The 461,373-nt window shown below is 52.9% G+C and carries 399 protein-coding genes, 8 tRNA genes, 1 other RNA gene, 3 pseudogenes and 1 riboswitch (2 of these 412 running past the window's edge); of the genes and pseudogenes, 263 read left to right on the top strand and 148 right to left on the bottom strand.

What is annotated here, in order from left to right:
• From rseB to acpS, 9 genes are all read left to right on the top strand, one after another.
• Positions 1 to 362, top strand: partial view of a sigma-E factor regulatory protein RseB gene (gene rseB, locus AC791_RS16805; RefSeq protein ID WP_049841539.1) — the end only. The gene continues 592 nt to the left of window position 1, outside the view; the window shows 362 of its 954 coding nt (coding positions 593-954); its start codon lies beyond the left edge, outside the window; its stop codon occupies positions 360 to 362.
• Entirely contained in the window at positions 359 to 817 is a 459-nt protein-coding gene (gene rseC, locus AC791_RS16800; protein WP_049841538.1) for a SoxR-reducing system protein RseC, read from the top strand. Before rseB ends, rseC begins: the two co-directional genes overlap by 4 nt.
• A 137-nt stretch (positions 818 to 954) precedes the next feature.
• A complete protein-coding gene (lepA, locus tag AC791_RS16795; RefSeq protein ID WP_049841537.1) occupies positions 955 to 2,754 on the top strand; it encodes a translation elongation factor 4 in 1,800 nt (599 codons plus the stop codon).
• 14 nt (positions 2,755 to 2,768) lie between these two features.
• Entirely contained in the window at positions 2,769 to 3,743 is a 975-nt protein-coding gene (gene lepB, locus AC791_RS16790) for a signal peptidase I (protein WP_049841536.1), read from the top strand.
• A 222-nt stretch (positions 3,744 to 3,965) separates the two neighbouring features.
• A complete protein-coding gene (gene rnc, locus AC791_RS16785) occupies positions 3,966 to 4,646 on the top strand; it encodes a ribonuclease III (protein ID WP_049841535.1) in 681 nt (226 codons plus the stop codon).
• Positions 4,643 to 5,548 carry a GTPase Era gene (gene era, locus AC791_RS16780; RefSeq protein WP_049841534.1) on the top strand — a complete coding sequence of 302 codons (906 nt, stop codon included), beginning with the start codon at positions 4,643 to 4,645 and terminating at the stop codon, positions 5,546 to 5,548. Before rnc ends, era begins: the two co-directional genes overlap by 4 nt.
• A gap of 10 nt (positions 5,549 to 5,558) precedes the next feature.
• Positions 5,559 to 6,263, top strand: coding sequence for a DNA repair protein RecO (recO, locus tag AC791_RS16775; protein ID WP_049841533.1), 705 nt, complete (start codon positions 5,559 to 5,561; stop codon positions 6,261 to 6,263).
• Positions 6,264 to 6,307: 44 nt separating this feature from the next.
• Positions 6,308 to 7,039, top strand: a complete 732-nt coding sequence (gene pdxJ, locus AC791_RS16770) for a pyridoxine 5'-phosphate synthase (RefSeq protein WP_049841532.1) — start codon at positions 6,308 to 6,310, stop codon at positions 7,037 to 7,039.
• A complete protein-coding gene (gene acpS / locus AC791_RS16765; RefSeq protein WP_049841531.1) occupies positions 7,039 to 7,419 on the top strand; it encodes a holo-ACP synthase in 381 nt (126 codons plus the stop codon). Before pdxJ ends, acpS begins: the two co-directional genes overlap by 1 nt.
• On the opposite strand, the gene AC791_RS16760 is transcribed toward acpS, so the two are convergent.
• Positions 7,416 to 7,676, bottom strand: coding sequence for a YfhL family 4Fe-4S dicluster ferredoxin (locus AC791_RS16760; RefSeq protein ID WP_049841530.1), 261 nt, complete (start codon positions 7,674 to 7,676; stop codon positions 7,416 to 7,418). The two genes, acpS and AC791_RS16760, sit on opposite strands and share 4 nt — an antisense overlap.
• Positions 7,677 to 7,732: 56 nt before the next feature.
• A complete protein-coding gene (locus tag AC791_RS16755) occupies positions 7,733 to 8,581 on the bottom strand; it encodes a MurR/RpiR family transcriptional regulator (RefSeq protein WP_049841667.1) in 849 nt (282 codons plus the stop codon).
• A 108-nt stretch (positions 8,582 to 8,689) separates the two neighbouring features.
• On the opposite strand from AC791_RS16755, the gene murQ reads away from it, so the two are divergent.
• From murQ to tadA, 3 genes are all read left to right on the top strand, one after another.
• Entirely contained in the window at positions 8,690 to 9,586 is an 897-nt protein-coding gene (gene murQ / locus AC791_RS16750; protein WP_049841529.1) for an N-acetylmuramic acid 6-phosphate etherase, read from the top strand.
• Between the two features lie 131 nt (positions 9,587 to 9,717).
• Positions 9,718 to 10,353 carry a phosphatidylglycerophosphatase C gene (gene yfhb / locus AC791_RS16745; protein WP_049841528.1) on the top strand — a complete coding sequence of 212 codons (636 nt, stop codon included), beginning with the start codon at positions 9,718 to 9,720 and terminating at the stop codon, positions 10,351 to 10,353.
• Between the two features lie 60 nt (positions 10,354 to 10,413).
• A complete protein-coding gene (tadA, locus tag AC791_RS16740; RefSeq protein WP_049841527.1) occupies positions 10,414 to 10,917 on the top strand; it encodes a tRNA adenosine(34) deaminase TadA in 504 nt (167 codons plus the stop codon).
• Here the strand turns inward: tadA and mltF are convergent.
• Positions 10,914 to 12,455, bottom strand: a complete 1,542-nt coding sequence (mltF, locus tag AC791_RS16735; RefSeq protein ID WP_049841526.1) for a membrane-bound lytic murein transglycosylase MltF — start codon at positions 12,453 to 12,455, stop codon at positions 10,914 to 10,916. The genes tadA and mltF overlap by 4 nt on opposite strands.
• Before the next feature lie 258 nt (positions 12,456 to 12,713).
• Between mltF and purL the strand changes: the two genes are divergently transcribed.
• The 5 genes from purL (at position 12,714) to glnB (ending at position 21,118) form a co-directional block, all read left to right on the top strand.
• Complete coding sequence (gene purL / locus AC791_RS16730) at positions 12,714 to 16,601, top strand: phosphoribosylformylglycinamidine synthase (protein WP_049841525.1); 3,888 nt, start codon at positions 12,714 to 12,716, stop codon at positions 16,599 to 16,601.
• Between the two features lie 581 nt (positions 16,602 to 17,182).
• A complete protein-coding gene (gene qseE, locus AC791_RS16725; RefSeq protein WP_049841524.1) occupies positions 17,183 to 18,616 on the top strand; it encodes a two component system sensor histidine kinase QseE/GlrK in 1,434 nt (477 codons plus the stop codon).
• Positions 18,613 to 19,371, top strand: a complete 759-nt coding sequence (gene qseG / locus AC791_RS16720; protein WP_049841523.1) for a two-component system QseEF-associated lipoprotein QseG — start codon at positions 18,613 to 18,615, stop codon at positions 19,369 to 19,371. The genes qseE and qseG overlap by 4 nt, the downstream gene beginning before the upstream one ends.
• Positions 19,358 to 20,695: a two-component system response regulator GlrR gene (glrR, locus tag AC791_RS16715; RefSeq protein WP_049841522.1), complete on the top strand. Its 1,338-nt coding sequence runs from the start codon at positions 19,358 to 19,360 to the stop codon at positions 20,693 to 20,695. The genes qseG and glrR overlap by 14 nt, the downstream gene beginning before the upstream one ends.
• Before the next feature lie 84 nt (positions 20,696 to 20,779).
• On the top strand, positions 20,780 to 21,118 hold the full coding sequence (glnB, locus tag AC791_RS16710) for a nitrogen regulatory protein P-II (protein WP_002438074.1): 339 nt from the start codon (positions 20,780 to 20,782) through the stop codon (positions 21,116 to 21,118).
• A gap of 61 nt (positions 21,119 to 21,179) precedes the next feature.
• On the opposite strand, the gene hmpA is transcribed toward glnB, so the two are convergent.
• Positions 21,180 to 22,370, bottom strand: coding sequence for an NO-inducible flavohemoprotein (gene hmpA, locus AC791_RS16705; RefSeq protein WP_049841521.1), 1,191 nt, complete (start codon positions 22,368 to 22,370; stop codon positions 21,180 to 21,182).
• 271 nt (positions 22,371 to 22,641) lie between these two features.
• Between hmpA and glyA the strand changes: the two genes are divergently transcribed.
• Together glyA and AC791_RS16695 are read left to right on the top strand one after the other, a co-directional pair.
• Positions 22,642 to 23,895 (top strand): serine hydroxymethyltransferase, encoded by a 1,254-nt coding sequence (gene glyA, locus AC791_RS16700; protein WP_049841520.1) that lies wholly within the window; start codon positions 22,642 to 22,644, stop codon positions 23,893 to 23,895.
• A gap of 133 nt (positions 23,896 to 24,028) precedes the next feature.
• Complete coding sequence (locus AC791_RS16695; RefSeq protein ID WP_049841519.1) at positions 24,029 to 25,165, top strand: 3-phenylpropionate MFS transporter; 1,137 nt, start codon at positions 24,029 to 24,031, stop codon at positions 25,163 to 25,165.
• On the opposite strand, the gene csiE is transcribed toward AC791_RS16695, so the two are convergent.
• The gene (gene csiE, locus AC791_RS16690; RefSeq protein WP_072094376.1) at positions 25,166 to 26,443 is read right to left on the bottom strand and encodes a stationary phase inducible protein CsiE; all 1,278 of its coding nucleotides are present in this window, start codon (positions 26,441 to 26,443) and stop codon (positions 25,166 to 25,168) included.
• Between the two features lie 202 nt (positions 26,444 to 26,645).
• Here csiE and AC791_RS16685 point away from each other — a divergent pair, with 202 nt between their 5' ends.
• Both AC791_RS16685 and AC791_RS16680 read left to right on the top strand, forming a co-directional pair.
• A complete protein-coding gene (locus tag AC791_RS16685; RefSeq protein WP_049841517.1) occupies positions 26,646 to 27,320 on the top strand; it encodes a DUF1007 family protein in 675 nt (224 codons plus the stop codon).
• On the top strand, positions 27,305 to 28,282 hold the full coding sequence (locus AC791_RS16680) for a nickel/cobalt transporter (protein WP_049841516.1): 978 nt from the start codon (positions 27,305 to 27,307) through the stop codon (positions 28,280 to 28,282). Before AC791_RS16685 ends, AC791_RS16680 begins: the two co-directional genes overlap by 16 nt.
• 47 nt (positions 28,283 to 28,329) lie before the next feature.
• On the opposite strand, the gene suhB is transcribed toward AC791_RS16680, so the two are convergent.
• Positions 28,330 to 29,133, bottom strand: a complete 804-nt coding sequence (suhB, locus tag AC791_RS16675; protein ID WP_049841515.1) for an inositol-1-monophosphatase — start codon at positions 29,131 to 29,133, stop codon at positions 28,330 to 28,332.
• A 119-nt stretch (positions 29,134 to 29,252) separates the two neighbouring features.
• On the opposite strand from suhB, the gene trmJ reads away from it, so the two are divergent.
• The 11 genes from trmJ (at position 29,253) to sseB (ending at position 38,025) form a co-directional block, all read left to right on the top strand.
• Positions 29,253 to 29,984 carry a tRNA (cytosine(32)/uridine(32)-2'-O)-methyltransferase TrmJ gene (gene trmJ, locus AC791_RS16670; RefSeq protein ID WP_049841514.1) on the top strand — a complete coding sequence of 244 codons (732 nt, stop codon included), beginning with the start codon at positions 29,253 to 29,255 and terminating at the stop codon, positions 29,982 to 29,984.
• 222 nt (positions 29,985 to 30,206) lie between these two features.
• On the top strand, positions 30,207 to 30,698 hold the full coding sequence (iscR, locus tag AC791_RS16665; RefSeq protein WP_049841513.1) for a Fe-S cluster assembly transcriptional regulator IscR: 492 nt from the start codon (positions 30,207 to 30,209) through the stop codon (positions 30,696 to 30,698).
• A 143-nt stretch (positions 30,699 to 30,841) separates the two neighbouring features.
• The gene (gene iscS, locus AC791_RS16660; RefSeq protein WP_049841512.1) at positions 30,842 to 32,056 is read left to right on the top strand and encodes a cysteine desulfurase; all 1,215 of its coding nucleotides are present in this window, start codon (positions 30,842 to 30,844) and stop codon (positions 32,054 to 32,056) included.
• A gap of 24 nt (positions 32,057 to 32,080) precedes the next feature.
• The gene (gene iscU, locus AC791_RS16655; protein WP_049841511.1) at positions 32,081 to 32,467 is read left to right on the top strand and encodes a Fe-S cluster assembly scaffold IscU; all 387 of its coding nucleotides are present in this window, start codon (positions 32,081 to 32,083) and stop codon (positions 32,465 to 32,467) included.
• A gap of 11 nt (positions 32,468 to 32,478) precedes the next feature.
• Positions 32,479 to 32,802, top strand: a complete 324-nt coding sequence (gene iscA / locus AC791_RS16650; RefSeq protein ID WP_049841510.1) for an iron-sulfur cluster assembly protein IscA — start codon at positions 32,479 to 32,481, stop codon at positions 32,800 to 32,802.
• A gap of 77 nt (positions 32,803 to 32,879) precedes the next feature.
• Positions 32,880 to 33,395, top strand: a complete 516-nt coding sequence (hscB, locus tag AC791_RS16645; protein ID WP_049841509.1) for a co-chaperone HscB — start codon at positions 32,880 to 32,882, stop codon at positions 33,393 to 33,395.
• A gap of 14 nt (positions 33,396 to 33,409) precedes the next feature.
• Entirely contained in the window at positions 33,410 to 35,260 is a 1,851-nt protein-coding gene (gene hscA / locus AC791_RS16640) for a Fe-S protein assembly chaperone HscA (protein ID WP_049841508.1), read from the top strand.
• 1 nt (position 35,261) lies between these two features.
• On the top strand, positions 35,262 to 35,597 hold the full coding sequence (gene fdx / locus AC791_RS16635; RefSeq protein ID WP_049841507.1) for an ISC system 2Fe-2S type ferredoxin: 336 nt from the start codon (positions 35,262 to 35,264) through the stop codon (positions 35,595 to 35,597).
• Between the two features lies 1 nt (position 35,598).
• Positions 35,599 to 35,799, top strand: a complete 201-nt coding sequence (gene iscX / locus AC791_RS16630; RefSeq protein ID WP_049841506.1) for a Fe-S cluster assembly protein IscX — start codon at positions 35,599 to 35,601, stop codon at positions 35,797 to 35,799.
• Between the two features lie 62 nt (positions 35,800 to 35,861).
• Positions 35,862 to 37,151, top strand: coding sequence for an aminopeptidase PepB (gene pepB, locus AC791_RS16625; protein ID WP_049841505.1), 1,290 nt, complete (start codon positions 35,862 to 35,864; stop codon positions 37,149 to 37,151).
• A gap of 97 nt (positions 37,152 to 37,248) precedes the next feature.
• Entirely contained in the window at positions 37,249 to 38,025 is a 777-nt protein-coding gene (gene sseB / locus AC791_RS16620; RefSeq protein WP_049841504.1) for an enhanced serine sensitivity protein SseB, read from the top strand.
• Positions 38,026 to 38,061: 36 nt separating this feature from the next.
• Here sseB and AC791_RS16615 read toward each other — a convergent pair whose 3' ends face one another.
• The 4 genes from AC791_RS16615 to AC791_RS16600 form a co-directional block, all read right to left on the bottom strand.
• Entirely contained in the window at positions 38,062 to 38,835 is a 774-nt protein-coding gene (locus AC791_RS16615) for a MurR/RpiR family transcriptional regulator (RefSeq protein ID WP_049841503.1), read from the bottom strand.
• Positions 38,835 to 39,680, bottom strand: coding sequence for a 3-mercaptopyruvate sulfurtransferase (sseA, locus tag AC791_RS16610; protein ID WP_049841502.1), 846 nt, complete (start codon positions 39,678 to 39,680; stop codon positions 38,835 to 38,837). The genes AC791_RS16615 and sseA overlap by 1 nt, the downstream gene beginning before the upstream one ends.
• Before the next feature lie 76 nt (positions 39,681 to 39,756).
• Positions 39,757 to 41,121 carry a 6-phospho-alpha-glucosidase gene (locus AC791_RS16605; protein ID WP_049841501.1) on the bottom strand — a complete coding sequence of 455 codons (1,365 nt, stop codon included), beginning with the start codon at positions 41,119 to 41,121 and terminating at the stop codon, positions 39,757 to 39,759.
• A gap of 12 nt (positions 41,122 to 41,133) precedes the next feature.
• Positions 41,134 to 42,678 (bottom strand): PTS transporter subunit EIIC, encoded by a 1,545-nt coding sequence (locus AC791_RS16600; protein WP_049841500.1) that lies wholly within the window; start codon positions 42,676 to 42,678, stop codon positions 41,134 to 41,136.
• A 277-nt stretch (positions 42,679 to 42,955) separates the two neighbouring features.
• Between AC791_RS16600 and AC791_RS16595 the strand changes: the two genes are divergently transcribed.
• The 18 genes and pseudogenes from AC791_RS16595 to AC791_RS16510 form a co-directional block, all read left to right on the top strand.
• Positions 42,956 to 47,914: an alpha-2-macroglobulin family protein gene (locus tag AC791_RS16595; RefSeq protein ID WP_049841499.1), complete on the top strand. Its 4,959-nt coding sequence runs from the start codon at positions 42,956 to 42,958 to the stop codon at positions 47,912 to 47,914.
• Position 47,915: 1 nt separating this feature from the next.
• Positions 47,916 to 50,237, top strand: a complete 2,322-nt coding sequence (pbpC, locus tag AC791_RS16590) for a peptidoglycan glycosyltransferase PbpC (RefSeq protein WP_049841498.1) — start codon at positions 47,916 to 47,918, stop codon at positions 50,235 to 50,237.
• Positions 50,238 to 50,417: 180 nt separating this feature from the next.
• Positions 50,418 to 52,799, top strand: coding sequence for a DMSO/selenate family reductase complex A subunit (locus AC791_RS16585; RefSeq protein WP_049841497.1), 2,382 nt, complete (start codon positions 50,418 to 50,420; stop codon positions 52,797 to 52,799).
• Positions 52,796 to 53,425: a DMSO/selenate family reductase complex B subunit gene (locus AC791_RS16580; RefSeq protein ID WP_049841496.1), complete on the top strand. Its 630-nt coding sequence runs from the start codon at positions 52,796 to 52,798 to the stop codon at positions 53,423 to 53,425. The genes AC791_RS16585 and AC791_RS16580 overlap by 4 nt, the downstream gene beginning before the upstream one ends.
• A complete protein-coding gene (locus tag AC791_RS16575) occupies positions 53,418 to 54,218 on the top strand; it encodes a dimethyl sulfoxide reductase anchor subunit family protein (RefSeq protein ID WP_049841495.1) in 801 nt (266 codons plus the stop codon). Before AC791_RS16580 ends, AC791_RS16575 begins: the two co-directional genes overlap by 8 nt.
• Before the next feature lie 2 nt (positions 54,219 to 54,220).
• On the top strand, positions 54,221 to 55,099 hold the full coding sequence (locus tag AC791_RS16570; protein ID WP_148677812.1) for a 4Fe-4S binding protein: 879 nt from the start codon (positions 54,221 to 54,223) through the stop codon (positions 55,097 to 55,099).
• A 122-nt stretch (positions 55,100 to 55,221) separates the two neighbouring features.
• Positions 55,222 to 55,653, top strand: coding sequence for a nucleoside-diphosphate kinase (gene ndk, locus AC791_RS16565; protein ID WP_049841493.1), 432 nt, complete (start codon positions 55,222 to 55,224; stop codon positions 55,651 to 55,653).
• Positions 55,654 to 55,804: 151 nt separating this feature from the next.
• Entirely contained in the window at positions 55,805 to 56,971 is a 1,167-nt protein-coding gene (locus tag AC791_RS16560; protein WP_049841492.1) for a bifunctional tRNA (adenosine(37)-C2)-methyltransferase TrmG/ribosomal RNA large subunit methyltransferase RlmN, read from the top strand.
• A 278-nt stretch (positions 56,972 to 57,249) separates the two neighbouring features.
• Entirely contained in the window at positions 57,250 to 58,230 is a 981-nt protein-coding gene (gene rodZ / locus AC791_RS16555) for a cytoskeleton protein RodZ (RefSeq protein WP_049841491.1), read from the top strand.
• A 26-nt stretch (positions 58,231 to 58,256) separates the two neighbouring features.
• On the top strand, positions 58,257 to 59,375 hold the full coding sequence (ispG, locus tag AC791_RS16550; RefSeq protein WP_049841490.1) for a flavodoxin-dependent (E)-4-hydroxy-3-methylbut-2-enyl-diphosphate synthase: 1,119 nt from the start codon (positions 58,257 to 58,259) through the stop codon (positions 59,373 to 59,375).
• A 111-nt stretch (positions 59,376 to 59,486) separates the two neighbouring features.
• Positions 59,487 to 60,776: a histidine--tRNA ligase gene (gene hisS / locus AC791_RS16545; protein ID WP_049841489.1), complete on the top strand. Its 1,290-nt coding sequence runs from the start codon at positions 59,487 to 59,489 to the stop codon at positions 60,774 to 60,776.
• Positions 60,777 to 60,789: 13 nt separating this feature from the next.
• Complete coding sequence (locus AC791_RS16540) at positions 60,790 to 61,410, top strand: YfgM family protein (RefSeq protein ID WP_049841488.1); 621 nt, start codon at positions 60,790 to 60,792, stop codon at positions 61,408 to 61,410.
• Between the two features lie 10 nt (positions 61,411 to 61,420).
• Positions 61,421 to 62,599, top strand: a complete 1,179-nt coding sequence (gene bamB / locus AC791_RS16535; RefSeq protein ID WP_049841487.1) for an outer membrane protein assembly factor BamB — start codon at positions 61,421 to 61,423, stop codon at positions 62,597 to 62,599.
• A gap of 119 nt (positions 62,600 to 62,718) precedes the next feature.
• Complete coding sequence (gene der, locus AC791_RS16530; RefSeq protein ID WP_049841486.1) at positions 62,719 to 64,197, top strand: ribosome biogenesis GTPase Der; 1,479 nt, start codon at positions 62,719 to 62,721, stop codon at positions 64,195 to 64,197.
• Between the two features lie 60 nt (positions 64,198 to 64,257).
• On the top strand, positions 64,258 to 64,479 hold the full coding sequence (locus AC791_RS16525; protein WP_049841485.1) for a zinc ribbon domain-containing protein: 222 nt from the start codon (positions 64,258 to 64,260) through the stop codon (positions 64,477 to 64,479).
• Positions 64,480 to 64,851: 372 nt separating this feature from the next.
• Entirely contained in the window at positions 64,852 to 67,032 is a 2,181-nt protein-coding gene (sinH, locus tag AC791_RS16520) for an intimin-like inverse autotransporter SinH (protein ID WP_049841484.1), read from the top strand.
• Between the two features lie 44 nt (positions 67,033 to 67,076).
• Complete coding sequence (locus AC791_RS16515) at positions 67,077 to 68,045, top strand: SinI family autotransporter-associated protein (RefSeq protein ID WP_049841483.1); 969 nt, start codon at positions 67,077 to 67,079, stop codon at positions 68,043 to 68,045.
• A gap of 121 nt (positions 68,046 to 68,166) precedes the next feature.
• Positions 68,167 to 73,740, top strand: a pseudogene (locus tag AC791_RS16510) (adhesion domain-containing protein); the annotation flags it as partial.
• A 165-nt stretch (positions 73,741 to 73,905) separates the two neighbouring features.
• Here AC791_RS16510 and xseA read toward each other — a convergent pair.
• The gene (gene xseA / locus AC791_RS16505) at positions 73,906 to 75,279 is read right to left on the bottom strand and encodes an exodeoxyribonuclease VII large subunit (RefSeq protein ID WP_049841481.1); all 1,374 of its coding nucleotides are present in this window, start codon (positions 75,277 to 75,279) and stop codon (positions 73,906 to 73,908) included.
• 160 nt (positions 75,280 to 75,439) lie between these two features.
• On the opposite strand from xseA, the gene guaB reads away from it, so the two are divergent.
• Together guaB and guaA are read left to right on the top strand one after the other, a co-directional pair.
• Positions 75,440 to 76,906: an IMP dehydrogenase gene (guaB, locus tag AC791_RS16500; RefSeq protein WP_049841480.1), complete on the top strand. Its 1,467-nt coding sequence runs from the start codon at positions 75,440 to 75,442 to the stop codon at positions 76,904 to 76,906.
• A 65-nt stretch (positions 76,907 to 76,971) separates the two neighbouring features.
• Positions 76,972 to 78,549, top strand: a complete 1,578-nt coding sequence (guaA, locus tag AC791_RS16495; protein ID WP_049841479.1) for a glutamine-hydrolyzing GMP synthase — start codon at positions 76,972 to 76,974, stop codon at positions 78,547 to 78,549.
• 63 nt (positions 78,550 to 78,612) lie between these two features.
• Here the strand turns inward: guaA and AC791_RS20005 are convergent, their stop codons facing one another.
• Positions 78,613 to 78,786 carry a YfgG family protein gene (locus tag AC791_RS20005; RefSeq protein ID WP_199485510.1) on the bottom strand — a complete coding sequence of 58 codons (174 nt, stop codon included), beginning with the start codon at positions 78,784 to 78,786 and terminating at the stop codon, positions 78,613 to 78,615.
• A 371-nt stretch (positions 78,787 to 79,157) separates the two neighbouring features.
• On the opposite strand from AC791_RS20005, the gene AC791_RS16490 reads away from it, so the two are divergent.
• Positions 79,158 to 81,443, top strand: coding sequence for a sensor domain-containing phosphodiesterase (locus tag AC791_RS16490; protein ID WP_049841478.1), 2,286 nt, complete (start codon positions 79,158 to 79,160; stop codon positions 81,441 to 81,443).
• Here the strand turns inward: AC791_RS16490 and ppx are convergent.
• From ppx to purM, 4 genes are all read right to left on the bottom strand, one after another.
• Positions 81,404 to 82,945, bottom strand: a complete 1,542-nt coding sequence (ppx, locus tag AC791_RS16485; protein WP_049841477.1) for an exopolyphosphatase — start codon at positions 82,943 to 82,945, stop codon at positions 81,404 to 81,406. The two genes, AC791_RS16490 and ppx, sit on opposite strands and share 40 nt — an antisense overlap.
• Positions 82,946 to 82,949: 4 nt before the next feature.
• Positions 82,950 to 85,016, bottom strand: a complete 2,067-nt coding sequence (gene ppk1, locus AC791_RS16480) for a polyphosphate kinase 1 (RefSeq protein WP_049841476.1) — start codon at positions 85,014 to 85,016, stop codon at positions 82,950 to 82,952.
• A gap of 244 nt (positions 85,017 to 85,260) precedes the next feature.
• A complete protein-coding gene (gene purN / locus AC791_RS16475; protein WP_049841475.1) occupies positions 85,261 to 85,902 on the bottom strand; it encodes a phosphoribosylglycinamide formyltransferase in 642 nt (213 codons plus the stop codon).
• A complete protein-coding gene (gene purM / locus AC791_RS16470; protein WP_049841666.1) occupies positions 85,902 to 86,939 on the bottom strand; it encodes a phosphoribosylformylglycinamidine cyclo-ligase in 1,038 nt (345 codons plus the stop codon). The genes purN and purM overlap by 1 nt, the downstream gene beginning before the upstream one ends.
• A 308-nt stretch (positions 86,940 to 87,247) precedes the next feature.
• Between purM and AC791_RS16465 the strand changes: the two genes are divergently transcribed.
• The 4 genes from AC791_RS16465 (at position 87,248) to AC791_RS16450 (ending at position 91,651) form a co-directional block, all read left to right on the top strand.
• On the top strand, positions 87,248 to 88,678 hold the full coding sequence (locus tag AC791_RS16465) for a 6-phospho-beta-glucosidase (protein ID WP_049841474.1): 1,431 nt from the start codon (positions 87,248 to 87,250) through the stop codon (positions 88,676 to 88,678).
• A gap of 180 nt (positions 88,679 to 88,858) precedes the next feature.
• The gene (gene upp / locus AC791_RS16460) at positions 88,859 to 89,485 is read left to right on the top strand and encodes a uracil phosphoribosyltransferase (protein ID WP_049841473.1); all 627 of its coding nucleotides are present in this window, start codon (positions 88,859 to 88,861) and stop codon (positions 89,483 to 89,485) included.
• 83 nt (positions 89,486 to 89,568) lie between these two features.
• The gene (gene uraA, locus AC791_RS16455; RefSeq protein WP_049841472.1) at positions 89,569 to 90,849 is read left to right on the top strand and encodes a uracil permease; all 1,281 of its coding nucleotides are present in this window, start codon (positions 89,569 to 89,571) and stop codon (positions 90,847 to 90,849) included.
• Between the two features lie 100 nt (positions 90,850 to 90,949).
• On the top strand, positions 90,950 to 91,651 hold the full coding sequence (locus AC791_RS16450; RefSeq protein WP_228136914.1) for a DnaA inactivator Hda: 702 nt from the start codon (positions 90,950 to 90,952) through the stop codon (positions 91,649 to 91,651).
• 14 nt (positions 91,652 to 91,665) lie between these two features.
• On the opposite strand, the gene AC791_RS16445 is transcribed toward AC791_RS16450, so the two are convergent.
• The 3 genes from AC791_RS16445 to bepA all read right to left on the bottom strand — a co-directional run bounded on the left by AC791_RS16445 (position 91,666) and on the right by bepA (position 93,853).
• Complete coding sequence (locus AC791_RS16445; protein WP_049841470.1) at positions 91,666 to 91,878, bottom strand: transposase; 213 nt, start codon at positions 91,876 to 91,878, stop codon at positions 91,666 to 91,668.
• 142 nt (positions 91,879 to 92,020) lie between these two features.
• Positions 92,021 to 92,380, bottom strand: coding sequence for an arsenate reductase (glutaredoxin) (arsC, locus tag AC791_RS16440; RefSeq protein WP_049841469.1), 360 nt, complete (start codon positions 92,378 to 92,380; stop codon positions 92,021 to 92,023).
• A 9-nt stretch (positions 92,381 to 92,389) separates the two neighbouring features.
• Complete coding sequence (gene bepA / locus AC791_RS16435) at positions 92,390 to 93,853, bottom strand: beta-barrel assembly-enhancing protease (RefSeq protein WP_049841468.1); 1,464 nt, start codon at positions 93,851 to 93,853, stop codon at positions 92,390 to 92,392.
• A gap of 222 nt (positions 93,854 to 94,075) precedes the next feature.
• Here bepA and AC791_RS16430 point away from each other — a divergent pair, with 222 nt between their 5' ends.
• Complete coding sequence (locus tag AC791_RS16430; protein WP_049841467.1) at positions 94,076 to 95,137, top strand: AI-2E family transporter; 1,062 nt, start codon at positions 94,076 to 94,078, stop codon at positions 95,135 to 95,137.
• Between the two features lie 41 nt (positions 95,138 to 95,178).
• Here AC791_RS16430 and bcp read toward each other — a convergent pair whose 3' ends face one another.
• Positions 95,179 to 95,649, bottom strand: coding sequence for a thioredoxin-dependent thiol peroxidase (bcp, locus tag AC791_RS16425; RefSeq protein ID WP_049841466.1), 471 nt, complete (start codon positions 95,647 to 95,649; stop codon positions 95,179 to 95,181).
• Positions 95,646 to 96,221 carry a glycine cleavage system transcriptional repressor gene (locus AC791_RS16420; protein WP_049841465.1) on the bottom strand — a complete coding sequence of 192 codons (576 nt, stop codon included), beginning with the start codon at positions 96,219 to 96,221 and terminating at the stop codon, positions 95,646 to 95,648. Before AC791_RS16420 ends, bcp begins: the two co-directional genes overlap by 4 nt.
• A gap of 145 nt (positions 96,222 to 96,366) precedes the next feature.
• Between AC791_RS16420 and dapA the strand changes: the two genes are divergently transcribed.
• From dapA to ypfH, 6 genes are all read left to right on the top strand, one after another.
• Complete coding sequence (gene dapA / locus AC791_RS16415; RefSeq protein ID WP_049841464.1) at positions 96,367 to 97,245, top strand: 4-hydroxy-tetrahydrodipicolinate synthase; 879 nt, start codon at positions 96,367 to 96,369, stop codon at positions 97,243 to 97,245.
• A 16-nt stretch (positions 97,246 to 97,261) separates the two neighbouring features.
• The gene (gene bamC / locus AC791_RS16410) at positions 97,262 to 98,296 is read left to right on the top strand and encodes an outer membrane protein assembly factor BamC (protein ID WP_049841463.1); all 1,035 of its coding nucleotides are present in this window, start codon (positions 97,262 to 97,264) and stop codon (positions 98,294 to 98,296) included.
• A 107-nt stretch (positions 98,297 to 98,403) separates the two neighbouring features.
• Complete coding sequence (gene purC / locus AC791_RS16405) at positions 98,404 to 99,117, top strand: phosphoribosylaminoimidazolesuccinocarboxamide synthase (protein WP_049841462.1); 714 nt, start codon at positions 98,404 to 98,406, stop codon at positions 99,115 to 99,117.
• Between the two features lie 129 nt (positions 99,118 to 99,246).
• Entirely contained in the window at positions 99,247 to 100,113 is an 867-nt protein-coding gene (locus AC791_RS16400) for a neutral zinc metallopeptidase (protein ID WP_049841461.1), read from the top strand.
• A gap of 21 nt (positions 100,114 to 100,134) precedes the next feature.
• Positions 100,135 to 102,135: a tRNA(Met) cytidine acetyltransferase TmcA gene (locus tag AC791_RS16395; RefSeq protein WP_049841460.1), complete on the top strand. Its 2,001-nt coding sequence runs from the start codon at positions 100,135 to 100,137 to the stop codon at positions 102,133 to 102,135.
• Positions 102,136 to 102,211: 76 nt separating this feature from the next.
• Positions 102,212 to 102,910 carry an esterase gene (gene ypfH / locus AC791_RS16390; RefSeq protein WP_049841459.1) on the top strand — a complete coding sequence of 233 codons (699 nt, stop codon included), beginning with the start codon at positions 102,212 to 102,214 and terminating at the stop codon, positions 102,908 to 102,910.
• A gap of 43 nt (positions 102,911 to 102,953) precedes the next feature.
• On the opposite strand, the gene AC791_RS16385 is transcribed toward ypfH, so the two are convergent.
• From AC791_RS16385 to AC791_RS16375, 3 genes are read right to left on the bottom strand one after another with little or no spacing between them, the layout of a single operon-like run.
• The gene (locus AC791_RS16385) at positions 102,954 to 103,142 is read right to left on the bottom strand and encodes a YpfN family protein (RefSeq protein WP_049841458.1); all 189 of its coding nucleotides are present in this window, start codon (positions 103,140 to 103,142) and stop codon (positions 102,954 to 102,956) included.
• Between the two features lie 28 nt (positions 103,143 to 103,170).
• A complete protein-coding gene (gene dapE / locus AC791_RS16380) occupies positions 103,171 to 104,298 on the bottom strand; it encodes a succinyl-diaminopimelate desuccinylase (protein ID WP_049841457.1) in 1,128 nt (375 codons plus the stop codon).
• 3 nt (positions 104,299 to 104,301) lie between these two features.
• A complete protein-coding gene (locus tag AC791_RS16375; RefSeq protein ID WP_049841456.1) occupies positions 104,302 to 104,658 on the bottom strand; it encodes an ArsC family reductase in 357 nt (118 codons plus the stop codon).
• Between the two features lie 603 nt (positions 104,659 to 105,261).
• On the opposite strand from AC791_RS16375, the gene ypfM reads away from it, so the two are divergent.
• Entirely contained in the window at positions 105,262 to 105,321 is a 60-nt protein-coding gene (gene ypfM, locus AC791_RS20460; protein WP_100181659.1) for a protein YpfM, read from the top strand.
• Positions 105,322 to 105,406: 85 nt separating this feature from the next.
• Here the strand turns inward: ypfM and acrD are convergent, their stop codons facing one another.
• Positions 105,407 to 108,520 (bottom strand): multidrug efflux RND transporter permease AcrD, encoded by a 3,114-nt coding sequence (gene acrD / locus AC791_RS16370; protein ID WP_049841455.1) that lies wholly within the window; start codon positions 108,518 to 108,520, stop codon positions 105,407 to 105,409.
• A gap of 338 nt (positions 108,521 to 108,858) precedes the next feature.
• Here acrD and aegA point away from each other — a divergent pair, with 338 nt between their 5' ends.
• From aegA to AC791_RS16355, 3 genes are all read left to right on the top strand, one after another.
• Positions 108,859 to 110,841 carry a formate-dependent uric acid utilization protein AegA gene (gene aegA / locus AC791_RS16365; RefSeq protein WP_049841454.1) on the top strand — a complete coding sequence of 661 codons (1,983 nt, stop codon included), beginning with the start codon at positions 108,859 to 108,861 and terminating at the stop codon, positions 110,839 to 110,841.
• A gap of 58 nt (positions 110,842 to 110,899) precedes the next feature.
• On the top strand, positions 110,900 to 111,475 hold the full coding sequence (gene nudK / locus AC791_RS16360; RefSeq protein WP_049841453.1) for a GDP-mannose pyrophosphatase NudK: 576 nt from the start codon (positions 110,900 to 110,902) through the stop codon (positions 111,473 to 111,475).
• Between the two features lie 116 nt (positions 111,476 to 111,591).
• Positions 111,592 to 112,635: a DUF1176 domain-containing protein gene (locus AC791_RS16355; protein WP_049841452.1), complete on the top strand. Its 1,044-nt coding sequence runs from the start codon at positions 111,592 to 111,594 to the stop codon at positions 112,633 to 112,635.
• Here the strand turns inward: AC791_RS16355 and tkt are convergent.
• Both tkt and tal read right to left on the bottom strand, forming a co-directional pair.
• Positions 112,625 to 114,619, bottom strand: coding sequence for a transketolase (gene tkt / locus AC791_RS16350; protein ID WP_049841451.1), 1,995 nt, complete (start codon positions 114,617 to 114,619; stop codon positions 112,625 to 112,627). The two genes, AC791_RS16355 and tkt, sit on opposite strands and share 11 nt — an antisense overlap.
• A gap of 22 nt (positions 114,620 to 114,641) precedes the next feature.
• Positions 114,642 to 115,592 carry a transaldolase gene (gene tal / locus AC791_RS16345; RefSeq protein ID WP_049841450.1) on the bottom strand — a complete coding sequence of 317 codons (951 nt, stop codon included), beginning with the start codon at positions 115,590 to 115,592 and terminating at the stop codon, positions 114,642 to 114,644.
• Between the two features lie 274 nt (positions 115,593 to 115,866).
• On the opposite strand from tal, the gene maeB reads away from it, so the two are divergent.
• Positions 115,867 to 118,146 (top strand): NADP-dependent oxaloacetate-decarboxylating malate dehydrogenase, encoded by a 2,280-nt coding sequence (maeB, locus tag AC791_RS16340; RefSeq protein ID WP_049841449.1) that lies wholly within the window; start codon positions 115,867 to 115,869, stop codon positions 118,144 to 118,146.
• A 30-nt stretch (positions 118,147 to 118,176) separates the two neighbouring features.
• Here the strand turns inward: maeB and hemF are convergent, their stop codons facing one another.
• Both hemF and amiA read right to left on the bottom strand, forming a co-directional pair.
• A complete protein-coding gene (gene hemF / locus AC791_RS16335) occupies positions 118,177 to 119,076 on the bottom strand; it encodes an oxygen-dependent coproporphyrinogen oxidase (RefSeq protein ID WP_049841448.1) in 900 nt (299 codons plus the stop codon).
• Complete coding sequence (gene amiA / locus AC791_RS16330) at positions 119,076 to 119,945, bottom strand: N-acetylmuramoyl-L-alanine amidase AmiA (RefSeq protein WP_049841447.1); 870 nt, start codon at positions 119,943 to 119,945, stop codon at positions 119,076 to 119,078. Before amiA ends, hemF begins: the two co-directional genes overlap by 1 nt.
• Positions 119,946 to 120,157: 212 nt before the next feature.
• Between amiA and AC791_RS16325 the strand changes: the two genes are divergently transcribed.
• The 11 genes from AC791_RS16325 (at position 120,158) to pdxK (ending at position 130,427) form a co-directional block, all read left to right on the top strand.
• Positions 120,158 to 120,583: a GNAT family acetyltransferase gene (locus AC791_RS16325; RefSeq protein WP_049841446.1), complete on the top strand. Its 426-nt coding sequence runs from the start codon at positions 120,158 to 120,160 to the stop codon at positions 120,581 to 120,583.
• Positions 120,570 to 121,025, top strand: coding sequence for a DUF2919 domain-containing protein (locus AC791_RS16320; protein WP_049841445.1), 456 nt, complete (start codon positions 120,570 to 120,572; stop codon positions 121,023 to 121,025). Before AC791_RS16325 ends, AC791_RS16320 begins: the two co-directional genes overlap by 14 nt.
• Positions 121,026 to 121,087: 62 nt before the next feature.
• Entirely contained in the window at positions 121,088 to 121,663 is a 576-nt protein-coding gene (locus AC791_RS16315) for an RpoE-regulated lipoprotein (RefSeq protein ID WP_049841444.1), read from the top strand.
• 88 nt (positions 121,664 to 121,751) lie between these two features.
• Complete coding sequence (locus AC791_RS16310; protein WP_049841443.1) at positions 121,752 to 122,651, top strand: Dyp-type peroxidase; 900 nt, start codon at positions 121,752 to 121,754, stop codon at positions 122,649 to 122,651.
• Positions 122,652 to 122,879: 228 nt separating this feature from the next.
• Positions 122,880 to 124,301, top strand: a complete 1,422-nt coding sequence (gene murP / locus AC791_RS16305; protein WP_049841442.1) for a PTS N-acetylmuramic acid transporter subunit IIBC — start codon at positions 122,880 to 122,882, stop codon at positions 124,299 to 124,301.
• A gap of 177 nt (positions 124,302 to 124,478) precedes the next feature.
• Positions 124,479 to 125,495: a sulfate ABC transporter substrate-binding protein gene (locus tag AC791_RS16300; RefSeq protein WP_049841441.1), complete on the top strand. Its 1,017-nt coding sequence runs from the start codon at positions 124,479 to 124,481 to the stop codon at positions 125,493 to 125,495.
• Entirely contained in the window at positions 125,495 to 126,328 is an 834-nt protein-coding gene (gene cysT, locus AC791_RS16295) for a sulfate/thiosulfate ABC transporter permease CysT (RefSeq protein WP_049841440.1), read from the top strand. The genes AC791_RS16300 and cysT overlap by 1 nt, the downstream gene beginning before the upstream one ends.
• Complete coding sequence (cysW, locus tag AC791_RS16290; protein WP_049841439.1) at positions 126,328 to 127,203, top strand: sulfate/thiosulfate ABC transporter permease CysW; 876 nt, start codon at positions 126,328 to 126,330, stop codon at positions 127,201 to 127,203. The genes cysT and cysW overlap by 1 nt, the downstream gene beginning before the upstream one ends.
• Positions 127,193 to 128,290, top strand: coding sequence for a sulfate/thiosulfate ABC transporter ATP-binding protein CysA (gene cysA / locus AC791_RS16285; RefSeq protein WP_049841438.1), 1,098 nt, complete (start codon positions 127,193 to 127,195; stop codon positions 128,288 to 128,290). Before cysW ends, cysA begins: the two co-directional genes overlap by 11 nt.
• A gap of 113 nt (positions 128,291 to 128,403) precedes the next feature.
• Positions 128,404 to 129,315, top strand: a complete 912-nt coding sequence (gene cysM, locus AC791_RS16280) for a cysteine synthase CysM (RefSeq protein WP_049841437.1) — start codon at positions 128,404 to 128,406, stop codon at positions 129,313 to 129,315.
• 251 nt (positions 129,316 to 129,566) lie between these two features.
• Positions 129,567 to 130,427 (top strand): pyridoxine/pyridoxal/pyridoxamine kinase, encoded by an 861-nt coding sequence (pdxK, locus tag AC791_RS16275; RefSeq protein WP_049841436.1) that lies wholly within the window; start codon positions 129,567 to 129,569, stop codon positions 130,425 to 130,427.
• A gap of 47 nt (positions 130,428 to 130,474) precedes the next feature.
• On the opposite strand, the gene crr is transcribed toward pdxK, so the two are convergent.
• The 5 genes from crr to cysZ form a co-directional block, all read right to left on the bottom strand.
• The gene (gene crr, locus AC791_RS16270) at positions 130,475 to 130,984 is read right to left on the bottom strand and encodes a PTS glucose transporter subunit IIA (RefSeq protein ID WP_049841435.1); all 510 of its coding nucleotides are present in this window, start codon (positions 130,982 to 130,984) and stop codon (positions 130,475 to 130,477) included.
• Positions 130,985 to 131,024: 40 nt separating this feature from the next.
• Positions 131,025 to 132,752: a phosphoenolpyruvate-protein phosphotransferase PtsI gene (gene ptsI / locus AC791_RS16265; protein WP_049841434.1), complete on the bottom strand. Its 1,728-nt coding sequence runs from the start codon at positions 132,750 to 132,752 to the stop codon at positions 131,025 to 131,027.
• Positions 132,753 to 132,796: 44 nt separating this feature from the next.
• Entirely contained in the window at positions 132,797 to 133,054 is a 258-nt protein-coding gene (ptsH, locus tag AC791_RS16260) for a phosphocarrier protein Hpr (RefSeq protein ID WP_002913505.1), read from the bottom strand.
• Between the two features lie 384 nt (positions 133,055 to 133,438).
• Positions 133,439 to 134,410, bottom strand: a complete 972-nt coding sequence (gene cysK, locus AC791_RS16255) for a cysteine synthase A (protein ID WP_049841433.1) — start codon at positions 134,408 to 134,410, stop codon at positions 133,439 to 133,441.
• A gap of 153 nt (positions 134,411 to 134,563) precedes the next feature.
• The gene (gene cysZ, locus AC791_RS16250; RefSeq protein WP_049841432.1) at positions 134,564 to 135,325 is read right to left on the bottom strand and encodes a sulfate transporter CysZ; all 762 of its coding nucleotides are present in this window, start codon (positions 135,323 to 135,325) and stop codon (positions 134,564 to 134,566) included.
• A gap of 231 nt (positions 135,326 to 135,556) precedes the next feature.
• On the opposite strand from cysZ, the gene zipA reads away from it, so the two are divergent.
• From zipA to AC791_RS16235, 3 genes are all read left to right on the top strand, one after another.
• Entirely contained in the window at positions 135,557 to 136,585 is a 1,029-nt protein-coding gene (zipA, locus tag AC791_RS16245) for a cell division protein ZipA (RefSeq protein WP_049841431.1), read from the top strand.
• Positions 136,586 to 136,652: 67 nt separating this feature from the next.
• A complete protein-coding gene (ligA, locus tag AC791_RS16240; RefSeq protein WP_049841430.1) occupies positions 136,653 to 138,671 on the top strand; it encodes an NAD-dependent DNA ligase LigA in 2,019 nt (672 codons plus the stop codon).
• A complete protein-coding gene (locus AC791_RS16235) occupies positions 138,672 to 138,890 on the top strand; it encodes a DUF3820 family protein (protein WP_049841429.1) in 219 nt (72 codons plus the stop codon). It begins immediately after the preceding gene.
• Here AC791_RS16235 and AC791_RS16230 read toward each other — a convergent pair.
• A complete protein-coding gene (locus AC791_RS16230) occupies positions 138,887 to 139,879 on the bottom strand; it encodes a bile acid:sodium symporter family protein (protein WP_049841428.1) in 993 nt (330 codons plus the stop codon). The genes AC791_RS16235 and AC791_RS16230 overlap by 4 nt on opposite strands.
• Before the next feature lie 89 nt (positions 139,880 to 139,968).
• Between AC791_RS16230 and AC791_RS16225 the strand changes: the two genes are divergently transcribed.
• A complete protein-coding gene (locus AC791_RS16225; RefSeq protein ID WP_049841427.1) occupies positions 139,969 to 140,895 on the top strand; it encodes a LysR family transcriptional regulator in 927 nt (308 codons plus the stop codon).
• Here the strand turns inward: AC791_RS16225 and AC791_RS16220 are convergent.
• The 6 genes from AC791_RS16220 to AC791_RS16200 all read right to left on the bottom strand — a co-directional run bounded on the left by AC791_RS16220 (position 140,886) and on the right by AC791_RS16200 (position 141,874).
• Positions 140,886 to 141,200 (bottom strand): FlxA-like family protein, encoded by a 315-nt coding sequence (locus AC791_RS16220; protein WP_049841426.1) that lies wholly within the window; start codon positions 141,198 to 141,200, stop codon positions 140,886 to 140,888. The two genes, AC791_RS16225 and AC791_RS16220, sit on opposite strands and share 10 nt — an antisense overlap.
• Positions 141,201 to 141,319: 119 nt before the next feature.
• Positions 141,320 to 141,443, bottom strand: a non-coding RNA gene (locus tag AC791_RS20000) — RtT sRNA.
• Positions 141,444 to 141,476: 33 nt separating this feature from the next.
• A tRNA-Lys gene (locus tag AC791_RS16215) sits at positions 141,477 to 141,552 on the bottom strand.
• A 4-nt stretch (positions 141,553 to 141,556) separates the two neighbouring features.
• Positions 141,557 to 141,632, bottom strand: a tRNA-Val gene (locus AC791_RS16210).
• 46 nt (positions 141,633 to 141,678) lie between these two features.
• Positions 141,679 to 141,754 (bottom strand) — tRNA-Val (locus AC791_RS16205).
• Positions 141,755 to 141,798: 44 nt separating this feature from the next.
• Positions 141,799 to 141,874: transfer RNA gene (locus AC791_RS16200), tRNA-Val, on the bottom strand.
• Between the two features lie 256 nt (positions 141,875 to 142,130).
• Between AC791_RS16200 and gltX the strand changes: the two genes are divergently transcribed.
• A complete protein-coding gene (gltX, locus tag AC791_RS16195; RefSeq protein ID WP_049841425.1) occupies positions 142,131 to 143,546 on the top strand; it encodes a glutamate--tRNA ligase in 1,416 nt (471 codons plus the stop codon).
• A 50-nt stretch (positions 143,547 to 143,596) separates the two neighbouring features.
• On the opposite strand, the gene AC791_RS16190 is transcribed toward gltX, so the two are convergent.
• Together AC791_RS16190 and AC791_RS16185 are read right to left on the bottom strand one after the other, a co-directional pair.
• Entirely contained in the window at positions 143,597 to 143,992 is a 396-nt protein-coding gene (locus AC791_RS16190; RefSeq protein WP_049841424.1) for a YfeC-like transcriptional regulator, read from the bottom strand.
• Positions 143,989 to 144,354: a YfeC-like transcriptional regulator gene (locus AC791_RS16185; protein ID WP_049841423.1), complete on the bottom strand. Its 366-nt coding sequence runs from the start codon at positions 144,352 to 144,354 to the stop codon at positions 143,989 to 143,991. The genes AC791_RS16190 and AC791_RS16185 overlap by 4 nt, the downstream gene beginning before the upstream one ends.
• Positions 144,355 to 144,573: 219 nt before the next feature.
• On the opposite strand from AC791_RS16185, the gene AC791_RS16180 reads away from it, so the two are divergent.
• Together AC791_RS16180 and AC791_RS16175 are read left to right on the top strand one after the other, a co-directional pair.
• Positions 144,574 to 144,649: transfer RNA gene (locus AC791_RS16180), tRNA-Ala, on the top strand.
• A gap of 39 nt (positions 144,650 to 144,688) precedes the next feature.
• A tRNA-Ala gene (locus tag AC791_RS16175) sits at positions 144,689 to 144,764 on the top strand.
• Positions 144,765 to 144,910: 146 nt separating this feature from the next.
• On the opposite strand, the gene AC791_RS16170 is transcribed toward AC791_RS16175, so the two are convergent.
• Complete coding sequence (locus tag AC791_RS16170; RefSeq protein ID WP_049841422.1) at positions 144,911 to 146,113, bottom strand: NupC/NupG family nucleoside CNT transporter; 1,203 nt, start codon at positions 146,111 to 146,113, stop codon at positions 144,911 to 144,913.
• A 351-nt stretch (positions 146,114 to 146,464) separates the two neighbouring features.
• Between AC791_RS16170 and AC791_RS16165 the strand changes: the two genes are divergently transcribed.
• On the top strand, positions 146,465 to 147,706 hold the full coding sequence (locus tag AC791_RS16165; RefSeq protein ID WP_049841421.1) for an Nramp family divalent metal transporter: 1,242 nt from the start codon (positions 146,465 to 146,467) through the stop codon (positions 147,704 to 147,706).
• A 33-nt stretch (positions 147,707 to 147,739) separates the two neighbouring features.
• Here the strand turns inward: AC791_RS16165 and AC791_RS19995 are convergent, their stop codons facing one another.
• The 3 genes from AC791_RS19995 to AC791_RS16145 all read right to left on the bottom strand — a co-directional run bounded on the left by AC791_RS19995 (position 147,740) and on the right by AC791_RS16145 (position 150,607).
• Positions 147,740 to 148,099, bottom strand: coding sequence for a DUF2502 domain-containing protein (locus tag AC791_RS19995; RefSeq protein ID WP_072094372.1), 360 nt, complete (start codon positions 148,097 to 148,099; stop codon positions 147,740 to 147,742).
• A 122-nt stretch (positions 148,100 to 148,221) separates the two neighbouring features.
• On the bottom strand, positions 148,222 to 149,220 hold the full coding sequence (gene mgrA, locus AC791_RS16150) for an L-glyceraldehyde 3-phosphate reductase (protein ID WP_049841418.1): 999 nt from the start codon (positions 149,218 to 149,220) through the stop codon (positions 148,222 to 148,224).
• Between the two features lie 151 nt (positions 149,221 to 149,371).
• On the bottom strand, positions 149,372 to 150,607 hold the full coding sequence (locus AC791_RS16145; RefSeq protein ID WP_049841417.1) for an ion channel protein: 1,236 nt from the start codon (positions 150,605 to 150,607) through the stop codon (positions 149,372 to 149,374).
• Between the two features lie 205 nt (positions 150,608 to 150,812).
• Between AC791_RS16145 and glk the strand changes: the two genes are divergently transcribed.
• Positions 150,813 to 151,778: a glucokinase gene (gene glk / locus AC791_RS16140; protein WP_049841416.1), complete on the top strand. Its 966-nt coding sequence runs from the start codon at positions 150,813 to 150,815 to the stop codon at positions 151,776 to 151,778.
• A gap of 51 nt (positions 151,779 to 151,829) precedes the next feature.
• On the opposite strand, the gene AC791_RS16135 is transcribed toward glk, so the two are convergent.
• Together AC791_RS16135 and AC791_RS16130 are read right to left on the bottom strand one after the other, a co-directional pair.
• Positions 151,830 to 152,561 carry a LytR/AlgR family response regulator transcription factor gene (locus tag AC791_RS16135; protein WP_049841415.1) on the bottom strand — a complete coding sequence of 244 codons (732 nt, stop codon included), beginning with the start codon at positions 152,559 to 152,561 and terminating at the stop codon, positions 151,830 to 151,832.
• A gap of 11 nt (positions 152,562 to 152,572) precedes the next feature.
• Positions 152,573 to 154,270 carry a sensor histidine kinase gene (locus tag AC791_RS16130; protein WP_049841414.1) on the bottom strand — a complete coding sequence of 566 codons (1,698 nt, stop codon included), beginning with the start codon at positions 154,268 to 154,270 and terminating at the stop codon, positions 152,573 to 152,575.
• A gap of 387 nt (positions 154,271 to 154,657) precedes the next feature.
• Here AC791_RS16130 and alaC point away from each other — a divergent pair, with 387 nt between their 5' ends.
• Positions 154,658 to 155,905: an alanine transaminase gene (gene alaC / locus AC791_RS16125; RefSeq protein ID WP_049841413.1), complete on the top strand. Its 1,248-nt coding sequence runs from the start codon at positions 154,658 to 154,660 to the stop codon at positions 155,903 to 155,905.
• A gap of 41 nt (positions 155,906 to 155,946) precedes the next feature.
• Here the strand turns inward: alaC and ypdK are convergent, their stop codons facing one another.
• The 4 genes from ypdK to AC791_RS16110 form a co-directional block, all read right to left on the bottom strand.
• Complete coding sequence (gene ypdK / locus AC791_RS20455) at positions 155,947 to 156,018, bottom strand: membrane protein YpdK (RefSeq protein WP_099458783.1); 72 nt, start codon at positions 156,016 to 156,018, stop codon at positions 155,947 to 155,949.
• A gap of 440 nt (positions 156,019 to 156,458) precedes the next feature.
• Entirely contained in the window at positions 156,459 to 156,998 is a 540-nt protein-coding gene (locus AC791_RS16120) for a DUF2058 domain-containing protein (RefSeq protein WP_049841412.1), read from the bottom strand.
• Between the two features lie 209 nt (positions 156,999 to 157,207).
• Positions 157,208 to 157,282, bottom strand: a tRNA-Arg gene (locus AC791_RS16115).
• Between the two features lie 75 nt (positions 157,283 to 157,357).
• Positions 157,358 to 158,296 (bottom strand): formate/nitrite transporter family protein, encoded by a 939-nt coding sequence (locus AC791_RS16110; protein ID WP_049841665.1) that lies wholly within the window; start codon positions 158,294 to 158,296, stop codon positions 157,358 to 157,360.
• Between the two features lie 362 nt (positions 158,297 to 158,658).
• On the opposite strand from AC791_RS16110, the gene mlaA reads away from it, so the two are divergent.
• Positions 158,659 to 159,411: a phospholipid-binding lipoprotein MlaA gene (gene mlaA, locus AC791_RS16105; protein WP_049841411.1), complete on the top strand. Its 753-nt coding sequence runs from the start codon at positions 158,659 to 158,661 to the stop codon at positions 159,409 to 159,411.
• Positions 159,412 to 159,447: 36 nt separating this feature from the next.
• On the opposite strand, the gene AC791_RS16100 is transcribed toward mlaA, so the two are convergent.
• Both AC791_RS16100 and AC791_RS16095 read right to left on the bottom strand, forming a co-directional pair.
• Positions 159,448 to 159,684 (bottom strand): non-oxidative hydroxyarylic acid decarboxylases subunit D, encoded by a 237-nt coding sequence (locus AC791_RS16100; protein WP_049841410.1) that lies wholly within the window; start codon positions 159,682 to 159,684, stop codon positions 159,448 to 159,450.
• A 10-nt stretch (positions 159,685 to 159,694) separates the two neighbouring features.
• The gene (locus AC791_RS16095; protein WP_049841409.1) at positions 159,695 to 161,122 is read right to left on the bottom strand and encodes a non-oxidative hydroxyarylic acid decarboxylases subunit C; all 1,428 of its coding nucleotides are present in this window, start codon (positions 161,120 to 161,122) and stop codon (positions 159,695 to 159,697) included.
• 217 nt (positions 161,123 to 161,339) lie between these two features.
• Here AC791_RS16095 and AC791_RS16090 point away from each other — a divergent pair, with 217 nt between their 5' ends.
• Complete coding sequence (locus AC791_RS16090; protein WP_049841408.1) at positions 161,340 to 161,744, top strand: MarR family winged helix-turn-helix transcriptional regulator; 405 nt, start codon at positions 161,340 to 161,342, stop codon at positions 161,742 to 161,744.
• A 33-nt stretch (positions 161,745 to 161,777) separates the two neighbouring features.
• Here the strand turns inward: AC791_RS16090 and fadL are convergent, their stop codons facing one another.
• Entirely contained in the window at positions 161,778 to 163,139 is a 1,362-nt protein-coding gene (fadL, locus tag AC791_RS16085) for a long-chain fatty acid transporter FadL (RefSeq protein WP_049841407.1), read from the bottom strand.
• Positions 163,140 to 163,509: 370 nt separating this feature from the next.
• Between fadL and AC791_RS16080 the strand changes: the two genes are divergently transcribed.
• The 4 genes from AC791_RS16080 (at position 163,510) to sixA (ending at position 168,112) form a co-directional block, all read left to right on the top strand.
• Entirely contained in the window at positions 163,510 to 163,794 is a 285-nt protein-coding gene (locus AC791_RS16080) for a YfcZ/YiiS family protein (RefSeq protein WP_049841406.1), read from the top strand.
• Between the two features lie 163 nt (positions 163,795 to 163,957).
• Positions 163,958 to 165,268: an acetyl-CoA C-acyltransferase FadI gene (gene fadI, locus AC791_RS16075; protein WP_049841405.1), complete on the top strand. Its 1,311-nt coding sequence runs from the start codon at positions 163,958 to 163,960 to the stop codon at positions 165,266 to 165,268.
• A complete protein-coding gene (gene fadJ / locus AC791_RS16070) occupies positions 165,268 to 167,436 on the top strand; it encodes a fatty acid oxidation complex subunit alpha FadJ (protein WP_049841404.1) in 2,169 nt (722 codons plus the stop codon). The genes fadI and fadJ overlap by 1 nt, the downstream gene beginning before the upstream one ends.
• A gap of 190 nt (positions 167,437 to 167,626) precedes the next feature.
• A complete protein-coding gene (gene sixA, locus AC791_RS16065; RefSeq protein ID WP_049841403.1) occupies positions 167,627 to 168,112 on the top strand; it encodes a phosphohistidine phosphatase SixA in 486 nt (161 codons plus the stop codon).
• Positions 168,113 to 168,148: 36 nt separating this feature from the next.
• Here the strand turns inward: sixA and smrB are convergent, their stop codons facing one another.
• Positions 168,149 to 168,700 carry an endonuclease SmrB gene (gene smrB / locus AC791_RS16060; RefSeq protein ID WP_049841402.1) on the bottom strand — a complete coding sequence of 184 codons (552 nt, stop codon included), beginning with the start codon at positions 168,698 to 168,700 and terminating at the stop codon, positions 168,149 to 168,151.
• A gap of 172 nt (positions 168,701 to 168,872) precedes the next feature.
• Here smrB and prmB point away from each other — a divergent pair, with 172 nt between their 5' ends.
• From prmB to AC791_RS16030, 6 genes are read left to right on the top strand one after another with little or no spacing between them, the layout of a single operon-like run.
• Entirely contained in the window at positions 168,873 to 169,805 is a 933-nt protein-coding gene (gene prmB / locus AC791_RS16055; RefSeq protein ID WP_049841401.1) for a 50S ribosomal protein L3 N(5)-glutamine methyltransferase, read from the top strand.
• Positions 169,806 to 169,844: 39 nt separating this feature from the next.
• Positions 169,845 to 170,930, top strand: coding sequence for a chorismate synthase (gene aroC / locus AC791_RS16050; protein ID WP_049841400.1), 1,086 nt, complete (start codon positions 169,845 to 169,847; stop codon positions 170,928 to 170,930).
• 2 nt (positions 170,931 to 170,932) lie between these two features.
• Entirely contained in the window at positions 170,933 to 171,754 is an 822-nt protein-coding gene (mepA, locus tag AC791_RS16045) for a penicillin-insensitive murein endopeptidase (protein ID WP_049841399.1), read from the top strand.
• A complete protein-coding gene (locus AC791_RS16040) occupies positions 171,755 to 172,564 on the top strand; it encodes a sulfite exporter TauE/SafE family protein (RefSeq protein ID WP_049841398.1) in 810 nt (269 codons plus the stop codon).
• A complete protein-coding gene (locus AC791_RS16035) occupies positions 172,564 to 173,109 on the top strand; it encodes an elongation factor P hydroxylase (RefSeq protein ID WP_049841397.1) in 546 nt (181 codons plus the stop codon). Before AC791_RS16040 ends, AC791_RS16035 begins: the two co-directional genes overlap by 1 nt.
• A 25-nt stretch (positions 173,110 to 173,134) precedes the next feature.
• Positions 173,135 to 173,413, top strand: coding sequence for a YfcL family protein (locus tag AC791_RS16030; RefSeq protein ID WP_049841396.1), 279 nt, complete (start codon positions 173,135 to 173,137; stop codon positions 173,411 to 173,413).
• 79 nt (positions 173,414 to 173,492) lie between these two features.
• On the opposite strand, the gene mnmC is transcribed toward AC791_RS16030, so the two are convergent.
• Positions 173,493 to 175,508, bottom strand: coding sequence for a bifunctional tRNA (5-methylaminomethyl-2-thiouridine)(34)-methyltransferase MnmD/FAD-dependent 5-carboxymethylaminomethyl-2-thiouridine(34) oxidoreductase MnmC (mnmC, locus tag AC791_RS16025; RefSeq protein WP_049841395.1), 2,016 nt, complete (start codon positions 175,506 to 175,508; stop codon positions 173,493 to 173,495).
• Between the two features lie 157 nt (positions 175,509 to 175,665).
• On the opposite strand from mnmC, the gene fabB reads away from it, so the two are divergent.
• Entirely contained in the window at positions 175,666 to 176,886 is a 1,221-nt protein-coding gene (gene fabB, locus AC791_RS16020) for a beta-ketoacyl-ACP synthase I (RefSeq protein WP_049841394.1), read from the top strand.
• 182 nt (positions 176,887 to 177,068) lie between these two features.
• Entirely contained in the window at positions 177,069 to 178,247 is a 1,179-nt protein-coding gene (locus AC791_RS16015; RefSeq protein WP_049841393.1) for an MFS transporter, read from the top strand.
• Positions 178,248 to 178,290: 43 nt separating this feature from the next.
• On the opposite strand, the gene flk is transcribed toward AC791_RS16015, so the two are convergent.
• Positions 178,291 to 179,286: a flagella biosynthesis regulator Flk gene (gene flk / locus AC791_RS16010; RefSeq protein WP_049841392.1), complete on the bottom strand. Its 996-nt coding sequence runs from the start codon at positions 179,284 to 179,286 to the stop codon at positions 178,291 to 178,293.
• A 107-nt stretch (positions 179,287 to 179,393) separates the two neighbouring features.
• Here flk and pdxB point away from each other — a divergent pair, with 107 nt between their 5' ends.
• The 9 genes from pdxB (at position 179,394) to purF (ending at position 188,508) form a co-directional block, all read left to right on the top strand.
• Positions 179,394 to 180,530 (top strand): 4-phosphoerythronate dehydrogenase PdxB, encoded by a 1,137-nt coding sequence (gene pdxB, locus AC791_RS16005; protein ID WP_049841391.1) that lies wholly within the window; start codon positions 179,394 to 179,396, stop codon positions 180,528 to 180,530.
• A gap of 62 nt (positions 180,531 to 180,592) precedes the next feature.
• Complete coding sequence (locus AC791_RS16000) at positions 180,593 to 181,603, top strand: aspartate-semialdehyde dehydrogenase (RefSeq protein ID WP_049841664.1); 1,011 nt, start codon at positions 180,593 to 180,595, stop codon at positions 181,601 to 181,603.
• 2 nt (positions 181,604 to 181,605) lie between these two features.
• Positions 181,606 to 182,418 (top strand): tRNA pseudouridine(38-40) synthase TruA, encoded by an 813-nt coding sequence (truA, locus tag AC791_RS15995; RefSeq protein ID WP_049841390.1) that lies wholly within the window; start codon positions 181,606 to 181,608, stop codon positions 182,416 to 182,418.
• Between the two features lie 28 nt (positions 182,419 to 182,446).
• Positions 182,447 to 183,106, top strand: a complete 660-nt coding sequence (locus tag AC791_RS15990) for a DedA family protein (RefSeq protein ID WP_049841389.1) — start codon at positions 182,447 to 182,449, stop codon at positions 183,104 to 183,106.
• Positions 183,107 to 183,251: 145 nt separating this feature from the next.
• Positions 183,252 to 184,166 carry an acetyl-CoA carboxylase, carboxyltransferase subunit beta gene (gene accD, locus AC791_RS15985; protein WP_049841388.1) on the top strand — a complete coding sequence of 305 codons (915 nt, stop codon included), beginning with the start codon at positions 183,252 to 183,254 and terminating at the stop codon, positions 184,164 to 184,166.
• Positions 184,167 to 184,236: 70 nt separating this feature from the next.
• On the top strand, positions 184,237 to 185,505 hold the full coding sequence (folC, locus tag AC791_RS15980) for a bifunctional tetrahydrofolate synthase/dihydrofolate synthase (protein ID WP_049841387.1): 1,269 nt from the start codon (positions 184,237 to 184,239) through the stop codon (positions 185,503 to 185,505).
• Positions 185,495 to 186,190 carry a cell division protein DedD gene (gene dedD / locus AC791_RS15975; protein ID WP_049841386.1) on the top strand — a complete coding sequence of 232 codons (696 nt, stop codon included), beginning with the start codon at positions 185,495 to 185,497 and terminating at the stop codon, positions 186,188 to 186,190. Before folC ends, dedD begins: the two co-directional genes overlap by 11 nt.
• Before the next feature lie 278 nt (positions 186,191 to 186,468).
• Positions 186,469 to 186,957, top strand: coding sequence for a colicin V production protein (gene cvpA / locus AC791_RS15970; protein ID WP_049841385.1), 489 nt, complete (start codon positions 186,469 to 186,471; stop codon positions 186,955 to 186,957).
• Positions 186,958 to 186,990: 33 nt separating this feature from the next.
• Positions 186,991 to 188,508, top strand: a complete 1,518-nt coding sequence (purF, locus tag AC791_RS15965) for an amidophosphoribosyltransferase (protein ID WP_049841384.1) — start codon at positions 186,991 to 186,993, stop codon at positions 188,506 to 188,508.
• Positions 188,509 to 188,555: 47 nt separating this feature from the next.
• Here purF and AC791_RS15960 read toward each other — a convergent pair whose 3' ends face one another.
• Together AC791_RS15960 and AC791_RS15955 are read right to left on the bottom strand one after the other, a co-directional pair.
• Positions 188,556 to 190,526 carry a glycoside hydrolase family 127 protein gene (locus tag AC791_RS15960; protein WP_049841383.1) on the bottom strand — a complete coding sequence of 657 codons (1,971 nt, stop codon included), beginning with the start codon at positions 190,524 to 190,526 and terminating at the stop codon, positions 188,556 to 188,558.
• Positions 190,527 to 190,533: 7 nt separating this feature from the next.
• Entirely contained in the window at positions 190,534 to 191,937 is a 1,404-nt protein-coding gene (locus AC791_RS15955) for an MFS transporter (protein WP_049841382.1), read from the bottom strand.
• Between the two features lie 412 nt (positions 191,938 to 192,349).
• On the opposite strand from AC791_RS15955, the gene AC791_RS15950 reads away from it, so the two are divergent.
• The 7 genes from AC791_RS15950 (at position 192,350) to hisP (ending at position 198,317) form a co-directional block, all read left to right on the top strand.
• Entirely contained in the window at positions 192,350 to 193,357 is a 1,008-nt protein-coding gene (locus AC791_RS15950; RefSeq protein WP_049841381.1) for a LacI family DNA-binding transcriptional regulator, read from the top strand.
• A gap of 39 nt (positions 193,358 to 193,396) precedes the next feature.
• Positions 193,397 to 193,987, top strand: a complete 591-nt coding sequence (locus AC791_RS15945) for a UbiX family flavin prenyltransferase (RefSeq protein ID WP_049841380.1) — start codon at positions 193,397 to 193,399, stop codon at positions 193,985 to 193,987.
• Positions 193,988 to 194,263: 276 nt separating this feature from the next.
• Entirely contained in the window at positions 194,264 to 195,046 is a 783-nt protein-coding gene (gene argT / locus AC791_RS15940; RefSeq protein ID WP_049841379.1) for a lysine/arginine/ornithine ABC transporter substrate-binding protein ArgT, read from the top strand.
• Positions 195,047 to 195,295: 249 nt separating this feature from the next.
• Positions 195,296 to 196,078 carry a histidine ABC transporter substrate-binding protein HisJ gene (gene hisJ, locus AC791_RS15935; protein WP_049841378.1) on the top strand — a complete coding sequence of 261 codons (783 nt, stop codon included), beginning with the start codon at positions 195,296 to 195,298 and terminating at the stop codon, positions 196,076 to 196,078.
• A 58-nt stretch (positions 196,079 to 196,136) separates the two neighbouring features.
• Positions 196,137 to 196,823, top strand: a complete 687-nt coding sequence (locus tag AC791_RS15930; protein ID WP_049841377.1) for a histidine ABC transporter permease HisQ — start codon at positions 196,137 to 196,139, stop codon at positions 196,821 to 196,823.
• Positions 196,820 to 197,536 carry a histidine ABC transporter permease HisM gene (gene hisM, locus AC791_RS15925; protein WP_049841376.1) on the top strand — a complete coding sequence of 239 codons (717 nt, stop codon included), beginning with the start codon at positions 196,820 to 196,822 and terminating at the stop codon, positions 197,534 to 197,536. The genes AC791_RS15930 and hisM overlap by 4 nt, the downstream gene beginning before the upstream one ends.
• Before the next feature lie 7 nt (positions 197,537 to 197,543).
• A complete protein-coding gene (gene hisP, locus AC791_RS15920) occupies positions 197,544 to 198,317 on the top strand; it encodes a histidine ABC transporter ATP-binding protein HisP (protein WP_049841375.1) in 774 nt (257 codons plus the stop codon).
• A gap of 75 nt (positions 198,318 to 198,392) precedes the next feature.
• On the opposite strand, the gene AC791_RS15915 is transcribed toward hisP, so the two are convergent.
• The 4 genes from AC791_RS15915 to yfcG all read right to left on the bottom strand — a co-directional run bounded on the left by AC791_RS15915 (position 198,393) and on the right by yfcG (position 200,946).
• Positions 198,393 to 198,914 (bottom strand): GNAT family N-acetyltransferase, encoded by a 522-nt coding sequence (locus tag AC791_RS15915; protein WP_049841374.1) that lies wholly within the window; start codon positions 198,912 to 198,914, stop codon positions 198,393 to 198,395.
• Positions 198,915 to 198,980: 66 nt separating this feature from the next.
• Complete coding sequence (locus AC791_RS15910) at positions 198,981 to 199,874, bottom strand: TIGR01777 family oxidoreductase (protein WP_049841373.1); 894 nt, start codon at positions 199,872 to 199,874, stop codon at positions 198,981 to 198,983.
• Positions 199,875 to 199,892: 18 nt separating this feature from the next.
• On the bottom strand, positions 199,893 to 200,255 hold the full coding sequence (gene folX, locus AC791_RS15905) for a dihydroneopterin triphosphate 2'-epimerase (protein ID WP_049841372.1): 363 nt from the start codon (positions 200,253 to 200,255) through the stop codon (positions 199,893 to 199,895).
• 61 nt (positions 200,256 to 200,316) lie between these two features.
• Positions 200,317 to 200,946, bottom strand: a complete 630-nt coding sequence (gene yfcG, locus AC791_RS15900; RefSeq protein ID WP_049841371.1) for a GSH-dependent disulfide bond oxidoreductase — start codon at positions 200,944 to 200,946, stop codon at positions 200,317 to 200,319.
• Positions 200,947 to 201,080: 134 nt separating this feature from the next.
• Here yfcG and yfcE point away from each other — a divergent pair, with 134 nt between their 5' ends.
• From yfcE to AC791_RS15870, 6 genes are all read left to right on the top strand, one after another.
• Positions 201,081 to 201,632, top strand: coding sequence for a phosphodiesterase (gene yfcE, locus AC791_RS15895; protein ID WP_049841663.1), 552 nt, complete (start codon positions 201,081 to 201,083; stop codon positions 201,630 to 201,632).
• Positions 201,633 to 201,687: 55 nt separating this feature from the next.
• Positions 201,688 to 202,233, top strand: coding sequence for an NUDIX hydrolase YfcD (gene yfcD / locus AC791_RS15890; RefSeq protein WP_049841370.1), 546 nt, complete (start codon positions 201,688 to 201,690; stop codon positions 202,231 to 202,233).
• A gap of 281 nt (positions 202,234 to 202,514) precedes the next feature.
• Positions 202,515 to 203,582 (top strand): AAA family ATPase, encoded by a 1,068-nt coding sequence (locus AC791_RS15885; RefSeq protein WP_049841369.1) that lies wholly within the window; start codon positions 202,515 to 202,517, stop codon positions 203,580 to 203,582.
• Entirely contained in the window at positions 203,579 to 205,393 is a 1,815-nt protein-coding gene (locus AC791_RS15880) for a DUF2201 family putative metallopeptidase (RefSeq protein ID WP_049841368.1), read from the top strand. Before AC791_RS15885 ends, AC791_RS15880 begins: the two co-directional genes overlap by 4 nt.
• A gap of 140 nt (positions 205,394 to 205,533) precedes the next feature.
• Positions 205,534 to 206,274 (top strand): carbohydrate binding domain-containing protein, encoded by a 741-nt coding sequence (locus AC791_RS15875; protein ID WP_049841367.1) that lies wholly within the window; start codon positions 205,534 to 205,536, stop codon positions 206,272 to 206,274.
• 405 nt (positions 206,275 to 206,679) lie between these two features.
• Entirely contained in the window at positions 206,680 to 207,417 is a 738-nt protein-coding gene (locus AC791_RS15870) for a carbohydrate binding domain-containing protein (RefSeq protein ID WP_049841366.1), read from the top strand.
• 83 nt (positions 207,418 to 207,500) lie between these two features.
• Here AC791_RS15870 and AC791_RS15865 read toward each other — a convergent pair whose 3' ends face one another.
• Together AC791_RS15865 and AC791_RS15860 are read right to left on the bottom strand one after the other, a co-directional pair.
• On the bottom strand, positions 207,501 to 209,303 hold the full coding sequence (locus AC791_RS15865; protein WP_049841365.1) for a hybrid sensor histidine kinase/response regulator: 1,803 nt from the start codon (positions 209,301 to 209,303) through the stop codon (positions 207,501 to 207,503).
• Complete coding sequence (locus AC791_RS15860) at positions 209,300 to 209,932, bottom strand: response regulator transcription factor (RefSeq protein ID WP_049841364.1); 633 nt, start codon at positions 209,930 to 209,932, stop codon at positions 209,300 to 209,302. The genes AC791_RS15865 and AC791_RS15860 overlap by 4 nt, the downstream gene beginning before the upstream one ends.
• 177 nt (positions 209,933 to 210,109) lie before the next feature.
• Here AC791_RS15860 and AC791_RS15855 point away from each other — a divergent pair, with 177 nt between their 5' ends.
• Both AC791_RS15855 and AC791_RS15850 read left to right on the top strand, forming a co-directional pair.
• The gene (locus AC791_RS15855) at positions 210,110 to 210,424 is read left to right on the top strand and encodes a hypothetical protein (protein ID WP_049841363.1); all 315 of its coding nucleotides are present in this window, start codon (positions 210,110 to 210,112) and stop codon (positions 210,422 to 210,424) included.
• Between the two features lie 285 nt (positions 210,425 to 210,709).
• A complete protein-coding gene (locus tag AC791_RS15850; protein WP_416202302.1) occupies positions 210,710 to 213,760 on the top strand; it encodes an autotransporter domain-containing protein in 3,051 nt (1,016 codons plus the stop codon).
• Positions 213,761 to 213,827: 67 nt separating this feature from the next.
• Here AC791_RS15850 and pta read toward each other — a convergent pair whose 3' ends face one another.
• Together pta and ackA are read right to left on the bottom strand one after the other, a co-directional pair.
• Positions 213,828 to 215,969 carry a phosphate acetyltransferase gene (gene pta / locus AC791_RS15845; RefSeq protein ID WP_049841361.1) on the bottom strand — a complete coding sequence of 714 codons (2,142 nt, stop codon included), beginning with the start codon at positions 215,967 to 215,969 and terminating at the stop codon, positions 213,828 to 213,830.
• A gap of 79 nt (positions 215,970 to 216,048) precedes the next feature.
• Complete coding sequence (ackA, locus tag AC791_RS15840; protein ID WP_049841360.1) at positions 216,049 to 217,251, bottom strand: acetate kinase; 1,203 nt, start codon at positions 217,249 to 217,251, stop codon at positions 216,049 to 216,051.
• 334 nt (positions 217,252 to 217,585) lie between these two features.
• Between ackA and yfbV the strand changes: the two genes are divergently transcribed.
• The 4 genes from yfbV (at position 217,586) to AC791_RS15820 (ending at position 221,202) form a co-directional block, all read left to right on the top strand.
• On the top strand, positions 217,586 to 218,041 hold the full coding sequence (gene yfbV / locus AC791_RS15835) for a terminus macrodomain insulation protein YfbV (RefSeq protein WP_049841359.1): 456 nt from the start codon (positions 217,586 to 217,588) through the stop codon (positions 218,039 to 218,041).
• Between the two features lie 85 nt (positions 218,042 to 218,126).
• Positions 218,127 to 218,621, top strand: coding sequence for a YfbU family protein (locus AC791_RS15830; RefSeq protein WP_049841358.1), 495 nt, complete (start codon positions 218,127 to 218,129; stop codon positions 218,619 to 218,621).
• A gap of 11 nt (positions 218,622 to 218,632) precedes the next feature.
• Positions 218,633 to 219,292: a sugar phosphatase gene (locus tag AC791_RS15825; protein WP_049841662.1), complete on the top strand. Its 660-nt coding sequence runs from the start codon at positions 218,633 to 218,635 to the stop codon at positions 219,290 to 219,292.
• 77 nt (positions 219,293 to 219,369) lie between these two features.
• A complete protein-coding gene (locus AC791_RS15820; protein ID WP_049841357.1) occupies positions 219,370 to 221,202 on the top strand; it encodes an SLC13 family permease in 1,833 nt (610 codons plus the stop codon).
• Between the two features lie 61 nt (positions 221,203 to 221,263).
• Here the strand turns inward: AC791_RS15820 and yfbR are convergent, their stop codons facing one another.
• Positions 221,264 to 221,863, bottom strand: a complete 600-nt coding sequence (gene yfbR / locus AC791_RS15815; RefSeq protein ID WP_049841356.1) for a 5'-deoxynucleotidase — start codon at positions 221,861 to 221,863, stop codon at positions 221,264 to 221,266.
• Between the two features lie 88 nt (positions 221,864 to 221,951).
• The gene (gene alaA, locus AC791_RS15810) at positions 221,952 to 223,169 is read right to left on the bottom strand and encodes an alanine transaminase AlaA (RefSeq protein ID WP_049841355.1); all 1,218 of its coding nucleotides are present in this window, start codon (positions 223,167 to 223,169) and stop codon (positions 221,952 to 221,954) included.
• Between the two features lie 927 nt (positions 223,170 to 224,096).
• Here alaA and AC791_RS15805 point away from each other — a divergent pair.
• The 14 genes from AC791_RS15805 to nuoN all read left to right on the top strand — a co-directional run bounded on the left by AC791_RS15805 (position 224,097) and on the right by nuoN (position 240,730).
• A complete protein-coding gene (locus tag AC791_RS15805; RefSeq protein ID WP_049841661.1) occupies positions 224,097 to 225,035 on the top strand; it encodes a LysR family transcriptional regulator in 939 nt (312 codons plus the stop codon).
• A 620-nt stretch (positions 225,036 to 225,655) separates the two neighbouring features.
• Positions 225,656 to 226,090: an NADH-quinone oxidoreductase subunit NuoA gene (nuoA, locus tag AC791_RS15800; RefSeq protein ID WP_049841354.1), complete on the top strand. Its 435-nt coding sequence runs from the start codon at positions 225,656 to 225,658 to the stop codon at positions 226,088 to 226,090.
• Between the two features lie 21 nt (positions 226,091 to 226,111).
• Positions 226,112 to 226,786 (top strand): NADH-quinone oxidoreductase subunit NuoB, encoded by a 675-nt coding sequence (gene nuoB, locus AC791_RS15795; RefSeq protein WP_002913178.1) that lies wholly within the window; start codon positions 226,112 to 226,114, stop codon positions 226,784 to 226,786.
• Between the two features lie 88 nt (positions 226,787 to 226,874).
• The gene (gene nuoC, locus AC791_RS15790) at positions 226,875 to 228,677 is read left to right on the top strand and encodes an NADH-quinone oxidoreductase subunit C/D (RefSeq protein ID WP_072094368.1); all 1,803 of its coding nucleotides are present in this window, start codon (positions 226,875 to 226,877) and stop codon (positions 228,675 to 228,677) included.
• A 2-nt stretch (positions 228,678 to 228,679) separates the two neighbouring features.
• The gene (nuoE, locus tag AC791_RS15785; protein ID WP_049841352.1) at positions 228,680 to 229,180 is read left to right on the top strand and encodes an NADH-quinone oxidoreductase subunit NuoE; all 501 of its coding nucleotides are present in this window, start codon (positions 228,680 to 228,682) and stop codon (positions 229,178 to 229,180) included.
• Entirely contained in the window at positions 229,177 to 230,514 is a 1,338-nt protein-coding gene (gene nuoF, locus AC791_RS15780) for an NADH-quinone oxidoreductase subunit NuoF (protein ID WP_049841351.1), read from the top strand. Before nuoE ends, nuoF begins: the two co-directional genes overlap by 4 nt.
• Before the next feature lie 109 nt (positions 230,515 to 230,623).
• Complete coding sequence (gene nuoG / locus AC791_RS15775) at positions 230,624 to 233,350, top strand: NADH-quinone oxidoreductase subunit NuoG (RefSeq protein WP_049841660.1); 2,727 nt, start codon at positions 230,624 to 230,626, stop codon at positions 233,348 to 233,350.
• A complete protein-coding gene (gene nuoH, locus AC791_RS15770) occupies positions 233,347 to 234,324 on the top strand; it encodes an NADH-quinone oxidoreductase subunit NuoH (protein WP_049841350.1) in 978 nt (325 codons plus the stop codon). The genes nuoG and nuoH overlap by 4 nt, the downstream gene beginning before the upstream one ends.
• 14 nt (positions 234,325 to 234,338) lie before the next feature.
• Positions 234,339 to 234,881, top strand: a complete 543-nt coding sequence (nuoI, locus tag AC791_RS15765; protein ID WP_049841349.1) for an NADH-quinone oxidoreductase subunit NuoI — start codon at positions 234,339 to 234,341, stop codon at positions 234,879 to 234,881.
• Positions 234,882 to 234,892: 11 nt separating this feature from the next.
• On the top strand, positions 234,893 to 235,447 hold the full coding sequence (gene nuoJ / locus AC791_RS15760; protein WP_049841348.1) for an NADH-quinone oxidoreductase subunit J: 555 nt from the start codon (positions 234,893 to 234,895) through the stop codon (positions 235,445 to 235,447).
• On the top strand, positions 235,444 to 235,746 hold the full coding sequence (gene nuoK, locus AC791_RS15755) for an NADH-quinone oxidoreductase subunit NuoK (protein ID WP_049841347.1): 303 nt from the start codon (positions 235,444 to 235,446) through the stop codon (positions 235,744 to 235,746). The genes nuoJ and nuoK overlap by 4 nt, the downstream gene beginning before the upstream one ends.
• Positions 235,743 to 237,584, top strand: a complete 1,842-nt coding sequence (nuoL, locus tag AC791_RS15750) for an NADH-quinone oxidoreductase subunit L (RefSeq protein WP_049841346.1) — start codon at positions 235,743 to 235,745, stop codon at positions 237,582 to 237,584. Before nuoK ends, nuoL begins: the two co-directional genes overlap by 4 nt.
• 152 nt (positions 237,585 to 237,736) lie before the next feature.
• Positions 237,737 to 239,266: an NADH-quinone oxidoreductase subunit M gene (nuoM, locus tag AC791_RS15745; protein WP_049841345.1), complete on the top strand. Its 1,530-nt coding sequence runs from the start codon at positions 237,737 to 237,739 to the stop codon at positions 239,264 to 239,266.
• Between the two features lie 6 nt (positions 239,267 to 239,272).
• Entirely contained in the window at positions 239,273 to 240,730 is a 1,458-nt protein-coding gene (nuoN, locus tag AC791_RS15740; protein WP_049841344.1) for an NADH-quinone oxidoreductase subunit NuoN, read from the top strand.
• 61 nt (positions 240,731 to 240,791) lie between these two features.
• Here nuoN and AC791_RS15735 read toward each other — a convergent pair whose 3' ends face one another.
• Positions 240,792 to 241,793, bottom strand: a complete 1,002-nt coding sequence (locus AC791_RS15735; RefSeq protein WP_049841343.1) for a chemotaxis protein — start codon at positions 241,791 to 241,793, stop codon at positions 240,792 to 240,794.
• Between the two features lie 82 nt (positions 241,794 to 241,875).
• Entirely contained in the window at positions 241,876 to 242,793 is a 918-nt protein-coding gene (rnz, locus tag AC791_RS15730) for a ribonuclease Z (RefSeq protein WP_049841342.1), read from the bottom strand.
• A 66-nt stretch (positions 242,794 to 242,859) separates the two neighbouring features.
• Between rnz and AC791_RS15725 the strand changes: the two genes are divergently transcribed.
• From AC791_RS15725 to menE, 7 genes are all read left to right on the top strand, one after another.
• Entirely contained in the window at positions 242,860 to 243,321 is a 462-nt protein-coding gene (locus tag AC791_RS15725; protein WP_049841341.1) for a GNAT family N-acetyltransferase, read from the top strand.
• 56 nt (positions 243,322 to 243,377) lie between these two features.
• Positions 243,378 to 243,680 (top strand): stress response protein ElaB, encoded by a 303-nt coding sequence (gene elaB / locus AC791_RS15720; RefSeq protein ID WP_049841340.1) that lies wholly within the window; start codon positions 243,378 to 243,380, stop codon positions 243,678 to 243,680.
• Positions 243,681 to 243,940: 260 nt separating this feature from the next.
• Positions 243,941 to 245,611: a 2-succinyl-5-enolpyruvyl-6-hydroxy-3-cyclohexene-1-carboxylic-acid synthase gene (gene menD, locus AC791_RS15715; RefSeq protein WP_049841339.1), complete on the top strand. Its 1,671-nt coding sequence runs from the start codon at positions 243,941 to 243,943 to the stop codon at positions 245,609 to 245,611.
• The gene (gene menH / locus AC791_RS15710) at positions 245,608 to 246,369 is read left to right on the top strand and encodes a 2-succinyl-6-hydroxy-2,4-cyclohexadiene-1-carboxylate synthase (RefSeq protein ID WP_049841338.1); all 762 of its coding nucleotides are present in this window, start codon (positions 245,608 to 245,610) and stop codon (positions 246,367 to 246,369) included. The genes menD and menH overlap by 4 nt, the downstream gene beginning before the upstream one ends.
• Before the next feature lie 14 nt (positions 246,370 to 246,383).
• Entirely contained in the window at positions 246,384 to 247,241 is an 858-nt protein-coding gene (gene menB, locus AC791_RS15705; protein ID WP_049841337.1) for a 1,4-dihydroxy-2-naphthoyl-CoA synthase, read from the top strand.
• Positions 247,241 to 248,206 carry an o-succinylbenzoate synthase gene (gene menC / locus AC791_RS15700; protein WP_049841336.1) on the top strand — a complete coding sequence of 322 codons (966 nt, stop codon included), beginning with the start codon at positions 247,241 to 247,243 and terminating at the stop codon, positions 248,204 to 248,206. The genes menB and menC overlap by 1 nt, the downstream gene beginning before the upstream one ends.
• Positions 248,203 to 249,567 carry an o-succinylbenzoate--CoA ligase gene (menE, locus tag AC791_RS15695; RefSeq protein ID WP_049841335.1) on the top strand — a complete coding sequence of 455 codons (1,365 nt, stop codon included), beginning with the start codon at positions 248,203 to 248,205 and terminating at the stop codon, positions 249,565 to 249,567. The genes menC and menE overlap by 4 nt, the downstream gene beginning before the upstream one ends.
• A gap of 82 nt (positions 249,568 to 249,649) precedes the next feature.
• On the opposite strand, the gene katA is transcribed toward menE, so the two are convergent.
• A complete protein-coding gene (katA, locus tag AC791_RS15690) occupies positions 249,650 to 251,098 on the bottom strand; it encodes a catalase KatA (protein WP_049841334.1) in 1,449 nt (482 codons plus the stop codon).
• 277 nt (positions 251,099 to 251,375) lie between these two features.
• Here katA and AC791_RS15685 point away from each other — a divergent pair, with 277 nt between their 5' ends.
• Together AC791_RS15685 and AC791_RS15680 are read left to right on the top strand one after the other, a co-directional pair.
• Complete coding sequence (locus tag AC791_RS15685; protein ID WP_049841333.1) at positions 251,376 to 251,918, top strand: YfaZ family outer membrane protein; 543 nt, start codon at positions 251,376 to 251,378, stop codon at positions 251,916 to 251,918.
• Positions 251,919 to 252,005: 87 nt separating this feature from the next.
• Positions 252,006 to 253,202 carry a nicotinamide mononucleotide deamidase-related protein YfaY gene (locus AC791_RS15680; protein ID WP_049841332.1) on the top strand — a complete coding sequence of 399 codons (1,197 nt, stop codon included), beginning with the start codon at positions 252,006 to 252,008 and terminating at the stop codon, positions 253,200 to 253,202.
• 10 nt (positions 253,203 to 253,212) lie between these two features.
• On the opposite strand, the gene glpC is transcribed toward AC791_RS15680, so the two are convergent.
• From glpC to glpA, 3 genes are read right to left on the bottom strand one after another with little or no spacing between them, the layout of a single operon-like run.
• Positions 253,213 to 254,403, bottom strand: a complete 1,191-nt coding sequence (gene glpC / locus AC791_RS15675; RefSeq protein ID WP_049841331.1) for an anaerobic glycerol-3-phosphate dehydrogenase subunit GlpC — start codon at positions 254,401 to 254,403, stop codon at positions 253,213 to 253,215.
• Complete coding sequence (glpB, locus tag AC791_RS15670; RefSeq protein ID WP_049841330.1) at positions 254,403 to 255,659, bottom strand: glycerol-3-phosphate dehydrogenase subunit GlpB; 1,257 nt, start codon at positions 255,657 to 255,659, stop codon at positions 254,403 to 254,405. The genes glpC and glpB overlap by 1 nt, the downstream gene beginning before the upstream one ends.
• Positions 255,649 to 257,271 carry an anaerobic glycerol-3-phosphate dehydrogenase subunit A gene (glpA, locus tag AC791_RS15665; protein ID WP_049841329.1) on the bottom strand — a complete coding sequence of 541 codons (1,623 nt, stop codon included), beginning with the start codon at positions 257,269 to 257,271 and terminating at the stop codon, positions 255,649 to 255,651. Before glpA ends, glpB begins: the two co-directional genes overlap by 11 nt.
• A gap of 261 nt (positions 257,272 to 257,532) precedes the next feature.
• On the opposite strand from glpA, the gene glpT reads away from it, so the two are divergent.
• Entirely contained in the window at positions 257,533 to 258,885 is a 1,353-nt protein-coding gene (gene glpT / locus AC791_RS15660) for a glycerol-3-phosphate transporter (protein WP_049841659.1), read from the top strand.
• Between the two features lie 114 nt (positions 258,886 to 258,999).
• Here glpT and yfaE read toward each other — a convergent pair whose 3' ends face one another.
• The 4 genes from yfaE to ubiG form a co-directional block, all read right to left on the bottom strand.
• The gene (gene yfaE, locus AC791_RS15655; RefSeq protein ID WP_049841328.1) at positions 259,000 to 259,254 is read right to left on the bottom strand and encodes a class I ribonucleotide reductase maintenance protein YfaE; all 255 of its coding nucleotides are present in this window, start codon (positions 259,252 to 259,254) and stop codon (positions 259,000 to 259,002) included.
• Positions 259,254 to 260,384 carry a class Ia ribonucleoside-diphosphate reductase subunit beta gene (nrdB, locus tag AC791_RS15650; RefSeq protein ID WP_049841327.1) on the bottom strand — a complete coding sequence of 377 codons (1,131 nt, stop codon included), beginning with the start codon at positions 260,382 to 260,384 and terminating at the stop codon, positions 259,254 to 259,256. Before nrdB ends, yfaE begins: the two co-directional genes overlap by 1 nt.
• Positions 260,385 to 260,496: 112 nt before the next feature.
• Complete coding sequence (gene nrdA, locus AC791_RS15645; protein ID WP_049841326.1) at positions 260,497 to 262,782, bottom strand: class 1a ribonucleoside-diphosphate reductase subunit alpha; 2,286 nt, start codon at positions 262,780 to 262,782, stop codon at positions 260,497 to 260,499.
• Between the two features lie 360 nt (positions 262,783 to 263,142).
• On the bottom strand, positions 263,143 to 263,871 hold the full coding sequence (ubiG, locus tag AC791_RS15640) for a bifunctional 2-polyprenyl-6-hydroxyphenol methylase/3-demethylubiquinol 3-O-methyltransferase UbiG (RefSeq protein ID WP_049841325.1): 729 nt from the start codon (positions 263,869 to 263,871) through the stop codon (positions 263,143 to 263,145).
• A gap of 159 nt (positions 263,872 to 264,030) precedes the next feature.
• Here ubiG and gyrA point away from each other — a divergent pair, with 159 nt between their 5' ends.
• Positions 264,031 to 266,682: a DNA topoisomerase (ATP-hydrolyzing) subunit A gene (gene gyrA / locus AC791_RS15635; protein WP_049841324.1), complete on the top strand. Its 2,652-nt coding sequence runs from the start codon at positions 264,031 to 264,033 to the stop codon at positions 266,680 to 266,682.
• Positions 266,683 to 266,816: 134 nt separating this feature from the next.
• The gene (gene rcsC, locus AC791_RS15630) at positions 266,817 to 269,663 is read left to right on the top strand and encodes a two-component system sensor histidine kinase RcsC (protein ID WP_049841323.1); all 2,847 of its coding nucleotides are present in this window, start codon (positions 266,817 to 266,819) and stop codon (positions 269,661 to 269,663) included.
• Positions 269,664 to 269,700: 37 nt separating this feature from the next.
• Here rcsC and rcsB read toward each other — a convergent pair whose 3' ends face one another.
• A complete protein-coding gene (gene rcsB, locus AC791_RS15625) occupies positions 269,701 to 270,351 on the bottom strand; it encodes a response regulator transcription factor RcsB (protein ID WP_049841322.1) in 651 nt (216 codons plus the stop codon).
• Between the two features lie 16 nt (positions 270,352 to 270,367).
• A complete protein-coding gene (gene rcsD, locus AC791_RS15620; RefSeq protein ID WP_072094367.1) occupies positions 270,368 to 273,037 on the bottom strand; it encodes a phosphotransferase RcsD in 2,670 nt (889 codons plus the stop codon).
• A gap of 869 nt (positions 273,038 to 273,906) precedes the next feature.
• Between rcsD and AC791_RS15615 the strand changes: the two genes are divergently transcribed.
• From AC791_RS15615 to mgtE, 6 genes are all read left to right on the top strand, one after another.
• Positions 273,907 to 275,025 carry a porin OmpC gene (locus AC791_RS15615; RefSeq protein WP_049841321.1) on the top strand — a complete coding sequence of 373 codons (1,119 nt, stop codon included), beginning with the start codon at positions 273,907 to 273,909 and terminating at the stop codon, positions 275,023 to 275,025.
• Between the two features lie 118 nt (positions 275,026 to 275,143).
• The gene (gene apbE, locus AC791_RS15610) at positions 275,144 to 276,199 is read left to right on the top strand and encodes an FAD:protein FMN transferase ApbE (RefSeq protein WP_049841320.1); all 1,056 of its coding nucleotides are present in this window, start codon (positions 275,144 to 275,146) and stop codon (positions 276,197 to 276,199) included.
• A 73-nt stretch (positions 276,200 to 276,272) separates the two neighbouring features.
• On the top strand, positions 276,273 to 277,334 hold the full coding sequence (gene ada, locus AC791_RS15605; protein WP_049841319.1) for a bifunctional DNA-binding transcriptional regulator/O6-methylguanine-DNA methyltransferase Ada: 1,062 nt from the start codon (positions 276,273 to 276,275) through the stop codon (positions 277,332 to 277,334).
• A complete protein-coding gene (alkB, locus tag AC791_RS15600) occupies positions 277,334 to 277,984 on the top strand; it encodes a DNA oxidative demethylase AlkB (protein ID WP_049841318.1) in 651 nt (216 codons plus the stop codon). Before ada ends, alkB begins: the two co-directional genes overlap by 1 nt.
• A 73-nt stretch (positions 277,985 to 278,057) precedes the next feature.
• Positions 278,058 to 279,701: a multidrug ABC transporter permease/ATP-binding protein gene (locus AC791_RS15595; RefSeq protein WP_049841317.1), complete on the top strand. Its 1,644-nt coding sequence runs from the start codon at positions 278,058 to 278,060 to the stop codon at positions 279,699 to 279,701.
• 182 nt (positions 279,702 to 279,883) lie between these two features.
• Entirely contained in the window at positions 279,884 to 281,320 is a 1,437-nt protein-coding gene (gene mgtE / locus AC791_RS15590) for a magnesium transporter (protein WP_049841316.1), read from the top strand.
• Here the strand turns inward: mgtE and AC791_RS15585 are convergent.
• Together AC791_RS15585 and AC791_RS15580 are read right to left on the bottom strand one after the other, a co-directional pair.
• Entirely contained in the window at positions 281,283 to 282,530 is a 1,248-nt protein-coding gene (locus AC791_RS15585) for a SulP family inorganic anion transporter (RefSeq protein ID WP_049841315.1), read from the bottom strand. The genes mgtE and AC791_RS15585 overlap by 38 nt on opposite strands.
• 261 nt (positions 282,531 to 282,791) lie before the next feature.
• A complete protein-coding gene (locus AC791_RS15580; RefSeq protein ID WP_049841314.1) occupies positions 282,792 to 283,031 on the bottom strand; it encodes a DinI family protein in 240 nt (79 codons plus the stop codon).
• Positions 283,032 to 283,822: 791 nt separating this feature from the next.
• On the opposite strand from AC791_RS15580, the gene AC791_RS15575 reads away from it, so the two are divergent.
• The 4 genes from AC791_RS15575 (at position 283,823) to AC791_RS15560 (ending at position 288,682) form a co-directional block, all read left to right on the top strand.
• The gene (locus tag AC791_RS15575) at positions 283,823 to 284,344 is read left to right on the top strand and encodes a fimbrial protein (RefSeq protein ID WP_077264648.1); all 522 of its coding nucleotides are present in this window, start codon (positions 283,823 to 283,825) and stop codon (positions 284,342 to 284,344) included.
• 50 nt (positions 284,345 to 284,394) lie between these two features.
• Positions 284,395 to 285,072 carry a molecular chaperone gene (locus tag AC791_RS15570; RefSeq protein WP_049841313.1) on the top strand — a complete coding sequence of 226 codons (678 nt, stop codon included), beginning with the start codon at positions 284,395 to 284,397 and terminating at the stop codon, positions 285,070 to 285,072.
• Positions 285,073 to 285,092: 20 nt separating this feature from the next.
• Positions 285,093 to 287,651, top strand: coding sequence for a fimbria/pilus outer membrane usher protein (locus tag AC791_RS15565; protein WP_049841312.1), 2,559 nt, complete (start codon positions 285,093 to 285,095; stop codon positions 287,649 to 287,651).
• 107 nt (positions 287,652 to 287,758) lie between these two features.
• Positions 287,759 to 288,682, top strand: a complete 924-nt coding sequence (locus AC791_RS15560; protein ID WP_228136903.1) for a fimbrial protein — start codon at positions 287,759 to 287,761, stop codon at positions 288,680 to 288,682.
• 289 nt (positions 288,683 to 288,971) lie between these two features.
• Here the strand turns inward: AC791_RS15560 and AC791_RS15555 are convergent, their stop codons facing one another.
• From AC791_RS15555 to AC791_RS15535, 5 genes are all read right to left on the bottom strand, one after another.
• Positions 288,972 to 290,150, bottom strand: coding sequence for a phage integrase Arm DNA-binding domain-containing protein (locus AC791_RS15555; RefSeq protein ID WP_049841310.1), 1,179 nt, complete (start codon positions 290,148 to 290,150; stop codon positions 288,972 to 288,974).
• Between the two features lie 2 nt (positions 290,151 to 290,152).
• Complete coding sequence (locus AC791_RS15550) at positions 290,153 to 290,359, bottom strand: hypothetical protein (RefSeq protein ID WP_049841309.1); 207 nt, start codon at positions 290,357 to 290,359, stop codon at positions 290,153 to 290,155.
• 44 nt (positions 290,360 to 290,403) lie between these two features.
• A complete protein-coding gene (locus AC791_RS20835; protein ID WP_228136902.1) occupies positions 290,404 to 290,973 on the bottom strand; it encodes a hypothetical protein in 570 nt (189 codons plus the stop codon).
• Positions 290,964 to 291,500: a hypothetical protein gene (locus AC791_RS15540; RefSeq protein ID WP_049841308.1), complete on the bottom strand. Its 537-nt coding sequence runs from the start codon at positions 291,498 to 291,500 to the stop codon at positions 290,964 to 290,966. The genes AC791_RS20835 and AC791_RS15540 overlap by 10 nt, the downstream gene beginning before the upstream one ends.
• A gap of 674 nt (positions 291,501 to 292,174) precedes the next feature.
• On the bottom strand, positions 292,175 to 292,870 hold the full coding sequence (locus AC791_RS15535; RefSeq protein WP_049841307.1) for an XRE family transcriptional regulator: 696 nt from the start codon (positions 292,868 to 292,870) through the stop codon (positions 292,175 to 292,177).
• Between the two features lie 98 nt (positions 292,871 to 292,968).
• On the opposite strand from AC791_RS15535, the gene AC791_RS15530 reads away from it, so the two are divergent.
• The 10 genes from AC791_RS15530 (at position 292,969) to AC791_RS15485 (ending at position 299,156) form a co-directional block, all read left to right on the top strand.
• Positions 292,969 to 293,214, top strand: coding sequence for a helix-turn-helix transcriptional regulator (locus AC791_RS15530; protein WP_049841306.1), 246 nt, complete (start codon positions 292,969 to 292,971; stop codon positions 293,212 to 293,214).
• Positions 293,215 to 293,258: 44 nt separating this feature from the next.
• Positions 293,259 to 293,813 carry a YmfL family putative regulatory protein gene (locus tag AC791_RS15525; protein ID WP_072094366.1) on the top strand — a complete coding sequence of 185 codons (555 nt, stop codon included), beginning with the start codon at positions 293,259 to 293,261 and terminating at the stop codon, positions 293,811 to 293,813.
• Between the two features lie 163 nt (positions 293,814 to 293,976).
• Positions 293,977 to 294,162, top strand: coding sequence for a DUF4222 domain-containing protein (locus tag AC791_RS19975; RefSeq protein ID WP_072094365.1), 186 nt, complete (start codon positions 293,977 to 293,979; stop codon positions 294,160 to 294,162).
• Positions 294,146 to 295,156 (top strand): hypothetical protein, encoded by a 1,011-nt coding sequence (locus AC791_RS20830; RefSeq protein WP_072094364.1) that lies wholly within the window; start codon positions 294,146 to 294,148, stop codon positions 295,154 to 295,156. The genes AC791_RS19975 and AC791_RS20830 overlap by 17 nt, the downstream gene beginning before the upstream one ends.
• The gene (locus AC791_RS15510) at positions 295,153 to 296,337 is read left to right on the top strand and encodes a phage N-6-adenine-methyltransferase (RefSeq protein ID WP_049841303.1); all 1,185 of its coding nucleotides are present in this window, start codon (positions 295,153 to 295,155) and stop codon (positions 296,335 to 296,337) included. The genes AC791_RS20830 and AC791_RS15510 overlap by 4 nt, the downstream gene beginning before the upstream one ends.
• Complete coding sequence (locus tag AC791_RS15505) at positions 296,334 to 296,669, top strand: LexA family transcriptional regulator (RefSeq protein ID WP_416202301.1); 336 nt, start codon at positions 296,334 to 296,336, stop codon at positions 296,667 to 296,669. Before AC791_RS15510 ends, AC791_RS15505 begins: the two co-directional genes overlap by 4 nt.
• Entirely contained in the window at positions 296,666 to 297,046 is a 381-nt protein-coding gene (locus AC791_RS15500; RefSeq protein WP_049841302.1) for a RusA family crossover junction endodeoxyribonuclease, read from the top strand. The genes AC791_RS15505 and AC791_RS15500 overlap by 4 nt, the downstream gene beginning before the upstream one ends.
• A gap of 16 nt (positions 297,047 to 297,062) precedes the next feature.
• Entirely contained in the window at positions 297,063 to 297,755 is a 693-nt protein-coding gene (locus tag AC791_RS15495; RefSeq protein WP_049841301.1) for a phage antirepressor KilAC domain-containing protein, read from the top strand.
• Positions 297,752 to 298,795 carry a DUF968 domain-containing protein gene (locus AC791_RS15490; protein WP_077264647.1) on the top strand — a complete coding sequence of 348 codons (1,044 nt, stop codon included), beginning with the start codon at positions 297,752 to 297,754 and terminating at the stop codon, positions 298,793 to 298,795. Before AC791_RS15495 ends, AC791_RS15490 begins: the two co-directional genes overlap by 4 nt.
• Positions 298,796 to 298,811: 16 nt before the next feature.
• Positions 298,812 to 299,156 (top strand): antiterminator Q family protein, encoded by a 345-nt coding sequence (locus AC791_RS15485; protein ID WP_049841300.1) that lies wholly within the window; start codon positions 298,812 to 298,814, stop codon positions 299,154 to 299,156.
• A 1-nt stretch (position 299,157) separates the two neighbouring features.
• Here the strand turns inward: AC791_RS15485 and AC791_RS15480 are convergent, their stop codons facing one another.
• Together AC791_RS15480 and AC791_RS15475 are read right to left on the bottom strand one after the other, a co-directional pair.
• Positions 299,158 to 300,375, bottom strand: a complete 1,218-nt coding sequence (locus tag AC791_RS15480; RefSeq protein WP_049841299.1) for a hypothetical protein — start codon at positions 300,373 to 300,375, stop codon at positions 299,158 to 299,160.
• A gap of 4 nt (positions 300,376 to 300,379) precedes the next feature.
• Positions 300,380 to 301,510 (bottom strand): nucleoid-associated protein, encoded by a 1,131-nt coding sequence (locus AC791_RS15475; RefSeq protein ID WP_049841298.1) that lies wholly within the window; start codon positions 301,508 to 301,510, stop codon positions 300,380 to 300,382.
• A gap of 399 nt (positions 301,511 to 301,909) precedes the next feature.
• Between AC791_RS15475 and AC791_RS19965 the strand changes: the two genes are divergently transcribed.
• The 28 genes from AC791_RS19965 to AC791_RS15340 all read left to right on the top strand — a co-directional run bounded on the left by AC791_RS19965 (position 301,910) and on the right by AC791_RS15340 (position 330,490).
• A complete protein-coding gene (locus AC791_RS19965) occupies positions 301,910 to 302,113 on the top strand; it encodes a phage holin family protein (RefSeq protein WP_228136913.1) in 204 nt (67 codons plus the stop codon).
• 388 nt (positions 302,114 to 302,501) lie between these two features.
• A complete protein-coding gene (locus AC791_RS15470) occupies positions 302,502 to 302,732 on the top strand; it encodes a class II holin family protein (RefSeq protein WP_228136901.1) in 231 nt (76 codons plus the stop codon).
• Between the two features lie 7 nt (positions 302,733 to 302,739).
• A complete protein-coding gene (locus AC791_RS15465; RefSeq protein ID WP_049841654.1) occupies positions 302,740 to 303,237 on the top strand; it encodes a lysozyme in 498 nt (165 codons plus the stop codon).
• A complete protein-coding gene (locus AC791_RS20885; RefSeq protein ID WP_049841296.1) occupies positions 303,227 to 303,691 on the top strand; it encodes a lysis protein in 465 nt (154 codons plus the stop codon). The genes AC791_RS15465 and AC791_RS20885 overlap by 11 nt, the downstream gene beginning before the upstream one ends.
• Positions 303,692 to 304,359: 668 nt before the next feature.
• A complete protein-coding gene (locus AC791_RS15455; RefSeq protein ID WP_049841295.1) occupies positions 304,360 to 304,791 on the top strand; it encodes a hypothetical protein in 432 nt (143 codons plus the stop codon).
• A 683-nt stretch (positions 304,792 to 305,474) separates the two neighbouring features.
• Positions 305,475 to 306,020, top strand: coding sequence for a terminase small subunit (locus AC791_RS15450; RefSeq protein ID WP_049841294.1), 546 nt, complete (start codon positions 305,475 to 305,477; stop codon positions 306,018 to 306,020).
• A complete protein-coding gene (locus AC791_RS15445) occupies positions 305,995 to 307,917 on the top strand; it encodes a phage terminase large subunit family protein (protein ID WP_049841293.1) in 1,923 nt (640 codons plus the stop codon). Before AC791_RS15450 ends, AC791_RS15445 begins: the two co-directional genes overlap by 26 nt.
• Complete coding sequence (locus tag AC791_RS15440; protein ID WP_049841292.1) at positions 307,917 to 308,123, top strand: phage head-tail joining protein; 207 nt, start codon at positions 307,917 to 307,919, stop codon at positions 308,121 to 308,123. The genes AC791_RS15445 and AC791_RS15440 overlap by 1 nt, the downstream gene beginning before the upstream one ends.
• Positions 308,120 to 309,709 (top strand): phage portal protein, encoded by a 1,590-nt coding sequence (locus AC791_RS15435; protein ID WP_049841291.1) that lies wholly within the window; start codon positions 308,120 to 308,122, stop codon positions 309,707 to 309,709. The genes AC791_RS15440 and AC791_RS15435 overlap by 4 nt, the downstream gene beginning before the upstream one ends.
• The gene (locus AC791_RS15430) at positions 309,690 to 311,027 is read left to right on the top strand and encodes a S49 family peptidase (protein WP_049841290.1); all 1,338 of its coding nucleotides are present in this window, start codon (positions 309,690 to 309,692) and stop codon (positions 311,025 to 311,027) included. Before AC791_RS15435 ends, AC791_RS15430 begins: the two co-directional genes overlap by 20 nt.
• A gap of 9 nt (positions 311,028 to 311,036) precedes the next feature.
• Positions 311,037 to 311,369, top strand: a complete 333-nt coding sequence (locus AC791_RS15425; protein ID WP_049841289.1) for a head decoration protein — start codon at positions 311,037 to 311,039, stop codon at positions 311,367 to 311,369.
• A 64-nt stretch (positions 311,370 to 311,433) separates the two neighbouring features.
• Complete coding sequence (locus tag AC791_RS15420; RefSeq protein WP_049841288.1) at positions 311,434 to 312,459, top strand: major capsid protein; 1,026 nt, start codon at positions 311,434 to 311,436, stop codon at positions 312,457 to 312,459.
• Between the two features lie 46 nt (positions 312,460 to 312,505).
• Complete coding sequence (gene gpFI, locus AC791_RS15415; RefSeq protein WP_049841287.1) at positions 312,506 to 312,901, top strand: DNA-packaging protein FI; 396 nt, start codon at positions 312,506 to 312,508, stop codon at positions 312,899 to 312,901.
• Between the two features lie 11 nt (positions 312,902 to 312,912).
• On the top strand, positions 312,913 to 313,275 hold the full coding sequence (locus AC791_RS15410; RefSeq protein ID WP_049841286.1) for a head-tail joining protein: 363 nt from the start codon (positions 312,913 to 312,915) through the stop codon (positions 313,273 to 313,275).
• Positions 313,276 to 313,280: 5 nt separating this feature from the next.
• Positions 313,281 to 313,856: a phage tail protein gene (locus AC791_RS15405; protein ID WP_049841653.1), complete on the top strand. Its 576-nt coding sequence runs from the start codon at positions 313,281 to 313,283 to the stop codon at positions 313,854 to 313,856.
• Entirely contained in the window at positions 313,853 to 314,251 is a 399-nt protein-coding gene (locus AC791_RS15400; protein ID WP_049841285.1) for a phage minor tail U family protein, read from the top strand. Before AC791_RS15405 ends, AC791_RS15400 begins: the two co-directional genes overlap by 4 nt.
• Positions 314,252 to 314,258: 7 nt before the next feature.
• Complete coding sequence (locus AC791_RS15395; protein ID WP_049841284.1) at positions 314,259 to 315,002, top strand: phage tail protein; 744 nt, start codon at positions 314,259 to 314,261, stop codon at positions 315,000 to 315,002.
• A gap of 10 nt (positions 315,003 to 315,012) precedes the next feature.
• Entirely contained in the window at positions 315,013 to 315,435 is a 423-nt protein-coding gene (gpG, locus tag AC791_RS15390; protein ID WP_049841283.1) for a phage tail assembly chaperone G, read from the top strand.
• A gap of 62 nt (positions 315,436 to 315,497) precedes the next feature.
• Positions 315,498 to 315,770: a phage tail assembly protein T gene (locus AC791_RS15385; protein ID WP_049841282.1), complete on the top strand. Its 273-nt coding sequence runs from the start codon at positions 315,498 to 315,500 to the stop codon at positions 315,768 to 315,770.
• Complete coding sequence (locus AC791_RS15380) at positions 315,754 to 318,984, top strand: phage tail tape measure protein (RefSeq protein ID WP_049841281.1); 3,231 nt, start codon at positions 315,754 to 315,756, stop codon at positions 318,982 to 318,984. Before AC791_RS15385 ends, AC791_RS15380 begins: the two co-directional genes overlap by 17 nt.
• A 3-nt stretch (positions 318,985 to 318,987) precedes the next feature.
• Complete coding sequence (locus tag AC791_RS15375; protein WP_049841280.1) at positions 318,988 to 319,335, top strand: phage tail protein; 348 nt, start codon at positions 318,988 to 318,990, stop codon at positions 319,333 to 319,335.
• The gene (locus AC791_RS15370; protein WP_049841279.1) at positions 319,332 to 320,087 is read left to right on the top strand and encodes a phage minor tail protein L; all 756 of its coding nucleotides are present in this window, start codon (positions 319,332 to 319,334) and stop codon (positions 320,085 to 320,087) included. The genes AC791_RS15375 and AC791_RS15370 overlap by 4 nt, the downstream gene beginning before the upstream one ends.
• A gap of 1 nt (position 320,088) precedes the next feature.
• The gene (locus AC791_RS15365) at positions 320,089 to 320,802 is read left to right on the top strand and encodes a C40 family peptidase (RefSeq protein WP_049841278.1); all 714 of its coding nucleotides are present in this window, start codon (positions 320,089 to 320,091) and stop codon (positions 320,800 to 320,802) included.
• A gap of 27 nt (positions 320,803 to 320,829) precedes the next feature.
• Positions 320,830 to 321,180 (top strand): hypothetical protein, encoded by a 351-nt coding sequence (locus tag AC791_RS20220; protein WP_049841277.1) that lies wholly within the window; start codon positions 320,830 to 320,832, stop codon positions 321,178 to 321,180.
• Positions 321,181 to 321,222: 42 nt separating this feature from the next.
• Positions 321,223 to 321,837, top strand: coding sequence for a tail assembly protein (locus AC791_RS15355; RefSeq protein WP_049841652.1), 615 nt, complete (start codon positions 321,223 to 321,225; stop codon positions 321,835 to 321,837).
• A 51-nt stretch (positions 321,838 to 321,888) separates the two neighbouring features.
• Positions 321,889 to 328,377 carry a phage tail tip fiber protein gene (locus AC791_RS20215; protein WP_077264646.1) on the top strand — a complete coding sequence of 2,163 codons (6,489 nt, stop codon included), beginning with the start codon at positions 321,889 to 321,891 and terminating at the stop codon, positions 328,375 to 328,377.
• Complete coding sequence (locus tag AC791_RS15345; RefSeq protein WP_049841276.1) at positions 328,377 to 329,339, top strand: hypothetical protein; 963 nt, start codon at positions 328,377 to 328,379, stop codon at positions 329,337 to 329,339. The genes AC791_RS20215 and AC791_RS15345 overlap by 1 nt, the downstream gene beginning before the upstream one ends.
• Before the next feature lie 14 nt (positions 329,340 to 329,353).
• The gene (locus AC791_RS15340) at positions 329,354 to 330,490 is read left to right on the top strand and encodes a pyocin knob domain-containing S74 family peptidase (protein WP_049841275.1); all 1,137 of its coding nucleotides are present in this window, start codon (positions 329,354 to 329,356) and stop codon (positions 330,488 to 330,490) included.
• 91 nt (positions 330,491 to 330,581) lie between these two features.
• On the opposite strand, the gene AC791_RS15335 is transcribed toward AC791_RS15340, so the two are convergent.
• A complete protein-coding gene (locus AC791_RS15335; protein WP_049841274.1) occupies positions 330,582 to 330,866 on the bottom strand; it encodes a hypothetical protein in 285 nt (94 codons plus the stop codon).
• A 362-nt stretch (positions 330,867 to 331,228) separates the two neighbouring features.
• Here AC791_RS15335 and AC791_RS15330 point away from each other — a divergent pair, with 362 nt between their 5' ends.
• Positions 331,229 to 331,450, top strand: a complete 222-nt coding sequence (locus AC791_RS15330) for a hypothetical protein (RefSeq protein ID WP_049841273.1) — start codon at positions 331,229 to 331,231, stop codon at positions 331,448 to 331,450.
• A gap of 52 nt (positions 331,451 to 331,502) precedes the next feature.
• Here the strand turns inward: AC791_RS15330 and AC791_RS15325 are convergent, their stop codons facing one another.
• Positions 331,503 to 331,736: a hypothetical protein gene (locus AC791_RS15325; RefSeq protein WP_049841651.1), complete on the bottom strand. Its 234-nt coding sequence runs from the start codon at positions 331,734 to 331,736 to the stop codon at positions 331,503 to 331,505.
• A 556-nt stretch (positions 331,737 to 332,292) separates the two neighbouring features.
• Here AC791_RS15325 and AC791_RS19935 point away from each other — a divergent pair.
• A pseudogene (locus AC791_RS19935) lies at positions 332,293 to 332,418 on the top strand (DUF4113 domain-containing protein); the annotation flags it as partial.
• 158 nt (positions 332,419 to 332,576) lie between these two features.
• On the opposite strand, the gene panB reads toward AC791_RS19935, so the two are convergent.
• Positions 332,577 to 333,377, bottom strand: coding sequence for a 3-methyl-2-oxobutanoate hydroxymethyltransferase (gene panB / locus AC791_RS15315; protein WP_049841271.1), 801 nt, complete (start codon positions 333,375 to 333,377; stop codon positions 332,577 to 332,579).
• 179 nt (positions 333,378 to 333,556) lie between these two features.
• Positions 333,557 to 334,171 carry a LysE family translocator gene (locus AC791_RS15310; protein WP_049841270.1) on the bottom strand — a complete coding sequence of 205 codons (615 nt, stop codon included), beginning with the start codon at positions 334,169 to 334,171 and terminating at the stop codon, positions 333,557 to 333,559.
• A gap of 180 nt (positions 334,172 to 334,351) precedes the next feature.
• Between AC791_RS15310 and AC791_RS15305 the strand changes: the two genes are divergently transcribed.
• A complete protein-coding gene (locus tag AC791_RS15305) occupies positions 334,352 to 334,804 on the top strand; it encodes an Lrp/AsnC family transcriptional regulator (protein WP_049841269.1) in 453 nt (150 codons plus the stop codon).
• A 459-nt stretch (positions 334,805 to 335,263) separates the two neighbouring features.
• On the opposite strand, the gene AC791_RS15300 is transcribed toward AC791_RS15305, so the two are convergent.
• The 3 genes from AC791_RS15300 to AC791_RS15290 form a co-directional block, all read right to left on the bottom strand.
• Positions 335,264 to 335,340: transfer RNA gene (locus AC791_RS15300), tRNA-Pro, on the bottom strand.
• Positions 335,341 to 335,416: 76 nt separating this feature from the next.
• Positions 335,417 to 337,177: an LPS biosynthesis-modulating metalloenzyme YejM gene (gene yejM / locus AC791_RS15295; RefSeq protein WP_049841268.1), complete on the bottom strand. Its 1,761-nt coding sequence runs from the start codon at positions 337,175 to 337,177 to the stop codon at positions 335,417 to 335,419.
• Between the two features lie 19 nt (positions 337,178 to 337,196).
• Positions 337,197 to 337,424: a YejL family protein gene (locus tag AC791_RS15290; protein WP_049841267.1), complete on the bottom strand. Its 228-nt coding sequence runs from the start codon at positions 337,422 to 337,424 to the stop codon at positions 337,197 to 337,199.
• Positions 337,425 to 337,556: 132 nt separating this feature from the next.
• On the opposite strand from AC791_RS15290, the gene yejK reads away from it, so the two are divergent.
• Positions 337,557 to 338,564 (top strand): nucleoid-associated protein YejK, encoded by a 1,008-nt coding sequence (gene yejK / locus AC791_RS15285; protein ID WP_049841266.1) that lies wholly within the window; start codon positions 337,557 to 337,559, stop codon positions 338,562 to 338,564.
• Between the two features lie 60 nt (positions 338,565 to 338,624).
• Here yejK and rplY read toward each other — a convergent pair whose 3' ends face one another.
• Both rplY and AC791_RS15275 read right to left on the bottom strand, forming a co-directional pair.
• The gene (gene rplY, locus AC791_RS15280; RefSeq protein ID WP_049841265.1) at positions 338,625 to 338,906 is read right to left on the bottom strand and encodes a 50S ribosomal protein L25; all 282 of its coding nucleotides are present in this window, start codon (positions 338,904 to 338,906) and stop codon (positions 338,625 to 338,627) included.
• Between the two features lie 124 nt (positions 338,907 to 339,030).
• Positions 339,031 to 340,791, bottom strand: a complete 1,761-nt coding sequence (locus tag AC791_RS15275) for a DEAD/DEAH box helicase (RefSeq protein ID WP_049841264.1) — start codon at positions 340,789 to 340,791, stop codon at positions 339,031 to 339,033.
• Between the two features lie 136 nt (positions 340,792 to 340,927).
• Here AC791_RS15275 and rsuA point away from each other — a divergent pair, with 136 nt between their 5' ends.
• The 3 genes from rsuA (at position 340,928) to AC791_RS15260 (ending at position 343,498) form a co-directional block, all read left to right on the top strand.
• On the top strand, positions 340,928 to 341,629 hold the full coding sequence (gene rsuA, locus AC791_RS15270; RefSeq protein WP_049841263.1) for a 16S rRNA pseudouridine(516) synthase RsuA: 702 nt from the start codon (positions 340,928 to 340,930) through the stop codon (positions 341,627 to 341,629).
• A gap of 21 nt (positions 341,630 to 341,650) precedes the next feature.
• Positions 341,651 to 342,847: a Bcr/CflA family multidrug efflux MFS transporter gene (locus tag AC791_RS15265; protein ID WP_049841262.1), complete on the top strand. Its 1,197-nt coding sequence runs from the start codon at positions 341,651 to 341,653 to the stop codon at positions 342,845 to 342,847.
• Between the two features lie 306 nt (positions 342,848 to 343,153).
• A complete protein-coding gene (locus AC791_RS15260) occupies positions 343,154 to 343,498 on the top strand; it encodes a YejG family protein (protein WP_049841261.1) in 345 nt (114 codons plus the stop codon).
• 3 nt (positions 343,499 to 343,501) lie between these two features.
• On the opposite strand, the gene yejF is transcribed toward AC791_RS15260, so the two are convergent.
• The 9 genes from yejF to AC791_RS15215 form a co-directional block, all read right to left on the bottom strand.
• The gene (gene yejF / locus AC791_RS15255) at positions 343,502 to 345,091 is read right to left on the bottom strand and encodes a microcin C ABC transporter ATP-binding protein YejF (RefSeq protein WP_049841260.1); all 1,590 of its coding nucleotides are present in this window, start codon (positions 345,089 to 345,091) and stop codon (positions 343,502 to 343,504) included.
• A gap of 1 nt (position 345,092) precedes the next feature.
• Positions 345,093 to 346,118, bottom strand: coding sequence for a microcin C ABC transporter permease (locus tag AC791_RS15250; RefSeq protein ID WP_049841259.1), 1,026 nt, complete (start codon positions 346,116 to 346,118; stop codon positions 345,093 to 345,095).
• Positions 346,118 to 347,212, bottom strand: a complete 1,095-nt coding sequence (locus AC791_RS15245; RefSeq protein WP_049841258.1) for a microcin C ABC transporter permease YejB — start codon at positions 347,210 to 347,212, stop codon at positions 346,118 to 346,120. Before AC791_RS15245 ends, AC791_RS15250 begins: the two co-directional genes overlap by 1 nt.
• A gap of 9 nt (positions 347,213 to 347,221) precedes the next feature.
• Complete coding sequence (locus AC791_RS15240) at positions 347,222 to 349,027, bottom strand: extracellular solute-binding protein (protein ID WP_049841257.1); 1,806 nt, start codon at positions 349,025 to 349,027, stop codon at positions 347,222 to 347,224.
• Positions 349,028 to 349,072: 45 nt separating this feature from the next.
• Positions 349,073 to 350,662 carry a cyclic di-GMP phosphodiesterase gene (locus AC791_RS15235; RefSeq protein ID WP_049841256.1) on the bottom strand — a complete coding sequence of 530 codons (1,590 nt, stop codon included), beginning with the start codon at positions 350,660 to 350,662 and terminating at the stop codon, positions 349,073 to 349,075.
• A 177-nt stretch (positions 350,663 to 350,839) separates the two neighbouring features.
• Complete coding sequence (gene mepS, locus AC791_RS15230; RefSeq protein ID WP_049841255.1) at positions 350,840 to 351,406, bottom strand: bifunctional murein DD-endopeptidase/murein LD-carboxypeptidase; 567 nt, start codon at positions 351,404 to 351,406, stop codon at positions 350,840 to 350,842.
• A 416-nt stretch (positions 351,407 to 351,822) separates the two neighbouring features.
• A complete protein-coding gene (locus AC791_RS15225; RefSeq protein ID WP_049841254.1) occupies positions 351,823 to 352,536 on the bottom strand; it encodes a phosphatase PAP2 family protein in 714 nt (237 codons plus the stop codon).
• 43 nt (positions 352,537 to 352,579) lie between these two features.
• Positions 352,580 to 353,557 (bottom strand): CobW family GTP-binding protein, encoded by a 978-nt coding sequence (locus AC791_RS15220; protein ID WP_049841253.1) that lies wholly within the window; start codon positions 353,555 to 353,557, stop codon positions 352,580 to 352,582.
• Positions 353,558 to 353,614: 57 nt separating this feature from the next.
• Positions 353,615 to 355,081: a mannitol dehydrogenase family protein gene (locus tag AC791_RS15215; protein WP_049841252.1), complete on the bottom strand. Its 1,467-nt coding sequence runs from the start codon at positions 355,079 to 355,081 to the stop codon at positions 353,615 to 353,617.
• 206 nt (positions 355,082 to 355,287) lie between these two features.
• Here AC791_RS15215 and uxuA point away from each other — a divergent pair, with 206 nt between their 5' ends.
• Positions 355,288 to 356,478, top strand: a complete 1,191-nt coding sequence (uxuA, locus tag AC791_RS15210) for a mannonate dehydratase (protein WP_049841251.1) — start codon at positions 355,288 to 355,290, stop codon at positions 356,476 to 356,478.
• 98 nt (positions 356,479 to 356,576) lie between these two features.
• On the opposite strand, the gene yeiP is transcribed toward uxuA, so the two are convergent.
• The gene (yeiP, locus tag AC791_RS15205) at positions 356,577 to 357,149 is read right to left on the bottom strand and encodes an elongation factor P-like protein YeiP (RefSeq protein WP_049841250.1); all 573 of its coding nucleotides are present in this window, start codon (positions 357,147 to 357,149) and stop codon (positions 356,577 to 356,579) included.
• Positions 357,150 to 357,297: 148 nt separating this feature from the next.
• Here yeiP and AC791_RS15200 point away from each other — a divergent pair, with 148 nt between their 5' ends.
• The gene (locus AC791_RS15200) at positions 357,298 to 357,552 is read left to right on the top strand and encodes a YkgJ family cysteine cluster protein (RefSeq protein ID WP_072094361.1); all 255 of its coding nucleotides are present in this window, start codon (positions 357,298 to 357,300) and stop codon (positions 357,550 to 357,552) included.
• Here AC791_RS15200 and setB read toward each other — a convergent pair.
• A complete protein-coding gene (gene setB / locus AC791_RS15195) occupies positions 357,549 to 358,730 on the bottom strand; it encodes a sugar efflux transporter SetB (protein ID WP_049841650.1) in 1,182 nt (393 codons plus the stop codon). The genes AC791_RS15200 and setB overlap by 4 nt on opposite strands.
• Positions 358,731 to 359,095: 365 nt before the next feature.
• Here setB and fruB point away from each other — a divergent pair, with 365 nt between their 5' ends.
• Genes fruB through fruA form a run of 3 tightly spaced genes read left to right on the top strand, consistent with a single transcriptional unit; the run spans position 359,096 to position 362,875 of the window.
• Positions 359,096 to 360,229 carry a fused PTS fructose transporter subunit IIA/HPr protein gene (fruB, locus tag AC791_RS15190; RefSeq protein ID WP_049841248.1) on the top strand — a complete coding sequence of 378 codons (1,134 nt, stop codon included), beginning with the start codon at positions 359,096 to 359,098 and terminating at the stop codon, positions 360,227 to 360,229.
• Complete coding sequence (gene fruK / locus AC791_RS15185; RefSeq protein ID WP_049841247.1) at positions 360,226 to 361,164, top strand: 1-phosphofructokinase; 939 nt, start codon at positions 360,226 to 360,228, stop codon at positions 361,162 to 361,164. The genes fruB and fruK overlap by 4 nt, the downstream gene beginning before the upstream one ends.
• 16 nt (positions 361,165 to 361,180) lie before the next feature.
• Positions 361,181 to 362,875: a PTS fructose transporter subunit IIBC gene (fruA, locus tag AC791_RS15180; protein WP_049841246.1), complete on the top strand. Its 1,695-nt coding sequence runs from the start codon at positions 361,181 to 361,183 to the stop codon at positions 362,873 to 362,875.
• A 54-nt stretch (positions 362,876 to 362,929) separates the two neighbouring features.
• On the opposite strand, the gene nfo is transcribed toward fruA, so the two are convergent.
• Positions 362,930 to 363,775: a deoxyribonuclease IV gene (nfo, locus tag AC791_RS15175; RefSeq protein ID WP_049841245.1), complete on the bottom strand. Its 846-nt coding sequence runs from the start codon at positions 363,773 to 363,775 to the stop codon at positions 362,930 to 362,932.
• A 72-nt stretch (positions 363,776 to 363,847) separates the two neighbouring features.
• Positions 363,848 to 364,897, bottom strand: a complete 1,050-nt coding sequence (locus AC791_RS15170) for a YeiH family putative sulfate export transporter (protein WP_049841244.1) — start codon at positions 364,895 to 364,897, stop codon at positions 363,848 to 363,850.
• 120 nt (positions 364,898 to 365,017) lie between these two features.
• On the opposite strand from AC791_RS15170, the gene yieE reads away from it, so the two are divergent.
• Together yieE and AC791_RS15160 are read left to right on the top strand one after the other, a co-directional pair.
• On the top strand, positions 365,018 to 365,884 hold the full coding sequence (yieE, locus tag AC791_RS15165; protein WP_049841243.1) for a DNA-binding transcriptional regulator YeiE: 867 nt from the start codon (positions 365,018 to 365,020) through the stop codon (positions 365,882 to 365,884).
• A gap of 181 nt (positions 365,885 to 366,065) precedes the next feature.
• Positions 366,066 to 367,535: an amino acid permease gene (locus AC791_RS15160; RefSeq protein WP_049841242.1), complete on the top strand. Its 1,470-nt coding sequence runs from the start codon at positions 366,066 to 366,068 to the stop codon at positions 367,533 to 367,535.
• A 54-nt stretch (positions 367,536 to 367,589) separates the two neighbouring features.
• On the opposite strand, the gene fghA is transcribed toward AC791_RS15160, so the two are convergent.
• The gene (gene fghA, locus AC791_RS15155) at positions 367,590 to 368,426 is read right to left on the bottom strand and encodes an S-formylglutathione hydrolase (RefSeq protein ID WP_049841649.1); all 837 of its coding nucleotides are present in this window, start codon (positions 368,424 to 368,426) and stop codon (positions 367,590 to 367,592) included.
• Between the two features lie 136 nt (positions 368,427 to 368,562).
• Between fghA and AC791_RS15150 the strand changes: the two genes are divergently transcribed.
• From AC791_RS15150 to mglC, 7 genes are all read left to right on the top strand, one after another.
• On the top strand, positions 368,563 to 369,711 hold the full coding sequence (locus AC791_RS15150; RefSeq protein WP_049841241.1) for a YbfB/YjiJ family MFS transporter: 1,149 nt from the start codon (positions 368,563 to 368,565) through the stop codon (positions 369,709 to 369,711).
• 104 nt (positions 369,712 to 369,815) lie between these two features.
• Positions 369,816 to 370,484 (top strand): GTP cyclohydrolase I FolE, encoded by a 669-nt coding sequence (folE, locus tag AC791_RS15145; protein ID WP_049841240.1) that lies wholly within the window; start codon positions 369,816 to 369,818, stop codon positions 370,482 to 370,484.
• Positions 370,485 to 370,511: 27 nt separating this feature from the next.
• Positions 370,512 to 371,669 carry a DUF418 domain-containing protein YeiB gene (gene yeiB / locus AC791_RS15140; protein ID WP_049841239.1) on the top strand — a complete coding sequence of 386 codons (1,158 nt, stop codon included), beginning with the start codon at positions 370,512 to 370,514 and terminating at the stop codon, positions 371,667 to 371,669.
• Between the two features lie 155 nt (positions 371,670 to 371,824).
• Complete coding sequence (gene galS, locus AC791_RS15135; RefSeq protein ID WP_049841238.1) at positions 371,825 to 372,850, top strand: HTH-type transcriptional regulator GalS; 1,026 nt, start codon at positions 371,825 to 371,827, stop codon at positions 372,848 to 372,850.
• Positions 372,851 to 373,139: 289 nt separating this feature from the next.
• On the top strand, positions 373,140 to 374,138 hold the full coding sequence (mglB, locus tag AC791_RS15130; RefSeq protein ID WP_049841237.1) for a galactose/glucose ABC transporter substrate-binding protein MglB: 999 nt from the start codon (positions 373,140 to 373,142) through the stop codon (positions 374,136 to 374,138).
• Positions 374,139 to 374,271: 133 nt separating this feature from the next.
• Positions 374,272 to 375,792 (top strand): galactose/methyl galactoside ABC transporter ATP-binding protein MglA, encoded by a 1,521-nt coding sequence (mglA, locus tag AC791_RS15125; RefSeq protein WP_049841236.1) that lies wholly within the window; start codon positions 374,272 to 374,274, stop codon positions 375,790 to 375,792.
• 15 nt (positions 375,793 to 375,807) lie between these two features.
• On the top strand, positions 375,808 to 376,818 hold the full coding sequence (gene mglC, locus AC791_RS15120) for a galactose/methyl galactoside ABC transporter permease MglC (RefSeq protein WP_049841235.1): 1,011 nt from the start codon (positions 375,808 to 375,810) through the stop codon (positions 376,816 to 376,818).
• 42 nt (positions 376,819 to 376,860) lie between these two features.
• Here mglC and sanA read toward each other — a convergent pair whose 3' ends face one another.
• The 4 genes from sanA to AC791_RS15100 all read right to left on the bottom strand — a co-directional run bounded on the left by sanA (position 376,861) and on the right by AC791_RS15100 (position 379,816).
• Positions 376,861 to 377,586 carry an outer membrane permeability protein SanA gene (gene sanA / locus AC791_RS15115; RefSeq protein ID WP_049841234.1) on the bottom strand — a complete coding sequence of 242 codons (726 nt, stop codon included), beginning with the start codon at positions 377,584 to 377,586 and terminating at the stop codon, positions 376,861 to 376,863.
• A 124-nt stretch (positions 377,587 to 377,710) separates the two neighbouring features.
• Positions 377,711 to 378,595: a cytidine deaminase gene (gene cdd, locus AC791_RS15110; protein WP_049841233.1), complete on the bottom strand. Its 885-nt coding sequence runs from the start codon at positions 378,593 to 378,595 to the stop codon at positions 377,711 to 377,713.
• Between the two features lie 130 nt (positions 378,596 to 378,725).
• Entirely contained in the window at positions 378,726 to 379,421 is a 696-nt protein-coding gene (locus tag AC791_RS15105; protein WP_049841232.1) for a CidB/LrgB family autolysis modulator, read from the bottom strand.
• Complete coding sequence (locus AC791_RS15100) at positions 379,418 to 379,816, bottom strand: CidA/LrgA family protein (RefSeq protein ID WP_049841231.1); 399 nt, start codon at positions 379,814 to 379,816, stop codon at positions 379,418 to 379,420. The genes AC791_RS15105 and AC791_RS15100 overlap by 4 nt, the downstream gene beginning before the upstream one ends.
• 202 nt (positions 379,817 to 380,018) lie before the next feature.
• Here AC791_RS15100 and dusC point away from each other — a divergent pair, with 202 nt between their 5' ends.
• Positions 380,019 to 380,954: a tRNA dihydrouridine(16) synthase DusC gene (dusC, locus tag AC791_RS15095; protein ID WP_049841230.1), complete on the top strand. Its 936-nt coding sequence runs from the start codon at positions 380,019 to 380,021 to the stop codon at positions 380,952 to 380,954.
• Between the two features lie 35 nt (positions 380,955 to 380,989).
• Here the strand turns inward: dusC and yohP are convergent, their stop codons facing one another.
• Positions 380,990 to 381,073, bottom strand: coding sequence for a small membrane protein YohP (gene yohP / locus AC791_RS19925; RefSeq protein WP_071785213.1), 84 nt, complete (start codon positions 381,071 to 381,073; stop codon positions 380,990 to 380,992).
• Between the two features lie 227 nt (positions 381,074 to 381,300).
• On the opposite strand from yohP, the gene mdtQ reads away from it, so the two are divergent.
• Both mdtQ and AC791_RS15085 read left to right on the top strand, forming a co-directional pair.
• Complete coding sequence (gene mdtQ / locus AC791_RS15090; RefSeq protein ID WP_049841229.1) at positions 381,301 to 382,743, top strand: multidrug resistance outer membrane protein MdtQ; 1,443 nt, start codon at positions 381,301 to 381,303, stop codon at positions 382,741 to 382,743.
• Positions 382,744 to 382,800: 57 nt separating this feature from the next.
• Positions 382,801 to 383,571 (top strand): SDR family oxidoreductase, encoded by a 771-nt coding sequence (locus tag AC791_RS15085; protein ID WP_049841228.1) that lies wholly within the window; start codon positions 382,801 to 382,803, stop codon positions 383,569 to 383,571.
• 29 nt (positions 383,572 to 383,600) lie between these two features.
• Here AC791_RS15085 and AC791_RS15080 read toward each other — a convergent pair whose 3' ends face one another.
• Positions 383,601 to 384,164 carry a DedA family protein gene (locus AC791_RS15080; RefSeq protein ID WP_049841227.1) on the bottom strand — a complete coding sequence of 188 codons (564 nt, stop codon included), beginning with the start codon at positions 384,162 to 384,164 and terminating at the stop codon, positions 383,601 to 383,603.
• A gap of 165 nt (positions 384,165 to 384,329) precedes the next feature.
• Here AC791_RS15080 and AC791_RS15075 point away from each other — a divergent pair, with 165 nt between their 5' ends.
• Entirely contained in the window at positions 384,330 to 384,917 is a 588-nt protein-coding gene (locus tag AC791_RS15075) for a Yip1 family protein (RefSeq protein WP_049841226.1), read from the top strand.
• A gap of 171 nt (positions 384,918 to 385,088) precedes the next feature.
• Positions 385,089 to 386,021: a D-alanyl-D-alanine endopeptidase gene (gene pbpG / locus AC791_RS15070; RefSeq protein WP_049841225.1), complete on the top strand. Its 933-nt coding sequence runs from the start codon at positions 385,089 to 385,091 to the stop codon at positions 386,019 to 386,021.
• A gap of 149 nt (positions 386,022 to 386,170) precedes the next feature.
• Here the strand turns inward: pbpG and AC791_RS15065 are convergent, their stop codons facing one another.
• A complete protein-coding gene (locus tag AC791_RS15065; protein ID WP_049841224.1) occupies positions 386,171 to 386,725 on the bottom strand; it encodes a GNAT family N-acetyltransferase in 555 nt (184 codons plus the stop codon).
• Positions 386,726 to 386,804: 79 nt separating this feature from the next.
• Positions 386,805 to 388,580, bottom strand: coding sequence for a D-lactate dehydrogenase (dld, locus tag AC791_RS15060; RefSeq protein WP_049841223.1), 1,776 nt, complete (start codon positions 388,578 to 388,580; stop codon positions 386,805 to 386,807).
• Positions 388,581 to 388,775: 195 nt separating this feature from the next.
• On the opposite strand from dld, the gene bglX reads away from it, so the two are divergent.
• The 5 genes from bglX to AC791_RS15035 all read left to right on the top strand — a co-directional run bounded on the left by bglX (position 388,776) and on the right by AC791_RS15035 (position 394,965).
• Positions 388,776 to 391,073 carry a beta-glucosidase BglX gene (gene bglX / locus AC791_RS15055; RefSeq protein WP_049841222.1) on the top strand — a complete coding sequence of 766 codons (2,298 nt, stop codon included), beginning with the start codon at positions 388,776 to 388,778 and terminating at the stop codon, positions 391,071 to 391,073.
• Between the two features lie 148 nt (positions 391,074 to 391,221).
• The gene (locus AC791_RS15050) at positions 391,222 to 392,139 is read left to right on the top strand and encodes an ABC transporter substrate-binding protein (RefSeq protein ID WP_049841221.1); all 918 of its coding nucleotides are present in this window, start codon (positions 391,222 to 391,224) and stop codon (positions 392,137 to 392,139) included.
• Between the two features lie 13 nt (positions 392,140 to 392,152).
• On the top strand, positions 392,153 to 393,310 hold the full coding sequence (locus tag AC791_RS15045; RefSeq protein WP_049841220.1) for an ABC transporter permease: 1,158 nt from the start codon (positions 392,153 to 392,155) through the stop codon (positions 393,308 to 393,310).
• Positions 393,303 to 394,250 carry an ABC transporter ATP-binding protein gene (locus AC791_RS15040; RefSeq protein ID WP_049841219.1) on the top strand — a complete coding sequence of 316 codons (948 nt, stop codon included), beginning with the start codon at positions 393,303 to 393,305 and terminating at the stop codon, positions 394,248 to 394,250. The genes AC791_RS15045 and AC791_RS15040 overlap by 8 nt, the downstream gene beginning before the upstream one ends.
• Entirely contained in the window at positions 394,234 to 394,965 is a 732-nt protein-coding gene (locus AC791_RS15035; protein WP_049841218.1) for an ABC transporter permease, read from the top strand. The genes AC791_RS15040 and AC791_RS15035 overlap by 17 nt, the downstream gene beginning before the upstream one ends.
• Before the next feature lie 46 nt (positions 394,966 to 395,011).
• On the opposite strand, the gene AC791_RS20440 is transcribed toward AC791_RS15035, so the two are convergent.
• Positions 395,012 to 395,113: a hypothetical protein gene (locus tag AC791_RS20440; protein WP_148677809.1), complete on the bottom strand. Its 102-nt coding sequence runs from the start codon at positions 395,111 to 395,113 to the stop codon at positions 395,012 to 395,014.
• A 221-nt stretch (positions 395,114 to 395,334) separates the two neighbouring features.
• Here AC791_RS20440 and AC791_RS15030 point away from each other — a divergent pair, with 221 nt between their 5' ends.
• From AC791_RS15030 to AC791_RS15020, 3 genes are read left to right on the top strand one after another with little or no spacing between them, the layout of a single operon-like run.
• Positions 395,335 to 397,023 (top strand): sensor histidine kinase, encoded by a 1,689-nt coding sequence (locus tag AC791_RS15030; protein WP_049841217.1) that lies wholly within the window; start codon positions 395,335 to 395,337, stop codon positions 397,021 to 397,023.
• The gene (gene btsR / locus AC791_RS15025; RefSeq protein ID WP_049841216.1) at positions 397,017 to 397,736 is read left to right on the top strand and encodes a two-component system response regulator BtsR; all 720 of its coding nucleotides are present in this window, start codon (positions 397,017 to 397,019) and stop codon (positions 397,734 to 397,736) included. The genes AC791_RS15030 and btsR overlap by 7 nt, the downstream gene beginning before the upstream one ends.
• Before the next feature lie 46 nt (positions 397,737 to 397,782).
• Positions 397,783 to 398,250, top strand: coding sequence for a DUF1456 family protein (locus tag AC791_RS15020; RefSeq protein ID WP_049841215.1), 468 nt, complete (start codon positions 397,783 to 397,785; stop codon positions 398,248 to 398,250).
• 57 nt (positions 398,251 to 398,307) lie between these two features.
• On the opposite strand, the gene AC791_RS15015 is transcribed toward AC791_RS15020, so the two are convergent.
• From AC791_RS15015 to metG, 7 genes are all read right to left on the bottom strand, one after another.
• Positions 398,308 to 400,308: an SWIM zinc finger family protein gene (locus tag AC791_RS15015; RefSeq protein WP_049841214.1), complete on the bottom strand. Its 2,001-nt coding sequence runs from the start codon at positions 400,306 to 400,308 to the stop codon at positions 398,308 to 398,310.
• Positions 400,305 to 401,444, bottom strand: coding sequence for a vWA domain-containing protein (locus tag AC791_RS15010; RefSeq protein WP_049841213.1), 1,140 nt, complete (start codon positions 401,442 to 401,444; stop codon positions 400,305 to 400,307). Before AC791_RS15010 ends, AC791_RS15015 begins: the two co-directional genes overlap by 4 nt.
• Positions 401,444 to 403,720 (bottom strand): DUF5682 family protein, encoded by a 2,277-nt coding sequence (locus AC791_RS15005; RefSeq protein ID WP_049841212.1) that lies wholly within the window; start codon positions 403,718 to 403,720, stop codon positions 401,444 to 401,446. Before AC791_RS15005 ends, AC791_RS15010 begins: the two co-directional genes overlap by 1 nt.
• 9 nt (positions 403,721 to 403,729) lie before the next feature.
• Positions 403,730 to 404,818, bottom strand: a complete 1,089-nt coding sequence (locus AC791_RS15000; protein WP_049841211.1) for an ATP-binding protein — start codon at positions 404,816 to 404,818, stop codon at positions 403,730 to 403,732.
• Between the two features lie 97 nt (positions 404,819 to 404,915).
• The gene (locus AC791_RS14995; protein WP_049841210.1) at positions 404,916 to 408,686 is read right to left on the bottom strand and encodes a WGR and DUF4132 domain-containing protein; all 3,771 of its coding nucleotides are present in this window, start codon (positions 408,684 to 408,686) and stop codon (positions 404,916 to 404,918) included.
• Between the two features lie 244 nt (positions 408,687 to 408,930).
• Positions 408,931 to 409,389 (bottom strand): YehR family lipoprotein, encoded by a 459-nt coding sequence (locus AC791_RS14990; RefSeq protein ID WP_049841209.1) that lies wholly within the window; start codon positions 409,387 to 409,389, stop codon positions 408,931 to 408,933.
• Between the two features lie 182 nt (positions 409,390 to 409,571).
• Complete coding sequence (metG, locus tag AC791_RS14985; protein WP_049841208.1) at positions 409,572 to 411,605, bottom strand: methionine--tRNA ligase; 2,034 nt, start codon at positions 411,603 to 411,605, stop codon at positions 409,572 to 409,574.
• A gap of 165 nt (positions 411,606 to 411,770) precedes the next feature.
• Between metG and apbC the strand changes: the two genes are divergently transcribed.
• Positions 411,771 to 412,880 (top strand): iron-sulfur cluster carrier protein ApbC, encoded by a 1,110-nt coding sequence (gene apbC / locus AC791_RS14980; protein ID WP_049841207.1) that lies wholly within the window; start codon positions 411,771 to 411,773, stop codon positions 412,878 to 412,880.
• Between the two features lie 35 nt (positions 412,881 to 412,915).
• On the opposite strand, the gene AC791_RS14975 is transcribed toward apbC, so the two are convergent.
• On the bottom strand, positions 412,916 to 413,248 hold the full coding sequence (locus AC791_RS14975) for an RcnB family protein (protein ID WP_049841206.1): 333 nt from the start codon (positions 413,246 to 413,248) through the stop codon (positions 412,916 to 412,918).
• An 843-nt stretch (positions 413,249 to 414,091) separates the two neighbouring features.
• On the opposite strand from AC791_RS14975, the gene AC791_RS14970 reads away from it, so the two are divergent.
• The 8 genes from AC791_RS14970 (at position 414,092) to wecA (ending at position 423,159) form a co-directional block, all read left to right on the top strand.
• Entirely contained in the window at positions 414,092 to 414,340 is a 249-nt protein-coding gene (locus AC791_RS14970) for a hypothetical protein (protein WP_049841205.1), read from the top strand.
• Positions 414,341 to 414,585: 245 nt separating this feature from the next.
• Complete coding sequence (locus tag AC791_RS14965) at positions 414,586 to 415,233, top strand: YjbF family lipoprotein (RefSeq protein ID WP_049841204.1); 648 nt, start codon at positions 414,586 to 414,588, stop codon at positions 415,231 to 415,233.
• Complete coding sequence (locus AC791_RS14960) at positions 415,230 to 415,973, top strand: capsule biosynthesis GfcC D2 domain-containing protein (protein ID WP_049841203.1); 744 nt, start codon at positions 415,230 to 415,232, stop codon at positions 415,971 to 415,973. Before AC791_RS14965 ends, AC791_RS14960 begins: the two co-directional genes overlap by 4 nt.
• A complete protein-coding gene (locus tag AC791_RS14955; protein ID WP_077264645.1) occupies positions 415,973 to 418,066 on the top strand; it encodes a YjbH domain-containing protein in 2,094 nt (697 codons plus the stop codon). Before AC791_RS14960 ends, AC791_RS14955 begins: the two co-directional genes overlap by 1 nt.
• A gap of 197 nt (positions 418,067 to 418,263) precedes the next feature.
• On the top strand, positions 418,264 to 419,403 hold the full coding sequence (locus tag AC791_RS14950) for a polysaccharide export protein (RefSeq protein ID WP_049841201.1): 1,140 nt from the start codon (positions 418,264 to 418,266) through the stop codon (positions 419,401 to 419,403).
• Complete coding sequence (locus tag AC791_RS14945; protein ID WP_049841200.1) at positions 419,391 to 419,837, top strand: protein-tyrosine-phosphatase; 447 nt, start codon at positions 419,391 to 419,393, stop codon at positions 419,835 to 419,837. Before AC791_RS14950 ends, AC791_RS14945 begins: the two co-directional genes overlap by 13 nt.
• A gap of 19 nt (positions 419,838 to 419,856) precedes the next feature.
• On the top strand, positions 419,857 to 422,031 hold the full coding sequence (gene etk / locus AC791_RS14940) for a tyrosine-protein kinase (RefSeq protein WP_049841199.1): 2,175 nt from the start codon (positions 419,857 to 419,859) through the stop codon (positions 422,029 to 422,031).
• A 117-nt stretch (positions 422,032 to 422,148) separates the two neighbouring features.
• Positions 422,149 to 423,159 carry a UDP-N-acetylglucosamine--undecaprenyl-phosphate N-acetylglucosaminephosphotransferase gene (wecA, locus tag AC791_RS14935; protein WP_049841198.1) on the top strand — a complete coding sequence of 337 codons (1,011 nt, stop codon included), beginning with the start codon at positions 422,149 to 422,151 and terminating at the stop codon, positions 423,157 to 423,159.
• 52 nt (positions 423,160 to 423,211) lie between these two features.
• On the opposite strand, the gene AC791_RS14930 is transcribed toward wecA, so the two are convergent.
• Positions 423,212 to 424,219: a zinc-binding alcohol dehydrogenase family protein gene (locus tag AC791_RS14930; protein WP_049841197.1), complete on the bottom strand. Its 1,008-nt coding sequence runs from the start codon at positions 424,217 to 424,219 to the stop codon at positions 423,212 to 423,214.
• 111 nt (positions 424,220 to 424,330) lie between these two features.
• Here AC791_RS14930 and AC791_RS14925 point away from each other — a divergent pair, with 111 nt between their 5' ends.
• Entirely contained in the window at positions 424,331 to 425,257 is a 927-nt protein-coding gene (locus tag AC791_RS14925) for a LysR family transcriptional regulator (RefSeq protein ID WP_049841196.1), read from the top strand.
• Here AC791_RS14925 and AC791_RS14920 read toward each other — a convergent pair.
• On the bottom strand, positions 425,226 to 425,936 hold the full coding sequence (locus AC791_RS14920; RefSeq protein ID WP_049841195.1) for a GntR family transcriptional regulator: 711 nt from the start codon (positions 425,934 to 425,936) through the stop codon (positions 425,226 to 425,228). The two genes, AC791_RS14925 and AC791_RS14920, sit on opposite strands and share 32 nt — an antisense overlap.
• 200 nt (positions 425,937 to 426,136) lie before the next feature.
• Between AC791_RS14920 and AC791_RS14915 the strand changes: the two genes are divergently transcribed.
• Genes AC791_RS14915 through AC791_RS14905 form a run of 3 tightly spaced genes read left to right on the top strand, consistent with a single transcriptional unit; the run spans position 426,137 to position 429,721 of the window.
• Positions 426,137 to 427,822, top strand: coding sequence for a PTS transporter subunit EIIC (locus AC791_RS14915; RefSeq protein ID WP_049841194.1), 1,686 nt, complete (start codon positions 426,137 to 426,139; stop codon positions 427,820 to 427,822).
• Positions 427,823 to 427,830: 8 nt separating this feature from the next.
• Positions 427,831 to 428,868 carry an oxidoreductase gene (locus AC791_RS14910; RefSeq protein WP_199485519.1) on the top strand — a complete coding sequence of 346 codons (1,038 nt, stop codon included), beginning with the start codon at positions 427,831 to 427,833 and terminating at the stop codon, positions 428,866 to 428,868.
• A 10-nt stretch (positions 428,869 to 428,878) separates the two neighbouring features.
• Positions 428,879 to 429,721, top strand: coding sequence for a hypothetical protein (locus AC791_RS14905; RefSeq protein WP_049841192.1), 843 nt, complete (start codon positions 428,879 to 428,881; stop codon positions 429,719 to 429,721).
• A gap of 44 nt (positions 429,722 to 429,765) precedes the next feature.
• Here the strand turns inward: AC791_RS14905 and AC791_RS14900 are convergent, their stop codons facing one another.
• The 3 genes and pseudogenes from AC791_RS14900 to AC791_RS19920 form a co-directional block, all read right to left on the bottom strand.
• Positions 429,766 to 432,186, bottom strand: coding sequence for a DUF3772 domain-containing protein (locus AC791_RS14900; protein ID WP_049841191.1), 2,421 nt, complete (start codon positions 432,184 to 432,186; stop codon positions 429,766 to 429,768).
• Between the two features lie 226 nt (positions 432,187 to 432,412).
• Entirely contained in the window at positions 432,413 to 432,877 is a 465-nt protein-coding gene (locus AC791_RS14895) for a hypothetical protein (RefSeq protein ID WP_049841190.1), read from the bottom strand.
• Positions 432,878 to 433,308: 431 nt separating this feature from the next.
• Positions 433,309 to 433,455: pseudogene (locus tag AC791_RS19920) on the bottom strand (Shiga toxin A subunit); the annotation flags it as partial.
• 169 nt (positions 433,456 to 433,624) lie between these two features.
• Positions 433,625 to 433,721: riboswitch (TPP riboswitch) on the top strand.
• Between the two features lie 37 nt (positions 433,722 to 433,758).
• Here AC791_RS19920 and thiM point away from each other — a divergent pair.
• The 6 genes from thiM to AC791_RS14865 all read left to right on the top strand — a co-directional run bounded on the left by thiM (position 433,759) and on the right by AC791_RS14865 (position 442,789).
• The gene (thiM, locus tag AC791_RS14890; protein WP_049841189.1) at positions 433,759 to 434,547 is read left to right on the top strand and encodes a hydroxyethylthiazole kinase; all 789 of its coding nucleotides are present in this window, start codon (positions 433,759 to 433,761) and stop codon (positions 434,545 to 434,547) included.
• Entirely contained in the window at positions 434,544 to 435,344 is an 801-nt protein-coding gene (gene thiD / locus AC791_RS14885; protein WP_049841188.1) for a bifunctional hydroxymethylpyrimidine kinase/phosphomethylpyrimidine kinase, read from the top strand. Before thiM ends, thiD begins: the two co-directional genes overlap by 4 nt.
• Positions 435,345 to 435,422: 78 nt before the next feature.
• The gene (locus tag AC791_RS14880; RefSeq protein ID WP_049841187.1) at positions 435,423 to 437,975 is read left to right on the top strand and encodes a DUF6493 family protein; all 2,553 of its coding nucleotides are present in this window, start codon (positions 435,423 to 435,425) and stop codon (positions 437,973 to 437,975) included.
• Between the two features lie 16 nt (positions 437,976 to 437,991).
• Positions 437,992 to 440,652, top strand: coding sequence for a DUF6493 family protein (locus tag AC791_RS14875; RefSeq protein ID WP_049841186.1), 2,661 nt, complete (start codon positions 437,992 to 437,994; stop codon positions 440,650 to 440,652).
• Positions 440,652 to 441,995: an SWIM zinc finger family protein gene (locus tag AC791_RS14870; RefSeq protein WP_049841185.1), complete on the top strand. Its 1,344-nt coding sequence runs from the start codon at positions 440,652 to 440,654 to the stop codon at positions 441,993 to 441,995. The genes AC791_RS14875 and AC791_RS14870 overlap by 1 nt, the downstream gene beginning before the upstream one ends.
• 47 nt (positions 441,996 to 442,042) lie before the next feature.
• The gene (locus tag AC791_RS14865) at positions 442,043 to 442,789 is read left to right on the top strand and encodes a GntR family transcriptional regulator (RefSeq protein WP_049841184.1); all 747 of its coding nucleotides are present in this window, start codon (positions 442,043 to 442,045) and stop codon (positions 442,787 to 442,789) included.
• Here the strand turns inward: AC791_RS14865 and AC791_RS14860 are convergent.
• The 3 genes from AC791_RS14860 to AC791_RS14850 are packed head-to-tail and all read right to left on the bottom strand — an operon-like array spanning position 442,763 to position 446,009.
• Entirely contained in the window at positions 442,763 to 443,728 is a 966-nt protein-coding gene (locus AC791_RS14860) for a PfkB family carbohydrate kinase (protein ID WP_049841183.1), read from the bottom strand. The two genes, AC791_RS14865 and AC791_RS14860, sit on opposite strands and share 27 nt — an antisense overlap.
• Positions 443,725 to 444,729, bottom strand: a complete 1,005-nt coding sequence (locus AC791_RS14855) for an ADP-ribosylglycohydrolase family protein (RefSeq protein ID WP_049841182.1) — start codon at positions 444,727 to 444,729, stop codon at positions 443,725 to 443,727. The genes AC791_RS14860 and AC791_RS14855 overlap by 4 nt, the downstream gene beginning before the upstream one ends.
• Positions 444,726 to 446,009 (bottom strand): nucleoside permease, encoded by a 1,284-nt coding sequence (locus AC791_RS14850; RefSeq protein ID WP_049841181.1) that lies wholly within the window; start codon positions 446,007 to 446,009, stop codon positions 444,726 to 444,728. The genes AC791_RS14855 and AC791_RS14850 overlap by 4 nt, the downstream gene beginning before the upstream one ends.
• A 251-nt stretch (positions 446,010 to 446,260) precedes the next feature.
• Between AC791_RS14850 and fbaB the strand changes: the two genes are divergently transcribed.
• The gene (gene fbaB / locus AC791_RS14845; RefSeq protein ID WP_049841180.1) at positions 446,261 to 447,313 is read left to right on the top strand and encodes a class I fructose-bisphosphate aldolase; all 1,053 of its coding nucleotides are present in this window, start codon (positions 446,261 to 446,263) and stop codon (positions 447,311 to 447,313) included.
• Positions 447,314 to 447,400: 87 nt separating this feature from the next.
• Here the strand turns inward: fbaB and AC791_RS14840 are convergent, their stop codons facing one another.
• Positions 447,401 to 448,342 carry a sugar-binding transcriptional regulator gene (locus AC791_RS14840; RefSeq protein WP_049841179.1) on the bottom strand — a complete coding sequence of 314 codons (942 nt, stop codon included), beginning with the start codon at positions 448,340 to 448,342 and terminating at the stop codon, positions 447,401 to 447,403.
• 210 nt (positions 448,343 to 448,552) lie between these two features.
• Between AC791_RS14840 and dalD the strand changes: the two genes are divergently transcribed.
• The 3 genes from dalD (at position 448,553) to AC791_RS14825 (ending at position 452,743) form a co-directional block, all read left to right on the top strand.
• Positions 448,553 to 449,920, top strand: a complete 1,368-nt coding sequence (gene dalD / locus AC791_RS14835; RefSeq protein ID WP_049841178.1) for a D-arabinitol 4-dehydrogenase — start codon at positions 448,553 to 448,555, stop codon at positions 449,918 to 449,920.
• A 9-nt stretch (positions 449,921 to 449,929) separates the two neighbouring features.
• A complete protein-coding gene (gene xylB, locus AC791_RS14830; protein ID WP_049841177.1) occupies positions 449,930 to 451,393 on the top strand; it encodes a xylulokinase in 1,464 nt (487 codons plus the stop codon).
• Between the two features lie 69 nt (positions 451,394 to 451,462).
• Complete coding sequence (locus tag AC791_RS14825) at positions 451,463 to 452,743, top strand: MFS transporter (protein WP_049841176.1); 1,281 nt, start codon at positions 451,463 to 451,465, stop codon at positions 452,741 to 452,743.
• Positions 452,744 to 452,762: 19 nt separating this feature from the next.
• On the opposite strand, the gene yegS is transcribed toward AC791_RS14825, so the two are convergent.
• The 7 genes from yegS to mdtC form a co-directional block, all read right to left on the bottom strand.
• Positions 452,763 to 453,662 carry a lipid kinase YegS gene (gene yegS, locus AC791_RS14820; protein ID WP_049841175.1) on the bottom strand — a complete coding sequence of 300 codons (900 nt, stop codon included), beginning with the start codon at positions 453,660 to 453,662 and terminating at the stop codon, positions 452,763 to 452,765.
• A 313-nt stretch (positions 453,663 to 453,975) separates the two neighbouring features.
• Complete coding sequence (gene yegQ, locus AC791_RS14815) at positions 453,976 to 455,337, bottom strand: tRNA 5-hydroxyuridine modification protein YegQ (RefSeq protein ID WP_049841174.1); 1,362 nt, start codon at positions 455,335 to 455,337, stop codon at positions 453,976 to 453,978.
• Positions 455,338 to 455,476: 139 nt separating this feature from the next.
• On the bottom strand, positions 455,477 to 456,190 hold the full coding sequence (locus AC791_RS14810) for a tetratricopeptide repeat protein (protein WP_049841173.1): 714 nt from the start codon (positions 456,188 to 456,190) through the stop codon (positions 455,477 to 455,479).
• A gap of 64 nt (positions 456,191 to 456,254) precedes the next feature.
• Positions 456,255 to 456,977 (bottom strand): two-component system response regulator BaeR, encoded by a 723-nt coding sequence (gene baeR, locus AC791_RS14805; RefSeq protein WP_049841172.1) that lies wholly within the window; start codon positions 456,975 to 456,977, stop codon positions 456,255 to 456,257.
• Positions 456,974 to 458,404 carry a two-component system sensor histidine kinase BaeS gene (baeS, locus tag AC791_RS14800; RefSeq protein ID WP_049841171.1) on the bottom strand — a complete coding sequence of 477 codons (1,431 nt, stop codon included), beginning with the start codon at positions 458,402 to 458,404 and terminating at the stop codon, positions 456,974 to 456,976. Before baeS ends, baeR begins: the two co-directional genes overlap by 4 nt.
• Positions 458,401 to 459,816 carry an MFS transporter gene (locus AC791_RS14795; RefSeq protein ID WP_049841170.1) on the bottom strand — a complete coding sequence of 472 codons (1,416 nt, stop codon included), beginning with the start codon at positions 459,814 to 459,816 and terminating at the stop codon, positions 458,401 to 458,403. The genes baeS and AC791_RS14795 overlap by 4 nt, the downstream gene beginning before the upstream one ends.
• 1 nt (position 459,817) lies before the next feature.
• Positions 459,818 to 461,373, bottom strand: partial view of a multidrug efflux RND transporter permease subunit MdtC gene (gene mdtC, locus AC791_RS14790; protein ID WP_049841169.1) — the 3' portion only. The gene runs 1,522 nt beyond the window's last position; the window shows 1,556 of its 3,078 coding nt (coding positions 1,523-3,078); its start codon lies beyond the right edge, outside the window; the stop codon is at positions 459,818 to 459,820.

Raw genomic sequence — 461,373 nt, 5'->3', positions numbered from 1 at the left:
TGGAAAATCTGGCTAAAGCCAATTTGCCGCCGCTGCTTTCGGTTCCGGCGGGTGATAAGGTTGCGTTCAACTGGAATCCATCCTGGCTTCCGCAGGGATTCGCTGAAGTTGCCAGCAGCCGACGTTCGCTGCCGACCGTAGATGTGCCCATTGAATCACGACTTTACTCTGACGGACTGTTCAGTTTCTCGGTGAACATCAGTCGGGCCACGTCGTCCAGCAGCGAGCAAATGCTGCGCACCGGCCGACGTACCGTGAGTACCACGCTGCGTGACAATACTGAAATTACCATTGTTGGTGAAATCCCTCCGCCGACAGCAAAGCGCATTGCTGACAGCATAAAATTTAAGGCCGTCCAATGATCAAAGAATGGGCGACCGTTGTCTCATGGCAAAACGGTCAGGCACAGGTCCACTGCGACGTAAAAGCGTCCTGTAATAGCTGTGCATCACGTGCAGGCTGCGGCAGTCGGGTGCTAAATAAACTTGGCCCGCAGACCAGCCACACGATCACGGTTCCCAGCGCACAGCCACTGATTGCCGGGCAAAAAGTTGAGCTGGGAATTGCCGAAGCCAGCCTGCTGAGTTCGGCGCTGCTGGTTTATATGTCGCCGCTGGTGGGCTTATTTATCGTTGCATCGATTTTCCAGGCGCTGTTTTCCAGCGATATTGCCGCATTATGCGGGGCGGTTCTCGGCGGCGTTGGTGGCTTTTTGATTGCGCGGGGCTTCTCGGCCAGTCTGGCCACGCGTGAAGCCTGGCAACCGGTGATCCTGAGCGTAGGGCTGCCGCCGGACGAGTTGCGTATAGCAGAGTAATCTCCCCCTTTTTACCGGGACAGGATGAGCATTTCCTCGCATTCATGTTGTAGTGTAGAATGCGGCGTTTCAGACTAAAAACGTCAGGCTCAGAATCCCGGCCTCCTGGTATCCGTAAGGCAAAATAATCTCCATATATGAAGAATATACGTAACTTTTCGATCATTGCTCACATTGACCACGGTAAGTCGACGCTGTCTGACCGTATTATCCAGATTTGCGGCGGCCTGTCCGACCGTGAAATGGCAGCTCAGGTGCTGGATTCAATGGATCTGGAGCGCGAGCGCGGCATTACGATTAAAGCGCAGAGCGTTACCCTCGATTTCAAAGCGGCCGATGGCGAAACCTATCAGCTGAACTTTATCGACACGCCGGGTCACGTTGACTTCTCCTACGAAGTTTCCCGTTCGCTGGCGGCCTGCGAAGGCGCACTGCTGGTCGTTGATGCCGGGCAGGGCGTGGAAGCACAAACGCTTGCTAACTGCTACACCGCACTGGAAATGGACCTGGAAGTGGTTCCGGTTCTTAATAAAATCGACCTGCCTGCTGCCGACCCCGATCGCGTAGCCGAAGAGATTGAAGATATCGTGGGTATCGACGCCACCGATGCGGTTCGCTGCTCGGCGAAAACCGGCATTGGCGTGCAGGATGTGCTTGAGCGTCTGGTGCGCGATATCCCCGCGCCGCAGGGCGATCCTGAGGCTCCGCTGCAGGCGCTGATCATCGACTCCTGGTTTGATAACTACCTTGGCGTGGTGTCGCTGGTGCGTGTTAAAAACGGCACCCTGCGTAAAGGCGACAAAATCAAGGTCATGAGCACCGGGCAAACCTATAACGCCGACCGCCTCGGGATCTTTACCCCGAAACAGGTTGATCGTACTGAGCTTAATTGCGGTGAAGTTGGCTGGCTGGTTTGCGCTATCAAAGATATCCTCGGCGCGCCGGTAGGCGACACCCTGACGCTGGCGCGTAATCCAGCGGATAAAGCGCTGCCGGGCTTCAAAAAAGTGAAGCCGCAGGTTTATGCTGGTCTGTTCCCGGTAAGCTCTGACGACTATGAAAACTTCCGTGATGCGCTGGGCAAGCTGAGTCTCAATGACGCCTCGCTGTTCTATGAGCCAGAAAGTTCAACCGCGCTGGGCTTCGGCTTCCGCTGTGGCTTCCTGGGGCTGTTGCACATGGAAATCATTCAGGAGCGTCTGGAGCGTGAATACGATCTTGATCTGATCACCACCGCGCCGACCGTGGTTTATGAAGTAGAAACCACGGCCAAAGAGGTTATTTATGTTGATAGCCCCTCAAAGCTCCCGGCGGTAAACAACATTTTTGAACTGCGTGAGCCTATTGCCGAGTGTCATATGCTGATGCCACAGGAGTACCTCGGCAACGTCATGACCCTGTGCGTAGAAAAACGCGGCGTGCAAACCAACATGGTTTATCACGGTAACCAGGTGGCCCTGACCTACGAGATCCCGATGGCTGAAGTGGTACTCGACTTCTTTGACCGTCTGAAATCCACCTCTCGCGGCTATGCGTCACTGGATTATAACTTTAAGCGTTTCCAGGCTTCGCGAATGGTTCGCGTCGACGTACTGATCAACGGTGAGCGTGTTGACGCCCTGGCGCTGATCACTCACAGTGATAACGCCCAGTATCGTGGTCGTGAGCTGGTCGAGAAGATGAAAGATCTGATCCCGCGTCAGCAGTTTGATATCGCCATTCAGGCGGCTATCGGTACCCATATCATTGCCCGTTCAACGGTGAAACAGTTACGTAAAAACGTTCTGGCAAAATGCTATGGCGGCGATATCAGCCGTAAGAAAAAGCTGCTCCAGAAGCAGAAAGACGGTAAGAAGCGTATGAAGCAGGTCGGTAACGTTGAGCTGCCGCAGGAAGCGTTCCTTGCCATTCTGCACGTTGGAAAAGACGGTAAATAATTTAAGGAGTTGGCATGGCGAATAAATTTGCTCTGATTCTGGTGATTGCCACACTGGTCACGGGCATTTTGTGGTGCATTGATAAATTTTTCTTTGCTGCCAAACGTCGGGAACAGCAGGCTGCGGCGCAAGCCGCAGCGGGTGACTCGCTGGATAAAAAAACGCTGAAAAAAGTGGGGCCGAAACCGGGCTGGCTTGAAACAGGCGCGTCCATATTTCCGGTACTGGCCATCGTCCTGATTGTCCGTTCATTTATTTATGAACCCTTTCAGATCCCGTCCGGCTCAATGATGCCGACGCTGCTTATCGGCGACTTTATTGTGGTAGAGAAGTTTGCCTACGGCATTAAAGATCCGATTTACCAGAACACGCTTATCGAAACCGGTCATCCGAAACGTGGCGACGTGGTGGTATTTAAATATCCGCAGGATCCGAGCCTGGATTACATCAAGCGGGCTGTGGGGCTGCCGGGCGATAAAGTGACCTACGATCCGATTGCCAAGCAGGTGACGATTCAGCCTGGCTGTAGTTCGGGCCAGGCCTGCGGTACGGCGCTGCCGGTCACTTACTCTGACGTAGAGCCCAGCGATTTCGTTCAGACGTTTGCCCGCACTAACGGCGGGGAAGCGACCAGCGGCTTCTTCCAGGTGCCGCTGAATGAATCGAAGGATAACGGTATTCGTCTGTCGCAGCGGAAAGAAACGCTGGGCGATGTTACCCACCGTATACTGACTGTACCGATTGCTCAGGATCAACTGGGGGCGTATTACAAACAGCCAGGGCAGACTCTGGCGACCTGGATCGTGCCGCCAGGACATTACTTCATGATGGGCGACAACCGTGACAACAGTGCGGACAGTCGCTACTGGGGCTTTGTCCCGGAAGCGAATCTGGTTGGTCGGGCGACGGCTATCTGGATGAGCTTTGAGAAACAGGAAGGCGAATGGCCGACCGGCGTGCGCTTTAGCCGCATCGGCGGTATCCATTAACAGCCATTAAACGTTCGTCCTGCCGTCATTTTGGCGACAGGGCGAATTATTTAAAATTTAAATCTCCTCTGGCTAACGACATCCCCTTTCGTTGTGTATAGAATATTCCCCCGAAGTTTCAGGTTGTCTCCCGCATGGGGGCGACAGCACACCAAAACGGGTTGATTCTCTCAGGTCGATTTCGTGTGCTGAATTGTTGACGCATTCTTTTATTGGTATCGCATGAATCCCATCGTAATTAATCGGCTTCAACGGAAGCTGGGCTACACTTTCCATCATCAGGAATTGTTGCAGCAGGCACTAACGCATCGTAGTGCCAGTAGTAAACACAATGAGCGTCTTGAGTTTCTCGGTGACTCGATTTTAAGTTATGTCATCGCTAACGCGCTTTATCACCGTTTTCCTCGCGTGGACGAGGGTGATATGAGCCGAATGCGCGCAACGCTGGTGCGCGGTAATACGCTGGCGGAAATTGCCCGCGAATTTGAACTGGGCGAGTGCCTGCGTTTAGGGCCGGGCGAATTGAAAAGCGGCGGTTTTCGTCGTGAATCCATTCTTGCCGATACGGTTGAAGCATTGATTGGCGGAATTTTTCTCGACAGTGATATTCAGAATATTGAAAGACTTATTCTGAGCTGGTATCAGGCCCGTCTGGATGAAATTAGCCCGGGCGATAAGCAAAAAGATCCGAAAACGCGATTACAGGAATATCTACAGGGTCGTCACTTGCCGCTGCCATCCTATCTGGTGGTGCAGGTCAGGGGCGAAGCCCACGATCAGGAATTTACTATCCACTGCCAGGTCAGTGGCCTGCATGAACCGGTGATTGGTACCGGTTCTAGTCGTCGGAAGGCGGAACAGGCTGCCGCCGAACAGGCACTGAAAAAACTGGAGCTGGAATGAGCGAAGAAAAAAATTATTGCGGGTTTGTTGCTATCGTAGGACGTCCTAACGTTGGTAAATCAACCCTGCTAAACAACCTGCTGGGGCAGAAGATCTCCATCACCTCCCGCAAGGCACAGACTACCCGTCATCGCATTGTCGGTATCCATACAGAAGGCCCGTATCAGGCAATTTATGTTGATACTCCGGGGCTGCATATGGAAGAAAAACGCGCCATTAACCGCCTGATGAACAAAGCGGCCAGCAGTTCAATTGGTGACGTCGAGCTGATCATTTTTGTGGTTGAAGGTACGCGCTGGACGCCGGATGACGAAATGGTCCTCAATAAGCTGCGTGGCGGTAAAACGCCGGTTATTCTGGCGGTTAACAAAGTAGACAATGTTCAGGACAAAGCTGAACTGCTGCCGCATTTGCAGTTCCTGGCAAGCCAGATGAATTTCCTCGACATTGTGCCGTTGTCTGCTGAAACGGGGATGAACGTTGATACCATCGCCGGGATCGTGCGTAAGCACCTGCCGGAAGCTATTCACCATTTCCCGGAAGATTATATCACTGACCGTTCGCAGCGCTTTATGGCCTCCGAAATCATCCGTGAAAAACTGATGCGCTTTCTCGGTGCCGAACTGCCGTATTCCGTGACGGTCGAAATCGAACGCTTTATGACTAACGAGCGCGGCGGCTATGATATTAACGGCCTGATCCTTGTTGAGCGTGAAGGGCAGAAGAAGATGGTGATTGGCAACAAAGGTGCCAAAATCAAAACTATCGGTATTGAAGCGCGTAAAGACATGGAAGACATGTTCGAGGCTAAAGTGCATCTTGAACTGTGGGTCAAAGTAAAATCCGGATGGGCAGATGACGAGCGCGCATTGCGTAGCCTCGGTTACGTTGACGATCTCTGAGTAGCCTCTGATGGAAGGCTGGCAGCGCGCATTTGTTCTGCATAGTCGTCCGTGGAGCGAAACCAGCCTGATGCTGGACGTCTTCACGGAAGAGTCGGGCCGCGTGCGTCTGGTGGCAAAAGGCGCACGGGCTAAACGTTCTAACCTTAAAGGCACGCTACAGCCTTTTACCCCGCTGCTGGTGCGCTTTGGCGGACGCGGCGAAGTCAAAACCCTGCGCAGTGCTGAAGCCGTCTCTCTGGCGCTCCCCTTAAGCGGTATCACGCTGTATAGCGGCCTTTACGTGAATGAGCTGCTGGCGCGCGTGCTTGAACACGAAACGCGCTTTTCTGATCTCTTTTTCGATTATCTGTACTGCCTCCAGGCGCTGGCGGCGGCGGATTCGCCTGAGCCTGCGCTACGGCGATTTGAGCTGGCGCTGCTGGGACATCTTGGCTACGGCCTGGATTTTCTGCACTGCGCCGGCAGCGGCGAGCCGGTTGAAGAGACAATGACCTACCGTTATCGCGAAGAGAAAGGCTTTATTGCCAGCATGGTCATTGATAACAACACCTTTACCGGACATCATCTCAGGGCGCTGGCCAGCCGGGAGTTTCCTGATGCGGATACCCTGCGCGCGGCGAAACGCTTTACCCGCATCGCCCTTAAGCCCTATCTTGGTGGCAAACCATTAAAGAGCCGGGAGCTATTTCGCCAGTTCATGCCGAAGCGTTAGCGCTCCCGTAAAAGATTCTGACCTGGAAAAAATTGAGGATTGTCATGGCTGATTTACTGTTAGGCGTCAACATTGACCACATTGCCACCCTGCGTAATGCGCGCGGCACTGCGTACCCGGACCCGGTTCAGGCCGCATTTATTGCTGAACAGGCTGGAGCCGATGGCATCACCGTACATCTGCGTGAAGATCGCCGCCATATTACCGACCGCGACGTTAAGATCCTGCGCCAGACGCTGGACACCCGCATGAATCTTGAAATGGCCGTCACGGAAGAGATGCTGACGATTGCCTGCGAAACCAGACCGCATTTCTGCTGCCTGGTGCCGGAAAAACGTCAGGAAGTGACCACTGAAGGCGGGCTGGATGTCGCGGGACAGCAGGATAAAATGCGCGATGCCTGTCAGCGTCTGGCGGATGCCGGCATTCTCGTTTCACTGTTTATTGATGCCGACCACGCCCAAATCAAAGCCGCAGCCGACGCAGGCGCACCCTATATTGAAATTCATACAGGATGCTACGCGGATGCCAAAGACGAAACGACCCAGGCGCACGAGTTAGCGCGCATTGCAAAGGCCGCAACGTATGCGGCGAGTCTTGGCCTGAAAGTGAATGCGGGTCACGGCCTGACCTACCACAACGTGCAGGCCATTGCGGCGCTGCCGGAAATGCACGAGCTGAATATTGGTCATGCGATTATCGGACGTGCGGTCATGAGCGGTCTGAAAGACGCGGTGGCAGAAATGAAACGTCTGATGCAGGATGCTCGCCGCTGATGGCCATTCTTGGCCTGGGGACGGATATTGTAGAAATTGCCCGCATTGAAGCCGTCATCGCGCGCAGCGGCGATCGGCTGGCGCGCCGGGTATTGAGCGATAACGAATGGGCCATCTGGGAAGCGCACCATCAGCCGGTGCGTTTTCTGGCCAAGCGCTTTGCGGTCAAGGAAGCCGCTGCCAAGGCGTTTGGCACCGGTATTCGTAACGGTCTGGCGTTCAATCAGTTTGAAGTCTACAACGACGAACTGGGAAAACCGCGTTTGCGGTTATGGGGTGAGGCGCAGCGGCTGGCGGAAAACATGGGCGTCACATCAACGCACGTAACGCTGGCAGACGAGCGTCATTACGCCTGCGCAACGGTCATTATTGAGCGTTAGATTTTATCCGCATGATGCAGCAGAACAAACTTATCCCATAGCTGTTCTTCACTCTCCGCATGGAGCGGATCGTGGAGTATGGTGTTGGGGATCGGGCACACTTTCTGGCAGGTCGGCGTCTCATAGTGCCCGACGCACTCGGTACAACGGTCGCTGTTAATAACATACAGGCTGTCACCCATTGAAATCGCCTCGTTAGGGCACTCGGGTTCGCACATATCGCAATTAATGCATTTTTTGGTAATCAACAGCGCCATCAGGAAATTCTCAGAAACAACACAAACAGGGCGGGCATTATACGCCGATATTTTGTTCAGACCAGTTTTTTCACCAGCGCTTCACTCTGGCGGATATGATCCGGCGCATGCTCCAGATCCTGCTGGATCAGCGCCATAAACAGCAGATCGGTTAGCAGCATCTGGGCGCTGGTTGAGGAGATGGCAGCGCTACGGCTGGCCTGTTCTTCTGCGATAGTATAAAGACTGTGGGAGGCGCGCTGCTGCAACGTATTGATCGTAAATCCGGTAAGCGCAAATACCCGGGCACCGACCCGGTGGGCCTCTTCAGCCGCAAGGCAGATTTCACGCCGTTCGCCGCTGTAAGAGATAGCAAACAGCAGATCATCGGGGGCCATCGCCTGCACTCCTGCCAGTAACGCATGCATATCCAGTTCAATAATGGCGTTAAGGCCGATTTTCATTAGCTTCCAGCCAAAATTTCTCGCCACCAGCCCGGATGCACCAATGCCGGTCAAGATTATCCGCCTCGCCCCGCGCAGCATCTGCACACTTTCCAGAAGCTTCTCTTCGCTATTGATATCGAGTGAGGCGTGCATTGCCGCCAGTTTTTCCGCAATCAGCTTTTCGCCGACCAGAAGCAGGGGATCGTCCCCGCGAATATGGTTATGTACCGGCACAGAGGGCGGCTGGGGAAGGCTGATTAATGCTTCACCGATCGCCAGTTTCAGCGCCGGGAACCCCTTAAAACCCAGTTTTTGTGCGAACTTTACTACACTTGACTGGCTGACGCCTGCCTCATGCGCAAGCTGCTGTGAACTTAAATGAATAGCTTCATTGGGGCGTGAGAGTAAAAAATCCGCCAGCTTTTTATCGCTTTGGGCCAGTGCCGGATAGCGCTGACGGATACGGTTCAAACAGTTCATAACATCTCCCGCCGGTACGACAATCAGGGTGAAAAAAGACTCGCCTGGATGAATAATATATTCCAATATAGCCGTTATATTATGAATTAAAAATTCTGGAGCGACAAAATGAATCTTGGTTCACTGCTTTCTGAAACCCGTAATGCCCGCACGATGGGGCTGGACGACGTCTCTACGCGTGAAATGGTTAACTTACTCAATTATGAAGATGCGCAGGTCGCGCCCGCCGTTGCGGCGGTGCTGGACGACGTGGCTAAAGCGGTTGATGCGGCGGCGGCGGCGCTTCAGGCTGGCGGGCGCATCATCTATATGGGGGCAGGGACCAGCGGACGTCTGGGGGTGCTGGATGCCTCTGAATGCCCGCCCACGTTCGGCGTCCCGCACGGTCTGGTCGTCGGGCTGATTGCCGGCGGGCCGGGCGCGCTGCTGAAAGCGGTCGAAGGCGCAGAAGATAATCCGCATCTGGGTGAAGAAGACTTACAGGCGTTACATCTTGCGGCTCAGGATGTTGTGGTGGGCATAGCGGCCTCCGGACGTACGCCTTACGTGATCGGCGGCCTGCGCTATGCTAAAGCCGTTGGATGCACCACCGTTGCCCTCTCGTGTAACCCGGCTTCGCCGATTGCCAGCGAAGCAGACATTGCTATTTCCCCGCTGGTTGGCCCGGAAGCGCTCACCGGCTCTACACGCCTGAAATCAGGCACCGCACAAAAGATGGTGCTTAATATGATCTCAACCGGGGCGATGGTTAAGTTCGGTAAGGTGTACCAGAATCTGATGGTCGATATGAAGGCAACCAACATCAAGCTTATCGATCGCGCCTGCCGAATGGTAACAGAAGCGACCGGCATCGGGCGTGAGCAGGCAGAGCAGGTGCTCGGTCAGACTGATTATGAAGTCAAACCGGCCATTCTGATGGTGCTTACCGGGCTGGATGCGGTGACGGCCAGTACCCGACTTAAGCAGCATCACGGTTTCCTGCGCGCGGCGCTGGCAGACGATTAACGCCTGCATCAGGAACTTGTGACCGCCGGAACCGGAAAAATCAGGATCTATCTGTTAGGCTAATTAAGGTATTTATCGCCTGGTAGCGTATCGCCAGCTAATGGAAGCTTAACGATTCAGAGGAGTAAGGTTTGGCAACTCACGAGCGTCGCGTCGTCTTTTTTGATCTTGATGGAACGCTGCATCAGCAGGATATGTTCGGCAGTTTCCTGCGCTATCTGCTACGTCAACAGCCTTTAAATGCGCTGCTTGTCCTGCCTTTACTTCCGGTTATCGGCATTGCGCTGCTGATCAAAGGCCGCGCTGCGCGTTGGCCAATGAGTCTGCTGTTATGGGGATGTACATTTGGTCACAGTGAAGCGCATCTGAAACGGCTTGAAAGCCAGTTTGTTGCCTGGTTTCGTCAGCATGTGACTGCTTTTCCGGTTGTACATGAGCAGCTGACCGAATATTTGACCAGTACGGATGCCGACGTCTGGTTAATTACCGGCTCGCCGCAGCCGCTGGTAGAGCAGGTTTATGTTGATACGCCCTGGCTGCCCAAAGTTAATCTTATTGCCAGTCAGATCCGTCGGCACAATGGCGGATGGGTATTGACGATGCGCTGTCTGGGCCATGAAAAGGTGGCTCAGCTGGAACGTCGTATTGGTACACCGCTGCGTCTGCACAGCGGCTACAGCGACAGTAAACAGGATAACCCGCTGCTTTACTTCTGCCAGCATCGCTGGCGTGTCACGCCGTCAGGAACGCTTCAGCAACTCGAATGATGTTTAAAGGAGAGCCGCTGTGTATAATGCGCCCCCGCTTTTATCGCTGGAGTGCCTGCTTTGTCCGACCATGAACTGAATCACGAACACTGGATGCGCCACGCGCTGACGCTGGCTCAACGCGCCTGGGATGAGGGTGAAGTGCCGGTGGGAGCGGTGCTGGTACATGAGAATCGCGTTATTGGCGAAGGCTGGAACCGGCCGATAGGGCGTCACGATCCCACGGCGCATGCGGAGATCATGGCCCTGCGGCAGGGCGGGCTGGTGCTGCAAAACTACCGGCTTATTGACACCACGCTTTACGTTACCCTGGAGCCGTGCGTAATGTGCGCCGGCGCAATGGTTCACAGCCGCATCGGGCAGCTGGTCTTTGGTGCGCGCGATGCCAAAACCGGGGCGGCCGGATCGTTAATTGATATTCTGCATCATCCCGGCATGAATCATCGGGTGGAATTTACTGAAGGCGTGTTAAAGGACACGTGCGCGACCTTACTCAGCGAGTTTTTTCGCCACCGTCGTCAGGTTAAAAAAGCCCTCAGACAGGCAGAAAAAGACCCACGCTAGCGGCGAGGGCCATCAGCCAGCACCGGGGCCTTTGAATGCGTGCCGTATCCGCTATCCAGCATGGAGATAAACGGCACGACGGAGGGCGATTCCTGTTCCAGCGTCTCGGGCGATACAGCAGGATAGGCGCGTGAAAGCTGAAGTGTTTTTTCCATCATTCGCTCTTTCTCGATTAAATAACCGACCAGGCTGATTTGATATTTACGGATGTTTTCGACAAACGCGTACGCTTCATGCCCGCGCGCGTAGCCGTAGGTCAGACTGCCGTACACGGGTTTCTGACTGAGTAGTGGTAAACGCTGCTTTACGTCGGCCCAGCTATCAGGATTGCCGTTTTGCTTTGCCGTGAGTGCCCTGACGTCCAGCATATGCGCATAGCCCATATTATAGGCTGCCAGTGCAAACCAGATACGTTCGTTTTCAGGCACGGTGTCCGGTACTTTGCCGATCAGCTCACGCAGATAGCGCATTCCGCCGCTGATGCTTTGCTCGGCGTCGGTCCTGTCGCTTAAACCCAGACTTTGCGCGGTATTGCGGGTCAACATCATCATGCCGCGCACGCCGGTAGACGAGGTGGCCTGCGGGTCCCAGTGCGATTCCTGATAGGCAATAGCCGCCAGTAACCGCCAGTCGATTGTGTCTGCGTATTTCTCAAACAGCGGCTGGAAGTCCGGGAGCGTACTGTCAACAGCGCGTAAAAATGAGCGGGTATCAACATAGTCAAAATCCCGACCGTGCCCAAGATACTTCTCTTCCAGGCGAGCAATAGTTCCTTCCGCAGTTTGCTTATCAAAGAAGACCTGCATGGCTTCTGACAGCGTTTTGTCTTCATCCTGCACGCTAAACCAGGTAACCGGTTGTTCATCGGTGACGTCCAGCGCGACCGCCAGTTCCGGGTGCACCCGCTGAAACAGACTGATGGCACCCGAATCCGTAATAGTGTAGTCAACTCGCCCTGCGACAACATCTTCCATTAGCGTCCGGCTGTTTCGTTGATGATCAACCGTCCAGTTAAGATCCGGAAATTTTTTAGCCTTAAGTTCACGCAGATCGTTAATCACCGCATGGCCCGGCGCTATCGTCAGCTGGTGCGCGCCAATAGACTCCAGCGAGCGGGGACGATAGCTGCCCATACGGTAAACCAGCTGCTGAGAAACGGAAGAGTAGGGGGGGCCAGGCTGATAATGCTTCGCCCGTTCGCTGTTCCATACCAGACCGGCCGCCAGGAGATCGGCGTTGCCGTTATCCAGATCGTCAAACAGCTGATCAATTGTTGGCCTGATCGTCACTTTCAGGCGTACGCCAAGTTGATCGGCAAACTGCTGCGCCAGTTCATAATCGAAACCTTCGACCTTGCCATTAATATTGATATAGGTCATTGGCGACGTAATGGTGCTAATACGCAGTTCACCGCGCGCCCGGATGGCCGCCAGCCGGTTCTCTGGCAGACTTTGCCACACAAGCACGGTCAGCAGAGCGAATAAAAATAATATAACAGACGCTGCGGCCAGTGGATAAATAATTTTTATTTTTTTCAAACAGTTAGTTCTCTTCGCCGTTCCTGAGTCCGATGATCTACAGCTCATGGAATGTGAGCGAATGTTTCAGAAGGAGCGGCATTTTGCTTAACAATACGTCGTCTGGCAACTTTTTCAGGTTGTGTGCCACACTGAATGTTAAAACCAGAAAGGCATTTAATTTCGACGCAAACGGTTTCGTCGCGGCGCACAATTCTTTATAATGACGCCCGTTTTCCCCCCATTGCGCACACTGAAAACTGAGAAGACGAGAGACTTATGATGGAAATTCTGCGTGGTTCGCCTGCCCTGTCGGCATTCCGAATGAATAAATTGCTGGCGCGCTTTCAGGCGTCCAACCTGCCGGTAAGCACCCTTTACGCTGAGTATATCCATTTTGCCGATCTAAGCGCGCCGCTGAGTGCGGAAGAACACGCCCAGCTTGAACGTCTGCTGACCTACGGCCCACACCTTAATAGTCATACCCCTTCAGGAAAATTGCTGCTGGTTACGCCACGTCCTGGCACCATCTCTCCCTGGTCTTCTAAAGCCACTGATATCGCGCATAACTGCGGCCTGCAACAGGTTAACCGCCTTGAGCGCGGCGTGGCGTATTACGTTGAAGCTTCGACTCTTACTGCTGAGCAGTGGCAGGCTGTCGCCGCAGAATTACACGATCGCATGATGGAAACGGTATTCACTTCGCAGGATGAAGCAGAAGCCCTGTTTGCCCATCATCAGCCGACGCCGGTGACTTCGGTTGATCTGCTGGGGAAAGGGCGGCAGGCGCTGAGCGATGCGAACCAGCGCCTCGGGCTGGCGCTGGCGGATGATGAAATTGATTATCTTCAGGATGCCTTTACCCGTCTGGGCCGTAATCCGAACGACATTGAGTTATACATGTTTGCGCAGGCGAACTCTGAGCACTGTCGGCATAAAATCTTTAATGCTGACTGGATCATTGACGGCCAGCAGCAGCAGAAGTCGCTGTTTAAGATGATCAAAAATACCTTTGAGCAAACGCCGGATCACGTCTTATCAGCGTATAAAGATAATGCGGCCGTCATGGAGGGTTCCGACGTGGGGCGCTTCTTCGCCGACCATAAAAACGGGCGCTATGATTTTCATCAGGAAGCTGCGCATATCCTGATGAAGGTCGAAACGCACAACCACCCGACGGCAATTTCACCGTGGCCGGGAGCGGCAACCGGCTCCGGCGGCGAGATCCGCGACGAAGGTGCCACCGGGCGCGGTGCTAAACCCAAAGCCGGGCTGGTGGGTTTTTCGGTTTCCAACCTGCGTATTCCTGGCTTTGAACAGCCGTGGGAAGAAGATTTCGGTAAACCCGATCGCATCGTTACCGCGCTGGACATCATGACCGACGGCCCGCTGGGCGGCGCGGCATTTAACAACGAATTTGGCCGTCCGGCCCTGACCGGTTACTTCCGTACTTACGAGGAAAAGGTTAACAGCCACAACGGTGAGGAGCTGCGCGGTTATCACAAGCCGATCATGCTGGCGGGCGGGATCGGTAATATTCGTGCCGATCATGTGCAGAAAGGCGAGATCGTTGTCGGCGCGAAGCTGATCGTTCTGGGCGGTCCGGCGATGAATATCGGGCTGGGCGGCGGCGCGGCCTCTTCAATGGCATCCGGGCAGTCTGATGCGGATCTCGATTTTGCTTCAGTCCAGCGTGATAACCCGGAGATGGAACGTCGTTGTCAGGAAGTGATTGACCGCTGCTGGCAGCTTGGCGAGGCTAACCCGATCCTCTTTATTCACGATGTGGGCGCGGGCGGCCTGTCTAACGCGATGCCGGAACTGGTTAGCGATGGCGGACGCGGCGGCAAGTTCGAACTGCGTGACGTGTTGAGCGACGAGCCTGGAATGAGTCCGCTGGAAATCTGGTGTAACGAATCTCAGGAACGCTATGTACTGGCGGTGGCGGCTGACCAGCTGCCGCTGTTTGATGAACTGTGCCAGCGCGAGCGTGCGCCATACGCGGTCATCGGTGAAGCTACTGATGAACAGCATCTGGTCATGAATGACCGTCATTTTGATAATCAGCCGATCGATCTCCCGCTGGACGTCCTGCTCGGCAAAACGCCGAAGATGACCCGCGATGTGCAAACCCGTAAGGCCACTGGCGACGCCTTCGATCGTCACAGCGTGACCGTCGAAGAGGCCGTGAAGCGCGTACTGCATCTGCCGACCGTGGCAGAGAAAACGTTTCTGGTCACCATTGGCGATCGCAGCGTGACCGGTATGGTCGCCCGCGATCAGATGGTGGGTCCGTGGCAAATCCCGGTAGCAAACTGTGCGGTGACCACTGCCAGCCTCGACAGCTACTACGGCGAAGCCATGTCGCTGGGCGAACGTGCACCCGTTGCGCTGCTGGACTTCGCCGCATCGGCGCGTCTGGCGGTTGGTGAAGCCCTGACTAACATTGCCGCCACGCACATTGGCGATATTAAACGCATTAAGCTTTCCGCAAACTGGATGTCCGCAGCCGGACATCCGGGTGAAGATGCCGGTTTGTATGAAGCGGTCAAAGCGGTAGGCGAAGAGCTGTGTCCGGCGCTTGGATTAACCATTCCGGTAGGCAAAGACTCTATGTCGATGAAAACCCGCTGGCAGGAAGGCCACGAGCAGCGCGAAATGACCTCGCCGCTGTCACTGGTGATCACCGCGTTTGCCCGCGTGGAAGATGTTCGTCAGACCATCACTCCGCAGCTTTCGGTTGAAGACAATGTGCTGCTGCTGATCGACTTAGGGCTGGGCAACAATGCCCTCGGCGCAACGGCGCTGGCACAGGTTTACCGCCAGCTGGGTAATGCTCCGGCCGATGTACGTAGCGCGGAGCAACTTAAAGGCTTTTACGACGCCATTCAGGCGCTGGTTGCCGCCCGTCAGCTGCTGGCCTATCACGACCGCTCCGACGGCGGGTTACTGGTGACGCTGGCAGAAATGGCGTTTGCCGGTCACTGCGGCGTTGAGGCTGATATCGCCGCGCTGGGCGACGACCGACTTGCCGCGCTGTTTAACGAAGAGCTGGGGGCGGTCATTCAGGTGCGTGCGGCCGATCGTCAGGCGGTGGAAGAGGTGCTGAACGCGCATGGTCTTGGCGATTGCGTACACTACCTGGGGCAGGCGGTAGCGGGCGACCGCTTTGTTATCACCTCTGATGAGCACCCTGTGTTTAATGAAAGCCGCACCACCCTGCGGATGTGGTGGGCAGAAACCACCTGGCAGATGCAGCGTTTGCGTGATAACCCGGAGTGCGCCGATCAGGAGCATGAGGCAAAACGTAATGACAACGATCCGGGCCTCAATGTGAAGCTCTCATTTGATATCAATGAGGATATTGCTGCGCCATATATTGCCACCGGTGCGCGGCCAAAAGTGGCCGTGCTGCGTGAGCAGGGGGTTAACTCTCATGTCGAAATGGCGGCAGCGTTCCATCGTGCGGGCTTTGATGCCATCGACGTCCATATGAGTGACCTGCTGGCAGGACGCACAGGTCTGGAGAGTTTCCAGGCGCTGGTTGCCTGCGGCGGCTTCTCCTATGGCGATGTGCTGGGGGCGGGCGAAGGCTGGGCGAAGTCGATCCTGTTCAATAACCGCGTGCGCGATGAGTTCGAAACCTTCTTCCACCGGCCACAAACGCTGGCGCTCGGCGTGTGTAACGGGTGCCAGATGATGTCGAATCTTCGCGAGCTGATCCCGGGCAGCGAACAGTGGCCGCGTTTCGTGCGTAACCTCTCCGATCGTTTCGAAGCACGCTTCAGCCTGGTGGAAGTAACGCAAAGTCCGTCCCTGCTGTTACAGGGCATGGTTGGCTCGCAGATGCCCATTGCCGTGTCGCACGGGGAAGGGCGCGTGGAAGTACGTGATGCGGCGCATCTCGCTCAGCTTGAAAGCAAAGGGCTGGTCGCGTTGCGCTATGTCGATAACACAGGCAGCGTGACGCAAACTTATCCGGCGAACCCGAATGGTTCACCGAATGGGATCACCGCAGTGACCAGCGAAAGTGGTCGCGTAACCGTGATGATGCCGCATCCTGAGCGCGTCTTCCGCACCGTCAGCAACTCCTGGCACCCGGAGAACTGGGGCGAGGACAGCCCGTGGATGCGTATTTTCCGCAATGCGCGTAAACAGTTAGGCTAAGGGCGGACTGCCGCCACGTCTGCGGACATCAATGATGAATTGATAGCGCAGTTTTACCAGCCGGGCATTTTGCCCGGCTTTTTTATTGTGAAAGCGATCGACAATGTGTGTCTGCAAAACCCGACATTATGCTTAAGGCGTGTCGCTTATTGGAGACATTTAAATTATTGATTTTTATATGTTATTAAAACTACCTAAAAAGGTGTTGTTTTTTGGCGACACATTGAACGAAAAGCAGACGGCAATGTTATATCACCTTTTTTATATAAATCCTTTTTAAAACATGCGTATAAAAAATAATTTTCAAAACTGGCACGCATGATGCATAATATTAACCAGTGGCTCATTCACCTTCTTATGTCAGCCCCCTCGGGACGCGCTACATAAACTTCGAATGACGCACAACAAGGTGCCTGCCGTCCAACTTCTGATAATTGCTTTTGCTTTATCAACCATCGGGCGAAACGTCGAGTTAGGCACCGCCTTATTACATAATAAAGCCGGGTTAATACCCGGCTTTATTGTATCTGCCTTCCGCCTCAGTTAGCATCGGCCTATTCAGGTCTGATGAGAGTAACACCTTGACGCGCTGGTCCATTTTCCCCCGCTCGCTAAGACAGCTGGTCATGCTGGCGTTTTTGCTGATCCTGCTTCCCCTTCTGGTGCTGGCATGGCAGGCGTGGCAAAGCCTGAATGCGCTAAGCGCTCAGGCAGCGCATACTAACCGGACGACGCTTATTGATGCACGCCGTAGTGAGGCGATGACTAACGTGGCGCTGGAAATGGAGCGTAGCTATCGCCAGTACTGCGTGCTCGACGATCCCACCCTTGCGCGGGTCTATCAGGGGCAGCGTAAGCGTTATATTGATATGCTTGATGCTCATGCCGGTGTTCTACCGGATGATAAACTCTATCAGACTCTGCGCCAGAATCTTAACGCGCTGGCCCAGCTCCAGTGCCTTAATAACGGTCCGACCACGCAATCAGCGCGTCAGCTTGAGGCTTTCGCCAGTGCCAATAGCGATATGGTACAGGCGACACGCGCCGTCGTTTTCTCCCGGGGGCAGCAGCTTCAGCAGGAAATTGCCGAACGCGGGCAATTTTTCGGCTGGCAGGCGCTGATCCTCTTTCTCATTAGTCTACTGATGGTACTGCTTTTCACCCGCATGATTATTGGGCCGGTTAAAGGCATTGAGCGGATGATCAATCGGCTGGGCGAAGGACGTTCTCTCGGTAATACGGTCGTATTACGCGGGCCGCGAGAACTTCGCTCCGTCGGGCAACGCATCATCTGGCTAAGCGAGCGTCTTTCATGGCTTGAAGCACAGCGCCATCAGTTTTTACGTCATCTCTCGCATGAGCTAAAAACGCCGCTTGCCAGTATGCGTGAGGGGACAGAGCTGCTGGCCGATCAGATCGTTGGTCCCCTGACCGCTGAACAGGCTGAAGTGGTCAATATCCTCGACGCCAGCAGCCGTAATCTGCAAAAGTTGATTGAACAATTGCTTGATTACAATAGAAAACTCGCTGATAGCGCCACTGAAATCGAACCCGTTGAGCTTGCTCCGCTGGTGGAGGGGGTAATATCTGCACACAGCCTTCCGGCGCGGGCAAAAATGATGTCGACCCGCGTTACGCTGGATGAACCGGCCTGTCTTGCAGAACCCATGCTATTAATGAGCGTGCTGGATAATCTTTATTCGAATGCGGTGTACTATGGAAATGAATCCGGTAACATTTATATTCGTAGCCAGCGCCATGACAATCGGGTACGGATTGAAGTCAGCAATACCGGTTCACCTATCCCTGAGGCAGAAAAATCGATGATTTTTGAGCCTTTTTACCAGGGAAGCCATCAGCGTAAAGGCGCAGTTAAAGGCAGCGGCCTGGGGCTAAGTATTGCCAGGGACTGTGTTCGCAGGATGCAGGGCGAGCTTCACCTGGTTGATGAAAGCACCGGGAATATCTGTTTTCGCATTGAACTACCCGTCTCGGGGCCGGACACCTTAAAATGAAAATTAATCGGGTAACTATGTCACACACTCTGGCACGTTTTGATCCTGTCGGGTTCTCTCGTCTTTTTTGGGCGCTCCCTGTGTCCTGCCTGCTGCTGGTCGGATGTTCATCACATTTAGTGCATCGCGCCCCGGATAAAGCCCAGGAGAAAATCCCTCAGCATCAGGTTGCTGATTTCCTCTCCACGGAGTGTACGAATATCTGGACGGCAGGCACCACAGAGCGTGATAAAAACCCGCTCTACTGGCTGCGTGGTATTGACTGCGCCGAGCGTCTCTCTGCGCAGCAGGCAAGAGCTGAGGCACGTTTCTGGTCCGACGATACCTGGCAGGATGCGTTCAGACGCGGCATTATGTTAGCCAATGCTAAAATCACGCCGGTCGAGCGGCGCGACAGCGTGACCCGACTGGATGCGCTAAGCCCGCAAATACCGGCCCAGGTGCGTCCGTTGTATCAACTGTGGCGCGACACCCAGGCGCTACAGCTGCAACTTTCCGAGGAACGCTATCGCTACAGTAAACTTCAGCAGTCTGCTGATGGCGAACTGGATACGCTGCGCCAACAACAGCAGGCGTTACAAAGTCAGCTGGATGCCACAACCCGCAAGCTGGAGGGGCTGACCGATATTGAGCGTCAGCTATCCTCCCGTAAACCCGCCGGTAATCTCAGCTCAGACGTCAGCCATGCGAGCGATAAACCGGCCGCGCCACAAGAAAATCAGCCTGCCGACGAGGATAGCCATGATAAGCCGTAAACCTGCCCATCTTTTACTGGTGGACGACGATCCGGGGCTGCTTAAGCTCTTAGGAATGCGTTTGACCAGCGAAGGCTACAGCGTGGTTACGGCCGCGAGCGGTCAGGAAGGGCTGCGCGTCCTCAATCGTGAAAAAGTCGATCTGGTGATAAGCGATTTGCGCATGGATGAGATGGACGGAATGCAGCTGTTTGCCGGGATCCAGAAACTCCAGCCTGGGATGCCGGTTATTATTCTTACCGCTCACGGCTCCATTCCGGATGCGGTGGCCGCTACCCGGCAGGGCGTTTTTAGCTTTCTGACCAAGCCGGTCGATAAAGACGCGCTGTATAAAGCCATCAACGATGCGCTTGAGCACTCTGCGCCCGCAACCGATGAGCGCTGGCGTGAATCCATTGTGACCCGAAGCCCGGTAATGCTGCGCCTGATTGAACAGGCGCAAATGATCGCTCAGTCGGACGTTAGCATCTTGATTAATGGTCAGAGCGGTACCGGCAAAGAAGTCTTTGCCCAGGCGATCCACAATGCCAGCCCGCGTGCGAGCCAGCCTTTTATCGCCATTAACTGCGGTGCGCTGCCGGAACAATTGTTGGAGTCCGAGTTATTCGGCCATGCCCGCGGAGCATTTACCGGCGCGGTAAGTAACCGGGAAGGGCTGTTTCAGGCAGCGCAAGGCGGCACGCTGTTTCTCGATGAAATTGGTGATATGCCGATCCCTCTCCAGGTTAAGCTTTTGCGCGTGCTTCAGGAGCGAAAAGTCCGACCGCTCGGCAGTAACCGCGACCTTGATATTGACGTGCGTATCGTCTCCGCTACCCATCGCGATTTACCCAAGGCCATGGCACGCGGTGAGTTTCGTGAAGATCTGTTTTATCGCCTTAACGTGGTTAACCTGAAAATTCCGGCGCTGGCCGACCGTACGGAAGATATCCCGCTGCTGGCCAATCATTTGCTGCGCTTATCTGCCGACCGTCATAAACCGTTTGTACGCGCTTTTTCGACCGATGCCATGAAGCGTCTCATGACTGCCGCATGGCCGGGAAATGTGCGCCAGCTGGTTAACGTCATCGAACAGTGTGTGGCGCTAACGTCGTCCCCGGTAATAAGCGATGCGCTGGTTGAGCAGGCGCTTGAGGGCGAAAATACGGCGCTGCCGACCTTTGCCGATGCGCGTAATCAGTTCGAACTTAATTATCTGCGCAAGCTGCTGCAAATAACCAAAGGCAACGTGACGCATGCGGCACGCATGGCCGGACGTAATCGAACTGAATTTTATAAATTGCTTTCGCGTCATGAACTGGAAGCCAACGACTTTAAAGAGTAATTTGTCGCGCTTTTCAATATTGAGATATGATACGGTGAGCAACCGTTTACGCGAATAAAACAGACAACGTTTCCAGGGAACACCATGAAAAAGATCGATGCGATAATCAAACCTTTTAAACTGGATGATGTGCGTGAAGCGCTGGCCGAAGTCGGAATTACCGGGATGACAGTGACCGAGGTTAAAGGTTTTGGTCGTCAGAAAGGCCACACCGAACTGTACCGTGGCGCTGAATATATGGTGGATTTTCTGCCGAAAGTAAAAATTGAAATTGTCGTTACCGACGACATTGTCGACACCTGCGTAGATACCATCATCCGCACGGCGCAGACCGGCAAAATTGGTGACGGTAAAATCTTCGTCTTTGACGTCGCTCGCGTGGTGCGGATCCGTACCGGTGAAGAAGACGACGCGGCCATCTGATATCATTGAGCAGCGAGTCGGCAAGGCTGTCCGGCGACTCGCGCATCTACAGGCTAACGCATTAAAGAACTTTATGCGGGCCAAAACATTCGTAATGAATACGATCTGTGCTAATTCCTGATTCTACTAACTGCCGCGCCGCAAATTGCATAAAGGCGACCGGACCGCAAAGATAATACTCACTGAGCGGATCGTTCAGAGTCTCTTCACGCTGGCGCAGATCCATCAGACCCTCACTATTAAATCGGGCCGCCTGACGATCGGCTTCGCTCGGCAGACGATACCAGATGTGCGCGGTAAACTTCGGCAAGGCGTTGCCAAGCATCATTACTTCATCGGTAAACGCATGAACATCGCCGTTTTCGGCGGCGTGATACCAGTTGACCGGTGCGGGATGCTTGTTCTGAGCGAGCGTATCAAGCATCGCCAGCATTGGCGTTTGCCCGACCCCGGCCGAGATAAGCGTCACCGGCGTTTGAGGATCGACACGCATAAAAAAATCGCCCGCAGGCGCGGTGAGATAAACCACATCACCCACGATTGCCTCGTTATGCAGCCAGCTGGAAACCTGACCGCCCGCTTCGCGTTTTACTGCAATACGGTAGCGTTTGCCGTCGCCTTTACGCGTCAGTGAATACTGGCGGATTTCCTGAAAGGCAAAATCCTTCGGCTTCAGCCAGACGCCAAGATATTGACCCGGCTGATAATCGGCTACCGGCTCTCCGTCTACGGGTTCAAATTCAAAACTGGTGACCAGGCTGCTGCGCGGCGTTTTATCGACGATGCGAAATGCCCGGGTTCCTTCCCAGCCACCCGTCTTACTGGCATTTTGCTGATAAAGCTGTGCTTCACGATCGATAAATACACCCGCCAGCACACCGTAGGCCTTACCCCATGCGTCAAGTACCTCCTGACCAGGACTAAGCATCTCATCCAGCGTCGCCAGCAGGTGTTTTCCGACGATATCGTACTGCGCAGGCTTTATCTGAAAACTGGTGTGCTTCTGGGCGATTTTTTCGACGGCTGGCAGCAGGGCCGGGAGGTTATCAATATTGCTGGCGTAGGCGGCGATGGCATTGAACAGCGCTTCACGCTGGTCACCATTGCGCTGGTTACTCATATTGAAAATATCTTTAAGTTCCGGATTGTGCTCAAACATGCGGTCATAAAAATGGGCGGTCAGTTTAGGGCCGGTTTTCAGCAGCAGGGGAATGGTGGCTTTCACCGTAGCAATAGTTTGCGTATCAAGCATAGCAGGCTCCTTTTTATAAGATGTATTTTAAATGAATCTTATAAAAATACCCTTATGTTGTAAATGGTTCTTTGCAACTTGAAAAACACGCATTTTTAACCTGAAAAGAATTCCACTGCTTTCGGTAAGCTTTTAATCGCATAAAGCCTGATATGACGGCATGCCAATCGTTTGCGTAAAATCCTTTGTCAAGACCTGTTATCACGATAGCAATCAGTTATACTGTCCGCCGTTGCCAAATTTTAATTGTTAGCTGAGTCAGGAGATGCGGATGTTAAAGCGTGAAATGAACATTGCCGATTATGATGCCGAGCTGTGGCAGGCTATGGAGCAGGAAAAAGTACGTCAGGAAGAACATATCGAACTGATCGCCTCCGAGAACTACACCAGCCCGCGCGTCATGCAGGCGCAGGGTTCTCAGCTGACCAATAAATATGCTGAAGGTTATCCGGGCAAGCGTTATTACGGCGGTTGTGAGTACGTTGATATCGTTGAACAACTGGCGATTGACCGTGCAAAAGAACTGTTTGGTGCCGACTACGCCAACGTGCAGCCGCACTCCGGCTCTCAGGCTAACTTCGCAGTGTACACCGCGCTGCTGCAGCCTGGCGATACCGTTCTCGGGATGAACCTGGCACAGGGCGGCCACCTGACGCACGGCTCTCCGGTTAACTTCTCCGGCAAACTGTACAACATCATCCCTTACGGAATTGATGAGTCCGGTAAAATTGACTACGAAGACATGGCTAAGCAGGCGCAGGCCCATAAACCGAAGATGATCATCGGCGGCTTCTCTGCTTACTCTGGCGTCGTTGACTGGGCAAAAATGCGTGAAATCGCCGACAGCATTGGCGCGTATCTGTTTGTCGATATGGCTCACGTTGCCGGTCTGATTGCGGCAGGCGTCTATCCGAACCCGGTTCCGCATGCACACGTGGTCACCACCACCACCCATAAAACGCTGGCTGGCCCACGTGGCGGTCTGATCCTGGCGAAAGGCGGCGATGAAGAGCTGTATAAGAAGCTGAACTCTGCCGTGTTCCCGAGCGCGCAGGGCGGCCCGCTGATGCACGTTATCGCAGCGAAAGCGGTGGCGCTGAAAGAAGCGATGGAGCCTGAATTCAAGGTCTATCAGCAGCAGGTTGCGAAAAATGCCAAAGCGATGGTCGAGGTGTTCCTGAGTCGCGGTTACAAAGTGGTCTCTGGCGGAACTGAAAACCACCTGTTCCTGCTGGATCTGGTTGATAAAAACCTGACCGGTAAAGAAGCTGACGCCGCCCTGGGCCGCGCCAACATCACCGTCAACAAAAACAGCGTGCCAAACGATCCGAAAAGCCCGTTTGTCACCTCCGGCATTCGTATCGGTTCCCCGGCCGTTACTCGCCGCGGCTTTAAAGAAGCGGAAGTGAAAGAACTGGCAGGCTGGATGTGTGATGTCCTGGACAATATTAATGATGAAGCCCTGATTGAGCGCATCAAAGGTAAAGTACTGGATATCTGCGCCCGTTTCCCGGTTTACGCGTAACGACTTTGCTGTTTAAGGGCCGCCGCGAGCGGCCTTTTTTATTTCAGCTTTTAGTGATGTCAATAATATGTTGCTTAACGTTGCAAGCCGTGACGTTTATCGCCAGACTGTTGCCTCCAATCAGGAGGGGATTATGGCTCTGCACTCTACGCGCTGGCTGGCGCTCAGTTATTTCACCTACTTTTTTAGCTACGGCATTTTTCTGCCTTTCTGGAGCGTCTGGCTCGAAGGCACCGGCTTAACGCCGGAAACCATCGGTTTACTGCTCGGCTCCGGGCTTATCGCACGTTTTCTCGGCAGTCTGATTATCGCTCCGCGCGTCAGCGATCCCTCCCGCCTGATTCTGGCGCTCCGCGTGCTGGCGCTACTTACGCTGGTGTTTGCCTCAGGCTTCTGGTTTGGCACACACGTCGCCTGGCTGATGGTGGTAATGGTCGGTTTCAATCTCTTTTTCTCGCCGCTGGTTCCGCTTACCGATGCGCTGGCGAACACCTGGCAAAAGCAGATCACCATGGATTATGGCCGCGTGCGGCTGTGGGGATCTATCGCCTTTGTGATTGGCTCTGCACTCACCGGCAAACTGGTCAGTCTCTACAACTATCAGGCCATTCTGGCGCTACTGACGCTGGGTGTGGCCTCAATGCTTATCGGCATGTTACTGCGGCCTTCCGTGATGCCAGCAGGTGAAAAACGGCAGCAGGAAGCGGCCGGATGGGGCGCATGGCGAGGCCTGGTTATGCAGCACTGGCGTTTTTTGGCCTGCGTCTCTTTTTTACAGGGCGCGCATGCCGCCTATTATGGCTTCAGTGCGATTTACTGGCAGGGGGCCGGATACTCGGCCTCTGCGGTTGGCTATTTATGGTCGCTGGGCGTGGTCGCGGAAGTCGTCATATTTGCCCTGAGCAAAAAAGTATTTAGCCGGTTTAGCGCGCGCGATCTCCTGCTACTTTCTGCGGTATGTGGGCTACTGCGCTGGGGAATTATGGGCGCCTCTACAGCGCTACCGTGGCTGATTGTGGCGCAAGTTCTGCACTGTGGTACCTTCACCGTCTGCCATCTGGCGGCAATGCGCTACATCTCAGCCAGACAGGGCGGGGAGGTCATTCGTTTACAGGCGATGTATTCAGCAGTGGCGATGGGCGGCAGTATTGCGGTGATGACTGTTTTTGCCGGTTTCCTGTATCAACATTTTCAGCAGGGCGTTTTCTGGATCATGGCGCTACTGGCATTGCCTGCGATGCTGCTGCGCCCCAGAGTGGCGGCGCAGTAATTACGCTTCCAGCATTTGCTGAATGTGTTCGCGCTGATTCACGCTGAGCGGCTGCTCGGCGTGGATCAGCGGCGGAGAAAACAGCGGCAGTGTAGTGACATAAGGGGTCACCACCAACGTCACTTCTTTAGGCGCCCCCTGTTTCTGGAAAGCGTGAAGGGTCAGATATTTAATATTGAGCGGCAACAGCGTTAACTCACGCAGCTGCAACTCCAGATCCTGCTCCAGTACGGGATCGCCCCCGGTTAGCAACAGCACCTGTTTTTCATGCAGATCGTTTTCCTGCATCAGCCATGCACCGAATATCACCGCAATTAATCCCGCTTCATTGTCGGTAAACTGAAGATCGTAATTCTCTTCCAGACAATGCAGGGCCTCGCGGGTGGTACGCATCAATCGTGGGTAAAGCTGGTTTACCTCTTCCGGCAGGCTGTTATCGATCCCAATGCCGAATACGCTGCGGTCCAGCGCCTGAACCAGATGAATATAAAGTTGGCGGCTTAGCCCCTGTTCATCGCTAAACTGTCGGCCTGCCAGAAGCTGAAAGTTATGAATCAGCTGTCTAATGATAAGGCGCAGGCGGCTATCCTGCTGATGGGCATCGCGCTGCGGGTCCGGCGTTCTTAACACCATAAACAGCAGACTTAAGAAAAGGTGTTCATTGGCATGCAGCGTTTGAGTCACTCTGCGCTGCCAGTGACGGATCACATCGGTTGTCGCCAGATACTCAGCCCGCGCTTCGGTCCACAATTGCTGAGCCGGATTAAACTCGGGCGATAGCCCCAGCTGCTGCTGTAGCAGACAATATTGTAAGTACAGGCGTAAAAAATGCCGATCCCGACACTCAAATTCCCGCTCAAGTCGCCGGGCGCAGAGATTAACCAGCGCCTGCAAATTGGTCTCATCATACAGCGTGCGCGCAACACCCTGAACTTTCATCTGGGTTTTCAGCGCGGGCGTAAAATGCTGTTCGATAAAGTGTGGACACAGGCGCAGCGCACGTCGCAGCCAGTGCAGCAGGCATAATCGCTGGTCAAGAGGCGTGCCTTCAATCCGATAGCTACCGTCAGGTTGCGCATTGATGGTGAGGCGGTAATAACGCTGGATCTCATGATTCGCCTCATCGATATCCTGGCGAGTCACGGCACTCTCTACGTTATTCACTCTGCCTATAGATTCGGCGGTAATAGTATCCCCCGGCAGAGACAACATCAAAAGCACCTGGCAGCGGCGCTGTGGACTGGAAAGCACAGATGGTGGATCGGTAAGTGTCATCATCTGCATGGTTCCAGTTAACGGTTAGGTTCAGGATGGCAGGTAAAGTGCGCGGCGCGCGTTTACCCCTGCACGGTAATCATGTACGTTTCAGGGAGTGTTTATTGACGCCCCTGATGCAACGCGAAGGATTTTGTATAAGAATAGCCAAAGGATCGCAGTGCGAAAGCGCAGCCGGACGTCTTTCCATAAGGAATGCTGGGGAATGTCACAGAATTTTTCACGTAAGAAGCCTGTTCACAACGTTAAAGTGCGCGCCCTGGCGCTCATTTTCACGTTTTTATCACTACCTGTGGCAGCGCACCCCCATAGTTTTATCGCAATGCAAAACCAGGTGATGACCGCAAACGGACAGTTTACCGCCCTCAAAATGCGCTGGACGATGGATGAAATCACCTCAGCCGATCTGCTTTACGATGCGGGCGACGCGAAGCCGGGAGAGGAAATATGGAAAAAGCTGGCGGCAGAAGTGATGGCCAATGTGCTGGGACAGCACTATTTTACCGAGGTCTGGCATAACGGGCAGAAGGTTAAATTCCTTAATCGCCCGTCGGCCTACCAGCTCACCAGAGAGGGGCATAAAGCGGTTCTGACATTCGTTCTGCCGCTGGCAGCGCCGCAACCGTTGGCCGGGCAAACGTATACCTTCTCCACGTTCGATCCCACCTACTTTGTCGATATGCACTACGATGCAGAAAATGATATCACGATGACAAATAACGGCGCGGCTCAGTGCACACTGGCGTTGCATACCCCGCAGCCGGACGAGAAAATGCTGGCTTACGCGCTGTCGCTGGATAAAGAGGACGCACCGCCGGAAGAGATGGATTTGGGTCAACAGTTTGCGCAGAAGGTGACTTTACAATGTCCTCCGGTTTAAATTCAGCCCGTGTCGGGCCTCGCTGGTTTCATCTCTGGCCGCTACTCCTCCTCATCGTTCTGGCGCTCGCCGGAGGGATAGGGCTATGGCATAACTGGCCGCAGATCATGCTGAAAAGCATTATCTGGCAGCGCGACGTCAACCAGCGCATGAGCGGGCTGCTCCAGGCAGTCGCCGTTAATCCAGTGCGTGCGGGCGCGTCACTGCTGCTGTTCAGCTTTATCTATGGGGTGCTGCACGCGCTGGGACCGGGGCACGGTAAAATCGTGATAACCACCTGGCTTGCGACCCATCCTTCCCGACTTAAATCGAGCATTATCCTGACGCTGGCGGCATCGCTGCTTCAGGGGCTGGTGGCGATTGCGCTGGTGACCATTGTCCTTAGCGTGCTGCAATTACCGGCGCGTTCGCTGCATCTCAGCAGCTTCTGGCTTGAGAAAGGGAGTTATGCCCTGGTGGGCGTGCTGGGGCTATTACTGTGCGGCCGGGCGGTAAAAAAGCTGCGTGCTTTGCTGCGCAGGCCGGTATTTACCGCCTTTACGCCGCATCATCACCATCATGCCCATTGCGGCTGTAGCCATCAGCATATTCCTTCACCCGAGCAGCAGGCCGGTGAAGACTGGCGGGCAAGGCTGATGATTGTGGTGTCCATGGGTATGCGTCCCTGCTCGGGAGCTATTATGGTTCTGCTGTTCAGCAAGGTGATCGGCGTATTTAGCTGGGGAATGATTTCTGCGCTGGCAATGGCGGCAGGGACGTCAATAACGATCTCTTCTCTGGCATTACTGGTGCATAGTTTTCGCACGCTGGCAGTCAAAATTAGCGGTAAGAAAGCCCCGGTGCTGTGGCAGCAGATCGGGTGGGCAACGCTGGCTCTGGCGGGCGGCGCGATACTGATTGCCGCTGCGCTAATTATGTGGCTAAGTGCCCAGCCTGTGACGCGTGGACTGCGTCCTTTCTGACTTTTTTGCAGGATTAACGGCCCCAGTAGCAGGGGCCGCACTGGCTGTTAACGCTTCAGCGCTTCGCTCAGTTCATCACGCATATTCGCCAGCATGGCTTTAACCACGCGCGGGTTACCGGCAACGATGTTACCGGTTGTCATATAGTTATGACCGCCGGTGAAATCGCAAACCAGTGCGCCCGCTTCACGTGCCAGCAGTTCGCCTGCGGCGAAATCCCACGGTTTCAGGCCGATTTCAAAGAAACCGTCCACGCGGCCAGCAGCAACATAGGCCAGATCCAGCGCGGCAGAGCCGGTGCGGCGGAAATCTGCACATTCAGTGAACATTTTACCGATGATTTTCATGTAGGCCGGCGCGTGCTGTTTGGCCTTGAACGGGAAGCCCGTCGCAATGATCGTGCCGTCTAAATCGCGAGCAATACTGCCGCGCAGGCGGTAGCCGTTCAGCTGCGCGCCCTGACCACGGGTGGAAGTAAACAATTCATTGCGCATGGGATCGTAAACCACCGCCACTTCAGTGCGGCCTTTAATACGCACGGCGATAGAAACCGCGAAGTGCGGCAGACGTTTGATAAAGTTGGTGGTGCCATCCAGTGGATCGATAACCCATTGAACATCCTGATCTTCGCCAGCGTGCTCACCGCTTTCTTCGGTGATAATGGTGTGTTGCGGGTAAGATTTGCGAATCGTTTCGATAATCAGCGCTTCGGCTGCTTTATCGACGTTAGTTACGAAATCATTGCTGCCTTTCTGGCTGGTTTCAACGGAATCAGGCGTTTCGTAATGTTTGGCAATCAGGTTACCCGCCTTGCGCGCTGCGCGCACGGCGATATTCAGCATTGGATGCATCGGTTACTCTCACTGGATGTTAAAGAACGGGAAAATCGGCGCATATCATATCAGCGAATTCGGATTATGTCTCCGGTTTATGGTAATATGCCTGAATAATCTTTAACCGAAGAAAGACAATGCTGCAAAATATTCGAATTGTGCTGGTAGAAACCTCCCATACGGGCAACATGGGTTCTGTGGCCCGGGCCATGAAAACCATGGGGCTAACTAACTTGTGGCTGGTCAATCCGCTGGTCAAACCTGACTCGCAGGCCATCGCCCTGGCGGCCGGGGCAAGTGATGTGATCGGCAACGCGCATATTGTTGAAACGCTGGATGACGCGCTGGCAGGGTGTAGCCTGGTAGTGGGAACCAGCGCGCGTTCACGTACCCTACCATGGCCGATGCTCGATCCGCGCGAATGCGGGTTGAAAAGCGTGGCGGAAGCGGAACATGCGCCGGTTGCGCTGGTGTTTGGCCGCGAGCGCGTTGGGTTAACTAACGATGAACTGCAAAAATGCCACTATCACGTTGCCATTGCCGCCAATCCGGAATACAGCTCGCTCAATCTGGCGATGGCCGTGCAGGTTATTTCCTACGAAGTCCGCATGGCCTGGCTTGCCACTCAGGCGCAGGAAAAAGCCGAGCCTGTTGAAACCCCGTACCCGCTGGTGGACGATCTGGAACGCTTCTACGGTCACCTGGAACAGACCCTGCTGGCTACCGGCTTCATTCGTGAAAGCCATCCTGGCCAGGTGATGAATAAGCTGCGTCGTCTGTTTACCCGCGCCCGCCCGGAAAGCCAGGAGCTGAATATCCTGCGCGGCGTGCTGGCATCGATTGAGCAAAAGCATAAAGAACAGCCTTAAACGCACCGATGAGACCGGTTGATTGCCGGCCTGATAAGCGCAGCGCCATCCGGCATTATTGTCTCGCCGGGTAAACGCACGGAAGGTGAAATACCTGACTAAAACAGTCAACTAAATAGTTGACCATTTTAGTCGGGAATGTCAGACTTGGCCCTGCTATGTAGTACACCCCGATTTTAATAAAAATGCCCAGGCAGGGCCAGGTTTGAGGTTAAGTAAGACATGAGACTGACATCTAAAGGGCGTTATGCCGTGACCGCAATGCTGGACGTTGCGCTCAACTCCGAATCCGGCCCGGTACCGCTGGCTGATATTTCTGAACGTCAGGGGATCTCCCTTTCTTATCTGGAACAATTGTTCTCCCGTCTACGTAAAAACGGTCTGGTTTCCAGCGTGCGTGGACCGGGCGGTGGCTACCTGTTGGGTAAAGATGCCAGCACCATCGCCGTTGGCGAAGTGATTAGCGCCGTTGATGAGTCCGTCGACGCTACCCGCTGTCAGGGCAAAGGCGGCTGCCAGGGTGGCGATAAATGCCTGACCCATGCGCTGTGGCGCGATCTCAGCGACCGTCTTACCGGTTTCCTGAACAATATTACCCTGGGTGAGCTGGTTAATAATAAGGAAGTGCTTGACGTCTCTGACCGTCAGCAGGCGCTTGACGTGCCGCGTACGGCCCGTTCACAGGATCAGATCAACGTTAAGTTACGCGCCTAATAAAAATTGCCTGCCGCTCAGGTCACCTGAACGGCAGAGTAAAAAAGTTTTCTGAATCAGGCCGGGGCGCTATAGCTCTGCTACCGGTTAATCCGGTTGCCTGGTTCCTTGCATTGATGAGTGATGTACGGAGCTTAAGAGTAATGAAATTACCGATTTATCTCGACTACTCCGCAACCACGCCGGTGGACCCGCGTGTTGCCGAGAAGATGATGCAGTGCCTGACCTTAGACGGGACCTTTGGTAATCCGGCCTCCCGTTCACACCGTTTCGGCTGGCAGGCTGAAGAAGCGGTTGATATCGCCCGTAACCAGATCGCCGATCTGGTCGGTGCCGATCCGCGTGAAATTGTCTTTACCTCTGGTGCGACTGAATCTGACAACCTGGCAATTAAAGGTGCAGCTAACTTTTATCAGAAAAAAGGCAAGCACATCATTACCAGTAAGACCGAGCATAAAGCCGTGCTGGATACCTGCCGCCAGCTGGAGCGTGAAGGGTTTGAGATCACTTACCTGGCTCCGCAGCGCAACGGTATTATTGACCTGAAAGAACTTGAAGCGGCGATGCGTGACGACACTATCCTCGTGTCCATCATGCACGTGAATAACGAAATCGGCGTAGTGCAGGATATCGCGACCATTGGCGATATGTGCCGTGCGCGCGGCATCATCTATCACGTTGATGCGACGCAGAGCGTCGGCAAACTGCCTATTGATCTGAGCCAGCTTAAAGTAGATCTGATGTCTTTCTCCGGCCACAAAATCTATGGCCCGAAAGGCATTGGTGCACTGTACGTGCGTCGTAAACCGCGTATCCGTATCGAAGCGCAGATGCACGGTGGCGGCCACGAGCGCGGTATGCGTTCCGGGACACTGCCTGTTCACCAGATTGTCGGTATGGGTGAAGCGTACCGTATCGCAAAAGAAGAGATGGAAAGCGAGATGGCGCGTCTGCGCACGCTGCGCAACCGTCTGTGGGACGGCGTGAAGGACATGGAAGAAGTGTACCTGAACGGCTCCCTCGAGCAGGGCGCACCAAATATCCTCAACGTCAGCTTTAACTACGTTGAAGGCGAGTCGCTGATTATGGCGCTGAAAGACCTCGCTGTCTCTTCCGGATCTGCCTGTACCTCTGCGAGCCTGGAACCGTCCTACGTGCTGCGCGCGCTGGGAATGACCGACGAGCTGGCACACAGCTCCATTCGTTTCTCTTTAGGTCGTTTTACTACCGAAGAAGAAATTGACTACACCATCAAGCTGGTACGTAACTCCATCGGCCGTCTGCGCGACCTTTCTCCGCTGTGGGAAATGTTCAAGCAGGGCGTGGATATCAACAGCATTGAATGGTCACATCATTAATCGGTAGATAAGAGGAATTTAAGCATGGCATATAGCGAAAAAGTTATTGATCATTACGAGAACCCACGCAACGTTGGCTCTTTTGACAACAGCGACGACAGCGTTGGTAGCGGCATGGTGGGTGCACCGGCCTGTGGTGACGTCATGAAATTGCAGATTAAAGTGAACAACGACGGTATCATTGAAGATGCACGCTTCAAGACCTACGGCTGCGGCTCGGCTATCGCTTCCAGCTCGCTGGTCACTGAGTGGGTGAAAGGTAAATCACTCGACGAAGCGCAGGCAATTAAAAATACCGATATCGCTGATGAGCTCGAACTGCCGCCGGTGAAAATTCACTGTTCGATCCTGGCTGAAGATGCCATTAAAGCGGCCATCGCCGATTATAAAAGTAAACGTGAAGTGAAATAACAGAGGTTTCTATGTCGATTACCCTGAGCGACAGTGCTGCCGCGCGAGTAAATGCTTTCCTGACCAACCGTGGTAAAGGGTTCGGCCTGCGTCTGGGGGTAAGAACCTCCGGCTGTTCTGGCATGGCCTATGTACTGGAATTTGTTGATGAACCGGCAGCAGAAGATACCGTGTTCGAAGACAAAGGCGTAAAAGTCGTGGTCGATGGCAAGAGCCTGCAATTTCTGAACGGCACGCAGCTGGATTTCGTTAAAGAAGGTCTGAACGAAGGGTTTAAATTTACCAACCCGAATGTGAAAGACGAGTGCGGCTGCGGCGAAAGCTTCCACGTTTAATCGCGTATCACCAATGAACCCCACCGCAGTCATTCTGCGCGTGGGGTTTGTTTTAACAGGCTAACCCTAAGATTGTTATGGATTACTTCACTCTTTTTGGTTTACCCGCCCGTTATCCTGTCGATATACAGGCGCTGACCACGCGTTTTCAGGATCTACAGCGTCAGTTTCATCCTGATAAATTTGCCCGCGGCACGCCAGCAGAGCAGCTTGCGGCAGTGCAAAAATCAGCGACGATCAACCAGGCGTGGCAAACCCTGCGCCATCCGCTAATGCGCGCCGAATACTTGCTTTCATTGCACGGTTTTGATCTGGCCAGTGAGCAGCATACCGTAAGCGATACCGCCTTTCTGATGGAACAACTTGAGCTGCGTGAAGCGCTGGATGAGATTGCTCAGGCGAAAGATGAAACGCGTCTTGAAGATCTGATGAAGCGGGTGAAAGAGATGTATAGCGCCCGTCATCAGCAGATGGTTGAACAACTCGATCGCGAAAAGTGGGATACGGCGGCAGACACCGTGCGTAAACTGCGTTTTCTCGATAAACTGCAACGTTCAGCAGAACAACTCGAAGAAAAGCTGCTCGATTTTTAATTTCGGAAGCAATTATGGCCTTATTACAAATTAGTGAGCCAGGTTTAAGTGCCGCACCGCATCAGCGTCGTCTGGCGGCGGGCATTGACTTAGGCACCACCAACTCGCTGGTTGCCACCGTGCGCAGCGGCCAGGCTGAAACGCTCGCCGATCGTCAGGGCCGTCATTTACTGCCGTCTGTGGTGCATTACCAGACTCAGGGGCAGGTCGTCGGTTATGAAGCGCGCGATCGTGCGGCGCAGGACCCGGCGAATACGGTTAGCTCCGTAAAACGCCTGATGGGTCGTTCTCTGGCCGACATCAACGCGCGCTATCCCCATTTGCCGTATCAATTTCAGGCCAGTGAAAACGGTCTGCCGATGATTGTCACTCCCGCCGGCGTGCTTAATCCCGTGCGTATCTCTGCTGACATTCTCAGCGCGCTAAGTGCTCGCGCCAGCGAAGCCCTTCAGGGTGAGCTCGACGGCGTGGTGATTACGGTTCCCGCCTATTTCGATGATGCGCAGCGCCAGGGCACTAAAGATGCCGCGCGTCTGGCGGGTCTGCACGTTCTGCGTTTACTTAACGAACCGACCGCCGCCGCCATTGCGTACGGCCTGGATTCGGGTAAAGAGGGCGTGATTGCGGTCTACGATCTTGGCGGCGGTACCTTTGATATTTCCATCCTGCGCCTGAGTCGTGGCGTATTTGAAGTGCTGGCGACCGGCGGTGATTCCGCGCTTGGCGGTGACGATTTCGATCACCTGCTGGCAGATCATATTCGTGAGCAGGCCAGGCTGCCCGATCGTCAGGATCTGCGCCTGCAACGTCAGCTGCTGGATGCTGCCATCGCCGCGAAAATTGCGCTCAGCGATGCAAATGCAGTCAGCGTTAACGTGGCGGGCTGGCAGGGCGAGATAACCCGCGAGCAGTTCGATACGTTGATCGCCGGACTCGTTAAACGCACGCTGCTTTCCTGCCGCCGGGCGCTTAAAGATGCCGGTGTGCAAGCGGAAGAGGTGCTTGAAGTGGTGATGGTCGGCGGTTCGACGCGCGTCCCACTGGTCCGTGAGCGCGTGGGCGAATTTTTCGGCCGCACGCCGCTGACGTCAATCGATCCCGACAAAGTGGTGGCCATTGGCGCGGCTATTCAGGCCGATATCCTGGTCGGCAATAAGCCGGACAGCGAAATGCTGCTGCTGGACGTGATCCCGCTGTCGCTGGGGCTGGAAACCATGGGCGGACTGGTTGAAAAAGTGATCCCGCGTAATACCACGATCCCGGTGGCCCGCGCGCAGGAATTCACCACCTTCAAAGACGGTCAGACCGCAATGTCCATTCACGTTATGCAGGGTGAACGTGAGCTGGTGCAGGATTGCCGCTCGCTGGCGCGCTTTGCGCTGCGGGGCATTCCGGCGCTTCCGGCAGGCGGGGCGCATATTCGCGTTACCTTCCAGGTCGATGCTGATGGGCTATTAAGCGTCACCGCGATGGAAAAATCGACCGGCGTGGAGTCATCCATTCAGGTTAAACCGTCTTACGGGCTGTCGGACGGTGAGATTGCCAGCATGATCCAGGACTCAATGAGTCACGCCGCACAGGATGTGCAGGCGCGAATGCTGGCAGAGCAAAAAGTCGAAGCCGCACGCGTGCTGGAGAGTTTAACCGGCGCGCTGGCTGCCGATGCCGCGCTGCTAAGCGCCGCAGAGCATCAGGGGATCGAACAGGCTGCCGCTCACCTGCGGGTAGCAGCCGAAGGCGATGACGCTGACGCAATAGAACAAGCCATTAAAAATGTTGACAAGCAAACCCAGGAATTCGCTGCTCGCCGCATGGACCAGTCGGTCCGTAGCGCGCTGAAAGGCCATTCCGTGGACGAGGTTTAATATGCCAAAGATTGTTTTTTTGCCTCATCAGGATCTCTGTCCCGATGGCGCAGTTCTGGAAGCTGAGATCGGCGAAACGATCCTTGACGTTGCCCTGCGCAACGGCATTGAAGTCGAACACGCCTGTGAAAAATCGTGCGCCTGCACCACCTGCCACTGCATCGTGCGTGAAGGTTTTGACTCCCTGGCGGAGAGCACGGAAGATGAAGATGACATGCTGGATAAAGCCTGGGGTCTCGAGCCGGAGAGCCGTTTAGGCTGTCAGGCTCGCGTGACCGGGGACGATCTGGTCGTCGAGATCCCTCGCTATACCATTAACCACGCCCGGGAGCATTGATATGGGACTGAAATGGACCGACAGCCGTGAAATCGGTGAGGCGCTGTACGACAGCCGCCCGGATCTCGATCCGAAAACCGTGCGTTTCACCGACCTGCATCAGTGGATTTGCGAGCTGGAAGAGTTTGATGACAATCCTGAAGCCTCCAGTGAAAAAGTTCTGGAGGCCATTCTGCTCGTCTGGTTAGATGAAGCAGAATAAGTTGTCGGGCTGCCTTCGGGCGGCCCTTTTGCATACATGGGCTAATAAAAAAGGATAACACGATGACCACCGACGCCATGAAAATTACGCTTGCTACCCAGCCTGCCGACGCACGCTGGGGTGAAAAAGCCTCCTACAGTATCAATAACGACGGCATCTCCCTGCACCTGAACGGCAAAGATGATTTAGGCCTGATTCAGCGCGCCGCGCGTAAAATTGATGGCCTGGGCATCAAACATGTTCAACTGGCTGGCGATGGCTGGGACGCAGACCGCAGCTGGGCATTCTGGCAGGGTTATAAAGGACCGAAGGGCAGCCGTAAAGTCGAGTGGGCAGCGCTTGATGCAGCAGAACAGAAAGAGCTGGACAGCCGCCTGAAAATCATCGACTGGGTACGCGATATTATTAATGCCTCAGCTGAAGAAGTCGGGCCTGAGCAACTGGCGCAGCGCGCGGTTGATCTCCTGTCTGGCGTGGCTGCCGAGCGTGTCTCTTACCGCATTACCAAAGGCGAAGATCTGCGCGAGCAGAATTATCTTGGTCTGCATACCGTCGGGCGTGGCTCCGATCGTCAGCCGGTTCTGCTGGCCCTTGATTATAACCCGACGGGCGACAAAAATGCGCCGGTCTACGCCTGCCTTGTCGGCAAAGGGATCACCTTTGACTCTGGCGGTTACAGTATTAAGCAGAGCGCGTTCATGGACTCAATGAAGTCCGATATGGGCGGCGCGGCACTGGTCACCGGGGCGCTGGCCTTTGCGATCCAGCGCGGTCTGAATAAGCGCGTGAAGTTGTATCTGTGCTGCGCAGATAACATGGTCAGCGGCAACGCCTTTAAACTGGGCGACATTATTCATTATCGCAATGGTAAAACTGTTGAAGTGATGAATACCGATGCTGAAGGCCGTCTGGTACTGGCCGATGGCCTGATCGATGCCTCTGCCCAGAAGCCAGAGCTTATCATTGACGCAGCCACTCTGACCGGGGCGGCAAAAACCGCGCTGGGTAACGATTATCATGCGCTGTTCAGCTTTGATGATGCGCTGGCGCAGCGTTTGCTGACCAGTGCGCAGGCAGAAAACGAACCGTTCTGGCGTTTGCCGCTGGCCGAGTTCCACCGCAGCCAGCTGCCGTCGAATTTCGCCGAACTCAACAACACCGGTAGCGCAGCTTATCCGGCAGGCGCAAGTACCGCCGCCGGGTTCCTGTCTCACTTTGTAGAGAATTATCATCAGGGCTGGCTGCATATTGACTGCTCCGCTACTTACCGCAAAGGTGCAGTTGAGCAATGGTCAGCCGGAGCCACCGGTCTTGGCGTGCGTACTCTGGCGAATTTGTTGACCGCCGGATAAGCAACATTGTGGCGGGTGGCTGGTCATTCGCCACCCACAAAACTTACAGACCGGGTAAGCGCTACGCCACCCGGCATTTTTTTGAAGTAGCGAGTTTATGTCCGACATAAAAAATGAATTAGAAACGCTGCTGGAACAGGCCGCCACTGAGCCCGCTTATCGACCCGCCTTTTTTCGCACGCTGCTGGAGTCGACGGTATGGGTGCCAGGCACGGCCGCGGAAAGTGAACAGGTGGTGGCTGATAGCGCACTGGATCTTCAGCACTGGGAAAAAGACGACGGCACGTCTGTTGTGCCGTTCTTTTCTTCATTACAGGCCTTACAGCAGGCCGTCTCAGAAGAACAGGCATTTGTTGTGATGCCGGTGCGCACGCTGTTTGAAATGACGCTCGGCGAAACGCTGTTCCTCAATGCCAAACTGCCCACGGGCAAAGAGTTTACGCCGCGTGAAATCAGCCATCTGATTGCTGAAGAAGGGGATCCGCTGAGTACCCAGCAGGTGCTTGAAGGTGGCACATCGCTGCTGCTATCTGAAGTGGCCGAGCCACCGGCACAGATGATTGACTCCTTAACCGCGCTGTTTAAAACGCTGAAAACGGTGAAGCGGGCTTTTCTGTGTACTGTCAAAGAAAGTGCGGATCAGCAGCCCAACCTGCTGATTGGTATCGAAGCTGAAGGCGATATCGAAGAGATAATTTATGCTGCCGGTAGCGTCGCCACCGATACGCTGCCCGGCGACGAGCCTGTCGATCTGTGTCAGGTCACGGAAGGCGAAAAGGGCATCAGCCACTTTATGCTGGCGCACATTACGCCCTTCTATGAAAAACGCTGGGGCAGTTTCCTGCGCGATTTTAAGCAGAACCGCATCATTTAATTAAGCGCAAACCGTCTGCATAAACAGGCGGTTTTTTTATGTCGTAGCTTCCAGCAAGAGTAAATCGATCAGCAGCACCAGATTCGACTCAAATGAAGTGATCCCGGTGGCTTCTGCCGCGAAGTGTACCGCCTCATCGTATAATGCGAAATGCAGATCGGCGAGGGCCGCAAGGCTGTTAGCCGAGGCGCGAGTGAACGCTACCACCGTCATCCCCACGTTGCGGGCAATTCGCGCTTTATCCAGCACCTGCTCGGTTTCACCGCTGCGGGAAACGGCGATAAACACCTGATAGCGTGCCGCATTGCTGAGAAAAATATTACGACTGTCGCCAGGCCCGGAAATAAATGCCGCTTTCCCCAGCACCTGGAGTCTTTTGGTCAGGTACTCGGCAAACAACCATGAAAAGCCGGCGCCGTACAGAAAGAAGCTCTCTTTGTCGCGCAGCAGGGCGGTAAATTGCCGGCGTTTTTCGGCATTGACCCAGCGAAAGGTCTGCTGATAGTTAGCCATAAAATGCGCAAACAGTTCTGGCACATTATCGTGGCTTTCAGGAGCGGCAGGGCGGATGTACGGCGTGTCAGACAGAAGATGTTTACAGTGCCAGATAAACTCGCTGTAGCCGCTAAAACCCAGTTTCTGGCACAACCGCACCACGGTGGCAGTGGAAACCCAGCTTCTTTTTGCCAGCTCCCGGACGGTAAGCTCTCCCACCAGCAAAGGATGCTCCGTCAAATAGGCCAAAGCACGATATTCCGCACGAGTGAGAAGCTCCCCGCGCGAAAGAAGAGGCGCCAGGCGGTTATCCATTATGGCGCAGGTTCAATTGGCAAATCCGCACGCGCGCCCCATTCGCTCCACGAGCCATCGTACAGCTTAACATCGTTAACCCCAAGCGTAGCCAGCGCCAGCACCACTACTGCTGCCGTCACGCCGGAGCCACAACTGGCAATAATCGGTTGCTGTATGTCGACACCCTGACCGGCAAAAATCTCGCTCAGTTCATCGGTGGTTTTTAACTCGCCATTAACCACCAGATCGGTCCACGCAACATTGTATGCGCCGGGAATATGTCCGCGTTTCAGGCCGGGCCGCGGTTCATCGGCCTGGGCATTAAACCGTGCGGCTGGGCGAGCATCCACCAGCTGGGCCGTTCGCTCGTGGCTGACCAGCATAACATCGGTCAGACGTTTAACCGCCTCGCGATCGAACTCGACATCAAAATCGCCCTCTGGCTGCTCATTATTGCCGGACTCGAGCGGGAGATCGTCACGCAGCCAGCCAACCAGGCCACCTGCCAGTATTGAGACGCGCTGCGCGCCAAAAGTACGCAGCATCCACCACGCGCGCGGGGCAGAGAAAAGATTACCGTCGTCATACACGACCAGATGTTTATTTTTATGAATGCCCAGCTCGCGCATGGCGACGGCAAAGGCTTCAGGGCGCGGGAGCATGTGGGGCAGGGGGCTGGTGCGATCGGAGAGAGCTTCAATATCAAATAAAATCGCGCCGGGAAGGTGTCCGGCGCGATACTCTTCAGGCACGTCGCGGTCGATGACGCCAGTCGGGGCCATACGCGCATCAATAATCTGGATTTCCGGGTCCGTAGCGTGCTCGGTCAGCCAGTCGGCTGCAACAAAAAATGAGGTGGACATACTTGCCTCCGTCGTATTCATCATCCCTGAATTGTCGGTGTTTTTTCGCCCCCCGACAAGCAAGCCCACGGCGAAATTATTTGATCGCCTCCCCATTTTGCCAGGCTTTTTGCAACTGTGGCCAGTAATCGCGGTTGGCTTCAATCATATCATCAAGGATCGATTTCGCGTGCTGCATGGTCGGAACGGTACGGTTTAAGGTAAAGGCCTGGAGCGCTTTCTCATAGCTTCCCTCAAGGGTCGCTTCGACCAGCAATTGTTCAGAGGCCAGCTGTTGCATAAGCAGCGTTTGATGAAACAGCGGCACCGCGCCCATTCTGACCGGCTCGGGCCCTTCACTGGTGATGTACGCCGGAACTTCCACCATCGCATCATAAGGCAGATTGGCAATCGCCCCTTTATTCTCGACGATCACCAAATGGCGCTGGCGCAGGTCAAAAGCCAGCGAACAGGCAACATCAACAATGAACGCGCCGTGAACGCCAACGTGAAAGGCATCCGGCAGGATCCCGCTGCGTTTGTACTCTTCAGCCGCAGCAAACAGTTTTTTCTCCCGTCCGTCCATTACTTCATTGGCGCGGGTATAATTCGGATCCTGATGCGCGACGATATCGTCGGGCATCAAATAATATTGCAGGTAAGGATTTGGCAGATAATCCGGGAACAGATCCATCACTGGTTTAATATTGCGCCAGGTTTTGACCCATGATGGATCGGCGTGCTGCGGATCGGTCTGGGCAGCATCTTCCGTCAGCAGTCCGAAACGGGCAATATGGCGGCGCAGTTCAGGCAGCCGATCTTCACCATCCACCCGCACGCGGGTGAACCAGCCAAAATGATTAAGGCCGAAGTAATCTACCTGTAATTTATGTCGGTCAACGCCGAGGATCGCCCCCATATTGCGCATCGCGGCCACCGGCATATCGCAAATATTCAGTACGCGCGCATCGGGGCGCAGACGGCGTACGCCTTCAGCGACTATCGCCGCGGGATTGGAATAATTAACAATCCAGGCTTTTTTGTCCGCATAGCGCTCAGCCATGTCGATCAGTTCGACCATGGGTAAAATCGTGCGCAGACCGTAGGCCAGCCCGCCCGGACCACAGGTTTCCTGGCCCACTACGCCGTGCTTAAGCGGGATTTTTTCATCCTGCTCACGCATTTTGTACTGCCCGACCCGCATCTGGGCAAAAATAAAATGTGCGCCGTTAAATGCCGTTTGCGGATCGCCGGTGACGGTAAATTTTATTGATGCGCTGTGATCGCGAATAACCTTTTCGACCACCGGTGCAAGCGTATTCTGCCGGGCTTCATCAATATCGTAGAGGCGAATTTCAGCCAGCGGAAAATCATCCAGCCGCATCATCAGGCTTTTGACAATACCGGGCGTATAAGTACTGCCACCGCCGGCGATGGCTAAAATAAATGGGGGTTTGAACATTTTCTGCCTCCTTCAGAGCACCGATTCAACGGCCTCTCGCATTTTTTTAACATGCAGCCCGTAGACCACCTGAACATTATTGCCCTGTCTGATAACCGCCTTTGCGCCGGTGGCTTTCAGTCGCGGTTCATCAATTAACGCGAGGTCGTTGACCGTGACCCGCAGGCGGGTATAGCAGTTGTCGACAGCCTCAATATTGCCTCGTCCGCCCAGCCCGGCGATGATTGCCTCGCCCAGCCCGTCATTTTGGCCCTTCGCCTGGTACTCCTGTTTGCTGTACAGACGCGTTTGCTCGTCTTCCTCCTCACGGCCCGGCGTTTTCATATCGAAACGGCGGATGAGAAAGCGGAAGACCACAAAATAGAGCACCGACATGATAAGTCCGACCACGATGTACATCGGCCAGTTGGATTTCTCCGTACCCAGCGGCAGGTTGTAGAGCACAAAATCAATAATGCCGTTGGCGCCAATCGCATGAACGCCCAGCAGGTAAAACAACATCATGCCAATACCGGTGAGCACCGCGTGGACGATAAATAACATCGGAGCAATAAACAGGAAGGAAAACTCAATAGGTTCGGTGACGCCCACCAACATTGAGGTAAGCGCCGCAGGGATCAAAATGGCTTTGGCCGCGGCTTTACGCTCTGGTTTCGCAGTAACATACATCGCCAGCGCGGCCGCCGGCAGGCCGAACATTTTACTGATGCCGCGGGCGTCCCATACCACCGTGCTGCTAAGCTGTTTCACTTCAGGACAGGCCATTTCGGCAAAATAGATGTTACGTGCACCCTGATAAACCGTGCCGCAGACGTCAGATGTTCCGCCCAGTTCGGTATATAAAAACGGGGTGTAAACCAGATGATGCAGGCCCGTAGGGACTAAAATACGCTCCAGAAAACCATAAATGGCGACGCCAAAAGCGCCTGAGCTTTTGATAACCAATGCCAGGGTGCTAATACCCTGCTGCGCAAATGGCCACAGCTCACTCATCACTACGCCGAGAATAATAGATACCGGCAGCATGATAATGGCGACAAAACAGTGGCCGGAATAAATCGCCATCGCGCCGGAAAATTGCACCCCGGAATAGCGGTTATACAGATAACCTGAAAGCGCGCCGGTGAGGATGCCAGCAAACACACCCATCTCCAGAACCTGAACACCCAGTACGCTGCTCTGCCCGGCAGCGCGCATCTGATCGACAGGTGCCAGCGCGCCCTGCAGTTGCAATGTAACATTCATGGCATTGATAAAAACCACGAAGGTCACCAGGCCTATTAGTGCAGCGTAGCCTTTATCTCGCGACGCCAGCCCAATGGGTATCCCTACCGCAAAAACTAAGGCGAGATTGACCAGCACTGATACCGCAGATTTAGCAATCAGCTGACCGAGATTTTGGATCAGAGGGTGGCCTAAAAAAGGCAGGTATTCGGCCAGGTTGCCGTTACCCAATACATTACCAAAAGCAATGAATAGCCCGACGATAGGTAAAATCAGCACCGGGCCGTAAAGCGATTTGCCGAAGTTTTGTAGGGCGTTAACGGCTCGTTTCATGCTATTCCCTCTGTTGATGAACCGCGCGCAAAATGGCGTTTAAGTGACTAATCTGGCAGCAGAATGCGCGATAATCCATCTATCCAGTTGTTTTAAAAACAAATGACGCATGATGTAACATGTTACTTTTCAGAGTGTGAGCGATGTAACAACTTGCAACGGTGAAAAATATCTTGCGATAAAGATTCAACAACCATTATTGGGGCTGTTGTATTCCTGAAAGTCGCGCATAATATTGTCAACCGTGATTGACGGCTTTTTGGCCAGGGATTCAAAAATGAAACAGTTCCGCCTGACAACATTAGCGCTTACGCTGGTGGCCGCCTTCAGCCTTGCTGGATGCGATGACAATACTAAACCTCAGGCGGCAGCCCAGGCGGCGCCTGCATCTGCCCCGGCGCAGGCGAAAACCACGCCGGCAAAGCCTGACGCTGAACAAATCAAAAAAATGACAGCGCAAAGCCAGGGAAAAGCACTGAACCTGCTGGATGCCTCCGAAGTTCAGCTGGAAGGTGCGGCCACGCTGGTCCTGACCTTCTCTATTCCGCTCGATCCCGAACAGGATTTTTCGCGCACCGTCCATCTGGTCGACAAGAAGGAGGGCAAAGTTGACGGTGCATGGGAGCTGGCCCCCAATCTGAAAGAGCTGCGGCTGCGCCATCTCGAGCCTAACCGCAACCTCGTACTGACCGTTGACAGCGGGGTAACGGCCCTGAATAAAGCCACGTTCGGGCAGTCATTCGAGAAAGCCATAACCACACGTAATATTCAGCCTTCCGTCGGGTTTGCCAGCCGCGGTTCGCTGCTGCCGGGCAAAGTCGTTGAAGGGCTGCCGGTGATGGCGCTGAACGTCAATAACATCGATATCAATTTCTTTCGCGTTAAGCCCGAATCGCTGGCGGCCTTTGTCAGCCAGTGGGAGTACCGTAGTTCACTCTCCAACTGGGAATCTGACGAACTGCTAAAAATGGCGGACCTGGTCTATACCGGGCGTTTTGATCTTAATCCGGCCAAAAATACCCAGGAAAAGCTAATGTTGCCGCTGGGTGACATCAAACCGTTGCAGCAGGCAGGCGTGTATATCGCCGTGATGAATCAGGCCGGGCATTACAGTTACAGTAATGCCGCCACGCTTTTTACCCTCAGCGACATTGGTCTTTCGACTCACCGCTACCACAATCGCCTGGAAGTCTTTACCCAGAGCCTGGAAAACGGGGCGTTACAGTCGGGTGTTGATGTCACATTGCTCAATGAAAAAGGGCAGACGCTGGCGCAGGCGACCAGCGACAGCCATGGGCGTACCACGTTACAAAGCGATAAGCCCGGCGCACTGCTGCTGGCACGTAAAGACGGGCAGACCACTTTATTGGATCTCAACCTGCCAGCGCTCGATCTGGCAGAGTTCAAAATTGCCGGCGATCCGGGCTACAGCAAACAATTTTTCATGTTTGGTCCACGCGATCTCTATCGTCCGGGCGAAACGGTGATCCTCAACGGTCTTCTGCGCGACAGCAACGGCAAGGCGCTGGCCGATCAGCCGGTTAAGCTTGAGGTCATCAAACCTGACGGACAGGTGATCCGCACTGTGGTCAGTAAGGCAGAAAACGGCCTCTATCGCTTTACCTATCCGCTTGAAAGCAGCGCGACAACCGGCATGTGGCATATTCGTGCTAATACCGGCGATAACCAGCCGCGCCTGTGGGATTTTAACGTCGAAGATTTTATGCCTGAGCGCATGGCGCTGAATTTGACCGCGCAAAAAACGCCGCTGGCGCCGGCTGATAGCGTTAACTTTGATGTCGTTGGCTACTATCTGTATGGCGCACCGGCCGCCAGCAATACGCTCCAGGGCAAATTATTCTTGCGCCCGCTGCGTGAAGCCGTTGACGCGTTGCCGGGCTTCCAGTTCGGTAATATTAGTGAGGATAATCTCTCGCGTACGCTGGACGAAGTTAATCTGAAGCTCGATGCTAAAGGCCGTGGACAGGTCAGTGCGGATAGCCAGTGGCAGGAGGCGCACTCACCTCTGCAGGTCCTGCTACAGGCCAGCCTGCTGGAGTCTGGTGGTCGTCCGGTGACCCGTCGTGCTGAACAGGCCATCTGGCCTGCGGATACGCTGCCGGGTATTCGCCCGCAGTTTGCCAGCAAAGCGGTATATGACTACCGTACCGATGCCACCGTCAATCAGCCGGTCGTTGAAGAAAACAGCAACGCCGCGTTCGATATTGTCTATGCCAATGCGCAGGGGCAGAAAAAAGCCGTTTCCGGTCTACAGGTTCGCCTTATTCGCGAGCGCCGCGACTATTTCTGGAACTGGTCTGAAAACGAGGGCTGGGAATCGCAGTTCGATCAAAAAGATCTGGTGGAAGGGGAGCAATCATTAGATCTGGCGGCGGATGCTACCGGAAAAGTCAGCTTCCCGGTTGAATGGGGCTCCTACCGTCTGGAAGTTAAAGCGCCAAATGACACGGTCAGCAGCGTACGCTTCTGGGCCGGGTACAGCTGGCAGGATAACAGCGACGGTACTGGCGCTGCACGTCCGGATCGCGTGACGATGAAGCTCGACAAAGCATTCTATAAACCGGGCGACACGCTTAAACTGCACGTGGCCGCGCCGGCGGCGGGTAAGGGTTATGCAATGGTTGAATCCAGCGAGGGCCCGCTCTGGTGGCAGGAAATTGACGTTCCTGCCGAAGGTATGGATCTCTCAATTCCAGTGGATAAAAACTGGAACCGTCACGATCTCTACCTGAGCACGCTGGTGGTCCGCCCCGGCGATAAATCCCGCTCAGCGACGCCAAAACGCGCCGTAGGCATTTTGCATTTGCCGATGGGCGATGAAAGCCGCCGTCTGAATATTACGCTGGATAGCCCGCAAAAAATGCGCCCCGAGCAGCCGCTGACGGTAAAAGTGAAGGCGAGTGTGAAAGAGGGCGCGCTGCCGAAACAGGTTAACGTCCTGCTCTCTGCCGTGGACAGCGGCGTACTGAATATCACCGATTACGTGACGCCCGATCCGTGGAAAGCTTTCTTTGGTCAGAAACGCTACGGGGCCGATATTTACGATATCTATGGCCAGGTTATTGAAGGCCAGGGACGTCTTGCCAGCCTGCGATTCGGTGGGGATGGTGACGAATTAAACCGGGGTGGTAAGCCGCCGGTTAATCACGTCAACATTATTGCCCAGCAGGCGCAGCCGGTCGTTCTTGATGCTAACGGTGAAGGGACTGTAACCCTGCCCATTGGTGACTTTAACGGTGAGCTTCGGGTAATGGCGCAGGCCTGGACCGCTGAAGATTTCGGCAGCAGCGAAGAAAAAGTGGTGGTTGCTGCCCCGGTGATTGCTGAACTGAACATGCCGCGCTTTATTGCCGGCGGTGACTCTTCACGTTTGACTCTGGATATCACCAACCTGACTGACCAGCCGCAAACTCTCAATGTTGCCCTGAAAGCCAGCGGCTTACTGACCCTCGAAGGTTCGCAACCGGAGCCGCTGAAAATTGCGCCGGGCGTACGTGTCACCCTGTTTGTGCCGGTCAGCGCTCAGGACGGTTACGGTGATGGCGAAATTAATGCCACCATCAGCGGTGTTAACCTGCCTGGTGAAAATCTGCCGCCGGTACAGAAACAGTGGAAGCTGGGCGTGCGTCCGGCGTTTCCTGCCCGCACGGTAAATCTTGGCGCTATGCTTCAGGCCGGTGAAAGCTGGCAGATACCTGCTAATGCACTGCAGAATATGTCGCCTGCAACCCTGCAGGGGCAGCTGATGCTGAGCGGCAAGCCGCCGTTGAATCTGGCGCGCTACATCCGCGAACTGAAGGCCTATCCTTACGGTTGCCTTGAGCAAACCACCAGCGGGTTGTTCCCGTCACTGTATACCAGTGCCGCGCAGCTTAGCGCGCTGGGCATTAAAGGCGATAGCGATGAGCAGCGCCGCGCGGCCATTGATCTCGGCATTTCCCGACTGCTGCAAATGCAGCGTGAAGACGGCGGCTTTGCGCTGTGGAGTAAAGACGGTCAGGAAGAGTACTGGCTGACAGCCTACGTAATGGATTTCCTGGTTCGCGCCAGTGAGCAGGGCTACAGCGTGCCGCCTGATGCCATGAGTAAAGGCAATAACCGTCTTCTGCGTTATCTTCAGGAGCCGGGATTAATGACCATTCGCTACAGCGATAACACGCAGGCAAGCCGTTTTGCCGCTCAGGCTTATGCCGGGCTGGTACTGGCTCGTCAGCAAAAAGCACCGCTGGGCGCACTGCGTGAAATCTGGGATCGTCACCAGCAGGCGGCGTCCGGACTGCCGCTGTTGCAGCTTAGTATTGCTCTAAAAGCCATGGGCGATGCGCCACGTAGCGAACAGGCGCTCACGCTGGCGATGAGTACTCCGCGTGCCAGCGATCGCGTCTGGGTTGCCGACTACGGTAGCGTGCTGCGTGATAACGCTCTGATGCTGACGTTGCTAAAAGAAAATAACCTGCTGCCGGATCGGCAAAATCGCTTACTAACGTCGCTTTCGGAAGAGGCATTTAGCCAACGCTGGTTGTCGACCCAGGAAACCAATGCGCTGTTCCTGGCTGCGCGCGGACTGCAGGATCTGCCGGGTAACTGGCAGGCCCAAACCTCTCTTGAGGCGCAGCCGCTGAGTGCAGGCAAAGCGCAGGTGCGTAACGTGGATGCCGACCAGCTGTCAGCGCTCCAGGTGACCAACACCGGTAGCCAGCCGCTGTGGCTGCGCCTTGACAGTACCGGCTATCCTGAATATGCCCCTGCACCGTCAAGCAATGTGCTGCATATTGAGCGTCATCTCTATGACACCAAAGGGCAGACAAAATCGCTCAATGCTCTGCGCAGTGGCGATCTGGTGCTGGTTCAGCTTGAAGTGACTGCCAGCCAGAATGTGCCGGATGCGCTGGTTGTCGATCTGCTTCCTGCCGGACTTGAACTGGAAAACCAGAATCTCGCTAACAGCAGCGCCAGTCTTGATGACAACGCTACGGAAATTCAGGCGCTGGTGACTCAGATGCAGCAGTCAGATATTCAGCACGTTGAGTTCCGCGACGATCGCTTCGTGGCCGCCGTTGCCGTCAACGAAGGGCAGCCCGTGACGCTGGTGTATTTGGCACGTGCCGTCACCCCGGGTACCTATCAGCTGCCTGCACCGCAGGTAGAATCCATGTATGTTCCGCAGTGGCGCGCTACCGGAACGACGACCGGACCGCTGATCGTTACGCCATAAGATGGTACTGCGTAAAATAAAAACCCGCTGGCTGTGGCTGGCGGGTTTGCCAGTAATACTGTGGTTAATCGTCATGATTGCCGATCGCCTTTGGCCGCTGCCGTTGTATGAAGTCACACCCGCACGTGTGGTGGTGGCCGAAGACGGTACGCCGCTATGGCGCTTTGCCGATGCCGAGGGCATCTGGCGTTATCCGGTGACGCCGGAAGATGTCTCACCGCGCTATACCGAAGCATTACTGCAATATGAAGATCGCTGGTTCTGGAAGCATCCGGGTATTAATCCGCTGGCAATTGCTCGTGCGGCCTGGCAGGATCTGACCTCCGGACACATTGTTTCCGGAGGAAGCACGCTGACCATGCAGGTCGCCCGTCTGCTCGACCCTCATCCCCGTACTTTCGGCGGCAAGTTTCGCCAGATCTGGCGTGCAATGCAGCTGGAGTGGCATCTCTCTAAACGTGACATCCTGACGCTTTATCTTAATCGTGCGCCGTTTGGCGGAACGTTACAGGGGGTCGGTGCGGCCAGCTGGGCGTATCTTGGGAAAGCACCTGCGCAGCTTAGCTATTCTGAAGCTGCTCTGCTGGCGGTTTTGCCTCAGGCTCCCAGCCGACTGCGCCCCGACCGCTGGCCAGAACGCGCTCAGGCTGCGCGCGATAAAGTCCTCGACCGGATGTTAACCCAGGGGGTGTGGCCTGCTACGCAGGTAAAAGAGGCGCAGCAGGAGCCAGTATGGCTTTTCCCTCGCCAGATGCCGCAGCTGGCACCGCTTTTCTCACGCCGGGTACTGGCAAAAAGCCGACAGGATAAAGTCGTTACCACGCTCGATGCCACCCTTCAGCGGCAAATGGAAGAGCTGGCAATGAACTGGAAATCACGTTTACCTCCGCGCAGTTCAATGGCGATGATCGTCGTTGACCACACGAACATGAAAGTGCGCGGCTGGGTAGGGTCGGCTGATATCAATGACGATAGCCGTTTTGGTCATGTTGACATGGTGGCCGCACTTCGATCGCCGGGATCGGTACTTAAGCCTTTCGTATACGGTATGGCGATGGATGAAGGGCTGATCCATCCTGCGTCACTGCTACAGGATGTGCCGCGCCGGGTGGGAGATTATCGGCCGGGTAACTTTGACAGCGGATTTCACGGCCCGGTCAGTATGAGCGATGCGCTGGTGCGTTCGCTCAATTTGCCTGCCGTTCAGGTACTGGAAGCGTATGGCCCGAAACAATTTGCCGCACGGTTACGCAATGCCGGGTTACCCCTGATCCTGCCTGCCAACGCGCAACCCAACCTTGCGCTGATCCTCGGTGGTGCAGGCGCAAGACTTGAAGACATTGCAGCGGCTTACAGTGCTTTTGCGCGTCACGGCAACGCGGGGCGTTTAAGATTACTGCCTGACGATCCGCTTATTGAACGGCCATTATTGTCCCCCGGCTCTGCCTGGATCATTCGGCGAATTCTCGGGGGAGAAGAACAGCCTCTGCCCGAGGGTTCCCTGCCGCGTGTGGCTCCGCTGGCATGGAAAACCGGCACCAGCTATGGTTACCGTGATGCGTGGGCAGTGGGTCTTAACGCCCGGTATATTATTGGTATCTGGACCGGACGCCCGGACGGAACGCCCGTCGCCGGTCAGTTTGGTTTTGCCAGTGCTGTGCCGCTGCTTAATCAGTTGAATAATATTTTGCAGTCTCGCCCCACCGCTGCCGGAGAGCGTATCCCGGTAGATCCGCGTCCGTCATCGGTCAGTGCCGCCACCATATGCTGGCCGGGTGGCCAGACTTTACCCGCCGGGGATGATAACTGTCGCCGCCGTCTGGCGACCTGGCTGCTGGATAATAGCCAGCCGCCGACGCTGCTCCTGCCGGGGCAGGAAGGGATCAGGGGCATTCGCTTTCCCGTCTGGCTGAACGCGCAGGGTCAGGGAGTTGCTGCTGATTGCCAGGGCGCGGTACAGAAAGAGCTTCAGGTCTGGCCGCTACCGCTGGAGCCGTGGTTACCGGCAACTGAGCGCCGCGCCGCCCGTCTGCCTGAATCCTCTTCCGTTTGTCCGCCCCGCCAGCAGCAAAATTTTCTGCCGCTGGTGCTTTCCGGCGTACGTGAAGGTGCGGTCATTCGCCATCTGCCGGGGCGGATGAGCGTTTCACTTTCTGTACAGACAACCAGGGGAGAGGGGCGCAGGTGGTGGTTTTTAAATGGTGAAGCATTGAGCAGTGCGGATAATGTCATCACTCTGCAACTGGAAAAACCGCAGGACTACCAGTTGGTGGTGATGGATGAGGGGGGGCAGGTCGCAACAGTCAACTTTGCGCTACGTTAAAACGGCGCCGGAGCTGAAATGGCCGTTATATCTCCCACAACGGTCAATAAGCCATCATTAATAAATGAGAATCATTTTCTTTAAGTTACTTATAAATTAATACCTTAGGGTTATTTGATGAGCGTCAAAGGATAATGGCGCTAAAAGCCGCAGAATCGCTTTCATTTATGGAAGACGACTATGAGTACCAAAAATAGCCTGGATGAGGCGATATTACCTCATCTCTCACGGCGACATTTTCTCCAGGCCAGCTCTGCTCTGATTACGCTGCCTTTCTTCTCCGCACCTGGCCGCGCAGCCAGCCAGTCGGCTCAGCCAACGAAGGGCACTGCGGCGGCCGAACGCGTGGTTCACACCTGTAGCACCTTCGACTGTGGCGGAAAGTGTGATATTCGAGCCCACGTACAGGACGGTGTGGTTACCCGTATTTCCACGCGTCCGGACGATGCCCTCGATCCACAAATGCCCGTGATGCGCGCCTGCGTGCGCGGCCGCGGCTATCGTAAATTTGTTTATCACCCTGACCGTCTGAAATACCCGATGAAACGCGTCGGTAAGCGTGGAGAAGGGAAGTTCGAACGCATTAGCTGGGATGAGGCGACGACGCTTATCGCTGATAAGCTCAACAGCATTACTGAAAAATATGGTCCCGCATCGCGTTATATGCACGTGGGTACCGCTACCTCCGGCGGCACTTTCTCGGGTAATTTAATGGCGCAGCGACTGCTTAATATGACCGGAGGCTTTCTGTCTGCTTACCATTCGGTCAGCATGGGCAACACGGCTGCTGCCACACCCTATACTTACGGAACAGCCGCCAGCGGTAACTCGCTGGATACGCTACTTGACACCAAACTGGTGATCCTCTGGGGGCACAACCCAACCGAAAGTATCTTCGGTCACAGCAACCACTTTTTCCAGCAGATGAAACAGAACGGAACGCGCTTTATCGTGGTCGACCCGCGGTATTCTGACACCGTTTCATCGCTGGCCGATCAGTGGATCCCGCTATTACCCACTACGGATAACGCATTAATGGATGCGATGATGTACGTCATCATTACTGAAAATCTGCATGACGAAACGTTTATTCGTCGGCATACAGTCGGTTTTGATGAAGCGTCAATGCCCGAAGGTGTTCCTGAAAATGAATCGCTGATGGCCTATTTGACCGGGGCAAAAGACGGTATACGTAAAACGCCCGAGTGGGCAGAAGTCATTACGCATGTACCGGCACAAACTATCCGCCAGCTGGCGCGCGATTACGCCAATACAAAACCGGCCGCGCTTATCCAGGGCTGGGGCCCGCAGCGGCATAACTGTGGTGAGCGCACCGCCCGCGGCTCTACTCTGCTGGCGACCATCACCGGCAACGTCGGAATAAAAGGTGGCTGGGCAGCCGGCTATGGTGGCAGTGCTAACCGCAAATTCTGCGTTGGACCAGACATGCCGGATAACCCGGTTAAGGCAAAAATCTCCGTCATGAACTGGATGCAGGCCGCCGATGATGCATCAAAAGTCACGCCGCAGGACGGACTGAAAGACGCGGAAAAACTCGACAGCAATATCCGCCTGCTGTTTTCGCTGGCGGGAAACTACCTGACTAACCAGAACCCGGACCTGCATCAGGCCGCGCGTCTTCTGGAGGATGAATCGAAAATTGAGTTCATCGTGGCAAGCGATCTGTTTATGACGCCCAGTGCTAAATATGCCGATCTGCTGCTGCCGGAAACCAGTTTTATGGAGCGCTGGAACATAGGCGAATCCTGGGGCACCGGCAGCTATCTGGTGCTGTCTGAAAAACTGATCGAGCCGGAGTTTGAACGCCGCTCTGACTACGAATGGCTGCGCGATGTTGCGGCGAAATTGGGTATTGAGAAGGCGTTCAGCCAGGGACGTGATGAGAAGCAGTGGATCGCTCATATCTGGGAGCAGACACGCCTGGCCATGCCGGATGAAAACCTGCCGGATTTCGCCACCCTGCAAAAAACGCGTCAGCACCTGTTCAAAAGCGAGCCGTATATCGCCTTTGAGGACAATATTCGCGATCCAGAAAATCATCCGTTCCCGACGCCGTCCGGCAAAATAGAAATCTTTTCTAAACGCCTGTACGACATGCACCATCCGGAGATCCCGGCGCTATCCCACTATGTGCCCGCACATGAAGGCCCGGAAGATACGCTTAGCGAAAAGTATCCGCTGCAGCTTATCACCTGGAAAGGGAAAAACCGCGCCAACTCGACGCAGTACGCCAACCCGTGGCTTCAGGAAGTACAAATCCAGAAACTGTGGATCAACCCGCAGGACGCGCAAAAGCGCGGCATCCGTCAGGGAGATGAAGTGCGTATTCATAACGATCGCGGCATCAGTATCGTGCCCGCTGAAGTCACGCCGCGCATTATTCCGGGCGTAGTGGCAATGCAGGCCGGCGCCTGGTGGCAACCCGATGCCGAAGGTATCGATCGCGGCGGCTGCGCCAATGTGTTGAGTTCGGCGCGTATTACGGCGCTGGCAAAAGGTAACTCCCATCAAACTATGCTTGTAGAGGTAGCCAAAGCATGAGTCAGTTTATTGATTTCCCGCCGGTGAGTGACAAACAGCTGGGCTTTTTTATTGATTCTTCGCGCTGTTCCGGCTGCAAGGCCTGTCAGGTTGCCTGCAAAGACAAACACGATCTGGAAGTGGGGCGTCGCTTTCGGCGCGTCTATGAAGTGAGCGGTGGCGGATTTATGCCAACCGGGCAGGGCGGGGTACAAAACAACGTTTTTGCTTATACGCTTTCAATCTCCTGTAACCATTGTGCCGATCCCGTCTGTACCAAAAATTGCCCGACCACCGCAATGCATAAACGTCCTGGCGACGGCATTGTGCGCGTGAATACCGATAAATGCGTCGGCTGTGGCTACTGTGCGTGGTCCTGTCCTTACGGTGCGCCACAGTTCAATACGCAAACCGGGCAGATGTCAAAATGCGATTTTTGCATTGATTTACAGGCTAAGGGCGAACAGCCGGTCTGCGTGGCAACGTGTCCGCTGGGAGCGATTAAATTTGGTCCCATCGACGAACTGCGCGAAAAATATGGCAGCGTCAACAGCGTCAAAGGCTTGCCGGAGGCGACGATCACCCGGCCAAATCTGGTGATTAAACCGCATCAGGGCGCAGAAAAAGAGGAGCAGCATCATGCATGAGTTACCGCTACTGCTCTTTACCCTGCTATTGCAGGGCTCGGTTGGCGTGACAGTGTGGCTGTCGGTACTGCGCTCCCGCGCTGGTACCGTGCTTCCAGGCATTATCCTTGCCTTTGTGATGGCATGTATCGGGCTGCTGGCCTCCATGCTGCATATGGGATATCCACTGAATGCGTTGAATGCGCTGCGGCATGTTGCCAGCTCCTGGCTTAGCCGTGAAGTGGTGTTTGCCTCGCTTTACCTCGCTGTACTGGGGTTGAGTGGATTTCTGATGATCCTCCGTATGCCGGGGGGACGACAGCTGCTGCCGCTGGCGGCGCTATTGGGCGTTGTCGATGTGTACTGCATGGGGCAAATCTACATGCATACCGCAGTGGTCACCTGGCAACATATCAATACTCTGTTCCTGTTTTACGGTACTGCCGGGATCGTCGGTTCAGTCCTGATTACGCTGATGGCGCTGAAAAGCCGGTGGGCCTGTTTACCAGCGCTGGCGAAATATAGCGTAGCGGTTGTGGCAATGATGGTGTTAAGCCGGTTATTGGTCCAGCCGCTGTGGTCCAGCGCGATCGTGGAGGCCAGCCAACAGGTCGTCACTCTGCCGCATACTCCGCTTATCCGACTGCAACAACTGCACACTGTCTTTTTAACCGGCTGGATAATGTCAGTAATCGGTTTTGTCTGTTTTGCGGTAGGTGGACTGCGTAAAATAAACGGCGCTCTGGTGTGCGGCGGTTTGCTGCTGCTTGCCGCAGAAGCGATCCTCCGTTTCGTCTTTTTTAGTATTGGATAACCGTGCGTTTTATCCTCGCACACGCTGAGGTGGCACCGGCAATCGGTGCCGCCTGTACGCATCACCTTCTGCGCCACTCCTCCTGTCGGGCGTGCGTGGATGCCTGCCCGATGCAGGCGTTAACCTGTGCCGAAGGGCGGGTTACGCTTAATAGTGAGCGCTGTCTGAACTGTGGCGATTGTCTGTTTGCTTGTCCTGTTGACGCCATCGGCGGTATCAGCACCCCGTCGCGTTATTACCGGGATGAGGCACTGGTTGCTCCACTCTCACGGCAGCCGGCCAGCCCCGCGGAGCTGCTGGTCTGGCATCGTCTCTATCATATCCGGGCAGTTGTCTGTGATATAGACCAGCAGCCTGGCTGGGCGCTGGCGGTTGCTCGCCTGAATCTGTTATTGCAACAGTATCAGGAGCCTGGCTGGCGGCTCATTCCCCCTGCCAGATCCCATGTCGATGTCGTGAAGCGGACCGCGTTCCACGTACGCGAAAGTACGCTACGCAGCGCCACGGCACCAGCAGGCCGGCGTCTCATACGCCAGCTTTATCCGCATTTTAGTGAGGCTGTCCCGCATATTGACCCGCAGCGCTGTCAACTTTGCGGAGCCTGCACGCGCGTTTGTCCGCAACAGGCATTGCTGCTAACCGAACAGTTTTTTGAAATAGAATCCGCAAAATGTACCGATTGCAAACGCTGTGAGGATGTCTGCCCATATCAGGCATTAACCATCGAAACAGGGCCACGTCTTTCTACTATCAGTCAGCAGGTGTGCTTCAAAGTACGCTGCCCCAACTGCCAGCGTATTTATGCAGCGTGGGAAAATAAACAGGCTCCGTGCGCAGTTTGTCGTCAGCATCAACACGGTATGCGCCGTAATTGTTGCTAAAACTCATTTTATTTTAAAAAAATGTTATCTCCATCCATAGGCAATGCCCCGGTTGCTCATTATAATTCGCGCTCCCGAATCCCGCGCGATGTGCAACGGTAGATCAACAAACAGAGGTTATCATGGCTATTGAACGTACTTTTTCCATCATCAAACCTAATGCGGTGGCAAAAAACGTTATTGGCAGTATCTTTGCTCGTTTTGAAACAGCAGGATTGAAAATTGTCGGTACTAAAATGCTGCATCTCACCTCTGAGAAAGCGGGCGGCTTCTATGCAGAGCATCAGGGCAAGCCTTTCTTTGACGGTCTGGTCTCTTTCATGACCTCCGGCCCGATTGTCGTGACCGTACTGGAAGGCGAAGATGCCGTCCGTCGTCATCGTGAAATCCTGGGTGCCACCAATCCGGCAAACGCTCTGGCTGGCACACTGCGTGCAGATTATGCTGACAGCCTGACCGAAAACGGCACTCACGGCTCTGATTCTGTTGAATCTGCCGAGCGTGAAATCGCCTATTTCTTCGCTGAAGGCGAAGTGTGCCCGCGCACCCGCTAATCCTCGTCTTTACACTTTATTTCACGAATGTCGCGCGCAGGCGTGGCATCCGTGCAGCATTATTTGTACAATACAGCGCCCCCGTTTAACGGGGCGTTTCTTTTTAACCCTCCAGGGGCCATAACGTGTAATAACGAGGCCGGATTAAATTATGTCAGAACTTAATGTCACGCCTGAAATCGCCATCCCGGCGGTTGCCAATAAAGATGCAAAAATTAACCTGCTGGATCTTAACCGTCAGCAGATGCGCGAATTTTTTAAAGATTTAGGTGAAAAACCCTTCCGTGCCGATCAGGTCATGAAGTGGATGTACCACTACTGCAGCGACAGCTTTGACGATATGACGGATATCAACAAAGTGCTGCGTAACAAGCTTAAAGAGGTCGCGGAAATCCGTGCGCCTGAAGTGGTTGAAGAGCAACGTTCTTCAGATGGCACCATCAAATGGGCAATTGCTGTCGGCGATCAGCGCGTTGAGACGGTCTATATTCCGGAAGACGATCGCGCCACGCTGTGCGTTTCCTCCCAGGTAGGCTGTGCGCTGGAATGCAAATTCTGCTCTACGGCTCAGCAGGGCTTTAACCGCAATCTGCGGGTGTCGGAAATTATCGGCCAGGTGTGGCGAGCAGCAAAAATTGTCGGCGCGGCAAAAGTGACCGGAACTCGTCCTATCACCAACGTCGTGATGATGGGTATGGGCGAACCGCTTCTCAATCTCACCAATGTTGTGCCTGCCATGGAAATCATGCTGGACGACTTTGGTTTTGGTCTGTCTAAACGTCGCGTTACGCTTTCTACCTCGGGTGTGGTGCCGGCACTGGATAAACTGGGCGATATGATTGACGTTGCACTGGCTATTTCTCTGCACGCGCCTAACGATCAAATCCGTGACGAAATTGTTCCGATCAACAAAAAGTACAATATCGAAACGTTCCTTAACTCTGTGCGCCGCTATCTGGAGAAATCCAATGCTAATCAGGGACGAGTGACCATCGAGTATGTCATGCTGGATCACGTTAATGACGGGACTGAGCATGCGCATGAGCTGGCTGAACTGCTCAAAGATACGCCGTGTAAGATTAACCTGATCCCATGGAACCCGTTCCCCGGTGCGCCTTATGGCCGAAGTTCAAATAGCCGTATTGACCGTTTCTGTAAAGTACTGATGAGTTATGGGTTTACCACCATCGTGCGTAAAACCCGTGGTGATGACATTGACGCAGCCTGCGGACAGCTGGCAGGGGATGTCATTGACCGCACGAAGCGTACAATGCGTAAGCGGATGCAGGGTGAACCGATTGCTGTCAAGGCGGTCTGATAATCTGATTGCTACGTGCCATGGCGGGTGCGTAGTCTATAGATATCCTGAATAGTTTGGGGAAACCCACTCGTGAGAATAATAATTACGGTGCGTTTTTACTAACTTTGAGGCAGTATGTAGCGATACAACAACAGCTTAGCAACAAGTGCGTAAGCTGCTCTGTGATAGTTGGCCTGACAGTCTTATACTGTTTGTCTTTGACCGGGCAAATATTTCGCGGTGCGGGCATAAGTCGGCACCAGAATTTTAATTTCACGTACCAGCAGTTGTAGCGAATGAATACTGAAGCCACCCACGACCAACATGAAGCACAAACTACCGGCGTGCGACTGCGCAACGCCCGTGAGCAACTCGGACTCAGCCAACAAGCGGTTGCAGAACGCTTATGCCTGAAGGTTTCCACGGTTCGCGATATTGAAGAGGATAAGGCACCTGCCGATCTTGCTTCAACATTTCTGCGTGGCTATATCCGCTCCTATGCGCGTTTAGTGCATATTCCAGAAGAAGAGCTGCTTCCAATGATGGAGAAGCAGGCTCCTGTCAGAGCGGCAAAAGTTGCTCCGATGCAGACCTTTGCACTGGGCAAACAGCGTAAAAAGCGTAGCGGCTGGATGATGAGCTTTATTACCTGGATTATCTTCTTTGTTGTCCTGAGCTTTACTGGCCTGTGGTGGTGGCAAAACCATAAGGCGCAGCAGGAAGAAATTAATACCATGGAAGCGCAATCTTCCGCCGAACTGAATGCCAGCGATAATCACGATCAAGCTATTCCTGTGGATACCGGCACTCCGCCGGATTCTGAACCAGCCAATACCGCTGCCCTGAGCACGCCTTCTGCATCGCAAACGGCGTCAACGTCGGCTCCAGTCACTGCCGCACCGGTCGATAACGCACAGACTAATCCGGTAGTTTCACCCTCCCAGGCAAATGTCGATACCGCGCCTGCGCAGGCTCCACTGCCAACCGATCGGGCTGCGGTTACGACCCCGGCCGATGCTAATGCGCTGGTAATGGATTTTAATGCCGATTGCTGGCTGGAAGTAGCTGATGCAACGGGGAAAAAAATTTACAGCGGTACTCAGCGTAGTGGTGGACACTTAAACCTTACCGGTCAATTGCCCTATAAGCTTAAAATCGGTGCTCCGGCAGCCGTTCAGATCCAGTTCCAGGGTAAGCCGGTCGATCTGAGCCGCTATGTAAGATCTAATCAGGTTGCGCGTCTGACCCTCAATGCCGACCAGTCAGCAGCACAGTAACAGACGGGCACCGCAGGAGAGTTTTCATGCATAACCAGGCACCTATTCAACGCCGGAAGTCAAAACGGATTTATGTAGGAAATGTGCCAATTGGCGATGGCGCACCTATCGCTGTTCAATCGATGACCAATACGCGCACCACGGATGTTGAGGCGACGGTTAATCAGATTAAAGCGCTGGAACGGGTGGGCGCTGATATTGTTCGCGTCTCGGTACCAACTATGGATGCTGCTGAAGCGTTCAGGCTTATTAAGCAGCAGGTCAATGTTCCGCTGGTTGCAGATATCCATTTCGATTACCGTATCGCGCTGAAAGTGGCGGAATACGGCGTCGACTGTCTGCGCATTAACCCAGGCAATATTGGTAATGAAGAGCGTATTCGCACCGTTGTTGATTGCGCCCGTGATAAAAATATCCCGATCCGCATCGGCGTGAATGCCGGTTCGCTGGAAAAAGATCTTCAGGAAAAATACGGTGAGCCGACGCCCCAGGCGCTGCTCGAATCCGCTATGCGTCACGTCGATCATCTCGATCGTCTTAACTTTGACCAGTTTAAAGTCAGCGTTAAAGCCTCTGACGTCTTTCTTGCCGTTGAATCCTACCGCCTGCTGGCAAAGCAAATCGATCAGCCTCTGCACCTGGGGATCACCGAAGCCGGTGGTGCACGCAGTGGTTCAGTGAAGTCGGCCATCGGTCTGGGCCTGCTGCTGTCGGAAGGCATTGGCGACACGCTACGTATTTCTCTGGCAGCCGATCCGGTTGAAGAGATCAAAGTTGGGTTTGATATCCTGAAATCGCTGCGCATTCGCGCACGTGGCATCAATTTTATTGCTTGCCCAACCTGCTCGCGTCAGGAATTTGACGTTATCGGCACCGTGAATGCGCTGGAGCAGCGGCTGGAAGATATCATTACGCCGATGGATATTTCGATCATTGGCTGCGTCGTTAATGGTCCTGGCGAAGCGCTGGTGTCCACTCTGGGTGTGACCGGCGGCAATAAAAAAAGCGGATTATATGAAGATGGCGTGCGTAAAGACCGTCTTGATAACGACGACATGATAGGTCAGCTTGAAGCCCGCATCCGCGCAAAAGCCAGCATGCTGGATGAAGCGCGCCGGATAAGCGTTCAGCAGCTTGAAAAATAACATGATGGGAAGCGCTTAGCTTCCCGTGTATGATTGAACCCTTATTGCTGATCCCGCCTGGTTCGGAAAAGCGCTTTGGGTTCATTTTTATATTCAGAATAGAGAATTAACGTGTCAAAGAAAATTCAGTCTGTACGCGGTATGAATGATTATTTGCCGGAAGATACTGCAGTATGGCAACGGGTTGAAAAAATCATCAAGGGTGTCGTCGAGTCCTATGGATATCGTGAGATTCGTACGCCGGTGCTTGAGCAAACCCCTCTTTTCAAACGGGCGATTGGTGAAGTCACCGATGTCGTTGAAAAAGAGATGTACACCTTCAGCGATCGCGAGCGCGATGGTGAAGAAGTTACCCTGTTGACCATGCGTCCGGAAGGCACCGCAGGGTGCGTTCGCGCCGGTATCGAACACGGCATACTGCACAATCAGGAACAGCGCCTGTGGTATATCGGCCCGATGTTCCGCCATGAACGTCCGCAAAAAGGGCGCTATCGTCAGTTCCACCAGATGGGACTTGAAGTTTTTGGCCTGCAGGGCCCGGACATCGACGCTGAACTGATTTTACTGACCGCCCGCTGGTGGCGTGAACTGGGTATCGCTGAACACGTTAAACTCGAACTGAATTCGATTGGTTCGCTGGACGCGCGCGCGCGCTATCGCGATGCATTAGTGGCCTTCCTTGAACAGCATAAAGATAAGCTGGACGAAGACTGTAAACGCCGCATGTATTCCAACCCGCTGCGGGTACTGGATTCCAAAAATCAGCAGGTGCAGGCACTGCTAAACGATGCGCCTGAACTGGCGGATTACCTGGATGATGAGTCTCGCGAGCATTTTGCAGGCTTATGCAAGCTGCTCGAAGCGGCAGGTATTTCTTATACTATCAACCAGCGTCTGGTTCGTGGTCTGGATTACTACAACCGTACTGTCTTTGAGTGGGTGACCACCAGTCTTGGGGCGCAGGGTACGGTCTGTGCAGGCGGACGTTACGATGGCCTGGTAGAACAGCTGGGCGGTCGTGCTACGCCCGCTGTGGGTTTCGCCATGGGCCTGGAACGCCTTGTTTTGTTGGTTCAGGCGGTTAATCCGGAATTTACTGCCGATCCTGTTGTCGATATATATCTGGTTGCTTCAGGCCAGGATACGCAGTCGGCAGCATTGAATCTGGCTGAGCGCGTGCGCGATGGCGTTCACGGCGTGAAGCTAATGACCAACCACGGCGGCGGCAATTTCAAGAAGCAGTTCGCCCGCGCGGACAAATGGGGTGCTCGCGTTGCCCTGGTCCTCGGCGAATCAGAAGTCGCTGACCATACTGTGGTGGTGAAGGATTTGCATTCAGGTGAGCAAACCACCGTTGCGCAGGACAGTGTTGCCGCGCATTTGCGTACGTTACTGGGCTAAGGAGCAGGACCGCGTGGAAATCTACGAAAACGAACATGAGCAGGTTGATGCGCTTAAACGCTTCTTCACTGAGAATGGTAAGGCGCTGGCTGTCGGCGTCATTTTAGGTATTGGCGCTCTGGTTGGGTGGCGTTACTGGGCGGGCCATCAGGCTGATGTATCAAAAACCTCGTCGCTGGCGTATGAAAATACCGTTGCGGCGATGCAGGCTGATAAGCCTGAAACGCTGGTCGCGGCTGAAAAGTTTGCGGCAGATAACAAAAATGTCTACGGTGCTTTTGCGTCGCTTAAATTAGCGCAGCAGTATGTCGACAAAAATGAAATGGATAAAGCCGGTAAGCAGTTACAGCAGGGGCTGGCTGACGCATCGGATGAAAATCTGCAGTCCATAATTAACATGCGCCTCGCCCGCGTGCAGCTTCAGCAAAAACAGGCAGATGCCGCGCTGAAAACGCTGGAAAACATCAAGGGTGAAGGCTGGACGGCTATCGTTGCTGATTTGCGCGGTGAAATATTGCTAAGCAAAGGTGATAAAAAGGGCGCACATGCTGCATGGGAAGCGGGTGTTAAAAGCGACTCTTCGCCTGCGCTGAGTGAAATGATGCGCATGAAAATGAATAATTTGTCCATCTGAGAGGGACCCGATGCAATTGCGTAAATTACTTCTGCCTGGCGTGCTGTCTGTCGCGTTGTTAAGTGGGTGTTCACTGTTTAACGGCGAAGAAGATGTTGTGAAAATGTCTCCGCTGCCGCAGGTTGAAAACCAGTTCACGCCGAATACGGCATGGGATACCTCCGTAGGTAGCGGAATCGGTGAGTTTTACTCTAACCTGCATCCGGCATTTGCTGACGGTATTGTGTATGCAGCCGATCGTCGCGGTACGGTTAAAGCGATTAACGCTGACGATGGTAAAGAAGTCTGGACCGTGAGTCTGGCTGAGAAAAAAGGCTGGTTCTCTTCCTCTCCGGCGCTGCTGTCCGGTGGCGTAACGGTTGACGGCGGTCATGTTTATATTGGCAGCGAAAAGGCTCAGGTTTACGCGTTAAATACCAGCGATGGCAGCGTGGCGTGGCAGACCCAGGTTGCTGGTGAAGCGCTCTCTCGCCCGGTTATCAGCGATGGCGTCGTGCTCATTCATACCAGCAACGGCCAGCTTCAGGCGCTGAATCAGATGGATGGTGCCGTCAAGTGGACTGTTAACCTGGATATGCCGGCGCTCTCACTGCGCGGCGAGTCTGCACCGGTTACCGCATTTGGCGCAGCCATTGTTGGCGGCGACAACGGCCGGGTCAGCGCTGTGCTGATGGAGCAGGGCCAGATGATTTGGCAGCAGCGTATTTCTCAGGCTACTGGCCCGACGGAAATCGATCGTCTTAGCGATGTCGATACTACGCCGGTCGTGGTGGATGGGGTTATTTACGCGCTGGCGTATAACGGTAATCTGACGGCGCTGGATCTGCGCAGCGGGCAGATCATGTGGAAACGTGAACTGGGTTCAGTCAATGATTTTATCGTAGAAAACGGTCATATTTATATCGTCGATCAGAATGACCGTCTGCTTGCGCTGACGACTGACGGTGGCGTGACGCAGTGGACGCAAAGCGATTTGCTACATCGTAATCTGACTGCGCCAGCGCTGTATAATGGTTCTCTTGTCGTGGGTGACAGCGAAGGTTATGTACATTGGGTTAACCCTGATGATGGCCATTTTGTCGCACAGCAAAAACTGGATAGCTCCGGCTTCCTGACCAATCCGGTTGTCGCGGATGGTAAACTGCTTATCCAGGCAAAAGACGGTACGCTGTACGCGATTACGCGTTAATACCTCGCGTAATTAATGTTATCGACGGCTCCTGTAGTTACAGGGGCCGTTTGCTGTTTATAGAAATAGCGATATTAACGGCTATTTTTGAATGAATTTGAGTAAAAGAGGCTTTAAACATGATACCTGTGGTCGCGCTTGTCGGACGCCCTAACGTCGGAAAATCCACGCTATTTAACCGTCTTACACGCACCCGCGATGCGCTGGTGGCGGATTTCCCCGGGCTGACGCGTGACCGTAAGTACGGTCGGGCCGAAGTTGAAGGGCGTGAGTTTATTTGTATTGATACCGGCGGTATTGATGGCACGGAAGAGGGTGTCGAAACCCGTATGGCAGAGCAATCTCTGCTGGCTATTGAAGAAGCTGATGTCGTTCTGTTTATGGTTGATGCCCGTGCTGGCCTGATGCCTGCGGATGAAGGCATCGCTAAACATTTACGCTCGCGTCAAAAACCTACTTTTCTCGTGGCGAATAAAACCGATGGCATCGATCCGGATCAGGCTGTTGCCGACTTCTGGTCGCTGGGGCTGGGTGATATTCATGCCATCGCTGCGTCGCACGGACGTGGCGTAGTCAGTTTGCTTGAACACGTACTGCTGCCGTTTGTTGACGAGGTGAACCCACCTGAAGAGATCGACGAAGATGCTGAGTACTGGAAGCAGTTTGAAGCTGAGCAGAATGGAACTGAAGTCGAAGAAGAGGAGGATGATTTTAATCCGCAGGATCTGCCGATCAAAATTGCTATTGTGGGTCGTCCCAACGTCGGTAAATCAACGCTGACTAACCGTATTCTGGGTGAAGATCGTGTTGTGGTTTTCGACATGCCGGGAACCACCCGTGACAGTATCTATATTCCTATGGAGCGCGATGAGCGTGAATATGTGCTTATCGATACTGCCGGAGTACGCAAGCGTGGAAAAATCACTGAAACTGTCGAAAAATTCTCTGTTATCAAGACGCTACAGGCAATTGAAGATGCTAACGTCTGTTTGCTGGTAATTGATGCTCGCGAAGGCATTTCCGATCAGGATCTTTCGCTGCTGGGCTTTATCCTCAACAGCGGTCGTTCACTGGTGATCGTGGTCAACAAGTGGGATGGCCTGAGCCAGGAAATCAGAGAGCAGGTAAAAGAGACTCTGGATTACCGTCTGGGCTTTATCGATTTTGCCCGCGTGCACTTTATTTCGGCACTGCACGGTAGCGGTGTAGGTAACCTGTTTGAATCCATCCGTGAAGCTTACGACAGTTCGACGCGCCGTGTCAGCACCGCAATGCTAACGCGGATCATGACCATGGCCTCGGAAGACCATCAGCCGCCGCTGGTACGTGGACGTCGCGTTAAGCTGAAATATGCTCATGCCGGTGGCTACAATCCACCAATTGTGGTTATTCATGGTAACCAGGTGAAAGACCTGCCTGATTCTTACAAACGTTATCTGATGAACTACTTCCGTAAGTCGCTGGATGTTATGGGAACGCCAATTCGTATTCAGTTTAAAGAGGGTGAAAACCCGTTTGCGAATAAGCGTAATACCTTAACACCGAATCAGTTACGTAAACGTAAGCGTCTGATCAGTCACATTAAGAAAAGTAAGTAATTTGCTTTTCCCCCTTCTTTACGCCAGAGAAGGGGGATCAACATAACATTGAGGTGATGTATGGAACTGATTTGCCCGGTCTGTCGAAACCTCCTCGTCCGCGAAGGTGATACCGCGCACTGTACGGCCTGCAATATGGACTACCTGCTGGATGCCCGCTGCCCTGACTGCCAGCAGCCGTTACAGGTATTAAAAGCATGTGGTTCGGTAGATTATTTTTGCAAGTACGGACACGGACTTATTTCTAAAAAACGCGTTTTATTTTCTCTTAAAAATAACTAAACCAGAAATTAAATTTTTCTAAATTGAACCTCTTATTTTCGCTTGCTAGGATGAGATATTATCTATGGATAGATAGTCTCTATTTTTTAGTGCCTTATAGTAGCTTTACTAATATAAACGATTAATAATGGCAGAGTGTATTATTAATTTTTCTAATCTAATTGCCGCCATTTAGTTATACCAGGTTTTAGTTTTCCGAATGCGCATACGCTGTAAATAAAAATAGTTAATTAGACATGTAATAAATACAGGCGTATTTACCTCAAGTTATAATGATTGTAAATATGTCTATATTTTCTGATAGGTATACTGCGTATTAAAGCGTTATACACAGTATGCATTAATTACGATTAACTTAGGGATGGTTGTCGTATGGCGCAATGGATGCGCGTTATTATTTTACTATTAATACCGGCTGTCGCATTCTCCGTGTCTGCCGCCGATACGCCGGGAATTGTAGATTTAACAGAGTCTTCATTACCCGAGCTTGGCAGCGATACACCAGAACGGGATGATAGTGGCAAATCATATACGCAGAAAAGCGCTGACTATATTACCAATTCAGCGATGCAGGGTTTCGATAACCTTACACCAGCAGCACTTCAGTCTCAGGCCCGTAGTTATCTTCAGGGACAGATAACGTCATCTGCTCAGTCGTGGGTTGAGGGGCTGATGTCTCCTTACGGCAAAGTGCGAACCAATCTGTCCATTGATGAAACCGGTAATCTGGAAGGAAGCTCTCTGGATTATTTTGTGCCGTGGTATGACAATCAAACCACCCTCATTTTCAGTCAGTTTTCAGCCCAGCGTAAAGAAGATCGTACCATTGGCAACGTCGGTATTGGCGTACGTCGCAATGTCGATAACTGGCTGCTGGGGAGTAACGTTTTCTATGACTATGATGTTACTCGCGGGCATCGTCGCCTCGGTCTTGGTACAGAAGCATGGACTGATTTCCTGCGTTTTTCCGCTAACTATTACCATCCCCTTTCTGACTGGAAAGACTCCAGAGATTTCGAATTTTACGAAGAACGCCCGGCACGCGGATGGGACGTGCGTTCTGAAGCATGGCTGCCATTTTACCCGCAGCTTGGCGCTAAACTCGTCTATGAACAGTACTATGGCGATCAAGTGGCGCTATTTGGTACGGATAACTTACAAAGAGATCCTCATGCGGTAACGGTTGGTCTGAATTACACGCCGGTCCCGCTGGTCACCGTGAGTACGGACTATAAAGCAGGGACTGGAGACAATACCGACTTAAGCATCAATGCCACTATGACGTATCAGTTTGGCTCATCGATAGCAAGCCAGCTGGATCCTGATAATGTTAAAACTCAGCATTCACTGATCGGTAGCCGTACCGATTTTGTCGACCGCAATAATTTCATTGTGCTGGAATACCGGGAAAAAGATCCGCTGGACGTTACGCTTTGGCTTAAAGCTAACGAAACGAATGTGCACCCGGAGTGTATTATCCAGGATAACCCGGAAGCCGGGGTAGGTCTGGAAAAATGTAAATGGACGATCAATGCCCTCATCAATCATCACTACAAAATTGTAGCTGCATCCTGGCAGGCTAAAAATAACGCCAACCGCACTCTGGTCATGCCCGTGGTAAAAGCCAATACCCTAAGCGAAGGTAACAACAATCGCTGGGATCTGATCCTTCCGGCGTGGGTAAATGCCAGTACGGATGAGGAGCGAACTGCACTTAATACCTGGAAAATGCGTATTACGCTCGAAGATGAAAAAGGCAATACCCGCAACTCCGGGGTTGTGGAAATCACCGTGCAGCAGAACCGGAAAATTGAACTGGTGGTGAATAACGTTAGCGCTGTCAAAAGCACTGAGCATAGTCATGATGCCAGCGCCAGAGCTGACGGCATTGATGGCGTGGTTATGGATCTACTGTTAACAGATTCTTATGGAGAGTCGACCGATCGTAATGGTAAACCACTAACCGATGATGAGATGCTTTCTGAGCTGTACGACAGTAACGATCAAAAAGTTACCCTGGCTGCAAAACCTTGCACCTCTGAAGTGCCGTGTCTTTTTATTGCCAGCCGCGATAAGGCTGCGGGCACGATCACGCTGGCCAGTACGTTACCCGGCACATGGCGCTGGAAAGCCAGGGCCGAACCCTATGGTGACAGTAATTTTGTTGATATCACTTTCACCGGAAACGGGGCGGCAGACGTCCACCCTGTCATTTATCAATTAAATAATTCGAACCCCGTCAATCTGATTGCAAACGAGACCCGGCATCCCGGCGTTAATAATACCTATCGGTTCATGCTGTGGCGCGATCGCAACAACGATGGTGTTTTTCAGATGTCGGAACAGCTCACGGCCGAGGAAATGAAACAGTTCGACTACCAGTGGGAATTTACCGGTACCAGCGTTCGTGGACACACCGGTGCACAGGCGAATACCGCTAACGAGGATTTAGTTCTTCCTGTAACGAATAAAGAAGCAGCGCGGAAGTTTGATGCTGACTCAGCTGATGGTGTGCAGGGATATGGCATACGTGTGGTTTATACCCATAAATAGCGTCGGCAAGGCAGTTGCCGAATATAAGGAAATGGAGAATCTTAATGCAGGTAAATCTACAACGGCAGCTAACGAAAGTTGCTATAGCGCTGGCAGTGGCCGGGTATTGCTCATTCCCCGCCATGGCGGCCAACGGCAATCTGAAGGGCGGCCAGTGGCATATTGTCAGTGAAAGCACTGGTGCAATCCAGGGTACCGTACCCTGGATCACCCGCTCGGCAGATAACGTTGCTGAGGGGGATAAAAACCATGTGACGGTGACTATCGATCGCGGTACTCGTGTATTGAACGGCACTGAGGGTGATAAGCAGTTCCATGTCGGTGATAAAGTTTCCGTTAACTGGGCTATTGGCGATACCGAAGGCGATCTGGATGTGGGCAATGTGGCAACTAAAGCCACGGTTGTGTGGATGCGGTCTAAGCAGCAGGATGGTTCTGATGCAGTCGAAATCAGCGGCACAACCGGTCAGGACAGTTACACCATTAGGACCGAGGATGCTGACTACTATATTGGGATCAAAATCATCCCGACCACCACCACCGGCGATCCGAATATAGCACCTCTCCTGCAACTCTCCGACTTGTCTACGAATGCCGGCGGCGGTTCAGATGACGACGATATTCCGGAAGGTCCGGTTGTTGACGACAACGTTAAAGTCGTGATTTACGAGTCCGGCACCACCACTAATCTGCTGGGTAGCGATACTAAACTTAAAACCAATACCACCTATAAAGTTCTGCTGTGGAAAGATAAAAACGGCGACAACAAATACCAGACCGGCGAAGAAGTCACTGGCGATTACCACTACCGTTGGAAATTCACCGGTACCAGCCTGCAACTGGGTGCGGCCGGAGGCATCGTTAATGCCGCGCGCAATGATGGCGATCTGGTTATTCCGGTTACCAATGCCGAAGCAAAAACCGCGTTCGACAATATTGAGTCCGGCGGCGTTACTCTTGGCAACGATGGCGTCCAGGGGTATGGACTGTCTATCGATTACCAGCGCAAATAATGTGCAGCACTACCATTCCCGTAAGGGAATGGTAGTTTCCGCGCGTTTTGTTCAGCTAAGGGTTAAACAAAGCGTGTTGAGTTAACGGTAAAAACAGGTGGTAGGGTTAATGCGTGGCAGTCTGCAATTCAAAAGGGTACGCCGATTTTTAGTCGCGATACTGCTTATCGGGGGAGCATATCTTGCGCCCGTATCGGCTGCACTTAACGACGGTATATGGCAGGAGCTAAATACGTCAACAGAGGCTATCAATGGAACTGTTCCACAGGCAGATGGCGCAGCTATTCCGGTTTATCAGGGGAGTATTGTACTGAGCCCTGCGCAGGCGCATGAGGTTGCTTTCACTGCCATGCCGCATGACTTTAGCGTTGACGATAAATCCAGCGCATTGCAGGTCATTAATCCTGCTGATACGGAAGGCGATCTCTTTGCCGTTGCTCCCCTGCGTTGGGAGAACCAGCCTCCTCCTGTTCACTTAGTATGGGCTGATGCAGCCACGCCCGACACGCCGCTTAACCCTCAGCCTGAGGCGAATAAAAGTTTTTGCGCCCAGAATATGGCGGGTCGCCATCTCATTATCTGGCCGCAGGTAGACAGGCCCTCTGACGTCCAGCCGACGCTGTATCTTCAAACCTTAACCGGGACGCCTTACAGCACTGCCATCCCGCTATTAAACCAGAAGATCGCAATTGATATTACCGCAGCGGTTTCCGAACCGATCGCCGTCTCGGCCGATCATTTCGATACCACACTCAATGCTGCGAAAGTGAAAGCCGGTGAAAACATTACACTCACCATCACCACTCGTGATTGCCAGGGCGAAGCGGTAGGCAATACTGCCTTTACGATTATGCGAGGCGATGCGTTAAACCGGCAGGGAAGTGTGAATAATACCGCGCCGGTATACGTTGATAATACTGTCCTTACCACCACATCAACCGAATACCACGGCGTTACGGATATTAACGGTAATGCAACCGTGATCGTCAGCCAAAACAATGGTCCTGGAGTCAAAACACCGCTGGTGGTTAAGCCGTCGGGCAACGATACCTTAAGCGCAACTATCGCCGTGATATTCACCACGATGACCAGCCCGGATAACGCGGCTGCAAATATGTGGGGGCATATGTCCGATAACAGCACCATAAAAATTGACGGGGTATCGTATACGTTTACCCGTCCTGCGCTGGCAGCGGAAAGCAAAGCCGCAACCCAGAATGTCAGTGCGAATAATGAAACCTGGGCGCTGTTTAACTGGCATGACGCTGATGAATATTGTGATGTGCTGCCTGACGCGCGGCAGCTTACAGGACTGAAACTGGCGCGTGGCGATCTGATGACCACTATTGGATGGCCAGTAGCAGGTAACAATCAATATTGGTCATCTTCACCGGGTTCGCTGGCGTCTCATCATCTCGCCGTAAACATGCTCAATTACAACAGCGTCAATCAGGAACCGGATGACATATTCTCTGAGGTCAGCTGCGTTGATAAAGCATCACCAGCGTTAACACCGGTTCTGACCCTATCACTGGATAACATGGACAGCGGCTCAAATGCGGCGAAAGTGCAGGTAGGGCAATCCATTAGCATGAAGGTATCAATCACCGATAAAGCCACCGGAAAAGGATTACCCTATCGTTATTTCGATCTGTACGTCGGCGATGAGCAAAACCGTAAAGGACAAACTAATACGCAAGCCCGTGCTGAAGGCGTCGCTTTCGGATGGGAAGAGAATCCAGTATCAGTTGGGCTCGAAAGTGCCGGAACGCCGAATCGCTATCATGGCATAACCGATGCGAATGGTAATTTATCCATCAATTTAACCCAGGATCGTGGTGCAGGAGTATTAACTCCACTGCGTGTGGTATTAGCTGACGGTACAGAAGCGACTGCCAATGTTATTTTTACCGTACTAACCAGCCCCAATGTTGCGCAGGCCCGCATGTGGGGTCACATGCAGGGCGTAGTAGATGCGGGCAATATTTATAAGCGTCCTCTGCTTGCCGGCGAAGCAAAATCCAGTACCGGCGTCACAGTAGAGAACCATGAAGAATGGGCCACGTTCAATTCGGTGACGGCAGCGACCAGCCAGTGCGGCAAGGGACAAGTGCCGGGGCAAGCTACTCTGGATGCGCTATATAACGCGCATTCCGCAAACGCGATGTTCACCCGTTTTGGCTGGCCAACAGCTGGACATAGCTATATTTCTGCTGATACCGACGGCTCACAGACGATTGCGGTTAACCTGGCAAACGGTGCCGATGAAAAATTTACCGGCAGCCAGGCCAATTATCTTACCTGCTCAGGAAATGAACTGGTCACTCAGCTTGATGTGAAATTCAACAATGATGACAGCTCGCATCAGGCGTCAGCAAAAGTAGGGGAGGACATTATCATGACGGTGCATTCTGTTAATGCGCTGAATGGTTTAGTTGTCCCTGATGCCGTCTTTACGGTAACAATGACACACGGTAAGAATCGTAAAGGGCTGGTCACGGGATTTACCGACCCCACAGACGGAGCATTGTTGATAGACGGAGTCGCTTTTGGCCCTTCACAGGCATCAATGACCTATGAGGGAATGACCGATGAACAGGGTAATGCATCGTTGGTTATTTCTCAGCCACAGGGAGTGGGATTACTGACAACGTTAACTATCATTCCGGTCAATTCACTGATCACCACCCCCATTTCACGCAGCGTAAAGTTTACGGTACCCGGCAGCCCGGATACGCCAAAGGCGAACATGTGGGGTCACATGGCTGACAATATTACCGTCGGTGATCTGACATTTGAACGGCCAAAACTGGCTGGAGAAGTTAGCTCAGCCAACACAAGACTTGAAGACAATGAGACATGGGCACTGGTGACACACGCGAGTGCAAAAGATGATCTGCAGTCAGGGGGATGTACCGTAAACCGTTTGCCCCGTATCGACCAGCTGGAACAACTCTACGCTACCAATAGCGCAGGAAAAATGCATAGCATTCTGGGATGGCCTGTCGCTGAATCTTACTGGTCAGCCACCGCAGCCAGTAGCACGACCTGGAAAAATATGGCGCTGGATAACGGAACGACGGGCGTAAAAGGGGACGGCATTCTGTATACCAGCTGTCTTACCAGCGATAACCCGATTGCATCGAAGATTACTATTGTGCCTGTTGATAGCGGTCAATGGAATGAAAGCCTGAACGCGGCGAAGTTAAAAAAAGGTGAGACGTTACGCCTGAAAGTCACCGTGACTAACACGCAGGGCAATCCAGTACCGGACGCTGCGTTCACTCTTAGTCGTGGTGATGGCTATACGCGCCAGGGGATAAAACACATTGCTGGTAGCGGCGACAATATTGTATCGCCTGTGATAATCGACGGTGAGTCACTTAATGACACCATAACCAAAATTGGTGGTCTGACAGGCCCGGACGGCAGCAAAATTATCAGCATTACTCGTCCGAATACGCATGGCACGAAAGTAGCCATTACCGTAGCGCTGTACGGTAACGATAGCGTTAGCGCCAGCATTGAAACCATCTTTACAGTGATAACCAGCCCTGATAGCGATAAAGCCCTGATGTGGGGGCACATGCCGGAAACGGTAACCGCCACGGATGGCACCGTATTCAGGCGTCCGCTGCTGTCAGCCGAACTGCCCAACGATGCTCTCGCCGGAAGCAATACTGAAGATAATGAAACCTGGAGCACCGCCGATTTTCACGGGATTTCTGGCATATGCGGCAGGGATAAAGTTCCTTCTCTTGCGAATTTGCAGGCGCTGTATGCAGCATGGCCGCAGGGCGCAATAAATACCCGGCAAGGGTGGGCCGTTGAGGGTAAAAACTACCAGAACAGCACGGCGGATCTTAGTCGTTCAGCAGAAACGCGCTACGTTAAGTCGCTGGATTTGAATAATAACGCTATTACCTCGCAGCTATGGAGTGAAAAGCTTTATTTCGCCTGTCTGCGCGACGCTCAACCCGTGGCCACACGGCTGACATTGACCTCATCTGCATACGATAACGCGAGCGGCGCTGCAAAAACTAAAACAGGAGAGACCCTTCCTGTCGTCGTCACGACGCTGGATGCGCAGGGGAAACCTGTCGGCAACGTGCCGGTAATTTTTTTACGCGGCGACAGCGTAGGGCGAGCTTATAGCGATGCTAACAAAACGCCGGCTGCAGATATTTTGCTCAATCACAGGCAGAGCTTAAGCAGCGGCGTAAGCTATTACGCGGCAACCGGCGAGGATGGCACGCTGAAGCTGGATATCAATCAGGATGGAGGGGCGGGTTTTAAAACGCCGTTACAAGCCTCAATAGAAAACGTTGGCAATACTACCCAGACCCTGCCGGCCGTTTTTACCGTTTTAACCAGCCCGGATACTGAAAAAGCCAACTACTGGGGACATATGCCTGAAACGGTCAAAGACAGCGAGGGTACGGTCTACAGGCGTCCCATGCTGTCGAGCGAGTTTAAGGTCATACCGAGCAACGTGGTAAAAATTCCCAACGGCAGTTACGACATCGGAGAAACATGGGGATTGATAACATTAAATTCTGCCTGGGCTGGGACCAACGAGGGATGCGGCCAGGCCAATCTGCCGACGGCGGCAAATCTACAAACATTATACCAGACATACCCTGACGGCATGATGCGCAGCACTAATGGATGGCCAGTTAGCAGCAGCGCGAGCAGCAGTCAGAAATGGTGGGCTGGTGATTACATTCTTTCGGACGATGGTAAATCAACGCTGTATGCGATGGTGAATCTGCTCAGCGGGGGAAACATTATAGCGACTAATAATTCCTATGCGGTGAATATGCAGACGTGCCTGGCTACGCCGAGGAGAACGCCAACAAGTGTGACGATGACGCTCACCGGGTCAGAAGATACCAACGGTATTGCAAAGGCGAAAAAGGGTGAGCAGATAGCCGCGATCGTGACGCTGAAGGATGCTGCTGGTCAGCCGGTCAGTAACGCACTGTTAAAGATTACGCGCAGTTCTTCAACAACGCGTGCGGGTGATATCTATGCGACCTCGGTTTCCGATGTAACCGACGATATTACGCTTAATGACATACATTCTTCAGATGCGCTCACCACATTCTCAATGGATACTTCGGTGAAGTATGTGTATTTACATACGGATGCTCAGGGGCAGGTATCATTTGCGATTAAACAAGATCAGAGTGCAGGTCTGAAAACCACAATGACCGCGACAGTGGTGGATAATACCAGGCTCACTGACAGTAAAGATATGATCTTCACGGTGATAACCAGTCCTGATAGCGACAAAGCCAGGATGTGGGGGCACATGCCGGAAACGGCAATCAACAGTGCGGGCATCACCTTCCGCCGCCCGCTGCTCACAGCAGAAATGCCGGTATCGGTTTCCAGCTTTATTTATAATAGTGAATACTGGCCGCTAGTGACCGCGTTGAATACGCAAAAAGCAGGCATGACCGGCTGCGATCCGGCTTATCAGCCGCTGTTGAAAAACCTGCAAACATTATACGTTGATAACTTCGGTACGCCTGGTGGTCTGGAAACCAACTATGGCTGGCCGGTCGGTTCGGATCAAGGCTGGTGGACAGTAGACAGGACGGCCAGCAGTGGCAACTATCAGTTCATTGATCTGAGGACGGGTGGCAGCAGTTCTACAGCCTCGTCAGGAGCATTAAATGCACAAGTTTGTCTGAAAGAGCCTCATGCGCCGTTAACTGCTAATAATTAAACCGAAGCGTTAACGTCATTTGCGCAGAACAACTTGTCTACGTATTTCCGGTGGCACGGCGGGTGGGATAACGCCACCGCTGTGGCTTATAATCAACAGGAAAAAGTGGATAACAGGTAATGAAGACTAACGCGCTTTACGCGAGCGCGTATTTTTTTGCGGGGTCACCGTGGTGACCTCGCTTTCGATCCAGCCGTCCTCGAGGCGGGTCTTAATGATATCGCCCATATGGACCTGCTTCACTTTCTTCAACACTTTACCCTCGTCGATAGTGGCCACGCTGTAACCGCGTGCCAGTGTCGACAGCGGGCTGACGGCCTCCAGATGAGCAGCACTCGTACCAAACCGCTCCCGCGCCGCACTCAGATGCGCGCGGATGTTTGCGGTCAACTGGTACTCCAGATGCTGGATCCGTGATTGCGCCCGATGTATGCGCGACTGAGGATTGTATTGATAAAGACGCTGCTCAAGCCGTAGCTGCTGCTGTGTTGTTCGCTTAATCTGATTATCAATAGCCAGATTAAGCCGCTGATGTAACCGCTCAAGCGCCGTCTGCTGACGGGCCAGCCGTAACTGGGGATGCTGCTGCTGTAAACGATGAAAGACCTGAGTAAAACGACGCTGACCACTTGCCAGATAGTAATCCATGGCCATTTCCAGCCGCTGCTGCGCGGCCTGCATTTGCCGTAACAACTCCTGCTGGTTACGGCTCACGATCTCAGCGGCAGCAGACGGCGTTGGCGCTCGTTGGTCGGCAACAAAATCGGCAATCGTCACATCGGTTTCATGACCCACGGCGCTAACCACCGGAATGGCACTGGCGAAAATAGCCCGCGCCACGCGTTCGTCATTAAAGCTCCATAAATCTTCCAGAGAGCCGCCACCGCGCCCGACAATCAATACGTCACATTCATGACGCAGGTTTGCTAATGCAATAGCGCGCACGATTTGCGCGGGCGCATCATCACCTTGTACCGTCGTCGGATAAATAATGACCGGCAGCGAAGGATCACGACGTTTCAACACGTGCAGAATATCGTGCAGTGCCGCGCCGGTTTTCGAGGTGACAATGCCAATACATTGCGCCGCAGCGGGAAGAGGCTGTTTAAACTGTGGGTCAAACAACCCTTCAGCCTGCAATTTGATTTTCAATTGCTCATACTTCTGCTGGAGCAAACCTTCACCTGCGGGCTGCATACTCTCAACAATAATCTGGTAATCACCGCGGGGTTCATAAAGCGTGATCGTTGCGCGCACCAGGACCTGCTGGCCGTGCTGCGGACGAAATGTGACCCGACGATTACTGTTGCGGAACATAGCACAACGCACCTGAGCGGTGTCATCCTTAAGCGTAAAGTACCAGTGCCCGGATGCAGGCTGGGTAAAGTTGGAGATTTCACCGCTGATCCACACCTGTCCCATTTCGCGCTCAAGCAGCAAACGCGCGGTCTGATTAAGGCGGCTAACGGTATAAATGGCAGGCGATTGAGATAGCGACATGTGAGCGGGATCAAATTTTAAATCAGCAGGTTATTCAATCGATAGTAACCTGCATGGTGATGAGCGCAAGTTTTTTTCGCAAAAAAATGTAGAAGCAATCGGTTACGCTCTGTATAATGCCACGGCAATATTAAAATCATCCTGGTTAGAGATATTGCCCATGCTACGTATTGCCAAAGAAGCCCTGACGTTTGACGACGTCCTCCTTGTTCCTGCACATTCCACCGTTCTGCCGAATACCGCTGACCTCAGCACGCAGTTGACTAAAACCATTCGCCTGAATATTCCTATGCTCTCCGCAGCCATGGATACGGTGACAGAAGCGCGTCTTGCCATTGCCCTGGCGCAAGAAGGTGGTATCGGTTTTATCCATAAAAACATGTCTATCGAACGCCAGGCTGAAGAAGTCCGTCGTGTGAAGAAGCATGAGTCCGGGGTCGTTACCGATCCGCAGACGGTTCTGCCCACTACAACATTACGTGAAGTTAAAGAGTTGACTGAACTTAACGGTTTCGCCGGGTATCCGGTAGTGACCCATGATAACGAACTGGTGGGGATCATTACCGGTCGTGATGTCCGTTTTGTTACCGATTTGAGCCAGCCGGTCAGCGTCTACATGACGCCAAAAGAGCGACTGGTCACTGTACGCGAAGGTGAAGCGGGCGACGTTGTGCTGGCTAAGATGCACGAAAAACGTGTTGAAAAAGCGCTGGTTGTTGACGATAGCTTCCACCTTATCGGTATGATCACCGTAAAAGATTTCCAGAAAGCAGAACGTAAGCCGAACGCCTGTAAGGATGAACAGGGGCGTTTACGCGTTGGCGCAGCGGTAGGGGCTGGCGCAGGCAATGAAGAACGTGTAGATGCGCTGGTCGCCGCAGGAGTTGATGTGCTGCTGATCGACTCCTCACATGGTCACTCTGAAGGCGTTCTACAGCGTATTCGTGAAACCCGTGAAAAATACCCGGAGTTGCAAATTATTGGCGGTAACGTAGCCACTGGTGCAGGCGCTCGTGCGCTGGCTGATGCAGGCGTGAGCGCGGTTAAAGTCGGTATTGGCCCTGGCTCTATCTGTACCACACGTATCGTCACCGGCGTGGGCGTTCCGCAGATCACCGCCGTTTCTGATGCCGTCGAAGCGCTGGAAGGCACCGGTATTCCGGTTATTGCAGACGGCGGGATCCGCTTTTCCGGCGACATTGCTAAAGCTATTGCCGCAGGTGCAAGCGCGGTTATGGTCGGTTCAATGCTGGCCGGGACTGAAGAGTCCCCGGGTGAAATCGAACTGTATCAGGGCCGTTCTTATAAATCCTATCGCGGAATGGGGTCTTTAGGTGCGATGTCCAAAGGGTCTTCCGATCGTTACTTCCAGACGGATAACGCGGCCGACAAACTGGTACCGGAAGGTATTGAAGGTCGGGTGGCCTATAAAGGCTATCTGAAAGAGATTATCCATCAGCAGATGGGTGGACTGCGTTCATGTATGGGCCTCACCGGCTGTGGTACCATCGATGCACTGCGTACTAAAGCAGAATTTGTGCGTATCAGCGGCGCAGGTATCCAGGAAAGTCACGTTCACGATGTGACCATTACCAAGGAATCCCCGAACTATCGTATGGGGTCCTGATTCTTTCCGCGCCCGGTTCTACCGGGCGTTTTGTTTTTGTTTCATTTGCCCTGGAATTAGCGTCAATGACGGAAAATATTCATAAACATCGTATCCTTATTCTTGATTTCGGTTCTCAGTACACTCAATTGGTCGCGCGTCGCGTACGTGAACTTGGCGTTTATTGTGAGCTGTGGGCGTGGGATGTCACAGAAGCGCAAATTCGCGATTTTAATCCGAGTGGCATAATCCTTTCCGGCGGCCCGGAAAGTACGACGGAAGAGAACAGCCCGCGTGCGCCGCAGTACGTTTTTGAAGCGGGCGTGCCGGTATTTGGCGTTTGTTATGGTATGCAGACCATGGCAATGCAGCTGGGCGGGCATGTTGAAGGCTCGAACCAGCGCGAATTTGGCTATGCGCAGGTTGAGATTAAAACCGATAGCGCGCTGATCCGCGGTATTGAAGATTCCCTTACCGCCGATGGCAAACCGCTGCTGGACGTCTGGATGAGCCACGGCGATAAAGTCACTGCTATCCCGGCTGATTTTGTAACGGTTGCCAGCACCGAAACGTGCCCATTTGCCATTATGGCGAATGAAGAAAAACGTTTTTACGGCGTGCAATTCCATCCGGAAGTGACCCATACGCGTCAGGGGCTGCGGATGCTGGAACGTTTTGTTCGCGATATCTGTCAGTGTGAGGCTTTGTGGACTCCGGCCAAAATTATTGATGATGCGATTGAACGAATTCGCCAGCAGGTAGGTAATGATAAGGTCATTCTCGGTCTCTCTGGCGGCGTTGACTCCTCTGTTACCGCAATGCTGCTGCATCGCGCCATCGGTAAAAACCTGACCTGCGTTTTCGTTGATAACGGTCTGCTTCGTTTAAATGAAGCAGAGCAGGTGATGGATATGTTCGGCGACCATTTCGGTCTGAACATCGTTCACGTTGAAGGTGAGGCGCGTTTTCTGAACGCGCTGGCGGGTGAAAACGATCCGGAAGCAAAACGTAAAATCATTGGTCGCGTGTTTGTTGAAGTGTTCGACGAAGAAGCGTTGAAGCTGGAGGACGTTAAGTGGCTGGCACAAGGGACTATCTATCCTGACGTGATTGAATCAGCTGCTTCTGCCACCGGTAAAGCGCACGTTATCAAATCTCACCACAATGTGGGCGGCCTGCCAAAAGAGATGAAAATGGGGCTGGTCGAACCGCTGCGTGAGTTGTTTAAAGATGAAGTGCGCAAAATCGGTCTGGAACTTGGCCTGCCGTACGACATGCTTTACCGTCACCCGTTCCCGGGACCGGGACTTGGCGTGCGCGTACTGGGTGAAGTGAAGAAAGAGTACTGTGACCTGCTGCGGCGTGCGGATGCAATCTTTATTGAGGAGTTGCACAAAGCCGATCTGTACAACAAGGTTAGCCAGGCATTCACCGTATTCCTGCCGGTTCGTTCAGTTGGCGTCATGGGTGATGGACGTAAATATGACTGGGTGGTGTCCCTGCGTGCGGTTGAAACCATCGATTTTATGACGGCACACTGGGCGCATCTGCCATACGATTTCCTTGGCCGCGTTTCTAACCGCATTATCAATGAAGTTAACGGCATTTCCCGGGTAGTTTATGACATCAGCGGTAAACCGCCAGCCACTATTGAGTGGGAATAACCTTTACCCGTAGTCTGGAAAGACGGCCCCTGGCCGTCTTTCTAACATTTGGGTCTGAAAAAGCTAGCGTGGGTTGGACGTTTCTGCGATCAGGCTGGACTGCTGCGTTTGCTTTTTGTCCTGGTGATGATGCCATGCACCAATGGAGGAGTAGACTAAGCGTCCGAAAAGGAAGAAGAAACTGATAAGCAATACGATACGGGTCATACGACTGTTAAATCGATGTCGGTTTCGCATACTGGTAACCTGACTCACAAAAGGTCCTTTAAGATATACCCACACACGGGGCGATAAGTACATTAAGACACAGTGTGACGGATGGGTCAATTGAATGTAATGTAAATTTCTGTTAGCTAATTCATCATTAATTGTTATTGGTTATAGTTAATATATTTTTATTATAAATTAATAAGTGCGACTAATACCGATGAAAGGTAATAATTAGTTAATGGGTAAGCCGTATTTGATTTATATCAAAAATAACTTTCCGTTAATAACTAAAATCAAAGAAGTTGCACTATGCGAAATGAGTTTTTGCAGCTTTGCTGCCGGGTGGGATACCTGTTTGATCATACCCCGCAGGATGCAGGGTTTTCTGCTGAGCATTTATGAAACTAAGTAAAGCCTACGTAAAATACAGAGATAAATGGTGGGGGCTACCGCTTTTTTTGCCTTCGTTATTACTCCCGTTGTTAAGCAATGCCAATACGTTTGCCCATATTAGTACAGGGACCGTTGTTCTTTTTTTTCTGCCTATGGCATTAATGATAAGCCTGATGCTATTTTTCGGCTGGGCCGCTATACCCGGCATGATTATTTCACTATTTTTATATAAATACGAATGCGGGGAGGTAGTCAGGAATGCCCTTATTGTAATCCACTTTATTATTCCTGTGATATTAAGCTGGGCGGGCTATCGTGCCTTCACGCCAAAACGGCGAAATATTTCTCATGGTAATGTCAAATTGATGTGCCAGAGAATTTTCTGGCAGGTGTTTTGTCCTGCGACGCTGTTTCTGGTGCTTTATCAACTGGTGGGCTTTTTCGATATCTACAACCTTCGCCAGAATCTCAATGGTGCAACGCTGTTTATTATTAATGTGCTAATCAACTATCAGGCACTACTGGTAGGAAACCTGGTGGGAGTGCCATTTTGCTACTATCTGATTCGTATTCTTCGCCATCCACCCTACATTCGTGCTTATCTTTCGCAAATGCGTTTGCAGTTCGATCCTAAAGTGACCAAAAAAGAGGTAGGCGTGTGGATCGTGTTGTTTAGCGGATTGATGGTGATGCTCTGTATGCCTCTGCACCATAATAGTTCGATCTTTAGCACTAACTATACACTATCCTTAATTTTACCCGTTATGTTGTGGGGCGCAGTCCGTTACGGCTATCGCTTTATGTCGCTGATATGGGCGCCGGTACTCGTTATCTCGATTCATTATTTTAATGGCTATATTCCTCTGTTTATCGGCTATGAAACCCAGCTAGCCATCACATCTTCCAGCTACCTGGTCTATTCATTTATTATTATTTTTATCTCTGTACTCACCATGCAACAGCGGTTGATCAACCGACGGGCACGTGCGCTGGCCTTCCTCGACCCCGTTGTTCACTTGCCAAATTTGCGTGCGCTAAATCGCTCATTATACTGTTTTCCGTGGTCAGTACTGTGCTTCCTGCGCATTCCGGAACTGGAAATGTTAGGCCGTAATTATGGTGTGTTACTGCGTATTCAGTATAAACAGCAGCTGGCTAACTGGATTAACCTGCAACTGCAAGCTGACGAAGGGGTTTACCAGCTATCCGGGTATGATCTGATATTTCGTCTGAATACAGGAGCGTACCATGAACGCATTGGCGAAATTGATCGCCACATTAAGAAATTTCGCTTTATCTGGGACAGTATGCCACTACAGCCGCAGGTAGGGCTGAGCTATTGTTACGTCCGCTCACCGGTGACGCATATTTACCTGCTGCTTGGGGAGCTAAGTACGATTGCCGATCTTTCTCTGGCAACCAACCATCCTGAAAATTTACAAAGGCGTATTGCCACTAATCTTCAACAGAATCTTAAAGATAAGGTCTTATTGATGAATCGGTTGCAGCAGGCGCTGGAAAGAGATGAGTTTTGTTTGATGGCGCAGCCCATTCAGGGCGTTCGCGGCGATGATTATCACGAAATTTTAATCAGATTGAGGGGTCCGAACGGCGAGTTAATAAGTCCTGATGACTTTTTACCTGTTGCCCAGGAATTTGGCCTGTCATCACGTATTGATTTATGGGTACTTGAAAACACGATGCGTTTTATCGCCAGACAGCGGGAGAACATGCCCGCCTGCCGCTTTTCAATCAATCTTACGCCAGCTTCGGTATGCCGCGCTCAGTTTTATCAGGATGTGAAAAACCTGTTGAGCAACTATCAGGTACAAGCATGGCAGCTAATTTTTGAAGTCACGGAAAGCGATAGTCTGGCAAATGTTGAACAAGCCAGGCATACCCTGGAAAAACTGCAAAAAATGGGCTGCTCAATTGCTATTGATGATTTCGGTACTGGTTATGCGAGCTATGCGCGCCTGAAAAGCGTGAATGCAGATATTCTTAAAATCGACGGCAGTTTTATCCGTACTATTGTTTCTAATAGCTTTGATTATCAAATCGTCACCTCGATTTGCCATCTGGCCCGAATGAAAAAGATGCAGGTTGTTGCCGAATATGTTGAAAACGAAGAGATACGCACCGCTGTCGTTTCGTTAGGGATTGATTATATCCAGGGCTATTTAATTGGTGAACCTCAGCCGCTGGAGTCGCTCATCACTGAAAGGCACCCAGAGGATGCCGTCAGGATAAATCAGGGCGCAATGTCGGCTGAGGTGTCTTCTTCAATCTGAAGATGCCAGCCGGTAACTGCTTCCCAGTACTGCTGCTCTTTTTCAAGGTCGAGAAACACCAGTGCGTTCTGGCTAAACCAGCCGTGCGGGAAACGTAATGTCCAGTGATTGTCATCGGTAGAGAGCGTCAGGGAAGGCGGGGTCGTTGTCGCCTGACGCTGGTTATTCAGCAGCACGCCAAGACGTAAAAGCTGGATTAGCGGTAAGAACTGTTTTTTCTTAAACAGGGTAAAACGGGGCAGATCGTCAAGCTTAATGGCTTTGCGATGATAGCGAACCAGTGTCGCCATCATGGTTTGCTGCTCCTGATTGAACCCGGGCAAATCGCTATGTTGCAGAATGTAGGCTGAGTGACGATGTAGCCCGCTATGATTGATGTTCAGCCCCACCTCATGCAGCATTGCCGCCCATTTCAGCAGCGCTTCCAGCTGCGGATGCATCAATTTTGGCTGCTGTGATTGCCACTGCTCATACATTTGCATCGTGGTATCAAGCACGCGTCTTGCCTGGTCGCTGTCAATATTGTACTGATTAGCAAGGCTTTTGGCCGTACGACTACGGACGTCATGATGGCGAAAGCGACCTTCCATTTCATACAGAACGCCTTCACGGAGCGCCCCGTCTGAAAGCCGTAGCTCACGGATCGCCAGCGCGTCAAAAACGCCGCACAGAATGGCCAGGCCTGGGACAAATACAGCTTTACGCTCTTCCGAGAGGCCCGGAAGGCTTAGTGCATCGAAGCTATGATGTTTAAGCAGTTCCGCAACTAGCTTATCAAGGCGTTCCGGCGTAATGAATCCATCTTTTTCACCCATTGCCAATAACGCTTCGTGGGCCGCTTTGATCGTGCCTGAAGCTCCCAGGGCGACATTCCAGCCTTGAATACGAAACTGCCAGCTCAGCGTTTCCAGCTTCTGCGCCGCCGCCATGCGGGCACGCTGGAAGTTTTCTTTACTGATAACCCCGCCGGAAAAATAGAGCTGTGCGAAACTGACGCAGCCCATACGGCGACTTTCGACCAGTTTAGGCTCGAAGTCTTCACCAATGACCAGCTCCGTGGAGCCGCCACCGATGTCGATCACCAGCTTGCGTCCTTTTTCTGGCTGCGTATGTTCCACGCCCATAAAAATCAGTCGGGCTTCTTCATTGCCTGAAATGATTTCAATCGGGTAGGGAATAACCTCTTCAGCCCGCCTGAGAAACTCGTTTGCGTTTAGCGCCTGACGCAAAGAATGCGTCCCCACAATGCACACGCTCGACGAGGAAAACCCCTGCAGCCGTTCCGCGAACAGGGAAAGGCAGCTCAGACCACGCTGCATTGCCTCTTCACTCAGCATATTGTCGTCGCCAAGACCGTCCGCCAGATGCACGCGCTGCTTAAGGCGACCAATGATTTGCATCGCGCCATCTACCACGCGGGCAATGACCATATGAAAACTGTTTGAACCAAGATCGACCGCCGCAAACTCCTGCGGTCGTGGTGACATGTCATGTATTGGCATAGCGTTAGTCAGGTTGCTCGAGTGATTTGATGTAGTCATAAATCGCTAACTGTGCCTGAACCTTGCGGCGATTACCGCGCGGCACATAGCGATTGCTCAGTTCTTTATCAACGTACCGGGCTTTTACCGTATCGCTGAACAGGATGTCAATAATATCCAGCACCCGCTGCTTAAGTCGCGGGTCAAGTAGCGGTGTCGCCACTTCGATTCGATAGTCGATATTACGCGTCATCCAGTCCGCAGAGGAAAGATAAACTTGCTTATCGCCGCCATTCTCAAAAATATAGATCCGGTCATGTTCCAGATAACGGTCAACGATGCTGATCACCCGAATATTGTCGCTAATCCCTTCCAGATTTGGGATCAGGGAGCACATACCGCGGATTAATAAGTTGACCGGGACGCCAGAGCCGGAAGCCGCATACAGCCTGTCTACCAGTGCTTTATCGACCAGATTATTCAGCTTCAATGTGATGCCCGACGGCCGTCCCTGCTGGGCGTTGGCGATTTCCCGATCGATCATCTCATACAGCAGACGCCGCGAGTTTTGCGGTGAAACCAGCAGATAATCGAAGGTCACAGGACGATACGGATTTTCAATAAAGTTGAATACGCGGCGCACTTCGTTAGTAATTCGCGCATCGGCCGTTAACAACGAATAGTCGGTATACAAACGGGCCGTTTTTTCGTTGAAGTTACCGGTACCGATATGCGCGTAGCGCACCACATCCTCACCTTCTTTACGCGAGATAAGGAACAGCTTGGCATGAATTTTAAGACCGGGCGCGGAAAAGATAACGTGCGCCCCGGCTTCGGTCAGACGTTTAGCCCAGTGGATATTGGCTTCTTCATCAAAACGCGCCTGAAGCTCGACGACCACGGTGACTTTTTTGCCGTTATGCGCGGCGTGGATCATGGCATCAATAATGCGGGAATCTTTTGCCACGCGATAGATATTGATTTTTATCGCCAGTACGCTCGGGTCAAAAGACGCCTGCCGCAGCAGTTCCAGTACGTGCTCAAACGTATGGTAAGGATAATAAAGCAGAACATCCCGTTCGCGAATAGCGTCGAAGCCGTTGCGAAACTTCTCGTTGTCGAACCAGATGTGACGCAGACGCGGCAACGGCTTGTTTACCAGGTTGGCTTTTCCGACATTAGGGAAGCCAATGAAATCTTTAAAGTTATGATAGCGGCCACCGGGAACGATCGAGTCGTAGCGGGAAATACTCAGCTTTTCACGCAGAACTTCAACCAGCGCGGCGGGCATGTCGCGCTGATAAACAAAACGTACCGGCTCGGCGGTCAGACGCTGTTTCAGGCTGGAAGACATTAGCTCCATCAGGCTGGATTCCATTTCGTGTACCAGGTCGTATTCGGCATCACGGGTCATCTTCATGGAATAGGTATTGAGCGTGTCGTAGTCGAAGAAACCGCGGAAAATATCATCCAGGCAGTAACGTAAAATGTTATCCAGCAGGATCATCGGCTTACGGCGACGCGGCGCTTCTGGCGGCAGATTAACAAAGCGCGGCACTTTGTCCGACGGAATTTCCAGCAGCGCATAGCGCGTATCATCGCCGCGTATGATCTCGACCGCCAGATAGGTGTAGTCATCCTTCAGGAAGTTGACCAGATTTGTTTCGCGGTTGATGAGCGTGGGAATAATGTGCTGGCGCAAGTGCTGTTTGAAATAAAGACGCAGCCAGTTTTGTTGATTAACGGAAAGCTGACGCTCGTTAATGAGGAAGATTTGGTTACGCGCCATCTCCAGCAGCAGTTCGTTATACAGACTGTCAAACTCCTGATCCGCTTTGAGCACCCGCGACTGGATTTTTCCCAGCAGGTGCCGCGAACTGGTCTGTATACCTTGTTCTTCGCTGATGATGATACGCCGTTTCAACTCGGCAAAGCGAACCTTGTAAAACTCATCAAGGTTGTTTGAGTAGATCCCTAAAAACCGCATTCGTTCAATAAGCGGATTGCTTTTATCGGCCGCTTCCTGAAGTACGCGTTCGTTGAAGGTTAACCAGCTTAACTCTTTTTCGATGTATAACTTTTCCTGACCCATTACCACTCACACTCCGGTTCTTTCACTGGACGTGCCAAATCCATCTCGATGTTATTATGGCGAGCTTTGCCATGTAATGTCCAACTGTGCCAGAAAAGTATGACAGTAAACTGAACGACGGGAAGAGAAGACGATACAAAATCAACAAAAATGGCGATGCCACTGGCGGAGCGAGGGGGATTTCTTCAGCAGATCATGCTGATACAATGCGATGGTCTGGCAGGGCTGGCCTGCCAGACTACCATTACTCTTCTGCCGCATAACCCTCTACGGGCAGCTTACGGTTATCAAGCCAGGCGGCGCAATCGCGCATTTCAAGCCGACCGTCAATAAACCAGCTTATCACCAGCGGATAGATATCATGCTCCTGAGCCTGCACGCGTGCAGTGATATCCGCCTCGTCGTCATCGCTAAACACGGGCACATTGGCCTGTAAGATGACCGGTCCGCCGTCCAGCTCGTCAGTGACGAAATGCACCGAAGTGCCGTGCACCTCATCGCCGTTTTCCAGCACCTGCTTATGCGTGTTCAGGCCCGGATATTTCGGCAGCAGGGAAGGGTGGATATTTAACAGCCGTCCTGCATAATGCGCGACAAATTCCGGACTTAAAATTCGCATATAGCCCGCCAGCACGACAACGTCAGGTGCATAAGCGTCAATTTCCAGCATCAGTTCACGATCGAAAGCTTCCCTACTGGCAAACTGGCTGGCGGTTAACGCATGTGCCGCAATACCTGCCTGGCGTGCACGTTCAAGACCGAACGCGTCGGCCTTGTTGCTGAATACTGCACGCAACGTGCCGCCGATCTTTTTCTGCTTACAGGCATCAATAATCGCCTGTAGATTACTGCCGTTGCCAGAGATCAGCACCACGATGTTTTTCATTATTCAATGACCACGCGTTCGTCGGAATCGGAAGATTTGATAATACCGATTTTCCACGCCTTTTCACCCATCTCATTAAGCAATGCCAGGGCTTTATCAGCGTTCGCCGCCGGTAGCGCCACCAGCATACCCACACCGCAGTTAAACGTGCGGTACATTTCATGGCGGCTGACGTTGCCTTCACGCTGCATCCAGTCAAAAATGGCCGGCCACTGCCAGGAGGATTCGTCGATGACGGCCTGGGTATTTTCCGGCAGCACGCGCGGAATATTTTCCCAGAAGCCGCCGCCGGTCAGGTGGGCAATGGCATGAACATCAATGTTTTCAATCAGTGAAAGAATAGATTTAACGTAGATGCGGGTAGGGGCCAGTAAGTGATCGGCTAACGTTTTGCCTTCCAGATCGGTGGTTAGCGGATCGCAGCCGCTGACCTCTACAATCTTACGCACCAGCGAGTAGCCGTTGGAGTGCGGACCGCTGGAGGCGAGAGCAATCAGAACATCGCCATCGGCAACTTTCGAACCATCAATAATTTCTGATTTTTCAACAACCCCTACGCAGAACCCGGCAACGTCATAATCTTCACCGTGATACATGCCCGGCATTTCTGCGGTTTCGCCGCCAACCAGCGCACAGCCTGACTGCAGGCAGCCTTCCGCGATACCGTTAATGACGCTGGCCGCGGTTTCGACATCCAGCTTACCGGTAGCATAATAGTCAAGGAAGAACAGCGGCTCAGCGCCCTGTACCACCAGGTCATTTACGCACATCGCCACCAGATCAATACCAATGGTGTCATGGCGCTTAAGATCCATCGCCAGCCGCAGCTTCGTGCCTACGCCGTCGGTGCCGGAAACCAGAATCGGCTCGCGGTATTTTTGAGGCAGGGCACACAGCGCACCAAAGCCGCCCAGACCGCCCATAACTTCAGGACGGCGGGTTTTTTTCACCACGCCTTTAATACGGTCGACCAGAGCGTTACCTGCATCAATATCAACACCGGCATCTTTGTAGCTGAGAGAGGTTTTATCGGTCACTGCTGAGTCCCCACGCGTTTGCGATAGAAATAAAATCGGCGCAATTCTAACAGGGAAAGCAAACGTTTGCGAGCCTGCTTTATGCGCGAGGGTAAACAATGGCATAACTGACAAACTTGATACTGTTCACGAAAATGAAACCGGGTACATTCTTATGCTTGCCTCGGCGTATACGAGCGGCCATCATGCCAATGAAACCGGTTTCTGTATTACAGGAAAGCGTTGAAAAGAGAGAGCTTACGGGGCGGTTTACTATTTCAATCAGCAACATCGGTCGTCAGACGGCGATCGTTCATGAGGGAGAGAACATGTCCGGACTTAAAGAAGGTTTTCTGTGGGGCGGCGCGGTTGCAGCGCATCAACTGGAAGGTGGCTGGCAGGAAGGCGGCAAGGGAATAAGCGTTGCCGACGTGATGACCGCTGGCGCACACGGCGTGGCGCGTGAAATTACGGACGGCGTACTGCCGGGTAAAAACTACCCCAATCATGATGCGATTGATTTTTACCATCGCTATAAAGACGACATTAAGTTGTTTGCTGAGATGGGCTACAAATGCTTTCGCACATCAATTGCCTGGACGCGCATTTTCCCGCTGGGCGATGAGTCAGAGCCAAATGAGGCCGGCCTCAAATTTTATGACGATCTGTTCGACGAATGCCTGAAATACGGTATCGAGCCGGTGATTACGCTTTCTCACTTTGAAATGCCGTATCACCTCGTTACCGAATACGGCGGCTGGCGCAACCGTAAGCTTATCGACTTTTTTGTGCGTTTCGCGAAAGTGGTTTTTACCCGTTATCAGCACAAAGTGAAGTACTGGATGACCTTTAACGAGATCAACAACCAGGCGAACTATCACGAAGATTTTGCGCCGTTTACCAACTCGGGTCTGAAATATGCGCCGGATGAAGATCGCGAGCCGGTAATGTATCAGGCAGCACACTATGAGCTGGTTGCCAGTGCGCTGGCCGTAAAAGTCGCAAGAGAAATTAATCCCTCGCTGCGGATCGGTTGCATGATTGCCATGTGTCCGATTTATCCGCTGAGCTGCGCGCCCAACGATATGATGATGGCGATGAATGCAATGCATCGTCGTTACTGGTTCACCGACGTTCATGTGCGCGGCAGCTATCCGCAGCATCTGCTGAACTACTTTACGCGCCGGGGTTTTACGCTGGATATTACCGATGAAGATCGCGCTGCGCTCAAACAGGGCTGCGTTGATTATATCGGCTTTAGTTACTATATGTCGTTTGCCACCAAAGCCACCGAGGATAATCCGCAGCTGGATTATGATGAAAGTAAAAGTCTGGTCTCTAACCCGCACGTACAGAAATCTGACTGGGGCTGGCAGATTGACCCGGTGGGTCTGCGTTATTCCCTGAACTGGTTCTGGGATCACTATCAGCTGCCGCTGTTCATTGTTGAAAATGGCTTTGGCGCGATTGATGTGCTGGAGAACGACGGTTCCGTCGACGACCAGTATCGCATTGACTATCTCTCAGCGCATATCGCCGAAATGAAAAAAGCAGTGGTTGAAGATGGTGTTGACTTAATGGGCTATACGCCGTGGGGCTGTATCGATTTGGTCTCTGCCGGTACCGGTGAGATGAAAAAACGCTACGGCTTTATCTACGTTGATAAAGATAACGAAGGTAAGGGCACGCTGGCGCGCAGCCGCAAAAAGTCGTTCGACTGGTATAAGCAGGTGATTGCTTCAAACGGTGAAAACCTCTAAAACAGGATTGTTCGCGGCCAGCCTGAACTGGCCGCATTCTCATTGCCCGCCCCGCAAACAGATGAATTTCATATCTCATCCCCGCTTGATCAATATCAAACAAAAAAATATTGTCGACGAAAAGAAAGGCGGTATAATCCGTCGATTTTTTTTGTGGTTACCCCCCAAAGGAGAAAGAAGATGAAAATCGTTGAAGTGAAGCACCCTCTTGTCAAACACAAGCTTGGTCTGATGCGTGAGCAGGATATCAGCACTAAACGTTTTCGCGAACTTGCCTCCGAAGTCGGTAGCCTGTTGACCTATGAAGCGACCGCCGATCTGGAAACGGAAAAAGTGACCATTGAAGGCTGGAATGGCCCGGTTGAAATCGACCAGATCAAAGGCAAAAAAATCACCGTAGTTCCGATCCTGCGTGCTGGTTTAGGCATGATGGACGGCGTGCTGGAAAACGTACCCAGCGCACGTATCAGCGTCGTGGGGATGTATCGCAACGAAGAAACGTTTGAACCGGTGCCTTATTTTCAAAAGCTGGTCTCCAATATTGATGAGCGCATGGCGCTGATCGTTGACCCGATGCTGGCAACCGGTGGTTCAGTGATTGCAACCATCGACCTGCTAAAAAATGCGGGCTGCAGCAGTATCAAGGTACTGGTACTGGTTGCAGCACCGGAAGGCATCGCGGCGCTTGAAAAGGCGCATCCGGACGTTGAGTTGTATACGGCTTCCATTGACCAGGGGCTTAATGAGCACGGGTACATTATTCCGGGCCTCGGCGATGCCGGTGACAAGCTCTTTGGTACCAAATAAATGAATAAATAAAAAAAGCCGACTTTGAGAGTCGGCTTTTTTTTGAGTATAACAACCCACACACAACAATTAGAGGTAAGACTATGACGCGCCGTGCTATCGGGGTGAGTGAAAGACCGCCGCTTTTACAGACAATCCCGCTTAGTTTACAGCACCTGTTTGCCATGTTTGGTGCAACCGTGCTGGTGCCTGTTCTGTTTCACATTAACCCGGCCACCGTGCTGCTGTTTAATGGCGTCGGTACTCTGCTGTACCTCTTTATTTGTAAAGGTAAAATCCCTGCTTACCTTGGATCAAGTTTCGCCTTTATCTCTCCGGTGCTTCTGCTGTTACCGCTGGGATACGAAGTCGCGCTCGGTGGGTTCATCATGTGCGGCGTGCTGTTTTGCCTCGTCTCTTTTATTGTTAAAAAAGCCGGTTCCGGCTGGCTGGACGTGATGTTCCCGCCAGCGGCTATGGGCGCGATTGTTGCCGTTATCGGTCTTGAACTGGCCGGTGTGGCAGCCAATATGGCCGGACTGTTACCGGCAGATGGGCAATCTGCAGATACTAAAACCGTTATTATCTCGCTGGTCACTCTCGGCGTAACCGTGTTTGGTTCGGTGTTATTTCGTGGATTTATGGCGATTATTCCGATCCTGATTGGCGTGCTGGTGGGTTATGCACTCTCCTTTGTGATGGGTATAGTTGATACCACGGCAATCGCTCAGGCGCACTGGTTCGCCCTGCCCACATTCTATACTCCGCGTTTTGAATGGTTTGCTATCTTCACCATCCTGCCTGCGGCACTGGTGGTCATTGCCGAACATGTTGGCCACCTGGTTGTGACCGCGAATATTGTCAAAAAAGATCTGATCCGCGATCCGGGACTGCATCGTTCAATGTTCGCTAATGGTTTGTCGACGATTATTTCCGGCTTCTTTGGCTCTACGCCAAATACCACTTACGGTGAGAATATTGGCGTGATGGCGATAACCCGCGTTTACAGCACCTGGGTTATTGGCGGCGCGGCAATCATTGCTATTTTACTTTCCTGCGTGGGTAAACTGGCTGCCGCAATCCAGATAATCCCGCTGCCGGTGATGGGGGGCGTCTCCTTACTGCTGTACGGCGTCATCGGTGCATCCGGTATTCGCGTACTGATTGAGTCAAAAGTGGACTACAGCAAAGCGCAAAACCTGATCCTGACCTCGGTTATTCTGATCATCGGTGTCAGCGGCGCGAAGGTGCATATTGGCGCTGCCGAATTAAAAGGCATGGCGCTGGCGACCATTGTAGGGGTGTTCCTGAGCTTAATCTTTAAGCTTATCAGCATACTGCGTCCCGAAGAAATTGTGCTGGATGCAGCGGATAAAGACGCATAACTCAGATGATCATATTACCGGGTGACGATCCACCCGGTTCTCAGCCTCAGGTTTTGTGATAAACTCATGGCGATTTTTGCAAGCCCAGACAGAGGTCCACCTGAACACACCGTCGCAGCTTTCACTGCCACTCTATCTTCCTGACGACGAAACCTTTGCCAGTTTCTGGCCGGGCGATAATCCCTCCTTGCTGGCCGCATTGCAAAATGTGCTGCGCCAGGATCACAGCGGCTATATCTATTTTTGGTCACGCGAAGGCGCGGGGCGCAGCCATTTATTGCATGCAGCCTGCGCTGAACTCTCGCAGCGTGGCGATGCAGTAGGCTATGTACCGCTGGATAAACGCACCTGGTTTGTGCCCGAGGTGCTGGAAGGGATGGAGCAACTCTCGCTGGTCTGTATTGATAATATCGAATGTATTGCCGGAGATGAGCAGTGGGAGATGGCGATTTTTAACCTGTATAATCGCATTCTGGAGTCTGGTAAAACGCGTCTGCTTATTACCGGCGATCGTCCTCCGCGTCAGCTTAATCTTGGTCTTGCCGATCTGGCCTCGCGTCTTGACTGGGGGCAGATCTACAAACTGCAGCCGTTGTCAGATGAGGATAAACTTCAGGCTCTGCAACTGCGTGCGCGTCAGCGCGGATTCGAAATGCCGGAAGACGTATGTCGTTTCCTGTTAAAACGGCTGGATCGTGAAATGCGCACGCTGTTTATGACCCTCGATCAGCTCGATCGCGCTTCAATCACCGCCCAGCGCAAGCTCACGATCCCTTTTGTAAAAGATATTCTGGGCCTGTAATCAGGCCCTGTGAACTAATGTGGTAGCTGGGATTCTGTCAGGCCCGTCATGTCCATGACCAGGGTGCGGTTAAGTCCTTTTTGCAGCATCACCTGGGCGATCCGCAGGGCTTCTTCATGCTTTCCTTCCTGCTTTCCTTCTTCAATGCCCTGCATCTTGCCTTCCTGATGCCCTTCGTAACGTCCGCGCTCGCGTCCTTTTTGTTCAAGGTATTCTGCAATCGTCATTAGCGTCTCCTTATGTTTTGCCGAACGGTGAGCCAGCTGGCGAATAAACGCACCCCTGAATGATTTCAGGGGCGACTCTACCACGAAAAAAACGGTCCGCAGCGTCAGGGGAAATGTTTTGCGAGACGCCCCGGAGTAAATATCAGCTTACGATTTCCAGCACCTGTTCCGGTGGCCTGCCTATACGAGCCTGGCCGTTTTTAACCACGACAGGGCGTTCAATAAGCGCCGGATTATCGACCATGGCCTGAATAAGCGTCTGCTGGCTAAGATGCATAGCGTTTAGATTAAGCGAACGATACAGCTCGTCTTTCTGACGCATAAGCTGGCGCGCATCGGTCATGCCCAGCATCTTTAGCAGGGCGTTAAGAGTTGCCGCATCGGGCGGCGTATCCAGATAAAGCACGACCTGCGGCTCAATACCGTTCGATTTCAAAAGGCTGAGGGTATCGCGGCTTTTAGAGCAGCGCGGATTGTGATAAATCGTTACCGGGTCGGACATGACTGTTCCTCACATTTTTTCATACGGACGGAAGCGCTGCTGGAGTGTTCGTAGCTGATCGATACGCGCATCGTAACGTGACTGCTCCTGACTACCGAGTTTAACCTGCGTGCTGGCACTGCTCAAAAGCGTAATGGCCTGATCGAGACGGCCCAGCAGCGCCTGACCTTCGGCCCGCGCGGCCAGCTCGCGATCCCGGTGACCGTTTGCCGCTTCTGCCTGTGCCAGTAAATCCCAGCCGTTAGGATCGTCTTTATAGGTAAAGGTATAGCGATTCAGGATCGTCACCGCCTCGCCGTTCTGACCGGACTGGGCATAGGCGTTCGCCAGGTTGAGCTGAAGTACCGGATTGGTACGGATCTCACGGGCATTTTTCAGGCGAGCAATGGCGTCGGCGTTTTTATGCTGACCTAAATCAATGTCGGTTGCCAGATCCAGGTACCAGGCATTATTCGGTTCCGCTTTTAGCAGGGGCTGAAGCGTCTGGCTGGCCTCCGCAAAGCGGCCAGCTTCCATCGCCTGTAGCGCCCGGCCATATTGTGCGGCATGCTGCTCACGAATATTACCTTTCGTCCAGCTGTCCAGCATATCGCTGGTGAGCTGATTGCGCCCGGAGTTGTACATGCCCAGAGTACGCACTTTCGCCATATAAAAGTCCGCGGATGACTGAACGACGACGACCGGCATCTGGTTGGCGCGGTTACGCGCGTCTGACAGACGGCTTTCCGGCAGGGGGTGGGTGAGTAAAATTTCCGGCGGACGCGAAGAGTAGCGAGCCTGATCCAGCAATTTCTCAAGGAAACCCGGCATCGCCTGCGGGTCAAATCCTGAGCGTTGTAGTACCTGAATACCGATGCGATCTGCTTCTTGTTCGTTTTGCTGGGTAAAGGTGATGATGCCCTGACGCGAGCCTGCCAGCGTTCCGGTTAGCGCCGCCATACCCGCCTGCGGACTGGCCATCGCCAGCAGGATAGAGCCTAATGTTCCTGCCCAGGTCAGCGGAGCATTATTCTTTTGATCTTCCATCGCGCGCGCCAGATGGCGCTGAGTAACGTGTGAAATTTCATGCGCCATGACCGAAGCCAGCTGACTTTCGTTATCGGCATAGCGAAATAACGCCGAATGCAGCACGACATTGCCGCCAAAAAAAGCGAAGGCGTTAATCTCGTCATTGTTAATCAGATAAAAGTGGAACGGGGTACGCACAGAATTCGCGTGTGCGACCAGCCGCATTCCCAGCGAATTAATATACTGGACCAGCAGCGGATCGTTAATTAACGGCGCGCTACCGCGAAGCTGGCGGACATAGTAATCCCCCATTTGCAGCTCCTGAGCAATAGAGAGCGTACTGCCTGCCGAGGTGCCCATATCCGGTAATGTATCGGCGGGATCTGCAAAGGCCGGGAGCGTCTGTCCCAGCGTCAGCGTGGCGATAAGGGTTGCCAACAGCGTTTTTTTCAACTGCCTGAACATAGCCTCGATCCTGTTATCTGAGTGTGCCAGTTTGACCGGCAATGTCGTGTAATGTTCCACTGCCTGATAAGTTGCGAGTGTAGCCGCCTGCGGTCATAAATAAAATGATCATTCCAGAAGGGAGCCTGTTTTCCCGAGAGTGTTTAAAAAGCGAAAGCTTTTTTGTGACAGTTAGATACAATTCGCAGTTATTGCGCTCGTCCTGTCCGCAGAGAAGGTTTTATGCTTGAAATGTTAATGCAGTGGTATCGTCGTCGCTTTAGCGATCCTGAGGCGATTGCGCTGCTGGTCATCCTGGTCGCAGGTTTTTGCATCCTGTTTTTCTTTAGTGGCCTGCTGGCTCCTTTACTGGTCGCTATCGTGCTGGCTTTTCTGCTGGAGTGGCCCACTGCCAGACTGCAGCGCATCGGCTGCTCACGTCGCTGGGCGGCGTCTATTGTGCTGGTGCTGTTTGTCGGCATTCTTTTACTGATGGCGCTGGTCGTTTTTCCGGTCGCCTGGCAGCAGGGCATTTATCTGATCCGCGATATGCCTGGAATGCTGAATAAACTTTCCGAATATGCCGCCAATTTGCCACGGCGTTATCCGGCATTAATGGATGCAGGCATTATTGATGCGATGGCAGAAAATATGCGTACCCGCATGTTGACGCTGGGCGATTCGGTGGTGAAATACTCTCTCGCCTCGCTGGTGGGGCTGCTTACCCTTGCCGTTTATCTGGTGCTGGTCCCGTTAATGGTCTTTTTCCTGGTCAAGGATAAGGAGCAGATGCTAAATGCCGTACGGCGCATATTGCCGCGTAATCGCGGGCTGGCAGGGCAGGTGTGGCAGGAGATGAACCAGCAGATCACTAATTATATCCGCGGCAAAGTGCTGGAAATGATTGTGGTCGGCATCGCCACCTGGATAGGCTTTATTCTCTTTGGTCTCAACTATTCGCTGCTGCTGGCGGTGCTGGTTGGATTCTCGGTCCTCATCCCCTATATCGGTGCATTCGTTGTCACTATTCCGGTCATCTGTGTGGCATTGTTTCAGTTTGGGCTGGGTACTGAGTTCTGGAGCTGCTTCGCCGTTTATCTGATTATTCAGGGTCTGGACGGTAACCTGCTGGTGCCGGTACTGTTCTCAGAGGCAGTTAATCTGCATCCCCTGGTCATTATTTTGTCAGTGGTGATCTTTGGCGGGCTGTGGGGATTCTGGGGCGTCTTCTTTGCCATTCCGCTGGCGACGTTAATTAAGGCCGTAGTCCATGCATGGCCGGACGGTCTGACGCTTGAGGAATAGGCAATACGGCCTGCGCGCAAGCGAGGCCGTACCAGGAGCTGTCAGGCGTTGGCTTTCACCCAGCCCAGGACAATATCGTGGTGATTACTGGTTTTGAAATCGTCAAAAACGTGCTCAATTTTACCGTCAGCGCCGATCAGGAAGCTAATGCGATGAATGCCGTCATAGGTTTTCCCCATGAAGGTTTTCTCGCCCCAGACGCCAAACTGTTCGCATACCTGGTGGTCTTCATCTGACAGTAGCGTAAAGTTCAGCACCTCTTTTTCGGCAAAACGCGACAGCTTTTCAGGTTTATCGGTGCTGATACCCAGTACGTCGACGCCCGCTTTTTTCAAATCATCCATGTTGTCACGTAAACCACATGCCTGTACGGTGCAGCCTGGCGTCATCGCTTTTGGATAAAAGTAAACCAGCACTCGCTGCCCCTGGAAGTCGGCCAAATTTACTTGTTCACCGTCTTGATCGGGCAAGCTAAATTTCGGTGCAATATCACCGGCCTTCAGTGGATTCATTCCTGTACTCCATTCTGTTCATCTTGCTGTGAATAATTGACGATGTTAATACTGCCTTGTGCATTCAATTCTGTACATAGCGCTCTAAACGCCTGCTCAAAAATTGAGGCATCCTGTGAGGCTGGACTGTGCGCGGTTATCTGGATAAATAACTGCGGGACGACATCTTCGCTGCCGGGCTGCGTGCGCGAGACCAGCTCAGCGATATTCATTTCATGAGTATAAAACAGGGTCGTGAAGCGCTCAATAAGATGGGGAGAATCCGCAACGTCTACCTGCACCCAGACCATTGACGGCATCGGTGGACGCAGATGGGCCGTGGTCCGCTTCATAACAATCAATAAATCCAGCTCGGCACCTTTCAGCGGCAGGGTCGATTCTATAAGCGTAATGGCGTTCCAGCTTCCGGCAAGCAGCATAATGAACGTAAATTCATCGCCAAGCATTGCCAGACGGCTGTCTTCAATATTGCAACCGCAGCTACTGACGTGACGCGTGATGGTATTGACGATTCCTGGGCGGTCAGCCCCCAGCGCAGTGATAACCAGATAGTGTTGTGATGAGGCTGTCAAACCTGTTCTTCCTGTCAGAGGGAGGATAATCCTTAGGAAAGCACAAAAAAAACCGTCATACAACAGGCTCAACGGTCTGAGTCTCTTGCTTTTATTGCAGTACCAAACGTACCATTAAGGTTCTTGTCAGCACAGAGGATGACCCATGTTCACGGGAAGTATTGTAGCGCTTGTCACACCGATGGATGAAAAAGGTAAGGTCTGTCGGTCTGACCTGAAAAAACTGGTTGATTATCACGTGGATAACGGAACGTCAGCCATCGTTTCGGTCGGCACCACCGGCGAGTCTGCTACGCTAAGCCATGATGAACATGGCGATGTCGTAATGATGACGCTGGAGCTTGCCGACGGACGCATCCCTGTGATTGCCGGAACGGGTGCTAATGCAACCGCAGAGGCGATTAGCCTGACCCAGCGATTTAACGATAGCGGCGTCGCCGGTTGCTTAACCGTCACGCCATATTACAATCGTCCTACTCAGGAAGGACTGTTTCAGCATTTCAAAGCGATTGCTGAGCATACTGACCTGCCGCAAATCCTGTATAATGTACCTTCTCGTACCGGATGCGATATGCTCCCTGAAACCGTAGGCCGACTGTCAAAAGTAAAAAATATTGTCGGTATTAAGGAAGCAACGGGGAACTTAAGTCGGGTTCATCAGATCAAAGAGCTGGTTTCAGATGACTTTGTTCTGTTAAGCGGCGATGACGCGACGGGGCTGGATTTTATACAGCTCGGCGGTCACGGCGTGATTTCAGTAACGACGAACGTTGCAGCCCGTGATATGGCTGAAATGTGCAAACTGGCGGCACAAGGGCAGTTTGCACAAGCTCGGGTGATTAACCAGCGTCTGATGTCGTTACACACTAAATTATTTGTCGAACCCAATCCTGTCCCGGTGAAATGGGCCTGTAAGGAATTGGGACTTGTAGCGACCGATACGATGCGCCTGCCGATGACGCCGATTACCGACCACGGTCGCGACGTCGTCAGAGCAGCGCTGAAGCATGCCGGATTGCTGTGAAGTTTAGGGAGATTTGATGGCTTACTCAGTACAGAAGTCGCGCCTGGCGAAGGTAGCGGGTGTTTCGCTTGTGATGCTTCTCGCCGCCTGTAATTCTGACTCACGCTATAAGCGTCAGGTCAGCGGCGATGAGTCTTACCTTGATGCAACACCTCTTGCCGAATTGCATGCGCCAGCAGGCTTAATTTTGCCTATTCAAAACGGTGACTATAACGTTCCTGTTACCAACGGCAGCGGCAATGTAGGCAAAGCGCTGGATATTCGTCCACCGGCTCAGCCGCTGGCGCTGGTTTCCGGCGCGCGTACCCAGTTTAACGGCGATACCTCTACGCTGTTAATCGAAAACGGCCGAAACAGTTCGCTGTGGCCGCAGGTGGTGAGCGTGATTCAGGCGCAGAACTACACGATTGATAAACGTGACGACGCCAGCCAGACTCTGACCACAGAATGGGTAAACTGGAACCGTCTGGATGAAGACGAACAGTATCGTGGCCGTTATCAAATCAGCGTGAAGACGCAGGGGTATCAGCAGGCGGTTGCCGTCAAGCTGGTTAACCTTGAGCAGGCGGGTAAACCGGTTGCCGATGTTTCGTCATTACAGCGCTACAGTGCGCAGATGCTAAACGTTATTTCTGCAGGCCTTGATAAGAACGCCACCGATGCGCAAAATGCAGCGCAAAGTCGCACCAGCGCAACGCTTGACGTTCAGAGCGCGGCGGATGATACCGGCTTACCGATGCTGGTCGTGCGTGGTCCGTTTAATACCGTCTGGCAGCATCTGCCCGCGGCACTGGAAAAAGCCGGCATGAAAGTGACCGACAGCACCCGTTCTGAAGGTAGCCTCGCGGTGACCTACAAGCCGCTGTCTGACAGCGAGTGGCAGGCGCTGGGCGCCCGCGATCCGGGTCTGGTCTCCGGTGACTACAAACTGCAGGTCGGGGATCTTGATAACCGCAGCAGCCTGCAGTTCATCGATCCAAAAGGACATACGTTAACCCAGTCGCAAAATGATGCGCTGGTCGCCGTATTCCAGGCAGCATTCAGTAAGTAATATCGAGGGCTGGAGCAATCCGGCCCTTTTTTCTGCTCGCTACGCAAACGTGTGCGTAGCCGGAAAAGTACAATTTTAAACGTTAAATCATAGCTGGAGTAATAAAGATGCAAAAGCAAGCTGAGTTGTATCGTGGTAAAGCGAAAACCGTCTACAGTACGGAAAACCCGGATCTGTTGGTGCTCGAATTCCGCAATGATACGTCAGCAGGGGACGGCGCGAAGATTGAACAGTTCGATCGTAAAGGCATGGTGAATAATAAATTTAATCATTTCATTATGAGCAAACTGCAGGACGCGGGTATCCCTACTCAAATGGAAGCCCTGCTTTCGGATACCGAATGTCTGGTAAAAAAACTCGATATGGTGCCGGTAGAATGCGTAGTACGTAACCGCGCGGCCGGATCGCTGGTTAAACGCCTGGGTATTGAAGAAGGTATTGAGTTAACGCCGCCGTTATTCGATCTGTTTTTGAAAAACGATGCCATGCACGACCCGATGATCAATGACTCTTATTGCGAAACCTTTGGCTGGGTTAACAAAGAGAATCTGGCGCGGATGAAAGAGCTCACTTACAAAGCCAATGACGTGCTGAAAAAACTGTTTGATGATGCCGGATTGATCCTTGTCGACTTCAAACTGGAGTTTGGTCTGTACAAAGGCGAAGTCGTGCTGGGCGATGAGTTCTCACCGGACGGCAGCCGTCTGTGGGACAAAGAAACGCTGGATAAAATGGATAAAGACCGTTTCCGCCAGAGCCTCGGTGGGGTTGTTGAAGCCTATGAAGCCGTTGCTCATCGCCTTGGTGTGAAGCTGGATTAATCTGTATTATGCCGTTTCGCCAGAGGACAGCCCGGTCCTCTGGTTTTTTGCCTCTGCTTTCAGTGGTAATCCTGCGTTATACCGCCTACGATCATAATTAACATCAATAATTAAATAATAGAGGTCGTTATGCGCTGGCAAGGGCGTCGGGAAAGTGACAACGTAGAGGACAGACGAAACGACGCGAGATCGCCAATGGGCGGTGGCGGTCGGGGATTTCGTCTTCCTGCAGGAAAAGGCGGGATCGTGATCCTGCTGGTGGTCGTAGTGGCAGGGTATTATGGCGTCGATCTTACCGGTCTGTTGACCGGGCAGCCTGCGACCCAGCAAACTACGCAGCGTTCTGTCAGTCCCCAGGATGAGGAGTCGGCGAAATTTACCAAAGTGATCCTGGCGACGACTGAAGATACCTGGGCCAAACTGTTTAAAGATATGGGCCGCCAGTACCAGCCGCCGCGGCTGGTGATGTACCGGGGCTATACCGGCACCGGATGTGGAACCGGACAGTCGGTTATGGGACCGTTTTACTGCCCGGCAGACACCACGGTGTACGTCGATCTCTCCTTCTATGATGATATGAAAAATAAGCTTGGCGCAGGCGGTGATTTCGCTCAGGGCTACGTAATTGCCCATGAAGTGGGTCACCACGTACAAAAACTGTTAGGCATTGAAGGTAAAGTTCGTCAGCAGCAGCAAAACGCGTCGGAAAAAGAGGTTAACCAGCTCTCCGTGCGCATGGAGCTTCAGGCCGACTGTTTTGCCGGCGTCTGGGGCAATGATATGCAGAAGCAGGGCGTGCTGGAGACCGGTGACGTCCAGGAGGCGCTCAACGCTGCCGAAGCGATTGGTGATGATCGGCTTCAGCAGCAGAGTCAGGGGCGCGTAGTACCGGATAGCTTTACCCACGGCACGTCCGAGCAGCGTTACAGCTGGTTTAAACGCGGCTTTGACAGCGGCGATCCGGCGCAGTGTAATACGTTCGGTAAATCACTCTAACCGGATGACCTGAGGGCAGTCATGGACGAAATAGGCGCGCTAACGGCGACAATGGAGCGGGAAGGCATTCGCCGTTTGCTGGTGATAAGCGGCGAGCCAACGTGGAGCCTGATGCAGGCCACCACGCTGCGCGCGACGCTGCCTGGCGACTGGCTGACCGTCAGTACACAGGATTCACCCGTCCCGCATTGTCGGCCCGACGCGCTGGTAACCCTGCTGGGCCGCGAGTTCCATCATGCTATTTTCGATGCGCGCTATGGCTTTGACGTCGCGGCCTTTGCCGCGCTCGGCGGAACATTACGCGCCGGCAGCTGGCTACTGCTTCTCGTCCCGCCGCTGGCAGACTGGCCTGACCGGCCTGATGATGATTCAGTACGCTGGAGCGACAGGCCTGACCCCATTCCCACCCCGCATTTCGTTGAGCATTTCTGCGAGGTGATCCAGCATCCTTTACGTGCGCTTGTCTGGCAGCAGGGGCAACCGCTTACTATTCCCGCTTATCCGGCAAAACCAGCCTGGCATCCTGCCTGCGGCGCTCCCGAAGCGGAACAGGTCAGGGTGCTGACCCGGCTGGTTAATTTACAGAATGGCGTTGCCGTGCTGACCGCTGAGCGCGGACGCGGAAAATCGGCGCTGGCCGGGATGCTGATTCGCAAGATCAGCGGTACGGCAATCGTCACCGCACCGGCAAAATCAGCAACGGATGTGCTGGCTGCGTTTGCCGGCGATAAGTTTCAGTTTATGGCCCCGGATGCGCTCCTGGCATCGGACAAAACCGCTGACTGGCTGATTGTCGATGAGGCAGCAGCGATCCCGGGGCCGCTGTTACAGCAGCTTAGCGCCCGTTTTCCCTGTGTGCTGCTGACCACTACCGTACAGGGATACGAAGGTACCGGACGCGGCTTTTTACTCAAATTTTGCGCCCGTTTTGCCCGGCTTCACACCTTTACCCTTGAGCAGCCGCTGCGCTGGGCGCGCGATTGCCCGCTGGAAGCCGCCATTAGCGCGGCGCTGCTGTTTAATGATGATACCTTTTCCCGTCGTCCTCAGGGAGCATTGCACATAACGGCCGTAGAGCAGCAGGCGTGGCATGACAAGCCCTCGCTACCTGCTGCGCTGTATCAGCTGCTCTCTGGCGCGCACTACAGGACCTCACCGCTGGATCTGCGACGGATGATGGATGCGCCAGGCCAGCATTTTATCGCGGCACAAAGCGATACGTCGCCCGCCGCCGCCTTATGGCTGGTTGAGGAGGGGAAGTTAAGCGCCGGTTTAAGCCAGGCGGTATGGGCCGGTTTTCGTCGTCCGCGCGGTAATCTGGTGGCGCAATCGCTGGCGGCACACGGCGGCAGTCGTTTTGCCGCCACTCTCAGCGCAATGCGTATTACCCGTATCGCCGTACATCCACTGCGCCAGCGGGAGGGTATCGGGCACAGGCTGGTTGAACACGCCTGTCACGCTGCGCGGGGCTGCGACTATCTGTCGGTAAGCTTTGGCTATACCCCGGAACTGTGGCGTTTCTGGCAGCGTTGTGGGTTTATCCTTGTGCGCATCGGCACACAGCGTGAAGCCAGCAGCGGCTGCTATACCGCCATGGCTATCCGGCCTTTTAGCGAACGCGGAGAAACCCTGGCGGCAGAAGAACATCAGCGTTTACGCCGCAATCTGCACTGGCTGGCTCCGTGGCTGGATGAAACCTTTCCGCTGATGCCTGTTGATGACGCTATGCTTAATGATGATGACTGGTGGACGCTGGCAGGATTTGCATTTGCCCATCGGCCTCTGCTGGCCTCGGTTGGCAGCCTGAATCGCCTGCTGTTGAACATTCCCCTCCCGCTACCCGCATTACGTGGCGGAGTCAGCCGGTGCAACGAGGCTATTCTTTGTCGCGAGCTGGGTCTGAACGGGCGTAAAGCGCTGCTTAACCGGATGCGTCAGGAGGCTGCCTGCGCGCTGAATTTTCTCGACGCCGGACGAAGCGAAATAGTGCGCCAGCATGTGGAGCAACTGCAATTTTTTTAACCGACTCATTCAGCTAAATGGCATGGTCATTACCCTCCGGCGGCGTAAACTGTTGATCAGAACACAGGAGACAGCCATGAAACACGATCATTTTATTGTCCAAAGCCCCACCCAACCGGCGCAACAATTACTGCTGTTGTTTCATGGTGTCGGAGATAATCCGGTTTCAATGGGACAACCTGGCAGCTGGTTTGCGCCGCTGTTTCCCAATGCGTTGATTGTCAGCATTGGCGGGGCGGAACCCTGCGGCCCGGCGCCAGGACGTCAGTGGTTCTCCGTCGAGGGCATAACGGAGGCGAATCGTCAGGCGCGCGTCGATGCCATCATGCCGACCTTTATCGAAACGGTACGCTACTGGCAAAAACAGAGTGCGGTTAGTCCGCTGGCGACAGCGCTGATTGGATTTTCACAGGGCGCGATTATGTCGCTGGAGGCGCTTAAAGTGGAGCCTGATCTCGCCTCACGCGTGATAGCTTTTAATGGACGGTATGCAACGCTGCCGGAAAAGGCAACTACCGCCACTTCTGTGCATCTAATTCACGGCGGTGACGATCCGGTTATCGATCTGGCCTGGGCGGTTGCCGGGCAGGAGGCGCTTATTCAGGCCGGGGGCGATGTGACGTTAGATATTGTTGACGGTCTGGAACATGCCATTGACGATCGCAGTATGCAATTTGCCCTTGATCATCTGCGTTATACCGTGCCGAAGCGCTATTTTGATGAAGCGTTGAGCGGCGGTAAGCCAAATGATGACGGTATTGTAGAACTATTGTGAAAACAAAAAACGGCGGAAAAGCGCTTTCTTCTCCGCCGTTGTTTTACTGTTTTTTCGGCCAGTCGTCATCATCGTCCCACTTATCGTTGAAATCACGATGCGGGGGCAGTTCCGGCTTGTTGGCAAGAAATTTTTTATGATCGACGCGCTTCAGATCTTTAATCACGTTCAGCAGTACGCCTACCAGAAAAACCAGTACCAGAATCCACCAGTATTTTGTTAGCCATTCCATGTGCGAATCCTCTTAGTTGTACGACGCGTCAGGCGACGAGTTGTTCCATAACACGCTGATACATGCGGGCAAGCAGTTGTAAATCGGCGGCGTTGACGCATTCATTTATTTTATGAATGGTCGCATTTACCGGTCCCAGCTCAACTACCTGCGCACCCATACGCGCAATAAAGCGCCCGTCGGATGTGCCGCCTGTCGTCAGCAATTGCGGTTTAATTTCATTATAGTGCTCAATTGCATTTACCACCGCCTGGATCAGTTTCCCGCGTCCGGTGAGGAACGGCTGGCCGGAAAGCCACCAGTCCAGGGTGTAACGCAGCTGGTGTTTCTCCAGCAAAGCGATGACATGGGCTTTGATTTGCTCATCTGTTAGCTCAGTACTGAAACGGAAATTAAACTGAACGAACAGATCGCCCGGGATCACATTATTACTGCCGGTTCCCGCCTGAATATTGGCAATTTGCATACTGGTCGGCGGGAAGTAGTCATTACCCCGATCCCATTCGATGGCCACCAGTTCATTCAGCATTGGCGCAGCCCGGTGAACCGGATTATCTGCCAGGTGCGGATAGGCGACGTGCCCCTGAACGCCGTGGATAGTCAGGTTGCAGGTTAAGGAGCCGCGACGACCATTTTTCACCACGTCACCCACAACTTCGGTACTGGACGGTTCGCCGACCAGGCAATAATCCAGCCGTTCATGGCGGGCCATTAGCGTCTCGACCACTTTAACCGTGCCATTTTTGGCGCTGGCTTCTTCATCAGAGGTGATGAGAAATGCCAGCCGACCCCGATGACGCGGGTACTGGGCGACAAAGCGTTCGGCGGCAACAACCATCGCCGCCAGCGAGCCTTTCATATCGGCTGCGCCTCGTCCGAACAACATGCCATCACGAATGGTTGGTTCAAATGGTGGATTGATCCAGCGATCGGCATCGCCTGGCGGAACGACGTCGGTATGGCCGGCAAACGCCAGCGTTTCGCCCTGTCCACGCCAGGCCCAGAAATTCCGGGTATCGTCCACATCCATATGCTCAATGGTAAAACCAATCGCACGCAGGCGTTCAATCATTAGCGCCTGGCATCCCGCATCGTCGGGACTCAGGGAAGGGCGGCGGATAAGCTGCTGTGCCAGCTCAATGACCGGGCAAGACATACACTACACCTCGTCAAAATAGGTCTGGTAACCTGAATCGTTAAAACCAAGCAGCATAGGCTTACCCGGCGTCCAGAGCAATGGGCGTTTGATAATTGCAGGCATTTCCAGCATCAGGGCGGCGGCTGAATCGGCATCTTTTACTGCCGATTTTTGGGCGTCATCCAGTTTTCGCCATGTGGTCCCGCGGGTATTCAGCAGCGCTTCCCAGCCAAGCTCACTGATAAACGACAGCAATAAACGCTTATCCAGACCGTCGACGCGGTAATCATGAAATCGATACGATTGACCATGCGCATCGAGCCAGCGGCAGGATTTTTTAATGGTGTCGCAGTTTTTAATACCGTATATGACCGTCATATTTAATCCTTTTGTATTAAAATGCACTTCTTGTTCAACTATTTTGAAGGTAATCTATTTATTCAGTATTGTAGCATAAATAAGCAGCTATTATTTAAGTCTATATAAATGGCATATCAGATACTTCAATTTATCTTCTCTCAGGATAAACGCTGGTTAGCCCAGAGATAAAGTTGGACCATAGTATTTAAGAATAAATAACCCGGGTCACTATCAGGTTTCTTATTCCAGTTACGCTTTTCAGATGAGGTAGCATATTTTTGTCATACATAGTTTTCTTTGTAACCACATACCGTAACCATGCTAACAATAACCGTGTAAATAATTAACAGGTTAATGCCCTCTATTATCTGGCAGATGCAGCAATGGCGCGGCATCTAACCCTATACCTGACTGACGATAAACAAAGACATAAATTTCATCTGTTTGTATAAATGTTGCTAAATATTGCCGTAGGTCACATAAAAACGTCTGAATAATGCCCATATTATGGTTAACCCGCCAGACATTCTCCAGGCTGGTTGAATCAGGGCAGCGGCATAAATTTCTTCACGGACAAATAAGAATTTTGTAATATAGCGATAATAATAAAGAGAGGTATATATGATTGAACATGAACTGGGGAACTGGAAAGATTTCATTGAAGGCATGTTGCGCAAGTAGCCGCCAGCATAACGACCTTACTCAGCACCATGCAGTAAAAAGCGACCGATAAGGTCGCTTTTTTCATTCATTTCTGTTGAACATCTTACTCCGGGCGAGCTTTCAGTGGAAAGCGACGGCGGACGAGAACAAAAAACAGCGGGACGAAGAAAATCGCCAGTATTGTCGCTGAGATCATTCCGCCGATCACCCCTGTGCCGACCGCGTGCTGGCTGCCCGAGCCTGCACCGGTGCTGGTCGCCATCGGCAACACACCAAAAATGAAGGCCAGAGAGGTCATCAGGATTGGACGCAGGCGCTGACGGCAGGCATTCAGCGTTGCTTTAACTAAATCCTCCCCCTTCTGGTTCATCTCATTGGCGAACTCAACGATCAGGATGGCGTTCTTGGCGGAGAGTCCGATAACGGTGAGCAGCCCGACCTGGAAGTAAACATCGTTTTCCAGTCCGCGCATCCAGGTGGCGAGCAGGGCACCCAGAATGCCGAGTGGCACCACCAGAATAACCGAGAAGGGTACTGACCAGCTCTCATACAGCGCCGCGAGGCACAAGAAGATCACCAGTACGGTGAGGGCATACAGGGCCGGGGCCTGCGCGCCAGAAAGCCTTTCCTGATACGACATTGCGGTCCACTCCAGCCCAAAACCGCCCGGTAACTGACGAACCAGTTTTTCCATGGTATCCATTGCGCTGCCGGTACTGATCCCCGGAGCCGCTTCACCGACAATCTCCAGAGCTGAATAGCCGTTATAGCGTTCAAGACGCGGCGAGCCGGTTTCCCAACGTGAGGTGGCAAAAGCTGAAAACGGCACCATATTGCCGTCTTTGTTACGGACGTACCACAGGTTAATATCATCCGGCAGCATACGGTATTTCGCCGCGGCCTGAACGTAGACCTTTTTTACGCGTCCGCGATCCATAAAATCGTTCACATAGCTGGAGCCCCAGGCAGTTTGCAGCGTGTCATTAATATCGTCAATATCGACACCCAGTGCCTGGGCTTTGCGCTGGTCAATATCAATCTGCAACTGCGGACTGTCGTCGAGACCATTGTGACGTACGCGGGTCAGTGACGTCTCTTTGCCTGCCATTTCCAGTAATCGGTCGCGCGCGGCCATCAAGGCGTCGTGTCCTCCGCCGGCATGATCCTGTAGCTCCATATCAAACCCGGCAGAGCTGCCAAGGCCGCTAATTGACGGCGGACTGGTCGCAAACACCCGGGCTTCATTGATGTGGCGGAAGTCCTGCGTGGCACGTTCAATAATGGCGGACGCCGAGCCGGTGCGCATATCGCGGTCATCCCAGTCCTTCAGGCGCACGAACATACGCGCCACATTCTGACCGTTTCCGCCGGGGCCGGAACCGATGGTGGCAAAAATAGAGGTGACGTTATCTTTCTCCTGACTAAAGAAATAGTCCTCCACTTTTTGCACGACTTTCAGCGTCTGCTGCTGAGTTGAGCCGCTGGGAAGCTGTATCGATGTGGTAAACATCCCGCGATCTTCCTGCGGCAAAAATGAGGAGGGCAGGCGCAGGAATAAGAACACCACGCCGCCGAGCAAAAGCACGTACAGTAGGATCCACCTCAGGCTGCGATGGAGAATTTTTGCCACACCGTTTTCATAGCGCTGCGCGCTGCGGTTGAATGTACGGTTAAACCAGCCAAAAAAGCCGCGCTGCCCGTGCTGCTCGCCTTTATGCAGCGGCTTGAGCAACGTACAGCACAGCGCCGGCGTCAGGATCATCGCCACCAGCACCGAGAGCACCATGGCAGAGACAATCGTAATGGAAAACTGACGATAAATTGCGCCCGTCGTACCACCAAAGAACGCCATCGGCACAAATACGGCGGAGAGCACCATGGTAATCCCGACCAGCGCGCTCTGAATTTGTCCCATCGATTTACGCGTGGCCTGGCGAGGAGAAAGCCCTTCTTCACTCATGATGCGTTCAACGTTTTCGACCACCACGATGGCATCATCCACCAGCAGGCCGATAGCCAGTACCATCGCAAACATGGTCAATGTGTTGATACTGTAGCCAAAGGCGTACAGCACGGCGAATGTTCCCATCAACACGACTGGAACTGCAATCGTCGGAATTAAAGTGGCGCGGAAATTCTGTAAAAAGAGGTACATTACCAGGAAGACCAGCAAAATGGCTTCCAGCAGCGTTTTTACCACATCGGTAATAGAGGCTTTTACGAAAGAGGTCGTTTCGTAGGCAACTTTATATTCGAGACCGTGGGGAAAGTAAGCTGACAGCTCGTCCAGCCGCTTGAGCACCAGATTGGCGGTTGCCATCTCATTTGCCCCGGAAGCGAGCTTAACCCCGAGGCCAGAAGCCTGCTGGCGATTGTAGCGGCTGAGATAATCATATTTCTCAGCGCCCAGCTCTATGCTCGCCACATCTCCCAGCGTCACATCTGAACCATCCTGATTCACCCGCAGCGTAATATCGCGAAACTGCTGCGGTGTTTGTAGTAGCGACTGGGAATTAATGGTCGCGTTCAGCGCCTGTTTATCTACCGACGGCGTACCACCCAGTTGCCCTACAGCGATTTGCGCATTCTGTGATTCAATAGCGTCCGTGACATCCTTTGCCGTCAGTTGAAAACTGTTAAGTTTGGCCGGATCGAGCCAGATCCGCATTGAGTACTGAGAGCCATACGCGTCGATATCGCCAACGCCATTAATACGGCTCAGCGGCTCCTGAATATTACTCGCCACATAATCGGCGATATCCTGCTTATCCATACTGCCGTCGGTTGAGACAAACGCGATGGTCAGAATATTGGTGTCGCCGGTTTTACGCACGGTAACGCCCTGATTTTGTACCGCCTGCGGCAGTTTTCGCATTGCCGACTGGAGCTGATTTTGCACCTGCTGCACGGCTTCATCAGGATTGGTTCCGGCAATAAAGCTTAAGGTGACGGTTGCCTGACCCGTCGCACTGCTTTGCGACGACATGTACATTAAATTATCGAGGCCTGTCATATTTTGCTCGATAACCTGGGTCACCGTATTCTCAAGAGTTTGTGCAGATGCACCAGGATAATTCGCTGCAATACGCACGTTGGGCGGTGCGAGATCGGGGTATTGCTCAACAGGTAGTGAAAAAATTGCCAGGGTCCCCATCAGGCACAGCATAATAGCCAGCACCCAGGCAAAAATGGGGCGATCGATAAAGAAATTCGCCATTGAATTAAGACCTCATTTTGCTCATTTTTTGTTATGACATTGCGTGTATCACTGTAGCGGCAAGGCCGGGCATAATCGTGGAGAAATTAAGGAGATAATGTAAATTATCATGCCGCTTTTGCGCCTGCTTATACAGTCATTTACCGTGAATTTTACTCTCCATTACACGCGGCGACTGAAACGTAAATTCAAATGACGCTGAATAAGTTGATCTACTACAGGTTCACGTAAGGTAGTGTAATTTTTAGGGAAAATGTCCATTGCCCGGTCTGCTGACATCGGTTAAGAAAATACCCATATAGAAATTAAGCTTTATTCCGCAATAAGAGAAACCCGCCATGAATCGTTTTATTATGGCTGATAGTCAAAAATGTATTGCCTGCCATGCCTGTGAAGTGGCCTGCGTGATGGCACATAATGATGAGCAGCACGTCGTTGAGAAAGCCTGGTTCAGGCCGCGCATTACCGTTATACAGCAGGGTCAACAGCGTAGCGCCGTGACCTGTCACCATTGTGAAGATGCGCCCTGCGCCCGCAGCTGTCCGAATGGCGCGATCCAGATAGCGGATAGCGCCGTGCAGATCAATGAACAAAAATGTATTGGATGCAAATCCTGCGTTGTCGCCTGTCCGTTTGGCCCCCTGCAAATGGTGATGACGCCCGCCGCAGGAGGACATGTCCGCGCGACCGCCCAAAAATGTGATTTGTGTACCTCGCGTGACGCGGGGCCGGCCTGCGTCCAGAACTGTCCGGCAGATGCACTACAGCTAATGACGCCGGAGCGCCTCTCTGGTCTGGCGAAAGCGCGGCGGCTGGATGCGGCCCGTCGCGAGGCACAAAACGGCTATACCGGTGGCGAGTCGCACGATGTGGCCCGGCGCAGTAAGCGCGCGCAAATGGCTGCCACGCCGCCGCGCGGTGAGCCGGACAAGCTGGACATCAACGCGCGCAAAATCGGTTTCGCCGAGATTTACCTGCCGTTCACGCCTGACCAGGCGCAGGATGAAGCGGCACGCTGTCTGACCTGCGGCGAGCACAGCGTCTGTGAGTGGACCTGCCCGCTGCATAACGCTATTCCGCAGTGGATCGAGCGCGTAAAACAGGGCGATATCGCGGCGGCAGTTGAACTCTCGCATCAGACAAACTGTCTGCCAGAGATCACTGGCCGGGTCTGTCCCCAGGACCGGCTGTGCGAGGGGGCCTGTACTGTGCGCGATCCGTATGGCGCAGTCACTATTGGTAACATTGAGCGCTATATTTCCGATCGGGCGCTGGCCGGGGGCTGGCGGCCGGATTTAAGTCATGTTATTACCACCAACAAGCGTGTGGCGATTATCGGCGCTGGCCCTGCCGGGCTGGCCTGTGCCGACGTGCTGGTTCGCCAGGGGGTACAGCCCGTCGTTTTCGATCTGCATCCAGAAATTGGCGGCCTGCTGACGTTTGGCATTCCGGCATTCAAACTGGATAAATCACTTCTTGCCCGCCGTCGGGAAATATTTACCGCCATGGGTGTGCGCTTCGAGCTTAATTGTGAAATCGGTAACGATATTTCGCTGGCCACGCTGCTAAATGACTATGATGCCGTTTTTGTCGGTGTCGGAACCTACCGCGCCATGAAGGCCAACCTGGCGAATGAAAATGCGCCGGGGGTTTATGACGCGCTGCCGTTTTTAATTGCCAATACCAAAAACGTGATGGGTCTGGAAATGACGCCGCAGGCTCCGTGGATCAATACCGCCGGGCAAAACGTCGTGGTGCTGGGCGGCGGAGATACCGCGATGGACTGCGTGCGTACCGCGCTGCGGCACGGTGCAGGCAAAGTCACCTGTGCTTATCGCCGTGATGAAGCTAATATGCCCGGCTCAAAGAAAGAGGTTAAAAACGCACGGGAAGAGGGGGCTGAGTTTGAATTTAACGTCCAGCCCGTCGCCATCGAAGTCAATGAGCAAGGGCATGTCAGCGCTATTCGCTTTTTGCGCACGCAGCCAGGTGAACCTGATGAGCAGGGGCGTCGTCGTCCAGAACCGGTGCCGGGCAGCGAATTTAGTATGCCGGCTGATGCCGTGATTATGGCATTTGGTTTTCATCCGCACCGGATGCCGTGGCTGGAGGCAATGGGCGTTCAGATGGATACCTGGGGACGGATTGTCGCCAGCGTCGACAGTCACTATCGCTATCAGACCACCAACCCGAAAATCTTCGCCGGTGGTGATGCGGTAAGGGGAGCCGATCTGGTGGTTACCGCCATGGCGGAAGGGCGTCATGCCGCACAGGGTATTCTCAACTGGCTAAAAATCAGTACCGTTAGTCTACTACATTGAGGACAGAACAGGCTCTGCGGCGTAAGATGGCCGTTCCTTCTGACATCGCGGAGCCTGTATGTCGTTCAAGATTGACCTGATAAAAGATAAAATCCTCTCAGAGAACTACTTCGTTCTGCGCAATATTACCTATGATTTAACGCGTAAAAATGGTGAAGTCATTCGGCATAAACGTGAAGTTTACGATCGGGGAAATGGCGCAACTATCCTGCTTTATAACCGTGATAAAAACACGGTTGTGGTGATCCGCCAGTTCCGCGTGGCGACGTGGGTTAATGGTAATGAAGACGGGCGATTAATTGAAGCCTGCGCCGGCCTGCTGGACGACGACGAGCCGGAAGCCTGCATCCGTAAAGAAGCCATTGAAGAGACGGGCTATCGGGTGGGCGAGGTGCGTAAAGTGTTCGAACTGTATATGTCGCCCGGCGGCGTAACCGAAATTGTTCACTTTTTTATCGCTGAATACGACGATTCGCTGCGCGCAACGGCTGGCGGCGGCGTAGAAGATGAAGATATTGAGGTTCTGGAAATTCCGTTTAGCTGTGCACTGGAAATGGTCGCCAGCGGCGAAATCCGCGACGGTAAGACGGTGATCCTGTTGCAGTACTTGCAGTCATCCGGCCTTATGGCCTGATTAACGGCCGGGCAACTTCATCGGAGTAATCCGATAATTCTGATTGAGTGACCCGGTTTAGCCAGTAGAGTACGCCCTGTGTAAAATGACTCTATTCTGCCGGGGCTGTACTGTTGATGTATTTTCGCGTTTTGCTAATTGGGTTGATCGGCACTCTTTCAGCCTCCGCTGCATGGGCTGTACCCGCGCAACAGGCGTTTAGCGACTGGCAGGTCACCTGCAATAACCAAAATTTTTGCGTGGCGCGGAATATCGGTCAGCATTACGGTCTGGTAATGACGTTAAGCCGCAGCGCCGGTGCGCACACCGATGCCAGCCTGCGCATCGAGCTTGGCGGCCTCAACGCGCCATTGCCCAAATCTCCTGCCATTTCCCCACGTCTGATTTTTGAAGGGCAACCCCTGAAATTCACCTCGCCGCGCTGGCGCAGCGATCCGCTACGCGTTATGACCACCGACGGTGCCGCCGTCAGCGCTTTTCTGGCGCAGATTCAGGACGGGCAGGAAATAACCTTAAGCGGCGGACAGCAGGTCATCTCTCTGAAGGGGCTAAAAGCAGCGCTGCTCTTTATTGACGATCGGCAAAAGCGGGTCGGCAGCCAGACCGCGTGGATTGGCAAAGGCAATAATCCTCCGCTACGTGTTCCTCCGGCTCCGGCGCTGAAAAAAGTAGTTGCCGTGAATCCAACGCCCACGCCACTGAGTCATGAAGAGCGCACGGCGCTGATGGATTACGGTAACTGGAAGATAAGTAATATTCAGTGCTCGCTGGATCCCGGCCGTCGCGAAGTGCGCATCTGGGCACTCACTGATAATAAGGCGCTGCTGGCAATAAGCTGCGAAGCCGGGGCTTACAATACGGTTGATCTGGCGTGGCTGGTCTCACGACGCAAGCCCTTTACTTCATCTCAGATCCACTTACGATTACCGTTTACGCCGGGAAGCGGCGAAATGGACATGGAACTGATGAACGCCGGATTTGATGAAAAGACGCGTGAATTGACGACTCTGGCGAAGGGGCGGGGAATGGCGGATTGCGGTATTCAGACGCGCTGGCGTTTTGATGGCCAGCGCTTTAGTCTGGTGCGGTATGCAGAGGAGCCAAACTGCGATAACTGGCAGGGGCCAGATGCCTGGCCCACGTTATGGATCACCCGTTAAGCACTTTCTTCGCTTTTTCGACGATGTTTTCCACGGTAAACCCGAAGTACGGGAACAGTTTTTCTGCTGGCGCAGATTCACCATAGCCCGTCATCCCGACGATCGCGCCTTTCAGACCCACATATTTATACCAATAGTCGGCAATCCCGGCTTCCACCGCTACACGTCTGGCGACATCCGACGGTAATACCGATTCACGATATTCATCATCCTGACTGTCAAAGGTATCGGTTGACGGCAGAGAAACAACGCGAACGGCAACGCCTTCAGCACGCAGTTTTTCTGCGGCCAGTACCGTGATCTCCAGCTCTGAACCGGTGGCGATCAGGATAATATCTGGCTTGCCGCCGGCATCTTTCAGCACGTAACCGCCGCGTGCAATATTGGCCACCTGCTCAGGTGTCCGCTCCATTTGCGCCAGATTCTGTCGCGAGAGGATCAGCGCCGTCGGCCCGTGATGGCGTTCGATAGCGGCTTTCCACGCTACAGCAGTTTCAACCTGATCGCACGGACGCCAGGTGCTGAAATTTGGCGTCAAACGCAGACTGGCAAGTTGCTCCACCGCCTGGTGGGTCGGGCCATCTTCACCCAGGCCAATGGAGTCATGGGTATACACCATAATCTGTCGCGCCTTCATCAGCGCCGCCATACGTGCCGCATTACGCGCATATTCAACGAACATCAGGAAGGTGGCGGTATACGGAATAAAGCCGCCGTGATGCGCGATACCGTTGGCAATTGCCGTCATACCGAATTCGCGCACGCCATAGTGAATGTAGTTTCCGGCCACATCTTCTTTAATGGATACGGAGTCTTTCCAGATAGTCAGGTTGCTTGGTGCCAGATCTGCCGAACCGCCCAGCAGTTCTGGCAGGTCGGGACCGTAGACGTTAAGCGTATTTTGGGACGCTTTACGACTGGCAATCTTCGCAGGCTCTGCCTGTAATTTGTTAATGTAATTTTCAACGGTTTGCTGCCAGTCTTCCGGCATTCCGCCGCTCATACGACGCGTAAATTCGGCTGCCAGATCCGGGTGCGCTTTCTGGTAAGCCGCCATTTTTTCTTTCCATGATTGCTGGCCTTTCTCGCCGCGCTCGCGGGCATCCCACGCCCGGTAAACCTCTTTAGGGATCTCAAATGGCGGATGATTCCAGCCAAGCTGCTTACGTGCCAGCGCGACTTCTTCTTCGCCCAGCGCCGAGCCGTGGGACTCTTCTTTACCGGCTTTATTCGGCGAGCCAAAGCCAATAATCGTGCGGCAGATAATCAGAGAGGGCTTGTCGGTAACGCTCTGCGCTTCCTGAATCGCTTTCTTAATGGCTTCAGGATCGTGGCCGTCAATCTCATGCACCACGTGCCAGTGATAGGCCTCGAAGCGTTTTGCGGTGTCATCGGTAAACCAGCCTTCAGTTTCACCATCAATGGAGATGCCGTTATGATCGTAGAAGCCAATCAGCTTACCGAGTCCGAGGGTCCCTGCCAGAGAGCAGACCTCATGCGAAATGCCTTCCATCAAACACCCGTCGCCCATGAAAACATAGGTGTGGTGATCGACAATCTCGTGATCCGGCTGGTTAAACTGCGCGGCCAGCGTGCGTTCAGCAATGGCCAGGCCGACGGCGTTTGCCAGACCCTGGCCCAGCGGGCCGGTCGTGGTTTCAATGCCCGGCGTATAGCCGATTTCCGGATGCCCTGGCGTTTTCGAATGAAGCTGACGAAAGTTTTTCAACTCTTCAATCGGCAGATCATAGCCGCTGAGGTGCAGCAAACTGTACAGCAGCATTGAGGCGTGGCCGTTGGAGAGAATAAAACGGTCACGATCGTACCAGGTAGGATCGGTCGGATTGTGTTTCAGGAAATCATTCCACAGGACTTCAGCGATATCCGCCATGCCCATAGGGGCCCCGGGGTGGCCAGAATTGGCTTTCTGGACCGCATCCATACTCAGGGCGCGAATAGCGTTAGCAAGCTCTCTTCGGGACATAGGTGTACTCCGTGACGATAAGTTACAGTTTAGCGGCCAGCAAATCTTCAAGTTTACGCTGATCGACGGCGAACTGGCGGATGCCGTCCGACAGCTTTTCTACCGCCATAGGATCCTGGTTATGCTCCCAGCGGAACTCGGCTTCGGTCATCGGCGTCGGGAGATGGAATGTCGTCGAAGGCGGGACCAGCTTGCGTTTTACCGGCTCATTGCTGTCCTGCAATTTTTGCAGCAGGTCCGGGGAGATCGTCAGGCGATCGCAGCCTGCCAGCGCAAGAATTTGTTCGGTTTTACGGAAACTCGCCCCCATTACGATGGTCGGGTAGCGATGCTGCTTGTAATAATCATAGATATTACGCACTGATTTGACGCCCGGATCTTCTTCAACCCGGTACGGGTCCATAGGCTTGCGGGTGTTATACCAGTCGTAAATGCGCCCCACAAAAGGCGAAATCAGGAAGACGCCTGCTTCTGCACAGGCGCGGGCCTGGGCAAAAGAGAACAGCAGCGTCAGGTTACAGTTGATGCCTTCTTTTTCCAGCTCCTCAGCAGCACGAATGCCTTCCCAGGTAGAAGCCAGCTTGATCAGAATGCGTGATTTATCGATCCCCTGATCCTGATAGAGCTGGACGAACTTACGTGCTTTTTCGATGCTTTTTTCTTTGTCATAAGAAAGACGTGCGTCAACTTCGGTAGAGACGCGACCCGGCACGCTTTTCAGAATTTCCACACCAAAATTGACCGCCAGCTTGTCTGAGGCTTCAGCAACCTGCTGCTCCTGGGTCTTGCCACGCGCTTTGCCATACTCAAGCGCATCCTTAATCAGGTGCGCAAAGTGATCGAGCGCGGCGGCTTTCAGTAACAGAGAGGGGTTAGTCGTGGCGTCTTCTGGCTGGTAGTGGCGAATGGATTCAATATCACCGCTGTCCGCCACGACGGTAGTGAACTGTTTAATGCCATCTAGCTGGTTCATTAAATACTCCTTAGAAAGCAATTATTTATACGAGTGCTTAGGCTCGCACTTCTGGATGAAAAAATGTACATAACTAAAAAGCATAGCAGACGGAGAGGGTCTTGCTGAGGATGAGTGAAACGAGTTCGTGAGTGTTTTGTTAAAAAACTGTATTTTTAGATGGTGAGAGTTTGGCAGCCTTCAAAGTTTGAGATGCCATCTAAGGCGATACTAACCGCTATCCTGTCGGTGAGCATCAGGATCACCTTTAGTCCGTAATGAAAAGGAACAAGAAATGGATGACCAGTTGAAACAAAGCGCACTTGATTTCCATCAGTACCCTGTACCAGGCAAAATTCAGGTTTCTCCTACTAAGCCGCTTGCCACCCAGCGCGATCTGGCCCTGGCCTACTCGCCAGGCGTGGCGGCACCCTGTCTGGAAATCGAAAAGGACCCGCTAGCCGCATATAAATACACCGCACGCGGTAATCTTGTCGCCGTGGTCTCTAATGGCACCGCCGTTCTGGGACTGGGCAATATTGGCGCGCTGGCGGGCAAGCCGGTAATGGAAGGCAAAGGCGTTTTGTTCAAAAAATTTGCCGGGATCGACGTCTTCGACATCGAAGTTGACGAACTTGATCCGGACAAATTTATCAATGTTGTTGCGGCCCTGGAGCCGACCTTTGGCGGCATCAATCTTGAGGACATTAAAGCGCCAGAGTGTTTTTACATTGAGAAAACGCTGCGCGAGCGGATGAACATTCCGGTTTTCCACGATGACCAGCACGGCACAGCAATCATCAGCACGGCGGCTATTCTTAACGGCCTGCGGGTAGTAGGAAAAAATATTTCCGATGTCCGCATGGTCGTTTCCGGAGCCGGGGCAGCAGCAATCGCCTGTATGAACCTGCTGGTGGTGCTGGGAATGCAAAAGCACAACATCGTAGTTTGCGACTCCAAAGGCGTTATTTATAAAGACCGCGAGCCGAATATGGCTGAAACCAAAGCCGCCTATGCGGTTGAGGATGACGGTAAACGGACCCTTGCGGACGTGGTTGACGGCGCAGATATTTTCCTTGGTTGCTCAGGACCGAAAGTGCTGACGGCGGAAATGGTAACTAAAATGGCGCGTGCGCCGCTTATTCTGGCGCTGGCGAATCCTGAGCCGGAAATTTTGCCGCCGCTGGCAAAAGAAGTGCGCCCGGATGCCATCATCTGTACCGGGCGCTCGGACTACCCGAACCAGGTTAACAACGTACTATGTTTCCCGTTCATCTTCCGTGGTGCTCTGGATGTGGGGGCGACGGCAATCAACGAAGAGATGAAGCTGGCGGCGGTGCACGCTATCGCAGAACTGGCCCACGCCGAACAAAGCGACGTTGTCGCCTCTGCGTATGGCGATCAGGATTTGAGCTTCGGTGCGGACTACATCATTCCTAAACCGTTTGATCCACGTTTGATTGTCAAAATTGCCCCGGCAGTCGCCCGTGCGGCAATGGAGTCCGGGGTCGCGACACGGCCTATCGAAGACTTTGACGCCTATGTCGATAAACTCAGCGAGTTTGTCTATAAAACCAACCTGTTTATGAAACCGATTTTCTCGCAGGCGCGCAGCGAGCCGAAACGGGTTGTACTGGCAGAAGGGGAAGATAGTCGGGTGTTACATGCGACCCAGGAGCTGGTGACGCTGGGTCTGGCGAAACCGATTCTGGTCGGGCGTCCGGGCGTTATCGAAATGCGTATCCAGAAATTGGGTCTGCAAATTAAACCCGGCGTTGATTTTGAGATCGTTAATAACGAATCCGATCCGCGTTTCAAAGAGTACTGGATGGAGTACTACAACATCATGAAACGCCGGGGGGTAACGCCGGAGCAGGCACAGCGCGCGGTGATCAGTAATACGACGGTGATTGGGGCGATCATGGTCCAGCGCGGTGAGGCTGATGCGATGATCTGCGGGACGATTGGCGATTACCACGAGCACTTTAGCGTCATTCAGCAGCTTTTTGGCTACCGGGAAGGCGTTCATGCGGCGGGGGCAATGAATGCGCTGTTGCTACCGAGCGGTAACACATTTATTGCCGACACCTATGTCAACGACGATCCGACGCCGGAGCAGCTGGCAGAAATCACGCTGATGGCGGCGGAAACCGTACGTCGCTTTGGGATTGAGCCGCGAGTGGCACTCCTGTCACACTCAAACTTTGGATCGTCAAACTGCGCGGCGGCGACCAAAATGCGTGATGCGCTGGCGCTGATACGTGAACGTGCGCCGGAACTAATGATTGACGGCGAAATGCACGGCGATGCCGCACTGGTTGAAAGCATCCGCAATGAGCGAATGCCTGACAGCCCGCTGAAAGGCTCAGCCAATATTCTGGTGATGCCGAATATGGAAGCTGCACGTATCAGCTATAACCTGCTGCGCGTTTCCAGTTCCGAAGGCGTAACGGTGGGGCCAGTGCTGATGGGCGTGGCAAAACCGATTCACGTACTTACGCCAATTGCCTCAGTGCGACGTATTGTGAATATGGTGGCGCTGGCGGTGGTTGAGGCGCAGACTCAGCCGCTGTAATCTGTAACGAAGCGCGGGGTTCTCCCGCGCTTAAATCCACTCTCGCACCTGTATAAACTCACTTAAGGCGGCTTCCGGGCTGCCTTCTTCCGGCTGCCAGTCGTATTCCCAGCGTACCAGCGGCGGCATTGACATCAAAATAGATTCAGTGCGCCCGCCGGTTTGCAGGCCAAACAGCGTACCGCGGTCCCAGACCAGATTAAACTCTACGTAGCGACCGCGGCGGTAAAGCTGAAAGTTTCGTTCACGCTCACCGTAATGCATCGCACGTCGACGCTCGACAATTGGCAGATACGCCTCGGTATAGCCTTTGCCGACGGCCTGCATGAAAGCAAAACTGTGGTCGAAATCCGGCGTATTAAGATCGTCAAAAAACAGGCCGCCGATACCGCGCTGTTCATTTCGGTGCTTCAGGAAGAAGTAGTCATCGCACCACTTTTTATAGCGCGGATAAACGTCGTCGCCAAACGGCTGGCACAGATCCTTCGCCGTACGGTGCCAGTGGCGCGCATCCTCTTCAAAACCATAATAGGGCGTTAAATCAAACCCGCCACCAAACCACCACACCGGATCGGCACCTGGCTTCTCGGCAATAAAGAAACGCACGTTAGCATGGCTGGTGGGCACATAGGGATTATGGGGATGCACGACCAGCGACACGCCCATGGCTTCGAAACTGCGTCCGGCAAGTTCCGGGCGGTGAGCCGTGGCAGAAGCGGGCATTGATGCGCCAAAGACGTGGGAGAAATTAACGCCTGCCTGCTCAAATAAGCCGCCGTTACGCAGGACCCGGCTGCGCCCGCCGCCGCCGGCTTCACGCTGCCAGTTATCTTCAATAAACGTTTCACCGTCTGCGGTAGAAAGCTGCTGACAAATATCGTCCTGCAGCTGAAGTAAAAAGGCTTTTACCTGCTGAGCATTAGGTTTCATTACCGTTTCTTCACGTGGGCTTTTTGATTATCGAACCAGTGAAAATAGCTAATGACGCCGGAGGCGATGGCATTGGCGATTTTCTGGCGAAATGCGGTAGTTCCCAGCAGCTTCTCTTCTGCCGGGTTGGTGATAAACGAGGTTTCCACCAGCACAGAAGGAATCGACGGAGATTTCAACACGACAAACGCGGCTTGTTCCGTGCCACGGCTGTGCAGACGATGCACCGGTTTAATTTTCTTAAGAATATGCGAGCCGAGCGTCAGGCTATTTTTAATGGTGTCGGTCTGGACTAAATCGAACAGTACCTGCTGTAAAAGGTGATCTTTATCGGTGGTTTTCTTACCGGCCACTTCATCCGCGCGGTTTTCACGATCGGAAAGATATTTGGCCATGGCGCTACTGGCTCCCCGGTTGGAGAGGGCAAACACCGACGCGCCTGCTGCTGACGGATTAGTGAAGCCGTCGGCATGAATCGACATAAACAGATCGGCACCGTGTTGATGCGCAATCTCTACCCGATCGTACAGCGGAATAAAAGTATCGCCAGAGCGCGTAAGGCGCGCATCAATTCCCTGACTTCTCAAAATAGATCGGACGTTTTTGGCAATCGCCAGCACGACGTGTTTTTCTTTAGAGCCGTTTTTGCCTATCGCACCGGTATCAATACCGCCATGACCGGGGTCGAGGACCACCACGCGTCTGGCTCCGGCTTTTTTCGCGGCGGGTTTACTGTGGCTATTACTGGTTTTAAGGGGTTCATCTTTCGCCATCGCGTGGGTCATGCCTGACAGCGTCAGGGCGGCCAGCCCGGCTTTAAGGACCTGGCGGCGCGATGCGAGTGTTTTTAGGGGTTTAAAAGTGCTCATTCGGCCTGGGTTGTAAATAAAAATGTGACAGATGTTATATCGTATCGCGCGCGCCGTTACGAACAATCGCGATGATAATTGTTTTACTTTTCATTTCAATCCATGAATGGACGACATTATGCCATTTTTTGCCCGCAGTTTCGCAAGATATTGGCTTATCGACACGTTCACGCCATAATCAGTTTTTTATCCCCTAAAAGGCCCTCAATACCATGGAGATACGCGTATTTCGCCAGCAAGATTTCGAAGAGATTATCACTCTGTGGGAACGTTGCGATTTGCTGCGGCCGTGGAACGATCCGGAAATGGATATCGAGCGCAAAGTAAACCACGACGTGAGCTTGTTTCTGGTCGCTGAAGTAAACGGTGAAGTGGTAGGTACGGTGATGGGCGGCTACGACGGGCATCGCGGCTCGGCCTATTATCTCGGGGTACACCCGGAATATCGCGGACGCGGTATTGCCAATGCATTATTAAACCGGCTTGAGAAAAAGCTTATCGCGCGCGGCTGTCCTAAATTGCAGATTATGGTCCGGGAAGACAACGATATTGTGTTGGGTATGTATGAGCGTCTGGGCTATGAAACGGCCGACGTCCTGATTTTGGGTAAACGTTTAATTGAAGATGAAGAGTACTAAGCCTTTATTTTATCCCGCGGATTACGATCGTAACGGGTTGTTAAAACTTCCTTTTCTTTTCTGGTGCGTGCTGCTGCTTCAGGCGCGGACATGGGTACTGTTTGTTATGGCGGGCGCATCCCGTGAGCAGGGTGATACCCTGCTGAATCTGTTTTATCCCGATCACAATAATTTCTGGTGGGGCCTGCTGCCGGGTATTCCTGCCGTGGCCACTTTCCTTTTTATCGGTCGCCGCCAGACCTTTCCTCGCCTGTGGTCTGCCTTGCGTTGGGTATTGATTCTCGCGCAGACCAGCCTGCTGATCTGGCAACCGCTGCTGTGGTATTTTGGCGAAGCGGTAACCGGAACCGGACTGACGCTGGTGATCCTGGATGTTTATGCGCTGTGGTGGCTGCTGGCAGACCCGCGTTTACGCGCCTGTTTTCGCCCGCAGACAGATTAAACGGCACTTTTTACCGTTGCTGTACTCCAACAGGCGTTGAATTTAAAAGAGAGGATGTGTGAATGAAATCGCTTCGTGTATTGATGTGCGTTATGCCTTTGGCGCTGGCAGGCTGCTCGACAATGTCCTCAGTTAACTGGTCAGCCGCCAATCCCTGGAACTGGTTCGGTTCATCTGATGAGGTGACCGAGCAGGGCGTGGCCGGGCTTACCGGAACAACGCCGCTAAAAGAAGAAGCCATCAGTGAGGCGCTGGACGGTCACTATCATCTGCGCAGCGGCATGAAAACGGACAACGGCAATATCGTGCGTTTTTTTGAAGCGTTAAAAGACAATAAGGTCGCGCTGGTTATTAACGGCGAAGGCGACACGGTAAGCCAGGTTGATATTCAGGATCCTGACATTAAAATCGCCGGCGGTGGACAAATTGGCAGCGTGTTCAGCGACTTATATGGCAAAGCTTATGGAAACTGTCATAAAGCCTCGGGGGACAACAGCGGCGACGTCGAGTGTAAAGCAGAAGGCAGCCAGCATATTAGTTATCTGTTTACCGGCCAGTGGAGCGGCCCGGCCGATCTTATGCCGTCCGATGACGCGCTGAAAAGCTGGAAAGTCAGCAAAATCATTTGGCGTCGTTAGCTTGCGCCTGAACAAATTGCGCTGCTGAAAAGGCGGTACAATAGCCCTGTCAATGCCACCATCGGGTGGCTTTTTTTCAGGAGAAGCAATGTCTCAGGTTCAAAGTGGCATTTTGCCAGAACATTGTCGCGCAGCAATTTGGATAGAAGCCAATGTTAAAGGGGAAATCGATTCCCTGCGTGCGGGCAGTAAAATTTTTGCCGATAAGGTTGCGACCGTCCAGGCGCAGTTTCCCGATGCGCAAATCGGCGCAGTGGTTGCCTTTGGTCACACCGTATGGCGCACGCTAAGCGGTGGTGAAGGCGCGCAGGAACTAAAAGATTTTATTCCTTACGGAAACGGCCTGGCGCCGGCAACGCAGTACGATGTGTTAATTCATATTCTCTCATTACGTCATGATGTCAATTTTTCGCTGGCTCAGGCCGCGCTTGAGTCGTTTGGCGATACGCTGGATGTCCAGGAAGAAATCCATGGCTTTCGCTGGGTACAAGATCGCGATTTGAGCGGCTTTATCGACGGTACCGAAAATCCGGCGGGAGAAGAGATCCGTCGTGACGTGGCCGTTATCAAGGACGGCGTTGACGCAGGCGGCAGCTATGTATTCGTCCAGCGCTGGGAGCATAATCTTAAGCAGCTAAACCGCATGAGCACGCACGATCAGGAGATGATGATCGGTCGTACCAAAAGTGCCAATGAAGAAATCGACCGCGATGAACGGCCGGTAACGTCCCATCTCAGCCGTGTGGATCTGAAAGAAGAGGGCAAAGGGCTGAAAATCGTCCGTCAGAGCCTGCCGTATGGCACGGCCAGCGGTACCCACGGCCTCTATTTCTGCGCCTACTGCGCACGGCTGCACAATATCGAACAACAGCTATTGAGCATGTTTGGTGATACCGACGGTAAGCGTGACGCGATGCTGCGCTTTACCCGCCCGGTGACCGGCGGCTACTATTTTGCCCCGTCCCTTGACCGGCTCCTGACGCTCTGACTGATGCGGGGGCTACCGGCATAAGCCATGTCCCCGCTAACGTGCTGGCAGGCTAAACCGGTCTGCATACATCTCAACGTTTTGTGTTGTCATTACTTTAACGTGCGTTTACTCGCTTTCCCGCCCAGAGTGTGATGATTGCAGAAAATTCGTTCCCGAACTCAGCGCATCCTTTTGCGTCAGTGCATAATGTTTTATGCACTTTTTGGCGACTCTATGAGGAAACGCGTGGCTAAAACTATCGGCAACGATCTGCTGGAACATATTATTGCGCTGGTCGGTGGAGAAGAGAATATAACTTCATGCGGTAACTGCATGACCCGCCTGCGGTTAAAAGTGGCAGACACGGCGTTAATCGATTCGCAAATCAGCGCACGGCTCGCCGGGCAGGTCAGCGGCGTGATAGTCAACGGCAATGAAGTTCAGGTTATCTTCGGCGTGGGAAAAGCGCAGCGTGCGGCTGAAGCGATGAATGCGCTTCTGGGCCATCGCGATCTTAAAGCGATTGCTGCTGAAAATAAGCGTCAGCATAAGCATAAACAGCAATCCTCCGTTCAACAGTTTCTGGCCAACTTTGCCACTATCTTTACGCCGCTTATTCCGGGTTTTATTGCCGCAGGGTTGATGCTGGGCATCGCAACGCTTATTGGAACCCTGATGCACGTTGCACCCGACGCCCGGGGAACGCTGCCGGATGCGCTGAATTTTTTGAAAGTGTTCAGCAAGGGACTGTTTACCTTCCTGACGCTGCTGGTGGGCTATAACGCGCAAAAAGCCTTTGGCGGGACGGGTGTAAACGGTGCAATTATTGCCTCGCTATTTATCCTCGGTTATAACCCGGAGGCGACGGTCGGATACTATTCCGGGCTACAGGATTTCTTCGGCATGGCCATCGATCCGCGCGGTAATATTATTGGTGTACTGATGGCTGCGTGGGCCGGAGCCAAAATTGAACGGCTTATTCGCCGCTATGTACCCGATGAGCTGGATATGATCCTGACCTCAATGCTGACGCTAATCATCACTGCGGTGGTCACTTTTATTGTGATCATGCCCGTTGGCGTCTGGCTGTTTCAGGGGATGTCCTGGTTGTTCATGCATCTTAACAGTAATCCGCTGGGCTGTGCCGTGCTGGCCGGCGTGTTCCTGATTGCCGTCGTCTTTGGCGTTCATCAGGGTTTCATTCCGGTTTATCTGGCTCTGATGGACTCGCAGGGCTTCAATTCACTGTTTCCAATCCTTTCCATGGCAGGTGCCGGTCAGGTGGGTGCCGCGCTGGCGCTGTACTGGCGCGCGGAGAAGTCTTCCCTGCTGCGCTCGCAAATTCGCGGGGCCATTATTCCAGGCCTGCTGGGCGTAGGTGAGCCGTTAATTTATGGTGTCACCTTGCCGCGCATGAAACCGTTTATCACCGCCTGTGCAGGCGGTGCCGTGGGCGGGCTGTTTATTGGTACCGTCGCCTGGTCCGGTCTGCCGGTAGGGCTGAACAGCGCCTTTGGCCCTTCCGGGCTGGTGGCCTTACCGCTGATGACCTCAAATGCGGGCATTCTTCCGGCGATTATTGTTTACGCTGGTGGGATCGTCATTGCGTATATGGCAGGCTTTATCATCACGGCACTCTTTGGCTGCAAAAACGTCGACCTGGCGTAACGTCACTGCCTCACTGCAAAATTCCGCTGAAAGGCCGCTATAGCAGGCGGCCCTGGTTTTTACTTATTCTCTTTTCGACTGGAAAATCACTAAACGGTATATAAAACCGTTACTCCTTTAGTGTCTGTTATAAATATTATGGCTATCAGAAAGTCAGCAAATTTATAAGGGTGCACAATGGTCGCTAAATCACGAAAGAAAAGGTATCTGGTTCTGGCGGCATCAATGCTGCTGGTCGCGCAGGCACAGGCGACTGAATTGCTCAATAGCTCTTACGACGTTTCCCGCGAATTATTTGCCGCCCTCAATCCCGCTTTTGAACAGCAATGGGCGAAAGATAACGGGGGAGACAAGCTGACCATAAAACAATCTCATGCCGGGTCATCAAAACAGGCGCTGGCAATCCTTCAGGGGTTGAAAGCCGATGTCGTTACCTATAACCAGGTTACCGATGTGCAGATCCTGCATGACCGCGGCAAACTGATCCCGGCCGACTGGCAAAGCCGTCTACCCAATAACAGTTCGCCGTTTTACTCCACCATGGCATTCCTGGTGCGTAAAGGTAATCCGAAAAACATTCACGAATGGAATGATTTGGTCCGCTCTGACGTAAAGCTTATTTTCCCCAACCCTAAGACGTCCGGTAATGCGCGCTATACGTATCTGGCAGCCTGGGGCGCAGCGGATAAAGCCGATGGCGGCGATCGCGCTAAGACCAGCCAGTTTATGACCCAGTTTCTGAAAAATGTCGAAGTTTTTGATACCGGCGGGCGCGGTGCGACCACCACCTTTGTGGAGCGTGGGCTGGGCGATGTATTAATTACATTTGAATCTGAAGTGAACAACATTCGCAAGCAGTACGAAGACCAGGGTTTTGAAGTCGTGGTGCCTAAGGTCAATATCCTGGCGGAGTTTCCGGTGGCGTGGATCGATAAAAATGTGAAGGCTAACGGTACGGAAAAAGCCGCAAAGGACTATCTGACCTGGCTGTATAGCCCGCAGGCGCAAACCATCATTACCGACTATTACTACCGGGTGAACAATGCTGACGTCATGGACAAACTGAAGGATAAATTTCCTCAGACTGAACTGTTCCGCGTAGAAGATCGCTTCGGTTCATGGCCGGAGGTGATGAAAACGCACTTTGCCAGCGGCGGTGAATTAGACAAGCTGTTAGCGGCGGGGCGTAAGTAATGCTGGCTGCCTCTACCCGGCGCGTCCTGCCGGGCTTTACCTTAAGCCTTGGCACCAGCCTGCTGTTTGTCTGTCTGATCATGCTGCTGCCGTTAAGTGCGCTGGTTATGCAGCTTTCTCAGATGAGCTGGGCGCAATACTGGGATGTCATTACCAATCCGCAGGTGGTGGCTGCTTATAAAGTCACACTGCTTTCGGCGTTTGTCGCCTCCGTATTCAACGGTGTCTTTGGCCTGCTGATGGCGTGGATCTTAACCCGCTATCGCTTTCCGGGGCGCACGCTGCTGGATGCGCTGATCGATCTGCCGTTTGCGCTACCAACGGCGGTGGCGGGTCTGACGCTCGCATCGCTGTTTTCAGTAAACGGTTTTTACGGCGAGTGGCTGGCCAGATTTGATATCAAAGTCACGTACACCTGGCTTGGCATTGCCGTCGCCATGGCCTTTACCAGCATCCCGTTTGTGGTGCGTACTGTCCAGCCGGTGCTGGAAGAGTTGGGGCCAGAATACGAAGAAGCGGCGGAAACGCTCGGCGCTACCCGGCTACAGAGCTTTCGTAAAGTCGTATTGCCCGAGCTGTCTCCAGCGCTAATCGCGGGGGTGGCGCTCTCGTTTACCCGCAGTCTCGGCGAATTTGGCGCGGTTATTTTTATCGCCGGCAATATTGCCTGGAAGACAGAGGTGACATCGCTGATGATTTTTGTGCGTTTGCAGGAGTTTGACTATCCGGCAGCCAGCGCGATTGCATCAGTGATCCTTGCCGCGTCGCTGCTGCTGCTGTTTTCAATCAATACCCTGCAAAGTCGCTTTGGTCGACGCGTGGTAGGTCATTAATGGCGATGGTGCATCAATTGAAACGTTATGACGCTCCCCGCATTAACTGGGGAAAATGGTTGCTGATTGGTACGGGCGTACTGATCTCGCTGTTCATTCTGGTTGTACCAATGGTGTACATCTTCGTACAGGCTTTCAGCAAGGGACTGATGCCGGTGCTGCAAAACCTGAGCGATCCGGACATGCTGCACGCCATCTGGCTGACCGTGCTGATTGCGCTAATCACCGTTCCGGTCAACCTGCTGTTCGGCACGCTGTTGGCATGGCTGGTCACGCGCTTTAACTTTCCTGGTCGTCAGTTACTGCTCACGCTGATGGATATTCCTTTTGCCGTGTCACCCGTGGTGGCTGGTCTGATTTATTTGCTGTTCTACGGCTCCAATGGTCCACTCGGTGGCTGGATGGATGAGCACAATATGCAGGTGATGTTCGCCTGGCCGGGCATGGTGCTGGTGACGATCTTTGTTACCTGTCCCTTCGTGGTGCGTGAACTGGTACCGGTGATGCTAAGTCAGGGAAGCCATGAAGATGAAGCCGCTATTTTACTTGGTGCTTCTGGCTGGCAAATGTTCCGTCGCGTGACGCTGCCGAATATTCGCTGGGCGCTGCTGTATGGGGTGGTTTTAACCAATGCGCGGGCCATCGGCGAGTTTGGTGCAGTGTCGGTGGTGTCCGGCTCCATACGCGGTGAAACCCTGTCGTTACCCCTACAAATTGAACTGCTTGAGCAGGACTATAATACCGTCGGCTCGTTTACCGCTGCCGCGCTGCTGGCGTTAATGGCGATTCTGACCCTGTTTTTAAAGAGTGCGTTGCAATGGCGTCTGAGCAATCAGGAGCGTCGCCTGCAACAGGAGGGAAATCATGAGCATTGAGATTGCCAGCATTAAGAAGTCTTTTGGTCGCACCCAGGTGCTGAATGATATCTCGCTGGATATCCCTTCCGGGCAAATGGTTGCATTGCTGGGACCGTCCGGCTCCGGTAAAACTACGCTGCTGCGTATTATTGCCGGGCTTGAGCATCAGACCAGCGGCAACATTCGCTTTCACGGTACTGACGTGAGTCGACTGCATGCACGCGAACGTAAAGTGGGCTTCGTCTTTCAGCACTATGCGCTGTTTCGCCATATGACGGTTTTCGACAATATTGCATTTGGCCTGACGGTATTGCCTCGTCGTGAGCGTCCGAATGCGGCAGCGATTAAAGCTAAAGTGACCCGACTGCTGGAAATGGTGCAGCTTGCGCATCTGGCTGAGCGCTATCCGGCTCAGCTTTCCGGTGGGCAAAAACAGCGTGTGGCACTGGCACGTGCGCTGGCGGTCGAACCGCAGATCCTGTTGCTGGATGAACCTTTTGGTGCGCTGGACGCACAAGTGCGTAAAGAGTTGCGTCGCTGGCTGCGTCAGCTGCATGAAGAACTGAAATTTACCAGCGTCTTTGTCACCCACGATCAGGAAGAGGCAATGGAAGTTGCCGATCGCGTGGTGGTGATGAGTCAGGGCAATATTGAGCAGGTTGATGTACCGGATCAGGTCTGGCGCGAACCGGCGACCCGCTTTGTTCTCGAGTTTATGGGCGAGGTCAATCGCCTGAAAGGGATTATTCGTGGCGGTCAGTTCCACGTTGGTGCCCACCGCTGGCCGCTTGGCTATACCCCTGCGTATCAGGGACCGGTCGAGCTGTTCCTGCGCCCGTGGGAGGTCGATATCAGCCGTCGCACCAGCCTTGATGCGCCACTGCCGGTACAGGTACTGGAAGCAAGTCCCAAAGGGCACTACACCCAATTAGTTGTCCAGCCGCAGGGGTGGTATGACGAGCCGCTGACGGTCGTCATGCAGGATGAGCACGCGCCGGTGCGCGGCGAAAGATTGTTTGTCGGGCTGCAAAACGCGCGCCTCTATAATGGCGATCGACGCATTGAACGTGGCGACGAGAAACTTGCTCTGGCGGAATCAGCCTGATAGGTTAATCCGCATGTGGTTTTGCCGGGTGACACTGTGCTTACCCGGTCTGCCTTTCTCTTTCTCAGACCCGGTCAGCAAAGCGCTACCGGGTATTTTTTTGGGCAGAAAACGTGAATACATTAGAACATACCATTGGCCATACGCCACTGGTCAAACTTCAGCGTTTGGGGCCGGATAACGGCAGTGAAATCTGGCTTAAGCTTGAAGGCAATAATCCGGCTGGTTCGGTAAAAGATCGCGCCGCGCTGGCGATGATCGTCGGGGCAGAAAAGCGCGGTGAAATTCAGCCGGGTGATGTCCTTATTGAGGCCACCAGCGGCAATACGGGTATTGCGCTGGCGATGATCGCGGCGCTAAAAGGCTATCGCATGAAACTGCTGATGCCGGACAACATGAGCCAGGAGCGCCGCGCCGCGATGCGCGCTTACGGTGCCGAGCTGATCCTGGTGAGCAAAGAGCAGGGAATGGAAGGTGCCCGCGATCTGGCGCTGGCGATGTCTGAGCGCGGGGAAGGTAAATTGCTCGATCAGTTTAACAACCCGGATAACCCCTACGCGCACTACACTACCACCGGCCCGGAAATCTGGCAGCAAACAGCAGGTCGCCTGACGCATTTTGTCTCCAGCATGGGCACCACCGGCACCATCACTGGTGTATCACGTTTTTTGCGCGAGCAGGCCACACCGGTCACTATTGTGGGGTTGCAGCCGGAAGAGGGGAGCAGCATTCCGGGTATTCGCCGCTGGCCGGAGGCCTATATGCCGGGCATTTTTAATGCCGCCCTGGTCGATGAGGTGCTGGATATTCATCAACAGGACGCGGAAAATACCATGCGTGAACTGGCGGTGCGGGAAGGGATTTTCTGCGGCGTCAGCTCTGGCGGCGCGGTCGCGGGCGCGCTGCGCGTCGCCCGGGCAATCCCAGGCGCTATCATTGTTGCCATCATCTGCGATCGCGGCGATCGCTATCTCTCGACCGGCGTATTTGGTGAAGAACATTTCAGTCAGGGCGCAGGCATTTAATCGATATACGGCATATCACTATGGCGCGATATTCAGCGCCTTTTGCCCATTTCTGTTATCAGCGTAAGCAGATCATTCATTAGGGTTGATTTCAACATCAATCAGACGGTTTCGCAGGCGAGGAGATTTGCTAACTTTTGCAGAAACGCGCAAAATTCTTCCGCCTGAAGCCTGAGAGGTGGACTTCGGGCAATAACGGAAAACAGTGATGAGTGAGGCGTTAACGCGCGAGTCAGCGACGGGAGAAGGGTGTGGGACAGGACAGTGATATACAGTCAGTACTTTTTGACGACAAACATCGGGCATTACAGACCGATATTGTGGCCGTGCAATCTCAGGTAGTCTACGGCAGCGTGGGAAATAGCATCGCGGTACCAGCCATTAAAGCCAGTGGATTACGGGTTACGGCTGTACCCACAGTACTATTCAGTAATACGCCGCATTATGAAACGTACTATGGCGGTATTATTCCCGCTGAATGGTTTAGCGGCTATTTGCAGGCGTTAAGCGAGCGCGATGCGCTGCGCGAGCTGAAAGCAGTGACCACCGGTTATATGGGCAGCGCGGATCAAATTGCAATCCTGGCTGAGTGGCTGAAGGTTGTTCGATTACACCATCCGCAGATCGTTATTCTGGTCGATCCGGTTATCGGCGACATCGATAGCGGTATATATGTAAAAGCAGAGATCCCGCACGCTTATCGCCAGCACTTATTGCCTCTGGCGCAAGGGCTGACGCCGAATGTGTTTGAGCTGGAGATGCTGAGCGGAAAACCGTGCGGCACGCTGGAAGATGCGATTGTTGCGGCAAAATCACTGCTAACAGATACCTTAAAGTGGATCGTGATCACCAGTGCGCCCGGTGAAACCCGCGACACGATTAATGTTGCCGTAGTGACGGCCGCGAGCGTAGATGTCATTGCGCATCCTAAAGTCAAAACCGACTTAAAAGGCACCGGCGATCTCTTTTGTGCAGAGCTGATTAGCGCTCTTGTTAAGGGGGAATCGTTAACTCCCGCAACGCAGCATGCCGCTGAGCGGGTTCTGGCGGTGATGACCTGGACTCAGCAGTGCGGTTGTGATGAATTAATCTTACCTCCGGGCGAAAAATAAGCATAAAAAATGGCACCCTGGGGTGCCATTTTTCACTGCCGCAAGAATTACTTCTTGATGCGAATAACCGGAGTTTCACCCACGGTTACGCTGCCGGACAGTTTGATCAGTTCTTTGATTTCGTCCATGTTGGAGATAACAACCGGCGTCAGGGTAGACTTGGCTTTTTCTTCCAGCAGTGCGAGATCGAATTCAATGACCGGATCGCCAACTTTAACGCGCTGGCCTTCTTCAGCGATGCGTTTAAAGCCTTCGCCTTTCAGTTCAACGGTATCGATGCCGAAGTGCACAAACAGCTCTATGCCGCTGTCGGATTCGATAGAAAACGCATGGTTGGTTTCAAAGATTTTGCCGATAGTACCATCAACCGGTGCAACCATTTTGTTACCGGTTGGTTTGATAGCAATGCCATCGCCAACGATTTTTTCAGCAAAAACAACATCCGGCACATCTTCAATATTCACGATTTCGCCAGACAGCGGAGCAATGATCTCAATAGTTCCGGTGTCTTTTTTATCATCGGAAACCAGAGATTTTAATTTATCAAACAAACCCATGATCTTCTCCTAAGCAGTAAATTGGGCCGCATCTCGTGGATTAGCAGATTGTTTTTTCTTCAATGAACTTGTTAACCAGCGTCATTAACTCGTCCGTTGTCGGTTGAGCAAGAGCCTGCTCTGCTAATACCTTCGCATCTTCGAAATTCGTGTTACGAATGATTTTCTTAATGCGCGGGATAGAAATGGAGCTCATTGAGAACTCATCCAGACCCATCCCTAACAACAGAAGTGTAGCACGTTCGTCGCCTGCAAGCTCACCACACATGCCAGTCCATTTACCTTCTGCGTGAGAAGCATCAATGACTTGCTTGATAAGTGTCAGTACGGACGGTGACATCGGCTGATACAGATGTGAAATCATATCATTACCACGGTCAACCGCCAGGGTGTACTGGGTTAGATCATTGGTACCAATACTAAAGAAATCGACTTCTTTCGCCAGATGACGGGCAATGGTTGCCGCAGCCGGTGTTTCCACCATCACGCCAATCTCAATGTTTTCGTCAAAGGCTTTACCTTCGTCACGCAGTTCTTGTTTGTAGATCTCAATCTCTTTACGCAGCTCGCGAACTTCTTCTACGGAGATGATCATTGGGAACATAATGCGCAGTTTACCGAAAGCAGACGCACGCAGGATAGCGCGAACCTGGTCACGCAGGATCTCTTTACGATCCAGTGCGATACGCACGGCACGCCAGCCGAGGAACGGGTTTTCTTCCTTCGGGAAGTTCATATACGGCAGTTCTTTGTCGCCGCCGATGTCCATGGTACGTACGATCACTGCCTGAGAACCACATGCTTCAGCAACGGCTTTGTATGCTGAGAACTGTTCTTCTTCGGTCGGCAGAGCGTCACGATCCATAAACAGGAATTCAGTGCGGTACAAGCCAACGCCTTCTGCGCCATTACGCTCTGCACCGTCGACATCGCGAACGGTACCGATGTTGGCGCAAACTTCAACCTGATGGCCATCAAGGGTGATAGCAGGCAGGTCTTTCAGCTTAGCCAGTTCCGCTTTTTCACTGGCAACCTGCTCCTGAACGGCGCGCAGTTGCTCAATTTCGTCGTTAGTTGGGTTGACGTAAACTTTGTTGTTCACGGCATCCAGAATCAGATAATCGCCGGTTTTCACCTGAGACGTAATGCTACCGGTGCCCACAATCGCTGGCAGTTCAAGGGAACGCGCCATGATAGAGGTGTGGGAAGTACGGCCACCAGCGTCAGTGATAAAGCCCAGCACCTTTTGCAGGTTCAGCTGCGCAGTTTCTGACGGGGTGAGGTCAGCAGCAACGAGGATCGCTTCTTCCTGAATAGAGCTCAGGTCGATGATCGGCATACCGAGGATGTTGCGCATTAAACGCTTACCGATATCACGTACGTCAGCCGCACGCTCTTTCAGGTATTCGTCATCCAGCTCTTCTAAAGCAGTTGCCTGTCCTTCGATAACTTCATGCGCTGCGGCGTCCGCAGTCATGTACTTATCTTTAATCAGGGCTATGATTTCCTGCTCCAGCTCCTCATCTTCAAGCAGCATAATATGCCCTTCAAAGATGGCTTCTTTTTCTTCGCCGAAAGTCTCGCCAGCTTTGGTTTTGATGGCTTCCAGCTGGGCAGACGCTTTGGCGCGACCGCTCAGAAAACGTTCAACTTCCTGATTGACCTTATCGGCAGAAACCTTTTTCCGGTCGATGACAATCTCATCTTCTTTCAGCAGCAGTGCGTTGCCAAAAGCGATACCCGGGGATGCTAAAATGCCTGAAATCATAACCCTACCTTACTTGTGACTGATATTGAAAAGAACCCTTTTACTTACTCGAGTTCAGCCATCAGTTTAACCAGATGCTCAACTGCTTTTTGCTCGTCTTCGCCTTCAGCGGACAGGGTAACAACGGTACCCTGAGTCAGGCCCAGAGTTTGCAGTTTGAACAAGCTTTTTGCGCTAGCGCTTTTGCCGTTGGACGTCACAGTAATTTCGGAAGTAAAACCTTTTGCTTCTTTCACGAACTGAGCTGCAGGGCGGGTGTGAAGACCGTTAGGAGCGGTAATAGTCACTTCTTGCTGGAACATTATATTTCCCCAACTTATAGGTTTAGTGTTGTGGATCTAAAGTTTAGCCTGTTGAGCAAACTTTAGCCTGGAACAATAAGCGCCTGCATCAACGGTTACGACAGAGTTATCTGTAAACGTAATCCGGAACAGGAACTACTGGCCGTAGACGTTTAGCGCGTCGTTAAACATTATGCCGCGAAAGCGAGATTTGAACCAAATCATAAAATCGATTCAGCCAGTGGAAAAGCCACTTTTGAATAATTTCGCGGATCAAAATAATTCTGCTGGTTAAATACCAGACATGGTGGGGTGAAGCAATGCCTGGAGGGCGAAAAATTTGAAGTGCGCCACAAAAAAAACACCCCGCAGGGTGCTTTTTTACGCAATCTTTACAACCTGGTATTACTGTTGCAACTCTTTCTCTGTGAACAGATCGGCAAAAAGTGCAGTACTCAGATAGCGCTCACCCGAAGAGGGTAGGATAACCACAATATTCTTATTGGTAAAGCTTTCATCTTCCTGTAATTTCAGCGCGGCAGCAACGGCTGCACCAGAGGAGATGCCTGCCAGAATACCTTCTTCTTCCATCAACTTACGTGCCGTTGAGATCGCCTCTTCATTAGTAATGGCAACCACTTTATCGACCAGATTAAGATCAAGGTTACCCGGGATAAAGCCAGCGCCAATACCCTGGATTTTATGCGGGCCGGGTTTTAGCTCCTGGCCTGCCAGCGCCTGGGCGATAACCGGAGAATCCGTCGGTTCAACCGCAACCGTAATCAGATCCTGCTTACCCTGGGTTTTTTTGATGTAGCGGCTTACGCCGGTCAGCGTACCGCCGGTGCCTACGCCAGAGATAAAGACGTCAACCTGGCCATCGGTATCCTCCCAGATTTCTGGTCCGGTAGTTTTCTCGTGAATTTCCGGGTTAGCCGGGTTGCTGAACTGCTGAAGTAGCAGATATTTAGAGGGATCGCTGGCCACGATTTCTTCTGCTTTCTGGATAGCCCCTTTCATGCCTTTAGCGCCTTCGGTCAGCACCAGATTAGCACCCAGCGCTTTCAGCAGCTTGCGACGTTCAACGCTCATGGTTTCTGGCATGGTCAGCGTCAGCTTATAGCCGCGAGCCGCCGCAACGTAGGCGAGTGCGATACCGGTGTTACCGCTGGTCGGCTCAACAAGCTCAATACCCGTTTTTAGTACGCCACGTTTTTCAGCATCCCAAATCATGTTGGCACCGATTCGGCATTTTACGCTAAAGCTCGGGTTGCGTGATTCTACCTTCGCCAGAATGCGTCCGTTACCGATGCGGTTCAGTCGAACCAATGGCGTATGACCGATAGTCAGCGAGTTATCTTCAAAAATCTTACTCATGGCCTGTCCTTAACTGTTTGAAATTTGGGATGACGCTACCAGCATACCTGCTCAGAGAATATGCGGAAGTAAGCATTTCGCATATCTATATGCTGCTAAGAAATAATGGCAACCCGTATGGAATAAGCAGCAGGATAATTTAATCCTGGCGCTTTACCGCCACAGAGCATGGCGCTGGCGGTAGTCGTCTACCCACATCGCGGTCGCGCCGCATATTGCGACGGGCATAATCACCAGGTTAACGAACGGGATCATCGTAAACACATTGACCACCGTGCCAAACTGCATGTTGGTCATTTTTCGGCTACGAAGCGCCTCTTTCATTGTCCGAAAAGGAACTTTATGGTTATCAAAGGGATAGTCACAATACTGGATAGCCATCATCCAGGCGCTGAACAGAAACCACAGCACCGGCGCGACTGTCTGGCCGATGCCCGGAATAAAGTAGAGTATGAGTAAAACGACCGCACGTGGCAGATACCACGCCAGCTTTTGCCATTCACGCTTCATTACGCGCGGCAGATCTTTCATTATGCCCAGCACGCCGGTATCAGGCGGCGTTGCGCCGGTCAATCGCGCTTCAAGCTGTTCGGCCAGCAAACCGTTAAAAGGCGCGGCAATCCAGTTAGCGAGGGTGGAGAAGAAATAGCCGAATACCAACAGGATGGATATTACGGCCAGCGGCCAGATGAGATAGCTGAGCCACTGTAGCCAGTCAGGCACGTAACTTAGCAGGGCAGGTATCCAGTTATCGAGGCGGGTAAATAACCACCAGAACGCGCCCCCCATCAGTAGAATATTAATCAGTAATGGCATAAAAACGAAACGCCGAATGCCGGGAAGGGCGATCAGTTTCCATCCCTGGGAAAAGTAAAAAAAACCGCTGCGTGGCGAAGCTGGAGAAGATGACGTCATGGTTCAGGCAAAGCTCCTTTTACGGCTGCCAAATGAGTAACGCGTCTATATTATCCGTTCAGGCAGCAATGACCAGATGAGAAATGTTCGAAAAAGCAGCAAGAAGCACGATTTAGCGCATCTTTATGCAGTGAAATCTGCGTGCGCACTTGCACTCAACGTAATCGGCAAATACTCTTAAGGAGTAAATGTTTGCCGTGGTGGCAAGGTGTTAGAACAACAGAGAATATAATGATGCAGGATTTGCGTCTGATATTAATCATTGTTGGCGCGATCGCCATAATCGCTCTTCTGGTTCACGGTTTCTGGACCAGCCGTAAAGAGCGCTCTTCTATGTTTCGCGATCGCCCACTTAAGCGCATGAAATCGCAGCGTGATGATGAGGAGTCTGATAGCCGCGATTTTGACGATGAGGTTGAAAGCGTAGGAGAAGTGCGCGTTCAGCGGCCGGCTAACGCCCATACTGCGGCTGGAGGGCATGAAGCACCTCAACAACCGCAGCACCGCTACCAGCCGCCTTATGAATCGGCGCAGCCCCGTCAGGTTCCTCCTGTCACGTCACAGGATGCTCCGGTTCCGCCGCCGTCTGCGCCTGCTCAACCACAGCCGCCTGTTCAGCCACAATCGGCTAACCAGCCGCAACCTCAGGTGCAGCAGCCTGCGCATGTACAGGCTCAGCCGCCGGTCCAGCCGCAGCAGCCCGTGCGCCCGCCTCAGCCGCAACAGCCACCGGCACCGCAGTATGCGCCGCACCCGGAACCGGTTTTTGAGCCGCAGCCGGCACCGCAGCCTCAACCTCAACCTGTTGAAGCGGCACCAGCGCCAGAAAAACCGAAACGTGCAGAGACGGTTATTGTCATGAACGTTTCTGCGCATCAGGGCGCACAAATCAGCGGCGAGTTGCTGATTAACAGTATCCAGCAGGCAGGCTTTAAATTTGGCGAAATGAATATTTTCCACCGTCATCTCAGCACTGATGGCAGTGGTCCGGTACTCTTTAGTCTGGCGAACATGGTAAAACCCGGCTTCTTCGAATCCGAATCCATGACCGATTTCGTAACGCCAGGCGTGACCATGTTTATGCAAGTCCCTTCCTACGGTGACGAGCTGCAAAACTTCAAGCTGATGCTGCAATCCGCGCAGTATATTGCTGATGAAGTGGGCGGCGTGGTACTCGACGATCAGCGTCGGATGATGACGCCGCAAAAGCTGCGTGAGTATCAGGATCGTATTCGTGAGGTGAAAGAAGCTAACGCCTGAGGCGGGCTGCTTCACTCTTAATTCTGAACCCCCGCATGTCGGGGGTTTTTTATATTTATGGTGTGATATGGACTCTATTGAACAACAGCTGACAGAACTGCGAACCACGCTTCGCCATCATGAATATCTTTATCATGTAATGGACACGCCGGAAGTGCCCGACGCCGAATACGATCGCTTAATGCGTGAACTGCGCGAAATTGAAACCCGGCACCCGGATCTGATCACCCCTGATTCACCCACTCAACGTGTTGGCGCCGCGCCGCTGGCATCGTTTAGTCAGGTGCGCCATGAAGTGCCGATGCTCTCTCTGGATAACGTGTTTGATGAAGATAGCTTTCTGGCGTTTAACAAGCGTGTGCAGGACCGGCTCAAAAACACCGATGCGTTGATCTACTGTTGTGAACTCAAACTGGATGGCCTGGCGGTCAGTATCCTTTATGAAAATGGGGTGCTGGTGCGCGCTGCGACGCGCGGCGATGGAACGACAGGCGAAGACATCACGACGAATGTCCGCACCATTCGCGCCATTCCGCTTAAACTGCACGGTGAAGGTATCCCGGCACGTCTGGAAGTGCGCGGAGAAGTGTTTCTTCCACAAAGTGGTTTTGAGAAAATTAACGAAGATGCGCGCAAAAAGGGCGGCAAAGTTTTTGCTAACCCGCGTAATGCGGCAGCCGGATCGCTGCGCCAGCTCGATCCCCGCGTTACGGCAAAACGTCCGCTCACCTTCTTTTGCTATGGCGTTGGCATTCTGGAAGGCGGTGAACTGCCGGCCAGCCACATGGGGCGTTTACAGCAGTTTAAAGCCTGGGGCCTGCCCGTTAGCGAACGCGTGCGCCTGTGCGACTCTCCGGAAGCAGTACTGGCCTTCTACCATAAAGTGGCTGAAGACCGTCCGGGCTTAGGTTTCGACATCGATGGCGTAGTCATTAAAGTCGATTCTCTGGCGCTTCAGGAGCAGCTGGGCTACGTTTCCCGCGCTCCGCGTTGGGCGGTTGCATTTAAATTTCCGGCCCAGGAACAGATGACGATGGTGCGTGACGTCGAGTTTCAGGTCGGGCGTACCGGCGCAATTACCCCCGTAGCCCGCCTGGAACCGGTGCAGGTGGCAGGCGTGCTGGTCAGTAATGCGACCCTGCACAACGCGGATGAAATCGAGCGGCTGGGTTTGCGCATTGGCGATAAGGTGGTTATCCGCCGCGCCGGAGATGTGATCCCGCAGGTAGTGAATGTTGTGCTTACCGAACGTCCTGATGAGACGCAGCCGGTCGTTTTCCCGGCACACTGTCCGGTCTGCGGCTCTGATGTCGAACGCGTTGAGGGCGAGGCGGTAACGCGCTGCACCGGCGGGTTAATCTGTGGCGCGCAGCGAAAAGAAGCGCTTAAGCACTTTGTCTCTCGCCGGGCGATGGACGTGGACGGTATGGGCGATAAGATCATCGATCAGCTGGTTGAAAAGGAATACGTGCATACGCCCGCCGATCTTTTTCGTCTGACGGCAGGTAAACTCACCGGGCTGGATCGTATGGGTCCTAAATCAGCACAAAACGTGGTTAACGCGCTCGAGGCGGCAAAAGAGACAACGTTTGCCCGCTTTCTCTACGCGCTGGGTATTCGCGAGGTCGGTGAATCAACGGCAGCGGGTCTGGCCAGTTATTTTGGCACGCTGGCTGCGCTTGAAGCCGCAACGGTTGACGATCTGCAAAAAGTTCCCGATGTCGGCATCGTGGTCGCAAAGCACGTATTTAACTTCTTCGAGGAAGAGAGCAACCGGGATGTTATCCGCCAGCTGGTTGAAGACGTCGGGATCCACTGGCCTGCGCCGGTGGTGGTGAAGGCAGAAGAAATTGACAGTTTCTTTGCCGGCAAAACGGTGGTTCTGACCGGCAGCCTGAGCCTGCTGTCTCGCGATGATGCTAAAGACCGTCTGGCCGCGCTAGGGGCAAAAGTGTCCGGCAGCGTGTCGAAGAAAACCGATCTGGTCATTGCCGGTGAAGCCGCGGGTTCAAAACTGGCGAAAGCACAGGAGCTGGGCATTGAGGTTATCGATGAAGCGGAAATGATCCGCCTGCTGGGGGACTAAGTGGAGAAAGAGCAGCTTATTGAGATGGCGAATACCGTGATGCCGTTCGGGAAATATCAGGGCCGCAGGCTTATTGATGTCCCGGAAGAGTATCTGCTGTGGTTTGCACGTAAAGATCAATTTCCCGCCGGGCGGCTGGGCGAATTAATGTCGATAACGCTGCTTATCAAAACCGAGGGGCTGACACAGCTGGTTCAGCCCCTGAAACGTCCGCTTTAACCTTTTGCCAGGCTGGTTTCTGCCTGCAACCGTTCAGTCTGGCGCTTATAGCGACGCGCCATGACTGCACAGACCATCAGCTGAATTTGATGGAAAATCATCAGCGGCAATACCATCATACCGATCGCCGATACCGGAAAAAGAATATTCGCCATTGGAATACCGTTCGCCAGACTCTTTTTCGATCCACAGAAGACGATAGTAATTTCATCTGCTTTATTGAAACCGGCTTTGCGCGCCACAAAAACGTTAACGGCAATCACAATCGCCAGCAGCACCAGGCTTACCACCACGATGAACAGGAGCGAGCCGGGCCCGACTTTATGCCAGATGCCGTTTACGACTGCTTCGCTAAAGGCAGAGTAGACCACCAGCAGAATCGAGGTTTGATCGGTTTTACCAATCCACTTCTTATGCCTGGCCACCCAGTCGCCAATCAGCGGACGTGAAAGATGACCGAGAACGAACGGCAGCAGCAGCTGGAGCATGATTTTTCCGACCTGCTGTAAACTTCCCTCTGCACCATGCATGTTCATCACCAGCCCGACCAGCAGCGGCGAAAGAAAAATCCCCAGCAGGCTGGACGCTGAAGCCGAACACACGGCGGCGGCAACGTTGCCGCCGGCAAGGGAGGTAAACGCAATGGCGGACTGGACTGTCGCAGGAAGAATGCACAGATAGAGAAACCCGGTGTAAATCTGCGGATCAACATTTACCGGCGCCCACCAGGCAAAAAGCACACCCAGGACCGGAAACAGGATGAACGTACTGCACATCACCCACAGATGCAAACGCCAGTGGCTTCCGCCGGCAACAATCGCCTCCCGTGAAAGCTTGGCACCGTGCATAAAAAACAGGAGTGCGATGGCGGCGGTGGTCAGCCACTCAAAATATTCTACAAAGTGACCGCGTGCCGGAAAGAACGAGGCCAGCAGGACCACAGCGATCAGCGTCAGCGTAAAAGGATCAAGAATACGGAAAAATTTCATAAAGGCTCCTGAAGATCGATAACGCTATTGTGCTTTTTTCCATTTGAGAAATAAAATTGATTTATTGCATCTATATATGAATAAAAAATATGAATTACTCACTGCGTCAGCTTCGTGTTTTTATCACCGTGGCCCAGGCGAAAAGTTTCAGCCGGGCAGGGGAGATCGTGGGATTAAGTCAATCGGCGGTCAGTCACAGCGTAAAAGAGCTTGAGCGGCAGACTGGCGTACGCTTGCTTGATCGAACCACCCGTGAAGTCGCGCTGACCGAGGCGGGCCAGCAACTGGCATCGCAACTTGAAAGAGTGCTTGAGGAGCTGCACAGCACCCTGCGTGACGCCGGAAGAGTCGGTACACAGTTAACCGGTAAAGTCCGAATCGCCGCCAGCCAGACTATTTCCGCACATCTTATTCCGCAGTGCATTGCACAAAGCAACCGATGCTATCCGCAAATCGATTTTGTTCTGCACGACAGGCCGCAGCAGTGGGTTCTGGAAAGTATTCGTCAGGGAGAGGTGGATTTCGGTATTGTCATCGATCCGGGTGCGGTTAACGATCTACAGTGTGAAACTATTTTGTCTGAGCCTTTTTTATTGCTGTGTCGTGAGGATCACCCATTTGCCGGATGTGAAAGTATTTCCTGGCAGGCACTACAAACGGAGCGGCTGGTGCTACAGGATTATGCATCCGGTAGCCGACCGTTGATTGATGCTGCTCTGACCCATTTTGCCGTCGATGCTACTATCGTGCAGGAGATCGGCCACCCGGCGACGCTTTTTCCGATGGTTGAAGCAGGCATTGGCATTAGCGTACTTCCCGCGCTGGCGCTTCCACTTCCTCAGGACAGCCATTTGATCGTCAGGCCGCTGACGCCGGGCGTGGAGCGGCAATTAATGCTGGCACGCAGAAAAAATCGTTCGCTTTCAACCGCAGCTCAGGCGTTATGGGAAATTGTCCGCGCCCAGGCAGATGAAATGGCCTCTCAGCGTAAGCACGATCCGCTCTATCAAATATAGATATCGATTTGATTGTTGGCAGAAGGACGGTTAACGCCTTCGACTTTTTGCGCCTGCGCTTGTTCCTGCTGAGCTGATTCCAGTTGCTTGCTTTGCAGCATAGCAAGCTGAGCCTGGAGCATCGCAATCTGCGACTGAATCAACTCCTGCTGTTTCTGCTTATCTTCTGCACCGAGACTGGAGTCTGCCAGCTCTTTAAGCTGCTGCGTCAGTTTGGTTATCTGCCGATAAATACCGGCGATTTCTGAAGAGGCACTGCTGCCACTGCTGTGCAAAGGAGGGGTAGAGGCGGAAATCGTGGTCATCGTGGACTCCTGTCAAATCGCTAATGCACAATTATCGACCGATAAACGTAATACTTGATACCCGGCGGGCTGATAAAACGCAGATAGCAAAAAAGCGCCTTTAGGGCGCTTTTTTACATTGGTGGGTCGTGCAGGATGACTCGGCTTCGCCTCGCCCTTCGGGCCGTCGCCGCAGGCGGCTCCGTTGTCTCGCTGCGCTCGGCCCGAACCTGCGGCAGGTTCGAATCTCAGGTATCGCAGATAGCAAAAAAGCGCCTTTAGGGCGCTTTTTTACATTGGTGGGTCGTGCAGGATTCGAACCTGCGACCAATTGATTAAAAGTCAACTGCTCTACCAACTGAGCTAACGACCCGAAGTGGTGGGTGATGACGGGATCGAACCGCCGACCCCCTCCTTGTAAGGGAGGTGCTCTCCCAGCTGAGCTAATCACCCACTTCGGTACTTCAATTTACTGCAAGAAATCCAGCTGGCGAGAAAGTGGTGGGTGATGACGGGATCGAACCGCCGACCCCCTCCTTGTAAGGGAGGTGCTCTCCCAGCTGAGCTAATCACCCACTTCTCAATTTCTTGCTTCACACGGCGGAGACTACCGAAGTAGTGGTGGGTGATGACGGGATCGAACCGCCGACCCCCTCCTTGTAAGGGAGGTGCTCTCCCAGCTGAGCTAATCACCCCCGCTGTGTGGAGTCGCATTATAGGGAGAGTTGAAAATGAGTCAACGCCTTTTCTTAAGTTTTTGTTCGTTCGTCGTAAAATTAAACAAAACTCAGCCTGAAGACCCGATCCAGTCTGATTTATAAACAAAATCAGGAAAGCATGACCTTCTGAGAGTAACAACATTGAGGAATCAGGCGGGAGTGATAGAATATCTGCCACGAATTTTTCAGGATTTGCCGGTTGTCGGCATCTTTATTAACGTAAGGCCCTTTCATGAAAATCAAAACTCGCTTCGCGCCGAGTCCAACCGGCTATCTGCACGTTGGTGGCGCACGTACCGCTCTTTACTCCTGGCTTTTTGCCCGTAACCACGGCGGTGAGTTTGTCCTGCGTATTGAGGATACCGACCTCGAACGTTCTACCCCGCAAGCAATTGAAGCGATTATGGACGGGATGAACTGGCTGAGCCTGGAGTGGGATGAAGGTCCGTACTATCAAACCAAACGCTTTGATCGCTATAACGCGGTTATTGATGACATGCTGAAAGTGGGCACTGCCTATAAGTGCTACTGTTCCAAAGAGCGCCTGGAAGCGCTGCGTGAAGAACAAATGGCGAAAGGTGAGAAGCCTCGCTACGACGGCCGCTGCCGTCACGGTGACGAGCATCACGCTGAGAACGAGCCGTGCGTAGTGCGTTTTGCCAACCCACAGGAAGGTTCAGTCATTTTTGACGATCAGATCCGCGGGCCGATCGAGTTCAGCAATCAGGAGCTGGACGATCTGATTATTCGTCGTACTGACGGTTCACCAACCTACAACTTCTGTGTCGTTGTTGATGACTGGGATATGGAAATCACCCACGTGATCCGCGGTGAAGATCATATTAACAATACGCCGCGCCAGATTAACATTCTTAAAGCGCTGAATGCGCCAGTCCCGGTGTACGCCCACGTCTCAATGATCAACGGCGACGACGGTAAAAAGCTCTCCAAGCGTCACGGTGCGGTAAGCGTAATGCAGTATCGCGATGACGGTTATCTGCCGGAAGCGCTGCTGAACTACCTGGTGCGTCTGGGCTGGTCAAGCGGCGATCAAGAGATCTTCAGCCGTGAAGAGATGATCAAGCTGTTCTCGTTGAATGCGGTCAGTAAATCTGCCAGCGCGTTCAATACGGAGAAATTACAGTGGTTAAACCATCACTATATCAATACGCTGGCCCCGGAATATGTTGCGACGCATTTACAGTGGCACATTGAGCAGGAAAATATTGATACCCGTACCGGTCCGCAGCTGAGCGAGCTGGTAACGCTGCTGGGTGAGCGCTGCAAAACGCTGAAAGAGATGGCACAAAGCTGCCGCTATTTCTATGAAGACTTTGCTGAGTTTGACGCTGACGCTGCGAAAAAACACCTGCGTCCGGTTGCGCGTCAGCCGCTGGAAGTGGTTCGTGACAAACTGTCAGCGATTACCGACTGGTCAGCCGAAAACGTTCATCACGCGATTCAGGCGGCGGCGGACGAGCTGCAAGTGGGGATGGGTAAAGTCGGTATGCCGCTGCGCGTAGCGGTGACCGGGGCAGGCCAGTCTCCGGCACTGGACGTCACGGTCCATGCGATTGGCAAGACCCGCAGCATTGAACGCATCGCTAAAGCATTGACGTTTATTGCCGAGCGCGAAAGCCAGCAATAGCAGCCGTATGCATGTCAGGGGGAGAGGTTTCTGCCCCTGACATAACGTCGCTAGCTCTCGTCGCTGACAATCTTCAGCCGCTCCAGAAAAATCTGCGTCCCCTGCCTTCTTAAAAAGCCAAGAACCCGCTGTAGCTCATCCGGCGTCAAACTTTGCAGGATTTGGGATATCTGCTGTAGCGGATTGTCCAGATCAACAGCGCCATATTCCAGCGTGCTGTCGCTGGCCTGGAAAGGAATGGTGCGGTGACGCAACGCCGGAACGTTGGCCAAATATTCACGTACCCGCGGGTCGATATGTATCAGTCTTGCTCGTCCACCTTTAACGCCCGGAATTTTCTCGGTACGCCACTTTTGTTCGCGCACCCAGCGATTGACTGTCTGATTCTTTACCCCAAGGCATTCGGCTAACTCATGCGAGGTCATTTTACTTTGCAATGTGATCATGATGATTGGTCGCGAATTCCGAGACGCTCCAGCAAACCCGTAATGCCTTCACGCAGTAAAAGTGAGGTAAGTCGTTTTTGTTCGATATCGGTCATTTCATTGGCCAGGGTCAGAAGCAGAACGTCAAACGACGTGTCGTTAATCGTTGTCTGATAAATCGCGGTATCTTCTGAAACTCGATGAGCGCTGCGGATAAAGGCCCGTACATTTTCATCAACGTGAACAAGACGTGCTTTACCTCCCTGAACGCCAGGCTTGGGCGAGGTCTCCCATCCTTCCTTACGAACCCACTTGTTAATCGTCTGTCGGCTGTAGCCGGTGATACGTGCGATTTCTTCCGGCGTCATTCGTTCCTTGAACATACTATTCCCTGAGTAGATGTGTGGAATTAGTCGTTCCTGTTATAGCATCTTTTTACAGGAAAGCGTGACAAGATTGGTCACGTGCTGCGAGACGGCTCGCAACCTTATTGGGGTTTGACTGCTTTTTCAGCAAACGAAAGAGGGAAACTGAATTTGCCGTTGACACTGGAGGAGGGAATTCATATTATGCCGCCGTCTACTCGACAAGCTTTACGTAACGGGGCTATAGCTCAGCTGGGAGAGCGCTTGCATGGCATGCAAGAGGTCAGCGGTTCGATCCCGCTTAGCTCCACCAAATCCTGCTCCCATCAGGTTTGGTACGTAAAGATACTGTGGGGCTATAGCTCAGCTGGGAGAGCGCTTGCATGGCATGCAAGAGGTCAGCGGTTCGATCCCGCTTAGCTCCACCACCATTCAGACCCTCGCCTTTGGCGGGGGTTTTTTATTTGTCTCAACATCGAATTTCGATCTCTGTTTCTTCCCTTCTATTATCACCATTCCCTGGCGACAGACGTAAAAAAGCCGGGAACGTGTCCCGGCTTATAAAACGCGTGGATTACAGTACGAGCGCAGCGATTGACGCAGACAGCACGCTGACCAGCGTGGAGCCGTAAACCAGCTTCAGACCAAAGCGAGAAACAACGTTACCCTGTTCTTCGTTCAGACCTTTGATTGCCCCGGCAATAATACCGATAGATGAGAAGTTCGCGAAAGACACCAGGAAGACGGAGATAATGCCCAGAGAGCGCGGAGACAGTTCTGCCGCCACTTTCTGCAGGTCCATCATGGCCACGAATTCGTTCGAAACCAGTTTGGTCGCCATAATGGTGCCGACCTGCTGCGCTTCACCTGCCGGCACGCCCATGACCCAGGCAACCGGGTAGAAGACATAGCCCAGGATGCCCTGGAACGAAATGCTGTAGCCAAACCAGCCAGTCACCGTGGAGAACAGCGCGTTCAGGGCGGCAATCAGCGCGATAAAACCAATCAGCATTGCTGCAACAATAATGGCCACTTTAAAACCGGCCAGAATGTATTCACCCAGCATTTCGAAGAAGCTCTGTCCTTCGTGCAGGTTAGACATCTGGATGTTTTCTTCATGCTCATCAACACGGTACGGGTTGATCAGTGACAGAACGATAAAGGTACTGAACATGTTAAGCACCAGTGCGGCAACAACATACTTAGGTTCAAGCATGGTCATGTACGCACCAACGATAGACATGGATACCGTTGACATCGCGGTCGCCGCCATGGTGTACATGCGGTTACGTGACATCTTGCCAAGAATATCTTTATAGGCGATAAAGTTCTCGGACTGACCCAAAATCAGCGAGCTGACGGCGTTGAAGGATTCCAGTTTGCCCATGCCGTTAACTTTTGACAGGACGAAGCCGATAGCACGGATTACAATCGGCAGTATGCGGATGTGCTGCAAAATACCGATCAGGGCAGAGATAAAGACGATAGGGCACAGTACTTTCAGGAAGAAGAAAGCCAGACCCCCTTCGTTCATTTTCCCGAAAACAAAATCAGTACCTACGTTCGCAAAGCCAAGAAGCTGTTCGAACATTTCGGAGAAGCCTTTCACAAAACCCAAACCGACATTTGAGTTAAGGAAGAACCAGGCCAGTAAAACTTCAATAACCAGAAGTTGTACGACATAGCGAATACGAATCTTTTTACGATCGTTGCTGACAAGCAGAGCGAGCAGCGCAACCACGACTAATGCCAGGATAAAGTGAAGGACGGCGGACATATTTGCTCCGAATATGAGGCAGGTTTAATTTTCTTGCACATTCTATGTAACAACACCAAAGAAAACGAGATCAAACGCGCAATATAGTAAGTTCCTGTGAGCAATCTCAAAAATAGTGATCTGTAAGACGTTTTAATTATGTCGAACAAAATGGGGAAAAATTGCGTTGATGTACTACTCTGTTAACATTATTACCAATAAATAAAACAAATATCTTCTCCATTAGTTATCCAGCCCGCCTATTGTTTCGGCCTATCAGAGAAATCAATTTCAATCACACAAATGATCTTGATAATCATTCTCATTTTGATAGCATGAAACATAGCAAAGGCTATATTTTTGAGGCAAAGAATGAGCAATGGTCGCGTTGATAGTGGTACCGGTAAAGGTGCGCGTAGGTTAAGGCTGGCGCTGATGGGGCCGGCATTTATTGCCGCTATTGGCTATATTGATCCCGGCAACTTTGCCACTAACATTCAGGCCGGTGCGAGTTTCGGCTACCAGCTTTTATGGGTCGTTGTCTGGGCAAACCTGATGGCAATGCTCATCCAGGTCCTTTCCGCCAAGCTGGGCATTGCAACAGGCAAAAATCTGGCAGAGCAAATTCGCGACCACTATCCTCGCCCACTGGTATGGTTTTACTGGGTGCAGGCCGAAATTATCGCCATGGCAACCGATTTAGCTGAATTTATCGGGGCGGCAATTGGTTTCAAAATGCTGCTGGGCGTGTCGCTATTGCAGGGCGCGGTATTAACCGGTATCGCAACCTTTTTGATCCTGATGCTCCAGCGTCGCGGACAGAAACCGCTGGAAATGGTGATTGGTGGTCTGCTGCTGTTTGTCGCTGCGGCCTATATTGTTGAGCTGATTTTTTCCCGCCCGGAACTGGCCGCCCTGACCCGGGGGATGATTATTCCGGCACTGCCAGGGACGGATGCGGTCTTCCTGGCGGCAGGCGTGCTGGGTGCAACTATCATGCCTCATGTGATTTATCTTCACTCTTCGCTGACCCAGAATCAGCGTGGTACGCGTAAAGAACGCTACTCTGCCACGCGCTGGGATGTGGCATTTGCCATGACCATTGCCGGATTTGTTAACCTGGCGATGATGGCTACCGCCGCGGCGGCCTTCCATTTTAACGGCCATACCGGAGTGGCCGATCTGGAAGAGGCGTATCTCACGCTTGAACCCCTGCTTAGTCATGCCGCAGCAACGGTATTTGGTTTAAGTCTTGTTGCCGCCGGACTCTCCTCCACGGTTGTGGGGACGCTGGCCGGGCAGGTGGTCATGCAGGGCTTCATTCGTTTTCATATCCCGCTGTGGGTACGTCGAACGGTGACAATGCTGCCGTCGTTTATTGTCATTCTGATGGGACTCGAGCCGACCCGTATTCTGGTCATGAGCCAGGTACTGCTCAGCTTCGGTATTGCTCTGGCACTGGTCCCGCTACTGATGTTTACCAGTAACCGTGAGCTAATGGGCGAACTGGTGAACAGTACGTTGATTAAGCGAACCGGATGGCTCATTGTGGCGCTGGTGGTGGTACTCAATGGCTGGCTATTGGTCGGCACAGTACTGGAGTTATTACGTTAAAACGCCGTGGCCTTTTCAGGTCACGGCGTTATTTTAGTGATGATGTCCGTGGTGACCCGGACCACGAGGGCCGGGATGACCTCGGCCCGGTGGTCCGCGACGATCGTGGCGATCGTGCCAGCCTTCACGGTAGCCCCGCTCATAAGCCCGACGATCGTCCCATCCGCGTGCGCGGGGAGGCTCATGCCGCCACCAGCGATTTTTTCGCCACTCGTAGTTTCGATGCCAGTAATCATTACCGCGCCAGCGATCGCCGTCCCAGTAGTTACCTGAACGATCGCGATCGCCAATCTGCAATTTCACGGAGGGTAGCAGAGTGATTTCTGCCGCGCTGGCGATAAGCGGAGCAGTTGAGGCGGCCAGAAAAGCAGCCAAAATCAGCGATCTGAACATAATTTTCTCCTTCACGACCGGAAACGATATCGGCCTGTTAACCAAATATTACGGGGCGGTAAAGTCCTGTAGCATCCGTTTAACTCTTAAATTACGTGAGGGAGCATTTTTTGCTAAAAAAACTACCCGGCGCCGTTGAGAAGAGCATCAATCGCCGCGCACTCCTGTTCGCTGAAAGCGCGGTTTTTCAACATGTCTACAGCATCATCAAGTTGCGCAGTCTTACTGGCACCAATAAGCACTGAGGTGACGCGGTCGCCGCGCAGTACCCACGCCAGGGCCATCTGTGACAGCTTCTGCCCGCGCTTTTCTGCCAGGGCATTAAGCTGGCGGATTTTCTCCATTTTGCCGGCGGTAAGGTGCTCCGGATTTAAAAAGCGACTGCCGCTGGCGGCACGCGAATCTGCCGGAATACCGTTCAGATAGCGGTCCGTTAACAGACCGCCAGCAAGCGGGGAGAATGCAATACTGCCCACCCCTTTTTCGCCAAGCACATTCAGTAACTCCTCCTCGATCCAGCGCTCAAACAGTGAATATTTAGGCTGGTGAATAAGGCAAGGCGTGCCCAGATCGTTGAGAATATCGATTGCCTGGCGGGCCAGTTCGGCCGGGTAGTTTGACAGTCCGACGTAGAGCGCTTTGCCCTGGCGAACGATATGATCCAGCGCGCGCATGGTTTCACTGAGCGGCGTTTCAGGGTCGGGACGATGGTGATAAAAAATATCAACGTACTCCAGCCCCATTCGCTTCAGGCTTTGGTCCAGACTCGAAATCAGGTATTTACGTGAACCCCAGTCGCCATAGGGGCCTTCCCACATGGTATAACCGGCTTTGGAGGAGATAATCAGCTCATCGCGATACGGCAGAAAATCCTCGCGCAGGATACGACCAAAGTTACTTTCAGCCGATCCTGGCGGCGGACCGTAGTTATTGGCTAAATCAAAATGGGTAATGCCAAGATCGAAGGCGTGTTGCAGCAGCTGGCGGCTTTTTTCCACCAGAGTGGCATCGCCGAAGTTATGCCATAGCCCCAGCGATACTGCCGGGAGTTTTAATCCGCTTTGGCCACAGCGACGATATTCCATACGCTGATAACGCGCGGGATCTGCCTGATAAACCATGCTTTATCCTTATTGAAAGACCAATGTATGCGTTTACACAGTACAGGCTTTCCTACATGATTTCCTGATGGCGTTCACAAAAATGTTGTTAGCACGAAGAGACGATGCTCATCGTCACTGTGCAACCACGGACACCTTGATTTTAAGGGGATTACTCTTTTTTACGCTGGGCCATAAGCATGGGCTTACCCGCCAGTAACAGCCACGCCGGCAGCATCACGATACACAGCAGCGGCAGCAGAGTGGTATCAGGAACCACTACCGCAGCCATAAACAGGCTAAGCCAGGCATCGCGGGTAACCACCAGTACCAGCCCAAGAATGGCGCAGGACACGGTGATTGCCGCAGGTACTGCATCAACATGCGCATGCAGCCCCAGGCCCAGGGCAACGGCAACGAAGACTGCCGGGAAAATGCGTCCGCCCCGAAAACCGCAGGCGGCAGCAATAACCAGCGCCGCCAGTTTTACCATCGCGACCAGTAAGAAAGCGGATGCGCTTAGCGTCTGGCTAAAGCCCAGCTGTTGCATCTCATCCAGACCTTTAAAAAGGGTAATATGGCCCCCGATGATGCCAAGAATACCGAGCGCAAATCCGCCCACGCCAAGAATAGCGACCGGGTATTTAAGGCGGTGCATCAATGCGTGCAGACGTGGTAAGCACCATACCGCTACCATCCCCACGGCAATAGAGATCGTGACGACGACCGCGCCGCTGACAATATCAATCAGTTTTAGCTGGGTATAATGCGGGATCGCCAGCGAAAACTGCGGATGAAAAAACAGGCCTGTCGTGAGCGCACCGGCCGCGGCCGCCAGCAGCGGGGCGAATAAGCGATCCCACATGGGCACATCATTATTGCCACTTAACGTTTGTGAAAAAATCAGCGCCGCGGCAATCGGCGTGCCGAACAGCGCGCCAATGGTTCCTGCGGAGGCCAGAATGGTCCATTCCAGCGAGCTTGCGCGCGGAAAAAGCCGGGTGCCAAGCGCTACCGCAAGGGCAATATTAACGGCCATTATCGGGTGTTCAGGTCCAAGGCTGACGCCCCCCGCAAGGCCAAGAATTAAGGCAATAACCAGTCCTGGTAGCGCCCCGGTGCTGACCGGGGCGCCAATCAGCGGCTCACAAGCCGGATCGGGGCCAGCGTGGCCCGCGCTATACTGGATAACCAATCCAACGGCTATCCCCGTTAGCGTCAGGATAATCACTATCCATAACGAAGAGTCCAGCGCAACGCCCAGCCTCGTCGGGATACTTGTCCAGAGAACAAACTGAAGCATTGCAGCAATTTTCATCACTATGACAAGGATGACGCTGGATGCAACTCCGATGCACAGGGCGGGCACAGACATGACCAACATGGATCTGGCTCGCGGATGGAGCATGATGATTTCCTTTTAGCTGAATTCGGGCATCACTTTGCCCATACTCTGACATAGTGTTAGTGCAAATGGTGCTGAAACGGTAAAGTTATTCTGTGATACAGCTCTATAATCCACGGGCACTTATGATATGGACATTGTTGTTAGGTCGTCATGAACTTACAGTGTGCCAAAAGATTTATTCTGACTTTAGCGGAGCAGTAAAAGAATGACAAAGTATGCTTTAGTAGGGGATGTAGGAGGCACCAACGCCCGCCTGGCGTTATGTGATGTTGCCAGCGGCGAGATTTCGCAGGCCAAAACGTACTCAGGGCTGGATTACCCCAGTCTGGAAGCGGTGGTGCAGGTTTATCTGAAAGAGAATGCCGTAGAAGTTGAGGACGGTTGTATCGCCATTGCCTGTCCGGTAACCGATGACTGGGTAGCAATGACCAACCATACCTGGGCGTTCTCCATTGCCGAAATGAAAAAAAATCTGGGCTTTGCACACCTGGAAATTATCAACGATTTCACTGCCGTATCCATGGCCATCCCTGTGCTTAACGCAGAGCACCTGATTCAGTTTGGTGGCGCAGAAGCCGTAGCGGATAAGCCGATTGCCGTGTATGGAGCCGGAACAGGTCTTGGCGTTGCGCATCTGGTTCACGTGGATAAGCGCTGGGTGAGCCTGCCGGGTGAGGGGGGGCACGTCGATTTCGCGCCAAACAGTGAAGAAGAAGCCATCATTCTTGAAGAATTGCGTGCCGAGCTGGGCCATGTTTCTGCCGAACGCGTTCTTTCCGGACCCGGGCTGGTTAATCTTTACCGGGCGATTGTGAAATCAGATTCCCGCCTGCCTGAGAATCTTCAGCCGAAAGACATTACCACGCGCGCGCTGGAAGATAGCTGCACCGACTGTCGTCGTGCCTTATCGCTGTTCTGCGTCATTATGGGTCGCTTTGGCGGTAACCTTGCGCTTACTCTCGGTACATTTGGCGGCGTATACATCGCGGGGGGCATCGTCCCGCGCTTCCTCGAATTTTTTAAAGCATCGGGCTTTCGCGGTGGCTTTGAAGATAAGGGCCGCTTTAAAGCCTACGTACAGGATATTCCGGTGTACCTGATCGTGCACGATAACCCTGGATTGCTGGGGGCAGGTGCGCATCTGCGCCAGACGCTTGGGCAGACGCTGTAAAACGGATCCAGCGTTGCCGGGCGTGGCTTTTCAATACTGCCCCCGGCGACGTTACAGGTGCATTAACTGGCGGAACTCTTTTACCTTACTGCGGCTCACCGGCACTTCAAATTCGAGGTCGCGCAGGCGCAGGATATAAGTATTGTTGAACCATGGCTCTATCTCGCGGATCTTATTCAGATTCACACAGTACGAGCGGTGGCAGCGGAAAAAGTGCGACGGCGGCAGCTTGCTACAAAACTCAGTGATGTTCATTGGCATCACCCAGGATTCGCGTTTGGTGTAGACAAACGTCATTTTTTCATGAGCTTCAGCATAATAGATATCATTAATGCTGGTGACATAAATGCGCTCATCCTTAATTAAATTAATGGTGTCATTTTCACGCGCGATCGCAGGCGTAACGCCGACGCCCGACTGCTGCTGCCACGCACTTTCCAGCTTTTGCAGCATAGTAATGATCCGCGACTCCTGATAAGGCTTCAGGATATAGTCGAATGCTTCCAGCTCAAACGCTTCTACCGCATGTTCTTTCCACGCGGTAATAAACACGATAAAAGGCTTATGCGCAAACTGGCTGATATTCTGAGCCAGCAGTACGCCGTCCAGTGACGGAATATTGATATCCAGAAACAGGGCGTCAACTTTGTTGTGTTGTAAAAATTTCAGGACGTCGAGGCCATCATCAAAGGTGCCGACTATCTCCATCTGGCTATGCTCTTTGATAAGCCAGCTCAGCTCCTGCTGAGCCAGAATTTCATCTTCGACAATAATAACTTTCATCGTTTCTCCCGTCAGGTCAGCAGCGTAGCAGGCGCAGCAAGAGGCGTGCGCGCATTAGGCACATAGAAGGTAATTTCAGTACCCGGCTCCAGCCGACGAATGTGAAGCCCTTCACCATACAGTAATTTAACCCGATGGTGGACGTTAAGCAGGCCGATTTTATTGCCCGGCATTTCGTTGGCTTCGACACGCTCAATAACCTGAGGATCGATTCCATTGCCGGTATCCCTTACGCTAATCCGCACCCGATTGCCGGATTCGGCAATTCCGATGGTGACAACCCCTTTACCTTTACAGGGCTGGATGCCATGGACGATGGCGTTTTCCACCAGCGGCTGAATAAGCAGACTGGGAATAACGCAGCTCACTTCATCATCAATATCATAAATCACCGTCAGTTTGTCGCCAAAACGCGCCTGCTCAATCGCAATATAGTCCTTAATCTGATAAAGCTCTTTTTTAATATCGATCTGCTCATCATCATTTAGCTCGATGTTATAACGCAGGTAGCGAGAAAGATTATAAATCAGCTGGCGTGCAGTATCCGGATTGAGTCGAATAGAAGAAGAGATTGCATTCAGGGCATTAAACAGAAAATGGGGATTGATTTTGCTCTGTAACGCACGCAGCTCTGCTTTATTTGCCATCTCCCGCAGCTGCTCTGCCCGGGAAACCTCCAGTTGAGTAGAGATTATCTGCGACAGGCCAATCGCCATCTCCTGCAATGAAGAGGTAATTTGATGCGCATGACAATAATAGATTTTCAGGGTGCCGGTTACGATACCTTTCTCCCATAGCGGGATCACCAGCATGGAGTGTATTTCCGGTGTCCGGTGAGCTTCATCGTTATTTTTAATGATGATATTCCCGGCGTTGATCGCCTGGCGGGTGGTAGGACTGATAGAGTCATCATTGTCATGGTAGTTATCTTCACCCACGCCAACATAAGCCAGTACGCGTTCATTATTAGTAATTGCCACTGCATCGGCATGAATATCGCGGCAAATAATATTGCAAACCTGACGCAGCGATTCGGCATTCACATTACGAAACAGCGGAAGCGTTTTGTTGGCGATATCCAGCGCCAGTTTGGCCTGGCGAGCGGCGCTGGCCTCCTTTTCACCTTCCACGCTACGCACCAGCAAGACAATAAAGCCAATACAGACGCTACCAAGAATCATCGGGACGCCGATTTTAGAGACAATATCTACGCCCAGGGTTAGCGTCGGGGCCAGCACAACCACGAGGATCATGGTCAGCGTTTCGCAGAGCATTCCGCCGAGTATTCCGACCCGCCAGTGCTGTGCTTTAGGGACTTTTTGATGAATCAGGCCTGACAAAATACCTGCAACGATACTGGTAATAAAACAGGGTATTGCGGTAACACCGCCGATATCAATAAGGTAACGATGGGTCCCGGCAATAATGCCGGTAATAATCCCGACCCACGGCCCAAACAGGATCCCCCCGGACATTACCGCAATGATCCGCACATTGACCAAAGAGCCTTCCACCGGTACGCCTGACCAGGTGCTGAAAAGCGCGAACAGAGAAAAAATAGCGGTTACCGCCAGCAACTCTTGCGGCGTATGGGCGGATTTATGCAGCAGCTCGCGAAACAAACGAATGCGGATCAGAAAAAACAGGCAGATAAGCATCAACGCTGCGCGATCAAAAACCGCCAACAGCATAGTAAATATTTCGTGCATGCGGTGACCATGTAAAACGTGTGAGAAGACTATGATAAAAAACCTGGCGACAGATGACCAGCAGCATGTATTTTTGCTGAATGAGGAAATACCACAAAAATAAAAGGGGATTGGATAAAGGCCGCGCGCGGATGGGTATGTCTCAGACCCGCATCGGCTGGCAGGTAAATTTATTTATCTCATTGTGTTAAATAAATATTTCATTAAGTATTAAATATGCCCTGATTTCGTTTTTCGTTGCGATATGACTTCCTGTTTTATAGCGTGTTGATTATTTTTATCTTTCCCACTCGACAGCATGATTTTATTCAGGTTATTTTCAGGGTGTGCCACATCAGTGGCCGCGTCGCTCGGACGGTCCGGGCGCTAACGTAATCTGAGGTATTTATGGCTAAGTTCATTCCTGAACGTCGTTTCACGCGCATCGATCGTCTTCCTCCCTATGTTTTTAATATTACGGCCGATCTGAAAATGGCTGCGCGCCGGCGCGGCGAAGATATTATTGATTTCAGCATGGGCAATCCGGACGGTGCCACGCCACCGCATATTGTTGAAAAACTGTGTACCGTCGCGCAACGAACGGACACGCACGGGTACTCCACGTCACGCGGCATCCCGCGCCTGCGTCGGGCTATCTCTCGCTGGTATCAGGATCGCTATGCGGTAGAGATCGATCCGGAAGACGAAGCCATTGTGACCATTGGCTCGAAAGAGGGGCTGGCGCATCTGATGCTGGCTACGCTCGATCACGGTGATACGGTGCTGGTGCCGAATCCCAGCTATCCCATCCATATTTATGGCGCGGTGATTGCTGGTGCACAGGTGCGTTCCGTACCGCTGGTAGAAGGTGTGGATTTTTTCAATGAACTGGAGCGCGCGATTCGCGAAAGTTATCCAAAACCAAAGATGATGATCCTCGGTTTTCCATCTAACCCGACCGCCCAGTGCGTCGAACTGGAATTTTTTGAGAAAGTCGTCGCGCTGGCAAAACGCTATGACGTACTGGTGGTCCACGATCTTGCCTACGCCGATATTGTTTATGACGGCTGGAAAGCACCGTCCATCATGCAGGTTCCCGGCGCACGTGACGTTGCCGTTGAATTCTTTACGCTGTCGAAAAGCTACAATATGGCAGGCTGGCGTATTGGTTTTATGGTCGGCAACAAAACGCTGGTTAGCGCGCTGGCGCGGATCAAGAGCTATCACGATTACGGTACTTTTACGCCGCTTCAGGTGGCAGCAATTGCGGCTCTTGAGGGCGATCAACAGTGCGTTCATGATATCGCCGGGCAGTATAAGCGTCGCCGCGACGTGCTGGTAAAAGGTCTGCACGAAGCCGGATGGATGGTCGACATGCCGAAGGCATCCATGTATGTCTGGGCGAAGATCCCGCAACAGTACGCCGCTATGGGCTCGCTGGAATTTGCCAAAAAGCTGCTTCAGGATGCCAAAGTCTGCGTTTCTCCCGGGATAGGCTTTGGTGATTATGGCGATACACACGTGCGTTTCGCGCTAATTGAAAATCGCGACCGCATTCGTCAGGCGATACGCGGAATCAAAGCGATGTTCAGGGCAGATGGCCTGCTTCCCACCGCGTCGAAAGTGACGGGCGAAAGTCCATCCGAACAGCAATAAAAAAAAGCGCCGTCAGGCGCTTTTTTTACACTCATTTTTGCTCAGATCATTAAGGCAAATGTTCCGGCCCAGACAATTACCATCACCGAAATGCCCATAAAAAAATATTTCACTTTTCATCGCTCCGCGCATCCATTGATACGCCAAAAGAACAAGGCCTACTGAGTATAAAGAGCTGACGCTGCACCTGATTCAAATTGAGATTTATCTCTGTTCCGATCTCAGCACCACCCCGGAATATTACGCCAGATAGCGTAAGACGGGGCTAATGTACGCCTAAAAAACAGTGGTGACAAGTGACATTTTTCTATTTAAATTTAGTTACTTATGAGTGTCTCATATTGGCGACACTTTAATTTCCTATTGTAATAAATGGCGGTTCAGCGAATCCATTTGATTATCTTATGGGTTGATAAAACAATTAATTAATCAGGATTCAGGAGGGGAAGCGAAAGAGGGAATCACGGTCGTTCCGCCAAACTGACGGTGCTGCTACAGGCTATAGAGCACACGGATGTCAGCATTGGCGTTCAGGTCATTCGCGTAATGTGGATTACCACATTAAATCGTCTGGCACCACAAAATCAGCATACGGATCGTCTTCATCGCGGGCTTCTTCGCTCAGCTCACTGTTCACGACAATAAAGCTGGCATCACGCTGCGCGATCTTATCAGCTACGCTGGCAGGGATAATGGCATACTGGTTTTCAGCGCTATTATCGACGATCAGACGGGCAATCGCGAGGCGGCCGCCGATCAGTTGAGACTGGGTCAGTTTATCTACATAGATCTTTTTGATCAGATTGCCGTCGGTGAAATTATAACCAATATCGCCCCGTGAAATAACAATCCTGTTCATTTCAATCAGCTGCTTTATCTGCGCTTTATACTCTTTGGTTAACGCCGCCTGCTTCTGTTGCTCACTTAACAGCTTATCGCGCTCAATCTGTGCTTTCTTATTTTCTTCAACCGCTTCTCTGGCTTCACGGGCCTGAACGCGTGACTTTTTAGCCGTTCTCTGCACTTTCTCCATTTTTTTACTGCTGACTAATCCGGCTTTAAGCATCTGCTCTTGTAATGTTAATTTGGTCATAGTGATCTCGGGATCTGCGGCTACAGGACACAGGATTATACCCTTAACATTCGGCACTGTGCCAGATCGCCGCCAGCAATGCGCCTTGCGCTGTTTTTTATACCGGTAGCATTTAGTCTGTTGCGCAGAGATGCCAGCTTATGAGTCATCCGTCATCAATGTCTGGCGCGGGTTTGCTGGAGTTTTCAGGAAGGTAGAGAAAGACGTGATGGTGTCCCCTGCAGGAATCGAACCTGCAACTAGCCCTTAGGAGGGGCTCGTTATATCCATTTAACTAAGGAGACAAGGCGGCAAGAGTATAACGTTAATTCGTTACTGCGTTAAGTCTCTTACCGCCTGACTGCTTAAAGAGTCGCCGTTCAGCCCTGTTTGGCCTCTTTTTTCTGTTTCGCTTGCTCGTTGGCTTCGGCCTTCGCTTCTGCTTTGCGGGCATTGCTCATGTCATTACGAATTTGCGCATGGCTGAGCAGGGCGAAGATGAAGGTCCCGCCACAGATGTTACCCGCAAGCGTTGGCAGGGCGAAGGGCCAGATAAAGTCCTGCCACGGCAGGTTGCCATTAAAGACGAGATACAGAACTTCTACCGTACCGACCACGATGTGTGTGGTGTCTGCGAGCGCGATAAGCCAGGTCATCAGAATAATCACCACGATTTTAGCCGAACCCGCGGAGGGGAACATCCATACCATTGTGGCAATAATCCAGCCGGAGATAATGGCATTAGCGAACATCTCGAACGGCGTGTTTTTCATAATATCCATGCCGATTTTGACAAACGCATCGCGCGTTGGCTCATCAAACACCGGCATATATTCAAAGGCCCAGGCCGCAACCCCGGTCCCAATCAGGTTACCCAGCAGTACAACCCCCCACAAACGCATCAGCAGGCCAATGTTACGCAGGGTAGGGCTTTGCATAATGGGCAGCACGGCGGTGACGGTGTTTTCCGTAAACAGCTGCTGGCGCGCCATGATGACAATCACAAAGCCAAAGGTATAGCCCAGATTCTCAATCAGGAATCCGCCGGGTACGCCTTCAAGCTGAACGTGAAAGATACCCTTAGCGAGGAGCGATGCGCCCATCGAAAGACCGGCGGCAATTGCTGACCATAATAGCGCCATGGCATCGCGCTCTAATTCCTTCTCTCCGTCCTGGCGAATATGTTCATGAATGGCCATAGCGCGAGAGGGTAACCGGTCCTCATCAACTTCTATATCCTTACCCTGTGCGTTCTCCTCGCTGTCAACCTCATGCTCCTCGTCCTCACTACCGATTTTTTCTTCTTCTAACTTGTCCATGCGTTTCACCCACATTAAAAATAGCTTCTGTACACGTCATCACTCACCCTGCCGCCTTAATACAGCGTGAATGGCTGTGTATAAGCGTAGCGGCTTTTTTCGTGGAATGAGGGCAGTGGCATAAACGATTTTTTTTGGTTTTACAGGGTAAATAGTGTTAAGTATGTTTCCAGGTGTGTTTACACTGAATAACCAAAGCAGACCGCTAATTACCCGCTATGCTGAATGCAGATCGCCGCCTTTTGCCCGCGTACGTAGACATCGTGAAACGTGCTGATACAATCCCCTGCACGTGACAAGGCGGACTTACCCGTACCGTCAGATGGCAAACAGCGATAGCCATATTTTACAGGGAGATATCTATGAATTTTCGGCTGTCGGCGCTTGCAGTGGGCGCTACTTTACTGGTGGGCTGTGCAAGTTCCGGGGATCAGCAAGGGCGTTCAGATCCTTTCGAAGGATTTAACCGCGCCATGTACGACTTCAACTTTAATGTCGTAGACCCATATGTGTTACGTCCCGTTGCGGTTGCCTGGCGCGATTACGTGCCTCAGCCTGCACGCACCGGACTGGGCAATTTCACCGGTAACCTCGAAGAACCGGCTTCAATGGTCAACTATTTTCTGCAGGGCGACCCCTATCAGGGGATGGTGCACTTTACGCGCTTCTTCCTGAACACCCTACTGGGGATGGGAGGATTTATCGACGTGGCGGGTATGGCAAACCCGAAATTGCAGCGTGTTGAACCGCACCGCTTTGGCAGCACGTTAGGGCATTATGAAGTGGGATACGGTCCCTATTTGCAACTGCCGTTCTATGGCAGCTTTACGTTACGTGAAGATGTTGGCGATATGGCAGACACCACCTACCCGGTTCTGTCGTGGCTAACGTGGCCGCTGTCAATCGGTAAATGGGCGGTGGAAGGGGTCGAAACGCGTGCGCAACTGCTGGACTCCGACGGTCTGCTGCGTCAATCTTCAGATCCCTATATCATGGTGCGCGAAGCCTACTTCCAGCGTCATGATTTCATCGCTAACGGCGGCAAGTTGAGTCCGCAGGAAAACCCGAACGCGCAGGCGATCGAAGGCGATTTAAAAGATATCGATTCAGAATAACATCAGGCCGCAAACCTCAGGTTTGCGGCCTTTTAATTAGCGCTTATCTGCTGCCAGCAACGGTGGAATACTCGGCACCATCGGCGACTCATCAATATCTTTTTGCGTCATGCGAAACGCCTGTGGGTAGTGCTCACGGCTGATACGCCGCAGGGGTTCGGTGCTGCGCCAGGTATAAAAGCAGTGCTGGCACTGATATACCGTCCACACATCTTTTACCGGCGAGGTCGCCATCGCTTCAATTTGTGCATCAGCACAACGTGGACAAATCATGTCTTGCTCCTTATTTACGATTAGCCAGCATGGCGGTGAGTTTTTCAGCCCAGGCTTTGGTTTCCGGCAAGTCCTGTACCGGCTGGCTGTAATGACCGCGATTGTCCGGGGCGACCGGCGTCGTCGCGTCAATAATCAGTTTATCGGTAATACCTGCCGGACTGGATCCGGGGTCCAGTTCGAGGACTGACATATTCGGCAACTGCACCAGATCGCCTGCCGGATTAACTTTGGAAGAGAGCGCCCACATCACCTGCGGCAGGTTAAACGGATCGACGTCTTCATCTACCATGATGACCATTTTTACATAGCCCAGACCGTGCGGTGTGGTCATAGCCCGCAGCCCCACTGCGCGGGCAAAACCCCCATAACGTTTTTTGGTCGAGATAATCGCCAGCAGCCCGTGGGTATACATAGCGTTAACCGCCTGAACTTCCGGGAAATCGGCCTTGAGCTGTTGATAAAGCGGCACGCAGGTGACGGGTCCCATTAGATAGTCAATTTCGGTCCACGGCATACCCAGGTAAAGGGATTCAAAAATGGGCTTAGTACGATAAGAGACTTTATCGATGCGCACTACCGTCATGTTGCGACCGCCAGAATAGTGACCGGTAAATTCACCGAACGGGCCCTCGATCTCACGCTTGCGACCCTCAATAACCCCTTCGAGGATCACTTCAGAACCCCAGGGTACGTCAAAACCAGTAAGCGGTGCGGTGGCAATCGGATACGGGCTTTCTCGCAGCGCGCCGGCCATTTCATATTCGGACTGATCGTATTTCAGCGGCGTTGCGCCCATCAGGGTAATGATCGGATCGTTGCCGAGGGTAATGGCGACCGGCAGATCGTCTCCGCGCTCTTCAGCGTTGTGCAGATGAAGTGCAATGTCGTGCATGGGCACCGGCTGCAAACCCAGTCTGCGTTTACCTTTAACTTCCATGCGGTAAATGCCGACGTTCTGCTTACCGAAGTTGTCAGGATCGAGTGGATCGCGGGAAACTACGCAGGCTTTATCCAGATAAAAACCACCGTCGCCGTCGTTAAGACGAAATAAAGGCAAAATATCGAACAGGTTAATGTCATCGCCGTCAGCCGTGTTTTCTGCCGAGCCTGGATTAGCACGGCGTTCCGGGGCGACAGGGAAGTTATCCCAGCGACGAATGATCTCATCAATCTGCTGTTTAACCGGGGTATTTGGCGGCAGTCCCAGTGAGATAGCATGGTTCTGCCAGGAGCCGATGGTGTTCATGGCGACACGAGCGTCATGGAAGCCGCGAATGTTATCAAACCATAGCGCAGGTGCGCCTTCACCTATGCGGCCCGTCGCGTTAGCGGCAGCCGCTAAATCAGGCTCGGCATCGACCTGCTCACTGATTTTTAGCAGTTGCCCCTGGGCGTCCAGCGCGTTCAAAAAGCTGCGTAAATCATCGAAAGCCATTTTTTATTCTCCTGAGAAAAACTCAGCAGGACAGTCTGCTAAGCGTCCATATCGATGGTCATATTGTTCGTATGCGAACGTTATGGCTAAAAAGTACACCTGAACGTATAATCTGACAACATATTGAAGATGCACGCGCACGTTTAGTTAAGACGACAAAAAAGAGTAATAGCGTGGTAAAACGCTATGATAGAAAAAAATCTTACGCGAGAGCATTATGAAATTACAGGATGAAACCTTTCATCTGCTACGCCAGCTCTTTCAACAGCATACCTCGCGCTGGCAGCAGGCTCTACCTGAACTGACCAAACCTCAATATGCAGTCATGCGCGTTATTGCAGAACATCCGGCAATTGAACAGGTTTCATTGATGGATGCGGCGGTCAGCACCAAAGCAACCCTGGCCGAGATGCTCAGCCGGATGGAGAAGCGCGGGCTGGTGCGGCGGGAACACGATCCGTCAGATAAGCGCCGCCGGTTTGTCTATCTTACGGAAGACGGGAAAAGGCTGCTGGAAAAAAGCAGGCCCGTTGGCGATAGCGTGGATGCGGTTTTTTTAAACAAGCTTAGCACCAAAGAGCGCGAGCAATTTAGCCTGTTAATTAGCAAGATGATGAAGTAGAACCCGACGACGAATATCGCCGGGTTACTTGTATTAGAACGCGTAGTTAAAGTTAACGCCGTACAGCCAGGCCTTACCTTCAGATTTGAACTGATAAGGACCTTCTTCAAATTTGACGTGTTGACCGTGCATGTAAGAAACACCGGCATCAACAGAGGCATCTTTATTGAAGGCGTACGTGGTACCGGCACTCAGCCACAGACGATCCTGGTCCGGGATGGAAATAGAGCGCTGGTTAGCCGGGACCGGGCTATCGTCAAATGCGATACCGCTGCGGAAAGTCCAGCTATCATCCATATAATACGTGGTGCCTAACGCTATACGGTATGAGTCTTTAAAGCCTTCATCTTTATAGAACAGCGTATTGCCGCCGTCACCTTTGGCTTTCAGCTCCTGGAACTGGCTCCAGCTGGTGTAGGCCAGGCTATAGTGAACCGCCCATTTTGGCGCAACGCGGTTATAGCCCGAGACTTCCCACATTTCCGGCAGGTTGAGGCTTAGCGAGCCGTCAATTGTCGAGCCGCCGGTGCCATAAGGCAGGCCCAGCCCGAGTGCGGCGTTAATCGGGTTCAGCGTTGGCGGCAGGTTACTCTTATAATCGCCGTCGAAGTCGATTTTAATTTCAGAGCGGTAGGTCAGCGCATAGCGGTTATTTTTATCCACCTCATACAGCAGACCGGCGTTCCAGCCAAATCCCCACTCATCGCCCTTCAAATGGGCAATTTGCGTATCACGACTAATACCGCCCGCCTGCGCGCCAACCGCAGCGGCCTGCTGCGGCGTCAGCTGACCCGAGCGCACCAGTGCAGGAATGTTTGCTCCAATGATTTGTGGTAAATCGCCGGCGTAACGCTCAACCTTTGCCCGGGCATAAACCGCATCAAAGCCCAGACCGAAACTCCAGCTGTTATTCAGGCGATAAGCCCCGCTTAAATTAAGATTCAGCGTTTCGAGATCGGTGGTGCCGCCCATTGAGCCTGCGGCGAGGCTGTCATTAAATTCGGTTGCCAGACCATAATTGGAGGTAACGGATGCGCCCCAGCCAAACTGATCGTTAATAGGCGCGACAAAATGCAGGTTAGGTACCCATGCCGTCGGCGCAATATTATCCTGACTTGAATCGTTACCAATAATTGAGCGGCCGGTTACATTTACGTCCGGGTCAACAAAAATAGCGCCGCCTGAAAACATAGGGCGGTCATACATCATAATTAATGCCGGGTTACGGCTGGCGTTCGCTGCATCATCAGCAATCGCACCCTCGCCTGAATAGGCGCGGCCAAGGCCAGAGGAAGAAAATTCATTTAACTGAAAGCCTGCGGACCAGGCCTGGGTTGAAACGAGTGCCACTGCCACTGCTAAAGCAGACTTGGTGAACCGGGTTTTCTGGCTCATGACCATAACCTCATTGCGTTATTTTTATTTAAAAAAGTTACGTTGAGTAACAAAGTGCGAAGTGTAGGGCCTGTTTTACGGCAGAGAAAGCAGACCAGTGACGAGAGTATAGGTCCGACCAGATGGTATGTTGCAAGTATGTTTCTAAAGTTTTTCGAATATGATCTAAGAAACGCGATCCCGCTGGCAAATTTCCCCCTTCTGGCCATCACTAATAAGGGGAGTTTTTGTTTTAGATCATTTTTGTCTGTGATATTCGTCACTATTGCGCTTCCCGGAAATTAACGACTGGAGCCGCTCAAATACAGAGCGTAAAATAGACGTAATAGCGTTCAGGCACCTTTTGGTGCATAGACAGAGGAAATCTACAATGAGTAAATGCAGTGCTGATGAAACCCCGGTTTGCTGCTGTATGGATGTTGGTACCATTATGGACAACACCGACTGCACCGCGTCCTATAGTCGCGTCTTTGCTAACCGTGCTGAAGCTGAAGAAATGCTGGCGGCCCTGACCGCTAAAGCGCGCGGCGTAGAGTCTGAGCCATGCCAGATCGCACCAAACTTTACTGAGGTCGATGAAGGCGTAAAACTGGATATCGACTTCCTGTTTGCCTGCGAGGCGGAAACCTTAATTTTCCAGCTCGGTCTGCGTTAAGTTTCTTTCCAGCGCCTCCCTTCGCGGAGGCGTTTTTATTTATATTCTCTCCATGTGTTTTAGCTCCCACTTTTCCTCACCGTCGCTTGGCTAAATGTAAAAAAATGGTTAAGACTATGTTCAGGTCAGACCACTTAATTTATTTTTATAACAGGGGAGCGTTATGAGTCAGGCATTACCGCTTGTGACCCGTCAGGGCGATCGCATTGCCATTGTCTGTGGGTTACGGACGCCTTTTGTCCGCCAGGCAACGGCATTTCACGGCGTACCGGCTATCGATCTGGGAAAAATGGTTGTCGGTGAGATGCTGGCTCGCAGTGAAATTCCACCTGAGATAATTGAACAGCTGGTCTTCGGGCAGGTTGTGCAAATGCCGGAAGCGCCAAATATCGCCCGCGAAATTGTTCTCGGCACCGGCATGAATGTGCACACCGATGCTTATAGCGTCAGCCGCGCATGTGCGACCAGTTTTCAGGCGGTGGCGAATGTGGCGGAAAGCCTGATGGCGGGTACCATTCGCGCCGGGATCGCGGGTGGTGCAGACTCCTCGTCCGTGTTACCGATTGGCGTCAGTAAAAAACTGGCTCGTACGCTGGTCGATGCGAATAAAGCCCGAACCCTGAGTCAGCGTTTATCGCTTTTTTCTCGTCTGCGGTTACGTGATTTGTTGCCCGTACCGCCCGCCGTCGCTGAGTACTCTACCGGTCTGCGTATGGGAGATACCGCTGAGCAGATGGCGAAGAGCTGGTCAATCACCCGTGAGGAGCAGGATGCGCTGGCACATCGTTCCCATCAGCTTGCCGCCCGGGCCTGGGAGGAGGGCAAGCTGGCGGAAGAAGTCATGACGGCTTTTGCCCCGCCTTATCGCGAGCCTGTTGAACGCGACAATAACGTGCGCTTTACTTCCTCGCTGGCTGATTACGCCAAACTGCGCCCGGCCTTCGACCGTAAACACGGGACGGTAACGGCCGCCAACAGTACGCCGCTGACCGATGGTGCAGCCGCGGTGATCCTGATGACTGAATCGCGGGCGAAAGAGCTGGGTCTGGTGCCGCTGGGCTATCTGCGTAGCTATGCTTTCACCGCTATCGACGTCTGGCAGGATATGCTGCTTGGCCCGGCATGGGCCACGCCGCTGGCGCTGGATCGCGCAGGGATAACGCTCGCCGATTTGACCCTGATTGATATGCACGAAGCGTTTGCTTCGCAAACATTAACGAACCTTAAAATGCTCGCCAGCGATCGCTTTGCCCGCGAGGTACTGGGACGCGCTCAGGCGACAGGGGAAGTAGACGACAGCAAATTTAATGTCCTGGGCGGATCGATTGCCTATGGTCATCCTTTTGCCGCCACCGGGGCGCGCATGATCACCCAAACGCTGCATGAACTGCGCAGACGCGGCGGTGGACTGGGATTAGTGACAGCGTGCGCAGCAGGCGGTCTGGGTGCGGCAATGATTCTGGAGGCCGAATAATGGAAACAACATCTGCTTTTACCCTTACCGTACGCGCAGACAATATTGCCGTGATCGCCATCGATGTACCCGGCGAAAAAATGAATACCCTGAAGGCTGAGTTTGGTCATCAGGTGCGGGCGATATTAAAGCAAATTCGCGACAATAAAGCCGTATCCGGCGTGGTTTTTATCTCGGCTAAAGAAGACAATTTTATCGCCGGGGCGGATATCAACATGATCGATAACTGCAAGACGGCGCAGGAAGCAGAAGCGCTGGCGCGTCAGGGGCAACAGATTATGGCCGATATTCATGCGCTGCCGATCCCGGTTGTTGCGGCTATTCACGGTGCCTGCCTGGGCGGGGGGCTTGAACTGGCGCTGGCCTGCCACGCCCGAATTTGTACCGACGATCCGAAAACCGTGCTCGGCCTGCCGGAAGTGCAGCTTGGGCTGCTGCCCGGTTCCGGCGGCACGCAACGTCTGCCAAGACTTATTGGGGTGAGCACCGCGCTGGAGATGATCCTCACTGGCAAGCAACTCCGGGCGCGGCAGGCGTTGAAATCAGGGCTGGTTGACGAAGTTGTTCCCGCCTCAATTCTGCTGGATGCAGCGGTTGAACGGGCGAAAAAAGGGCGGCCCGTTGGGCGACGCCTGCCGGTACGCGAGCGGATCCTCGCCGGGCCGCTTGGACGCAACATACTGTTTCGCATGGTGGGTAAAAAGACGGCGCAAAAAACGCAGGGCAATTACCCGGCGACCGGGCGTATTTTGCAGGTCATTGAAACCGGCTTAAGCCAGGGGAGCAGCAGTGGTTATGACGCAGAGGCGCGCGCCTTCGGCGAACTGGCGAGGACGCCACAATCAGCGGCCCTGCGCGCTATCTTCTTTGCCAGCATCGAAGTGAAAAAAGATCCGGGCGCACAGGCGCAGGCGGCACCGCTGCGTTCGGTGGGTGTTCTTGGCGGCGGTCTGATGGGCGGTGGTATTGCTTATGTCACTGCAAGTAAGGGCGCATTGCCGGTACGCATCAAAGATATTAACGCGCAGGGGATCAACCATGCGCTGAAGTACAGCTGGGAATTACTGGATAAAAAAGTTCGCCGTCGTCATCTCAAACCCGCTGAGCGCAACAGCCAGATGGCGCGTATTTCCGGCACCACCGATTATCGCGGATTCAGCCACCGTGACGTGGTGATTGAAGCGGTATTTGAGGATCTGGCGCTGAAACAGCGAATGGTGGCCGAAGTGGAAGCGCACTGCGCACCCGACACTATTTTTGCCTCTAACACGTCATCATTGCCTATTAGTGATATTGCCGCGCAGGCGAGTCGCCCGGAGCAGGTCATTGGCCTGCACTTCTTCAGCCCGGTCGAGAAAATGCCGCTGGTGGAAGTGATCCCCCATGCCGCCACCTCGCCGCAGACTATCGCCACAACGGTGAAGCTGGCGAAGAAACAGGGCAAAACGCCGATTGTGGTCGCCGATAAAGCCGGTTTTTATGTCAATCGCATTCTTGCGCCCTATATCAATGAAGCAATGCGCCTGCTGACCGAAGGGGCAAAAATTGAACAGGTCGATCGTGCGCTGGTAAAATTTGGTTTTCCCGTGGGGCCTGTTCAGTTACTGGATGAGGTTGGCATTGATACCGGGACGAAAATTATTCCGCTGCTGGAAACGGCCTATGGTGAGCGGTTTAGCCCTCCGGCAAACATTATTAGCGTAATTTTGAATGACGATCGCAAAGGCAGAAAAAATGGCCGCGGTTTCTATCTTTACGCGGCGAAAGGGCGTAAAAGCGAAAAGCAGCCCGATCAGGCTATTTATCCGTTAATTGGTGCCACCGGACAGAATAACGCACTCTCACCACAACAAATGAGTGAAAGATGCATCATGATGATGCTAAATGAGGCGGCACGATGTCATGCTGAAGGTATTATTCGCAGTGTGCGCGATGGTGATATCGGTGCTGTTTTTGGTATTGGCTTCCCGCCGTTTTTGGGCGGACCGTTTCGCTATATGGATACGCTTGGCGCGGCCCAGGTTGTTGCGACATTGCAACGGCTGGCCGCACAATACGGTCCTCGCTTTACGCCCTGTGATGCGCTTGTTCGAATGGCCGGGCAGGGTCAGTCATTTTGGTCTGAGAAAGAAACTGACCCTGAAACGCGGGGTCAAAGAGTAGAGTAACAGCGCTGTTAGCGGGTCAACAGGTTATTTTATAAACACTGATTGACTATACTGACATCATTGAGGTAAAAAACAGCGTTTCATTGAGCAAACGGATGAGGCACAATGCCCGGCCACCCGGTTTTCTGTATGAATGCGATTTCCTCTGCGGAATAACTTCGGTGCTTCTGGTTAACAAAAGCGGTGCAATATGCAAGTTTTTATCATGCGTCATGGCGACGCAGCTCTCGAGGCTGCCAGCGACTCGGTTCGTCCCTTAACCCACTGTGGTTGTGATGAGTCGCGTCAAATGGCAACCTGGCTGAAAGGTCAAAAAGTGGATATTGGACGCGTTCTGGTCAGCCCTTATTTACGTGCTGAACAAACGCTGGATGTGGTAGGCGAGTGTATGCACCTGCCCACAACGGTTGATGTGCTGCCTGAGCTAACGCCGGGTGGTGACGTCGGGCAGGTCAGCGCTTATCTTCAGGTACTTGCCGGAGAAGGTGTGGCGTCGGTGCTGGTGGTCTCCCACCTGCCGCTGGTCGGCTATCTGGTGGCAGAGCTTTGCCCCGGTGAAACGCCGCCAATGTTTTCTACCTCGGCGATTGCCAGCGTCACGCTTGATGACGAGGGTAAGGGAACCTTCAACTGGCAGATGAACCCCTGTAATCTGAAGATGCAGAAAGCGATGTAATTCGCCGCGGGAAGATGACCACTTCCCGCGCCATCTTTATGGCAGTTCCGGTGGCTGCCACTCTTCAACTTCAATCAGTACCAGTAACGCGGCATCGCCGCCGTACTCTTTTGACGCCTGATGAAACGCCATAACATGTGGATGCTGAGCCAGCCACAGCGGCGTCTGCTGCTTAAGTATGTGTTTCCCGTGGCCGTGCATCACGCAGGTGCAAAACACATGTTCACGCCGACAGGCCGCAATCAGCGCGCCCAGTTCCTGCTTCGCCTGCTGCTGAGTTAATCCATGCAAATCGAGAAACAGTTCCGGAGAATAATCGCCGCGCCGCAGCTTTTTTAGCTCAAAATGGCTAACGTCCTCGCGCACATATTTTGTCGGGCCACTGGTATTGAGCAGCGGCTGGAATTCGTCAGAAAAAAAGTGGCTGGCGTCAGCCTGCTCCTGAAGCAGTCGTTTAACCGGGACTTCAGACACTTTTTTACGCAAAGGACGATGCACAATGGTGTCCTGCTTCATCTGGCGGGTTCCGGACATTAACTGACGGAATAGCGCCTTATCCTCCCCGGTGATCACTTCTTTCTTTTTCATTTTTAGTTATGAATCCCATCAATACTTTCAGCTAGTTTACCCGACTCCCGGGCTGCCTGTTCAGCGAAAACGCATTTTTTCCCGGTTTCGCCAGCGTGTGAATGCTGATTTATCGCCGTCTTCGTGGCAAACTAGCCGCCGAAATTAATGCGAGCATGCCCTGGAGAGTATAATGGATAAAATTTTTGTTGATGAAGCGGTAAACGAGCTGCAAACCATTCAGGACATGCTGCGCTGGTCGGTTAGCCGCTTCAGCGCGGCGAACATCTGGTACGGTCACGGTACCGATAACCCGTGGGATGAAGCCGTTCAACTGGTGCTGCCGACGCTGTGGCTACCGCTGGATATCCCGGAAGATATGCGCAGCGCGCGTCTGACCTCCAGTGAAAAACACCGCATCGTCGAACGGGTGATCCGCCGGGTGAATGAGCGTATTCCGGTCGCCTACCTGACCAATAAAGCCTGGTTCTGCGGACACGAATTCTATGTTGATGAACGTGTTCTGGTACCGCGCTCGCCGATCGGCGAATTAATTAACAGCCGTTTCGCCGGCCTGATTAGCCATACTCCGCAGCATATTCTCGATATGTGTACTGGTAGCAGCTGCATTGCGGTCGCCTGCGCTTATGCCTTCCCGGAAGCGGAAGTCGACGCGGTGGACATCTCCCCGGAAGCGCTGGCTGTCGCTGAGCATAATATTGAAGAACACGGCCTGATCCACCAGGTTACGCCGATCCGCTCGGATCTGTTCCGCGATCTGCCCAAAGTCCAGTACGATCTGATCGTCTCCAATCCTCCGTACGTAGATGCGGAAGATATGTCCGACTTGCCCAATGAATATCGCCACGAGCCGGAGCTCGGCCTGGCGTCTGGCAGCGACGGCCTGAAGCTGACGCGTCGTATTCTTGGCTGCGCCCCGGACTATCTTTCTGATGACGGTATTCTGATTTGTGAAGTCGGTAACAGCATGGTACATCTGATGGAACAATACCCGGATGTGCCGTTTACCTGGCTGGAGTTCGACAACGGCGGTGACGGCGTCTTTATGCTGACCAAAGCTCAGCTGGTGGCTGCGCGCGAATATTTCAGCATTTATAAAGACTAATCTGGCGCTCAACAACACAACAACGACAACGGAGCCGTGATGGCAGGCAACAGCATTGGACAACTATTTCGCGTAACCACTTTCGGTGAATCACACGGTCTGGCCCTGGGCTGCATTGTTGACGGCGTACCGCCGGGCATTCCGCTGACCGAGGCCGATCTGCAACAGGATCTCGATCGCCGTCGTCCAGGTACGTCGCGTTACACCACTCAGCGCCGGGAACCGGACCAGGTTAAAATCCTCTCCGGCGTGTTTGAGGGAGTGACAACCGGTACCAGCATCGGCCTGCTGATTGAAAATACCGATCAGCGCTCGCAGGATTATGGCGCGATTAAAGATCTGTTCCGGCCGGGGCACGCTGACTATACCTACGAGCAAAAATATGGCCAGCGTGACTATCGCGGCGGCGGGCGCTCTTCGGCGCGTGAAACCGCGATGCGGGTAGCGGCAGGCGCGATTGCCAAAAAATATCTGGCGCAGAAATTCGGCATTACGATCCGCGGCTGTCTGACACAGATGGGCGATATCCCGCTGGCGATCAAAGACTGGGAGCAGGTCGAGCAAAATCCGTTTTTCTGCGCCGACGCCGATAAAATTGCGGCGCTGGACGAACTGATGCGCGCGCTGAAAAAAGAGGGTGACTCCATTGGTGCTAAAGTCACCGTGGTGGCCGATGGCGTACCGCCAGGGTTGGGGGAGCCGGTATTCGATCGTCTGGATGCAGATATCGCCCATGCCCTGATGAGCATCAACGCCGTAAAAGGCGTTGAGATCGGTGACGGCTTTGACGTGGTTGCCCTGCGCGGCAGTCAAAATCGCGATGAAATCACTCATGCCGGTTTTCAAAGCAACCATGCGGGCGGCATTCTTGGCGGCATCAGCAGCGGACAGCAAATCGTTGCTACCATGGCGCTCAAACCGACATCAAGCATTACCGTGCCGGGCCGCACGCTGAACCGTAACGGTGAGGAGGTTGAGATGATCACCAAAGGTCGTCACGATCCGTGCGTCGGCATTCGCGCTGTGCCCATTGCCGAAGCGATGCTGGCTATTGTGTTAATGGATCACCTGATGCGTCAGCGGGCACAAAACGCTGATGTAACAACAACGCTTCCACGCTGGTAATGATGACTAAAACAATAATAGCGGCACTGGCGCTTTTCGTCAGTGCTTCGACCCTGGCGGCAACGCCGTGGCAGAAAATTACCCAGCCCATTCCCGGCAGTCCGCAGTCGATTGGCGCATTTGCTAACGGCTGCATTGTGGGTGCAAAGGGATTGCCGATCCAGTCGGATAACTATCAGGTGATGCGCACCGATCAGCGCCGCTACTTTGGTCATCCGGATCTCCTGCTTTTCATTCAGCGTCTGACCAGCAAGGTGCATAACCTGGGGCTGGGAACAGTGCTGATTGGCGATATGGGCATGCCGGCGGGCGGGCGGTTTAATGGCGGCCACGCCAGTCACCAGTCCGGTCTGGACGTCGATATTTTCCTGCAGCTGCCGAAAACGCGCTGGACCTCAGCCCAGCTGCTTAAACCTCAGGCGCTGGATCTGGTCTCCCGCGACGGCAAACACGTGGTGTCTTCCCTGTGGCAGCCAGACATCGCCAGCCTAATTAAAGCCGCCGCGCAGGATACCGAAGTTACGCGTATTTTCGTTAATGCGGCGATTAAACAACAGCTGTGCCTTGATGCTGGAAACGATCGCGACTGGCTCAATAAAGTCCGTCCGTGGTTCCAGCATCGTGCGCATATGCACGTTCGCCTCCGCTGTCCGGCGGACAGTCTGGAGTGCCAGGATCAGGCTCCGCCGCCGCCGGGCGATGGCTGCGGTGAAGAGTTACAAAGCTGGTTTAAGCCCGCGAAACCGGGAACCACGCCTGGGAAGAAAACGCCGCCGCCGCTGCATCCTTCCTGTCAGGCACTACTGGACGAGCACGCACTGTAAATGGACGCTTTCAGTGAACTTTTTATGATGTCGCCGCTGATGCTGGCCATCATGTTTTTTGTTGCGCTGCTGGCCGGGTTTATTGACGCGCTGGCCGGCGGGGGCGGGCTGTTAACTGTTCCTGCGCTGCTGGCGGCGGGCATGTCGCCGGCGCAGGCGCTGGCCACTAATAAACTTCAGGCCTGCGGCGGTTCGCTTTCCGCCTCGCTCTATTTTATTCGCCGCAAAGTGGTGAATTTGGGCGAGCAGAAAATGAATATTCTGATGACATTTATCGGCTCGACCAGCGGAGCGCTGCTGGTTCAGTTTGTAAAATCCGATCTGCTGCGCCAGATTTTACCCATCCTCGTGATCTGCATCGGTCTTTACTTTCTGTTAATGCCGAAACTGGGTGAGGACGATCGCCAGCGGCGCTTGTACGGCTTCCCCTTTGCGCTGGTCGCCGGAGGATGCGTCGGGTTCTACGATGGCTTTTTTGGCCCGGGTGCCGGTTCATTTTATGCGCTGGCCTTCGTCACGCTGTGTGGCTATAACCTTGCCAAATCAACAGCCCACGCCAAAGTGCTTAATGCCACCTCCAATATCGGAGGATTGCTGCTTTTTATTCTCGGCGGCAAGGTTATCTGGGCGACAGGCTTAGTGATGATGGTCGGACAATTCATTGGTGCCCGCATGGGCTCCAGACTGGTGCTCAGCAAAGGACAAAAACTTATTCGCCCGATGATCGTTATCGTATCGGCGGTGATGAGCGCCAAATTACTTTATGACAGCCACGGACAGGAGATCCTCCACTGGTTGGGGATGAACTAATGAACAGTACACATAATTACCAACAGTTAATCGACATATTTAACGGCTGTTTTGCCGGTGATTTTAATACCCGTCTGATTAAGGGTGAGGACGAACCCATTTATCTCCCGGCAGATGACAGCGTACCGTATCACCGGATTGTTTTTGCGCACGGCTACTATGCCAGCGCGCTGCATGAAATTTCCCACTGGTGTATCGCCGGAAAAGCGCGTCGTGAACTGGTCGACTTTGGTTACTGGTACTGTCCGGACGGACGTGATGCGGCAACGCAGAGCCAGTTTGAAGATGTCGAGGTCAAACCTCAGGCATTTGACTGGCTATTCTGCGTAGCGGCGGGATATCCCTTTAACGTCAGCTGCGACAATCTGGAAGGCGATGTCGAGCCGGACCGCATTGTCTTTCAGCGCCGCGTACATGCGCAGGTGATGAGCTACCTGGAGCAGGGCATTCCGGCGCGTCCGGCGCGATTTATTAAAGCCTTACAAGAGTATTATCATACGCCGTCCCTGACGGCAGAACAGTTCCCGTGGCCTGAAGATTTGTAGTCACGTTAAGACAAGAGGAAAGAAGATGATCGCGGAGTTTGAATCACGTATCCTGGCACTTATTGACGATATGGTTGAACACGCCAGTGATGACGAGTTGTTTGCCAGCGGTTATCTGCGCGGGCATTTGACGCTGGCGGTCGCCGATCTGGAGAGCGGGGAAGACCATTCACCACAGGCCGTCTACGCTCAGGTGACGAATGGCCTGCAATCCGCTATTCAGGCCGGTGAGCTTTCTCCACGCGATCAGTCACTGGTGCTGGATATGTGGGATAATCTGTATCAGCAGGCGAAGGCAAAATAACCGTTTTCCTGCCAGGCCGGATGTTGCCGCAAACTGCGCGCATCCGGCCCTGTGTTTACAACACCCCTCACGCCAAATCTTAGCGACGCTCTGATGCTTTTACCGGCTTACCCTTCAACAGCTTTCTCACCCACAACCGATTAGGATTCAGTGCCGCCAGCGTATCCGCGTCCAGCGGGACAGGTTCCTCGCTCATTTGTGATGCCAGGATCTCGGCGGCCAGCGGGGCGCTACATAAACCGCGCGAGCCAAGCCCACCCAGCATAAAAAGGTCTGCATACACCGGGGCGCTGACTGCATTTTCCCGACGTTCAGCCAGATCGACATACGTGCTTAACGTTGCCTCATAGTCAGGGACATTACCGATCATCGGCAGGTGGTCGCGCGTCGCGCAGCGTACCCCGCAGCGCGCATGACCTTCGCTGACATCTACCTCCTGTGTCCACGCGGCATCCGGAAAACAATCAATAAGCCGCTGACGATTCTGCTGCTGATCCGCATCGCTATAGTGAACATCGTCCTGTCCGCGATGGTAGCTGGCACCGATACAATGCTGCTTGTTGTGCGGATCCTGCGGCGTCAGATAACCGTCATAGCACAGGACCTGGCGCAGTTGGGAAAGGGCCGGCGTGGTCGGAATGTGGCTAACTTGTCCGCCGACGGCATACAGCGCCAGCGGCGCGGTTTGTGCAAACTGATTAATTTTATGGCCGTTAGCCAGTACCATCGATTGATGGTGCTGTTCGTCGCCGTCAGCAAATTTTAGCCGCCAGCCAGCATCGACTTTTTCCAGCGTAGTCAGCGATTTCTGCCAGACCGTGCGCAGGCCGTGACGGGTTGCCAGTGCCAGTGCCTCCCGGGTGAGTTGAGCCGGGCACAGCCAGCCGCCGAGAGGATACTGTATGCCGCCGCAATCAGTGTTAATGCCCGTAGTACGAACAATGTCCTGCGCGTCGACGGCGATAGCAAGATCCGGCGGCAGGCCCAGCGCCAGAGCCTGATCTATCTTGTGCTGACTTTTTGCATCCCAGGCCGTTTGCGTTACGCCGCACCAGTCATGATCAAACGTGACGGGTAGCGCATCGTAGAGACGACGGGCAAAGGTAAATGCGGCCGGGAAAAAGCGCGCCAGTGCCGGATCGTGCGCATTGAGCAGGGGATAGAGCGCGCCCTGACGGTTGCCCGATGCGCCTTCTGCGGGCTGCGCATCTTCACAGTAAAGCGTTACCTGCCAGCCGCGACGCAGCAGCGCCAGGGCCAGCAGTGCGCTGGCAATCCCCCCGCCAGTCAGCGCCACCTCACGCTTTTGTGTTCCTGTCCGGGCAAACCACGGCGCAGGCGATATAAGGGGCAATGTGCTGGCCATTATACCGGTCAGCATTTCGCGCTTGCGGCCAAATCCTTTGCGCTTGACCATCGTAAAACCCGCATCCTGCAAACCGCGACGCACAAAACCGGCCGAGGTGAATGTCGCAAGCGTTCCACCCGGCCGTGCCAGCCTCGCCATCGCGGCAAACAGTTGCGGCGTCCACATATCCGGATTTTTGGACGGCGCAAAGCCATCCAGAAACCAGGCATCCACTTTCTGCTGAAGTGAAGCATCCAGGGTGGTGGATACCTCATTAATATCGCCAAACCATAAATCGAGCGTGACCCGCTCTTCTTCCAGAAGCAGGCGATGACAGCCGGCAAACGGCAGCGGCCAGCGGGCCTGAAGCTGTTGCGCCCACGGTGCCAGTTCTGGCCAGTGCTGGTGGGCCAGGCGCAGGTCTTCTGCCCGCAGCGGAAATTTTTCGAAACTGATAAAGTGCAGACGTTGCAGCGTTGCCTGAGGATGTGCGCGGCGAAAATCAGCAAATGCCTGACACAGCGTCAGAAAGTTAAGGCCCGTGCCAAAACCACTCTCCGCCACGATGAAACAGGCGCGAGGATGGTTTACAAAACGTTCCAGTAACTGGTTGCCCTCAAGGAAAACATACCGCGTCTCCTCCAGTCCGTTATCGTTTGAGAAATAGACGTCATCAAAATCTCGAGAAACAGGTGTACCCTCACTATTGAAGTCAAGGTTGGCAGGTTGTATGGCGTTATGTTTCACGTAAGTTACTCGTCTGACAGGTAGTCGCTTGATCTTAGCGATGTGTGCGTGCCGGAGCAAATTTCGGCATAATTTGGCTGATCGGACTTGTTCGGCGTACAAGTGTACGCTATTGTGCGATTCGAAACTTATCATAGTGCACTTACAGAGGTATTGAATGAAACGTGCAGTGATTACTGGCTTGGGCATTGTTTCCAGCATAGGTAATAACCAGCAGGAAGTCCTGGCATCCCTGCGTGAAGGACGTTCAGGGATCACTTTCTCTCAGGAGCTGAAGGACGCCGGCCTGCGTAGCCATGTTTGGGGCAACGTAAAACTGGATACCACTGGTCTCATCGATCGTAAAATTGTACGTTTCATGAGCGACGCTTCTATTTATGCTTTTCTCTCTATGGAGCAGGCTGTGGCTGATGCCGGTCTCTCTGAAGAGGTTTACCAGAATAATCCGCGCGTGGGCCTGATTGCGGGTTCTGGCGGCGGCTCTCCGCGATTCCAGGTATTCGGCGCTGATGCCATGCGCGGTCCGCGTGGCCTGAAAGGTGTCGGTCCGTACGTGGTGACCAAAGCGATGGCGTCTGGCGTGTCAGCCTGTCTCGCCACGCCGTTCAAAATCCACGGCGTCAATTACTCTATCAGCTCCGCCTGTGCGACTTCTGCACACTGCATCGGTAATGCGGTAGAGCAGATCCAACTGGGTAAACAAGACATCGTATTTGCTGGCGGCGGTGAAGAACTGTGCTGGGAAATGTCCTGCGAATTTGACGCAATGGGTGCGCTGTCAACGAGATATAACGACAACCCGGAAAAAGCATCCCGTACCTATGACACTCACCGCGACGGTTTTGTCATTGCTGGCGGCGGCGGAATGGTCGTTGTTGAAGAGCTGGAGCACGCTCTGGCCCGCGGCGCGCATATCTATGCAGAAATTGTTGGTTATGGTGCAACGTCCGACGGTGCCGACATGGTTGCTCCGTCAGGTGAGGGCGCAGTGCGCTGCATGAAGATGGCGATGCAGGATCTCGACGCTCCGGTTGATTACCTGAACTCACACGGCACCTCTACGCCGGTAGGCGACGTGAAAGAGCTGGGTGCAATCCGTGAAGTGTTCGGCGAGCACTCTCCGGCTATTTCTGCGACCAAAGCAATGACCGGCCACTCTCTGGGTGCGGCTGGCGTACAGGAAGCTATCTACTCGCTGCTGATGCTGGAGCACGGCTTTATCGCGCCAAGCATTAACATTGACGAGCTGGACGAGCAGGCTGCGGGTCTGAACATTGTGACCGAGCCAACCGAACGTGAGCTGACGACTGTTATGTCTAACAGCTTCGGCTTCGGCGGCACCAACGCAACGCTGGTGATGCGTAAGCTAAAAGCGTAATCGAAATGTTGGTCACAAAATAAACTGGCTGAAGTACGTAGCCAGTTTTTTTGCATTTTGGGCGCAGCCAGCTACAGAGATTGCTGGCCTGTATGGCATTATCCAGCGTTAACTCAGCGGATAACCTTTTACTTTCAGCAGCAGCGATGCCGCGCCCAACGACGTCGCCTGTGGAGTTATGCATGTCATCTGTAACCTCTAAAGCCGCCCCGGGGACGGGAGATGTCCCGCTGTTCCGCATCGCCTTTGCCGTTTTCCTCACCTACATGACCGTCGGCATTCCGCTGCCGGTTATTCCGCTTTTTGTGCATCAGGAGTTAGGTTACGGCAATACGATGGTAGGCCTTGCGGTTGGCATTCAGTTTCTGGCAACGGTATTAACCCGGGGTTATGCCGGGCGTCTGGCCGATCAGTACGGTGCGAAACGCTCGGTGATGCAGGGGATGTTTGCCTGTGCGTTAGCGGGAGGAGCCTGGCTGCTGGCAGCGATTCTCCCGGTCGCACCGCTGGTGAAGTTCGCGCTGCTGATCGCCGGACGTCTGATTCTGGGCTTTGGTGAAAGCCAGCTATTGACCGGCACGCTGACCTGGGGGATGGGGCTGGTCGGTCCCGCGCGCTCGGGTAAAGTCATGTCCTGGAACGGGATGGCGATTTTTGGCGCGCTGGCCGCCGGGGCACCGTCAGGACTGTACATTCACCACAACTATGGTTTCGCCGTGCTGGCACTGGTCACAATGGCATTACCGCTGCTGGCCTGGGCCGTTAACGGCTCGGTACGCAATGTGCCGGCACACGGTGGGGAACGACCTTCACTGTGGAGCGTCATCGGTCTGATCTGGAAACCCGGACTGGGGCTTGCGCTTCAGGGCGTCGGTTTCGCGGCGATCAGCACCTTTATTTCGCTCTATTTTGTCAGCAATGGCTGGTCGATGGCCGGTTTCACGCTGACCGCCTTTGGTGGCGCATTTGTACTGGTACGAATAGCCTTTGGCTGGATGCCCGATCGTTTTGGCGGTGTCAGGGTGGCGGTTTGTTCCCTGCTGGTAGAAACCGCTGGGTTGATAATCTTGTGGCTCGCGCCCGATGCCTGGGTCGCCATGGCCGGTGCCGCACTGACTGGCGCCGGATGTTCACTCATTTTCCCGGCGCTCGGCGTTGAAGTGGTGAAACGGGTACCGGCGCAGGTTCGTGGTACCGCCCTGGGCGGCTATGCGGCTTTTCAGGATATTGCGATGGGGTTAACCGGGCCGCTGGCGGGCATACTGGCGACGTCGTGGGGCTATCCGTCGGTTTTTCTTGCCGGGGCCATCTCTGCTATTGCCGGGATGCTGGTCACGCTGATCTCATTTCGCAGGCGGTAAAGCGTGTGGCTGAGAACGGTATCAGCCACCGCAGCGAATAATCTTAAAGAACCAGCCATACGATAAATAACGCAACTACGAGAGCGATTAGCATCAGGCCGGGCCTTGCCGACATCGCCTTTACGCTGTCGTATAACGGTGCAAAAGGACGATGGATGGGCTGAGGGTCGCGGATATCCTGCGGATGTTCTACCCGACGTAAAAACAGCTGATTGAGAAGATCCTGCACCTGCGCCGTGGTCAGTATTGACTGTGGCGTTACCTGCCAGTTCTGCCGGGCATAATCCTGAAGAGCATCCCACTCCTGCGATTCCAGCGGCTGCTTCAGGGCTGCCTGCAGGGTATGCAGCGTTGGCGCTGGCTGTGTACTTAGCGTCTGGCGCGCCTGTAGCCAGGTCACCAGATGCGTAAACTGTTTGGCCGGGATCAGCTCCCCGGTTTTCACCCCGGATAGCTCCAGCATCGACTGCCAGATAAGCTTGCCGGACTCACCGGTCGCCGCCGCCAGCTTTGTCACCAGCTGATTCAGGGTATTATGCTCTGCGGGCAGCAATGAACGATCGGTGGCCGGACGCTGCTGCGGCTGAGGGATCGACAATTCATTATTTTGCAGCAGCGTCAGCACGCCTTTAAGCTGCTCGGGCGTAAGCTGGCTAAGCGCCGTTTGCCCGTACTGCTGGCGGATAAAATCGCTGACGGCCTGGCGATTATTGCCAAGATTCAACAGTTCAGTTAATTGCGCCAGCGTTTGACGATGACTGTGGCTTTGCTGGGCCGTATCGAGCCGCTGAGTTAAATTTTGTTCAGCCGCAGGAAAATGGCGCGATAACAGCGGCATCTCATTTTTCAGGCCCAGATCGTGCTTCATCCCGGCCCACACTTCAGCGCTCTGCTGACGGGTCAGCGCAATCAGACGGGTGATCAATCGCTCCAGCACGGTGCGTTGCTGGGTTGACAGCGGCTGTTCCCCGGCGGCTGAAGGGGCGGCAAGACCGTCGCCCGGAGGGCGAGTGGGCAGACCTGAGATGGGTTGCGTCATTCTGGTTCCTTAGTGTCATCATGCTGAACCAGGTTTGCGAGTATGCCTGGCGGCGGGATTATGGCACACTTGCCGGACGATCTCTCGTTTCAGACAGGTACTTTATCGTGAAAATCCTCGTTGATGAAAATATGCCCTACGCGCGTGAACTGTTTAGCCGTCTGGGCGAGGTAACCGCGGTGCCGGGACGTCCAATCCCGGTAGCGGAACTGGCGGGGGCAGACGCCCTGATGGTCCGTTCGGTCACGAAGGTCAATGAAGCGCTGCTGGCGGGGCAGGGGATTAAATTTGTTGGCACCGCCACGGCTGGCACAGACCACGTTGATGAAGCATGGCTGACCCAAGCCGGCATTGGTTTCTCGGCAGCGCCAGGCTGTAATGCCATTGCCGTTGTCGAGTATGTATTCTCCTCATTACTGATGCTGGCAGAGCGTGACGGGTTTAACCTGACCGATCGCACCGTTGGTATTGTAGGGGTCGGCAACGTTGGGCGACGCCTGGCAGAGCGCCTTACTGCGCTGGGCGTACGTACGCTGTTATGCGATCCGCCGCGCGCGGCGCAGGGCGAAGAAGGCGATTTCCTGCCGCTGGAAGACCTGGTTCGGGAAGCCGACGTGCTGACCTTTCATACGCCGCTTTATCTGGACGGACCGTATAAAACGCTGCATCTCGCCGACGATGCGCTTCTGCGTCGCCTTAAACCGGGTACTATTCTGATCAACGCCTGCCGGGGGCCAGTGGTGGACAACGTCGCGCTGTTAAACCGTTTGCATGACGGTCAGATGCTGAGCGTCGTACTCGACGTCTGGGAGCCGGAGCCGGAACTGCTGAAGGAACTGCTGGAGCGCGTGGATATCGGTACTCCGCACATCGCAGGCTATACGCTTGAGGGAAAAGCACGCGGTACTACTCAGGTTTTTGAGGCTTTTAGCCAGTTCAGCGGTCAGCCGCAGCAGGTCGCCCTGGCAACGCTGCTCCCCGCTCCGGAATTTGGGCGCATCACGCTCCAGGGACCCGTCGATCAAGCGACGCTAAAAAGGCTGGTACATTTGGTGTATGATGTGCGCCGCGACGATGCGCCGCTGCGAAAAGTAGCAGGCGTACCGGGTGAGTTCGACAAGCTGCGTAAAAATTATCTTGAGCGCCGGGAGTGGTCTTCATTATATGTGCAGTGCGATGATGCCGACGCGGCGACGCTGCTGCATAAACTGGGCTTCAACGCCGTTCATCACCCCATTCGTTAATCCTGTTTTTGGCTCCCTGCCTGATGAGGCGGGGAGTGTCGCTATTTCTGGAGTAAATCATGATGTCAGAAGGCTGGAATATTGCCGTCCTCGGCGCTACGGGTACCGTCGGCGAAGCGTTGCTTGAAACACTTGCCGACCGTGAATTTCCGGTAGGCGAACTTTACGCTCTCGGGCGCAATGAAAATGCCGGTGACGCTCTGCGCTACGGCGGGAAAACGGTGCGCGTAGAAGATGCGGCTGACTTTGACTGGACGCAAGTGCAGCTGGCTTTTTTCGTTGCCGGAACCGAAGCCGCGGCAGCGTATGCCGAAGAGGCGGTAAATGCAGGTTGCCTGGTCATCGACACCAGCGGTCTGTTTGCGCTGGAGCCAGATGTGCCGCTGGTGGTGCCTGACGTCAATCCGTTTGTGCTGGCCGACTACCGTAACCGCAATATTATCGCAGTCCCGGATAGCCTCACCAGTCAACTGTTGATCGCGCTTAAGCCGCTCATCGACGACGGCGGACTGTCACGTATCACCGTAACCAGCCTGCTCTCTGCCTCGGCGCAGGGCAAAAAAGCGGTTGATGCGCTGGCAGGGCAGAGCGCCAAATTGTTGAACGGCATTCCAATTGACGAGGACGACTTCTTTGGTCGTCAGCTGGCCTTTAACATGATGCCGTTTGTGCCAAATCGCGAAGGCGTGGTGCGGGAAGAGCAGATTATCGTCGATCAGGTGCGTAAAATTCTGCAGGACGACGGGCTGATGATCTCCGCCAGCTGTGTGCGTACATCGGTATTTTACGGTCACGCGCAGATGGTGAACTTTGAAGCGCTGCGCCCGCTGGCGGCCGAAGAGGCGCGCGACGCCCTGGCTCGCGGGGAAGACATTGTTCTGTCTGACGAGAACGATTTCCCTACTCAGGTCGGCGACGCCTCGGGCAGTGCCCATCTCGCAGTAGGCTGCGTGCGTAATGATTACGGAATGCCGGAGCAGGTTCAGTTCTGGTCCGTTGCCGATAACGTGCGTTTTGGCGGCGCGCTGATGGCGGTGAAAATCGCTGAGAAACTGGTGCAGGAGTATCTGTAATCATGACGGAGGTGTTACAGCAACCGCTCATGAGGATCGCGCTCGGCATTGAATACGACGGCAGCAAATACTACGGCTGGCAGCGGCAAAATGAAGTGCGCAGCGTTCAGGAGAAGCTGGAAAAAGCGCTCTCTCAGGTCGCTAACGAGACGATCAACGTTTTTTGCGCCGGGCGTACTGACGCGGGCGTGCACGCTACCGGGCAGGTGGTGCATTTTGAAACTCACGCCGTTCGCCAGGACGCGGCGTGGACGCTGGGCGTAAATGCGAATTTGCCTGGTGACATTGCCGTGCGTTGGGTAAAACATGTCGCCGATGATTTTCACGCCCGTTTTAACGCAACGGCACGCCGTTATCGTTATGTGATCTACAATCATCGCTTACGTCCGGCAGTATTAGGCCGGGGTGTTACCCACTATTATCTGCCGCTGGACGCTGACCGGATGCATCGTGCCGCCCAGGCGCTATTGGGTGAAAATGACTTTACCTCTTTTCGGGCGGTGCACTGTCAGTCGCGTACGCCGTGGCGTAACGTCATGCATATTAACGTCGAGCGTGTCGGCGCTTACGTGGTGGTGGATATCAAAGCGAATGCCTTTGTGCATCATATGGTAAGGAACATCGTCGGCAGTTTGATGGAAGTCGGCGCAAACAATCGGCCAGAGAGCTGGATAGCAGAACTGCTTGCTGCAAAGGACAGGAATCTGGCGGCAGCAACGGCGAAAGCGGAAGGATTGTACCTGGTGGCGGTAGATTACCCCGGGCACTTCGACCTGCCGGTTACGCCGATGGGCCCGCTGTTTTTAGCGGACTAAACACGATTGTATAAAGGCATATAATCCTATGGATCTGATTTACTTCCTGATTGATTTTATTCTGCATATTGATGTGCATCTGGCACAGCTGGTGGCCGAATATGGCATCTGGGTCTACGCCATTCTTTTTTTGATCCTGTTTTGCGAAACCGGTTTAGTCGTCACGCCGTTTCTGCCGGGTGATTCTCTGCTGTTTGTCGCCGGCGCCATTTCCGCGCTGCCGGGCAATGATATGAACGTGCATCTGATGGTCGTACTGATGATTATTGCCGCCATATTGGGTGATGCGGTGAACTATACGATTGGGCGACTGTTCGGCGATAAGCTGTTCAGTAACCCGAACTCGAAAATCTTTCGCCGCAGCTATCTGGACAAAACGCATGCGTTCTATGACAAACACGGTGGCAAGACGATTATTCTTGCGCGCTTTGTGCCCATCGTCAGAACATTTGCGCCGTTTGTGGCAGGAATGGGCCATATGTCGTATCGTCATTTTGCGGCATATAACGTAGCCGGTGCGCTGCTGTGGGTTCTTCTTTTCACCTACGCCGGATACTTGTTTGGCGATCTTCCCGTGGTGCAGGAAAACCTTAAGTTACTGATTGTAGCGATTATTGTGCTTTCGGTCCTGCCAGGCGTTGTTGAAATTATTCGCCATAAGCGCGCGGCAGCAAAGCAGGTGAAGTAAGAGAGTAACGGCGGTTCGACCACTTTTTTGTCCCAACTTGCGAACCGTTATGTTTTAATGTGCAACATTCATGGTCAGACGGGGTTGAAATGACACCCCGGCTGACAAAACTGGCATCGGCCAGGTTCAGGCAGAAAGGTTATCAATGAGCTGGATTGAACGAATTAAAAGTAACATCACGCCCACCCGCAAGGCCAGTATCCCTGAAGGGGTGTGGACGAAGTGCGACAGCTGTGGTCAGGTACTCTATCGTGCCGAGCTGGAGCGCAATCTTGAAGTATGTCCTAAGTGTGACCACCACATGCGTATGTCAGCGCGTAATCGCCTGCATAGCCTGCTGGACGAAGGGTCGCTGGTCGAGCTGGGAAGTGAGCTTGAGCCGAAAGATATACTGAAGTTCAAAGATTCCAAAAAGTACAAAGATCGTCTGGCGACCGCGCAAAAAGAGACGGATGAAAAAGACGCGCTGGTTGTTATGAAAGGCACGCTGTATGACATGCCGGTCGTGGCGGTAGCATTTGAGTTCGCCTTTATGGGTGGCTCAATGGGCTCCGTCGTCGGTGCGCGCTTTGTGCGTGCGGTCGAACAGGCGCTGGAAGATAACTGCCCGCTGATCTGCTTCTCCGCGTCGGGTGGCGCGCGTATGCAGGAAGCATTGATGTCGCTGATGCAGATGGCGAAAACCTCTGCGGCGCTGGCGAAAATGCAGGAACGCGGTCTGCCGTATATTTCTGTGCTGACTGACCCAACAATGGGCGGCGTTTCAGCAAGTTTCGCCATGCTGGGCGATCTCAATATTGCCGAGCCGAAAGCCCTGATCGGGTTTGCCGGACCTCGCGTTATTGAGCAGACCGTACGCGAGAAACTGCCGCCGGGCTTCCAGCGCAGTGAGTTCCTGATTGAAAAAGGCGCGATTGATATGATCGTCCGCCGTCCGGAGATGCGTCTGAAGCTGGCCAGTATTCTGGCGAAGCTGATGAATCTTCCGTCCCCCGACCCGGACTTACCGCGTGAAGACGTGGTGGTACCGCCGGTACCGGATCAGGAAATCGAGGCCTGATAATGCACAAGGGCAGGGCCAGTCGGCGCTGCCCTTTTGCTTTCTCTTACCGTTAAACGTTGCGGACATCATGGAAAACGATCTTATCCCTGACGCCACGTCGCCTCTGGCGGCGTGGCTTTCTTATCTGGAAAATCTGCACGCGAAGACTATTGATTTAGGGCTGGCGCGTATCGCTGAGGTGGCTGCGCGTCTGAATGTGCAGCGTCCTGCGCCGTTCGTCTTTACCGTTGCAGGCACCAACGGTAAAGGCACTACCTGCCGCACGCTGGAAGCTATTCTGATGGCGGCGGGATACAAAACCGGCGTCTATAGTTCACCGCATCTGGTACGCTACACCGAACGGGTGCGGGTACAGGGAGCTGAATTGTCGGAAGCGGCACATACAGCATCATTCGCGGCGATAGAAGCCGCGCGGCGGGAAATCTCGCTGACCTATTTTGAATACGGCACCCTGTCGGCGCTGTGGCTGTTCAAACAGGCGCAGCTTGATGTAGTTATTCTCGAAGTCGGTCTGGGCGGGCGTCTTGATGCAACTAATCTGGTCGATGCCGACGTCTCGGTAGTCACCAGCATTGCACTCGATCATACTGACTGGCTGGGGCCTGATCGTGAAAGTATCGGACGTGAAAAAGCCGGGATTTTCCGCCCGGGCAAGCCTGCGATCGTTGGCGAGCCGGATATGCCGCACGCTATTGCTGCGGTAGCAGGAGAGAAAGGCGCGACGTTAATGCGCCGCGGCGTTGACTGGCATTATGAGGTCAGCGCCGACGGCTGGCATTTTACCGATGCCCAGGGTGAACTCGACGCGCTTCCGCTGCCTCAGGTGCCGCAGCCCAATGCGGCCACTGCGCTGGCGGCGCTGCGTGCCAGCCAGCTTGACGTTAGCGAGCGGGCGATCCGTGAGGGTATTGCCAGCGCCATTCTGCCGGGACGTTTTCAGACGATCGGTGAATCACCGCGGGTGATCCTGGACGTGGCGCATAACCCGCACGCGGCGGCATATTTAGCCGGGCGTCTCAAAATGCTGCCAAAAACAGGGCGCGTGCTGGCGGTCGTTGGTATGCTGCATGATAAAGACATTGCCGGAACGCTGGCCTGTCTTGCTGAGGTTGTGGACGACTGGTATTGCGCACCGCTGGAAGGGCCGCGCGGTGCCACGGCTGAGCAATTACAGCAGTATTTAGCCGACAGCAAACGCTATTCCAGCGTCGGTAAGGCATGGCAGGCAGCACTGGCGAATGCACGGCCAGAAGACACCGTGCTGGTGTGTGGCTCATTCCACACGGTAGCGCACGTAATGGAAGAATTAGAGGTGGGGAGTTCCGGTGGCAAGTAAGTTTCAGAACCGTTTAGTCGGCACGATTGTGTTGGTCGCGCTGGGCGTGATCGTTCTCCCTGGCCTGCTTGACGGGCAGAAAAAACATTATCAGGATGAGTTTGCCGCAATCCCGCTGGTCCCTAAAGCAGGCGATCGTGATGAACCCGATATGCTGCCGGCGGCCACGCAGGCGTTACCGGCGCAGCCGCCTGAAGGGGCAGCTGAAGAGATAAGGGCGGGGGATGCTGCAGCGCCCACGCTGGACCCGTCGCGTCTGGCGGCGAATAGCGGCGCAGATATCGATCAGATCCCGGTGCAGCCCGATCGACCAAAGCCGAAAACAGCCGAAAAGCCGCAGCCAAAACCGCAGCGTGATAAGGCCAGCGAGCAATTAGCCGCGGCCAGCGAAACCCCGCCTGCGGCAGCGAAGCCGGTGGCAGAGCAGAAACCTGCGCCGACCGGAAAAGCCTGGGTCGTTCAGCTTGGCGCATTAAAAAATGCCGATAAAGTTAACGAAATTGTCGGTAAGCTTCGCGGTGCAGGCTACAGGGTTTATACATCGCCTTCGACGCCAGTACAGGGTAAAATTACCCGCATTCTGGTCGGGCCGGACGCATCGAAAGACAAGCTTAAAAGTTCGCTGGGCGAACTGAATCAGCTATCGGGGCTGAACGGTGTGGTGATGAATTATAGTGTGAACTAGATTTGCGTCTTTTCACCCTCAGGGTGAGGGTGGAACGTCCTGGTGCAATGCCCTCATTTCCCTCACGAAATGAGCACATTCTGGCACCGGAACGCACGCAGAAATGGATAAAATGGCGGTGTGAATACACTTTCACAACCCCAATCGGGTGATGGCGTTGAATCTTTTTTCAGCGCCATTTTTATTTGAGCAGGGAAAGGAAATCCCTACGCAAACGTTTTCTTTTTCTGTTAGAATGCGCCCCAACTGGATGACAGGGCGTAAATCGTGGGACATATATGGTCTGGATTGATTACGCTATTATTGCGGTAGTTGGCTTTTCCTGTCTGGTGAGCCTGATCCGTGGTTTTGTTCGTGAAGCGTTATCGCTGGTAACATGGGGATGTGCTTTCTTTGTTGCCAGTCATTACTACACTTACCTGTCAGTCTGGTTTACGGGCTTTGAAGACGAACTGGTTCGAAATGGGATTGCCATCGCGATACTGTTTATCGCGACACTTATCGTCGGCGCTATCGTCAACTTCGTGATAGGTCAGCTGGTGGAGAAAACCGGCCTGTCGGGTACAGACAGGGTGTTGGGGATCTGCTTCGGTGCTCTGCGTGGGGTGCTGATCGTCGCTGCCATTCTGTTCTTTCTTGATACCTTTACCGGCATGCCGAAAAGCGAAGACTGGCAAAAATCGCAGCTCATTCCGCAATTCAGTTTCATCATCAGATGGTTTTTTGATTATCTGCAAAGTTCGTCAAGTTTCTTGCCCAGGGCATAAGCTCTGCGATGTGGCTTAACGAGGAAAAGACGTATGTGCGGTATTGTCGGTATCGCCGGTGTCATGCCGGTCAACCAGTCTATTTATGACGCATTAACGGTGCTTCAGCACCGCGGGCAGGATGCCGCAGGCATCATTACCATTGATGCGAATAACGGCTTTCGTTTACGTAAAGCGAATGGTCTGGTCAGCGACGTGTTTGAAGCACGTCACATGCAGCGCATGCAGGGTAATATGGGGATCGGCCATGTCCGTTATCCTACTGCTGGCAGCTCCAGTGCTTCTGAAGCGCAGCCTTTCTACGTTAACTCTCCGTACGGTATTACGCTTGCGCACAACGGCAACCTGACGAATGCGCACGAACTGCGCAAGAAGCTGTTCGAAGAGAAGCGCCGTCACATCAACACCACCTCTGATTCTGAAGTTCTGCTTAACGTGTTTGCCAGCGAGCTGGATAATTTCCGCCACTATCCGCTGGAAGCAGACAACATATTTGCCGCCATTGCCGCAACTAACCGGCTCATTCGTGGAGCCTATGCGTGCGTGGCGATGATTATCGGTCACGGTATGGTTGCCTTCCGCGATCCTAACGGTATCCGCCCGCTGGTGCTGGGCAAGCGCGAAATCGGCGACGGCCGTATTGAGTATATGGTTGCCTCCGAAAGCGTGGCGCTGGACACCCTGGGCTTTGAGTTTCTGCGGGATGTTGCGCCCGGCGAAGCGGTCTATATCACTGAAAAAGGCCAGCTTTTTACCCGCCAGTGCGCCGACCATCCGGTCAGCAATCCGTGCCTGTTTGAATACGTTTATTTTGCCCGCCCGGACTCTTTTATCGACAAAATTTCGGTCTACAGCGCCCGCGTAAATATGGGCACGAAGCTCGGCGAGAAAATCGCGCGCGAGTGGGAAGATCTGGATATCGACGTGGTGATCCCCATCCCGGAAACGTCCTGCGACATCGCGCTGGAGATCGCCCGTATTCTGGATAAGCCTTATCGTCAGGGATTTGTCAAAAATCGCTACGTTGGCCGGACCTTTATTATGCCGGGACAGCAACTGCGCCGTAAATCAGTGCGCCGCAAGCTGAACGCCAACCGGGCTGAGTTTCGCGATAAGAACGTCCTGCTGGTAGATGACTCCATCGTGCGCGGAACGACTTCTGAGCAGATCATCGAAATGGCGCGTGAAGCCGGTGCTAAGAAAGTGTATCTCGCTTCTGCCGCACCGGAAATCCGCTTCCCTAACGTTTACGGCATTGATATGCCGAGCGCCACCGAACTGATTGCTCACGGACGCGAAGTTGACGAAATTCGGCAAATCATCGGCGCAGACGGGCTGATTTTCCAGGATCTGGACGATCTGATTGACGCCGTACGCGCAGAAAACCCGGAAATCCAGCAGTTTGAATGCTCGGTATTTAACGGGATTTATGTGACCAAAGACGTTAACCAGCAATATCTCGATTATCTGGACTCGCTGCGTAACGATGACACCAAAGTAATACAGTTACAGAACGAGCTGGAAAGTCTTGAGATGCATAACGAGGGGTAACTCTCACATCAGAGGTTAAACGCCGGGCAATGCCCGGCGTTTTGTTTTCAGGATCGGGCTTCGTCTACCCAAATCCGCATTTCCCCTTCGCCCCGGTTCGCCCAGCTAAACCACGGAATAAACGTTAGCGTCTGTTGCTCCGTGGCAGCCGGCGGGTTATCAAAACTGTAAAGCGGACAATCCTCTGTCGGGGTCATCACGCGTGCGCCTTCTGCCTGCAGGATAACTTTCCCCCGCAAAATGCCCACGCCGTTAAGCTCCCTGAATGCGCTTTGTGGCGGTAACGCCAGATTATGCAGACAGGCCCCATTATCGGCTTCTTCCAGACAATAAATTAGCGGTCCGCGCTGCACCGCCACTTTCCCCGCCGTATGGCGGAGCTGTGGGTTGCCATAAACGCGTCTGGCTTTCATTGGCAGATGCAGTGTAATGACGTCTCCCTGCTGCCACTGGCGATGCATGTGCCAGTAGCCTTTGATCCGCTCACCTGCCGCTGCGTTACCATTAAGCTGGATCTGCGGATCGTCGCACCATTCCGGCAGGCGCAGCGCCAGCGTGTGCTGTACGGGGCGATCGTGGCTAAAGGTCAACGTGATATGGTCATCCCACGGATAATTGCCGCTGATTTCCAGCGCCAGCGTTTGATTATTAACGTCAAATTGCGCCTTGCTGCCGGCATAGAAATTAATAAACAGCGCATCCGCACGGGGGGTAAAGACATAATGACCGATAGCAACCAGCGTACGCGCAATATTCGGCGGACAGCAGGCACAGCCAAACCAGCGCTGACGAACCGGTTTCACATGATCGTAAATATGATTGTGCGCAATGCTTTTGGGGACCGTTTCCAGCGGATTGACGTAGAAAAAGTGTTTACCGTCCAGCGCCATCCCGCCCAGCACCGTATTATAAAACGCCCGCTCCATGACATCGGCGTAGCAGGCATCGCCTTCCATTTCCAGCATGCGCCGGGCAAACATCATCAGGCCAATGGAGGCGCAACTTTCCGCGTAGGCGGTATCATTCGGCAAATCATAGTCGCTGGTAAAGGCCTCACCAATAGCCTGAGAACCGATACCGCCGGTAATATACATCCGACGCTGGACGATATTATTCCAGATGCGCAGGCAGGTCTGACGCTTTTCCTCATCACCAGACAATCGGGCGAGATGGGCCAGCCCGGTCATCAGATAGACAGAGCGCACGGCATGACCGACCGCCCGATCCTGCTGGTTCAGCGGTTTGTGCGCGTGAGTATAGGCTTTATCCTTTACCATCCAGGCTTCACCCAGGTAGCCTCCCCAGTGGGATGTACCGCCGCGCTTCTCAAATTCAATATCATAGTACCAGGGTTGTTGGCCGCGTTCGTCGAGAAAAAATTGTGCCAGCGCCTGATAACGCGGCTGCCCGGTGACTTCATACAGACGCATTAACGCCAGCTCCACCTCCGGGTGTCCCGGATACCCCCGAAGCTGCCCCTCATCGGGACCAAAAACAGTAGCAATATGATCGGCAAACCGGCAGGCGATTTCCAGCAGCCGGCGCTTACCTGTGGCGTTAAAAAAGGCGACGGCAGCTTCGAAAAGATGCCCGGCGCAGTACAGTTCATGGCATTCGGTAACGTTTGTCCAGCGCAGGCCCGGCTCTTTAACGCTATACCAGGTATTCAGGTAACCATCGTCACACTGCGCCTGTGCCAGTAATTCGATGACCTCATCAGCCGTTTTCTCAAGCGCCGCATCGGGTTTCTGACAGAGTGACCAGGCAACCGCTTCGAGCCATTTAGTTACATCGCTATCCTGAAAAACCATTCCGTAGAATTCACCCTGTTCTACGCCCGCGGCAATGCGGTAGTTAGCCAGGGCATGACTGGGTTCAGCCCCGGCAATAGTGTCGTTCAATGCCTGCCACTGATAGGGGATCACCACGTCACGAATAAGACGCTGATATTCCCCCAGGAAAGGATCGGTAATGGTGACGCGGTTCAAATCCGTTTCGATTACATCTGGCTGTATCATGTTTACCTCAGCAAATATGCGAATGTCTTTGGTGAAGATCGTGCGAAATACGTTGCATCATAGGACCGTTCAGACGGCACTTAAGCAGGCAGAGCGCCAGCACCAGATGGAAGAGTGCCGGAACAATCGTTTGCAGCAGCGTAATACCCTGAACCGAAGCCACAGTTTGATTTTCAAGGCCCGGCTGATAGGCAATGAAAATCAGGATCAGGCTGATAATTCCCCCGGAAGAGGCCCAGGATAATTTGATGAAAAAGAGATTAAACGCGAAATTCATACCCGAAGAGCGAACGCCGTTTTTCCATTCGCCGTAATCATCGGCAAATGCCATGATCGAAAAGTGCAGGGGCAGGGTAAATCCGAGTACGACGTTGTTAATGAAAATAGTGACCAGCCATAGCGTTTGATATTGTTGGCCGGTTGGCAGAAACCACATTAAAACGCCAAAAATCACCAGCACGATATTGGTCATAAAATAAAGCTTAACCATATCAATACGGCGCGACAGGGGGTTGATAATCACCGCCCCGAGGATCGCCGCAAAGGTGACGATGGCAAAAAACAGCGACATAAAACCGCTACTGCCTTCGAGGGCGTAAGAAATAAAATACATGTAGCCGCCGCCGCGAATACACAGAATATTGACCAGCAAAAAGGACATGATCAGCATCATCAGCAACTGATCATTTTTACGCAGGCCGTGCAGATGCTGGCGCAGGGTGAAATTTCCCGCCAGTGAAAGCGGGACCCGCTCCTTAACCCAAAAAAAGCACAGCAGAAACATCACCACGCCAACGGTACAAATAATCGTTACGCCATACTGATAGCCGGTTGCGGCATTACCTTTGCCAAAAAATGTCACCATCCACGGCAGCCCGACGGAGACCAGAAAACCGGCAAGACCGCTGAGTACAAAGCGCCATGACTGGCAGGACATGACCTGGTCGTGGCGGCTGGTCATGGCATTGATCAGCGCGCAGTAAGGAACGTTGATCGCCGTATAGCCGACCGAAAGTAGAAAATAGGTGCCAAAGGCCCAGGCAATTTTCAGATTAGGGCTGAGGTCTGGCACGGTAAAGGTCAGAATACCGATGATGCCAAGCGGTACGGCGATCCACAGCTGCCACGGGCGAAAACGTCCCCAGCGGCTGCGAGTACGGTCGGCGATAACTCCCATAACCGGATCGGATATAGCGTCAAAAATACGCAGAATCAAAAACATCGCCCCAACAATCGCCGGGCTGAGGCCGAAAATATCGGTATAAAAAAACAGCAGGAAGCCGCTGATTAAATCTGAGATGCAGTGCCCTCCGGCATCCCCTAATCCATAGCCTATTTTTTCGCGGGTAGAGAGCGTTTCATTCGCATCAACTATCTGCATTTCAGTGTCCAGATCGTGAGCAGTAGTCATAACCAATCCTTTATGCGTTAACAAACCTTGAAGGTTAAAAACGTCATTACGACTTATCTCTGACAATTTTTAGTAAAAATGGAAGCGGATGAAGACTAGATCTACTTAGCCACGACGGTAAATATCCGATGGCAATGATTGTGGTAGCGATCTTATTTTTACTAAAAATATATTCTCCATGGTGATCTGCTTCACAATAAAGGGTCTGATGGCATGGGCCAGCTTGCAATACGCCTTTCACGCGGGAACAGAATCAGCAAGCGTGATACTTCTGGCAGACACGTCGCTCTGCGAAGAAGGGCGATTGGTCCATTTTGCCGTTAGCATGATATTCTTAGTTATTGCCTGGCGACTCAGGTGCAATTGCGGTATCAGTTGAAGACAGGGCGCCTGAAAGGTGAAAGCGAGCGGAATGGTCAAGAAAACCAGAATTAAAGATATTGCCGCGGCTTGTGGCGTGTCTATTGCGGCCGTGTCCCGGGCGCTAAAAGGACAGGCAGGGCTGGGCGATGAAACCCGCCAGCGGATCCTGGCGATAGCCCAGGCTGAAGGCTATGATTTCGGTCGATTACGTAGCGGAAAACTCAAACGGCTGCTGTTTCTGCTGCACCGGGACCATAACGCTGCCAGCGCGCTACCCTTTTACTCAACCGTGATGCTGGGTGTGGCGGAAAGCTGCCGGGAAAACGATATCGCCATGAGCTTTCAGCCGATCGGTCCGGATGATTCCGTGGCCGAACTCATTGCCTTACACCAGCCTGATGCGCTGATTTGTGCCGGATATCTGGAAACACAAACGCTTGATCAAATACGTAAAACCTCGCTGCCGGTAGCGCTGGTCGACTTGTGGGCCGCCGATTTTCCGTGCGTCAATCCTGACAACTATCACGGTGGTTTCGTGATTACGCGTCATCTGATCGAACAAGGTCGGCGCAAAATAGCTTTCTTAGGCCACGCACAGCACCATTACAGTATTCGTCAACGCCTTGAAGGATATCAGCAAGCGCTATTTGAGGCCGGGATTTCGCTGCCAAAGGAATATCAGGTCGAAATGCCGCCGGTCCGGGATATCGAACTGGCGCTGGCGCAGGGTCTGGAGACGCTGCTGGCGCTGCCCGAGCCGCCGGACGCCATTTTTGCCTGTAACGACATTGCGGCACTTATTGCCATGCGAGCTTGTCTACGCCACGGTTTTCATATTCCTGAGGATATCGCGATTGCCGGTTTTGATGACATTGATGCTGCGGCGTGGGCGCATCCACCGCTGACCACCGTCGCCGTTGATAAACGCGAACTGGGGCGTGATGCATTTCGCTTATTATTAAACGACAGCGCGGAACGTAATCTGCTGCTACCGGTTCAACTGGTGATCCGCGAAAGCTCGTGCGCGAATGTCATGCCTTTACGCCCGCGTACCTGAGCGGGCAAACTTGCCATACTTGTTTTAAGGATGATGAATATGAAAAGACTCATAATAGGGATTTCCGGTGCCAGCGGCGCTATCTACGGCGTGCGCCTGCTACAGATTTTACGTGATGTCATCGACGTTGAAACGCATCTGGTAATGAGTCAGGCTGCCCGCCAGACACTGGCGCTTGAAACCGATCTCTCCCTGCGTGATGTGCAGGCGCTGGCCGACGTCGTGCATGATTCTCGTGATATCGCTGCCAGCATTTCATCAGGATCGTTTAAAACGGCGGGAATGGCGATCTTACCCTGTTCAATTAAGACCCTCTCCGGCATTGTGAACAGTTACACTGATGGTCTGCTAACGCGCGCGGCAGACGTGGTACTGAAAGAGCGTCGTCAGCTGGTACTCTGCGTGCGCGAAACGCCGCTGCATCTCGGCCATCTGCGTCTGATGACTCAGGCCGCGGAATTAGGGGCGATCATCATGCCACCGGTCCCGGCCTTTTATCATCGACCGCAAACTCTTGATGATGTGATTAATCAGACCGTCAATCGGGTACTCGATCAATTCGATATCGAATTGCCGGAGGATCTGTTTACCCGCTGGGCGGGCGGCAATACTCCCGGGCGCAGCGAGTAATATAAACGCAACGGCGCACGCCCTTTTTACATCCCCTTATTGCCCTGTTTCAGGGCATTTTTGTAACCGCGATCATATCCCCGACATTTTCCTTCTCATGCCGCTGCGGTTCAATCAGCAGACCTGCTATCTTCATTTTAAGGTTGTTTGCAACTTTTTATTAACACAAGTATGACCTTTGCGTTACGTTAGCGGAGGTGGCATAAAACCTGCAAGGTTACCTGCAGCACACAACACAAACAGTAGATAATAAAATCACTCTATTGAGGGGAATGTATGAAGAAGTCGGTCCTGGCTCTGTCTTTACTGATTGGTTTAAGCAGCGCCGCCAGCGTTTATGCTGCGCTCCCGCAAACGGTGCGTATTGGTACAGATGCCACTTATGCACCTTTTTCCTCGAAAGATGCGAAGGGGGAGTTTGTCGGTTTTGATATCGATCTGGGTAATGAGATGTGTAAGCGCATGCAGGTCAAATGTACCTGGGTCGGGAGTGATTTTGATGCCCTGATCCCGTCGCTGAAGGCAAAGAAAATTGATGCCATCATCTCTTCTCTCTCTATTACTGAAAAACGTCAGCAGGAGATCGCGTTCTCCGACAAGCTTTATGCCGCCGATTCTCGTCTGATCGCAGCCAAAGGTTCGCCGATCCAGCCGACGCTTGAATCACTAAAAGGAAAACACGTTGGCGTACTGCAAGGTTCCACCCAGGAAGCCTACGGCAATAATCACTGGCGCAGTAAAGGCGTAGACGTGGTTGCCTATGCCAATCAGGATTTGATCTATTCTGACCTGGCGGCGGGCCGTCTGGATGCCGCGCTACAGGATGAAGTGGCCGCCAGCGAAGGTTTTCTCAAACAGCCAGCCGGGAAGGATTTCGCTTTTGCCGGTGCTTCAGTAAAAGATAAAGCCTTCTTTGGTGATGGAACCGGTGTTGGCCTGCGCAAAGATGATGCAGAGCTGAAAACGGCTTTTGATAACGCGCTGAAAGCGCTTCGTGCAGACGGAACCTACGACAAACTGGCGAAAAAGTATTTCGATTTCAACGTTTACGGCGACTAAACCTGCAACGCTAACACCGTCGACTCCGCACCGGACACCTGGTGCGGAATATTAATGGGAATTATGCATCATGGTGGTGCGATGGCTGCACCATCATTGGGCATGAGTGCATAGTTAAGCGTTTAAAATGCGAAAAAAAACGCGTTAACCGTGCAGAATATTTTGCCTTGCTGCCCTGAATAATGGCACGATACCTGCACCTTATTTTTGCCAAAATCCCATTAGAATGACGGTTTGTTGAGGATAATTATGAAAAAGTTGGTGTGGTCCCTTTCTCTTGTTCTGGCGTTTTCTTCTCTCTCGGGCGCGCTCGCGGCTATTCCGCAAAAAATACGTATTGGTACCGATCCTACTTATGCACCTTTTGAATCTAAAAATTCACAGGGCGAATTAGTGGGTTTCGATATCGACCTGGCGAAAGAACTGTGCACGCGGATAAAAACGCAATGTACGTTTATTGAGAATCCGCTGGATGCGCTGATCCCTTCCCTGAAAGCGAAAAAAATCGATGTCATTATGTCCTCCCTGTCGATTACAGAGAAACGCCAGCAGGAGATCGCTTTCACTGACAAACTGTACGCCGCTGACTCGCGGCTGGTGGCCAAGAAAGGGACTGACATCACCCCCGATCTGGCTAAACTACAGGGCAAACGCGTAGGCGTGCTTCAGGGAACCACGCAAGAAACGTACGGTAACGTCCACTGGGCACCAAAAGGCGTCGAAATTGTTTCCTATCAGGGGCAGGACAATATCTATGCGGATCTGACCGCCGGACGTATTGACGCGGCGTTTCAGGATGAAGTGGCAGCCAGCGAAGGCTTCCTGAAGCAATCTATCGGTAGCGATTACACCTTCGGTGGCCCGGCTATCAAAGATGAAAAACTGTTTGGCGTGGGTACTGGCATGGGCCTGCGTAAAGAGGATAACGAACTGCGTGAAGCATTGAATAAAGCCTTTGCCCAGATGCGTGCCGACGGAACCTACGAAAAGCTGGCGAAAAAGTACTTCGATTTTGACGTTTACGGCGGCTAATCATCCGCCCGGGCTGTCATCATTATGAGGCGGCCCGCACCAGGACAGGACTGACTGAATGCTGCACGGGTTTTCACAGGTGATTTTACAAGGTGCGATAGTAACGCTGGAACTGGCATTAAGTTCGGTGGTGCTGTCAGTGCTGATTGGCCTTGTCGGGGCAGGCGCAAAGCTCTCCAGTAGCCGCCCGCTGGCGCTGATTTTCGAGGGCTATACGACGCTTATTCGCGGCGTACCGGACCTCGTACTGATGTTGTTGATCTTTTATGGACTGCAAATTGTGCTCAACAGCGTGACCGATGCGCTGGGCCTCGCCCAATTTGATATCGATCCGATGGTTGCCGGGATTATTACGCTGGGCTTTATTTACGGAGCCTACTTTACCGAAACCTTTCGCGGCGCGTTTATGGCCGTACCCAGAGGCCATATTGAAGCGGCAACGGCCTTTGGTTTTACCGGCACGCAGACGTTTCGCCGCATTCTGTTTCCGGCCATGATGCGCTACGCGCTGCCGGGCATCGGTAACAACTGGCAGGTGATCCTGAAAGCCACGGCGCTGGTGTCGCTACTGGGGCTGGAAGATGTGGTTAAAGCGACCCAACTGGCAGGGAAAAGTACCTGGCAGCCGTTTTATTTTGCCATCGTTTGCGGACTGATTTACCTGGTATTTACCACGGTTTCAAATGGTGTCCTGCTGCTGCTCGAACGCCGCTACTCCGTAGGTGTGAAGAGGGCTGACCTGTGATCGAGATTATTCAGGAATACTGGCGGTCGTTATTGTGGAGTGACGGCTATCGCATGACCGGCGTGGCAGTAACGCTCTGGCTGCTTATCTCCTCGGTGGTCATGGGCGGTTTGCTGGCGGTGATCCTGGCCATTGGCCGCGTCTCCAGTAATAGACTGATTCGTTTCCCTATCTGGCTATTCACCTATATTTTTCGCGGTACGCCGCTGTATGTTCAGCTGCTTGTTTTTTATTCCGGAATGTATACGCTGGAAATTGTAAAAGGGACTGAACTGCTGAACGCCTTTTTCCGCAGCGGCCTGAACTGTACGATTCTGGCCCTGACGTTAAATACCTGCGCGTACACCACCGAGATTTTTGCCGGCGCGATCCGGTCTGTACCGCACGGTGAGATCGAGGCGGCCCGGGCTTATGGTTTCTCATCATTTAAAATGTACCGTTGCATTATTTTGCCGTCGGCACTGCGTATTGCGCTACCAGCCTACAGTAATGAAGTGATTTTAATGCTGCATTCAACCGCGCTGGCGTTTACCGCCACTGTACCGGACTTGCTCAAGATCGCACGAGATATTAACTCAGCGACCTATCAGCCATTTACCGCCTTTGGTATTGCAGCCGTTTTATATTTACTCATTTCTTATGTGCTGATTAGTTTATTCCGCAAGGCGGAAAAGCGCTGGTTGCAGCACGTGAAACCTTCATCGACGCACTGAGAATACGATGTCTGAAAACAAATTAAACGTTATCGATTTGCACAAGCGCTACGGCGATCATGAAGTGCTGAAAGGGGTTTCGCTGACGGCTAATGCCGGCGATGTGATTTCGATTATTGGCTCATCAGGCTCAGGTAAAAGTACCTTTTTGCGCTGTATTAACTTTCTTGAAAAGCCGAGTGAGGGAACGATTACCGTCAGCGGACAAAATATTGCCCTGGTACGCGATAAAGACGGGCAGCTTAAGGTAGCGGACAAAAATCAGCTTCGGCTGTTGCGCACCCGCCTGACCATGGTTTTTCAGCACTTTAATCTGTGGAGCCATATGACCGTACTGGAAAATGTCATGGAAGCCCCGATCCAGGTATTAGGCCTTAGCAAGCAGGCATCGCGTGAACGCGCGATGAAGTACCTGGCCAAAGTCGGTATTGATGAAATGGCGCAGGGTAAATATCCGGTTCATCTTTCAGGTGGACAGCAGCAACGCGTCTCGATCGCGCGGGCGCTGGCAATGGAGCCGGAAGTCCTGCTGTTTGATGAGCCAACATCCGCCCTCGACCCGGAGCTGGTCGGCGAAGTATTGCGTATTATGCAGCAGCTGGCAGAAGAGGGGAAAACCATGGTCGTGGTCACCCACGAAATGGGCTTTGCGCGCAATGTCTCTTCCCACGTTATTTTTCTCCATCAGGGGAAAATTGAGGAGCAGGGGCATCCGGAGCAGGTGTTTAATAATCCGCAAAGCCCGCGGTTACAACAATTTTTGAAAGGCTCGCTGAAGTAGCGGCGGGGTGTTTTACCCTCTCCCTGAGGGAGAGGGTGAGTTTCCGCCTGCTTACTTACCTTCTCCTCTTAACACTCAACCGGCCCGCAAAAAATCATGTTTAGTTAATCGAAAGGCCCAGTCATCGTAATATTCATCATTAAGCAAAAAGGATTTCTCCAGCACCTGCTCACGTATAAAGTGCGCCTTTTCCAGTACCCGAACCGATCCGCTATTGTTGGCCAGTACCCATGCGTTAAGCGCTTCAACACGGGCCTGATAAAAAGCATATTCGCAAACGGCTTTCAGCGCCTCGCTGGCGATCCCGCGCCCCTGAGCCGCAGGTAAAACCGAATAACCGATATCCGCCTCTGTGGGGTGAAGTTTGCTGATCCGCAGGCCAATATCGCCTAACGCGGTGTCATCGCCGTGCAGACGGATCACAAACGCATTTTTATCCGCCAGCCGCTGTTCGAAAACCCGTCGCGTATCTTCTTCTGAGGCAACGCTCGCCATGTAGCGCATCACATCACTGTTTTGACGCAGCGCGCGAAAGAAAGGCCAGTCGGATGGCTGGAAAGTAGACAGGGTGAAGCGGGGAGTAAGTAATGTGAGCATGTGTCTCATCAGTCCGGTGAATCAGGCCGTTCACCTTATCACCGGGCTGTAAAGAATTCGCCGGGATTACCCTACCAAATCCTGTAGTGCCTCTTCCAGATCGTGCCAGCGAAAGGCGAATCCGGCGGCTTCAAGCCGTCTGGGTAACGCACGTTGTCCGCCCAGTACCAGCACCGACGATTCGCCCATGATGAGACGTACGGCAGTTGCCGGCGCACGCAAAATAGCGGGTCGGTGCAATACCCGCCCCAGGGTATGGGCGAATTGTTCGTTGCGTACCGGATAGGGCGAAACCATGTTGAACGGGCCACGGAGATCGTTATCCAGCAGCCAGAGAATGGCATTGGCCATATCATCAATATGGATCCACGCCAGGTATTGCCGTCCATTTCCTACAGGACCCCCGAGTCCGACGCGAAACAGGGGCAGCAGCTTTGCCAGCATTCCTCCATCGCGGGACAGCACCGCACCGGTTCGCAGCAGGCAGATGCGGGTTTTATCACTTTGCGCGCCGCAGGCAATCTGCTCCCACTGGCTGCATAGCTTGTGGGTAAATTCGTTATGCGGAGGTTCTTCCTCGTTCACCACCACCTCACCTGAATCGCCATAATAACCGACCGCTGAACCTGAAATGAAAACGTCTGGCGGAGTATCGCTGGCCTTTATCAGATCAACCAGCTGCTGGGTGATGTCCCAGCGGCTACGGCATAAACGCTGTTTTTGCGCGTCGGTCCAGCGTTTATCGGCAATGGGTTCACCGGCCAGATTAATCACGGCATCAATCGTGTTGAGATTGGTCTGGTCTTTCAGGCCTTTCCAGTATGTTACACGCTCGCCAAAGTGTTGCCGCGCTTTCTGGGGATCGCGGGTAACCAGCGTTACAGTATGGTTAAGCTCCAGTAAACGAGGAACGAGATAGCGACCAATCAGGCCGGTCCCGCCAGTAAGCAGAATGTTCATACCCTCTCCATGATGGGCTTAGCGTTGCCAGCTCAGGGTGATTGAAACAGAGTCGGCGTAGCGTAGCGCATGAGGTTTATCGATCTCTACCTCTGCCCGGGTCACCCACGGGTGCTCACAGGCGAGGTCGAGCACGTCCTGAGTTAATTTCTCCAGCAGCGAAAAACGCTGGCTTTCCACATACTGAATGATGCGTTTAACGATCGTCCGATAGTTGAGCGCATCGTTAATATCCTCACTTGCCCGCGCCCGCTCAGCCGGATAATGAATCACAACGTTAATCACAATATCCTGGCGATTGGCAATCTCGTCCTCTTTGATGCCAATAAAGGTGCGCAAGCGCAGATTTTTTATCCGAATAATGGCCTGTGATTGCGGCATTATGACTTCCTTTTTGATACCGTTTTTTATCATCTCGAAAAGCAAACTGACAGCGATGCCGCTAGACCGGCTGCGCCAGCTGAAGCGCTTTTTGCGTCGCCGGACGCCGTAAAATACGCTGATACCAGTTATTGACTGCCGGATAGTTATTCAAATCAATACGCTGCCGCTGGGCAGAGTGTACCCACGGCCAGCAGGCCATATCCGCAATACTGTAGTGTTCACCACCAAGCCACGGCGAGTTTCCCAGCCGTTTATTAAGCACGCTATACAGGCGCTGGGTCTCAACCTGATAGCGTTCAATGGCATAAGGAACGGGTTGCGGAGCAAAATGATTAAAGTGGTGATTCTGACCGAGCATCGGCCCCAGTCCGCTCACCTGCCAGAATAGCCACTGTAGCGTAGTATGACGCTCACGCAGTTCACCGCTCAGAAACTGCCCCTGTTTCTCCGCCAGATAAAGCAGGATCTCTCCTGATTCAAACAGGCTCAGAGGTTCGCCGCCGTCAGCAGGCTGGTTATCAACAATGGCCGGGATTTTGTTGTTAGGCGAAATAGCGAGGAAATCAGGACGGAACTGATCGCCCTTACTGATATTGATCCGAATTAACCGATACTCAAGCCCTGCTTCCTCCAGAAAAAGCGTAACTTTATGGCCGTTGGGCGTCGGAGCATAGTAAAGATCAATCATTACTCTTTCCTTTGTTGAGGTCAGCTTATGTTATGAGAAAGTATAGGCGGTCGCGGACAAAGCAGCTTTTATCAAGGCGCGAATTTGTAAAATCTCGTATGATCGAGACGGTCACTAAAGAGGAGAAAACCGCAATGAAACTGATGTTTGCATCGGACATTCATGGGTCGCTTGCGGCGACCGAGAAGGTATTAGCACGTTTTGCTGAAAGCGGTGCCCGCTGGCTGGTCATTCTGGGTGATATTCTTAACCACGGTCCGCGCAATGCGCTGCCGGAACGCTATGCGCCTGCGGAGGTTGCGGTTCGGCTCAACGAGCAGGCCGAACGCATTATTGCCGTGCGCGGCAACTGCGACAGTGAAGTAGACCAGATGCTATTAACCTTCCCGATAATGGCCCCGTGGCAGCAAGTGTTAACCGATGAACAGCGGCTGTTTCTGACGCATGGACACCTGTTTGGTGCCGATAATCTGCCGCCATTGTCACCAGGAGATATCCTGGTTTACGGCCATACGCATCTGCCAGTGGCGGAAAAACGTGACGGCATCTACCATTTTAATCCTGGCTCGGTGAGTATTCCCAAAGGCGGTAATGAAGCCAGTTATGGTATTTTTGATAACCATGTCTTACGTGTTATCGCACTCAATGATCAACGGGTGATTGCAGAAATCGCGATTAATCCGTAATTTACCCGTCAACCATAAACGCGCCTTAAGAGCGCTTGTAAGAGAAGGTTTTCTGATGGTGGAGCAAACGCATTTGGCAGATATGGAGTGGGTGGACATTGTCAACGAAGACAATGAGGTCATCGCGCAGGCGAATCGTGCTCAAATGCGCGCGCAGTGCCTACGTCACCGGGCAACCTATATTGTTGTTCATGACGGGATGGGTAAGATCCTGGTGCAGCGCCGTACCGAAAGCAAAGACTTTATGCCGGGGATGCTGGACGCCACCGCAGGCGGCGTCGTACAGGCCGATGAAGGTATGTTAGAAGCCGCACGTCGTGAGGCAGAAGAGGAGCTGGGTATTGCTGGCGTACCCTTTGCCGAGCATGGGCAGTTCTATTTTGAAGACAAACATTGCCGGGTCTGGGGCGGGCTGTTTAGCTGCGTTTCACATGGGCCGTTCGCGCTACAGGAAGATGAAGTGAGCGAAGTATGCTGGATGGAGCCTGCGGAAATTACCGCCCGCTGCGATGAATTCACCCAGGATTCGTTAAAAGCGCTGGCCCTGTGGATGACCCGCAATGCCAGTAACGAAGCGTCAAAGCTGGAAGTGACAGAGTAGTCGTTTATCCCTTTCATTTCATTGCCCTGAACAGACCCTTGCGCGACGAGAGTATCGCGAGGGTCTTTTTCCTCTCTCTCTTTTGCATCCATTAACATCAGTAATACCCTGCCTGTTGATCATTTCCGCTGATTTATTCTTACCTGGCCGAATGCCCATCAGCCAATTTTCAGACCAGATAAAGAGTTACCCCGTTTTTTAGGGGTTGTTGTCATCTGTTTTGTCCGTATTCTAAAACGTTGCGCTAAAAGTTGCCCGACGCCAAAAAAGGACGTAGAGACATGCAGTCTGCTATTCAGCTCACCCCTGAACAAACATTTGATTTCCTTCTTAACGTTGCCATTACTCGACCGGTTTTCCTGTGGGGAGCGCCGGGAATTGGTAAAAGTGCGCTGGTCAGACGCTTCGCTGATGAAGTCGGTATGGAGTGCGTTTCACTCCTTGGAAGCCAGCTGGCCCCGGAAGATCTTCTCGGTATTCCACAAATTGACGGTCAGTGCTCGCGTTTTTATCCTCCTGCCAATATTGTTCGTCAAAAGCCCTTTGTGCTGTTTCTGGATGAGCTCAATGCCTCGTCGCATGAAATTCAGAAAGCGTTTTACTCCCTGATCCTTGAGCAGCGTATTGGGGAGTACCGTCTTCCGGAGGGCACCGTGGTTATCGGCGCCGGGAACCGGGCCAAAGATGCTGCGATTGTCAAGCCGATGCCGTCAGCGCTGATTAACCGTATGGTACATGTTCATCTGCGAGCCGATCACCGTCAGTGGCTGCACTGGGCGATTAATGAGGCGGGCCTTCATCCGTGGGTGGTGGAATATATCCAGCTGCGTCCGGATCAGCTGTGGAATGAGCCGCCGAAACATGAAGAACCCTTTTCCACGCCGCGTAGCTGGCATATGTTGTCTGATGCGCTTTTCTCATTTGGCGATGAAATACCCGTTGAAATGCTTGAAGCGCTGATTTACGGGCTGCTCTCGCCAGCCCATGCTGGCAGCTTTAAAGGTTTTGTGAAGCAAATTCGCCAGAAGCATACCATTACAGCCATTCTAAAAGGTGATGCGGCCTGGCCGGACGATCCTGCCGATCGCGATGTCCTCTATTTCCTGGCACAGTCGTTTCGTTCGCATTTGTATAAGGAGTTGCCTGTCGAGGATCAATCTTTGCGCAGCGAGCATAAGCGGCTGGCGATACAGGCCAAAGACAGCCTGAAAACGCTGGCGCGTATTAGCGTCGAAATTGCCCAGTCGGTGATGAGTGAAGATGAAAACGGTAAAAAACTGCCTGCCTGGTTTTTGATTGAAGTCGCGCGTGATTTGCCTCGTCTGGCGGCAAGAGCGAAGTCATCATGAGTAAAGCGGCACGTAACCCCGCGCTTGACGCCTGCAAAGCAGGCCTTGAGATGGTGATGAAACATCCGCTGTTCGCGCCGATAGGGGCGCGGATCTATAAGCAATTCGATACTGGCCATGCGTATGTTTCTTCAAAAGGCTGGGTGAGTATTGGCGATAATGGCTACCTGTGGCTTAACGCCAAACGTCATGCCACTCCGGCGCAGTGGGCACGGATGATCGCGCAGGCGCTTTCCGCCCTCGGTTTTGGCCTGATTCGCGATCCCGCACCGCATTCATCTCAACAATGGGACCTGGCGGTGCTGATTGCGATGATGCGTTTTTGCGAAGAGTTGAAAATTGGCCCCCTGCCTGACGAACTTCAGTCTTTTCCTTTTCCCGAGGGAAACCATGCCGATGCAGATGCGCTTTTCCGTCAGATCCGTGAAGAGGGTATTGCTGAAGAATTGTCTCAATGGCAACGGCGGTATTGCGGTGATGCTAAAAGCTGCTTTTATATCAGCGCGCCGCGGGCTAACCGCTATACCTCTCCGCCTGACTGGAAAATGCTGCTGGCGGAAGGGCTGAGTCATAGCGTCAGTGTGGCGCTGGAGCAGGTCGGTGGATATCAATCTTCCGATCATACCGCCTATAAAATGAGCGCGGCGCAGAAAGCACGCCAGCAAATTATGACTCTCTACCCGTTATTGGGCGCGCTGGCGGCCAGCTTTGATATCGAAGAAGATGGTCAGCTTTGTAGCCAGTACGACATTGCTGTGGCGGCTATTGATGTCAGTATCCGCAAAATCTGGATTAATCCTCATGCCCGCCTCAACAAAGATGAACTGGTCTTCGTGTTCGCTCATGAACTGCTCCATGCCGGACTCAACCACGCTTCACGGCGTCGGGGGCGCGATCCCGAACTGTGGAATGTCGCCTGCGATTTCATCATTAACGACTGGCTGATCCAGATGCAGGTCGGGACGCCGCCGGACCTGGGAATGCTGTACGATCCCCAGTTCAGCGCCATGTCTGCAGAGGAGATTTACGACGCACTGGCACAAAACATGCGTCAATCGCGCAAGTTAATCACCCTGCGCGGCCGGGCGGGCGGTGATATTCTGGTTGAGGAGGCGGAAAGTCAGTTTACTGATGCGGAAGCGTGGTGTCGGCGGGCGCTCTATCAGGGGCTGGACCGCTGCCTGTACGCGCCGATGCGCGGCACCCTTCCACTAGGGCTTATTGAGGAAATTCGCAGTCTTGCACAGCCGCCGATCCCGTGGGACGTCGCGCTCGCCGAGTGGTTTGATGAACATTTTCCGCCCCCTGAACAGCGGCGCAGTTATGCGCGACCCTCACGTCGTCAAAGCGCTACGCCTTCTATTCCGCGCCCGGCAGTCATTAAACCCACCGAAGACGAGCGCCGCTCACGGGTATTTGGTGTGATTCTTGATACTTCAGGCTCTATGGATCCTCAGCTGCTGGGTAAGGCGCTGGGCGCAATTGCCAGCTATTCCCTGGCGCACGAGGTTTTTGCCGTGCGCTTTATTTGCTGCGATGCCAGAGCCTGGGATCGCGGATGGGTGCCGCCCGAGCAGTTGCTCAACCATTTCACCATTCAGGGGCGCGGTGGCACCATTTTGCAGCCGGGCGTCGATATGCTGAATGGTATGGCACTGAAAGGCGATTTCCCCAAAGGAGGACCGGTTCTGATCATCACCGATGGCTACTGTGAGGAGCATATTAGCGTTACGATGGAACACGCGTGGCTATTACCGCAGGGACGACGATTGCCATTTGTACCGCGCGGGAAGATTTTCCAGCTGAGCTGACAGGGAAATATCTTGTTTATCCGCGCATGTTAAACGTTGCGTGTTATTTTTGCTTAATTCAGTTCTTTTAATGCGCAACATTAGCTTCAGCATACCTGATAATCAAGCCTCATTTTAAAAGTAATTATATGAGGCTATTTATGATCATCACTAAAGATATTATTATTGACGGTAATTTCGAAAAAATTAATACCGTGGACTGGATACTTTCAGGTCCAACGCAGGTCCACTACGAAGAAAGCAACCAAAACCATTATTGCCAGCTTGAATCAACGGCCTCCATCATGCAAACAATTCCGCTGCAACCAGATACGGAATATACATTGAAGTTTGACTGTCGTGGGCCAGGAGGCGTATTGGTTAATATCCAGAATCTGAAGAATTATCAGGAAATTTTCATGCTGGAATGTAACCGTGATAGAACCACCGAATGGCATACAGAATCATATGTCTTTAAAACGCCCACGGAGCTAAATTCTACTCGACTTTATTTTCAGTGCCTCTGGGATGCACAAGCGGATACGGTTGATGTTGATAATATTGTGCTCGAAGAGACTGTGTTTGAATACCATACTCCGGAATGGATAGACTGGTCCTGGACAAGTGGTAGAAAGGTGGATCGTGTCTATTTTAAAAACCGCGGGGGGGTGGTAAGCCAACACAATGTTTTATATATTGGCGGGGAACTGATGTTTGACTACGGCGTGGTTGAAGCCGGTAAAGAATATGAGTCAGATAACAATATTGACATGCCTGGTTACATAGATCAGCAATTTGTCCTGTATGCTGTCAATGATGCAACGGGTGAAAAATATGTACTGATTGATAAATCAGGTGAAGATATGTATAAACCGGGAAAAATTTATCTTGATGACATTTAACGATCGGACTTAGCCGATGCCGCAGCAATCATGCTGAAGAGGATCTTTTCATTCGGCAAATGAAGGGACCGGCAGCGCCGGGGTAATGGCATATTATCAGGTGCGATGACTTCCGGCCTGCGCCCACTGGCTTAATAACGCATTCAGTTTCGCAGGCTCCAGCGGTTTGCGGAGCACCGATATCCTCTTCTGCTTTCTGCAAAACCGATGAGTTAAACTCACCGCTGACCATCGCACCGCGGGGAAAAGTGTTCCAGTTTAGTTCACCGGCGGTGATATTGTCGCACGCAAGCAATAAACCGAAGGGGTTATTTTTGCATTATTTCGTTCTCTTTGTGCACCACACTAATTTTTACCCGATGTGATAATCAAGGCTCACTTTAACGGAAATAAGAGAGACACATTATGATCATCACTAAAGACATTATTATTGACGGTAATTTCGAAAAAATCGATACCGTGGACTGGGTACTTTCAGGCCCAACGCAGGTCCACTACGAAGAAAGCAACCAAAACCATTATTGCCAGATTGACTCAACGGCCTCCATCATGCAAACAATTCCGCTGCAACCAGATACGGAATATACATTGAAGTTTGGCTGTCGTGGGCCAGGAGGCGTATTGGTTAATATCCAGGATCTGCAGAATTATCAGGAAATTTTCATACTGGAATGTAACCGTGATAGAACCACCGAATGGCATACAGAATCATATGTTTTTAAAACGCCCACGCAGCTAAATTCTACTCGACTTTATTTTCAGTGCCTCTGGGATGCACAAGCGGATACGGTTGATATTGATAGTATTGTGCTCGACGAGACTGTGTTTGAATACCATACTCCGGAGTGGGTGGACTGGAGCTCAACGTCTGCTGAGTACCACGATCGCTATTACTTCAAAACCAGAATCGGCGTTATTAACCAACATACAGTGTTATACGTCGGGGAAGCGTTAATGTTCGATTATGGTATTGTGGAAGCCGATAAGGAGTATGTTTCCGATAATAACATCACTGCGCAATATAAACCTGAAATGTTCTCATTGTATGCAGTCGATGATACCACGGGCAAAAAATATCTGCTGACCAGCAATAGTGGTGCCAGTCTGTATCAAGGTGGAAAAATTTATCCTAAAGATATGTAATGGATTAAGCATACTGCAATCAATGCCCGGCTGCGATAACGACCCTTACGTAACCAGGCATTATTACATTACAATTAACAGCCCTAATCATTATGCGCGCAGCCATCAGCCCGCATCCACTGGCTTAATAACGCATACAGTTTCGCCGGCTCCAGCGGTTTACGCAGCACCAGATAGCCATCCTCTTCTGCTTCCTGCAAAACCGGCGAATTAAACTCGCCGCTGACCATTGCACCGCTGATGTCTGGCAGACGCTCAAACAGGGCTCTGAGAATATCAAAACCGCTTTCACCGGATCGTAAACGCTGATCGCACAACACGGCGAACGGGACGAAGCCTTCATCAATAATAGCGAACGCTTCTGTGGCAGAGGCCGCACAGCGAACGGTAATTCCCCATGCGCTAAGCAAACTTTCCCAGGCCGAGGTGACCAGCGGATCGTCATCAATAATCAGACAGCCGCCGCTGAGTGGATCATAGCGGCTGATGGCTGGAGATGTTTCCCATTCAGCTGCATGTGCGGGCTGTTTTACATCTCCGTCATAGCGGGTAAAGCGCATCCAGAAGCGTGACCCTTTTCCTTCAACTGATTCCATTCCGTATTTCACATTCATCATTCTTGCGCAGCGTGCCACCACTGCCAGTCCCAGTCCGTGTCCGGCGCTGTCAATTTTCCAGGCCAGCTCTGGACGGTAATAGGGAGAAAAAATTTTGTTTTTCTCTCCATCGGCAATGCCTACGCCGCTGTCCCACACTTCCACCAGACAGTCTGTGCCGCGAGGACGAATCGCCACCAGCACGCCCCCACGCTGGGTATAGCGCAGGGCGTTTTGTATTAAGTTGATCAGCGACTGTCTCACCAGTAGCGGATCGCCCATCACATAAATACGCTGTCTGGGCTGCCAGAGACGTAATACCAGCGAACGACTTTTCGCCTCCTCGCGAAACAACGCCATCGCCGAGGTAAGTAAGGCGCTAATGTCGAGATGAGTGGTGGAAATGCGGGTGTTTCCGGATTCAATTTTGCTCAGGTCCAGCAGCGAGTTAAACATCAGATGAACTGAACGCACGCTCTGTTGTAGATCCAGAAGCTGCGGCATCAGCGTATCATCACGGTTTTTATGAATAATAGCTTCAATAAGAAAGCCCATAGCATGGACCGGCTGACGTAGATCGTGGCTGGCGGTAGTCAGAAACTGGTTTTTATCCAGTAATGCTTGCTCGGCTTCTTCTTTCGCCTGGCGAAACTGCTCGGCCAGGCGAGAACTTTTTTCTTCAAGCAGCGCCTGCTGAATAAAAAATGCATGTGACGTTAGGGCGTGGCGATAAATTGCAAAACCATACAATAAGTTCAGCATCAGGACGATAGCCATCATATCATCCAGTCGCCAGAGAATACCGAGGCTCAGTACGCCCCAGGAGGCGAAAAAAAAGCGCGTGAAGGTGCTGATGACCGGTGTCAGATGCGTTGCATTGGCGGCGACAATGGCAGCAATACTAATATTGAGCAGCAGGAAAAAGTCAAAGTTATGGATCTGCGGGGTAATTAAATAGAGAGAGGAGATACCTATCCCGTGTACAAACGCGACATTATTAACGCGCGGTAGCCAGCGGCGTAATACCCTATCTTCGTTACTCTCTTTAACAGCGCGCTGGTACCGACGATGCCATATTCTGATGGCGACAGCGCACAGTAAATACACTATTATCCAGCTAATTATCGGCTTTAGCGTATGTCCCAGTAAATAAATCCAGATAGCGAAAGGAATGCCAACAAACGGCACGGCTGTAAAGCTGAATACCAGACGGATGAAGGTGTTATCGAGCATACGAATTTGCGCGTGTGCCGAAATACCTTCATGTTGTAAATTCTGCGAAAAAATCATTTTGACTGGCCACGCTTGCTGTGCAGCAGAGTAATAACCTCAACCCGGCTATTTACTCCCATTTTTTTTAGAATATTGCTGATGTGCTCTTTTACCGTGGGTTCGGAAATAGAGAGCTGCAAGGCGATTCGCTTATTCGGCAAGCCGCGCATCATCATGTTTAACACGTCTATTTGCCGTGGCGTTAAGTTAAATTCCTGCAAAAAACCAGAGTCAATAATAACACTCTCTTTGTGTGCTGCGGGAAACCATTCTTTATTATTTCTCAGCGCGTTAACTGCTCTGGAAAATAATTCAGGCGGCTCGTTTTTCAACACAAATCCGTGCCCTCCAGCCATTTGTACCTTTAACCACAGATCGTTGTTTTCATCGCCGCTAACGACCAGTAAGCGCACCCGCGGATAAAGACTTTTGATCTCTTTAAGTAATTTTAAAGCGGTACCAGAAGATAGCCAAAAATCAATCACCAATAATAGTGGGGGGCCGTACTCGCGAATATGGCGATAACAATTTTCCTCGGTTGTCACCACACAGGCTTTTTTAAATTGGCAATGTGTACTGAGGAAATTAGCAATACCGCTGGCGACAAGCGGATGGTCATCAACGACCAGCGCATACTCTTGCTGCAAAGGCCACTCCTTTTGAATTTGGCCTCAGAAGAGGCTGATGACTTCTTATTATCTACCTTCCCTACTTTAGGAGGGTTTTTTCAATTAGGAAAGACAAATATATTATTTGAGGATCTTGATAAGAGAAAACATAAAGCCATTCAGTGTCATGAACTGTCTGGTTATAAAGGATAATTTATGAAAAAAACACTTGCCGTCTTAACCGTTACGATGCTGCTGACCGGTTGCTCAACAATGAAAACCGATCAGGCTGTTCCACTGCTTCAGGCAGAAACGGCCAAAATGCTGGGCCTCGGATCGTCAGATGAAATTATCGTGACCAATGTGAATGGGGAACAGCCTGATGCGCTCGGCGGGCAAAAGCTGACATATCGCGCAACCACGGAAAAGGGGCGTATTTTTGACTGCTCCTCGCTAATGATGGCCGGGATTTTAGGTTCGGCACCCACGCTCAGCGCCCCAAGCTGTGTACCTGTGGTTACACATAAATAATGCGTTCCAGGATCGGCCTGGCCGATCTTTTAATTCCTTCAACGCAGCGTAATCTGCTTTCGCTACGTTAAATAGTGCCCTGCAAGCCTGCGTTCGCGAAATACGTTGCTATAGCCGTCAGTGCATCACATTTTTTAAAGCAACGACCTTCGTGATACCACGCTAATTAAATGGAGACAGCACGTGAACACGAATTTCTCACAACCATTAGCGGTTAAAACGCCTCTTTCTAAACTATACCTCGCATTATTTTCTGCACCGTTACTGTTTTTAGGGCCCGCCGATATGGCTCGCGCTGATGATGCCATTTTTGATGGTGAATCAACGGTGAGCGAATCACTGGGCTATACCGGAAATGTGTATGTTGGTCGTAATCAAAGCGGGAATCTGCTTATCGATAATGGCAAAATTACCGCGTATAACATTAATATCGGTCGTGTTTCCAACGGTCAAATTCATGACAGCAGCGTGACAGTTAAAGGGCCGAATGGCGAATTAAACGCGGTTAACGATCAATACGTGTTGCGCGGTGATTTAAATTTAGGACTGGCCACATTACGTGTCGAAGAGGGCGCGCTGGCCAGCGCGAAGGAAATCGTGGTGGGTGCTAACCGGGGCTACGATAGCCACCTGATTGTCACGGGGCCAGGCTCCAGAGTCACCAGTAACTTCCTGAGTGTCGGCATCGATTTAGGCGCGCGCTCGACCGTGTTGATTGAAGATGGTGCGGTGTTGACCACCGCCAATGAAGCGCGGATTGGCAGCGGTTCCGGGCCAGATGATACTGACGCCCTAAGTCCGAAAGCCACGGTAACCGGTAATAATTCGCAGTGGAACGTGACTAACGCGCTGGCTCTTAATGGCGACCTCGACGTCCTGAATGGCGGTGCGGTCAATGTCGGTAACATTCAGGTTGCAGGCGTCTCCGGATCGGGTAGAACGGCTGAGTTGTATATTGCCGGGGAAGGCGCACGTCTTTCCAGCGCCGGCACGGTCAATGTCGGCGATTACGGTAATGGCGTACTGTCGGTAGCAGATGGCGGGGTATTCTCCGCAGGCAGTAACGCGCTGGTCTTGGGAACGACAAGCTCCGGCTCCAACCGTGGCGTGCTGATCGTGGGCAGTCGGGGAAATCTGGATACCGGCACCGGGCTGACTGAGCCAACGCTCGGAGCCGCAGGCGGTGTAGGGGTTATCGATCCACAAACCGCGATCGATTTGCGCGGCGGACTGTTCGGCAGCTATGTCTATTTCAATCACACTGCCGACAATTATGATTTTAGTAACACCATGACCGGTGAAGGTGATGTCATCAACACGGCCGGACAGACCACCTTAAGCGGCGATCTTACCGGGCTTAAGGCTAATGTTGCGGCGCGCGGCGGTAAAATTATTATCGCCGGCGATATCAATACTCAGCCAGAAGATAATCTTTTTGATGTACAAACGCTGAGCGCGGAGAGCGGCGGTACGCTAATCCTTAATGGCACCGCCGGTTCCGATGTCAGTAATGGGGTGGGCTACAGCAGCGCCGCCTCAATTAAGTCTGGCGGCACGCTCGGCGGTAACGGGACGCTGGGGCAGACGGAGATCCTGTCCGGCGGTCATATTTCTCCTGGCGACGGTAATATCGGTACGCTGACCCTGAAGCGCTACCTTAATTTTATCGGTGAGTCGTTTTATGACGTTGATATCGCAGGGGATGGCCGAAGCGACCAGCTGTTAGTCGACGGAAAGACCACTATCAGTGAGCAGGCAAAAGTGCAGGTGAATGCGCTGGATCCGCAGACCAGTTATCAAACCGGACAGCGCTATCGCATCCTGACGTCAAATGGCGGCATTGACGGTCAGTTTGCTTCTGTCCTCTCCCGTTCCGCATTCCTTGACGTGGCGCTGGACCAGAGTGCAAACGCCGTTGATTTAACGATTGCGCAAAAAGAGGCGGGCGGTGAAGATCCGGGTACCGGTAACCCGGGTGGCGGCGATCCGGGCGGTGAGGATCCGGGCACCGGCAACCCGGGTAACGGCGATCCGGGCGGTGAGGATCCGGGCACCGGCAACCCGGGTAACGGCAATCCGGGCGGTGAAGATCCGGGTACCGGTAACCCCGGTAACGGCAATCCGGGTGGTGAAGATCCCGGTAACGGCAATCCCGGCACCGGCAACCCCGGTAACGGCAATCCTGGCGCCGGTAATCCGGGCAGCGGCAAGCCGGGTATTTTCCAGACCGTGGCTGAAACTGATAACCAGTGGAATACCGCAGGCGCGCTCTCAACCCTGACGCAAAGCGGGCCGTCTCTGGCGCTGTACAACTCACTGTTGCTGTTAAGCGCGCCTGAAGCGCGTGACGCTTTTAATCAGCTTTCCGGTGAGGCTTATCCTTCCATGCAGTCGAACCTGATCGCCGGTAGCAGTAAAGTGCTTAACGTCCTGAATCAGCGAATGCTGCGCGTTTTTGATAATGATGCGCTGCCGGTCCCGCCGATGGCGATGTCGCTGGTTCAGTCGGCAGACGATCGGAACAATGGCGTCTGGGGCCAGACCTTTGGCTCGTGGAATAAAAACGATGGCGATGGTAATACCGGTAAGCTGGACGGCAGTACGACCGGTTTCCTGATCGGCGCTGACCGCAAGCTCGACGATCGCGACGTGCGCATCGGCGGCTATTTTGGCTACAGCCGTGGCGATTACGATGTCGACAGTCGTCGTTCGAGCATCGACAGCGATAACTATCACCTCGGTCTGTATGCCGCAGGACAGCAGGACGCTTTCTCCCTGCGCGGGGCGGTGGGTTACACCTGGCACAAACTCGACGGTGAGCGTAGCGTTGATTTTAACGGTTTCTCCGACCGTCTGCGTTCGGATTACGACGCAAATTCGCTGCTGGCATTCACCGAAGCAGGTTACCGCTTAGGTCAGCCAGAAATGAATATTGAGCCGTTTGTTAACCTGAGTTATGTCCGTTTGCATACTGACAGTTTTAGTGAAAAAGGCGGTGCCGCGGCATTAAACGTGCGCAACAAAACGATGGATACCTTCTTTTCTACCCTCGGCGTGCGTGGCGTAACGGAACTGCCGCAAAACGTGAGTCTCTATGGTTCACTGGGCTGGCAGCACGCGTACGGCGATAAAAAAGCCTCATCGCGGATGGCGTTTGCGGGTAGCGATACCTTTATTACTCAGGGTAATGCGGTAGATGAGGATTCGCTGGTTGGCGATGCCGGTGTCAGCGTGCGGCTGTCACGTACGGCCAGTATTGATCTCGGCTATCAGGGACAATTTGGTTCTGATACCCGTGACAATGCGGTGAATGCCAATATCCGCTGGTCGTTCTGATCCTTTTCACATGATAAAAAAGGCCGCAACGTTAACCGTTGCGGCCTTTTTTTAATTAGCGAACAGGTTAGTCCTGCTGGGAAGACTGGATCGCCGTCAGCGCGATGGTATAGACGATATCGTCAACCAGTGCGCCACGAGACAGGTCATTCACCGGCTTGCGCATACCCTGTAGCATTGGCCCGATAGAGATCAGGTCCGCAGAACGCTGTACCGCTTTGTAGGTGGTGTTACCGGTGTTCAGATCCGGGAAGATGAACACGGTCGCACGACCCGCAACCGGAGAGTTCGGTGCTTTAGATTTTGCCACGTCGGCCATTACCGCAGCGTCATATTGCAGCGGGCCGTCGATCATCAGGTCAGGACGTTTTTCCTGTGCCAGACGAGTCGCTTCACGTACTTTCTCTACATCGCTACCTGCACCAGACGTACCGGTGGAGTAGGAGAGCATCGCCACGCGCGGCTCAATACCAAAGGCAATCGCCGAGTCGGCAGACTGGATGGCGATTTCGGCCAGCTGTTCAGCGGTCGGATCCGGGTTGATCGCACAGTCACCGTAAACGTAAACCTGTTCCGGCAGCAGCATGAAGAACACAGAAGACACCAGCGAGCTGCCCGGTGCGGTTTTGATAAGCTGCAGCGGCGGACGAATGGTATTGGCGGTGGTGTGAACCGCACCGGATACCAGACCGTCAACTTCGTTCTGCTCCAGCATCAGCGTACCCAGCACCACGTTGTCTTCCAGCTGTTCACGGGCAACGGCTTCGGTCATGCCTTTGCTCTTACGCAGCTCAACCAGGCGAGCCACGTAGCTTTCACGTACCACTTCCGGATCGACGATTTCGATACCAGCGCCCAGTTCTACGCCCTGAGCCGCAGCAACGCGGGTGATTTCATCTGGATTACCCAGCAGCACACAGGTTGCGATGCCGCGCTCGGCACAGATTGCCGCCGCTTTAACAGTACGCGGCTCGTCGCCTTCCGGCAGAACAACACGTTTACCTGCTTTACGCGCAAGCTCGGTCAGCTGGTAACGGAACGCTGGCGGAGACAGGCGGCGGCTGCGTTCTGACGTCGCGGTCAGAGACTCGATCCAGTCGGCATTGATATAGCTGGCAACGTATTCCTGAACTTTTTCAATGCGCTCATGGTCATCAACCGGCACTTCCAGGTTGAAGCTTTGCAGGCTCAGAGAGGTCTGCCAGGTGTTGGTGTTCACCATGAATACCGGCAGGCCAGTGGCGAAAGCACGTTCGCACAGTTTGCTCACGCGGGGGTCCATCTCGTAAGCACCGGTCAGCAGGATGGCACCGATTTCCACGCCGTTCATGGCAGCCAGGCATGCAGCAACCAGCACGTCAGGACGGTCAGCGGAAGTTACCAGCAGGGAGCCTGCGCGGAAGTGTTCCAGCATGTGCGGAATGCTGCGGGCACAGAAGGTCACAGACTTCACGCGGCGGGTGTTGATGTCGCCTTCGTTAATTACGGTCGCGTTCAGGTGACGTGCCATATCGATAGCGCGGGTTGCGATCAGATCGAAGCTCCACGGTACCGCGCCGAGAACCGGCAGGGTGCTGTTATTCTGCAACTGTGCCGGGTCGATTTTCACAACCTGCGCTTTGTTGGAGTCGTCGAAAATCTCGGACAGATCGGGACGGGTACGGCCCTGTTCATCAACGGGCGCGTTCAGCTTGTTCACGATAACGCCGGTCACGTTGGCGTTTTTCGCGCCGCCGAAGCTGCTGCGAGTCAGTTCCATACGCTCTTTCAACTGCTCTGGCGTGTCGGTGCCCTGAGACATAACAAACACGATTTCGGCGTTCAGCGTTTTGGCGATTTCATAGTTCAGCGATTGTGCAAACTGATGTTTACGCGTCGGGACCAGACCTTCAACCAGAACGACTTCAGCGTCTTTGCTGCTTTCGTGGTAGTTAGCGATAATCTCTTCCATCAGCACATCTTTCTGATTGCTGGAGAGCAGAGACTCAACGTGGCTCATTTTTAGCGGTTCAGCCGCTGGCAGGCCAGAGTTGGTACGCACAATCGTGGTGGTCTGGTCTGGCGCATCGCCGCCGGCACGCGGTTGAGCAATAGGCTTAAATACGCTCAGGCGCACGCCTTTACGTTCCATCGCACGGATCACGCCAAGGCTGACGCTGGTCAGGCCGACGCTGGTTCCGGTTGGGATGAGCATAATAATACGGGACACGGTTTATCCTCTTTGGTTACCACCCGGTTCGGGCGGGAGATAAAACAGCACCGCCAGCGTTGGCTGGCGGTGGAGTGAATCAGGCAGTCAGACGGCTGGCGTCTTGAGCGATGACCAGTTCTTCATTCGTCGGGATCACAACCGCAGGGCGGGTGCCTTCCTTGTTAATGAAACCGGTGTTACCAAAGCGAGCGGCCAGGTTGCGCTCGTGGTCAACTTCGAAGCCCAGAACGCCCAGTTTGCCCAGAGACAGTTCACGTACCATCGCAGCGTTTTCACCGATACCACCGGTGAAGACAACGGCGTCCAGACGACCGTCCATCAGCGCGGTGTAAGAACCGATGTACTTCGCCAGGCGGTGGCAGTAAACGTCCATTGCACGTTTAGCGTCGGCTTTGGTCTGGTAGTTATCTTCAACATAGCGACAGTCGCTGGTGACTTCGGTCAGACCCAGCAGGCCGGACTCTTTGGTCAGCATTTTGTTGATCTGCTCAATGCTCATGCCCAGAGTATCGTGCAGATGGAAAATAATCGCCGGATCGATATCACCTGAACGGGTACCCATTACCAGACCTTCCAGCGGGGTCAGACCCATTGAGGTGTCAACGCACTGGCCGTTACGGATAGCAGAAACAGAACCGCCGTTACCAAGGTGGCAGGTGATGATGTTCAGCTCTTCTACTGGTTTGTTCAGGATTTTTGCTGCTTCCTGAGTGACGTAGAAGTGGCTGGTGCCGTGTGCGCCGTAGCGACGAACGCCGTGTTCTTTATACAGGCTGTACGGCAGGGCATAGAGGTAAGACTCTTCTGGCATGGTCTGATGGAACGCGGTATCGAATACAGCGACGTTCTTATCTTTCAACTGTGGGAAAGACTTCAGCGCCTCGGCAATACCGATCAGGTGTGCCGGGTTATGCAACGGTGCAAAAGAGGCGGAATCTTTGATACCCTGAATAACAGATTCGTCGATAACGACAGAGCGGGTATACTTCTCGCCGCCATGAACGATACGGTGGCCGATAGCGGTCAACTGTGCGGACAGTTCTGGTTTTTGTGCCAGAATAGTATTAACCATATAGTTCAGCGCTTCGCTGTGAGCGGCACCTGCACCTAAAGCCGCTTCTTGTTTATTGCCGTCCATTTTCCATTTGATACGGGCTTCCGGCAGATGGAAACATTCGGCTAAACCAGAAATGTACTCGTCACCATTTACTGCATCAATGATTGCAAATTTCAGTGAGGAGCTACCGCAGTTCAGAACCAGTACTAACTTACTCGACATGGAAGTACCTATTTATGATACGTGGCTAAAAAAACGTCAGAAGTCTAAGCGTAACGCATGGCGACTCTGATATTTATGATTAACATCATGCTCAAATCAATTTTCAGGCATGATGGAAGAAATTCATAATAGTTTACGTCATTTTGCGCAATATTCAGCCAATAGCTGACGATGCATCAATTTGACAAGCCCGGGAGTAAGCGCTAAGACATCCGGAGCGGGCACAGGATACCTGATACCGGGGTCCCGTGACAAAATGTTTTGAACGATGCCGTACACAGTTGTTGTTTTGCACAGATTTTTTAATTTTTATATGTGAAGTTGAGGTATAGCTATGCCGACACCCGAAATCCGCCCGGCGGGATTTTTTAGCCAGTTTCGTCGTGGCCAGCACTATGCAAAGACATGGCCGATGGAAAAACAGCTGGCGCCGGTTTTTGTTGAAAACCGGGCCATTCGCGCAACGCGTTTTGGCATTCGCATTATGCCGCCCATCGCCATCTTTACCCTGTGCTGGCAAATTGCTCTCGGAGGCCAGTTAGGGCCTGCCGTGGCAACCGCCATTTTTGCCATAAGCCTGCCGATGCAGGGCCTGTGGTGGCTGGGCAAGCGCTCAGCAACGCCGCTACCACCGACTATTTTAAACTGGTTTTATGAAGTGCGTGGAAAACTTCAGGAAGCAGGGCAGGCTCTTGCCCCGGTCGAAGGTAAGCCAGATTACCAGGCGCTGGCTGACACGCTTAAGCGCGCCTTCAAACAACTGGATAAAACTTTTCTGGATGATTTGTAATTACCCCTCAATTACGCATATAAAAGAAGGCACATAAAAAATGTGCCTCTTTTTTTAACGCCGTAAAGTGCCAAAGGAGTCAGAAATGGAAATGACCAACGCTCAACGCCTGATTTTGTCTAACCAGTACAAAATGATGACCATGCTCGACCCTGACAACGCCGAACGCTATCGTCGTCTGCAAACCATTATTGAGCGTGGCTACGGGCTGCAAATGCGCGAGCTGGATCGGGAATTTGGCCAGTTAACCGAAGAAACTTGTCGCGCCATTATCGATATCATGGAGATGTATCACGCGTTGCGCGTCTCCTGGGATAATCTCAAAGATAAAGAAACCATCGATGAACGCCGCGTGACTTTCCTGGGCTTTGACGCGGCCACGGAAGCACGCTATCTCAGCTATGTGCGTTTCATGGTCAACACCGAAGGCCGCTATACCCATTTTGACGCAGGTACTCACGGCTTCAACGCCCAGACGCCTATGTGGGAAAAATACCAGCGTATGTTGAGTGCCTGGCACAACTGCCCTCGTCAGTACCATTTGAGCAGTAACGAAATCAATCAAATCATTAATGCCTGATGGAGGTCGGTGTGCTGTGCAAAGGATTTCTGTTTGATCTGGACGGAACGCTGGTAGACTCGCTTCCCGTAGTGGAACGGTCTTGGTGCCACTGGGCCGATCGGTTTGGCATCGACCATGATGAAATACTGAATTTTATTCATGGCAAACAAGCTATAACCTCGCTACGTCATTTTCTGGCCGGGAAATCCGAGGCGGAAATTCTTGCGGAATTTGCCTATCTTGAGCAACTCGAAGCAACGGATACCGAGGGCATCCGGGCGTTACCCGGCGCGCTGGAACTGCTGAAGACGCTCGAGCAAAACGCTATCCCGTGGGCCATTGTGACCTCAGGTTCGATTCCGGTGGCCCATGCTCGTCACAACGCGGCGGGTCTGCCGATGCCGGCGGTGTTTGTTACCGCCGAGCGCGTCACGCGCGGCAAGCCTGAACCGGATGCTTACCTGCTGGGTGCTGAATTACTTGGCCTGGCTGCGCAAGAGTGCCTGGTGGTCGAAGATGCCGCTGCGGGGGTTCTGTCCGGCCTTGCCGCAGGGTGTCACGTTATGGCGGTCAATGTGCCTCAGGATATGCCGCGTCTTAATGAGGTCGACTTCAATCTCACGACCCTCAGCGGTGTCGCTATACATAAGCAGCCTGATGGCAACATCAGGGTCAGTATTAATCCCTGATCTCATGATTTAGCCCCGCTTCTGCGGGGTTTTTTTATGGCACTATAGCAATTCCCCTGGGCTGACAAGGATGCGTTGTGAACGGTGAATTAATCTGGGTTCTTTGCCTTCTGGCAGTGGCGATCGTCTTATTTGCCACGGGCAGAATTCGTATGGATGCGATCGCATTGCTGGTCATCGTAGCCTTCATTTTAAGCGACACGTTGACCCTTAACGAAGCCTTTTCTGGCTTTAGCGATCCCAACGTTATCCTGATTGCGGCACTGTTTATTATTGGTGACGGACTGGTTCGTACCGGTGTGGCAACCAGCATGGGGGCGTGGCTAATTAACGTTGCGGGCAGTAGCGAAACCAAAATGCTGGTTTATCTTATGCTGACCGTCGCCGGGCTGGGCGCATTTATGAGTTCCACAGGCGTTGTGGCTATTTTTATTCCGGTGGTGTTAAGCGTTGCGACCCGAATGCAAATTTCCCCCTCACGATTAATGATGCCGCTGAGTTTTGCCGGGCTGATCAGCGGCATGATGACGCTGGTCGCCACGCCGCCAAATATGGTGATTAACAGCGAATTATTGCGGGCAGGATTAGGCGGTTTTGGCTTTTTCAGCGTCACGCCGATTGGGCTGGTGGTGCTGTTACTGGGCGTGATTTACATGCTGCTGATGCGTTTTATGTTCAAGGGCGACCAGCAGGATCTGTCGCGGGAGGGGAAGAAGCGTTCCTCTTTTCGCGATTTAATTAAAGCCTACCGGCTGACCGGGCGCGCTCGTCGTTTAGCCATTCGCCCCGGCTCTCCGATGATCGGCCAGCGTCTGGACGATCTCAAGCTGCGCGAGCGCTACGGCGCGAACGTCATTGGCGTCGAGCGCTGGCGGCGTTTTCGCCGGGTGATTGTCAATGTGAATGGCGTCTCCGAATTTCGCGTCGGTGACGTGTTGCTCATTGATATTTCGGCTGCGGATGTCGATTTACGCCAGTTTTGCGGCGAACAGATGCTGGAGCCGATGGTATTACGCGGCGAGTATTTCTCCGAGCAGGCGCTGGATGTCGGTATGGCCGAGATTTCCCTGATCCCCGACTCCGAATGCGTAGGTAAAACGGTGCGTGAAATCGCGTTTCGTACCCGGTACGGTCTGAATATTGTGGGCCTCAGGCGCGACGGAGCCGCCATTGAAGGGCCGGTGGTTGATGAGCCTTTGCAGGTGGGCGACATTATGCTGGTGGTTGGTAACTGGAGACAGATAAGCCAGCTGGCACAAGCCGGGCGTGATTTTGTGGTGCACAATATGCCCATTGAAGAGAGCGAAGCCTCTCCCGCGCACAGTCAGGCTCCACATGCCATATTTTGTCTGGTCCTGATGATCGCCCTGATGCTGACGGACGAAATCCCAAATCCGGTAGCGGCCATTATCGCCTGCCTGCTGATGGCAAAGTTCCGCTGTATTGACGCCGCCAGCGCCTATAAATCGATTCACTGGCCGAGCATTATTCTGATTGTCGGCATGATGCCCTTTGCACTGGCGCTGCAAAAAACCGGCGGTATTGATTTGATCGTGAAAGGTTTGATGGATATCGGCGGGGGCTGGGGGCCCTATTTTATGTCGGTTTGCCTGTTTGTGATGTGCGCGGTGATTGGTCTGTTTATTTCTAACACCGCCACCGCCGTACTGATGGCTCCTGTGGCGCTGGCGGCAGCCCGCTCAATGGACGTTTCGCCGTATCCGTTTGCCATGATGGTCGCCATGGCCGCTTCTGCCGCGTTTATGACGCCGGTATCATCGCCGGTCAATACGCTGGTGCTGGGACCGGGGAAATACCATTTTAGCGATTTCGTTAAAATTGGCGTGCCGTTTACCGTGCTGGTCATGGTGGTTTGCGTGGTGCTGATCCCAATGCTGTTTCCATTCTAAGACCACTAAGATGGACCGCGATGCCCGGTAAAGCGAAGCCGCCCCGGGCAGGCCAGTAAGATCAGAGCGGTGAGTCCTGGCTAATTTCGTCCAGCGATAGCTGGAAGCTGGGCACGAATATCTGCATAAAATAGTCCATCTCTTCACTGCGTCGGGCTTGCAGCGTTTTTTCCAGCCGTCCTTTTGCCAGGCGAAATTCGTTATTCCCGGCGGAAAGCTCCTCCAGGCATTTCAGATAGGCACACAGCGCATCAGCCTGCTTAACGATAGCGTGTTCTTCTGCGCTACATTGATGCTCATCAATCAGCGGTGCAAAAATATCGCGCAGCTCCTCGGGCACCATATCGACCAGTTTTTGCTGGGCAATTTTCTCTATCGCCTTATATTCCTGGGCAATTTGCGAATTAAAGTACTTAACCGGGGTTGGGAGATCGCCGGTCAGCACTTCTGAGGCATCGTGGTACATCGCCAGCAGCGCAATATGTTCTGCATTTAACGTGCCGTTGAATTTACGGTTTTTGATCGCTGCCAGCGCGTGAGCGACCATCGCCACCTGTAAACTGTGTTCGGAGACATTTTCGGTGCGTACGTTACGCATCAGCGGCCAGCGGTTAATTAACTTAAGACGAGAAAGATGGGCGAAGAAATGACTCTGGCTCATGGTGACCCCTATGAAAACAACAACACCAGGGGGCATTGTGCGCTGAGATGAGCGCCGGATGCAATTCCGGCGGCCCGATAGGCTGAAATTAACGCTGATGATAACCAGAAAGGAAACGGTCAAATTTAGCCAGCGCCATTTCCAGGTCATCTATGCGCGGGAGCGTGACGATGCGGAAATGGTCCGGCCACGGCCAGTTGAAGGCCGATCCCTGCACCAGCAGTACTTTCTCCTGCAGCAGGAAATCAAGCACCATGCGCTGGTCGTCATGAATATTAAAGCGTTTGGCATCTATTTTGGGGAACATGTACAGCGCGCCTTTTGGCTTCACGCAGGAAACGCCGGGGATATCGTTGAGAAGTTCCCAGGCGCGGTTACGCTGCTCATACAGCCGGCCGCCAGGCTGAATAAATTCGCTGATGCTCTGATAGCCACCGAGCGCCGTCTGAATAGCATGTTGCGCCGGAACGTTAGCGCACAAGCGCATGGACGCCAGCATTTCCAGCCCCTCAATATAGCCTTTAGCGTGTTTCTTCGGCCCGTTCAGCACCATCCATCCCTGACGAAAGCCAGCAACGCGATAGGTTTTTGACAGTCCATTAAAGGTAATCGTTAGCAGATCGGGAGCCAGCGGTGCAATGGAGTGATGCTCGGCATCATCATAAAGGATCTTGTCGTAGATTTCGTCGGCGAAGATAATCAGATTATGCTGGCGTGCCAGTTCAACAATCTCCAGCAGCAGCTCTTTTGAGTAAACGGCACCGGTCGGGTTGTTAGGGTTAATAATGACAATGCCGCGGGTGCGTGGCGTAATTTTGGCGCGGATATCATCAAGGTCCGGGAACCAGTCAGAAGATTCATCGCAAATGTAATGCACCGCGTTACCGCTGGAGAGCGCAACCGCAGCCGTCCATAGCGGATAGTCCGGGGCCGGAACCAGCATCTCATCGCCGCTGTTAAGCAGCGCCTGCATAGATTGTACAATAAGTTCAGACACGCCGTTGCCGATATAGATATCCTCAACGGTAACGTCACGCATACCGCGCGCCTGATAGTGCTGCATGATAGCCTTACGCGCAGAATAAAGCCCTTTTGAGTCGCAATATCCCTGAGCGGTAGGCAGGTTGCGGATCACGTCTACCAGAATTTCATCAGGCGCGTCAAAACCGAAGGGAGCCGGATTGCCAATGTTAAGCTTCAGGACTTTATTACCCTCTTCTTCAAGGCGCTTAGCCTCTTTCAGAACCGGGCCACGGATGTCATAACAGACGTTATCTAATTTGCTTGATTTTTCAATGGGGGACATGAACCTTGACCTTTTAGCGATGAGAACCGCTCCCTGCCGTGGAAGCTGGCACCGAATAATGTACTCTCCACACGGCATTTTTTGAAGGGGCGGTAGAGGAAGATTTTGTAGAATGCCGTTTTTCGCTGAGGGCATTCTTGCTGGATAACGTCACATAAATGCTATTAACGTATGCTTTAATCACAGAGCAGGGGATTTGCGCCTGATGTTTTGCCTGCGGAGCTTTATTTTCTGCTAAAAGCGTCTGGCAGATGGCGTACAGATACGAACCAGAGGGCCAGTACGTATCTTCTGACTGAAAACGGTATTCTTTATTTATCCGGGAAATATACACCGGATAAACGAACACATTTTTGTAAATCTGATGTTAAATGTTGTTAATAAAAGACCTGGTAAATAATTAAAGATTCTTTATTGTTTATGATTCATCTTTGCCAAATGTTAATTTAATAAAAAACAATTGTTCCTGGGAAAAAGAACTTTGTAAGATTATTCGTAGATGCTCTTATAACCCTGGAGTTTTTCAGTTAAGATGCAAGTGTGAATAGTCCACAGGCCCAATAGTTGCGGCCGTGACCTTCATGCAAAATGCTTTATTACGTTGTTATTGCTTATGTTTCTTTTACATTAATAGTATGAGTGCCCAACTGAACGGCTGACAGCCGCATTGTTCGGGCTTTTAAATACATGTATTTATGTCGACATTTATCTACAAAATTTTTGCGTGAATATTTGTATCTACTGATGTCATTTGAAATATAGCCAGGGAGCCTGCTGATTGTTAGCAGGTATGTATTTGCAATAACGCTCGTTCAGACCCTCTGCGCAAAGAAAAATGCCAGGAGGGTATAAATGGAATTGCCTGACTTTTTGAGCACAGCATCAATCCAGGCAGGTCAGTTGCGAGCAGCCTGTAAGTGGAAAAATATGATTAACGCAAATCGTCCGATAATTAATCTCGACCTCGATCTGCTGAGAACCTTTGTGGCGGTCGCCGATTGCAATACCTTTGCCGCGGCCGCTACTGCGGTTTGTCGAACCCAGTCTGCCGTCAGTCAACAGATGCAGCGGCTCGAACAGCTGGTTGAAAAGGAGCTTTTTGTTCGCCAGGGCCGTAATAAGCTCCTCACCGAACAGGGGATTCAGCTTTTAGGTTACGCACGCAAAATCCTGCGCTTTAATGATGAGGCCTGTTCCTCATTGGTTTTCAACGATCTACAGGGAGAGTTGACCATCGGGGCATCAAGCGAATCCGCTGATATCCTGCTGCCGTTTTTGCTCAACCGTATTAGCTCAGCCTGGCCGCGGCTGGCTGTAGATATTCGTATAAAGCACAATCCGACCATCGTTGAGATGATGGAGAGTCAGGAAGTCGACCTGATGCTGACGACTCAGCGTCCGGCACAGTTTGCTTCTCAGACGCTGCGGACCTCCCCAACGCTCTGGTACTGTGCGGCGGAATTCATTTTACGTAAATCAGAACCTATTCCCTTAGTGATCCTTGATGAACCCAGCCCGTTTCGGGAAATGGCCATTCGCACGCTGGATGAAGCACAAATCCCATGGCGGATTGCCTATGTGTCATCAACACTGGCGGCGGTCAGAAGCGCGGTTAAGGCCGGGCTTGGCGTTACAGCAAGACCGGTTGAGATGATGGGACCTGAGCTGCGGGTATTGGGACAGGCTGACGGCCTACCACCGTTACCGGATACCCATTACCAGCTGTGCTACAACCCTTACAGTATTAACGAACTGTCTCATACCATTTTTAAGGCGTTATACGATACGCAGAATTTGTCATCTCTCACCATGACGATGGCGAAAGACGAAGAAAATTCTCTCATTATTGAAGAGGATGTCGGGTAATTTCACGCCTGTAGCGTAACTAAATGTAACTGTAAAAATAAACCGCAGACGGTGAATAACGCCTCTGCGGTTTATTTTTGAACAATTTGCATATAATGACCTATTACGATCTAACTCTTTTCGCAATATCAGAGGCTTAATCTATTGCTAAATTACCATCTTTAATGCATATACCGTAAAGCACGCTATGGGCAGATGTTAAAAATTACCGCAAATTTAGTGATTTTTTTGGGGGTGGATTCACAAAAGCGTGTCACAGATCAAGAAAATACTCCTAATTAGGGGGAGGCATTCCGGCAAAATCCTGTCAAAATAGGAGGGTAATACATTTCATGTTCCTGACGGACACGATTCAACATAGCTAAAACCTGATAATGAACCCGGTTTCTGTGGGGTGAAAAGGTACTGTATGTTAATGAAAAGTGTTTTATGTGAATTAATGTGAAGAAACTTTTGTTAAAGTTGACAAAAGGTTATAGAAAGGAGTAAAAAACCACATCATTTAGCGGTTTTAATATTAACGCAGTAAATGTATGGTTTTTTCTTCCTCCCCATGAACAGATGTGGCGCTCACCTGCCGTTAAGAGCAGGGGTTTTAGTGCTACCTTTTGAGCTAAGCAATGCGTATGTCAACATCCACTGAAGTCATCGCTCATCACTGGGCATTCGCTGTATTTCTTGTCGTTGCCATCGGCCTGTGCTGCTTAATGCTGGTTGGCGGCTGGTATCTCGGCGGTCGCGCCCGCGCCAGGCACAAAGATACTCCGTTTGAATCGGGTATTGATTCGGTCGGCTCGGCCCGACTGCGCCTGTCAGCTAAGTTCTATCTGGTCGCGATGTTCTTCGTCATCTTTGACGTAGAAGCGCTTTATCTCTTTGCATGGTCAACGTCAATTCGCGAAAGCGGTTGGGTCGGCTTTGCAGAAGCCGCAATATTTATTTTTGTGCTGCTGGCTGGCCTGGTTTACCTCGTTCGTGTGCGTGCGCTTGACTGGACGCCTGTACGTTCACGCCGTGAACTGATGAACCCGGAAACAGACCGCACTAATCGTTAACGCCAGAAGCGAGGCAATAAGATGGATTATACGCTCACCCGCATAGATCCTAACGGTGAGAATGACCGTTACCCCCTGCAAAAACAGGAGATCGTCACGGACCCCCTGGAGCAGGAAGTTAACAAAAGCGTGTATATGGGCAAGCTTGAGCATGCCCTGCATGACATGGTCAACTGGGGCCGTAAAAACTCAATCTGGCCTTATAACTTCGGCCTCTCCTGCTGCTATGTCGAAATGGTAACGTCATTCACTGCGGTGCATGACGTTGCGCGCTTTGGCGCAGAAGTACTGCGTGCCTCGCCGCGTCAGGCTGACCTGATGGTAGTAGCAGGAACCTGCTTTACAAAAATGGCCCCGGTTATTCAGCGCCTTTACGATCAAATGCTGGAGCCGAAATGGGTCATCTCCATGGGCGCCTGCGCCAACTCTGGCGGGATGTACGATATTTATTCGGTGGTGCAGGGCGTCGATAAATTCATCCCGGTGGATGTTTATATCCCTGGCTGCCCGCCGCGTCCGGAAGCCTACATGCAGGCACTGATGCTGCTACAGGAATCAATTGGTAAAGAGCGTCGTCCGCTATCATGGGTAGTAGGCGATCAGGGCGTATACCGCGCCAATATGCAATCGGAGCGCGAGCGTAAACGCGGCGAACGTATTGCAGTTACCAATTTGCGTACGCCAGACGAGATTTAATTTGCGCCTGTCGGCAGGGGACTACATCTTCGCATAGTAAAACAAATAGCGCGAAGCTCTGCCGGACAGTCACCACGGATCATTTGCAATGGTGAACACTATGACCGATTTAACCGCGCAAGACGCCGCATGGCAGACCCGGGATCATCTTGATGACCCGGTCATTGGCGAACTGCGCAACCGTTTTGGGCCGGATGCCTTTACCGTTCAGGCGACCCGTACCGGGGTTCCCGTTGTTTGGGTTAAGCGTGAGCAGTTACTGGAAGTGGGCGATTTCTTAAAGAGGTTGCCGAAGCCATACGTCATGCTGTTTGACTTACACGGCATGGACGAACGTTTACGCACGCACCGTGACGGTTTACCCGCCGCGGATTTTTCCGTTTTCTACCACCTGATCTCCATTGAACGCAATCGCGATATCATGCTCAAGGTGGCATTGTCTGAAAACGACCTGCGCGTGCCGACCTTCACCAAACTTTTTCCTAACGCCAACTGGTATGAGCGTGAAACCTGGGAGATGTTTGGCATTGATATCGAAGGCCATCCACACCTGACGCGCATCATGATGCCGCAGACCTGGACCGGTCACCCGCTGCGTAAAGACTATCCGGCGCGCGCCACCGAATTCGATCCTTTCGAGCTGACAAAAGCCAAACAGGATCTGGAAATGGAGTCGCTGACATTCCGCCCGGAAGACTGGGGAATGAAGCGCGGGACCGAAAACGAGGACTTCATGTTCCTGAACCTCGGTCCTAACCACCCCTCAGCGCACGGGGCATTCCGTATTATCCTTCAGCTTGATGGCGAAGAGATTGTCGACTGCGTTCCGGATATCGGCTACCACCACCGTGGTGCTGAGAAGATGGGCGAGCGCCAGTCCTGGCACAGCTACATTCCGTATACCGACCGTATCGAATATCTCGGCGGCTGCGTTAACGAAATGCCGTACGTGCTGGCGGTTGAGAAACTGGCGGGCATCAAGGTACCTGAGCGCGTAGACGTCATCCGCGTCATGCTCTCTGAGCTGTTCCGTATTAACAGCCATCTGTTGTATATCTCGACCTTTATTCAGGACGTCGGCGCAATGACGCCGGTGTTCTTTGCTTTTACCGATCGTCAGAAAATTTACGACCTGGTAGAAGCGATTACCGGCTTCCGTATGCACCCGGCGTGGTTCCGTATTGGTGGCGTAGCGCATGATCTGCCGCGTGGCTGGGACCGTCTGCTGCGTGAATTCCTCGACTGGATGCCGAAACGCCTGGCGTCGTATGAGAAAGCCGCACTGCGTAACTCCATTCTGAAAGGCCGTTCTCAGGGCGTTGCCGCTTACGGTGCAAAAGAAGCGCTGGAGTGGGGCACTACGGGTGCGGGCCTGCGTGCGACCGGTATCGACTTCGACATTCGTAAAGCGCGCCCTTACTCTGGCTATGAAAACTTCGACTTTGAGGTCCCGGTTGGCGGCGGCGTGTCCGACTGTTACACCCGCGTGATGCTAAAAGTGGAAGAGCTGCGCCAGAGCCTGCGCATTCTTGAGCAGTGCCTCAATAATATGCCGGAAGGCCCGTTCAAAGCGGATCACCCGCTGACCACGCCGCCGCCGAAAGAGCGCACGCTGCAACATATCGAAACCCTGATCACTCACTTCCTGCAGGTATCGTGGGGGCCAGTGATGCCTGCTAACGAATCCTTCCAGATGATCGAGGCGACCAAGGGGATCAACAGTTACTACCTGACCAGCGACGGCAGCACCATGAGCTACCGCACCCGCGTGCGCACGCCAAGCTTTGCGCACCTGCAGCAGATCCCATCGGCGATCCGCGGCAGCCTGGTGTCGGATCTTATCGTCTATCTGGGCAGTATCGATTTTGTTATGTCAGACGTGGACCGCTAATTATGCACGAAAATCAACAACCACAAACCGAGGCTTTTGAGCTGAGTGCGGCAGAACGTGAAGCAATCGAACACGAATTGCATCACTACGAAGATCCGCGTGCAGCGTCCATTGAAGCGCTGAAGATTGTTCAAAAGCAGCGTGGATGGGTGCCGGACGGCGCTATCTATGCCATCGCTGAAGTACTGCAAATTCCCGCCAGCGACGTCGAAGGGGTGGCAACGTTCTACAGCCAGATCTTCCGCCAGCCGGTTGGCCGTCATGTGATCCGCTACTGCGATAGCGTGGTGTGCCATATTACCGGCTATCAGGGAATTCAGGCTGCTATCGAGAAAAAACTGGATATCAAGCCGGGACAGACGACCTTTGACGGACGTTTTACTCTCCTGCCGACCTGCTGTCTGGGCAACTGCGACAAAGGGCCGACCATGATGATTGATGAGGATACTCACAGCCATCTGACGCCGGAGGCGATCCCTGATTTGCTGGAGCAGTATAAATGAAAAACGTTATACGCACTCCCGAAACGCATCCGCTGACCTGGCGTCTGCGTGACGATAAACAGCCGGTATGGCTGGAAGAGTATCAGAGCAAAAACGGCTATGAGGGCGCACGTAAAGCGCTTTCCGCCATGGCACCTGATGACATCGTCAACGCGGTAAAAGATTCCGGTCTGAAAGGACGCGGCGGCGCAGGATTCTCCACCGGTTTGAAGTGGAGCCTGATGCCAAAAGACGAATCCATGAACATCCGCTACCTGTTGTGTAACGCCGATGAAATGGAACCGGGCACCTATAAAGACCGCCTGTTAATGGAACAGCTCCCGCACCTGCTGGTGGAAGGAATGCTGATTTCAGCCTTTGCGCTAAAAGCGTATCGCGGCTACATCTTCCTGCGCGGTGAATACATCGAAGCTGCGGAGAATCTGCGTCGGGCAATCGCTGAGGCGACCGAGGCGGGCCTGCTGGGCAAAAATATTCTTGGTACCGGTTTTGATTTTGAACTGTTCGTGCATACCGGAGCAGGGCGCTATATCTGCGGTGAAGAAACCGCGCTGATTAACTCCCTTGAAGGCCGCCGTGCTAACCCGCGCTCCAAGCCGCCGTTCCCGGCGAGCAGCGGCGTGTGGGGTAAACCGACCTGCGTTAACAACGTTGAAACGCTATGTAACGTGCCGGCCATTCTCGCTAACGGCGTTGAGTGGTATCAGGGCATCTCCACCAGTAAAGATGCGGGCACCAAGCTGATGGGCTTCTCAGGCCGGGTGAAAAATCCGGGCGTATGGGAGCTGCCGTTTGGCACCACCGCACGAGAGATCCTTGAAGAATACGCCGGTGGAATGCGTGATGGCCTCAAATTCAAAGCCTGGCAGCCGGGCGGGGCAGGAACTGACTTCCTGACCGAAGCGCATCTGGATCTGCCGATGGAATTTGAAAGCATCGGTAAAGCAGGCAGCCGTCTGGGTACCGCACTGGCGATGGCCGTTGACCATGAAATTGGCATGGTACCGCTGGTACGTAATCTGGAAGAGTTCTTCGCTCGCGAGTCCTGCGGCTGGTGTACACCATGCCGCGACGGGCTGCCGTGGAGCGTAAAAATTCTGCGCGCGATTGAGCGTGGAGAAGGCCAGCCGGGGGATATCGAGACACTTGAGCAACTGTGTCGTTTCCTCGGGCCGGGTAAAACCTTCTGTGCTCACGCACCCGGTGCGGTTGAACCGCTGCAAAGTGCGATCAAGTATTTCCGCGAAGAATTTGAAGCGGGTATCAAGCAGCCGTTAAGCAACACCCATGCGATTAATGGGATCCAGCCGAACCTGCTGAAAGCACGCTGGTAATTCATCCCCTCGCTCCTCTCCAGCAGAGAGAAGGTAAGGGCGAGGGTGATATGAGAGAATTTCGATTAACGCTTGGCCTTTGGCCGAGCCAACTGGAAGCATGCTGACTATGGCTACGATTCATGTAGACGGCAAAGAATATGAGGTGAACGGCGCGGACAACCTGCTACAGGCTTGTCTGTCTCACGGCCTCGATATTCCGTACTTTTGCTGGCATCCGGCGCTGGGCAGCGTCGGCGCTTGCCGCCAGTGTGCGGTGAAGCAATATCAGAACGCGGAAGACACGCGTGGGCGTCTGGTCATGTCTTGTATGACACCGGCCTCTGACGGAACGTTTATCTCAATTAACGATGAAGAAGCAAAACAGTTCCGTGAAAGCGTCGTTGAATGGTTGATGACTAACCACCCGCACGACTGTCCGGTATGTGAAGAGGGCGGTAACTGCCACCTTCAGGATATGACCGTCATGACGGGCCACAGTTTCCGTCGTTACCGTTTTACCAAACGTACCCACCGCAATCAGGATCTCGGTCCGTTCATTTCGCATGAAATGAACCGCTGTATTGCCTGCTATCGCTGCGTGCGTTACTACAAAGATTACGCCGACGGCGCGGATCTGGGCGTCTACGGTGCCCATGACAACGTCTATTTCGGTCGCCCGGAAGACGGCACGCTGGAAAGCGAATTCTCCGGTAACCTGGTCGAAATTTGTCCGACCGGCGTATTTACCGATAAGACGCACTCCGAGCGCTATAACCGTAAGTGGGATATGCAGTTTGCACCAAGCATCTGCCAGCAGTGCTCACTGGGATGTAACACCAGCCCGGGCGAGCGCTACGGCGAACTGCGTCGTATCGAAAACCGCTATAACGGTACGGTTAACCACTACTTCCTCTGCGACCGTGGCCGCTTTGGTTATGGTTACGTCAATCTGAAAGACCGTCCGCGTCAGCCGGTTCAGCGTCGCGGTGCCGATCTTATTACCCTCAACGCGGAACAGGCGATGCAGGGTGCAGCAGATATTCTGCGTCAGTCGAAGAAAGTGATCGGTATTGGTTCTCCGCGCGCCAGCGTTGAGAGCAACTTTGCGCTGCGTGAACTGGTTGGAGCCGAAAATTTCTATACCGGCATTGCCCGTCGCGAGCAGGAACGTCTGCAACTGGTACTGAAAGTGCTGCGTGAAGGGGGAATACATACGCCGGCGCTGCGCGAAATCGAATCATATGATGCCGTGCTGATCTTGGGTGAAGATATTACCCAGACCGGCGCTCGCGTTGCCCTGGCAGTACGTCAGGCGGTGAAAGGCAAAGCACGTGAAATGGCCGCGGCTCAAAAAGTCGCCGACTGGCAAATTGCCGCCATTCTGAACATTGGTCAGCGTGCGAAGCATCCGCTGTTCGTCACTAACGTCGATAACACCCGAATGGATGATATCGCGGCATGGACTTACCGTGCACCGGTGGAAGATCAGGCGCGCTTTGGCTTTGCCATTGCCCATGCGCTGGACAGCAACTCGCCAGCCGTTGAAGGTATCGATCGCGATCTGCAAAATAAAATCGACGTGGTGGTGCAGGCCCTGGCCGGGGCGAAAAAACCGCTGATTATTTCCGGTACCAACGCCGGTAATACCGATGTGATTGAGGCCGCGGCCAACGTGGCTAAAGCCCTTCAGGGGCGCGGGGCGGATGTCGGCATTACGATGATTGCTCGCGCAGTAAACAGTATGGGCCTCGGCATGATTGGCGGCGGCTCGCTGGACGACGCGCTGGACGCGCTGGAATCCGGCTCGGCCGATGCGGTAGTGGTACTGGAAAACGATCTGCATCGTCACGCCAGCGCCGCGCGTGTCGATGCCGCGCTGGCGAAAGCGCCGCTGGTGATGGTTGTTGACCATCAGCGTACGGCAATCATGGATTATGCCCATCTGGTCCTGCCTGCGGCCAGCTTCGCGGAAAGTGACGGCACGGTTATCAACAATGAAGGCCGCGCGCAGCGTTTCTTCCAGGTTTACGATCCGGCCTACTATGACAGCAGTACGGTGATGCTGGAAAGCTGGCGCTGGCTGCACTCCCTGCACAGCACGGTTGAAAGTCGTGAAGTGGACTGGACCCAGCTTGATCACGTGATTGATGCGGCTATTACGGCGCTGCCGCAGCTGGCAGGTATTAAAGATGCGGCCCCGGATGCGTCATTCCGCATTCGCGGTCAGAAACTGGCGCGTGAACCGCATCGCTACAGTGGGCGCACCGCCATGCGCGCCAACATCAGCGTGCATGAACCGCGTCAGCCGCAGGATAAAGACACCATGTTTGCCTTCTCAATGGAAGGGAATAACCAGCCGTCTGCCCCGCGCTCGCAAATTCCGTTTGCCTGGGCACCGGGCTGGAACTCTCCGCAGGCGTGGAATAAATTCCAGGCTGAAGTCGGCGGGCATCTTCGCCATGGCGATCCGGGCGTGCGCCTGATTGAAGCCTCTGATAGCGGGCTGGATTTCTTCACCCGCATCCCGGAACGCTTCCAGGCCGAAGACGGAAAATGGCGTATTGCGCCTTACTACCATCTGTTCGGCAGCGATGAAATGTCGCAGCGCTCGCCGGTATTTCAGCAGCGTATGCCGCAGCCCTATATCCGTCTGAATCCGGCGGATGCCGCGAAGCTTGGCGTTAACGCCGGAGCGCACGTCTCCTTCAGTTATGAAGGTCAGACGGTAAGCCTGCCGGTAGTCATTGCTGAGGGTCTGACGGCAGGGCAGGTTGGCTTGCCGATGGGGATGCCTGGCATTGCGCCGGTACTGGCAGGCGCGCGTCTTGACGATCTGCGGGAGGCACAAGCATGAGCTGGCTGACACCGGAAGTGATTGATGTTCTGTTAACCATTCTGAAAGCCATTGTGATCCTGCTGGTCGTGGTGACCTGCGGGGCATTCATGAGCTTTGGCGAGCGTCGTCTGCTCGGCCTGTTCCAGAACCGTTACGGACCGAACCGCGTTGGCTGGGGCGGCTCGCTCCAGCTGGTTGCGGACATGATCAAGATGTTCTTTAAAGAGGACTGGATCCCGAAATTTTCGGACCGCGTCATCTTTACCCTTGCGCCGATGATTGCCTTTACCTCGCTGCTGCTGGCCTTCGCCATTGTGCCGGTCAGCCCGAGCTGGGTGGTGGCCGACCTGAATATCGGGATCCTGTTTTTCCTGATGATGGCCGGTCTGGCGGTGTATGCCGTGCTGTTCGCCGGCTGGTCCAGTAACAACAAATACTCACTGCTTGGCGCGATGCGTGCATCGGCGCAAACCCTGAGCTATGAAGTGTTTTTGGGACTGTCAGTGATGGGCGTAGTGGCGCAGGCCGGTTCGTTCAACATGACCGACATCGTCAATAATCAGGCTGATATCTGGAACGTTATCCCGCAGTTCTTTGGCTTCGTGACCTTTGCCATCGCGGGCGTGGCGGTCTGTCACCGTCACCCGTTTGACCAACCGGAAGCCGAGCAGGAACTGGCCGATGGTTATCACGTTGAATATTCCGGCATGAAATTCGGTCTGTTCTTCGTGGGGGAATATATCGGTATCGTTACCGTCTCGGCGATGATTGTCACCCTGTTTTTCGGCGGCTGGCAAGGCCCGTTCTTACCGCCATTCATCTGGTTCGCCATTAAAACGGCGTTCTTTATGATGATGTTTATTTTGATCCGCGCATCGTTACCGCGTCCGCGTTATGACCAGGTAATGTCTTTCGGCTGGAAAATTTGCCTGCCGCTGACGCTGATCAACTTGCTGGTAACGGCGGCTGTCATTCTCTGGCAGGCGCAATAAGGGACGTATAGACCATGACCTTAAAAGAATTGTTAGTGGGCGTCGGTACCCAGGTACGCAGTATCTGGATGATCGGTTTGCACGCCTTCGCCAAACGTGAAACGCGCATGTATCCGGAAGAGCCGGTTTACCTGCCGCCGCGCTATCGCGGTCGTATCGTGCTTACCCGCGATCCGGACGGTGAAGAGCGCTGCGTTGCCTGTAACCTGTGCGCGGTAGCCTGCCCGGTAGGCTGTATTTCGCTGCAAAAAGCGGAAACCAAAGACGGTCGCTGGTACCCGGAATTTTTCCGCATCAACTTTTCACGCTGTATTTTTTGCGGCCTGTGTGAGGAAGCCTGCCCGACAACAGCAATTCAGCTGACGCCGGACTTTGAGCTGGGTGAGTACAAGCGCCAGGATCTGGTATTTGAGAAAGAGGATCTGCTGATCTCCGGTCCGGGCAAATACCCGGAATATAACTTCTACCGGATGGCAGGTATGGCAATCGACGGCAAAGATAAGGGCGAAGCGGAAAATGAAGCCAAGCCTATCGACGTCAAAGGCCTGTTACCGTAAGGAGAGGGGCAATGGAGTTCGCTTTTTATATCTGTGGCCTGGTGGCCATTCTGACAACGTTCAGAGTGGTTACGCACACCAATCCGATCCACGCGTTGCTGTATCTGATTGTGTCCCTGCTGGCTATCGCCGGCGTTTTCTTCTCTCTCGGCGCCTACTTTGCCGGAGCGCTGGAGATCATCGTCTACGCCGGGGCCATTATGGTGCTGTTCGTCTTCGTGGTGATGATGCTCAACCTCGGCGGCTCTGAGATCCAGCAGGAACGTCAGTGGCTGAAACCGCAAATCTGGATTGGCCCTGCGGTGTTGTCCGCCGTGCTGCTGGTGGTAATGATTTACGCCATCCTGCATGTTAACGATCAGGGTATTGACGGTACGGCAATCAGCGCCAAAGCGGTGGGTATTACGCTGTTTGGTCCGTATGTTCTGGCGGTTGAACTGGCTTCAATGCTGCTGTTGGCCGGCCTGGTGGTGGCTTTCCACGTTGGGCGTGAAGAGCGTGCTGGTGAGGTATTAAGTAATCGTGCCAACGACAGCGCGAAGAGAAAATCGGAGGAGCACGCATGATCCCCTTACAACATGGACTGATCCTTGCAGCCATCCTGTTTGTGCTGGGTCTGACCGGCCTGGTGATTCGCCGCAATCTGCTGTTTATGCTGATTGGCCTGGAAATCATGATTAACGCTTCCGCGCTGGCCTTTGTGGTGGCAGGAAGCTACTGGGGCCAGACCGATGGTCAGGTGATGTACATTCTTGCCATCAGTCTTGCGGCAGCTGAAGCAAGTATTGGCCTGGCGCTGCTGCTACAGCTTCACCGTCGCCGCCAGAATCTGAACATCGATTCAGTAAGTGAGTTGCGTGGATGAACATGCTTGCCTTAACCATTATTCTGCCATTAATTGGCTTTCTGCTGCTGGCGTTCTCGCGCGGACGCTGGTCTGAGAATCTCTCCGCGACCGTCGGCGTTGGCTCCATTGGCCTCGCCGCGCTGGTCACGGCGTATGTGGGTATTGACTTTCTGAATGGCGATCGCGCGCCGTTCAGCCAGCCGCTGTGGACGTGGATGTCGGTCGGCGATTTCAATATCGGTTTTAACCTTGTGCTGGATGGCCTGTCGCTGACCATGCTCTCGGTGGTGACCGGCGTTGGCTTCCTGATCCACATGTTCGCCTCCTGGTATATGCGCGGTGAAGAGGGGTATTCCCGCTTCTTTGCCTACACCAACCTGTTTATCGCCAGCATGGTTATTCTGGTGCTGTCCGATAACCTGCTGATGATGTACCTCGGCTGGGAAGGCGTGGGCCTGTGCTCGTATCTGCTGATCGGTTTCTACTATACCGATCCGAAGAACGGCGCGGCGGCAATGAAAGCCTTCGTGGTGACCCGCGTCGGTGACGTGTTTCTGGCCTTTGCACTGTTCATCCTCTACAACGAGCTGGGTACCCTGAACTTCCGCGAAATGGTTGAACTGGCACCGCAACACTTTGCGGCCGGTAGCACCACCCTACAGTGGGCAACGTTGATGCTGTTGGGCGGCGCGGTGGGTAAATCGGCACAGCTGCCATTGCAGACATGGCTTGCCGATGCAATGGCCGGCCCGACGCCTGTGTCGGCGCTGATCCACGCGGCGACCATGGTGACTGCCGGGGTTTACCTGATTGCCCGGACGCACGGTTTGTTCCTGATGACCCCGGAAATCCTGCATCTGGTGGGGATTATCGGTGCTATCACCCTGGTGCTGGCAGGCTTTGCAGCGCTGGTACAGACTGACATCAAGCGCGTGCTGGCTTATTCTACTATGAGCCAGATTGGCTACATGTTCCTGGCGCTCGGCGTTCAGGCGTGGGATGCGGCCATTTTCCACCTGATGACTCATGCCTTCTTTAAAGCGCTGCTGTTCCTGGCATCCGGCTCGGTGATCCTTGCCTGCCATCACGAGCAGAACATCTTTAAAATGGGCGGCCTGCGCAAGTCGATTCCGCTGGTGTATCTGAGCTTTTTGGTCGGTGGCGCGGCGCTGTCTGCACTACCGCTGATCACCGCCGGCTTCTTCAGTAAGGATGAGATCCTTGCGGGCGCGATGGCGAATGGTCATCTGAACCTGATGATCGCCGGTCTGGTTGGCGCGTTTATGACGTCGCTCTATACCTTCCGGATGATTTTCATTGTCTTCCACGGTAAAGAACAGATCCATGCTCATGCAGGGAAGGGAATTACCCATCACCTGCCGCTGATTGTGTTAATGCTGCTGTCCACCTTCCTCGGCGCGCTGATTGTGCCGCCGTTGGGGAATGTCCTGCCGCACACCACTGAGATGGAACACGGTCGCGTACTGACGCTGGAAATCACCTCGGGCATCGTGGCTATTGCCGGGATCCTGATTGCCGCCTGGCTATGGCTGGGTAAACGCACCCTGGTGACCGCTATCGCAAATAGCGCGCCGGGCCGCTTCTTCGGCACCTGGTGGTTCCATGCGTGGGGCTTCGACTGGCTGTATGACAAAGTGTTTATTAAACCGTTCCTCGGTATTGCCTGGCTTATCCGCCGCGATCCGCTGAATGCGTTAATGAACATTCCGGCTATTTTGTCGCGCTTTGCGGGTAAAGGTCTGCTGTTCAGTGAGAACGGCTATCTGCGCTGGTATGTCGCGTCAATGAGCATCGGTGCGGTTGTCGTGCTGGGACTGTTGATGGTACTGCGTTGAGTTTGAGAATTGAGCGTGTTTTGCCCGGTAGCCTGGCTTACCGGGCCTGAAACACCCCCGGTGAATGCCTCAATTCGACGTGCATTTTCTGTTGTGAGAATTCGTTGAAAATCAGGTCTCTCAGGAGACTTTAACAAGGAATAAAGATCGCCATGCTATTACCCTGGCTAATACTAATTCCCTTTATCGGCGGCTTTCTGTGCTGGCAAACCGAACGCTTCGGCGTGAAAGTGCCGCGCTGGATAGCGCTGATAACCATGGGACTGACGTTTTTGCTCTCTCTGCAACTGTGGTTGCAGGGCGGCTACTCTCTGACTCAGGCGGCTGGATTGCCGCAGTGGCAGTCGGAATTCCTGCTGCCGTGGATCCCGCGTTTTGGCATCTCCATTCATCTGGCGCTGGATGGTCTTTCTCTGCTGATGGTGACGCTGACCGGGTTGCTTGGCGTACTGGCGGTTCTCTGCTCCTGGCGTGAGATCGAGAAATATCAGGGTTTCTTCCATCTTAATCTGATGTGGATCCTCGGTGGCGTTATCGGCGTGTTCCTGGCCATTGACCTGTTCCTGTTCTTCTTCTTCTGGGAGATGATGCTGGTACCGATGTACTTCCTGATTGCGCTCTGGGGCCATAAAGCCTCCGACGGGAAGACGCGTATTTCTGCGGCTACCAAATTCTTCATCTACACCCAGGCCAGCGGTCTGGTGATGCTGATTGCTATCCTGTCGCTGGTCTTTGTGCATTACAGCGCTACTGGCGTCTGGACCTTCGACTATGAAGCGCTGCTGAAAACGCCTATGTCGCACGGCGTCGAATATCTGCTGATGCTGGGCTTCTTCATCGCCTTCGCGGTGAAAATGCCGGTGGTGCCGCTGCATGGCTGGCTGCCGGATGCGCACTCTCAGGCCCCGACCGCCGGCTCTGTTGACCTTGCCGGTATCCTGCTGAAAACTGCCGCTTACGGTCTGCTGCGTTTCTCGTTGCCGCTGTTCCCGAATGCCTCTGCGGAATTTGCACCGATAGCCATGTGGCTCGGCGTGATTGGTATTTTCTACGGCGCGTGGATGGCCTTTGCCCAGACCGATATTAAGCGTCTGATTGCCTACACCTCTGTTTCGCATATGGGCTTCGTGCTGATTGCGATTTATACCGGCAGCCAGCTGGCATACCAGGGCGCGGTGATCCAGATGATTGCGCACGGTCTTTCTGCCGCCGGGATGTTTATTATCTGCGGTCAGCTTTACGAGCGTCTGCATACCCGTGATATGCGTATGATGGGCGGCCTGTGGAGCAAAATTAAATGGCTGCCAGCCATGTCGCTGTTCTTCGCTGTCGCTACGCTTGGGATGCCGGGCACCGGTAACTTCGTGGGCGAGTTCATGATCCTGTTCGGCAGCTATCAGGTCGTACCGGTGATCACCGTGATTTCAACCTTCGGTCTGGTATTTGCCTCCGTTTACTCGCTGGCCATGCTGCACCGCGCTTACTTTGGTAAAGCGAAAAGTGAAATCGCGGCAAAAGAGCTGCCGGGAATGTCGCTGCGCGAGCTGTCTATCATTCTGCTTCTGGTTGTACTGCTGGTACTGCTGGGCCTCTGGCCACAGCCGATTCTGGATACGTCGCATTCAGCGATGAGCAACATCCAGCAGTGGTTTGTTAATTCCGTTACTACTACAAGGCCGTAAATCGCCATGACAATAACTTCACAACACCTGATTGCGCTGCTACCGCTGCTAATCGTCGGTTTGACGGTGGTGGTCGTGATGCTCTCCATTGCGTGGCGACGCAATCATTTTCTCAATGCCACGCTGTCGGTCATTGGGCTTAATGTCGCGTTAGTATCGCTTTGGTTTGTTGGCCAGGCAGGCGCAATGGACGTCACGCCGCTGATGCGCGTAGATGGATACGCCATGCTGTACACCGGGCTGGTCCTGCTGGCGAGTCTTGCTACCTGTACTTTTGCCTATCCGTGGCTGGAAGGGTACAACGACAATAAAGAAGAGTTCTATCTGCTGGTATTGATTGCCACGCTGGGTGGGATCCTGCTGGCGAACGCTAATCACATGGCGGCGCTGTTCCTCGGCATTGAGCTTATCTCCCTGCCGCTGTTTGGTCTGGTAGGTTATGCTTTCCGCCTGAAACGCTCTCTGGAAGCCAGCATCAAGTACACTATTCTGTCCGCCGCCGCCTCGTCATTCCTGCTGTTCGGCATGGCGCTGGTGTACGCTCAGTCCGGCAATCTGTCGTTCCTGGCGATCGGTAAGAGCCTTGGTGACGGGATGCTGCACGAACCGCTGCTGCTGGCCGGTCTGGGTCTGATGATAGTCGGCCTCGGCTTTAAACTGTCGCTGGTGCCGTTCCACCTGTGGACGCCGGATGTCTACCAGGGCGCACCTGCGCCGGTATCAACCTTCCTGGCGACTGCAAGCAAAATTGCTATCTTTGGCGTGGTAATGCGTCTGTTTCTCTATGCGCCAGTCGGCGATAGCGACGCCGTGCGGATTGTACTGGGCGTAATTGCCTTTGCCTCTATCATCTTCGGGAACCTGATGGCGCTGAGCCAGACCAATATCAAACGTCTGCTCGGCTATTCATCTATCTCGCATCTCGGCTATCTGCTGGTGGCGCTGATTGCGCTGCAAAGCGGTGAGATGTCGATGGAGGCCGTAGGCGTTTATCTGGCGGGTTACCTGTTCAGCAGCCTTGGCGCGTTTGGCGTGGTAAGCCTGATGTCCAGCCCGTACCGGGGTGCAGATGCCGATTCTCTGTTCTCTTATCGTGGTTTGTTCTGGCACCGCCCGGTTCTGGCCGCTGTCATGACGGTAATGATGCTGTCGCTGGCAGGTATTCCAATGACCCTCGGCTTCATTGGTAAGTTCTACATCCTGGCCGTCGGTGTGCAGGCCAACCTGTGGTGGCTGGTTGGGGCTGTGGTAGTCGGTTCGGCGATTGGTCTCTACTACTACCTGCGCGTTGCTGTGAGTCTGTATCTGAACGCGCCGGAGAAATTGAGCCGCGACGCACCGTCAAACTGGCAGTACAGCGCCGGCGGTATTGTGGTTCTGATTTCCGCTTTACTGGTACTGGTCCTCGGCGTCTGGCCGCAGCCGTTGATTAGCCTGGTGCAACTGGCACTGCCGCTGATGTAAGCGAAACGCTGAAATAAAAAAACCGCCGATATCAGGCGGTTTTTTTTGCGCTGCTAAATGTTCAGGCACTTTGCCGGCTTATCAACGGCCCCTGGCGCCGGGATGCAGCACGATCCAGCACTTCTTCAATCACTGAAGAAAGCTCGTTGATTTCAAATTTCGCTACGTAGCCATCGGCCTGTACTTTACGCACGTGATCTTCATTAGCATTACCGGAAAGTGAAGAGTGGATCACCACCGGAATATGTTTCAGTCGCTCATCGGTTTTAATTTTACGGGTCAGCGTAAACCCATCCATCTCCGGCATTTCAAGGTCGGTCAGCACCATCGAAATTTTATCCGTTATCGGTACGCCTTCAACGCGGGCGGCTTCCGCCAGCGCCTCAATCGTTTCCCAGGCTTCCTTTCCGGTAATATGCAACTGCGCCGGGATCTCCATGGCTTCCAGCGCTTTGGCCAGCATCATCCGCGCGACTTTAGAATCTTCGGCTACAATGGCAGTCGATCCTGGCTTCACTTTAAATTTTTGCGTCTGGATATGGGTTGCATGCAGGTCGTGCTCTGCGGGTACGATGTCATACAGGATCTGTTCAACATCGATGACCAGCGCGAGATTATTGCTATTTTTATCCTCATCCAGACAGGCAATGCTGGTAATGTACTGCCCGTTAATCGCTTTTTCAGCGGTATGGATTTGTGTCCAGTCGAGGCGAATAATATTTTCCACCGACTCCACGGCAAACGCCTGCACGCTGCGGGCATACTCGGTAATCAACAGAATATTTAGTCCTTTCGAAGGCTTACAGCCTGCAACCGCGGGCAAATCAATAACCGGGATGATTTGATCGCGGATATTCACCATCCCGAGTAGCGGCGGCTTGATCCCGGCTGGGCGAGTGAATGCTGGCATCGGTACGATCTCGCGCAGTTTAAACACGTTGATGCCAAACAATTCTGATTTTTCATCGTGGGCGGACTCGCCGAGGCGAAACAGCAGCAGCTCAAAGCGGTTTGACAGGGTCAGATTGGCCCTGTCATCAATGTCTTTCTGAAAAGTGTCCATAAAGCCCTCAGGAGGTAAGGTAAACGCGAAACCGTATTACCGGGTTATCGGCACCTTGCGGGAAAAATCGAGGGCTTTACGCTTAAACCGTGATGACGGCGAAATCTTCTGCCAGCTGAGTGTGTGGAAAATGCTGTCGACACTCCGCCAGAAGCTCTGCTGCGCGCGCCGCGTCATAGCGGGAACTGATGTGCGTGGCAATCAGTCTTCCTGCGCCAGCCTGCCTCGCCAGATCCGCCGCCTGTATGGTCGAGGAGTGACCGCGGCTGTTGGCTTTCTCTGCCATCGCATGTTCCAGGGTCGTTTCATGGACCATGACATCGACGCCGCGAGCAAGGTTTAGCGCTTCAGGGCAGGGGGCGGTATCGCCAAAAATAGCCAGCTTTTTGCCCGCTGTCGGCGCGCTCAGATAATCGTTGCCATTAATAACCCGGCCATCGTCGAGCGTAACGGTCAGCCCCTGTTTGAGCTTCTGAAAAAGCGGGCCTGGCACAATACCCTCGGCTTTCAGTGCGCCAGCGTTGAGCGCGCCGGGTTTATCATGTTCCTCAATACGGTAGCCGTAGCATTCAACCGGATGATTAAGCGGGAAAGCCGTCACCGTATAATTCTCGTCGGTAAACACCTCGCCCGCGCTGATTTCGTTGATAGTCAGCGGATAATCGGTCCAGGAGCCGCTTAAACGCAGTGCCGTTTCAACGAACTCACGCAGCCCTGCTGGCCCGTACAGCGTCAGCGGCTGCGGATTACCCTGCATTGATCGGCTGCACAACAGCCCGGGCAGGCCGAACAGGTGATCGCCGTGCAGATGGGTAATAAAGATTTTATCCAGCTTGCCAGGATGAAATGCCGTTTTCAGCAGCTGATGCTGCGTGCCTTCGCCGCAGTCAAAAAGCCATACGGCACTGGCTGTGGGCTGTTGCAAATTAAGTAAGATAGACGTCATATTACGCTTACGGGTAGGTACCCCTGCGGACGTTCCCAAAAAAACCAGTTCCATAATCGTTATCCTCGCCGCGCCGGTAAAAACGTATTATAACGCGACGAACTCACTCAGGAGTAAAGTATGATCCAGTGGCAGGACCTTCATCATTCGCAGTTAACCGTTCCCCAGCTGTATGCACTACTTAAGTTGCGCTGCGAGGTCTTTGTCGTGGAACAGAACTGTCCGTATCAGGATATTGACGATGAAGACCTGGCCGGTGAGAACCGTCATCTTCTCGGCTGGCGGAATAATACCCTGGTGGCGTATGCGAGGATTCTGAAAAGCGAGCGGGAGTATGACCCGGTAGTCATTGGTCGGGTGATCGTCAGCGAGGCAGTTCGCGGCGAAAAACTGGGTCATCAGCTCATGTCTAAAGCCGTCGCCAGCTGTGAGCAATACTGGCCGCAGCACGCGCTGTACCTGAGCGCGCAGGCCCATCTGCAAAAATTCTACGCGCAGTTTGGCTTCATTCCGGTGACGGACATTTATCTCGAAGACGATATTCCTCATATTGGTATGGCACGCGAAGTTGTCCAGGCGTAACGTAAAGTCCTTGTCTATAGTTATCTGACTGGCCTTGTAAAACATGGAGAAAGCAAATGTCTTATCACTCTTATGAATCACGAATCGACGACGATCTGACTCTTCTGAGCGAAACACTGGAGGAAGTCCTGCGCTCCTCTGGCGATCCTACCGATCAGAAATACATTGAGCTTAAAGCGCGTGCAGAGCAGTCTCTGGAAGACGTTAAAAACCGCGTCAGTCAGGCTTCAGACACCTATTATTACCGGGCTAAACAAGTGGCCTACCGTGCAGATGACTATGTGCGTGAAAAACCGTGGCAGGGCGTAGGTATTGGTGCGGCGGCAGGCCTGGTCTTCGGCCTTCTGCTTCGCGGCTAATTCCACTTCCTCACTCTTTAAGGGTACTGCTTTTATCGGCAGTACCCTTTATAATTTGCGGGTTTTAAGCGCCAGAAGAATGCCCTTTTTCTAATGGTGATGCCCGGGACCGTCCCTTGCAGTGCCATTCCTCTTAAAACATCGATAATTGTAATTTATTGCGCTTTTCGCGTACTGACTCACACAATCCCGATTCATATCAAAAATTCATCGTTTTCTCTTATTTATACTGTATCGCAATATTGATACCGGACAAATTTATGTCAGTGAGTGCATTTAACCGACGCTGGGCGACAGTAATCATTGAAGCATTAACGCGTCATGGCGTGCGACATGTGTGCATTGCGCCCGGTTCGCGCTCCACGCCGTTAACGCTGGCGGCAGCGGAAAATCCTGCGCTTATTCAGCACACGCATTTTGACGAGCGTGGGCTTGGGCACCTGGCGCTGGGCCTCGCCAAAGCAGCTCAGGAGCCAGTGGCGGTGATTGTTACGTCCGGAACAGCGGTAGCGAATCTCTATCCTGCACTGATCGAAGCCGGGCTGACCGGAGAAAAACTCATTTTGCTCACTGCCGACCGTCCGCCAGAGCTTATCGACTGCGGCGCTAACCAGGCTATCCGTCAGCCGGGCATGTTCGCGACACATCCCGCTCAGGCACTCGCGTTACCGCGTCCCAGCCCCGATATTCCCGCCAGATGGCTGATCTCTTCTATTGATAACCTGCTGGCGAACCTACACGCGGGCGGGGCACACATTAACTGCCCGTTTGCCGAACCCTTATATGGCGAAATGGATGAGACCCATCTTGACTGGCAGCAGGCGCCTGGCCGCTGGTGGCAGGATGATAAACCCTGGCTTCAGAGCTGCCTGACGCTGAAGAGTGAACGCCAGCACGACTGGTTTCAGTGGCGGCAAAAGCGCGGCGTGGTGATCGCGGGCAGAATGGGCGCGACAGAAGGTCAGCGCGTGGCTGAATGGGCTAAAACGCTGGGCTGGCCGCTGATTGGCGATGTGCTATCGCAAACCGGGCAGCCGCTGCCGTGTGCCGATTTATGGCTGGGTAATGCGCAGGCTATCGACGCGTTAAATCAGGCGCAAATCGTTATTCAGTTCGGCAGCAGCCTGACGGGGAAACGGCTTTTACAATGGCAGTTGAACTGCGAACCAGAAGAGTACTGGCTGGTCGATAATCTTACCGGGCGGCTCGACCCGGCGCAGCATCGGGGGCGTCGCCTGGTGTCTCCGGTCGCGGACTGGCTGATTCAACATCCGGCAGAGAAACGTCCGCCGTGGTGCGTGACGATCCCGCATCTGGCTGAGCAGGCGTGGCAGACAGTCCACGCCATCCGCGAGACCTTTGGTGAGGCGCAGCTGGCGCATCGCATTAGCGACTATCTGCCGGCGCGGGGGCAGCTTTTTGTCGGTAACAGCCTGGTCGTACGCCTGATCGATGCGCTGGGCCAGCTGCCGGCTGGCTATCCGGTATACAGTAATCGCGGGGCCAGCGGAATTGACGGGCTGATCTCTACCGCCGCAGGCGTTCAGCGAGCCAGCGCCAGGCCGACACTTGCCATTGTGGGCGACTTATCTGCCCTCTACGATCTTAACAGTCTGGCTCTGCTGCGCCAGGTATCGGCTCCGCTGGTCCTGATCGTGGTGAACAATAATGGCGGGCAGATTTTCTCCCTGCTCCCGACTCCGGTTAATGAACGCGAGCGACTCTACTGTATGCCACAGAATGTGCATTTCGACCATGCTGCCGCGCTGTTTGGTCTGGATTATGCGCGCGTCAGCGACTGGGATACGCTGGAACAGACGCTGTCCCGAGCCTGGCGTACGCCTTCGGCAACGCTTGTCGAAGTGGTGGTTAACAGCACCGATGGCGCTCAGACGCTACAGCAGCTTCTGGCGCAGGTCAGCCACCTGTGATCCTGCACGCGGTGGCGAAACGGGCGCCGGCAGCGCAATGCTGGCTGGTTTTCCTGCACGGTTTTTCCGGCGATTGCCGCGAATGGCATGACATCGGGGAACAGTTTCAGGATCACTCCAGGCTGTATATCGACCTTCCCGGTCATGGTGGTTCAGCGGCCCTGCAGGTCGGTGGATTTGCCGACGTTAACGCGGCGCTGGCGGCGACGCTCGTTAGTTACAACATACTTGAGTACTGGTTGGTGGGGTACTCCCTCGGCGGCCGCATTGCAATGCACTGGGCATGTCAGGGCAAACCTCCCGGTCTGCGCGGCGTGATTGTTGAGGGCGGCCATCCGGGATTGCAGGACGACGAGGCCCGCCGTCGCCGGTGGCTGAATGACCAGCAGTGGGCCTGGCGTTTTCGTCATCAGCCGCTTAATGAGGTATTCAATAGCTGGTATCAACAGCCGGTTTTTGCATCTTTAACCGATGCCCAACGCCAGGCGCTGGTCTCACTACGCCAGCACAATCACGGCCCTGCACTGGCCGATATGCTGCTCGCAACTTCACTGGCGGTCCAGCCCGACTTACGCCCGGCGCTAAGCGCCCGGCAATTCCCCCTTTGGTACTTATGCGGCGAGCGCGATGCTAAGTTCAGCGCGCTCGCTGATGAACTTAACCTGGCTCGTTATAGTATTTCCGCCGCCGGGCACAACGCTCACCGGGAAGCGCCGGCAGAGGTTGCTACCGCACTGGCGCAGTTATTGCCACTCTGATTTAAGGAAACATGATGATTTATCCTGATGAAAACATGCTTTACGCCCCCGCTGAATGGCAAGATTGCTCGGAAGGGTATACCGACATCCGCTATCAAAAATCCGTTGATGGTATTGCAAAAATCACCATCAATCGCCCGCAGGTCCGCAACGCATTTCGTCCGCTGACCGTTAAAGAGATGATTCAGGCCCTGGCCGACGCTCGTTACGATGATAACGTTGGGGTCATTATTCTTACCGGTGAAGGCGATAAGGCTTTCTGTGCCGGTGGCGATCAGAAAGTGCGTGGCGATTACGGCGGCTATCAGGATGACTCGGGTGTTCACCACCTTAACGTGCTGGATTTCCAGCGTCAGATCCGCACCTGTCCTAAGCCGGTTGTAGCGATGGTCGCGGGATATTCCATCGGCGGCGGGCATGTCCTGCATATGATGTGCGATCTGACTATCGCGGCGGAAAATGCCATCTTCGGCCAGACCGGTCCGAAAGTCGGCTCCTTCGACGGCGGCTGGGGCGCCGCCTACATGGCACGCATCGTCGGGCAGAAAAAAGCACGTGAAATCTGGTTCCTGTGCCGTCAATACGACGCAAAACAGGCGCTCGATATGGGACTGGTTAATACCGTTGTCCCACTGGCTGAACTTGAGAAAGAAACCGTACGCTGGTGCCGGGAAATGCTGCAAAACAGCCCCATGGCGCTGCGCTGCCTGAAAGCGGCTCTGAACGCAGACTGTGACGGTCAGGCGGGTTTACAGGAGCTGGCGGGGAATGCCACGATGCTGTTTTACATGACCGAAGAAGGTCAGGAAGGGCGCAATGCATTTAACCAGAAGCGCCAGCCAGATTTCAGCAAATTTAAACGGAATCCATAATGCATAGTGCTCAGGTCTGGCGCTGGCAAATCCCGATGGATGCAGGCGTGATCCTGCGCGAGCGGCGTTTAAAGACGCGGGACGGGCTGTTTCTGTGCCTGAATAGCGGTAGATGTGAAGGGTGGGGGGAAATCTCCCCTCTGCCCGGTTTCAGCTTCGAAACGCTGGAACAGGCTCAGGCATGTCTGCTGGACTGGGCGCGCGAGTGGGAGCTGGGTGGCGATCCTGCCCTGCCGACTCTGCCTTCGGTCGCATTTGGCATCAGTTGCGCACTGGCAGAGTGGCAGGGTGAACTGCCGCAGGCGGCGAATTATCAGGCCGCACCGTTATGTACCGGCGATCCGGACGCGCTTCTGCCGTTACTCGCTGCCATGCCCGGTGAGAAAGTCGCCAAGGTTAAAGTCGGACTGTATGAAGCGGTGCGTGACGGCATGGTAGTCAATCTGCTGCTGGAAGCCATTCCCGACTTACAATTGCGTCTTGATGCCAACCGCGCATGGACGCCACTGAAAGCACAGCAGTTTGCCAGATACGTTAATCCCGCCCTGCGCGATCGTATTGCATTTCTGGAGGAGCCATGCAAAACCCGCGACGACTCCCGCGCATTTGCCCGCGAGACCGGGATCGCTATCGCCTGGGATGAAAGCCTGCGCGAAGCTGATTTTTGTTTTGCCGCTGAACCTGGCCTGCGGGCAGTGGTGATCAAACCGACGCTCACCGGCAGTCTGCAAAAAGTCCGCGATCAGGTGCATATGGCCCATGCGCTTGGCTTAACGGCGGTGATCAGCTCGTCAATCGAATCGAGTTTAGGGCTGACCCAGCTGGCACGACTGGCCGCCTGGCTGACGCCGCACACGCTTCCGGGGCTGGATACCCTGAATCTGATGCAGGCGCAATTACTTCGTCGCTGGCCTGCAAGTCCGTTGCCGTGTCTGAATCAAGACATGATGGTGCGGCTGCGATGACATTTACCGACTGGCCGTGGCGACACTGGCGTAACCAGCGCCCGGACGCGCAGGCTCTGCGACTCGACGATGAGCCGCTTAGCTGGCAGACACTGTGTACACGCCTTGATACGCTGGCCGCCGGTTTTGCGGCCCAGGGCGTGCGGGAAGGGCAGGGTGTCATGCTGCGGGGCGTTAATCATCCGTCGATGCTGCTTTCATGGCTGGCGCTGCTACAGTGCGGGGCACGGGTCCTGCCGGTGAATCCACAGCTACCGATATCGATGCTGGATGTGCTGCTGCCCGGACTTACGTTGCATCATGCCCTGAACATTGCAGACGAGCAGTCTTTTGCCGGCCTGACCGTTCTGAAATTGCAGGAGGTCGATGGCGTTCATGCTGCGGCCTGGCGGCCTGAGCGTCTGGCATCAATGACCCTGACTTCAGGCTCAACCGGGCTACCCAAAGCCGCGGTGCATACCTGCGCGGCGCATCTTGCCAGCGCCCGGGGGGTGCTGGCAATGATCTCCTTTGCAGCGCAGGATGACTGGCTGCTGTCGCTACCGCTGTTTCATGTTTCCGGGCAGGGCATAATCTGGCGCTGGCTGCAGGCCGGAGCACGACTGACCGTACGTGTTAAACAACCGCTGGAGCAGGCGCTGGCTGGCTGTACTCATGCCTCGCTAGTGCCCACACAGCTTTGGCGCCTGCTGGAACGTGATACGCCGGTAGCTCTGAAAGCGGTGTTACTGGGCGGGGCGGCGATCCCGGTGGACTTAACGCGTCAGGCGCGAGCGCGCGGGATCCGCAGCTGGTGTGGCTATGGTCTGACCGAATTCGCCTCAACGGTGTGCGCAAAAGAAGCTGATGGCCTGGCCGATGTCGGCGTGCCGTTACCGGAGCGTGAAATGCGTCTGGTCAATGGCGAAGTCTGGCTGCGTGCCGCCAGTATGGCGGAGGGCTACTGGCATGATGGCGAGATTATCCCGCTGCTCAATGAACAGGGCTGGTTTGCCACCCGCGATCGCGGTGAACTGCATAATGGGCGCTTAACCCTTGTCGGCAGGCTGGATAATCTCTTTTTTAGCGGTGGAGAAGGTATTCAGCCGGAGGAAGTTGAGCGTGTTATCGCTGCACACCCAGATATCCTGCAGGTTTTCGTGGTGCCGGTTGCGGACCCGGAGTATGGCCAGCGTCCGGTGGCGGTGGTGGAGAGCGATACGCCGCTGGATATCCGGCAGTTATCCCTGTGGGTGAGTGATAAACTTGCCGGCTTCCAGCGACCGGTTCACTGGCTTTTATTACCTGACTCACTTAAAACGGGCGGCATTAAAATCTCGCGCCAGGCTTTGCAGGGGTGGGTTAATACAACGGTAGGTTGAAAGGGTGAGTGCTGTTGTTTTTCAAGGCCGGGTAAGCGCAGCACCACCCGGCATGAAAGGCACCTTAGCGCCCGTTAAACAATTATTCCGCGTTTTTTAATGCTGCCAGAGCCGCAGCAACACCTGCGCCATATTCCGGATGCACTTCACTGAACAAGCCAATCTGCCGCTGCTGAATAAATTCGGGCACCTCTTTCATATCCCCGGCGATACGGGCAAACATGCGCTGATGCTCTTCATCACTCAGCAGCTCATATAATTTACGCGGCTGGCTGAAATAATCGGTATCTTCGCGATGATTCCAGTGATCGGCGGCGCCTTCAAGGCTCAACGGCGGTTCGCTGTAATCCGGCTGTTCCTGAAATACGCCAAAGCTATTAGGCTCATACGTTGGACCATTACCGCTATTGCCGTCAATGCGCATTGCGCCATCGCGATGATAGTTATGGAACGGGCAGCGCGGTGCATTCACCGGGATCTGATGATGATTAACCCCCAGGCGATAACGATGCGCATCGCCATAAGAGAACAGGCGACCTTGTAGCATCCGGTCGGGCGAAAAACCGATGCCCGGGACAACATTGGCCGGCGACATTGCAACCTGTTCAACCTCGGCAAAATAGTTATCCGGGTTACGATTAAGTTCCAGGATGCCCACTTCAATGAGCGGATAATCACCGTGCGGCCACACTTTGGTCAGATCAAACGGATTGTAAGGTACCGTTGAGGCTTCCTCTTCCGGCATAATCTGCACATAGAACGTCCAGCGCGGGAAATCGCCTTTTTCAATCGAATTAAACAAATCACGCTGCGAGCTTTCGCGGTCTTCTGCCACCAGGCGTTTGGCTTCATCATCCATAAGGTTGGCAATACCCTGTTGGGATTTCAGGTGGAATTTGACCCAGAAACGTTCATTGTTATGGTTGATAAAGCTGAAAGCATGACTGCCGAAGCCGTGCATGGTGCGATAGGAGAAAGGCAGACCGCGATCGCTGAAGTCAATGGTTAACTGATGCAGGGTTTCCGGCAGGTGGGAGAAGAAATCCCACTTATAGGTAGGATTACGCAGGTTAGTGCGCGGGTCACGTTTTACCACATGATTCAGATCCGGGAATTTCAGCGGATCGCGCAGGTAGAATACGGGGGTGTTATTCCCTACTAAATCCCAGTTACCTTCTTCGGTATAAAATTTGATTGAAAAACCGCGGATATCGCGCTCGGCATCCGCGGCACCACGTTCGCCGGCCACCGTCGAGAAACGTAAAAACAGATCGGTTTTTTTACCGATGTCGGAAAAAATCTTAGCGCGGGTGTAAGCCGTAATATCCTGGGTCACTGTAAACGTACCATATGCGCCGGAACCTTTAGCATGCATACGGCGTTCCGGGATCACCTCCCGGTCAAAATGCGCCAGTTTTTCCAGAAACCAGACGTCCTGTAACAGCATCGGGCCACGAGGACCGGCAGTAGCAACGTTATTATTGTGCGCCACAGGTGCGCCAGCGGAGGTGGTTAATCCTTTTTTGCTCATCTTTATCTCCTGATAGATGTTTAAAAAGTGTTTAATTTCCGTTTAATTTCCGTTTGATTTGGCAAATTAATCTAGGGCATATTTGTACGCAATGTATTGATCCCGGGCAATTTGTCTCTCTCTATTGCAGTCATACCTTTCACCTCTCAACGCAGCGGCAATCTGCACTTACATTTAATGCCGGCGATAGCGAACTTAGTGCATTGCTTCTGGAGGATTCAATTGTACAATCCTGCGGTTTTGGGACGTTTTACCTGGTATTTGTGGAAGCATTAAAATGAAAAAAAGAATTCTGACGGGCGTTTGTGGATTACTCTTTGTCTCTGCTGCGGCTAACGCGCTTAGCGTCAGCGGCCAGGCAGGTAAGGATTACACCAATATTGGCGTCGGCTTTGGCACCGAATCTACCGGGCTGGCGCTGTCCGGCAACTGGGCGCATAACGACGACGATGGTGATATCGCCGGTCTGGGGCTGGGGTTAAATATTCCGCTGGGGCCGTTCATTGCGACCGCTGGCGGCAAAGGGGTTTATCTTAATCCTCAGCGCGGCGATGAAGGCTACGCAGCGGCGGTGGGCGGCGGTTTGCAGTGGCAAATTGGCGATAGCTTCCGTCTGTTTGGCGAGTATTATTACTCTCCTGATTCGCTCTCAAGCGGCGTGAAAGATTACGAAGAAGCGAACGCCGGGGCACGACTGACAATTATGCGTCCGTTAAGCATTGAAGCGGGCTATCGCTATATTAATCTGTCAGGTAAAGACGGTGACCGCGACAGCGCGGTGGCTGACGGTCCTTACATCGGCGTGAATGCCAGCTTCTGATCCTCTGCGGTGCGCTAAACCATCGCACCGCTTTTTTTCCTCTCTCCATGCGTTATAGTTAATCGTCCTCTTTTGCTGGAGAAAATAATGATAAATGTGGAGATGCTATCCACGGGTGACGAAGTTCTGCACGGACAGATCGTCGACACCAATGCCGCCTGGCTTGCTGATTTTTTATTTACGCAGGGATTCCCGCTTTCTCGCCGCAACACAGTCGGCGACAATCTACAGGATCTGATCGCTATTCTGCGCGAGCGCAGCACGCAGGCCGATATCCTGATTGTTAACGGTGGCCTCGGGCCGACCAGTGACGATCTCAGCGCGCTGGCCGCTGCCACGGCGAAGGGTGAAACACTGGTATTACACGAAGCGTGGCTGGCACAAATGGAGCGCTTTTTTAACGAGCGTGGACGGGTAATGGCGCCCAGCAACCGTAAGCAGGCGGAAATCCCGGCCAGCGCTGAGCTGGTTGACAACCCGGTCGGAACCGCCTGTGGCTTCGCACTTGAGCTTAACCGCTGCCTGATTTTCTTTACTCCCGGCGTACCGTCGGAATTTAAGGTCATGGTCGAACAGCAGATCCTGCCGCGCCTGCGTAAGCGCTACAGCCAGGTCGAGCCGCCGCTGTGTCTGCGGCTGACCACTTTTGGTCGTTCAGAAAGCGATCTGGCGCAAAGTCTCGATGCGCTGACCTTGCCGCCGGGTGTGACCATGGGTTACCGCTCGTCAATGCCGATTATTGAATTAAAGCTGACCGGCCCGGCTTCTCAGCGCGACGCCATGCAGGCCTTATGGCCCGAGGTGAAACGCGTGGCCGGAGAAAGCCTGATTTTTGAAGGTACTGATGGTCTGGCCGTGGAAATCGCCCGACAGCTTCAGGATCGTCAGCTCAGTCTGACCCTGAGCGAGCAGTTTACCGCCGGGCTGGTGGCGCTACAGCTTTCACGCGCCGGTGCGCCACTGTTAGCGTCGGAAGTGATCCCTGCGCAGGAAGAGTCGCTGGCCCAGACGGCGCGTTGGGTAAGAGAACGCCGCCGCAGCCGCTTTGCCGGGCTGGCGCTGGCGATCACCGGGCTTGAAGCCGATCATCTTAATTTTGCGCTCTCCACGCCGGATGGGACCTGGGCGCTACGGGTGAAATTTAGCGCCACGCGGCACTCTCTGCAGGTCCGTCAGGAGGTCTGCGCGATGATGGCATTAAACATGCTGCGCCGCTGGCTTAGTGGCAAACCGGTCGCCAGCGAACATGGCTGGATCAACATCGTCGAATCGCTGGCGCTATAACCGGAAAGCGCTACGCCAGCGCGCTTGCCAGTAGAGTGATGGGATGTTCACAGCGTTTACGGGTGGACATCTCGATTTGCCATTTGCAGGTTTCACAGTCCGTGACCACGATATCGGCATCGCTTTCGTCTATCTGTTGAAAGAGTGGCGCGCCAATGGCTTGCGATGTGGCGTAATTCTCTTTCTTAAAGCCATAAGTGCCGGCAATACCGCAGCATTGCGACTCCAGGACCGTTAATTCCAGCCCCGGGATCAGACGCAGCAGTTCAAGGGTATACAACGTCCAGCCCATTTTCTCCATATGACACGGCGTGTGATACACCACTTTTAACGGCAGAGATTTTAGCGGCAACGTTTGCCCGGCATCCAGTTTGCGCCACAGCCAGCGGGTTGCCAGTTCAATATGCTCACGCAGGCCGCTGTTATCCACATCCAGCACCTGGGGATACTCGTCGCGCAGCGCAAATGTGCAGGTTGATGAGGTTGCGATCACCGGGATGCGTTTCTCGATAATCGTCTCTCTCAGAGAATCAACGTTGCTGAGAGCCTGTTTACGCGCTTTACGGGTAAACCCGTTGGCAATTAATGGTACGCCGCAGCACTTCTCTTTACTGAGCAACTGAACGCCTGTTCCCGACGCGTTGAGAACGCGGATCAAATCTTTACCCAACTGGGGGTGATTATAATTCACGAAACAGCCGTGAAAAAAAGCCACTTGCTCGCGATATTGCCTCTGTTGCGTTGCCACGCTGCGATACCAGCGGCGGAACGTGCCGCTGGAGTATTTCGGCAATGTACGACGATGATCAATTTTTAAGGCGTGATCGAGCAACTGGCGTACGGGTTTGAGTGAGGTGGCGGTATTAACGATCGGTGCAAACGGCACTGACAGGCGGCCCATTAAATCGGTATGACTCAGGATCGCGTTACGCAGCGAAGGACGCGCGGTGTCATAGCGGGCGCGGGCCTGCTGAATAATATCCCCGATTTTCACGTCCGACGGGCAGGCGATTTCGCAGCGTTTACAGTTGATACAGTATTTGAGCGCCTCGTCGTACAGGGCACCATCTTTTAGCCGCAGTCGTTCGCCGTCCGGACCGGCCTGTTTCGGACCGGGATAGCGCGGATTAACCCGGCTGACCGGGCAGGCGGTAGTACATACCGTACATTTAATACAGCTTTCAAAACGGGTGTCGCTCATCATTGACCTCCGGCAAGCGCGGTAATGTGCTGCGCGGCAAACAGGGCGGTAACGGCAGAGACGCCACCGCCGCAGCCCTGCGCAATCGGATCGAATCCACCGAGCACCGCACCGGCGGCGAACAGATTTTCAGCGGTTTTTCCGTTCACGTTTGGTCGCAGGTATTCATCAACGCTAACCCCAAACTGTTGCCACGGCTGCGGCGTAAAAAAGTCGTCCTCATACCACCCGGCGCGGGAGGTTGTCTGCCGGACCGTCAGCCGTAAAATGGGTTCGTGAACGTCATTACGTCCGGCAACCAGCCCATTGCTGAAAAAACTGCCGCTGGCGAGCACCACATAACGCGGGCGCAGCGGAATGTCGGCATGATGTCGGGTCCAGACTTCACTTGCCATACCGTCGCGTATTGTCACGCATTTAATCTCGTCGCCGGGCATCCAGGTGCCGCCGGATTTGACAAACTGCCGCTGTAGCTGACGATGCAGACGCAGGCCGGCAACAGAAGGCGGTAAGGTTGGAAGCAGATGCAGAGAACACGGAAGACGTTCAATTAACCACTGATAAAGGCGATCATCCTCAAGACCGAAACAGGCAGGTAGCAACACGGCATCGCAGCGTTGTGCGAAGGGCAGGAGTGCGTCATACAGCAGCGGCCAGTGGGCTTCATTATCAAAAAAGCGGGCCAGGGTGACGGCGCGAAACTCGGTGGGATTTTCCCGCAGAACATCCAGCTCAGGCAGATCTATCTCACCTGTTTCAACATCTGCAACGTGCTGACGCAGCGACGCGGCGACCAGATGAGGCTGGAAATCGAGCATTCCGCTGATCCCTGCCACGCAGATCCGTCGGGCGCGTAACGGTGCGACGGGAACTTCCTGCGGCGTCAGCCAGGCCGTACGCAGCGTACCGAGAGGCGTCACGCGTGCGTGATTAGACCGGCAATTTCCCTGCATCACGGCGCCGCACTGCGCAAGCAGTTGCTCCGTTTGTTGCGCCAGGGCCAGCACGGTTTGTGCGCCCAGCAGTGCATAGGGATGTTCTGGCGCGAGGGCGCTAAGTTTTTCCAGCCCGGCGCGAATATCGGTGACGGGTGTACCATCCGGCAGCACGCTCAGCAGATCGAGCGATGCCGATGAAAAGGCGAGGGCGCTTTGTCCCCGGCTGACGATGGCGCAGCGCAATCCGTTGTTCTGTAATTGCAGCCCACAAAGTAGCCCGGTCAGGCCACCGCCGATAATCACCGTATCAAATCTCATGCTTTTGCTCCTTTTCGAGTCCGCACAAGCCCTGATATACCCAGCGGGTAAATTCACTTTCGCGCAGGGCATCACCCCACGCGACAGGCTGCACGCCTTTCCAGCGTTCATTAAGAAAATCTGAGAGTTGGCTGAGGGACTGTGTCGCTGTGGTTACGTTAAAACGCTGTAGCAGCCCGGCGGCACGGCACGCGCACAGCTCACCCTGACAGGTTCCCATCCCGACACGGGTTCGACGACGAAGATCGAGAAGGCTTTTTACCGCCAGATTTTGTACCGCATACTGAACTTCCCCGGCGGTGACGGCTTCGCACTCACACACCACGCTGCGGTTCAGGCGTCCTTCACCGAGCCAGGAGGGCGTGCGGTCACCGTGACGATATACCGCTGAGCCGCGAAGTGGCGCAGGCAGCGAAATCATACGCTGGAGCGTTTTCTCCACCGTATCCTGCGAGCCTGGAAGTGGCGTACTGGCGGTGGAGCAGGGTTGCGTATTGCCCAGTTTGCGACACACCGCATCAGTTGCCCACTCCGCCATCAGGCGATAGGTCATTAATTTGCCGCCGGTGATGGTGATAAATCCTTCCATGCCATCACGACTGGCGTGATCGAGCAGCACAATCCCCCGGCTGACGTTGCGTCCGGCAGGATCGTTATCGCTGGCGACCAGCGGACGTACGCCAGCGTAGGCGCGTAAAATCCGTGTGGTCGCCATGATCGGCGCGAGTTTTTCACCCTCGCGCAGCAAAATATCGACCTCGTCGGACGTTACCCGATTCTGGTCTATCTCATCATAATTAATGTGCAGCGATGTGGTGCCAATTAGCGAAATGGTATCTCCCGGCACCAGAATATCGGCATCAGAAGGTTTACGGCAGCGGTTAATAACATGCTGATTAATACGGTGATCGAGGATCAGCAAGGACCCTTTAGCAGGAAACATTCGAATGCTCAGGTCAGCATATTCTGCAATGCGCTGACCCCAAATTCCCGCCGCGTTAACCACCACGGAAGCGTAAAGCTGCCGGGTTTCACCAGTCAGAGTATTCAGGACATGCACGCCACAAACGGTCGCGCCGTTGCGGATAAGCCCGGTGACAGCATGTGCGGTAAGAATGGTGGCACCGTGCTCGCGGGCATCCAGCATATTAGCAGCGGTCAATCGGAAGGGATCAACCGTACCATCCGGCACTCTGACAGCACCGGTAAGCTGCGGATTAACCGCAGGCTCTATGCGACGAGCCAGTGAGGGATCGATGATGTCGGCAGCAATACCCGCGTCATGGCAGGCCTTCACAAAAGTCGCCTGAAAAGACAATTCATCTTCCGGTAGCGTAATAAATAGGCCGTCGGTCGGTTCAATACAATGGCGGGCAATACGTTTAAGAATTTGGTTTTCGCTAATACACTCGCGGGCGGATTCACCATCGGTTACCGCATAACGCGCGCCGCTGTGCAACAATCCATGATTGCGTCCGGTCGCGCCAGTCGCAATATCGTGACGTTCCACCAGCGTGACCCGCAGTCCGCGCAGGGCGCAATCGCGGGCGATCCCGGCACCGGTCGCGCCGCCACCAATCACAATCACATCACTTTCCAGCTCTGCGCTCATCGCTGTTTCCTCATGTTCGTTTCTTAACATTTAGGCATATAAACAGGGATGAATGTTTGATTTCGAGCATGTTCGCGCCTTTTTCGAAGATTAAATGTGACCTAATGCGCCTTTCTGAACATTTGTCATAAAAATGTAACAAACTATGCTTTAATGCACCTGTGGTCAGCCGTCCTTTAACGTTATGAACACATACAGCAGGCGCGACAGTAAAACGACCTGCCTTTTACCTCTGAATATGAAATGGCCTCGGAGGCTATTATGTTAAGTATTTTTAAACCCTCACCTCACAGGTCCCGCCTGCCTGCGGCGGAAATCGATCCGGTTTATCGCCGACTCCGCTGGCAAATTTTCATGGGCATCTTCTTTGGTTACGCGGCCTACTATCTGGTGCGTAAGAACTTTGCCCTGGCAATGCCATATCTTATTGAGCAAGGATTTACCCGTGGCGATCTGGGCTTCGCGCTGTCGGGGATTTCCATTGCTTACGGTTTTTCCAAATTCATCATGGGGTCGATATCCGATCGCTCAAATCCCCGCGTGTTCCTCCCTGCAGGATTGATTCTGGCTGCGGCTGTCATGCTGTTTATGGGATTTGTACCATGGGCCACTTCCAGCATCGCCATCATGTTCGTGCTGCTGTTCCTGTGCGGCTGGTTTCAGGGCATGGGCTGGCCGCCCTGTGGACGCACCATGGTTCACTGGTGGTCACAAAAAGAGCGCGGCGGAATTGTCTCCGTCTGGAACTGCGCGCATAACGTTGGCGGCGGTATTCCCCCGCTGCTATTTTTACTGGGAATGGCGTGGTTTAACGACTGGAAAGCGGCGCTGTATATGCCTGCGTTTGCCGCCATTGTGGTAGCGCTAATTGCGTTTGCGCTAATGCGCGATACGCCGCAGTCTTGCGGTCTGCCGCCCATCGAAGAGTATAAGAACGACTACCCGGACGACTATAACGAGCAGGCAGAAGAGGAGCTTACGGCGAAGCAAATCTTTATGCAGTACGTGCTGCCCAATAAGCTGTTGTGGTATATCGCGATTGCTAACGTATTTGTTTATCTTCTGCGCTACGGCATTCTTGACTGGTCGCCAACCTACCTGAAAGAAGTGAAGCACTTTGCGCTGGATAAATCGTCGTGGGCCTATTTCCTGTACGAGTATGCCGGAATACCGGGAACGCTGCTGTGCGGCTGGATGTCAGATAAGGTCTTTCGCGGTAACCGTGGCGCGACCGGCGTATTTTTCATGACCCTGGTGACCATCGCGACAATTGTTTATTGGCTGAACCCGCCGGGTAACCCGACAGTAGACATGCTGTGCATGATCACCATTGGCTTTTTAATTTACGGGCCGGTAATGCTAATTGGTCTTCATGCCCTGGAGCTGGCGCCGAAGAAAGCAGCCGGTACGGCGGCCGGTTTCACCGGACTGTTTGGTTATCTCGGCGGCTCCGTGGCAGCCAGTGCGATTGTCGGTTATACCGTCGATTTCTTCGGCTGGGACGGCGGGTTTATCGTGATGATAGGCGGTAGCGTGCTGGCGGTATTGCTGCTGATTGTGGTGATGATTGGCGAAAAACGACATCATCAGGCGCTGTTAGAGAAGCGGCGTTAAACGTCAACGGGCGGCAATGTGTCGCCCATTGGCTTCATGGAAACTGGATGTCGTGCAGATGAAAATGCGGGGCAACGTGAAACTTATCTCCACGCAGGAAGTTCACTACGTTTCTCAGATTTCAATTTCAATATCCCCTTTTGCCCTGCAACAGCAGGGCAAAATTTCATCAGGCTGGATGAAGGCTAACGGCGTGGTTAGCCACTCAACCTGACCCGCTACCAGCCGGGTGCGGCAGGAGCCGCAGTACCCTTCGCGACACTGATACTCTACCATCACCTGATGAAACTCCAGCGCCACCAGCAGAGAAGGATGTTCATCCTGACACAGCAGATGTGTGCCAGTGATGCGCAGCGTAACCCGGCTCATCAGAGCTGGAAATCGCTCAGGTCGTCAGTATTTACTTCTGAGTCAATCTGACCGACCAGATAAGAGCTGACTTCGACTTCCTGCGGTGCAACCTGCACGTTGTCGGAGACCAGCCAGGTGTTAATCCACGGGATCGGATTTGAGCGGGTCTGGAACGGGAGATCCAGGCCAACAGCCTGCATACGAATATTAGTAATGTACTCAATGTACTGGCACAAAATATCTTTATTCAGGCCGATCATTGAGCCATCGCGGAACAGATAGCCCGCCCACTCTTTTTCCTGTAGTGCTGCCTGAACAAACAGATCGTAGCACTCCTGCTTACACTCTTCGGCAATCTCTGCCATCTCCGGATCGTCAACGCCTGAGCGCAGCAGGTTCAGCATATGCTGAGTACCGGTCAGGTGTAGCGCTTCGTCACGGGCGATAAGACGAATGATCTTAGCATTGCCTTCCATCAGTTCGCGCTCGGCAAACGCGAAAGAGCAGGCAAAGCTGACGTAGAAGCGGATCGCTTCCAGTGCGTTAACGCTCATCAGACACAGATAGAGCTTTTTCTTCAGTTCATGCAGATTAACCGTAACGCTTTTACCGTTAACCTGATGCGTCCCTTCACCCAGCAGATGCCAGTAGCTGGTCATTTCGATCAGTTCATCGTAATAGCTGGAAATCCCCTCGGCACGCTTCTGGATCTGCTCGTTAGTCACGATGTCGTCAAACACAATGGCCGGATCGTTAACGATATTGCGGATGATATGGGTATAAGAGCGTGAGTGGATTGTCTCTGAAAACGCCCATGTTTCTACCCAGGTTTCCAGTTCCGGGATAGAGATTAGCGGCAGCAGCGCAACGTTAGGACTGCGGCCCTGGATCGAATCCAGCAGGGTCTGATATTTCAGGTTGCTGATAAAAATGTGTTTCTCATGCTCAGGCAGGGCCTGATAGTCAATGCGATCGCGCGACACATCCACTTCTTCCGGACGCCAGAAGAAGGAGAGCTGCTTTTCAATCAGCTTTTCGAAGATGTCATATTTTTGCTGATCGTAACGCGCCACGTTCACCGATTGACCGAAAAACATCGGTTCCAGAAGCTGGTTATTTTTGGTCTGTGAAAAAGTGGTGTATGCCATGAATGTGAGTCCTTTGTGGAATGAATACCGGATACAACGCGGGTGCGTGGTATCCGGCTGCAAACCATGAAATCGTAAACCGGGTTAACAGAGTGTTACCCGGCATCGTTCATCAAATCTTACAGGCGCCGCTTTCGCAGCCATCGTCCTGGATAGACGGTGCCAGGTCATCCTGCGCATCTTCAGCCCCATCGCGGGTGTTTTGATAGTACAGCGTTTTTACACCAAATTTGTAGGCGGTGAGCAGGTCTTTTAACAATTGCTGCATCGGCACTTTCCCGGACGGAAAACGCGTCGGATCGTAGTTAGTATTGGCAGAAATCGACTGGTCGATAAACTTCTGCATGATCCCAACCAGTTGCAGGTAACCGTCGTTATTCGGCATTTCCCACAGCAGTTCATAATTATTTTTCAGATGCTCATAATCCGGCACTACCTGGCGCAGAATACCGTCTTTCGACGCTTTGATACTCACGTGACCGCGCGGCGGCTCAATACCGTTGGTGGCATTTGAAATCTGCGACGAGGTTTCAGACGGCATCAGGGCAGACAGCGTAGAGTTGCGCAGGCCGTGAGTTTTAATCGATTCACGCAGGGTTTCCCAGTCGTAATGCAGCGGCTCCCGGGTGATCGCATCAAGATCTTTTTTGTAGGTATCGATCGGCAGAATACCCTGCGCATAGGTGGTTTCATTAAACCACGGGCAGGCACCTTGCTCTTTGGCCAGTTCGTTAGAGGCTTTCAACAGATAATATTGAATGGCTTCAAAGGTCTGATGCGTCAGATCGTTGGCGCTGCCGTCAGAGTAACGCTTGCCGTTTTTCGCCAGCCAGTAAGCATAGTTAATAACGCCAATACCCAGAGTACGACGGCCCATTGCACCGCGTTTAGCTGCCGGAATAGGGTAATCCTGATAGTCGAGCAGCGCATCCAGCGCGCGAACCGCCAGTACCGCCAGGCCTTCAAGCTCGTCGAGATTTTTAATCACGCCAAGGTTGAACGCGGACAGAGTACACAGCGCAATTTCACCGTTTTCATCGTTAACGTCGAGCAACGGTTTAGTCGGCAGGGCAATTTCCAGACACAGGTTCGACTGACGAACCGGCGCAACCTGCGGATCAAACGGACTGTGCGTATTACAGTGGTCAACGTTCTGGATGTAGATCCGGCCGGTCGAGGCGCGTTCCTGCATCATCAGGGAGAACAGTTCTACTGCTTTGATGCGCTGCTTGCGAATAGTGCTGTCCTGCTCATATTGCGTATACAGACGTTCAAATTCGTCCTGATCGGCAAAGAAGGCGTCATACAGTCCCGGCACGTCAGACGGGCTAAACAGGGAGATATCTCCGCCTTTCAGCAGGCGGGTATACATAAGTTTGTTGATTTGTACGCCGTAATCCATATGGCGAACGCGGTTGCCTTCAACCCCACGGTTGTTTTTCAGCACCAGCAGGCTTTCTACTTCCAGATGCCACATCGGATAAAACAGTGTCGCAGCACCCCCGCGTACGCCGCCCTGTGAACAGGATTTAACGGCGGTCTGGAAATGCTTGTAAAACGGAATACAGCCGGTGTGGAACGCCTCACCGCCGCGGATCGGACTGCCCAGGGCACGAATACGACCGGCGTTAATACCGATACCGGCACGCTGAGAAACGTATTTTACAATGGCGCTGGAGGTGGCATTGATGGAATCAAGGCTGTCGCCGCACTCAATCAGCACGCAAGAGCTGAACTGGCGAGTCGGCGTGCGCACGCCGGACATGATCGGCGTTGGCAGTGAAATCTTGAAGGTCGAAACCGCATCGTAGAAACGTTTTACGTAATCAAGGCGGGTTTCACGCGGATAGTTAGAGAACAGGCAGGCAGCCACCAGGATATACAGGAACTGGGCGCTTTCATAGATTTCACCGCTGACGCGGTTCTGCACCAGATATTTTCCTTCCAGCTGCTTAACCGCTGCGTAGGAGAACGTCATATCCCGATCGTGCACGATGAACGCGTCCATCCGGGCAAACTCTTCAGGCGAGTAATCTTCCAGCAGATGGGTATCGTATTTGCCCAGCTCAACCATTTTAGACACATGGTCGTACAGTGCCGGCGGCTCAAACTGACCGTATGCTTTCTTACGCAGGTGGAAAATGGCCAGGCGGGCGGCCAGATACTGGTAATCGGGGGCCTCGCGAGAAATCAGATCTGCGGCTGCTTTGATAATGGTCTCGTGAATGTCGGACGTCTTGATCCCGTCATAAAACTGAATGTGGGAGCGCAGTTCGACCTGAGAAATAGAGACGTTATTCAGCCCATCTGCCGCCCAATCCAGCACGCGGTGGATTTTGTCGAGATTAATACGCTCAGTGCGACCGTCACGCTTTGTCACCAGCAGACTCTGATTCATGTGCTTTTTTACCTGTCCGTATAGAAATGACCCCCGCTCATCCACAAAACGTCGTTGTGACTAACTCTGTGGATAAATACTATATGTAGGGGGTGATGAATAAAATGAACGCTATATGGTGAGTATTCTAGTAAGGATTCTTTTGAGTACAAGAGTTGATTTTGAGGTTAAATTGAGGTTGCGAAAGCGTAAGAAAGGAAGAAACCACAGCGCATAAGGCCTGGAGGGCATGTCAATAATCTATAAAAAAAATAGATATTTTGATCAAGCGTCGATTTCTTCATCGACGCCTTAACACGTTTTTCTGATCTTGCATAATGTTTGCGGACCGATAAGCACGATCTGATCCGCACCGTTTTTTTAGTCAGCTTTTGCGCGCGTATGCACCATATAGTTGACGTCAACGCCGGGCGCGAGCTTAAACGTGTTGCTCAGCGGATTGTAATGCAGGCCGGTCATGTGAATATCTTTAAGCGACGTCCGATCGACCCAGCCCAGAAGCTCCGCAGGGCGGATAAATTTTTTCGCATCGTGAGTACCTTTAGGCACCATGCGCAAAATGTATTCCGCGCCCACCACCGCCATCAACCACGCTTTTCCATTACGATTGATGGTGGAGAAAAAGACATGACCGCCAGGCTTCACCAGTTTCGCACAGGCGTTTACCACCGATTGCGGGTCCGGGACGTGTTCAAGCATCTCCATGCAGGTCACAACGTCGTACTGCTGCGCGTGTGTTGCCGCATGTTCTTCCACTGTTTCCTGGACATAATCCACCTCGACGCCGGATTCGAGCGCGTGCAATCGGGCAACCTGTAGGGGCTCTGCGCCCATATCCAGGCCGGTTACGGTTGCACCTTCACGCGCCATGCTTTCAGCGAGGATCCCGCCGCCGCAGCCAACATCGAGGATTTTTTTACCAAACAGGCCGCCTGAGCGCTCTGCAATGTACCCCAGGCGCAGCGGATTAATACGGTGCAGCGGCTTAAACTCGCCTTCCAGATCCCACCAGCGTGACGCAACAGCTTCAAATTTGGCGATCTCGTGATGGTCAACATTCGGGGCCACCGAGGTTTTTTCGGCATTCATTGGCGCTTTTACTCCTTATTTGGCAAGTCGTCTGAGTATATCAGCACCACGGGATGAATAAAGCCTTCCCGGAGCGCCATTCCCTTTACCTGTCTCATGACGATTGTGTTATAATTTGCGACCTTTGAATCCGGGATACAGTAGAGGGATAGCGGTTAGATGAGCGACCTTGCGAGAGAAATTACACCGGTTAACATCGAGGAAGAGCTGAAAAGCTCCTATCTGGATTATGCGATGTCGGTCATTGTTGGCCGTGCGCTGCCGGACGTCCGCGATGGCCTGAAGCCGGTTCACCGTCGCGTACTATACGCCATGAACGTATTGGGCAATGACTGGAACAAAGCCTATAAAAAATCAGCCCGCGTAGTCGGTGACGTTATCGGTAAATATCACCCTCATGGTGATACTGCCGTGTACGACACCATCGTTCGTATGGCCCAGCCATTCTCCCTGCGCTATATGCTGGTAGATGGTCAGGGTAACTTCGGTTCTGTCGATGGCGACTCCGCCGCAGCGATGCGTTATACGGAAATCCGTATGTCGAAAATCGCCCACGAACTGATGGCCGACCTGGAAAAAGAGACGGTGGATTTCGTCGATAACTACGACGGAACCGAAAGAATTCCAGACGTTATGCCTACTAAGATCCCGAACCTGTTAGTTAACGGTTCTTCGGGCATCGCGGTCGGGATGGCAACCAACATTCCGCCACACAACCTGACCGAAGTCATTAACGGTTGCCTGGCGTATGTTGACGACGAAGACATCAGCATTGAAGGGCTGATGGAACATATTCCGGGGCCGGATTTCCCGACTGCTGCGATCATTAACGGTCGTCGCGGTATTGAAGAAGCCTATCGTACCGGTCGCGGCAAAGTATATATTCGCGCCCGCGCGGAAGTCGAAGCGGACGCGAAAACCGGCCGTGAAACCATTATCGTCCACGAAATCCCGTATCAGGTGAACAAAGCGCGCCTGATCGAGAAAATCGCCGAGCTGGTTAAAGACAAACGCGTCGAAGGTATCAGCGCGCTGCGCGACGAGTCTGATAAAGACGGGATGCGCATCGTCATTGAAGTGAAGCGTGATGCCGTCGGTGAAGTGGTTCTTAACAACCTCTACTCACAGACTCAGCTTCAGGTTTCTTTCGGTATCAACATGGTTGCTCTGCACCATGGTCAGCCGAAGATCATGAACCTGAAAGACATTATTGCGGCTTTCGTTCGTCATCGTCGCGAAGTGGTTACCCGTCGTACCATCTTTGAACTGCGCAAAGCGCGCGATCGTGCTCATATCCTTGAGGCACTGGCGATTGCGCTGGCAAACATCGATCCTATCATCGAACTGATTCGTCGCGCGCCGACCCCGGCTGAAGCAAAAGCGGGTCTGGTCGCGCAGCCGTGGGCGCTGGGCAACGTGTCGGCTATGCTGGAACGTGCTGGTGACGATGCTGCACGTCCTGAATGGCTTGAACCTGAGTTTGGCGTGCGTGACGGCCAGTACTATCTGACTGAACAGCAGGCCCAGGCAATCCTCGATCTGCGTTTGCAGAAGTTGACCGGGCTTGAGCATGAAAAACTGCTCGACGAATATAAAGATCTGCTGGGACAAATTGCTGAACTGCTGCACATTCTGGGCAGCGCCGAGCGTCTGATGGAAGTGATCCGCGAAGAGCTGGAACTGGTTCGTGAACAGTTTGGCGATGCGCGCCGCACCGAAATCACCGCCAACAGCGCGGATATTAATATCGAAGATCTGATAAGCCAGGAAGATGTGGTCGTCACACTTTCTCATCAGGGTTACGTGAAATATCAGCCGCTGACGGATTACGAAGCGCAGCGTCGCGGTGGCAAAGGTAAATCAGCCGCCCGTATCAAAGAAGAAGACTTTATTGACCGCCTGCTGGTGGCCAACACCCACGACACCATCCTCTGCTTCTCCAGCCGCGGGCGTCTCTACTGGATGAAAGTCTACCAGCTGCCGGAAGCGAGCCGTGGCGCACGTGGACGTCCTATCGTCAACCTGCTGCCGCTGGAAGCCAATGAGCGTATTACGGCTATTCTGCCGGTCCGCGAATATGCCGAAGGCGTTAACGTCTTTATGGCTACCGCCAGCGGTACGGTGAAGAAAACGGCGCTGACCGAGTTCAGTCGTCCGCGTTCTGCCGGTATTATCGCGGTCAACCTTAACGACGGCGACGAGCTGATTGGCGTGGATCTGACCTCCGGTTCTGATGAAGTCATGCTGTTCTCTGCTGCCGGTAAAGTTGTGCGCTTTAAAGAAAATGCCGTACGTGCCATGGGCCGTACAGCGACCGGGGTACGCGGGATTAAACTTGCCGGCGTCGATAAAGTCGTTTCGCTGATTGTGCCGCGTGGAGAAGGGGCTATTCTGACCGTCACGCAAAACGGTTACGGTAAGCGGACTGCTGAAGACGAGTATCCGACGAAGTCTCGCGGTACGCAGGGCGTTATCTCCATTAAAGTGACCGAGCGTAACGGCTCTGTTGTTGGTGCGGTGCAGGTAACGGATAGCGATCAGATCATGATGATCACCGATGCCGGTACGCTGGTGCGTACGCGCGTATCTGAAATCAGCGTGGTTGGCCGCAATACGCAGGGCGTGATCCTCATCCGTACCGCGGAAGATGAAAACGTCGTGGGTCTGCAGCGTGTCGCTGAGCCGGTTGATGATGAAGAACTGGACTCTATCGACGGTAGCGTTGCAGAAGGGGACGAGGATATCGTTCCGGAAGCCGATGCCGAAGAGGCAGACGCTGAAGATGATGCTGCGGACGACGCTGAAGAGTAATTATTACTGCTTGATATACAACGTCTGATGCGTAGAAAAAGGGCTGGATCTTCCAGCCCTTTTTATCGCCGTTGCGGGTAGCGTGTTTTACCGCTACTTTATTTCCATCCCGATTGTTCTGATGGCTGCTTCCTTTGAAATACCTTGCTTCTTTTCGTAGCACGCTCAAAATTTCGCGCTATATGTTCCGCGTGTTGGCGCTACTGTTATGGCTGCTTATCGCGCTGGCCTCTGTGTTTTATATCGTCAACGCCCTGCACAGCCGCGAGGCTGAAATTCACCAGGAGTTTGCCCTGAATGCCGATCAGGCGCAGCGCTATATTCAGCGAACCTCTGATGTCATAAAGGAACTGAAATATATCGCTGAGAACCGTCTTAGCGCTGAAAATGGTGTTATGGCCGGGCGAAGCCATCTTACTGATATAAACGTGCCCGAGTTTGCGCCGCTGTTTCCTGACTCCGACTGTTCTGCTATGGGAACCGCATGGCGCGGGTCGCTGGAGTCAATGGCGTGGTTTATGCGCTACTGGCGGGATAATTTTTCTGCCGCCTACGATCTGAATCGCGTTTTTCTGATTGGCGGTGACAATCTGTGCATGGCCAATTTTGGCCTGCGTGATATTCCTGTTGAACGTGATGAAGCGTTAAGTGCGCTGCACGAGCGCATTATGAAATATCGCAGTGCACCACAGGAAGAGCGGGGAAATAACCTTTTCTGGGTTAGCCGTGGACCGCGTCCTGACGTTGGGTACTTCTATGCGCTGACCCCGGTTTATCTGGGCAACCGCCTTCAGGCACTGCTGGGCGTTGAGCAGACCATTCGAATGGAAAGCTTTTTTACGCCGGGTAATCTGCCAATAGGCGTCACTATCCTTGATGAAACTGGTCATACCTTAATTTCTTTGACCGGACAGGAGAACACGCCACAAATTGATCCCCGCTGGATGCAGGAGCGGATGTGGTTTGGTTATACCGCTGGCTATCATGAACTGGTACTGAAGAAAAATCTGCTGCCTTCCTCGTTAAGCATTGTCTATTCGGTGCCCGTTGACGCCGTGCTGGAACGCATTCGCATATTGATGATGAATGCCGCACTGCTGAATATTCTGGTTGCCATTGGTCTGTTCTGGCTGGCCCGTGCCTACGAGCGCAGGCTGTTTATTCCGGCAGAAACCGATGCGCAGCGGCTGGAAGAACACGAGCAGTTTAACCGAAAAATTGTGGCTTCCGCGCCGGTCGGGATCTGTATTTTACGCACCCTCGACGGCACTAACATTCTGAGTAATGAACTGGCGCATGACTATCTCAACATGCTTACTCATGAAGATCGCCAGCGGCTGACGCAGATTATTTGCGGCCAGCAGGTTAACTTTGTTGACGTTCTGACCAGCAATAATACCAACCTGCAAATTAGCTTTGTTCATTCGCGCTATCGCAATGAAAACGTCGCAATTTGTGTGCTGGTGGACGTATCATCCCGCGTCAAAATGGAAGAATCTTTGCAGGAAATGGCCCATGCCGCCGAGCAGGCCAGCCAGTCGAAATCGATGTTCCTCGCGACGGTAAGCCATGAACTGCGTACTCCGCTGTACGGTATTATCGGCAACCTCGATCTCCTGCAAACTAAAGAATTACCGAAAGGGGTTGACCGGCTGGTCACGGCGATGAATAACTCGTCCGGTCTGCTACTCAAGATTATCAGCGATATTCTCGACTTCTCAAAAATCGAATCCGAGCAGTTAAAAATTGAACCGCGCGAATTTTCACCGCGCGAAGTGATGAGCCACATTACCGCCAACTATCTGCCGCTGGTGGTAAGAAAACAGCTGGGTCTGTACTGCTTTGTGGAGCCTGACGTCCCGCTGGAAATGAAGGGCGATCCGATGCGTTTACAGCAGGTTATTTCTAACTTGCTGAGTAATGCGATTAAGTTTACCGATACCGGCTGCATTATTTTGCACGTCGGGTGTAAAGATAACTACTTGTCCATTCGCGTGCGCGATACCGGCGTGGGTATTCCGGCGAAAGAGGTGGTTCGCCTGTTCGATCCTTTCTTCCAGGTAGGCACGGGCGTGCAGCGTAACTTCCAGGGGACCGGGCTGGGACTGGCTATTTGTGAAAAACTGATTGGTATGATGGATGGGGATATTTCTGTCGATACTGAGCCGGGTATGGGCAGCCAGTTTACTATCCGTATTCCGCTGTACGGCACGCAAGAAATGCCGGAGATTGCGCTTAGCGGCCTGAGTGAAAAGCGCTGCTGGCTGGCGGTACGTAACGCGTCACTGTATCTGTTCCTGGAGAATCTGCTATCGCGTTATGGCATACGGGTCGCGCGTTATGAAGGGCAATATCCGGATTACGAAGATACGTTGATCACCGACGAAACGGCTCCGGAAGAATGGAGCGGTCGGGCCGTGATCACCTTCTGCCGCCGTCATATCGGTATTCCGCTGGAGCGATCGCCGGGTAAATGGGTACACAGTGTGGCCTCACCGCACGAACTGATGGCGCTGATGGCGAAGATCTACAGCCTTGATATTGAGAACGCGCAGAGTGATTCATCATCACCGACCAGCGATGCTGCCATTGCGGCCAATGACGACATGATGATCCTCGTGGTGGACGATCATCCTATCAATCGGCGCTTGCTTGCCGATCAGCTGGGATCGCTGGGCTATCAGTGTAAAACGGCAAATGACGGGGTCGATGCGCTCAATGTGCTCAGTAAAAACCACATTGATATTATTCTGAGCGATGTGAACATGCCGAATATGGACGGTTATCGGCTGACCCAGCGTATTCGCCAGCTTGGGCTGACGTTGCCGGTCGTTGGCGTAACGGCCAATGCGCTGGCCGAGGAGCGGCAGCGTTGTCTGGAGTCAGGAATGGATAGCTGCCTGTCGAAACCGGTAACGCTGGATGTACTAAAGCAGACGTTAACAACCTATGCAAGTCGCGTCAGAAAGGCGAGAGAGTAGCAAAATCACCCCGGCAGAGTGCCGGGGTGACAAGAGATTAGTCTTTATCGGCAGAAGACAGCGTCACGGAAGAAAGGTAGTTGAGCAGAGCAATATCATTCTCGACGCCCAGTTTCATCATGGCAGATTTTTTCTGGCTGCTGATTGTTTTAATACTGCGGTTCAGCTTTTTGGCAATCTCCGTTACGAGAAAACCTTCGGCAAACAGACGCAGCACTTCACTCTCTTTTGGCGACAGACGTTTGTCACCATAACCACCGGCACTGATTTTCTCCAGCAGGCGCGAAACGCTTTCTGGCGTAAATTTCTTACCTTTTTGCAGCGCGGCCAGGGCTTTCGGCAGATCGGTCGGTGCGCCCTGTTTTAAAACAATCCCTTCGATATCCAGCTCCAGTACTGCACTGAGGATCGCCGGATTATTATTCATTGTCAGGACAATGATAGAAATGCCGGGGAAATGGCGCTTGATATACTTGATCAAAGTGATCCCGTCGCCATATTTGTCGCCTGGCATGGAAAGATCGGTGATCAGCACATGAGCGTCCAGCTTCGGCAGGTTATTTATCAACGCTGTGGAGTCTTCAAATTCGCCAACAACGTTCACCCATTCGATCTGTTCCAGTGATTTACGAATACCGAACAGGACGATAGGATGATCGTCGGCAATAATTACGTTCATGTTGTTCATCTATAAGGCTACCTTGCTACAGTAAGCTCTTGACGTAAGCGTCAATGTCGCTGATGTATTTTTTTATTCCTGGAGAGTCTTTCTCACGAATGACATGTTCCAGCGTTTCACATAGCTGCTTGCCGGGCACCAGATTAAGCATGGCAAATACTCCCTTCAGACGATGAGCCGTCTGCGCCAGCGCAGCGAAATCATCCGTTGCCGCTTCAGTATACAACTTCTTAACATCATCCGGTACTGTGTCCACAAACAGCGCATAATAGCCGCTGGCGTGCAGTTCGGCGTTATCAGTATTTGCGCCGGGGGACTCTACACTCTCTTCCTGAGCCAGCTGCTCTTCTATCAATTGCAGGACGGCGTCCTGCATGGCATTACTCATGTTAAAATTGACCTGAAGCTGACCAGGGCCAATTTGGTGCACGCCAGGCTCATCATCGCTTAAAAGCAAGCCCGAGGCTGTAAGATTAGACGGATTATCTGTTAAAAAGAGATCAAATTCTTGACTCCCGCCTCTTTCATCCGGGGAAATGCAGTTTGCTCCCCAGTTTTCGAGCTGTCTGACCACGATACTGCGAATTTCACTGGAGGTAATGTCTATCATTGCCACTACGTCATCCAGCAGGCGCTCGTCTGCTTCTTCTTCCGGCGCGCTGGCGGCCATTTTTACGTGCAGCAAATAGCGCGTACCCAGCTCATCATGGGATTTGATATTGAGATGCCCACCCAGTTTGCGTGCCAGCTGATCGCAAAGCCAGAAGGTCAGCGCATTAGCTTTACCGTAAGAATCGGCCTGCGTATCGTTAAGATACGGGAAGTGCAGATTGTCGATTTCTCGCGAGGAAACGCCGTTTCCGGTATCCAGAATGCGGAATGTCAGGCGCTCCTCCGCGGATTCATCGGCGCTTACTTCCAGCGTTATCTTGCCGATTTGCGTGGCGGTGACGGCGTACTGGATCAGCAGCAGCAGTATACGGCGCAAGGCATCCCGATCGCCGTAGCGCTGTTCGCTGGCAGGCAGGCTGTTATTAATCAGTAACTGCAGGCCTTTACGTTTGACCATCGGTAGTACTTCCGGCACAACTTCATTGATTAGTTCCTGAATCGAAAACTCACGCGAAGCGCTTTGCCAGCTGCCATCTTCCAGCATATTGGCCAGCTGGATCTCGTCAATCATCCGCACCAGTATATCGGCGTGATGAGCCAGTTTGCGATTTTCATCGGAGGGCAACATCGCAGCTTCGGCGGCAAGCGCTCTGGCAGGACGTTTTAGCGCTTCACCGATGTTGTGCATAAAGGCAATGCGCCCCTGCTGATTTTTTTCATACAGCCGCTGGGCCTGTTTAAGCTTTTTGCTGACCAGAACTTCGCGATCCTGATCGCGAATGATGAAAATCTGCGTACGTGGCACCGCCTGGCTGCGGAACTGGCGAATTTCATACAGTTCATTATTAATGGTCGCCTGAATAACACCCTGATGCTGATCCGCCATGCTGGTAATATTTTGCAGATTAAGGTGCGGCAGCAGGTGGTCGGCAATTTTATTGCTCATCACCGTACGATTGGATTCCAGATCGTGGACCAGCAGACCCAGTGGCAGCAGAGAGACAATTTCTTCATTAATGGCACGCAGCGCCCGAAGTTCATTATTGGCCACGGCAGGGGAGGATGGCACGCCCTGCTGACGGACCGGCTGATGGCGAAAAGTGGTATAGCCAAACAGCGCCAGCGCCAGCAGGCCAATATTGAGCAGTAGCGGCAGGAGGATGTTTTGCAGGGTGTCCAGCATCAGCGTGGTGAAAGGCACCTGCCACACCAGTCGCATACCGGTGGAGTTAATGGCCGAGGTGATTTCTATACGTGTACCATTCAGATTTACACTGGCGCTATCGGCTGCTTCTTTTTCCGTCGTGCGCAGGGCAGAAGAGGCGTTGTCCTGCTCAAGACGGAAACTGTCCAGCGGCATGGTGGGCGGGATAATATCGTTTACCGGTAAATCGAAGGCCACTACTGTCGCCAGGTGTCCCGGCTGGTTAAAGGTGGTGCGTAGGGTAAAGTAGTAACCGTTTTGCCAGGCAAGACGACGCAGGCCGGAGAAGCTCTCGCGTTCATCCAGTGAATTGGCCTGCTGTAACATCTCTGCACGGCGTGAATCAACCTCCACCCCGACATTAGATTCTTTAAAACCGGATGAGAGGTCTTTAAGCGGTAACGTTGATACCAGGATCAGGCTATTGTCCTGACCGTTCAGATAATACATCGACCAGGGTACCGTTTTGGCACCCCATAGCGTATCCAGGTAGGTCGACATGCGCTGGGTCATTTCCAGCGTCGAGCCATCATGAGAACCAAAGATCAGCGCTTCTGTTTTTCTGCGCGGTTTTTCGAGATAGTAGACATCCTGCTTCAGGCGAGTTTCCTGAAGCGCTTCTCCCGGCGTCAGCGGCGTAGCCGCAACGTTGTCATAGAGCTGCCAGGTCGCGTAGCGCCAGGTATCGACCCGTTTATGAATAGCATGAGTGATATCGACAACCTGATAACTCTTATCTTTGAGCCAGGCGTTAACGGCGCTCTGGATCATCACACCCATTGTTACCAGTAATACAATGATGAGTAATAGAAAGTAGCGTGTCAGGCTTGCTGGCATCAGGGAGAACTTTGAAGAACTCATTGTATCAGGCTGACTCATTTTGCATCTGTACCCATTATTACCGCACTCAAATAAAGAAAAGCTCAGGGCCTTAGCGCAACTGAGAAACTGGGTTGACCATGTTTTGCTGTCCACTAACACCAGCAACCTGGTGTAAGTCTTTATGCTGCATGATTTTGTACAGCTGGCAGTATAAAGGGTAATGGATGAAATTCCATATTCTTAACAAGTCAGTTACGGACTTTTTAACGGCATAACGGGAAAGATGAGTCTCACCTCAATGCCCGGCAATGCGTCGCTAAGGAGACGAACTCGCCAAACAAAGGGCCGGGATCGCACGAAATATCAAAGACAATTAAGCAGGCCGACGAAGCGGTAATTATCACGGATAGTTATTAGAGTGATTAGTTAATAGTCATTATTATTTCTTTTAGATAACATGTTTTTAACGGAGTAACGTAAAGAAGGGTAAAAAAAACCGGACGCGAAGCATCCGGTATAAATAGGGGTAAACAGACATTCAGAACTGAATGACGGTAATAAATAAAGTTAATGATGATAGCGGTATCTATTCTAGTCGTACCTGGCGAATTTTTTTTGGCAATCAGTGCTATGCACGTATTTTAGCTTAAGTTCATGATTTTATTTTTAAATAAATTAATTTTGATTATTCGTGCTAATTCCTTTAGCTATTTGTAGCGAATAAAAGTTCCCATAAATTTACAAAATGAAACATTTAAGCGGAAAAATGAAACACCTTAGAAGTTTTAGTATCATATTCCAGTTGGATTATTCTGTATTTTGTCGCAAAATGGTTTCGCCGACGGGTTAGCAGGCAATCAATAATCCGTAAAGCAGTGGCAACTAAAAAAAAAGCATATAAAAGCATATAACAGAGGGTTAATAACATGAAGGTTAAAGCACTGTCCCTCCTGGTACCGGCTCTGCTGGTAGCAGGCGCAGCGAATGCGGCAGAAGTTTATAACAAAGACGGCAACAAATTAGACCTGTACGGTAAAGTTGATGGTCTGCACTATTTTTCTGATGACAAAGGCAGCGATGGCGACCAGACCTATGTTCGTCTCGGCTTCAAAGGCGAAACACAGATCAACGATCAGCTCACCGGCTACGGCCAGTGGGAATATCAGGTTCAGGGCAACACCGATGAAGATACAAATGAATCCTGGACCCGTGTTGGCTTTGCGGGCCTGAAATTTAACGAAGCGGGTTCTTTCGACTATGGTCGTAACTACGGCGTCGTTTACGATGTGACTTCATGGACCGACGTTCTGCCTGAGTTTGGTGGTGACACCTACGGTGCAGACAACTTCCTGCAATCACGTGCTAACGGTGTCGCAACTTACCGTAACACCGACTTCTTTGGCCTGGTTGACGGTCTGAACTTCGCCGTACAGTACCAGGGCAGCAATGGTAACACCAGCGGTGAAGATGCAGGCGGCCGTAGCGTTCTGCGTCAGAACGGTGACGGCTTCGGCGGCTCTGTAACCTACGATATGGGTTACGGTATGAGCGTGGGTGGTGCGGTTGCCAGCTCTAAACGTACCTCCGATCAGAACGACATGGCCGGCATCTACGGTCATGGCGATCGCGCGACCACTTACTCCGGCGGCGTGAAATACGATGCTAACAATGTTTACCTGGCCGCACAGTATTCTCAGACCTACAACGCCACCCGTTTTGGCGGCGGCAGCAGCTCTGAGGCCTATGGTTTTGCTGATAAAGCGCAGAACTTTGAAGCCGTTGCGCAGTACCAGTTCGACTTCGGTCTGCGTCCGTCCATCGCTTACCTGCAGTCCAAAGGTAAAAAACTGGATAACGGCGTTGCTAACTACGGCGACCAGGATCTGCTGAAATATGTTGATGTTGGCGCGACTTACTACTTCAACAAAAACATGTCCACCTATGTTGATTACAAAATCAACCTGCTGGATGACAACGACTTTACCCGTAAAGCGGGTGTAAACACCGACGATATCGTTGCTCTGGGCCTGGTTTACCAGTTCTGATTGACCGATATTGACGAGAAAGGGCCTGCGGGCCCTTTTTTAATGCGCACAGATCGCATGTTTTAAAATGGATGAACAGGTGTACTCTTACGCCCTCAGTAAGAGGATAAAAAAACGAATGGAAATGACTTTTTTTCGGGCGGTCCTGCTGACCGCATTTGTATCAATTGCCGGCTGTGACAACGCACCCGTTTCACCCTCTCCGGATACCGCTTCTCCCTCCGTCCTTGAGGGGAAAACAATGGGCACCATCTGGCGGGTAAGCGTTATCAACGTTGATCCTGCCCGTCTTGAGGCGCTACAGCAAAAAATTCAGACCCAGCTTGATGCCGACGATCAATTACTTTCAACCTGGAAACGGGACTCAGCGCTTATGCGCTTTAATCACTCGCAGAGCACTACACCGTGGCCGGTGAGTAAAGCGATGGCGGATATTGTGACTGAAGCACTGCATGTCGGCGATAAAACGCACGGTGCCATGGATATTACCGTCGGACCACTGGTGAATCTATGGGGCTTTGGTCCGGATAAACAGCCCGTTAAGACGCCTGACGACGGGCAAATCGCGGCCGCCAAAGCCCGTACCGGCCTGCAACATCTCACGGTGATCGTTCAGGCCGGGCAGCACTATCTGCAAAAAGATATTCCCGATCTGTATGTCGATCTCTCTACGGTCGGTGAGGGTTATGCTGCCGATCATCTTGCCCGACTGATGGAGCAGGAAGCGATCCCGCGTTATCTGGTCTCCGTCGGCGGCGCGCTGGTCAGTCGGGGAATGAATGGTGAAGGTAAACCCTGGCGCGTGGCGATCCAGAAGCCCACCGACCGTGAGAATGCCGTTCAGACAGTTGTGGATATTAACGGCCACGGCATCAGCACATCCGGCAGCTACCGTAATTATTATGAGCTGGACGGTAAACGCATATCGCATGTTATCGATCCCCAAACCGGACGGCCTGTCGAACATAAATTGGTGTCGGTTACGGTGATTGCGCCGAGCGCGCTGGAGGCCGATAGCTGGGACACCGGCCTAATGGTGCTCGGCCCGGAGCAGGCCAAAGATGTTGTCCGCGAGCAGGGGCTGGCGGTGTATATGATTGTGAAAGAGGGCGATGCATTCCACACCTGGATGTCACCGCAATTTGCCAGTTTTTTACTCCCGGATAAAAATTAAAAAGCAAGATTCGCGGTTTTTTATTGCCGGTTTTTCGCCACAGTAGCGCTACCCTTAAAGCAGGAGCCTGCTTATGAAAAATACGATTATCACCGATGACGCGTGCCGCTGGCAGGCGGTACTCGACCGCGATCCCCATGCTGACGGCCAGTTTGTGTTTGCGGTAGTGACGACGGGGATTTTTTGCCGTCCGTCCTGCCGCGTACGCCGTGCCCTGCGGAAAAATGTGCGTTTTTATGCCGATGCCCGGTCAGCGGAGGCCGCCGGTTTTCGTCCCTGTAAACGCTGCCAGCCGGACAGCTTCTCACCGCAAAAGAAACATATCGATATCGTTGCGCAGGCCTGCCGTCTGCTGGCCCAGGATACGCCTGTAACGCTCAATATGCTGGCGCAGACGCTGGCGGTTAGCCCTTTTCATCTCCATCGCCGGTTTAAATCGGCGACCGGCATGACGCCAAAAGCCTGGCAGCAGGCTCTGCGCGCCCGGCGTATGCGCGATGCACTGACACAAGGTGAAAGTGTGACTGATGCGCTGATGAATGCCGGATTCCCGGCCAGCAGTGCTTTTTATCGCAAGGCCGATACCGCCCTGGGTATGACGGCGCGCCAGTTCCGCCGCGGCGGGGAGGCGATGCTCATTCACTTTGCAATCGATGCGTGCTCGCTGGGCCGCTGCCTGGTTGCCGCAAGCCAGCGCGGGGTGTGTGCGGTTTTGCTGGGGGATGATGATCAATCGCTGACGGCGTCACTGTACGCACTGTTTCCCCGGGGGCAATGTTTACCCGGGGATGCCGCCTTTTGTGCGAGGATAGCCGAAGAAATTATTCATCTGGAAGCGCATCCCGCCTCATGTATGCTGCCGCTGGACATTCGCGGAACGGCTTTTCAGATGCGCGTCTGGCAGGCATTGTGCGATATTCCCACCGGTGAAACCCGCAGTTATCAACACATCGCCGACGTTATAGGGCATCCTCATGCGGTACGCGCGGTTGCCAACGCCTGTGCGGCCAATAAACTGGCGTTAATTATTCCCTGTCATCGGGTGGTGCGCGGGGACGGGGCGCTCTCCGGCTACCGCTGGGGGATCGCGCGTAAAGCTGTATTATTGCGTCGTGAGGCGCAACAGGAGGAGTAATGCTCGATCTGTTTGCTGATGCCGAGCCGTGGCAAGAGCCGCTGGGACCCGGGGCTATCATCCTGCGCCGTTTTGCCCTTCAACGTGCTGCACCGCTTCTGGCGGCGATTGACGAGGTGGCTGGTCAGTCGCCGTTTCGCCAGATGGTAACGCCAGGCGGCTATACCATGTCGGTGGCCATGACCAACTGTGGTTCTCTGGGCTGGGCCACCGACAGCCGGGGCTACCTTTACTCGCCGCGCGACCCGCTGACCGACGCGCCGTGGCCGCCGCTGCCAGGCGCCTTTCGCACGCTGGCCGATGCGGCTGCCACGGCAGCAGGCTACCCTGATTTTGCTCCCGATGCCTGTCTCATTAACCGCTATTTACCCGGAGCAAAGCTTTCCCTGCATCAGGATAAAGATGAAAAAGAGCTGCGTGCGCCGATTGTGTCTGTCTCTCTGGGGCTGCCGGCGATTTTTCAGTTTGGCGGCTTAAAACGCAGCGATCCGCTTAAGCGCACCTTGCTGGAGCACGGCGATGTCGTAGTCTGGGGTGGGCCGTCGCGGCTATTTTATCATGGCATCCAGCCGCTGAAAGAGGGCGAGCATCCCGCAACCGGGCGCTGTCGTTATAATCTCACCTTTCGCCAGACGGGAATTGTTGAATAAAAATAAGAATTATTCTTGATGTCAGCGGCGGGCAGTTTACACTGCTGGCTGAATTTTCTTGCGGATAGTATTTATGGAACTCCTCCTGCTGGTCTGGCGTCAATATCGCTGGCCTTTTATCGCGGTTATGGCGCTGAGCCTGGCCAGTGCGGCCCTGGGTATTGGCTTGATCGCCTTCATTAATCTGCGCCTGATTGAATCTGTGGATATGACGCTGCGCGTTCTGCCGGAATTTCTCGGCCTGTTACTGCTATTGATGGCCGTCACGCTTGGCTCGCAGCTGGCGCTGACCACTCTGGGCCACCATTTTGTTTTTCGCCTGCGCAGCGAGTTTATTAAGCGCATCCTGGATACGCCGGTTGAAAGAATTGAGAAGCTGGGCAGCGCGGCGCTGCTGGCAGGACTAACCAGTGATATTCGCAATATTACCATCGCCTTTGTTCGCCTGCCGGAACTGGTGCAGGGGATCATTCTGACGGTCGGGTCAGCCGCCTATCTGGCAACCCTGTCCACGAAAATGTTATTGATTACTGCCGTGTGGGTGGCGCTGACGATCTGGGGCGGATTTATGCTGGTTGCTCGCGTATACCGCCATATGGCCAGGCTGCGGGAAACTGAAGATAAACTGTATCACGATTATCAGACGGTACTGGAAGGGCGCAAAGAGCTGACGCTTAACCGCGAACGCGCGGAGCATATTTTCAATAATATTTATGTTCCGGATGCCAAAGAGTACCGACATCATATTGTTCGCGCCGATACGTTTCACCTTAGCGCGGTAAACTGGTCGAACATTATGATGCTGGGCGCGATTGGCCTGGTATTCTGGATGGCAAACGGTCTGGGATGGGCCGATACCAACGTCGCAGCAACGTATTCACTCACGCTATTGTTTTTGCGCACGCCGCTGCTCTCGGCGGTAGGAGCTTTACCCACCCTGCTCAGCGCTCAGGTGGCGTTTAACAAACTCAAAAAATTCGATCTCGCCGCATTCAAACCTGAGTTTCCGCAGCCGAAGCGGTATCCGCAGTGGCAGACTCTGGAACTTCGTGACGTTACCTTTACCTACCAGGATAATACGTTCTCCGTGGGGCCAATTAATCTGACCTTACATCGCGGCGAGCTGGTGTTTCTGATTGGCGGTAACGGCAGCGGGAAATCAACATTGGCTATGTTGTTGACCGGATTGTATCAGCCCGTTTCCGGGCAAATCCTGCTCGACGGTAAACCGCTGGCAGCTGACCGGCCGGAAGACTATCGCAAGTTATTCTCGGCAGTGTTTACCGACGTCTGGCTGTTCGATCGGTTACTGGGCCCGGAGGGCAGCGCCGCCGATCCTGCGCTGGTGGATCACTGGATCGCACAGCTTAAAATGAGCCATAAGCTGAAGCTGGAAAACGGTAAAATTCTGGATCTCAAACTGTCTAAAGGTCAAAAAAAGCGGGTGGCGCTACTGCTGGCGCTGGCTGAGGAGCGAGATATTATTCTGCTGGATGAGTGGGCGGCCGATCAGGACCCGCATTTCCGCCGCGAGTTTTATCAGGTTCTGCTGCCGTTAATGCAGTCGATGGGCAAAACGATTTTTGCCATCAGCCATGACGATCTCTATTTCATTCATGCCGACAGGCTGCTTGAGATGCGCGATGGTCAGCTTTCTGAACTGACTGGTGAAGATCGCGCGCTGGCGTCACGCGACGCAGTCGCCCGTACGGCCTAAGTTTTGTACCGGAGGTTTCTCTTTACCTCCGGTATTCTCCCCACGGTATTGCCGCATCAATCTCTTTACGCAACTTTTTTATTTTTCATTCATTCCGTTTATTATTCATTTGCTCCCGGCACGCTATGCTTACTGCGCCAGCTATACCCTCTTATGTTATGCAATGACCCAAGGATTTCCCGATGTCCGTCTCGACAAATAACAGTGCCCGATTGCGCGATGAAGAACGTGCGCGCCTGGTCTGGCTGCTTACAACCGATAAAGCCATAACGTCCTCATTACTCAATAAATTGACGTTGGTGGAGCAGTTCGACAGCGGCGCGCTGGATAATCGGATCGCTGAAGTCGGCGTACTGGTTGAACACCTGAAGCCGGCAGATCTTGCCGATACGCTGGAAGCCCTGCCTGCTGAAGAGCGCCGTGCGCTCTGGCTGCTGATTAATGAAGACAAGCGCGGCAAAGTTCTGCTTGAGGCCTCAGAAAATGTCTGGGACGACCTTATCGATCAGATGAGTGATTCGGCGCTAATGGACGCCATGAATACGCTTGATATTGATGAGCAAATTTATATTGTCCAGCATCTGCCGCGCAATTTGACCGGAAGATTACTGGCCACGCTATCCCCGTCCGAACGGGGGCGCGTGCGTCAGGTGATGAATTACGATCCTGACAGCGTCGGCGCAATCATGGAGTTTGAAGTGATTACCGTGCGCCCGGATGTCACCCTGGGGACGGTTCAGCGTTATTTGCGCCGACTGGGCAAAATGCCTGAAAACACCGATAAGCTGTTTGTAACCGACAGAGAAAATAAACTGCTCGGTGAACTGGAATTGAAAACGATCCTGATTTCATCTGCTGCCACTAAGGTCGATACCGTCATGGAGCGCGATATCCTGGCTTTTCGTCCCGATGAAAACGCGGAAAAAGCGGCCAGGACGTTTGAGCGCGATAACTTAATCAGCGCCGCCCTGGTCGATTCCGATGGCCGATTAATGGGCCGTATTACCATTGATGAAATTGTCGATGTGGTGTATCGCGAAACCGATAACGATCTGCGTCAAATGGGGGGACTCAGCGGCGATGAAGATATTTTCGCCCCGGTCCATAAAGCCGTAAAGACGCGCTGGGCGTGGCTGGCAGTAAATCTTTGCACTGCCTTTATTGCCTCGCGTGTTATTGACGGCTTTGAACACACGATTTCGCAGCTGGTGGCGCTGGCCTCGCTGATGCCGATTGTCGCCGGTATTGGCGGCAACACCGGGAATCAGACCATCACCATGATTGTCCGCGCGCTGGCGCTGCAATATATTCAGCCGGGCAATTTTTCATTTCTGATCCTGCGCGAAATGGGCGTGGCGCTGATTAATGGCGTGGTGTGGGGCGGCATTATGGGCGGCGTCACCTGGGCATTGTATGGCGATCCGGCGCTGGGCGGCGTTATGATGCTGGCAATGGTACTTAACCTGCTGGTTGCCGCGCTGATGGGCGTACTCATTCCGATGATTATGATCAAAGTCGGCCACGACCCGGCAGTCGGCTCAAGCGTTATGATCACCGCTATCACCGATACCGGGGGCTTCTTTATTTTTCTGGGTCTGGCAACGATTTTTCTGCTGTAGGCGAAGCGTGTCGTTTCAGACGGCGCGGCATGATGATCATGAGGATGACGCCCGCCAGCACGCCAATGGCCAGATTACCAGTGGATACGGTTGCCACCACCGTGACCAGCATGACCAGCGTTTCTGGCCACGGGGTGCTTTTTAGCGTGCCGGGCCGGATGCTGTGCCAGCTAAAGGTTTTCACGGCGACGATAACCATGATCCCGGCCAGTACGGCCATCGGGATTTTTGCCATCACTTCACTTAACGCTGTCACCAGTACCACCAGCACCAGCCCGGCCACCAGAGTAGAGATACGGCTGCGGGCGCGTCCCATCTCGACGTTAACGATCGTTTGACCGATCATGGCGCATCCGGCAATCCCGCCGTAAAAACCGGCGAGGATATTGGCCACGCCAAGACCCGCGCTTTCCCGATGTTTATTTGACGGTGTTGCAGTCAGATCGTCTACAAGCTTTGCCGTCAGCAGCGACTCCATCAATCCGACAAATGCAATACTCAGCGCGCACGGCCAGATAATAGTGAGCGTATTCAGATCCAGCGGTACGTGAAGTACGCTAAGGCCTGGCAGGCCACTGTCCATTGAACCAGCGTCGCCGACGGTCGGCATTAACTGGCCGGTCGTTGCGGTAAAAATAGTCAATAGCACAACAGCAATCAACGGCGACGGCACGCTTTTGATGATCCGGGGAGCCCACAGCACAATCAGTAACGTCAATACGAACAGGCCAGCCACCAGCGGGCTTCGGCTCCAGAAATGCGGTACCTGAGCGAAAAAAATCAAAATACCCAGTGCATTAACAAAACCGGTCATTACCGCCTGAGGAATGAAACGCATCAGGCGAGCCATGCCACTCAGACCGAAAAGGATCTGGATAACCCCGGCCAGTACCACGGCAGGCAGGATATATCCCACGCCGTGCTGATGCACCATCGGGCCAATGACCAGCGCTACCGAGCCAGCAGCGGCTGTTACCATCGCCGGACGCCCACCAAGCACGGACATTGCCAGGCACAGAACGACAGAGGCAATCAGGCTGACTTTAGGATCGACGCCAGCAATAACCGAGAAAGAAATCACTTCCGGGATCAGGGCCAGAGCGGTAATCACGCCTGCCAGAGATTCACGCAGCAGCAGTGACGGCGAGCGTATTACGTTAACAATCGCACCCTGCCGGGTCGGTGATAAAGAAGAATGAGTTTCAGGCATACAGATCCGCAGTTAAGAAAAGGGCTTCCATAACGATTCGCTGGCATCCGTGCGGGAAATCACAAAGCGGGGAATAATAACGGCTGGTACTGGCACGAGCCAGCATTTTTTATCTTTTACAAGTATCAATCATTAACATTTTTATAACTTTTTTATAAGGACAAATTTTATACGATATGCAATACCACCGGCACAGCGTAAGCCGCAGCCGGTGCCAGCCGCCGACATGGCGATGTAACGTAACCAATAAGCGACAGGCGCTTATTCGGCAACCATCCACATATCAGCCTCATCAAACATTTCTTCCAGCATACGGTTCAATTTTTCGCGATCGCTTTTGCTGGCATCACTGTTTAATCCGTTAGCCTGCATCGGCTTTACCCGCACGTCTGCGTCAGGAAAGAGGCGGTGAACCCGACGGGTCAGCTCTTCAAGAATGATCTCCCGTGCATTGGGAAGGCCGGCGACATTGCGCTTATCGTAAACCAGTTCTACAAACATGTTGTTGCCTCAAAAACACTGTTCTTATGTACAGCAATTTACCAGCCATGGCGGGAAAGTACAGTGCTTTCGTGGGCTTTTTGTGCGCTGGCGACCAGAGAGCAGAATCTCCAGCGATAGCGTTTAGATGTGGTAGCGTCATATAGCATTTATATGTCTTAACTCCCGCAATTTTTGCCAGAGGATTCTCTGTCAACACAGAGAATTTTCCGATGTAAAAAGTGGAATAGCGTTCGCGGTTGCCATCGTGAGCATTTTTTATTATCTGGGATCTTACCCTTTCTATACCACGTTGTTGATAATGATTGCTCTTTCAACAGGGAAATACAGGATCCGATGTTTACGTTCTTTGACGTTTTCTAATTAAACATTACTTATTCAGTTTTGATATTACTTTTTCATACGTTCGCTTTACGCTTCTGAAGCGAAATGTACCGTAAGTAAAATGAAGTATGCCCGCGTGATGTATATATTCGACATGCTAATCTTTCTTTAACCTTCCAGGCAGATCATCCAACAACCGGATGTGTTAAGCATGACCCTAAACCAGGTATTTTCTCTTGTTTATGATTTGTTTAATTTAATCAGTACATAATCCGTAACGTTTTCGTGGTTAAACGCTATATAGAGATAGGGTTGCTGCGAAATTATATATGAACCAGCCGTAATTATAATAAATGCCGTACGCCATGGGTTAACCTGCACATGGCATAGGGATGAAGTTATACGCTTTTTCCATATAAATAGATGTTTCTTTACGTTTTTAAATATTTAATGATACTGAGGAATCAATGAAAAATAAATTTGCTAAACTTTTACTGGTCGTTTCTTTAGGTTGCTCCAGCACGCTATATGCCGCAGATGGTACTATCAACTTCACAGGTAATATTACTGATACTGCCTGTAAAGTTGATCCGGGCTCTGCTAACCAGACGGTTAATTTAGGCACCGTTTCAACCAGTGCTCTGGAAACAGCGGGTACAACTGCATCGCCAACCCGTTTTTCAATCGTATTAAGCGATTGCCCGGCCAGTGTCACAAGCGCCCATGTCCGTTTTGATGGTCCGGCAAGTCCTGCTAATCACCAGGTTCTGGCGCTGAATTCCGGGCAGACTGCGACCAATGTGGGCGTCGCGCTGTATGAAGCCGACAGCAGCACAATGATACCGGTAGGTTCACCGAGTCAATCGGTTAACCTTAGCGCTGAGAGTGACAATACGCTGCACTATTTTGCTAAATACTATGCTACCGCCGATAAGGTGACAGCAGGTACTGCAAACTCAACAACCGCATTTACCATCGTTTATAATTAAATAATAAGAGCCGCGTGGCGGCTCTTATTTTCTCATTAACAGGAGTTAACATGCGACGCATATTTTTATGCTGTAGCGCACTCGCTTTATTTTGCTCTCTGCCGGTGGCACAGGCCGGTGTAGAAATTGGCGGCACACGCGTCGTTTATGACGGGAAAATGAAACAGGCAACAATCGGTATAAACAATCCCGATGATAAGCCTTATCTTATTCAGTCATGGGTGAATAAACGTGCTGACAGCGATGATGCGGGTGAAATGTTTATTACTACACCGCCACTCTTTCGCCTTGAGCCGCATAGCCAGAATTCAGTCCGCATTGCTCTTACCGGTAGTACCTTACCGCAGGATAGAGAGTCCGTATACTGGCTAAATATTAAAAGCATCCCGTCCACCGATAAAAACGCCAGCAATGATTTGAAAATAGCAGTTAAAAACACAATGAAATTATTTTATCGGCCGGCCGGTTTACCTGGCGATCCGGCAACTGCATATCAGAAGGTCGAGTTTAAACAGCGTGATGGAAAACTGTTTGCCTTTAATCCCACCGCATACAGCGTGTCGTTTTACGATGTGAAGATAAACGGCGTGGCGTTGCAGGATCCATTGATGGTTTTACCCAAAGAGGAAGTGTCGCTAGGTTCCGTTAGCGCCCGAGCACCTGAAATAAGCTGGCGAGCGATTAATGACTTCGGCGGAATTTCAGAAGAACAGAAAGTAAAATTATAATTATCAGGATTAAAAAGATCATGTTCACGCAGCACGTGCACTATAAAAAATTCCCTTTTTTATTATCACCCTCATTGTTAAGCCTGTCTGTATGCCTGGCCCTTAATTCAGGATTTGCGTGCGCTGATGACTATTTTGATCCCGCTTTTATCGAAGTGAAGGGCAAAAAAAACGCGGCCGTCGACCTGTCTGCATTTAGCAAAACGGGTAGTCAGGCACCGGGCATTTATCAAAGTGAAGTCTATGTAAACGGTAACTATGTTGATGATAAGAAAATAAAATATGTTATTCGTGATGACAGGCTGTCACCGGTATTGAGCAAAAGTGATTTGATTGAATGGGGGACTGAGGCTGCTGCCACGCCTGAATTTATGGCACTGGCAGACAATGCTGAAATTTCTGACATCAGCAAGGCCATCCCGGATGGGAAAATCAGCTTCGACTTTGCTCAGCAGCGTCTGGATCTTTCTATCCCTCAGCAGTTTATCCGTAAAAATGCGCAGGGCTACGTCGACCCGGGCAGCTGGGATGACGGTGTGAATATGCTTTTTGTTAACTACGGTTACTCGGGGTCTGAATCCTGGCATGACGCAAAGTCTGGCAGCACCAATGATGCTTATCTGAATTTGCGCAGTGGTATTAACCTGGGCGCATGGCGTCTGCGCAATTACTCTACCTGGACGGACAGCCCCAATAACCGTTCCTGGAACAGTATCAATACCTATTTAAATCGCGATATTAAACCGCTGAAGAGTCAGCTGATTGTCGGCGACAGCCATACGCCTTCTGATATCTTTGACAGTTTTGCTTTTCGCGGAGCGCAGATTTACTCTGATGATAATATGCGTCCTGATAGCCTGCGGGGCTATGCGCCGGTAGTCAGGGGCATAGCCCAGAGCAATGCTCAGGTCACTATCCGCCAGAACGGTAATATCATCTGGCAGTCGTATGTCCCCCCCGGTCCCTTTGCCGTTGACGATCTGTATCCGACCTCTGCCAGCGGCGATCTGGAGGTCTCTGTTCGCGAAGCCGATGGCACCGTTCGTCAGTTCGTTCAGCCCTTTTCGTCAGTGCCAATTATGCAGCGTGAAGGCCAGTTTAAGTATTCAGTGACCGTGGGTGAATACCGCTCCACCGGTGGGGCAGCCCGTAAACCGTCATTCATTCAATCTACAGGTATCTATGGTATGCCGTGGAGCAGTACGATCTACGGCGGTACTCTGCTGGCGAAGCGCTACCAGGCGGCCAGCCTTGGGCTTGGAAAAGGCCTCGACGATATCGGCTCGATCTCCCTTGATAGTACTTTCGCCGCAACCGATCTTCGTGACGAAACTACGCGTGGGGCATCGTTCCGCTTTCAATATTCCAAGGACGTTGCGCTCAGTGGTACAACATTTACCCTGGCCGGGTATCGATACTCCACGTCAGGGTATTACGATTTCGATGAGGCCAATGGCTATTATCCGGGGGCACTATCGTCCGGTGCGCATCGCGACGGTTATCGGGATGATGCCCAGGAAAAGGCCGATCGCGAGATTTATAACCAGTGGCGCTATAGCCATAATAAGCGCAGTAAAGCACAGGTTAATATTAATCAGACGCTGAAGACTTACGGCAGCCTGTATTTGTCGGCGTATGAGCAGCAGTTCTGGGGGATCGGCGAAAAGGAACGTAGTCTTAACCTCGGGTATAACACGAGCTATGCCAGCGTCAACTATTCCATGAACTATACCTATGCGAACACGCCTTATTACCGTAAAGCCGATCGGGTGCTGGCGTTTGCAGTCCAGGTGCCATTTGATGCCTTTATGCCGCGAAGCTGGGTGAATCTGTCAGGCAGCACCAGTCGACGCGACAGCAGCAGCTCGCTGGGCATCTCCGGCACTGCGCTGGCGGATAACCAGCTGGCGTATAATGTTCAGCAGGGCTATACCAGTCACGGCCAGGGCGCGAGCGGCAGCGCATCACTCGACTACAAGGCACACTTTGGCGAGTATCAGGCAGGTTACAATTACACTAAAGATACGCGTCAGGTGAACTATGGGGCTACGGGCGGGATCGTGGCGCATCCTTATGGCGTCACATTTTCCCAGCCGCTGGGCGACACCCTGGCTTTAGTCAGAGCGGAAGGGGCGCGGCACGTCAACGTCCAGAACAACCCCGGGGTCTATACCGATAATGCCGGCTATGCCATTGTACCTTATGTAAATCCCTATCACCGTAATCGCCTCAGTCTGGATATCGACAGCCTGAACGACAAAGTCGATGTGCTGAATAATATTCAGACCGTGGTCCCGACGCAGGGCGCGCTGACGGTAGCCAACTTTCCTACCGCCCTCGGCTTTAAAACCATGTTTACCCTTACCGGCACCGATATCCCCTTTGGCGCATCTGCCACTATCAGGAACGACGATAAGAGCGTCCCGGGTATTGTTGACGAAAAGCAGCGCGTCTATCTGGGCGGGGTGCCTGAACGAGGTGAGGTTGTAGTCCGTTGGGATAACGGTCAGTGCACCGCTCCCTACCATATCGGGCAGCAGAGCACAGCCGTGATTAATATTACCGCTGTTTGTCGCTAATCAGAGTGAGTACCATGAAACGCCTAATTATAATTTCATCAATTTTACTGGCAGTCGGATGTCTTCCACTTTCGGCGCAGGCATTTACCTGCAAACGGGTTACGGCAGTGACTACGCTATCGCCACAAAATATCACCGTGCAACGAGACTTGCCGGTAGGATCGGTTATTGGAACCCAGATAACATCGGCCAATGTTTCCACCTTCAGCTGTACCAATAGCGAGCCCAAACTGTCTTATCAGCAAGTGGGCGTTAAAGCATACGGCTCTTATGCCGGAACCTATGATGGGCGGCGGGTTTATAACACCAATATAGCCGGGGTAGGTTATGCCATTGGCGGCGTTGCTGTCTCTACCTGTAATGGCGGTCCAGGCTGGGTTGATGGAAGCAATAATGGCGATGGCAATGCAAACAATAAGCTACTTTGTAGTGTGAACGGCATGTTTGGCGTTCAGCCCATTATCATGAAAGGCCTGGTGACGTTCTACAAAACGGCTAACGTTACCGGTTCCGGGACCGTCAGCGCACGTAACGTGGGCGCATTTATTATGCGCACCAATCAGAACAGCTGGTTTTCCCCCGAGTCAGATATCAATATCAGTAGTTTCAATGTCACGACGCTGGCCTGCACCGTAAATACGTCAGCCATCAGTGTACCGATGGGCAGCGTTAACAAACGTGATTTCAGCGGCGTTGGCAGCTGGCCAGGCAACGCCAACACCAAAAATTTTACGATTCCATTAACCTGTAATGCCGGAACGCGCGTTAACGTGCGCATTGACGGGAATGTGAATGATGCAGCGAAGGGGGTGATTAATATCAACAGTGTGAAAGACGGTGCCAGTGGGGTAGGGATCCAGCTACTGCACAGTAACAATCCTCTCATGCTGGGCGTACCTTTTTTCAGTGGCGAGAACCTGACCCAGGGCAAATATGATATTCCTTTTCAGGCGCGTTACTATCAGACGGGGAGCGTAATCACACCCGGCGCGGCAAACGCCAGTGCAACATTTACCCTTACTTATCAGTAAGATAGGGGCGTCATGGCCCGCGGTTCGGATCCTGATCGTGTGCAGGGTAAAGCAGGGACGAAAAAAACCAACCCTAACAGGTTGGTTTTTTTTGGGATTATTTGGTCGGCACGAGAGGATTTGAACCTCCGACCCCCGACACCCCATGACACCGATAGAAATATGCTGTAAGCCGCGCCACGTCTGGTGTTGCTAATGGTTTGACTGTATAAACAATCAGTGCAAATAATGCAAAATCGTCGCTATATACATCAATAAGTTAGACACAGTTTTTCCCCAAGCTTTTGGTTCAACCTGTCTTAATTTCACCATGAGGAACTACTACCCAGTCGATATGATTTTGGGTATAGATCTTCGTAGATTTTGCATCACTATGGGCCATTCGACCTTGTGGATCGATACCACTTTTATCAAAAAGAAAAGCCGCCAAAGCTCGTATTTCGTGAAACGTGGGCCTCTCTTTCATTGCAAGGTGATCGTAAAGATGAAGATCATCGCGCACAGCAGAGAATGCCCGGCTTAGATAGTCGGGTGCCACCTGCGTTGGGTGAGTAACCTCTTTGCTTGGCTTTACACTCCTTTCCGGGATCCTGTGAACAACAAACGGGCTGGCGATGTTGTCACGACTACTATCAATAATTCGCTTAAGTTCTTCGCCGATTGGAATAGCCACATGTGAGGCTTCCTTCTTTTGAACTTTTTGCCGATGAATATAGAGCGTGCCGTACAATCCATTTTCTGGAGTATCGAGCCAGACGCATCCACATACACCATTTTTTGGCTGCTTTATTGAATAACGGATCCGGGATACCTCAAGTCGTGCGTGTGTTGTCTGCATAGCCAAATCCATGGCTGTTTTCAGCCACAGATCAGCAGCCCTGTGAATTGCCTTGAAACTATCCAGCGATAAACGCTGACGCGCCTTCTCATCTACTCGGCGCATCTTTTTGCGGGTCGCCGGGTTATCCATCATGAGCGATTCATCTACAGCATATGAGAACAACTTTTTAAGAAAGCTCACCTTTCTGTTCTGAACGTTCGCCGACGCATCAGCATGGAACTCGTTAATAAATGCGTTCACATGCTCAAGCTCAATATCGCAGGCCGCAATATTCACGAAAAACTGCTTAACACGTAAAGCATCGTTTCTCCAGTCTTCCAGCGTGCTGGCAGATGGCCTTTCATCTTTTATCGCTCTTTCCAGAATATGATCTACATGGTTTGAAAATGGCAATGCCTCACTATTTGTGCCACCTGATTCTCGAATAAGGCTGTCAATTGTAGGGATGCTTTCTGGTCGCATCCTGACGTTATATTCACGGGCGATAGCTATAGCCATTACACGATCTTTACCGAGTGTTTTTTTCTTACCGGTAACGAGAGTGAATTTATACACGCCACGATCTTTATCGAAAAAAAGAAAATCTGGTAGATGCCGGTATTCTCTTTTTCTTGGCCTTGCCGCCATGATCATTCCTCAATTAAACGGCGAACTTCCTGATTAATAAACGAGTCGACGCCCCATTTTTCAGAAGAGGATACCCAGACCCCACCATCGACTACCCGCCCAAGCAAAACACCATTTTCAACCCAGCGCTTGATAGTACGATTGTCTGGAACAGATCCGGCTTCGAACTCTCGTTTACCCCAGAGGCTCGCCTTCATTAGTTTGGACATGGCTAATTCCCCACTTAGCCCGGCTGCACCCGGGCGTTAATCAATTAAGCCGGCTCTGCACGCTTATGCCGCTCATAGAACCACTTATGCAATTCCATAAGCTCTTTGTCGATAGATTCATATTCTCGGTCAAAATACGCCTGGGCGTCTCTTTCGTCTTCATCAGGCAACTCGCCCGGACCAAATAGCGTGTTGAAAATCCAGGCCATACCATTCTTCGCATCGCCAGTTGTACGCCATTCGATAATTGCTGCCTTCATAACTAAAAGGTTTTTACCGAACATCCGGTCAGTCTCTTTAAAGCGATTACGTATATATTCGTTTTCGTCTTTAAGTTCGACGAGCCGCTTATCAGTGGCTGGCGTCAGAGGTAGACGCGTTGACGCATAATCATATTCAACACCATCGTTCACGAAACACTCTGTGTTGATGAAACTGAGCAGGTTAGCGTTTTCGCTTTCAAGCTGGCGGCTCCGTTCCATAGCTTCCGATAGCGCGACGTACGTTACATCAAGGCGTGTTGCCATTTCGCGCAGCAAAGCCGCATCGGCTTCCTCTAGGAGGCGTGCAACCTTGTATGCCCGTGCTATCAGTTCTTTGACCGTCAGGCGCATGTGCGGGCCTCCTCCAGCTCATTGAACCGGTTCATAAACAGACCATAAGCCTGTCCCGGGCGCAGCGGGATAATCTGGATAAGATCCGATGTTGGTATGCCAGCCAGCATCGGCCACACGGTACCGTCATCAAGATCAAGTTCGCGACGCTCGGTTGCCAGCATTGTCAGATCTGCATATTTAACTACCGGGCTGGTTTCTTCCGGCAAGCCATATTTATGGCGAATCAAGGTATCGATCCGCGCCTCAATAAAGCGATAATCAGGGATCAGCACTTTTAAAGGCGAGGGCAGATCACAGCAGTAAGCCTCTGCGCCATCATGCAGGAGTGCTTCAAGGGCGAACTCCGGTGGCACAAGCAGGCTACAAAGCACTGAGTGCTCCGCCACGCTGTAGAACTCCGGAAGGTGTCCGCCGAAACGGCATGTATGCGAAAGCGCTGTTGCGATATCCTCTATAACGATATCGTCGGCGGTGGAATTGAGGTAATCAAATTGCTTACCAGATAGTGTCTGAATAAATCCCACTGTGTTTTCTCCATATATCTGGCGCTCTGCACCGCGCCTGATTTTGGTTGCATGAATCCCTCGCCTGATGGCGATAATGAACTTGGGTTCGCTTTAATAAGCGCCCGATAAGAAAGGCACTTAGTGAAACGGGCGGCTGCCACCGCCGGTTAGTTTCTCCACACAACACAAAAGAGCACCTGTGCTTTACGCCAGCACCCGGATGGATTGGGTTATGGGCCCGTCATCCGGTGATGCTCTTGTGTGTTGTGTAAAAAGGGCGGTACCAGCGACTTCAAGGGTTAACTCTGGTACCGCCAAGACTACACACAGCAATGAAGATCCTACTTTTTGTAACTACCAGGTGGCTTCGGGCGGGGCGCTGGCGACCAACCAGCTATAACCCCTACGGTATTCACTCTCCGCGCCGTGGGTTAAACGGCTCCGTATCGCGGCTGAGTTTCTATCGCTGGTGGTCAGCCCAGCGGTGCAACCCCTCCCGAAAACACCTGTCAGCGAATCATCCGGTCATTCATACGCCATCGGCGGCTACTTCGTGGGCGTCCTGCCTGTTCGCTGTAGATGAAGTAAAATTAAACTTTAATTGCGTATTGTGCAAGTATTAAATTGCGTTACTCGCAATTTAATGGATGTTAAAAAGGTCGCCACAGCGACCTTCGGAAAAAATTTCTAAACTATCCGTGTCTTTTAAAAGATTGAGTTTGGCTGATTAAAACTTTCCCAAAAATGTAGAACCGATGTTCATTGCTTTTATCTATGCTCCATTCTCTATACTTGGGATTATCTGAAATAACAAGTAGTTGATCTGGTATCATTTGAAGACGTTTAACGTAAATTTTACCATCAAAACCAAAAACATATATTCCGTCCCCATCAAACTCATGGATGTTGACATCAACGAAGATTAGATCACCAGGTTCAATGGTGCTCGACATGCTATCGCCACGAACATTGATGACTTTGACCCCTTTAGAGTCTCGCCCTCCAAAGAGAACCGATGCCCTCTCATGGCTATATTCAACTGCGTGTATGACATCGATCACATCACTGCCTTGAATAAATCCAGCGCCAGCACTCGCACTAACATCAAGTATTTCGACCCTAAACACATCGGTACCCTCCCCGAAGGCGGCATCTGTTTTACTGTTTTTATATACAGTAGACTGATTATCCGTCGACGTAAAGAGGTCAGAAACACTAACGCCTAAAGCTTGAGCAATTCTATTAAGTGACTGTTCCGTAAATTGCTTTTGTTTGCCTGTCTCCAGACGTGAAATATTCGCAGCGTCAACTTTAACAGCCTCAGCCAGATCAGATATTTTCAAGTTCTTCGCTAAGCGAAGCTGTCTTACACGATTTCCTATGTTCATGCGTTTATTACAAGTCCTTTTTGCGTGTTGTGCAAAGCAACTTGCGCAAGTATGCAACATACAATAAAATGCGTATTACGCAAATAAAGGGGGTTTTTATGCATTCACCACTGAGAAGGATGCGCATTGCGCATAATTTTACGCTTTCGCATGTTGCGCAAGAGATACGAATCGATCCCGCTACCTTGAGCCGTATTGAGCGATGCGAACAGGTTCCCTCCGTGGAGTTGGCTGAAAGACTAGCGAAATTCTATGGGGGAGAAATCAACGAACTCCAAATTCTCTACCCAAATCGTTACCAACCTGAGGAGCAGCATTCCATGAATGGCTACTCAGAATCCTAATAGAAGAAATGTTCCTTAGTAACCACAGATTTAAGGAGTCAACCGTGGGTAATCACTGGCAAGTAGAAAAACAACCAGCCTGGCTGGTGGCCGCCATCAGACGGACCATATCAAGCCTGCCCGGTGGCTATGCCGAAGCGGCTGAATGGCTGGGTACTACCGAAGATGCATTATTCAACCGGCTGCGCGCTGGTGGCGATCAGATTTTTCCTCTGGGCTGGGCGCTGGTACTCCAGCAGGCGAGCGGACAGAAGCTGATTGCTGACGCAGTGTCTCGGCAGTCGAACAGCGTCAACGTACCGCTGGTGGAAATTGAAGACGTTGATAACGCCGACATCAATCAGCGCCTGATGGAATCTATCGAGTGGATCGGCAGACACTCACAGTATCTGCGTCAGGCAACAGCCGATGGCGTAATTGATGCGGCAGAACGTGAGCAAATCGAAGAGAACAGTTATCAGGTCATGGCGAAGTGGCAGGAGCATCTGACGTTGTTATATCGCGTTTTTTGTCCGCCAGAAAAGAGTGACGCCCGCGAGTGTGCAGCTCCGGGCGCCTTGGCGTCGTGTGCTTCTATAAGTGGAGAAACTAACGCATGAACAGTGTAACGGCAATTAACCGTTTACCGCAACTTCGGGCGATCCCGGTGCCGGGAACTCCGCTGTTTCAGTATGAAAGGATGGTATCAGGTCGCTGGGTGGCATGTAACCACAGCCGCGCCGCTGGCGTCGTGGGGGTGTATTACCGGAGGGCTAAGGCATTATGCGCGAACTTAACCGCTGGTTCAGGGACCGCCGGGGCATCCCTGTCCGTATTATCCGCTGGGAACCAGAAAGCAATCGCGTTATCTATCTGCGATCTGGCTACCCCCATGAGTGTTTCAGCCCACTCCACATTTTCAAACGTGATTTCAGGGAAGTAGAGGGCGATCATGAGCCAGATATTTGAAATCGTTCAGTCGATGTCAGGGCAGCGGAACAGCATTACCATTCCTGTGCCTTACCTCGACTTCTTCTTTGGCGATCAGCAGGCGCACGCGCTTGGTGCTGTGCTTAATCAGCTTGTGTTCTGGTCCGGTAAATCTGATCTGAAAGATGGCTGGTTTTACAAAGAGCATAGCGAGATGGCATCTGAAATTCGTGGCGTCACGGAAGACCAGGTGCAGCGCATGGTAAACAAGATTTGTACGCGCTGGTTGCCCGGCATAATTGAGAAGCAACAAAGGCAGGTCAACGGTACTAAAAAGACACATTACCGCGTTCATGGTGATGCCTTAATTGCCGCTTTGTTCCCGTCAGCGCTGGGTTCCGCAGAATCGCAGAATGGGAAACGTGAAGTCACGGAACCCGTTCCGCAGAATCACGGAACCGAAACCGCAGAATCGCAGAACCCTAACCGCGAAGTCGCGGAACCTATTCTCTATACAGATCATTACTCAGATCACCACAAACAGATCATAAACCCTTCTTGTCCCGCCGCTTCGCAGCATGACGCTGAAAAGCCGGTTGAAGATTTTGTTACCCGTCATCCTGAAGCGGTGATTTACAGGGTTGCAAAACGGCAGTGGGGAAGCCAGGAGGATTTAACCTGCGCCGAATGGATTTGGAAAAAGATCCGCAAGCTGTACGAGGATGCGGCTGAATCTGATGGCGAAGTTGTTGTGCCTAAAGAGCCTTCATGGACCGTCTGGGCTAACGATGTTCGCCTGATGTGTTCTCAGGACCACCGTACACACCGTCAGATCTGCGAGTTATTTGGCCGTGCCAACCGCGATCCCTTCTGGTGCAAAAACATTCTCAGCCCTGCCAAGCTACGCGAGAAGTGGGACGATCTTTCTCTGAAGCTGAGCACATCAGCCACCAGCGCACCGCGTGAAGATGCCGCATTCAAATCCAGTTATTCAGGCGTTGATTACAGCGCACCAGCGGGGTTCCGGTCATGACTGAGAATAAATATTGCCAGGCTCTCGAAGCATTACGCAGCCAGTCATCGCACGAGTTGAAAGAAGTGGGTGATCAGTGGTGTACTCCTGAAAATATCTTTTGGGGCATTAATGCCATGTTCGGACCGCTGGTGCTGGACCTGTTCGCCGATGAGAGCAACGCAAAATGCGAAGAGTTCTATACCGCAGAAGATAATGCCCTTAAACAGGACTGGTCCGCTTGCCTTGCTGAACTGAACGGCGCAGCGTTTGGTAATCCTCCCTACAGCCGGGCAACGCAGCATGAAGGCGAATACACCACCGGCATGCGTTACATCATGCACCACGCCAGCATCATGCGGGAAAAGGGCGGGCGCTATGTCTTTCTGATTAAGGCAGCCACCAGCGAAGTCTGGTGGCCGGAAGATGCCGATCATATTGCCTTTATACGTGGCCGCCTCGGCTTTGACCTGCCTGAGTGGTTTATTCCGAAGGATGAAAAACAGGTGCCAACCGGGGCTTTCTTTGCAGGGGCGATCGCCGTCTTTGATAAAACCTGGCGCGGTCCAGCAATGAGCTATATCAGCCGTAAGGATCTGGAAGCTCGCGGCGATGCTTTTCTAAAGCAGATTCGCCGGGAGGCTGAACGCCTGATGAAGCAAAACGTACATCATATTCAACTTCAAAATATTCCTGAAGTTATTCCCGGGACTGATGACGCAGAAGAATTACCGACAGAAGAGTCAGTTTCAGCCGAAGAGAAAGAGTTGCCGCTGACCCGGGAAGATATTCTTGCAAAAAGCGGTACAACAGCCTGGGCATGTGTCAGTGCTGCGTTCGGCAATAAACCCCTGTATACCTTCAGCGAATCTAAGTTCGGGCATACCTGGGCAGATGATTCGCTCGAAAGCCCGGAAATAATAGCTGTACCGGTAGATACCATTACCAGAGCAAAAGTTATTTTTGAAGAAATGACAAGCGCCCGGATGCTCGAATCATGGGTAAGTGAACATTGTCCTGTCGATCTTCGCATAGATATGAACGACAGATTGATCGTTATTTCAGAAGAATTCCGCAAAGAGTATCAACTCGGCATATCTGACTTTATAGCCATTGTCAGCAATCTCGAATTTATCGACCTGCAAAATGCTCGTTTATTGCGCAAGGCAATACATCAGACATTACAGGAGAGTGCAGCGTGAAAGAACTTATGAATAAAAATCTTACAGATCGCCAGCAGCTTGTTCTGGATGAACTGATCGCCTTTCAGCGCGAGAAAGGATTTTCACCCACTACGTCAGAACTGGCCGGGCGGCTGGGATTCCGATCTCCTAATGCCGCATCGGATCATCTTCGCATTCTTCATAAGAAAGGGGCTATCAGGCTTACACCAGGTGTGTCGCGTGGCATAGCCATTATTGGCGATAGTGATGAGGATACTGCGGTGTCGCTGCTCCGGTCGCTGGTGGATGGTGACGAGTACGCCAGAGAACATGCGATCGCTTTCCTCGAATCCCGGGAGGTTGAAGCATGATGTTAACTCTGCCATTCCCGCCAAGCGTAAATACCTACTGGCGCGCACCGAACAAAGGCCCACTGAAGGGCAGGCATCTTATCAGCGCAAAAGGCCGGGAATACCAGAGCGCTGCGTGTGCGGCGATCATAGAGCAACTGCGCAGGCTGCCAAGACCTACAACCGCAAGCGCGTCGGTAGAGATTATCTTCTATCCACCCGATGCCCGCCGCCGGGATCTGGATAACTACAACAAGGCGCTTTTCGATGCATTAACGCATGCTGGCGTATGGGAAGACGACAGCCAGGTGAAACGTATGCTGGTGGAATGGGGGCCAGTGGTACCGAAAGGAAAGGTTGAAATAACGATCAGCAAGTATGAGCCGGCAGCTGCCTGACTAAGTGGAGAAACGCATGAACGAACTAATCAATGCTAACACCGGGCTAACGATGTCCAGCCGTGTCATTGCGGAGCTGGTGGATTCACGACACAGCGACGTATGCACGACTATCGAACGCCTAATGCAAAAAAGAGTCATTGGGGGGTATGCGGCAATGCCGTACACCCACCCCCAGAACCAGCAGCAGTACCATCACTATGAAGTCAGCAAACGCGACAGCTATGTGATAGTTGCGCAGCTCTGCCCGGAGTTTACCGCCCGGCTGGTGGACCGGTGGCAGATACTGGAGCAGGGCCAGCAAATTGCCGTGCCGCAGTCTTTGCCGGAGGCGCTCCGTCTTGCTGCCGATCTGGCAGAACAGAAACAGAAGCTAACGGCTGAACTGGCCGCCGCGGCGCCGAAGATTGATTTTGTGGATCGCTACTGTACCGCCAGCGGATCAATGTCATTCCGGCAGGTAGCGAAACTGCTTAAGGCTAAAGAAACAGACTTCCGTCTGTTCCTAATTGATAACAACATCATGTACCGGCTGAGTGGCGCGCTCACACCTCACCACCAGCACATTGACGCCGGGCGGTTCGAAGTAAAGACCGGAACCTCTGTTACCTCAAACCATGCATTCAGCCAGGCCCGATTCACTGCGAAGGGTGTTAAGTGGATCGGCGGTATGTGGGCTGAAAATCTGGCGAAGAGGAGCGCAGCGTGAAGGCATTACTAAAACCCGATATTGCGCGCCATCTGGGTATCGTGCTGCTCAGGCCCGGCAGTGATCTGATGACAATTTTCAGTTCAGGCCGGGTGCTTGTAGAGCCGCAGCCGGAAAATATGGCACATCTGCCTACCGGGCGCGTTGCTGATGTCCGGCAGCCGCTGGCAGAAGATGACAGCCTGTATTTATTTTTCTGTGATGAGCGGGTGATCCGTGCCGCAGGTGGTACAGGGGCGCTGGAATACTGGCTTGAACGGAACGGTGGTGGAAAATGCCAGTGGCCGCACTCGGACTATCATCACCGCGAACTGGTTACACGGCAACATGCTCCCGGTGCGTTGCTGTTGTGCTGGCACTGCGATAACCAGCTGCGCGAGCAGACTACAAATAAAATGACGGCGCTGGCCCGGCAGAACGTCGTCAGATGGATCGTGGACGTGGCGCGCGTGTCATCCGGCTACGACGCCACCCGGGAGCTGTCATTGTCTGAATTGTGCTGGTGGGCCGTTTATGCTGGTGTTGCCGACGCTATCCCGGAGAATATGGCGCGCCGTGCGCTGGGGCTACCTCCTGAACTGCATCAGTCTGTTTATCGTGGTCACGATCTTGGGCCATCTGTCGATGGAAAAGAAGTGCTGGGTAAACACCTTAAGAAATACAGGCCAGTAAAAAGACAGTCTGCAGAGCCACCAGCAGCTAAACCCGTCGTAAATATCCAGGTTGATCCAGAGTCGCCGGAAAGCCTCATGCTTCGCCCGAAGCGTCGCCGCTGGATGAATGAAAAATATACCCGGTGGGCTAAAGCACAGGTATGCGTGTGCTGTGGCAGGACAGCCGATGATCCGCATCATCTTATTGGTTACGGGCAGGGTGGTATGGGAACCAAAGCGCATGACCTCTTCGTGATCCCGCTGTGCAGATCGCATCACGACGAGCTACACGCGGATACATCTGCCTTTGAAGCAAAATATGGCAGCCAGCCAGAGCTGGTGCTGAAGACAATAGACCGCGCGCTGGCTTTCGGCGTGCTGGCTTAAATTAGTGGAGGCAATAATGCGTGATATGTATGAAGTATTGGACCAGTGGGGCGCATGGGCTGCTGCTGATAGCAGCGGTGTTGACTGGCAACCAGTTGCGGCTGGATTTAAAGGCTTACTACCACATGGCAAGAAATCACGGCAACAGTGTTGTGATGACGATGGAATTATGATTGACGGGTGTGTAGCGAGGTTGCGGAAGTTTAAGCCTGAAGAGTATGAGATGGTCATTGCTCACTTTGTTATTGGTATCTCATTGCGAACTATTGCAAAAAAACGAAAGTGTTCAGATGGTACAATTAGAAAAGATTTACAAGCAGCAATGGGGTTTATCGAAGGCATTATTGCAATAACTTTCTAATTTACTTATATAGCATAATCAGGATGCCAATAATTGTTGGCATCCAACATAAAAAACAAAAGGTGCGAAGAGTTCTAATTGAAAATTCTTCATTTCTCTTTAGATTTTTAATTGCTTCATTAATTTCTTCCTGAAGCTCTGATGGATATTTTTTAAGTTTTTTTGTAAAAGGTGTAAAAATTACTTCTTTCGAATGTATTATTCTATTCAGCTGTTTATGCTGGCTTGATATGATAAGATGTACTACTAACGAAGTAAAAATAACACTACATAATATTAGTGATTGTTCTAATAATCCATCTACTTTCCAAATGCCTATAGCTGCAAGCAAAGACAATGGCGTTGTCAGAAGCTTAGTAGTGAGTTCGCTTATAGTTTTAGATGTTTTTTCAGCGAATTCAAGTTCTGCTGCCGCTACTTCTTTCCTTGCTTTATGAAAATTAAAACCGCTAAGATATACTGACAAATTATTATCGTATGCTAACCGAAAGTCAGTCCAGTGCTCAATAAGCATTTTAAAATCATAACCATTATCATTTGTGAATTCTACTAATGTGTTACGAAATATTCCTCTTTTTTCGACATGGTGGTTTACATCCTCAACCGAAAAATCGTGTTGTAATTGTTCTACTAATGTATATTCAACATCACTGTAACGAAGCATTTCTGTCGTAATTACAGGTTGTAAAATTGCTGACGTTGTTCTTCCTTCTGTACCCTGAATAAATACAAGTCGCGGTTCACCATCGCTAGCTTTCCTGTCATGATAGTGAGCTAATTTCGACAATGCTTTTATTAGCCTGCACAGACTTTCAAGTTGAATAATATTTATTGGCTTGATTTGATCATCAGAGTAGTAGTCCAAATCAACGAGGTAGTAATCCTTAGGTTTTTCACCATTTCGTACGGATGGGAAGTTAATTAAGTCAGAAATAGAGCTGTGAAAGCGATTAATACTATCTCTTGGTAATTTAATTGTGACGCTGGCTTCATTCCAAATTGCAGGAGGGGGAGATTCTTGTAATAATTTATTATCAAATTTAACTTCATCTTTTTCAATGTATTTCTTTAAAGTTGATGAAGTGATTATTTCATTTATTAATTGTGCTGAGTCATTCGTGAAACCTATTTGTAGAGTCAGGTAGAGCCCGCTGATAGGAGGCCTACCAGCTATGCGGTATAATTTTACTAATGTTTTTAAAGAAGAATCAGCACTCATTCTCTCAATCCTCACTTTCTTTTTCTTTTAAAACTCGTTCGATCTGTTGTATGGCTTCTTTTGGTAATTTCGTAAAAGTTAATGTCTCACTATCAGCATTATAGCATATATCAGCATCTCCGTTGGTACCAAGAAGTGCTTTTTCAAAATTAAAAGAAAATCCATCGCCTTTAAATTTCACATTTAATATTTGGTTTAAGCCAGTCCGGTTAACATTGAATTCAACAGGTATACGCACTTCCTCACTATTCAAGTGAGAAATTAGTTGAGCTGATAATTCCTCTCTTTTTTCATCATGTAAATAAGTCATGTGTCTGTATGCCATTACAGCTATATCAGATAATTTAGCTGGTTGATTTGAGTTACATTGATTTGCTAAATAAGTTATGACTTCACTTTTAAAATGTCGAGAATGTTCTTGTAAAGAAGGATTATTATCAAAAAAGCTTTTAACCAGACTAGGTAGATTTTTAGTGGCCTTGTTAGAGGTTATTCCTTTATCGCAACCTAAAGCCATGATAAAATATCCAGATGCAGTTTGTTGCGTAGTTGTACTGATAAAGCTTAGATAGCTAAGATCATTTTTATCAAGATCTGGTGAGTTTTGATACATAATAAATTTATCAAAGTTTATACGTGCAGCTTGGTTGATTTTTGTTAAGTCAAGTTGTTCCAGTATCTCTGGCTCAAGACTTGAGCTCAATCTTATGCCATCTTTTTGCTTGATCATACTCACTAAAAGAAAACGAACCCCATCTCGAACGTAATCTGCAAAAACTATAACACCACCAGAGGCCCATAATTGCTTCTCGGCTTCAACTGCTAATTTTTTCATTATTTCAACAGTTAGATCGATAAATTGCTGTATAGAAGGGGATCTTAGGCTGACATAGCCTTCGATAGCATCGGGAACAGGGCCTCGCTCTGTCAACTCTTCTTTAAACACTCCGTAGTAAGCGGAGTTGCCTTTTTTTCCATATAAGTTATTGATTTCGTTTACCAATCTCAAAACAATATCATTTTTTTTATCAAGAGTTGAATCTCTAAACTTAATTTTTTTAACCGGATTCATCGGTTTCTTTGCTTCTTTTAAAAGCTCATGAACAATAATGCTATTCAATGTGAAGTCTGTCACTTTTTAACCCTTACCATTTTTATAGGCTTGAAGAAAAGCTAACGCGTACGCAAAAAATATCATAATCTGTTAAGGGTGGTTACAAAGTTGCATGACTTATTTAGCAAAAATGCACATAAGTTGAGATAACTCACGTTCGACCTCACCAAACATCAATTTTATCCTTCTAATCCCTTTGATAAGCATTCAGCATTGAGGGAGTAATACCCTTTGTAATGCCAGATTAAATCTATGAAATGATAAGGCCTACTCCATAAGCCGACATCACCAGTGATAATACTTGCTCGCCGCAACCTGCTTCTCTGAGCAGGCCTTTTTTACCCATTTTTCCATACAGCGTTTCCGGCGGAGGTGGAGATGAAATGCATGCCAGAAAAAGACCCCGGCTACTGAGCGAGCCTGGTATCTTGGCTTTACAGCCACAAAACAGAATGGAGATATGCAGGCGTCGCGGGCATGCTCTCTCTGCTGTGTAGTGCCTATGCCCAGTCCTCATGGAATAAACGTATTCTTGGTGCCGTGTCGTGCAGCGTACTGGCTTTTTTCGCTGCGCCCACACTTCAGGTGGTTGATGGGGTAAGGAAAACGATTAAAAGGCTATGATTAAAACAGTTGGGCCCTGATGACTGGGTTTGCGTTTCGCCAAAATTTGGAGTATCCGCATTCATTCCTAACCTAAATTAGCCATGTATGCTAAAGTTTTTTGTCCTTATTAAATGGTTATCGAAGATGCATAAACTTGATTTTCGTACATGGAGAGTGTTTTAAGGTTGTTCCTTTACCTAATAGCGATGAATATATGCTTGTGAAGCCGGGCGAGAGATTTCGCATGGTTTTAAACATAGAGGCATTGCGCTGTGCTGTGCGCAAACACTACAGATTAATAGAACGAAAATAAAAAACTAATCCGATCAGGCTGCCAACAGGCGGCCTTTTTTATTTCCCTACGAACAGTACTCCGACACAATCGGAGATAAGAGACATGTCCCATATGAGCAAACTCGTAACCGGTGTCGCGCTCGGCACTTCCGGCGGCACCATCCTGAACGGTGTTCTGACAAAACTGAGCCCTGATGAATGGAGTGCTGTCGGCGTGCTGGCTGGTATCGCGGGCATTCTTATCACCGGGCTTATTAACTGGTACTTCAAACGAAAGGTCGCCAACGCCCAGGTAAGGGCGCTGGAGAAATACGGCCCTACAGTAAAAGTTGGAGATAACTGATATGCCGATGACCAGCAGTCTGCGTAATAAACTCATCGCTGCTGCGGGCGGCGGCGCGATGCTCATCGCCACTATTTTTCTTGGCGGTCATGACGGTGTGGAAGGGCGAAAGTATGTAGCCTACAAAGATGTGGCGGGTGTCTGGAGTGTGTGCGACGGTCACACAGGACGGGATATCGTCCGGAACAAAACTTACACCGACCGGGAATGTGATGCCCTACTGTGGAAAGACCTGCAACCGGCAAAGCGCACCGTTGACCAACTGGTAAAGGTGCCGGTGGGCGAATATCAGCGCGCCGCGCTCTACAGCTTCGTTTTTAACGTCGGCTCCGATGCGTTTTCCAAATCCACTCTTCTGCGGAAACTCAATAAGGGTGACCATGCAGGTGCCTGCGAAGAGATGCGCCGCTGGGTTTATGCTGGTGGCATGAAGTGGAAGGGCCTCCAGAACCGGCGCGAGATGGAGCGTTCCATGTGCCTGGCGGAAGGTAAAAATGACCTTTAAAGCGAAAGTCATCGTTGTGCTGGTTATCGCTGGCCTGCTGGCGGCGCTCGGCTGGGCGGCCAATCATTACCGCGATAATGCCATTGCCTACAAAGAGCAGCGCGATAAGGCAAAGGGCGACTTGCTGCTGGCTAACGATGCCATCAGCGATATGAAGGTGCGCCAGCGCGACGTCGCCGCACTCGATGCGAAATACTACGGAGAACTGGCAGATGCCAAAGCGAATATTGACCAGCTTGAGCGTGATGTTGCTGCTGGCCGTAAGCGGCTGCAACTCAACGCCACCTGTCGAACGAACGGAGCGACCGGCACCACCAGCATGGATGATGGCACCGGCCCCCGACTTACTGACGCCGCTGAACGGGATTATTTCACCCTCAGAGAGCGAATCGAAACCATTACCAGTCAGTTAGCGGGTCTGCAGGAATATGTAATGGAGCAATGTCTCAGGTAAAAGCAGCGCAGGGGGGGGGACAAAAAATTTCCCTTCCAAAGTGAAATCCAGAAACTTCAGAAGGGAGACCAATAGGTCATCGTTACAAAGTACAAGCGCAGCATATAGTAATACTCACAAATAGATACTGTTATTAAAAAAAAGACATCAACTGTATCTTTACTTTTATCGATAAGTGACTTTTACAGGTGATTTCAACCAGTTTATAGATACAGTTGGGCACACCTCAAAGACGAATCGGGAATGGATCAGTCAAGAGTTAAGTTCTTCACATGTCCTATCCCTGAGCCGCCGTGAGAAAGCCATATACAGGTGAAAACCGTAACTTACCTCTGGTATACGCATAGCTCAGTAGAAGAGGATGTCGGAAAAGCAGTCTGTAAGCATGATGGGCGTGAGGTATGAACGGGGATAAATGATTTGATTTAATTAATCTGTATTTCATTCTGTAAAATATGAAATTAAAATTTGGTTAGAAATAGTTATTTAAATGTTACGTGCTTTATGTGTCATGCCTGTAATATTTGGGTGCTAATTGTTTTCTTCAAATAGTATACGGTTCTTAAACGAGCTAAAAGTATCTTATGGTAACTATTTTCAGCTTATTATGTATTTGCTAGGATTTGTTTAGGCAATAATTTAATCATGTCATCACAGAGGGTTTAATTATGGATTGTGTGAACATAACCTTATACGGTACAGATGGCACAACTGTTACCTCAAGCAGAAACTGTTTTACTGAAGCCCAGGTCGAATCTTTTTTTAGTACCGCGAATGACAATGGCTTATTAAAGAACGTCAAAGCAGTCTGGACCATTTTCAACGGTGGTGTTAAAGGACCTTCTGGTAACTTTCCTGATTGCAATCCACCATGGCAGGGTCTTGCCAATCTCATGAAGCAGGTCCTGCAGGTAAATGGGTTTGTTTATCAACCTGATAGTCCTGATAACGATGGCCCGGGGGATGGCGGAGGATTATTTGGGGACACTGACGTGGATGGCAACCCTATCAAGGGCGAAGACGGTGGTGAAGGCGGCGGCGGTGAAGATGGTGGCGAGGGTGGAGATGATGATATTCCAATTCTTGTCCCGGATGAATAATTAGCGCTACTATGTTCAGCTTTATATTGAACTGAGAAATTGATTTGCGAAAAATCTTTTTGTATTTTCGATTTTAAATCATTAATAACTATAACTCAGTAGTTTTTTGGGTGCTCCAACTTCCCCACCTCTGCCACCTGCATTCGCTGGTGGCTTTTTTTATTGGAGCATATATTTTCATTATTTCCCGGCTTGCGCTTCATCTACCCGAGTCGGTATTGTCATTACAACGCATAATAGCGCTGATGCTCTTAGCTGGGCACTGGACTACCATCTGAAGCATTTATCTGCCAATGCGCTGATAGTGGAGATCGATAATGGATCGCCATCGGCAAAGTGGTGTTAAATGTGATCAAAGAGCAGAGAAAGTCAGGTGGATTGCTGTATCGGCAATAATGAGTGTTTGGGCGTTTAAATGACCATGCTCTAATAGTGACTCTTAAATGATAATCATTATTATCTATTGGGTCCTTTCCGGCATCTCGAGTAATTACGGGGCGGCGACCGCGCAGGTTTCCGCTATTTATGAAAATTTCTGAGTTTTAGTCACTTCCGTTCTTCTTCCCCATAACCCGTTGTTTATCCTTGTAAACACTATCAAAAAGAAAGGAAACCAGAATGGCTGTCCTGGACAGAAAACGCCGTGATCGTTTCCGTTCTCCGCTTTTGCTCAAGGAGTGCGCATGGAAGTTAATAAAAAGCAGCTCTCCGACATATTCGGCGTCAGCGTGCGAACAGTTCAGAACTGGCAGGATCAGGGCATGCCGGTTTCGCGGGGTGGCGGGAAGGGTAATGAAGTTCTTTATGAGTCAGCCGACGCGATCAGATGGTATTCCGAGCGGGACGCAGCCATTGAAAATGAGAAGCTACGAAAAGAGGTGGAAGAACTGCGCATCGCCGGTGAATCCGATCTGCAGCCGGGCACCATTGATTATGAGCGGTACCGTCTGACCCGGGCTCAGGCGGATGCCCAGGAACTTAAAAATGCCAAAGAATCCGCTGAAGTGGTGGAAACCGCTTTCTGCACGTTCGTGCTCTCACGTATGGCCGGTGAAATAGCCAGTATTCTTGACGGGATCCCCCTGTCGGTGCAGCGGCGATTTCCGGAGCTGGAGAATCGTCACATTGACTTTCTGAAGAAGGATGTCATTAAGGCCATGAACAAAGCAGCGGCGCTGGATGAAATCATACCGGGGTTGCTGAGTGAATATCTCGAACAGTCAGATTAACGGGCTTCAGTTCTCGGCACGTGCCGGGCTGCGGTCACTCTTCCGGCCCGAGCCGCAAACAGCGGTAGAGTGGGCAGATGAAAATTATTACCTGCCAAAAGAATCAGCCTACCAGGAGGGACGATGGGAAACACTGCCTTTTCAGCGTGCCATCATGAATGCCATGGGCCACGACTACATTCGTGAAGTCAACGTCGTCAAATCTGCGCGAGTAGGCTATTCAAAAATGTTGCTTGGCGTGTACGCCTATTTCATTGAGCACAAGCAGCGTAACTCCCTGATCTGGCTACCGACCGACGGTGACGCTGAGAACTTTATGAAATCGCATGTCGAGCCGACCATCCGTGATATTCCTCCCCTGCTGGCACTTGCGCCGTGGTATGGCAAAAAGAACCGCAACAATACGCTCAGCATGAAGCGATTTTCTAACGGGCGTGGATTCTGGTGCCTGGGCGGTAAGGCGGCCAAAAACTACCGCGAAAAATCAGTGGACGTCGCCGGGTACGACGAGCTGGCAGCATTTGATGAAGACATTGAGAAAGAAGGCTCGCCTACTTTCCTTGGTGACAAGCGTATTGAAGGCTCGGTGTGGCCTAAGTCCATAAGAGGATCCACACCGAAAATTCGCGGTACCTGCCAGATTGAACGCGCCGCCAGCGAATCTGAACATTTTCTGCGTTTCCACGTTGTGTGTCCGCACTGCGGGGAAGAGCAGTATCTTAAATTTGGCGACAGAGAAACGCCATTTGGTTTTAAATGGCTGCCGGGCGAACCTTCCAGCGTCTATTACCTTTGCGAACATAACGCGTGCGTTATTAAGCAGCAGGAACTGGATTTCACCGAAGCGCGCTATATCTGCGAGCGTACCGGTATCTGGACCCGCGACGGCCTTGCCTGGTATTCCTCGACAGGAGAAGAAATTGATCCGCCTGACAGCGTAACGTTCCATATCTGGACTGCGTACAGTCCGTTCACAACGTGGGTGCAGATCGTCAAGGACTGGATAAAAACTAAAGGCGACACAGGCAAGCGTAAAACGTTCGTCAACACCACGCTTGGCGAAACATGGGAAGCAAGGATCGGCGAGCGTCCTGACGCAGAGCTGATCGAAGAACGCAAGGAGTTGTTTCACGCCCCGGTTCCCGATCGCGCCGTCTATCTTACGGCGGGTATCGACTCCCAGCTCGACCGTTACGAAATGCGTGTGTGGGGCTGGGGACCCGGTGAAGAAAGCTGGCTGGTGGACCGGCAAATTATCATGGGGCGTCACGACGATGCGCAGACGCTGGAAAGGGTTGATGACGCTATCGGTAAAACCTACTACCGGCGAAACGGTGTCGGGATGAGTATTTCCCGCATCTGCTGGGATATCGGCGGCATCGATCCGACCATTGTTTATAACCGATCCAAAAAACACGGCCTTTTTCGTGTGATCCCAATTAAAGGGGCATCTGTTTACGGTAAACCTGTTGCGAATATGCCCCGTAAGCGCAATAAAAACGGCGTTTACCTGACGGAAATAGGTACCGACACGGCCAAAGAACAGATTTATAACCGTCTGACGCTCATACCGGAAGGCGATGCACCCATGCCGGGCGCGGTGCATTTCCCCAATAATCCCGAAATATTCGACCTTGCCGAGGCCCAACAGCTGACTGCTGAAGAACAGGTAGAAAAGTGGGTTGGGGGCGAAAAGAAAATACTCTGGGACAGTAAAAAGCGGCGTAATGAAGCGCTTGACTGCTTTGTTTATGCTCTGGCCGCGCTGCGCATCAGTATTTCACGCTGGCAGCTGAACCTTGAATCGCTGCTGATCAGCCTGCTGGATGAAGACAACCAGCGCGTACCTAAAAAGACCCTGGCGGACTATGCCCGGGCATTATCCGGAGAAGAATAATGGCGACACAGACTGAACTCGACAGCGCGCGCGCTGCGCTGCATGACCTGATGACGGGCAAACGGGTTGCGACAGTGCAGAAAGATGGCCGTCGGGTGGAGTTCACTGCCACCTCCGTCAGCGATCTGAAAAAATATATTGCCGAACTGGAAAGCCAGATTGGTATCACACAACGTCGCCGGGGACCGGCAGGATTTTACGCATGAAATTGCCAGCGCTTTTAGGACCAGACGGCAGAACATCCCTGCGGGAATACGCCGGTTATCATGGCGGGGCCGGAGGTTTTGGCGGCCAGCTGCGCGGATGGAATCCACCCAGTGAAAGCGTGGATGCCGCGCTTTTGCCTAATCTCGCCAGGGGAAACGCACGAGCAGATGATCTTGTCCGTAATAATGGGTATGCAGCAAATGCCATACAGCTTCACCAGGATCATATCGTTGGTTCATTTTTTCGGCTGAGCCACCGACCCAGCTGGCGGTTTCTGGGTATACGCGAAGAAGAATCGCGGGCATTTGCGCGTGAAGTTGAAGCAGCCTGGAAAGAGTTTGCTGAGGACGATCACTGCTATATCGATGTTGAGAGAAAGCGGACATTTACCATGATGATCCGCGAAGGTGTCGCCATGCACGCGTTCAATGGTGAGCTTTTTATGCAGGCAGCCTGGGACAGCGGCGCGTCGCGGCTCTTTCGTACCCAGTTCAGGATGATCAGTCCGAAACGCATCAGCAATCCCGGGAACCGGGGTGATACTCAGGACTGTCGCGCAGGGGTGGCGGTCAGCAGCAACGGAGCAGCGCTGGGGTATCACGTCTGCGAAGACAGTTATCCCGGCTGGGGCGCGCAGAAATGGACTTACGTGCCGCGAGAGCTGGCAGGTGGACGGACCTCTTTTATCCATGTATTCGAGCCACTGGAAGACGGGCAGACACGCGGCGCAAATCAGTTTTACAGTGTGATGGAGCAGATGAAAATGCTCGATACGCTGCAAAATACCCAGTTGCAGAGCGCCATTGTGAAGGCCATGTACGCCGCGACCATTGAAAGCGAGCTCGATACCCAGACCGCCATGGATTTTATTCTCGGCGCTGACAGTAAAGAGCAGAGCAAAATGAGCGGATGGCTGGGGGAAATGGCAACCTACTATTCCGCAGCGCCGGTGCGCCTCGGCGGGGCGAAAGTTCCGCATCTTATGCCCGGCGACTCGCTGAATCTTCAGTCAGCTCAGGATACTGATAACGGATATTCAACCTTTGAGCAGTCCCTTCTGCGGTATATCTCTGCCGGGCTGGGCGTTTCTTACGAACAATTGTCGCGTAATTATTCACAAATGAGCTACTCGACGGCGCGCGCCAGTGCAAATGAATCATGGGCTTTCTTTATGGGACGGCGAAAGTTTATCGCCTCCCGCCAGGCCTGTCAGATGTTCCTGTGCTGGCTGGAAGAGGCCATCATCCGGCGCGTTGTGATGCTGCCCTCCAGAGCGCGTTTTACCTTTCAGGAAGCACGAAGCGCGTGGGGCAACTGCGACTGGATTGGCTCAGGGCGCATGGCTATCGATGGCCTGAAAGAGGTACAGGAGGCGGTCATGCTGATCGAGGCCGGGCTGAGTACCTATGAAAAAGAATGCGCCAAACGCGGCGAGGATTACCAGGAGATCTTTGCCCAGCAGGTGCGTGAAACACTGGAACGTCGGCAGGCCGGGCTTAACCCCCCCGCATGGGCTGCTGCTGCCTTTCAGTCCGGATTAAATAATTCCAGTAAGGAGGACGAAGATGACGCCCGAGCTGCGTAATCTCCCCCATATCGCGGGCCTCGCGTTTAATGAGCCGCTGTTACTCGAACCCGCCTATGCGCGGGTTTTCTTTTGTGCGCTGGCGGGGCAACTGGGCATAACCCGCCTGACAGACACTGTTACAGGTATGACGCTGAGCGGCGAACACATGGCTGAACCCGTTGCGATTTTCGGTGACGGTGATGACAGTGGGATGCGGCAGCCGAAAAGTTACCAGGTGATCAACGGCATTGCGGTGATACCTGTTTCCGGCACGCTGGTCAGCAAAACCCGAGCATTACAACCTTATTCGGGAATGACCGGGTACAACGGCATTATTGCCAGACTTCAGCAGGCTGTCAGCGATCCGGATGTGGAAGGGATCATGCTGGATATGGACACCCCTGGCGGAATGGTGGCGGGCGCTTTTGACTGCTCAGACGTCATCGCCCGGCTCCGCGATATCAAACCTGTCTGGGCACTCGCTAACGATATGAACTGTAGTGCCGGGCAGCTCATCGCCAGTGCAGCGTCCCGCCGGCTTGTTACCCAGACCGCGCGCACTGGTTCGATTGGCGTCATGATGGCTCACAGTAATTATGGTGCCGCGCTGAAAACGCAGGGCGTTGAGGTGACTCTCATCTACAGCGGTGAGCATAAGGTTGATGGCAACCCGTATGAGAAACTCCCCGAAAATATTCGCAACGATTTCCAGTCACGTATTGATTCTGCCCGCCAGATGTTTGCGGGCAAGGTGGCGGAATATACAGGATTGTCCGTTCAGGCGGTGCTTGATACTGAAGCAGCCGTCTTCAACGGCAGAGAAGCCATTGATGCCGGCATTGCTGACGAGCTCGTAAATAACACCGACGCGCTCAGCGTGATGCGCGATGCACTTAATAACCGTAATAAAACCATTACCGGAGGACGTATGAAAGGTTCCACTGCATCCGCAGAAACCACCCAGCAGCCAGCCGCCACATCGCCAGCTGCTGAAAACCAGACCACTGCGAATAACGCTACTGCCAGCGCAGTACCCGCAGATACTGCGAATGTCAGCGTGCAGATCGCTGAAGCAGTGAGTACTGAGAATGCGCGCATTATGGGCATTCTTAATTGTGAAGAAGCAGGCGGACGCGAAGCCCAGGCCCGCGTACTGGCTCAGACACCGGGAATGACGGTCGAGCATGCGCAGCGCATTCTTGCGGCGGCACCACAAAGCGCGCATGCGCGCACTGATACTGCGCTGGATCGTCTGATGGAAGCCGCACCGGCAGCAGTGGGACCAGGTAATGCGGCCAAGACAGCTACCGATGCTCTGATGAACACCCCTGTTTAAGAGGCAATTATGGTAAATACAGAAACTTTTGGATTTTATCAGCCGCTGGGCAACAGCGATCCGGCTCACACTGCCAGCGCGCCCGGAGGGCTTACCGGTTTAACCCTGCCGATGACGCCGCTGATGCTCAACGCTGAGACGGGAAAGCTCATTGTCTGGGACGGTGAAAAAGCGGGTGATGCTGCCGGGATTCTGGCTATCTCAGCTGATCAGAGCAGTAAACAACTGACGTTCTATAAGTCCGGTTCTTTCCGGATTGAGGATGTGCTCTGGCCCGAATCCCTTCAGGACGACACCAAAAAACGTAATGCTTTTGCTGGCACGCCCATCAGCATTGTCTGACAACTCAGTCTCTCTTGTTCATTCATAAGGGCCGCGTTTGCGGCTTTTTTTACGGGAAAAATCTATGTCCATGTATTCCACTGCACAGCTGCTGGCGGTCAATGAGAAGAAATTTAAATTTGATCCACTGTTTCTGCGCATCTTCTTTCGTGAAAGCTATCCATTCACGACTGAGAAAGTCTATCTCTCTCAGATCCCTGGCCTGGTCAATATGGCGGTGTACGTTTCGCCGGTCGTTTCCGGTGAGGTGATCCGCTCGCGCGGCGGCAGTACTTCCGAGTTCACGCCGGGCTATGTTAAGCCGAAACATGAAGTAAACCCACAAATGACGCTGCGCCGTCTTCCGGATGAAGATCCGGCAAATCTTGCAGATCCGGCCTATCGCCGCCGTCGTATTATCCTTCAGAACATGAAGGATGAAGAACTTGCCATTGCTCAGGTTGAAGAGCAGCAGGCGGTGGCAGCAGTGCTGAAAGGCAAATACACCATGAACGGCGAAAAGTTTGAGCCGGTTGAGGTGGATCTGGGGCGTAGCGCCGGAAATAACATCATTCAGTCGGGTACCGCCGCCTGGTCCGGCAAGGATAAAGAAACGTTCGACCCCACTGATGATATTGAAACCTACGCGCTGAATGCCAGCGGCGTGGTGAATATCATCGTCTTTGATCCTAAGGGATGGGCGCTGTTCCGCTCATTCAAAGCGGTTAAAGACAAGCTTGATACCCGCCGTGGCTCCAACTCGGAGCTGGAAACCGCCATCAAAGATCTTGGCAAAGCCGTTTCTTATAAGGGGATGTACGGCGATGTGGCGATCGTCGTTTACTCCGGTCAGTACGTTGAAGACGGCGTTAAAAAGAACTATCTGCCCGATCTGTCTCTGGTGCTCGGTAACACTCAGGCGCGCGGACTGCGTACTTACGGCTGCATTCAGGATGTGGATGCGCAGCGTGAAGGTATTAACGCTTCCGCTCGTTATCCGAAGAACTGGGTACAAACGGGTGACCCAGCCCGTGAATTCACCATGATCCAGTCCGCCCCGCTGATGCTGCTGGCTGACCCGGACGAGTTCGTTTCCGTAAAACTGGCCTGACGGCTGAGCATCCGGCCCTGCGGGGCCGCTTTTTCTGGAGAAAACCATGACAAAAGATGAACTGATTGCGCGTCTTAAGGCGCTGGGGGCTCAGCTGGGCCGCGATGTCAGCCTGGCCGGTTCCAAAGAAGAACTGGCTATGCGCGTGGCTGAACTTGAAGAAGAGCTTGAGGATGACGGCGACGGTGGGAGTGGCGACGTCACTACTGCAACCACTGACGCCTCAGTCTTGCCAGGCCCTGGCACCGCCGCGACGCTGGCAACTTCTGAGCGCTCTCCCGTTGCACTGAAAAAGGTTGTGGCCCGGGCCACGCTCCATATTGACGCAATCGCAGAGGACGACGATATCCCGGTCCCGATCGCGACGCTGGGTACTGTCATCCGTATTTCTTCGCAATATGTCACCGGTCTGGTTAATGCCGGACTGGTGGAAGAGGCGTAACGGGAGAGGCCGTGGCTGAATTCGATAACATTTTTGATGCGGCGATTTCCCGTGCTGACAGCACTATCCGCAATGTTATGGGGGCTGAGGCTCATATCACCTCGGGTTTGCTGGCTGGTCATCTGGTCAGAGGGGTATTCGATGATCCGGAAAATATTGGTTATGCCGGCGACGGCGTACGGATAGAGGGCGCAAGCCCCTCACTGTTCGTTGAAACAGCCAGCATAAGAAGCCTGCGGCGTATGGACACGATAAGGATTTTCAACGAGCCATACTGGGTTGAACGAATAACGCCGGATGACTGCGGTTCCTGCTATGTGTGGCTCGGTCGTGGCTTACCACCGGCCAGTACCCGCCGTCGACAGGAGGCTTAATGGGAATGAAGGGACTGGAGCAGATTATAGCCAACCTGAACAGTCTTGACCGGACTATGGTTCCCCATGCCAGCGTCTGGGCAATCAACAAGGTTGCAGCATCGGCAATAACTCGCGCTGTCCGGATTGTGGCCCGCGAGGCAGTTGCCGGAGATAACAGGGTCAAGGGATTACCGGTCCGGATCATAAGACAGCGCGTCAGGCTCAGCAAAGCGTCTACATCCGGCAAAAAATGCCGGATCCGGGTCAATCGCGGAAATCTGCCCGCTAAAAAACTCGGGCCGGTACAGGTAAGGCTAACAAGGAAGAAAGGGACGCTTTTGAAGAAGGGCAGCGTCCTGAAGGTCGGAAAATACCTTTTCAGGAATGCCTTTCTGCAGCAATTAGCCAATGGCCGCTGGCAGGTAATGCGGCGCGTAAATGGCAAAAGCCGATATCCCATCGACGTTGTGAAGGTTCCCCTGGTCGAACCGCTGACCGCGGCTTTTGAGCAGGAGAAAAAACGCATGCTGGAAGAAGACATGCCGAAGCAACTTACTGCCGCACTGCGGCAGCAACTGAGGCTGTATTTTAAACGATGAAACATACCGAAATACGTTCTGCGGTTATAGACGCACTGGAAATCGCTGTCGGGGATAGCGTCATTTATTTCGATGGCCGTCCTGCCGTTATTGAAGAAGAAGATTTTCCGGCTATCGCGGTTTATTTATCTGATGCGGAGTACACCGGTGAGAATATGGACTGCGACACCTGGCAGGCAACGCTGCACATAGAGATTTTCCTGCCTGCCCAGGTTCCTGATTCGGAGCTGGATATGTGGGTTGAATCGCGGATTTACTCTGCAATATCGGACATTCCGGCGCTGGCCAGGCTTATTACCGTGATGGTTCCACAGGGTTACGAATATCAGCGCGATGATAGCCTGGCACTGTGGAGTTCAGCCGATCTCAAATACTCAATTAATTACGAAATGTGAGGAAAAAATGCCTACACCAAACCCACTGGCTCCTGTAAAAGGTGCCGGAACGACGCTCTGGATGTATACCGGAACGGGCAATCCCTACAGTAACCCGCTGTCAGATACCGACTGGCAGCGGCTGGCAAAAATTAAAGAATTAACGCCGGGTGAAATGACGGCGGAGTCGTACGACGACACTTACCTGGATGATGAAAATGCCGACTGGACGGCAACGGCCCAGGGCGCAAAATCGGCAGGTGATACGTCGCTGACGCTGGCATGGAAGCCGGGCGAAGACGGCCAAAAGTCGCTGGTGGCATGGTTTAGCGATGGTTCCATTCGGGCCTATAAAATTAAATATCCTAACAGTGCCGTTGACGTTTTCAGGGGCTGGTGCAGCAGCCTGGGCAAAGCCATTCCCGTGAAAGAGGTGATCACCCGCACTGCGAAAATCACCAACACCGGCAAGCCTGGACTGGCGGAGGAGAGCGGCAGCTCTGCTATTGTGGTCACTGGCGTTAAACTCGATAAAGCCACGGCCAGCGTAGCTGTCGGTGCCACCAACACCGTAAATGTTTCGTTTCTCCCTGCCAGCGCATCGGATCAGTCATTCCGTGCGGCCACCTCAGACGGCAGCAAAGCCACGGTAACAGTCAGTGGCAAATCACTGATTATCACCGGCGTTGCGGCGGGCTCTGTCGACGTTATTGTGATGAGCAACGACGGCAACTTTGTTGCAACCTGTAAGCTGACCGTTACAGCCTCCTGAGGATAACAGTATGTTTTTGAAGAAAGAACCTTTTGAATTTAACGGACAGACAACCACCCTGTATGAGCTGTCAGCGCTGCAGCGCATTAATTATCTGCAGTATCTGGCCGGTGAAGAAAAGGCACTGGCGACCGCTGGCGACGAGCTGAGCGAGCAGGCAATGACTACTCAGCTGATAGGTATGAGCATTCGCAACAGCGCCCGACTGATTTCGTATTCACTCTGGCACAATGATCCCGCAGGACCATCTGAGGATGAGCTGTTCAGTCAGGTCATGAGTTCGTGGCCCGCCGGGGCCATCGGTCAGGCAGAGGTTGCCGTTAAAACCCTGTCGGGGATGATTACGCCGATCGTTGATGAGCCGCAGCCTGAGGACGATTCCAGCCACGCCGATGCAGAGGATGATGAGGCTGTTACGGTGGAAAAGTCCTAGCCAGCGAGCTTGATTTTGTCCTGAAGCTGGCGCGCGAGTTTGGGCGGCCCGACTGGCGTGCCATGCTGGCTGGCATGACGTCCTCTGAACTGGGGGACTGGCATCTGTTTTATCGGGAGCGTTTTTTTCAGGACGCGCAGCTGGATGCGCATTTTTCATCTCTGCTCTACACCATTTCTACCCTCATGCACCGGGATCCGGATATCACCCCTGCAAATTTCAGCCTGTTGTCACCGTCAGCCGGGATCGCAGCGGATAACGAACAGGATGACGATGCCATGATGCTGGCCGCGGAGGGGATCACAGGAGGCACCCGGTATGGCCCAGCAGATTAGCGATCTGGTTATTAATCTCGATCTTGACAGCGCAACGTTTACTGAGCAGGTCGCCAGAATAAAAAACCAGTTCAGCGGCCTGGCTAACGAAACGGACAAGGTTCAGTCGCGAATGCAGCAGGCAGCCGCCGCTCAGGCTGCTGCATTATCAAGAGCCGCCGCGGGTAATTCTGCGGCAATATCTGAAATGCAGTCCAGCCAGACATCTGCCACAGCTGGACTCAGTACAAATATGCAGGCGGTTAGCCGGTCTGTTGATGATGCCCATCAGCGGATTGCCGCGTTAACTCAGCAGCTACGGGAAAATGAATCCCGCTCATCACAGCTGGCGCACCAGCAGGATGCGCTGGCAGCCTCCTTTTACCGTGAAATAGATAGCGTCAGCAAACTAACAGGTGAAACGTCCTCATTATCATCCATTCAGGAACGGATTCGTCGGGAGCGAGACAAGGGGAACATCACGCAGCAGGACTATCTCGCCCTGTTATCCCAGACAACAGCCCGACAGAAAGATTTGCAGCGGGCTGAGGAAACGGCGGAGAGGACCAGGGCGCGTTTTATTGAACAACTCAAATCTCAGGTCGATGCACAGACGCTATCGCATACTGAGCTGCTGAATATGAAAGCAGCCCAGCTCGGTGTTTCCCAGCAGGCTGCTCCTTTAATCGCAAAGCTTCGTGAGCAGGATGAAGCGTGGAAGAAAGGCGGGATCAGCGCCGGCCAGTACCGGCAGGCATTAAGAATGTTGCCGGCGCAGTTTACAGATATTGCAACGTCCATCGCTGGCGGAATGCCACTATGGATGGTTCTTATCCAGCAGGGGGGCCAAATAAGTGATTCGTTTGGAGGTATAGGTGGTCTCCTCCGTTTCATTAAAGAGGAACTACTTGGCTTCAAAGAGGCCACGGATGACTCTTCAGAATCGCTTTCTGAAAATGCCAACTCCCTGGCTGAAAATGTTGAACATGGTCAAGGCTTGCTACGTTTTTTGACCCCTACCAGAGCAGCAATGGGAGGGCTGGTTGGTGTCGCATCTCTCCTGGCGACAGCATGGTATAAAGGCACGAAAGAGGCTGAGGAGTTCAATAAACAACTCATTCTTACCGGGAGTTACGCCGGCAAAACAGCAGGCCAGCTCGGCCAGCTTTCCAGGCAAATAGCTGACGATGCAGGTGTAACCATCGGCGAGGCATCGGCTACTCTGGCAAAAATTGTCGGCACGGGAAAGTTTGATGGCAGCAAACTAGAGGTTGTAGCCAGGACGGCTGCAGCAATGGAGGATGCTGTTGGGCAATCAGTTGAAACTACGATAGCTAACTTCCGGAAACTTTATGACTCACCAGCCAAAGCTTCTGAGGAGCTGAATAGCCAGCTTCATTATCTCTCATCAGCGCAGTATGAATATATCTCATCTCTTGAGAAGCGAGGATATAAAGAGGCTGCAGGAGAAGCAGCAGCCACGGCTTATGGACAGGCCGAGCAGCAACGCAGTCAACAGGTTCTTGATAATCTCGGTCTGATCGACCGGGTGGTTCGGGGAGTGTCTGATACGTGGAAAGCATACTGGGATGCTGCATTAGGTATTGGTCGTAAGCAAACTTCTGCTGACCAGCTTGAAAGCGTCAGGAAAAGGATTAAGGAAATAACCGATCAATCGCGTCCCGGTATTTTCGGGATGGGTAACATCGGTGACGGCGGTGCTGCAAATAAGGAGTTACTGGCATTACGTCAGCAGGAGAAAGAACTCGAGTTCGTCGTTAAATCTCAGGAAGGGTATTCAGAAGCCCAGGCCAGGGCGAAAAAAGCTGATGAGGATCGGACGGAATCTCTGATCTATCAGAATCAAATCCTCTCGAAAAATATCTCATGGCAGCAGCAGCGATCAGCCGCATTGACTGTCCTCTGGTCAAAGGTTGCCAAAGCACCTGAGCTATGGAGTGAAGAAGAAAGAACGAGGGCAGTTGCTCAGATCAATAAGGACTTTCACCCTTCTAAAAATCCCAAAGCGAAAGGCTACACCGTTCCTGCCGGTGAGCGCCTGGAGGATGCCGGGCAGACCGAACTACTGTCCCTTCAGGCACAGTTAAAAACTCTTCAGGAACACCGCTCTGTTAATGACACCATCAGTCAGCAGCGCAAAGACCTGTATACCACTGAATCTAAGTTTGCTGTCCTCGAGGCAGCCGCACGCACCCGGCAGTTATCGAAGCAGGAACAGTCTCTGCTGGCAAGCAAAGACCAAGTGCTGGAACTGGCACGGCAAAAAGCATTGCTTGGCGATCAGATCACCGCCCAGGAGCAACTGAACAAACGGATGGATACGGCCAGCAAATATGCCACTCAGATGGCAGAGAAGCAGGCTGCGCTTAAATCTGGTGTCGTGATGAGTGACAGGCTGGCGAGCCGGGAGACTGCGCTGTCGCAATTGCGCAGTGGCTGGCTGAATGCTGGCGGTAGTCTGGATGACGTCGGTTTCAGGCAACAACTGACCGCCGCTAATGATTATTACGCAGCGGAGGATAAGCTTCGCAGTGACTGGCAGGCGGGTGCCAAAAAAGGCTGGGCTGAATATCAGGACTCAGCTTTGAATGTGTTTTCCTCCGTTCAGCAGATTTCACAGTCGACGTTTAGTGGACTGGCGAACCAGCTCACCATGCTGACCACCACCGGCAAGGCCAGCTTTAAGGAATTTACAACATCCATACTGAAGATGATCGCGTCGGTCACTAATCAGTTGCTGGTGGCATACACCCTTCAGAGCGCGATGGGCTGGATTTCGGGCAATGCTCAAATGCCTGCTACCGGGCAGTCTCTGGCGGTACCGTCATTTCGCCCACCCGGTTACGACGGTGGCGGCTTTACGGGGCATGGCGGCAAGTATGATCCTGCTGGGATTGTTCACCGCGGCGAGTTCGTTTTCCATAAAAAGGCCACCAGCCGGCTTGGCGTCGGCAATCTTTACCGGCTTATGCGTGGATATGCCACAGGCGGGCTGGTGGGTGGCAGTGGAAGCCCGGCGGGTGCCTCTCCTTTTGGTGTCAACGTCTACGCGCCTGTCAGCGTTACCACACAGCAGGATAACGCACAGCCGAAAGGTAACAACGATCAGCTTGGCCGCGCTTATCAGCAGGTTATTGATAAAGCGGTCCGTGACGGTATTGCCCGTGAAAGTCGCCCCGGCGGGATCCTCTGGGGTGGGTCAAAGCAGAGGTAAATAATGGCGATTGAACATTTCGGCTGGCGCATTCAGGCAGCCAGTCAGCCCACTACCAGCAGTAAGGATGTGGTGAGAAAGGCACAGTTTGGTGACGGCTATGCGCAGGTGTCCGGCTCCGGTATTAACGATGAAACTCTGACATATGATTTCTCGTTTACCGGGAGGCCGGACACCGCGCTTGAGATACATGCATTCCTGCGACGCCACAAAACGAAAGCATTTTCTTTTACACCACCGTTCGGCGAGCTCGCGCTCTGGCGTGTTGAACCCGACAGCCTGAAAAAATCAGCGAGGGGTAAAACGCTTCTCACCATCACCGCAACTTTTACACAGGCATTTGCACCATGAGTTTAAACAGTGATTACCAGAAGCTGGAGCCGGGCAACACTGTCCGGCTTTTTGTTGTTGACGGTACCGCATTTGGCATCAGTGATGCGATGCGTTTTCATTCGCATAATATCGCCCATACACCGGAAGAAATTCAGGCCGCCGGCGGCGATGAGAAAAAGCTGACAGCTAAATCTATCTGGTGGCAGGGGGAAGAGTACAAAGCGTGGCCCTGTCAGATTGAGGACATCGGGGCATCGACTACGGGTGCCGGTGCCCAGCCTAAACTGACGGTCGCTAATCTGGACAGCTCGATCACGGCTTTGTGCCTGGCCTATGACGATCTTCTCCAGGCGAAAGTAATCATCCGGGACACGCTGACCGCATACCTTGACGCGCGAAACTTCCCTGGTGGCAATCCATCAGCGGATCCGACGCAGGAAAAAACGCAGGTCTGGTACATCGATTCGAAGAACAGCGAAACAAATGAAATTGTAGAATTTACGCTGTCCAGCCCGATGGACTTACAGGGGCTGATGATCCCCACGCGGCAGCTACATTCGCTCTGTACCTGGTGTATCCGTAATAAATACCGCTCCGGCGATGGATGTGATTATGCCGGGACCCGCTACTTCGATAAAAATAACAAGCCTGTCGATGATCCGTCTCGCGACGAGTGCAACGGCACGCTGACCGCCTGCAAACTACGGTTCGGCGAAAATAACGAGCTGCCTTTTGGTGGCTTTCCCGGCACGTCGCTAATCAGGAGCTGACATGCGCGAAAAAACTCTTTCAGCGATTATGGCGCATGCGGAGCTGGAATACCCGCGCGAGTGCTGCGGCGTGGTGGCGCAAAAAAGCCGCGTCGAGCGTTACTTTCCGTGCCGCAATCTGGCTACCGAGCCAGAGGAACACTTTCACCTGTCTCCGGAGGATTATGCTCTTGCCGAAGACTGGGGCGCAGTCACTGCTATCGTGCACAGTCATCCCGACGCCACGACGCAGCCGAGCGAACTGGATAAAGCGCAGTGTGACGCCACGCTGTTACCCTGGCATATCGTAAGCTGGCCGGACGGTGATTTACGGACCATTCAGCCGCGGGGTGAACTGCCATTGCTGGAGCGCCCTTTTGTGCTCGGTCATTTAGACTGCTGGGGGCTGGTGATGAGCCACTATCGCCAGACGTATGGTATAGAGCTACGCGATTACCGCGTGGATTACCCGTGGTGGGAGGACCAGTACATTGATAACTTTTATCAGGACTGCTGGTATGAATGTGGTTTTCGTGAGTTCACCGGCAACCCGCAACCGGGGGATCTTATTATCATGCAGGTGCAGTCGGCTAAATGGAATCACGCGGGGATCATGCTGGAAGGCAACATGATGATGCACCATATGTACGGGATGCTGAGTAACCGGGTGCCTTATGGCGGATACTGGCAGGAGCGCACAATGAAGATCCTGAGGCATGTTAATCTGTTATCATGATGTAGACCTCTTGAAAGGAATATATCAATGAAAAAATTACTGGTTTCAATTTCTATAATTACATTGTCTGCCTGCGTTAATATGCAAGAGCTACGAGAAAAGAAGCCTGACTATACAACTTCTTCTACAAAATCAACAGATGTAGTTTCTAATTGCATCTTGAATGAATGGCAAAAAAATGTCTTTCGTTATGGCAATGTGTTTATTCAAGATTATGTTTCTCTCAAAAATGGCAAATCAATTTATTCGGAATCGCAAAGTGAGATTGCCGATGTGTACACTGATAATGGCGTAACACACATTAACTTTTATCACCAGAGAGCATTGTTTGGTTATCGTGTTGACGAAAGAGTTAATGGCATAAAACGATGCTTATAAAATTACATGACCTGCTACGGCAGGTTTTTTTATGAGGACATTATGAAAGAGATAATGATAAGGATTGAACTTTCGGGAATTCTTGGTAAGACATTTGGAAAAACACATTTCCGCTTAATCAGAACGACACATGAGGCTACCCGAGCTTTAGCAGCCACTGTAAAGGGATTTGAACAATTTATGATATCCAGCAAGCGTCGTGGCTTAACGTTTTCTGTCTTTAGTGGAAAGAAAAATATTAGCATTGATGACTTAGGTTTTCCCGTTTCAGATGAGGTTGTACGAATCGTTCCAGTAATAATTGGTAGTAAGAGAGCTGGGATGTTTCAAACTATTTTAGGGGTAGCCCTCGTTACCGTGGCGGCTTTCGTAACTGGTGGAGCAGCAGTTGGTATCGGCGGAACTGCATTTGCTGGAAGTTGGGGAACGGTTGCGGCTATAGGCGCATCAATGGCTATAGGTGGTGTTGTTCAGCTACTTTCCCCGCAACCCTCAGGGCTTGCCAGTAAGCAGGATCCGGATAACCGCGCCTCTTATGCCTTCGGTAGCGTAACCAACACCACTGCCCAGGGTTATCCCGTTCCGTTGGGCTACGGTAAACGGCGCATCGGTGGTGCAGTGCTTTCAGCCGGGATTTACGTCGAAGACCAGCAATAAAATACCTCCACAGTTCAGACCGCCGCCCGGCGGTTTTTTTATGGGTGCAATATGGCAAACCAGATTAAAGGACGCAAAGGCGGCGGCTCTAAACAACGCACGCCCGTAGAACAACCGGACGACCTGCAGTCGATCGCAAAAGCAAAAATCCTGCTCGCGCTTGGCGAAGGTGAGTTTGAAGGTGGGCTGGACGGGAAGAGTATTTTTCTTGACGGCACGCCACTGATAAACAGTGATGGGTCGGAAAACTTTTCCGGTGTTAAATGGGAATTCCGTCCCGGCACCCAGGCGCAAACCTATATTCAGGGTATGCCGGTTACGGTAAACGAAATTAATGTTGGCTCTGAGATTTCAAGCGATACCGCGTGGACTCATACCTTCAATAATATGCAGTTGTCCGCCGTGCGCCTTCGCCTTAAATGGCCGTCTATTTTCAGACAGCAGAATAACGGCGATTTAGTCGGCAATATTATTAATTACGCTGTCGATTTGCAGACCGACGGCGGCACCTGGCAGACAGTGCTTAATACATCGGTGTCAGGCAAAACCACTTCAGGTTATGAGCGCAGCCACCGGATTGATTTACCGCGTGCCAGCCGGGGCTGGACCGTGCGCATTCGTAAGCTTACCGCTGATGCACATAGTGCGAAAATCGGCGATACAATGACGCTGCAAAGCTACACGGAAGTTATTGACGCCAAGCTCCGCTACCCTAATACGGCGCTGTTATATATTGAATTCGACTCCAGTCAGTTTAACGGTAATATTCCACAGGTTTCCTGTGAACCTAAAATGCGCGTTGTGCGCGTGCCGGATAACTATGATCCGTTGACCCGCAGATACAGTGGTACGTGGACTGGTAGCTTTAAATGGGCATGGACGGATAACCCGGCGTGGATATTTTACGATCTGGTCGTGACTGAGCGCTTCGGGCTGGGTAATCGTCTGACCGCAGAGAATATCGATAAGTGGATTCTCTACCAGGTTGCGCAATACTGCGATCAGCCTGTCCCTGATGGTAAGGGTGGCAACGGTACCGAGCCGCGCTATAAGTGTGACGTTTATATCCAGGATCGCAACGATGCTTATACGGTCATACGTGACTTCGCTGCAATTTTTCGGGGTATGACGTACTGGGGCGGGGATAAGATCGTTGCGCTGGCCGATATGCCACGCGATATCGACTTCAGCTATACCCGTGCTAATGTCATTGATGGCCTGTTCACGTACAGCAGCAGCACGGCCAAAACCCGCTATACGAATGCGCTGGTTTCGTATTCAGATCCACAAAATGGTTACAGTGATGCAATGGAGCCTGTATTTGAACAGGCCCTGGTTGCTCGCTATGGTTTCAACCAGCTTGAAATGACCGCAATCGGCTGTACCCGTCAGTCAGAAGCCAACCGAAAAGGCCGCTGGGGCATCCTGACCAACAATAAAGATCGCGTCGTGACGTTCTCTGTCGGGCTGGACGGTAATATCCCGCAGCCGGGCTACATTATCGCGGTCGCCGATGAAATGCTGTCCGGTAAAGTGACGGGTGGGCGCATCAGCGCTGTAAGTGGCCGCGTGATCACTCTTGATCGCAAGGCTGATGCTAAGGCCGGCGATCGCTTAATCCTGAACCTGCCTTCCGGCGCGGCTCAGACGCGTACTATTCAGGAAATCAGCGGGCGAATTGTTACCGTCACAACGGCTTTCAGCGAAACCCCCCAGGCAGAAGGCGTGTGGGTGGTAGAGTCCGACGAACTGTACGCGCAGCAGTATCGCGTGGTCAGCGTTTCCGATAATAATGATGGCACTTTTACCATTGCTGCCGCGTCACACGATCCGGACAAATACGCACGAATTGATACCGGGGCGATCATCGAGCCGCGTCCGATAAGCGTTATTCCGCCCGGTAATCAGGCGACACCAGAAAACATCCTGATCGACAGTTATTCCGTGGTGAATCAGGGCGTGAGCGTTGAAACAATGCGTGCCACCTGGGAGCCTGCTGTCAATGCTATCGCCTATGAAGCACAGTGGCGCCGTAACGAAGGTAACTGGGTTAATGTTCCGCGCAGCGCCACGAACAGCTTTGAGGTACCGGCCATTTACACAGGCCGTTATCTGGTCCGTGTTCGCGCAATGAATGCCGCTGAAATTTCCAGTGGCTGGGGTTATTCACCTGAGCAAACGCTGACTGGTAAAGTTGGATCACCTTCCGCACCTGTTGGTCTTTCAACGCAGGGCATTATTTTTGGCGTCATGCTGAACTGGGAATTTCCGGCCGGGACCGGGGATACGCTTAAAACCGAGATCCAGTACAGCGCGACTGCAACCGGCACAAATCCGCTGTTGCTGGCTGATGTGCCTTACCCGCAAAAAACTTACCAGCAGCTCGGCCTGAAATTCGGCGTCACATTCTGGTACCGCGCGCGGCTGGTGGACAAAACCGGCAACCAGAGCGCGTGGACTGGCTGGGTCAGCGGTATTCCGGCTGATAATGTCGCTGACTATATCGACAACATGGACGAGGCGATCCGCGACACCGACACGTACAAAGAGCTGGATAAGTCGATTCAGGACAAACAGACTGCGATCTCTAAAGAAGTTACTGACCGTGCCGCCGCCCTCACCAAAGAAGCCAGCGATCGCGCCGCTGCGATTTTGAAGGAAACAACGGCCCGCAGCCAGGCGCTTACCAAAGAAGCTGGCGACCGTACAGCAGCGATCGCGGCGGAGGCTACCGCGCGCGCCCAGCAGGACCAGAAAGTAGCAGCGGATGCCGCAAATGGACTGCTTAACGAGAAACTTACACGCGAAGCGGCAATTTCTGAAACCAATCTGATCATTCAGAACAAAACGGACTCACTGGCGCGGTCGATCGCCCAGGTAGCAGCGGGTAGCGGCACACAGTTCGATTCACTGAAAATCTGGCATTTTAATTCTGCGAGCGTTGAGGGCTGGACCGGTAACGGTACGCCAACAGTGGTGGATAATTGCCTGCGTCCCGCGAACCATGCAACCGATCCGTATGTGACGTCTCCTGCAGGGCTGAACATTGACGCGGCATCATACAAATTTGTGAAGTTGCGGATCATCCGTACCGGTAAACCCGTATGGGCAGGTCAGTTACGCTGGACCGGTACAGCCGGACAGTTTGCCGATGCCCGGATGATAACCCTGCCGGAGCCTGCATTTGACGCAGGCGGCGTGGCTACCGTTGATTTCAGTGATATTAAGTGGAGTGCCCTGGCGAACGTGGTGCAGTTCCGTCTCGATCTGAGTAATGCACAGACGGCCAGTGACTATTTTCTGATTGACTGGATAGCGGTCGGGCGTCCTGCACCGGGTGCAAGTACGGCTGCACTGGAGGATGAGTCGACGGCGCGTATTTCGGCAGACGCTGCGGAGGCCACGGCACGTAACACCCTGGCGGCCCAGCTGCGCGGCGGTAACGACGGTATCGATCCGTCTAAACTGACCAGCGGTCTGGTTTACAACGAACGTCAGGTGCGTATCACTGCAGAGAAAGCTATCGCCGAAGACGTTGAAGCACTGGAGACGAACTTCAACAGCAACAAAGCGGCGGTGCAGCAGTCATTGTCGGCCCTGACCGATGGGCAGACGGCGCAAGGTAATGCCATTACGAACATCAGCGCGGCGCTTAAGTACAGCAATATCGAAGCCGATAACATGCTGACCAACGGATCGTTTGAGTCTGATTTTGATTTCTGGGATGACGCGGCCAACCGCCAGTACCAGAGCATTATCAGTGGCGGGGCGTTCAGCGGTAACAGGTTTCTCCGGTTTTCTGCATTCAACGGCACGTCGTCCCTGATCCAGAAAAATATCCTGCTGCTGAAGGGGCGCACTTACCGGGTGTCGGCTGTATGCCGGTTCTCTGCGGATGCGGTCGATCTCGGTACCGGGAATACGAAGCTGGCCATTCGCAATGATGCCACCAACGATCACATCGCGTCGGTTCCTTTTGGCCGGGGTGAAAACCCGCTTCCGGTGTCGTGGGTTGAACGGTCGTTTGACTATACCCCTGCCACCTCGGACATTCAGGTCAGGATCAGCATTGGCTCTTACCTCGGGGCCGGGTCGATGGATGTCGATTTTGTTCGCGTCATGGATATTACTGACGCAAAAGCCATTGAGACAAAAGCCGACGCCGGTGCGCTGACCACGCTTGACGGCAAAGTGAAAGCCATCGGCGATACCGTGGACGCGCAGGGTACCGCGCTGACGCAGGTGCAGGCCAGTATCGGACGGCGTACCGTCTTTCGGGCTGTGTCGGTCGGCAGCGGCGGCACGGGCGGCATTACGGCGGCGGGTATTTTCAAAGAGGATGGTACGAAAGTCGCCACGCCGGCACGGTCCTACATGCTCGTTGTTTTCTCCACAAATGCCGACGGTTCAACGACGTTAACCCGGACTAACTACGATTTGTACGGCAGCGGCGTGGCCGCTTCGGGAGCATTTAACGATGCAGTGGCGGCGATGCCCAGCGGCACCTACGTGGCCGTCACCACGTATGATGAACCGAACGGCAGTAAATCGCGTATCTATGATGCGATAGAAAGCCTGGGCGGGAGCCGGGAGGCGATGAACCAGATGGTTTCCCGCAGCGCGTACATTCTGCTGGGCTGTAAAGGCATCGGGAAGGGCAACGGGCAGGAACTGGTCAGCCCGGTGGCAGGTGCGGCGGATGCGCGGGTGTCGACTGCGATTGAGTTCGTTAACGGCACCATGATCGGCCTCGGCGCAGGCGCATCGGCGATTGCTAATGCTAACGCCTCGGCCACCACCGCGCTTGACGCGAAAGTGACGCAGCAGGGTAAAGATATCAGCACGCAGGCGGATGCCATCACCCAACTGAAAACGGATGTGGGCGGAAAAGCCAGCCAGCAGGCACTGAGCCAGCTCAGCCAGCGCGTGACGGTTACGGAAGGTGATATAAAAAGCCAGCAGGATGCCATTACCGGGCTGGCCAACATCGTGGGCGATAAAGCCGACGCCAGCGCCGTGCAGAAGCTGAGTACCGACGTCAGCAACCAGGGAAAAAGGCTTACTGAGGTTGAGAAGAATACTGAAGCTAATGCCTCTGCAACAACGGCGCTCAGATCATCCCTGAAAGATGCCGTCTCTGATGCCACCAATATGGTGATTAACGGCGGGGCTGAGTATGGTACCGATTTCTGGGAAAACATCACCGCATACATCACCACTGTCACAGCCTCACCGTATATCGGGAGCCGCTGCTTTGCTTTCAGCGGTCCGGCGAGCACGCAAATCTGGCAGGGTGGCCTGCTTCTGAAAGCGGGAAGGACGTACAGAGCATCAGTAATGGTCAAATGCTCTGCGGCTGATGCCGTCGCCGGATGGGGGAATACCAAGCTGTCCGTGCGTACCGGTGATACCAACTCCGAAATCAAATCCGTCTCGTTTAAATCCGGCAATGATGCGCCAGTGACCTGGACACAGTTCACGATTGACTACAAACCGGAGACGGATGCGATGATTCGCCTCACCGTGTTTAGCTGGCTGACGTCCGGCAGCACAATGTGGGTGGACGATGTACGCCTGGAAGACATAACCGATGCACAGGCCAACGCCGTAACAGCAGATGTAGTTACGCAGCTTCAGACTTCAGTCAAACAGAACGGTGACGCGCTGACGGCGCAGGCTAAGAGCCTTGAGTCTCTTAATACCAGCCTTGGTAAGAAGGCAGATGCCAGTGCACTGTCGGAAACCAACACAACGGTCACGCAGCAGGGTAAGGATATCAAAGCCACTACGGATTCAGTGAACTTGCTTAAAACGCGCGTGGAGGGCGCGGAATCGGGGCTGAATCAGACGTTTGAATCCATTGCTCAGGCCGGGTTTGCACAGATGAGAGGGTTCTACGAGCAGCGCGCAGAAATTGTCACTAACACCACGAAAATCACCGCCTCCATCAACGAGGTGAATGTGACCATCGCGAATGAATCAGGCGCGGTGGCCCAGCAGATGAGCACGTTGCGGGCCAGTGTGGGAGATAATGCCGCAGCCATTCAGATGACGTCCTCCACGCTGGCAGATGTGTCCGGTAAGCTGTCGGCGCAATGGGGCGTTAAGGTTCAGGTGGATGCGCAGGGCCGCTCTTACATTGCCGGTATTCAGCTGGGTATCGACGGTAATGGCTCATCTCAGTTTCTGATTGATGCCGACACGTTCGGGATTTACAACCCGAACGCAGCCGGTGGGCGGGTACTGGCGTTTGCAGTGAGTGGCGCGACCGCGTACCTGCGCACGGCAATGATTCAGGATGCGGCCATCGACAGCGCCAAGATAAAAAATGGCGCCATCGGACGCCTGCAAATTGCAGACACGATTTCGTCTGACAATTTCAGTCCGGGCAGCAGTGGCCTGCAGATTGATTTTCGCAACGGCACTATTCAGATTAATGGCAACACGCCGGGACAGGGACGCTTCGCGCAGGATAATAACCGCATCGTCTGGTACGACAGCCAGGGCAGGCCAACGGCCGTTTTTGGAGCAAGACTATAATGGCAGGCTTTCAGACGTTCATTAACGGGACATCGTTTGATGTATTGAATGCGATGTCATTCACCTACGTCATCGATGTGATAGACACCTCCGGTGCCGGCAGCCGGAGTTATCCTTCACAGAGCATGAACTACAGTGCTTACCTTCTGAATAACTTTTCCGCAACCACCTATCAGGCACGAAATTACAGCGTAACCGTCTCCGGCAATACGGTGTCCTGGGACGTGCCGAACGCGGTGAAGATTGTGGTCTTTGCCGTACCAAAACAGGGCGCAGATACCGGATACGGCGGATTTTCGTATTACGACTATCCGGGTGGACAGCGCACGATAAAGCTGGCCCCTGACTTCGTGCCGTTTAACCTGGTTCAGGTTATTGATATCGGGGCAGGGCCGGGGGACCTTGAAACAGTGGTCCCGCTCAACAAGGGGATGGTGGCCTTTCACCGTGCGCTGAACATGAGCATTAATCAGTACGACCAGATTGTCTGGGAGCAGGTGTCAGGCAATGGCCGCCACGTTATCCGGGTGACGAATAACCCTTACGGCGGACGACTTTATGTGTTCTCAGACATGCTGCTGAATATACCGGCCGGAGGATTTTACATGTACCGCGACGGGCAGATGGTCTGGCACAGCAACTGCCTGCCGCTGAATCTGCGGCAGATGCCGGGCGGCGATATCGACAGTGACAGTCCGCTGGCGGTGGCGTCGAACGTCAGCGCGAATCTGTTTCTCAGGCAGGACCCGCAGTATCCGACCGGCTACGAGAACCGCCAGTGCGCCGCCGCCGGGTACGTTAACGGACGATGGCGCGCAACCATCGCTGCCACTTTTTCCAGCCGCTATATCAGCGACCCCCGCGAGGGCGAGAGCATCCGGCCCTGGGCGGTCGGCGGCTATCCGGGCTACATCGAAACCACCGTTTATGACGACTACTACCGGGCTGCGCTCGGAGTTTAATACGAGGATAATTTATGGCTACCATATCAGACGACCTGGCCGCATCGCTGACAAAAATTCTTCAGCTTGCCCAGCTTGATATTCAGAATCTGGACAAGCTGTTTAACGGTAATGGCGACGTGACCATTACCCGCGCCGACAGCTCAACTTTTACAGCGGCAACGTGGGCAAAGATGATGGCGGCCACAGTCGACAATATGAAAAAGCGGGGTAGTTTAGGAGTAAACAATCTTAATGAAATTAACGGCACCTTAGACGGTTTCTGGACGCAAGGCGCGACGTCTAACGCCATCGCAAGCCGTAACTATCCAGAGCAAATTGCGGGTTCTTTGTTGGTGATGCAGAATGCAACAAATAATGCCGCTGGTTGTACTCAGATGTATTTTCCCCATAACAATAATAATTGTTATGTGAGGACCGGCATCGCCAATGCAAGTGGCATTTCATCATGGACTGTCTGGCAAAAACTGGCCTTTACCAGCGACCCGGAATTTTTGGGAAAGGTTGCTATGCCAGGTGTAATGCATCTGAAAAAAGACAAGGTGATTCTGAAAGCCGGGGATGACAATACGTTCATTCTTACCGTCGGAGGTAATACTGACGTCTGTGCATGGAGCGGTAATGGCCTGTTCCTGCCGCAAACCCTGGATGCTGTCAGAGGATTCAGGTCCCACATGGGACTCGGCAGCGCCAGCGGGAATAACCTGTACTGCTACGGCTGGGATGGTTCAAAGATGAACCTCTACGTAGACAATGAGGCGGTAGGGTCCTTGAATACCACAAAAACGTCAGACCGGGGACTGAAAAAAGATATTGTTTACACTCCGCTGGATGACAGGCTGGTGGCGCTGGATGAGGTAATGCGCTGGGCTACAGCGACATTCAAAATGAAAGCACGTGGTGATGTTATTCCTGAGTCGCCTGAAATGTTGGGTTTTATCGCCAACGATTTGAAAGATGTTAGTCCGGAGTGTGTTTCAGGGCAGGGGCTGGAGGAAGACGATGAGCCGGACCCACTAAAAGCGTACACACTGGATTCGATTGCTATGATTGCAAAAATGACAATGGCAATGCAGGCCCAGCAGGATCAGATAACTGCCCTGCAAAACATGGTTAATGATTTGAAAGCTAAACTAGTTTCTAGGCAATGAGTCTGTTGATTATTTACCTTAGCTTTATAATTAAACAGCCAAAAATATCCAACCATCCCTGGTTAACTGAACATTTCAATTCAAAAATTAATTATCTTTCTGGTATGTTCATGGGGATATACCTGGAAAAAAATAAAATCTCCCTCCCAGTATTTATCCTTCCTGGTGTAGCTGATTCAAATTTTTTAAGATTAGCTTTAACCAAATTAATGGCTGAAAGAATTGCTTTTTTTCTTACGATATTTCTTTCAGCCATCATCATTGACTCGAGTTCAGTAAGGAGGCTTTCAAAACTTACCTGTGCGTCAGAATCCAGTATTTTTATGACAGCTTCGCCAAGAATAATATCAGTCAGTTTCTCATCTTCTCTATACATAACAGCTACTTATTAGTAATTTTGAGGGTTAGCTCACGAATAAAGTTTGGGCAGAAAAAATTCTGTCTGCGGCTTAACTTAAGGGCTGTCAGGATGCCTGTATAGACATCTGATATACTCACGACATTTCGAAAGCCTGGCAGGTCTTCCTAGTGTAACGCTTTTATCAGGGAATTCAAATGCGCATTGAAAAAAGCTTAGTTAAATTGCTATTTGACCAGGTCTTTTTAGATCATGTTTCATAAGTGCATATATAACAGCTAAAATATATGGTTAAAGAGGGTAATGGCCGTAGTAATCGATAAGTTGTTTTTTTCTGAATTTATACTAAATTTAAGTTTACAATGAAAGAGGAGTTTAAAATGAGTAATGATTTTGATGCATTTAACCCAGAAGAGCATTATGCAGTATTGTGTACTATTCTTGGGGACGCAGTTTTTAACCTGCATCGTCAAAATGAGCCTGTAACTATAGCATGCATAGTTAATCGTCTTTCTGAAGAAAGAAGGCAGCGAGATAATAAACTTGAAGACGGGTATTACGAGGCTGTAATACGTGTTTTGTCTGAAAAAACAAGTGAGTAGTTGAGGGTTGGTAAAAAATCATATGTTTCGTAGAAAGCTTAACATATGATTTTCAAACCTTACCAAACGTTTTTTGATTTTCGGAGAGTAGGTCGATTGCAGTTTGTATTGCAATTTTATTATCTCTCCTTTTTAGATTTTGTTTCGTTACCTGTAAGTATTCAAGCAATGTTCTGGCATTTATAGGCCTTCCCTGACGGGCAATTACCAGCACTGCCTCACCAATAGCAAGTTTAACATGTGGTAATTGGCTTGGAAACCAATCAAGAGTGTCTTCAGAGTTCATTTTATTTATCTGCAACCTGTTGTTAATAATCATCTTGATTATTAGAAATAGCGATTCCCAGGCGCATCAAAGCCAGTGCTATTATGGTGAAAGCAATCACCCCAATTAGAGGTATTAAAATTATAAACATATTAATGTATGACCCTTTTGTAATTATTTCAGTAAAAAATAAGCTGTGGGCTTACGAAAAGAAGTTCTATCGTTTTGATACAATGCGCTTTAAATGGTAGGAAAGATACTTTAATTTAGGTTATTTGTTAAAATAAAAATATTTGACGAGTTTTAATTTTTGTCTCTTTGTTTTGTAGGGTTTTATTCTTATGGGGTTCATTGAAAAGTTTTGTCAGCAACAATGTTACCGTATGGATTTTTTTGAGTTGGCATAATGAAAAGGGATGATTAGAATGCTATCTATCATTCGTCTTCTGTGCCAGTTCTTAGGCAATGATATCATGTGTATGCATGGAAAGAATAAAATAACTCACGAAATTTCTCATGATGATCATTGTTGTCCATTGAGTACTGTAATTATAACGATTTGATGTAATGCTATCCTCAATCAAGGGGAACGCTGTTTTTTGCCGGGCAGGGCATACAGCAGTCATGGAAGATGAAGCGGGAGATGTTGTCACCCTGCTATACGATGCGGTGGACGAATTTACCGCTCGTAAGGGCGAAATGATTATTCGTGAAATGGGTTATTATAACTCCCGGATGATTGATTTTGGCCCTGCTTATGCAGGGCTTTGTTCCGCTATGAGCGAGAAGCGGACGTCGATGATTAGTCTCTTTAGCCAGATTACAGATGCAACCGTTAATATAAACGGCTGCATCTGTAACTTATTCTGAGTAGCAGTGCTCCGCCGACGGGAAGCTGCCGTCTTTGACGGCGGCAATGTAACTTTTTAACGCGCCCTGAATGTCGTGCTGTCCTTTCATAAAGTTTTTGACGAATTTCGGGGCCCTGCCGGTTATGCTCAGGCCGAGCATGTCGTGCAGCACTAAAACCTGTCCATCTGTATCCGGACCAGCGCCGATGCCGATGACTGGTACGGACACAGCCCCGCTCAGCGCTCTGCCCAGCGAGGCGGGGACGGCTTCAACCAACACCATTGCCGCGCCGGCTTCTTCAAGCTTTTTCGCGGTGTCGACCAGTGCGGCCGCCTGATGGCTGTCACGTCCCTGCACTTTAAAACCGCCAAAGACGTTAACCGACTGAGGGGTGAGTCCAATATGGGCGCAAACTGGTATACCGTTACGCGTCAGCTGATGCACTGTGTCGCACAGCCACTCTCCACCTTCAATCTTGACCATCTGTGCACCGGCCTGCATTAACTGCGCGGAGCTGTGCAGTGCCTGCTCAGGCGAAGAACAGGTCATGAATGAAAGGTCGGCTATGATGAAGCCGCCGTTGTTTCCGCGCTTCACGCAGGCCGTGTGATAAACCATATCTTCCAGCCTGACCGGCAGGGTGCTGTCATGGCCCTGCAGGATCATTCCCAGTGTATCGCCGATAAGAAGCATCTCAACGCCTGCCGTGCTCAGCTCGTGTGCAAACGTGGCGTCGTAGCAGGTGAGCATGGTGATTTTCTCGCCGCGCTGCTTGAGGTTTTTCAGATGTGTCAGTGTGACTGATGACATGGTGTTCTCTGCTAATTCGTTAGGTTGATGAAGAATGTTGCGGGGGCGATGATACCAGCTTTCGCAATGCTAATTGTATTGCTCGGTCTGCAAGAAACACTAAAGCTCGGGCCGACGTTGAGTGTATTCATAGGGTTCCTGCTGCATGATGTGTTGTTATAGGCTTCTATGGTCATGCGTCAGAGAAACTGATCTGCCAGCAGCAGGGTCGCAATAATGATCATCAGGCTGCCCGAAATCCGACTAATATTCTTTGCGGCGCGCGGTCGCGTCCCAAGCACCGTGCCGGAGCCATACCCCACAAGCAGGTAGACCACGCCGCAGCTAATCAAATGCACCAGCCCCAGCGCGATCATCTGGAGTGGAAGCGGCCAGGCAGCGTGGACGTCAGTGAACTGGGGCAGCAGGGCAAGAAACAGCAAAAAAACCTTCGGATTAAGCCCGCTGATGCAAAAGCCCTTGAGCGCCCATTTCAGTGGCGAGCCTGAATCATCATTCTGTCCCGCCGCCGGCGCTGTAGGATGGCGCAACATGCCGAGGCCGAGCCAGAGCAGATAGGACGAACCGGCTACGGTTAGGAGCGTCAGTACGCCCGGCCTACCTGCAATGACTGAGCCGACACCCGCTGCCACTATGAGCGTTGCAACAAGATGGCCGCTCAGCATGCCGGCAACCGCCGGCACAACCCGGCGTCCCCGGATGCCGGCTGAAATGGCGTAAGCCCAGTCGGCACCGGGCGTGATTACGAAAAGCACGGAAACAGCCCAGAAGGCGGCGAACATACTCAGTGACATGTGGCGTAATCCTTATTGACCCCATCGCTGACCGGGCATTTATGAGTGTCAGAAAGCTGCATCTAAGGAAACCTTTACCTGACGAATACGTTAAAAGTTGAAGAAAGAATATCGCTTTGTAAGCGGAATGTGCTTTCATTTACAGCTTAAAAAATGAGACAAAGCGGGAGGTTTTCAGGAATGGACAGAACAGACTGCAATATTCTTGCAGAACTTCAGAAGGATGGGCGGCTTTCGCTCACTGAACTGGCGGAAAGGGTGGGGATCAGCCTGTCATCATGCCAGCGCCGGGTCAGAGCTCTTGAGCAGGAAAGGGTAATCAGCGGCTACCGGGCATATCTGGATCCGGCCAGGTTAGGGCTGAACTTTTCAGCCATAGTTTTCGTCACCCTGCGCGAGGGAGACCGACAGGCGGTCGCCACATTCGAGGCGGCAGTAGAGGATATACCGCAAATTATTCAGGCGCAGCGACTGTTTGGCGATCCCGATTATCTGCTTCATGTTATCACCCGTGACCTGCCGGCTTTTCAGAAGCTGTATGATGAAAAACTCTCTGGTATCTCAGGTGTGCAGCGGCTTACCTCAACACTGGTTATGAAAACGGTTGTGAAAGATCGCTCGCTGCCTGTCTGACACTTGTGCAACGTCTCCGCCATTCGATATTTTCAAAAAGTTTTTGGCATGGAGAAAATGTCGTGTTGAAGATCTGTACAAAAAGTCGAACTTCCGCTTTTGGCACTTAGCGGACATTACTGTATTTATGTTTTCAGTTAAGACCGGAGCTGACTATCATCTGTGATAGAGATTGCGAGAACAGGCCAACATCAGATGACAGGCTCTGACAGGTCCGTAAAACAAACAGGGTGGGGGTACGCTTTATTTTGCTGGACATGGCATTCAGCAGGACTGGAAGATGAAGCGGTGAATGCTGTCGCTGTGTTATACGACAAGACTGGTGGAAATACCTGTTATAAAGACTCGCTGACAATAATTTGTCGGGAGTAATTCCCCCATTATTCCCCGTCAGTTCCCCATGATGAATTCAGGACATAAAAAAACCAACCCTAACAGGTTGGTTTTCTTGGGATAATTTGGTCGGCACGAGAGGATTTGAACCTCCGACCCCCGACACCCCATGACGGTGCGCTACCAGGCTGCGCTACGTGCCGATTTGTGGAGCTAATAGTACCTCTTTCATCGGCGATTGCAAGCCACCGATTTACTGACTGATTTATAATTAATCAATCAGTTAGCGACAAATCGTTTTTCATCTGTCAGCACCTGAAGCAGTAAACTCATCTGCGGTTTACGGTCACGTATTTTTTCGCCCTGCAGGTCCCAGGTTTTATAATCGCCATTATGACCCAGCACCACCGTTTCCTGCGGCGTGGTAATGGCCAGCGTATTGCCACTGGCGGCCGTTACCCAGTTATAGCGGCGGGCGATACTAAACAGATCCTGCCCCTGGGAATATTCGTTGGCAGGCGTTGTCACCCGTAACAGGCGTTGCATCAGGGTAGCCATGACGTCTTTATGATCGGTAAGCGTATTAATACGCTGTGCAGGCGTACCCGGCCAGTGGATCACCAGCGGAACCTGTAGCCTGGCGCGTGACCAGTCGAAATCGTTACGCTGTTTATCCAGCGGCATTCCGTGACCCGCGGTAATAATGACGACGGTATTATCAAACTTGCCCGACGTTTTCAGAGCATCAAGTACGCGGGCGATTTGCGCATCGACATCCGATGCTGCACGCGTATAGCGATGGGTAAGGCTTTGCGCATTGCTTTCATCAATGTTGGTGCCGTTAAGCGCAATCCATGAGAACCAACGATTATCTTCCTGTGCATAGCGATCGAGCCAGTTGATCCACTGATTTGCCGTTTGCGTATCAGACTGCTTACGTGCAGGCGGCAGGGAGAAATCAGAGAGTAATGCCTGACGATAAAGCGGGCTGCTAAAGCCATCAGACGAAAAAAGCCCCAGCTGATAACCCTGCTGATTGAGCGCCGTGATCAGTGCTGCGGGGATACGGGACGACAGTACGCCATCCATGTAGCCCGGTGAAATTCCGTAGAACAGGCCGAAAATGCCGTTATCAGTGCTGTTACCCGAACTCATATGTTGGGTAAAGCTGATATTCTGCCGGGCAAAACTGGCAAGCCCCGGCATCTGCTGTTCATAGCGGGAATAGTTCAGCCCATCAACGGTGATCAGCAGCACATTCTGACCGGTGCCCATGTCGCGATAGTGCAAATTGCTTAAGGGATACTGGACCGAAACGGCTTCCGGATCGCCTTGCTCAATCAGCCGACGTTGGTAATCCTGAGCATCAAGCAGCCCATGTTTTTCGAGGAACCGGCGTGCGGTCATCGGATAAGAGAGCGGCAGATTAGCGCGTTGCATGGTAATGGGGCGATAGAAGTTGGCATCGGCCCAGATATAAAAACTGTGTGAGGCAATAAAAGCGATAAAAAACAGCGCCACTACCGGCCTTGCATAGCGACGTCGACGCGTCAGACTGCGTAACTTTTGCCAGCTCCAGGTCGCAAACAGCATCTCGACAAGCAAAATCACCGGCACGCTAATGAACATCAGTTGCCAGTCGCGTGCGGTTTCATTCTGCTCGGGATTGAATACCAGTTCCCAGACAATGCGGTTGAGATGCAGGTGGAAACGCGTAAAAACTTCGCTGTCGATTAGCAGGAGCGTCATTCCACAGGTTGCAAGGATGGCGGAAATAAACCGCATTAGCCGCTGCGACATGACCACAAACGTCAGTGGGAAGAGGATCAGCAAATAAGTGGCAAACACCAGAAAGCTGAAGTGCCCGACAATACTCAGGTACGAATAAACGCGTCCGGCAAGCGTTGTCGGCCAGTCGGCGACAAAAAGATAGCGGCTGCCGATCGCCGTGGCCAACAAAATGTTGAACAGGGCAAACCAGTGCCCCCAGCTAACCATCTGGGAGACTTTTTCACGGTAGCGCTGACGATGAGTCACCATATGCAGTCGTTCGTTTTCCTTAGTGCGCCTGTTCGTCGCTGACCGAGGATTGCAGCGCCTGGGCAAAAGAGCGGGCGATAGCCTGACGCTGAGCCGGGGCGACGCTGGTATTAATCAGATTCGTCACCATGTTTCCCAACACCATCAATGATAGATCGGTGGGGGTTTTATGTTTCTCTAATACGTTGACCAGCTCGCTAAGCAGTTGTTCAACGTGTTCATCACTATAGCGGGAATGTTGTGGCATAACTCGAAATCAGTCTGTTCATGAAAGGGCAACATATTACCGTAGCAACAGCTTTTTTTCCCCTTTTTTTCACCTTACACTGTGATGCCCGACGGTGGATGAATACCGTTCGGCCTAAAAGGAGAGTTTACCATGAGTCTGGATATCAACCAGATTGCCCTGCATCAGTTAATCAAGCGTGATGAACAAAGTCTGGAACTGGTGCTGCGCGATTCATTACTGGAGCCTGGTGCCCCTGTCGAAGAGATGATGGCCGAGCTGCATCGGGTTTATAGCGCCAAAAATAAAGCCTACGGCCTGTTTAGCGAAGAGAGCGAGCTGGCTCAGGCATTACGCCTGCAACGTCAGGGCGAAGAAGATTTTCTGGCCTTCAGTCGTGCAGCAACCGGACGACTGCGTGATGAGCTGGCGAAGTATCCGTTTGCCGAGGGCGGCATCGTTCTGTTTTGCCACTATCGCTATCTGGCGGTGGAGTATCTGCTGGTCGCGGTACTGAACAATTTAAGCAGCATGCGCGTCAATGAAAATCTGGATATCAGCGCCATTCATTATCTGGATATTAACCATGCGGATATCGTGGCCCGTATCGATCTGACCGAATGGGAAACTAATCCGCAATCCACGCGTTATCTGACGTTCCTGAAAGGGCGGGTAGGGCGTAAAGTCGCCGATTTCTTTATGGACTTCCTCGGAGCCAGTGAAGGGCTGAATGCGAAGGCGCAAAACCGCGGCTTATTGCAGGCCGTGGACGATTTTACCGCTGAGGCGCAGCTGGATAAATCAGAGCGGCAGACCGTTCGCCAGCAGGTGTATGACTATTGCAGTGAACAGCTTCAGGCCGGTGAGGAGATTGCCCTTGACTCGCTATCGAAAGAGCTGTCCAGCGTCAGTGAAGTCAGCTTTAGCGAATTCACGGCCGAGAAAGGTTACGCGCTGGAGGAGAGTTTCCCTGCGGATCGCAGCACCCTGCGTCAGTTGACCAAATATGCCGGCAGCGGCGGGGGGTTAACCATTAACTTTGATGCCTTACTGCTTGGCGAGCGTATTTTCTGGGATCCTGCCACTGATACTCTGACCATCAAAGGCACGCCGCCGAACCTGCGCGATCAGCTTCAGCGCCGTACGTCCGGCGGTAAGTGATACGCTTCAGACGTAAAAAAACCCCGCCGTGGCGGGGTTTTTCTTTTGACGTGTCAGCGATTACGCGCGAACGAAGTCAATATGAGACAGTTTAGGTTTGAACGGGTGACGCTGTACAGCCTGAACTTTCACTTTTACTTCTTTGCCATCGATAACCAGAGTCTGCACTTCGCTGTAGAATTCAGCTTTAGTTTGCAGGTTCATCACTTTGTCGTGATCCAGTTCGATTGCGATCGGCGCTTCAGTTCCACCGTAAACGATAGCCGGGAACTTGTTAGCTGCGCGCAGGCGGCGGCTCGCACCCTTACCCTGCTCTTTACGTACTTCTGCATTGATAGTCATTAATTTCTCTCTTAAATAAATCCTGCTACAGGCGACCCAGTAACAGGTAATTGATCTGCTTTGCGTGTGCAAAAGCGGGCGGTATTCTATACCCGTACGCGTTTAACAGCAATGAAAAGCACCACTAACCGCGTAATTCATTGGCGCGACGGTAGCGTCCGGCATAATCAAACAGTTTTTCTCGTACCTGCCAGTACTGGCCCTTCTTACGGGCAACCACGAAATCAGGATGGCGCAGTAGCGGCTGCTGAGCAACGATATCGGCGGCGGTGATCCAGCGCAGCGGCACGCCCGGCGTGCGCGTATGCGGGCGGATAAACAGCTGTTCAAACGCGGTTCTTTGCGCAGGCGTATGCAGACGAAAACGTTCGCTGACATCGGCACCGTCCTCATCGTAATAGGTGATTTTCAGCCATTCACCTTTCTCATCGCTGCCGTGTTGTAGCGTCATGCCGCCGCAGCGCAGGACCAGCGCGTCTTTTAATTTCAGCGCGGCTTTGAGCATATCGTCAGGATCGACCAGAATGGTATCGCACTCACGGCAGCGGCGGGCGGCAATATCATTCTCCGCGTTACATTGCGGGCAGTTTTTGAAGCGAAAACGGTAATCGCACTGCTCACGATGGCCTTCATCATCCTCAAACCAGCCCTGGCAACGGCGGCCAAAATGTTCGATAAGCTTGCCGTCAACGGTGGTCTTTCCCCAAAACGTATTGGCAAATCCGCAGCCGGGGCAAAAAACCTGAACCGGAACATTGTCGCTTTTCCCTTTTGGGGCGCCAACTTCCGGGGCATACAGATCGTGAGGATTCCCCGCATAGTCAAGGATCAGGCAATCGGTTTTACCGGGTGACAGGCGCAGGCCACGGCCGACGATTTGCTGATACAGACTCACGGACTCGGTGGGGCGCAAAATAGCAATCAGATCGACATGGGGCGCATCGAAACCGGTTGTCAGTACCGAAACGTTCACCAGATAACGGAATTGCTGCGCTTTGAACGCGCTAATCAGCCGGTCGCGCTCTGCGCCCGGTGTTTCACCGGTGATTAACGCCGCGTCATCGCCGGGCAGCAGACCGAGGATCTCCCGGGCATGTTCAACTGTGGCGGCAAAAATCATTGCCCCCTTACGCGTCTGAGCAAACTCAATAATCTGGCTAATAATATGTGGCGTAACGCGCTGCTGTTTTTTCAACTCAAGATTTAGATCGGCTTCGCTGAATAAGCCATTACTCTGCGCCTGAAGACGGCTGAAATCATACTGCACCACCGGCATGTCCAGCCGCTCGGGTGGCGTCAGATAACCGTGTTTAATCATGTAGCGCAGCGGCAGTTCATAAATACAGTCGCGAAATAGGGCTTTTTGATCGCCGCGCACGATGCCGTGATAGTGAAAACGGTAAATCCAGCCTTTACCAAGACGAAAGGGGGTGGCCGTGAGTCCCAGCAGCCGCAGGCGGGGATTAGCCGCACTAAGATGGGCAAGAATCTGTTGATACTGGCTGTCGGCATCATCGCTGATACGGTGGCATTCATCGACGATCAGCAGTGAAAACTCGCCCTGAAAAGCGGCAAGATTACGCGCGACCGACTGCACGCTGCCGAAGACCACTTTGCCATGGCTTTCCTTACGCTTTAAACCGGCAGCAAAAATATCGGCCTCCAGCCCCAGCGCCAGATATTTAGCGTGGTTTTGTTCCACCAGCTCTTTAACGTGCGCAAGAACCAGCACGCGCCCGCGGGCTACCCGTGCCAGTTCAGCAATGACCAGGCTTTTGCCAGCCCCGGTCGGCAAGACGATCACCGCGGGTTCATGGTGGTGTCGAAAATGGGCGAGAGTGGCATCCACCGCTTCCCGCTGATAGGGACGAAGAGTAAAAGTCATAATCCTCTTAAATCGTTGTTGTGCGCTTTTTCCCTTGAGCGGCTGTCACAGGCCGCTATACTATAAGGTGCATAACCGCTTCTTTTTTCGGGCAGCGTTGTCCGACTCCAGGCATAATGACAGGCAAAAATAATTCATGCGACTTGATAAATTTATCGCTCAGCAGCTTGGCGTAAGCCGTGCTATTGCCGGGCGTGAGATTCGCGCCAACCGCGTAACGGTGGATGACGAAATAGTAAGGGACAGCGCCTTTAAACTTCAACCGGAACATGCTGTCGCTTATGACGGCAACCCTCTTACCCAGCAGCATGGCCCGCGTTATTTCATGCTGAATAAACCGCAGGGTTACGTCTGCTCAACGGACGATCCGGACCATCCGACGGTACTTTACTTTCTTGATGTGCCCGTGGCGTATAAGCTTCACGCCGCCGGGCGGCTGGATATCGACACCACCGGTCTGGTACTGATGACCGACGATGGACAGTGGTCACATCGTATCACTTCTCCACGTCATCATTGCGAAAAAACCTATCTTGTGACGCTGGAATCGCCGGTCGCTGACGATACGGCGGACCAGTTTGCGCGTGGCGTACAGCTGCATAATGAAAAAGATCTGACCAGGCCCGCTACGCTTGAGGTGATTACCCCGACTAAGGTGCGTTTGACCATCAGTGAAGGACGCTATCATCAGGTGAAACGCATGTTTGCTGCCGTGGGCAACCACGTGGTAGGTCTGCATCGTGAGCGTATCGGCGGGATTTCGCTGGATGCTGACCTCGAACCGGGTGAATTTCGCGCGCTGACTGAAGAAGAGATTGCCAGTATTGGCATGCCTTAACATCAATAACAGGAGATAAGGGTGACGACAAAGCAGCGCTCCTCGCTGGGTATCGTGTTTATTCTTGGCCTGCTGGCCATGTTGATGCCGCTTTCAATTGATATGTATTTGCCTGCGTTGCCCGTTATCTCTACGCAGTTCGGCGTGCCCGCCGGTAGCGCACAGATGACGCTCAGCACTTATATTCTCGGTTTTGCCGTTGGGCAGCTGTTATATGGACCGATGGCGGATAGCCTGGGACGTAAGCCGGTGATCCTGGGCGGTACGCTGGTCTTTGCTGCGGCAGCAACAGCCTGCGCGCTGGCGCAGACCATCGATCAGCTGATTATTATGCGTTTTTTTCACGGACTGGCTGCTGCTGCGGCAAGCGTGGTGATCAACGCCTTAATGCGCGATATTTATCCTAAAGAAGAATTTTCGCGCATGATGTCGTTTGTCATGCTGGTGACAACCATCGCCCCGTTGCTGGCCCCGATGATCGGTGGTGCAGTGCTGGTCTGGTTTAGCTGGCACGCGATTTTCTGGATCCTGGCGGTTGCCGCGCTGCTGGCATCGGCGATGATTTTCTTTTTCATTGACGAAACGCTGCCTCCTGAGCGGCGACAGAAATTCCACATTCGTACCACCGGCGGCAATTTTGCCTCGCTGTTTCGCCACAAGCGCGTGCTGAGCTACATGCTGGCCAGCGGTTTCAGCTTTGCCGGGATGTTCTCATTTCTGAGCGCCGGACCGTTTGTTTATATCGAGCTTAATCACGTACTGCCCCAGCATTTTGGCTACTATTTTGCCCTGAATATCGCATTCCTGTTTGTACTCACCATGATCAATAGCCGGTTTGTCAGGCGAGTGGGGGCGCTGAATATGTTTCGCGCCGGACTGTGGGTTCAGTTTGCCACCGCAATATGGCTGGTGGTTTGCGGACTGCTGGACGTTGGGTTCTGGTCGATGGTGGTAGGCGTTGCCGCGTTCGTGGGTTGCGTATCGCTGGTGTCCTCGAACGCGATGGCCGTTATTCTCGACGAATTTCCGCATATGGCGGGGACGGCATCCTCTCTGGCAGGAACATTTCGTTTCGGCATCGGGGCCATCGTCGGCGCCCTGTTATCACTGGCCACATTTACTACCGCCTGGCCGATGGTGCTGTCCATCGCTTTTTGCGCCACCAGCTCTATTCTTTTCTGTCTGTACGCCAGCCGCAGTAAAAACTCCGCACGCTAATCTGCTTTCCAGGGACCCTCGTGGTCCCTTAACGCCTTTTTAAGCTTAAATGTTTATTTTTTGTAAAATCAATTTGTGTAAAAAGTCACTTTAATGTTGTTAAAAAGGTTGTTTTAGATCACAAAAACGCGTACATATAGCGCCAAAAGGCTCCTGTAACGCAGATTCAATTTAAAGCGACTGCACCGCTAAACCCTTACTGGCGGTAGATGAAAGCGTTTTCTTCAGGATGCACGACGAATTGTCAACCATGTGTTAATATTGGTGTGAATAAATTGTTAATTCACTGCTTCCGGGGATATAAAAGTGACTCATCAGCAACTCTCCATCGTACACCGTTTGCCGCAGAGCTATCGTTGGCTGTCCGGATTTTCGGGTTCAAGAGTTGAACCGATTCCGCAAAGCACGCCTCCCTGCGATAATTGCCTGGTTGCCCTGAAGCTTCTCAGCCCGGACGGCGAGAAGGCCTGGCCTGTGATGCATACGCTTAGCCAGGCGCTGAGCGATATTGAAGTTGATAGCTCCGTACTGGAGTGCGAGGGCGAGCCGTGCCTGTTTGTAAACAGGCAGGACGAGTTTGCAGCGACCTGCCGGTTGAAAAATTTTGGCGTGGCCATTGCTGAACCTTTTTCAGGCCACAATCCTTTCTGATCGTCAGCTTAACGTTAATAGCTGACGAGTATAATCCTGCCGCGGTTCGCTAAACACGCGCCTGCAGTCGCCCTGCTCCACAACCTCTCCCTGCCGCAGTACGATAACCTGATGACATAATGAACGCACCACGTGTAAATCGTGACTAATGAAAATATAGGCCAGACGATGTTTTTGTTGCAGGGATTTCAGCAGCGCGAGGATTTGTGCCTGTACCGTCCTGTCCAGCGACGACGTGGGTTCATCAAGAATAATCAGCGCCGGTTTTAAAATCAGCGCGCGTGCAATGGCAATACGCTGACGCTGCCCGCCCGAAAAGGCTGCCGGATACCGGTGGCGCATATCAGCATCCAGCCCGACTTCCTGTAGTACGGCGATGACCTGCTCTTCACGCTCGGCAGCGCTGAGGTCAGGCTGATGTACGCGCAGTCCTTCTTCAACAATTTGTAGTACATTGAGGCGCGGATTAAGCGATGAATTGGGGTCCTGAAACACGACCTGAATACGGTGGCGTACCGGTAATAGCCGTTTGCGACTCAGCCCGTTAAGCGCCTGACCATCAAAACGGATATGCCCTTGAGAGGCGATCAGTCTGAGCAAGGCCAGGCCGGTAGTGCTTTTTCCCGAGCCGGACTCACCCACCAGCCCCAGCGCTTCACCCTGGCGCAAAGTAAAGCTCACGTGGTTTACGACCCGATTATGAGCGACGATGCGTCTCAGCAGCCCTTTGCGCACCGGAAACTCCACGCACAAATCGTCGACCTCTAACAGCGGCGGGGAGTCCGACGGCACCGGCACCGGATCGCCGGACGGCTCGCTATTTAACAGACGCTGAGTATACGGATGTGCAGGGGCGGCAAACAGCGTGGTGGCGCGGTTTTGCTCTACGCAGCGGCCATTCTGCATGACGGCGACGTTATCGGCTAACTTGCGCACAATACTCAGGTTATGGGTAATAAACAGCAGGCCCATATTCAACTCCTGGCGTAACTCCTGTAGCAGTTGCAGAATTTGTGCCTGCACTGAGACATCAAGCGCCGTCGTCGGCTCATCGGCAATCAGCAGTTCAGGGCGAGTTAACAGCGCCATGGCGATCATCACACGCTGGCGCTCACCGCCGGAAAACTGATGCGGATAATCTGCCAGCCGCCGGGCAGCGTTGCGGATCCCGACCCTGTCGAGACAGGTAAGCATTTCTGCTCTTGCCGCTTCTCTGCGCATCCCCCGGTGCAGGGATAACACCTCATAAAGCTGTTTTTCCAGATTATGCAGCGGATTGAGCGATACCATTGGCTCCTGAAAAATCATGGCGATGCGATTGCCGCGAATTCCGCGTAGCGTCCGCTCATCCGCATTCAGAAGCGACTGACCGTGAAAGAGGATATCGCCCTGCGGCCAGCTAACCGGCGGTGAAGGGAGCAGGCGCAGTACCGACAGGGCCGAAACCGTTTTACCCGAGCCGGATTCACCCACCAGCGCCAGCGTTTCACCGGCTTCAACCTTAAGCGATAAATCGCTGACCACCGTGCGGGTTTCACCCTGCTGCGTAAAGGCAATCGACAATCGGTCGATAGCTAAGAGGGGATGTGTCATCTTATACCGCCTTACCCGGGTCGAAGGCGTCGCGCACGGCTTCACCAATAAAAATCAGCAGCGACAGCAGCACCGCGACCGATAAGAAAGCCGTAATCCCAAGCCACGGAGCCTGTAAGTTATTTTTACCCTGTAGCAGTAACTCGCCGAGCGATGGTGAGCCGAGCGGCAGGCCAAAGCCCAGAAAATCCAGGGAGGTCAGGGTGGTTATCGAACTGCACAGAATAAACGGCAGAAAAGTAAGGGTGGCGACCATCGCATTGGGCAGCATGTGGCGAAAAATAATCGCCCGATCGCTTACCCCCATCGCCTGTGCTGCGCGAATATAGTCATAGTTACGGGTGCGCAGGAACTCCGCACGCACCACGCCGACCAGCGTCATCCAGCCAAACAGAACCGTAATCGCCAGCAGCCACCAGAAATTCGGTTGAATTACACTTGAGAGCAGGATTATCAAAAAGAGCGTCGGCATTCCCGACCAGACCTCAATAATGCGCTGACCAATTAAATCTATTTTGCCGCCGTAATAGCCCTGGATTGCACCGACCACCACGCCCAGGACGCTGGTACACAGGGTCAGCATCAGACCAAACAGCAGTGAGATCCGCGAACCGTAGAGAATGCGCGCCAGCACATCCCCGCCGTTAGCGTCGGTTCCCAGCCAGTTTTGCGCAGATGGCGGGGCGGGAAACGGTTTATCGCTGGAGAAGTTGATACTGTTAGCCCCAAAACGTATCGGCGCCCATACCACCCAGCCATGGCTGGCGAGCTGTTTTTGCAACCATGGATCCTGGTAATCTGCGGTCGTACTGAATGGCCCACCAAAATCACGCTCGCTATAATTTTTCACCACCGGGAAATACAGGTTTCCCTGATACTGCACCAGCAGCGGTTTATCATTGGCGATAATTTCCGACAGCAGACAGCAGATAAAAATTGCCAGAAAGATCCATAACGACCAGTAGCCGCGTCGGTTATGGCGAAAGCGCGCCCAGCGTGCCTGATTGATGGAGTTTAAACGACGCATCAGCGGCCCTCAAAATCAATACGCGGATCGACAAACGTATAGGTGATATCACTGAGAATATTCAGCAGCAGCCCCACTAAGGTAAAAATATAGAGCGTGCCGAACATCACCGGATAGTCCCGCGAAATAGTCGATTCATAGCCCAGAAGCCCCAGACCGTTCAGTGAGAACATCACTTCTATTAATAACGAACCGGTAAAAAACATGCTAATAAAGGTGGCGGGGAAACCGGCTATTACCAGCAGCATGGCGTTACGAAACACGTGCCCCCAGAGAATGTTTTTCTCACTGACCCCTTTTGCCCGTGCGGTAACCACATACTGCTTGCGAATTTCGTCGAGGAACGCGTTCTTGGTGAGCATGGTCAGTGCGGCAAATCCGCCGATCACTGTTGCCAGTACCGGCAGGGTGATATGCCACAAGTAGTCGGCGATCTTTTGAGGCCAGGAGAGGGTATCAAAGTTAGCTGACACCAGCCCGCGCAGCGGAAAGATATCGTAATAGCTGCCCCCGGCAAAGAAGACAATCATCAGAATGGCAAACAGGAAAGCCGGAATGGCATAGCCAATGATAATAAACGCGCTACTCCAGATATCGAACCGGCTGCCGTTGTGCACCGCTTTACGAATGCCGAGCGGTATGGAGACCAGATAGATAATCAGCGTGCTCCATAAACCAAGCGTAATCGACACCGGCAGGCTTTGTTTAATCAGATCCAGTACCGAGGCGCTACGAAACAGGCTGTCACCGAAATCAAAGCGCACATAGTTCCACAACATATTGAAATAGCGTTCATGCAGCGGTTTATCAAAGCCGTAGCGATGGGTGATTTCAGCAATGACCTCTGGATCAAGACCGCGCCCGCCGCGATAGTGGCTTTCACTTAAATTACCCACCCCGGGCCGCGCATGGGCGGTGTTAAGGCCGCCGCCACCCGTACCAGGCAGGCCGCCAGAGTTTCCCATTTCCATGGTCGCAATAGCCTGATCGACCGGGCCACCGGGGGCGACCTGAACAATAAAAAAATTAATGGTAATAATCGCCCACAATGTTGGGATCACCAATAATAAGCGGCGAAGTAAATAAGCGCCCATGCCTGCTCCTTAACGTCTGGCTGCGGGTAATTTTGCCGCTTTGTTAACATCGTACCACCAGTTGTCGAACCCGACAGAGTAGAGCGGTGGCGTTGGCGGATGCGAAAACTTATCCCAATAGGCCAGCCGGTCTTTCGCCATATACCACATCGGCAGCATATAGTAATTCCAGGTTAACACCCGATCCAGCGCCCGTCCCAGCGGCAGCAGCTTTTCTTTGTTTCCCTGCTCGCGAATAATTTGCGCGATTAAGGCATCAATGACCGGGCTTTTTACCCCCGGGGCGTTGTAGCTGGAGTCGATGTATTCTGAGGCCCAGGAAATCTGCAGATCGGAACTGGGCCACGGCATTGCCTGCACCTGGCGAGGCATCATATCGTAGTCGCGGCTGCGCAGGCGGCTGGTAAGCTGGGAGTTGTCGATTTGGCGTATCTCCATGGTGACCCCAATACGCGCCAGATTGTGTTTGAATGCCAGCACCCACTGGTCGTTGCCCCCGGAAGGGAGCAGCAATTCAAAACGCAGCGGTTTACCGGTCTGGCTATTGACACGCTGCTGGCCTTTCATTACCCAGCCGGCCCGGGTTAACAGATCGCTGGCTTTAAGCAGGTTATCGCGATCGTAACCATCGCCAGTGGATTTCGGCGGCTGATAAATAGAGGTAAATACCTCGGGAGGCAATGCGTCTTTCATCGGTGCCAGCAGCGTCAGTTCATCCGCATCAGGATAATGTCTTGCGGCATATTCAGTATTCAGGAAGTAGCTGTCAGCCCGGCTATAAGCATTATAAAATAACGCTTTATTCATCCATTCAAAATCAAAGGCCAGCGAGATAGCTTCCCGCACCGCGCGGTCCCTGAATACCGGGCGCTGAATATTAAAGGCCAGCCAGCGTGCGTCCTGTGCCGCGTCACTTTCCAGCTCTTCTTTAACGATATAATGGTTGGCAAAGTTTTTGCCGATGTAACGGGTCGCCCAGTTTTTGGCGCTGCCTTCCGTGCGAAAATCAAATGCACCCGCCTTAAATGCTTCGAAAGCGACGTTATCGTCCAGATAATAATCATAACGAATAGTGTCGAAATTCCAGCGTCCCCGGTTAACGGGAAGCTGCGCTGCCCAATAGTCCTTTACCCGGGAGTAAGTAACATATTGCCCCATTCGCCAGGCGCTAATTTTATAGGGTCCGCCGGACAGCGGGGGCTGAGCGAGAGGTTCGTTAAGTTTATGGCTACGCCAGAACTTTTCCGGCATCACCGGAAGAGAAAACAGACTCAACATATTCTCCTTACCCGGTTGCGCAAGCTCAATGCGCACGGTAAGCGGGGCAATCGCTTTAAACGTGGTGCCTTTATAGACCAGACGAAATTGCGGTACGCCTTCGGTCATAAATTTAGTAAAGGTAAACACCACATCTTGCGCCGTTACTGGTGTGCCATCGTGAAACCTGGCGAGCGGATTGATATTCAGTTCGACCCAGGAATAGTCATCGGCATAGCGTGCGCTTTCAGCCACCAGAGGATAGTAGCTGCCCGGCTCGTCATCAGAGGTCGTAAATAAAGTATCGTACAGTGCGCCCGTGCGTTCGGCCGGGTTGCCGCGCATGGCAAAGCGGTTAAAGTTATCGAATGTCCCGATGGCTGCCAAAGTAACCGTGCCGCCTTTGGGGGCCGCGGGATTAACATAATCGAAGTGCGTAAAGTTAACGGCATACTTCGGTTCGCCAATCACGGCAAACGCATTGTTCTCTTTAATCGTTTGCGCCTGAGCGGCAAAACTGAATAGTGCAATGAGTAAGAAACAGAGGCGTACTAACATACCTGAACGGCCATCCTTAACGCGACCGGTTCCAGATGAACCGATCTATTGTCCCTGAATAGTAATTGACGCTTGAGAAGATCGGAAATATTTTGCAGGCTCTTCATGCGCATCTACCAGTTGCTTCAACGTCAACGGTCTACTGATCCAGTAACCCTGAAGATAGTTGACGCCCCGATCGCACAACCAGCTGGCCTGTTCCGGCGTCTCAACGCCTTCGGCTACGGTCGTGAGATTCATTCGTTTAGACAGCAATAATACCGCATCCAGTACCGGAGAAGTGACGGTTTCTGTGCCGATGGCGCTAATAAATCCCTTATCGATTTTCAGATAATCAAAGCGAAAACGCTCAAGGTAAATCAGGGCGCTGTGGCCTGTACCGAAGTCGTCAATGGCAATAAGGTATCCTTGTTCATGCAGCCAGTCGAAGATCTTAGAGGCCAGCGTCTGGTTAAGCATATCGCGCTCGGTCATTTCCAGGACCAGCTGAAAATGGTTTTGGGGGAGCGAGTCGACAAAGGCGCGAATATCCTGACGAAAGCCGTCGGTATGCAGATGTGCAGGTGCAATGTTAATGCCCAGCCGGGAGCCTGGCGGCAGGATGTGTTGCAATGTCTGTGCGTCGCGGGCAATAAGTTTGAATAAATGCCGGGTGAGCGGCACGATCAGATCCTGCGTCTCCGCAAAATGAATAAAAACATCAGGCGGAATATTTCCGGCTTCCGGATGTTTCCAGCGCATTAACGCCTCTACGCCCGCAATTTTCATGCTTTGGGTATCAATCACCGGCTGATAAACCACATAGAACTGATTATGTTTAATGGCGGACAGCAGCTCTTTTCCGGGATGCCGGCGCAGCGTCAGAATATAGAAGCACAGTACCGACGCCAGCAGTACGCTGACTAATGCCAGTAAAAAGGTAAATTGCAGGTTTTCTCTGGGCCAGGCGCTGGCATATAAATAAACGCTAATCGGCAGACCCGCAAGTTTGACCTGGCGTACAGGCTGCTTGTCCAGGGTCTGCGGATTAATCAGTTCACTCGAAAAAGAAGAGATAGCAAGATGGTCTAAGCCCAGCGCAATGCCTGAAAAGTCATCGTGTCTTGTAGGGTAGAGCAGCAGCGGCGTCAGGTTAGCATTTAACGATGTGAACACGCCGCGACCTTCATGCTGAGGATCACGTATCCACAGCGCTATTGCCGTTTTGCCTGGCATCATGGGCGTGCCCGCCAGTACGGTCACATCCAGCGGTTTATGAATATCAATTCCGGGCACCAGCTGATTGAGCGGCATATTCATCGGCCCGGTGGCAGAAGAGCAGACCGCCCGTCCGTCGTCGACCAGTAAGAAGGCACGGACGTTCAGTGTGAATGCGGCTCGGGTGGTTAACTCGGAGAGAATTTCCGTACAGGGATAGTTTGCCAGCGGCTGTAGCATGTCCACGGTTTCACGCAGTTCAGTAAAGCCATCATTCAGAAAGCGCTGCAGGTGAGCGGTAATGGTATCAAAACGCTTTTCCCGCTCATGATAAATCGTGGCGAAATGCGCGCAGCCCACCAATAAACCAATAATTAAGCCCGTAATAATGCTGATGATGACTGATTTACGGTGGTTAAAAAAATAGTGTGTCAGCATAGAGTTACGCTATCTGTAACGATGGATGAGAGGTGCGCGCTATTTTTTAGTAACGGCATTTGGCTAAGCATAGTTCAGCCCCCTTCAATCGCGGGTATACAGGTAAAAAAAAACACTGCCTGAGCAGTGTTTTTTTCTTGCTGTTGTCAGCCAAGGGAAAACCGACAACAGAAAACATCAGGTACGACTCAGGACACGACGCGCTTCATTATAGCGCTTCTTCCAGTAAGGCTCGTCCAGATTGGAAATCATAACGCCGCTGCTGGTAGAGGCATGAACAAACTGGTTGTTGCCGAGGTAGATCCCGACGTGACGTCCCGTAGAGCCCGCACGAAACAGAACCAGATCGCCCGTGCGCAAATGGCCGCGGGATACTGATTTACCCATTTCTTGCTGCTCATAGGTTGAGCGTGGGAGATCCATACCAAATTGTTCACGGAAAGTACGCTGTACAAAACCGGAACAATCGATGCCTTTTCTGGTGCTGCCACCGAGACGATAGCGAACGCCTTTCCAGCTTGCATACTGATCCATCAGGCGCGTTTTAACGTCAAGATTACGCACCATGGATTCAAATTCATCCTGAGAGGCTTGCAGTGAAGAGGTATCTTCAACCACAGCATGCGTCTCAGGATGCATATTCTTTGCGGTATTCGTCGAACTACATGCAGAAAGCAGAACTGCTACAGCTAGCGCGGGGATAGCCCGCCAGATATATCTCAAAATCGGCTGAGATGTGACCATGTTGTTTATTTTCCCTTGAAGTCCTTAACGAAGAAATCGTTATAAAAATGCCAACCGTGACGAGACTAATTACCTGCGCACAACGAGACAATTCTTTCTGGTCAAATTTGTGCGGAAACGCACAAATTTATCCGAACTGAGAAAAATTTATCTCTGAAAGGCAAAACGTAAACGAGAGTACCTTATCAACACCCGCATTGCGAGCGCTTTTAAGCGTTTTTTTATAAGAAAAAGTGATACAGAAAGTTAAAAAAATGATTTGGCTAAAAAATAGACAGTTTGCGATAAAGAAACCGTAATTCATTGAGTTATGTAAGCACAGACATGACGTTATGATGACCAAAGATCGCCTGAAACTGACAAAAAGGAAAAAAATGGCGCGACAATAAAAAAGATCAAGCGTTTATTAAGGTTATTCAAATGTTATTTTTTTGTTTATTTTTACCGGATAAATAACGATTCATAACGCAAATCATTTTATCACTTACCGGTGTCAACAGAACCCACGGCAGGCCAATGAGCACTGATGATAATGACCCAATCACAATATCCGTCATCCAGTGCGCGCCGATCATGACGCGTGGAATCGCAAAAATAACGAATATCACTAAGGCCCGCCTGAAGGTTTTTTGGCCAAAATAACGCCACATGAAAGCACAAAAGATAAGCAGCATCATTCCGTGATCGCCGGGGAAACTGTCTTTTGACGCATCCTTGGTCGAAATATGCAGGACATTGCTAACCCGCAGAGCATCATTAAAGAATAGCGTTGGGCTGGCGCGTTTTACCGGCATCAGCGCCTGGGCGAGCTGGTTAATAATAATGGCAGACAACAACATCACCAGACCGATAATGATAATTCGACGACGTTCGACAGGATCGCCTCTTAACCAGAACTGGAGCATTAACGTGCCCATCGCCAGCAGAGAACAGGCATCAAAGGCGCGATTATTGACGATGGCCAGAAACCAGACGTAAGCACGATGATCCGCCAGAGGTCGGTTAAAGAAATGAAAAATAGCCGCATCCAGATGCAGCCATATTCCATGATTTTCCGGCAGATACCAGCACAGAAAGAGTAAAAATCCCGCAGTGTTTAGCAGCAGGATGCGGGAAAGTTGTATTTTCATTAAAAAATGCCGCGTAAAATGTTAACGCAGCACCATAGCGGAATCAGCTTAAACGTAGCTTCAACAACGTGCTTTGTAGCGTATTCCAGTCTGCGCCTTCCGCCGTAATCAATTCAATTCGGCTATCCGGCGGCGCAACATTCTGCGTTTCAATATGCAGGTCTTGCCCCTGGCGGTTAATACGCACCAGCCCCTCGGCGATACGCAACACGCCTTTTACCCGATCAACCGGCGCCAGTCTTGCCCATTCCAGGAGTCCAATAGTGTCAAACTGGGTATCGGCGTCGAAAATCCAGCCGCATGCCTGATATCCTTGTCCACTATTAAGACTGCGTCGCCAGCGCTGATGCTCAGGTAAATTAAGTGCCGCCAGACCTTTTTTCAGGGGATGTGCATGAGTATGTCCGGCAGCAGAAGGAAGAGATGCAGTGTTCATTCGCGGCTTATCCAGCAGCGTCACGGACAATTTTCCCTGCTCGGTAAATATCAGCTCGCGCACGCCACCGTATTGCTGCCACCAGTTTTCCAGCGCCTGCTGGCTCTCTTCACTGGCCCTGTCACGCTTATTGGCGACAATAACGTCGGCTGCTGCCAGCTGATCGCGGAAGTTTTCATTGGCGACGGCTTTTTCATCCAGCAGAAGGCGCGGATCCAGCAGGCACAGTGTCGCCTGAAGTTCTATCCAGGGTTCATAAACCGGGGCGGTCAGCAAATCGAGAATTTGTTTCGGATGGCCCAGCCCGGTTGGCTCGATCAACAATCGGTCAGGTTTTCCCTGGCGCAAAAGCGTATTGAGTCCGACCTGCATGGGTAAACCGTTGACACAGCACATGCAGCCGCCGGGGATCTCTTTAAGCAATGCGCCGCTTTCTGCCAGCAGGGCACCGTCAATGCCAACTTCACCGAATTCATTGACCAGAACGGCCCATTTTTCGTTTGCCGGTTTATGGGCCAGCAAATGCAGGATTGACGTGGTTTTCCCGCTGCCGAGAAAACCGGTAATGAGATTGGTTTTGGTCACGTAAGCTCCGTACATTATAACAATTTGTCACAGCTTACGCTAAAGCACCGGAAAACGTTAATCGTTCAATGTGTCGATAATCGCCTGACGGGCGCCTTTCTCATCTAACAGGGTCCAGGCACGCTGAATCGCATTGACAAAATCAGCGTCAGCGGGCAAATCGGTGGCAAAAATCGCTTTTAAGGTCAGTAAACTCGTCACGCGCTGTTGCGGATCGCTGCCTGCCACCAGGGCGTGGATCTGGTCTGCCAGCGGATCGCGAATATCTATCTCATTTCCCGCCTCATCCACGCCGCTGACATAGCGCATCCAGCCTGCAATACCCAGCGCCAGCAGTGGCCATGCGCTTTTACGCTGTAAATGAATGCGAACACTTTCCAGCATACGTTGCGGCAATTTCTGACTGCCGTCCATCGCAATTTGCCAGGTGCGGTGCTTCAGGGCCGGGTTGGCAAAGCGTTCAATCAGGCTGTCGGCATAGGCATTAAGATCCACCCCGGTTATTGTTAGCGTAGGGGCCTGCTCGCTGGACATCAGACGACGGACAGCCTGGCGAAACGGCGCATCCTGCATACAGTCGCTGATATGCTGATGTCCCGCGAGATAGCCCAGATAAGCCAGAAAAGAGTGGCTACCGTTCAGCATCCGCAGTTTCATCTGTTCCCATGGCATGACATCATCAACCATCTGTACGCCTGCGACTTCCCATTCCGGGCGTCCTGCAACAAAATTATCTTCTATTACCCACTGAATAAACGGCTCGCAGCTAATCGCACAGGGATCGAAAACGCCCAGGTGTTCGGCGATTTCATTGAGCGACGCAGGTGTCGCCGCAGGTACAATACGGTCTACCATGGTGGCAGGAAACGTAACGTGCTGCTCAATCCAGGTTGCCAGTTCCGCATCCCGTTTATGCGCCATCCCCAGCACCGCATTTTTCACAATGTGTCCGTTATCAGGAATATTGTCGCAGGAGAGTACGGTAAATGCGGTCAAACCGCGCTCGCGACGTCGCGCCAGCGCTTCGACCAGAATACCCGGTGCCGAGTGGGGTTCATCAGGATGTTCTAAATCATGCACAATGCGCGGCTGACTTTCATCAAGACGCCCGGTGGCAGGATCAATACAGTATCCTTTTTCGGTGATCGTTAAGGACACAATCGCCACCTGCGGCTCACAAAATTTCTCAATTATCGCCGCCAGCGAATCCAGCTTCGCATTAAGACATTCATTCACGGCACCCACAATAATGGCCTGATTGCCCTGCGCCCCTTTTTCCAGCACGGTATACAGATGAGCCTGCTGGCGCAGTTGACTCATCAGTTCATCACCGCTGAACAGGCTGATTTCACTGATTCCCCAGTCGCCGCCTTTGACGTCCAGCACCCGATGCGTCAGTAAAGCCTGATGCGCACGGTGAAACGCGCCAAAACCAAAGTGCACGATACGTGAGCGCAGGCGTTGTCTGTCATATGTCGGTAACTGCACGGTATCAGGGAGCGAGGAGGAGGCAATAGTCTTCATTATAAGTACACTCTATTAACTAACGATTAACATATGTCAGTGTAAAGTTATATGACAGCAAATTAAATTGGTGTGCCTGAAATATCCGGGGAATGTGAGCTGGATCAATCAATGGTGGGGCGCAAATTGACGCCTCAGGTGAAACATGTATGGTAGTCTTCATGAACTTGTCATTAATTGGTATAACAGCTTAAGAGGGTGCAGCGATGGAACAAACGTGGCGTTGGTACGGGCCAAACGATCCGGTATCTCTGGATGATGTGCGTCAGGCTGGCGCAACGGGCGTGGTCACGGCATTACATCATATTCCTAATGGCCAGGTCTGGCCGTTAGATGAAATCAAACAGCGTCAGGCGCTGCTGGCGGAAAAAGGCTTAACCTGGTCGGTTGTCGAAAGTATCCCGGTGCATGAAGAGATCAAAACGCATTCCGGTCAGTACGAAACGTGGATTGCCAACTATCAGCAGAGCATCCGCAATTTGGCCGCCTGCGGGATTGATACCGTATGCTACAACTTCATGCCCATCCTTGACTGGACGCGCACCGATCTCGAATACACCCTGCCGGATGGCTCAAAAGCGCTGCGTTTTGACCAGATCGCGTTTGCCGCGTTTGAGTTGCATATCCTCAAGCGTAAGGGCGCAGAGGCGGACTATAGCGAGCAGGAACAACAGCAGGCGCAGGCGTACTTTAATGCCATGAGCGGCGCTGATATTGAAAAGCTGACGCGCAATATCATTGCCGGTCTGCCTGGCGCAGAAGAGGGCTACACGCTGGACCAGTTCCGCGCACGGCTGGCTGAATATGACCATATTGATAAAGCCCGGCTGCGTGAAAATATGGCCTGGTTCCTGCGTGCAATTGTTGCAGTGGCAGATGAAGTGGGCGTTCGCCTGGCGGTCCATCCTGACGATCCGCCGCGTCCCATCCTTGGCCTGCCGCGTATCGTTTCTACTATTGACGATATGCAGTGGCTGAAAGACACGGTCGACAGTATTAATAACGGTTTCACTATGTGCACCGGTTCCTATGGCGTACGCGCGGATAATGACCTGGTGCGGATGGTTGAAACGTTCGGCGATCGTATCCACTTTACGCATCTGCGCGCCACCTGTCGGGAAGAGAACCCTAAAACATTCCATGAAGGATCGCACCTTCAGGGCGACGTAGACATGGTGGCAGTGGTTAAAGCGGTACTGGCTGAAGAACTGCGGCGTAAAAAAGCCGGCGATCTGCGGCCTATCCCGTTCCGTCCGGATCATGGCCATCAGATGCTTGACGATCTGCGCAAGAAAACCAATCCGGGTTATTCAGCGATCGGGCGTTTAAAAGGCATGGCGGAAGTGCGTGGCGTTGAGCTGGCGCTGAAGCAGACGCTGTTCCCTGAACTGCTGTAAACCATAAAAAAGCGATAGCGGCCTGTGCCGTTATCGCTTTCCACTGTGCTATCGGGTGGCTGTGGCGCCTGACAAACGTACCGTCAGGCGCCAGGGATTTAGTCAGCGCGACCCATGTAGCGGCACTCTTCGATATGAATGCGGATTTTCTCACCGGTGGTCAAATATTCTGGCACCTGAACCACCAGGCCAGTCGACATTTTAGCCGGCTTGGTACGCGAGCTGGCTGATGCGCCTTTAATACCCGGTGCTGTTTCAACAATTTCCAGATCCACCGTCTGCGGCAGCTCCAGCGCCAGAAGCTGGCCATCCCAGGTCAATACCTGCATATCCGGCATTCCGCCTTCAGGAACAAACTGCAGCTCTTCTTCAATCTGATCTTTGGTGAAGGTGTAGGGGGTGTAATCTTCTTTATCCATGAAAACGTACTCGTCGCCGTCAACATAGGAGAAGTCAACAAAACGGCGGGTCAGGGTGACAGTATCGAGAATGTCGTCGCCTTTAAAACGCTCTTCAACCTTCAACCCGGTACGCACATCGGAAAAACGCATTTTGTACAGCGTTGCTGCACCGCGGGCGCTCGGTGACTGAATGTCAATATTCTTAACAATCAGCAGTTTGCCGTTATAGTTCAGCACCATACCTTTTTTGATTTCATTCGCTCTTGGCATTGCAGTAATCCTGTTTACGCAGATGTATAAAATATCGCGTCAAGGTACTCGTGACGCGGCTTTCAGGCAAGGGGATTTGCAGGGTTTTGCTATCTCTGCGCAAGAGATGCTACTGTGCTTTCTGTTGCCTGCTCAAAAGAGAGTCATTATGCCATGTCGTGCGGACTGCGGTGCCTGTTGCACAGCACCTTCTATTTCCAGTCCCATCCCCGGCATGCCTGACGGCAAGCCAGCAAACACCCCCTGTATTCAGCTTGATGAACACCTGCGCTGTAAGATTTTTACCTCGCCGCTGCGCCCGAAAGTGTGCGCCGGGCTACAGCCTTCTGCCGAGATGTGTGGTGAGACGCGCGCGCAGGCGATGACATGGCTAATTGATCTCGAAATGCAGACCGCCCCTTAAACGTCTTTAATACGCATCAGACAGGCAAAACCGACCATGCACATAAACAGGGCAATCCAGAACACCGCGTGGTAACTCCAGATTTCGGCGACGATCCCTGCCAGCGAACCGGCGATGATCCAGCCCACGCGCGTGGTGTTGCTGTATAACGTGGTGGCTGACCCGGCCTGACCCGGCATCAGATCCTGAAAATAGAGCATACCGATACCGGCCAGAATACCGATATAGATGGCGTTAAGCAGCTGCATTGCCAGCAGCAGGGCAGGCGTGTGTACCGTCAGCATACCGAGATAAAACAGCAGGCCGGCGACGATGGCGATGCGCATCAGAAAGCGTTTTCCAAAACGTTTTGCGTAATAGCCAGCAATCAGCATGGTGGGGATCTCAAGACCCGCCGCCGTTCCCATCATTACGCCAGCGAGTTTTTCCGGCAGATGCAATTCGTTAATGATAAACAGCGGCATATTGATGATGTACAGGCTATTGGTGCCCCACATCAGCGTACAAATCACGAACAGTAACAGCGTATCGCGGCGGTTGCGGCGCGGCGCTTCGATGCTGCCCGACGCCGCTGTCACGAGCTTCGGCATGGTCGGCAAAAATAAACGAACCATTACGCCGCACACCATAAATGCTACGCCAGCGCTGAGATACATTGCGGTAAAGCCAAATCCCATCGCCAGCGCATAGGCCAGCGGCGGACCAATGACCCACGCCAGCGAAACCTGCGCCCGCAGAATCGAGCTGAACATTACCGCTTCACGTCCGGTGCGGTCGGCGTGTTCACGTGCCAGAGCGAACATTTGCGGGTTAGCCGTCGAGCCAAAGCTACTTAAGAAAACGCCAATAAACAGCAAAATAAAGTAGTTCCGGTTCCAGGCAAATAACAGGCACGCCAGCACGCCCAGCACACAGCAAAAAACAATCAGGCTTTTACGATCGCCTTTGCGATCCGAACGTCCGGCCAGAAACTGGCTGACCACGATGCCAATGATTGCGCTACCGGTAAAAAAGAAGCCGACCATCGCCGGTCGGGCGTGGACTTCATTGGTCAGAAACAGACTCAGCGTCGGCGTCTGCAATGCCCCTGCGATACCCGTCAGAAAGGCGACGATCAAAAAGGACGCGGAGGTAAAATCAAACGCGCGCGGTGGAGAGGCGACAGGCATATTTTGCATCGGATCGTTCAGGCTTAATGGGAGGACGCCGGATTTTACGCTGGTGCAGTCAAAATAAATAGAGTGGGCGATCAAATCCGGCACAATAAATCAAAACGACTTTTCATATTTATCAGCAATGGCTGAACAAGCTGAAGTTCTGTCTGCGAACCTGTTATGTACGTCAGCAGATTGACACTTTTTGACATGAAATGTGCTGTAGCTCTAAATTCTGTTATCCAAAACATAACATTTCTTGCAGGAAAGCGCTGAACGTACCAGACTCCTTGAAACGTTTCAGCGTCATCTTTCCATTAACCGTAACCGGGATGGCGCATTTTTTCTCAATGTAGCTGAAACGATTCAATTCAGCGGAGAGGAGACCCATGTTCCAGTTATCTGTGCAGGATATTCATCCCGGCCAACAGGCAGGGAATAAAGAAGAGGCCATTCGTCAGATTGCCGCTGCGCTCGTGCAGGCCGGTAATGTGGCTGATGGCTATGTTGATGGCATGCTGGCTCGCGAGCAGCAGACTTCCACTTTTCTCGGCAATGGCATTGCCATTCCACACGGCACCACTGACACCCGCGATCGGGTGCTGAAAACCGGGGTTCAGGTTTATCAGTTTCCACAGGGCGTGGCCTGGGGCGAAGGGCAGACTGCCTGGGTCGCTATCGGTATTGCTGCCAGCTCTGACGAACACCTGGGCCTTTTGCGTCAGTTGACGCACGTACTAAGCGACGATTCTGTGGCAGAACAGTTGAGAACTGCCACCACGGCTGAAGAGCTGCGTGCCCTGCTGATGGGTGAAAAGCAGAGTGAAATGCTGAAACTCGATAATGCTACCCTGTCACTGGACATTAGCGCCAGCGATCTGGTGACGTTGCAGGCGCTGAACGCTGGTCGCCTGAAAGAAGCGGGCGCGGTGGATGCCGGTTTTGTTGCCCGTGCAGTCACAGAGCAACCGCTGAACCTGGGGCAGGGCGTATGGCTGAACGACAGTGCTGAAGGCAATCTGCGCAGCGCCATCGCCGTCAGCCGTCCGTCATCCGCTTTCGATCTCGAGGGGCAGCCGGTTGGTCTGCTGCTGACGGTAGCAATGGCGGACACTCAGCCTGTTGCCGTACTCGACCGCCTGAGCCGCCTCCTGCTTGACAATAAAGCTGACCGCCTGCTGAAAGCCGATGCCGCAACGTTGCTGGCGCTGTTAACCAGCGATGATGCATTGGCTGACAACGTGCTGAACGCCGAGTTTGTGATCCGTAATGAACACGGTCTTCATGCGCGTCCCGGCACCATGCTGGTCAACACGATCAAGCAGTTTACCAGCGATATTACCGTTACCAATCTCGACGGCAGCGGCAAGCCTGCCAACGGTCGCAGCCTGATGAAAGTGGTTGCGCTGGGCGTGAAAAAAGGCCATCGCCTGCGCTTTACCGCGCAGGGTGCCGATGCTGAACAAGCGCTGAACGCTATCGGAACGGCCATTGCCGCCGGTCTTGGGGAGGGCGCAGCATGAGCCGTCGCGTAGCAACCATCACGCTTAACCCGGCTTACGACCTGGTTGGATATACCCCGGAAGTCGAGCGTGGTGAAGTCAATCTGGTGCGCACCACCGGCCTTCATGCCGCCGGTAAAGGCATCAACGTCGCCAAAGTACTGAAGGATTTAGGCATCGACGTGACCGTGGGCGGTTTTCTCGGCAAAGACAACCAGGACGGATTTCAGCAACTGTTCAGCGAGCTGGGTATTGCTAACCGGTTTCAGGTTGTTCAGGGCCGTACGCGTATTAACGTCAAGCTGACCGAAAAAGACGGCGAAGTAACAGATTTCAACTTCTCCGGTTTTGACGTCACCGCGGCTGACTGGGAGCGCTTTGTTGCTGACTCCCTGAGCTGGCTGGGACAGTTCGATATGGTGTGCGTAAGCGGCAGTCTGCCGGCCGGCGTTAGCCCGGAAGCGTTTACCGACTGGATGACGCGTCTGCGTAGCCAGTGTCCGTGCATTATTTTTGACAGCAGCCGTGAAGCGCTGGTGGCCGGTCTGAAAGCCGCACCGTGGCTGGTTAAACCCAACCGCCGCGAACTGGAGATTTGGGCCGGACGTAAACTGCCTGATTTGCAGGATGTAATTGAAGCGGCCCATGCGTTGCGCGAGCAGGGGATTGCTCACGTGGTTATCTCGCTCGGCTCCGAAGGTGCGCTGTGGGTTAACGCATCCGGCGAATGGATTGCCAAACCGCCATCTGTTGACGTTGTCAGCACGGTAGGGGCCGGCGACTCCATGGTCGGCGGACTGATTTACGGCCTGCTGATGCGTGAATCCAGCGAACACACATTACGTCTGGCGACCGCCGTGGCTGCTCTGGCCGTGAGCCAGAGTAATGTCGGCATTACCGATCGTACCCAGTTGGCCGCGATGATGGCGCGCGTTGACTTACAACCCTTTAATTGACAGCAGGAGAGGCATAATGAAAACGCTGCTGATTATTGACGCCGGTCTCGGACAGGCCCGCGCCTATATGGCGAAGACTCTGTTACGTGCTGCGGCGCAAAAAGCACATGTTGAAATCACCGATAATCCTGACGATGCCGAACTGGCAATTGTTCTGGGTAATGCACTGCCTGCGGACAGTGCGCTAAACGGTAAAAACGTTTTTCTGGGCGATATTAACCGCGCAGTGTCCCATGCGGATCTGTTTTTAAGCGAAGCACAAGCCCAGGCAACACCGTACAGTGCGCCTGCTGCCGCGCCAGTGGCATCAGTCACGCCAGCAGGCCCGAAACGCATCGTCGCCGTTACCGCCTGTCCGACCGGGGTTGCTCACACCTTTATGGCGGCTGAGGCCATCGAAACCGAAGCGAAAAAACGCGGCTGGTGGGTAAAAGTCGAAACCCGCGGATCGGTCGGGGCAGGTAATGCGATTACGCCGGAAGAAGTGGCCCAGGCCGATCTGGTGATTGTGGCCGCCGATATCGAAGTTGACCTGGCGAAATTTGCCGGTAAGCCGATGTATCGTACCTCTACCGGACTGGCGCTGAAGAAAACCGCGCAGGAGCTGGATAAAGCGCAGGCCGAAGCGCGTCCGTATCAGCCGTCGGGTCAGCGTTCGGCAACCACTACCGACGCGAAAAAAGAGAGCGCAGGGGCTTATCGTCACCTGTTAACCGGCGTCTCATACATGCTGCCCATGGTGGTTGCAGGCGGTCTGTGTATCGCGCTGTCATTTGCCTTCGGCATCAAAGCGTTTGAAACTAAGGATACCCTCGCGGCAGCCTTAATGCAGATTGGCGGCGGTTCAGCCTTTGCGTTGATGGTACCGGTGCTGGCAGGCTTTATTGCCTTCTCTATTGCCGACCGTCCTGGCCTGACGCCGGGTCTTATCGGCGGTATGCTGGCAGTGAGCGGCGGCTCGGGCTTTATCGGCGGGATCATTGCCGGTTTTCTGGCGGGTTACACGGCGAAGCTTATCAGCACTCAGGTGAAACTGCCGCAAAGTATGGAAGCGCTAAAGCCGATCCTGATTATTCCGCTGTTCTCCAGCCTGATTGTTGGCCTGGCGATGATTTACCTGATCGGTCAACCGGTGTCGCTGCTGCTGAACTGGCTAACCGTATGGTTGCAGAATATGGGCACCGCTAACGCCGTTCTGCTGGGTGCGATCCTGGGCGCGATGATGTGTACCGATATGGGTGGTCCGGTAAACAAAGCGGCCTACGCATTCGGGGTTGGCCTGCTGAGTACGCAGACGTATGCGCCGATGGCGGCGATCATGGCGGCGGGTATGGTTCCACCGCTGGCGATGGGCCTTGCAACGCTGATTGCCGGACGCAAGTTCGACAAAGGCCAGCGTGAAGGCGGTAAAGCGGCGCTGGTACTGGGGCTGTGCTTCATCTCTGAAGGGGCGATCCCGTTTGCCGCCCGCGATCCGATGCGTGTTCTGCCGTGCTGTATCGTTGGCGGCGCAGTCACGGGTGCCATTTCTATGGCGGTAGGCGCAAAGCTGATGGCACCGCACGGCGGCCTGTTTGTGCTGCTGATCCCGGGAGCAATCACGCCGGTGCTGGGATATCTGCTGGCAATTGTCGCCGGTACGCTGGTTGCCGGTATATCTTACGCGTTGGTAAAACGCCCGGATGTACAGACGGCAGCGAAAGTCGCGTAATCCTCTGTGCAGGTAAAAAGGGCCGATTTATCGGCCCTTTTTTATGGTTTTATCTCAGGCTAGTTGCTGTGCCTTTAACCACGCAATTTCTTCTGCCCAGATGTCCGGATTAATCGTCTCAAGAATCAATGGAATACCGTCAAACCGGGAGTCCTGCATGATCCAGCGAAAAGCATCGTGGCCAATATTACCTTCACCCAGACTGTGGTGACGGTCGACCCGGCTGGCAAACTGGCTTTTGGCATCGTTAAGATGCATTCCGCGCAGATAAGTAAACCCGACAATGCGCTCAAACTCCGCGAAGGTCTTCGCCGTCTCTTCAGCGCTGCGTAAATCATAGCCGGCGGCAAAGGCGTGGCAGGTATCAATACAGACGCCGACGCGGGACTTATCTTCAACGCCGTCAATGATGGCGGCCAGATGCTCGAACTTAAAACCAAGGTTGCTGCCCTGTCCGGCAGTATTTTCGATAACGGCGGTGACACCCTGCGTTTTATCCAGCGCCATATTAATTGACTCAGCAATGCGCGCCAGGCAGTCATCTTCCGGAATTTGTTGCAAATGGCTTCCCGGATGGAAGTTCAGCAGCGTTAACCCCAGCTGCTGACAGCGCGTCAGCTCATCAATAAACGCCTCGCGCGATTTCTCCAGCGCCTCTGCGCCAGGGTGGCCGAGATTAATTAAATAGCTGTCATGCGGCAGGATCTGTGCGGGAGAAAACTGATGTTTCTCGCAGGCCTGCTGAAAAGCCGCGATACCGTCTTCGCTTAACGGTGCGGCGCGCCACTGGCGCTGATTTTTGGTAAACAGCGCAAAGGCAGTCGCATTAATTTCAGCGGCGCGAGTGACAGCATTTGCCAGACCGCCCGCAGCGCTGACATGCGCTCCAACATACTTCATAAAAAACTCCTGTTAAACCCGCCAGGGCAGAGCGCTCTATCATAGCGGGTTAACCGGGAGAAGTTGTAAGCTTTATCGCAACAGCGCGTGGACGGCAAAATTGATCGCGCCGCCGCCGACAATGAGCCAGATGAACAGCAGCAGGGCCATGAGCAGCGGTTTGAGGCCTGCTTTTTTCAGCGCGCTGACGTGTGTTGTCAGCCCGAGGGCCGCCATTGCCATGGCGAGAAAGAGCGTGTCGATCATTGTTAACGCATCGACTACCGATTCTGGCAACAGATGGAATGAGTTAAAAATGGCCACCCCAATAAACAGCACTGCAAACCATGGAATAGTAATTTTGCCTTTTTGTCCGCCGCTGGTCGGGGCGAGTTGACGAACCCGGGCCGCCAGAATGAGCAAAAAGGGAGCCAGCATCATCACCCGGATCATCTTGGCAATCACCGCGGCATTTTCTGCCTGCGGTGCTATCGCATGGCCCGCCGCAACGACCTGCGCCACTTCATGTATTGTCGAACCGATATAGATGCCGTAGGTCTGCGGGCTACACCACGTGTCGAGCAGGTGATACATCGCCGGATACAGAAAAATAGCGAACGTGCCAAAAATAACCACCGTCGCCACCGCCACCGTAACTTTACTGGCATCAGCTTTGACGACCGGCTCCGTTGCCAGCACTGCCGCCGCGCCGCAGATACTGCTGCCAGCGCCAATAAGCCAGGTGGTTTGCTTATCCAGACCAAACCACTTTTGCCCGACAAAACAGGCGATCAGAAAGGTGCTGGAGAGCGTCAGAATATCGATCAATACGCCGCTGGCACCGACATCTGTAATTTGTGAAAACGTGAGGCGAAAGCCATAAAGAATGATCCCCAGGCGCAGCAGATGCTGTTTGGCAAACTGTACGCCCGCATCGCAACGTGGGCTGATAGCGGAATACACCGTATTACCCACGATCATGCCGAGCAGAATAGCCAGCGTCAGAACGCTAAAACCTGCGCCTGCGACCGCCGGGAATGCGCCAGCCCACAGTGAAATACCGACCAGCACGGCGCTAAGGAGCAGTCCCGGAAGCAAGTGTGCAGGACGGCGCTGCATAATGTGTGTGGTAAGTTCAGTCATAACCCTCTCCTTTGTCGGTGAATAAGGTTATGCTGCGGCGACATAAAAATAAAATTGATTATATATTTATAATTAATCAGAATAAGTGGTAAGCGCCGTCATCCGGACCCAGGAGCCGTTATGCATATTACGCTGCGTCAAATTGAAGTGTTTGTTGAAGTCCTTAAATGCAGCTCAACCACCCAGGCATCGCAAATGCTCTCACTGTCGCAATCTGCAGTGAGTGCGGCATTAACCGATCTGGAGGGGCAACTTGGCGTTCAGCTTTTTGATCGGGTGGGCAAACGGCTGGTGGTGAATGAGCATGGACGCCTGCTGTATCCGCGCGCGCGGTTATTGCTTGAGGATGCGGGAGAAATCGAAAAACTGTTTAAAGAGGATAACGGGGCCATCCGCGTCTCGGCGAGCAGTACTATCGGCAACTATATTCTGCCGGAAGTGATCGCCCGCTACCGGCATGACTTTCCCGAGTTGCCGCTTGAGATGAGCGTGGGTAACAGCCAGGATGTGGTCAATGCCGTAGCGGATTTTCGCGTTGACATCGGGCTTATTGAAGGACCATGTCACCATGTCGATATTATTGCAGAACCGTGGCTTGAAGATGAATTAACGATCTTTGCCGCGCCGACCTCACCCCTGTTTAATGCACCCGTAACGCTGGATTCTCTGGCCAGTGCGCCGTGGATCCTGCGTGAACACGGTTCCGGTACGCGCGAAATTGTCGACTTCCTGCTGCTCTCACATCTGCCGCAATTCCGGCTGGGTATGGAATTAGGTAACTCTGAGGCTATTAAACATGCGGTGCGTCATGGTCTGGGGATCAGTTGTCTTTCCCGGCGCGTTATTGCTGAACAGCTGGCGGCGGGTACGCTGTGTGAGGTAAAAGCACCGGTGCCGCGTTTGACCCGGACGTTATGGCGCATTAGTCATCGTCAGAAGCGGTTGTCAAAAGCGTTAGTGCGTTTTCTGACGTACTGCGGCAGCTAATGTTGCTTTCTTCACGCCTGTTATTGTCTGTTCGAATAACTCGCCAGAAGGTAAAGCGACTGCTTTACTTATAATCCCGACAGGATCATGAAGCTCTCTTATAACTGCGCATTTGTGCCGGATGAGAGCCGTTTGGTCTGCTACAATCGCGCCTCGATTGACGGATGGACAGTATTTTCCTATGGTTTCGCAAAATAAAACCACACAAGCGCCCGCGTTACGTCGCGAACTGAAGGCGCGTCACCTGACGATGATTGCCATTGGCGGCTCTATTGGTACAGGTTTATTTGTTGCCTCCGGGGCGACAATTTCTCAGGCCGGCCCCGGTGGCGCGCTATTATCTTATATTCTGATTGGGTTGATGGTTTATTTCCTGATGACCAGTCTGGGTGAACTGGCGGCATATATGCCGGTATCCGGCTCTTTTGCCACTTACGGGCAGCAATATGTCGAAGAAGGCTTTGGCTTCGCGCTGGGCTGGAACTACTGGTATAACTGGGCGGTCACCATCGCCGTCGATCTGGTTGCCGCGCAGCTGGTCATGAACTGGTGGTTCCCGGATACGCCCGGCTGGATCTGGAGCGCGCTGTTTTTATGCGTGATTTTCCTGCTGAACTACATCTCGGTAAAAGGCTTCGGTGAAGCAGAATACTGGTTCTCGCTGATTAAAGTTGCGACGGTCATTATCTTTATTATCGTCGGCGTTATGATGATCCTCGGGATTTTCCAGGGCGCTAAGCCGGCAGGCTGGAGTAACTGGAGCATTGGCGAAGCGCCATTCGCCGGGGGATTTGCGGCGATGATCGGTGTGGCAATGATTGTTGGCTTCTCTTTCCAGGGCACGGAGCTTATCGGTATTGCCGCCGGGGAATCTGAAGAGCCGGAGAAAAACATTCCGCGCGCGGTGCGTCAGGTCTTCTGGCGTATCCTGCTGTTCTATGTCTTCGCGATCCTGATAATCAGCCTTATTATCCCGTATACCGATCCGAGCCTGCTGCGTAATGACGTGAAAGATATCAGCGTCAGCCCGTTCACCCTGGTGTTCCAGCACGCCGGTCTGCTGTCTGCGGCGGCGGTCATGAATGCGGTGATCCTGACCGCAGTACTGTCGGCCGGTAACTCAGGTATGTATGCCTCGACCCGTATGCTGTACACCCTGGCCTGCGATGGTAAAGCGCCGCGTATTTTTTCCCGGCTGTCAAAAGGCGGTGTGCCGCGTAATGCGCTGTATGCCACCACCGTGGTAGCCGGTTTATGCTTCCTGACCTCCATGTTTGGTAACCAAACCGTTTATCTGTGGTTGCTGAACACGTCCGGCATGACCGGCTTCATTGCGTGGCTTGGGATTGCGATCAGCCACTATCGCTTCCGTCGTGGCTATGTGCTGCAGGGCAACGATATTAACGATCTGCCGTACCGTTCTGGCTTCTTCCCATTCGGTCCGATCTTCGCTTTTGTACTGTGTCTGATCATTACTCTGGGCCAGAACTATGAAGCGTTCCTTAACGATACTATTGACTGGGGCAGCGTTGCGGCGACCTATATCGGTATCCCGCTATTCCTTCTTATCTGGTTCGGTTATAAGTTCAGCAAAGGGACGCACTTTGTGAGTTACCGGGATATGCACTTCCCGGAACGATTCAAGAAATAACGCTTCCTGAGAAGATGATAAGCCCGGCAGATGAAATACACTGCCGGGCTTTTTTTATTTCAGCAGATGACCGGCGTGAAAGCGCAGATGATCCTCAATAAATGAGGCAATGAAATAGTAGCTATGATCGTATCCCGGCTGGCTGCGCAGGGTCAGCGGCCAGTTGCGCTCTTTTGCGACCTCTGTCAGACGTGCAGGCTGAAGCTGATCGGCAAGGAACTGATCGCTGTCGCCCTGATCGATAAGCATCGGTATACGGTGTTCTTGCGCAGCAGTCTGCATTAACGCGCAGCTATCCCACGCCTGCCAGGCAGCAGTATCTTCGCCCAGATAGGCCCTGAACGCTTTTTGGCCCCACGGCACGTTAAGCGGATTCACGATAGGCGCGAAGGCCGACACGCTGGTGTATTTACCGGGGTTTTTCAGCGCCATGATTAATGCGCCGTGGCCGCCCATTGAATGGCCGCTAATCGCGCTGCGATCGCAGACGCTGAATTTATCCTGGATCAGCGCAGGCAATTCATCGCGTAAATAATCGTACATCTGATAATGGGCCGCCCACGGCGGTTGCGTGGCGTTAAGGTAAAACCCCGCGCCTTTGCCCAGATCGTAGCCCTCATCATCGGCCACCTCATCACCGCGTGGGCTGGTGTCCGGCATCACCAGTACGATACCCAGCTCAGCCGCAACGCGCTGGGCGCCGGCTTTAGTGGTAAAGTTTTCATCATTGCAGGTTAAACCCGACAGCCAGTACAGTACCGGTGGCGGGGTAGCCTGGCGCGGCGGCGGGAGAAAGATGCTGAATGTCATGGTGCACTTCAGCGTGGTAGAGTCGTGCCGCCAGCGTTGCTGCCAGCCTTCAAAACAGCGGTGTTCTTCGAGCAGTTCCATAGAGGCTCCCTGGTCATAATGTAAAAACATTTTAACATCATACAGGCGATTCACCTGCGGTGAGTAATTTTCACTTCCCCATGACTCACACATATTGCATCATAAACATAACTTTACATTAACACCTGAGGTGGACATGGCGCTGCGGATCGCGTTCAGCGGCTTTATTGTTCTGGTCGTCGCAATGGGAATAGGGCGCTTTGCTTTTACGCCTCAGGTTCCGCTGATGATCGCCGATGGACAGCTTACCCTTACCAGCGCCGGGCTGGTGGCAGCGATAAATTATCTGGGCTATCTGGCTGGCGCGTGGGATGCCATGCGCGCCCATCGCCATGTCGAACTGCGGCTCTACATCGGTATTTTTGGCGTTATAGCGCTGACTTTTTTCTCGGCGCTGGCCGATAATCCGCTGGTACACGGCGCGCTGCGTTTCGCTATTGGCGCAATGAGCGGCTGGACAATGGTAATGATAGCCGGCTGGACTAACGAACAGCTCTCCCGTCTGGGGCGTCCCGGCCTGAGTGCAGCCGTGTTCGCCGGGCCGGGAGGCGGTATTGTGATGACCGGTTTGCTGGCGGTGGCCATTCAGGCCAAAGCCGTAAACGCATCCGATGCCTGGCTCATCTATGGCCTGCTGGCGCTGATTTTAATTGCTTTTATTGCCCGCTATTTACCTCGTCCCGGTGCGCTGCATCGCCGCGGTGAAGTCCCTGTCCCGCTGATATTGACGGCCGATCTGAAACGGCTGGTCTGGAGTTATGCTCTCGCCGGTTTTGGCTATATTTTACCTGCGACATTTTTGTCGCAGATGGCGGCGCTGCGGTTTCCGGGGAGCGTGTTAGCCCAGTTCGTCTGGCCGTTATTCGGCGCGGCAGCGATCGTGGGTATTGCACTCAGTATTCTCATGCGCAATGTGGGCCACAGCTACCAGCGGCTGGCCGTCGTACTGTGGTTGCAGGCGGCAGGCGTGCTGGCTGCCTGGCTTGTTCCTGGCATGACGGGTCTGGTGCTCGGTGCCGTACTGGTGGGCGGCGGTTTTCTCTGCGCGCTTCAGCTCTCATTACAGTATGGTCGCGAGCTGGCTCCGGATCACACTCGCTATATGGCCGGGTTGCTGACCACGGTCTATGCCGTTGGCCAGTTAGTGGGGCCGATGACGTCAGCATTATCAAGCTGGCTGACTCACCGTCTGGAGCCTGCGCTGGGCGTGGCGGGTATAGCATTGCTGATTGCCGGCGCACTGGTATGGAAACCGCATAGCCAAAGGCAACAGCAATTGCAATAATTAATATGGTGAATACTGGATTATGTGCGCCGCCTCACGCACAATATGTACGCACTTTGCTCAATCAAGGCAAAGGCAGTCACACCTGCCGGAGAACTATAACGATGTCATTACTCAGTAAAGAAGCTGCACTTGTTCATGAAGCGCTGGTTGCTCGCGGGCTGGAAACGCCTCTGCGCCCGCCGGTGCACGATATGGACAACGATACCCGAAAACGCCTGATTTCCGGGCATATGACCGAAATTATGCAGCTGCTAAATCTCGATCTGAGCGATGACAGCCTGATGGAAACGCCAAAACGTATCGCCAAAATGTACGTTGACGAAATTTTTTCCGGGCTGGATTACGCCAATTTCCCGAAAATTACCGTTATTGAAAATAAAATGAAAGTGGATGAAATGGTGACGGTGCGGGATATCACGCTGACCAGCACCTGCGAACATCATTTTGTGACCATTGATGGTCATGCGACGGTCGCCTATATCCCGAAAGAGTCGGTGATTGGCCTGTCCAAAATTAACCGCATTGTGCAGTTTTTTGCCCAGCGTCCTCAGGTTCAGGAACGTCTGACGCAGCAGATCCTGACGGCGCTACAAACGCTGCTGGGCACCAATAATGTCGCGGTATCTATTGATGCAGTGCATTATTGTGTTAAAGCGCGCGGCATTCGTGATGCCACCAGTGCCACTACCACAACCTCTCTGGGCGGACTGTTCAAGTCGAGCCAGAATACCCGTCAGGAGTTCCTGCGCGCGGTGAGGCATCGCAGCTGATCGTATTCATCAGGCAAAAGAGGCACCATGGAACGAAATATTACGCTGGATTTTGTGCGTGGCGTGGCGATTCTCGGTATTTTGCTGCTGAATATTACCGCGTTCGGTTTGCCGAAGGCGGCCTATCTTAATCCTGCGTGGTATGGCGAAATCACCCGCAGCGATGCCTGGACCTGGGCAATACTCGATCTGCTCGCCCAGGTTAAATTTCTTACGCTGTTTGCCCTGCTCTTTGGTGCCGGGCTGCAACTGCTGCTGGCGCGCGGTAAACGCTGGATCCAGTCGCGATTAACGCTACTGGCGCTGCTGGGTTTCCTGCACGTGCTATTTTTTTGGGAAGGCGACATCCTGCTGGCCTATGCGCTGATTGGCCTGGTATGCTGGCGGATGATCCGCGATGCGTCAAACAACAAGGCGCTTTTTAATACCGGTGTTGCACTCTATGTAATGGGTATTGGCGTTTTGCTCCTGCTGGGCGTCATCGCCGGAGAGGGCAATCCACGGTCGTGGGTGCCGGATATGGCTAATTTGCAATATGAGCACTACTGGCGCATTCAGGGCGGGTCTGAGGCCATCAGTAACCGTCTGGATATGCTGTCGAATAATTTACTGGCGCTGGGTGCACAGTATGGCTGGCAGCTGGCCGGGATGATGCTTATCGGCGCCGCATTAATGCGCAGCGGCTGGCTGAAAGGGCAGTTTAGTCTCTCGCACTACCGTCGTACCGGCATAATACTGATAAGTATCGGCGTCATTGTTAACGTACCCGGCATCGTTATTCAGTGGTATACCGGCTGGAATTATCGCTGGTGTGCCTTCCTGTTACAGGCTCCGCGTGAAGTGAGTGCTCCGTTTCAGGCTATCGGCTATGCAGCGCTGGCGTATGGCTTCTGGCCACAGCTATGCCGCTTTCGGCTGACAGCTGCCATCAGCCGGGTAGGGCGCATGGCGCTGAGTAACTATCTGCTGCAAACGCTTCTCTGCACCACCTTGTTCTGGCATTTCGATCTGTTTATGAAATTCACCCGCTGGCAGCTGCTGGCTTTTGTGCCGGCTATTTGGCTGGTGAATATCCTCTTCTCCGCTGTCTGGCTGCGTTATTACCGTCAGGGACCGGTGGAATGGCTGTGGCGGCAATTAACCATACGTGCTTCAGGGGTATCATTTTCCGGTACATCCAGATAACGATCTGGATCACAATCATTAACAAAATGAATGTAACCGCTTTCATCTGTGTGACCTCTCTCACGTAGTCATCGTCTTATCGCTGCCAGAATAAGCCCTTGCTAATCACAGGGGGTGGCCGTGAGTCGCTGCAATTTACAACCGGGTGGTGATAAATGATCACCATTCGTGATGTCGCCCGTCAGGCGGGGGTTTCCGTCGCGACCGTTTCAAGAGTCCTGAATAATAGCGCGCTGGTCAGCCCTGAGACCCGCGACACCGTTATGCGTGCCGTCTCAGAGCTTGGATACCGTCCTAATGCGAACGCGCAGGCGCTGGCAACCCAGGCCAGCGATACCATTGGCGTGGTTGTCATGGATGTATCGGATGCCTTTTTCGGTGCGCTGGTGAAAGCCGTGGACATGGTGGCTCAGCAAAATCAGAAGTATTTGCTGATCGGGAATAGTTATCATGAAGCGGAAAAAGAGCGTAACGCCATTGAAGTGCTGATTCGTCAGCGCTGTAGCGCGCTTATTGTTCACTCTAAAGCACTGAGCGACGATGAACTTAGCGACTTCATGCAGCATATTCCCGGCATGGTGCTCATTAACCGCATTGTTCCCGGCTTCGCCCACCGTTGTGTATGCCTTGATAATATCAGCGGTGCGCATATGGCGACGAAAATGCTAATTAATCATGGGCATCAACGTATCGGCTATCTTGGCTCCAGCCACAGCATTGAAGATGATGATATGCGCAAAGCCGGGTGGCTACGGGCGCTGGCTGAGCAGGACATTGTTCCGCCAGAGAGCTGGGTCGGCGTTGGATCACCCGATTTGCAGGGCGGTGAGGCTGCTATGGTGGAACTGCTTGGACGTAACTCCGGGCTGACGGCGGTATTTGCTTATAATGACAGTATGGCCGCAGGTGCGCTGACGGCGTTGAAAGATAATGGCATTGTTGTTCCGCAGAATCTGTCACTCATTGCTTTCGATGATATTCCACTGGCGCGCTATACCGATCCACAATTGACGACGGTGCGCTATCCCATCGCCTCTATGGCCAAACTGGCTACCGAGCTGGCACTACTTGGGGCCGCAGGTAAGCTGGATCGCAATGCGTCTCACTGCTTTATGCCCACCCTCGTCAGACGCCATTCTGTCGCCCATCGACAAACTGTGGGGCCGATCACTAACTTATAGTTTTCCGTGATGTAACCGTTTTCAATTTGTGAGTAAATTCACAGTATCTTAACAACACGATAGCTATGATGACATCGTTTGCAAGACTGAAACACTATGTAACGGTGTTTTACAACACGAGCCATAGCGAACGGACCTGTAACACATAATAAAGCGCATTACTGGAGCATTACCGAAAACGGAAGGCAGAACATTAAAAGTGAATTCGGCATGCAGTAATCCTCCTTAAGGCGCTGCCTGCCACCATTATTCACCCGTACTACCCTGCATAACAAAAACCGGAGATACCATGAATAAGAAGGTGCTTACCCTGTCTGCTGTGATGGCAAGCATGTTATTTGGTGCGGCTGCTCACGCTGCCGATACCCGTATTGGCGTGACGATTTATAAGTATGACGACAACTTTATGTCTGTTGTGCGTAAAGCCATTGAGCGCGATGCTAAAGAAACCCCGGATGTTCAACTGCTGATGAATGACTCGCAGAATGACCAGTCTAAGCAAAACGACCAGATTGACGTATTGCTGGCCAAAGGCGTGAAAGCGCTGGCCATCAACCTTGTTGACCCGGCAGCAGCAGGCACCGTTATTGAGAAAGCGCGCGGACAAAATGTCCCTATCGTTTTCTTCAACAAAGAACCTTCCCGTAAAGCGCTGGACAGCTATGACAAAGCGTTTTATGTCGGCACCGATTCTAAAGAATCCGGCATTATTCAGGGTGATTTGATCGCCAAACACTGGGCAGCAAACCAGGGTTGGGATCTGAACAAAGACGGTCAAATTCAGTTCGTTCTGCTGAAAGGTGAACCGGGTCATCCGGATGCTGAAGCGCGTACTACCTACGTTATTAAAGAGCTGAACGACAAGGGCATTAAGACTCAGCAGCTGGCGTTGGATACTGCCATGTGGGATACCGCTCAGGCGAAAGACAAAATGGATGCCTGGCTGTCCGGTCCTAACGCTAACAAAATCGAAGTGGTGATTGCTAACAACGACGCCATGGCAATGGGTGCCGTAGAAGCTCTCAAAGCACACAATAAGAGCAGCGTTCCGGTATTCGGCGTCGATGCTCTGCCAGAAGCGCTGGCGCTGGTGAAATCCGGTGCACTGGCCGGTACGGTACTGAACGATGCTAACAACCAGGCTAAAGCCACTTTCGATTTAGCGAAAAATCTGGCGGCCGGTAAACCTGCGGCAGATGGCACTAACTGGAAAATTGAAAATAAAATCGTCCGCATTCCGTATGTCGGCGTGGATAAAGACAACCTGTCCCAGTTCAGCAATAAATAAGTTTTTTTAACTTTGGGCGCGCGCTGGTGCGCCCGATTACCTATGACAAAGACATATCCTGACGTAGTCGGGGGGCGTGTTGTGCGCGCCACGGCAGACAGCGGGAATAACACTATCGCAGCCAGGTATAGCTATGGTCAGCAATAACACAGAGTCGTCAGGCGAATTCTTGTTGGAAATGAGCAATATCAACAAGTCCTTTCCCGGCGTTAAGGCACTCGATAATGTTAATTTAAAAGTTCGTCCTCACTCTATTCATGCATTAATGGGAGAGAACGGTGCGGGTAAATCAACATTATTAAAATGCCTTTTCGGGATCTATCAAAAAGATTCCGGGAGTATTATTTTTCAGGGCAAAGAGATCGACTTCCATTCGGCAAAAGAGGCGCTGGAGAACGGCATCTCGATGGTACACCAGGAGCTGAACCTGGTATTACAACGCTCGGTTATGGATAATATGTGGCTGGGACGTTATCCCACCAAAGGTATGTTTGTCGATCAGGACAAAATGTACCGCGATACGAAAGCGATTTTTGACGAGCTGGATATTAATATCGATCCACGGGCGCGCGTCGGCACCCTGTCCGTGTCGCAAATGCAAATGATTGAGATCGCCAAAGCCTTCTCCTATGATGCCAAAATCGTCATTATGGACGAGCCAACATCGTCATTAACGGAAAAAGAAGTTGGGCATCTTTTTACTATCATTCGTAAATTGAAAGATCGCGGCTGCGGTATCGTTTATATCTCCCATAAAATGGAAGAGATATTCCAGTTGTGTGATGAAATTACTATTCTGCGCGATGGTCAGTGGATTGCCACTCAGCCTCTGGAAGGGCTGGATATGGACAAGATCATCGCCATGATGGTTGGACGTTCGCTCAACCAGCGCTTTCCGAACCGTGAGAATATACCCGGAGAGGTTATTCTTGAAGTTCGCAATCTGACTTCCCTGCGTCAGCCTTCTATCCGCGATGTCTCTTTTGATTTACATAAAGGCGAAATTCTCGGGATTGCCGGTCTGGTCGGGGCGAAGCGTACTGATATTGTGGAAACGCTTTTTGGTATCCGTGAAAAATCAGCCGGCACAATCAACCTGCACGGTAAAAAGATTAATAACCACAGTGCTAACGAGGCTATTAATCACGGTTTTGCCCTGGTGACCGAAGAAAGACGTTCAACCGGTATTTATGCTTATCTGGATATTGGGTTTAACTCACTTATTTCGAATATTCAAAATTACAAAAATAAGGTCGGGCTGCTGGATAACTCACGCATGAAAAGTGATACCCAGTGGGTTATCGACGCCATGCGCGTTAAAACACCGGGACACCGGACGCAGATTGGCTCGCTTTCTGGCGGCAACCAGCAAAAAGTGGTCATTGGTCGCTGGCTATTAACACAGCCGGAAATCCTGATGCTTGATGAACCTACTCGTGGCATCGACGTGGGGGCGAAGTTCGAAATCTATCAGTTGATTGCGGAACTGGCTAAAAAAGGCAAAGGGATCATTATTATCTCCTCTGAAATGCCTGAACTGCTGGGGATCACTGACCGTATCCTGGTAATGAGCAATGGTCTTGTTTCCGGAATTGTTGACACTAAAACCACAACGCAAAACGAAATTCTCCGTCTTGCGTCTTTGCACCTTTAAGATCAGGGGCTCCTCATGAGTGCGTTAAATAAAAAAAGCTTTCTCACGTACCTGAAAGAGGGCGGTATTTACGTCGTTCTTTTAGTCTTATTGGCCATTATTATTTTCCAGGATCCGACGTTCTTAAGTCTGCTGAACCTGAGTAATATTCTGACGCAGTCATCCGTGCGTATTATTATCGCGCTGGGCGTGGCAGGACTGATTGTTACCCAGGGTACAGACCTCTCCGCAGGTCGTCAGGTCGGTCTGGCTGCGGTAGTCGCTGCAACGTTGTTACAATCGATGGAAAATGCCAACAAAGTCTTCCCGGAAATGGCGACCATGCCGATTTTCGTGGTGATCCTGATTGTTTGTGCGATTGGCGCGGTTATCGGTCTGGTCAACGGTATTATCATCGCTTATCTGAACGTAACGCCGTTTATTACCACTCTCGGCACGATGATCATCGTTTACGGTATCAACTCCCTGTATTACGATTTTGTCGGCGCATCACCGATTTCCGGTTTTGACAGTGGCTTCTCAACCTTCACCCAGGGGTTTGTGGCGCTGGGCAGTTTCCGCCTCTCTTACATTACCTTCTATGCGCTGATTGCCGTAGCCTTTGTCTGGATCCTGTGGAACAAAACCCGCTTTGGTAAAAACATTTTTGCGATTGGCGGCAACCCGGAAGCGGCGAAAGTGTCCGGTGTTAACGTGGCGCTGAACCTGCTAATGATTTATGCGCTTTCCGGCGTGTTCTACGCATTTGGCGGTTTGCTGGAGGCCGGGCGTATCGGTTCGGCTACCAATAACCTCGGCTTTATGTATGAACTGGATGCTATCGCGGCCTGCGTAGTGGGTGGCGTGTCGTTCAGCGGCGGGGTGGGAACGGTCTTCGGCGTGGTTACCGGTGTGATCATCTTCACCGTCATTAACTATGGTTTGACCTATATCGGCGTTAACCCGTACTGGCAGTACATCATCAAAGGCGGCATTATTATCTTTGCCGTGGCGCTGGATTCCCTGAAATACGCGCGTAAAAAATAAGACACCTCAAACGCCCGGCAGATTGTCGGGCGTTTTTATTATTCATGACGACGTTCTTGTCTTCGGCTGTAGTTCAAGCAGTTGTTCTGGTGTTACCGCCGGATAATCCTGCGTGTCTTCCGGGATGTCATGACGGGAAGGGATCGGGATCAGCGGGCCTAAGAAACGAGGCTCTCGCTTAAAGAGATAGAGATCGGCCAGCGCGCTGAAACGGGCGCCAAACTCACGTACGCGAACATTCCACATATCTTTTGGTGAAGGCACGGCGTAACACTGCGCCTGGATCCCCATATGCAGGGCAATGAACAGCGCCCGCTCGCAGTGAAAACGCTGGGTAATGATGATGAAATCGTTGGTATCAAACACTTTTCGGGTGCGGACAATCGAGTCCAGCGTGCGAAAACCAGCGTAATCGAGCACGATATCCGCCGGATCGACACCGGCTGCAATCAGGTCTTTACGCATGGTGACGGGTTCATTATAGCTTTGGAGCGCGTTATCGCCGCTGAGCAGTAAATAATTCACTTTCCCACTGTTGTAAGCGTTAAGCGCCCCCTGAATACGGTAGCGGTAATACTGATTGATAACGCCAGTGCGGTAATATTTTGCGGTGCCGAGGACCACGCCAACCTGTCGCCAGGGCAGATCCTGCAACTCGTCATATATATAAGGGGAGGTTTTCCAGCTCATCCACCGATCCAGACCCAGCACGGTTAACAGCAGTAAGCCAATCAGGACTAACAGACTGTATAACAAGCGCTTTAACATGGACCCGGACCCGGCGATGGCGAAAATTTTATTCAGGCTACTTTACCCGTGCGGCAAGCGCAAGAAACAGACGCTCAACTGAGGGGATTTTCATCAATGCGGACCCGCAGGCCCGCATTATGCGTCAGGCAAGGATTACGCGTTCAACGTTCTGACAGCCCAGCGCGTTTAGCGTGGCGCGCGTGGCATCCCACTGAATGAGCGCAGCATCGGCGCTTTCAGCAAGGATGGCCCGCTGGATATCTGCATACTCATAGCCGTTCAGACTAAGCAGGTTAAGTGCGCCTTGCAGCGGTGGCAGAGAAGGGTTAAACGCCGCGTTTTCAGCATAGCTTCCGGCAAATACGCGGCCATCCCGGCATTCAAGAGCCACCCCGGACGGCGCATTGCTGTACGGTGCATGACTGCGGTTGGCAGCGCGAACCGCGGCCTGCGTCAGGGCATCACCTTCGGGGCGAAAACCGTGATCCTCTTCGTCCATCAGCAGGGTTTTGATCTCCAGATCTTTAGGACCAAAGGCATCAGGCAAATAGTGACCCAGCGTATGCACTGCCCGACCCGGCAGATGAATAGCAATGTCGAGTCCGCTATTCAGCTCATTCATAAACTGACGGCAGTGGCCGCACGGCGTGTAATTTACCGTAATGGCCTTCAACGATTTCTCGCCGCGCAGCCAGGCGTGAGTAATGGCGCTTTGTTCAGCATGCACGGTTTGTTGCATTGTCGCGCCGTGAAATTCCATATTGGCGCCAAAGTACCAGGTGCCGCTAACGCCGCGGGAAATCGCGCCGACGTTAAAATTCGACAGATCGGCACGCGCACAGGCAGCCGCGAGGGGCAGGAGCGCGAAGGCCAGCTCGTCTTCGTCCATTCCCGTCACATTTAGCAATGACGAGACCTGCCCGGCGCTCAGCATGGCGGGAAAATGCGCATCTTCCAGTAGAGGTGCCAGCGCCGATTGCATCTTACCCGGAAGCTGCGGTAAAGCAGATTGAAAACGTGGATGCATGGAATTGCCTCATAACAATGTAATGGGATCGTAGTTTACGGGGCGTCACCCGATTTGTAACGTGATCTACATCTCATTATCTGTGCAACTTATGCAATGAAAATGAAATTTGCGCGATGTATCGCAAATTTTAGCCCATAACCGCCAGAATGAGCGGGAACAAAAAGGGCGCAATCAATGATGTCATGATCCCGCAAATCACCAGAGCCAGGGAGCTAAACGCGCCTTCCTGATAATCGAGCTCGGCGCAGCGCGCCGTACCCAGAGCGTGCGAGGCGGTTCCCATCGCCAGCCCCCGGGCGGCTTTAGTGCGGATCCCCATGATATTCAGTAAGGTATGACCGAATACCGCGCCGAGAATACCGACGAAAATAACGCACACGGCGCTAATCGCAGGGATGCCGCCGATACTGCCGCCAACCGCCATTGCAATCGGCGTGGTTACCGATTTTGGCAGCACCGATGCGGCTATTTCCGGTGTCGCGCCCATTAATAGTGCGACGCTGGTGCCGGTGACCATCGCCACTACGCTACCCACAAAACAGATCGTAATAATGGATTTCCAGCGAGCGCGGATTTGATGCAGTTGTTCATACAGCGGATATGCCAGCGCTACCACCGCCGGCTGCAACAAATCGTTCAGGATTTTGCTGCCGCTGAAATAGTGATCGTAGGGAATACCGGTTAACAGCAGAAATGGAATAATGACTACCATGGCGACCAGTAAGGGGTTGAGCAGCGGCATTTTGAAGCGGGCAGCGAGTTTACGGGCCGCAAAAAAGACCGCCAGCGTCAACGGTAGCGACCACCAGATATAGGTCATCATTTTTTAGCCTCCTCCTGGCCGACGACTTTACGTTCGCCATGGATCAGATGTGAACTCCAGCTCACTACCAGAAACACCACCAGGGTACTGATTGCACACGAGACGAAAACCGGGCCAAACTGGGCGCGCAGCACGTCAACATATTGCATTACGCCAACGCCGATAGGCACGAACAGCAGTGCCATATAGCGAATAAGCACATAGCAGCCCGGATTGACCCATTTGGCGGGTAGAATTTGCAGGGCCAGTAAAACAAACAGGATCAACATACCGATAATGCTGCCGGGAATGGTGATTGGCAGCAGCGAGGCGAGGTAGATCCCGGCATATAAACAGGCGTAAATCAGGACAAATGCGCGCAGGTATTGCCAGATGATATTCAGTGTTTTGCTCATGGTCTCAATCCTTACGAAAACGCATTCATCATACAATTAAACTCAAAAGTGTGCTACCGATCACACCATGAATTCGAAGCATACCTGAGATAGAGAGAGGGAACATTAGGCAAATGCACTTATTGCAGCGTGAACGCGGCTGGCGCTTTTAACTATGGCGCGGAGAGGCTAACATAGCGCCTCTTTTTTGACGGGTAAAGATATGCGTGTACTGCTCGCACCGATGGAAGGTGTGCTCGATTCGCTGGTGCGAGGGCTGCTGACTGAGGTTAATGATTACGACTTATGCATCACCGAATTTTTGCGGGTTGTCGATCAGCTATTGCCGGTGAAATCGTTCTATAAACTTTGCCCCGAGTTACATCATCAGAGCCGCACGGCTTCAGGCACCTTAGTGCGTATTCAGCTACTGGGGCAGTATCCTCAATGGCTGGCAGAAAATGCGGCCCGCGCCGTTGAGCTGGGGTCGTACGGCGTTGATCTGAACTGCGGCTGTCCGTCAAAGGCGGTCAACGGCAGCGGTGGCGGGGCCACATTATTAAAAGATCCGGAGCTTATTTATCAGGGCGCTAAAGCAATGCGTGAAGCCGTGCCTGCCCATTTACCGGTGACGGTAAAAGTAAGGCTTGGCTGGGACAGCGGCGCGCGCCAGTTTGAAATTGCCGATGCCGTTCAGCAGGCCGGCGCGACCGAGCTTGCGGTGCACGGGCGGACAAAAGAAGACGGATATAAAGCAGAGCGCATAAACTGGCAGGCGATTGGCGAAATTCGTCGACGACTGACTATTCCGGTGATTGCTAATGGCGAAATCTGGGACTGGCAAAGTGCGCAGGCCTGTATGCAAACTACCGGCTGCGATGCCGTCATGATAGGGCGTGGTGCACTGAACATTCCAAATCTGAGTCGGGTGATTAAGTACAATGAGCCGCGTATGCCGTGGCCTGACGTAGTAGAGTTATTACGCAAATATTCGCGTCTTGAAAAGCAGGACGATACCGGTTTGTACCATGTGGCACGCATTAAACAGTGGTTGGGGTATTTACGTAAAGAATATGACGAGGCGCTGGAGCTGTTCACCGCCATCCGTACTTTTCAGGATTCAGCATCCATTGCACGGGTGATTGACGGCGGATCCTGAAAAACTATCGCCCTCGCGAGGGAGGGCGATAATCATCAGAAAATCATCTTAAACACCCCGGTTACTACCAACAACCCAATCAAAAAAATAATCAAAACAGCCCATAGTAAAATTTTCATCGCGCATTCCCTCTTTGTTGTATTCACAACGAGTATAGGAAAGCACCCTGAAATTTTCCTCCCTGAAGCCTGTTTTTATTCATTAATTTCGTTATGAATCATTTGTCTGATGAATAATTTTCCGGCTGTTTCCTGTTATTACAGGGTGTGTATTGCCACGCGTTACTAAACAAAACTGTCGCACGTCACGTAATCTCGCCCCTCTCTTTTACCTCGCAAAAATAACTATGAACCGTCTTCTGACTTTGACTGCCATGTCAGCGTTGCCGCTGGTTTTCTCTCTGACGGGCTGCGCGCCTTCCCATGACGTTAACCCATCGCTTAAACCGCAGGCACCCGCGGCTTCGGTGAGCACAACATTACCCGCGGCCCTGCAAAACGGATGGCCGCAAAGCCAGTGGTGGCAGCACTATCACGATCCGCAGCTAAGCGCGCTGATTGCCCGTGCGCTTAAGCATGCCCCCGATCTGAGCGTGGCCCGCCAGCGCATTGCCCTGGCGGAGGCGCAGGCTAAAATGGCCGCCGCCGCCGACGGCCCGGCGGTGAACTTTTCATCTGACGTTGAGCGGCAAAAAATGTCAGCCGAAGGTCTGATGGGGCCTTTTGCCCTTACCGACCCGGCAGCCGGAACCACCGGGCCGTGGTATACCAATGGGACTTTCGGCTTAACTGCGGGCTGGGATCTGGACTTATGGGGTAAAAACCGCGCGCAAGTAGAAGGGCGAATCGGCCGGGTGCGCGCACGCAATGCTGAGCTACAGCAGGCGCAACAGCTCCTCGCCAGCAGCGTGGCCCGTCTTTACTGGGAGTGGCAAACGGAAGCCGCCATTAAAACAGTACTCACGACCATCGAGCAGCAGCAGGAGGCTATTGTTGCTGTCGATCGCGCACTCTATCAACAAGGCATTACCTCATCGGTTGAAGGTGCTGAAACCGACATTAACGCCAGCAAAACGCAGCAGAAACTGGCTGACGTCGCGGGTGAGATGAAAATGATTGAAGCCCGGCTGATGGCGCTGACGGATGAGCAGTCCTCATCGCTTGCGCTGCATAACGTGCCGCTGCCTGAGGTTCAGGCGAAGATGCCTGCCACCCTCGGCTATGAATTGCTGGCGCGTCGACCGGATCTCCAGGCCGCTCACTGGTATATCGAAGCGTCACTAAAAGAGGTTGATGCTGCCAAAGCGGCGTTTTATCCGGACGTCAACCTGATGGCCTTCTTACAGCAGGATGCGCTGCACTTAAGCGATCTGTTCCGTCATTCTGCACAGCAGATGGGCGTTACGGCGGGTCTGACGCTGCCAATCTTCGACAGCGGCCGCCTTAATGCCAACCTCGATATTGCCAGCGCGCAAAGCGGACTCTCCATTGCCAGGTACAACAAGGCGGTCGTTGATGCTGTCAATCAGGTGGCGCACGATGCGACCCAGGTTGAAACATTGATGGAGAAGAGTGCCCGCCAGAAGCAGGTCCAGCAAGATGCATCGCGTATTGTGGCGCTGGCAGAAGCCCGGATGAAAGCCGGTCTTATCGCCGGCTCCCGCGTGAATCAGGCCCGAATTCCCGCGCTCCAGGAGCAAATTAATGGTCTGAAATTACAGGGACAATGGCTGGATGCGTCGATTCAGCTGACCTCAGCCCTCGGCGGTGGCTATCATTTTTCGTCCTGAGTCCTGGACTTGCCCGTGGTTTTCTATACTTATCTTCTGAACATAACGGAGGTAGGTATGACGGCAAATAAAGTTGCAGTAGTCACCGCGTCGGATTCCGGCATCGGTAAAATGTGCGCGTTATTTCTTGCAAAGGATGGATACGACATTGGCGTAACCTGGCACTCGGACGAGAAAGGTGCACTGGAGACGGTAAAAGAAGTTGAGGCGTTGGGCCGCAAAGCGAAGGCAGTACAGCTGGATCTCAGCGCATTGCCGGAGGGTGCTCAGGCGCTGGAAACGCTGATTACCCATTTTGGTCGCATTGATGTGCTGGTCAACAATGCCGGTATGATGACCAAAGATCCGTTTCTTGATGTCAAACTTGAAGACTGGCGCGCCATTTTTACCGTCGATGTGGAAGGCGCATTTCTGTGTTCACAGATCGCTGCGAGAAAAATGGTCGAGCAGGGAGAGGGGGGACGCATTATTAACATCACTTCCGTACATGAGCATTCTCCTTTACCCGACGCCAGCGCCTATACCTCGGCAAAACATGCGCTTGGCGGCCTGACAAAATCGATGGCGCTTGAACTGGTAAAACATAACATCCTGGTGAATTCGGTGGCGCCTGGCGCCATCGCCACACCCATGAATGACATGAGCGATGACGATGCAAAACCGGGTTCAATGCCTACTATCCCGCTGACTCGTCCTGGCAAAACTGAAGAGATCGCAAGCCTGGTAGCCTGGCTGTGCTCGGAATATGCCACGTATACGACCGGGCAATCGCTGATTGTCGACGGTGGTTTTATGCTGGTGAATCCACAATTTGCAGGCCTGAAGTAGCGTTCAGTCTCCCCCGGAAACGGTCAGCTTTACTGCCGTTTCCGGCGCTGTTTTAGCCAAAAACGTACCCCGAGAACCAGCGCCACGGCAATAACCAGCCAGATAGCATGTTTCAGATGCTGATTAAAATGATGCAGCCAGGGGCCGATCACTTCCCCGCCGACATAGCCAAGCGTGGTGAAAATCAGCGCCCAGATAATTGCGCCGACAATATTCAGCGGCAGAAACAGCGCTGGCGACAGGCGGCTGGCGCCAATCAGCAGCGGACCGATAATACGAAAACCGTACATAAACCGGCTGCCAATCACAAACAACCACGGACGGCGCTGAATAAGCTCCTGCGCGCGATCGATTTTATCCTGATGGCGACTAAAGCGTGCAAGGATCGGCTTGCCGAATCTGCGTCCTAAAAAGTAGAGAAGCTGGTCGCCAATGATCCCGCCCAGCGCAACGGCGAGTACCACCAGCGGAAATTTAAGCAGTCCCTGATGAGCGGCAACGCCACCCAGTAAAGTCACGGTTTCCCCTTCAGCAAGACTGCCAACCGTCAAAGCAGCATAACCGTACTCGGTAATTAATAGATTAATATCCATGCGTTAAACATTTCTCCTCTTTATATCGCACCTTCCTAGCATAAACCTTGTGTGAAATGTTGCAGAGAGAAGAAAGACAGTCATTTTGCTTCTGTATATAAAATAATCTATTCGTGTGCATTATACTTATGTTTCGGTCGTAATATGTCGAACTGAGGAGATTATATGAACCATGTATGGGGACTTCTCTCTCACCCGCATCGGGAAATGCAGGCGATTAAGCACGAAAACGAAACGGTCTCACATCACTATACGCATCACGTTTTGCTTATGGCGGCTATCCCGGTTGTCTGCGCATTTATCGGCACGACCCAGATTGGCTGGAATTTTGGTGAAAATATCGTGGTACGGCCATCGCTTTTTACCGCGTTTGCGCTGGCCATTCTGTTCTACGCACTCATGCTGGCAGGCGTGGCAGTGATGGGGCGCATTATCTGGTGGATGGCGCGCCACTATCCGCACCGTCCTTCGCTGGCCCGCTGTATGGTATTTGCCGGTTATGTTGCAACGCCGATATTTTTAAGCGGCATCGTGGCGCTATACCCGGTGGTATGGCTGTGCGCGCTGGTCGGTACTATTGCGCTCTTTTATACCGGTTATCTGCTCTATCTGGGCATTCCGACGTTTTTGAATATTAACAAAGAAGAAGGGCTGAGTTTCTCCAGTTCAACGCTGGCCATCGGCGTGCTGGTACTCGAAGTCTTACTGGCCCTGACGGTGCTGTTGTGGGGCTACGGCTATCATTTAATATGATGCCTGCTGCACGGCGGGAACAGACATCCGTCGTGCAGTATTTGGACACGATTCTCCTCTGGCAGTGTACTAGCCCGCCCGGTATGATGCGCTGGCGCGTTTTACATTGATATCTATAATGAATCACGCCCCAAAAACATAACCTGTGCATATAACTACCAGAATCTCATCATGCCGAATTTACGCGTTTCAATGCTTAGCCTTGCGCTGCTGTTGCCGGTGGTTTTCGCCCCGCAAGTGAGTGCTAACACGGCGACCGCAGCCGCTGCCTTAACACCGGAGATTGCCTCCGGTAGCGCAATGATTGTCGATCTTCAAACCAATAAAGTGATCTACGCCAGCCATCCGGATCTGGTACGACCTATTGCGTCTATTACCAAGTTAATGACGGCGATGGTCGTGCTGGATGCCCGTTTACCGCTGGATGAAAAGCTGAAAGTCGACATCAGCCATACGCCGGAAATGAAAGGCATCTATTCACGGGTGCGCCTGAACAGCGAGATCAGCCGTAAAAACATGCTGCTTCTGGCGCTGATGTCATCAGAAAACCGCGCGGCAGCAAGCCTCGCGCATCATTATCCGGGAGGCTATAACGCCTTTATTCGGGCGATGAATGCAAAAGCAAAAGCGCTGGGCATGACCCACACGCGCTATGTTGAGCCAACCGGATTGTCTATTAAAAACGTGTCGACGGCGCGTGATCTGACCCGACTGCTGATCGCCAGCAAGCAGTATCCGCTGATCGGCCAACTTAGTACCACGCGCGAGGATATGGCGACGTTCTCAAATCCGCCCTACACGCTGCCATTTCGGAATACTAATCATCTGGTATACCGCGATAACTGGAATATTCAGTTGACCAAAACCGGATTCACCAATGCCGCAGGTCACTGTCTGGTCATGCGCACGTTGATTAACCACCGTCCGGTCGCGCTGGTGGTCATGGACGCGTTTGGTAAATATACGCATTTTGCTGATGCCAGCCGCCTGAAAACCTGGATCGAGACCGGTAAAACCATGCCGGTTCCGGCCTCAGCGCTAAGCTATAAAAAGCAGAAGGCGGCTCAGATGGCGAGCACCGATTTCACGGCGCAAAACGACTAGGTTACTTATATGGGGCATGTTGCACCCGGTTGTTGCCGGTAGCGTGGTTTTTTAGGGAGACTGGCTTTTATTGCGTGGCTGCGTTTCTCCCTCACCCTAACCCTCTTCCTCAGGGTGAGGGTGGTATTCAACCCACATACAGCAAAAGCTTATTCTGGCAGCGTCCAGTCGCCGTCATTCAGCGGGCGCTGCATAATCAACGTGTCGCGCCAGTCGCCTTTCTTATATCCCACACTGCGTAGTCGCCCGGCGACGTCAAATCCCTGGCTTTGATGTAACTTAAACGAGCCGGCATTATTGTGGCCATCGCCGACAATGGCCAGCATTTGCCGCCATGGACCGCTTTCACAGCGGGCAATAAGCTGTGCCATCAGCCGCGAACCAATCCCGCGTCCGGTCATGGTGGCATCGATGTAAATCGAATCTTCAATCGTAAACCGGTAAGCAGGACGCGGACGATACGGGGTCGCATAGCAGTACCCGACCACCACGCCGCGATAGAGCGCCACCAGCCACGGCAATTCGTGTTTAGCCACCTTTTCCATCCGCTCGCGCATGTCGTCCACCGAGGGCGGAACCTCTTCAAATGAGGCCTGACCGTTTAGCACGTGCCAGGCATACAGCGTGGCAATAGCGTAAACGTCCTCTGGCAGGGCATCGCGCACCTCAATATCGATATCATTCGAAATCTCTACCGCAGACATAACCCGCTTCCTTAAAATAAAAAGCCAGAGAACACTCTCTGGCTCGGTTAGCTACTTTATGACGACCCGGGGCAATAACTCAACGGGCAGGCGGTGGCGTGGGTGAACTTTCTGCTGCTTCAGCTGCATCTGATCGGGCGGAAGCCGTTTCGCCCCAGTATTTTTGCTTACTGGTTTTGCCTATTCCCGGGTTCATACTGTTGGTTGGATCGTTTTTGCGATAAAACGTTTTCAAACTTTCTGCTGCTTCATAAAGATGGCCCACATTATGCTCGGCCGGATACTGTGCGCCGCGCGCGTGCAGTAATTCCAGCATCTGCGCCTTCAACTCATGCGCATCCACGCCTTTTTTGACAATGTAATCCTGATGGAAAACGTGGCACATAAAATGGCCATAATAAAGTTTATGTACCAGCTGGCTGTCAATCTGGGGTGGAAGCTGCTCGAACCAGTCGGTGTCATTGCGGCGCAGGGCAATATCCAGCGCCAGAATATCCTCTACCTCGTCCGCATGAACGGCCTGATAACGGATTGCCGCGCCCGCCGCGGCAAAGCGATGCAGAAACGCTTTGCTGCCTTCTTCAGGCGTGCAGGCAAAAAAATCCCCTTCGGCGGTTTTGAAATAGTCAGTTAGCCAGTTCTGCGCCTCACTCACCCCCTCTCCGGCCATTTTCAGCAGCAGGTGATGTTCATACTTATCGCGCCACTCTTTCATTCTTGACGGAAGGTGCGCCGGGAAAACCCGGGTGATGGTCTGTAAGGCCCGATCGGTAAAATGCGGTTTGAACAGCGACACTTTATCCAGCAGCGCATCGGTGCGGCCTTTCAGGGTGAAAAAGAGCGGCATTTTGTCGGTGCCGAGCTTATCAATCATCAGGAATGTGTCTTTTCCGTACTGTTCGGCGATATCATAAATGTCGCGGTGCATATATTCGCCCGCCACCGGCAGGTGGGTAAAATTCGCCAGAATGTGTCGACGAATATCGGTCAGTACCTGCGGCTGATTAGTGCCGATATAAAACACCTGCTGCGTTTTTGCCGCCACAAAGGTATCCAGGCGCACCGCAAAAACTGCCAGCTTGCCCGCACAGCCGGACGATTCAAACAGCCGATCCGGATCGGCGTTATAGCGGGCCGGGGTGTCGGCATCGACATCGCGTACGCGGGTCACATAATCGCTGTCGTGGCCGTGACGATCGTCGTGACGAACATCGCTCGCGCTAATGCGTTCATCATCCAGTTTGCTTAGGATCTGCTCCGGCGTTTGCCCCAGTTCGATACCCAGATGATTCACCAGTTGCAGGCGACCTTTATCATCAATGCGCGCAAACAATGACATTTCGGTATAGGCCGGTCCTCGCTGCACCAGCGCGCCGCCGGAGTTATTGCAGATCCCGCCGATCACCGAGGCGCCAATACAGGAGGAGCCGATCACCGAATGCGGCTCGCGTCCCAGCGGCTTGAGCGCTTTTTCCAGTGAGTAAAGGGTGGTTCCGGGAAAGGCCAGCACCTGTTCGCCGTTATCCAGCAGCTGAAGTTTATCAAGGCGCAGCGTGCTGATAATGACGATATCGCGATCGTAATCATTGCCGTTCGGCGTTGAGCCTTCCGTAAGGCCGGTGTTGGCGGCCTGCATCAGAATAATTTTATCTGCCTGTACGCAGACGCTTAATACCCGCCACAGTTCGAGCAGGCTACCGGGGAAAACCACCGCCAGCGCCTCTCCCTGGCCTGAACGAAAGCCCTTACGGTAGCGGGCTGTTTTCGCCGGATCGGTTAACAGATGAGTTTGGCCCACCAGGCGGGTCAGTTCATTAAGCAGGGCGTGATTATCGTAATGCGTTGTAGACGGCATCTTCCACTCCTTGTGGCGGGATAAATAAACGTCTTTAAGAATAGCTTGCTCAAAACGAAGCGCAGGTTAAAAAGGCCACAAAAATAAGAGAATAAGCGAAGCAAGGTAGTGCCAGCCTGGTTACGATTATGGCAAACTGCGGACTTCGCACGGACAAGGCCGCTCCCCCGGCTTTCGCATAAGAGAGTAAACCATATGAAATGGCTGTGTTCTGTAGGTGTCGCTGTGAGTCTGGCATGTCATCCCGCGCTGGCAGAGGACGTTAAAAATCAGCATCCGTTAACGCCGCAAGCGCGTGATGCTTACGTCACCGATTTGCTGAAAAAAATGACGGTAGATGAAAAAATCGGCCAGCTGCGGCTTATCAGCGTCGGACCCGACAATCCGAAAGAAGCCATTCGTGAGATGATCAAAGCGGGGCAGGTCGGGGCTATTTTTAACACCGTCACCCGGGATGATATTCGTAAAATGCAGGATCAGGTTATGGAACTTAGCCGCCTGAAAATTCCCCTGTTTTTTGCCTTTGACGTGGTTCACGGTCAGCGTACCGTCTTTCCAATAAGCCTCGGTCTGGCGTCAACGTTCAACCTTGATGCGGTTAAAACCGTAGGCCGCGTTTCAGCCTATGAAGCGGCGGACGATGGCCTGAACATGACCTGGGCTCCGATGGTCGATGTCTCTCGCGATCCGCGCTGGGGTCGTGCCTCAGAAGGGTTTGGGGAAGATACCTGGCTGACCTCGGTAATGGGTAAAACCATGGTCGAAGCGATGCAGGGAAAAAGCCCGGCCGACCGCTATTCGGTGATGACCAGCGTCAAACATTTTGCCGCCTACGGAGCAGTGGAGGGGGGCAAAGAGTACAACACGGTGGACATGAGTTCGCAGCGGCTGTTCAACGACTATATGCCGCCATATAAAGCGGCCCTGGATGCGGGCAGCGGCGGCGTAATGGTAGCGCTGAATTCGCTTAATGGGACGCCGGCCTCATCGGATTCATGGTTGCTAAAAGATCTGCTGCGCGATGAGTGGGGCTTTAAGGGCATTACCATTTCCGATCATGGCGCAATTAAAGAATTGATCAAACACGGCACCGCGTCCGATCCGGAAGATGCGGTAAGAGTCGCGCTCAACTCAGGTATTAACATGAGTATGAGCGACGAGTATTACAGTAAATATCTGCCGGGGCTGGTGAAGTCCGGCAAAGTGCCGATGGCCGAACTGGACGATGCCGCACGTCACGTGCTGAACGTCAAATATGATATGGGCCTGTTTAACGATCCTTATAGCCATCTGGGACCAAAAGAGTCCGATCCGCAAGACACTAACGCCGAAAGTCGTCTGCACCGCGAGGATGCCCGTAAGGTTGCGCGTGAAAGTCTGGTACTGCTGAAAAACCGTCTTGAGACGTTACCGCTGAAGAAGACGTCAACCGTAGCCGTTGTCGGACCGCTGGCCGACAGTAAACGCGATGTGATGGGCAGTTGGTCAGCAGCGGGCGTGGTCGATCAATCGGTCACCGTGCTCACCGGTATTAAAAATGCCGTCGGTAGCGAGGGGAAAGTGATCTTTGCCAAAGGCGCAAACGTCACTAACGATAAAGACATTGTGGCGTTTCTCAATCAGTATGAGCCGGCGGTACAGGTTGATGAGCGCACGCCAAAAGCGATGATTGACGAAGCCGTTGCGACAGCGAATCAGGCTGATGTGGTGGTCGCCGTGGTGGGTGAAGCGCAGGGGATGGCGCATGAGGCGTCCAGCCGCACCGACATTACCCTTCCGCAGAGCCAGCGCGATCTGATAAGCGCGCTGAAAGCCACCGGAAAACCGCTGGTGCTGGTATTGATGAATGGCCGTCCGCTGGCGCTGGTAAAAGAAGATCAGCAGGCGGATGCGCTACTTGAAACCTGGTTTGCCGGAACCGAAGGCGGTAATGCCATTGCTGATGTCCTGTTTGGTGACTACAACCCGTCGGGCAAGCTGCCGATGTCTTTTCCGCGCTCGGTCGGGCAGATCCCGGTTTACTATAGCCATCTCAATACCGGGCGCCCGTATAACGCCGACAAGCCTAATAAATATACGTCACGTTATTTCGATGAGGCCAACGGTCCGCTGTACCCGTTCGGCTATGGTCTGAGCTATACCACCTTTAGTGTTTCTGACGTCAAACTCTCTGCGCCAACGATGGATAGCAACGGCAGCGTGACTGCCAGCGTTGAGGTGACCAATACCGGTAAGCGCGACGGAGCTACGGCTGTCCAGATGTATTTACAGGATGTCACGGCCTCAATGAGTCGTCCGGTAAAACAGCTTAAAGGGTTTGAAAAAATCACCCTTAAAGCGGGCGAAACGCAAACCGTCAATTTCCCGATTGACGTCGAAGCGCTGAAATTCTGGAACCAGAAAATGAAATATGATGCAGAGCCGGGTAAATTTAATGTCTTTATTGGTCTCGACTCTGCCCGCGTGAAGCAGGGAGCGTTTGAGTTGCAGTAATCCCGCCACGGTCTGTTTTCCTTTGCGGCTCTTCCGTTGACTCTAAACGGCAGGGCCGCTCATCATTTAAAGGTTAAATGTCTCTTTTTCGTCTACGCTTTTCACTTAAGCCCCTGTAAGTGGGTTGTTAAATAACGAGGAAAAGCAAATGATGACATTCAAGGGATCGCTTAGCGCTATGGCATTATTCTGTGCAATAAGCCTGCCGCTACACGCCGCAGAACCGGTTAAAGTCGGGTCCAAAATTGATACGGAAGGCGCGTTGCTGGGCAATATTATTTTGCAGGTACTGGAAAGCCACGGCGTTAAAACCGTTAATAAAGTTCAGTTAGGCACGACGCCAGTGGTGCGCGGAGCCATTACTTCCGGCGAGCTGGATATTTATCCGGAATACACCGGCAATGGTGCATTCTTCTTCAAGCTGGAAAACGATGCCGCATGGAAAAATGCGCAGCAGGGATATGAGAAAGCGAAGCAGCTGGATGCTGAAAAAAATAAGCTGGTATGGCTGACCCCGGCCCCGGCGAATAATACCTGGACCATCGCCGTGCGCCAGGATCTGGCAACCAAAAATAAACTCACGTCGTTAAGCGATCTTAGCCGTTATTTAAAAGAGGGCGGCACCTTTAAGCTGGCAGCCTCGGCTGAATTTATTGAGCGCGCGGATGCGCTGCCTGCTTTTGAAAAAGCCTACGATTTTAAACTTAATCAGACTCAACTGCTGTCGCTGGCCGGGGGCGATACCGCTGTCACCATTAAAGCCGCCGCGCAGCAAACCTCCGGTGTGAATGCCGCGATGGCCTACGGTACCGACGGCCCGGTTGCCGCGCTGGGCCTGCAAACGTTGACCGATCCGAAAGGCGTACAGCCGATTTACGCCCCGACGCCGGTCGTACGCGAAGCGGTGCTGAAAGCGTATCCTGAGATGGATGCGTGGCTGAAGCCGGTATTCGCCAGCCTGGATGAAAAAACGCTGCAAACGCTGAACGCCAAAATTGCCGTTGAAGGTCTGGACGCGAAAAAAGTGGCGGCGGACTACCTGAAAGAGAAAGGGCTGGTGAAATAACCCGGACGACGCTGTGTACATCAAATGTCAAAACCGCGTGCTGCTGCTGCTGGCGATGATTGCGCTGGCGGCTGCGGCACTGCCGTTTGTAAATTATGCACCCAACCGCCTGATGTCCGGGGAAGGGCGCGCATTATGGCAGATTGGCCTGTTTCCGCCGTGGTGGCTGCTGGCCGTGCCTCTCGTTCTGATAAGCCTGAGCTTTATGCGCGGACGTACGCCGCTGGTGCTTACTTTGCTTGTGGCAGAGGGGCTTTTCATTGCGCTGGTCTGGAGTGCCGGAGAGTCTGCCCGCTGGCTGGCGCAGTCGGCAAGCCCGGTGGCGCGAACTTCACCGGGCAGTGGCCTGTGGCTATGGCTGGCGCTGGCGCTTCTGCTGATGAGCGATGTCATCCGGCGAATAACCGGCAAAGCCCTCTGGCGCTGGCTGCTCAATGCGCAGGTCTGGCTGGTGCCGTTAGTGCTGCTGTGGTCAGGGGCGCTTGATGAGCTATCGCTCATGAAAGAGTACGTCAACCGTCAGGATGTGTTCAATGATGCGCTACTTCAGCATCTGACGCTGCTGTTCGGCACCCTGGTGCCCGGTTTACTGATCGGCGTACCGCTGGGATTGTGGTGTTATCGCCATCCCTCACGTCAGGCTCCGGTCTTTACGCTGCTCAATATTATTCAGACTATCCCGTCAATTGCGCTTTTTGGCCTGCTGATCGCCCCGCTGGCCGGACTGGCGCAGGCATTCCCGTTTCTGTCGACGCTCGGTATCGCCGGAACCGGCAGAACGCCGGCGCTGATTGCGCTGGTGCTCTATGCCCTGTTGCCGCTGGTACGCGGCGTGGTGGCCGGAATGGGCCAGGTCCCGCGCGAGGTACTGGAAAGTGCCGCTGCGATGGGCATGAGCCAGCGCGGACGGTTTTATCGCGTTCAGCTCCCCCTGGCGCTACCGGTATTGATTCGTGGATTACGCGTGGTTACCGTGCAGACTATCGGCATGGCGGTGATCGCGGCGCTCATCGGGGCCGGGGGATTTGGTGCGCTGGTATTTCAGGGGCTGCTCAGTAGCGCGCTTGATTTGGTCCTGCTCGGCGTGATCCCGGTTATTGCCCTTGCTGTAATGGTCGATGCGCTATTTGGCCTGTGGAGTGCACTGCTAAAGGAACGTGCGCATGATTGAATTTAACCAGGTAAACAAATCATTTGCGGGTCAGGCTGCGGTAAAAAATCTTAACCTGCATTTGAAAGAAGGGGCCTTCTCGGTGCTGATTGGTACGTCAGGCTCGGGAAAGTCAACCACCCTTAAGATGATCAACCGTCTGGTTGAGCATGATAGCGGCACCATCCGTTTTGCCGGCGAGGATATTGGTCAGCTTCCGCTGTTAGCCCTGCGGCGACGGATGGGGTATGCCATTCAGTCCATTGGTCTTTTCCCGCACTGGACGGTGGCGCAAAACATTGCCACCGTCCCGCAGCTGGTGAAGTGGGATCGGGCGCGTATCAACGCCCGTATTGATGAACTGATGGCTCTACTGGGGCTGGATCCGTCACTGCGTGCGCGCTTTCCGCACCAGTTATCCGGCGGTCAGCAGCAGCGCGTTGGCGTGGCGCGGGCGCTGGCAGCCGATCCCGATGTTCTGCTGATGGACGAACCGTTCGGGGCGCTTGATCCGGTGACGCGCAGCGCCCTTCAGCAGGAGATGAGCCGCATTCATCGTCTGCTGGGCCGCACGATTGTGCTGGTCACTCATGATATCGACGAGGCGCTGCGGCTGGCCGATCACCTTGTGCTGATGGACCAGGGCGAGGTCGTTCAGCAGGGAACACCGCTGGAGATGTTAACCCACCCCGCGAATGATTTCGTGCGCACTTTTTTTGGCCGTAGCGAACTGGGCGTACGCCTGCTGTCGCTGCGGGCAGTACGTGATTATCGTCGCCACGGACAGCCAGCACCGGGTGAGCCAATACCGGATACCCTGAGTCTGCGGGAAGCCCTCTCTGCGTTTGTTGCCCGTCAGTGCCTGGTATTGCCGGTCACGAATGCTCAGGGGCAGTTCTGCGGCAATCTTCATTTTGATGATTTGCTGCGCGAGGAGGGAGCCGGTGAAAATCATCCGTGATCCGCTGGTGTGGCTGGTGGCGCTTTTTATCGCGCTGCTGTTCGGACTGCCGCACAGCGGCGTCATCTTCAGTCAGTTTTTCCCCGAGCTGCCACGGCCGGTGTATCAGCAGGAGAGTTTTCTGGCGCTGACGCTGGCGCATTTCTGGCTGGTGGGGGTATCCAGCCTGGTGGCCATTGTCATTGGCACCGGGGCGGGAATTCTGGTCACGCGTCCGGCCGGACGAGAATTCCGCTCGCTGGTGGAAACCATTGCCGCTATCGGGCAGACATTTCCGCCGGTTGCGGTACTGGCCATTGCGGTTCCGGTCATGGGCTTTGGTCAGCAGCCGGCGATTATCGCCCTGATCCTGTACGGTGTTCTGCCAATATTACAGGGCACCCTGGCCGGGCTGGCCGCCGTTCCGGCGGGCGTCAGCAGCGTAGCGGAAGGAATGGGCATGAATAGCCGGCAGCGGCTAATCAGCGTTGAGCTTCCGCTGGCAGCACCGGTGATCCTCGCCGGGATACGCACCTCGATTATCATTAATATCGGCACGGCGGCGATCGCCTCGACGGTAGGTGCCAGCACGCTGGGCACGCCGATTATCATCGGCCTGAGCGGATTTAATACCGCATACGTTATCCAGGGCGCTATTCTGGTGGCGCTGGCGGCGGTTATTGTTGATCGCGGATTCGAACGACTGGGACACTACCTCACCCGTCATGCCCGGTAAAAACGCCAGGCTAATTTGCTGCGAGACTGCACCCGATGACGGCGGTTTAAAACCCGCCGAGAATATACCCTGCAAGCATTACGCCGCCGATCCCGCCAACGGTCATCACAACGAAAAGGGCGATAATCCCCATTTTGGCTACATTCATAATTTGCTCCTGATGTTAATTAAACGATTATACGGCGAAGCTGGTGTGTTAATGAATCATTAATTTCGGCTGAGCCACAGACGGCAAAATGGCGTGTTTTCGTCCGTTTGCGCGATAGTTAAGTGATCTGGCGCACGAATTTCCGTTTTTATGCCACGCTTCAAAGAAAGTTAAACGTTCAACCTGTATGTTACGCGCTTTAGAAATTGTGGTTGGCGGGTATGTACGAATTTAACCTTGTGTTACTCCTGTTACAGCAGATGTGCGTTTTCCTGGTCATTGCGTGGCTGATGAGCAAAACGCGTCTGTTCATACCGCTAATCCAGGTAACCGTGCGTCTGCCGCACAAGCTGCTTTGTTACGTCACTTTTTCTATTTTCTGTATCCTCGGTACCTATTTTGGTCTGCACATTGATGATTCCATCGCCAATACGCGCGCGATTGGCGCCGTGATGGGCGGATTACTGGGCGGACCGGTCGTCGGCGGTCTGGTGGGTCTGACCGGCGGATTACACCGCTACTCCATGGGCGGAATGACCGCGCTCAGCTGCATGATCTCGACGATGGTCGAAGGATTGCTGGGCGGGCTGGTCCACAGTTTCCTGATCAAACGCGGCCGTACGGATCGGGTCTTTAGCCCTCTGACCGCCGGAGCGGTGACGGTAGTGGCGGAAGTGGTGCAGATGCTGATCATTTTGCTGATTGCCCGCCCGTTTCAGGATGCGCTGCATCTGGTAAACAGTATCGCGGCACCCATGATGGTGACCAATACCGTTGGTGCGGCGCTGTTTATGCGTATCCTGCTCGACAAGCGAGCCATGTTTGAAAAATATACCTCGGCGTTTTCAGCTACGGCGCTGAAAGTGGCTGCGTCCACTGAAGGTATTCTGCGCCAGGGATTTAACGAAGAAAACAGCATGAAAGTGGCACAGGTGTTGTATCAGGAGCTGGATATCGGCGCAGTGGCCATCACCGATCGCGATAAGCTGCTGGCGTTTACCGGGACCGGTGACGATCACCATTTACCCGGACGTCCCATTTCCTCCGCCTGGACCTTAAAGGCCATCAATACCGGGGAAGTGGTATATGCCGATGGTAACGAAGTGCCCTATCGCTGCTCGCTGCATCCGCAGTGCAAACTTGGCTCAACGCTGGTCATCCCGCTGCGCGGTGAAAATCAGCGGGTGATTGGCACCATCAAACTTTATGAAACTAAAAACCGTCTCTTTAGTTCTATTAACCGCACGCTGGGTGAAGGGATTGCTCAGTTGCTGTCCGCACAAATTCTGGCGGGGCAATACGAACGGCAGAAAGCGCTGCTGACGCAGTCAGAAATCAAATTGTTGCACGCTCAGGTCAATCCGCATTTTCTGTTTAATGCGCTGAATACACTCAAAGCGGTGATCCGCCACGACAGTGAGCAGGCCACGCAGCTGGTCCAGTACCTGTCGACCTTTTTCCGTAAAAATCTGAAACGGCCCTCGGAAATCGTGACCCTGGCCGATGAAATTGAACATGTGAATGCTTATCTGCAAATTGAAAAAGCGCGCTTTCAGGCCCGGCTTCAGGTGCAGCTTTTTGTTCCTGAGTCGCTGGCACACCACCGGCTTCCGGCTTTTACGTTGCAGCCGATAGTGGAAAATGCCATCAAACACGGAACATCTCAGCAGCTTGGGGTAGGGGAGATCAGTATTCACGCCAGTCAGCACGCGCAGTATTTACAGCTCGATATCGAAGATAATGCCGGGTTATATCAGCCGAGCGCCAGTCCGGGCGGCCTGGGAATGAACCTGGTCGATAAACGTTTACGCGCCCGTTTCGGCGACGATTGTGGTATTACCGTTAACTGTGAACCAGAATGTTTCACCCGAATTACTCTGCGACTGCCTCTGGAGGAAAATGCATGTTAAAAGTGCTAATTGTGGATGACGAACCGCTGGCACGTGAGAATCTGCGTATCCTGCTTCAGGATGAGCCGGATATCGACATCGCTGGCGAGTGTGCAAACGCCGTTGAAGCGATTGGCGCTGTGCACAAATTGCGTCCCGATGTGCTGTTTCTCGACATCCAGATGCCGCGGATTAGCGGGCTGGAGATGGTGGGTATGCTCGACCCGGAGCACCGGCCGTGGGTGGTCTTCCTGACGGCGTTTGATGAGTACGCGGTAAAAGCGTTTGAGGAGCACGCCTTTGATTACCTTCTCAAGCCCATTGAAGCGGAAAGACTGAATAAAACGCTTAACCGCCTGCGTCAGGAGCGCGGAAAACAGGACGTGTCGGTACTGCCGGAAAATCAGCACGCGCTGAAATTTATTCCCTGTACCGGGCACAGCCGCATCTGGCTATTGCAAATGGAGGACGTGGCGTTTGTCAGCAGCCGCATGAGCGGCGTGTATGTGACGAATCATCAGGGACAGGAGGGATTCACTGAACTCACGCTGCGCACGCTCGAAAGCCGGACGCCGCTCCTGCGCTGCCATCGGCAGTACCTGGTGAATATGGCGCATTTAAAAGAGATCCGCCTGGAAGATAACGGTCAGGCTGAACTGCTGTTACGTACCGGGCAGACGGTACCGGTGAGTCGCCGCTACCTGAAAAACCTGAAAGAGGCGCTGGGGCTGTAATTGGTGTAGAATTAGCCCCCGCATTTTTTTTATCACCGAAGGCACTATGGTCAGTAACGATATTTTGCGTAGCGTCCGCTACATCCTGAAAATCAATAACAACGATCTGGTGCGTATTTTCGCGCTGGGGGAAGCGGATGTCACCGCAGAACAGCTGGTGCCGTGGCTGCGTAAAGAGGATGAAGAAGGCTTTGTGCGTTGCCCTGACATCATGATGTCATGCTTTTTAAACGGCCTGATTTACGAAAAGCGCGGACGCGATGAGTCAGCACCGGCGCTGGCAGTCGAACGCCGCATTAATAACAACATCATGTTAAAAAAGCTGCGCATCGCGTTTGCGCTTAAAACTGATGATATCCTGGCGATCCTGACCGAACAAAAATTCCGTATTTCGATGCCGGAGATCACCGCCATGATGCGCGCGCCGGATCATAAAAACTTCCGCGAATGTGGCGATCAGGTCTTGCGCTATTTTCTCCGCGGCCTGACCGCTCGTGAACACGCCAAAAAGTAATTCTCTGCTGCTGCCGGGTCCTGCGGTTTAGTCGCCCGGCAGTACGCTTCCGCAGTTTTATATCAACGTTACGTCCAGCCGTTCGCAAAGGTGCGCGATAGCCTCAAGCGTTTCAGTCGGGGTGTTGGTCTCAGTTTCACTGAGCTGCTGAAACAGGTGGGCAAGATGGCTAAAGCCGTGGGCCTGTAGATCCTGCGCCAGCGTTCCGGCTTCGCGAAAAAACGTCTTTTGCTGATAACGCAGACCGTTATGCAAAATCTGAATCAACAGCGTTTGAGCGCGTTGTAGCAAAGCGTGAATGGCACTGCGCGGTAGCGAGACATCGGCAATCGTCTGCGTGCCAACGGACTGCGCTTCCGCGTCCAGCACCCAGGCGCGGGTAGATGACATCATGATTAACGGTTCCATTATCAGCGTGCCGCCGCTGATGCTTACCGATCCGGATACCATCTGGATCGGATCGTTCTCCTGCTGCAAAAGCGTCGCCATGCGTTCAATGGCATAAGGCGCGCTGGCAGACGCCGGGAGTGATAGTTGCAAAACATTATCTTCGCCGTCACCGCTTACTACCCGGGCATCCAGTGTTTGCCGCGCCGGATCCCAGCCCAGTGCCAGGCAGCTTTCTATCGGCAAAATAAACAGGTCATCGCCCTGGTTTAGCGGGCGAACACAGGCCGGGGGACGCTGACGCAGATAGTCACGCAATGCCGCGACGCCGGGTTGACGCAGAGGGACATCCAGCAAACGCCAGGCATCCGGCGTCAGCGGCACACTGCCGTTGGTACGCGGCCGTGAGCCGAGTATAACTTCACCGTGCGCGTTGCGCCTGGCTGCCTGAGCAATAACCTGCCCGCCCGCCAGCGTCCCGGCCTGAAAACCAGACAGGCGGCGCTGCCATGCCGGGCTTTGCGCCTGCTCCGCCAGCGGCCAGCTTTGCGACAGATGCAGAATACTGCCGGTATCCGGATCGCTAAACCAGACACGCAGGCCATAGCGGTGATTATCCTGCCAGCAGCGCATTCCCAGTGAAACCAGCCGCAGATGATCCAGCGGCGTTTCCCCCGCCACGCCGGGGCCAACAATCGTCGGCCAGGGTAGCGGCGGGGCGACATTTTCCCCGGCCAGTTGAGCCATAAAAGCCGCGCTGTCCAGCCGCGCATTCAGGCCGGCCAGCTGCATCATCACCTGATGCGGATGATAGTGACTGGCCCGCTGCTGAAAAGCGTCGATACCGGCGCGCAGTTGGGTGAGCGCGGTGCTAACCCAGCGCCAGTCCATGACCTCTGCCGCGCGTTGTGCGCGGGTAAAGGCCGCATCATAACTGACGGCTGGCTGGCTGAGCCCGCTTTGCCACATCAGCGTACTGAGCTGGCGGATGCTTTGCCGACACTGCTCACCGTCCGGCGTGTCAAACGGCCCATCTGTAGAGCGTGTTTTGTGGCCGCGCAGGTGCCAAAGCAGATGCGTGAAGCCCGGCTGCTGCGCCTGCGCCCCGGCGAAAGCCTGCACCGCCAGGGCGATATGCTCGCATAGCGATCCCGCGATACAGTCGCAGCGGGCAAACCCAAGGCTGCTGCGGGAGTAAAAACGAACGTCGTTCATCGGCAGCCTGGCGGCGGGCGTTTCGCCAGGGGCGCAGGAGAGCGCTATCACCAGACCTTTATCCGCCAGCTGCTCCGCCCGCCGACGGATCAATTCCGGCAGGGCGGAGAGTTCCTCCAGCCACTGCCCGGGGTTCCAGCGTTCGTCGTCCTGCTGCTCCTGCGCGTCGGCGCCGGAATGAGCGCGCTGATAGCTCAGGACCAGCATGACACGATGACGGCACATTCCGCTGGCCCCGCAGCTACAGCTGGCCTCTCTTAATGACTGGCCGCTTGCCAGTTGCGTGCGCGTTCCGTCGCTGAACGTTGCGCACAGCGTACCGTCTTCGTTCTGGTTTAGCGCCGGCACATTTCCGGCATCCAGCTCTTTGATACTGCGTTTAACAAATCCGGCATTACTCAGCGCCGTCAGCGCCTGCGGCGTCAGTTCCAGCAATTCGGGGCGTGACACCATCATGATTGTAAATTCTCCGCCAGCCAGGCCGCCAGTTCGCCAGGAGTCATGGCGGCGACCTGCGCTCCGACGCTCACCAGCGCCTGGGCAGTATCATGGTCGTAACAGGGCGACGCCTGGCTGTCCAGCGCCGCCAGCCCCAGGACTTTACATCCGCTTTGTACACACTGCTTCACCTGATGGATCAGCAATCCCGTCGCGCCACCTTCAAAAAAGTCGCTTACCAGCACAATGACGCTTTTTTGCGGCTGGGCGATCAGCTGACGGGCATACTCTACCGCTTTGGCGATATTCGTCCCGCCGCCGAGCTGTACTTTCATTAACAGGTCGACCGGGTCGGCCACATCCGCCGTGAGATCGACCACATTACTGTCGAAGGCCACCAGATGCGTGAGAATGCCGGGCAACTGCCATAAACAGGCCGCCATCACCGCAGAGTGGATCACGGAATCCACCATTGATCCACTCTGATCAACCAGCAAAACCAGCTGCCATTGTTCAGTATGGCGTTTAATACGGCTGATAAATTTCGGTGATTCGATATACAGCTTACCGTGCTGCGGATCCCAGTGTTTCAGATTGGCGCGAAGCGTATTTTTAAAATCAAAATTTCGCGACAGCGCAATTCGCGAAGGCCGACGGCGATCGCGGGTGCCGGAAAATGCCTGACACACGTCTTTTGTCAGCCGGGCCATGATCTGCTCCACAACCTGTTGAACCAGCCTGCGCGCTGCATGTAACACATCTGGATTCATTAAATGCTTAGTATGCAGCACCGCCCGTAGCAGGCTTTCAGAAGGTTCGATACGCTCCAGAACCTCAAGATTAGTCACGACTTCATCAATGCCGTAACGCAATACCGCATCGCTTTCCAGCCGTTCGATCACCTGCCGGGGAAAAAGGGTATGAATAGCGTTAATCCATTCTGGCGTAGAAAGCTGCGAGCCACCCAGGCCGCCGCTGCGTTCACCGCGCGCCAGCCGATCCGGATCGCGTCCGTATAACCATTCCAGCGCGTGATCTACCTCGCGGGCCCGATCGTCAAGTGAACTACCAAGCGTATTCTCTGCGGCTTCGCCCAGAATGAGTCGCCAGCGTTGAAGCTCGCGGGTGGTTAACAGGTCGGACTGCGTGCTCATTAAGATATCCCCCAATATTGCAGGCTATCCCGTGCCAGCTGCTCCTGCCGCTGATTCCCGGCAACCTGTTCTGCCGGGAGACTTAAGGGCGTTTGAAGCGAGTGGGTGGGTAAGGATGTCATATGGTAGTAATCGAGTACCTGACGCGCCAGCGCGCCGCGTTCACGTGGCGGGAGCCAGGCCATCGCCGCGCGTAAATCCGGCAGCGCGTGAATAAATGCCTCTTCCGACAGTTGCGTCAGACATTCGCTAAGGCCGGCGACAAATAGCGGCTGGCAGGCCAGTTGATGACGGGCCAGCGCCAGCATCCCGTGCAGCGTTTCCCCCAGAGAGTGAGGCGGCAGTTGGGTAAGTAAAGCCAGCGCGGCGTTAGCATCAATGGCCGAATGTTCAAGACGGATCAGCGCACCGAGTGCCGCGCCACGATCGAGCGGAGCCGCATCATAAGTATTAATACGCCGTTTGAGCAGGGACATTGCGCTTTCGAGTGATACGCCCGGCAGTTCAGTTCCGTGACTGATATCGCGCAGAATATGGCACAGCGTTTGCCAGCTGTGCAGATGCAGATGAAATTGCGTATCGTCCGGGATACTGCTGCTTTCACATAGCCACAGAGTGCGATCCAGTGCGGCACAAAGGGTGGTTTCAAGCACCGGCGCATTTTGCATTCCGCTGGTGCCCTCCAGCCGCCATAACGCATAGAGCACCTCCAGCGCCGCGCCCATTTCAGCAAAATGACTCTCCCGGGCTATAAGCTGCGCCAGCTGCTCCAGTAACCGGTGGCTAAATGTGGCCAGCCCGGCCAGCGCGGCCTGATTCAGGCTGGCCGCCAGCGCACGAATGCCGACGGCGGCGAGCATTTCGGCCTCAAGCTGTTTACGCGCGGCTTCTGCCAGCGTCGCGCCGTAGCGTGCGGCCTCAATCAGGGCAGCGTGTTGCTCCAGCGTCTGACGCAGCGTCCAGTATTCTTCACCATCGCCAGACAGCGCGCTGACGCTGCCCTGCTGGCGATAGAACCCTGGAATTTTCAGGATAGACAGCCGGTGCAGGATCTGGCTCTGCACAAGCCCTGTCGGCTCAAAACGGTTAAGCGTAAGATCGTCTGGCAGCGTAATACCAGTACGCCTGAGCTCCCGCATGACATCCTGCGGCAGCGGCGGCTGCGGAGTACCCGCCGCCAGCTCACCGAAGCCATCTCCCGCCAGCGTGTCGATGAAGGTAAGCAGGATCGGGTCGGTGTCAGGGTGGATCACACCGCGATAGCTCCAGGGTAGCGGTGCGTTAAGGGCTTCTTTGATAAGCGACCCGGCCAGCGCATCCAGCCAGTCGCTGCGCAGCGGTAAAATATGGCCACGCAGCTGCGCCAGCGCCTGCGCGCGCAGATGGACGGCGGCCATATCGGCAGTAGACGCGGGCAGACGACGTTGACGCAGCTGACTGAAAATCGTTTTCAGCAGTTGTCCCCCCGCCTGTTCCAGGCCGCTCTGCCAGCCCCAGCGCTGCCAGACCGGAGCGGGCACCCCGGAAAGATAACCCGCCAGCACATCCAGCCGCTTTTCGCTGTACGGCGTCAGATAACAGCCGGTAATGGCCCCGGATGCAACGGGTGGCAAACAGGAAGGTTCTTGTTCTTCAGGGACACAATGTGGCCACAACGCGGCAAGGGCCGGAGCATGCCAGCCCCCGCAGACCACCACCACCGGGCCTGCGTTTTGCCGCATTGCCCATCCCAGCCAGCGGACCATAAAGGCCTCACGCGGACAGGCATTTTCCCCGGAAATATCATCCCCTCGCAGCTGTCTAAAATATGTTTCCAGCGCCGGTTGTAGATCGGTTCGCTGTGTTTCATCTTCAAACAAATGGTCCCACAGAGTATCTGTGTTTTCCATGCCGCAGGCCTTAAGTAAACGCTGAGGATTGTCGCCATGCACAGCGTCATCGCGCTCCTCGTTTTGCGCCCATACCGGCAAATCGATAAAACGCGTAGTTGCTCCGGCCGCCCGCGCCGCCAGCAGCGCCTGCCACTCCGGTGAACATTCAGCGAAGGGCGTCCAGGCGCCATAACCGGCAGTGCCGTCATCCTGATGCTGACTGTAACTGTAAATGGCAACAGGAAGTTGATGAGGTAAAAACAGCTCATCCAGCCGCGCATTAAAATCTGCCGGACCTTCGATCAGCACCCAGGCCGGGCGTATTTTTTCAATTTGCGTTTTAACCAGTCGGGCACAGGCCGGGCTGTGATGACGGACGCCGATGATAAGGGGCTGTTCAGACATGCGCGTACCTTAGGCCAGGCGATGGCGAGCCTGATAATAGGCCTGCCAGTGGGCTTCTTTATGTGTGCCGACGCGCTGCTCAAAATAGCGGCGCAGGCGGGCGCGATCGTCTTCGTTATCTTTAACGATCGTACCCGCAATACAGTCCACAAGATCGGCGGGCTCCCCGGCCCGACTCCCTAAGAACCAGGCTCTGACGCCTACAGCATGAGCAACGTTGACGGCTTCAGCAGTAGACATGATCGCAGTAAGGGTATCCATTGCGCTTTTTTTGCCGCCGCTGGCGCGTAAATCGCGGAACGTCTGAACCAGCAGTTCCAGCACTGAATCGGGTACTTTATGCGGAATGCCACTTTGTGCCAGCAACGTCGCTGAAGCACGGGTAACCAGCTCAAGTTCCTGTTGGAAATCCATGATGGGAAAAACAGTTTCGAAGTCGAAGCGGCGCTTTAATGCCGCGCTCATTTCATTGACGCCGCGATCGCGGGTATTGGCCGTAGCAATGATATTAAAACCTGCACGCGCATACAGCAGGCTGTCGTCACCAGTGAGTTCCGGAACGGCCATCACCCGATCGGATAGCATTCCCAGCAGACAGTCCTGTACTTCCAGCGGCGTACGGGTGATCTCTTCAAAACGTACGATCTTACCGTCACGCATTCCCTGATAGAGCGGGGCAGGCACCAGCGCCTGAGTCGACGGCCCCTGGTTTATCAATAATGCATAGTTCCAGGCGTATTTTATCTGGTCTTCGGTAATGGACGCGCCGCCCTGAATGGTTAACCCGGCGTCGCCACAAATTGCTGTCGCCAGCAGTTCTGAGAGCAGTGATTTCGCGGTGCCCGGCTCGCCAACCAGCATCAGGCCACGCCCGGTAGCAAGGGTAACCAGCATCCGCTCAATGGCAGAGGGATGAATAACCACCTTGCGGCTAATACCGCACGCCTCATCCCCAAGAATAAACGTGCGGGCAGCGGGCAGGCTGAGCTGCCAGCCGGGGGGCCGGGGAAAGGTGTCATCCTGCTTAAGCTGCGCCAGTTCATCGGCATACTGTACGGCGGCAGGTGGACGCTGAAGATGATGTTCCTGCTGTGACATCGTTTTTTCCTTAGCAAGACAAAAAATAACACGTTCACTGAGACGACTGCGGTATCAGGCAAGGTTATTGCCTGAGTCGCCAGATGTTTCTGCGTTTTTAATTAAACAGCATGTCTATGTCGTTAATCACTTCGCTGACGGTAACCTTGTCGAGCACCGAGAAAGGCTGTTTTTGTTGGTCTTGCAGGCTACCCCAACCGTAATCCTGTGCCTTTCCTTGCCACAGCCAGATGCTGCTTAACTTTTGTTCGGCACTCAGGTCGTCCGGTGATGATCCCACTGCAAAGCCCTCGTCGATCTCCAGCACCAGTGTCCATGCGCCAAGCGGTTTTAGCATCCAGCCGATCCAGCCTGCGTCGAGCGGCATCCCGCGCAGCCAGCCTTTATTGGCCAACCCGGCAACGCGGCCGCTCGGACATGAGCGTCCAGTCCAGCGGGTAAGCTCTGTGGCATTGCTTTCTTCAGCGGTCAGGGAATAATGAGGGCGATCGAGCTGGCGGAACGGCGGCAGCAGCTCGTAGTCAGCAAGCAGCTGGCCGAACGCGGCGGCATCCTGCATCGGGATTTCCAGTACGTGCGGGAGGCCAATGCGGATGTCACCTTCCGGCAAGATAAAAAGGTCATCATTGGCAGTGCTGTAGCTGTTGTCTTCCGCCACGCGGAAACAGGCCAGCAGCGTATTCTCTGCGTCATAAATACCCCATACCAGGCGGCGGGTAAGATGGCATATCAGGGGATGTTCGACGAGGAACAGACGGAAATTTTGCGCACTCCAGCGGCGGCGCTCACACATTGCCGATTCCAGACGCCTGATTTGTTGACTGGCGATGGTTCGCGCATCTTTTTTCAACGCCTTGTAGAGGCTAACGGCTTCTGCGGCAAGGGCCGGATCATCGCTCTTATTTGGCTTGGGTAAATCTTTCAGTCGGTTGCGGTTTTCATCCCGTACAAACGGTTTAAGCGCTTCATCAAAGCTGACGGTAAAACGGCGCGGCCCGAAGTCGAGGGTCAGAGTACCGCTCTCATCCAGTCCCAGGTCTGGTGCCAGACGATCCTCCAGTTCGGCGACGGTAAGTTCCCGACTCTCGGCAATCTGCTGGATTTTCTCCCGCGCGCGCTCCTGCAACGCTTTAAATTTTAGCTTTTGCGCTATGCCGTTGAGCTGCATCAGGGCGATATCGCTGCCAATAGCGGCAAGGATATCCAGCCCGACCGTGGCGCGCTTATGCTGCGATTCACCGGGCCAGGTGCGGATGAATGGCGTAAGAGTACGTGCGGTGTCGTCATCGCCAAAAAGCCCAAGCGCGGTAAACGCCCAGCTTTCTTTTGCGGGCGCACCGGCAATTTGCCAGGCGTTAAACAGATCCCAGGCGAACGCCGCTAATGAGGCCGGTGTACAGATCTCTTTGACCTGCTGTAGCCCTGGATATAGCCCCATCTCAGTCGGGAAGCGCAGCATAATGCCAAGTGTATTTAGCGCGTCGTCCGGTAACGCCAGCCCATTGGCAAGTAGCGGGCGTTGCCAGAGGGCAGGCTGCCAGAAACCCGGAAGCGCGGGAATTTTTGTCGGATAGTTATCAAGCGGGTCGAGCGTCAGAAAAGCGTTAATAGCCTGTACAACGTCAGGCTGCGCGTAACGCGTAGCCATCTGCTCAATCAGCGGCTGGTGGCCGTTATCAATAAGCAGTCGCAGTGCAGTACGGGCGTCATCCTGCGCCTCGCCTGCTTTACCAAATGCCGCAGGAAGCAGGCCGGCAATAGCGTGCTCCGGAAACGTTAAGAGCCATTCGCGGGCCAGCTCGCGCTGTGTTTTTAGTCGATTAAACGCGCGACTCACCAGCGGCGTGAGCTCCGCTGCGCCAAAGTAAAGTGCGACCGGGAAGGCATCTTGTGGATTGCGCGAAAACGAGTTAATCAGCCCGGTTAGCCCTGCCAGCTTCAGCGAGGTCATGACCCAGGCGACACCGGAATGCGGTTCTTTGCTGAGCGCATTCCACGCCCGGATGGCTTTATCTTCTGCCACCGCCGTTAGCATATACAGATGCCATTCTGTCTGGTAAGGCGCGCAGGAGATTTTCATTTCATTAATCAGCGCGGGATAATCTTCCTGTTCCCAGGCGTTCAGGGTCGTTTTTGATACCGACTCTATGTTGCCATTCTTCCAGGTATTGAACCCCAGTCGCGGCAGAAATTGCTGAGGACCCTCGTGTTGACCTAATTCAATTTGGCGGGCATACCAGCGGTGTCTGTCACGAAGTTCTTTGCCGGCCTGCTCCGTCAGAGTACAAACAGGGGGCACGGGCAATAGTGGTAAATCCAGCAGCGGTATTGCCGTTTTTTTCTTTTTTACGGCCCATGGCGGTGTAACCAGTACCGGCGGCAGCATATCCGCACTGGCACAATCGGTCGGCTGGCTTAGCAGCTGATGGCAGGCTTCCAGCTGTGCGATGGCAGCGGGTGAAAGCCACGGTGAAATCTGCGCTGCCAGTTCAGGGTGACTGCTAAGCTGAGTCATTAACATGATACGCCAGCGCTTTTCCTCTTTTTGCGCCAGCAGCTCTGCCAGCGCAGCCATGCTGGCATGCGGGAAGCGAGCGCTGGCTTTTGTCATTCGCTCATGGCAGCGTTTACTCTGCTCTGCCGCGCGGATGAGCTGCATTACTGCCTGCGGGTGATTAATATGCGTCAGCACGTCGCCACAGTAATCTCCGCTAGCATAGGGGGTAAAGCGGGCAATTGCGGCCGTTCCCTGTTCCTTAAGGACCGTTGCACAATATATTTGACCGCGATAATAATCATCAAACAAGCGCAGGGACTGGTATTTTTCCACGGCTTCCAGCGTTGTGGCGTCATTCGCCGTGAGTTTTAGCCATTCAAGGGTAGCAGGTCCTTTAGACGTACTATGCTGTCCGGCAATTTTCTGTGCTAACTCTGGTTTTTCAGGTAATAACAGGGCGATCAGCGGCTGGCGGCTGGCGGGCATCGTTTCAAGCGCCGCAATTAATTTGTCAGCACAGCGCTGCCATAACGCTTTTTCTGCCAGCGACAGGTGTTTACGCAAGCGTATTTCCATCGGCGTAATAGCCGGGAGATCCTGAGAATAATTGTCGCCGTGATGAAAAATAATTTGCCTGTTTGCATAATCCCACTCAAATTGCAGGGACTGCATGGCAATTAATACATCGGTGGCATATTCCAGCCCGCCCTGCTGGACAATTTGATCCTGCAACTCCAGCACATCTTTATGATAAAAGCGGACTTCAAGCGTAATAAAAACGGCCAGAACCGGCGGGGGAAGAGTGGTATCCACAGATGAATCGGGGAGATCTAACGCCTGAGCAATATAATGTTGCCACTCAAGTGAACAGGCACTGGAATCGAAAAGCGTAATTTGCTGATAACGTTCGCGAACACGTGTGGCGATCTGATTGAGTAATACCGGCTTGTCGATGAGTAAAACAGGATCGCCCGGCCAGTTACGATGGCTTAGCGTTTCGTAAGCGACTTCCCGCGGCAGAACGATCGATGAATTTTCTACCGGCCAGGGACATGATGCCTGCACAGGCGCAGCGGTAGTGGCAATCGCAGGAGCAGGAGGCGCAGGTTTTATTCCGGCGGTTTCGGCAGCAACAGTCGCCTTCTCGTTGTCAGGTGTACTGGCCGTCTGGCTTTCCTGATAGCCTTTTTTCATTTTTTCTGCGATGAGCTTCTGTTCCGCTTTTTGAGCTGCGGAGGCATCGTCAAACGTTTTAACCTGGCGTTGACCCTGGGTGCCGATCTTGCCCCAGTTCAGGTGCAGTTCATTGTCCTGTTGCTCCACGGCCCAGAACTTTTGTGATTTATCATCCTGAAAGGTAAAGGTTTTCACGTTTAACTCCTTTTAATAAGGTGATGGTTTTAGGGGCTTTTTCACGGGCGATGGCCGAATCTGATGTTACACACTGACCTGACAACAGGGTATTACTCATATTTATACTGTTTTTTTGTACAGTATTACAGGGGGTATTGATATTCAATAAAAAAGAAGGAAGTAGGGGGTAATTAGGAATTTTACAAAGAAAAGGCGCTGCCGTAGCCGCGCCTCAATTGGATGATACGTTACTGTCCGTTGGTTATTTAACTTCTTTGAAACCGGCAGATTCCAGCATGGTTTCAGTTTGTTTCATGCTAACACCTTTGCTGGTGTCGCCGGTTACCATTGAACCAGAAACGTTTTGCAGGGCTTTAAAATCCACTTTTTCCATATCAACCGTGACAGATTCTTCTGCCCAGGTATCATTGTAAGTAATTTTCTCATCTACGCCCTTAATGTCTTTATATTTTGCACTAAGCGGCTCAAGAATTTTTTCAGCTTCTTCTTTGTTTTTCGCACCAATGGTTGAATAGTTGATTTTATTCTCTGAAGTCTGTTTCAGGACCTTATCACCTTCATAGGTGTAGGTGATTTTAATGTCAGCACCGTTAATATTGGCATTAAACGTTTTTGTTTCTTCTTTGTCGCCACAGCCTGCCAGAGAGAACACCAGTACTGAAGCAACACCGACTGACAATAATTTGTTCAACACTTTCATGTAAAACTCCATTTTATAAATAATGATGATAAATAACCGCCTGAAGTGGCGTAATGTATGTAAACGCGTATCAGTGTAGTTAAAGATAGTGCGTTTTGAAAATATTGCGCAGTCCGAAAGTGAGATTTTGGTCAGGGATAAAGATAAAAAAAGCGCCGCAAAAGCGGCGCGTGTCAGAGGACTTATTTAACCTGATGGCCAGGCTGCGCGCCGGCATCCGGGCTTAACAGGAAAATATCTTTACCGCCGGGACCGGCAGCCATTACCATTCCTTCCGAAATACCAAAGCGCATTTTACGCGGTGCCAGATTGGCTACCATAACCGTATGGCGACCAATCAGGATCTGTGGATCAGGATAGGCAGAACGGATGCCGGAAAAGACGTTACGCTTCTCACCGCCGAGATCCAACGTCAGACGCAGCAGCTTGTCTGAACCTTCAACAAATTCCGCGTTTTCAATTAGCGCCACGCGCAGATCGACTTTAGCAAATTCGTCAAAGGTAATGGTTTCCTGAACGGGAGCGTCCGCCAGCGGACCGCTAACCGGAGCGGCCATGGCCTTTATCTCTTCTTTGGATGCCTCAACCAGCGCTTCAACCTGCTTCATATCAATACGGTTGTAGAGAGCTTTAAAGGTATTTACCTTATGGCCGAGCAGCGGCTGATGGATAGCGTCCCAGCGTAGCTCGGTGTTCAGGAAAGCCTCAGTACGATCGCTCAGCGTCGGCATAACCGGCTTGAGATAAGTCATCAGGACGCGGAACAAGTTGATCCCCATGGAGCAAATTGCCTGCAGATCGGCATCCCGACCTTCCTGCTTGGCAACAACCCACGGGGCCTGCTCGTCAACATAGCGGTTAGCCACATCGGCCAGCGCCATGATTTCACGCACCGCCTTGCCGAATTCGCGACTTTCCCACGCTTCGCCAATCATGCCGGCGGCGTCGGTAAAGGTTTTATATAACGCCGGATCGGCCAGCTCTTCAGCCAGTACGCCGTCAAAACGCTTATTAATAAAGCCCGCGTTACGCGAGGCAAGGTTGACGACTTTGTTGACGATATCGGCATTAACGCGCTGTACGAAGTCTTCCAGATTCAGATCGATATCATCAATGCGGGAAGACAGTTTCGCGGTGTAGTAGTAGCGCAGGCTGTCCGCGTCAAAATGGTTAAGCCAGGTGCTGGCTTTAATAAAGGTGCCGCGCGATTTTGACATCTTCGCACCGTTCACCGTCACATAGCCATGAACAAACAGGTTAGTTGGCTTGCGGAAATTGCTGCCTTCCAGCATTGCAGGCCAGAACAGGCTATGGAAGTAAACGATATCTTTACCGATGAAGTGATACAGCTCGGCGGTAGAATCTTTCTTCCAGTACTCGTCAAAACTTACGGTGTCGCCACGCTTGTCGCACAGATTCTTAAATGAACCCATGTAGCCGATTGGCGCATCCAGCCAGACGTAGAAATACTTGCCCGGCGCGTTGGGGATTTCAAAACCGAAATACGGCGCGTCGCGGGAGATATCCCACTGTTGCAGGCCAGATTCAAACCACTCCTGCATTTTATTCGCTACTTGCTCTTGCAGCGCACCGCTGCGGGTCCACGCCTGGAGCATTTCGCTGAACGACGGTAAATCAAAAAAGAAGTGTTCGGAATCACGCATCACAGGGGTTGCGCCAGAGACCACCGATTTTGGCTCGATAAGTTCGGTTGGACTGTAGGTTGCGCCGCATACTTCGCAGTTGTCGCCGTACTGATCCGCTGATTTGCATTTCGGACAGGTGCCTTTCACAAAACGATCGGGCAGGAACATGCCTTTTTCCGGATCGTAAAGCTGAGAGATGGTACGGTTCTTAATGAAGCCGTTCTCTTTCAGCCGCGAATAAATTAGCGCCGACAGCTCGCGGTTCTCATCGCTGTGCGTGGAGTGATAGTTATCGTAGCTGATATCAAAGCCGGCGAAATCGGTCTGATGCTCCTGACTCATTTCAGCAATCATCTGCTCAGGGGTAATACCTAATTGCTGTGCTTTCAGCATGATTGGCGTACCGTGCGCATCGTCAGCGCAGATGAAATTAACCTGATGGCCGCGCATTCGCTGGTAACGGACCCAGACATCAGCCTGGATATGCTCCAGCATGTGGCCGAGGTGGATTGAGCCGTTGGCGTACGGCAGTGCGCACGTTACCAGAATTTTCTTCGCGACTTGAGTCATAGTAGGTATTACTTCTTTAATAATGAAAAGGGCTTTGATAGTACCAAAATGGTATTTACCGCGCCAAGAGATAAGGGCATTTATCCACAAATGAATAATTGTTACCTCTGAGGTAAACTGAATAGTTACAATGTCTTTTTTCAGAACAACAACAGAGGAGTCGGGATGAACTCACAATCCCAGGCCAAATCCCCGGAACGTTTGCGTGCAATGGTTGCCGGGACACTGGCGAACTTTCAGCATCCGACGCTAAAGCACAATCTGACGACGCTAAAAGCGCTGCACCATGTTGCGTGGCTGGACGATACCATTCACATCGAACTGTTAATGCCGTTTGTCTGGACCAGCGCTTTCGAGGATCTAAAAGAGCAGACCAGTGCAGAACTGCTGCGCATTACCGGCGCGAAAGCGATTGACTGGAAGCTGTCCCAAACCGTCGCTACCTTAAAGCGGGTTAAAAACCAGCCGGGGATCAATGGCGTAAAAAATATCATCGCCGTCAGTTCGGGTAAGGGCGGGGTGGGTAAATCATCAACAGCGGTAAACCTGGCGCTGGCGCTGGCCGCCGAAGGGGCCAAAGTCGGCCTGCTGGATGCGGATATTTACGGCCCCTCGATACCGACGATGCTCGGAACTGAACATCAACGTCCGACGTCGCCTGATGGCACGCATATGACGCCGATTATGGCGCACGGGCTTGCGACGAACTCAATTGGTTATCTGGTGACCGATGATAATGCCATGGTCTGGCGTGGGCCAATGGCCAGCAAAGCGCTGATGCAAATGCTTCAGGAGACGCTGTGGCCGGATCTGGATTATCTGGTACTGGATATGCCACCGGGCACCGGTGATATTCAATTAACGCTGGCGCAAAATATACCGGTCACCGGCGCGCTGGTAGTTACCACTCCGCAGGATATCGCGCTCATTGATGCTAAAAAAGGCATTGTGATGTTTGAGAAAGTCGAGGTGCCGGTACTGGGTATCGTCGAAAATATGAGTATGCATGTGTGCAGTAACTGCGGTCACCATGAACCTATTTTTGGTACTGGCGGCGCCGGGAAACTGGCTGAGCAGTATCATACTCAACTGCTGGGGCAGATGCCGCTACATATTAGTCTGCGCGAGGATCTTGACCGCGGTACGCCGACAGTGATTCATCGCCCTGACAGCGAGTTCACCGCACTCTATCGCACTCTGGCAGGGCGTGTGGCTGCCCAGATTTACTGGCAAGGTGAAGTGATCCCAACCGAGATCGCCTTTCGCGCAGTGTGATGCTAATGGCTGCCCTCACGGGCAGCTATCTGGTCCTAACGGTGATAGAAAATCTCGCCGTCATAGACTTTGAGGATTTTCCCCTCTGCATCAGTAATGAGCACATAGTTGCCACCCATATACGTCCAGTGGCTACCGGCATCCGGAGCAGGTAAGTTTCGCTGCTGCCATTGTTTGATATTGTATTCTTCAGTGCGGTACATTTCAGGCACCGTATCGCCCGTTTTAAAATGGGTAAAGTCAGCAAAAAACTCTTTTAACTCATAAGATTGCGTACCTTGAGCGGCAACTGCCGCCAGCGGTGCGGCGCTCACACACGCTGCTACGCCGAGAACAGCGCCCACTACTACTCTTTTAAGTTTTTTCATTGTTTCTCCATATCATGATCCCGGGCCGCGCCTGGCGCGCTACTACGCCTCTGATTCTGTTCAGCTATAAGATACCAGAGACACTACTTCTGTGCCTGAATACTCTGCATCTTGTCCGCATTTCAGCCTGGTCTGAATGGCCGATTACCCTGATGTCATAATTCTCGTAAAATTTATTCCGCTATTTTCTAAAATTTTCATATTAACGAAATAATATCGATAAGCTTGCAAAATAATATAATTGTTCTACCGGCGATAAGACCTTTCTGACCTTAGCCTTTACCATTGCAGAGCACACAACGAAACATTTTTTATCGCTATGGACCTGCAAAATTTAGTAGGTTTTACAATCATTTGCTTCATAATTAAGCGATATCATAGCCTTGCTGGTGTATGTCATAACCACCTGATTTGTTAGATTTGTCAAAACATGGTTACTGATTGTTGTTTTTTGTTTCACTAAGACTTATCCTACCAATTCGTTGAATAAAAAATCAGTTATTAGTTAATAAAGATGCTTACGCTCTCTGACTCACTACGCTTACGTATTAAGGATGAGCTTAATATTCATGGTTAAGCTCTCATTTTATGTGGACGCATGTTAACTGATTTAAATTCAACGTGTTATGGCATTCACGGATGTCTTTTATGTTTATAAGTAGTGAATTGCCGGGTTTGTAATTTCCGATCCCGGCAGAAAAGGAAGTTAGTGCAGGGTGGTAGCTTTAAGCCACGGCGGTAGCCTGCCTGTTATTCAGTCGAAATACTGAAGCATATGGTATGCTAATATTGCCTGGTTTTCAGGCTATCAATTTTACATTCGTTGAATGAAGAGGAAAGTGAATGAAAAAGACAATGTGTGCGGTTCTCGCTGCGTTGGCGCTGGCTGGGGTTAGCCCGGCTACGTTTGCTGCTCCAGCTACCGGGACAGAAACAACGTCCGGCGGCGCTGCTGCAGGCGCTATCGGCACAACCACTATCGTTACTGCCACCGCAGTAGCAGGTCTGGTAGCTTTAGTTGCTGTTGCTGCAAGCGACGACGACAGCTCCGGCTCTGGCGTTAACCTGACTACCACCACCACAACGCGCTAATATTGAGAATTAACTGAACTTCTGTACAGTTAATTAACAGTGTGGGATGGTATATAAGATGCCCGGCAGAAATCCTTTGCCGGGCATCTTAAAAAATGAATAATTCCTATATAAACTATTTTCATTGCTCATTATGCACAGCGCTGAATACCCGCTTTTGTGGTCTTTCGGCGGACCGGTGCGTGCAAGTAACCGCCTCTCATAGGTTACTTTTTGTATTAACACATTGTGAAAGGGACCCTCTGGTGCGCATACTCCTCTTCCTTCTGGCCTGCCTGCTAATGCAGGGCTGCACGCATAGCCAGCAAAGCATTGTTGATACGCTGGATTCGACCTTCTTCGGCGTGAAGGATGTTACCGTCTCCAGCCAAAAAATTGAGTCTCTGCCCTATAACACCATGTATTTGCGCATTAACGATGGCCAGCGCATTTTTGTTGTCCTGGGCTATCTGGAAAACGGCCAGCGCAAATGGCTGACGCAGGACAGAGCAATGCTGGTGACGCAAAGCGGACGTTTGATCAAGACGGTTAATTTAACTGATAACCTGCTTGATGTGAGTAATCAGTCGCAAGACCCCCTCCTGAAAGCCCGACAGCTTAAAAATGGCGCGACCTGGACCCGGACCATCGGCTGGACTGAAGATCGACGTTACCGATCGGCCGCCGTAGTTTCTCGCTTTACCTCTGGCGGCGAAGAGGTCCTGACCATTGCCGGTAAACGGGTACGTTGTCTGATCTGGCATGAAACTGCCCACACGGATTCCCCTTCTCGCGACTGGCAAAACACCTTCTGGGTGGATGCAGTGAGCGGACAAGTTCGTCAGAGCCGCCAGATGTTAGGGGCGGGCGTTGTTCCCATTGATTTCACTATCCTGAAACCCGCGACGCTATGAAAATAAAAAAATTACTGACCAGCGCTGCGATCCTGGCGCTCAGTTGCCCTGTCCTGGCCGACAGCCAGGTGACCGTACATGCATTAACGTCTGGCAAAACATTAACCATCGATCATGCTCAAAACCTGGCGCAGGTCGTGACGGTTGCTAATCTGCCCGCAAATATCTGGTGGCAGGGGGCAGTGATTGCCGAACCGCAGGCCACCGCGGTTGCTCAGCAACACTATCAGCAAACGCTACAGCAACTTAACGCCTGGGCCGCCGTGGAAAGCGTGGATCAGGCCGCCAGCATCCGCACCGTCATTCAGCAGCTGCAGGCGATTAACGTGACCGGGCGGCAATTCATCCCGCTCGATCCGGATCTGGTTCGCACTCGCGAGGGCAACAATCCGCGTCTGGAAGGGCGGTACTCGCTCTGGCTTCCCGCACGGCCTGTTAGCATAACGTTATTAGGCGCAATTGAAGGCAGCGGGAAAATAAGCTGGCAGGCGGGTCGCAGCGTGCGTGACTATCTGGCCGGGCGCGAGCGCCTGACCGGAGCCGATCGTAATATCGCCGTGGTTATCCATCCTGACGGTACCGTTCAGCAGGCTCCCGTCGCCTACTGGAATCATCGCCACGTTGAACCGGAGCCAGGTAGCATTATCTGGGTAGGATTTTCCTCATGGGCAGTTCCCGGAGAATTCAAAAACATAAATCAGCAAATTGTCTCTGTTTTGACCCACCGGATACCTGACTGATGAATAAAAAATATCTCCTCAGCCTGCTGGCTCTTGCCGTTTCCAGCGCCTGTCATGCTGATGTGTTGACTTACCCGGACCCGATTGGCCCTTCGCAGTCCGATTTTGGCGGCACCGGGCTGATGCAAACCCCGAGTGCCCGCATAGCTAAAGAAGGCGAGTTTAGCGTTAACTACCGCGATAACGATCAATACCGTTTTTACTCCACATCCATTGCGCTCTTTCCGTGGCTTGAAGGCACTATTCGCTACACTGATGTGCGTACCCGCAAATACAGCTCAAATGAAGATTTCAGCGGCGATCAGACCTATAAAGATAAGTCTTTCGATTTTAAAGTGCGACTTCTTGAAGAGGATTACTGGCTGCCTGAACTGGCTATTGGTAAGCGTGATATTGCCGGTACCGGGTTGTTCGACGGTGAATATCTGGTTGCCAGTAAAATGTTCGGCCCGTTCGACTTCTCCCTGGGGATGGGCTGGGGTTATAACGGCAACAGCGGCAACATTACCAACCCGTTCTGCCGCGCCAGCGATAAATACTGCACGCGTGCTGAATCTCATGACGCAGGTGAACTCAGCTTTAGCGATGCCTTTCGCGGTCCGGCCGCGCTTTTTGGCGGCGTAGAATATCAGACACCGTGGACGCCGCTGCGCCTGAAGCTGGAATATGACGGCAACGATTATCAGGATGACTTTGCCGGGCGGATTGACCAGCGTAGCCACTTCAACGTGGGCGCGATATACCGGGCGGCCGACTGGGCTGATGTGAATCTCAGCTACGAAAGGGGTAACACCCTGATGTTCGGCTTTACCCTGCGCACTAACTTTAACGATCTGAAACCGTCCCAGCGGGATAATCCAAAACCGGCGTATCAGCCGGCGCCGCCAACCAGTTCGCTGCAATACACCTCTGCCGCCAGTGCGTTGACCCAGCTGAAATATAATGCCGGATTCGATGAGCCGGAAATTATCCAGCGCGGCAATACGTTGTATATGACCGGCGTGCAGTATCGCTACCGTGATACCCGTGAAGGTGTCGATCGCGCTAACCGTATTTTGATGAACAATCTGCCTGCAGGCGTTGATACCCTCAGCGTAACGCAAAAATCACAGCACCTGCCGCAGGTCACCACCGAAACGAACGTGGCCAGCCTGCGTAAACAGCTGGAAGGTTATCCGCTGGGGCATGAGGAAACATTGCAGCAGCAGCGCATTAATCCGGTCGACACCGACGCGCTGGGTCGCGGATACCGCATCCGTCCGGATCGCTTTGGCTATTCGATTTCCCCGGTCCTCAGCCAGTCGCTTGGCGGCCCGGAAAATTTCTACATGTTCCAGATTGGTATCATGGGCAGCGCCAACTACTGGCTGACCGATCACTGGTTAGTAGATGGCGGCGTGTTTGGCAATATCTATAATAACTACGACAAATTTAATACGACGGATTCTCCACGTGATTCACATCTGCCGCCGGTCCGTACTCATATTCGCGATTACGTTGAAAACGATGTGTACGTCAATAACCTGCAAAGTAACTATGTGCGCTATTTAGGCAATAGTTTCTACGGTCAGGTGTACGGCGGTTATCTGGAAACCATGTACGGCGGCGCCGGTGCTGAAGTGCTTTATCGTCCGCTGGACAGCAGCTGGGCGGTGGGTATTGATGGCAACTACGTTAAGCAGCGCGACTGGAATAACATGATGCGCTTTATTGATTACAAAGCGCCAACCGGCCACCTGACCGGTTACTGGACACCGCCAGTCTTTGATAATGTCTTATTTAAACTCAGCCTTGGGCAGTACCTGGCAAAAGATAAGGGCGGCACGCTTGATATCTCTAAACGCTTTGACAGCGGCGTCACGGTTGGCGTCTGGGCCGCCGTCACTAACGTCTCAAAAGAGGATTACGGCGAAGGTGGTTACAGCAAAGGGTTCTATGTCTCTGTGCCGTTGGATCTGATGACCGTAACCCCAACCCGCAGCCGTGCCTCGGTAAGCTGGACGCCGTTGACGCGCGATGGTGGGCAGATGCTCGGACGTAAATACCAGCTTTATAACATGACGACGGATCGCGATGTTCCTGTTGGCTATTAAGCGATTTGAATAATAAACGTTCAGCAAAGATGAAAAAATGTCATCTTTGCGAACAACGTTCATTTTAGGGCCGACATTCTGTTTTTATCTGGTATCGCGACGTGATAAAAACAATATTGATAGCGCACGTTGATGAGATTGCGGAAAATGCAATCGGATTGACACTAAACCATTTGAACCACAGATGATTTTATATAATGAAAAAAAGTATTCTTAGGGTTTCTCTCGTGGCACTGGCAGTGGGGGCGTTAGCTGGCTGTACCGTTATCCCCGGGCAAGGTCTGAGCACCAGCGGAAAAGATGTTATCGATCTTCCTGATAGCGATTATAACTTAAATAGTATGGTCAACGTTTTCCCTATGACCCCGGGGTTAATTGATCAGCTTCGCCCGGTATCCGTAATATCAAAAGCGAACCCTCAACTCGACGATCTGCTGAAGAGCTACCAGTATCGGATCGGCGTGGGTGATGTTTTGATGGTAACCGTATGGGATCATCCGGAACTGACGACGCCGGCAGGTCAGTATCGCAGCGCGAGCGATACCGGCAACTGGGTTAGTGCAGACGGCACCATTTTCTATCCTTACGTGGGGAAAATGCGCGTCGCGGGTAAAACGCTCGAGCAGGTTCGCGATGAAATCACCGCCCGTCTGGACTCGGTCATTGAAAGTCCCCAGGTTGACGTCAGCATTGCCTCTTTCCGCTCGCAAAAAGCCTATGTAACCGGTGAAGTGTCAAAATCGGGCCAGCAGCCGATTACCAATATTCCGCTTACGGTGATGGACGCTATCAACAACGCCGGTGGGCTTACTGCAGATGCAGACTGGCGCAATGTGGTACTGACCCATAACGGGCAGGATACTAAAATTTCACTGTGGGCGCTGATGCAGCGCGGCGACTTAACGCAGAACAAACTCCTTTATCCTGGCGATATCCTGTTTATCCCGCGTAACGATGACCTGAAAGTCTTTGTTATGGGCGAAGTGGGCAAACAGAGCACCCTGCGGATGGACAGAAGCGGCATGACGCTGGCTGAAGCACTGGGCAATGCCGAAGGCATGAAGCAGGATATGTCCGACGCCACGGGTATCTTTGTTATCCGCTCGTTGAAAGGCAAGCAGAACGGCAAAATTGCCAATATCTATCAGCTGAACGCGCAGGATGCGTCGGCGATGGTACTGGGCACCGAGTTTCAGCTTGAACCGTACGATATTGTCTATGTAACCACCGCCCCATTGGTGCGCTGGAACCGCGTTATTTCACAGCTGGTACCGACCATCACGGGTGTTCATGACCTGACGGAAACTGCGCGTTATATCGAAAGATGGCCAAATTAATGTTTAGCTCGATCCTGGTGATTTGTACCGGCAACATCTGCCGTTCTCCTACTGGAGAACGGCTACTGCGCCATACGATGCCTGATATGAAAGTGGATTCGGCAGGTACGTTTGGCCTGAGTGGTCAACCTGCCGACACCACCGCCATAGAAGTTGCTGCGGCGCACGGTGTCTCGCTGGATGGGCATATAGCACGCAAGCTGACGCCCGCGATGGCGCGCAGTTACGACCTGATTCTGGTCATGGAACCTGCTCATATTGAGCAGGTCACCGCTATCGCACCTGAGGTCAGAGGCAAAACCATGCTGTTTGGCCAATGGGCGGGTAAAAAGGAAATTCCTGACCCCTATCGCAAAAGCCACGAGGCCTTTGAACATGTGTACGGGCTGCTTGAGCAGGCCAGTAAAGAATGGGCTGTCAGGCTCGGAAAATAAAACGGGATAAACATTCGTTATGTCGACAAAAGTCACCACTGCCCCTGCTGAAACGGCGAACAATGAGTTGGATCTGGGACGTCTTCTGGGCGATCTGATCGACCATAAAAAACTCATCTTTTTCGTTACGCTGTTTTTTACCGTTATCGCGGTTATTTATGCGTTGTTTTCCACGCCGGTATACCAGGCTGATGCGCTGATTCAGGTGGAACAAAAGCAGGGTAATGCCATTCTCAGTAGTTTAAGCCAGATGATCCCGGATTCGTCTCCGGAGTCCGCACCTGAAATTCAGTTACTTCAGTCGCGCATGATCCTTGGCAAAACGATTGACGATCTGAGCCTGCGTAATGTCGTTGAACAGGACTATTTTCCGGTCTTTGGCCGTGGCTGGGCGCGTTTAACAGGTAAAAAGCCTGGCGAGATTGCCCTGACCTGGCTTGCCGTTCCGAAAGAAATGACGCAGCAGGAATTTACGCTGACCGTCGGTGAGAACGGGCACTTTCAGGTTGAAGGTGATGATTTTACGGTAGCAGGTCAAACGGGACAGTTGCTTGATAAAAACGGCTTCTCGCTCAAAATTGCTGATATTGATGCGGAACCCGGCACCCGTTTTACGCTGCGTCAGCTAACCGATCTGGAAGCGATTAACGAGCTGCTCAAACAATTTACCGTCAGCGAAAAAACCAAAGACAGCGGTATGCTGGGGCTAACCGTTACCGGCGAAGATCCGCAGCTGATCGCCCGTATCCTGAACAGCATTTCTGATAACTATTTGCAGCAGAACATCGCCCGTCAGGCAGCTCAGGATTCAAAAAGCCTTGAGTTTTTGCAACGGCAGCTGCCGCAGGTGCGAAGCGACCTCGATCAGGCAGAAGATAAATTAAATGCCTACCGTAAGCAAAGCGACTCTGTCGATCTCAATCTGGAAGCCAAGTCGGTCCTGGAACAGATTGTTAACGCTGACAATCAGCTTAACGAATTAACCTTCCGTGAAGCAGAAATCTCTCAGTTATATAAAAAGGATCACCCGACTTACCGGGCGCTGATGGAAAAACGTCAGACCCTGGAGCAGGAAAAAACGCGCCTGAATAAACGCGTTTCCTCTATGCCGGGTACCCAACAGGAGATCCTGCGTCTGAGCCGTGATGTTGAATCTGGCCGGGCGGTATACCTCCAGTTGTTAAACCGTCAGCAGGAACTGAGCATTGCCCAGTCCAGCGCCATTGGTAACGTGCGCATTATCGACCCGGCCGTCACTCAGCCATTGCCGATTAAGCCGAAAAAGGCGCTGATTGTTGCGCTCGGGCTGTTAATGGGCCTGTTCGTTTCCATCGGTCTGGTGCTGGCCCGTATGCTGCTGCGTAAAGGTATTGATTCACCTGAACAGCTGGAAGAGCAGGGTATTAACGTGTATGCGACAGTGCCATTGTCCGACTGGCTGGCACAGAAGACGCGGCTGAGAAATAAAAATATTTTCTCCTCGCGAACTCAGCATAAGACCAAAAATATTCCGTTCCTGGCGGTGGATAACCCTATCGATCTGTCAGTGGAAGCGATTCGCGGTCTGCGTACCAGTCTGCACTTCGCAATGATGGAGTCGACTAACAATTTACTGATGATTTCCGGGGCAACGCCGGACAGCGGTAAAACGTTTATCAGTAGTTCTCTGGCCGCTATCGTTGCCCAGGCCGGGCAGAAAGTGCTGTATATCGATGCTGACATGCGTCGGGGCTATGCTCACGATCTGTTTGGATTTAGCAATACTGACGGGCTTTCTTCCGTCCTGTCGGGAAAAACCACTGCGACCGCCGCCATCCAAAACTTCAGCAAAGGCGGATTTGATGTGTTGACGCGTGGTCAGGTACCACCGAACCCGGCTGAACTGCTGATGCACGATCGTTTCCGTCAGCTGCTGGACTGGGCGAGCGAGAATTACGATATGGTCATTATCGATACGCCACCGATCCTGGCAGTAACCGATGCTGCGGTAATCGGCCGCTCGGCCGGAACCTGTCTGGTGGTGGCGCGTTTTGAAGTGAACAGCGTGAAAGAGATGACAGTCTGCGTGCAGCGTCTTGAGCAGGCGGGTGTCAATGTGAAGGGCGCTATTCTGAACGGCGTCATCAAACGCGCCAGTAGCTATTATGGCTACGGCTATAACCACTACGGCTACAGCTACACCGATAAGAAGTAATTCCGGTACTCTCCCCGGCATCCTCTGCCGGGGCTATGAATAAGATAATTCAAAAAACTGCCGCCAGTGATATCCCTGGCGGTCTGTCTTCGCGCATGGAAAATTCTGGAGAGTAATATGGATTTTGTGATGATCCTGCTCAGTGCTGTTGGTGGACTTACCATTGCGAGGTTTACCGCACCGGTATTTGGGCTTGTCGACAAACCCGATGCGCGTAAAGTGCATGAAGGGCATATTCCCCTGGTCGGCGGTATTTCTGTGTGGGTGGCGATAAGCGCCCTGCAATATATTAACCCGCAATGGCTACCTCATCAGCAGGTCTTCTGGTTCTGTATTTCAATGTTGTTGATTGTTGGCGTACTCGACGATCGGTTTAACCTGCCGGTACTGCCACGCGTCATCGCACAGGCGATTGCGGCAGCGCTGATGATGAGGTCAGGATTATGGCTGGCCTCGCTGGGCGAAATCATTCCGGGTTATGTCGTGACGCTGGGCGCAGCGGGATATCTGGTCACTCTTATTGCTATTTGGGCATCGATTAATGCTTTTAACATGATTGACGGCATTGATGGATTACTCGGCGCAGTGTCATGTGTCACGTTCGGTGCGCTCGGCATCCTGTTCTACCTGCATGGTAATATTGGCGCGTGGCACTGGTGTCTGGCGCTGGTACTGGCCGTGATGCCGTATTTAATGGCCAATCTCGGTCTGTTTGGCGGCAAAAAGCGTAAAGTCTTTATGGGCGATGCGGGCAGCACGGTGATTGGTTTTGCGGTCATCTGGCTGCTGGTGGTGGCAACGCAAAATGAGGATGCCGTCATTGCACCGGTGACCGCCCTGTGGCTGATAGCGCTGCCCCTGGCTGACATGTCGGCCGTCTCCCTGCGCCGACTGCTGAGCGGTAACAGCCCCTTCCGTCCGGACCGGGGACATATCCATCATATTATTATGAAGTGTGGCTACAGCAGCCGCTGGACGCTGGTGATCCTGTTTGTTGCCGCCGTGTTTTGTGCCTCCATCGGCATTCTTTTTGATCGTCTGCAAATTGCAGAATGGGTTAGCCTGACCCTTTTCCTGCTCTTTTTTGCCGGGTGGGTACGATTCTCAATGAAGGTGTTTCACCGTTAATCTGCTTTAACCCACTGGCGCGGCGGAACGGTCCACCGCGCCAGCTCTGCGCTTAAAAGCCTTCCAGCACTATTTTGCCAACGGAACGCCCTGTTTCCAGCAGTCGGTGCGCGTGGCGTAAATTCTCCGCATTAATCTTCCCGTAATGTTCGCCCAGCGTGCTGATAAGTGTGCCGTCATCAATTAATGAGGCGACGCGCGTTAGCAGATGGTGCTGTTCAATCATATCGACTGTCTCAAACATAGAACGTGTAAACATAAACTCCCAGTGCAGCGAAATACTTTTCGCTTTCAGCGGGCGGGCATCCAGGCTTTGCGGATCGTCGATCAGCGCCAGCTTGCCCTGGGGGGCCAGCGCCTCGATTATCGCCGGATAGTGCTCATCAGTATGGGTCAAACTGGCAACATAATTCACGTTGTTGACGCCGACGCGTTGCAGTTCATCAGCCAGAGGCAAGCTGTGATCGATGACATGATGCGCACCTGATTTCTTCACCCACTGCTGGCTGTCCGGGCGGGATGCGGTACCGATAACCGTTAAATGCGTCAGTTTTGCTGCCAGCTGGGTCAAAATTGAGCCGACGCCGCCCGCCGCCCCCACGATCAACACGCTCTCGCCCTGTCCACCTCCTTCTTTGATCCCCAGCCGGTGAAACAGTAATTCCCAGGCGGTGATCGCCGTTAGTGGTAGCGCAGCTGCCGGGGCATAATCAATACTCTTCGGTTTAAGCGCCACGATCCGCTCGTCCACCAGCTGCCGTTCACTGTTACTACCGGCGCGGCCCAACGCACCGGCATACCACACCTCATCCCCTTCATTAAAAAGCGTAACGTCTTCGCCTTTTGCCACCACCACGCCCGTGGCATCCCACCCCAGCACGCGCGGCTGGTCGGCGTTAAAACCCGCACGGACTTTGGTATCTACCGGGTTCACCGAAATCGCTTTTACCTCGATCAGGAGATCGTGCCCGTGTGCAACGGGCTCAGGCAGTTCTGCATCCTGTAAAAAATCAATATTGCTGCCGTTTTGTGCAGCCCCGGTAATGACGATAGCTTTCATAATGGCTCCTCGAAGGGTAAACAGTTATTGTGTTGATGAATCAATAATAGATCCCTGAGCGCAGGGAAAAAACGGTTTGCCAACGACAGCACTTATATTCCGGGAGTGAAAATGTTCAGGCTGGAAGATTTAACCTTATTTGTTCGCGCGGCGGCATTAAACAGTTTCAGTAAAGCTGCACGCGAGGTGGGCCTGCCGCCCGCGCAGGTGAGTTCAGCGATAAAGAGACTGGAAAAAGCGCTTAACATTCGTCTTTTTGCCCGTTCAACCCGCAGTTTACGCCTGACGACAGAAGGGGAGACCTGGCTGCCCTATGCCACCCGGATGCTGGATACGATGCGTGCCGGTCTGCAACAAATTCAGGCTCCGGACGATGAAATTCGTGGCACGCTGCAGATAGCTGTACCCTCGGATTTAGGGCGTAATCTGCTGTTATCGGTTCTTCGCCAGGTATGTCAGCAGCATCCTGCTTTACGTCTGCGCCTCTTCTTTTCCGATCAGATCACCGACGTTTTTAAAGATCCGGTCGATATTGCATTTCGTTACGGCGCGCAGGGAGATGCCTCGTATGTTGCGCTCCCGGTTGCCCCCGATAATCGCCGGGTGCTCGTCGCTTCACCCGCATGGATACGCCAGCACGGGGAGCCGGCCTCGCTATCCGCCCTGGAGAAACAGAGTGCGCTGACCTTCGTGCTGCGTGGGCGATTACACGATCGCTGGCGGCTACAGCGCGATGGAGATATCCATGAAGTGAATGTTTCTGGTGCCATCATGAGCGATGACGCGGAAGTGATCCGCCGTCTGGCCATTGCCGGGGAAGGTATTGCCTATAAATCCTGGCTCGACGTCAGTGACGATGTTCAGGCGGGCAGGTTGCAGCTTATCCTGACGGAGTATCAGGGAGAACCTGCGCCGCTTACCCTGATCTGCCCGCATCGCCAGCAACTTTCACCGGGCGTCCGATTGCTTTATGAGGCGGTGAAAACCCAGTGCGAAAGGGTACAGGCTAGTTTCGCTGCACAACGGCATTGTAGTTAAACCGTTGATAGTGATAGCGACTGGTGCAAAATTCAAACGGCTGACCGTCGTTGAGATAGGTCACCGACAGCGTCACGCTTACCGGTTCATTGACCTGTAGTTTCAGCCATTCTTGCGCTTCCCGATCGCTGGGCAGGGAATAAAATTGGGTATGTGAACTACAGGGAATTTTCTTCAGCGACTGTTCAACAAACAAATACACGGAACCCAGTGCGGCCTGGCGCGTAAAGTCCGGCAGAATTTTGACCGGGATCCAGGTTTCTTCAATCGACAGGGGATCGTTGCCCACATACCGCACCCGCCTGAAATGCCAGGCATACTGGTCTTGTGTCATTGCCAGCTGAGAAGCGATCTCGCCCGGCGGGAAGGCAATATCAAAGTGTAAAAGATGGCTATGAACCTCAACCCCCTGTGATTCATGGAGTCGACTCACGCCCTGAATCGGAGAGTGCGCAGACAACTGCTGCGGCGAGGCGGTTTTGACAATCGTCCCCAGCCCCCGCTGACGCGTGATAAAACCGGCCTGAACCAGAATGTCCAGCGCGTTATTAAGCGTAATTTTGCTACAGGCAAACTCGGCGCATAGTTGATGACCATACGGAATTTTTTCGCCCGTAATATATTCACCACTTAATATCCTTTCTTTTATTATATTTGATATCTGAATATATCTGCGCAAAATGCGTCTCCTTTGTTATTTTCAGCCTGATTATATCTCGCGGGTAAAAACATTATCCAGATCTCATTTATTTTAAAAGTAGACTACTTTTAAAATAAAAGCCTTGATTTTAGTGTTGATGTGGTTTCATGCTAAGGGCAGACGCTATTTTAACCCCGGCGTTAACCTGTTTCGCGTTGAACGATAAATAAGGATGGACTATGAGTAGCGGAACTCTACTGCAAAAGGTCACCGATATTTCACAGCAAATGGCAGCAGAGATCCATCTGCGCAGCCTGCGTGATAGCTTTATTATTACCGTGCCATTTTTGGTACTGGCCGGTTTATTCATAATGGTAAATTATGTGTTTCTGGATGCTAACGGTTTTCTGGCGTCGTTACTGCCCGGCGACGTGATTAATTCAATCCGCAGCATTGGCGAGCGCATTTTAAACGGCACAATGAATATTCTGTCATTGATGCTGGTAGTACTGATTTCGTGGAATATTGCGACAAAACGCCGGTTTGCTACGCCGGTTATTCCGGCGATGGTAGCGCTGGCCGCGTTTTTAGTCTTAATGCCAACGACCGTATCGCTGGTACCCGTCACTGGTGAAACGCGTGTTGAGGTCAGCAACGTAATAACCTTTAGTCTGACCAACGCGGGTGGCGTGTTTGTCGCCATTCTGACGGCGGTGGTCTCAACCGACCTTTTTCTGTGGATCTCTGGCAGCAAACGACTGCAAATCCGCCTGGGTGACGACGTTCCGCCGATGGTGGCGCACTCTTTTCAGTCAATGTTTTCAATTATGCTCACCGTACTGGCCTTCGCGATTCTGGCGGTCGTAGTCCAGGCGCTGTTTCATCGGGAAGTACATGAAATTATTCAGCAGGCGATTCAGGCCCCGCTGGTCCATTTAACCACTAATCTTCCCGGTTTCCTGACCCTGACCACGTTAACTAACGTGCTTTTTGCCCTGGGTATTCATCCTTCCGGTATTATTAACCCTATACTCGAACCGCCATTATTAGTGGCGATGCAGGAGAACATGGCGGCCTTTGCTAAAGGCGAGGTTCCACCGCATATTATTGTTCTGCCGTTTCGCGATCTCTATGGCCATATGGGCGGGACCGGGACGACTCTGGCGTTGCTGATTGCACTGTTCATGCGCAGTAAAATATCAAGTCATAAGAAATTTGCCAGAACCGTATTAGCTCCCGGGATTTTTAATATTAACGAACCGGTAATTTTCGGTTTTCCGGTGCTGTATAACCCGTTAATCATGTTCCCTTTTATTATTTATCCGCAGGTAAACTTTATTATTGCCTATTTCGCAACGCAATGGGGAATGGTGTCGAAAATCGTGGCGTATGTGCCGTGGTCGGTCCCGCCATTATTATCAGGCTGGTTAGGTTCTGGCGGTGACTATCGTAACGTTATATTGCAAATTATCCTGCTGTTCCTCGGCGTGGTGATTTATCTGCCATTTCTTGCGGCTTATGAAAAATCAATGATAAGCGCAAAAGCACAGCAGCTGGTGAATGAAATTGCGCAAACGCCCCTTACCGTACCCGATCAATCCGTACCCGTCCTGCAGCAGGCGAAAACCATTGTCCTGATGTGTAATGAAGGTATGTCTACCTCAATCATGGCGAGAAAAATGAGTCAGTTTGCTGAGTCAGCGGGCTATCCACTGACTATTTATGCCATCAACGTGGGACGCCTTCAGGAAGAATATCAAAAAGCGGATCTTATTCTGCTGGGACCGCAGCTGAATTACATGCGCGAAAGCATTAGCGAAGAGATTAATCACCGCTGTCCGGTACAACCGCTGGACACGGGCTTTTTTAGCAAGCTGGACGGCAAATCTGCCGTGCTGGCGGCGCTGACTTTTTTAGTGCGTTAAGGAGAACCATCATGATTTACAGCGCATTCATTGGCTTCGGTAAAAGTGCCACCCGTTATCATCTACCCTATGTCTTAATCCGTAAAAACAAATTTACCGTGAAGCGTATTTTCGATGCGGTTCGCAACCCGCAGAGGGAGAGCCTGCCGGAATATCAGGGCATCGCCTTTGCCGATAGCGTCAACGAGATCCTCAATGACCCACAGATTACTCTGGTCACGGTTTGCACCCGACCAGATAGCCACTTTCACTATGCCAGGCTCTGCCTTGAGCACGGTAAAAATGTGCTGGTCGAAAAACCCTTCACCACCACCCTTGAAGAAGCCAAAACGCTTTTTGCGCTGGCGAAAGAGAAGGGATTAGTCATTTCTCCCTTCCAGAATCGCCGTTTTGACAGCTGCTTTCTGACCATGAAGAAGGCCATCGAAAGCGGCAAACTCGGCGATATCGTCGAGGTTGAAAGCCATTTTGACTATTTCCGGCCTGACGCTGACCCCCAGCCCGGTGGTGCATTCGACGGTGCATTTTACGGCCTGGGCGTACACACCCTGGATCAAATGCTTTCGTTGTTTGGCCGTCCTTCGCATGTAGCTTACCACCTGCGCCATCTGCGCCAGAAAGCCAACCCTGATGATACATTCGAGGCGCAGCTATTTTACGGCAACCTGAAAGCCATTATTAAAACCAGTCATCTGGTTAAGATCCCGTATCCCAAATTTGTTGTTCACGGCACCAAAGGAAGCTTTGTCCACGACCATATCGATCGGCAGGAAACCAGTCTGAAGGCGGGGATTATGCCGGATCATCCGGATTTCGCTGCCGATAATCAGTGCGCGCGTCTGGAATATATTGATGAAAACGGAGAGACGCATATCGAGCATCTTGCGCCGGAAAAAGGCGATTACGGGCGCGTTTATGATGCACTCTACGACACGTTAACCACCGGCGTTGCCAACTATGTGAGTGAAGAGGAAGCGCTCACTAATCTGTCGATCCTCGAAACGGCATTTCGTCAACCCTCACCGGCGCTGGTCTGCCTGAATTAAGGAGATAATCATGCAGCGTATTTTGAACTGTCGTACCAGTGATTTTAGCCAGCCTGCCAGCAGCACAGAACTTAAACAGGCGATTATCGCTGCAGAAGGGCGTGCTGTTATGGCCGAAGTGGCAGCCGATGCAGCCCCGCTCTACGGTGAAGTGACTAACGGCGAGCTGTTATGTGCATTTGGCGCAGATTTGCTGCTGGTAAAAGGAATGAACTGCCAGTTGCAACAAATTAAGGGGTGCCGCGATTTACACCATTTTAAACAGTTAACGGGCCGGATGGTCGGCGTCAGCCTCGAGGTGTTTGCCGATGACGCGCCGGACAACCCGCGAGCCTGCAATCTGCATAATTTTGCTCAACTGGGCGGGGCGGATTTCTTTTGCTTAACCGCCTATGACAGGCCTGGCGTTACGGCTCAGCGGGTGTGTGAGTGCATTAAACTGCTTCGTGCCAGGACCGATAAAATGATCCTCGTGGCAAAATTTTATGCCGCCGGTTTAGCGTGTGCCGACGAATACGCCAGCTACATCACCGCAGGGGCTGATGGCGTTATGGTTCCCGCGCCGTCAGGCTGTCGCGGCGCGTCTGAAGCCCATGTTGAAGCTGCGCTTTCGGCTATTCGCGAGGCAGGAGGTATGGCGATAACTACACTGAGCAGCAGTCAGGAAGGCGCAGATGAGGACACCATCCGCCAGATTGCGCTTGCCAGCAAACGCTGTGGAGCCGATTTGTATAATTTTGGCGATGCTGGCGTCGCCGGAATGGCCTCTCCGCAGGCCGTATATACTTTATCAATGGCCGTTCGCGGGCAAAGGCATACGTGGGTGAGAATGGCGGCTTCACTGGCTCGCTAAGCATTATGTAATGATGCATGGCCCAGGCAGGCCATGCATAATAATCATGCTTCGAGATCCTGTTTTGCGGACGATTGCTCAAGGATCATCGTCTGCGTCTGGCTCAATGAGATCCCTTCTGCACGCAGCATTTTCAGAATTTCATACAGCAAATCGCTGCGGGTACTGCTGACCATGCGCGGGCTGTTGACGTAGCCGGTGACGCTTAGCACGATCCCGGTCGGCCCCAGTTCTTTAAAGCTCACCGACGGCGGTGGCGTCTCCAGAATCGAGTCATGCAGGTTATAGGCCTCCAGCAGGAGATTGCGCACTTTTTCAGGATCGATATCCAGCGGGAAGGTGAGGGTGATGGTGGCTACCCCCTGCGCATTCCCCATGGTGGCATTACGTACGTTCTGCGAAATCAGCTGAGAGTTGGGCACAATAACCGTGGATTTATCGCCGAGCTGAATTTCCGTTGCGCGCACGTTAATGCGACGAATATCGCCCTCCACGCCGCTAATACTCACCAGATCGCCCACCTTAACCGGGCGCTCAGTCAGCAGGATCAGCCCGGAAATAAAGTTTTTCACAATCTCCTGAAGGCCAAAACCAATCCCCACCGACAGAGCGCTGACAATCCATGCCAGCTTATTCCACTCAATGCCGAGCATGGACAGCGTCAGCATAATAATCAGCACGTAGCCCACGTTGGTGAACAGCGTCACCAGCGATGCGCGCATTCCGCGATCCATCATGGTTTTGGGCAGGAAATCGTTGTCCAGCCAGCGACGCGACGAGCGCAGTACGTACCAGCCGATCACCAGACACAGCACGGCGTTAACCGCGTGGGCGGGGATAATATTAACCCCCTCCAGCCCTTTTCCGCCCCAGATATCGGCAATTTTGTTAAGCAATTCCAGCGGCGTGGTGGTGCCAAAGGTTCCGTTTAACAGGGCAACCGCCGCCATCAGCACCAGGCTGCTTTTCCCGACGGCCGAGAACAACGTGGAGGCCAGTGAAAGATGACGATCGTTCACGCTGAGCGTGCTTTTAAGAATTTTGCCGCTGTGCGTTGACGGGGAAAAGACGCTTTCACACAGATCCACCACAAAATGAATCAGCAGGTAGAGCGCGCTGATCACAAGGCCTATCCACAGCAGTTCGAAGGTCACAAAGCGCGCCAGCGGGATATAGCCAATCAGCAGTGCCAGCAGGATCACCAGCGCCGTCAGACTTATCAATAAGTGAATAAGCCCCGCCAGGGTTGAGCGGACTTCCGTTTGCTCTCCCTCAGCACGCATGGTGCGGCGCATTCGGTTGATACGTATCGGGGCGACCAGACAATTTATCGCCACCAGCAGTGCCGACAGACCATTACCAAACAGCGTGGCATCAATACTGGCACCGACCAGGCTATTGAGCTGCTCAACAATCCCAAAAATAAAAATGAACGTGGCCAGCAGGATCGGGAACGAGGCCAGCGTTTTGGCGATCGGATCGGCGATGCCCGGCAGACGCCACGACGGGTGACGATTCGACAGCAGGGCAATACCCAGCCCGGCAATAATTGCCGAGAAATAGGACAGGTCAATCAGCTGTTCGGCAAATTCAAGCACCGGCTGAGCGGTATCCGGCAGGCGCGTAAAGACGTAACACAGCAACTGTATGCTGATACCCAGCGTCAATGTGGTGCTTAGTGTGGTAAAGCAGGCGAGAAAACTGCGGCGAAAACGGCCCTGCGGCAGCCAGCGCGGCAGGATCCAGTTCATGGGGATGTCCAGTACGCGGCGACCGGCAAGACCAAGAGTTAACGCCAGAAGCAGGAGAAACCCGCTGCCGACCCGCCATTCATCTTCCCATGCCTGGCTCCAGGCACTACTCACCTGCGCGCCGAAGTTATCAAAACGGGCCGCATCTTTTTCACTCGGATCTGTTAGCGGCGTCCAGAATTTCGCGCCGAGAATACTGCCGGTATTCAGCGCTATTTGCGTTTTAAGCGCATCGCGCCGCAGCCCGGAAATCTGTGCGGACAGGTTTTGCGCCCCCAAGGCGATAGCTTTAGACTGCTCGATCTGGGTGGTGAGCTGCGTTTTACTGTTATTAAGTTTATTACGCTGGCTGATAACCTGCGGGGTTTCAGGTAGCGTGCCGGGAGCCGGGGGCGGGCCTAATACATCTAACTGTCCCTGGATCTGCGTCAACTGCGGGACCAGCGCCACGGCCAGTTTCTCGGCATCAGCGGCCAGTTTTTGCGCATCATCATTCAGGGCGGTGAATTGCTTATCGGCTTTCGCCGTTGAAACCCGCTGCTTGAGAGAGTCCAGCCGCTTTTGCAGGGCCGGTAACGCCGTGCTGGCATTAACAACCTTTACAGGTTGCTCAACATCGTTTTCTCCCGTCTCTTCATCGGCATGAGCAAAAATGGGCATTATCAGGCAGGTTAACAGCGCCAGCAGGAGCGGCACGCGTAATCGTTTATGCATACAAGGAATGTTCCACGAGATCTAAAATCACAGGGCTAAAGCGCCTCGTGTAGAATACCTGTTATTCACGGAATGAATAGTGCCGATTGTCTGAGTCGCAGTGGATGACCAGATGAGAAACGCGCATGTCCGTCAGGCCAGACGCCAGCGATGGGAAAGATGGGTATTCGCAGCATTGCACTTATGCAAATCATGAAACCCCGCCTAACCGGCGGGGTTTGAAGCATTACTGTTTAACCTGTAATATCCCGTTCGCTTTAGAGTGCGCTTTGGTATAAGACGCGCTTTCGATTCCCTCACTGTTTAGTGACAGTGAGAGCGTATAACCCGCGCCGCTGATTTCATAATAATTTGCATTAAAACGCTTCACTGCCGCTTTTTTGCCATTGATCGTGGCATTAAAAAAGCCATTGCTGACGGTCGCCTTAACCCCCGGCCCGGTTAACGTGGCTTCACGCATCGGGTCAGCAACATGTGCTGCCTGTGCTTTCTGTGCCGGATACTGAGCCTGAGCATTTTCTAGCGCCTGTTTTTCTGCCGCCGCATTAATACTCGTCTGACGATTTTGCTCCACCGCATAGCACGTATCGACGCTTACACCTTGTGCTTCACACTTTGCCATTCTGTCAGCCGGAGAGGAGCAGCCAGCCAGAACAGCGGCACTGATTACCATCATCATTAACTTTTTCATCAAATAACCTTAAAAACGTCTAATTCTGTTTTTACTCTGCCGGTGCATTAATTAAAGCACAGGCATTAACGTCGGAAGGATAAAAATAGCCCAACGCTATTTTTGTTAAAAATATCATCACGTTTATGACGCGTTGAGGTCAGTCGTCAATACGTCATGTTGCTTTTAATGCTTCCCGTAAAAGATATCCCGACCCGTTTTCATCAGGATCCTTTTTAGTTTCGCGAGTGAACTATCTACTGAAGTCGGGATTGTAATGTTGACGCAGATCACAAAAAGCACGTATTGCTAAACCAGCACTGGTGTTCTTGAAAAGGGGGTCGACATCGAAGGCCTGAAAGTGTTACTGCGCAAATGAGCGGCCGAAAATGACGGCGCAGCGTTGTGGCTGCAAACGCTAAACAACAGAGGGCTTAACAGCCCTCTGTTGTTTAAAACTCTCGTGAAAGAGTGATATAGCCGTTGAATCTAATACTGCATTCATCCTTATTCATTAAACTGGATGCTATGAATACCGCTTTCTTACCTTCTTTATTAAAGTATGTGTATTTTGCTGTTATTGATTTAACGTCATTTTCAATTTTTCTTCTGCGGCAAACGTGTGTTTAGTTGGCCCCATCGTGGGGAAAGGGTGTATCAATCCCTTATGTCATCAAGCTGCGATAAATCGAAAATCCTTGCGTCTGAACCCTGCACCCGGTTACACTTAGTAATTACAGTTTTTTATTGTAAGCTATTGTTTTATATAACGTTGACTCGGGGTGCCCTTCTTCGTGAAGGCTGAGAAATACCCGTATTACCTGATCTGGATAATGCCAGCGTAGGGAAGTCTGACTCCTGTTACAGAAGTCCCTTCTTCATCGTCTGGCAGGAGCATAAACATGCAGCCTGACCTTCATAGCCGTAAGACGACGGCGCACGCGTTACGCCACTTTCGTACGCGTTCTCCTCTTGTTCACTGTATGACCAATGATGTCGTACAAACTTTCACTGCGAATGTTCTGCTGGCGCTGGGAGCCTCTCCGGCGATGGTGGTCGATGAGCAGGAAGCCGGGCAGTTTTCGGCGCTGGCCGACGCGCTATTAATTAATGTGGGGACGTTGACCGAAGAACGCGCCCGGGCAATGCGTACGGCGGTTATCAGTGCGAATGCGGCGCAAAAACCCTGGACGCTGGACCCGGTCGCCGTGGGGGCGCTGACATTGCGTAGCCGCTTTTGCGATGCGCTTTTATCCCTGCGGCCAGCGGCAATTCGGGCAAATGCTTCTGAAATCCTTGCTCTGGCAGGAATGAGCACCGGAGGACGGGGTGTGGATACGACTGATACCGCCGCTGCCGCACTGCCCGCAGCACAACATCTTGCCGGCAAGCTTTCCACTATTATCGTCGTCACTGGCGAGAGCGATTATGTCACCGACGGTCAACGCATGCTGGCTGTGCCTGGCGGAGATGCTCTTATGACACGCGTCGTCGGCACCGGCTGCGCGCTGTCCGCAGTAGTGGCCGCCAGTTGTGCCTTGCCCGGCGACAGACTGGATAACGTGGCATCTGCCTGCGCGTTTATCAAACTGGCGGGGGCAAAAGCCGCTTGCCAGTGTGCCGGTCCTGGCAGTTTTGTTCCGGCCTTTCTTGACGCGTTATGGACTCTGGAAGACGAGGTGTTGATATGAAGCGGATTAACGCACTCACTATCGCCGGAACCGACCCGAGCGGCGGCGCGGGTATTCAGGCGGATTTAAAAACCTTTTCGGCGCTGGGCGCTTACGGCTGCTCGGTCATCACCGCGCTGGTGGCACAAAATACCTGCGGCGTGCAGTCCGTCTACAGAATTGAACCCGATTTTGTCGCCGCGCAGCTGGACTCGGTATTGAGCGATGTTCGTATAGATACCACTAAAATCGGTATGCTGTCCGAAACGGATATTGTCGAGGCGGTCGCCGGGCGACTGCACTTTTATCAGGTGCAGAATGTGGTTCTGGATACCGTTATGCTGGCGAAAAGTGGCGATCCGCTACTCTCACCGACGGCGGTGAAAACCCTGCGCAGCCACCTGTTACCGCAGGTGTCCATTATTACCCCCAATCTGCCGGAGGCCGCTGCGCTGCTTGATGCGCCTCATGCCCGCAACGAGCGTGAAATGCGCGAGCAGGGACGTGCATTGCAGGCGATGGGGTGCGGTGCGGTACTGATGAAGGGCGGTCATCTGGACGACGCCGACAGCCCGGACTGGCTGTTTACCCGCGAGCAGGAAGTCCGGTTTAATGCGCCGCGTATCGAAACCAAAAACACGCACGGCACCGGCTGCACGCTGTCGGCGGCGCTGGCCGCGCTCCGTCCGCACCACAGTAACTGGGCCGATACCGTTCAGGCAGCGAAAAACTGGCTTTCAGCCGCGCTGGCACAGGCCGATTCGCTGGAGGTCGGTAAAGGCGCTGGCCCGGTACATCATTTTCATGCATGGTGGTAGCATTCGGACTTAACCGGCTGATTAAACGTACGGACTTAGGGTTACAATTACCGCTACTTTTATGGAAAAGGCGTTCTGATGATACCCGTTGATCTTATTCGCAGGCAGGATTATAGCGCCATTGTTGACTGGGCGATGGCGCTCACTGAAGAACAACGGCTGACGACGCTGCAAACGCTGAGAGAGATGAAGTATGAGGCGGTTTTTGCGGGAGAATATGTCCACGATGCCGTTGATTTACTCAGGGTGGCATGTACACGCACGTTAAAAGAACTGCGTCTGTTTCCGGCGGGCAGGCCTGCACGGCTAACGCTGTTGCATACTCTTCTTAAAGCCCGTCATCGTGCGTTACACGATGCCCTGTTCGACTATGTGATCCGCTCAGCGCCGGATTATCTGGATAAGGTGGTTCAGGAGGCGCTGCATCGTCCCCAGAGCAGCCCCGATTTTCGTTTACTGTGGCGCATGTGGCAACAGGGCCGGGTGACATTTGATGAGGCCTCTTTCGCCGGGGCGCTGTTGAATGTGGAGATGTTCACCCGCAGCGTTAATGACGAGCTTGACTACCTGCGTGCGCATCCGCAGGTAATCGAACAGGTGCTGCTGCCCTTCGTTCACCACGAGGTGCCGGTTTTATTACGCAGCAAATGGCAAAACGCCGACGGCGAAACCGACGGCGGAATTGTCACTGAGTTCTGGGATGCCGTTCTGGCGCAGCTGTATGGTGAAAATCGCCTGCCTCGCCGGTTAATTGCCGATTTACTGGCCTCGTTAAGCATCGGTTTCAAAAAAGGTCGCCTCGACTGGCATATCCGCATCCTGAAGATGTTTGCTCCCGATGATAAGGAGTGGCTGGAACATCAGCCCCTGCTGCTGGCAACATTTTATGCAAGCCCCGGTTCAGTGCTGAATTTTGTCCTGCCCGTCATCCAGAAGATAAGCGTTCTTGCGGATTTTGATCGCGCGGGCTTTATGCAGCATCTGCCAATTCTGACCGGGCGGGAAAATGTCGATAAATCGCTGCTTATTGCGCTAAATATTGCTGACGCTCTCGCCGAACGTTTTCCGCCGTATCGCACTTCACTGGCGCAAACGGTGTGTGGCGCGCTGATCCAGCAAAACGAGGTCGTACAGCGTCGTACCGCCCAGGTCATGCTTCATTATCATTCCGCTGAACAACTAACGTCGCTCATTGAGCCTTATCGCGATGCGCTAACACCCGCTGTTGCCGCATTATTACAAACACCCCATTCACCGGTTATTGACCCGCCTGTGCCTGCGCTGGATGTTACGCCTGTCGCGGTGCCGGAAAGTTGGGATGCGCTATTATTCCATACCGGGAACATGCTGGCCGGGCAGGACGCGCTTGACGTTGAGCTATTTTATGCCGGGATTATTGCCCGCCAGGAGGAGATCCCTGCCGATTACGCCAGGCAGATGCAGCCATATTACAAAAAGCTAATGAAACCCTGGCTGGCATCGACATTATTGTCTTCACTGCGCGATTTCTTTCACCCGTGGCTGACAGGGAAACCTGCGCCTGCAACCGAAAGCCATGAACAGTATTTCCCGCATCTGATAAATCAAAATCGACTCGTACTTGAGCGTTTACGCCGCCACAGTTCACTATCGCTGCTGGCAACCCCGACCCATTTACCGTTTTATGTTGCGCCGCAGGCGCTGGTGGAACGGTTGCTGGCGCATGAGCAGCAGAATTATCCGGTTGATCCCGACGACCTGATTATTGCCTGCAACCGCCTTCTGCCAGGCGACATAGCGGAAAAGGTAAAACAGCAGGCCTCAGGTTTACAGGGCGATTATGCCCCGGCAATACACTATTTGCTGGGTATCACAGAGACGGTTTCCCCGGCCAATAACGCGCTATTACCGCTATGGGCGCAAATAACCCGTACTCGTCATCCAGACGGATATTATCCGCACTATACCTTGCTGGCCCCGGAACAGGCGACGTGGCCCGCAGTCGTCGGGCCTTTTAACTGTGACTATCAGGTGATCGTTGATAAAGGTGAGCGCTGGACCTGGCGCAGGCTGGTGATCAATAACCAGACGCGCTGGCGGTACGGGGAGAAAGAGCATTATTCCGATCCCTGGTATTATTGCAGTGTACAGCGGGATAACTGTTGCTCTAAGGCCGATCTCCTCTACTGCCTGTCGCTGGTGCCACATTATTCAGATGTCTTTTTGCGCGGGCTTATTCCTGATACCGCCTCCGGCAATGAAGTTCAGGAACAAGAAGACTGCCTGTTTCCGCTCACCTGTCTGCTGGAAAATCAACTGCGGGTTCATCACGGCGGCTGGATTTATATTGCCGTCTGCCTGCTGTTTGAAAAGAAGGTCAGCCGGGAACTGGCGGCGGAATATATTCATCTGGCGCTTCAGCAGGGCTTTCTCAATCGGGCTTATCTTAGCCAGTGTATTGCCTGCCTGCTGATGCATCAGTATGCGCCCATAAATCGGTTTATCGACTATCTGGACGGGCAGCATCACAGTCCGGCGGTGACGTCTTTTCAGGACGAGATTTTATCATTATGCGTAAACGCCGCAGAGCAAGATCGCCTGCCAGTGAACTTTAAAAAACTGGTCGCCCGGTATAAAGACCGTTCGCGTTAATACGTCAGGAGAGGCAGTGGAAAAGTACAGCCAGATTATCGCGTCCGGTAATTCGCAGCAGATGCTCGCTTATTTAAAGACGCTGGATGACAACGCGCGCAGGACGCTGGTGCCGCTGATTAAAAAAGAGACCAGGCGACTGCACGAATTTTATGAAATCAAACCGGGACGCTGGGGGCAGCGCGGGTCGGCTCAACAATTTGAGATGTTGATAGTGGCGATGCTGAGCTGCTACAGCCGCGCCGATAGCCGGTCAATCAAAGCGCAGTACTTTTACGCCGTCAAACCTGAGATCCTTGATGCTGTTTTATCCCGGTCCTCTCCTGAATGGTTTACCGCACTTATGCAAAAATATGCGGATCAGAATCTGACGCCGGTAGACTACGAGGTATTGTGCGACTGGCTGGCTAAAGACTATGTGCATACGATCGCTCCGGACTATATCGCCCGACAGATAATCAATGCGCCATCCTGCGTCGAAAAATATCCTTTTATTCTTGATTCTCATATATGGACGATCTTTTCCTGCCCCTGCAATATTTCATGGCTGGATTACTGGCGCGAGGGGGAGGGCTTTGCTGAAGACGGTGAAACGGGCAGATGGACATTTCTTTTTCAGAAGTACACGCAAAATCAGCGGCTGGATCGCCAGCGGGTATTGAAAGAGTGTCTGCTGGGCGTTAATCGCCAGTTTAAGAAAGACCAGACCAACTGGTTTGCCACCCTCTTTACTGCTCTGCAACCGACAGATGAAGAGTGCCTTCAGCACCAGGATGAACTTTTTGCTGCGCTTAGCTGCCCGCAAAGTAAGCCCGTTAATACCGCGCTGCAGGCGATTAAACGCATTGTCGGGCATTCTGCCTTTCGTGATAACGAGTTCATCTCACATTTGCCGCTGCTATTTTCTGCCACCACCAAAGGCATTATTGAAAGCAGTCTCCTGCTGGCCGACAAACTGGCAACGTTAACCCCCGAGCGACGAGCGGACATCTGCCGGCACCTTACCGGCGTATTTCTCAATAAAGCGCCTGCTCTGCAAAATAAAGCGGCAAAGCTGCTGGTGAAATATGGTGACAAGGCCGATCCGCAGCTGCGCGCGCTATTAACCGGCTATGAGGATAATCTGTTGTCCGGCGCACGAACGCTGCTCGTCGATTTTCTTGCTCCATCGCCTGCGCAGCGCGAGACACAAGATCTACCCGTCGTCGCCCTACCGATCGTTCGTGAGGATAACCGCCTTCCTGAAATTGAATGCTGGGATGATTTTATCTTCCTGGCCGGGCGCGCATTCCTGAATCTGGAGTCTTATCATTTCGATCAGTTTCCCGCCGCGCTGATGCGTTTCGCCGCAGAGATAAACCACGACAACGTGGTGCAACTGGAGCCGGCGTTTGCTCAGGCGTGGAAAATAGTGCGCTCCTCGTCAACAGCGCAGGGAACATTTGATCGCATACTGGCGAGCTTTTTTCTGCAATTTGCCGGGCAATTAACCCGGCGGTTTGACAATAAAAGTATTGCTGCGGTATACGCGCGCTATCAGGCCATTACGCACAGCGACGATAAATATGAAAAATTAACCTGGGGTTTTCATGAGTGGCAGAAATCAACCCGCGCAGATTTTCAGCCGTATATCGATATATTAACCGCGGTTTTACACCGTCTGGAAAAGGCGCACTATCAGCCGTTACTTTCCACGCCAAGCCATTTACCCTGTTTTATTGCTCCCGACATATTACTTGAGCGACTAAACCACTATCAGCAGACAGGCAATACACCGTGCGAAGTAGATTTTCAGTTAGCCCTGCAGCGCTGTGTTATTGAGGATGAGATAGCGGGACTGGAGAGTCTGAAGGGCGAATACGCCGCGGTAATGCGCTATTTCTTATCCGGAAAACTGTCTGTACCGGTGAATGACACCGTTCTTGCTGCAATGATAACCCGTCGGGCAATTTTACCGACAGAGTCGTCTTATGCGCCCGGGCAGGCGTTACTCACCGAAAGAAACCTGCCACCTGAGTTGCTGACGCCGCATTTTCCCTGGCGTCTGGTGGCTCCGGCGACGTCAGGCAAAGGAGATAAACAGGCAGAGAAATTATTGCGCTTTGATGTTACCAGACACGTGCGTAAAACTGACGCCAGGCTGTTTTACCTCTACTCTCTGAACACGTCTTACTCCCGACATAGCGCGGATCAGCAGCGAATACTGTTCTCTTTCCCGTGGTACAGCGAAGGGGTGCTCATGCGCTTTATTGAAAACCTTTTTGAGAGAGCCGGGATCCGCGAAGATACCTGCGTGATCAACATGCTTCAGGCAGTAAATGCGTTGCCGCAGCCGTTAACGCCCATGGGACACATGCTCATTGCGTTCTGTTTTCTGCACGCCAGCGCCACGGTACGGACACTCGCTGCGGATATCTGGCAGGACAGACTGGGACGCGGTGAGCCGCTGGACTCCGTCAGCATTGGCGAAACGCTTGGTATCCTGGAGGCACAGGGCTGGGCACCGCTCAAACGCTTCACCGATCTGGCAATGGAATTGATGCGCGGCATCAGCGCCCGGCATGATGGCGCGCTGCTGGAAATGGTCGCGGTAATCGATACGCATTTGAAGCCAGTTAAAATCACCAATTACAAAAAGCTTACCGAACTGCGGCATGAATTAACGAGGCAGGCGTAATGGACGAAACACTGACTTATAGTTACAACATACATTCAGCGTTGACTCGCGACAACGGTCAGGACGCGTTGCGACTGGCAACATTTAGCGAAATCCAGAAATCGTCTGACGCGCCCTGTTTTTTCAAAGGCGAGGTCAGACAGCCGTTAATGATGGCGCGTTGCCTGATTGCACTTTCAAATGTGGTTAAAGCGAGCTTCAATCTCTCCCCCGCCCGGCTGGCATTGTTAAAAGATCCGATAGTGAGCGCCGGAGAACAACGCGTACGCTTCGAAGGATTCTCCCACTGCGCGGGCGTATATGCGCGGGTCGATATGTTACCTGACGGGCTGGACGGCACGTTTTTGCAAAGCGGCACCACCAACGTTGATTTTAATCAGCCGATGATATCTATGTTAGGTGCTATCCGTCATGGTGAGGCGGTTACCCTCTCGGTGGGGCAACAATCGGTCGGCCTGCACCGGCAAAACAGCGAGGTCATTGAGCGTAAAGTGCCGCTGCCGGTAAAGTGGATCAACGGCCTGAGTTCAGTTCAAATTTATCTGGCACAGTCAGCCTCAGCGCACCGGTTTACAAAAGTGCAGACGCAACAGCTGTTTCGCTCGCTGCCGAAAGGGCAGGTGAAAACCGATTACTACCTGGCCATGCGCGGCAATACGCCCCACTTCTCGCCGGTAAAATCGGCAGCCGCATTAGGCATCGGTGGTCTGCATCGTCTGCGCCTGATTGAGCCGCTGTTACCTTTTGTTGACAGGATGGAGGTATTCGCCGATCCGCACGGGCAGTCCACCACATGGCAACTCTATTTTGGCGATATGCGTTTTATCCTGTCGCTGTCGCGTGACTGCTGGCGCGGTTTTTCTGGCGAAGGGGCTGCGCTGGAGGCGTTAAATCAGGGGCTTGATGAGAGCTGGCTGGCCATTTTTAATGAGCAGGCGCAGGCCAACCAGCCCATCGATCCGCGTTTTTTTACCGCGCAGAAAAGCCGTTGGCTGGGGAGTACACAAACGCTGCCGGCGCAACTGGCGGCGATGGGATTACTGGGTTTTGACCTCGATGACGGAACCTGGTTTTATCGCCAGCTGCCCTTTAAGCCCGGGCGAATGTTAAGCCTTAATCCGCGTCTCAAAGGGGCTGAAAAGCTGATTGCCGATGACAACGTTATGATTGTCAGCCAGCAGCAAGACCGAACCGAGGCGCGAGTTGAGGGGAGTGGCGTACTGCATACGGTGATCCTTGATGCCAGCGGGGCACGTTGTACCTGCGAATGGTTCAGCAAATATCAGGGGCAGCGCGGCCCCTGTAAGCATGTCCTGGCAGTAAAGAAACTCATTATGGCCTGACGTGAGGGTGATATACTAACAACAGATCCAAAGCCTGGAAAAGACAAATGGAACAAGCGCATACCCAGCTTATTGCCCGGCTTACCGAGCGCATTGCCGCCGCCGATAATACGCCGCTGTACCTGAAATTTGCCGAAACGGTTAAAAACGCCGTGCGTAGCGGGTTGCTGGAGCACGGCAATATTTTGCCTGGCGAACGTGACTTGAGCCAGTTAACCGGCGTGTCGCGCATTACCGTACGCAAAGCGATGCAAACCCTTGAAGAGGAGGGCGTAGTAACGCGGGGGCGTGGCTACGGTACGCAAATCAATAATACCTTTGAGTACTCACTGAAAGAGGCGCGGGGATTTTCCCAGCAGGTGGTACTGCGCGGTAAAAAGCCCAATACCCTGTGGGTTAATAAACGGGTGGTGAAATGCCCGGACGAAGTGGCGCGCGAGCTGGCGATTAACCCGCAAAGCGATGTGTTTCTCCTCAAGCGTATTCGTTACGTCGACGAGGACGCGGTCTCAATTGAAGAGTCCTGGGTACCGGTAGCGCTGATTCACGATGTCGACGCCATCGGCGTTTCGCTGTATGACTATTTTCGCAGCCAGCATATTTATCCCCAGCGGACGCGCTCGCGGGTCAGCGCCCGGATGCCGGATGCTGAATTTCAGTCGCATATTCAAATGGAAAACAAAGTGCCGGTGCTGGTGATTAAGCAGGTTGCGCTCGATCAGCAACAACGGCCCATTGAGTACAGCATCAGCCACTGCCGCAGCGATCTATACGTTTTTGTCTGCGAGGAGTAACTCCTCGCGAGTGGGGGCGCAATCACCGCCCCGATGACTGACTACCCACGCTGCTACTGCATTGCCAAGCATCACGGCATCTGCCAGTGACCAGCCGCAGGCCAGCCCCGCCAGCGTACCGCCAGCATGACTGTCACCTGCGCCGATAGTGTCAACGACCGTCGCCGGAAATGCCGCCACGTTTCCCGTACCCTGATGACTGAAATACCATGCGCCCTCTTTATCGTGACGCACAATTAACGGCGCATCGAATCTCCCAAGCCAGGCTTTGCCAAATGCCGCTGTCTCATGGCTAAAATTAAAGGTTTGCGCGGCGATTTCTGCTTCCTGACGATTCACGGATACCAGCGGTTTACAGGCCATGATCCGCGCCATCAGTGGGGCAGGAACATCCGCGATGCGCGGGCCAAAGTCGATAAAAGGCGTAACATCCTCTAACCCTTCCAGCCAGCTTACCAGCAGTTCACCGCACGAGGAGGTAAGCTGATAGCCGGAGAGCGACACCAGGCTGCCGGGAACAACATGCAGTTTTTCCAGCCACTGTGCGTTCCACGCGTTTTCCACGCCGCTGAACGACATAAATGTCCGCTCGCCGTCCGGTTCAACCAGCGCCAGGCACCAGCCGTTATCACCGCTGGCGTTATCGATCAGGCTGGTCAGCCCCTCTTTTGCCAGATTATTACGCACGATTTCAGCCCAGACGCCCTGACCCAGCGGCAGCGCGTTATCGGCCGGAATACCAAGGCGTTTAAGGGCCACCGCGATATTCAGCGCGCAGCCGCCAATATTAACGCTCTGCTGTTTCAGTTCGATATCACAGCCGCGCCACGGCAGGGCATAGGCATCGGCTATCACGTCAATGACTGCCGCGCCAACCACCGTCACCGGACGACTGGCATTCAGCGTCGGCAGTTTTTGCTGAAGCCAGCCGGCATTCATGCCGCCTCCCGCTGCTGGCGGTAGCGCGATAACGCCCCGGCGTAGCGACCAAAATCAAGCTGGTTTACCGCATCAAGTTCCTGCTTCAGCTGAGGATCAATCGCGTTTATGCCCTGAATCGCCCCGCAAATCGCCGTCGCCATTGCACCAATGGTGTCGGTATCGCCGCCCAGATTGGCACAGAGAATGGCACAACGATTCGGATCGGTTTGCGCCAGTTCGACCATCGCAATCGCGCAGGAAACGGATTCAAGAGTACTGGTTCCCGCGCCGACTTGCTGATACAACGCTTCGCTGGCCGACTCAATGCCGTTAGCCTCGCGAACAATTTTCAGCGCCAGCTCGAGACGGGCGGCAAGCGAAGCGCTAAAGGTCGTGATGCGTCTTTCCTGCGCGTGGCGGGCAATTGCAGGCAGTGAATCGGCAATCGTGCGCCACGAATCGCCCTCAATTGCCCGGGATATGGCCCACGCCACTACCACAGCACCGGCAATAGCCAGATCGGATTTATGCGTCGGGCTGGACGCGAGGGCCACCGCATCAATAAAGGCATCCACGTCGCGCGCCGGGAGCATACAGCCCAGCGGTGAAATACGCATAGCCGCGCCGTTAGTCACGCCGTTATTCTCAAGCTCAGCTACCGGCTTTCCGTCACGAATTGCATTGAGCGCGATTTTCGAGGTTGGGCCAAGAACATTTTTGTTAAACGCATCAAAGCGCAGCGCCCAGTCGAGAATATTTCGGCCAATTAACTCCGGATCAATTTCACCTTCACGTGCCAGTAGCGCATCGGCAAGGCATAACGCCATGGACGTATCGTCAGTAAACTCTGCCTGATTAAAATAACAGGCCGCGTTGTTTTCCGCCGGGCCTGGCAAAAAACGGTCGATCCAGCCAAAGTGAGCTTTAACTCGCGAGCGGGGCCACAGCTCCGATGGCATCCCCATTGCATCCCCTAACGCCTGCCCATAAAGAGCACCGAGAATACGTTCAGCTTTCATTTAGATTCCCCTTGTGTCAGCGCAATATCGCGCGCATCGGTGTTCACCTTTATGGCGGTGATTTCTTTATCCGATTCGCGGAACAACCACATAAATAATACGGCGATAATGGCAATCATAATGCCACCAAACGCCCACATCCCGGCCCAGTTAAAGGTGAGGCCGTTCACTGGCTCAGGATAGGCAAACATTTTTTCCATCATCACGCCGCCGAGGCGATAACCCAGCAAGCTGCCGAACCCCTGACAGCACAGGGTAATCAGTCCCTGGGCCGCAGTACGCATATGTACCGGCGCTTTTTTATCGACATAGATATAGGCGGTGACGTAGTAAAAATCGTAACTGACGCCGTGCAGTAAGATCCCGAGGAACAGCAGTCCGTAGGTGAAATACTGATCTGCACCGCCATAGACAAAGAATCCGTAACGAATCGCTGCCGTAATCAGACCCAGTAGTAATACCTTTTTAATACCAAAGCGCTTAGTAAAGAACGGCAGGGCCAGCATAAAGAAGATTTCAGAGAACTGGCCGAGCGTCATCCAGCCGGTGGCATTTTTCATGCCCACTTCTGTAAGGTAGCCATTAGCGAAGATGTAATAAAAGGCCAGCGGCATCGCGAACAGGAACGAGCAGACAAAAAATACGAGGAAGTTGCGGTCGCGCAGCAGGATCAGCGCATCCAGACCCAGCATCACGCGCAGACTCAGCTTACCAGTACTTTTCGGCGGCGTATCGGGCAGGAAGAGTGCAAAAACCCCTAATGCCAGCGAGCTTGCAGCGGTGATTAATAGCGGAATGTTAGTCGGGGAGATATCGCTATAGCCCATCATTTGCGGCAGAAAGCCGCATACCAGACCGGAGGCGATCCAGCCAATAGTACCCATTACCCGAATGCGCGGGAAATCGCGCTCAACGTCCGGAACGTTGGCAAACGCAATACTGTTGGTTAGCGCAATCGTCGGCATATAGGTCAGGGAGTAGGCCAGCAGCAGCGGGAAAAAACCGGCGAACGTGGTTTGCTGGGCGGCAAAGTAGATCAGCACCGCGCCGGCAAACATCAGCACCGCCAGCACCTTTTGCGCTGAAAAGAAGCGGTCGGTCAGCGATCCCACCAGAATAGGTGACAGGATCGCGGCGATGGCCGTACAGGCATAGGACCAGCCAATTTCTCCGGCGCTAAAGCCGCTTTTGCTGAGCCAGAGCCACAGAGGAACAAACCATGCCCCCCAGATAAACCACTCAATGAACATCATGAATGACAGCTTCACTTTAGTATTCATTTTAAATCCTTCATGACAGATAGGGTACGCGGACAACATACCACTCAATAATACCTTTTAAATACCTTTGAGGTGAAAGTTTGACCGACTTAACAGTTTTACTGTCCACGCAGGCTGCCAGGTCAATGCAGCAAAAATGCGCATAAAGATGGAAAAACAGCCATTCCGCGACCAGACTTAGTGCTGTCCGCATAACGCGGAATAGAAAAATTCTCATCCGACGCAAGGTCGGAATAAACCGGAGCACCGTTATGACTGATATTGCGCAGTTGCTTGGCAAAGACGCCGACAGCCTGTTACAGCATCGTTGTATGACCATCCCCTCTGACCAATTTCATCTGCCGGGACACGATTATGTCGACCGAGTCATGATAGATAACAATCGCCCGCCAGCCGTGCTGCGAAATATGCAAACACTGTATAATACCGGACGTCTGGCGGGAACGGGATACCTGTCAATTTTACCGGTCGATCAGGGTGTTGAGCACTCTGCCGGCGCGTCGTTTGCCGCAAATCCACTCTATTTTGATCCGAAAAATATCGTTGAACTGGCGCTGGAGGCGGGCTGTAACTGTGTGGCCTCCACCTATGGCGTACTGGCCTCGGTATCACGTCGCTATGCGCACCGAATCCCGTTCCTGATGAAACTGAATCATAATGAAACGCTTAGTTATCCGACGCAGTACGATCAAACGCTGTATGCCAGCGTCGAGCAGGCGTTTAACATGGGAGCGGTGGCGGTAGGGGCGACAATCTATTTTGGCTCTGAACAGTCACGTCGCCAGATTGAGGAGATCTCTGCCGCATTTGAACGCGCACACGAGCTGGGCATGGTGACGGTACTGTGGGCGTATCTGCGTAACCCTGCCTTTAAGCAGGAGGGCGTGGACTACCATGCGTCGGCTGACCTCACCGGCCAGGCTAATCATCTGGCGGCAACCATTGGCGCGGATATCGTTAAGCAGAAAATGGCCGAGAATAACGGCGGCTATAAAGCTGTGAAGTTTGGCTACACCGACGATCGGGTGTACAGCAAGTTAACCAGCGATAACCCTATCGATCTGGTGCGCTATCAGCTGGCGAACTGCTATATGGGACGCGCCGGATTAATCAATTCCGGCGGTGCAGACGGCGGCGAAACCGATCTCGGCGATGCTGTGCGCACGGCGGTAATTAATAAACGTGCCGGCGGAATGGGGCTGATCCTCGGGCGTAAGGCGTTTAAGAAATCAATGGCTGACGGGGTCAAACTGATCAACGCCGTCCAGGATGTGTATCTGGATGGCAACGTGACGATTGCCTGACGGTCAGGTATTACCCGGTCCGCGTACGCGCCAACCGGGTAGCACCTGCACTTCTTCCCGCCACTATTTGTTACCTGACGCCGCAGTTTAATGGGTCAGCAGCCAGCGTGCGGTACCTTCATCGGTTACCAGACCATTGATCCAGCCGCCTTTTAATGCGGCCAGAATGACCGGGCGCTTATCATCGCCGCAGGCGGCGGCAATCCGTGGGCAGGTGTTGCGGCGGATATCATAGCTGGTGATCAGCCGGTTATTATCTGATTCCGCGACCTGGCCCTCAGCATCAATAAAGCGCCCGAGGATTTCGCCGATGGCGCCGCGCTCGCGTAGGTCGTCCAGCTGCGTCGTATTAATAAAACCGTCTTTAAAAATCGGGCTTTGCGTGCCAAGCGGGCCGATGCCCACAAAAATAACATCCGCATGATCGGCAACCGAGGTGACACTTTCAAACAGTCGGGTAGTGGACCACATCTGGTATTCCGGCAGCGATTTGGCATAGCGCGGGGCGGGCCACTGAAAGTAATTAGCCTGAATTTTGCGCGCCAGCAGTAGAGGGACATCATCGTAGTAGTTACACTGCCCGTTCTCATCCATCGCGCTGATCAGCGCCACGCATTTACTGTTTTTGCTCTCAAAATCAATACGCTTAATGGTTTTCTTCAGCGTCAGACCGGAGCCGACGCCAATCACTTTCGCGCTGGCATCCTTCAGGTATTTTGACATGAGCTGATAGCAGCCGTAAGAAACGCTATCCAGGGTTGATTCGCTGGCAAACGTGGGCACGACGTTGCACTCGTGCAGCGCGTACTTCTCTTTCAGCAGCGAGGCATAATTAAGACAGGCCGCAATCGGATGATGAAGTCCGATAGACACTATGCCTTCCTCTTTCGCCGCGGCGATCAGGCGCTGAACCACCGGACGCGATGTACCAAGCTGGGCGGCTATCTCACTCTGATTTTGTCCCGCAACATAATACATCCATGCTGCCCGCACTTTCTGGTCGAATCGGATGTCATCTTCTTTCATTATTATTTTCAGACCTTTAGGTTAACAACGTAGCAACATTACTGGCTTGAAATGCCTTTTCATTGTGGCGCTTGCCGCGATATCAGGCAATGTTTTGTTCATTTCTGGTCAAAAGTAATTTTACTGGTCATTTGCTCTTTTGTGATCTGCGGCTCTATTTCTAATCTTTTGCTCATGTACATTCAGGGCATAACCTTAATGGAGAGCAAAGTCATGAACAATCAATTCACGTGGTTACATATCGGGCTGGGTTCCTTTCATCGTGCTCATCAGGCGTGGTATCTGCACAAACTCATCGCCTCAGGTGATACTCGCTGGCATATCGCCGCAGGTAATATTCGCAATGATGCGGAACAGGTGGTGTCGGCGCTTATCGCGCAAAACGGGCGCTATGTGCTGGAGACGGTCAGCCCGCAGGGCGAGCGCGATTACGAAGAAATCACCTCCATTAAGACCCTGCTGCCGTGGCAGGAAGATTTACAGCCGCTGATTAATACTGGCGCTGACACAGCAACCAAAGTGATTGCATTTACGGTGACTGAGAGCGGTTACTATCTTAATACCGCTCATAAGCTGGAGGTCAATAATCCTGATATTCAGAGCGATCTTAACGGCGGCGTGAAAACGATTTACGGCACCATCACGCGGATACTTGAACAGCGTATTGCCAATAATGCTGGCCCATTAACGCTGCTGAACTGCGATAACGTCCGACATAACGGCGAGCGCTTTCATGACGGGCTGGTGGAGTTCCTTACCCTGACCGGTAAAACCGCGGTGGTTGAATGGTTACACGCTAACGCTACCTGCCCAAATACGATGGTTGACCGCATTACGCCGCGTCCGGCCGCCGATCTGCCGGCGCGTATTAAGGCGCGCACCGGCATTGATGATAATGCCCCGGTGATGGGCGAAACCTTTATACAGTGGGTCATTGAAGACAACTTTAAGGCCGGGCGTCCCGCCCTCGAAAACGTGGGTGTCGAAATGGTGGCATCCGTTATTCCCTATGAAGAGGCCAAAATTCGTATTCTTAATGCCTCCCATAGCTGTATTGCGTGGGCCGGTACGCTGCTTGGCCAGCAGTATATTCATGAAAGCACGTTAACCCCGGCCATCTACGCCATCGCCGACCGCTATGTCACCGAAGACGTTATTCCCTGCCTTGGTAACAATGGAATTGATCTGCCCACCTACCGCGATGTGGTGTTACAGCGTTTTACCAATCCGCATATTCAGGATACCAACCAGCGAGTGGCGGCCGACGGCTTTTCGAAAATCCCGGCAATGATCGCGCCTACGCTGCTGGAATGCTATCAGCGCGGCGTACGTCCGGAGGCCACCGCCATGCTGCCAGCGCTGTTTTTTGTCTTTATGGAACAGTGGCATAACGGCAAGCTGCCGTATGAATATCAGGACGGCATTCTTGATGCCCGCGCCGTACATGCGATGTTTGACGCCGCCGATCCGATAGCCATTTATGTTCGCAACCGCGCGCTGTTTGGCGAGCTGGCGGATAACGCCGATTTTGCCGCGCTGCTGCGTGAAAAGATCAACGCTGTCTATTCCCTGATTGCTTGAGAGGTGACTATGTATTTAGGCATCGATCTGGGCACCTCGGAAGTAAAAGGGCTGGTGATTGACGAAAATCACGACATCATTGCGACCCACAGTGCGCCGCTGACCATTCAGCGGCCCCATCCACACTGGTCGGAACAGGATCCGCAGGCGTGGTGGGACGCCACCCAGTATGTTATCGCCACTCTGCGCGAAAAATGCGCTCCGCACTGGAACGCCATCAAAGCGATAGGCCTGTCGGGGCAGATGCACGGCGCAGTGCTGCTTGATCGTGACGATGCGGTGATCCGTCCGGCAATTCTCTGGAATGACACCCGCAGCGCCGCGGAGTGTGTGGAGTTTGAACAGTCCGCTTCACAACTGCACGCTATCGCCGGCAATCTGGCGATGCCCGGGTTTACCGCACCAAAACTGCTGTGGGTACGCAAGCATGAGCCGGATAACTTTCGCCGGCTGGAAACGGTTTTACTGCCGAAAGATTATCTGCGCTTCAAAATGACCGGGCGGAAAATTGCCGATATGTCGGATGCGGCAGGGACGCTGTGGCTGGATGTTGCCCGCCGTGACTGGTCGGATTATCTGCTGGAAAAATGCGGACTGGCGCGCTGCAATATGCCTGCGCGGGTGGAGGGATGCGATGTCTCTGCCTCGCTGGATCCAGAGGGTGCCGGACGCTGGGGGTTAAATGCGTCTGTGGTAGTGGCGGGCGGGGGGGGGGGGAAAGCGGGCCGCGCGGTTGGGGTGGGGGGGGGCGCCCCCGGCGGTGCCTTTTTTTCCCTCGGCACGTCCGGCGTTTTATTTGTGGTCAACGACGCTTATCGCCCTGCGCCACAGTCGGCGGTACATGCTTTTTGTCACGTATTGCCGGATCGCTGGCACCAGATGAGCGTGATGCTCAGCGCGGCCAGCTGTCTGCAATGGTTTTGCCGCCTGGTGGGAACCACCGAAGCCGCTCTGCTGGAGGAGGTCGCTGAACTGAGCGATGAGCAGCGAGCCAGCGCGCCGCAGTTTCTGCCCTATTTGTCCGGCGAGCGTACGCCGCATAACGATCCCAATGCCAAAGGCCTGTTTTACGGGATGACGCATTCTACTAATCGCGCCCTGCTGGGCTACGCCGTACTGGAAGGCGTGAGCTTTGGCATCGCCGACGGGTTACGCGTCCTCCAGCAAAGCGGAACGCGTATTGAACAATGTTCGCTGGTGGGCGGCGGTGCCCGCAGCCCGTACTGGGCGCAACTGCTGGCTGATATCCTCGACATGCCGATTGTTACCCACAAAGGCGGCGAAACCGGCGGCGCGCTGGGAGCGGCCCGTCTGGCCTGTCTCGCCACCGGTCAGTCCATTGAAGCAGTCTGTAAAAAGCCGGAGGTGTATAACGTCTACGCCCCGACAGCCGCGTGTCAGGACCTTCTGCGCCAGCGTTATCAGACGTTCAACGCGCTTTATCAAAACGATCTCAGGTTTCGGAATACATAATTTTTAAAAAAAAGGTGTCCTGCCAGCGGGCAGGGCACCAGAACCTTATACCCTACAAATGAGGCAATTATGACGAATACCAATAATCAGTGGCTGGGATTGCCGCTTAATCTGTTATGGGGCTATCTCGCTATCGCGGTATTTATGACCGGAGACGGATTTGAGCTGGCGTTTCTTTCGCACTACATTACCGGCCTCGGATTTACGCCAGCAGAAGCGTCGTTTGCCTTTACCCTTTATGGGCTGGCGGCAGCACTGTCAGCGTGGATCTCCGGCGTGGTCGCTGAAATTATCACTCCGCAAAAAACCATGTTGATTGGCTTTGTGATGTGGGCCATCTTCCACGTTCTGTTTCTGGTATTCGGTCTTGGTCATGCTAACTATGCGCTGATCCTGCTGTTTTACGGCATTCGCGGCTTCGCCTACCCGCTGTTCCTCTACTCCTTTATCGTGATTATCATTCACAACGTGAAAAGCGAAAGCGCCAGTTCTGCGCTGGGATGGTATTGGGCGGTTTACTCGATTGGAATTGGCGTTGCTGGCAGCTATATTCCGAGCTTCACTATTCCGCTGATGGGCGAACTGGGCACGCTGTGGATGGCACTGGCGTTCTGCGTCGCCGGCGGGCTGATCGCGATGGTGTCGCTGCGCAATGTTAAGACGCCGACCCGAATGCATAATCTCTCGACCCGGGAAAAGTTTGCTGAGTTAAGCCGCGCGGTAACGCTGCTGTACACCAACAAGAATATTTTGTGTTCCAGCATCGTGCGGATTATCAATACCCTGTCACTGTTCGGTTTCGCGGTGATTATGCCGATGATGTTTGTCGACAGACTTGGTTTTACCACGTCTGAATGGCTTCAGGTGTGGGCGGTGTTCTTCTTTACCACCATCTTCTCTAATATTTTCTGGGGCGTGGTGTCGGAAAAACTGGGCTGGATGAAAGTGGTGCGCTGGTTTGGCTGCATCGGCATGGCGCTGTCCAGCCTCGCGTTTTATTACATTCCGCTGTGGGCCGGGCACAATTTTGCGATGGCGCTGATCCCGGCAATTTCGCTGGGTATTTTTGTCGCGGCTTTTGTGCCGATGGCAGCGGTGTTTCCGGCGCTGGAGCCAAATCATACCGGTGCGGCAATTTCGGTTTATAACCTTTCCGCCGGTCTGTCTAACTTCCTCGCACCGGCTATCGCCGTAGTGTTGCTGCCGTGGTTCGACACCCTTGGCGTGGTCATTGCCTATACCGCGCTGTATATCGTAGCCTTTATCGTGTGCTCATTTATTGACGTTGAGCAGCCGGGTTTTGCCCGCAAAACCCGTTATGCCGATGACGGCGCATTAAAAGCGTCCTGATACCCGTGCCGCCGGACGGTCAGCGCAGCAGCGGGCAGTCCGGCGGCAGGCGGCAGCGTAATGCTTCCGGCAGGATCTCAATGCGAAAGGTTTCCCCGCGCAGCGGCTCGCCGTCAAGGTTAAAGGTGATCTCATGCGGGGCGGTGACTTCAAACCAGGATGAAGTACCGTCGATAATATTCGGGCTGTCTTCCGGCTGAGTCAGGGTAGTAAAAATAGCCGGTAGCAGGCCATCTCCGGTAAAGATACGCAGGTGCAGCAGACCGTCATTAATGAGCGCTTCGGGGCAAAGTTGCTGACCGCCGCCAGCCTGACGACCATTGCCAATACCAATGACCAACGCGTCACCCTGCCAGTGAAAGTTTTCACCGCGAATTTCACAGCGGTCCGGTGCCAGCGTATCCATGCGCATCAGCCCGTGAATAAGATAGGAAACGCCACCGAGCGCGGATTTCAATTTTTCCGGCGTTTCACTGGTGATCCGTGGACCAAACCCGCCGGTCGCCATATTAATAAAACAGGTTTTACCGTTAACCATGGCAATATCCACTGCCACCGCGTTACCCGCGATCGCCAGCTTTAGCGCTTTATCCAGCGTATCCGGTACGCCGGCGCTGGTGGCAAAATCATTGGCGGTGCCGAGTGGCAGGATGCCCATCGCCGGAATATTCTCCCCGGAAAGCTGGATCAGTGCGGTAGACACTTCATTTATCGTCCCGTCACCCCCGCCAGCGATAACCGTTTCAACGCCCAGACGCCAGGCTTCTTCGACATAACGCTGCGCATCGCCTTTTTCCCAGGTGATGCGTACGTGAAGGGTTACACCCTCGTTGCGCAGCATATAAATGGCTTCGCGTAACAGTTCATCACCGGCGTTTTTACCATTCAGAATGAGTAAACTGGCGGGGAAATTGGTCATCCTTTTTTGCCTCTTATCGCAACGCGCTGACATAGTGGTCATTTTTCAGGGAAGGGGCGCGGTCATCGCGACCCAAATTCCAGAATATAAGTGTATCTCAGGAAAGGGAAACGCGCGTAAGAACAGGCTGAAATAGGCGGAAGGAAAAAATACGCCTGCGTAAGGGAGATTACGCAGGCTAAGGAGGTGGTTCCTGGTACAACGAGCATTTATGAGTTATGTTTTTCAGCGAACGGATAATATCCTTATTAAACACAGCGATGTGTGATCCGATTCTAAGATTCATTTACTCGCTAAAAATAACGTCAATAAACTAATTACCATGCGGATTGCGGGTGTTTTGTCCGCTAAAATTGCGCATCAGCAGGGCATAATCCAGCGCCATCTCCCGGGGGACAGGTAGCCAGACGGTATGTCCGTCGCCCGGGGCGACCGGCATGGCGTCACCTTTGGTATTTACCATCTGCTCGAGGGTAAAGTTAACGTTACCCTGCGGGGTCATCAGCTCCAGGCTGTCGCCTGTCGAAAACTTATTTTTAACCGCCACGGCGGCCAGATCACCTTTGCGTTCGCCGGTAAATTCGCCGACAAACTGCTGACGCTCGGAAATGGAGTAGCCATATTCGTAGTTTTGATAGTCGTCATGCGTATGGCGACGCAGGAAACCTTCGGTATAGCCGCGATGCGCCAGACCTTCCAGCGTTTCCAGCAGGCTGGCGTCAAACGGCAGTCCGGCGGCAGCGTCGTCAATGGCCTTCCGGTATACCTGAGCAGTACGCGCACAATAATAATAAGATTTAGTGCGGCCTTCGATTTTCAGCGAGTGAACGCCCATCTGAGTCAGACGCTCCACGTGAGCAATGGCGCGCAGATCTTTTGAGTTCATGATATAGGTGCCGTGCTCATCCTCGAAGGCGGTCATGTATTCGCCCGGACGTTTGGCTTCTTCCAGCATAAACACCTGATCGGTTGGCGCGCCAAGCCCAAGGGTCGGCTCGACGTTCTGCACCGGGATCGGCTCATGCTTATGCACGATATTGCCCACGTCATCCTCTTTGCCTTCCTGCACGTTATATTCCCAGCGGCAGGCGTTAGTACAGGTACCCTGATTAGGATCGCGTTTATTGATGTAGCCGGAAAGCAGACAGCGGCCTGAGTAGGCCATGCACAGCGCGCCGTGAACAAAGATTTCAATCTCCATCTCCGGCACCTGTTCGCGGATTTCACCAATTTCGTCCAGCGACAGTTCGCGGGAGAGGATCACCCGGGTCAGCCCCATCTGTTTCCAGAACTTCACCGTCGCCCAGTTAACGGCGTTAGCCTGCACCGACAGATGAATCGCCATCTGCGGAAAGTGCTCGCGCACCAGCATAATTAAACCGGGATCGGACATAATCAGCGCGTCCGGCCCCATCTCCACTACCGGTTTTAAATCGCGGATAAAGGTTTTCAGCTTGGCGTTATGCGGCGCAATGTTCACCACCACGTAGAATTTTTTGCCAAGCGCATGGGCTTCATTAATGCCGAGCTGCAAATTTTCATGGTTGAATTCATTATTACGTACGCGCAGCGAATAGCGCGGCTGGCCCGCGTATACCGCATCGGCACCATAGGCGAAAGCGTAACGCATATTTTTCAGCGTTCCCGCCGGCGAAAGGAGTTCCGGTTTAAACATGATGTTCTCGTTCTGATGACAGGTCAGATCCGCCTTACCTGATAAGGCGGTGAAGGGGGTTCCCTTACTTTAAGGGCGGGAATTGTAGCGCCAGCGAGGGAAGGAGTAAACCTTACGTCCTCGCTGACGGAGGAGGATGTTAGTTAACCCGCACGTATTGGCCGTTAGCATCGACGTTATGCCCGAAACCGCACTCCTGGGGGTTATCGGTTTTTAAGTCAATGGCGTCAGGCGTGGCGGTGACCGCAATATCGCAATGAATATAATCCGCCTCACGCAAGGCAATCACGCCTTTCCCGCCCTTTAAGGTCAGAGGAGCGGAAAATTCGCCGGTGTTGGGCCCGTATAAGGCTCCGGTCATGCCGAAGTAATATCCCATAAAATCGGCCTGATACCGATCCGCGCTTTTTCCGGCTTTCAGGGTAAGCGTATTCCAGGCGGCACCGCCAGCGTATTGCCAGTACTCTCCGGCCGGGCTGGACGACGGGGGAAGGGCAGCCAGCTTATCTTTAATCAAATTAAGGTTGTAGACCGATTTTGGATCGCGCGGCAGCAGGTTAAGCCACGCCTGCGCTTTACGGTACTGTTTTTCACGGATCCAGGTTAGCGCAATATTGTTATAGGCGGTCGCGAGCGCTTTATTATCATATTCGCAGCTTTCACTCCACATCGCCTGTAATTCAAACGCGTCCCGGGCTTTGGCATAATTCTTCGCCTGATACGCGCTTTCTCCCTGATGGGCATAGCCAGGTATTTTGGCGCAGGCCTCGGCGTACTCCCGATCGCTGACTTCAGCCTGGGCGCAAAATGAGAATACCATCAGGGCACACACTCCGTAGCGTCGTGGCAGCATGGTTAAATCCTTATGGGTTGTAGATGATGGCAGTCGTTATACTCTAAGCTGGAGGGCAGCGTAACTACCCTAATCGGCAGGCATCCGCTTCCCAGCGATATCCCACGCCATATACGGCACGAATAAAGGATTGCTCGGCATCCAGCGCTTCCAGCTTGCGCCGCAGGTTTTTGATATGGCTATCGATGGTCCGATCGGTCACTACCCGGTAGTCATCGTAGAGGTGGTTCAGCAACTGTTCGCGCGAGAAGACTTTCCCCGGCTCCTGCGACAGAGTTTTAAGCAGGCGAAATTCAGCCGGGGTTAAATCGAGAAGTTTATCGTGCCACGAGGCCTGAAACCGGCTTTCATCAACGATCAGCGGGCTTTGGGCATCAAGGGCTTTTAGTTCACGCTGCGGTTTGCAGCGACGAAGGATGGTTTTGACCCGCGCCACCACTTCACGGGGACTGTATGGCTTGCAAATATAATCATCGGCACCGATTTCCAGCCCCAGCAGGCGGTCTATTTCTTCTATTTTTGCGGTGACCATAACGACAGGCACTTCGGAAAAACGACGGATCTCCCGACAGAGGGTCAGGCCGTCAGTGCCGGGAAGCATCAGATCCAGCAGGATCAGATCCGGCGGGGTCTGGCGGACATACGCCAGTACTTTATCGCCATCAGTGAGCAGGGTCGGCGCATAATTCGCCGCCAGCAGATAGTCGATGAGTAATTGACCCAGTTTAGGCTCATCTTCCACGATTAAAATTCGCGGAGTTTTATCATTAATCGGTAACGCAGTCATACATCCCTCTGTCCATCGCGATCTAACGGTAGTTGTACTTTAATACTCACGCCGCCGTACGGCGAGTGCGCAGCATGTAGCGTACCGCCGTGGGCCGCGACAATATTCTGACAGATCGCCAGGCCTAAACCTGAGCCGCCGCTGGCACGATTACGTGAACCTTCCGCACGCCAGAAACGTTCAAACAGCCGGTCAAGCTGCGGGTCGGTTACCCCCGGCGCGCTGTCGGCAAAATCCAGCGTCACGTGGGTGGCGCTAATCACTGCGGTGATCAGCAAATGCCCGCCGCTGTCAGTGTAGCGCAGACTGTTTTCCAGCAGATTGTTAAACAGCTGGATCAGCCGGTCACCGTCGCCAAATACCGTCGCGCTTTCCGGCAGCAGCAGCCGCAGAGTCAGGCCACGGCTGGCGAAACGTTCGCGGAATGCGCCGGCGGCCATTTCTGCCAGCGGGAAGAGATTCACCGGCGCTTTTTGATACGCCAGCGCGCCTTCGTCAGACATAGACAGCTGGTGCAAATCATCTACCAGTTTAGTGAGCGTACCGACTTCTGCCTGCAGGGAGAGCACCGACTCCGGCGTGAACTTGCGCACGCCGTCCTGAATGGCCTCCAGTTCACCGCGCAGCACCGCGAGCGGCGTGCGCAGCTCATGAGAAATGTCAGCCATCAGATCGCGGCGCATCTGCTGATTGCGCTCAAGCGTGCTGGCAAGCTGGTTAAAGTCCTGCGCCAGTTTGCCCAGTTCATCCTGACTGCTGGCCGCCACGCGAGTCGAAAAGTCTCCGGCGGCCAGCTTATGCGTCCCGTCGACCAGCCGTTTTACCGGGGCCAGCAGCCCACGGGCCAGCGGAAACGTGGCCAGCGCCGCCAGCAGCGTGGCCAGAGCGACAATCAGCCAGCTGGTGCGCCGCTGCTGGCGATCAAAATTGATATCCGTATTGCGCGTCAGCCGCTCAACCGGCGAGGCAATGACCTCTCCGACGTGCTGGCCGTCAACGGTAATCGCCCGTCGCGTACCGTCCGGGGGAACCGGGGCGCGAGGGCCGACCAGCACCTGTTGCTGTTGATCGATCACCCAGAACTGGGTGCGCCAGCCGTGCGGCGGCATTCCCGGCCCCGGCTCGCGATCCGGACCCCCGCCGGGATGGGGATGATCTTCACCATCCCGCTCAAGCGAGCGCAGGATCTGGAATATAAAGCGGTCGTTATTGCGTAAAAACTGCCAGTTGCCGTGCTGCTCATATTGCTCGCTCAGGGCATCGCTAAGCATTTGCAGGCGCTGTTCATTTCCACGCTTAATGTAGTCGATAAAACCGCGTTCGAAGCTGAAACGCACCGCCCAGTGCATCGTGACCAGCAGCAAAATGCAGGTGGCAAAAATAGCGAGGAACAATTTGCCGGTAATGCCGGGTCGCCATAATTTCACGAGTTTCTCCTTTTACGCCGGGCAATAACCGTGTTTTTACGGGTGTCATCCGGGACGCGAGCAAAAATCAGCGCTGGCAGGGCAATGATCGCCGCCATACTGACATAGACAGACATAAAGACGCTGTGTGAGGTACTGCTGTCGATGGCAATATGCTGATGCCCGTACATCCCCAGCAGCAGTCCGGCAACGGTGACGCCAATACTCATCGACAATTGCATGATCATCGACAGCATACTGTTGCCGCCGCTGGCAAGGTCGTCCGGCAAATCTTGCAGCGTCAGGGTATTCATTGAGGAGAAGCGCGTTGAATTTACCATTCCTTGTAATAGCAGAACCACCGGCAACAGCCAGAACCAGCCGAGCAGCGCGACACTCACAAACAGCAGGCTGACCAGCGCCAGCCCGAGCGTGGTGGCTACCAGCACCCGACGATAGCCAAAACGGTTAACCACCTGCACGACGATGCGCTTCATTCCCATACTGCCCAGCACCATCGGGATCATCATGAGTCCGGCATGAAAGGGCGAAAAGCCAAGGCCAATTTGCAGGAATACCGGGGTCATAAATGGCAGCATCCCGCTCCCCACTCGTCCGGCGAAACTGCCTGCCAGCCCCAGAGAAAAGGTCGGTGTTTTGAACAAATTAAGATTAAACAGTGCGTTATCGTTACCTTTGGCATGATGCAAATAAAGTAACACCGACAAAATACCGATAACCACCAGCCCGGCCAGCGGCAGGGCGGATATTCCCAGACCTTTTTGCCCGTCGAGCGCCAGGGTCAGTGTTGCCATGCCGAGCGCCAGCAAAATAAACCCGGACATATCAAAACGTCGGGTCTGCATTTTATAGTTAGGCATCAGCAGTAAGGTGGCGATTGCGCCCATAATGCCGACCGGAATATTGATTAAAAAGATCCAGTGCCAGGAGGCATACTCTACCAGCACGCCGCCCAGCGCCGGGCCGAGCAGCGGGCCGACCTGTCCCGGCAGGGTGACGAAGGTCATCGCCGCCATATACTGCTCGCGCGGCACAATTTTCATTACCGTCAGCCGCCCGACGGGAACCATCATGGCACCACCTATGCCCTGGAGCACGCGCGCCATCACCAGTTCGTTGAGATTGCCCGCCTGAGCGCAGAAAAATGAACCAAGGGTAAACAGCACAATTGCAGTACAAAAAATATTGCGTACCCCAACACGATCGGCCAGCCAGCCGCTCGCCGGAAGCATGACGGCAACCGTCAGCACGTAGGAAACGATCACCATATGCATATGCAGCGGGCTTTCCCCGAGGCTCTGCGCCATTGAGGGGAGGGCGGTGTTGACGATAGTGGTATCCAGCGATTGCATAAAAAAGCCAAATGCCACAATCCAGAGTTGCCAGCGTACGCTGGCGGGCAGTTCAGTCATGTTACTCGATTACCGGTTGTCGGGTTTTCCGCGAAAAACGTAACCGCAGGCGGTCAAAGAACAGGTAGACCACCGGGGTGGTGTACAGCGTCAGGATCTGACTCATCGCCAGGCCGCCAACGATGGTTATCCCGAGCGGCTGGCGCAGTTCTGACCCGTCGCCGCCGGACAGCACCAGCGGAAGCGCACCAAAAAGTGCCGCCAGGGTAGTCATCATGATCGGGCGAAAACGCAGCAGGCAGGCCTGGAAAATAGCCTCTTCCGGCGGCAAGTTACCGTTGCGCTGCGCCTCAAGGGCAAAATCAACCATCATGATGGCGTTTTTCTTCACAATGCCAATTAATAGCATAATGCCAATCAGGGCAATTAGGCTGAACGGGGCATCGAATGCTTCCAGCGCCAGCAGCGCACCGACGCCTGCCGAGGGCAGCGTCGACAGGATCGTTAGCGGATGAACGTAGCTCTCGTATAAAATACCCAGCACGATATAGACCGTGGCGATAGCGGCCAGGATCAGGATCAACTGTGAGTTCATCGTCTCCTGAAATACCTGTGCGGTACCGGCAAAGCTGCCGCGTACGCTGGACGGTACGCCAAGCTGAGTCATTGCCCGGTCAATGGCCGCGCTGGCCTCCGACAGCGATTTCCCGGTCGGCAAGTTAAAAGAGACCGTAGAGGCCGCTGACAGGCCCTGGTGATTAACCGACAGCGGCGCATTCGCCGGCTGCCATTTGGCAAAATACGACAGCGGAATAGCGTTGCCGTCGTTGTTAATCACATACATCTTGTCCAGCGCGCTAATATCCTGGGTATAAATCGGATCGACTTCCATCACCACTTTGTACTGATTGAGCGGCTGATAAATAGTCGAAATTTGCCGCTGACCGAAGGCGTTATTTAACAGGCTATTGGCCGCCTGAACGCTGATACCCAGCCGCGACATACTTTCCCGATCGTAAACGAGGTTCATCTCCGCGCCATTGTCCTGCTGATCGGAGTTAACATCCGCCAGCTCCGGCAGGGCCGCAAGGGTCTTCCGGATTTTCGGCTCCCACTCGCGCAGGGCGCTCAGGTCATCGGAGAGCAGCGTATACTGATAGCTGGCATTAGACTGACGTCCGCCGACGCGAATGTCCTGGACGGCCATCAGGAACAGGCTGGCTCCCGGCTCATTAGCCAGTTTTTTACGCAGGCGATCGATAATCTGCTGTGCGGTTTCTGCACGTTCACTGCGGTCTTTTAGGGCAATAAACATCATTCCGCTGTTCACCCGCGAACCGCCGGTAAAGCCGGTGACGTTATCAACAGCCGGATCGTCACGAATAATCTTCATGAAATCCTGAAGCTTGCCGCGCATCGCCTGAAACGAAATGCTTTGATCCGCCTGGATACCGCCCATTAAGACGCCGGTATCCTGCTCCGGGAAGAAGGTTTTTGGGATCGCAATATACAGCCAGACGTTAAGCGCCATGGTGGCAAGCAGAACCAGTCCCGTCAGGCGGGCGTGATGAAGCACCCATTTAAGTGATTTACCGTAACCCTGTTGCAGCGCGATCA

This window comes from Klebsiella sp. RIT-PI-d, assembly GCF_001187865.1.
Lineage (GTDB): Bacteria > Pseudomonadota > Gammaproteobacteria > Enterobacterales > Enterobacteriaceae > Superficieibacter.
This window is presented reverse-complemented; position numbering and strand designations above follow the sequence as displayed.

What these genes read in the sequence shown, in the direction of transcription:
- rseC (WP_049841538.1), top strand. Translation starts at nt 359, where the DNA reads ATGATCAAAGAATGGGCGACCGTTGTCTCATGGCAAAACGGTCAGGCA.
- lepA (WP_049841537.1), top strand. Translation starts at nt 955, where the DNA reads ATGAAGAATATACGTAACTTTTCGATCATTGCTCACATTGACCACGGT.
- lepB (WP_049841536.1), top strand. Translation starts at nt 2,769, where the DNA reads ATGGCGAATAAATTTGCTCTGATTCTGGTGATTGCCACACTGGTCACG.
- rnc (WP_049841535.1), top strand. Translation starts at nt 3,966, where the DNA reads ATGAATCCCATCGTAATTAATCGGCTTCAACGGAAGCTGGGCTACACT.
- era (WP_049841534.1), top strand. Translation starts at nt 4,643, where the DNA reads ATGAGCGAAGAAAAAAATTATTGCGGGTTTGTTGCTATCGTAGGACGT.
- recO (WP_049841533.1), top strand. Translation starts at nt 5,559, where the DNA reads ATGGAAGGCTGGCAGCGCGCATTTGTTCTGCATAGTCGTCCGTGGAGC.
- pdxJ (WP_049841532.1), top strand. Translation starts at nt 6,308, where the DNA reads ATGGCTGATTTACTGTTAGGCGTCAACATTGACCACATTGCCACCCTG.
- acpS (WP_049841531.1), top strand. Translation starts at nt 7,039, where the DNA reads ATGGCCATTCTTGGCCTGGGGACGGATATTGTAGAAATTGCCCGCATT.
- AC791_RS16760 (WP_049841530.1), bottom strand. Translation starts at nt 7,676, where the DNA reads ATGGCGCTGTTGATTACCAAAAAATGCATTAATTGCGATATGTGCGAA.
- AC791_RS16755 (WP_049841667.1), bottom strand. Translation starts at nt 8,581, where the DNA reads ATGAACTGTTTGAACCGTATCCGTCAGCGCTATCCGGCACTGGCCCAA.
- murQ (WP_049841529.1), top strand. Translation starts at nt 8,690, where the DNA reads ATGAATCTTGGTTCACTGCTTTCTGAAACCCGTAATGCCCGCACGATG.
- purL (WP_049841525.1), top strand. Translation starts at nt 12,714, where the DNA reads ATGATGGAAATTCTGCGTGGTTCGCCTGCCCTGTCGGCATTCCGAATG.
- qseG (WP_049841523.1), top strand. Translation starts at nt 18,613, where the DNA reads ATGAAAATTAATCGGGTAACTATGTCACACACTCTGGCACGTTTTGAT.
- glrR (WP_049841522.1), top strand. Translation starts at nt 19,358, where the DNA reads ATGATAAGCCGTAAACCTGCCCATCTTTTACTGGTGGACGACGATCCG.
- glnB (WP_002438074.1), top strand. Translation starts at nt 20,780, where the DNA reads ATGAAAAAGATCGATGCGATAATCAAACCTTTTAAACTGGATGATGTG.
- hmpA (WP_049841521.1), bottom strand. Translation starts at nt 22,370, where the DNA reads ATGCTTGATACGCAAACTATTGCTACGGTGAAAGCCACCATTCCCCTG.
- glyA (WP_049841520.1), top strand. Translation starts at nt 22,642, where the DNA reads ATGTTAAAGCGTGAAATGAACATTGCCGATTATGATGCCGAGCTGTGG.
- AC791_RS16695 (WP_049841519.1), top strand. Translation starts at nt 24,029, where the DNA reads ATGGCTCTGCACTCTACGCGCTGGCTGGCGCTCAGTTATTTCACCTAC.
- csiE (WP_072094376.1), bottom strand. Translation starts at nt 26,443, where the DNA reads ATGATGACACTTACCGATCCACCATCTGTGCTTTCCAGTCCACAGCGC.
- AC791_RS16685 (WP_049841517.1), top strand. Translation starts at nt 26,646, where the DNA reads ATGTCACAGAATTTTTCACGTAAGAAGCCTGTTCACAACGTTAAAGTG.
- AC791_RS16680 (WP_049841516.1), top strand. Translation starts at nt 27,305, where the DNA reads ATGTCCTCCGGTTTAAATTCAGCCCGTGTCGGGCCTCGCTGGTTTCAT.
- suhB (WP_049841515.1), bottom strand. Translation starts at nt 29,133, where the DNA reads ATGCATCCAATGCTGAATATCGCCGTGCGCGCAGCGCGCAAGGCGGGT.
- trmJ (WP_049841514.1), top strand. Translation starts at nt 29,253, where the DNA reads ATGCTGCAAAATATTCGAATTGTGCTGGTAGAAACCTCCCATACGGGC.
- iscR (WP_049841513.1), top strand. Translation starts at nt 30,207, where the DNA reads ATGAGACTGACATCTAAAGGGCGTTATGCCGTGACCGCAATGCTGGAC.
- iscS (WP_049841512.1), top strand. Translation starts at nt 30,842, where the DNA reads ATGAAATTACCGATTTATCTCGACTACTCCGCAACCACGCCGGTGGAC.
- iscU (WP_049841511.1), top strand. Translation starts at nt 32,081, where the DNA reads ATGGCATATAGCGAAAAAGTTATTGATCATTACGAGAACCCACGCAAC.
- iscA (WP_049841510.1), top strand. Translation starts at nt 32,479, where the DNA reads ATGTCGATTACCCTGAGCGACAGTGCTGCCGCGCGAGTAAATGCTTTC.
- hscB (WP_049841509.1), top strand. Translation starts at nt 32,880, where the DNA reads ATGGATTACTTCACTCTTTTTGGTTTACCCGCCCGTTATCCTGTCGAT.
- hscA (WP_049841508.1), top strand. Translation starts at nt 33,410, where the DNA reads ATGGCCTTATTACAAATTAGTGAGCCAGGTTTAAGTGCCGCACCGCAT.
- fdx (WP_049841507.1), top strand. Translation starts at nt 35,262, where the DNA reads ATGCCAAAGATTGTTTTTTTGCCTCATCAGGATCTCTGTCCCGATGGC.
- iscX (WP_049841506.1), top strand. Translation starts at nt 35,599, where the DNA reads ATGGGACTGAAATGGACCGACAGCCGTGAAATCGGTGAGGCGCTGTAC.
- pepB (WP_049841505.1), top strand. Translation starts at nt 35,862, where the DNA reads ATGACCACCGACGCCATGAAAATTACGCTTGCTACCCAGCCTGCCGAC.
- sseB (WP_049841504.1), top strand. Translation starts at nt 37,249, where the DNA reads ATGTCCGACATAAAAAATGAATTAGAAACGCTGCTGGAACAGGCCGCC.
- AC791_RS16615 (WP_049841503.1), bottom strand. Translation starts at nt 38,835, where the DNA reads ATGGATAACCGCCTGGCGCCTCTTCTTTCGCGCGGGGAGCTTCTCACT.
- sseA (WP_049841502.1), bottom strand. Translation starts at nt 39,680, where the DNA reads ATGTCCACCTCATTTTTTGTTGCAGCCGACTGGCTGACCGAGCACGCT.
- AC791_RS16605 (WP_049841501.1), bottom strand. Translation starts at nt 41,121, where the DNA reads ATGTTCAAACCCCCATTTATTTTAGCCATCGCCGGCGGTGGCAGTACT.
- AC791_RS16600 (WP_049841500.1), bottom strand. Translation starts at nt 42,678, where the DNA reads ATGAAACGAGCCGTTAACGCCCTACAAAACTTCGGCAAATCGCTTTAC.
- AC791_RS16595 (WP_049841499.1), top strand. Translation starts at nt 42,956, where the DNA reads ATGAAACAGTTCCGCCTGACAACATTAGCGCTTACGCTGGTGGCCGCC.
- pbpC (WP_049841498.1), top strand. Translation starts at nt 47,916, where the DNA reads ATGGTACTGCGTAAAATAAAAACCCGCTGGCTGTGGCTGGCGGGTTTG.
- AC791_RS16585 (WP_049841497.1), top strand. Translation starts at nt 50,418, where the DNA reads ATGAGTACCAAAAATAGCCTGGATGAGGCGATATTACCTCATCTCTCA.
- AC791_RS16580 (WP_049841496.1), top strand. Translation starts at nt 52,796, where the DNA reads ATGAGTCAGTTTATTGATTTCCCGCCGGTGAGTGACAAACAGCTGGGC.
- AC791_RS16575 (WP_049841495.1), top strand. Translation starts at nt 53,418, where the DNA reads ATGCATGAGTTACCGCTACTGCTCTTTACCCTGCTATTGCAGGGCTCG.
- ndk (WP_049841493.1), top strand. Translation starts at nt 55,222, where the DNA reads ATGGCTATTGAACGTACTTTTTCCATCATCAAACCTAATGCGGTGGCA.
- AC791_RS16560 (WP_049841492.1), top strand. Translation starts at nt 55,805, where the DNA reads ATGTCAGAACTTAATGTCACGCCTGAAATCGCCATCCCGGCGGTTGCC.
- rodZ (WP_049841491.1), top strand. Translation starts at nt 57,250, where the DNA reads ATGAATACTGAAGCCACCCACGACCAACATGAAGCACAAACTACCGGC.
- ispG (WP_049841490.1), top strand. Translation starts at nt 58,257, where the DNA reads ATGCATAACCAGGCACCTATTCAACGCCGGAAGTCAAAACGGATTTAT.
- bamB (WP_049841487.1), top strand. Translation starts at nt 61,421, where the DNA reads ATGCAATTGCGTAAATTACTTCTGCCTGGCGTGCTGTCTGTCGCGTTG.
- der (WP_049841486.1), top strand. Translation starts at nt 62,719, where the DNA reads ATGATACCTGTGGTCGCGCTTGTCGGACGCCCTAACGTCGGAAAATCC.
- AC791_RS16525 (WP_049841485.1), top strand. Translation starts at nt 64,258, where the DNA reads ATGGAACTGATTTGCCCGGTCTGTCGAAACCTCCTCGTCCGCGAAGGT.
- sinH (WP_049841484.1), top strand. Translation starts at nt 64,852, where the DNA reads ATGGCGCAATGGATGCGCGTTATTATTTTACTATTAATACCGGCTGTC.
- AC791_RS16515 (WP_049841483.1), top strand. Translation starts at nt 67,077, where the DNA reads ATGCAGGTAAATCTACAACGGCAGCTAACGAAAGTTGCTATAGCGCTG.
- xseA (WP_049841481.1), bottom strand. Translation starts at nt 75,279, where the DNA reads ATGTCGCTATCTCAATCGCCTGCCATTTATACCGTTAGCCGCCTTAAT.
- guaB (WP_049841480.1), top strand. Translation starts at nt 75,440, where the DNA reads ATGCTACGTATTGCCAAAGAAGCCCTGACGTTTGACGACGTCCTCCTT.
- guaA (WP_049841479.1), top strand. Translation starts at nt 76,972, where the DNA reads ATGACGGAAAATATTCATAAACATCGTATCCTTATTCTTGATTTCGGT.
- AC791_RS20005 (WP_199485510.1), bottom strand. Translation starts at nt 78,786, where the DNA reads ATGCGAAACCGACATCGATTTAACAGTCGTATGACCCGTATCGTATTG.
- AC791_RS16490 (WP_049841478.1), top strand. Translation starts at nt 79,158, where the DNA reads ATGAAACTAAGTAAAGCCTACGTAAAATACAGAGATAAATGGTGGGGG.
- ppx (WP_049841477.1), bottom strand. Translation starts at nt 82,945, where the DNA reads ATGCCAATACATGACATGTCACCACGACCGCAGGAGTTTGCGGCGGTC.
- ppk1 (WP_049841476.1), bottom strand. Translation starts at nt 85,016, where the DNA reads ATGGGTCAGGAAAAGTTATACATCGAAAAAGAGTTAAGCTGGTTAACC.
- purN (WP_049841475.1), bottom strand. Translation starts at nt 85,902, where the DNA reads ATGAAAAACATCGTGGTGCTGATCTCTGGCAACGGCAGTAATCTACAG.
- AC791_RS16465 (WP_049841474.1), top strand. Translation starts at nt 87,248, where the DNA reads ATGTCCGGACTTAAAGAAGGTTTTCTGTGGGGCGGCGCGGTTGCAGCG.
- upp (WP_049841473.1), top strand. Translation starts at nt 88,859, where the DNA reads ATGAAAATCGTTGAAGTGAAGCACCCTCTTGTCAAACACAAGCTTGGT.
- uraA (WP_049841472.1), top strand. Translation starts at nt 89,569, where the DNA reads ATGACGCGCCGTGCTATCGGGGTGAGTGAAAGACCGCCGCTTTTACAG.
- AC791_RS16445 (WP_049841470.1), bottom strand. Translation starts at nt 91,878, where the DNA reads ATGACGATTGCAGAATACCTTGAACAAAAAGGACGCGAGCGCGGACGT.
- arsC (WP_049841469.1), bottom strand. Translation starts at nt 92,380, where the DNA reads ATGTCCGACCCGGTAACGATTTATCACAATCCGCGCTGCTCTAAAAGC.
- bepA (WP_049841468.1), bottom strand. Translation starts at nt 93,853, where the DNA reads ATGTTCAGGCAGTTGAAAAAAACGCTGTTGGCAACCCTTATCGCCACG.
- AC791_RS16430 (WP_049841467.1), top strand. Translation starts at nt 94,076, where the DNA reads ATGCTTGAAATGTTAATGCAGTGGTATCGTCGTCGCTTTAGCGATCCT.
- bcp (WP_049841466.1), bottom strand. Translation starts at nt 95,649, where the DNA reads ATGAATCCACTGAAGGCCGGTGATATTGCACCGAAATTTAGCTTGCCC.
- dapA (WP_049841464.1), top strand. Translation starts at nt 96,367, where the DNA reads ATGTTCACGGGAAGTATTGTAGCGCTTGTCACACCGATGGATGAAAAA.
- bamC (WP_049841463.1), top strand. Translation starts at nt 97,262, where the DNA reads ATGGCTTACTCAGTACAGAAGTCGCGCCTGGCGAAGGTAGCGGGTGTT.
- purC (WP_049841462.1), top strand. Translation starts at nt 98,404, where the DNA reads ATGCAAAAGCAAGCTGAGTTGTATCGTGGTAAAGCGAAAACCGTCTAC.
- AC791_RS16400 (WP_049841461.1), top strand. Translation starts at nt 99,247, where the DNA reads ATGCGCTGGCAAGGGCGTCGGGAAAGTGACAACGTAGAGGACAGACGA.
- AC791_RS16395 (WP_049841460.1), top strand. Translation starts at nt 100,135, where the DNA reads ATGGACGAAATAGGCGCGCTAACGGCGACAATGGAGCGGGAAGGCATT.
- ypfH (WP_049841459.1), top strand. Translation starts at nt 102,212, where the DNA reads ATGAAACACGATCATTTTATTGTCCAAAGCCCCACCCAACCGGCGCAA.
- AC791_RS16385 (WP_049841458.1), bottom strand. Translation starts at nt 103,142, where the DNA reads ATGGAATGGCTAACAAAATACTGGTGGATTCTGGTACTGGTTTTTCTG.
- dapE (WP_049841457.1), bottom strand. Translation starts at nt 104,298, where the DNA reads ATGTCTTGCCCGGTCATTGAGCTGGCACAGCAGCTTATCCGCCGCCCT.
- AC791_RS16375 (WP_049841456.1), bottom strand. Translation starts at nt 104,658, where the DNA reads ATGACGGTCATATACGGTATTAAAAACTGCGACACCATTAAAAAATCC.
- acrD (WP_049841455.1), bottom strand. Translation starts at nt 108,520, where the DNA reads ATGGCGAATTTCTTTATCGATCGCCCCATTTTTGCCTGGGTGCTGGCT.
- aegA (WP_049841454.1), top strand. Translation starts at nt 108,859, where the DNA reads ATGAATCGTTTTATTATGGCTGATAGTCAAAAATGTATTGCCTGCCAT.
- nudK (WP_049841453.1), top strand. Translation starts at nt 110,900, where the DNA reads ATGTCGTTCAAGATTGACCTGATAAAAGATAAAATCCTCTCAGAGAAC.
- AC791_RS16355 (WP_049841452.1), top strand. Translation starts at nt 111,592, where the DNA reads ATGTATTTTCGCGTTTTGCTAATTGGGTTGATCGGCACTCTTTCAGCC.
- tkt (WP_049841451.1), bottom strand. Translation starts at nt 114,619, where the DNA reads ATGTCCCGAAGAGAGCTTGCTAACGCTATTCGCGCCCTGAGTATGGAT.
- tal (WP_049841450.1), bottom strand. Translation starts at nt 115,592, where the DNA reads ATGAACCAGCTAGATGGCATTAAACAGTTCACTACCGTCGTGGCGGAC.
- maeB (WP_049841449.1), top strand. Translation starts at nt 115,867, where the DNA reads ATGGATGACCAGTTGAAACAAAGCGCACTTGATTTCCATCAGTACCCT.
- hemF (WP_049841448.1), bottom strand. Translation starts at nt 119,076, where the DNA reads ATGAAACCTAATGCTCAGCAGGTAAAAGCCTTTTTACTTCAGCTGCAG.
- amiA (WP_049841447.1), bottom strand. Translation starts at nt 119,945, where the DNA reads ATGAGCACTTTTAAACCCCTAAAAACACTCGCATCGCGCCGCCAGGTC.
- AC791_RS16325 (WP_049841446.1), top strand. Translation starts at nt 120,158, where the DNA reads ATGGAGATACGCGTATTTCGCCAGCAAGATTTCGAAGAGATTATCACT.
- AC791_RS16320 (WP_049841445.1), top strand. Translation starts at nt 120,570, where the DNA reads ATGAAGAGTACTAAGCCTTTATTTTATCCCGCGGATTACGATCGTAAC.
- AC791_RS16315 (WP_049841444.1), top strand. Translation starts at nt 121,088, where the DNA reads ATGAAATCGCTTCGTGTATTGATGTGCGTTATGCCTTTGGCGCTGGCA.
- AC791_RS16310 (WP_049841443.1), top strand. Translation starts at nt 121,752, where the DNA reads ATGTCTCAGGTTCAAAGTGGCATTTTGCCAGAACATTGTCGCGCAGCA.
- AC791_RS16300 (WP_049841441.1), top strand. Translation starts at nt 124,479, where the DNA reads ATGGTCGCTAAATCACGAAAGAAAAGGTATCTGGTTCTGGCGGCATCA.
- cysT (WP_049841440.1), top strand. Translation starts at nt 125,495, where the DNA reads ATGCTGGCTGCCTCTACCCGGCGCGTCCTGCCGGGCTTTACCTTAAGC.
- cysW (WP_049841439.1), top strand. Translation starts at nt 126,328, where the DNA reads ATGGCGATGGTGCATCAATTGAAACGTTATGACGCTCCCCGCATTAAC.
- cysA (WP_049841438.1), top strand. Translation starts at nt 127,193, where the DNA reads ATGAGCATTGAGATTGCCAGCATTAAGAAGTCTTTTGGTCGCACCCAG.
- crr (WP_049841435.1), bottom strand. Translation starts at nt 130,984, where the DNA reads ATGGGTTTGTTTGATAAATTAAAATCTCTGGTTTCCGATGATAAAAAA.
- ptsI (WP_049841434.1), bottom strand. Translation starts at nt 132,752, where the DNA reads ATGATTTCAGGCATTTTAGCATCCCCGGGTATCGCTTTTGGCAACGCA.
- ptsH (WP_002913505.1), bottom strand. Translation starts at nt 133,054, where the DNA reads ATGTTCCAGCAAGAAGTGACTATTACCGCTCCTAACGGTCTTCACACC.
- cysK (WP_049841433.1), bottom strand. Translation starts at nt 134,410, where the DNA reads ATGAGTAAGATTTTTGAAGATAACTCGCTGACTATCGGTCATACGCCA.
- cysZ (WP_049841432.1), bottom strand. Translation starts at nt 135,325, where the DNA reads ATGACGTCATCTTCTCCAGCTTCGCCACGCAGCGGTTTTTTTTACTTT.
- zipA (WP_049841431.1), top strand. Translation starts at nt 135,557, where the DNA reads ATGATGCAGGATTTGCGTCTGATATTAATCATTGTTGGCGCGATCGCC.
- ligA (WP_049841430.1), top strand. Translation starts at nt 136,653, where the DNA reads ATGGACTCTATTGAACAACAGCTGACAGAACTGCGAACCACGCTTCGC.
- AC791_RS16230 (WP_049841428.1), bottom strand. Translation starts at nt 139,879, where the DNA reads ATGAAATTTTTCCGTATTCTTGATCCTTTTACGCTGACGCTGATCGCT.
- AC791_RS16225 (WP_049841427.1), top strand. Translation starts at nt 139,969, where the DNA reads ATGAATTACTCACTGCGTCAGCTTCGTGTTTTTATCACCGTGGCCCAG.
- AC791_RS16220 (WP_049841426.1), bottom strand. Translation starts at nt 141,200, where the DNA reads ATGACCACGATTTCCGCCTCTACCCCTCCTTTGCACAGCAGTGGCAGC.
- gltX (WP_049841425.1), top strand. Translation starts at nt 142,131, where the DNA reads ATGAAAATCAAAACTCGCTTCGCGCCGAGTCCAACCGGCTATCTGCAC.
- AC791_RS16190 (WP_049841424.1), bottom strand. Translation starts at nt 143,992, where the DNA reads ATGATCACATTGCAAAGTAAAATGACCTCGCATGAGTTAGCCGAATGC.
- AC791_RS16185 (WP_049841423.1), bottom strand. Translation starts at nt 144,354, where the DNA reads ATGTTCAAGGAACGAATGACGCCGGAAGAAATCGCACGTATCACCGGC.
- AC791_RS16170 (WP_049841422.1), bottom strand. Translation starts at nt 146,113, where the DNA reads ATGTCCGCCGTCCTTCACTTTATCCTGGCATTAGTCGTGGTTGCGCTG.
- AC791_RS16165 (WP_049841421.1), top strand. Translation starts at nt 146,465, where the DNA reads ATGAGCAATGGTCGCGTTGATAGTGGTACCGGTAAAGGTGCGCGTAGG.
- AC791_RS19995 (WP_072094372.1), bottom strand. Translation starts at nt 148,099, where the DNA reads ATGTTCAGATCGCTGATTTTGGCTGCTTTTCTGGCCGCCTCAACTGCT.
- mgrA (WP_049841418.1), bottom strand. Translation starts at nt 149,220, where the DNA reads ATGGTTTATCAGGCAGATCCCGCGCGTTATCAGCGTATGGAATATCGT.
- AC791_RS16145 (WP_049841417.1), bottom strand. Translation starts at nt 150,607, where the DNA reads ATGCTCCATCCGCGAGCCAGATCCATGTTGGTCATGTCTGTGCCCGCC.
- glk (WP_049841416.1), top strand. Translation starts at nt 150,813, where the DNA reads ATGACAAAGTATGCTTTAGTAGGGGATGTAGGAGGCACCAACGCCCGC.
- AC791_RS16135 (WP_049841415.1), bottom strand. Translation starts at nt 152,561, where the DNA reads ATGAAAGTTATTATTGTCGAAGATGAAATTCTGGCTCAGCAGGAGCTG.
- AC791_RS16130 (WP_049841414.1), bottom strand. Translation starts at nt 154,270, where the DNA reads ATGCACGAAATATTTACTATGCTGTTGGCGGTTTTTGATCGCGCAGCG.
- alaC (WP_049841413.1), top strand. Translation starts at nt 154,658, where the DNA reads ATGGCTAAGTTCATTCCTGAACGTCGTTTCACGCGCATCGATCGTCTT.
- AC791_RS16120 (WP_049841412.1), bottom strand. Translation starts at nt 156,998, where the DNA reads ATGACCAAATTAACATTACAAGAGCAGATGCTTAAAGCCGGATTAGTC.
- AC791_RS16110 (WP_049841665.1), bottom strand. Translation starts at nt 158,296, where the DNA reads ATGGACAAGTTAGAAGAAGAAAAAATCGGTAGTGAGGACGAGGAGCAT.
- mlaA (WP_049841411.1), top strand. Translation starts at nt 158,659, where the DNA reads ATGAATTTTCGGCTGTCGGCGCTTGCAGTGGGCGCTACTTTACTGGTG.
- AC791_RS16100 (WP_049841410.1), bottom strand. Translation starts at nt 159,684, where the DNA reads ATGATTTGTCCACGTTGTGCTGATGCACAAATTGAAGCGATGGCGACC.
- AC791_RS16095 (WP_049841409.1), bottom strand. Translation starts at nt 161,122, where the DNA reads ATGGCTTTCGATGATTTACGCAGCTTTTTGAACGCGCTGGACGCCCAG.
- AC791_RS16090 (WP_049841408.1), top strand. Translation starts at nt 161,340, where the DNA reads ATGAAATTACAGGATGAAACCTTTCATCTGCTACGCCAGCTCTTTCAA.
- fadL (WP_049841407.1), bottom strand. Translation starts at nt 163,139, where the DNA reads ATGAGCCAGAAAACCCGGTTCACCAAGTCTGCTTTAGCAGTGGCAGTG.
- AC791_RS16080 (WP_049841406.1), top strand. Translation starts at nt 163,510, where the DNA reads ATGAGTAAATGCAGTGCTGATGAAACCCCGGTTTGCTGCTGTATGGAT.
- fadI (WP_049841405.1), top strand. Translation starts at nt 163,958, where the DNA reads ATGAGTCAGGCATTACCGCTTGTGACCCGTCAGGGCGATCGCATTGCC.
- fadJ (WP_049841404.1), top strand. Translation starts at nt 165,268, where the DNA reads ATGGAAACAACATCTGCTTTTACCCTTACCGTACGCGCAGACAATATT.
- sixA (WP_049841403.1), top strand. Translation starts at nt 167,627, where the DNA reads ATGCAAGTTTTTATCATGCGTCATGGCGACGCAGCTCTCGAGGCTGCC.
- smrB (WP_049841402.1), bottom strand. Translation starts at nt 168,700, where the DNA reads ATGAAAAAGAAAGAAGTGATCACCGGGGAGGATAAGGCGCTATTCCGT.
- prmB (WP_049841401.1), top strand. Translation starts at nt 168,873, where the DNA reads ATGGATAAAATTTTTGTTGATGAAGCGGTAAACGAGCTGCAAACCATT.
- aroC (WP_049841400.1), top strand. Translation starts at nt 169,845, where the DNA reads ATGGCAGGCAACAGCATTGGACAACTATTTCGCGTAACCACTTTCGGT.
- mepA (WP_049841399.1), top strand. Translation starts at nt 170,933, where the DNA reads ATGACTAAAACAATAATAGCGGCACTGGCGCTTTTCGTCAGTGCTTCG.
- AC791_RS16040 (WP_049841398.1), top strand. Translation starts at nt 171,755, where the DNA reads ATGGACGCTTTCAGTGAACTTTTTATGATGTCGCCGCTGATGCTGGCC.
- AC791_RS16035 (WP_049841397.1), top strand. Translation starts at nt 172,564, where the DNA reads ATGAACAGTACACATAATTACCAACAGTTAATCGACATATTTAACGGC.
- AC791_RS16030 (WP_049841396.1), top strand. Translation starts at nt 173,135, where the DNA reads ATGATCGCGGAGTTTGAATCACGTATCCTGGCACTTATTGACGATATG.
- fabB (WP_049841394.1), top strand. Translation starts at nt 175,666, where the DNA reads ATGAAACGTGCAGTGATTACTGGCTTGGGCATTGTTTCCAGCATAGGT.
- AC791_RS16015 (WP_049841393.1), top strand. Translation starts at nt 177,069, where the DNA reads ATGTCATCTGTAACCTCTAAAGCCGCCCCGGGGACGGGAGATGTCCCG.
- flk (WP_049841392.1), bottom strand. Translation starts at nt 179,286, where the DNA reads ATGACGCAACCCATCTCAGGTCTGCCCACTCGCCCTCCGGGCGACGGT.
- AC791_RS16000 (WP_049841664.1), top strand. Translation starts at nt 180,593, where the DNA reads ATGTCAGAAGGCTGGAATATTGCCGTCCTCGGCGCTACGGGTACCGTC.
- truA (WP_049841390.1), top strand. Translation starts at nt 181,606, where the DNA reads ATGACGGAGGTGTTACAGCAACCGCTCATGAGGATCGCGCTCGGCATT.
- AC791_RS15990 (WP_049841389.1), top strand. Translation starts at nt 182,447, where the DNA reads ATGGATCTGATTTACTTCCTGATTGATTTTATTCTGCATATTGATGTG.
- accD (WP_049841388.1), top strand. Translation starts at nt 183,252, where the DNA reads ATGAGCTGGATTGAACGAATTAAAAGTAACATCACGCCCACCCGCAAG.
- folC (WP_049841387.1), top strand. Translation starts at nt 184,237, where the DNA reads ATGGAAAACGATCTTATCCCTGACGCCACGTCGCCTCTGGCGGCGTGG.
- cvpA (WP_049841385.1), top strand. Translation starts at nt 186,469, where the DNA reads ATGGTCTGGATTGATTACGCTATTATTGCGGTAGTTGGCTTTTCCTGT.
- purF (WP_049841384.1), top strand. Translation starts at nt 186,991, where the DNA reads ATGTGCGGTATTGTCGGTATCGCCGGTGTCATGCCGGTCAACCAGTCT.
- AC791_RS15960 (WP_049841383.1), bottom strand. Translation starts at nt 190,526, where the DNA reads ATGATACAGCCAGATGTAATCGAAACGGATTTGAACCGCGTCACCATT.
- AC791_RS15955 (WP_049841382.1), bottom strand. Translation starts at nt 191,937, where the DNA reads ATGACTACTGCTCACGATCTGGACACTGAAATGCAGATAGTTGATGCG.
- AC791_RS15950 (WP_049841381.1), top strand. Translation starts at nt 192,350, where the DNA reads ATGGTCAAGAAAACCAGAATTAAAGATATTGCCGCGGCTTGTGGCGTG.
- AC791_RS15945 (WP_049841380.1), top strand. Translation starts at nt 193,397, where the DNA reads ATGAAAAGACTCATAATAGGGATTTCCGGTGCCAGCGGCGCTATCTAC.
- argT (WP_049841379.1), top strand. Translation starts at nt 194,264, where the DNA reads ATGAAGAAGTCGGTCCTGGCTCTGTCTTTACTGATTGGTTTAAGCAGC.
- hisJ (WP_049841378.1), top strand. Translation starts at nt 195,296, where the DNA reads ATGAAAAAGTTGGTGTGGTCCCTTTCTCTTGTTCTGGCGTTTTCTTCT.
- AC791_RS15930 (WP_049841377.1), top strand. Translation starts at nt 196,137, where the DNA reads ATGCTGCACGGGTTTTCACAGGTGATTTTACAAGGTGCGATAGTAACG.
- hisP (WP_049841375.1), top strand. Translation starts at nt 197,544, where the DNA reads ATGTCTGAAAACAAATTAAACGTTATCGATTTGCACAAGCGCTACGGC.
- AC791_RS15915 (WP_049841374.1), bottom strand. Translation starts at nt 198,914, where the DNA reads ATGCTCACATTACTTACTCCCCGCTTCACCCTGTCTACTTTCCAGCCA.
- AC791_RS15910 (WP_049841373.1), bottom strand. Translation starts at nt 199,874, where the DNA reads ATGAACATTCTGCTTACTGGCGGGACCGGCCTGATTGGTCGCTATCTC.
- folX (WP_049841372.1), bottom strand. Translation starts at nt 200,255, where the DNA reads ATGCCGCAATCACAGGCCATTATTCGGATAAAAAATCTGCGCTTGCGC.
- yfcG (WP_049841371.1), bottom strand. Translation starts at nt 200,946, where the DNA reads ATGATTGATCTTTACTATGCTCCGACGCCCAACGGCCATAAAGTTACG.
- yfcE (WP_049841663.1), top strand. Translation starts at nt 201,081, where the DNA reads ATGAAACTGATGTTTGCATCGGACATTCATGGGTCGCTTGCGGCGACC.
- yfcD (WP_049841370.1), top strand. Translation starts at nt 201,688, where the DNA reads ATGGTGGAGCAAACGCATTTGGCAGATATGGAGTGGGTGGACATTGTC.
- AC791_RS15885 (WP_049841369.1), top strand. Translation starts at nt 202,515, where the DNA reads ATGCAGTCTGCTATTCAGCTCACCCCTGAACAAACATTTGATTTCCTT.
- AC791_RS15880 (WP_049841368.1), top strand. Translation starts at nt 203,579, where the DNA reads ATGAGTAAAGCGGCACGTAACCCCGCGCTTGACGCCTGCAAAGCAGGC.
- AC791_RS15875 (WP_049841367.1), top strand. Translation starts at nt 205,534, where the DNA reads ATGATCATCACTAAAGATATTATTATTGACGGTAATTTCGAAAAAATT.
- AC791_RS15870 (WP_049841366.1), top strand. Translation starts at nt 206,680, where the DNA reads ATGATCATCACTAAAGACATTATTATTGACGGTAATTTCGAAAAAATC.
- AC791_RS15865 (WP_049841365.1), bottom strand. Translation starts at nt 209,303, where the DNA reads ATGATTTTTTCGCAGAATTTACAACATGAAGGTATTTCGGCACACGCG.
- AC791_RS15855 (WP_049841363.1), top strand. Translation starts at nt 210,110, where the DNA reads ATGAAAAAAACACTTGCCGTCTTAACCGTTACGATGCTGCTGACCGGT.
- AC791_RS15850 (WP_416202302.1), top strand. Translation starts at nt 210,710, where the DNA reads ATGGCTCGCGCTGATGATGCCATTTTTGATGGTGAATCAACGGTGAGC.
- ackA (WP_049841360.1), bottom strand. Translation starts at nt 217,251, where the DNA reads ATGTCGAGTAAGTTAGTACTGGTTCTGAACTGCGGTAGCTCCTCACTG.
- yfbV (WP_049841359.1), top strand. Translation starts at nt 217,586, where the DNA reads ATGCCGACACCCGAAATCCGCCCGGCGGGATTTTTTAGCCAGTTTCGT.
- AC791_RS15830 (WP_049841358.1), top strand. Translation starts at nt 218,127, where the DNA reads ATGGAAATGACCAACGCTCAACGCCTGATTTTGTCTAACCAGTACAAA.
- yfbR (WP_049841356.1), bottom strand. Translation starts at nt 221,863, where the DNA reads ATGAGCCAGAGTCATTTCTTCGCCCATCTTTCTCGTCTTAAGTTAATT.
- alaA (WP_049841355.1), bottom strand. Translation starts at nt 223,169, where the DNA reads ATGTCCCCCATTGAAAAATCAAGCAAATTAGATAACGTCTGTTATGAC.
- AC791_RS15805 (WP_049841661.1), top strand. Translation starts at nt 224,097, where the DNA reads ATGATTAACGCAAATCGTCCGATAATTAATCTCGACCTCGATCTGCTG.
- nuoA (WP_049841354.1), top strand. Translation starts at nt 225,656, where the DNA reads ATGCGTATGTCAACATCCACTGAAGTCATCGCTCATCACTGGGCATTC.
- nuoB (WP_002913178.1), top strand. Translation starts at nt 226,112, where the DNA reads ATGGATTATACGCTCACCCGCATAGATCCTAACGGTGAGAATGACCGT.
- nuoC (WP_072094368.1), top strand. Translation starts at nt 226,875, where the DNA reads ATGGTGAACACTATGACCGATTTAACCGCGCAAGACGCCGCATGGCAG.
- nuoE (WP_049841352.1), top strand. Translation starts at nt 228,680, where the DNA reads ATGCACGAAAATCAACAACCACAAACCGAGGCTTTTGAGCTGAGTGCG.
- nuoF (WP_049841351.1), top strand. Translation starts at nt 229,177, where the DNA reads ATGAAAAACGTTATACGCACTCCCGAAACGCATCCGCTGACCTGGCGT.
- nuoG (WP_049841660.1), top strand. Translation starts at nt 230,624, where the DNA reads ATGGCTACGATTCATGTAGACGGCAAAGAATATGAGGTGAACGGCGCG.
- nuoH (WP_049841350.1), top strand. Translation starts at nt 233,347, where the DNA reads ATGAGCTGGCTGACACCGGAAGTGATTGATGTTCTGTTAACCATTCTG.
- nuoI (WP_049841349.1), top strand. Translation starts at nt 234,339, where the DNA reads ATGACCTTAAAAGAATTGTTAGTGGGCGTCGGTACCCAGGTACGCAGT.
- nuoJ (WP_049841348.1), top strand. Translation starts at nt 234,893, where the DNA reads ATGGAGTTCGCTTTTTATATCTGTGGCCTGGTGGCCATTCTGACAACG.
- nuoK (WP_049841347.1), top strand. Translation starts at nt 235,444, where the DNA reads ATGATCCCCTTACAACATGGACTGATCCTTGCAGCCATCCTGTTTGTG.
- nuoL (WP_049841346.1), top strand. Translation starts at nt 235,743, where the DNA reads ATGAACATGCTTGCCTTAACCATTATTCTGCCATTAATTGGCTTTCTG.
- nuoM (WP_049841345.1), top strand. Translation starts at nt 237,737, where the DNA reads ATGCTATTACCCTGGCTAATACTAATTCCCTTTATCGGCGGCTTTCTG.
- nuoN (WP_049841344.1), top strand. Translation starts at nt 239,273, where the DNA reads ATGACAATAACTTCACAACACCTGATTGCGCTGCTACCGCTGCTAATC.
- AC791_RS15735 (WP_049841343.1), bottom strand. Translation starts at nt 241,793, where the DNA reads ATGGACACTTTTCAGAAAGACATTGATGACAGGGCCAATCTGACCCTG.
- rnz (WP_049841342.1), bottom strand. Translation starts at nt 242,793, where the DNA reads ATGGAACTGGTTTTTTTGGGAACGTCCGCAGGGGTACCTACCCGTAAG.
- AC791_RS15725 (WP_049841341.1), top strand. Translation starts at nt 242,860, where the DNA reads ATGATCCAGTGGCAGGACCTTCATCATTCGCAGTTAACCGTTCCCCAG.
- elaB (WP_049841340.1), top strand. Translation starts at nt 243,378, where the DNA reads ATGTCTTATCACTCTTATGAATCACGAATCGACGACGATCTGACTCTT.
- menD (WP_049841339.1), top strand. Translation starts at nt 243,941, where the DNA reads ATGTCAGTGAGTGCATTTAACCGACGCTGGGCGACAGTAATCATTGAA.
- menB (WP_049841337.1), top strand. Translation starts at nt 246,384, where the DNA reads ATGATTTATCCTGATGAAAACATGCTTTACGCCCCCGCTGAATGGCAA.
- menC (WP_049841336.1), top strand. Translation starts at nt 247,241, where the DNA reads ATGCATAGTGCTCAGGTCTGGCGCTGGCAAATCCCGATGGATGCAGGC.
- menE (WP_049841335.1), top strand. Translation starts at nt 248,203, where the DNA reads ATGACATTTACCGACTGGCCGTGGCGACACTGGCGTAACCAGCGCCCG.
- katA (WP_049841334.1), bottom strand. Translation starts at nt 251,098, where the DNA reads ATGAGCAAAAAAGGATTAACCACCTCCGCTGGCGCACCTGTGGCGCAC.
- AC791_RS15685 (WP_049841333.1), top strand. Translation starts at nt 251,376, where the DNA reads ATGAAAAAAAGAATTCTGACGGGCGTTTGTGGATTACTCTTTGTCTCT.
- AC791_RS15680 (WP_049841332.1), top strand. Translation starts at nt 252,006, where the DNA reads ATGATAAATGTGGAGATGCTATCCACGGGTGACGAAGTTCTGCACGGA.
- glpC (WP_049841331.1), bottom strand. Translation starts at nt 254,403, where the DNA reads ATGAGCGACACCCGTTTTGAAAGCTGTATTAAATGTACGGTATGTACT.
- glpB (WP_049841330.1), bottom strand. Translation starts at nt 255,659, where the DNA reads ATGAGATTTGATACGGTGATTATCGGCGGTGGCCTGACCGGGCTACTT.
- glpA (WP_049841329.1), bottom strand. Translation starts at nt 257,271, where the DNA reads ATGAGCGCAGAGCTGGAAAGTGATGTGATTGTGATTGGTGGCGGCGCG.
- glpT (WP_049841659.1), top strand. Translation starts at nt 257,533, where the DNA reads ATGTTAAGTATTTTTAAACCCTCACCTCACAGGTCCCGCCTGCCTGCG.
- yfaE (WP_049841328.1), bottom strand. Translation starts at nt 259,254, where the DNA reads ATGAGCCGGGTTACGCTGCGCATCACTGGCACACATCTGCTGTGTCAG.
- nrdB (WP_049841327.1), bottom strand. Translation starts at nt 260,384, where the DNA reads ATGGCATACACCACTTTTTCACAGACCAAAAATAACCAGCTTCTGGAA.
- nrdA (WP_049841326.1), bottom strand. Translation starts at nt 262,782, where the DNA reads ATGAATCAGAGTCTGCTGGTGACAAAGCGTGACGGTCGCACTGAGCGT.
- ubiG (WP_049841325.1), bottom strand. Translation starts at nt 263,871, where the DNA reads ATGAATGCCGAAAAAACCTCGGTGGCCCCGAATGTTGACCATCACGAG.
- gyrA (WP_049841324.1), top strand. Translation starts at nt 264,031, where the DNA reads ATGAGCGACCTTGCGAGAGAAATTACACCGGTTAACATCGAGGAAGAG.
- rcsB (WP_049841322.1), bottom strand. Translation starts at nt 270,351, where the DNA reads ATGAACAACATGAACGTAATTATTGCCGACGATCATCCTATCGTCCTG.
- rcsD (WP_072094367.1), bottom strand. Translation starts at nt 273,037, where the DNA reads ATGAGTCAGCCTGATACAATGAGTTCTTCAAAGTTCTCCCTGATGCCA.
- AC791_RS15615 (WP_049841321.1), top strand. Translation starts at nt 273,907, where the DNA reads ATGAAGGTTAAAGCACTGTCCCTCCTGGTACCGGCTCTGCTGGTAGCA.
- apbE (WP_049841320.1), top strand. Translation starts at nt 275,144, where the DNA reads ATGGAAATGACTTTTTTTCGGGCGGTCCTGCTGACCGCATTTGTATCA.
- ada (WP_049841319.1), top strand. Translation starts at nt 276,273, where the DNA reads ATGAAAAATACGATTATCACCGATGACGCGTGCCGCTGGCAGGCGGTA.
- alkB (WP_049841318.1), top strand. Translation starts at nt 277,334, where the DNA reads ATGCTCGATCTGTTTGCTGATGCCGAGCCGTGGCAAGAGCCGCTGGGA.
- AC791_RS15595 (WP_049841317.1), top strand. Translation starts at nt 278,058, where the DNA reads ATGGAACTCCTCCTGCTGGTCTGGCGTCAATATCGCTGGCCTTTTATC.
- mgtE (WP_049841316.1), top strand. Translation starts at nt 279,884, where the DNA reads ATGTCCGTCTCGACAAATAACAGTGCCCGATTGCGCGATGAAGAACGT.
- AC791_RS15585 (WP_049841315.1), bottom strand. Translation starts at nt 282,530, where the DNA reads ATGCCTGAAACTCATTCTTCTTTATCACCGACCCGGCAGGGTGCGATT.
- AC791_RS15580 (WP_049841314.1), bottom strand. Translation starts at nt 283,031, where the DNA reads ATGTTTGTAGAACTGGTTTACGATAAGCGCAATGTCGCCGGCCTTCCC.
- AC791_RS15575 (WP_077264648.1), top strand. Translation starts at nt 283,823, where the DNA reads ATGAAAAATAAATTTGCTAAACTTTTACTGGTCGTTTCTTTAGGTTGC.
- AC791_RS15570 (WP_049841313.1), top strand. Translation starts at nt 284,395, where the DNA reads ATGCGACGCATATTTTTATGCTGTAGCGCACTCGCTTTATTTTGCTCT.
- AC791_RS15565 (WP_049841312.1), top strand. Translation starts at nt 285,093, where the DNA reads ATGTTCACGCAGCACGTGCACTATAAAAAATTCCCTTTTTTATTATCA.
- AC791_RS15555 (WP_049841310.1), bottom strand. Translation starts at nt 290,150, where the DNA reads ATGGCGGCAAGGCCAAGAAAAAGAGAATACCGGCATCTACCAGATTTT.
- AC791_RS15550 (WP_049841309.1), bottom strand. Translation starts at nt 290,359, where the DNA reads ATGTCCAAACTAATGAAGGCGAGCCTCTGGGGTAAACGAGAGTTCGAA.
- AC791_RS20835 (WP_228136902.1), bottom strand. Translation starts at nt 290,973, where the DNA reads ATGCGCCTGACGGTCAAAGAACTGATAGCACGGGCATACAAGGTTGCA.
- AC791_RS15535 (WP_049841307.1), bottom strand. Translation starts at nt 292,870, where the DNA reads ATGAACATAGGAAATCGTGTAAGACAGCTTCGCTTAGCGAAGAACTTG.
- AC791_RS15530 (WP_049841306.1), top strand. Translation starts at nt 292,969, where the DNA reads ATGCATTCACCACTGAGAAGGATGCGCATTGCGCATAATTTTACGCTT.
- AC791_RS19975 (WP_072094365.1), top strand. Translation starts at nt 293,977, where the DNA reads ATGCGCGAACTTAACCGCTGGTTCAGGGACCGCCGGGGCATCCCTGTC.
- AC791_RS20830 (WP_072094364.1), top strand. Translation starts at nt 294,146, where the DNA reads ATGAGCCAGATATTTGAAATCGTTCAGTCGATGTCAGGGCAGCGGAAC.
- AC791_RS15510 (WP_049841303.1), top strand. Translation starts at nt 295,153, where the DNA reads ATGACTGAGAATAAATATTGCCAGGCTCTCGAAGCATTACGCAGCCAG.
- AC791_RS15500 (WP_049841302.1), top strand. Translation starts at nt 296,666, where the DNA reads ATGATGTTAACTCTGCCATTCCCGCCAAGCGTAAATACCTACTGGCGC.
- AC791_RS15495 (WP_049841301.1), top strand. Translation starts at nt 297,063, where the DNA reads ATGAACGAACTAATCAATGCTAACACCGGGCTAACGATGTCCAGCCGT.
- AC791_RS15485 (WP_049841300.1), top strand. Translation starts at nt 298,812, where the DNA reads ATGCGTGATATGTATGAAGTATTGGACCAGTGGGGCGCATGGGCTGCT.
- AC791_RS15480 (WP_049841299.1), bottom strand. Translation starts at nt 300,375, where the DNA reads ATGAGTGCTGATTCTTCTTTAAAAACATTAGTAAAATTATACCGCATA.
- AC791_RS15470 (WP_228136901.1), top strand. Translation starts at nt 302,502, where the DNA reads ATGAGCAAACTCGTAACCGGTGTCGCGCTCGGCACTTCCGGCGGCACC.
- AC791_RS15465 (WP_049841654.1), top strand. Translation starts at nt 302,740, where the DNA reads ATGACCAGCAGTCTGCGTAATAAACTCATCGCTGCTGCGGGCGGCGGC.
- AC791_RS20885 (WP_049841296.1), top strand. Translation starts at nt 303,227, where the DNA reads ATGACCTTTAAAGCGAAAGTCATCGTTGTGCTGGTTATCGCTGGCCTG.
- AC791_RS15455 (WP_049841295.1), top strand. Translation starts at nt 304,360, where the DNA reads ATGGATTGTGTGAACATAACCTTATACGGTACAGATGGCACAACTGTT.
- AC791_RS15450 (WP_049841294.1), top strand. Translation starts at nt 305,475, where the DNA reads ATGGAAGTTAATAAAAAGCAGCTCTCCGACATATTCGGCGTCAGCGTG.
- AC791_RS15440 (WP_049841292.1), top strand. Translation starts at nt 307,917, where the DNA reads ATGGCGACACAGACTGAACTCGACAGCGCGCGCGCTGCGCTGCATGAC.
- AC791_RS15435 (WP_049841291.1), top strand. Translation starts at nt 308,120, where the DNA reads ATGAAATTGCCAGCGCTTTTAGGACCAGACGGCAGAACATCCCTGCGG.
- AC791_RS15430 (WP_049841290.1), top strand. Translation starts at nt 309,690, where the DNA reads ATGACGCCCGAGCTGCGTAATCTCCCCCATATCGCGGGCCTCGCGTTT.
- AC791_RS15425 (WP_049841289.1), top strand. Translation starts at nt 311,037, where the DNA reads ATGGTAAATACAGAAACTTTTGGATTTTATCAGCCGCTGGGCAACAGC.
- AC791_RS15420 (WP_049841288.1), top strand. Translation starts at nt 311,434, where the DNA reads ATGTCCATGTATTCCACTGCACAGCTGCTGGCGGTCAATGAGAAGAAA.
- gpFI (WP_049841287.1), top strand. Translation starts at nt 312,506, where the DNA reads ATGACAAAAGATGAACTGATTGCGCGTCTTAAGGCGCTGGGGGCTCAG.
- AC791_RS15405 (WP_049841653.1), top strand. Translation starts at nt 313,281, where the DNA reads ATGAAGGGACTGGAGCAGATTATAGCCAACCTGAACAGTCTTGACCGG.
- AC791_RS15400 (WP_049841285.1), top strand. Translation starts at nt 313,853, where the DNA reads ATGAAACATACCGAAATACGTTCTGCGGTTATAGACGCACTGGAAATC.
- AC791_RS15395 (WP_049841284.1), top strand. Translation starts at nt 314,259, where the DNA reads ATGCCTACACCAAACCCACTGGCTCCTGTAAAAGGTGCCGGAACGACG.
- gpG (WP_049841283.1), top strand. Translation starts at nt 315,013, where the DNA reads ATGTTTTTGAAGAAAGAACCTTTTGAATTTAACGGACAGACAACCACC.
- AC791_RS15385 (WP_049841282.1), top strand. Translation starts at nt 315,498, where the DNA reads ATGCTGGCTGGCATGACGTCCTCTGAACTGGGGGACTGGCATCTGTTT.
- AC791_RS15380 (WP_049841281.1), top strand. Translation starts at nt 315,754, where the DNA reads ATGGCCCAGCAGATTAGCGATCTGGTTATTAATCTCGATCTTGACAGC.
- AC791_RS15375 (WP_049841280.1), top strand. Translation starts at nt 318,988, where the DNA reads ATGGCGATTGAACATTTCGGCTGGCGCATTCAGGCAGCCAGTCAGCCC.
- AC791_RS15370 (WP_049841279.1), top strand. Translation starts at nt 319,332, where the DNA reads ATGAGTTTAAACAGTGATTACCAGAAGCTGGAGCCGGGCAACACTGTC.
- AC791_RS15365 (WP_049841278.1), top strand. Translation starts at nt 320,089, where the DNA reads ATGCGCGAAAAAACTCTTTCAGCGATTATGGCGCATGCGGAGCTGGAA.
- AC791_RS20220 (WP_049841277.1), top strand. Translation starts at nt 320,830, where the DNA reads ATGAAAAAATTACTGGTTTCAATTTCTATAATTACATTGTCTGCCTGC.
- AC791_RS15355 (WP_049841652.1), top strand. Translation starts at nt 321,223, where the DNA reads ATGAAAGAGATAATGATAAGGATTGAACTTTCGGGAATTCTTGGTAAG.
- AC791_RS20215 (WP_077264646.1), top strand. Translation starts at nt 321,889, where the DNA reads ATGGCAAACCAGATTAAAGGACGCAAAGGCGGCGGCTCTAAACAACGC.
- AC791_RS15345 (WP_049841276.1), top strand. Translation starts at nt 328,377, where the DNA reads ATGGCAGGCTTTCAGACGTTCATTAACGGGACATCGTTTGATGTATTG.
- AC791_RS15340 (WP_049841275.1), top strand. Translation starts at nt 329,354, where the DNA reads ATGGCTACCATATCAGACGACCTGGCCGCATCGCTGACAAAAATTCTT.
- AC791_RS15335 (WP_049841274.1), bottom strand. Translation starts at nt 330,866, where the DNA reads ATGTATAGAGAAGATGAGAAACTGACTGATATTATTCTTGGCGAAGCT.
- AC791_RS15330 (WP_049841273.1), top strand. Translation starts at nt 331,229, where the DNA reads ATGAGTAATGATTTTGATGCATTTAACCCAGAAGAGCATTATGCAGTA.
- AC791_RS15325 (WP_049841651.1), bottom strand. Translation starts at nt 331,736, where the DNA reads ATGAACTCTGAAGACACTCTTGATTGGTTTCCAAGCCAATTACCACAT.
- panB (WP_049841271.1), bottom strand. Translation starts at nt 333,377, where the DNA reads ATGTCATCAGTCACACTGACACATCTGAAAAACCTCAAGCAGCGCGGC.
- AC791_RS15310 (WP_049841270.1), bottom strand. Translation starts at nt 334,171, where the DNA reads ATGTCACTGAGTATGTTCGCCGCCTTCTGGGCTGTTTCCGTGCTTTTC.
- AC791_RS15305 (WP_049841269.1), top strand. Translation starts at nt 334,352, where the DNA reads ATGGACAGAACAGACTGCAATATTCTTGCAGAACTTCAGAAGGATGGG.
- yejM (WP_049841268.1), bottom strand. Translation starts at nt 337,177, where the DNA reads ATGGTGACTCATCGTCAGCGCTACCGTGAAAAAGTCTCCCAGATGGTT.
- AC791_RS15290 (WP_049841267.1), bottom strand. Translation starts at nt 337,424, where the DNA reads ATGCCACAACATTCCCGCTATAGTGATGAACACGTTGAACAACTGCTT.
- yejK (WP_049841266.1), top strand. Translation starts at nt 337,557, where the DNA reads ATGAGTCTGGATATCAACCAGATTGCCCTGCATCAGTTAATCAAGCGT.
- rplY (WP_049841265.1), bottom strand. Translation starts at nt 338,906, where the DNA reads ATGACTATCAATGCAGAAGTACGTAAAGAGCAGGGTAAGGGTGCGAGC.
- AC791_RS15275 (WP_049841264.1), bottom strand. Translation starts at nt 340,791, where the DNA reads ATGACTTTTACTCTTCGTCCCTATCAGCGGGAAGCGGTGGATGCCACT.
- rsuA (WP_049841263.1), top strand. Translation starts at nt 340,928, where the DNA reads ATGCGACTTGATAAATTTATCGCTCAGCAGCTTGGCGTAAGCCGTGCT.
- yejF (WP_049841260.1), bottom strand. Translation starts at nt 345,091, where the DNA reads ATGACACATCCCCTCTTAGCTATCGACCGATTGTCGATTGCCTTTACG.
- AC791_RS15250 (WP_049841259.1), bottom strand. Translation starts at nt 346,118, where the DNA reads ATGCGTCGTTTAAACTCCATCAATCAGGCACGCTGGGCGCGCTTTCGC.
- AC791_RS15245 (WP_049841258.1), bottom strand. Translation starts at nt 347,212, where the DNA reads ATGGGCGCTTATTTACTTCGCCGCTTATTATTGGTGATCCCAACATTG.
- AC791_RS15240 (WP_049841257.1), bottom strand. Translation starts at nt 349,027, where the DNA reads ATGTTAGTACGCCTCTGTTTCTTACTCATTGCACTATTCAGTTTTGCC.
- AC791_RS15235 (WP_049841256.1), bottom strand. Translation starts at nt 350,662, where the DNA reads ATGCTGACACACTATTTTTTTAACCACCGTAAATCAGTCATCATCAGC.
- mepS (WP_049841255.1), bottom strand. Translation starts at nt 351,406, where the DNA reads ATGGTCACATCTCAGCCGATTTTGAGATATATCTGGCGGGCTATCCCC.
- AC791_RS15225 (WP_049841254.1), bottom strand. Translation starts at nt 352,536, where the DNA reads ATGAAAATACAACTTTCCCGCATCCTGCTGCTAAACACTGCGGGATTT.
- AC791_RS15215 (WP_049841252.1), bottom strand. Translation starts at nt 355,081, where the DNA reads ATGAAGACTATTGCCTCCTCCTCGCTCCCTGATACCGTGCAGTTACCG.
- uxuA (WP_049841251.1), top strand. Translation starts at nt 355,288, where the DNA reads ATGGAACAAACGTGGCGTTGGTACGGGCCAAACGATCCGGTATCTCTG.
- yeiP (WP_049841250.1), bottom strand. Translation starts at nt 357,149, where the DNA reads ATGCCAAGAGCGAATGAAATCAAAAAAGGTATGGTGCTGAACTATAAC.
- AC791_RS15200 (WP_072094361.1), top strand. Translation starts at nt 357,298, where the DNA reads ATGCCATGTCGTGCGGACTGCGGTGCCTGTTGCACAGCACCTTCTATT.
- setB (WP_049841650.1), bottom strand. Translation starts at nt 358,730, where the DNA reads ATGCAAAATATGCCTGTCGCCTCTCCACCGCGCGCGTTTGATTTTACC.
- fruB (WP_049841248.1), top strand. Translation starts at nt 359,096, where the DNA reads ATGTTCCAGTTATCTGTGCAGGATATTCATCCCGGCCAACAGGCAGGG.
- fruK (WP_049841247.1), top strand. Translation starts at nt 360,226, where the DNA reads ATGAGCCGTCGCGTAGCAACCATCACGCTTAACCCGGCTTACGACCTG.
- fruA (WP_049841246.1), top strand. Translation starts at nt 361,181, where the DNA reads ATGAAAACGCTGCTGATTATTGACGCCGGTCTCGGACAGGCCCGCGCC.
- nfo (WP_049841245.1), bottom strand. Translation starts at nt 363,775, where the DNA reads ATGAAGTATGTTGGAGCGCATGTCAGCGCTGCGGGCGGTCTGGCAAAT.
- AC791_RS15170 (WP_049841244.1), bottom strand. Translation starts at nt 364,897, where the DNA reads ATGACTGAACTTACCACACACATTATGCAGCGCCGTCCTGCACACTTG.
- yieE (WP_049841243.1), top strand. Translation starts at nt 365,018, where the DNA reads ATGCATATTACGCTGCGTCAAATTGAAGTGTTTGTTGAAGTCCTTAAA.
- AC791_RS15160 (WP_049841242.1), top strand. Translation starts at nt 366,066, where the DNA reads ATGGTTTCGCAAAATAAAACCACACAAGCGCCCGCGTTACGTCGCGAA.
- fghA (WP_049841649.1), bottom strand. Translation starts at nt 368,426, where the DNA reads ATGGAACTGCTCGAAGAACACCGCTGTTTTGAAGGCTGGCAGCAACGC.
- AC791_RS15150 (WP_049841241.1), top strand. Translation starts at nt 368,563, where the DNA reads ATGGCGCTGCGGATCGCGTTCAGCGGCTTTATTGTTCTGGTCGTCGCA.
- folE (WP_049841240.1), top strand. Translation starts at nt 369,816, where the DNA reads ATGTCATTACTCAGTAAAGAAGCTGCACTTGTTCATGAAGCGCTGGTT.
- yeiB (WP_049841239.1), top strand. Translation starts at nt 370,512, where the DNA reads ATGGAACGAAATATTACGCTGGATTTTGTGCGTGGCGTGGCGATTCTC.
- galS (WP_049841238.1), top strand. Translation starts at nt 371,825, where the DNA reads ATGATCACCATTCGTGATGTCGCCCGTCAGGCGGGGGTTTCCGTCGCG.
- mglB (WP_049841237.1), top strand. Translation starts at nt 373,140, where the DNA reads ATGAATAAGAAGGTGCTTACCCTGTCTGCTGTGATGGCAAGCATGTTA.
- mglA (WP_049841236.1), top strand. Translation starts at nt 374,272, where the DNA reads ATGGTCAGCAATAACACAGAGTCGTCAGGCGAATTCTTGTTGGAAATG.
- mglC (WP_049841235.1), top strand. Translation starts at nt 375,808, where the DNA reads ATGAGTGCGTTAAATAAAAAAAGCTTTCTCACGTACCTGAAAGAGGGC.
- sanA (WP_049841234.1), bottom strand. Translation starts at nt 377,586, where the DNA reads ATGTTAAAGCGCTTGTTATACAGTCTGTTAGTCCTGATTGGCTTACTG.
- cdd (WP_049841233.1), bottom strand. Translation starts at nt 378,595, where the DNA reads ATGCATCCACGTTTTCAATCTGCTTTACCGCAGCTTCCGGGTAAGATG.
- AC791_RS15105 (WP_049841232.1), bottom strand. Translation starts at nt 379,421, where the DNA reads ATGATGACCTATATCTGGTGGTCGCTACCGTTGACGCTGGCGGTCTTT.
- AC791_RS15100 (WP_049841231.1), bottom strand. Translation starts at nt 379,816, where the DNA reads ATGAGCAAAACACTGAATATCATCTGGCAATACCTGCGCGCATTTGTC.
- dusC (WP_049841230.1), top strand. Translation starts at nt 380,019, where the DNA reads ATGCGTGTACTGCTCGCACCGATGGAAGGTGTGCTCGATTCGCTGGTG.
- yohP (WP_071785213.1), bottom strand. Translation starts at nt 381,073, where the DNA reads ATGAAAATTTTACTATGGGCTGTTTTGATTATTTTTTTGATTGGGTTG.
- mdtQ (WP_049841229.1), top strand. Translation starts at nt 381,301, where the DNA reads ATGAACCGTCTTCTGACTTTGACTGCCATGTCAGCGTTGCCGCTGGTT.
- AC791_RS15085 (WP_049841228.1), top strand. Translation starts at nt 382,801, where the DNA reads ATGACGGCAAATAAAGTTGCAGTAGTCACCGCGTCGGATTCCGGCATC.
- AC791_RS15080 (WP_049841227.1), bottom strand. Translation starts at nt 384,164, where the DNA reads ATGGATATTAATCTATTAATTACCGAGTACGGTTATGCTGCTTTGACG.
- AC791_RS15075 (WP_049841226.1), top strand. Translation starts at nt 384,330, where the DNA reads ATGAACCATGTATGGGGACTTCTCTCTCACCCGCATCGGGAAATGCAG.
- pbpG (WP_049841225.1), top strand. Translation starts at nt 385,089, where the DNA reads ATGCCGAATTTACGCGTTTCAATGCTTAGCCTTGCGCTGCTGTTGCCG.
- AC791_RS15065 (WP_049841224.1), bottom strand. Translation starts at nt 386,725, where the DNA reads ATGTCTGCGGTAGAGATTTCGAATGATATCGATATTGAGGTGCGCGAT.
- dld (WP_049841223.1), bottom strand. Translation starts at nt 388,580, where the DNA reads ATGCCGTCTACAACGCATTACGATAATCACGCCCTGCTTAATGAACTG.
- bglX (WP_049841222.1), top strand. Translation starts at nt 388,776, where the DNA reads ATGAAATGGCTGTGTTCTGTAGGTGTCGCTGTGAGTCTGGCATGTCAT.
- AC791_RS15050 (WP_049841221.1), top strand. Translation starts at nt 391,222, where the DNA reads ATGATGACATTCAAGGGATCGCTTAGCGCTATGGCATTATTCTGTGCA.
- AC791_RS15040 (WP_049841219.1), top strand. Translation starts at nt 393,303, where the DNA reads ATGATTGAATTTAACCAGGTAAACAAATCATTTGCGGGTCAGGCTGCG.
- AC791_RS20440 (WP_148677809.1), bottom strand. Translation starts at nt 395,113, where the DNA reads ATGAATGTAGCCAAAATGGGGATTATCGCCCTTTTCGTTGTGATGACC.
- AC791_RS15030 (WP_049841217.1), top strand. Translation starts at nt 395,335, where the DNA reads ATGTACGAATTTAACCTTGTGTTACTCCTGTTACAGCAGATGTGCGTT.
- btsR (WP_049841216.1), top strand. Translation starts at nt 397,017, where the DNA reads ATGTTAAAAGTGCTAATTGTGGATGACGAACCGCTGGCACGTGAGAAT.
- AC791_RS15020 (WP_049841215.1), top strand. Translation starts at nt 397,783, where the DNA reads ATGGTCAGTAACGATATTTTGCGTAGCGTCCGCTACATCCTGAAAATC.
- AC791_RS15015 (WP_049841214.1), bottom strand. Translation starts at nt 400,308, where the DNA reads ATGATGGTGTCACGCCCCGAATTGCTGGAACTGACGCCGCAGGCGCTG.
- AC791_RS15010 (WP_049841213.1), bottom strand. Translation starts at nt 401,444, where the DNA reads ATGAGCACGCAGTCCGACCTGTTAACCACCCGCGAGCTTCAACGCTGG.
- AC791_RS15005 (WP_049841212.1), bottom strand. Translation starts at nt 403,720, where the DNA reads ATGTCTGAACAGCCCCTTATCATCGGCGTCCGTCATCACAGCCCGGCC.
- AC791_RS15000 (WP_049841211.1), bottom strand. Translation starts at nt 404,818, where the DNA reads ATGTCACAGCAGGAACATCATCTTCAGCGTCCACCTGCCGCCGTACAG.
- AC791_RS14990 (WP_049841209.1), bottom strand. Translation starts at nt 409,389, where the DNA reads ATGAAAGTGTTGAACAAATTATTGTCAGTCGGTGTTGCTTCAGTACTG.
- metG (WP_049841208.1), bottom strand. Translation starts at nt 411,605, where the DNA reads ATGACTCAAGTCGCGAAGAAAATTCTGGTAACGTGCGCACTGCCGTAC.
- apbC (WP_049841207.1), top strand. Translation starts at nt 411,771, where the DNA reads ATGAACTCACAATCCCAGGCCAAATCCCCGGAACGTTTGCGTGCAATG.
- AC791_RS14975 (WP_049841206.1), bottom strand. Translation starts at nt 413,248, where the DNA reads ATGAAAAAACTTAAAAGAGTAGTAGTGGGCGCTGTTCTCGGCGTAGCA.
- AC791_RS14970 (WP_049841205.1), top strand. Translation starts at nt 414,092, where the DNA reads ATGAAAAAGACAATGTGTGCGGTTCTCGCTGCGTTGGCGCTGGCTGGG.
- AC791_RS14960 (WP_049841203.1), top strand. Translation starts at nt 415,230, where the DNA reads ATGAAAATAAAAAAATTACTGACCAGCGCTGCGATCCTGGCGCTCAGT.
- AC791_RS14955 (WP_077264645.1), top strand. Translation starts at nt 415,973, where the DNA reads ATGAATAAAAAATATCTCCTCAGCCTGCTGGCTCTTGCCGTTTCCAGC.
- AC791_RS14950 (WP_049841201.1), top strand. Translation starts at nt 418,264, where the DNA reads ATGAAAAAAAGTATTCTTAGGGTTTCTCTCGTGGCACTGGCAGTGGGG.
- AC791_RS14945 (WP_049841200.1), top strand. Translation starts at nt 419,391, where the DNA reads ATGGCCAAATTAATGTTTAGCTCGATCCTGGTGATTTGTACCGGCAAC.
- etk (WP_049841199.1), top strand. Translation starts at nt 419,857, where the DNA reads ATGTCGACAAAAGTCACCACTGCCCCTGCTGAAACGGCGAACAATGAG.
- wecA (WP_049841198.1), top strand. Translation starts at nt 422,149, where the DNA reads ATGGATTTTGTGATGATCCTGCTCAGTGCTGTTGGTGGACTTACCATT.
- AC791_RS14930 (WP_049841197.1), bottom strand. Translation starts at nt 424,219, where the DNA reads ATGAAAGCTATCGTCATTACCGGGGCTGCACAAAACGGCAGCAATATT.
- AC791_RS14925 (WP_049841196.1), top strand. Translation starts at nt 424,331, where the DNA reads ATGTTCAGGCTGGAAGATTTAACCTTATTTGTTCGCGCGGCGGCATTA.
- AC791_RS14915 (WP_049841194.1), top strand. Translation starts at nt 426,137, where the DNA reads ATGAGTAGCGGAACTCTACTGCAAAAGGTCACCGATATTTCACAGCAA.
- AC791_RS14905 (WP_049841192.1), top strand. Translation starts at nt 428,879, where the DNA reads ATGCAGCGTATTTTGAACTGTCGTACCAGTGATTTTAGCCAGCCTGCC.
- AC791_RS14900 (WP_049841191.1), bottom strand. Translation starts at nt 432,186, where the DNA reads ATGCATAAACGATTACGCGTGCCGCTCCTGCTGGCGCTGTTAACCTGC.
- AC791_RS14895 (WP_049841190.1), bottom strand. Translation starts at nt 432,877, where the DNA reads ATGAAAAAGTTAATGATGATGGTAATCAGTGCCGCTGTTCTGGCTGGC.
- thiM (WP_049841189.1), top strand. Translation starts at nt 433,759, where the DNA reads ATGCAGCCTGACCTTCATAGCCGTAAGACGACGGCGCACGCGTTACGC.
- thiD (WP_049841188.1), top strand. Translation starts at nt 434,544, where the DNA reads ATGAAGCGGATTAACGCACTCACTATCGCCGGAACCGACCCGAGCGGC.
- AC791_RS14880 (WP_049841187.1), top strand. Translation starts at nt 435,423, where the DNA reads ATGATACCCGTTGATCTTATTCGCAGGCAGGATTATAGCGCCATTGTT.
- AC791_RS14870 (WP_049841185.1), top strand. Translation starts at nt 440,652, where the DNA reads ATGGACGAAACACTGACTTATAGTTACAACATACATTCAGCGTTGACT.
- AC791_RS14865 (WP_049841184.1), top strand. Translation starts at nt 442,043, where the DNA reads ATGGAACAAGCGCATACCCAGCTTATTGCCCGGCTTACCGAGCGCATT.
- AC791_RS14860 (WP_049841183.1), bottom strand. Translation starts at nt 443,728, where the DNA reads ATGAATGCCGGCTGGCTTCAGCAAAAACTGCCGACGCTGAATGCCAGT.
- AC791_RS14855 (WP_049841182.1), bottom strand. Translation starts at nt 444,729, where the DNA reads ATGAAAGCTGAACGTATTCTCGGTGCTCTTTATGGGCAGGCGTTAGGG.
- AC791_RS14850 (WP_049841181.1), bottom strand. Translation starts at nt 446,009, where the DNA reads ATGAATACTAAAGTGAAGCTGTCATTCATGATGTTCATTGAGTGGTTT.
- fbaB (WP_049841180.1), top strand. Translation starts at nt 446,261, where the DNA reads ATGACTGATATTGCGCAGTTGCTTGGCAAAGACGCCGACAGCCTGTTA.
- dalD (WP_049841178.1), top strand. Translation starts at nt 448,553, where the DNA reads ATGAACAATCAATTCACGTGGTTACATATCGGGCTGGGTTCCTTTCAT.
- xylB (WP_049841177.1), top strand. Translation starts at nt 449,930, where the DNA reads ATGTATTTAGGCATCGATCTGGGCACCTCGGAAGTAAAAGGGCTGGTG.
- AC791_RS14825 (WP_049841176.1), top strand. Translation starts at nt 451,463, where the DNA reads ATGACGAATACCAATAATCAGTGGCTGGGATTGCCGCTTAATCTGTTA.
- yegS (WP_049841175.1), bottom strand. Translation starts at nt 453,662, where the DNA reads ATGACCAATTTCCCCGCCAGTTTACTCATTCTGAATGGTAAAAACGCC.
- yegQ (WP_049841174.1), bottom strand. Translation starts at nt 455,337, where the DNA reads ATGTTTAAACCGGAACTCCTTTCGCCGGCGGGAACGCTGAAAAATATG.
- AC791_RS14810 (WP_049841173.1), bottom strand. Translation starts at nt 456,190, where the DNA reads ATGCTGCCACGACGCTACGGAGTGTGTGCCCTGATGGTATTCTCATTT.
- baeR (WP_049841172.1), bottom strand. Translation starts at nt 456,977, where the DNA reads ATGACTGCGTTACCGATTAATGATAAAACTCCGCGAATTTTAATCGTG.
- AC791_RS14795 (WP_049841170.1), bottom strand. Translation starts at nt 459,816, where the DNA reads ATGACTGAACTGCCCGCCAGCGTACGCTGGCAACTCTGGATTGTGGCA.